This is a genomic window from Acidisoma sibiricum, from assembly GCF_057837225.1.
In genome coordinates this window covers 1-430,000 of the sequence record NZ_CM174445.1, presented here as the reverse complement: position 1 = coordinate 430,000, position 430,000 = coordinate 1, and the positions used below count along the sequence as shown (strand labels likewise).

At 63.8% G+C, this 430,000-nt stretch carries 401 protein-coding genes, 5 tRNA genes, 2 rRNA genes, 1 other RNA gene and 3 pseudogenes (1 of these 412 cut by a window edge); 206 read left to right on the top strand and 206 right to left on the bottom strand.

From position 1 onward, the window contains the following. From AC3G7M_RS02060 to AC3G7M_RS02040, 5 genes are all read left to right on the top strand, one after another. Positions 1-1,463, top strand: a 23S ribosomal RNA gene (locus tag AC3G7M_RS02060) (it extends 1,277 nt beyond the left edge of the window). Positions 1,464-1,663: 200 nt separating this feature from the next. Beyond that, positions 1,664-1,778, top strand: a 5S ribosomal RNA gene (rrf, locus tag AC3G7M_RS02055). Positions 1,779-1,838: 60 nt separating this feature from the next. Continuing rightward, positions 1,839-1,915, top strand: a tRNA-Met gene (locus AC3G7M_RS02050). Between the two features lie 101 nt (positions 1,916-2,016). Beyond that, positions 2,017-3,312, top strand: coding sequence for an amidase (locus tag AC3G7M_RS02045; protein ID WP_489214080.1), 1,296 nt, complete (start codon positions 2,017-2,019; stop codon positions 3,310-3,312). Positions 3,313-3,394: 82 nt separating this feature from the next. Next, on the top strand, positions 3,395-4,531 hold the full coding sequence (locus AC3G7M_RS02040) for an acyltransferase family protein (RefSeq protein ID WP_489214079.1): 1,137 nt from the start codon (positions 3,395-3,397) through the stop codon (positions 4,529-4,531). 17 nt (positions 4,532-4,548) lie between these two features. On the opposite strand, the gene AC3G7M_RS02035 is transcribed toward AC3G7M_RS02040, so the two are convergent. Continuing rightward, positions 4,549-5,406, bottom strand: a complete 858-nt coding sequence (locus AC3G7M_RS02035; protein WP_489214078.1) for a prephenate dehydratase — start codon at positions 5,404-5,406, stop codon at positions 4,549-4,551. A gap of 269 nt (positions 5,407-5,675) precedes the next feature. On the opposite strand from AC3G7M_RS02035, the gene AC3G7M_RS02030 reads away from it, so the two are divergent. The 5 genes from AC3G7M_RS02030 (at position 5,676) to AC3G7M_RS02010 (ending at position 12,214) form a co-directional block, all read left to right on the top strand. Continuing rightward, complete coding sequence (locus AC3G7M_RS02030; RefSeq protein WP_489214077.1) at positions 5,676-6,458, top strand: inositol monophosphatase family protein; 783 nt, start codon at positions 5,676-5,678, stop codon at positions 6,456-6,458. 104 nt (positions 6,459-6,562) lie between these two features. Beyond that, positions 6,563-8,401, top strand: a complete 1,839-nt coding sequence (locus AC3G7M_RS02025) for an extracellular solute-binding protein (protein WP_489214076.1) — start codon at positions 6,563-6,565, stop codon at positions 8,399-8,401. 73 nt (positions 8,402-8,474) lie between these two features. Then, positions 8,475-9,536, top strand: coding sequence for a microcin C ABC transporter permease YejB (locus tag AC3G7M_RS02020; protein ID WP_489214075.1), 1,062 nt, complete (start codon positions 8,475-8,477; stop codon positions 9,534-9,536). A gap of 6 nt (positions 9,537-9,542) precedes the next feature. Then, complete coding sequence (locus AC3G7M_RS02015) at positions 9,543-10,583, top strand: ABC transporter permease (RefSeq protein WP_489214074.1); 1,041 nt, start codon at positions 9,543-9,545, stop codon at positions 10,581-10,583. Further along, complete coding sequence (locus tag AC3G7M_RS02010; RefSeq protein WP_489214073.1) at positions 10,580-12,214, top strand: ABC transporter ATP-binding protein; 1,635 nt, start codon at positions 10,580-10,582, stop codon at positions 12,212-12,214. Before AC3G7M_RS02015 ends, AC3G7M_RS02010 begins: the two co-directional genes overlap by 4 nt. 33 nt (positions 12,215-12,247) lie before the next feature. On the opposite strand, the gene AC3G7M_RS02005 is transcribed toward AC3G7M_RS02010, so the two are convergent. Continuing rightward, complete coding sequence (locus AC3G7M_RS02005) at positions 12,248-14,152, bottom strand: potassium transporter Kup (RefSeq protein ID WP_489214072.1); 1,905 nt, start codon at positions 14,150-14,152, stop codon at positions 12,248-12,250. Positions 14,153-14,599: 447 nt separating this feature from the next. On the opposite strand from AC3G7M_RS02005, the gene rpsF reads away from it, so the two are divergent. The 4 genes from rpsF (at position 14,600) to AC3G7M_RS01985 (ending at position 17,422) form a co-directional block, all read left to right on the top strand. Continuing rightward, a complete protein-coding gene (gene rpsF, locus AC3G7M_RS02000; RefSeq protein ID WP_489214071.1) occupies positions 14,600-15,079 on the top strand; it encodes a 30S ribosomal protein S6 in 480 nt (159 codons plus the stop codon). A 3-nt stretch (positions 15,080-15,082) separates the two neighbouring features. Then, positions 15,083-15,358, top strand: coding sequence for a 30S ribosomal protein S18 (gene rpsR / locus AC3G7M_RS01995; RefSeq protein ID WP_489214070.1), 276 nt, complete (start codon positions 15,083-15,085; stop codon positions 15,356-15,358). 12 nt (positions 15,359-15,370) lie between these two features. Then, positions 15,371-15,934, top strand: coding sequence for a 50S ribosomal protein L9 (gene rplI / locus AC3G7M_RS01990; protein WP_489214069.1), 564 nt, complete (start codon positions 15,371-15,373; stop codon positions 15,932-15,934). 174 nt (positions 15,935-16,108) lie between these two features. Next, the gene (locus AC3G7M_RS01985; RefSeq protein WP_489214068.1) at positions 16,109-17,422 is read left to right on the top strand and encodes a class I SAM-dependent methyltransferase; all 1,314 of its coding nucleotides are present in this window, start codon (positions 16,109-16,111) and stop codon (positions 17,420-17,422) included. Positions 17,423-17,496: 74 nt separating this feature from the next. Here AC3G7M_RS01985 and AC3G7M_RS01980 read toward each other — a convergent pair whose 3' ends face one another. The 9 genes from AC3G7M_RS01980 to AC3G7M_RS01940 form a co-directional block, all read right to left on the bottom strand. Beyond that, on the bottom strand, positions 17,497-17,931 hold the full coding sequence (locus tag AC3G7M_RS01980; RefSeq protein WP_489214067.1) for a secondary thiamine-phosphate synthase enzyme YjbQ: 435 nt from the start codon (positions 17,929-17,931) through the stop codon (positions 17,497-17,499). Between the two features lie 4 nt (positions 17,932-17,935). After that, positions 17,936-18,961 carry an aldo/keto reductase gene (locus tag AC3G7M_RS01975; protein ID WP_489214066.1) on the bottom strand — a complete coding sequence of 342 codons (1,026 nt, stop codon included), beginning with the start codon at positions 18,959-18,961 and terminating at the stop codon, positions 17,936-17,938. A 29-nt stretch (positions 18,962-18,990) separates the two neighbouring features. Then, entirely contained in the window at positions 18,991-19,761 is a 771-nt protein-coding gene (locus tag AC3G7M_RS01970; RefSeq protein ID WP_489214065.1) for an SDR family NAD(P)-dependent oxidoreductase, read from the bottom strand. A gap of 8 nt (positions 19,762-19,769) precedes the next feature. Then, on the bottom strand, positions 19,770-20,327 hold the full coding sequence (locus AC3G7M_RS01965) for a DUF3035 domain-containing protein (protein ID WP_489214064.1): 558 nt from the start codon (positions 20,325-20,327) through the stop codon (positions 19,770-19,772). 29 nt (positions 20,328-20,356) lie between these two features. Then, on the bottom strand, positions 20,357-20,866 hold the full coding sequence (gene lspA / locus AC3G7M_RS01960) for a signal peptidase II (RefSeq protein ID WP_489214063.1): 510 nt from the start codon (positions 20,864-20,866) through the stop codon (positions 20,357-20,359). A gap of 7 nt (positions 20,867-20,873) precedes the next feature. Next, positions 20,874-23,699 carry an isoleucine--tRNA ligase gene (gene ileS, locus AC3G7M_RS01955; protein WP_489214062.1) on the bottom strand — a complete coding sequence of 942 codons (2,826 nt, stop codon included), beginning with the start codon at positions 23,697-23,699 and terminating at the stop codon, positions 20,874-20,876. 69 nt (positions 23,700-23,768) lie between these two features. Then, positions 23,769-24,293: a Fur family transcriptional regulator gene (locus AC3G7M_RS01950; RefSeq protein WP_489214061.1), complete on the bottom strand. Its 525-nt coding sequence runs from the start codon at positions 24,291-24,293 to the stop codon at positions 23,769-23,771. A gap of 99 nt (positions 24,294-24,392) precedes the next feature. After that, positions 24,393-25,343, bottom strand: a complete 951-nt coding sequence (locus tag AC3G7M_RS01945; RefSeq protein WP_489214060.1) for a hypothetical protein — start codon at positions 25,341-25,343, stop codon at positions 24,393-24,395. Positions 25,344-25,679: 336 nt separating this feature from the next. After that, entirely contained in the window at positions 25,680-26,801 is a 1,122-nt protein-coding gene (locus AC3G7M_RS01940) for an Mrp/NBP35 family ATP-binding protein (protein ID WP_489214059.1), read from the bottom strand. Between the two features lie 151 nt (positions 26,802-26,952). Here AC3G7M_RS01940 and AC3G7M_RS01935 point away from each other — a divergent pair, with 151 nt between their 5' ends. Both AC3G7M_RS01935 and AC3G7M_RS01930 read left to right on the top strand, forming a co-directional pair. Beyond that, positions 26,953-28,512 carry a Do family serine endopeptidase gene (locus tag AC3G7M_RS01935; RefSeq protein ID WP_489214058.1) on the top strand — a complete coding sequence of 520 codons (1,560 nt, stop codon included), beginning with the start codon at positions 26,953-26,955 and terminating at the stop codon, positions 28,510-28,512. Positions 28,513-28,604: 92 nt separating this feature from the next. Beyond that, on the top strand, positions 28,605-29,381 hold the full coding sequence (locus AC3G7M_RS01930; RefSeq protein WP_489214057.1) for a bestrophin-like domain: 777 nt from the start codon (positions 28,605-28,607) through the stop codon (positions 29,379-29,381). Positions 29,382-29,408: 27 nt separating this feature from the next. Here the strand turns inward: AC3G7M_RS01930 and AC3G7M_RS01925 are convergent, their stop codons facing one another. Together AC3G7M_RS01925 and AC3G7M_RS01920 are read right to left on the bottom strand one after the other, a co-directional pair. Next, positions 29,409-29,921, bottom strand: coding sequence for an HNH endonuclease (locus AC3G7M_RS01925; protein ID WP_489215921.1), 513 nt, complete (start codon positions 29,919-29,921; stop codon positions 29,409-29,411). Positions 29,922-30,252: 331 nt separating this feature from the next. Continuing rightward, entirely contained in the window at positions 30,253-30,924 is a 672-nt protein-coding gene (locus AC3G7M_RS01920) for an alpha/beta hydrolase (protein ID WP_489214056.1), read from the bottom strand. A 72-nt stretch (positions 30,925-30,996) separates the two neighbouring features. Between AC3G7M_RS01920 and gluQRS the strand changes: the two genes are divergently transcribed. Further along, on the top strand, positions 30,997-31,878 hold the full coding sequence (gluQRS, locus tag AC3G7M_RS01915; protein WP_489215919.1) for a tRNA glutamyl-Q(34) synthetase GluQRS: 882 nt from the start codon (positions 30,997-30,999) through the stop codon (positions 31,876-31,878). On the opposite strand, the gene AC3G7M_RS01910 is transcribed toward gluQRS, so the two are convergent. From AC3G7M_RS01910 to AC3G7M_RS01890, 5 genes are all read right to left on the bottom strand, one after another. Next, entirely contained in the window at positions 31,844-32,536 is a 693-nt protein-coding gene (locus tag AC3G7M_RS01910) for a TVP38/TMEM64 family protein (protein ID WP_489214055.1), read from the bottom strand. The genes gluQRS and AC3G7M_RS01910 overlap by 35 nt on opposite strands. After that, a complete protein-coding gene (locus AC3G7M_RS01905; protein WP_489214054.1) occupies positions 32,533-33,405 on the bottom strand; it encodes a glycosyltransferase family 2 protein in 873 nt (290 codons plus the stop codon). The genes AC3G7M_RS01910 and AC3G7M_RS01905 overlap by 4 nt, the downstream gene beginning before the upstream one ends. Before the next feature lie 140 nt (positions 33,406-33,545). Further along, positions 33,546-36,227 (bottom strand): pyruvate, phosphate dikinase, encoded by a 2,682-nt coding sequence (ppdK, locus tag AC3G7M_RS01900; protein ID WP_489214053.1) that lies wholly within the window; start codon positions 36,225-36,227, stop codon positions 33,546-33,548. Further along, positions 36,228-38,297, bottom strand: a complete 2,070-nt coding sequence (glyS, locus tag AC3G7M_RS01895; protein ID WP_489214052.1) for a glycine--tRNA ligase subunit beta — start codon at positions 38,295-38,297, stop codon at positions 36,228-36,230. Positions 38,298-38,302: 5 nt separating this feature from the next. Continuing rightward, on the bottom strand, positions 38,303-39,184 hold the full coding sequence (locus AC3G7M_RS01890) for a glycine--tRNA ligase subunit alpha (RefSeq protein ID WP_489214051.1): 882 nt from the start codon (positions 39,182-39,184) through the stop codon (positions 38,303-38,305). Between the two features lie 94 nt (positions 39,185-39,278). Here AC3G7M_RS01890 and AC3G7M_RS01885 point away from each other — a divergent pair, with 94 nt between their 5' ends. The 8 genes from AC3G7M_RS01885 to AC3G7M_RS01850 all read left to right on the top strand — a co-directional run bounded on the left by AC3G7M_RS01885 (position 39,279) and on the right by AC3G7M_RS01850 (position 45,558). After that, positions 39,279-39,683 (top strand): ketosteroid isomerase-related protein, encoded by a 405-nt coding sequence (locus tag AC3G7M_RS01885; protein WP_489214050.1) that lies wholly within the window; start codon positions 39,279-39,281, stop codon positions 39,681-39,683. Positions 39,684-39,939: 256 nt separating this feature from the next. Next, the gene (gene sdhC / locus AC3G7M_RS01880; protein ID WP_489214049.1) at positions 39,940-40,374 is read left to right on the top strand and encodes a succinate dehydrogenase, cytochrome b556 subunit; all 435 of its coding nucleotides are present in this window, start codon (positions 39,940-39,942) and stop codon (positions 40,372-40,374) included. An 11-nt stretch (positions 40,375-40,385) separates the two neighbouring features. Further along, entirely contained in the window at positions 40,386-40,787 is a 402-nt protein-coding gene (sdhD, locus tag AC3G7M_RS01875; protein WP_489214048.1) for a succinate dehydrogenase, hydrophobic membrane anchor protein, read from the top strand. 13 nt (positions 40,788-40,800) lie between these two features. After that, on the top strand, positions 40,801-42,612 hold the full coding sequence (gene sdhA, locus AC3G7M_RS01870; protein ID WP_489214047.1) for a succinate dehydrogenase flavoprotein subunit: 1,812 nt from the start codon (positions 40,801-40,803) through the stop codon (positions 42,610-42,612). Positions 42,613-42,639: 27 nt separating this feature from the next. Next, positions 42,640-43,422, top strand: a complete 783-nt coding sequence (locus AC3G7M_RS01865) for a succinate dehydrogenase iron-sulfur subunit (protein WP_489214046.1) — start codon at positions 42,640-42,642, stop codon at positions 43,420-43,422. Positions 43,423-43,446: 24 nt separating this feature from the next. Next, complete coding sequence (locus AC3G7M_RS01860) at positions 43,447-44,109, top strand: tyrosine-protein phosphatase (RefSeq protein ID WP_489214045.1); 663 nt, start codon at positions 43,447-43,449, stop codon at positions 44,107-44,109. A 68-nt stretch (positions 44,110-44,177) separates the two neighbouring features. Continuing rightward, positions 44,178-45,104 carry a cation diffusion facilitator family transporter gene (locus AC3G7M_RS01855; protein WP_489214044.1) on the top strand — a complete coding sequence of 309 codons (927 nt, stop codon included), beginning with the start codon at positions 44,178-44,180 and terminating at the stop codon, positions 45,102-45,104. 193 nt (positions 45,105-45,297) lie between these two features. Beyond that, positions 45,298-45,558 (top strand): YMGG-like glycine zipper-containing protein, encoded by a 261-nt coding sequence (locus tag AC3G7M_RS01850; protein WP_489214043.1) that lies wholly within the window; start codon positions 45,298-45,300, stop codon positions 45,556-45,558. Between the two features lie 47 nt (positions 45,559-45,605). On the opposite strand, the gene AC3G7M_RS01845 is transcribed toward AC3G7M_RS01850, so the two are convergent. Both AC3G7M_RS01845 and AC3G7M_RS01840 read right to left on the bottom strand, forming a co-directional pair. Then, the gene (locus AC3G7M_RS01845; RefSeq protein ID WP_489214042.1) at positions 45,606-45,842 is read right to left on the bottom strand and encodes a hypothetical protein; all 237 of its coding nucleotides are present in this window, start codon (positions 45,840-45,842) and stop codon (positions 45,606-45,608) included. Between the two features lie 21 nt (positions 45,843-45,863). Then, positions 45,864-46,310 carry a hypothetical protein gene (locus AC3G7M_RS01840; RefSeq protein WP_489214041.1) on the bottom strand — a complete coding sequence of 149 codons (447 nt, stop codon included), beginning with the start codon at positions 46,308-46,310 and terminating at the stop codon, positions 45,864-45,866. A gap of 271 nt (positions 46,311-46,581) precedes the next feature. Between AC3G7M_RS01840 and AC3G7M_RS01835 the strand changes: the two genes are divergently transcribed. The 4 genes from AC3G7M_RS01835 (at position 46,582) to AC3G7M_RS01820 (ending at position 49,619) form a co-directional block, all read left to right on the top strand. Then, positions 46,582-47,229 (top strand): S24 family peptidase, encoded by a 648-nt coding sequence (locus tag AC3G7M_RS01835; RefSeq protein ID WP_489214040.1) that lies wholly within the window; start codon positions 46,582-46,584, stop codon positions 47,227-47,229. A gap of 109 nt (positions 47,230-47,338) precedes the next feature. Then, positions 47,339-47,998 carry a leucyl/phenylalanyl-tRNA--protein transferase gene (gene aat / locus AC3G7M_RS01830; protein ID WP_489215917.1) on the top strand — a complete coding sequence of 220 codons (660 nt, stop codon included), beginning with the start codon at positions 47,339-47,341 and terminating at the stop codon, positions 47,996-47,998. After that, positions 47,998-48,687 carry a hypothetical protein gene (locus AC3G7M_RS01825; protein WP_489214039.1) on the top strand — a complete coding sequence of 230 codons (690 nt, stop codon included), beginning with the start codon at positions 47,998-48,000 and terminating at the stop codon, positions 48,685-48,687. The genes aat and AC3G7M_RS01825 overlap by 1 nt, the downstream gene beginning before the upstream one ends. Further along, the gene (locus AC3G7M_RS01820) at positions 48,684-49,619 is read left to right on the top strand and encodes a protein-methionine-sulfoxide reductase heme-binding subunit MsrQ (protein WP_489214038.1); all 936 of its coding nucleotides are present in this window, start codon (positions 48,684-48,686) and stop codon (positions 49,617-49,619) included. The genes AC3G7M_RS01825 and AC3G7M_RS01820 overlap by 4 nt, the downstream gene beginning before the upstream one ends. Positions 49,620-49,654: 35 nt before the next feature. Here the strand turns inward: AC3G7M_RS01820 and AC3G7M_RS01815 are convergent, their stop codons facing one another. Beyond that, complete coding sequence (locus tag AC3G7M_RS01815) at positions 49,655-50,689, bottom strand: aspartate-semialdehyde dehydrogenase (RefSeq protein ID WP_489215915.1); 1,035 nt, start codon at positions 50,687-50,689, stop codon at positions 49,655-49,657. Positions 50,690-50,855: 166 nt separating this feature from the next. Between AC3G7M_RS01815 and AC3G7M_RS01810 the strand changes: the two genes are divergently transcribed. Further along, positions 50,856-52,400: a YifB family Mg chelatase-like AAA ATPase gene (locus tag AC3G7M_RS01810; protein ID WP_489214037.1), complete on the top strand. Its 1,545-nt coding sequence runs from the start codon at positions 50,856-50,858 to the stop codon at positions 52,398-52,400. A gap of 79 nt (positions 52,401-52,479) precedes the next feature. Continuing rightward, complete coding sequence (locus AC3G7M_RS01805; RefSeq protein ID WP_489214036.1) at positions 52,480-53,430, top strand: glycosyltransferase family 9 protein; 951 nt, start codon at positions 52,480-52,482, stop codon at positions 53,428-53,430. 3 nt (positions 53,431-53,433) lie between these two features. Here the strand turns inward: AC3G7M_RS01805 and alaS are convergent, their stop codons facing one another. Next, positions 53,434-56,073, bottom strand: a complete 2,640-nt coding sequence (gene alaS / locus AC3G7M_RS01800) for an alanine--tRNA ligase (protein ID WP_489214035.1) — start codon at positions 56,071-56,073, stop codon at positions 53,434-53,436. Between the two features lie 353 nt (positions 56,074-56,426). On the opposite strand from alaS, the gene AC3G7M_RS01795 reads away from it, so the two are divergent. From AC3G7M_RS01795 to AC3G7M_RS01775, 5 genes are all read left to right on the top strand, one after another. Further along, complete coding sequence (locus AC3G7M_RS01795) at positions 56,427-57,554, top strand: acetoin utilization protein AcuC (protein ID WP_489214034.1); 1,128 nt, start codon at positions 56,427-56,429, stop codon at positions 57,552-57,554. A 3-nt stretch (positions 57,555-57,557) separates the two neighbouring features. After that, positions 57,558-58,097 (top strand): DUF192 domain-containing protein, encoded by a 540-nt coding sequence (locus AC3G7M_RS01790; RefSeq protein WP_489214033.1) that lies wholly within the window; start codon positions 57,558-57,560, stop codon positions 58,095-58,097. Positions 58,098-58,149: 52 nt separating this feature from the next. Continuing rightward, positions 58,150-58,226, top strand: a tRNA-Pro gene (locus AC3G7M_RS01785). 37 nt (positions 58,227-58,263) lie between these two features. Then, on the top strand, positions 58,264-58,569 hold the full coding sequence (locus AC3G7M_RS01780; protein WP_489214032.1) for an ETC complex I subunit: 306 nt from the start codon (positions 58,264-58,266) through the stop codon (positions 58,567-58,569). 103 nt (positions 58,570-58,672) lie between these two features. Next, a tRNA-Arg gene (locus AC3G7M_RS01775) sits at positions 58,673-58,749 on the top strand. Between the two features lie 8 nt (positions 58,750-58,757). Here AC3G7M_RS01775 and AC3G7M_RS01770 read toward each other — a convergent pair. After that, positions 58,758-59,078 (bottom strand): hypothetical protein, encoded by a 321-nt coding sequence (locus tag AC3G7M_RS01770; protein WP_489214031.1) that lies wholly within the window; start codon positions 59,076-59,078, stop codon positions 58,758-58,760. Between the two features lie 102 nt (positions 59,079-59,180). Here AC3G7M_RS01770 and AC3G7M_RS01765 point away from each other — a divergent pair, with 102 nt between their 5' ends. After that, positions 59,181-60,938 carry a bifunctional protein-serine/threonine kinase/phosphatase gene (locus tag AC3G7M_RS01765; RefSeq protein ID WP_489214030.1) on the top strand — a complete coding sequence of 586 codons (1,758 nt, stop codon included), beginning with the start codon at positions 59,181-59,183 and terminating at the stop codon, positions 60,936-60,938. A gap of 66 nt (positions 60,939-61,004) precedes the next feature. On the opposite strand, the gene AC3G7M_RS01760 is transcribed toward AC3G7M_RS01765, so the two are convergent. Further along, on the bottom strand, positions 61,005-62,360 hold the full coding sequence (locus AC3G7M_RS01760; protein WP_489214029.1) for an ammonium transporter: 1,356 nt from the start codon (positions 62,358-62,360) through the stop codon (positions 61,005-61,007). Positions 62,361-62,811: 451 nt separating this feature from the next. Here AC3G7M_RS01760 and AC3G7M_RS01755 point away from each other — a divergent pair, with 451 nt between their 5' ends. The 13 genes from AC3G7M_RS01755 (at position 62,812) to nanR (ending at position 78,240) form a co-directional block, all read left to right on the top strand. After that, entirely contained in the window at positions 62,812-63,120 is a 309-nt protein-coding gene (locus tag AC3G7M_RS01755; protein WP_489214028.1) for a putative quinol monooxygenase, read from the top strand. Further along, a complete protein-coding gene (locus AC3G7M_RS01750; RefSeq protein WP_489214027.1) occupies positions 63,121-64,380 on the top strand; it encodes a DUF763 domain-containing protein in 1,260 nt (419 codons plus the stop codon). Between the two features lie 108 nt (positions 64,381-64,488). After that, the gene (locus AC3G7M_RS01745) at positions 64,489-65,754 is read left to right on the top strand and encodes an NRAMP family divalent metal transporter (RefSeq protein ID WP_489214026.1); all 1,266 of its coding nucleotides are present in this window, start codon (positions 64,489-64,491) and stop codon (positions 65,752-65,754) included. Between the two features lie 218 nt (positions 65,755-65,972). After that, positions 65,973-67,013 (top strand): ABC transporter substrate-binding protein, encoded by a 1,041-nt coding sequence (locus AC3G7M_RS01740; protein ID WP_489214025.1) that lies wholly within the window; start codon positions 65,973-65,975, stop codon positions 67,011-67,013. A 28-nt stretch (positions 67,014-67,041) separates the two neighbouring features. Continuing rightward, the gene (locus tag AC3G7M_RS01735; RefSeq protein WP_489214024.1) at positions 67,042-69,537 is read left to right on the top strand and encodes an ATP-binding cassette domain-containing protein; all 2,496 of its coding nucleotides are present in this window, start codon (positions 67,042-67,044) and stop codon (positions 69,535-69,537) included. Next, positions 69,537-70,541 carry an ABC transporter permease gene (locus tag AC3G7M_RS01730; protein ID WP_489214023.1) on the top strand — a complete coding sequence of 335 codons (1,005 nt, stop codon included), beginning with the start codon at positions 69,537-69,539 and terminating at the stop codon, positions 70,539-70,541. The genes AC3G7M_RS01735 and AC3G7M_RS01730 overlap by 1 nt, the downstream gene beginning before the upstream one ends. After that, the gene (gene oiaX / locus AC3G7M_RS01725) at positions 70,542-71,813 is read left to right on the top strand and encodes a 3-oxo-isoapionate-4-phosphate decarboxylase OiaX (protein WP_489214022.1); all 1,272 of its coding nucleotides are present in this window, start codon (positions 70,542-70,544) and stop codon (positions 71,811-71,813) included. 33 nt (positions 71,814-71,846) lie between these two features. After that, on the top strand, positions 71,847-72,299 hold the full coding sequence (locus tag AC3G7M_RS01720) for an RpiB/LacA/LacB family sugar-phosphate isomerase (RefSeq protein ID WP_489214021.1): 453 nt from the start codon (positions 71,847-71,849) through the stop codon (positions 72,297-72,299). A 26-nt stretch (positions 72,300-72,325) separates the two neighbouring features. Continuing rightward, entirely contained in the window at positions 72,326-73,702 is a 1,377-nt protein-coding gene (locus tag AC3G7M_RS01715) for a four-carbon acid sugar kinase family protein (RefSeq protein WP_489214020.1), read from the top strand. Positions 73,703-73,718: 16 nt separating this feature from the next. Next, entirely contained in the window at positions 73,719-74,558 is an 840-nt protein-coding gene (locus AC3G7M_RS01710; protein WP_489214019.1) for a phosphogluconate dehydrogenase C-terminal domain-containing protein, read from the top strand. 11 nt (positions 74,559-74,569) lie between these two features. Beyond that, positions 74,570-76,255, top strand: a complete 1,686-nt coding sequence (locus AC3G7M_RS01705; RefSeq protein ID WP_489214018.1) for a D-apionate lactonase family protein — start codon at positions 74,570-74,572, stop codon at positions 76,253-76,255. Positions 76,256-76,290: 35 nt separating this feature from the next. Beyond that, a complete protein-coding gene (locus tag AC3G7M_RS01700) occupies positions 76,291-77,325 on the top strand; it encodes a Gfo/Idh/MocA family protein (RefSeq protein ID WP_489214017.1) in 1,035 nt (344 codons plus the stop codon). 99 nt (positions 77,326-77,424) lie between these two features. Next, complete coding sequence (nanR, locus tag AC3G7M_RS01695) at positions 77,425-78,240, top strand: transcriptional regulator NanR (RefSeq protein ID WP_489214016.1); 816 nt, start codon at positions 77,425-77,427, stop codon at positions 78,238-78,240. Positions 78,241-78,244: 4 nt separating this feature from the next. Here the strand turns inward: nanR and AC3G7M_RS01690 are convergent, their stop codons facing one another. Continuing rightward, positions 78,245-79,438 (bottom strand): phytanoyl-CoA dioxygenase family protein, encoded by a 1,194-nt coding sequence (locus tag AC3G7M_RS01690; RefSeq protein WP_489214015.1) that lies wholly within the window; start codon positions 79,436-79,438, stop codon positions 78,245-78,247. A gap of 124 nt (positions 79,439-79,562) precedes the next feature. Here AC3G7M_RS01690 and AC3G7M_RS01685 point away from each other — a divergent pair, with 124 nt between their 5' ends. Next, positions 79,563-80,588, top strand: a complete 1,026-nt coding sequence (locus AC3G7M_RS01685; protein ID WP_489214014.1) for a LacI family DNA-binding transcriptional regulator — start codon at positions 79,563-79,565, stop codon at positions 80,586-80,588. A 1-nt stretch (position 80,589) separates the two neighbouring features. Here the strand turns inward: AC3G7M_RS01685 and AC3G7M_RS01680 are convergent, their stop codons facing one another. The 3 genes and pseudogenes from AC3G7M_RS01680 to AC3G7M_RS01670 form a co-directional block, all read right to left on the bottom strand. Then, positions 80,590-81,465, bottom strand: coding sequence for a CDP-alcohol phosphatidyltransferase family protein (locus AC3G7M_RS01680; RefSeq protein WP_489214013.1), 876 nt, complete (start codon positions 81,463-81,465; stop codon positions 80,590-80,592). A gap of 203 nt (positions 81,466-81,668) precedes the next feature. Next, positions 81,669-82,331 (bottom strand): annotated as a pseudogene (locus AC3G7M_RS01675) (phosphatidylserine decarboxylase); the annotation flags it as partial. A gap of 21 nt (positions 82,332-82,352) precedes the next feature. Further along, positions 82,353-83,492, bottom strand: coding sequence for a LysM peptidoglycan-binding domain-containing protein (locus AC3G7M_RS01670; RefSeq protein ID WP_489214012.1), 1,140 nt, complete (start codon positions 83,490-83,492; stop codon positions 82,353-82,355). Positions 83,493-83,723: 231 nt separating this feature from the next. Here AC3G7M_RS01670 and AC3G7M_RS01665 point away from each other — a divergent pair, with 231 nt between their 5' ends. Then, positions 83,724-84,308: an LOG family protein gene (locus AC3G7M_RS01665; protein ID WP_489214011.1), complete on the top strand. Its 585-nt coding sequence runs from the start codon at positions 83,724-83,726 to the stop codon at positions 84,306-84,308. Between the two features lie 27 nt (positions 84,309-84,335). Continuing rightward, positions 84,336-85,172, top strand: a complete 837-nt coding sequence (locus AC3G7M_RS01660; protein WP_489214010.1) for a 23S rRNA (adenine(2030)-N(6))-methyltransferase RlmJ — start codon at positions 84,336-84,338, stop codon at positions 85,170-85,172. Positions 85,173-85,176: 4 nt separating this feature from the next. Here AC3G7M_RS01660 and AC3G7M_RS01655 read toward each other — a convergent pair whose 3' ends face one another. The 6 genes from AC3G7M_RS01655 to AC3G7M_RS01630 all read right to left on the bottom strand — a co-directional run bounded on the left by AC3G7M_RS01655 (position 85,177) and on the right by AC3G7M_RS01630 (position 90,137). After that, complete coding sequence (locus tag AC3G7M_RS01655; RefSeq protein WP_489214009.1) at positions 85,177-85,713, bottom strand: lipocalin family protein; 537 nt, start codon at positions 85,711-85,713, stop codon at positions 85,177-85,179. A 155-nt stretch (positions 85,714-85,868) separates the two neighbouring features. Continuing rightward, positions 85,869-87,008, bottom strand: a complete 1,140-nt coding sequence (locus AC3G7M_RS01650) for a glutathione-independent formaldehyde dehydrogenase (protein WP_489214008.1) — start codon at positions 87,006-87,008, stop codon at positions 85,869-85,871. A gap of 33 nt (positions 87,009-87,041) precedes the next feature. Further along, entirely contained in the window at positions 87,042-87,863 is an 822-nt protein-coding gene (locus AC3G7M_RS01645) for an alpha/beta fold hydrolase (RefSeq protein ID WP_489214007.1), read from the bottom strand. Between the two features lie 319 nt (positions 87,864-88,182). Then, positions 88,183-88,776 (bottom strand): NUDIX domain-containing protein, encoded by a 594-nt coding sequence (locus tag AC3G7M_RS01640; RefSeq protein WP_489214006.1) that lies wholly within the window; start codon positions 88,774-88,776, stop codon positions 88,183-88,185. Beyond that, the gene (locus AC3G7M_RS01635) at positions 88,773-89,408 is read right to left on the bottom strand and encodes a 2OG-Fe(II) oxygenase family protein (protein ID WP_489214005.1); all 636 of its coding nucleotides are present in this window, start codon (positions 89,406-89,408) and stop codon (positions 88,773-88,775) included. Before AC3G7M_RS01635 ends, AC3G7M_RS01640 begins: the two co-directional genes overlap by 4 nt. 69 nt (positions 89,409-89,477) lie before the next feature. Further along, the gene (locus tag AC3G7M_RS01630) at positions 89,478-90,137 is read right to left on the bottom strand and encodes a ribonuclease D (RefSeq protein ID WP_489214004.1); all 660 of its coding nucleotides are present in this window, start codon (positions 90,135-90,137) and stop codon (positions 89,478-89,480) included. Between the two features lie 143 nt (positions 90,138-90,280). Between AC3G7M_RS01630 and AC3G7M_RS01625 the strand changes: the two genes are divergently transcribed. Then, positions 90,281-91,195, top strand: a complete 915-nt coding sequence (locus AC3G7M_RS01625) for an ROK family protein (protein WP_489214003.1) — start codon at positions 90,281-90,283, stop codon at positions 91,193-91,195. A gap of 34 nt (positions 91,196-91,229) precedes the next feature. Next, positions 91,230-92,036: an inositol monophosphatase family protein gene (locus AC3G7M_RS01620; protein ID WP_489214002.1), complete on the top strand. Its 807-nt coding sequence runs from the start codon at positions 91,230-91,232 to the stop codon at positions 92,034-92,036. A 21-nt stretch (positions 92,037-92,057) separates the two neighbouring features. On the opposite strand, the gene AC3G7M_RS01615 is transcribed toward AC3G7M_RS01620, so the two are convergent. After that, the gene (locus AC3G7M_RS01615; protein ID WP_489214001.1) at positions 92,058-92,420 is read right to left on the bottom strand and encodes a hypothetical protein; all 363 of its coding nucleotides are present in this window, start codon (positions 92,418-92,420) and stop codon (positions 92,058-92,060) included. Here AC3G7M_RS01615 and AC3G7M_RS01610 point away from each other — a divergent pair. The 3 genes from AC3G7M_RS01610 to panS all read left to right on the top strand — a co-directional run bounded on the left by AC3G7M_RS01610 (position 92,397) and on the right by panS (position 95,100). Beyond that, complete coding sequence (locus tag AC3G7M_RS01610) at positions 92,397-92,702, top strand: HigA family addiction module antitoxin (protein WP_489214000.1); 306 nt, start codon at positions 92,397-92,399, stop codon at positions 92,700-92,702. The two genes, AC3G7M_RS01615 and AC3G7M_RS01610, sit on opposite strands and share 24 nt — an antisense overlap. A gap of 120 nt (positions 92,703-92,822) precedes the next feature. Then, positions 92,823-94,010, top strand: coding sequence for a permease (locus AC3G7M_RS01605; protein WP_489213999.1), 1,188 nt, complete (start codon positions 92,823-92,825; stop codon positions 94,008-94,010). A gap of 130 nt (positions 94,011-94,140) precedes the next feature. After that, the gene (panS, locus tag AC3G7M_RS01600; RefSeq protein WP_489213998.1) at positions 94,141-95,100 is read left to right on the top strand and encodes a ketopantoate/pantoate/pantothenate transporter PanS; all 960 of its coding nucleotides are present in this window, start codon (positions 94,141-94,143) and stop codon (positions 95,098-95,100) included. Here panS and AC3G7M_RS01595 read toward each other — a convergent pair. From AC3G7M_RS01595 to AC3G7M_RS01585, 3 genes are read right to left on the bottom strand one after another with little or no spacing between them, the layout of a single operon-like run. Continuing rightward, positions 95,076-95,780: a M24 family metallopeptidase gene (locus AC3G7M_RS01595; RefSeq protein WP_489213997.1), complete on the bottom strand. Its 705-nt coding sequence runs from the start codon at positions 95,778-95,780 to the stop codon at positions 95,076-95,078. The two genes, panS and AC3G7M_RS01595, sit on opposite strands and share 25 nt — an antisense overlap. Beyond that, positions 95,777-96,133, bottom strand: a complete 357-nt coding sequence (locus AC3G7M_RS01590; RefSeq protein WP_489213996.1) for a 2Fe-2S iron-sulfur cluster-binding protein — start codon at positions 96,131-96,133, stop codon at positions 95,777-95,779. The genes AC3G7M_RS01595 and AC3G7M_RS01590 overlap by 4 nt, the downstream gene beginning before the upstream one ends. Before the next feature lie 4 nt (positions 96,134-96,137). Then, entirely contained in the window at positions 96,138-97,535 is a 1,398-nt protein-coding gene (locus AC3G7M_RS01585) for an APC family permease (RefSeq protein ID WP_489213995.1), read from the bottom strand. A gap of 189 nt (positions 97,536-97,724) precedes the next feature. Here AC3G7M_RS01585 and pdxR point away from each other — a divergent pair, with 189 nt between their 5' ends. The 3 genes from pdxR to AC3G7M_RS01570 all read left to right on the top strand — a co-directional run bounded on the left by pdxR (position 97,725) and on the right by AC3G7M_RS01570 (position 100,072). Further along, on the top strand, positions 97,725-99,206 hold the full coding sequence (gene pdxR / locus AC3G7M_RS01580; RefSeq protein ID WP_489213994.1) for a MocR-like pyridoxine biosynthesis transcription factor PdxR: 1,482 nt from the start codon (positions 97,725-97,727) through the stop codon (positions 99,204-99,206). A 67-nt stretch (positions 99,207-99,273) separates the two neighbouring features. Beyond that, positions 99,274-99,513: a lipoyl domain-containing protein gene (locus AC3G7M_RS01575; protein WP_489213993.1), complete on the top strand. Its 240-nt coding sequence runs from the start codon at positions 99,274-99,276 to the stop codon at positions 99,511-99,513. A gap of 64 nt (positions 99,514-99,577) precedes the next feature. Further along, positions 99,578-100,072 carry a peptide deformylase gene (locus AC3G7M_RS01570; RefSeq protein ID WP_489213992.1) on the top strand — a complete coding sequence of 165 codons (495 nt, stop codon included), beginning with the start codon at positions 99,578-99,580 and terminating at the stop codon, positions 100,070-100,072. A 1-nt stretch (position 100,073) separates the two neighbouring features. Here the strand turns inward: AC3G7M_RS01570 and AC3G7M_RS01565 are convergent, their stop codons facing one another. After that, complete coding sequence (locus AC3G7M_RS01565) at positions 100,074-101,069, bottom strand: AraC family transcriptional regulator (protein WP_489213991.1); 996 nt, start codon at positions 101,067-101,069, stop codon at positions 100,074-100,076. Positions 101,070-101,166: 97 nt separating this feature from the next. On the opposite strand from AC3G7M_RS01565, the gene AC3G7M_RS01560 reads away from it, so the two are divergent. The 6 genes from AC3G7M_RS01560 to AC3G7M_RS01535 all read left to right on the top strand — a co-directional run bounded on the left by AC3G7M_RS01560 (position 101,167) and on the right by AC3G7M_RS01535 (position 107,065). After that, a complete protein-coding gene (locus AC3G7M_RS01560) occupies positions 101,167-102,372 on the top strand; it encodes an MFS transporter (RefSeq protein WP_489213990.1) in 1,206 nt (401 codons plus the stop codon). A gap of 73 nt (positions 102,373-102,445) precedes the next feature. Further along, a complete protein-coding gene (locus AC3G7M_RS01555; RefSeq protein ID WP_489213989.1) occupies positions 102,446-103,960 on the top strand; it encodes an AlkA N-terminal domain-containing protein in 1,515 nt (504 codons plus the stop codon). Beyond that, positions 103,944-104,492: a methylated-DNA--[protein]-cysteine S-methyltransferase gene (locus tag AC3G7M_RS01550; protein ID WP_489213988.1), complete on the top strand. Its 549-nt coding sequence runs from the start codon at positions 103,944-103,946 to the stop codon at positions 104,490-104,492. The genes AC3G7M_RS01555 and AC3G7M_RS01550 overlap by 17 nt, the downstream gene beginning before the upstream one ends. Positions 104,493-104,527: 35 nt before the next feature. Further along, positions 104,528-105,019 (top strand): YbhB/YbcL family Raf kinase inhibitor-like protein, encoded by a 492-nt coding sequence (locus AC3G7M_RS01545; RefSeq protein ID WP_489213987.1) that lies wholly within the window; start codon positions 104,528-104,530, stop codon positions 105,017-105,019. A gap of 20 nt (positions 105,020-105,039) precedes the next feature. Further along, positions 105,040-106,506 carry a M81 family metallopeptidase gene (locus AC3G7M_RS01540; RefSeq protein WP_489213986.1) on the top strand — a complete coding sequence of 489 codons (1,467 nt, stop codon included), beginning with the start codon at positions 105,040-105,042 and terminating at the stop codon, positions 106,504-106,506. Positions 106,507-106,600: 94 nt separating this feature from the next. Then, positions 106,601-107,065 (top strand): hypothetical protein, encoded by a 465-nt coding sequence (locus AC3G7M_RS01535; RefSeq protein WP_489213985.1) that lies wholly within the window; start codon positions 106,601-106,603, stop codon positions 107,063-107,065. 49 nt (positions 107,066-107,114) lie between these two features. Here AC3G7M_RS01535 and AC3G7M_RS01530 read toward each other — a convergent pair whose 3' ends face one another. Further along, a complete protein-coding gene (locus AC3G7M_RS01530; RefSeq protein ID WP_489213984.1) occupies positions 107,115-108,086 on the bottom strand; it encodes an alpha/beta hydrolase in 972 nt (323 codons plus the stop codon). After that, positions 108,046-108,723 (bottom strand): GntR family transcriptional regulator, encoded by a 678-nt coding sequence (locus AC3G7M_RS01525; protein ID WP_489213983.1) that lies wholly within the window; start codon positions 108,721-108,723, stop codon positions 108,046-108,048. Before AC3G7M_RS01525 ends, AC3G7M_RS01530 begins: the two co-directional genes overlap by 41 nt. A gap of 143 nt (positions 108,724-108,866) precedes the next feature. On the opposite strand from AC3G7M_RS01525, the gene uxaC reads away from it, so the two are divergent. Continuing rightward, a complete protein-coding gene (gene uxaC / locus AC3G7M_RS01520) occupies positions 108,867-110,267 on the top strand; it encodes a glucuronate isomerase (RefSeq protein ID WP_489213982.1) in 1,401 nt (466 codons plus the stop codon). A gap of 218 nt (positions 110,268-110,485) precedes the next feature. Further along, the gene (locus tag AC3G7M_RS01515) at positions 110,486-110,938 is read left to right on the top strand and encodes a hypothetical protein (RefSeq protein WP_489213981.1); all 453 of its coding nucleotides are present in this window, start codon (positions 110,486-110,488) and stop codon (positions 110,936-110,938) included. A 75-nt stretch (positions 110,939-111,013) separates the two neighbouring features. Here AC3G7M_RS01515 and fumC read toward each other — a convergent pair whose 3' ends face one another. Both fumC and AC3G7M_RS01505 read right to left on the bottom strand, forming a co-directional pair. Next, positions 111,014-112,441 (bottom strand): class II fumarate hydratase, encoded by a 1,428-nt coding sequence (gene fumC, locus AC3G7M_RS01510; protein WP_489213980.1) that lies wholly within the window; start codon positions 112,439-112,441, stop codon positions 111,014-111,016. Positions 112,442-112,495: 54 nt separating this feature from the next. After that, positions 112,496-113,416, bottom strand: coding sequence for an N-acetylmuramic acid 6-phosphate etherase (locus AC3G7M_RS01505; RefSeq protein ID WP_489215913.1), 921 nt, complete (start codon positions 113,414-113,416; stop codon positions 112,496-112,498). Positions 113,417-113,548: 132 nt separating this feature from the next. Here AC3G7M_RS01505 and zwf point away from each other — a divergent pair, with 132 nt between their 5' ends. Further along, entirely contained in the window at positions 113,549-115,021 is a 1,473-nt protein-coding gene (gene zwf, locus AC3G7M_RS01500; protein WP_489213979.1) for a glucose-6-phosphate dehydrogenase, read from the top strand. Positions 115,022-115,077: 56 nt separating this feature from the next. Here the strand turns inward: zwf and AC3G7M_RS01495 are convergent, their stop codons facing one another. From AC3G7M_RS01495 to AC3G7M_RS01485, 3 genes are all read right to left on the bottom strand, one after another. Next, positions 115,078-116,406, bottom strand: a complete 1,329-nt coding sequence (locus AC3G7M_RS01495) for a metallophosphoesterase family protein (protein ID WP_489213978.1) — start codon at positions 116,404-116,406, stop codon at positions 115,078-115,080. A 97-nt stretch (positions 116,407-116,503) separates the two neighbouring features. Beyond that, positions 116,504-116,788 (bottom strand): hypothetical protein, encoded by a 285-nt coding sequence (locus AC3G7M_RS01490; RefSeq protein ID WP_489213977.1) that lies wholly within the window; start codon positions 116,786-116,788, stop codon positions 116,504-116,506. A gap of 104 nt (positions 116,789-116,892) precedes the next feature. Then, complete coding sequence (locus AC3G7M_RS01485; RefSeq protein ID WP_489213976.1) at positions 116,893-118,113, bottom strand: NADP-dependent isocitrate dehydrogenase; 1,221 nt, start codon at positions 118,111-118,113, stop codon at positions 116,893-116,895. A 216-nt stretch (positions 118,114-118,329) separates the two neighbouring features. On the opposite strand from AC3G7M_RS01485, the gene fdhA reads away from it, so the two are divergent. Further along, the gene (gene fdhA / locus AC3G7M_RS01480; protein ID WP_489213975.1) at positions 118,330-119,520 is read left to right on the top strand and encodes a formaldehyde dehydrogenase, glutathione-independent; all 1,191 of its coding nucleotides are present in this window, start codon (positions 118,330-118,332) and stop codon (positions 119,518-119,520) included. 4 nt (positions 119,521-119,524) lie between these two features. Here the strand turns inward: fdhA and AC3G7M_RS01475 are convergent, their stop codons facing one another. Genes AC3G7M_RS01475 through miaB form a run of 6 tightly spaced genes read right to left on the bottom strand, consistent with a single transcriptional unit; the run spans position 119,525 to position 124,667 of the window. Beyond that, entirely contained in the window at positions 119,525-119,779 is a 255-nt protein-coding gene (locus tag AC3G7M_RS01475) for an Lrp/AsnC ligand binding domain-containing protein (protein ID WP_489213974.1), read from the bottom strand. A gap of 59 nt (positions 119,780-119,838) precedes the next feature. Then, positions 119,839-120,777 carry a DMT family transporter gene (locus AC3G7M_RS01470; protein WP_489213973.1) on the bottom strand — a complete coding sequence of 313 codons (939 nt, stop codon included), beginning with the start codon at positions 120,775-120,777 and terminating at the stop codon, positions 119,839-119,841. Between the two features lie 9 nt (positions 120,778-120,786). Next, positions 120,787-121,692 (bottom strand): hemolysin family protein, encoded by a 906-nt coding sequence (locus tag AC3G7M_RS01465; protein WP_489213972.1) that lies wholly within the window; start codon positions 121,690-121,692, stop codon positions 120,787-120,789. Further along, a complete protein-coding gene (ybeY, locus tag AC3G7M_RS01460; protein WP_489213971.1) occupies positions 121,689-122,126 on the bottom strand; it encodes an rRNA maturation RNase YbeY in 438 nt (145 codons plus the stop codon). The genes AC3G7M_RS01465 and ybeY overlap by 4 nt, the downstream gene beginning before the upstream one ends. A gap of 25 nt (positions 122,127-122,151) precedes the next feature. Then, on the bottom strand, positions 122,152-123,198 hold the full coding sequence (locus tag AC3G7M_RS01455; protein WP_489215912.1) for a PhoH family protein: 1,047 nt from the start codon (positions 123,196-123,198) through the stop codon (positions 122,152-122,154). A 35-nt stretch (positions 123,199-123,233) separates the two neighbouring features. Next, positions 123,234-124,667, bottom strand: a complete 1,434-nt coding sequence (miaB, locus tag AC3G7M_RS01450) for a tRNA (N6-isopentenyl adenosine(37)-C2)-methylthiotransferase MiaB (RefSeq protein WP_489213970.1) — start codon at positions 124,665-124,667, stop codon at positions 123,234-123,236. 237 nt (positions 124,668-124,904) lie between these two features. Between miaB and AC3G7M_RS01445 the strand changes: the two genes are divergently transcribed. Both AC3G7M_RS01445 and AC3G7M_RS01440 read left to right on the top strand, forming a co-directional pair. Further along, positions 124,905-125,321 carry a DUF1489 family protein gene (locus AC3G7M_RS01445; protein ID WP_489213969.1) on the top strand — a complete coding sequence of 139 codons (417 nt, stop codon included), beginning with the start codon at positions 124,905-124,907 and terminating at the stop codon, positions 125,319-125,321. A gap of 146 nt (positions 125,322-125,467) precedes the next feature. Beyond that, positions 125,468-125,788, top strand: a complete 321-nt coding sequence (locus tag AC3G7M_RS01440) for a hypothetical protein (protein WP_489213968.1) — start codon at positions 125,468-125,470, stop codon at positions 125,786-125,788. A 120-nt stretch (positions 125,789-125,908) separates the two neighbouring features. Here AC3G7M_RS01440 and AC3G7M_RS01435 read toward each other — a convergent pair whose 3' ends face one another. From AC3G7M_RS01435 to AC3G7M_RS01410, 6 genes are all read right to left on the bottom strand, one after another. Next, positions 125,909-129,994, bottom strand: coding sequence for a translocation/assembly module TamB domain-containing protein (locus AC3G7M_RS01435; protein ID WP_489213967.1), 4,086 nt, complete (start codon positions 129,992-129,994; stop codon positions 125,909-125,911). Further along, positions 129,994-131,835: an autotransporter assembly complex protein TamA gene (locus AC3G7M_RS01430; RefSeq protein ID WP_489213966.1), complete on the bottom strand. Its 1,842-nt coding sequence runs from the start codon at positions 131,833-131,835 to the stop codon at positions 129,994-129,996. The genes AC3G7M_RS01435 and AC3G7M_RS01430 overlap by 1 nt, the downstream gene beginning before the upstream one ends. 210 nt (positions 131,836-132,045) lie before the next feature. Next, positions 132,046-132,531 (bottom strand): Hsp20 family protein, encoded by a 486-nt coding sequence (locus tag AC3G7M_RS01425; protein ID WP_489213965.1) that lies wholly within the window; start codon positions 132,529-132,531, stop codon positions 132,046-132,048. Between the two features lie 168 nt (positions 132,532-132,699). Next, positions 132,700-132,927, bottom strand: a complete 228-nt coding sequence (gene rpmE, locus AC3G7M_RS01420; protein ID WP_489213964.1) for a 50S ribosomal protein L31 — start codon at positions 132,925-132,927, stop codon at positions 132,700-132,702. 182 nt (positions 132,928-133,109) lie between these two features. Next, on the bottom strand, positions 133,110-133,694 hold the full coding sequence (locus AC3G7M_RS01415; RefSeq protein ID WP_489213963.1) for a Spy/CpxP family protein refolding chaperone: 585 nt from the start codon (positions 133,692-133,694) through the stop codon (positions 133,110-133,112). Between the two features lie 100 nt (positions 133,695-133,794). After that, a complete protein-coding gene (locus AC3G7M_RS01410; protein ID WP_489213962.1) occupies positions 133,795-134,886 on the bottom strand; it encodes an NADH:flavin oxidoreductase/NADH oxidase in 1,092 nt (363 codons plus the stop codon). Positions 134,887-135,068: 182 nt separating this feature from the next. Between AC3G7M_RS01410 and pdxY the strand changes: the two genes are divergently transcribed. The 5 genes from pdxY to AC3G7M_RS01385 all read left to right on the top strand — a co-directional run bounded on the left by pdxY (position 135,069) and on the right by AC3G7M_RS01385 (position 139,081). Next, positions 135,069-135,917, top strand: a complete 849-nt coding sequence (pdxY, locus tag AC3G7M_RS01405) for a pyridoxal kinase PdxY (RefSeq protein ID WP_489213961.1) — start codon at positions 135,069-135,071, stop codon at positions 135,915-135,917. Between the two features lie 90 nt (positions 135,918-136,007). Then, entirely contained in the window at positions 136,008-136,358 is a 351-nt protein-coding gene (locus AC3G7M_RS01400) for a RidA family protein (protein ID WP_489213960.1), read from the top strand. A 610-nt stretch (positions 136,359-136,968) separates the two neighbouring features. Further along, positions 136,969-137,649, top strand: coding sequence for a CHAP domain-containing protein (locus AC3G7M_RS01395; RefSeq protein ID WP_489213959.1), 681 nt, complete (start codon positions 136,969-136,971; stop codon positions 137,647-137,649). 214 nt (positions 137,650-137,863) lie between these two features. Beyond that, the gene (locus AC3G7M_RS01390; protein WP_489213958.1) at positions 137,864-138,301 is read left to right on the top strand and encodes a TspO/MBR family protein; all 438 of its coding nucleotides are present in this window, start codon (positions 137,864-137,866) and stop codon (positions 138,299-138,301) included. A gap of 87 nt (positions 138,302-138,388) precedes the next feature. After that, entirely contained in the window at positions 138,389-139,081 is a 693-nt protein-coding gene (locus AC3G7M_RS01385; protein WP_489213957.1) for a hypothetical protein, read from the top strand. A gap of 24 nt (positions 139,082-139,105) precedes the next feature. On the opposite strand, the gene mscL is transcribed toward AC3G7M_RS01385, so the two are convergent. Continuing rightward, positions 139,106-139,615 carry a large conductance mechanosensitive channel protein MscL gene (mscL, locus tag AC3G7M_RS01380; RefSeq protein WP_489213956.1) on the bottom strand — a complete coding sequence of 170 codons (510 nt, stop codon included), beginning with the start codon at positions 139,613-139,615 and terminating at the stop codon, positions 139,106-139,108. A 142-nt stretch (positions 139,616-139,757) separates the two neighbouring features. Between mscL and AC3G7M_RS01375 the strand changes: the two genes are divergently transcribed. Then, positions 139,758-140,246, top strand: a complete 489-nt coding sequence (locus AC3G7M_RS01375) for a YMGG-like glycine zipper-containing protein (RefSeq protein ID WP_489213955.1) — start codon at positions 139,758-139,760, stop codon at positions 140,244-140,246. Positions 140,247-140,313: 67 nt separating this feature from the next. Here AC3G7M_RS01375 and AC3G7M_RS01370 read toward each other — a convergent pair whose 3' ends face one another. The 7 genes from AC3G7M_RS01370 to thyX all read right to left on the bottom strand — a co-directional run bounded on the left by AC3G7M_RS01370 (position 140,314) and on the right by thyX (position 150,427). After that, positions 140,314-140,772: a hypothetical protein gene (locus tag AC3G7M_RS01370; RefSeq protein WP_489213954.1), complete on the bottom strand. Its 459-nt coding sequence runs from the start codon at positions 140,770-140,772 to the stop codon at positions 140,314-140,316. After that, positions 140,769-141,302, bottom strand: coding sequence for a hypothetical protein (locus AC3G7M_RS01365; protein WP_489213953.1), 534 nt, complete (start codon positions 141,300-141,302; stop codon positions 140,769-140,771). The genes AC3G7M_RS01370 and AC3G7M_RS01365 overlap by 4 nt, the downstream gene beginning before the upstream one ends. 78 nt (positions 141,303-141,380) lie before the next feature. Then, entirely contained in the window at positions 141,381-142,259 is an 879-nt protein-coding gene (locus AC3G7M_RS01360) for a transglutaminase family protein (RefSeq protein WP_489213952.1), read from the bottom strand. A 12-nt stretch (positions 142,260-142,271) separates the two neighbouring features. Next, positions 142,272-144,776: a circularly permuted type 2 ATP-grasp protein gene (locus AC3G7M_RS01355; RefSeq protein ID WP_489213951.1), complete on the bottom strand. Its 2,505-nt coding sequence runs from the start codon at positions 144,774-144,776 to the stop codon at positions 142,272-142,274. Positions 144,777-144,814: 38 nt separating this feature from the next. Further along, a complete protein-coding gene (locus AC3G7M_RS01350) occupies positions 144,815-148,207 on the bottom strand; it encodes a transglutaminase family protein (RefSeq protein ID WP_489213950.1) in 3,393 nt (1,130 codons plus the stop codon). 257 nt (positions 148,208-148,464) lie between these two features. Next, complete coding sequence (locus AC3G7M_RS01345) at positions 148,465-149,382, bottom strand: protein-L-isoaspartate O-methyltransferase family protein (RefSeq protein WP_489213949.1); 918 nt, start codon at positions 149,380-149,382, stop codon at positions 148,465-148,467. 103 nt (positions 149,383-149,485) lie between these two features. Next, complete coding sequence (thyX, locus tag AC3G7M_RS01340; protein ID WP_489213948.1) at positions 149,486-150,427, bottom strand: FAD-dependent thymidylate synthase; 942 nt, start codon at positions 150,425-150,427, stop codon at positions 149,486-149,488. A gap of 6 nt (positions 150,428-150,433) precedes the next feature. Between thyX and ssrA the strand changes: the two genes are divergently transcribed. The 7 genes from ssrA to queG all read left to right on the top strand — a co-directional run bounded on the left by ssrA (position 150,434) and on the right by queG (position 155,703). Beyond that, positions 150,434-150,776, top strand: a transfer-messenger RNA (tmRNA) gene (ssrA, locus tag AC3G7M_RS01335). A gap of 144 nt (positions 150,777-150,920) precedes the next feature. Further along, the gene (locus tag AC3G7M_RS01330) at positions 150,921-151,445 is read left to right on the top strand and encodes an SspB family protein (RefSeq protein ID WP_489213947.1); all 525 of its coding nucleotides are present in this window, start codon (positions 150,921-150,923) and stop codon (positions 151,443-151,445) included. A gap of 195 nt (positions 151,446-151,640) precedes the next feature. After that, positions 151,641-152,036: a VOC family protein gene (locus AC3G7M_RS01325; RefSeq protein ID WP_489213946.1), complete on the top strand. Its 396-nt coding sequence runs from the start codon at positions 151,641-151,643 to the stop codon at positions 152,034-152,036. Next, positions 152,036-153,073: a tRNA preQ1(34) S-adenosylmethionine ribosyltransferase-isomerase QueA gene (gene queA, locus AC3G7M_RS01320; RefSeq protein ID WP_489213945.1), complete on the top strand. Its 1,038-nt coding sequence runs from the start codon at positions 152,036-152,038 to the stop codon at positions 153,071-153,073. Before AC3G7M_RS01325 ends, queA begins: the two co-directional genes overlap by 1 nt. Then, a complete protein-coding gene (tgt, locus tag AC3G7M_RS01315; protein ID WP_489213944.1) occupies positions 153,070-154,191 on the top strand; it encodes a tRNA guanosine(34) transglycosylase Tgt in 1,122 nt (373 codons plus the stop codon). Before queA ends, tgt begins: the two co-directional genes overlap by 4 nt. Continuing rightward, on the top strand, positions 154,184-154,648 hold the full coding sequence (queF, locus tag AC3G7M_RS01310) for a preQ(1) synthase (RefSeq protein ID WP_489216133.1): 465 nt from the start codon (positions 154,184-154,186) through the stop codon (positions 154,646-154,648). Before tgt ends, queF begins: the two co-directional genes overlap by 8 nt. Further along, a complete protein-coding gene (gene queG / locus AC3G7M_RS01305) occupies positions 154,645-155,703 on the top strand; it encodes a tRNA epoxyqueuosine(34) reductase QueG (protein WP_489213943.1) in 1,059 nt (352 codons plus the stop codon). Before queF ends, queG begins: the two co-directional genes overlap by 4 nt. Here the strand turns inward: queG and AC3G7M_RS01300 are convergent. From AC3G7M_RS01300 to minC, 5 genes are all read right to left on the bottom strand, one after another. Next, positions 155,685-156,794, bottom strand: a complete 1,110-nt coding sequence (locus AC3G7M_RS01300) for a Rieske 2Fe-2S domain-containing protein (RefSeq protein ID WP_489213942.1) — start codon at positions 156,792-156,794, stop codon at positions 155,685-155,687. The genes queG and AC3G7M_RS01300 overlap by 19 nt on opposite strands. Positions 156,795-156,880: 86 nt before the next feature. Further along, positions 156,881-158,569, bottom strand: a complete 1,689-nt coding sequence (locus tag AC3G7M_RS01295; protein ID WP_489213941.1) for a flavin monoamine oxidase family protein — start codon at positions 158,567-158,569, stop codon at positions 156,881-156,883. 26 nt (positions 158,570-158,595) lie between these two features. Further along, a complete protein-coding gene (gene minE / locus AC3G7M_RS01290; RefSeq protein ID WP_489213940.1) occupies positions 158,596-158,892 on the bottom strand; it encodes a cell division topological specificity factor MinE in 297 nt (98 codons plus the stop codon). Beyond that, on the bottom strand, positions 158,889-159,704 hold the full coding sequence (gene minD / locus AC3G7M_RS01285; protein ID WP_489213939.1) for a septum site-determining protein MinD: 816 nt from the start codon (positions 159,702-159,704) through the stop codon (positions 158,889-158,891). The genes minE and minD overlap by 4 nt, the downstream gene beginning before the upstream one ends. Positions 159,705-159,745: 41 nt before the next feature. Then, entirely contained in the window at positions 159,746-160,387 is a 642-nt protein-coding gene (gene minC, locus AC3G7M_RS01280) for a septum site-determining protein MinC (RefSeq protein ID WP_489213938.1), read from the bottom strand. Between the two features lie 285 nt (positions 160,388-160,672). On the opposite strand from minC, the gene AC3G7M_RS01275 reads away from it, so the two are divergent. Beyond that, a complete protein-coding gene (locus AC3G7M_RS01275) occupies positions 160,673-161,977 on the top strand; it encodes an MFS transporter (protein ID WP_489213937.1) in 1,305 nt (434 codons plus the stop codon). On the opposite strand, the gene AC3G7M_RS01270 is transcribed toward AC3G7M_RS01275, so the two are convergent. Genes AC3G7M_RS01270 through AC3G7M_RS01260 form a run of 3 tightly spaced genes read right to left on the bottom strand, consistent with a single transcriptional unit; the run spans position 161,974 to position 167,098 of the window. Then, entirely contained in the window at positions 161,974-164,361 is a 2,388-nt protein-coding gene (locus tag AC3G7M_RS01270) for a hypothetical protein (protein WP_489213936.1), read from the bottom strand. The genes AC3G7M_RS01275 and AC3G7M_RS01270 overlap by 4 nt on opposite strands. After that, on the bottom strand, positions 164,358-165,245 hold the full coding sequence (locus tag AC3G7M_RS01265; RefSeq protein WP_489213935.1) for an alpha/beta fold hydrolase: 888 nt from the start codon (positions 165,243-165,245) through the stop codon (positions 164,358-164,360). Before AC3G7M_RS01265 ends, AC3G7M_RS01270 begins: the two co-directional genes overlap by 4 nt. After that, the gene (locus AC3G7M_RS01260; RefSeq protein ID WP_489213934.1) at positions 165,242-167,098 is read right to left on the bottom strand and encodes a transglycosylase domain-containing protein; all 1,857 of its coding nucleotides are present in this window, start codon (positions 167,096-167,098) and stop codon (positions 165,242-165,244) included. The genes AC3G7M_RS01265 and AC3G7M_RS01260 overlap by 4 nt, the downstream gene beginning before the upstream one ends. Before the next feature lie 230 nt (positions 167,099-167,328). On the opposite strand from AC3G7M_RS01260, the gene AC3G7M_RS01255 reads away from it, so the two are divergent. Together AC3G7M_RS01255 and AC3G7M_RS01250 are read left to right on the top strand one after the other, a co-directional pair. After that, positions 167,329-168,240 carry a 2-hydroxyacid dehydrogenase gene (locus AC3G7M_RS01255; protein ID WP_489213933.1) on the top strand — a complete coding sequence of 304 codons (912 nt, stop codon included), beginning with the start codon at positions 167,329-167,331 and terminating at the stop codon, positions 168,238-168,240. A 48-nt stretch (positions 168,241-168,288) separates the two neighbouring features. Then, a tRNA-Leu gene (locus tag AC3G7M_RS01250) sits at positions 168,289-168,375 on the top strand. A 5-nt stretch (positions 168,376-168,380) separates the two neighbouring features. On the opposite strand, the gene AC3G7M_RS01245 is transcribed toward AC3G7M_RS01250, so the two are convergent. The 3 genes from AC3G7M_RS01245 to AC3G7M_RS01235 form a co-directional block, all read right to left on the bottom strand. Next, positions 168,381-169,733 (bottom strand): APC family permease, encoded by a 1,353-nt coding sequence (locus AC3G7M_RS01245; protein WP_489213932.1) that lies wholly within the window; start codon positions 169,731-169,733, stop codon positions 168,381-168,383. A 21-nt stretch (positions 169,734-169,754) separates the two neighbouring features. Next, complete coding sequence (locus AC3G7M_RS01240; RefSeq protein WP_489213931.1) at positions 169,755-170,639, bottom strand: sugar phosphate isomerase/epimerase family protein; 885 nt, start codon at positions 170,637-170,639, stop codon at positions 169,755-169,757. 124 nt (positions 170,640-170,763) lie between these two features. Then, positions 170,764-172,245, bottom strand: coding sequence for a mannitol dehydrogenase family protein (locus AC3G7M_RS01235; RefSeq protein WP_489213930.1), 1,482 nt, complete (start codon positions 172,243-172,245; stop codon positions 170,764-170,766). Between the two features lie 114 nt (positions 172,246-172,359). On the opposite strand from AC3G7M_RS01235, the gene AC3G7M_RS01230 reads away from it, so the two are divergent. Continuing rightward, positions 172,360-173,142, top strand: coding sequence for an SDR family oxidoreductase (locus AC3G7M_RS01230; protein ID WP_489213929.1), 783 nt, complete (start codon positions 172,360-172,362; stop codon positions 173,140-173,142). Positions 173,143-173,182: 40 nt separating this feature from the next. Here AC3G7M_RS01230 and AC3G7M_RS01225 read toward each other — a convergent pair whose 3' ends face one another. From AC3G7M_RS01225 to AC3G7M_RS01215, 3 genes are all read right to left on the bottom strand, one after another. Continuing rightward, the gene (locus AC3G7M_RS01225; protein ID WP_489213928.1) at positions 173,183-173,389 is read right to left on the bottom strand and encodes a DUF2934 domain-containing protein; all 207 of its coding nucleotides are present in this window, start codon (positions 173,387-173,389) and stop codon (positions 173,183-173,185) included. 65 nt (positions 173,390-173,454) lie between these two features. Next, a complete protein-coding gene (locus AC3G7M_RS01220) occupies positions 173,455-174,657 on the bottom strand; it encodes a multidrug effflux MFS transporter (protein ID WP_489213927.1) in 1,203 nt (400 codons plus the stop codon). A 65-nt stretch (positions 174,658-174,722) separates the two neighbouring features. Then, positions 174,723-175,616, bottom strand: coding sequence for an SMP-30/gluconolactonase/LRE family protein (locus tag AC3G7M_RS01215; RefSeq protein WP_489213926.1), 894 nt, complete (start codon positions 175,614-175,616; stop codon positions 174,723-174,725). A 151-nt stretch (positions 175,617-175,767) separates the two neighbouring features. Here AC3G7M_RS01215 and AC3G7M_RS01210 point away from each other — a divergent pair, with 151 nt between their 5' ends. Both AC3G7M_RS01210 and AC3G7M_RS01205 read left to right on the top strand, forming a co-directional pair. After that, complete coding sequence (locus tag AC3G7M_RS01210; protein ID WP_489213925.1) at positions 175,768-178,407, top strand: MGH1-like glycoside hydrolase domain-containing protein; 2,640 nt, start codon at positions 175,768-175,770, stop codon at positions 178,405-178,407. Continuing rightward, a complete protein-coding gene (locus AC3G7M_RS01205) occupies positions 178,407-178,766 on the top strand; it encodes a hypothetical protein (RefSeq protein WP_489213924.1) in 360 nt (119 codons plus the stop codon). Before AC3G7M_RS01210 ends, AC3G7M_RS01205 begins: the two co-directional genes overlap by 1 nt. A gap of 5 nt (positions 178,767-178,771) precedes the next feature. On the opposite strand, the gene AC3G7M_RS01200 is transcribed toward AC3G7M_RS01205, so the two are convergent. Continuing rightward, positions 178,772-181,408, bottom strand: a complete 2,637-nt coding sequence (locus AC3G7M_RS01200) for a bifunctional diguanylate cyclase/phosphodiesterase (RefSeq protein ID WP_489213923.1) — start codon at positions 181,406-181,408, stop codon at positions 178,772-178,774. A gap of 1,021 nt (positions 181,409-182,429) precedes the next feature. Then, positions 182,430-182,660, bottom strand: a complete 231-nt coding sequence (locus AC3G7M_RS01195; RefSeq protein WP_489213922.1) for a DUF1902 domain-containing protein — start codon at positions 182,658-182,660, stop codon at positions 182,430-182,432. A gap of 311 nt (positions 182,661-182,971) precedes the next feature. Here AC3G7M_RS01195 and AC3G7M_RS01190 point away from each other — a divergent pair, with 311 nt between their 5' ends. Next, complete coding sequence (locus tag AC3G7M_RS01190) at positions 182,972-183,568, top strand: hypothetical protein (protein ID WP_489213921.1); 597 nt, start codon at positions 182,972-182,974, stop codon at positions 183,566-183,568. A gap of 18 nt (positions 183,569-183,586) precedes the next feature. Here the strand turns inward: AC3G7M_RS01190 and AC3G7M_RS01185 are convergent, their stop codons facing one another. From AC3G7M_RS01185 to AC3G7M_RS01170, 4 genes are read right to left on the bottom strand one after another with little or no spacing between them, the layout of a single operon-like run. Continuing rightward, positions 183,587-184,717, bottom strand: coding sequence for an ABC transporter ATP-binding protein (locus AC3G7M_RS01185; RefSeq protein WP_489213920.1), 1,131 nt, complete (start codon positions 184,715-184,717; stop codon positions 183,587-183,589). Positions 184,718-184,721: 4 nt separating this feature from the next. Continuing rightward, a complete protein-coding gene (locus AC3G7M_RS01180) occupies positions 184,722-185,801 on the bottom strand; it encodes an extracellular solute-binding protein (protein WP_489213919.1) in 1,080 nt (359 codons plus the stop codon). A 28-nt stretch (positions 185,802-185,829) separates the two neighbouring features. Further along, a complete protein-coding gene (locus tag AC3G7M_RS01175) occupies positions 185,830-186,618 on the bottom strand; it encodes an ABC transporter permease (RefSeq protein WP_489213918.1) in 789 nt (262 codons plus the stop codon). Further along, positions 186,618-187,484 carry an ABC transporter permease gene (locus tag AC3G7M_RS01170; protein WP_489213917.1) on the bottom strand — a complete coding sequence of 289 codons (867 nt, stop codon included), beginning with the start codon at positions 187,482-187,484 and terminating at the stop codon, positions 186,618-186,620. The genes AC3G7M_RS01175 and AC3G7M_RS01170 overlap by 1 nt, the downstream gene beginning before the upstream one ends. A gap of 209 nt (positions 187,485-187,693) precedes the next feature. Here AC3G7M_RS01170 and AC3G7M_RS01165 point away from each other — a divergent pair, with 209 nt between their 5' ends. Both AC3G7M_RS01165 and AC3G7M_RS01160 read left to right on the top strand, forming a co-directional pair. Continuing rightward, entirely contained in the window at positions 187,694-188,266 is a 573-nt protein-coding gene (locus AC3G7M_RS01165) for a cupin domain-containing protein (protein ID WP_489213916.1), read from the top strand. 46 nt (positions 188,267-188,312) lie between these two features. Next, positions 188,313-188,639 (top strand): zinc ribbon domain-containing protein YjdM, encoded by a 327-nt coding sequence (locus AC3G7M_RS01160; protein ID WP_489213915.1) that lies wholly within the window; start codon positions 188,313-188,315, stop codon positions 188,637-188,639. Between the two features lie 72 nt (positions 188,640-188,711). Here the strand turns inward: AC3G7M_RS01160 and AC3G7M_RS01155 are convergent. The 10 genes from AC3G7M_RS01155 to AC3G7M_RS01110 form a co-directional block, all read right to left on the bottom strand. Then, a tRNA-Arg gene (locus AC3G7M_RS01155) sits at positions 188,712-188,788 on the bottom strand. 82 nt (positions 188,789-188,870) lie between these two features. Beyond that, the gene (gene leuB / locus AC3G7M_RS01150) at positions 188,871-189,983 is read right to left on the bottom strand and encodes a 3-isopropylmalate dehydrogenase (RefSeq protein ID WP_489213914.1); all 1,113 of its coding nucleotides are present in this window, start codon (positions 189,981-189,983) and stop codon (positions 188,871-188,873) included. Between the two features lie 88 nt (positions 189,984-190,071). Then, positions 190,072-190,692: a 3-isopropylmalate dehydratase small subunit gene (gene leuD / locus AC3G7M_RS01145; protein WP_489213913.1), complete on the bottom strand. Its 621-nt coding sequence runs from the start codon at positions 190,690-190,692 to the stop codon at positions 190,072-190,074. Between the two features lies 1 nt (position 190,693). Further along, on the bottom strand, positions 190,694-192,106 hold the full coding sequence (gene leuC / locus AC3G7M_RS01140; RefSeq protein WP_489213912.1) for a 3-isopropylmalate dehydratase large subunit: 1,413 nt from the start codon (positions 192,104-192,106) through the stop codon (positions 190,694-190,696). A gap of 142 nt (positions 192,107-192,248) precedes the next feature. After that, complete coding sequence (gene rplS / locus AC3G7M_RS01135) at positions 192,249-192,656, bottom strand: 50S ribosomal protein L19 (protein ID WP_489213911.1); 408 nt, start codon at positions 192,654-192,656, stop codon at positions 192,249-192,251. A gap of 26 nt (positions 192,657-192,682) precedes the next feature. After that, positions 192,683-193,444 (bottom strand): tRNA (guanosine(37)-N1)-methyltransferase TrmD, encoded by a 762-nt coding sequence (gene trmD / locus AC3G7M_RS01130; RefSeq protein WP_489213910.1) that lies wholly within the window; start codon positions 193,442-193,444, stop codon positions 192,683-192,685. Further along, the gene (gene rimM, locus AC3G7M_RS01125; protein WP_489216131.1) at positions 193,441-194,001 is read right to left on the bottom strand and encodes a ribosome maturation factor RimM; all 561 of its coding nucleotides are present in this window, start codon (positions 193,999-194,001) and stop codon (positions 193,441-193,443) included. Before rimM ends, trmD begins: the two co-directional genes overlap by 4 nt. 53 nt (positions 194,002-194,054) lie before the next feature. Then, a complete protein-coding gene (rpsP, locus tag AC3G7M_RS01120; RefSeq protein WP_489213909.1) occupies positions 194,055-194,399 on the bottom strand; it encodes a 30S ribosomal protein S16 in 345 nt (114 codons plus the stop codon). Between the two features lie 72 nt (positions 194,400-194,471). Next, positions 194,472-195,872 (bottom strand): signal recognition particle protein, encoded by a 1,401-nt coding sequence (gene ffh / locus AC3G7M_RS01115; protein ID WP_489213908.1) that lies wholly within the window; start codon positions 195,870-195,872, stop codon positions 194,472-194,474. A gap of 196 nt (positions 195,873-196,068) precedes the next feature. Continuing rightward, positions 196,069-197,016: an aldo/keto reductase gene (locus AC3G7M_RS01110; protein WP_489213907.1), complete on the bottom strand. Its 948-nt coding sequence runs from the start codon at positions 197,014-197,016 to the stop codon at positions 196,069-196,071. 197 nt (positions 197,017-197,213) lie between these two features. Here AC3G7M_RS01110 and AC3G7M_RS01105 point away from each other — a divergent pair, with 197 nt between their 5' ends. The 8 genes from AC3G7M_RS01105 (at position 197,214) to AC3G7M_RS01070 (ending at position 205,325) form a co-directional block, all read left to right on the top strand. Further along, complete coding sequence (locus AC3G7M_RS01105; protein WP_489213906.1) at positions 197,214-198,107, top strand: proline iminopeptidase-family hydrolase; 894 nt, start codon at positions 197,214-197,216, stop codon at positions 198,105-198,107. A gap of 46 nt (positions 198,108-198,153) precedes the next feature. Beyond that, the gene (locus AC3G7M_RS01100; RefSeq protein ID WP_489213905.1) at positions 198,154-199,824 is read left to right on the top strand and encodes an ABC transporter substrate-binding protein; all 1,671 of its coding nucleotides are present in this window, start codon (positions 198,154-198,156) and stop codon (positions 199,822-199,824) included. Between the two features lie 166 nt (positions 199,825-199,990). Next, a complete protein-coding gene (locus AC3G7M_RS01095) occupies positions 199,991-201,022 on the top strand; it encodes an ABC transporter permease (RefSeq protein ID WP_489213904.1) in 1,032 nt (343 codons plus the stop codon). Between the two features lie 5 nt (positions 201,023-201,027). Continuing rightward, positions 201,028-202,002 (top strand): ABC transporter permease, encoded by a 975-nt coding sequence (locus tag AC3G7M_RS01090; RefSeq protein WP_489213903.1) that lies wholly within the window; start codon positions 201,028-201,030, stop codon positions 202,000-202,002. Between the two features lie 4 nt (positions 202,003-202,006). Further along, complete coding sequence (locus AC3G7M_RS01085) at positions 202,007-203,038, top strand: ABC transporter ATP-binding protein (protein WP_489216129.1); 1,032 nt, start codon at positions 202,007-202,009, stop codon at positions 203,036-203,038. 5 nt (positions 203,039-203,043) lie between these two features. After that, entirely contained in the window at positions 203,044-204,036 is a 993-nt protein-coding gene (locus AC3G7M_RS01080; protein ID WP_489216127.1) for an ABC transporter ATP-binding protein, read from the top strand. After that, a complete protein-coding gene (locus AC3G7M_RS01075) occupies positions 204,029-204,895 on the top strand; it encodes a heme-dependent oxidative N-demethylase family protein (protein WP_489213902.1) in 867 nt (288 codons plus the stop codon). Before AC3G7M_RS01080 ends, AC3G7M_RS01075 begins: the two co-directional genes overlap by 8 nt. Positions 204,896-205,022: 127 nt before the next feature. After that, positions 205,023-205,325 (top strand): putative quinol monooxygenase, encoded by a 303-nt coding sequence (locus AC3G7M_RS01070; RefSeq protein ID WP_489213901.1) that lies wholly within the window; start codon positions 205,023-205,025, stop codon positions 205,323-205,325. 7 nt (positions 205,326-205,332) lie between these two features. Here the strand turns inward: AC3G7M_RS01070 and AC3G7M_RS01065 are convergent, their stop codons facing one another. Genes AC3G7M_RS01065 through AC3G7M_RS01055 form a run of 3 tightly spaced genes read right to left on the bottom strand, consistent with a single transcriptional unit; the run spans position 205,333 to position 208,262 of the window. Continuing rightward, positions 205,333-205,836 (bottom strand): CinA family protein, encoded by a 504-nt coding sequence (locus AC3G7M_RS01065; RefSeq protein WP_489213900.1) that lies wholly within the window; start codon positions 205,834-205,836, stop codon positions 205,333-205,335. Positions 205,837-205,848: 12 nt separating this feature from the next. After that, complete coding sequence (locus AC3G7M_RS01060) at positions 205,849-206,304, bottom strand: phosphatidylglycerophosphatase A family protein (RefSeq protein WP_489213899.1); 456 nt, start codon at positions 206,302-206,304, stop codon at positions 205,849-205,851. Then, positions 206,304-208,262, bottom strand: coding sequence for a lytic transglycosylase domain-containing protein (locus tag AC3G7M_RS01055; RefSeq protein WP_489213898.1), 1,959 nt, complete (start codon positions 208,260-208,262; stop codon positions 206,304-206,306). Before AC3G7M_RS01055 ends, AC3G7M_RS01060 begins: the two co-directional genes overlap by 1 nt. A gap of 218 nt (positions 208,263-208,480) precedes the next feature. Between AC3G7M_RS01055 and dapA the strand changes: the two genes are divergently transcribed. The 7 genes from dapA to folD all read left to right on the top strand — a co-directional run bounded on the left by dapA (position 208,481) and on the right by folD (position 214,228). Next, a complete protein-coding gene (gene dapA, locus AC3G7M_RS01050) occupies positions 208,481-209,359 on the top strand; it encodes a 4-hydroxy-tetrahydrodipicolinate synthase (protein ID WP_489213897.1) in 879 nt (292 codons plus the stop codon). Position 209,360: 1 nt separating this feature from the next. Beyond that, positions 209,361-209,855 carry an SsrA-binding protein SmpB gene (gene smpB, locus AC3G7M_RS01045; RefSeq protein WP_489213896.1) on the top strand — a complete coding sequence of 165 codons (495 nt, stop codon included), beginning with the start codon at positions 209,361-209,363 and terminating at the stop codon, positions 209,853-209,855. After that, positions 209,852-210,493 carry a phosphatase PAP2 family protein gene (locus AC3G7M_RS01040; RefSeq protein ID WP_489213895.1) on the top strand — a complete coding sequence of 214 codons (642 nt, stop codon included), beginning with the start codon at positions 209,852-209,854 and terminating at the stop codon, positions 210,491-210,493. The genes smpB and AC3G7M_RS01040 overlap by 4 nt, the downstream gene beginning before the upstream one ends. Continuing rightward, positions 210,490-211,668 carry a bifunctional diaminohydroxyphosphoribosylaminopyrimidine deaminase/5-amino-6-(5-phosphoribosylamino)uracil reductase RibD gene (ribD, locus tag AC3G7M_RS01035; protein WP_489213894.1) on the top strand — a complete coding sequence of 393 codons (1,179 nt, stop codon included), beginning with the start codon at positions 210,490-210,492 and terminating at the stop codon, positions 211,666-211,668. Before AC3G7M_RS01040 ends, ribD begins: the two co-directional genes overlap by 4 nt. After that, the gene (locus AC3G7M_RS01030) at positions 211,665-212,363 is read left to right on the top strand and encodes a GTP cyclohydrolase II (RefSeq protein ID WP_489213893.1); all 699 of its coding nucleotides are present in this window, start codon (positions 211,665-211,667) and stop codon (positions 212,361-212,363) included. The genes ribD and AC3G7M_RS01030 overlap by 4 nt, the downstream gene beginning before the upstream one ends. Positions 212,364-212,474: 111 nt before the next feature. After that, entirely contained in the window at positions 212,475-213,356 is an 882-nt protein-coding gene (purU, locus tag AC3G7M_RS01025; protein WP_489213892.1) for a formyltetrahydrofolate deformylase, read from the top strand. A 5-nt stretch (positions 213,357-213,361) separates the two neighbouring features. Further along, entirely contained in the window at positions 213,362-214,228 is an 867-nt protein-coding gene (gene folD, locus AC3G7M_RS01020; protein WP_489213891.1) for a bifunctional methylenetetrahydrofolate dehydrogenase/methenyltetrahydrofolate cyclohydrolase FolD, read from the top strand. Here folD and AC3G7M_RS01015 read toward each other — a convergent pair. The 7 genes from AC3G7M_RS01015 to AC3G7M_RS00985 all read right to left on the bottom strand — a co-directional run bounded on the left by AC3G7M_RS01015 (position 214,225) and on the right by AC3G7M_RS00985 (position 223,574). Then, positions 214,225-215,448 (bottom strand): MFS transporter, encoded by a 1,224-nt coding sequence (locus AC3G7M_RS01015; protein ID WP_489213889.1) that lies wholly within the window; start codon positions 215,446-215,448, stop codon positions 214,225-214,227. The genes folD and AC3G7M_RS01015 overlap by 4 nt on opposite strands. Before the next feature lie 59 nt (positions 215,449-215,507). Beyond that, a complete protein-coding gene (locus AC3G7M_RS01010; protein ID WP_489213887.1) occupies positions 215,508-216,749 on the bottom strand; it encodes an arsenic transporter in 1,242 nt (413 codons plus the stop codon). An 85-nt stretch (positions 216,750-216,834) separates the two neighbouring features. After that, complete coding sequence (locus AC3G7M_RS01005) at positions 216,835-218,565, bottom strand: NADPH-dependent assimilatory sulfite reductase hemoprotein subunit (protein ID WP_489213886.1); 1,731 nt, start codon at positions 218,563-218,565, stop codon at positions 216,835-216,837. 12 nt (positions 218,566-218,577) lie between these two features. Continuing rightward, positions 218,578-220,377, bottom strand: a complete 1,800-nt coding sequence (locus tag AC3G7M_RS01000) for a diflavin oxidoreductase (protein ID WP_489216125.1) — start codon at positions 220,375-220,377, stop codon at positions 218,578-218,580. An 11-nt stretch (positions 220,378-220,388) separates the two neighbouring features. Beyond that, positions 220,389-220,970, bottom strand: coding sequence for a precorrin-2 dehydrogenase/sirohydrochlorin ferrochelatase family protein (locus AC3G7M_RS00995; protein WP_489213884.1), 582 nt, complete (start codon positions 220,968-220,970; stop codon positions 220,389-220,391). 133 nt (positions 220,971-221,103) lie between these two features. Continuing rightward, complete coding sequence (locus AC3G7M_RS00990) at positions 221,104-222,114, bottom strand: alpha-E domain-containing protein (protein ID WP_489213882.1); 1,011 nt, start codon at positions 222,112-222,114, stop codon at positions 221,104-221,106. Further along, positions 222,111-223,574: a circularly permuted type 2 ATP-grasp protein gene (locus AC3G7M_RS00985; protein ID WP_489213880.1), complete on the bottom strand. Its 1,464-nt coding sequence runs from the start codon at positions 223,572-223,574 to the stop codon at positions 222,111-222,113. The genes AC3G7M_RS00990 and AC3G7M_RS00985 overlap by 4 nt, the downstream gene beginning before the upstream one ends. 223 nt (positions 223,575-223,797) lie before the next feature. Here AC3G7M_RS00985 and AC3G7M_RS00980 point away from each other — a divergent pair, with 223 nt between their 5' ends. Both AC3G7M_RS00980 and AC3G7M_RS00975 read left to right on the top strand, forming a co-directional pair. Next, positions 223,798-224,415: a hypothetical protein gene (locus tag AC3G7M_RS00980; protein WP_489213878.1), complete on the top strand. Its 618-nt coding sequence runs from the start codon at positions 223,798-223,800 to the stop codon at positions 224,413-224,415. A gap of 169 nt (positions 224,416-224,584) precedes the next feature. Then, positions 224,585-227,128, top strand: coding sequence for a DNA translocase FtsK (locus AC3G7M_RS00975; protein ID WP_489213876.1), 2,544 nt, complete (start codon positions 224,585-224,587; stop codon positions 227,126-227,128). 31 nt (positions 227,129-227,159) lie between these two features. Here the strand turns inward: AC3G7M_RS00975 and AC3G7M_RS00970 are convergent, their stop codons facing one another. From AC3G7M_RS00970 to AC3G7M_RS00960, 3 genes are all read right to left on the bottom strand, one after another. Continuing rightward, on the bottom strand, positions 227,160-227,537 hold the full coding sequence (locus AC3G7M_RS00970; RefSeq protein WP_489213875.1) for a response regulator: 378 nt from the start codon (positions 227,535-227,537) through the stop codon (positions 227,160-227,162). Positions 227,538-227,587: 50 nt separating this feature from the next. Beyond that, the gene (locus tag AC3G7M_RS00965) at positions 227,588-229,636 is read right to left on the bottom strand and encodes an NAD(+) synthase (protein ID WP_489213874.1); all 2,049 of its coding nucleotides are present in this window, start codon (positions 229,634-229,636) and stop codon (positions 227,588-227,590) included. An 80-nt stretch (positions 229,637-229,716) separates the two neighbouring features. After that, entirely contained in the window at positions 229,717-231,588 is a 1,872-nt protein-coding gene (locus tag AC3G7M_RS00960; protein WP_489213872.1) for an ABC-F family ATP-binding cassette domain-containing protein, read from the bottom strand. A 117-nt stretch (positions 231,589-231,705) separates the two neighbouring features. On the opposite strand from AC3G7M_RS00960, the gene ndk reads away from it, so the two are divergent. Continuing rightward, on the top strand, positions 231,706-232,128 hold the full coding sequence (ndk, locus tag AC3G7M_RS00955; RefSeq protein ID WP_489213870.1) for a nucleoside-diphosphate kinase: 423 nt from the start codon (positions 231,706-231,708) through the stop codon (positions 232,126-232,128). A gap of 64 nt (positions 232,129-232,192) precedes the next feature. Here ndk and purN read toward each other — a convergent pair whose 3' ends face one another. Together purN and purM are read right to left on the bottom strand one after the other, a co-directional pair. Further along, a complete protein-coding gene (gene purN / locus AC3G7M_RS00950) occupies positions 232,193-232,780 on the bottom strand; it encodes a phosphoribosylglycinamide formyltransferase (RefSeq protein ID WP_489213869.1) in 588 nt (195 codons plus the stop codon). A 1-nt stretch (position 232,781) separates the two neighbouring features. Next, the gene (gene purM, locus AC3G7M_RS00945; protein WP_489213867.1) at positions 232,782-233,858 is read right to left on the bottom strand and encodes a phosphoribosylformylglycinamidine cyclo-ligase; all 1,077 of its coding nucleotides are present in this window, start codon (positions 233,856-233,858) and stop codon (positions 232,782-232,784) included. 183 nt (positions 233,859-234,041) lie between these two features. Between purM and AC3G7M_RS00940 the strand changes: the two genes are divergently transcribed. The 5 genes from AC3G7M_RS00940 (at position 234,042) to AC3G7M_RS00920 (ending at position 241,097) form a co-directional block, all read left to right on the top strand. Then, entirely contained in the window at positions 234,042-235,175 is a 1,134-nt protein-coding gene (locus tag AC3G7M_RS00940) for an AI-2E family transporter (RefSeq protein WP_489213865.1), read from the top strand. Further along, on the top strand, positions 235,172-235,915 hold the full coding sequence (locus AC3G7M_RS00935; protein WP_489213863.1) for a P-loop NTPase family protein: 744 nt from the start codon (positions 235,172-235,174) through the stop codon (positions 235,913-235,915). The genes AC3G7M_RS00940 and AC3G7M_RS00935 overlap by 4 nt, the downstream gene beginning before the upstream one ends. A gap of 102 nt (positions 235,916-236,017) precedes the next feature. Continuing rightward, entirely contained in the window at positions 236,018-238,153 is a 2,136-nt protein-coding gene (locus AC3G7M_RS00930) for an RNA degradosome polyphosphate kinase (RefSeq protein WP_489213861.1), read from the top strand. Further along, positions 238,150-239,652, top strand: a complete 1,503-nt coding sequence (locus AC3G7M_RS00925; RefSeq protein ID WP_489216123.1) for a Ppx/GppA phosphatase family protein — start codon at positions 238,150-238,152, stop codon at positions 239,650-239,652. The genes AC3G7M_RS00930 and AC3G7M_RS00925 overlap by 4 nt, the downstream gene beginning before the upstream one ends. Positions 239,653-239,663: 11 nt before the next feature. Beyond that, positions 239,664-241,097 carry an FAD-binding oxidoreductase gene (locus AC3G7M_RS00920; RefSeq protein ID WP_489213859.1) on the top strand — a complete coding sequence of 478 codons (1,434 nt, stop codon included), beginning with the start codon at positions 239,664-239,666 and terminating at the stop codon, positions 241,095-241,097. Between the two features lie 19 nt (positions 241,098-241,116). Here AC3G7M_RS00920 and AC3G7M_RS00915 read toward each other — a convergent pair whose 3' ends face one another. Next, on the bottom strand, positions 241,117-242,376 hold the full coding sequence (locus AC3G7M_RS00915; protein ID WP_489213857.1) for a D-alanyl-D-alanine carboxypeptidase family protein: 1,260 nt from the start codon (positions 242,374-242,376) through the stop codon (positions 241,117-241,119). Positions 242,377-242,695: 319 nt separating this feature from the next. On the opposite strand from AC3G7M_RS00915, the gene AC3G7M_RS00910 reads away from it, so the two are divergent. The 3 genes from AC3G7M_RS00910 to clpA all read left to right on the top strand — a co-directional run bounded on the left by AC3G7M_RS00910 (position 242,696) and on the right by clpA (position 246,440). Beyond that, positions 242,696-243,262, top strand: coding sequence for a phasin family protein (locus tag AC3G7M_RS00910; protein WP_489213856.1), 567 nt, complete (start codon positions 242,696-242,698; stop codon positions 243,260-243,262). 333 nt (positions 243,263-243,595) lie between these two features. Then, positions 243,596-243,931: an ATP-dependent Clp protease adapter ClpS gene (gene clpS / locus AC3G7M_RS00905; protein WP_489213854.1), complete on the top strand. Its 336-nt coding sequence runs from the start codon at positions 243,596-243,598 to the stop codon at positions 243,929-243,931. Between the two features lie 178 nt (positions 243,932-244,109). Further along, positions 244,110-246,440, top strand: coding sequence for an ATP-dependent Clp protease ATP-binding subunit ClpA (clpA, locus tag AC3G7M_RS00900; protein ID WP_489213852.1), 2,331 nt, complete (start codon positions 244,110-244,112; stop codon positions 246,438-246,440). An 84-nt stretch (positions 246,441-246,524) separates the two neighbouring features. Here clpA and ssuD read toward each other — a convergent pair whose 3' ends face one another. The 11 genes from ssuD to AC3G7M_RS00845 all read right to left on the bottom strand — a co-directional run bounded on the left by ssuD (position 246,525) and on the right by AC3G7M_RS00845 (position 257,799). Continuing rightward, complete coding sequence (gene ssuD / locus AC3G7M_RS00895) at positions 246,525-247,724, bottom strand: FMNH2-dependent alkanesulfonate monooxygenase (RefSeq protein WP_489213850.1); 1,200 nt, start codon at positions 247,722-247,724, stop codon at positions 246,525-246,527. 106 nt (positions 247,725-247,830) lie between these two features. Then, positions 247,831-248,403: an HdeD family acid-resistance protein gene (locus AC3G7M_RS00890; RefSeq protein ID WP_489213848.1), complete on the bottom strand. Its 573-nt coding sequence runs from the start codon at positions 248,401-248,403 to the stop codon at positions 247,831-247,833. 356 nt (positions 248,404-248,759) lie between these two features. Further along, complete coding sequence (locus AC3G7M_RS00885) at positions 248,760-249,689, bottom strand: TIM44-like domain-containing protein (RefSeq protein ID WP_489213846.1); 930 nt, start codon at positions 249,687-249,689, stop codon at positions 248,760-248,762. Positions 249,690-249,749: 60 nt separating this feature from the next. Beyond that, positions 249,750-251,078: a TldD/PmbA family protein gene (locus tag AC3G7M_RS00880; RefSeq protein WP_489213844.1), complete on the bottom strand. Its 1,329-nt coding sequence runs from the start codon at positions 251,076-251,078 to the stop codon at positions 249,750-249,752. Further along, positions 251,075-252,340, bottom strand: coding sequence for a M16 family metallopeptidase (locus tag AC3G7M_RS00875; protein ID WP_489213842.1), 1,266 nt, complete (start codon positions 252,338-252,340; stop codon positions 251,075-251,077). Before AC3G7M_RS00875 ends, AC3G7M_RS00880 begins: the two co-directional genes overlap by 4 nt. Further along, complete coding sequence (thrC, locus tag AC3G7M_RS00870) at positions 252,337-253,770, bottom strand: threonine synthase (RefSeq protein WP_489213840.1); 1,434 nt, start codon at positions 253,768-253,770, stop codon at positions 252,337-252,339. The genes AC3G7M_RS00875 and thrC overlap by 4 nt, the downstream gene beginning before the upstream one ends. 121 nt (positions 253,771-253,891) lie before the next feature. After that, positions 253,892-254,350, bottom strand: coding sequence for a cytidine deaminase (locus AC3G7M_RS00865; RefSeq protein ID WP_489213838.1), 459 nt, complete (start codon positions 254,348-254,350; stop codon positions 253,892-253,894). Then, entirely contained in the window at positions 254,334-255,371 is a 1,038-nt protein-coding gene (recA, locus tag AC3G7M_RS00860) for a recombinase RecA (protein WP_489213836.1), read from the bottom strand. The genes AC3G7M_RS00865 and recA overlap by 17 nt, the downstream gene beginning before the upstream one ends. 139 nt (positions 255,372-255,510) lie before the next feature. Then, positions 255,511-256,134: a bifunctional nicotinamidase/pyrazinamidase gene (gene pncA / locus AC3G7M_RS00855; RefSeq protein WP_489213834.1), complete on the bottom strand. Its 624-nt coding sequence runs from the start codon at positions 256,132-256,134 to the stop codon at positions 255,511-255,513. Between the two features lie 17 nt (positions 256,135-256,151). Further along, a complete protein-coding gene (locus tag AC3G7M_RS00850) occupies positions 256,152-256,682 on the bottom strand; it encodes a gluconokinase (protein ID WP_489213832.1) in 531 nt (176 codons plus the stop codon). A 76-nt stretch (positions 256,683-256,758) separates the two neighbouring features. Further along, positions 256,759-257,799, bottom strand: coding sequence for a helix-turn-helix domain-containing protein (locus tag AC3G7M_RS00845; RefSeq protein ID WP_489213831.1), 1,041 nt, complete (start codon positions 257,797-257,799; stop codon positions 256,759-256,761). Positions 257,800-257,911: 112 nt separating this feature from the next. Between AC3G7M_RS00845 and AC3G7M_RS00840 the strand changes: the two genes are divergently transcribed. The 3 genes from AC3G7M_RS00840 to AC3G7M_RS00830 are packed head-to-tail and all read left to right on the top strand — an operon-like array spanning position 257,912 to position 260,465. Beyond that, on the top strand, positions 257,912-258,889 hold the full coding sequence (locus AC3G7M_RS00840; protein ID WP_489213829.1) for an alpha/beta hydrolase family protein: 978 nt from the start codon (positions 257,912-257,914) through the stop codon (positions 258,887-258,889). Between the two features lie 9 nt (positions 258,890-258,898). Continuing rightward, positions 258,899-259,855, top strand: a complete 957-nt coding sequence (locus AC3G7M_RS00835) for an NAD-dependent epimerase/dehydratase family protein (RefSeq protein ID WP_489213827.1) — start codon at positions 258,899-258,901, stop codon at positions 259,853-259,855. A gap of 4 nt (positions 259,856-259,859) precedes the next feature. Then, complete coding sequence (locus AC3G7M_RS00830; protein ID WP_489213825.1) at positions 259,860-260,465, top strand: pyridoxamine 5'-phosphate oxidase family protein; 606 nt, start codon at positions 259,860-259,862, stop codon at positions 260,463-260,465. 14 nt (positions 260,466-260,479) lie between these two features. Here the strand turns inward: AC3G7M_RS00830 and ychF are convergent, their stop codons facing one another. From ychF to AC3G7M_RS00815, 3 genes and pseudogenes are all read right to left on the bottom strand, one after another. Next, the gene (gene ychF, locus AC3G7M_RS00825; RefSeq protein WP_489213823.1) at positions 260,480-261,574 is read right to left on the bottom strand and encodes a redox-regulated ATPase YchF; all 1,095 of its coding nucleotides are present in this window, start codon (positions 261,572-261,574) and stop codon (positions 260,480-260,482) included. Continuing rightward, on the bottom strand, positions 261,574-262,152 hold the full coding sequence (gene pth, locus AC3G7M_RS00820; RefSeq protein ID WP_489213821.1) for an aminoacyl-tRNA hydrolase: 579 nt from the start codon (positions 262,150-262,152) through the stop codon (positions 261,574-261,576). Before pth ends, ychF begins: the two co-directional genes overlap by 1 nt. A 111-nt stretch (positions 262,153-262,263) precedes the next feature. Next, positions 262,264-262,905, bottom strand: a pseudogene (locus AC3G7M_RS00815) (50S ribosomal protein L25/general stress protein Ctc); the annotation flags it as partial. 231 nt (positions 262,906-263,136) lie between these two features. Here AC3G7M_RS00815 and AC3G7M_RS00810 point away from each other — a divergent pair. From AC3G7M_RS00810 to trmB, 5 genes are all read left to right on the top strand, one after another. Further along, positions 263,137-264,195, top strand: coding sequence for a glycosyltransferase family 4 protein (locus AC3G7M_RS00810; protein WP_489213820.1), 1,059 nt, complete (start codon positions 263,137-263,139; stop codon positions 264,193-264,195). Positions 264,196-264,321: 126 nt separating this feature from the next. Further along, on the top strand, positions 264,322-265,044 hold the full coding sequence (gene phbB, locus AC3G7M_RS00805; RefSeq protein ID WP_489213818.1) for an acetoacetyl-CoA reductase: 723 nt from the start codon (positions 264,322-264,324) through the stop codon (positions 265,042-265,044). 27 nt (positions 265,045-265,071) lie between these two features. Next, the gene (dapB, locus tag AC3G7M_RS00800) at positions 265,072-265,848 is read left to right on the top strand and encodes a 4-hydroxy-tetrahydrodipicolinate reductase (RefSeq protein ID WP_489216121.1); all 777 of its coding nucleotides are present in this window, start codon (positions 265,072-265,074) and stop codon (positions 265,846-265,848) included. A 77-nt stretch (positions 265,849-265,925) separates the two neighbouring features. After that, positions 265,926-267,113: a methionine adenosyltransferase gene (metK, locus tag AC3G7M_RS00795; protein ID WP_489213816.1), complete on the top strand. Its 1,188-nt coding sequence runs from the start codon at positions 265,926-265,928 to the stop codon at positions 267,111-267,113. Continuing rightward, on the top strand, positions 267,113-267,817 hold the full coding sequence (gene trmB, locus AC3G7M_RS00790; RefSeq protein WP_489216119.1) for a tRNA (guanine(46)-N(7))-methyltransferase TrmB: 705 nt from the start codon (positions 267,113-267,115) through the stop codon (positions 267,815-267,817). The genes metK and trmB overlap by 1 nt, the downstream gene beginning before the upstream one ends. On the opposite strand, the gene AC3G7M_RS00785 is transcribed toward trmB, so the two are convergent. Next, complete coding sequence (locus AC3G7M_RS00785) at positions 267,762-268,976, bottom strand: acyltransferase family protein (RefSeq protein ID WP_489213814.1); 1,215 nt, start codon at positions 268,974-268,976, stop codon at positions 267,762-267,764. The genes trmB and AC3G7M_RS00785 overlap by 56 nt on opposite strands. Before the next feature lie 70 nt (positions 268,977-269,046). Next, a complete protein-coding gene (locus AC3G7M_RS00780; protein WP_489213813.1) occupies positions 269,047-269,661 on the bottom strand; it encodes a YbhB/YbcL family Raf kinase inhibitor-like protein in 615 nt (204 codons plus the stop codon). Positions 269,662-269,974: 313 nt separating this feature from the next. Here AC3G7M_RS00780 and rimP point away from each other — a divergent pair, with 313 nt between their 5' ends. From rimP to rbfA, 5 genes are all read left to right on the top strand, one after another. Continuing rightward, the gene (gene rimP, locus AC3G7M_RS00775; protein ID WP_489213812.1) at positions 269,975-270,508 is read left to right on the top strand and encodes a ribosome maturation factor RimP; all 534 of its coding nucleotides are present in this window, start codon (positions 269,975-269,977) and stop codon (positions 270,506-270,508) included. A 77-nt stretch (positions 270,509-270,585) separates the two neighbouring features. Then, on the top strand, positions 270,586-272,109 hold the full coding sequence (gene nusA / locus AC3G7M_RS00770; protein ID WP_489213810.1) for a transcription termination factor NusA: 1,524 nt from the start codon (positions 270,586-270,588) through the stop codon (positions 272,107-272,109). 97 nt (positions 272,110-272,206) lie between these two features. Beyond that, positions 272,207-272,821, top strand: a complete 615-nt coding sequence (locus AC3G7M_RS00765) for an RNA-binding protein (protein WP_489213808.1) — start codon at positions 272,207-272,209, stop codon at positions 272,819-272,821. A gap of 2 nt (positions 272,822-272,823) precedes the next feature. Next, the gene (infB, locus tag AC3G7M_RS00760) at positions 272,824-275,508 is read left to right on the top strand and encodes a translation initiation factor IF-2 (RefSeq protein ID WP_489213807.1); all 2,685 of its coding nucleotides are present in this window, start codon (positions 272,824-272,826) and stop codon (positions 275,506-275,508) included. Further along, positions 275,505-275,900, top strand: a complete 396-nt coding sequence (gene rbfA, locus AC3G7M_RS00755) for a 30S ribosome-binding factor RbfA (RefSeq protein WP_489213806.1) — start codon at positions 275,505-275,507, stop codon at positions 275,898-275,900. The genes infB and rbfA overlap by 4 nt, the downstream gene beginning before the upstream one ends. A 391-nt stretch (positions 275,901-276,291) precedes the next feature. On the opposite strand, the gene AC3G7M_RS00750 is transcribed toward rbfA, so the two are convergent. After that, positions 276,292-277,062, bottom strand: coding sequence for an SDR family NAD(P)-dependent oxidoreductase (locus AC3G7M_RS00750; protein WP_489213805.1), 771 nt, complete (start codon positions 277,060-277,062; stop codon positions 276,292-276,294). Between the two features lie 186 nt (positions 277,063-277,248). Here AC3G7M_RS00750 and hisD point away from each other — a divergent pair, with 186 nt between their 5' ends. Both hisD and AC3G7M_RS00740 read left to right on the top strand, forming a co-directional pair. Then, positions 277,249-278,571, top strand: a complete 1,323-nt coding sequence (gene hisD, locus AC3G7M_RS00745; protein ID WP_489213804.1) for a histidinol dehydrogenase — start codon at positions 277,249-277,251, stop codon at positions 278,569-278,571. 116 nt (positions 278,572-278,687) lie between these two features. Continuing rightward, on the top strand, positions 278,688-279,254 hold the full coding sequence (locus AC3G7M_RS00740) for a MarR family winged helix-turn-helix transcriptional regulator (protein WP_489213803.1): 567 nt from the start codon (positions 278,688-278,690) through the stop codon (positions 279,252-279,254). A 138-nt stretch (positions 279,255-279,392) separates the two neighbouring features. Here AC3G7M_RS00740 and AC3G7M_RS00735 read toward each other — a convergent pair whose 3' ends face one another. Then, a complete protein-coding gene (locus AC3G7M_RS00735; RefSeq protein WP_489213802.1) occupies positions 279,393-280,061 on the bottom strand; it encodes a YqgE/AlgH family protein in 669 nt (222 codons plus the stop codon). Positions 280,062-280,194: 133 nt separating this feature from the next. Here AC3G7M_RS00735 and AC3G7M_RS00730 point away from each other — a divergent pair, with 133 nt between their 5' ends. Continuing rightward, entirely contained in the window at positions 280,195-280,674 is a 480-nt protein-coding gene (locus AC3G7M_RS00730) for a peroxiredoxin (protein ID WP_489213801.1), read from the top strand. Positions 280,675-280,707: 33 nt separating this feature from the next. Here AC3G7M_RS00730 and AC3G7M_RS00725 read toward each other — a convergent pair whose 3' ends face one another. Next, positions 280,708-280,980 carry a DUF2312 domain-containing protein gene (locus AC3G7M_RS00725; protein ID WP_489213800.1) on the bottom strand — a complete coding sequence of 91 codons (273 nt, stop codon included), beginning with the start codon at positions 280,978-280,980 and terminating at the stop codon, positions 280,708-280,710. A gap of 416 nt (positions 280,981-281,396) precedes the next feature. On the opposite strand from AC3G7M_RS00725, the gene AC3G7M_RS00720 reads away from it, so the two are divergent. From AC3G7M_RS00720 to AC3G7M_RS00710, 3 genes are all read left to right on the top strand, one after another. Continuing rightward, positions 281,397-282,716, top strand: coding sequence for a hypothetical protein (locus AC3G7M_RS00720; protein WP_489213799.1), 1,320 nt, complete (start codon positions 281,397-281,399; stop codon positions 282,714-282,716). A gap of 116 nt (positions 282,717-282,832) precedes the next feature. Continuing rightward, positions 282,833-283,510, top strand: a complete 678-nt coding sequence (locus AC3G7M_RS00715) for a class I SAM-dependent methyltransferase (RefSeq protein WP_489213798.1) — start codon at positions 282,833-282,835, stop codon at positions 283,508-283,510. 439 nt (positions 283,511-283,949) lie between these two features. After that, the gene (locus AC3G7M_RS00710; protein WP_489213797.1) at positions 283,950-285,377 is read left to right on the top strand and encodes a hypothetical protein; all 1,428 of its coding nucleotides are present in this window, start codon (positions 283,950-283,952) and stop codon (positions 285,375-285,377) included. Between the two features lie 177 nt (positions 285,378-285,554). On the opposite strand, the gene AC3G7M_RS00705 is transcribed toward AC3G7M_RS00710, so the two are convergent. From AC3G7M_RS00705 to AC3G7M_RS00695, 3 genes are all read right to left on the bottom strand, one after another. Then, positions 285,555-285,800: a DUF1244 domain-containing protein gene (locus AC3G7M_RS00705; protein WP_489213796.1), complete on the bottom strand. Its 246-nt coding sequence runs from the start codon at positions 285,798-285,800 to the stop codon at positions 285,555-285,557. 23 nt (positions 285,801-285,823) lie between these two features. Next, positions 285,824-287,443, bottom strand: a complete 1,620-nt coding sequence (locus tag AC3G7M_RS00700; RefSeq protein WP_489213795.1) for an electron transfer flavoprotein-ubiquinone oxidoreductase — start codon at positions 287,441-287,443, stop codon at positions 285,824-285,826. A gap of 121 nt (positions 287,444-287,564) precedes the next feature. After that, on the bottom strand, positions 287,565-289,391 hold the full coding sequence (locus tag AC3G7M_RS00695) for a tetratricopeptide repeat-containing sulfotransferase family protein (RefSeq protein WP_489213794.1): 1,827 nt from the start codon (positions 289,389-289,391) through the stop codon (positions 287,565-287,567). 148 nt (positions 289,392-289,539) lie between these two features. On the opposite strand from AC3G7M_RS00695, the gene AC3G7M_RS00690 reads away from it, so the two are divergent. The 4 genes from AC3G7M_RS00690 (at position 289,540) to AC3G7M_RS00675 (ending at position 292,677) form a co-directional block, all read left to right on the top strand. Next, positions 289,540-289,989, top strand: a complete 450-nt coding sequence (locus tag AC3G7M_RS00690; RefSeq protein ID WP_489213792.1) for a GNAT family N-acetyltransferase — start codon at positions 289,540-289,542, stop codon at positions 289,987-289,989. Positions 289,990-289,998: 9 nt separating this feature from the next. Next, a complete protein-coding gene (locus AC3G7M_RS00685) occupies positions 289,999-290,331 on the top strand; it encodes an ACR/YggU family protein (protein ID WP_489213790.1) in 333 nt (110 codons plus the stop codon). Positions 290,332-290,457: 126 nt separating this feature from the next. Next, complete coding sequence (gene pyk / locus AC3G7M_RS00680; RefSeq protein ID WP_489213788.1) at positions 290,458-291,906, top strand: pyruvate kinase; 1,449 nt, start codon at positions 290,458-290,460, stop codon at positions 291,904-291,906. A gap of 24 nt (positions 291,907-291,930) precedes the next feature. Then, positions 291,931-292,677: an SDR family oxidoreductase gene (locus AC3G7M_RS00675; RefSeq protein ID WP_489213787.1), complete on the top strand. Its 747-nt coding sequence runs from the start codon at positions 291,931-291,933 to the stop codon at positions 292,675-292,677. A gap of 6 nt (positions 292,678-292,683) precedes the next feature. Here AC3G7M_RS00675 and AC3G7M_RS00670 read toward each other — a convergent pair whose 3' ends face one another. From AC3G7M_RS00670 to tsaB, 3 genes are read right to left on the bottom strand one after another with little or no spacing between them, the layout of a single operon-like run. Beyond that, entirely contained in the window at positions 292,684-293,673 is a 990-nt protein-coding gene (locus AC3G7M_RS00670; protein WP_489213785.1) for a D-2-hydroxyacid dehydrogenase, read from the bottom strand. Between the two features lie 36 nt (positions 293,674-293,709). Then, positions 293,710-294,165 (bottom strand): GNAT family N-acetyltransferase, encoded by a 456-nt coding sequence (locus AC3G7M_RS00665; protein ID WP_489213783.1) that lies wholly within the window; start codon positions 294,163-294,165, stop codon positions 293,710-293,712. Beyond that, positions 294,162-294,869 (bottom strand): tRNA (adenosine(37)-N6)-threonylcarbamoyltransferase complex dimerization subunit type 1 TsaB, encoded by a 708-nt coding sequence (tsaB, locus tag AC3G7M_RS00660; protein ID WP_489213781.1) that lies wholly within the window; start codon positions 294,867-294,869, stop codon positions 294,162-294,164. The genes AC3G7M_RS00665 and tsaB overlap by 4 nt, the downstream gene beginning before the upstream one ends. An 80-nt stretch (positions 294,870-294,949) precedes the next feature. Between tsaB and lnt the strand changes: the two genes are divergently transcribed. Continuing rightward, the gene (lnt, locus tag AC3G7M_RS00655; protein WP_489213779.1) at positions 294,950-296,449 is read left to right on the top strand and encodes an apolipoprotein N-acyltransferase; all 1,500 of its coding nucleotides are present in this window, start codon (positions 294,950-294,952) and stop codon (positions 296,447-296,449) included. Between the two features lie 219 nt (positions 296,450-296,668). Next, the gene (locus AC3G7M_RS00650) at positions 296,669-297,124 is read left to right on the top strand and encodes a helix-turn-helix domain-containing protein (RefSeq protein ID WP_489213778.1); all 456 of its coding nucleotides are present in this window, start codon (positions 296,669-296,671) and stop codon (positions 297,122-297,124) included. A gap of 46 nt (positions 297,125-297,170) precedes the next feature. Here AC3G7M_RS00650 and AC3G7M_RS00645 read toward each other — a convergent pair whose 3' ends face one another. Beyond that, the gene (locus tag AC3G7M_RS00645; protein WP_489213777.1) at positions 297,171-298,070 is read right to left on the bottom strand and encodes a LysR substrate-binding domain-containing protein; all 900 of its coding nucleotides are present in this window, start codon (positions 298,068-298,070) and stop codon (positions 297,171-297,173) included. A 101-nt stretch (positions 298,071-298,171) separates the two neighbouring features. Between AC3G7M_RS00645 and AC3G7M_RS00640 the strand changes: the two genes are divergently transcribed. The 9 genes from AC3G7M_RS00640 to AC3G7M_RS00600 all read left to right on the top strand — a co-directional run bounded on the left by AC3G7M_RS00640 (position 298,172) and on the right by AC3G7M_RS00600 (position 306,327). Continuing rightward, entirely contained in the window at positions 298,172-298,390 is a 219-nt protein-coding gene (locus AC3G7M_RS00640; RefSeq protein WP_489213775.1) for a YjiS-like domain-containing protein, read from the top strand. A gap of 78 nt (positions 298,391-298,468) precedes the next feature. After that, entirely contained in the window at positions 298,469-300,703 is a 2,235-nt protein-coding gene (gene uvrB / locus AC3G7M_RS00635; protein WP_489213773.1) for an excinuclease ABC subunit UvrB, read from the top strand. Beyond that, a complete protein-coding gene (locus tag AC3G7M_RS00630) occupies positions 300,700-301,470 on the top strand; it encodes an SDR family oxidoreductase (protein ID WP_489213771.1) in 771 nt (256 codons plus the stop codon). The genes uvrB and AC3G7M_RS00630 overlap by 4 nt, the downstream gene beginning before the upstream one ends. Beyond that, entirely contained in the window at positions 301,467-301,880 is a 414-nt protein-coding gene (locus AC3G7M_RS00625; protein ID WP_489213769.1) for a dihydroneopterin aldolase, read from the top strand. Before AC3G7M_RS00630 ends, AC3G7M_RS00625 begins: the two co-directional genes overlap by 4 nt. 225 nt (positions 301,881-302,105) lie before the next feature. Further along, positions 302,106-304,037 (top strand): excinuclease ABC subunit UvrC, encoded by a 1,932-nt coding sequence (gene uvrC, locus AC3G7M_RS00620; protein WP_489213767.1) that lies wholly within the window; start codon positions 302,106-302,108, stop codon positions 304,035-304,037. A 131-nt stretch (positions 304,038-304,168) separates the two neighbouring features. After that, the gene (pgsA, locus tag AC3G7M_RS00615) at positions 304,169-304,771 is read left to right on the top strand and encodes a CDP-diacylglycerol--glycerol-3-phosphate 3-phosphatidyltransferase (protein ID WP_489213765.1); all 603 of its coding nucleotides are present in this window, start codon (positions 304,169-304,171) and stop codon (positions 304,769-304,771) included. 135 nt (positions 304,772-304,906) lie between these two features. Continuing rightward, the gene (locus AC3G7M_RS00610) at positions 304,907-305,551 is read left to right on the top strand and encodes a hypothetical protein (protein WP_489213763.1); all 645 of its coding nucleotides are present in this window, start codon (positions 304,907-304,909) and stop codon (positions 305,549-305,551) included. Between the two features lie 57 nt (positions 305,552-305,608). Then, positions 305,609-305,866 (top strand): molybdopterin converting factor subunit 1, encoded by a 258-nt coding sequence (moaD, locus tag AC3G7M_RS00605; RefSeq protein ID WP_489213761.1) that lies wholly within the window; start codon positions 305,609-305,611, stop codon positions 305,864-305,866. A 2-nt stretch (positions 305,867-305,868) separates the two neighbouring features. Further along, positions 305,869-306,327 (top strand): molybdenum cofactor biosynthesis protein MoaE, encoded by a 459-nt coding sequence (locus AC3G7M_RS00600; protein WP_489213759.1) that lies wholly within the window; start codon positions 305,869-305,871, stop codon positions 306,325-306,327. 29 nt (positions 306,328-306,356) lie between these two features. Here the strand turns inward: AC3G7M_RS00600 and AC3G7M_RS00595 are convergent, their stop codons facing one another. The 3 genes from AC3G7M_RS00595 to AC3G7M_RS00585 form a co-directional block, all read right to left on the bottom strand. Next, complete coding sequence (locus AC3G7M_RS00595) at positions 306,357-307,382, bottom strand: rhamnan synthesis F family protein (RefSeq protein ID WP_489213757.1); 1,026 nt, start codon at positions 307,380-307,382, stop codon at positions 306,357-306,359. 217 nt (positions 307,383-307,599) lie between these two features. Next, positions 307,600-309,120 carry a methyltransferase domain-containing protein gene (locus AC3G7M_RS00590; RefSeq protein ID WP_489213755.1) on the bottom strand — a complete coding sequence of 507 codons (1,521 nt, stop codon included), beginning with the start codon at positions 309,118-309,120 and terminating at the stop codon, positions 307,600-307,602. A gap of 183 nt (positions 309,121-309,303) precedes the next feature. Continuing rightward, positions 309,304-309,798, bottom strand: coding sequence for a GcrA family cell cycle regulator (locus AC3G7M_RS00585; protein WP_489213753.1), 495 nt, complete (start codon positions 309,796-309,798; stop codon positions 309,304-309,306). Positions 309,799-310,056: 258 nt separating this feature from the next. On the opposite strand from AC3G7M_RS00585, the gene AC3G7M_RS00580 reads away from it, so the two are divergent. The 11 genes from AC3G7M_RS00580 to gcvA all read left to right on the top strand — a co-directional run bounded on the left by AC3G7M_RS00580 (position 310,057) and on the right by gcvA (position 319,664). Further along, entirely contained in the window at positions 310,057-310,302 is a 246-nt protein-coding gene (locus tag AC3G7M_RS00580) for a twin-arginine translocase TatA/TatE family subunit (RefSeq protein WP_489213752.1), read from the top strand. 83 nt (positions 310,303-310,385) lie between these two features. Then, on the top strand, positions 310,386-311,021 hold the full coding sequence (locus AC3G7M_RS00575) for a methylthioribulose 1-phosphate dehydratase (RefSeq protein ID WP_489216117.1): 636 nt from the start codon (positions 310,386-310,388) through the stop codon (positions 311,019-311,021). Then, positions 311,018-311,557: a 1,2-dihydroxy-3-keto-5-methylthiopentene dioxygenase gene (locus AC3G7M_RS00570; protein ID WP_489213751.1), complete on the top strand. Its 540-nt coding sequence runs from the start codon at positions 311,018-311,020 to the stop codon at positions 311,555-311,557. Before AC3G7M_RS00575 ends, AC3G7M_RS00570 begins: the two co-directional genes overlap by 4 nt. Positions 311,558-311,565: 8 nt before the next feature. After that, positions 311,566-312,309 (top strand): acireductone synthase, encoded by a 744-nt coding sequence (mtnC, locus tag AC3G7M_RS00565; RefSeq protein WP_489213750.1) that lies wholly within the window; start codon positions 311,566-311,568, stop codon positions 312,307-312,309. Positions 312,310-312,397: 88 nt separating this feature from the next. Beyond that, a complete protein-coding gene (locus tag AC3G7M_RS00560; RefSeq protein ID WP_489213749.1) occupies positions 312,398-312,979 on the top strand; it encodes an alpha-ketoglutarate-dependent dioxygenase AlkB in 582 nt (193 codons plus the stop codon). A gap of 5 nt (positions 312,980-312,984) precedes the next feature. After that, positions 312,985-313,524, top strand: coding sequence for an NUDIX domain-containing protein (locus AC3G7M_RS00555; RefSeq protein ID WP_489213748.1), 540 nt, complete (start codon positions 312,985-312,987; stop codon positions 313,522-313,524). A 185-nt stretch (positions 313,525-313,709) separates the two neighbouring features. Then, the gene (locus AC3G7M_RS00550; protein WP_489216115.1) at positions 313,710-314,411 is read left to right on the top strand and encodes a response regulator transcription factor; all 702 of its coding nucleotides are present in this window, start codon (positions 313,710-313,712) and stop codon (positions 314,409-314,411) included. Beyond that, on the top strand, positions 314,411-316,105 hold the full coding sequence (locus AC3G7M_RS00545) for a stimulus-sensing domain-containing protein (RefSeq protein WP_489213746.1): 1,695 nt from the start codon (positions 314,411-314,413) through the stop codon (positions 316,103-316,105). The genes AC3G7M_RS00550 and AC3G7M_RS00545 overlap by 1 nt, the downstream gene beginning before the upstream one ends. Positions 316,106-316,110: 5 nt before the next feature. Continuing rightward, complete coding sequence (locus AC3G7M_RS00540) at positions 316,111-317,202, top strand: phosphotransferase (RefSeq protein ID WP_489213744.1); 1,092 nt, start codon at positions 316,111-316,113, stop codon at positions 317,200-317,202. Beyond that, on the top strand, positions 317,199-318,536 hold the full coding sequence (locus AC3G7M_RS00535; RefSeq protein ID WP_489213742.1) for an aspartate aminotransferase family protein: 1,338 nt from the start codon (positions 317,199-317,201) through the stop codon (positions 318,534-318,536). The genes AC3G7M_RS00540 and AC3G7M_RS00535 overlap by 4 nt, the downstream gene beginning before the upstream one ends. 204 nt (positions 318,537-318,740) lie before the next feature. Continuing rightward, positions 318,741-319,664 (top strand): transcriptional regulator GcvA, encoded by a 924-nt coding sequence (gcvA, locus tag AC3G7M_RS00530; protein ID WP_489213740.1) that lies wholly within the window; start codon positions 318,741-318,743, stop codon positions 319,662-319,664. Here gcvA and AC3G7M_RS00525 read toward each other — a convergent pair. The 3 genes from AC3G7M_RS00525 to AC3G7M_RS00515 are packed head-to-tail and all read right to left on the bottom strand — an operon-like array spanning position 319,651 to position 322,560. Then, positions 319,651-320,544 (bottom strand): prephenate/arogenate dehydrogenase family protein, encoded by an 894-nt coding sequence (locus tag AC3G7M_RS00525; protein WP_489213739.1) that lies wholly within the window; start codon positions 320,542-320,544, stop codon positions 319,651-319,653. The two genes, gcvA and AC3G7M_RS00525, sit on opposite strands and share 14 nt — an antisense overlap. Next, positions 320,537-321,658 (bottom strand): histidinol-phosphate transaminase, encoded by a 1,122-nt coding sequence (hisC, locus tag AC3G7M_RS00520; protein WP_489213737.1) that lies wholly within the window; start codon positions 321,656-321,658, stop codon positions 320,537-320,539. Before hisC ends, AC3G7M_RS00525 begins: the two co-directional genes overlap by 8 nt. Continuing rightward, positions 321,655-322,560 (bottom strand): chorismate mutase, encoded by a 906-nt coding sequence (locus AC3G7M_RS00515; protein WP_489213735.1) that lies wholly within the window; start codon positions 322,558-322,560, stop codon positions 321,655-321,657. The genes hisC and AC3G7M_RS00515 overlap by 4 nt, the downstream gene beginning before the upstream one ends. Before the next feature lie 182 nt (positions 322,561-322,742). Here AC3G7M_RS00515 and metX point away from each other — a divergent pair, with 182 nt between their 5' ends. Continuing rightward, entirely contained in the window at positions 322,743-323,900 is a 1,158-nt protein-coding gene (gene metX, locus AC3G7M_RS00510) for a homoserine O-acetyltransferase MetX (protein ID WP_489213734.1), read from the top strand. 50 nt (positions 323,901-323,950) lie between these two features. Continuing rightward, positions 323,951-324,550 (top strand): methionine biosynthesis protein MetW, encoded by a 600-nt coding sequence (metW, locus tag AC3G7M_RS00505; RefSeq protein WP_489216113.1) that lies wholly within the window; start codon positions 323,951-323,953, stop codon positions 324,548-324,550. Here metW and xdhC read toward each other — a convergent pair. Genes xdhC through AC3G7M_RS00485 form a run of 4 tightly spaced genes read right to left on the bottom strand, consistent with a single transcriptional unit; the run spans position 324,547 to position 330,779 of the window. Further along, complete coding sequence (gene xdhC, locus AC3G7M_RS00500) at positions 324,547-325,446, bottom strand: xanthine dehydrogenase accessory protein XdhC (protein WP_489213732.1); 900 nt, start codon at positions 325,444-325,446, stop codon at positions 324,547-324,549. The genes metW and xdhC overlap by 4 nt on opposite strands. After that, positions 325,446-327,776 carry a xanthine dehydrogenase molybdopterin binding subunit gene (gene xdhB, locus AC3G7M_RS00495; protein ID WP_489213730.1) on the bottom strand — a complete coding sequence of 777 codons (2,331 nt, stop codon included), beginning with the start codon at positions 327,774-327,776 and terminating at the stop codon, positions 325,446-325,448. The genes xdhC and xdhB overlap by 1 nt, the downstream gene beginning before the upstream one ends. Then, positions 327,773-329,254 (bottom strand): xanthine dehydrogenase small subunit, encoded by a 1,482-nt coding sequence (gene xdhA, locus AC3G7M_RS00490; RefSeq protein WP_489213729.1) that lies wholly within the window; start codon positions 329,252-329,254, stop codon positions 327,773-327,775. The genes xdhB and xdhA overlap by 4 nt, the downstream gene beginning before the upstream one ends. Before the next feature lie 58 nt (positions 329,255-329,312). Further along, positions 329,313-330,779 carry a hypothetical protein gene (locus AC3G7M_RS00485; RefSeq protein WP_489213727.1) on the bottom strand — a complete coding sequence of 489 codons (1,467 nt, stop codon included), beginning with the start codon at positions 330,777-330,779 and terminating at the stop codon, positions 329,313-329,315. 213 nt (positions 330,780-330,992) lie between these two features. Here AC3G7M_RS00485 and AC3G7M_RS00480 point away from each other — a divergent pair, with 213 nt between their 5' ends. The 4 genes from AC3G7M_RS00480 to cbiB are packed head-to-tail and all read left to right on the top strand — an operon-like array spanning position 330,993 to position 334,916. After that, positions 330,993-331,682 (top strand): lysophospholipid acyltransferase family protein, encoded by a 690-nt coding sequence (locus AC3G7M_RS00480; RefSeq protein ID WP_489213726.1) that lies wholly within the window; start codon positions 330,993-330,995, stop codon positions 331,680-331,682. Beyond that, positions 331,679-332,950, top strand: coding sequence for a 3-deoxy-D-manno-octulosonic acid transferase (locus tag AC3G7M_RS00475; RefSeq protein ID WP_489213725.1), 1,272 nt, complete (start codon positions 331,679-331,681; stop codon positions 332,948-332,950). The genes AC3G7M_RS00480 and AC3G7M_RS00475 overlap by 4 nt, the downstream gene beginning before the upstream one ends. An 8-nt stretch (positions 332,951-332,958) precedes the next feature. Next, complete coding sequence (gene lpxK, locus AC3G7M_RS00470) at positions 332,959-333,924, top strand: tetraacyldisaccharide 4'-kinase (RefSeq protein ID WP_489213723.1); 966 nt, start codon at positions 332,959-332,961, stop codon at positions 333,922-333,924. Then, positions 333,924-334,916, top strand: coding sequence for an adenosylcobinamide-phosphate synthase CbiB (gene cbiB / locus AC3G7M_RS00465; protein WP_489213721.1), 993 nt, complete (start codon positions 333,924-333,926; stop codon positions 334,914-334,916). The genes lpxK and cbiB overlap by 1 nt, the downstream gene beginning before the upstream one ends. On the opposite strand, the gene mbfA is transcribed toward cbiB, so the two are convergent. Next, on the bottom strand, positions 334,900-335,856 hold the full coding sequence (mbfA, locus tag AC3G7M_RS00460) for an iron exporter MbfA (protein WP_489213719.1): 957 nt from the start codon (positions 335,854-335,856) through the stop codon (positions 334,900-334,902). The two genes, cbiB and mbfA, sit on opposite strands and share 17 nt — an antisense overlap. A 238-nt stretch (positions 335,857-336,094) precedes the next feature. Between mbfA and AC3G7M_RS00455 the strand changes: the two genes are divergently transcribed. After that, the gene (locus AC3G7M_RS00455; RefSeq protein ID WP_489213718.1) at positions 336,095-336,820 is read left to right on the top strand and encodes an MgtC/SapB family protein; all 726 of its coding nucleotides are present in this window, start codon (positions 336,095-336,097) and stop codon (positions 336,818-336,820) included. A gap of 39 nt (positions 336,821-336,859) precedes the next feature. On the opposite strand, the gene purH is transcribed toward AC3G7M_RS00455, so the two are convergent. After that, positions 336,860-338,437, bottom strand: coding sequence for a bifunctional phosphoribosylaminoimidazolecarboxamide formyltransferase/IMP cyclohydrolase (gene purH, locus AC3G7M_RS00450; protein ID WP_489213716.1), 1,578 nt, complete (start codon positions 338,435-338,437; stop codon positions 336,860-336,862). A 408-nt stretch (positions 338,438-338,845) separates the two neighbouring features. On the opposite strand from purH, the gene AC3G7M_RS00445 reads away from it, so the two are divergent. Further along, positions 338,846-339,256 carry a PIN domain-containing protein gene (locus AC3G7M_RS00445; RefSeq protein WP_489213714.1) on the top strand — a complete coding sequence of 137 codons (411 nt, stop codon included), beginning with the start codon at positions 338,846-338,848 and terminating at the stop codon, positions 339,254-339,256. Here AC3G7M_RS00445 and AC3G7M_RS00440 read toward each other — a convergent pair. The 3 genes from AC3G7M_RS00440 to thpR all read right to left on the bottom strand — a co-directional run bounded on the left by AC3G7M_RS00440 (position 339,213) and on the right by thpR (position 342,647). Beyond that, positions 339,213-340,325, bottom strand: coding sequence for a glycosyltransferase family 4 protein (locus AC3G7M_RS00440; RefSeq protein ID WP_489213712.1), 1,113 nt, complete (start codon positions 340,323-340,325; stop codon positions 339,213-339,215). The two genes, AC3G7M_RS00445 and AC3G7M_RS00440, sit on opposite strands and share 44 nt — an antisense overlap. Positions 340,326-340,347: 22 nt before the next feature. Continuing rightward, on the bottom strand, positions 340,348-341,955 hold the full coding sequence (locus AC3G7M_RS00435) for a heparinase II/III family protein (RefSeq protein WP_489213711.1): 1,608 nt from the start codon (positions 341,953-341,955) through the stop codon (positions 340,348-340,350). 158 nt (positions 341,956-342,113) lie between these two features. Beyond that, on the bottom strand, positions 342,114-342,647 hold the full coding sequence (thpR, locus tag AC3G7M_RS00430; RefSeq protein ID WP_489213710.1) for an RNA 2',3'-cyclic phosphodiesterase: 534 nt from the start codon (positions 342,645-342,647) through the stop codon (positions 342,114-342,116). Positions 342,648-342,862: 215 nt separating this feature from the next. Between thpR and AC3G7M_RS00425 the strand changes: the two genes are divergently transcribed. Beyond that, entirely contained in the window at positions 342,863-343,216 is a 354-nt protein-coding gene (locus AC3G7M_RS00425) for a hypothetical protein (RefSeq protein ID WP_489213708.1), read from the top strand. A 5-nt stretch (positions 343,217-343,221) separates the two neighbouring features. Here the strand turns inward: AC3G7M_RS00425 and AC3G7M_RS00420 are convergent, their stop codons facing one another. From AC3G7M_RS00420 to AC3G7M_RS00385, 8 genes are all read right to left on the bottom strand, one after another. Then, positions 343,222-344,109: a formate/nitrite transporter family protein gene (locus tag AC3G7M_RS00420; RefSeq protein WP_489213707.1), complete on the bottom strand. Its 888-nt coding sequence runs from the start codon at positions 344,107-344,109 to the stop codon at positions 343,222-343,224. A 101-nt stretch (positions 344,110-344,210) separates the two neighbouring features. Then, a complete protein-coding gene (gene mltG / locus AC3G7M_RS00415; RefSeq protein ID WP_489213705.1) occupies positions 344,211-345,233 on the bottom strand; it encodes an endolytic transglycosylase MltG in 1,023 nt (340 codons plus the stop codon). A gap of 7 nt (positions 345,234-345,240) precedes the next feature. After that, entirely contained in the window at positions 345,241-346,527 is a 1,287-nt protein-coding gene (fabF, locus tag AC3G7M_RS00410; RefSeq protein WP_489213704.1) for a beta-ketoacyl-ACP synthase II, read from the bottom strand. Positions 346,528-346,542: 15 nt separating this feature from the next. Beyond that, positions 346,543-346,782 carry an acyl carrier protein gene (locus AC3G7M_RS00405; protein ID WP_158804395.1) on the bottom strand — a complete coding sequence of 80 codons (240 nt, stop codon included), beginning with the start codon at positions 346,780-346,782 and terminating at the stop codon, positions 346,543-346,545. A gap of 223 nt (positions 346,783-347,005) precedes the next feature. Further along, a complete protein-coding gene (fabG, locus tag AC3G7M_RS00400; protein WP_489213702.1) occupies positions 347,006-347,743 on the bottom strand; it encodes a 3-oxoacyl-[acyl-carrier-protein] reductase in 738 nt (245 codons plus the stop codon). A gap of 34 nt (positions 347,744-347,777) precedes the next feature. Next, entirely contained in the window at positions 347,778-348,740 is a 963-nt protein-coding gene (gene fabD, locus AC3G7M_RS00395) for an ACP S-malonyltransferase (RefSeq protein WP_489213700.1), read from the bottom strand. A gap of 167 nt (positions 348,741-348,907) precedes the next feature. Further along, positions 348,908-349,324, bottom strand: coding sequence for an EVE domain-containing protein (locus AC3G7M_RS00390; protein ID WP_489213699.1), 417 nt, complete (start codon positions 349,322-349,324; stop codon positions 348,908-348,910). A 10-nt stretch (positions 349,325-349,334) separates the two neighbouring features. Continuing rightward, positions 349,335-349,628, bottom strand: a complete 294-nt coding sequence (locus AC3G7M_RS00385; protein ID WP_489213697.1) for a YciI family protein — start codon at positions 349,626-349,628, stop codon at positions 349,335-349,337. A 209-nt stretch (positions 349,629-349,837) separates the two neighbouring features. Between AC3G7M_RS00385 and AC3G7M_RS00380 the strand changes: the two genes are divergently transcribed. Next, entirely contained in the window at positions 349,838-349,942 is a 105-nt protein-coding gene (locus AC3G7M_RS00380) for a DUF1674 domain-containing protein (RefSeq protein ID WP_489213696.1), read from the top strand. Between the two features lie 57 nt (positions 349,943-349,999). On the opposite strand, the gene dnaQ is transcribed toward AC3G7M_RS00380, so the two are convergent. The 5 genes from dnaQ to AC3G7M_RS00355 form a co-directional block, all read right to left on the bottom strand. Beyond that, the gene (dnaQ, locus tag AC3G7M_RS00375) at positions 350,000-350,701 is read right to left on the bottom strand and encodes a DNA polymerase III subunit epsilon (protein WP_489213694.1); all 702 of its coding nucleotides are present in this window, start codon (positions 350,699-350,701) and stop codon (positions 350,000-350,002) included. Next, positions 350,698-351,285, bottom strand: a complete 588-nt coding sequence (gene coaE, locus AC3G7M_RS00370; protein ID WP_489213693.1) for a dephospho-CoA kinase — start codon at positions 351,283-351,285, stop codon at positions 350,698-350,700. Before coaE ends, dnaQ begins: the two co-directional genes overlap by 4 nt. Positions 351,286-351,309: 24 nt before the next feature. After that, on the bottom strand, positions 351,310-352,167 hold the full coding sequence (locus AC3G7M_RS00365; RefSeq protein WP_489213692.1) for a shikimate dehydrogenase: 858 nt from the start codon (positions 352,165-352,167) through the stop codon (positions 351,310-351,312). A 16-nt stretch (positions 352,168-352,183) separates the two neighbouring features. Next, positions 352,184-352,711: a protein-export chaperone SecB gene (gene secB / locus AC3G7M_RS00360; protein WP_489213691.1), complete on the bottom strand. Its 528-nt coding sequence runs from the start codon at positions 352,709-352,711 to the stop codon at positions 352,184-352,186. An 87-nt stretch (positions 352,712-352,798) separates the two neighbouring features. After that, on the bottom strand, positions 352,799-353,341 hold the full coding sequence (locus AC3G7M_RS00355) for a histidine phosphatase family protein (protein WP_489213690.1): 543 nt from the start codon (positions 353,339-353,341) through the stop codon (positions 352,799-352,801). Between the two features lie 161 nt (positions 353,342-353,502). On the opposite strand from AC3G7M_RS00355, the gene AC3G7M_RS00350 reads away from it, so the two are divergent. Together AC3G7M_RS00350 and mltA are read left to right on the top strand one after the other, a co-directional pair. Next, positions 353,503-354,192: a Tim44/TimA family putative adaptor protein gene (locus tag AC3G7M_RS00350; RefSeq protein WP_489213689.1), complete on the top strand. Its 690-nt coding sequence runs from the start codon at positions 353,503-353,505 to the stop codon at positions 354,190-354,192. Positions 354,193-354,209: 17 nt separating this feature from the next. Further along, positions 354,210-355,424, top strand: a complete 1,215-nt coding sequence (gene mltA, locus AC3G7M_RS00345) for a murein transglycosylase A (RefSeq protein WP_489216111.1) — start codon at positions 354,210-354,212, stop codon at positions 355,422-355,424. Here the strand turns inward: mltA and AC3G7M_RS00340 are convergent. Continuing rightward, positions 355,364-356,656, bottom strand: coding sequence for an MFS transporter (locus AC3G7M_RS00340; protein WP_489213687.1), 1,293 nt, complete (start codon positions 356,654-356,656; stop codon positions 355,364-355,366). The two genes, mltA and AC3G7M_RS00340, sit on opposite strands and share 61 nt — an antisense overlap. 299 nt (positions 356,657-356,955) lie before the next feature. Here AC3G7M_RS00340 and AC3G7M_RS00335 point away from each other — a divergent pair, with 299 nt between their 5' ends. Continuing rightward, positions 356,956-357,519: a hypothetical protein gene (locus tag AC3G7M_RS00335; RefSeq protein WP_489213685.1), complete on the top strand. Its 564-nt coding sequence runs from the start codon at positions 356,956-356,958 to the stop codon at positions 357,517-357,519. 10 nt (positions 357,520-357,529) lie between these two features. Here the strand turns inward: AC3G7M_RS00335 and AC3G7M_RS00330 are convergent, their stop codons facing one another. The 3 genes from AC3G7M_RS00330 to tyrS form a co-directional block, all read right to left on the bottom strand. After that, a complete protein-coding gene (locus AC3G7M_RS00330) occupies positions 357,530-360,760 on the bottom strand; it encodes an error-prone DNA polymerase (RefSeq protein WP_489213684.1) in 3,231 nt (1,076 codons plus the stop codon). 84 nt (positions 360,761-360,844) lie between these two features. Beyond that, positions 360,845-361,159 carry a hypothetical protein gene (locus tag AC3G7M_RS00325; RefSeq protein ID WP_489213683.1) on the bottom strand — a complete coding sequence of 105 codons (315 nt, stop codon included), beginning with the start codon at positions 361,157-361,159 and terminating at the stop codon, positions 360,845-360,847. A gap of 2 nt (positions 361,160-361,161) precedes the next feature. Beyond that, positions 361,162-362,409: a tyrosine--tRNA ligase gene (gene tyrS, locus AC3G7M_RS00320; RefSeq protein WP_489213682.1), complete on the bottom strand. Its 1,248-nt coding sequence runs from the start codon at positions 362,407-362,409 to the stop codon at positions 361,162-361,164. A gap of 69 nt (positions 362,410-362,478) precedes the next feature. Between tyrS and AC3G7M_RS00315 the strand changes: the two genes are divergently transcribed. The 3 genes from AC3G7M_RS00315 to AC3G7M_RS00305 all read left to right on the top strand — a co-directional run bounded on the left by AC3G7M_RS00315 (position 362,479) and on the right by AC3G7M_RS00305 (position 365,022). After that, a complete protein-coding gene (locus AC3G7M_RS00315; RefSeq protein WP_489216109.1) occupies positions 362,479-363,534 on the top strand; it encodes an anhydro-N-acetylmuramic acid kinase in 1,056 nt (351 codons plus the stop codon). 197 nt (positions 363,535-363,731) lie between these two features. Continuing rightward, positions 363,732-364,196 (top strand): hypothetical protein, encoded by a 465-nt coding sequence (locus AC3G7M_RS00310; protein WP_489213681.1) that lies wholly within the window; start codon positions 363,732-363,734, stop codon positions 364,194-364,196. Between the two features lie 127 nt (positions 364,197-364,323). Beyond that, positions 364,324-365,022: a pirin family protein gene (locus AC3G7M_RS00305; protein WP_489213680.1), complete on the top strand. Its 699-nt coding sequence runs from the start codon at positions 364,324-364,326 to the stop codon at positions 365,020-365,022. 84 nt (positions 365,023-365,106) lie between these two features. On the opposite strand, the gene xylA is transcribed toward AC3G7M_RS00305, so the two are convergent. The 5 genes from xylA to AC3G7M_RS00280 all read right to left on the bottom strand — a co-directional run bounded on the left by xylA (position 365,107) and on the right by AC3G7M_RS00280 (position 368,755). Further along, positions 365,107-366,429 (bottom strand): xylose isomerase, encoded by a 1,323-nt coding sequence (gene xylA, locus AC3G7M_RS00300; protein WP_489213679.1) that lies wholly within the window; start codon positions 366,427-366,429, stop codon positions 365,107-365,109. Further along, positions 366,426-367,337, bottom strand: coding sequence for a slipin family protein (locus AC3G7M_RS00295; RefSeq protein ID WP_489213678.1), 912 nt, complete (start codon positions 367,335-367,337; stop codon positions 366,426-366,428). The genes xylA and AC3G7M_RS00295 overlap by 4 nt, the downstream gene beginning before the upstream one ends. Positions 367,338-367,476: 139 nt before the next feature. After that, positions 367,477-367,644 carry a type II toxin-antitoxin system RelE/ParE family toxin gene (locus tag AC3G7M_RS00290; protein ID WP_489216108.1) on the bottom strand — a complete coding sequence of 56 codons (168 nt, stop codon included), beginning with the start codon at positions 367,642-367,644 and terminating at the stop codon, positions 367,477-367,479. Between the two features lie 112 nt (positions 367,645-367,756). Next, on the bottom strand, positions 367,757-367,936 hold the full coding sequence (locus AC3G7M_RS00285) for a hypothetical protein (protein ID WP_489213677.1): 180 nt from the start codon (positions 367,934-367,936) through the stop codon (positions 367,757-367,759). A gap of 45 nt (positions 367,937-367,981) precedes the next feature. Further along, the gene (locus tag AC3G7M_RS00280; protein WP_489213676.1) at positions 367,982-368,755 is read right to left on the bottom strand and encodes an SDR family NAD(P)-dependent oxidoreductase; all 774 of its coding nucleotides are present in this window, start codon (positions 368,753-368,755) and stop codon (positions 367,982-367,984) included. Between the two features lie 62 nt (positions 368,756-368,817). Here AC3G7M_RS00280 and AC3G7M_RS00275 point away from each other — a divergent pair, with 62 nt between their 5' ends. From AC3G7M_RS00275 to AC3G7M_RS00260, 4 genes are all read left to right on the top strand, one after another. After that, on the top strand, positions 368,818-369,729 hold the full coding sequence (locus AC3G7M_RS00275) for a YicC/YloC family endoribonuclease (RefSeq protein WP_489213675.1): 912 nt from the start codon (positions 368,818-368,820) through the stop codon (positions 369,727-369,729). Beyond that, the gene (gmk, locus tag AC3G7M_RS00270; protein ID WP_489213674.1) at positions 369,726-370,394 is read left to right on the top strand and encodes a guanylate kinase; all 669 of its coding nucleotides are present in this window, start codon (positions 369,726-369,728) and stop codon (positions 370,392-370,394) included. The genes AC3G7M_RS00275 and gmk overlap by 4 nt, the downstream gene beginning before the upstream one ends. A gap of 11 nt (positions 370,395-370,405) precedes the next feature. Beyond that, positions 370,406-370,840, top strand: a complete 435-nt coding sequence (locus AC3G7M_RS00265) for a hypothetical protein (protein WP_489213673.1) — start codon at positions 370,406-370,408, stop codon at positions 370,838-370,840. A gap of 201 nt (positions 370,841-371,041) precedes the next feature. Continuing rightward, positions 371,042-371,479 (top strand): GNAT family N-acetyltransferase, encoded by a 438-nt coding sequence (locus tag AC3G7M_RS00260; RefSeq protein WP_489213672.1) that lies wholly within the window; start codon positions 371,042-371,044, stop codon positions 371,477-371,479. A gap of 26 nt (positions 371,480-371,505) precedes the next feature. Here the strand turns inward: AC3G7M_RS00260 and AC3G7M_RS00255 are convergent, their stop codons facing one another. From AC3G7M_RS00255 to AC3G7M_RS00240, 4 genes are read right to left on the bottom strand one after another with little or no spacing between them, the layout of a single operon-like run. Beyond that, on the bottom strand, positions 371,506-372,324 hold the full coding sequence (locus tag AC3G7M_RS00255) for a DNA-methyltransferase (protein WP_489213671.1): 819 nt from the start codon (positions 372,322-372,324) through the stop codon (positions 371,506-371,508). Between the two features lie 13 nt (positions 372,325-372,337). Further along, entirely contained in the window at positions 372,338-373,765 is a 1,428-nt protein-coding gene (locus AC3G7M_RS00250) for a peptidoglycan -binding protein (protein WP_489213670.1), read from the bottom strand. 3 nt (positions 373,766-373,768) lie between these two features. Continuing rightward, on the bottom strand, positions 373,769-374,923 hold the full coding sequence (locus tag AC3G7M_RS00245) for a flagellar motor protein MotA (RefSeq protein ID WP_489213669.1): 1,155 nt from the start codon (positions 374,921-374,923) through the stop codon (positions 373,769-373,771). 16 nt (positions 374,924-374,939) lie between these two features. Next, positions 374,940-375,983 (bottom strand): hypothetical protein, encoded by a 1,044-nt coding sequence (locus tag AC3G7M_RS00240; RefSeq protein WP_489213668.1) that lies wholly within the window; start codon positions 375,981-375,983, stop codon positions 374,940-374,942. Positions 375,984-376,136: 153 nt separating this feature from the next. Between AC3G7M_RS00240 and AC3G7M_RS00235 the strand changes: the two genes are divergently transcribed. Further along, positions 376,137-377,444, top strand: a complete 1,308-nt coding sequence (locus AC3G7M_RS00235) for an MFS transporter (RefSeq protein ID WP_489213667.1) — start codon at positions 376,137-376,139, stop codon at positions 377,442-377,444. Positions 377,445-377,489: 45 nt separating this feature from the next. Here AC3G7M_RS00235 and AC3G7M_RS00230 read toward each other — a convergent pair whose 3' ends face one another. The 4 genes and pseudogenes from AC3G7M_RS00230 to ispF all read right to left on the bottom strand — a co-directional run. After that, complete coding sequence (locus tag AC3G7M_RS00230) at positions 377,490-378,317, bottom strand: inositol monophosphatase family protein (RefSeq protein ID WP_489213665.1); 828 nt, start codon at positions 378,315-378,317, stop codon at positions 377,490-377,492. A 15-nt stretch (positions 378,318-378,332) separates the two neighbouring features. After that, positions 378,333-378,899, bottom strand: a complete 567-nt coding sequence (gene efp / locus AC3G7M_RS00225) for an elongation factor P (RefSeq protein ID WP_489213664.1) — start codon at positions 378,897-378,899, stop codon at positions 378,333-378,335. Positions 378,900-378,965: 66 nt separating this feature from the next. Beyond that, entirely contained in the window at positions 378,966-379,991 is a 1,026-nt protein-coding gene (locus AC3G7M_RS00220) for a lysine-2,3-aminomutase-like protein (protein ID WP_489213663.1), read from the bottom strand. A gap of 7 nt (positions 379,992-379,998) precedes the next feature. Continuing rightward, positions 379,999-380,496: pseudogene (gene ispF, locus AC3G7M_RS00215) on the bottom strand (2-C-methyl-D-erythritol 2,4-cyclodiphosphate synthase); the annotation flags it as partial. Positions 380,497-380,616: 120 nt separating this feature from the next. On the opposite strand from ispF, the gene dusB reads away from it, so the two are divergent. From dusB to ntrX, 5 genes are read left to right on the top strand one after another with little or no spacing between them, the layout of a single operon-like run. Beyond that, a complete protein-coding gene (gene dusB / locus AC3G7M_RS00210) occupies positions 380,617-381,720 on the top strand; it encodes a tRNA dihydrouridine synthase DusB (protein ID WP_489213662.1) in 1,104 nt (367 codons plus the stop codon). A 1-nt stretch (position 381,721) separates the two neighbouring features. After that, positions 381,722-382,879, top strand: coding sequence for a two-component system sensor histidine kinase NtrB (locus tag AC3G7M_RS00205; RefSeq protein ID WP_489213661.1), 1,158 nt, complete (start codon positions 381,722-381,724; stop codon positions 382,877-382,879). Beyond that, positions 382,879-384,324 (top strand): nitrogen regulation protein NR(I), encoded by a 1,446-nt coding sequence (gene ntrC, locus AC3G7M_RS00200; protein WP_489213660.1) that lies wholly within the window; start codon positions 382,879-382,881, stop codon positions 384,322-384,324. Before AC3G7M_RS00205 ends, ntrC begins: the two co-directional genes overlap by 1 nt. 55 nt (positions 384,325-384,379) lie before the next feature. Further along, positions 384,380-386,644, top strand: a complete 2,265-nt coding sequence (locus AC3G7M_RS00195; RefSeq protein WP_489213658.1) for a sensor histidine kinase NtrY-like — start codon at positions 384,380-384,382, stop codon at positions 386,642-386,644. Then, positions 386,634-388,025, top strand: a complete 1,392-nt coding sequence (gene ntrX / locus AC3G7M_RS00190; protein ID WP_489216106.1) for a nitrogen assimilation response regulator NtrX — start codon at positions 386,634-386,636, stop codon at positions 388,023-388,025. Before AC3G7M_RS00195 ends, ntrX begins: the two co-directional genes overlap by 11 nt. Before the next feature lie 7 nt (positions 388,026-388,032). Here ntrX and AC3G7M_RS00185 read toward each other — a convergent pair whose 3' ends face one another. Both AC3G7M_RS00185 and AC3G7M_RS00180 read right to left on the bottom strand, forming a co-directional pair. Then, on the bottom strand, positions 388,033-391,782 hold the full coding sequence (locus AC3G7M_RS00185; RefSeq protein WP_489213657.1) for a glycosyltransferase: 3,750 nt from the start codon (positions 391,780-391,782) through the stop codon (positions 388,033-388,035). A 492-nt stretch (positions 391,783-392,274) separates the two neighbouring features. Continuing rightward, positions 392,275-393,162, bottom strand: a complete 888-nt coding sequence (locus AC3G7M_RS00180; protein WP_489213655.1) for an ATP-binding protein — start codon at positions 393,160-393,162, stop codon at positions 392,275-392,277. Positions 393,163-393,402: 240 nt separating this feature from the next. On the opposite strand from AC3G7M_RS00180, the gene yajC reads away from it, so the two are divergent. Then, positions 393,403-393,771 (top strand): preprotein translocase subunit YajC, encoded by a 369-nt coding sequence (gene yajC, locus AC3G7M_RS00175; RefSeq protein WP_489213654.1) that lies wholly within the window; start codon positions 393,403-393,405, stop codon positions 393,769-393,771. A 73-nt stretch (positions 393,772-393,844) separates the two neighbouring features. Here yajC and AC3G7M_RS00170 read toward each other — a convergent pair whose 3' ends face one another. Beyond that, a complete protein-coding gene (locus AC3G7M_RS00170) occupies positions 393,845-394,447 on the bottom strand; it encodes a superoxide dismutase (RefSeq protein WP_489213652.1) in 603 nt (200 codons plus the stop codon). A 205-nt stretch (positions 394,448-394,652) separates the two neighbouring features. Between AC3G7M_RS00170 and AC3G7M_RS00165 the strand changes: the two genes are divergently transcribed. Beyond that, a complete protein-coding gene (locus tag AC3G7M_RS00165; protein WP_489213651.1) occupies positions 394,653-395,447 on the top strand; it encodes a squalene/phytoene synthase family protein in 795 nt (264 codons plus the stop codon). 9 nt (positions 395,448-395,456) lie between these two features. Here AC3G7M_RS00165 and AC3G7M_RS00160 read toward each other — a convergent pair whose 3' ends face one another. From AC3G7M_RS00160 to AC3G7M_RS00150, 3 genes are read right to left on the bottom strand one after another with little or no spacing between them, the layout of a single operon-like run. Further along, the gene (locus AC3G7M_RS00160) at positions 395,457-396,203 is read right to left on the bottom strand and encodes an SDR family oxidoreductase (protein WP_489213650.1); all 747 of its coding nucleotides are present in this window, start codon (positions 396,201-396,203) and stop codon (positions 395,457-395,459) included. Beyond that, positions 396,200-396,991: an alpha/beta fold hydrolase gene (locus AC3G7M_RS00155; protein WP_489213649.1), complete on the bottom strand. Its 792-nt coding sequence runs from the start codon at positions 396,989-396,991 to the stop codon at positions 396,200-396,202. Before AC3G7M_RS00155 ends, AC3G7M_RS00160 begins: the two co-directional genes overlap by 4 nt. Before the next feature lie 6 nt (positions 396,992-396,997). Then, the gene (locus tag AC3G7M_RS00150; RefSeq protein ID WP_489213648.1) at positions 396,998-398,002 is read right to left on the bottom strand and encodes an NAD(P)H-quinone oxidoreductase; all 1,005 of its coding nucleotides are present in this window, start codon (positions 398,000-398,002) and stop codon (positions 396,998-397,000) included. Between the two features lie 182 nt (positions 398,003-398,184). On the opposite strand from AC3G7M_RS00150, the gene AC3G7M_RS00145 reads away from it, so the two are divergent. The 4 genes from AC3G7M_RS00145 to rpmG all read left to right on the top strand — a co-directional run bounded on the left by AC3G7M_RS00145 (position 398,185) and on the right by rpmG (position 402,126). Then, the gene (locus tag AC3G7M_RS00145; RefSeq protein ID WP_489213647.1) at positions 398,185-399,423 is read left to right on the top strand and encodes an ABC transporter substrate-binding protein; all 1,239 of its coding nucleotides are present in this window, start codon (positions 398,185-398,187) and stop codon (positions 399,421-399,423) included. A 108-nt stretch (positions 399,424-399,531) separates the two neighbouring features. Further along, positions 399,532-399,702: a DUF1328 domain-containing protein gene (locus AC3G7M_RS00140; RefSeq protein WP_489213646.1), complete on the top strand. Its 171-nt coding sequence runs from the start codon at positions 399,532-399,534 to the stop codon at positions 399,700-399,702. A gap of 321 nt (positions 399,703-400,023) precedes the next feature. Further along, entirely contained in the window at positions 400,024-401,814 is a 1,791-nt protein-coding gene (locus tag AC3G7M_RS00135) for a chloride channel protein (protein WP_489213645.1), read from the top strand. 144 nt (positions 401,815-401,958) lie between these two features. After that, entirely contained in the window at positions 401,959-402,126 is a 168-nt protein-coding gene (rpmG, locus tag AC3G7M_RS00130) for a 50S ribosomal protein L33 (RefSeq protein ID WP_227306051.1), read from the top strand. 120 nt (positions 402,127-402,246) lie between these two features. On the opposite strand, the gene AC3G7M_RS00125 is transcribed toward rpmG, so the two are convergent. Both AC3G7M_RS00125 and AC3G7M_RS00120 read right to left on the bottom strand, forming a co-directional pair. After that, on the bottom strand, positions 402,247-403,212 hold the full coding sequence (locus AC3G7M_RS00125; protein ID WP_489213644.1) for a KpsF/GutQ family sugar-phosphate isomerase: 966 nt from the start codon (positions 403,210-403,212) through the stop codon (positions 402,247-402,249). A gap of 60 nt (positions 403,213-403,272) precedes the next feature. Beyond that, positions 403,273-404,814 (bottom strand): amidase, encoded by a 1,542-nt coding sequence (locus AC3G7M_RS00120; RefSeq protein ID WP_489213643.1) that lies wholly within the window; start codon positions 404,812-404,814, stop codon positions 403,273-403,275. Between the two features lie 199 nt (positions 404,815-405,013). Between AC3G7M_RS00120 and AC3G7M_RS00115 the strand changes: the two genes are divergently transcribed. Both AC3G7M_RS00115 and AC3G7M_RS00110 read left to right on the top strand, forming a co-directional pair. Further along, positions 405,014-405,850 carry a PhzF family phenazine biosynthesis protein gene (locus AC3G7M_RS00115; RefSeq protein WP_489213642.1) on the top strand — a complete coding sequence of 279 codons (837 nt, stop codon included), beginning with the start codon at positions 405,014-405,016 and terminating at the stop codon, positions 405,848-405,850. A 109-nt stretch (positions 405,851-405,959) separates the two neighbouring features. Beyond that, complete coding sequence (locus AC3G7M_RS00110; RefSeq protein WP_489213641.1) at positions 405,960-406,382, top strand: DoxX family protein; 423 nt, start codon at positions 405,960-405,962, stop codon at positions 406,380-406,382. Between the two features lie 19 nt (positions 406,383-406,401). Here AC3G7M_RS00110 and AC3G7M_RS00105 read toward each other — a convergent pair whose 3' ends face one another. From AC3G7M_RS00105 to AC3G7M_RS00095, 3 genes are all read right to left on the bottom strand, one after another. Then, on the bottom strand, positions 406,402-407,007 hold the full coding sequence (locus AC3G7M_RS00105; RefSeq protein ID WP_489213640.1) for a cytochrome b: 606 nt from the start codon (positions 407,005-407,007) through the stop codon (positions 406,402-406,404). Positions 407,008-407,121: 114 nt separating this feature from the next. Beyond that, entirely contained in the window at positions 407,122-408,504 is a 1,383-nt protein-coding gene (locus AC3G7M_RS00100; protein WP_489213639.1) for a sensor histidine kinase, read from the bottom strand. Between the two features lie 5 nt (positions 408,505-408,509). Continuing rightward, complete coding sequence (locus AC3G7M_RS00095; RefSeq protein ID WP_489213638.1) at positions 408,510-409,181, bottom strand: response regulator; 672 nt, start codon at positions 409,179-409,181, stop codon at positions 408,510-408,512. Positions 409,182-409,352: 171 nt separating this feature from the next. On the opposite strand from AC3G7M_RS00095, the gene AC3G7M_RS00090 reads away from it, so the two are divergent. Both AC3G7M_RS00090 and AC3G7M_RS00085 read left to right on the top strand, forming a co-directional pair. Then, a complete protein-coding gene (locus AC3G7M_RS00090) occupies positions 409,353-409,739 on the top strand; it encodes a hypothetical protein (RefSeq protein WP_489213637.1) in 387 nt (128 codons plus the stop codon). Between the two features lie 8 nt (positions 409,740-409,747). After that, positions 409,748-410,452 carry a cytochrome b/b6 domain-containing protein gene (locus AC3G7M_RS00085; protein ID WP_489213636.1) on the top strand — a complete coding sequence of 235 codons (705 nt, stop codon included), beginning with the start codon at positions 409,748-409,750 and terminating at the stop codon, positions 410,450-410,452. 117 nt (positions 410,453-410,569) lie between these two features. On the opposite strand, the gene AC3G7M_RS00080 is transcribed toward AC3G7M_RS00085, so the two are convergent. The 3 genes from AC3G7M_RS00080 to AC3G7M_RS00070 all read right to left on the bottom strand — a co-directional run bounded on the left by AC3G7M_RS00080 (position 410,570) and on the right by AC3G7M_RS00070 (position 414,429). Continuing rightward, complete coding sequence (locus tag AC3G7M_RS00080; protein WP_489213634.1) at positions 410,570-411,505, bottom strand: class I SAM-dependent methyltransferase; 936 nt, start codon at positions 411,503-411,505, stop codon at positions 410,570-410,572. Between the two features lie 163 nt (positions 411,506-411,668). Beyond that, a complete protein-coding gene (gene chrA / locus AC3G7M_RS00075) occupies positions 411,669-412,910 on the bottom strand; it encodes a chromate efflux transporter (RefSeq protein ID WP_489213633.1) in 1,242 nt (413 codons plus the stop codon). 85 nt (positions 412,911-412,995) lie between these two features. Continuing rightward, on the bottom strand, positions 412,996-414,429 hold the full coding sequence (locus AC3G7M_RS00070; RefSeq protein WP_489213632.1) for an NAD-dependent succinate-semialdehyde dehydrogenase: 1,434 nt from the start codon (positions 414,427-414,429) through the stop codon (positions 412,996-412,998). A 105-nt stretch (positions 414,430-414,534) separates the two neighbouring features. Between AC3G7M_RS00070 and lhgO the strand changes: the two genes are divergently transcribed. Then, complete coding sequence (gene lhgO / locus AC3G7M_RS00065; RefSeq protein ID WP_489213631.1) at positions 414,535-415,734, top strand: L-2-hydroxyglutarate oxidase; 1,200 nt, start codon at positions 414,535-414,537, stop codon at positions 415,732-415,734. A 39-nt stretch (positions 415,735-415,773) separates the two neighbouring features. Here lhgO and AC3G7M_RS00060 read toward each other — a convergent pair whose 3' ends face one another. The 4 genes from AC3G7M_RS00060 to AC3G7M_RS00045 form a co-directional block, all read right to left on the bottom strand. Further along, positions 415,774-418,200: a phosphoketolase family protein gene (locus tag AC3G7M_RS00060; RefSeq protein ID WP_489213630.1), complete on the bottom strand. Its 2,427-nt coding sequence runs from the start codon at positions 418,198-418,200 to the stop codon at positions 415,774-415,776. A gap of 397 nt (positions 418,201-418,597) precedes the next feature. Beyond that, on the bottom strand, positions 418,598-419,287 hold the full coding sequence (locus AC3G7M_RS00055) for an SDR family NAD(P)-dependent oxidoreductase (protein WP_489213628.1): 690 nt from the start codon (positions 419,285-419,287) through the stop codon (positions 418,598-418,600). Between the two features lie 78 nt (positions 419,288-419,365). Further along, entirely contained in the window at positions 419,366-421,180 is a 1,815-nt protein-coding gene (locus AC3G7M_RS00050) for a glycoside hydrolase family 15 protein (protein ID WP_489213627.1), read from the bottom strand. Continuing rightward, positions 421,173-421,970 carry a glucose 1-dehydrogenase gene (locus AC3G7M_RS00045; protein ID WP_489213626.1) on the bottom strand — a complete coding sequence of 266 codons (798 nt, stop codon included), beginning with the start codon at positions 421,968-421,970 and terminating at the stop codon, positions 421,173-421,175. The genes AC3G7M_RS00050 and AC3G7M_RS00045 overlap by 8 nt, the downstream gene beginning before the upstream one ends. A 219-nt stretch (positions 421,971-422,189) precedes the next feature. Here AC3G7M_RS00045 and AC3G7M_RS00040 point away from each other — a divergent pair, with 219 nt between their 5' ends. From AC3G7M_RS00040 to AC3G7M_RS00030, 3 genes are all read left to right on the top strand, one after another. Further along, positions 422,190-422,447: a hypothetical protein gene (locus tag AC3G7M_RS00040; protein ID WP_489213625.1), complete on the top strand. Its 258-nt coding sequence runs from the start codon at positions 422,190-422,192 to the stop codon at positions 422,445-422,447. A 91-nt stretch (positions 422,448-422,538) separates the two neighbouring features. Beyond that, positions 422,539-422,637 (top strand): hypothetical protein, encoded by a 99-nt coding sequence (locus tag AC3G7M_RS00035; RefSeq protein ID WP_489216104.1) that lies wholly within the window; start codon positions 422,539-422,541, stop codon positions 422,635-422,637. A gap of 70 nt (positions 422,638-422,707) precedes the next feature. Beyond that, positions 422,708-423,103, top strand: coding sequence for a hypothetical protein (locus AC3G7M_RS00030; RefSeq protein WP_489213623.1), 396 nt, complete (start codon positions 422,708-422,710; stop codon positions 423,101-423,103). 57 nt (positions 423,104-423,160) lie between these two features. Here the strand turns inward: AC3G7M_RS00030 and AC3G7M_RS00025 are convergent, their stop codons facing one another. From AC3G7M_RS00025 to dnaA, 5 genes are all read right to left on the bottom strand, one after another. Continuing rightward, entirely contained in the window at positions 423,161-423,469 is a 309-nt protein-coding gene (locus AC3G7M_RS00025; RefSeq protein ID WP_489213621.1) for a hypothetical protein, read from the bottom strand. A 112-nt stretch (positions 423,470-423,581) separates the two neighbouring features. Continuing rightward, positions 423,582-426,035, bottom strand: a complete 2,454-nt coding sequence (gyrB, locus tag AC3G7M_RS00020; RefSeq protein WP_489213619.1) for a DNA topoisomerase (ATP-hydrolyzing) subunit B — start codon at positions 426,033-426,035, stop codon at positions 423,582-423,584. 37 nt (positions 426,036-426,072) lie between these two features. Next, on the bottom strand, positions 426,073-427,266 hold the full coding sequence (recF, locus tag AC3G7M_RS00015) for a DNA replication/repair protein RecF (RefSeq protein WP_489213618.1): 1,194 nt from the start codon (positions 427,264-427,266) through the stop codon (positions 426,073-426,075). Continuing rightward, entirely contained in the window at positions 427,259-428,386 is a 1,128-nt protein-coding gene (dnaN, locus tag AC3G7M_RS00010) for a DNA polymerase III subunit beta (RefSeq protein WP_489213617.1), read from the bottom strand. The genes recF and dnaN overlap by 8 nt, the downstream gene beginning before the upstream one ends. A gap of 138 nt (positions 428,387-428,524) precedes the next feature. Next, a complete protein-coding gene (dnaA, locus tag AC3G7M_RS00005; RefSeq protein WP_489216102.1) occupies positions 428,525-429,964 on the bottom strand; it encodes a chromosomal replication initiator protein DnaA in 1,440 nt (479 codons plus the stop codon). Positions 429,965-430,000 lie beyond the last annotated feature (36 nt).

Sequence of the window (430,000 nt, the reverse complement as noted above, 5' to 3'; positions counted from 1 at the left end):
TCGCCGAAAGTCCAAGGGTTCCTGCGCAAGGTTAATCCGCGCAGGGTTAGCCGGCCCCTAAGGTGAGGGCGAAAGCCGTAGTCGATGGGAATCAGGTGAATATTCCTGAGCCTGCTGGAAGTGACGAATGCAAGATGTTGTCGGGGCTTATTGGATTGTCCCGGCTTTTTGCGCATTCCAGGAAATAGCTCCAGCATATAGACCGTACCCGAAACCGACACAGGTGGACTGGTAGAGAATACCAAGGCGCTTGAGAGAACCATATCGAAGGAACTAGGCAAATTGCTCGCGTAACTTCGGGATAAGCGAGACCCGTTTGTGGGCAACCATGGGCGGGTGGCACAGAGCAGGGGGTAGCGACTGTTTAGTAAAAACACAGGGCTCTGCGAAATCGAGAGATGACGTATAGGGTCTGACGCCTGCCCGGTGCCGGAAGGTTAAGAGGAGGTGTGCAAGCACTGAATTGAAGCCCCGGTAAACGGCGGCCGTAACTATAACGGTCCTAAGGTAGCGAAATTCCTTGTCGGGTAAGTTCCGACCTGCACGAATGGCGTAACGACTTCCCCACTGTCTCCGGTATGGGCTCAGCGAAATTGAATTCCCCGTGAAGATGCGGGGTACCCGCGGTCAGACGGAAAGACCCTATGAACCTTTACTGCAGCTTTGCAGTGGCATCAGGGGAGCACTGTGTAGGATAGGTGGGAGGCTTTGAAGCCCGGGCGCTAGCTCAGGTGGAGCCATCCTTGAAATACCACCCTGGGCGCTTCTGATGTCTAACTGAGACCGGTTATCCCGGTTCAGGACCCTGCATGGTGGGCAGTTTGACTGGGGCGGTCGCCTCCCAAAGTGTAACGGAGGCGCGCGATGGTGGGCTCAGGCCGGTCGGACATCGGCTGCTGAGTGCAATGGCATAAGCCCGCCTGACTGTGAGAGCGACAGCTCGATCAGAGACGAAAGTCGGCCATAGTGATCCGGTGGTCCCGCGTGGAAGGGCCATCGCTCAACGGATAAAAGGTACTCTAGGGATAACAGGCTGATCTCCCCCAAGAGTCCACATCGACGGGGAGGTTTGGCACCTCGATGTCGGCTCATCACATCCTGGGGCTGGAGCAGGTCCCAAGGGTTCGGCTGTTCGCCGATTAAAGTGGTACGTGAGCTGGGTTTAGAACGTCGTGAGACAGTTCGGTCCCTATCTGCCGTGGGTGAAGGAGACTTGAGAGGATTTGTCCCTAGTACGAGAGGACCGGGATGAACATACCTCTGGTGTACCGGTTGTCGCGCCAGCGGCACAGCCGGGTAGCTAAGTATGGACGGGATAACCGCTGAAAGCATCTAAGCGGGAAACCCACCTCAAAACGAGGTCTCCCTGAGGGTCGTGGTAGACCACCACGTCGATAGGCCGGATGTGAAAGCGCGGTAACGCGTTCAGCTAACCGGTCCTAATCACCCGATAGGCTCATTACACTCACCATCCTGCACAGCAATCATCCAAGCTTTTTGATTTTTGGCCCGCCGCCGCCTATCCAACCCGGCAGGCCAAAAATAGAGAAATGGAACCGCATAAACGCACATCCCTCTCTCTCGCTCGTTCATCGGCGCCTGCGCCGATGAAACCTCGCCAAACCCCGTTCACACACCACCATACAAAGGGTGGGTTGGACGACCTGGTGGCCATAGCGGGGAGCCTGCACCCGATCCCATCCCGAACTCGGCCGTGAAATTCCCCAGCGCCCATGGTACTGCGTCTTAAGGCGCGGGAGAGTAGGTCGCCGCCAGGTCTTCCAACCCACCCTTTGTCATACCTTCCCCTGCGCGCAAACCAACGCACGCAGCACCCCCGCGGGGTGGAGCAGCCCGGTAGCTCGTCAGGCTCATAACCTGAAGGTCACAGGTTCAAATCCTGTCCCCGCAACCATATCTCATCAATTTCAATCGGCCACGTCTCCGGTGCACATTGTGCGGCGCCGGGAAACAAGGCCTAGTCTTCGCTCTCAGCTTGCGAGACGGAGAAAGCGGATGCCAGATCACAGAATACCTGCGCGCGACCGGCTGGAGGCGATCTTCGCCCGTATCGCCGATCCCGGTACCGATCCGGCTATTTTTACCCGTCTCTATCATGATGCCGCCCGTGCCGCCGCAGACGAGTCCGATCGCCGCAAGCAGTCCGGCGCAAGCCGCGGCCCCCTGGATGGTGTGCTCATCAGCATCAAGGATCTGTTCGATGTCGCCGGTGAGCCGACAACCGCAGGGTCGGCCATGCTGCGCGACGCTGCGCCCGCCGCCCAGGATGCGGTGATCGTGCAGCGCCTGCGCGCGGCCGGAGCGGTTATCATCGGCAAGACCAATATGACCGAATTCGCCTATTCCGGCCTCGGCCTCAATCCGCATTGGGGCACGCCCGGCAATGCCCGCGATCCGAGCCGCGTGCCGGGTGGCTCATCCTCAGGCGCTGGTGTCGCGGCGGCGCTGGGTCTTTGCGATATCGCCATCGGCACGGATACCGGCGGGTCGGTGCGGATTCCGGCTGCGCTGAACGGGGTCACCGGCTTCAAGCCAACGGCCGCCCGGGTGCCGCGGGAAGGTGCCTTTCCGCTGTCTTATACCCTGGACTCGATTGGGCCGCTGGCCGCGGGCGTGCGCCTCTGCGCCGAGGCTGACGCGGTCATGGCGGCCGTGACCCCGCACGCGCTGGCCCCTGTGCCGCTTTCTGCCCTGACGATCGCCGTAGTCGAGGAATTCCTGGAAGGGCTGGAGCCTGCGGTCTTCCGCGCCTTTGAAGCCACGCTGCGCCAGCTCGAAAAAAGCGGCGCCCAGATCATCTGGGCCGAAATCGGCCCGCTGATCGGGGCCATGCGCACGGCGCTGGCCGACGCGCCGATTGTGCCCGTGGAGGCCGCCGAAATCCATGCCGCCCATCTGGACAGCAACCGTGCGGCGTTTGACCCCCAAGTCCTTGCCCGCATTCTGGGTGGCGTGCAGGTGACGGCACCGCGCTATGTCGCGACGCTGCGCCGTCGGCAGCAGCTGATTGCAGCGCTCGACGCTGAACTGGCCGATGGTCGCATTCTCGCCATGCCGACGGTGCCGATGGTGGCGCCAACCCTGGAATCAGTTGCGGATACGCAGGCTTTTCAGACGATCAACGGGCTCATCCTCCGCAATCCGAGCTTCGCCAATTTCTTCGACCTGTGCGGCATTTCTCTGCCGATGACGACGGAGGGCTTGCCCATGGGACTGATGCTGCTCGGACGGCACGGCACGGATAGCACCTTGCTGGCGGCGGCCCTGGCGGTCGAAACCGCGCTCGCCTGAAGGCGGCACTGGTCCAAATTCGGATCAGCTCGTTAATGTTTTTGATTTGACCCGGCTTGCTGCCACCCCCCAGAAAGGGGCGATGCGCCAGGAAAGCGTCCCCCTTACCGCTATTCGTGGCTTCGCGGCCCTATGGGTCGCGTCGCTGCATTATCAGCTCGGCATGGCCGATGTTGGCTACAGTCTGTGGCCAGGCCTCTCCCATTATGGTTACGCCGGCGTCGATATCTTCTTCATCCTCAGCGGCTTTATCATGGCTGCGGTTTATCGGGGCTTTGCCTGGCGCAATCTGGGTGCCTTCCTGACCCGGCGCGTCTTCCGCGTCTATCCGATGCATCTCGCGGTGACCGCCGGCATGGTACTGCTGTGGTTCGATGCCTATCTCCGTTTCGGCGTCCATAACGAAGCGCAGCAGTTGCGCTGGCTGCCCGCCTTCGCCCTGCTGCTGCAACCCTTTCTCTATCATCGGCTGATGTGGAACGCGGTCAGCTGGTCGATTTCCGTCGAGCTTGTCTGCTACCTGCTGTTCCCGCTGGCCATCATGGCGCTGCGCCACGCAAGGCTATGGGCGCTTGTCCCGGTCATCCTGGTGCTGGCAGCGGTCGAGCATCACCTGCAAATCTATGATCTCTATGTCTGGGGGGATGGCGCGATCGCGCGCGGCCTGGTCGGCTTCGGTCTGGGCATGGCGATCAGGCTGGCCAGCGAGCGCGTGCCTGTGCCGGGTCAGGCCCTGACCACTGTGATCGAGCTGACAGGGCTCGGCGGCATCATCGGCTCAGCTGCGATCGGCGCCGGGACCTATGTGCCGATTTTTGCCGCCCTCCTGATCCTGAGCATTTCCTACGACAAGGGCGTGGTTGCCTGGGTGCTGCATGCCCGCCCCTGCCTGTGGCTCGGCAAGGTGTCTTTCTCCTTCTACCTGATCCACGAGGAGATCATCGGCCTGGCCTGGACCCGCTTTCCCGCCAGCCGCTTGCCCTTCAGCCATGGGGTCAATGGCCTGGTCTGGGTGATGGGCGTGCTGGCCGCCGGCCTGGCGCTGGCGACCCTGACCTGGCTGCTCATCGAGGAGCCGTTCCGCAAGCTCGGCGGCCGTATTGCACGCTGGATGGAGCGCAACCGTACAAGCCCTTCGGAGCCCAGGCGGGACCAAAGAAGCGAGGGGCCGAGTAGGCGCCTGCCAGCTCAGGCGCGGGAAGAGGCGGCCGCGGGCTGAGCGGGACGCGGCCTGCCTCAGTCAGCCGCGTTCTTCTGGGCCAGTCGGAACGAGGCTGCCGGATAGACGCCCAACACGCGGATTTCGCGCGAAAAGAAGGCGAGTTCCTCCAGGGCACGCCGCAGCGCGGGATGTTCAGGATGGCCTTCGACATCGCAAAGGAACTGCGTCGCGGTGAACTGACCTCCGACCATATAGCTTTCCAGCTTGGTCATATTGATGCCGTTGGTCGCGAACCCGCCAAGCGCCTTGTAGAGTGCCGCCGGCACGTTGCGGACGCGGAAGACGAAGCTCGTCATCAGCCCCGGGGCCTCGGGCGGCGGCAGGCGCGGTTCACGCGCCGCGACATAGAAGCGTGTCGTGTTGTGGGCTGCATCTTCGACATTCCGCAGCAGGATATCGAGGCCGTACAGCTCGGCCGCGAGGGATGAGGCAATGGCGCCATCCTCTATGCGGCCCCAGGAGGCGACCAGAGCGGCGCTGCCGGCGGTATCCGCCTCCACCACCGGCTGCATGCCATGGTCGCGCAGCAGCCGGCGCACCTGGCCCAGTGCCACCGCATGGCTATGGACACGCTTGATGGTGCCAAGGCTGGAGCCCGGTATGCCAAGCAGGCAATGCTCGACCCGCTCGAAATGCTCGCCGACAATGGCGAGGCCGCTATCGGGCAGCAGGGAATGGATATCCGGCACGCGTCCGGCGAGCGTATTCTCGCACGGGAGCATGGCGAGCTGGGCGCGGCCTTCGCGCACGGCGTCGATCGTCGCCTCGAAAGTCTCACAAGGAAGCGGCGCCAGCTCCGGGTGCGCCTTGCGACAGGCGAGATCGGAATAGGCGCCGGGCACGCCCTGGAATGAAATCGCACCTTGGGTCATGCCAGAATCCTCCGTCGCCGCTCAGATCCGCGGGCGATCCACACGATGACCGCGCGGTCGCTCCGCTGGTAGCCATTCCCTCTACCAGCGACAAGAAGCCTTTCGCACGCATCTCCAATCGCGGATTGCCGGGATTGTCCCGAACCAACCGCGACGAGGCGGTTTGGAGCGGATAAAAGGGCCGTCGGCGCTTGCCGATCCGCCCCAGAAGTGGTCTCTGACCGGACTATTCCTTCTCTTTCCAGACCTTAAGTGAAGCGGATTTCCTGATGGCTGTTGTGATGGATTACCTGCCGGTCGCCCTGGCCGCGGCCGATGCCGCGGCCGATGCCGTACGCCCCTATTTTCGCATGGGCCTGCAGGCCGATGACAAGGCCGACGATAGCCCGGTGACGCTTGCGGACCGGGCTGCGGAGCAGGCGATGCGCGCGGTTCTGGCTGAGCATTGCCCGGATCACGGCATCATAGGCGAGGAATTTGGCGCAACCGAGGGTGGACAAAGCGGCTTTACCTGGGTGCTGGACCCGATCGATGGCACGCGCGCCTTTATCACCGGCCGCACGACCTTCGGCACGCTCATCGCCCTGCTGCAGGACGGGGTGCCGGTCATCGGCATTATTGATCAGCCCATCACCGGCGAGCGCTGGGTGGGTGTGACCGGCCAGCCCACCGCGTTCACCGGGCCCTTGGGCGGCCGTGCCGGCTGCCGTCCCTGCCCGACGCTGCGAGAGGCCGAACTCTCCTGCACCAGTCCAGATATCTTTACGGACGAGACCCGTCCCAAGTTCGAGGGCTTGCGCCGCGCCGTGCGCCGCACCAGCTGGGGCGGGGATTGCTATGGCTTCGGGCTGCTGGCGCTCGGTCAGATCGACCTCATCGTCGAGGACGACCTCAAGCCCTGGGACTGGGCGGCGCTGGTACCTGTCGTCACCGGGGCCGGTGGCAGCGTCACCGACTGGACGGGGGCGCCGCTGCGGCTTGGCACCAGCGGGCGTGTGGTGGCCTTGGGTGACCCGGCGCTGCTGCCCAGTGTCGTCCAGCATCTGGCCTGACGAAACCGTCAGCGTCCGGCCATCTCCTGGGGCTTTCAGTTCGCACTGATTGCCCCCATTGTTTCATTGCCGTCTTGATAGCCAAGATCGTTCGGGGAGTGTGGATGCAGCGACGGACCTTTTTGGCTGCGAGCGCCGGACTTGTGGCGACGCCTTGGGCTTTGCGGGCGCAGACTGTCCCGCAGAGTGGCTATGGCGTCGGCGTTATTGCCGCGCCTGCCTTGCCAAGCGATTTCAAGAACTTCCCCTACGTCAATCCGAACGCACCCAAGGGTGGATCGGTGACCTTCAGTGAAGTCGGCGGTTTCGACAGTTTCAATCCCTTCATCATCCGGGGAACGCCGGCGGCAGGGGCCAATTACATCTGGGACACTCTGCTGCGGCCTAATTCTGACGAAGTCGACGTGGCCTATGGCCTTTTGGCCGAGAGCGTCGCCGCGGCGCCCGACCACAGCAGCGTGACCTTCACGCTGCGACCAGAAGCCAAATTCGCCGATGGATCGCCCGTTCTGGCGAGCGACGTGGTCTGGACCTTCCAGACGCTGTGCGCCAAGGGCCAGCCTCTATATCAGCAGTATTACGCCGCAGTGGATACGGCGGCTGCGACCGCTGAGCGTCAGGTTGTCTTCAGGCTTAAACCCGGCGCGCCGCGCGAAATGCCCCTGATCCTGGGCCAGCTTTCCGTGCTGCCGCAGGCTTGGTGGAAAGGGCGTGATTTCACAGCGCCCTTGACCGATCCGCCACTGGGGTCAGGCCCCTATAAGGTCGAGAGCCTGGCGCTGAACCGCTCTGTCACCTATAGGCGCCGCACCGATTACTGGGCTGCCGACTTGCCGGTGTGCCGCGGCTTCTACAATTTCGATCGCGTTACCTTCGACTATTTCGGCGATCCCGCGGTCGCGATGCAGGCCTTCAAGGCCGGCGACATTGACTTCCGTAACGAGAATATCGCCAAGAACTGGTTCACCGGCTACGATTTTCCAGCGGTTCAGAAAAAGCTGGTGAAGAAGCAGGTTTTTACAGACCGCCTGCCGACGGGCATGCAGGGCTATGGCATGAATACGCGCCGGGCGGTGTTCAGTGACCCGCGCATTCGCCAGGCCATCGCTTTTGCCTATGATTTTGAATGGGCGAACAAAGTTCTGTTCTTTGGCGGCTATCAGCGCACGCTGAGCTATTTCAGCAATAGCGACCTCGCGTCTTCCGGCGTCCCGACGGGTGCCGAATTGGCGCTGCTGGAACCCTTCCGGGCGCAATTGCCGCCCGATCTTTTTACGAAGCCCTTCACGCTGCCGGTGAATGATGGTTCGGGCAATAACCGCCCGGCACTGATAGCGGCACTGCATTTGCTGGAGCAGGCAGGATGGACGGTGCAGGACCGCAAGCTGAAGAATGCGGCCGGCGAGACCATGGCTTTTGAGATTCTGCTGAACGACCCCTCCTTCGAGCGCGTCACCCTGCCTTATGCGCAGGATCTGAAGCGGCTGGGCATCGATGTGTCGGTCCGGGTCATCGATCCTGCGCAATATCAGACCCGGATGGATAGTTTCGATTATGACATGACGGTTGTGCTCTTTCCAGAATCGGATGTCCCTGGCAGCGAGCAACGCGATTACTGGAGTTCCGCCGCCGCCAAACTGACCGGCAGCACCAACCAGATGGGCGTCTCCAGTCCGGTTGTGGATGCGCTGATCAACGCGGTGATCGCCGCGAATGACCGCGATACGCTGTATGCCGCGACCCATGCGCTCGACCGGGTTCTGCTCTGGAACTGGTATGTAGTGCCGCAATGGCATCTGGGCGCCTATCGGCTGGCTTTCTGGGATGTCTTCGGCTTTCCGACCCAGCCGCTGCGCGCCGGTTTCGATATCGACAGCTGGTGGATCGATCAGGCCAAGGCCACGATCACCGACACGCAGCGCCATCATACGAATGCGAGCTGACGTCCCGAGCTTAAACCTCATGACCGGAGACCTCGTGGCCCGCCGACCCATCAACAGACGGGGCGGCTGAGCCATGCTCGGCTATCTTCTGCGCCGACTGGCCCTGATCATTCCCACCTTGTTCGGCATCATCGCGATCAATTTCGTCGTGGTGCAATTCGCGCCCGGCGGGCCGGTCGAGCAGGAGATTGCGACGCTCAAGGCGCGCGCGGGCATGCTGCCGGGAGCAAGCGAATCGGGTGCGCCGCCAGGCGGCCTCTATCGCGGCGCGCAAGGCGTGGACCCGCATCTGGTCGCGGAAATGCGGCATATGTTCGGCTTCGACAAGCCGCCGCTGACGCGCTTTCTGCTGATGCTGAAGGGCTATCTGACACTCAATCTCGGCCAGAGCTTCTTCCTTGGCCAATCTGTCTGGAGCCTGATCCTGCAGCGCATACCGGTCAGCATATCGCTCGGCCTGTGGTCGACACTGCTGATTTATCTGATCTCGATCCCGCTCGGCATCGCCAAGGCAACGCGGGACGGCAGCCGCTTCGATCTGGTGACGACGCTGATCGTGCTGATCGGCTACGCCATTCCCGGCTTTCTCTTCGCCATCATGCTGATTGTGGTCTTCGCAGGCGGCACCGCCTTCCAGTGGTTTCCGCTGCGCGGATTGACGACGGTGGGATCGGCCGCCTGGAGCTGGCCGGCGCGGATAGGTGATTACGCCTGGCACATGGTGCTGCCGACGGTCGCCATGGTGGTCGGCGGTTTCGCGAGCCTGACGATGCTGACCAAGAACTGTTTTCTGGAAGAGGTCGGCAAGCATTATGTCCTTACGGCGCGGGCGAAGGGCGCGAGCAACCTGCGGGTGCTGTACGGCCATGTGTTCCGCAATGCGATGCTGCTGATCGTGGCAGGGTTCCCAGCCGCTTTCATCAGCATCCTGTTCACCTCCGCCCTGCTGATCGAAATCATCTTCTCGCTCAACGGCATGGGGCAGTTGGGCTATCAGGCCGCCTTGCAACGCGATTACCCGGTTATGTTCGGCACGCTGTATGTTTTCTCCCTGCTGGGCCTGTTGATGCAGATCGTGGGGGATATCCTGTACACCGTGGTCGATCCCCGCATCGATTTTTCGGCCCGGCGCTGAGGCGAGATGGCGCGCTGGACCCTCTCCCCGCTCAACCGGCGCCGGCTCGCCGCCTTTCGCGCCCACCGCCGTGGCTTCTATGCCTTTTGGGTCTTTCTCGTTCTGTTTGCCATCAGCCTGTGCGCGAATGTGGTGGCGACCGACCGGCCGCTGCTGATCCGCTTCGACGGGCATTTCCTCTGCCCTGTGCTGCACGACTATAGCGAGGACCGCTTCGGCCCGGACTTCATGCCGACGGAAGCCGATTATTCAGATCCCGATGTGGCGGCCGCCATCCGCGCCCATGGCTGGATGATCTGGCCGCTGATTCCCTTCAGCTACAATACGACGGTGACCAGTCTGGGCGGTCCTGCGCCGTCGCCGCCCTCCTGGCGCAACTGGCTGGGCACGGATGACCAGGCGCGGGACGTGCTGGCGCGCGTTATCTACGGCTTCCGCATTTCCGTGCTGTTTGGTTTCACGCTCACAGCGCTAGCGTCCGCCATCGGTATCCTGGCCGGTGCTGTGCAAGGCTACTACGGCGGCCTGACCGATCTGCTGTTTCAGCGCTTCATCGAAATCTGGTCCGGTCTGCCGGATCTGTTCATGCTCATTATCCTGTCCTCGATCATCGCCCCGTCCTTCTGGGTGCTGCTGCTGTTTCTGCTGCTGTTCAACTGGATCAATCTGACGGGCGTGGTGCGGGCGGAATTTCTGCGCGGCCGCACGCTGGATTACGTCCGTGCGGCGAAAGCCCTGGGCGTGTCCGATTTCGCCGTCATGCGCCGGCATATTCTGCCCAATGCCATGGTCGCAACGCTGACCTTTCTGCCTTTCACCCTGTCAGGCTCCGTCACGATCCTGGCCAGCCTGGACTTCCTGGGCTTCGGCCTGCCGCCCGGCTCGCCCTCGCTGGGGGAACTCGTCTCGCAGGGCCGGGACAATTTGCAGGCGCCCTGGCTTGGCATCACCGCCTTTGTCGTGCTTGGTGGATTGCTCATCCTGCTGGTCTTTGTGGGTGAAGCGGTGCGGGATGCCTTCAACCCCCGGAAGACAGGTTTCCGATGAGTCTTGTTGTTGTAGAGGGATTGTCCGTCTCCTTCGGGGACCGCGCCGTGGTGCAGGACGTGTCCTTCACGGTTGCCGCCGGCGAGACGCTGGCGCTCGTCGGTGAAAGTGGGTCCGGCAAGTCGCTGACGGCCTTGTCCATGCTGCGCCTTCTGCCGCCGGGCTCGACGGTCGCCTCGGGCCGAATCGAAATCGAAGGCAACGAGATCACCGGCATGCGGGAGGCCGATCTGCGCCGCATCCGCGGCGGCCGCGTCGGCATGATCTTCCAGGAGCCCATGACCAGCCTCAACCCGCTGCATCGCGTGGGACGCCAGGTGGCGGAAGCCGTGCGTCTGCACAGCAAGGCCGGTCTCGGCCGCGATGGCTTGCGCCGCCGCGCGATCACCTTGCTGGAACAGGCCGGCTTTGCGGATGCCGAACATCGCTTGGACGCGTTTCCGCACCAGCTTTCAGGTGGGCAGCGCCAGCGCGTGATGATCGCGATCGCGCTTGCCAATGACCCGGCGCTGCTGATCGCCGACGAGCCGACGACGGCGCTGGATGTCACCATCGAAGCGCAGATCCTGGCGCTCCTCGACGCGCAGAAGGCCGCGCGCGGCCTGGGGCTGCTGCTGATTACGCATGACCTGGGCATCGTGAAGCAGCATGCCGACCGGGTGGCCGTGATGAAGGCCGGACGGATCGTCGAGACCGGGACGGTTGCAGAGATTTTCGCCAGACCAAGTCACCCCTATACGCGCATGCTGCTGGCGTCCGAGCCCAAAGGCGGCCCGTCACCGGTCGCGGCCACGGCAAAGCCGGTCATCAGCGCCGAGAATCTCAGTGTCCGCTTCGCGATACGTCGCGGCGTCATGCGCCGCTCCGTGGACCATGTCGCGGCGGTCGACGATGTCTCGCTTATGGTCAGGGAAGGCGAGACCGTCGGTCTGGTCGGCGAAAGCGGCTCCGGCAAGACAACGACGGGTTTCGCCATGCTGGGACTGGAGCAGGCGCAGGGCCGTATTCTGTTCGCGGGCCAGAACATCGCGGAGCTGGCCGAGCGGAAGCGCCGCAGCTTGCGCGCCGATATGCAGATCGTCTTCCAGGACCCTTATGGCAGCCTGTCACCGCGGCTGACGGTGCAGGAGATCATCGCCGAAGGGCTGAAGGTGCATTTCCCCAAGCTCAGCCGGGCGGAGCGGCATGAGCGGGTGGCCGCCGTGCTGCATGAGGTCGGGCTGCCGCAGACCGCCCTTGAGCGCTATCCGCATGAATTCTCGGGCGGGCAGCGCCAGCGCATTTCCATCGCCCGCGCCATGGTGCTGGAGCCGCGATTCGTGGTGCTGGATGAGCCGACCAGCGCGCTGGACCGATCGGTGCAGACGCAGATCGTCGATCTGCTGCGCCGGCTACAGGCCGACCACGGCCTCGCTTATCTGTTCATCAGCCACGATCTGCGGATTGTACGCGCGCTAGCCCATCGCATCATCGTGCTGCGGCGGGGCCGCGTGGTGGAGGAGGGGCCGGCAGAGCGCATCTTCGCCGAGCCGCACCAGGATTACACGCGGGCGCTGATTGCGGCGGCCTTTGAGGGCCGCGCTATCGCGACAAATCTCGACGAGCCGGAAGCGCCCGAATTGGTGGATTGATTTTCTGTCTGATGCGCGAGCGAGATCCGCGCGTCAGATTGCGATGCGGACGCCGAGTTCGACGACGCGGTCGCTGGGGATGCGGAAGAACTCCGTCGCGGGCACGGCATTGCGTGACAGAACCAGGAACAGCCACAGGCGCCAGAAGGAGAGTTTGGGCACGAGCGCCGGGACGATGACCTCACGCCCCAGGAAGTAGCTCGTCTGCATGGCGTCAAAAGGCACGCCCTGCACGCGCAGCTCTTCCAAGGCCCGTGGAATATTGGGGCTTTCCTTGAAGCCGTATTTGACCGTCACGCGGTTGATCTGGGGCGCCAGTTCCTCAACCTCCAGCCGCTCATGCAAGGGCACTTCCGGTACGTCAGCCGTCTGCACGGTGACGAGAAACACCCGCTCGTGCAGGACCTTATTGTGCTTGAGATTGTGGAGCAGGGCATTGGGCACATAGGCGCCGTTGCCGGTGAGAAAGACAGCGGTGCCCGGTACCCGGATGATGCGGGAGGCGGGCAGCCGCGCCAGAAAGGAATTCAGCGGCAGACTGTCCTGTTTCCAGCGCTGCAGCATCAGCTCGCGGCCGCGCTTCCAGCTTGTCATCGTCGCCATCAGCACGATCGCGACTGCAATCGGCACCCAGCCGCCCTCCGGCACCTTTAGCAGGTTGGAGATGAAGAAAATCGCGTCGAGGACGAAGAAGAGACCAAAGACGCCGAGCACCGCGGAGCGGGACCATTTGAACTGACGGCGAAAGACCAGGGCGGCGAGGATCGTCGTGCAGGTGAAAGTGCCCGTGACCGCGACGCCATAGGCCGAGGCCAGCGAGGCGCTGCTTTTGAAGGCGAGGACGAGCACCAGCACACCGATCAGCAGCATGGTATTGACCTGCGGGACATAGATCTGGCCCTCCTCGGTCTCGCTGGTATGGCGCACGATCATGCGGGGAATGAAGCCGAGCTGCACGCATTGGCGGGCGACCGAATAGGCGCCCGAGATCATGGCCTGGCTCGCGATGACGGTCGCGGCGGTTGCCAGAATGACCATGGGCACGCGCAGCACTGGCGGACAGAGCAGGAAGAACGGATTGTCGAGCGTATTGGGGTCACGCAGGACAAGCGCGCCCTGGCCGAAGTAATTGAGCGCCAGGCAGGGCAGCACGAAGAAAGTCCAGGCGCGCTGGATCGGCTTGCGGCCGAAATGGCCCATATCGGCGTAGAGCGCTTCGGCGCCGGTCACGGCCAGAACCACCGAGCCGAGAGTCACAAACGTGACGAGACCATGGTTCATGGCGAAAAACACCACGTAGCTCGGCGATAAGGCGCGCAGAACCGAGGGGTTGTGCACGATCTGCACCAGCCCGAGGGCGCCGATCGACAGAAACCAGATGGCCATGACCGGGCCGAAGATGCGGCCGATCGTGGCCGTGCCGCGATACTGGAAGGCGAACAGCAGGCCGATGACCAGAACAGACAACGGCAGCACGGCCGGCTTGAACAGGGGTGAGGTGACCTCAAGCCCTTCGATCGCAGACAAGACCGAGATCGCCGGGGTGATCATGCCGTCCCCGAAGAAGAGGCAGGCGCCGATGATGGCGATCAGGACCACGGCGGAGGCCACCTGAGGCCGGCGGCAGACACGCTGCGCCAGCACCATCATCGTCAGAATGCCGCCTTCGCCGTTATTGTCGGCGCGCATCACGAAGGTCACATATTTGACGGTGACGGTGATGACCAAGGCCCAGAAGATCATCGAAAGCGTGCCGAGGACAGTCGTATCGGTCATGCCGGCCCGGCCGAAAAAGGTAAGACAGGTCGAGAGCGCGTAGAGCGGGCTGGTGCCGATATCGCCATAGACGATTCCGAGAACGCCCAGGAGAAGGGCAGGGGTCACGGCATTCCGCACAGGGTGCGTGGCGTCTGCGGCGGTCGTGGTCGAGCTGTTCATCGGGTCCGTATTTTTGTCGTCGAGCGCCGGTCGTCAGCGAGAATGCGCGGGAGTCGGGTGATCGGGCGGAGCAAACTCAGAACAGAGCCTCGGTACATGGCATCCAGACAGGCAGTATCAGAGTGGTCGCGTAAACTGGGTTGGGTAGCCTGCGGCATGCAGGCCGGGGCGCAGCCAAGGCAATCCAGGTAACACCCTGCCTCTGCAATGCATCTGGACGGAGCCTTACGCTGGGATGACAGCGGAGCGCAAGCATGGCGGTGTTGCGGTTGCGAAGGACTGTGGACGCATAAACCCCTTGCAGATCAGCTTTGCCTTGCAGATTCACGCAAGATCTGCGCCTTTGCCCCGCTCCCTGCCGTGGTGAAGGCATCACCTCGGCTGTGCTTGGCCGCGCCCGGACTCCCGGAAGGTGGATACCAAGCCGATACATCCGGAGGGACATCTATGCCTCTATATGAATGCGTCGTTATAGGACGCAGCGAAATCACGCAGCAGCAGGTCGATACCCTGACTGACGTCGTCGTGGCTCAGGTTGAAGGCGAAGGCGCCCTGGTGCGCAAGCGCGAATACTGGGGTCTGCGCAGCCTTGCCTACCGTATCAAGAAGAACCGCAAGGGCCATTACGTGCTCCTCGGCCTCGAGATCGAGCCCAAGGCGCTGGCCGAAGTGGAACGCCAGCTGCGTCTGAACGAAGACGTGCTGCGCTTCATGACGATCCGCGTCGATGAGATCGACGAGGCGCCGTCCGCCGTTCTCGCGCGCAAGTCTGACGATCGCGGCTTCCGTGGGCCGAAGCCCGCTGGCCGTTTCGATAGCGGCCGCCGCCGCTATGACGACCGCGAAGAATTCCGTGCCCGCGAAGAATATCGCGGCCCGCGGGATGACGAGGATGACCGCGGTCGCGGTCTGCAGGAGGAGATCTGATCCATGTCTGATTCGACAGAAGTCAATCCGGCTGCCCGTCGCGCCGCCGTTGGCGCCCGCCGCCCGTTCTACCGCCGCAAGAAGTCCTGCCCCTTCTCCGGCCCGAACGCGCCGAAGATCGACTACAAGGACGTGCGTCTGCTGTCCCGCTTCCTGAGCGAGCGCGGCAAGATCGTGCCGTCCCGCATCACGGCGGTCTCCGCCCGCAAGCAGCGTGAGCTGGCGCGGGCTATCAAGCGCGCCCGCTTCCTGGCGCTGCTCCCCTATGTTCTGAGCTGAGGGAGACCGATCATGGCAGCTATTGAAGTCATCCTGCTCCAGCGCGTTCCCAAGCTGGGCCAGATGGGCGACCGCGTGCGCGTGAAGCCGGGCTATGCCCGCAACTTCCTGCTCCCGCAGAAGAAGGCGCTGCGCGCCACCAAGGACAACGCCGCTCGCTTCGAGCAGGAGCGCGTGCACCTGGAGGCTCAGAACCTTCAGCGCCGTGAGGAAGCGCAGGCCGTGGCCGAGCGCGTGCGCGGCCTGACCGTGACCCTGATCCGTCAGGCCGGTGACAGCGGCAGCCTGTATGGCTCCGTCTCCAGCCGCGACATCGCCGAAGGTGCGACCGCCGGCGGTCTCGGCATCGATCGGTCTCAGGTCGAGCTTGATCACCCGATCAAGACGCTGGGCGTTCGTGCCGTCCGCGTCGTGCTGCATCCCGAAGTCGTGATTGACGTCAGCGTCAATGTCGCCCGTTCCACTGAGGAAGCTGAGAAGCAGCTTCGCGGTGAGGCGGTCGGTCGTGCGGCTGACGATCAGAACGAAGCGCCGGCCGATATCTTCGGCACTGAGGAAGAAGAGCCGGCCGCCTGATCAGGGCGACCTGCCGATCCACCAAAAAAGGCCGTCCGGTGAAAACCGGGCGGCCTTTTTCTTTTCTGACTCACCCTGCTTGCACCTTTGCCGAGCCTGAGCGCATTATCATTTCCGTAATGTGTAGTGGGCCCGGATTTCGCCCGGCCCGCGTCGTAAGACGAGAGAGTGGTAATGCGACAGATCCTTGATCGCCTTCTGAAACGCATGATCAGGAAGGGCGGCTTGGTCATTATCTGGCCGAATGGTGAGAAAACCTTATATGGTCCCGACAGGGACGGCGCCCATGCGATTAAGCTGACGGACGACAAGGCGGTTCGGGCGATCGTGCTCAATCCCGGCCTGGCCGTCGGCGAGCTGTATATGGACGGTCTTCTGGTGCCGGTCGATTGTTCGATCTACCAGGCGATGGAAGTGATGCTCGCCAATTTGCAGTCCGCCGGCATGAGCGCGATGCCGATCATGAATGCCCGCATGGTGCTGGGCACCATCTTCCGGCGCTTCAAGCAGCTTAACAACGCCGTCCGCTCGCGCCGCAATGTCGCGCATCATTACGATCTTAGCGGCCGGCTCTACAGCCTATTCCTGGATCGTGACCGGCAATATTCCTGCGCCTACTTCCCCCGCGGCGACGAAACCCTGGAGGAGGCGCAGCTTGCCAAGAAGCATCACATTGCGGCCAAGCTGAAGCTCGATCGTCCTGATCTCAGCGTGCTTGATATCGGTTGCGGCTGGGGTGGCATGGCGCTGACCTTGGCGCGCGACTATGGCGCGCGCGTGACCGGCATCACGCTATCGACGGAACAGCTGGCCGAAGCGCGGGCCCGCGCCGAGGCCGAAGGCCTGTCCGACCGCGTGAAGTTCGAGCTGATCGACTATCGCGCCGTGCAGGAACGCTTTGACCGCATCGTGTCCGTCGGCATGTTCGAGCATGTCGGCATAAACCATTACGCCACCTATTTCGGCATGGTGAAGCGGACGCTGAAGGATGACGGCGTTGCCCTGATCCATACCATCGGACGCAGCGACGGCCCTGGCACGACCAATGCCTGGATCGAAAAATACATCTTTCCGGGCGGCTATTCTCCGGCGCTGTCCGAAATGATGCTGCCGATCGAGCGGTCCGGCCTGATCGCGACCGATGTCGAAGTGCTGCGCCTCCATTATGCCGAGACCCTGCGCCATTGGCGCCGCCGCTTCGCGGCCAACCGGGATGCGATCCAGACGCTGTATGATGAGCGTTTCTGCCGCATGTTTGAATTCTATCTGGCGGGATCGGAACTCGCCTTCCGCTACCAGGAACATGTCAATTTCCAGGTGCAGCTGACGCGGGTGCAAACGGCCGTGCCGACGGCGCGCGACTATATTACTGAGACCGAGCACCGGATGATGAGCGCGGTGCCCGCCGCGGCCAAAGCAGAGGCCTTCGTGCCGGTGACCGCCCCCGCGGCCGCACCGGCACCGGCGGACGTCAGCGTCTCCGCCTGAAGGCCACACGGACCGGCGGGATTAGCCGATAAACCCCACACCAGGAAGGTCCAGGGGAGAGTCTGAAGCCGCGCCTAGTCTCCGATGAGATGCAGCACCACCTGCCGCCGGTGCGGGCGGGTGCGATGCTCAAACAGGAAGATGCCCTGCCAGGTACCCAGGGCGAGCTGGCCCTCGACGAGGGGAATCGTCAGCTGCGGACCGGTCAGCAGCGCGCGGATATGGGACGGCATGTCATCGGGCCCTTCCAGGGAATGGATGTAGCGCTGGCCGCCGGGCTGGCCCCGATCCTCCGGCACCAGCCGCTCGAAAGCTTCGCCGATGTCCTCCAGAACTTCGGGACTCGCGTTTTCCGTCACCGCGAGTGACGCGGATGTGTGAGCGCACCACAGCGTCAGCAGCCCCGTCTCCATCCCCTGGGCCTCCACCCAGGCCGAGACAGGCGACGTGATTTCCGTCAGCCCCTTGCCTCGCGTCTGGATGGAAAGACGATGGGTCGCCTGGCGCATGCGCTCAGACCGGCGCCGGATTGCGCTCGGTAAAGCCGCGCTGGTGCCAATAGGGATAAGGGAGGGTGACGCTGCTCGCCTGATCCAGCTTCGCGACCTGCTTGGGCGTCAGGTTCCATCCGACGGCACCGAGGTTTTGGCGCAGCTGTTCCTCGTTGCGGGCGCCGACGATGATGGTTGCGACGGTCGGCCGCTGCAGCAGCCAGTTGAGCGCGATCTGCGGCACGGTTTTGCCGGTTTCCTGCGCGATCTCGTCCATCGCGGCGACGACAGTATAGACGTGCTCGTCTGGCACCGGCGGCCCCCTATCGGCGGTCTTATGCAGGCGCGATCCTTCAGGCAGGGGCTGGCCGCGGCGGATCTTGCCGGTGAGGCGGCCCCAGCCGAGCGGACTCCAGACGACGGCGCCGACGCCTTCCTCAAGGCCGAGCGGCATCAGCTCCCACTCGTAATCGCGGCCGATGAGCGAGTAATAGGTCTGGTTCGCGACGTAGCGCGGCAGGTTGTATTTCTCGGCCACCGCCAGCGACTTCATCAGATGCCAGCCGGAAAAATTCGAGCAGCCGACGTAGCGGATCTTGCCAGCGCGCACGAGGTCATCCAGCGTCGAGAGGGTTTCCTCGACCGGCGTCATCGCGTCGAAGCCGTGCAGCTGGAAAAGGTCGATGTAATCGGTGCCGAGCCGCTTGAGGGACTGCTCGACGGACCGGATGAGGTGAAAGCGGGACGAGCCGACCTCATTGGCGCCATCCCCCGCGCGGAAGGTCGCCTTGGTCGAGATCAGGAGCTTGTCGCGGCGACCCTTGATGGCGGCGCCCAGCACTTCCTCGGCGCCACCCGCGGAATAGATATCGGCGCTGTCGAACATATTCAGCCCGGCTTCCAGGCAGATGTCGATCAGGCGGCTGGCTTCCGCGACATCGGTGGCGCCCCAGGCCTGAAAGAACTCACCACGTCCGCCAAAGGTGCCAGTACCGAAGCTCAGAACGGGCACCATGAAGCCCGACCGGCCAAGACGTCTGTGTTCCATCACCTAACCCTCCCGCAAAGGACAGAAGGCTAGCGCCAGCCTCCGTCCACGATGAAATCCTGGGCCGTTACCAGCAGGCTGTCATCCGCCGCCAGCCACAGGACCATGCGCGCGACATCGGCAGGGTGCAGGCGGTCAGGGATGCATTGTCCCGCCGCGCGCTTGGCATCGGCCTCAGGTGTCATCCACATGTTGAGCTGACGCTCGGTCATGATCCACCCCGGATAGACGGTGTTCGCCCGGATGTGATGCGGCCCGAGATCACGCGCGAGCGCCCGAGTGAGGCCGATGACCGCGGATTTAGCCGCCGTGTAGGCCGGCATCCCGCCCTGGCCGAGGAGGAAGCTGTTGGAACTCATATTGATGATCACGCCGCCTCCGGCCGCAATCATGTCATCCTTCACAGCCTGCGCGCAGAAGAACTGGTGGCGCAGGTTGGTAGCCATACGATCGTCCCAGTATTCGGGCGTGATCTCGTCGATGGCGTGACGGTCATCGCGCGCGGCGTTGTTGACGAGAACCGTAAAGCCTCCGCCGAGCTTACTGCGCAGAGACTCGATCGCGGCGCGCACCGCCGGGATGTCGCGCAGATCGACCTTTTCAAAATGGGCGACGGCATCGGCCGGCAGTTTCCCGAGCAGCGTGCTGGCCGCTGTCTCATCCAGATCGAGAAAGCCGACATGGCTGCCTTGGGCCACAAAATGCTCGACGATGCCGGCGCCGATACCCGAGGCGCCGCCTGTTACCAGAACGCGCCGTCCTTGCAGGCTGGGATAGATCGCGAAGCGGCTGCTCATCATGGTTATCCTCAGAAAATCTTGTCGAGCAGGTCGCCGAGCGGGCCGTGGCTTTTGGGTTTGACCAGCGGCGTGCTGCCATTGGCCGGGCTGAGGCCGAGGGCGGCGTTCTTTTGCAGCCGCTGGCTTTCCTGCTTGGCATCGACAATGGCGGGTTTCGCCACGGTCAGGCCGAACGGGTCCATGCGATTGCCGAGTGTCTGGCTCTTCGCGTCGCGTGCCGCCAGGACGTCGATCTGCTGCCGCACATCGGGCGGCGCGGGGGGGCCGGCCTCGGCCACGAACGCTTGATCGCCAGCCGTATTGGGCGTGGCGCCGGTCTGGGCGGCGCCGCCCAGCATGGCGTTTTCGGCCTGGACCGGAATGGCCACTTCCTGCGGGCGCGGGGCGCCCGGGCTGGGGGCCGGCAGATCCGCCGCCGCGGAGTTCAGGTCCGGCGGCATCGCGAGCTGGCTCTGCGTCGTCACCTGAAACTCGTCCGGCGGGTTACGCTGGAGGCCGAGTGTCTGCATCGTCCCGCTGGAACAGCCTGCCAGCATCAGCGGTGCCATGAGCAGCGTCCACCGCATCGTCGTCATCCTGGCCATGCCTGCGTCCCTTAGCCGCGATTCTTGGCACCCGACGCGGTCGTATCCGACCGGCCGGGCAGTAGATTGTCGATCACCAGCACGGCGACCCCGCACACGATGGCGGCATCCGCCACGTTGAAAACATACCATGAGTAGCCGAAGGCATGGGCCTGGATGAAATCAACCACGGCGCCGTAATGCAGCCGGTCGGCGACGTTGCCAAGGGCCCCCCCTGCAATTGCCCCAACGGGAAGGGCAATTATCAGGCGCTGCGTGCGGGTAAGCCATACCGCCAGCACGATCACCACGGCCAGAGCGAAGATCGCCAGACCGAGATGGGCGACGGCGCTGTCACCGGTCAGCAGGCCGAAGGTGACGCCCCGATTCCAGACCATGGTGAAGTTGAGCACGGGCAGGATCACCACTTGACCCACCTCGGGCAGGTTCAGACCGTGCAGAATCCACCATTTGCTCGCCTGATCGGCGAACAGGACGATGACGGCCGCGAGCAGGCCGGCGAGGATGATGCCTTTGCGCATGCTGGTCTCAACCGGCCGATTGGCAGGTGAGGCTGGAGGCCACGACATCCGTGCAGCGCAGGCAGAGCTTTGTCCCTGCATCCACTTCCGGCAGCACGCGCCAGCAGCGGGCGCATTTCTCGCCCGCGGCAACGGTCGCTTCGGCTGAAACCGGGTCACCCGTGACGAGATCAACGGTCGAGACGATCAGCATATCGGCCCAATCCGCGGCCGAGAGCAGCGTGTCGGAGCCGGCCGGGAAGGCGAGGGTAACGGCAGCCTGGAGAGAGGCGCCGATCTGACCAGCCTGGCGCATGGCTTCCAGCTTGGTCGTGCCCAGCCGGCGGATGTCGCGCACCTTCGCCCAGGTCTCGGCCAGCGCGTCGTCGCGCCACGCGGCCGGGATCGTCGGGAATTGCTGTGCATGGACGCTGGTTTCACTGCCGAAGCGGATCTGCCAGGCCTCCTCGGCCGTGAAGACCAGAACCGGTGCCAGCCAGGTGGCAAGGCTGCGATGCAACTGGTCCAGCACGGTGCGCACGGCGCGGCGGCGCAAACTGTCCGGCCCGTCGCAATAGAGCGCATCCTTGCGGATATCGAAGTAATAGGCTGAGAGATCGGTCGCGCAAAAATGGTGGATGGCAGGATAGACGCCGGTCCAGTCGTGATTGTCGATCGCCGCGCGCAGCAGGCCGTCCAGCTCCGACAGGCGGTGCAGCACCCAGCGCTCCAGCCCCGGCAGTTCTGCCACGGGCAGGATTTCGCTGTCCTCGAACCCGTCCAGGCTGCCGAGCAGCCAGCGCAGTGTATTGCGCAGGCGGCGATACAGCTCACCCTGCTGCTTGAGGATTTCCGGCCCGATGCTGAGATCGTCCCGCGCGTCGGCGGACATCACCCAAAGCCGGAGAATATCGGCGCCGTATTTCTCGATGACGTCCTGCGGCTCGACCCCGTTGCCGAGCGACTTGGACATCTTGCGGCCCTGCTCGTCGACCAGGAAGCCGTGTGTCAGCACGGCCTTGAAGGGCGCGCGGCCCCGGGTGCCGACCGCTTCGAGCAGGGAGGAATGGAACCAGCCGCGATGCTGGTCCGAGCCTTCCAGGTAAAGATCGGCTGGCCAGGACATGCCACGCGCTTCCAGCACGAAAGCATGGGTGGAGCCGCTTTCAAACCAGACATCGACGATGTCGCGGACCTGCTCGTACTGCGTCGGATCGTATTCATTGCCTAGGAAATCGGCGGCCGGGCGCGCGTACCAGGCATCGGCGCCTTCGGTTTTGAAGAACTCCACGACGCGGGCCATGACCGCCGGATCGCGCAAGGGCTCACCGCTGCGGCGATCGACGAAGATCGCGATCGGCACGCCCCAGGCACGCTGGCGGCTGACGCACCAGTCCGGCCGCGCGGCCACCATGCTGGCGATGCGGTTGCGGCCCTGTTCGGGGATGAATTTGGTTTCCGCAATCGCCTGAAGGGCGCGGCCGCGGATATCCTCGGGTCCGTCCATGCGGATGAACCATTGCGGCGTTGCGCGGTAGATGACAGGCGCCTTGGAACGCCAGGAATGCGGGTAGGAATGTACCAGCACATTCCGGTGCAGCAATCCGCCGGCCGCTTCCAGCGCGGCGCAAACCGGCTCTGCCGCTTTGAAGACATGGATGCCGGCGAAGAGCGGAACCCAGGCGTTATAGGTGCCGTCGTCGCCGACCGTGTCGGGAACTTCCAGCCCATGCGCGCGGCCGAGGATGAAGTCGTCCTCGCCATGGGTGGGTGCGGTATGGACGAAGCCGGTGCCGGCCTCCGTCGTCACATATTCCGCCGGCAGCATGGGCACGTCGTAATCATAGCCCTGGCCGCGCCAGGGATGCGCCGTGACGGTGCCGGCCAGATCTTCGCCCTTGAAGCTCCCCACGACGGTGTGGCCGGTGATGGCGGTTTCCTTGAGGAAAGCCTCCAGGAGTGCCGCGGCGACCATGATGCGTTCGCCGACGCGCGCGCGCGCGCCTTCGGCGGCTGCCGTGACTTCGAGCAGCAGATAATCGATTTCGGGCCCATAGGCGATGGCGCGATTGGCCGGAATCGTCCAGGGCGTCGTCGTCCAGATGACGATCGAACTGCCGGCAATCGCGGCAGGACCGCCGGAGACGACGGGGAAGCGCACCCAGATGGTGACGCTTTTATGGTCGTGATATTCGATCTCGGCTTCCGCGAGCGCCGTCTTCTCGACCGGGCTCCACATGACCGGGCGCAGGCCCCGGTAGAGCGCGCCGTTCATCAGAAAGCGGCCGATTTCGGCGGCGATCGCGGCTTCTGAGGTGAAGTCCATGGTCGCGTAGCGGTGCGCCCAATCCCCCATGATGCCGAGGCGCTTGAACTCTTCCGATTGGATTGCCAGCCATTTCTCGGCATAGGCGCGGCATTCGGCGCGGAATTGCAGGACGGGGATTTCGTCCTTGTTGCGGCCGGCCTTGCGATGGCCTTCCTCGACCTTCCATTCGATCGGCAGTCCGTGACAGTCCCAGCCGGGAATGAAATGGGCATCGAAGCCGGCCATCTGATGGGCGCGGTTGATGGCGTCCTTCAGAATTTTATTGAGTGCATGGCCGAGATGGAGATTGCCATTCGCGTAGGGAGGGCCGTCATGCAGGACGAACGGCGTCTTGCCCTTTGATTCCGCGCGCACGCTTTCCCAAAGCCCGGCCTTGTCCCAGGCGTCCAGCATGCCGGGTTCGCGCTTGGGCAGGTCGCCCTTCATCGGGAATGCGGTCCGCGGCAGGAAGACGGTCTTCCGGTAATCGGGGGCCTGATCGCGGGCGGCGGCAGCGTCTGCAGGAGTGTTTTGGGACTGTGTCACGGTATCGTTCATGGCGGCGGTATGGCCGAATTCCTGGGTGAATGCGAATCTGGAAACGGGGAAGTCGCGCTAATTCTGTAGGGGCGGAGGAGCCGCGGCGCATTCGGCGCAGAGCCCCTCGATCTCGACCGTCGCCCCGGCCGGCCGGAACCCTGCCCCCCGGGCCGCGGCATCAATGGCGGTGCGGATTCGCTCGTCGGCGATTTCAAAAACCCGGTTGCACTGGGTGCAGATGAGGAACTGGATCGCCTCGACCCCCTGGGCCTGCGCATGCGCATGTCCGCAGGGTCCATGCGCCTCCGGCTGCAGCATATGAGCGCAGCCGACGAAGGCTGAGAGGCGCTCGATCTTATGGACCAGTCCCTGGGCTGTCAGGAATTCCAGCGCCCGATAGACGGTCGGGGGTGCGGCCGGCTTGCCATCGATCCGCAGCCGGTCGAGCAAGTCATAGGCGCCGGAGGGGCGCGGGCTATCCAGAATAAGCCCAAGGACCTGCCGACGCTGCTCCGTCAGCCGCTGATGGCGACTGACGCAGAACGCCTCGGCACGCTCCAGAAGCTGCTCGGTATGCGGTGTAAAGACGGTGGCGACCATGGTGTCGCAATTCAATCGGCTTGGGGGCGAGCGTCAACCGCTGCAGGCGACGGTCTCCCCTCGCTTTGTCGCGGACCCAGATGGCGAAACGGCAGACCTTTAGCGGGTCTTCCGTTTCCGCTCAGCGCCCGTGGTGCGGGCGGCACGGAAGCTGGGCAGCCACCATTCGATCGGCTGATCATCCTGAGCGGGTTCGGTCTCAGGCAGGGGCGCGGTCTTTAAGGCGCGACGCATGGCGCCAGGCTTTTCGACCTTCGTCGCCTTGGCGGGGGCGCTGCGCTTGACGTCCGGTTCGAGTGCTGCCTCGACCTTGACCTCCGCCTCGACTTCGACCTCAGGTTCAAGCAGGGGCGCTGCCGCGCGGCGGGCCACGCGGGTCTTGCGCGCCGGCACGTCCGCGTCTGTTGCACCGAACAGATCGTTCTTGGCACTGGCAATCGCAGCCGCCGCGGCAGTGGCGGTTGCGGAGGCAAGCGCCGCCTTGGTTTCTGCGGCTTCCGTCTCCAGCTCGCTTAAGCGGCGTTCCAAAACGGAGACCGCGAGGGCCGCTTCGGCTTCGTTCTTTTCAGCCAGGTGCCGTGCAGCCTGATCTGCCATGCGCAGGCTTTCCAACTTGCTGCGCGCGTCGCGTTCTTCACGCAGCCGTTCCTCAAAAGCCATTTCAGCATGGGCTAGTTTGGTTTTGAGAGACTGAATGCTAAGATTGGCTTCGTCCAAGGCGCGTTCAGCCTTGATGCGGCCGCTGCGCTCCTCCCGCAATTCCACAGACAGGGTGTGAACACGATTTTCGCCGCCCGCTTCTGGATCGCGGCCTCTGCTCAGCATCACGACAGGCACATCGCCGTCCTGCGCGAAGCGGCGGCGCTGCGGGCGAGACGCATCATGGGCATGCGAAGCCCCTTGCTGAGCCCCATGATTTTGCGAGGCGCCGCTCTGGCCGGCAGATGCCGGTCGGCCGGAGCCGGTCAGGCCAAGGGCCAGGCGCATCCGCGCCTCGGCCGCGTCAGTAGCCTCGGCAGGCTGGTCGATATTAAGCTTCTGGGACGGCATTGTGACTCTGTCAGGTAATATGAAGGGCGTAAAAACGCGGACGAAATAGATGTCTTTAATGACGCAGCTGTAATGCGCCGCAGCATGTCGATTCGTCTTCCCTTTACTTGTAAGGAAATTCGTAGAAATGCAAGGCTGTTAATTGCAGAAAATAGAAATTTTCGGCTCCGGTGCATGACGACATTGTGCCCGGCCAGCGCGCTTTAAGTCGTATTTCAGAATGATCCGTTGAAATATTTTAAAAATATGTCGCTGTGGCCGGGATATTTTCAAACTGCTGCGCAGGCGCCTCTCAGGCGCAAGTAAAAGCAGCAATCAAATCTTAATGGACTTTTTTTATGCCGGCTGGCTCTCGGCAGCCCATTGGGCGCGCAGCTTGTCGGCGATTGCGGCGAAAGCACGGCCCGCGTCGCTGTCGGGTGCCTGGGCGACAACCGGCGTTCCGGCATCCGACATGGCACGGACTTCGGCCAGCAGTGGAATTTCGCCCAGAAAGGTCTGGCCCAGCGTCGCGGCTTCGGCACGGGCGCCCCCATGTCCAAAGATATTGGTCTGATGACCACAATTCGGGCAGCAGAAATAACTCATGTTTTCGACAAGTCCGAGGATCGGGATTTCGACCTTCTCAAACATTTTCACGGCACGCCGTGCATCGATCAACGCAATATCCTGAGGCGTGGAAACAACCACCGCCCCGGTTACTTTGGCTTTTTGTGACAAGGTCAGCTGGATATCGCCGGTGCCGGGCGGCAGATCGACGACCAGCACATCAAGCTCACCCCAGTCGACCTGCCCCAGGAATTGCTGAACCGCACCCATGATCATCGGGCCGCGCCAGATCATGGCGCTGTCTTCCTCGACCAGGAAACCCATCGACATGGCGCGCAAGCCCCAGGCCTCGACCGGGATCAGCCGATCACCGCGCACTTCCGGTCGGCGATTGGCACCCAGCATGCGCGGCAGGCTGGGGCCGTAGATATCGGCATCCATCAGTCCGACCCGCAATCCGGCGCGGGCGAGTGAGACGGCCAGATTGACCGAGACGGTCGATTTGCCGACCCCACCCTTGCCGGACCCAACGGCAATGATGCGCGCGATGCCCGGAATCGGCTGCGGTTTGGGTGCCGGCGGCCGCGCCGCGCCGCCATGGCCGTGCCCATGCCCGTCATGAGCGGCCGCGGCCGTGGGGGCGCCAGACGGGCGATGGGCGGTTAGAACCACGGTCGCATTGCGGACGCCAGGCAGACGGGCGATCGCGGCTTCGGCGGCGCGGCGCGCCTGTTCCAGACTGCTGGCCCGCGCCCGATCGACACTGAGCGTCACCTGGACCAAACCGTCCCGCGCCGTGACGCCTTCCAGCTGCGTGCCGCCCAGAAGCTCGCCCGTGCTGTCTTCCGCCCGAAATGTCGCGATCAGGTGCCGCGCCGCGGCGGCGAGCGTGTCATCGGTGTCGGCCATGCGTCTGTTCCAGCATCTATTGTCCGGGTGGCGGGCCGCTTGACGGGATCACGGTTCTTCCGCCTCATCTCGCCACGCTTGTGATCACCGGCGCGCACGCGCACAATCCCCTTTCATGTCATCTCTGTCCACCGGATGAGCTTAGAGATCTATGCGCGCCCTTCTGCTCGCTTCCGTTGCCCTGTTTATGGACGCTTCGCTTGCCTCGGCGCATGACATGCCGGGCGGATTTGCTGATCTTGCGGCACAGCTGCTGCCCTCGGTCGTCAATGTCGCCAGCACTCAGGCGAGCAGTTCCGATGGTGGCACCACAGGCTCTGACGGTGGCGGACCGTCCGCCTCCCCGGATGGCGGGGCCGTCAGCGGCGGCGACGCCTCTAATGACGGTCACGGCGGCGATAGCGGATCAGCGAGTGCGCCGCCGGCGACGGCACCGGGTGCACCGGCGATCGACAAGACCTTTGAACAGTTCCTCCGTAGCACCCAGGTACCGGGCAGCCCTGACGCGGCCGCTGGTGGCAGCGAGATGCAGAGCCTGGGGTCCGGCTTCATCGTGGACCCGTCCGGCCTGATCGTGACCAATAATCACGTCATCGAGGGGGCGCAAAGCATGAGCGTCATTCTGGCGGATGGCACGGCTTTGCCTGCGACGCTGGTCGGACGCGATACCCAGAACGATATTGCCTTGCTGCGCGTCCATCCCGATCACCCGTTGAAAGCGGTGCATTTCGGCCCCTCGCGCCTGGCCCGCATCGGAGATTGGGTGATTGCGATCGGCAATCCCTACGGCCTGGGCGGCACCGTGACCGCCGGCATCATCAGCGCGCGCGGTCGCGATCTGCAGGAAGACGGCTCAAGCGACTATATCCAGACGGATGCCGCCATCAATCGTGGCAATTCGGGCGGCCCGCTGTTTGACCTGCACGGCACGGTCATCGGCATCAATACGGCGATCTATTCGCCCTCAGGCGGTTCCGTGGGGATCGGCTTCGCCATTCCCTCGGACGAGGTTTCAGCCGTGGTCGATCAGCTGCGCCTTTATGGCAAGCCGCGGCGCGGCTGGATCGGCGCGCAAGTGCAAGCGCTGACGCCCGATATCGCGGCGATGCTGAAGATGCCGGCTTCAGAGGGTGCCGTGATCGCGACGGTCGCCGCCGCCAGTCCGGCCGCTGCCGCCCATCTCAAGCCTGGTGACGTCATCCTGAGCTATGACGGCCATCCGGTAGCGGACATGAAGGTGCTGCCGCGCCTGGTTCAGGAAAGCGCCGTAGGGCAGACCGCGGAAGTCGATTATTGGCGCGACGGGCATGAAGCGGTCGCCGATCTGACGGTGACGGATGAGCCGGCGTTGCCAGCGTCTGCGGCGACGCCCAAGGCACCGCCGCCCGCGCCGGCCCCCCTGGCGCCTGTCAGCGGTCTCGGCCTGACGCTGTCTGATCTGACGCCGTTGCTCGCGACCAAATATAATATCGCCTCCGGCACGCATGGCGTGGTGATCACGCAAGTGACACCGAATAGCGTCGCGGCGCGGGAAGGGCTGGCCGCCGGTGACGTCATTCTGCAGCTCGGCGGCACGCCCGTTGCGCATGTGCATGATTTTCTGACCGGGATTGCGGGCCTGCGCAGTGAAAAGCAGAGTGAAGTTCTGCTGCTTGTGCAAGGCTCCGATGAGACGCAATGGATCAGTCTGAGCGATGGCTGGACGGGTTGAGCGATCACGCTAAACTTGGGTCTCCTGTCAAAGTCGACAGGATCTGACACTTAGCTCCGCCTTCTGTTGCTGTTCCAAGATAGGGGCTGCGTGTGACCTATACGGTATTCATTCTCGCCATACTGCTGAGCGCGGCTGCATCCGTCCTGTTCACGCGCTATGTTCATGCGCATGTGCATATTGATCTGCGCCGCCGGCACCAGGATGTCGGCAGCATGGTCTTCCTGCAGCTTGGTGTGTTGTTCGCCGTGTTGCTCGCCTTCATCTTCAGCGAAGCCTTCACCGAATACCAGGAAGCGCAGCGCGCCATCGATCTTGAATGCGGTGCGCTGCATGGCGCTGCCATGCTGGAAAGTACTCTGCCGCAAGCCCAGGCCCGTGCGCTGCTATCCTTGGAAGCTGCCTATCTTTCGGCTGTCGTCGCGAAGGACTGGCCGGAGATGCTGCGGCATCATCGCGGCAGCCGTACGGCCGTGACCCTGCAGACAGAACTGATGCAGACCGTCGCCCGGCTTCCGGTGGCGGATGCGAGCGTCTCGCCCGTCAAAAGTCAGCTGCTGGAACTCTACGCAACCGCCCATGCCGAGCGCGAAGTGCGCATGTTTGAGGCCCAGAACGGCCTGCCGCAGGTATTGTGGCTGGCCTTGATCGGTTTTGGCCTGATCCTGATGGGCTTCGTCGCATTTTCAGGCGTGGAAAGTCCGGTCTGGCTGACCGCCCTGGGTCTGACTTTCGCGGTCTGCGTCAGCACCACCATGGCCCTGGTCGGGCTGCTCAACTATCCGTTTGACGGCGCGCTTGCCCTCAAGCCCACGGATTTCATCCTGCGGCTGCAGGACGTCACGGTCCTTCTGCAATCCATCGGGTGACTCGCGGCGCCAGCCTGCGCCGGAAGCTCAGGCCTCCAGGTCGGCATCCCAATACAGGAAGTCGAGCCAGGTCTTGTGCAGATAGTCCCGCGTCGCATGGCGTTTCGCGAAGTCGTCGATCTGATGGGGGGAAGGCTCATAGGGCGCCCGTAGGAGCCGCAGACCGCTTTCCGCCAGGGACTTGCTACCCTTGAACAGATTATCGCGCTGGCAGCAGGTCACGACATTGTGCCAGACCGTCGTGCCGCCCCGGCAGCGGGGAACAACATGGTCGAAGGTCAATTCCTTCGCCGTCAGGCTCTCGCCGCAATACTGGCAGCGAAATCCGTCGCGCAGAAAGACATGGTAGCGCGTGAAGGCCACATGCTTGCGTTTATGGTAGCGCTTGAGGGCCACGACGGACGGGATGGGAAAGCTTTGATTGGCCGAGCGAACCTCGGCCTCATAGTTGATGACCGGGCTGACCCGATCCTGCAGGACGGCCACTAAGGCATCCTGCCATGGCCAGACTGACAGGGGACCCCAGCTGAGCGGCTGCATATCCGCATTCAGCACCAAGGTCTGCAGTCCGGCGGGTACATGACTCACCGGATCACCCTCACAGAACAGGCCTTTCGGTCAGGGACAGAAAGCCTGTCCCGCAACCAGAGCTTTTTTAGGCAGATAGCCATAAGCCGATCGCCGCTCCTTCAAGAGCGACCACATCTGGTCGGGAAAAGCCAAGGATCGAACCAAATATGGTACGCCGCTGAATTCCTATGAGGACTATTGCAAAGGCTGCCGGGCTCGGCAAGCGTCTCCACCATTCTGTCATAGGGGATTCATCTCCGATGCAGGTCTTCTCCGAAGTCGCCGGGCCGTTCGCTGCCTGTCAGCTGCCTGCAAAGGCCTGGGCCAGCATGCCGATGCCAGCCTCGATTCCGATCCCGTCGATCGCGTGGCCCAGTCCCGGTTCAGTCAAAAGTTCGACGGGCACGCGGCTCCGCCGCAATACCGCGGCTGCCATGCGGGAGAATTCGACAGAGACGACCTCGTCGCGCTCCCCATGCACCAGCAGAACCGGCGCTCTGTTCGCCAATTCCTGCTCCAGGATATCAGGGTCGAGCAGAATGCCGGCATAGGCGAGAATGGCGCGCGGCGGCGTCTGCCGGCGAAGGCCGGTGAACAGCGCCATCATCGCGCCTTGGCTGAAACCAACGATCGCGTAATTGGTATCCGGGATGTCATGGGCGGCGAGAGTCGCATCGATGAAATGGTCCAGCACAGGCTGCGCTTTGCGGGCCCCTGCCGCCATCGCCACCGGCCGCCAGTCACGCAGGCTGAACCATTGCCGCGCCTGCGCCCCCTGCTGGGCCGGCACGAGGTCGCAGGGTTCTGGCGCATTGGGGGCGACGAACAGCGCATGCGGCAGAGCCGCCGCGAGTGCTGGCGCGAAGGGGATGAGATCGGCGCCGCTGGCGCCCAATCCATGGCAGATGACGACAAGCTGCCGGGGCGCGCCGCCGGCGGCTGGTCCGAAGCTGGGTCCTGTCAGCGGCGCCATGTCGTCTCCCCTCGTGCCTGTCTCAAGCCACAATGCTACAGCAATCAGGTTGTGATCCGAGTCTGCCTGCCCATGCACAAGACAGTGACGCGCTTCGCGCCGAGCCCTACCGGCTATTTGCACCTGGGCCACGCCTATGCGGCCATGGTCGCCTGGAGCCGGGCGCGCGCGGCTGGCGGCACGTTTCTGCTCAGGATCGAGAATATCGACGCGTCCCGCTGCCGTCCTGACTATGAGGCGGCGATTCTGGATGACATGGCCTGGCTTAGGCTGGACTGGGACGGTCCCTTGCGCCGCCAGCAGGATCACTTGCCGGAATACCAGGTCGTGCTGGATGGGCTGCGGGCGCAAGGGCTGCTCTATCCCTGCTTCTGCAGCCGGGCCGATATCGCGCGCGAGGTGGCCGCCTCAGCCCAGGCGCCGCATGGGCCGGACGGCCCGGTCTATCCAGGCACCTGCGCGGGCCTGTCCGAGGCCGAAGCGGCAGACCGCATCGCGGCCGGAGAGGCGCCTGCCTGGCGCCTGCGCACAGGTCTGGCGCATCGCCGTGCCGGCCAATTGGATTATGCGGAGGAAGGGCAGGGCCGTGTCATCTGCCGCCCCGAGATTTTCGGTGATGTCGTGCTGGCGCGGAAGGATTGCCCGGGCAGTTATCATCTTTGCGTCTGCCATGACGATGCAAGGCAGGGGGTGACGCTGGTGACGCGGGGCGAGGAGTTACGCTCTGCCACCGACATTCACCGGCTGATCCAGGCGCTAATGGGCTGGCCTGCGCCTGTCTATGCGCATCACGCGCTGCTAAGGGACCCGTCTGGCGCCAAACTGTCGAAGCGCGACGGGGCTTTGTCGCTGCGCACTTTACGGGCCGAGGGTATCAGCCCGGCGGAAGCCTTCCGCCGGGCGGGTGTAGAGGCCGCGTTCAGGCAGCCTGCATCGGTTTCCAGCGGCGCATGAGCAGAAGCCCGAGGCCGGCGGACAGCACGAAGAGCACGACCGCAAGCACGATCTGGGTTGTGTGCGAGACCTGCACGCCGCTGCCGAGCAAAGCAAAAACCAGCGTCTGGGGAATATAGCCGATCGCAGAGGCCGCGAGGAAAGCCGGTGCACTGACCGAGGAAAGGCCGGCGAGCAGGCTGAGGGCAGTATTATTGCCGATGGGCAGAAGGCGCAGCGTAAGCGAGGCAGTGAACGGATGACCGCTCAACCGTGCATCGAGCTTGGCAAGCCGGCCGCCGAGCCGCGCCTGTACCCAGTCCCGTGCGACGGCGCGGGCCCAGAAGAAGTCGGTGACGCAGCCCAGGATCTGCGCAATCAGGGCCAGTAGCAGACCGATCTTAAGGCCGAAGGCATAGCCGCCGGCGAAGGCGACGGCCTGGCGCGGCAGGCCGGCCGCGGTCAGCAGCGCGCCGCCCACGACGAACAGAGCTTCGCCCTCAATCCCATGCCCCATGACGTAATGGGCAAAGAGGCCGCCTTTGACACCGCCGGCCAAGGTTTTGAGAACCACGCCGGCGAGGACCAGGCCGAGTGCCAGGCCGAGGGGCTTGACGAACAGGCGCCAGGGTTCGGGCGCGCGCCCGGGCAGGCCGGATTGGGACGATACTGCGCTCACGTATTCAGCTCCCCGGACTGGTCAACGGTACCGCCCAAGCTCGTCTGGCCAACGGTTTCGGTCGGACGCCGCGCGATGGCGGCAATCGGCGGCTCGATGATCTGACCATCAATTTGCGGGCCGCGCCAGCGGCGCTGCAGCCAATACATGCCGATCAGATCGACGATGCCGACCTTCAGCCGCTGCCAGTTATTGTAGTTGGAGACGCCTTCCATCCGGTGGCGGTGATTGACGGCGACCGAGATCACGCGGCCGCCCTGGCGGATGAACAGCGCCGGCAGGAAGCGATGCATATGGTCGAAATGGGGAATGTCGATGAAGGCGTCGCGGCGGAACACTTTCAGCCCGCAGCCGGTATCCGGCGTCGCGTCGCGCAGCACCGAGGCGCGCACCTTGTTGGCGATGCGGGAGCCGTAGCGCTTGGCCGAGGTATCGCGGCGCTTCTGGCGCCAGCCGGCGATCAGGATCGGGCCGCCGCCTGCGCGCTCTTCGGTCTGGGCGCGGGCCAGCATTTCAGGGATGCTGGCGGGATCGTTCTGGCCGTCCCCGTCCAAGGTCGCGATCCAGGTGCCGCGGGCATGCTTGACGCCGGTGATGACGCCGGCGCTCTGGCCGCAGCTTTCCTTGTGGCGGATAATGCGCAAGGGCGCGCCCTCGGCCAGGGCCTGACGCAGGCGCTGCGGCGTCTCATCTGTGCTGCCGTCGTCGACATAGACGATTTCATAGGAAATACCCACAAGTGCCGCGCGAATTTCACCGATCAGCGGCAATATGTTGGGAGCCTCGTTGCGCACGGGCACCACGACGGAAATCAACGGGCCATCACTCTGCGGAGTCAGTGACGAACCAAACAGCTGCGCCTCGCTCATAGCCTGTCTCCTTGCCCGTGGACCCGAAGATCGTGTGGGTAACCCCGTTTGGCTACCCACACCATCCATCACATGAGCAAGCACCCAAGAAATGGTCAGATAATGGCTGTCTTCGCCATCATTCAGGCAAGTGCAGACGGTCAGCTCGTGCGGTCTACCCGGTTCCCGATTGCGGCCTGAGCGGCTGCGAGACGCGCCACAGGCACACGATAAGGGCTACAGGAGACGTAGTTGAGCCCAACTTCCTGACAGAAGGCGATGGAGGACGGATCGCCACCATGCTCGCCACAGATCCCGAGCTTGAGGCCCGGCTTCGTCTGCCGCCCTTTTTCCGCCGCGATCTGAACCAGAAGGCCGACGCCTTCACGGTCAAGTGACACGAAGGGGTCTTTTTCGTAGATGCCGCTTTCGACGTATTTCGGCAGGAACTTGCCGGCATCGTCGCGCGACAGGCCATAGACCGTCTGCGTCAGGTCATTGGTGCCGAAGCTGAAGAAATCCGCGCTATGGGCGATCTTGTCCGCGAGCAGCGCCGCCCGGGGCAGTTCGATCATGGTGCCGACCTGATACTCGATCACGCGGCCACGGGACGCGAAGACCCGCGCGGCGACGTTGTCGATCAGGGCACGTGTGATCTCAAGCTCGCGCGGTGCGCCCACAAGCGGGATCATAATTTCGGGAACCGGTGCCGCGCCGGTTTCTTCTGCGACGGCGATCGCTGCCTCGAAGATCGCTTGCGCCTGCATTTCATAGATTTCTGGGTAAGAGATGCCGAGGCGCACGCCGCGGTGACCCAGCATAGGATTGGCTTCCGAGAGTTCGCCGGCCCGGCGCTGGATGGTGGCGAAATCGACGCCGAGGGCGGCGGCAACCTCGGCCAGTTCATGGTCGCCATGCGGCAGGAATTCATGCAGCGGCGGGTCCAGCAGGCGGATCGTCACCGGCAGGCCGGCCATGATGCGGAACAGCGAGACGAAGTCATCGCGCTGGAAAGGCAGCAGTTTTTCCACCGCCTGGCGGCGGCCTTCCTCATCCGACGCCATGATCATCTGGCGCACGGCGCCGATGCGCTCGGGGTCGAAGAACATATGCTCGGTGCGGCAGAGGCCGATGCCTTCGGCACCGAATTTGCGCGCGGTTTCAGCGTCGAGCGGGGTTTCGGCATTGGCCCGGACGTTCAGTGTCCGCACCGCATCCGCCCAGCCCATCATGGTCCCGAAATGGCCGGAGACCTTGGGCTCAATCATGGCGACATAGCCCACGAAAACCTCGCCGGTGGCACCGTCGATGGTAATCGGCGACCCGGCATGCACGATGCGACCACCGGCGGAGAGGGTCTGCGAGCCATAATCGACGGCAATGCCGCCGGCGCCCGAGACGCAGGGCCGGCCCATGCCGCGGGCAACCACCGCCGCATGGCTTGTCATGCCGCCGCGCGTCGTCAGGATGCCGCGGGCGGCATGCATGCCGTGAATATCCTCGGGGCTGGTTTCCACCCGGACGAGAATGACGGCCTCACCCTTCTGCGCCCGCATCTCGGCCTCATCGGCGGAGAAGACGACGACGCCGGAGGCGGCACCTGGCGAAGCCGGCAGGCCACGGGAGAGCAAGGTGCGCGGGGCGTTAGGGTCCAGCATCGGATGCAGCAGCTGGTCCAGTGAGGCCGGGTTGATTCGCATCAGCGCCTCATCCCGGGCGATGAGACCTTCTTCGGCCATCTCCACCGCGATGCGCAGAGCGGCGGTCGCCGTACGCTTTCCGTTGCGGGTTTGCAGCATGTAGAGCTTGTTGCTCTGCACGGTGAACTCGATGTCCTGCATGTCCTTGTAATGCTGTTCCAGCGTCTCGCGGACACGGAGCAGTTCCGCATAGGCCTGGGGCAAAGCCTCTTCCATGCTGGTTTCGCCGGGCTTAGCCCGCGCGCGGGACAGCGGCTGCGGCGTGCGGATGCCCGCGACCACGTCCTCGCCCTGCGCATTGACCAGGAATTCGCCGTAGAAGACGTTCTCGCCGGTGGAGGGGTCGCGGGTGAAACAGACGCCAGTCGCGCAGTCCGCCCCCCTATTCCCGAAGACCATGGCCTGGACGTTTACCGCCGTGCCCCATTCGGCCGGGATGTCATGCAGGCGGCGATAGGTGATGGCGCGCTGGTTCATCCAGCTGCCGAAGACCGCGCTGATGGCGCTCCACAGCTGTTCCTGCGGAGCCTGCGGGAAGGGCTTGCCGGTCTCGGTCAGGACTAGGGACTGGTAGGCCTCGACGACCTCCTGCCAATGCTCGGGCGAGAGTTCTGTATCCTCGATTACGCCGGCATCGATCTTGGCCTGCTCGATAATCTCCTCGAAGCGGTGATGATCGACGCCGAGGACGACGCTGCCGAACATCTGGATGAACCGGCGGTAGCTGTCCCAGGCGAAGCGGGCATCGCCGGAGGCGGCAACGAGACCGCGCACCGTCTCGTCATTCAGGCCGAGATTAAGCACGGTATCCATCATGCCGGGCATGGAAACCCGGGCGCCGGAGCGAACGGAGACCAAGAGAGGCGCCGCCGGATCGCCGAATTTCAGCCCGACCGCGGTTTCGACGCGGGCTAGCGCTTCGGCGACCTGCGCCTGCAGCTCCGTCGGATACTGCCGGCCGTTGGCATAGAAAGCGGTGCAGACCTCAGTGGTGATCGTAAATCCCGGTGGCACCGGCAGGCCGATACTGGCCATTTCAGCCAGATTGGCACCCTTGCCACCCAGCAGATTGCGCATGCCGGCGCGGCCCTCATTGGCCTCCGCGCCGAAATTATAGACCCACTTCGTGGTCACTTCGCTCATTCAAACGGCTCCCGTGGTTTCCAGCCTTGAGAAGTCGGCGGCTTTGTCCGTCAAGGATCGTAGCCGCTTGAGGAGCGTCAGGCGATTAATTCTTAAGGCGGGCTCGTCTGCATTCACGGTGACTGTCTCGAAAAAGTCATCGATGACAGGCCGAAGTTCGGACAATTGCGTCATTGCGAGTGAGAAATTTTCCTCTCTCAGCGCTTTTGTGACTTGGTCTTCGGAAATATCCAGCGCGGTAGCGAGCGCTATTTCCGCGGGTTCGATCAAAAGTGCGGGGTTGAAGCTGTCCTCCGCAAGGCTGCTCTTCTTTTCTTCAGCGCGCAGAATATTGGCGGCGCGACGGTAGGCCGCCAGAAGATCCGCGCCTTCCTGCGTGCCGAGCAGCGCTTCCACAGCATCGGCGCGATTGAGGAGACGGGTCAAATCATCGTCATTGGCGGCGGCGAACGCAGCAGCCAGTACGTCATGCCGGCGGCCTTCGGCGCGCAGCTGGACGCGCAGACGTTCGATGATAAAGGCGAGGACGTCCTCCGTCGGATTTCCATCAAAAATAGTATCGAAGCGCATCCGCGTTTCGTTGAGCACGGGACGGAGTTTAATCCGCAAAGCATTCTCACGAATGATCCTGATGATGCCAAGCGCCGCACGGCGCAGGGCATAGGGGTCACCGGAGCCGGTTGGCTTCTCACCGATGCCGAAGAAGCCGACCAGAATTTCGATCTTTTCCGCCAGCGCCACGGCGATGGAGACGGGTGCCGTGGGCACGGCGTCGCTGGGACCCTTGGGCTGGTAATGTTCGCGGATGGCCTCCGCGACCGCCGGGCTCTCGCCGTCATGCAGGGCGTAATAGCCACCCATGACGCCTTGGAGTTCAGGGAATTCACCGACCATGCCGGTGGTCAGATCCGCCTTTGCGAGCTGTGCGGCCCTCTGTGCTTCCGCAATTCCCGCGCCTACGAGAGGAGCAATCGAGGTAGCCACGACCATAATGCGGTATACGCGATCGTTCTGGCTGCCGAGTTTCGCGTGAAACGTCACTTTTTCCAACGCGGGCAGGCGGGAGGCGAGGCTATGCGCGCGGTCCAGATCCCAGAAATGCCGGGCGTCGGACAGGCGCGCGCGGAGGACGCGCTCATTGCCGTGGATGATCGCCTCGCCACCGTCTGGGGCCACGATATTGGCGGCAAAGACGAAAGCCGGGGCAGGGGCGCCAGCACTGTCCGTCAGCGCGAAATAGCGCTGATTGACGCGCATCGAGACCTGACGAACTTCCGGCGGCAGGGTCATGAAATCATCGTCGATGCGGCCGAGCAGGGCGACCGGCCATTCGACCAGACCCGCGACCTCATCCAGCAGCCCCTCATCCGGGACCACGGTATAACCGGCTTCGGCGGCACGGGCGGCAATGCCTTCAGCCACACGGCTGCGGCGGGCTGCGACATCGGCCAGCACATGGGCGGCTTCGAGCTTGGCAAGATAGTCGGCCGCGCCGGTCACGGTGATGGCGCCGGGAGACAGGAACCGATGACCCTCGGTCTGGTCGCCAGAGGCGAGACCGTGCCCATCGTCGTGGATTATCGACAAGCTAAACGGAACAATCGCGCCATCGAGGAGACACAGAATCCGGCGCAGTGGGCGAACCCAAGTGAATTGGCTTGTGCCACCCCAACGCATGGATTTCGGCCAGGGGAACCGCCGCAGCAGCACTACCAGAGCTTGGGTTACGAGCTCTGCTGCCGGTCGGCCGGGGATGGTCTTCTCAAGCACAAAATAGCCGCCATCTTCCCGCAAATCCTCTTGGGTAGCCCCATGTTTGCGCAGGAATCCGGCGATCGCGAACTCCGGCGCACCGAGTTTCGGGCCGCGCTCGCTGATGCTGGAGGCGGGAACTTCCGCCGCGATCTCGGCCACCCAGGTGATGCGCCGCGGGCCGTGGAAGGTCCGCACCGCGCTGGGGGACAAGGCGGACAGCGCTTCACCCATCAGCCGGGCCAGATTGTCGGCCGCCTGCGCCTGCATGCGGGCCGGGATTTCTTCGGAGAAGAGTTCGAGGAGCAGTTCGGCCATGGGTGTTACTCCTGCTCTCCGGCAAGCCAGGCTTCGCAGCAGCCACGGGCGAGGGTGCGGACGCGGCCGATATAGGCGGCGCGCTCAGTGACGCTGATGACGCCGCGGGCGTCGAGCAGATTGAACAGATGGCTGGCCTTGATGCACTGATCATAGGCCGGCTGGGCGAGCTTGGCATTCAGCAGCGATTGGCACTCGGCCTCGGCGTCCTTGAAATGCTGTTCCAGCATTCCGGTATTGGCCACCTCGAAATTGTATCGGCTGTAGTCGCGCTCGGCGCGGAGAAAAACATCGCCGTATTTGACGCCCTGGCCGTTGAAATCGAGGTCATAGACGTTCTCAATGCCCTGGACATACATGGCCAGGCGCTCGAGCCCGTAGGTCAGTTCCATGCTGGGGAGCGCGCAGGGGATGCCGCCGACCTGCTGGAAATAGGTGAACTGCGTCACCTCCATGCCGTCGCACCAGACTTCCCAGCCCAGTCCCCAGGCGCCGAGCGTCGGGCTTTCCCAGTCATCCTCGACGAAGCGGATGTCATGACGGGCGAGGTCGATGCCGATCGCCTCGTAGCTACCAAGAAGAAGGGCCTGGGCGTCAGCCGGACTGGGTTTCATCAGTACCTGATACTGATAATAATGCTGCAGCCGGTTCGGATTCTCGCCATAGCGCCCGTCGGTCGGGCGGCGGCTGGGCTGCACATAGGCGGTTTTCCAGGGCCGGGCGCCGAGCGCGCGCAGCGTCGTCGCCGGATGGAAGGTGCCGGCGCCGACTTCCATGTCATAGGGCTGCAGGATGACGCAGCCCTTGTCCGACCAGTAGTCGTGCAGCTTGAGAATGATGCCCTGGAAGCTCAGGGGCTTGCGCGTGTTCTCGGAACTCGGGTTCATGGGCTCGCCAAGGCTTTTGAAGGGGTTTCCCATTACGGCCCCGCCAGCCTCCCGGCAAGGCAAGGCGACAGCAGACGAGGATGAGGAATTCGGTATGAGCGACGTGGCGGCGGTGATCGAGGCCTATTATGCGGCCTTCAATGCCGGGGATAAGCAGGCCTTCCTGGACGTGCTGACCGATGATGTGGTGCATGACATCAATCAGGGCGAGCGTCAGACGGGCCGCGAAGCCTTCGGCCGTTTCGTCGATCATATGACCCGCTGCTACAAGGAGACGCTTACGGATATGGTAATCCTCACCGGCTCGGCGCCGGACAGGGGCGCTGCCGAATTCATCGTCCACGGCACCTATATCGCGACCGATGAAGGACTGCCGGAGGCCCGCGGCCAGACCTACGTCCTGCCGGCCGGTGCCTTCTTCACGCTCCGCGACGGGAAAGTGGCGCGGATCACGAATTATTATAATTTGCAGGACTGGCTGGCCCAGGTCGGCGGCTAGGTTCTGCCGCCCTGCGCCGGGGCACTAGCCGAGGGTGATGACCTGTTCGTCGTCGCTCCCGGTTCTGGATGCAGCACACTTGCCGCGAATTGGGGGTGGCTGCCCTTCCATTCTTGATGCTGCACCTGCGTTGACCCGGTCGGGCAGCAAGATTACAGAGATCCGATAATTAACGGCCTCCGGCGCCGTCATCGCGGACCGTCCAAGCGGCTGCGCACGCGGTTTGGGTCGCCATACAAGCTAAGTGGAACCGCTTATGCCAGATGTGCGTGATGCATTAATTATCGGCAAGCGTAGCGACGGGTCGCTCGTCCGCCGCCCTCTTTCTCCCCATCTTCAGATCTATAAGCCGCAGGTCAGCAGCGCGTCCTCGATCATCAATCGGGCAACCGGAATCGCGCTGTCGGTCGGTCTCATTCTGATGGTGTGGTGGCTTGTGGCTGCCGCCAGCGGGCCGAAAGCGTTCGCCAGCGCCCAGGGCTTCATCGGGTCGCCAATCGGCCTGATCCTGATGTTCGGGTGGACGCTTTCACTCTGGTACCACTTCTTTAATGGCATCCGGCATCTGCTGTGGGACATCGGTTGGGGTTATGAGATCAAGACCTCCCACCAGACGGCCGCGATCGTCGTCGCCGCCACGGTGGTGATGACCATTGTCTCCTGGGTCGTCGGCCTGGCCGTCTGGCTCTGAGGATCATATCCATGGCACAGAATGACAAACTCACCGTCACGGTGCGGCAGTCGCCTCTTGGGCGGGTGAAGGGTCTTGGCGCCGCAAAATCTGGCGTCCATCATTGGTGGGGTGAGCGCGTCACCTCCGTCGCACTGATCCCGCTGACCTTGTGGTTCGTTTTTTCCGTCCTTTCGATGGCGGGACACCCCCAGGCCGATATTGCGCATTGGGTCTCTCACCCACTGGTCGCCGTCCTGCTCATCGCGCTGGTCGTCGCCTCCTTCCACCACACGCAGCTCGGCCTGCAGATGGTGCTGGAGGATTACGTGCATGAGGAAGGCCAGCGCCTGATCTGGATCATGGTCGTCCGCGCCATCGTCTGGCTGCTGGGCCTGGCGGCGGTGATTTCCATTTTGAAACTTGCGATCTGAGGAGGGCGTCACGATGAACGCGATCTCGAAGCCGTCCCTCGGCGCCTATAATGTGGTCGACCACACCTATGACGTCGTGGTCGTCGGGGCGGGCGGCGCTGGTCTCCGCGCAACCCTGGGCATGGGCGCAGCCGGGCTGAAAACCGCTTGCATCACCAAGGTCTTTCCGACGCGCAGCCACACCGTGGCGGCCCAGGGCGGCATCGGCGCGGCGCTTGGCAATATGGGTGAGGATGACTGGCGCTGGCACATGTACGACACCGTCAAGGGGTCGGACTGGCTGGGTGACCAGGACGCCATCGAATATATGTGCCGCAACGCCATCCCGGCCATTCATGAGCTGGAACATTTCGGCGTGCCCTTTAGCCGCACCGAGGATGGCCGCATCTATCAGCGCCCCTTCGGTGGCCATATGCAGGATTACGGCAAGCGGCCCGCCATGCGCGCCTGTGCCGCCGCCGACCGCACCGGCCACGCCATTCTGCACACCCTCTATCAGCAGAGCCTGAAGCACGAGGTCGAGTTCTTCGTCGAGTATTTCGCGCTCGACCTCATCATGGATGAAGACGGCGTCTGCCGCGGCGTGACGGCCTGGAATCTCGACGACGGCACCATCCACCGGTTCCGTGCCCAGACGGTCGTGCTGGCCACGGGCGGCTACGGCCGCGCCTATCAGAGTTGTACCTCGGCCCATACCTGTACCGGCGACGGCAACGGCATGGTGATCCGCGCCGGCCTGCCGATGCAGGATATGGAATTCGTCCAGTTCCACCCGACCGGTATCTTCGGCGCCGGCTGCCTGATCACCGAAGGCGCGCGCGGCGAGGGTGGCTATCTGACCAATGGCTCGGGCGAGCGTTTCATGGAGCGCTATGCGCCGACCGCCAAGGATCTGGCGAGCCGCGATGTCGTCTCCCGCTCCATGACGATCGAAATCAACGAAGGGCGCGGCTGCGGTCCCAATAAGGACCATATCATGCTCCATCTGGAGCATCTTGGCGGCGATATCCTGCATCAGCGCCTGCCGGGGATTTCCGAGACCGCGAAGGTCTTCGCCGGCGTCGATGTGACCCGCGAGCCGATCCCTGTTCTGCCTACCGTTCATTATAACATGGGCGGCATCCCGACGAATTATCACGGCGAAGTGCTGTCGCCGACGCCGGAAGACCCTGATCGGGTCGTCCGCGGCCTGATGGCGGTCGGCGAATGCGCCAGCGTCTCGGTCCATGGTGCGAACCGCCTCGGCACCAATTCGCTGCTCGACCTTGTGGTGTTTGGCCGTGCCGCCGCCCATCGCGCCGCCGAGACGGTGCAGCCCGGCGCGTCTCAGGCGCCGCTGCCCGCGAAGGCGGGCGAGGCCTCGCTCGATCGTTTCGACGCCGCCCGCAATGCCAAGGGCAGCACGCGCGTCGCCGATCTGCGCGTCGATCTGCAGCGGGCCATGCAGGCTCATGCGGCGGTCTTCCGCAATTCCGACAGTCTCACCCTGGGCGTGGCCAAGATCCAGAAGATCTGGGCCGGCCTGGACGACATGTCAGTCTCCGACCGCAGCCTGATCTGGAATTCCGATCTGGTTGAGGCGCTGGAACTGCAGAACCTCATGGGCTCGGCGATGACGACCATGGTCGGGGCCGAGGCGCGGCATGAAAGCCGCGGTGCCCAGGCGCATGACGATTTCCCCGACCGCGATGACGTGAACTGGATGAAGCATACCTTGGCCTGGTGCGATAATCGGGGCGATGTGCGGCTCGACTATCGTCCGGTGAAAATGCAGACCCTGACGAACGAAGTCTCGGTCTTCCCGCCTCAGAAGCGCGTCTATTAACCGCAAGCGCTGATCGGAGCCTGGCACATGGCAGAATTTACTCTTCCGAAGAACAGCAAGGTGGTGGAAGGCCAGCGCTACAAAGCGCCGGCCGGGGCCACGCGGGTGCAGGAATTCCGCATCTACCGCTGGAACCCGGATGACGAGAAGAACCCGCATATCGATATCTACGAAATCGATCTCGATGCCTGCGGGCCGATGGTTCTCGACGCTCTGATCAAGATCAAGAACGAGGTCGACAGCACGCTGACCTTCCGCCGCTCCTGCCGCGAGGGCATCTGCGGCAGCTGTGCCATGAATATCGACGGCACCAATACGCTCGCCTGCCTCAAGCCGATCGAGGCGGTGAAGGGTGCGGTGAAGATCAATCCGCTGCCGCATATGGCGGTGGTCAAGGATCTGGTGCCCGACCTGACACAGGCCTATGCGCAGTATCGTAGCATCGAACCTTGGCTCCAGTCGGAAACCCCGCCGCCGCCGGATGGCGAGCGTCTGCAGAGCGTGGAAGAGCGTGCCAAGCTGGACGGCATGTGGGAATGCATCCTGTGCTTCTGCTGCACGACCAGTTGCCCCAGCTATTGGTGGAACGGCGACCGCTATCTGGGGCCGGCCGTGCTGCTGGCCGCCTATCGCTGGATTGCCGACAGCCGCGACGAGCATACCGGTGCCCGCCTGGATGCGCTGGAAGATCCCTTCAAGCTCTATCGCTGCCACACGATCATGAACTGCACCGAGACTTGCCCCAAGGGGCTGAACCCAGCCAAGGCGATCGGCGAGATCAAGAAGCTGATGGTGCAGCGCCAGGGCTGACGCGACAGCAGATCAGGTTTCCCCATGTTCAAGGGTGATATCGCGACGACAGGCGGCCGTATGGCCGCCTGGTCAGATTCGCTGTTCGTCGATCATGCGGTCTTCCGGCTGGTCTGGTCGAACTGGGCGGAAGTGGCACCTGGCCGGCTTTATCGCTGCAACCATCCGACCGCCTGGCGGCTTGCCGCTGCGCAGCGCAAGCTTGGCATCAAGACGGTGATCAATCTGCGCGGTCAGCGCTTCTGCGGCTCGGACGTGCTGTCGCGCGAGGCGTCGGCCAAGCTTGGCCTCAAGCATATCGACATGGCCTTCGAGAGCCGCGGCGCGCCGCATCGGGATCGCATTTTGCGCTTCTACGATATCTGCCAGAGCGTGACCGAACCCGCGCTGATGCATTGCAAGTCAGGGGCAGACCGCACCGGCTTGGCGGCAGGTCTTTTCCTCATTTTCAACGGCGGCACCAGTGCCGATGCGCTGCGGCAGCTTTCCTGGCGATTCGGCCATTGGAGCCGGGCGCGGACGGGCATTCTGGACGCTTTTTTTCTGCGCTATGCGCGGGAAGCCGAGGGGCGCATCCCGTTTTTGGACTGGGTTAAGACCGACTATGATGAAACGGCGTTGAAGAAAGACTTCGTCGCGGGAGGGTTGTCAGCCTTCGTGGTTGATCGCGTGCTGCGGCGCGAATAAACCCCCCTTTAGCCGCTGCCGTTGGGGCAGCTTCTGCCGCAACCCCGGCGACAGGACCTGCCGACGCCATGGAAGACTATCAACTCCCTGACCTCGCCACCGGCGTCCGGCCCCCTGCGCTCAGCCTGGCTGCGGGCAGTATCGTGGTTGGCCTTATCGTGCTGTCGCTGAAGGGGGCGGCCTGGTGGCTCACGGGCAGCGCCGCGCTCTATTCGGATGCGCTCGAGACCGTCGTCAATGTCGTGACGGCCATCGTGGCGTTCTGGGCGCTGCGGATCGCTTCCCGCCCGGCTGACCATGATCACCCGTATGGTCATGACAAAGCCGAGTTCTTTTCGGCGGTCGTCGAGGCCGTGCTGATCGTGATCGCAGCCGCCTCCATCCTGCACCATGTCTGGGTCAACCTGAACATCGGCGACGGTCTGCGCATGCCCTTCACGGGCATGGTGATCAATCTGATCGCGACCGTTCTCAATGCTGGCTGGGCCTGGTGGCTGATGCGGCAAGGCCGGCGTCTGCGCTCCCCCGCCTTGATTGCGGATGCCAGGCATCTGGGCACGGATGTCATCACCTCGACCGGCATTCTGATCGGCCTTCTGCTGGTCGTGGCGACCGGCATTCTGTGGCTCGATTCGGCGCTCGCGGCCGCGACAGCCGTCTATATCCTCTGGGCCGGCATCCAGATGCTGAAGCAATCCCTTAGCGGGTTGATGGATGCCGCACCCGATGCTGAGACCTTGCTGCGCATCCGCCGGCTGGTCAGCGAGCATGCCGCCGGCGCGCTGGAGGCGCATGACCTGCGGACCCGGCAGGCGGGGCGACTGACCTTTCTGCAATTCCACCTGGTCGTCCCTGGCGGCATGACGGTGGAGGAGGCGCATGATATTTGCGACCGCATCGAGATCGCGCTCAAATCCGAGATGGAGGGTCTGGTTGTGACCATCCATGTCGAGCCGGAGCGCAAGGCCAAACACACTGGCGTGATCGTGCTCTGATTGCGGCGGAAAGGTTGGCCCACCGCCATAATTGGCGGTTTCCGCCATGCCGGCACCACGAAGCCGCAAAGATCTCGCCCCGGTGACTTCCTAGATCAGTCTCCACGGCGTTCCGGTCGTTGCCTTCGGGCAAAGGCGATCCATTTTTCGTCGATCGGAATGGACCCTGAAACGGATCAAGTGGAGAGAAGAGATGCGCAGACAGATTATGGCCTTGGCGACTTTGAGTGGTTTGACCCTGCTGGCTGCTTGCACGGACCCCTATAGTCCCGGCCAGCGGGCGCTGGGCGGAGCGGCGATTGGTGCAGGCTCAGGGGCGCTGATCGGCGCGGCCGCCGGTGGCGGCCAGGGCGCGGGCATCGGCGCCCTGGTGGGTGGTGCCGCGGGCGCCGCGGTTGGTGCGGCGACCACCCCGCAGCGTCCCTACTACAACAATGGCTATAACCACTATTGATCCTGAACGCGGCGGGGCTAGGCTGACAGCCCGGCTCTGCCATTCATTTACAGGTTCAAGGGTGACAGCGCCGGCTGGCCGTGACGCCGTTCGACGGCGGCGATGCGGCCGCCGTCACGCGCCGAGATCATGATCATATCGCCTGGAGACAGCATGTCGGCGGCATCGGCGAAAAACCCCTGGCCCGCGACATCATCGAGTGGATCTGGGCCGGCCTTATAATGCCAAAGCGTGAAGCCGTTCGCATAGGCCAGCACACAGAGATTGCGAAACGCGAAAGACATCGGCAGGGTTACTCCCATAAATCAGGAATTATATCCTTGATGGTCGAGATCGCAGGAAAGTATGCCTAGGGATCGCAGCGGCCAATCCAGCCGATCGAGCGCTTCCCGCCAGACCCGCCAATCGCCGCGTTCCGAGGCCAGTCCAGGATTGGGGGCCCGTCCCCGATGGCCCCAAAGGCGCAGTATCCGCACGTGGTGCAGATCGATGCGGCGGCGGCGATACAGCATGTCCAGGCATTTGACGACCTCGGTCGGCGTGCAGATGGCCGCCGGTGTCCGGCGCCGCGCCCGGCCGCTTCTGGGGGCCGGCCGCCCCGCTTCCTGGGCCGTCAGAGCCTTGATCGTCCAAAAAATACAGGCTTCAGCATCACGGAAGGGCTGGCCGCGGCGTTGCGGGCCACCGCGCGTTGCGGGCGGGGTAAGCTCAGCGGCACGATCCGGCTGGAACGAGGTAGCGGGACGGGACAAAGCGGGTTCAGGCGCAGGTCGCCGATCCCGCAAAGGCAGGGTCGATAGCTCGTTATGCATGATGAGATTATCCGCTTTTGGGGGGTCACGAAGGGGATAACCGCCTTCGGGGGCGCATTCAGGATCAGCGATCCTCCGAAACGGGCTGATCTTTCCGTTCCGATAAAGCAACGATTAAGCCTTTAGGGAGAGATTTGCAACTCAAAAATAGGTAAAGATTCTTATCTTGGGGCCGCGACTCGCGGTCTTGATTCAAACCAATGGAACCCCGATGCGGCACGAAGATATTTGGCGCGCGATTGACACTTTGGCGGCAGAGCGCGGGTTGACGGCATCCGGCCTCGCCCGCCGCGCGGGATTGGACCCCACAACCTTCAATCAATCCAAGCGGGCCACGGCGGACGGGCGTGCGCGCTGGCCGAGCACGGAGAGCGTGTCCAAGGTCCTGGGCGCGACGGAGGCGACGCTTGAGGAATTCGCGAGCCTCGTGTCCGGCGCCCGCGCCCTTCCTGCCGGTGGCAGCCGCGTCGCAATCCGCCGGCTACCGATGATTTCCATGAGTCAGGCAGCGCTGCCTGGCTTTTTTGATGAGGCGGGCAACCCGTCCGGCAAGGACTGGGATGAAACCGGCCTGCCGGACGTCTCCGACCCGCATGCCTATGCGCTGGAGGTGAGCGGCGATACGCTGGAACCGGTCTATCGCGACGGCGATTTTCTGATCATTTCGCCATTGGCCCCGATCCGCCGCGGCGACCGCGTGGTGCTGAAGGACCGCAAAGGCCGGGTCATGGTGCGTCAGATCGTCCGCCGATCGCCGCGCACCGTCGATGCACGGTCGCTTAATCCGGCGCGTGCCGATACAAGGCTGGAGACGGAGGCCATCGCCTGGATGCACCGCATCGTCTGGGCCAGCCAATAGCCGGACGTGCCGGCCGGTTGGACGCGCGGGGCGACACGCACTGGTCACAAGACTGCGGACATAGTCGTCAAACGATTTACCCCTGCCGGAGTGATCCCACATGCGACGCATGCAGCGCCAGCAAATGGATCTTACGCCCGACCTTCTGTTACGGGCCTATCGCGTTGGTCTTTTCCCGATGGCCGAGACGCGGGGCGATTTCCGCCTCTACTGGCTCGACCCTGAATTGCGGGGCGTGCTGCCGCTGGACCGTTTCCACCTGCCGCGCCGCTTGCGCCGGACCGTGCTCAGCGACCAGTACCGGGTCACGGCGGACCAGGATTTTGGTGCTGTCATTGGCGCTTGCGCCGAGGCGACGCGGGACCGGCCCGAGACCTGGATCAACCCGGTGATCGAAAGACTGTTCACTGCGCTGCATGGGATGGGCCATGCCCATAGCGTCGAATGCTGGGAGGGCGAGGTGCTGGTCGGCGGTCTATACGGGCTCGCGATCGGTGGGGCCTTCTTCGGCGAAAGCATGTTTTCGCGCGCGCGCGATGCGTCCAAGGTGGCGCTGGTCCATCTCGTCGCGCGTCTGCGTCTGGGCGGCTTCACACTGCTCGATACCCAGTTCGTGACCCACCATCTGGCTCAGTTCGGCACCGAAGAGGTGCCGCGGGACCGGTATCGGGCGCTATTGACCGCGGCCGTCGATGTGCCGGCCGAATGGCCGCTGCATCTGGAAGGTAACGCGTTGCGCAATGCGATCGAAGAGCTAGGCAAGGATTGATGATGACGCTTCGGATAAAAACCTTTCGCGACCGCCGTTTGGCTACCGTCTATCCGGCGGCAGCGACGGCTCTTTTTGGTCTCGCCGTCTGCGCCCTGCCACAGGTCGCTGCGGCTCAGGACTTCCCCAGCATCCAGCCGCAGCGAAGCGCCACCGTGACCTATGATCTGAACAGCACGCAGACGGGTCCGATGCATATCCAGGCCTTCGTCAGCCCTGAGCTTCAGATGATGCGGCTGCAGGAAGGGCAGGGCGGCGACTATCTTCTGCTCGACCGCGCCCATGAACGCGTCATGCTGGTCTCACCCGGTAAAAATCTCGTCTTTGCGGTTTCTTCCGCCGGCTTCCTCCATCGTGATCTCGGCCCTGGTTCCAATTTGCGGTTTCAGCCGCGCGGCCATCGCGAGGTGGCGGGCCATGGCTGCACGAATTGGGCGGTCGAGGGGCCAGGCGGCCATGGTGAGACCTGCATCACGCGGGACGGCATCGTCCTCGCGGGGGCGGGGCAGGGCAACCGGCCGGATGACCATGGCCAGATTCCCTCCGGCCAGCTGACCGCGGTCTCGGTCAGCTACGCGCCTGTGCCGCCCGATGTGTTTGCCATTCCGCCTGGGCTGCAGGAGGTTGACCTGCCGCCGAGCCTACTCGCCTCCATGATCCCGGGTCTTTCAGGAATACCCATGCAATGACGCGCAAGGACCAGCCTTCCGTTGGGGCGATGCCTGTAGCGGCGCGCCCGGGACCGAGCCGCCGCCGCGCGGCTGAGGGCTGGTTCACCGCGCCCTGGCGGGATCGTGCGGGCCGCGTCTCGCGGTTCAAAATCGTGGTGCTCGCGGCCTGCATTCTCCCCGCACTCTACATGGCGGCGGAGTGGAATACGGGCACCTTCACCAGCCGGCCGCTCAATCAGGCGATGCTGATGACCGGAGTCTGGGCAGTCTGGTTTTTGCTGCTGTCGCTGGCCGTGACCCCGGCGCGATCCGTTTTTGGTCTCGGCAAGCTGATCCAGGTGCGGCGCATGCTGGGTCTGGCGGCGGCCGCCTACACCGTTGCGCATCTCGTCTTCTACGTGCTGATGGAAGGCATCAACATCCCCTTCGTGGTGGGGGAGATCATCCATCGCTTCTATCTCACCATCGGCTTCATCGCTGTGCTGGGCTTCGTCGTCCTCTCGGTTACATCGACCGATGCCGCGATCCGCCGGCTTGGGCGGCGCTGGAAATGGCTGCACCGGATGATCTATCCGATCGCCGTGCTTTCGCTCTGGCATTTCTTTCTCACTCAAAAGATCGACGTGAGTTTGGCCGTGCTGCCGACTGGCCTGTTCCTGTGGCTCATGCTGTGGCGCGGATTGCCGGCCGCTTTCGAGCGGCAGTTGGCAACTTTGCTGCTGCTCGCGCTGGTCGCGGGGGCGGGCACGATCGCGCTGGAATATGCCTGGTACGCGCTCGCGACCTTCGTGCCGCCCGGCCGCGTATTGATGGCGAATTGGCATTTCGGGCCGCAGGGGCCGCGGCCGTCCTTCTGGGTGACGGTGGACGGGCTGGCGGTTGTCATCGCCGCCCTCATCTGGCGGCGCATTCCGTGCCATGACGCGATCGGTGTGGCGCTGACCCGGTAACGGAAAAGGACCCGCCTTGCGGCGGGTCCCGGATATCACGCGGCGGCCTTCTGGCCGATCAGCTTCTGCGCGATCAGGCTTTCCGCGATCTGCACCGCATTCAGTGCCGCGCCCTTGCGCAGATTGTCCGACACGCACCAGAAGGCGAGGCCGTTCGGAACCGTCGGGTCCTTGCGGATGCGACTGACGAAAACATCGTCCTCACCAGCGATTTCGGCTGGCGTCGCATAGCCGCCGTCTTCGCGGACGTCGATCACGGTGACGCCCGGTGCATCGCGCAATGCGGCCCGCGCCTCACCCGCCGTCACCGGTAGTTCAAACTCCACATGCACGGCTTCGGCATGGCCGATGAAGACCGGCACGCGCACGCAGGTGGCGAATACGGCAATGGCGGGGTCGAGGATCTTCTTGGTTTCGACGACCATCTTCCACTCTTCCTTGGTGGAACCGTCATCCATGAAGACGTCGATATGCGGGATAACGTTGTAGGCGATATTCTTGGTGAACTGCTGCGGCGTCACCGGGTCATTCACATAGATGGCGCGGCTGTTGTTGAACAACTCGTCCATGCCTTCCTTGCCGGCGCCCGATACGGACTGATAGGTCGCGACGGTGACGCGCTTGACGTGGAACTCGTCATGCAGCGGCTTCAGCGCCACGACCATCTGAATGGTCGAGCAATTCGGATTGGCGATGATGCCCTTCTTGCGGAAGCCAGCCAGCGCCTGCGGGTTTACTTCCGGCACCACCAGCGGGACATCGGGGTCCATGCGGAAATGGCTGGTATTGTCGATGACGATGCAGCCGGCCGCGGCCGCGCGCGGCGCGTGCACGGCCGATACCGAGGCGCCGGGGCTGAACAGTGCGATATCCCAGCCATGGAAGTCGAATTTGTCCAGGTTCTGGGTTTTCAGGACACGCTTTTCGCCGAAGGAGATTTCAGTGCCGGTGGTCCGGGCGGACGCCACGGCCGCGATGTCGCTAATCGGAAAATCCCGCTCGGCCAGCGTTTTGAGGATTTCGCGTCCCACAGCCCCTGTGGCGCCCACGACCGCGACCCGATAGCCCATCATCCTTGCTCCTGTTCCATCCCCTGCGATTAGGGAAGGCCGACTCGGTTAACGATTTCAATCGCCGATCACAAGCGAAGCCTATGCCGGTCAGCCACCCGGTCGCGATGGACAAGCTCTTATCAGCCAGTTTAACGTTCTGATAACGATATGAGTGGAGCGGTTCATGGGCGTGGTCCGGCTGCAGAGCTTTGCTTTTTCCGGTATTCGCGCCGTGCCGGTGGAGGTGCAGGCCCAGGCGGCGAGCGGGTTGCCGGCTTTTCTGGTCGTGGGTCTGCCTGACAAGGCGGTCGGTGAGGCGCGGGAGCGGGTGCGGGCCGCGCTCTCGGCCATGGGACTGGCGCTGCCGCCGAAACGCCTGCTGATCAACCTGGCGCCGGCCGATCAGATCAAGGAAGGCAGCCATTTCGATCTGCCGATGGCGCTTGCCGTGCTCGGCACCATGGATATCCTGCCACCGGAGGAACTTGCCCGCTTCGCGGCGCTGGGCGAGCTGTCGCTCGATGGCGGCATCGTCTCGGTGGCCGGCATTCTGCCCGCCGCAATCGCGGCGGCGGAGCAGGACTGGGGGCTGATCTGCCCGGCAGCGCAAGGGCCGGAAGCGGCCTGGGCCGGCAATCTTGCCATTCTCGCGGCCCCCGACCTGATGAGCCTGATCAACCATTTCCGCGGCACGCAGATCCTGACGCCGCCCGGCGTCGGCGGCTTGGCCGAGGCGCCGCCGGGGCCCGACCTTGCCCAGGTCAAAGGTATGGAACTCGCGCGTCGCGCGATGGAGATCGCGGCGGCCGGCGGCCATCATATGCTGATGATCGGACCGCCCGGCGCCGGCAAATCCATGCTGGCCTCGCGCCTGCCCGGCATTCTGCCCGATCTGAGCCCGATGGAGGCGCTGGAGGTCAGTATGGTCCATAGCGTCGCCGGCATGCTGCAGGGCGGCGCGCTGATCAAACGGCCACCCTTCCGGGAGCCGCATCATTCAGCATCCCAGGCGGCGCTGACGGGCGGCGGCCAGCGCGCCCGGCCGGGCGAAGTCAGCCTCGCGCATCGCGGCGTGCTGTTTTTGGACGAATTGCCGGAATTTCCGCGTGCTGCGCTGGAAGCGCTGCGCCAGCCGGTGGAGGCCGGGCGCACGACGGTCGCGCGGGCCGCCGCACACATCACCTATCCGGCCCGCTTCCAGATGATCGCGGCGATGAACCCCTGCCGCTGCGGCCATTTCGGCGATGCCGGGCGGGAATGCGGCCGCGCGCCACGCTGTGCCGAGGATTATCAGGGCAAGATCAGTGGTCCACTGATGGACCGCATCGACCTCGTGGTCGAAGTCTCTCCGATCACGCCGGTGGAACTCTCCCGCGCGCCGCCGGGGGAGACGAGTGCCGTGGTCGCGCTGCGCGTGGCCGCTGCGCGCGCCGCCCAGCGGGCAAGGGCCGGCGAGGCCGAGGCAGGCTGGCTGAACAGCGAGGTGGAGGTGGACCGTATCGCCATGCTGCCCGAGGCGCGCGACTATGCCGAAAAGGCGGCGGAGCGTCTGGGCCTGTCGGCACGGGGCTTCACGCGCATGCTGCGCGTCTCACGCTCGATCGCCGACCTCGCCGGGGTGCCGGTGGTGCGTCGCATGGATGTCGCGGAAGCCTTCGCCTATCGGCATCGCTCGCCCGGTCAGCCGACCCTGCGCCCCCGCAAAAACCAGGGAGCGGCGGCTGATTGAGCTGGCCGGATTTCTTCTTCTGCCCAGATAGGTTAGGCGAAGGGCCGGACCCGGCTGCAGACAAGGCGCATTTTCCGCGATGGCTTATTCCAAAGACCCGAGGGCGGCGAAGCGCATCCTGGTGATCCGTCTCGGTGCGCTGGGCGATTTTATGCTCTCCTTCGGCCCCTTCGCGGCCATCCGCGCCCATCATCCGAATGCCCATATCACGCTGCTGACGACGGCACCTTTCGCGCGCCTCGGCCGGCTCAGCCCCTGGTTCGACGAGGTCGTCATCGACCGCCGCGCGCCCTGGTGGGATATTTCCGGTTTCCTAGAGATCAGGCGGAAACTGCGGGGCTATGATTTCGTCTATGATCTGCAGACTTCGGGCCGGTCCAGCCGCTATTTCCGGCTGGCGGGCCGGCCGGGCTGGTCAGGCATCGCGCGCGGCGCCTCGCACCCTCATACCAATCCTGACAGGGATCGCATGCACACCTGGGAGCGCCAGCGCGATCAGCTGGCTATGGCCGGGATCGCGTATGTCCCGGTGGCCGAGACCGGCTGGCTGCTGCGGGCGGCCAATCCGCCTGCCGTGCCTGATCGCTATGCGCTGCTCGTGCCCGGCGCATCCCCGCACCGGCCCGCGAAGCGCTGGCCGACGCCCTTTTTCGGCCAGCTGGCGGGCATTCTGACAAAGGCCGGGATCACACCGGTCGTCATCGGCACCGGGCCGGAGGGTGAGCTTGCCAAGACCATCCAGGAATTCTGCCCTGAGGCGATCGACCTGACCGGACAGACCGATCTGCCCGGGCTGGCCGCCCTGGCGGCAGGGGCGCGTGTGGCGGTCGGCAATGACACGGGGCCGATGCACTTGGCCGCGGCCATGGGCTGCCCCTGCGTGACGCTCTTCTCATATGACAGCGACCCGTCGCGCACCCAGCCGCGTGGCCCAGGGGGCGAGCGCATGACCTTTCTGCGGGAAGATAACCTCGCCGATCTTTCGGTCGACGAGGTCACCGCCGCGCTGAGCGAGGCGGATCTGCTGTAGGCGTTACGCCGCGAGCTTCGCCCGCACGGCATCGAGCGCGGCATCGGCCTGCGACCCATCCGGGCCGCCGGCCTGGGCAAGATCGGGACGTCCGCCGCCACCCTTGCCGCCGGCGGCTTCCGCCGCCGCCCGCACGAGATCGACCGCGCTGATGCGGCTCGTGAGATCGGCCGAGACGCTGACGACGATGGACAGCTTGCCTTCGGCGGTCGAGACCAGCGCCACGACGCCGCTTTCGATCTGCTTGCCGATTGCCTCCGCCAGACCCTTCAGCTCACGCGGGGAGATATCGCCGAGATTGCGGGCGGATAGCTTGACCCCGCCGATCTCCTCGATCGTGGCTGCGCTGCCCCCCGTTGCGAGCTTCTTCTGCGCCTCGCTGAGCTGGCGCTCCAGACGCTTGCGATCCTCGACCAGAGCCGCGATGCGCGCCGGCAGTTCCGCCGCCGGCACTTTGAGCACGCCGGCCGCTTCGTCGAGCAGTCGTTCCGTTTCGCGCAGGCTGTCGAAGGCGGCAGCGCCCGCAACGGCTTCGATACGACGGACACCCGCCGAGACGCCGCTTTCTGAGACGAGGCGGACGAGGCCGATATCGCCCGTGCGGCCGACATGAGTGCCGCCGCAGAGTTCGATGGAATAAGCGCCACGCTCGCCATCGCCGTCGCCCATGCTGACGACGCGGACTTCATCGCCGTATTTTTCGCCGAACAGCGCCATAGCCCCTTCGGCCACGGCGGCATCCGGCGTCATCAGACGCGTGGTGACGGCCGAGTTTTCCCGAATACGGGCATTCACCTCTGCCTCGACCGTCGCCAGTTCCGCAGGCGTCACCGGCTTTGGATGGCTGATATCGAAGCGCAGGCGATCCGGCGCGTTGAGGCTGCCCTTCTGCGCGACATGGGTGCCGAGGGCGCGCCGCAGCGCCTCATGCAGCAAATGGGTCGCCGAGTGATGGGCGCGGATGGCACCCCGGCGGGTGTGATCGACCTCGGCGCGCACGGCGAAGCCGGGGCGGGCAAGGCCGCTTTCAACACGGCCGTAATGGACGAAGAGATCACCGAGTTTCCTCTGCGTATCAGTGACCGTGATCACCAGGCCTTCGGCCCCGAGAATCTGGCCCTGGTCGCCGACCTGGCCGCCGCTTTCGGCATAGAAGGGCGTCTGGTTGAGGATCACGGCGACGTCGCTGCCGGCCATCGCACTCTCAACCGGAGCGCCATCGGCGACGATGGCAAGAATCTCGCCCTCGGCGCTTTCCGTTGCATAGCCGAGGAATTCGGTCGCGCCGACCTTTTCCTTGAGGTCGAACCACACGCGATCCGTCGCCGCATCGCCGGAGCCTGCCCAGGCGGCACGGGCGCGGGTGCGCTGCTCGGCCATGGCGTCCTCGAAGCCGGAGACATCGACGGCGCGGCCTTTTTCGCGCAGCGCATCCTGCGTCAGGTCGAGCGGGAAGCCGAAGGTGTCATAGAGGCGGAAGGCGATTGCGCCGGGTAGGGTCTGGCCTTCACCCAGCTTGTCGGTCTCTTCCGCGAGGAGATGCAGGCCGCGTTCGAGAAGAGAGCGGAAGCGCGTCTCTTCCAGCCGCAGCGTATCGGTCATCAGCGCCTGGGCGCGGACGAGTTCAGGATAGGCTTGACCCATCTGGCGGACGAGGGCCGGCACCAGGCGCGGCATGAGCGGTTCCGTCGCGCCCATCTGATAGGCGTGGCGCATGGCGCGCCGCATGATGCGCCGCAGAACATAGCCGCGGCCTTCGTTGGACGGCAGCACGCCATCCGCGATGAGGAAGCAGGTCGAGCGCAGATGATCGGCGATGACGCGATGGCTGGTCTTTTCGACGCCGTCCGGGTCGCGCCCCGTGGCTTCCGCGCTCGCCAGGATCAGGGCGCGCAGCGTGTCAGTATCATAATTATCGTGCTGGCCCTGCAGGATGGCGGCGAAACGCTCCAGCCCCATGCCCGTATCGATCGAGGGGCGGGGCAGCGCTGTGCGCGTGCCGGGTGGCCCTTCTTCATACTGCATGAAGACCAGGTTCCAGATTTCGATGAACCGGTCGCCGTCCTCATCCGGGCTGCCGGGCGGCCCGCCAGGAATGGAGGGGCCGTGATCATAGAAAATTTCGGAGCAGGGGCCGCAGGGTCCGGTATCGCCCATGCGCCAGAAATTGTCGGAGGTCGCGATGCGGATGATACGATCGTCGGGAAGAGCCGCGATCTTCCGCCACAGCGTCGCCGCCTCCTCATCCTCATGATAGACCGTGACCAACAGCTTGTCAGCCGGCAGGCCGAAATCCTTCGTCAGCAGGGTCCAGGCATGGGTGATGGCCTGTTCCTTGAAATAGTCGCCGAAGGAGAAATTTCCCAGCATTTCAAAGAAGGTGTGGTGCCGGGCGGTATAGCCGACATTGTCGAGGTCATTGTGCTTGCCGCCGGCGCGGACGCATTTCTGCGCCGTGGTGGCGCGGGAATAGGGGCGGCGCTCCTGCCCGGTGAAGACGTTCTTGAACTGCACCATGCCGCTGTTGGTGAACATCAGCGTAGGGTCGTTCCGCGGCACGAGGGGAGAGCTTTCCACCACGCTATGCCCGTTGCGGGCAAAGTAATCGAGGAAGGTCGCGCGAATATCGTTGCTGCTGGCCATGGCGGGCAAGATCTCAAAGACTGAGGAAAAACAATGTCCGCACCTAGCGCACCCGTCCGCCGCTGTCACCTTATGGCTGGCAATTGCGGAAGATAGGCATCGTCACGCGCCCATTTTCGGGGCGCTGTCCGTTGGAGGCGGACCTCACGCTAGGTTACAGTTCGTAATTATGGAAGCGTGTTCGCTATGCGGTTCTGAACTGCAAAAATGCACTTGCAAAAATCATTCTTCCAAATTACTTTGTGCATCGCAGCAACGGCGGTCCTTGATCGTGTTGCTGCTTTCTTGGACGTTTCCTCCCTAAACTTGGCGGTGCTTCGGCACCGCCTTTTTTTTGTCTTGAGGGTCGAGCATTGAGTTCAGACCACGCCGTCGCAAGATCGCCGCTGCTGATCGGTAGCGAGATCTATCGCTTCTCGACCTATGGGCCTACCCATCCGCTGGCAGTGCCGCGGGTTTCAACGACCATCGATTTGTGTCGCGTGCTCGGCTGGCTGCCGGACACCGCCTATCGTGATTCTCCGATGGCGACGATCGCCGATCTCAGCCGGTTTCACGATCCACTCTATCTCACGGCCCTGCAGTCGGCGGAGAAGTCGGGCTCGGTGAGCGAAGCGGACCGGGATCGCTTCCGCATCGGGACCGATAACAATCCGGTCTATCCCGAGATGTTCCGCCGGCCCGCCACCTCGGCCGGCGGGGTGATGCTGGCAGCGCGGCTGACGGAAGCGGGCGGCATGGTTCATGTGCCGGGCGGGGGCACCCATCACGGCCGCTCAGACCGCGCGTCCGGGTTCTGCTACGTCAATGACTGCGTCCTCGGCATCCTGACGTGGCTAGACCAAGGGCTGACGCGGGTTTTGTATCTTGATCTCGATGCCCATCACGGTGACGGCGTGCAGGACGCCTTCGCGGGCGACGCGCGGGTGCTGACGGTGAGCATCCATGAGGCCGGGCGCTGGCCCCATACCGGCCTGCCCGCGGATCGCGCCGGTGGGTCAGCCCGCAATCTCGCCGTGCCGCCCGGCTACAACGATACGGAAGCCCAATTCCTGCTGAATGAAGCCATTCTGCCGCTGATCCAGCGTTTTCGCCCCCAGGCGATCATGGTCCAATGCGGCGCGGATGCCCTGGAAGAAGACCCGCTGGCGCGGCTCTCCCTCTCCAACAATGCCTATTGGGCGACGGTCGCGGCTGTGATGACCACCAGCCCCCGTCTTATCCTGCTCGGCGGCGGCGGCTATAATCCGTTTACGGTGGCGCGGTGCTGGGCGGGATTATGGGCTACGCTCAACGAGTTCCAGATCCCCGAAATTTTGCCCCCGGAGGCTGAGACAATCCTGCGCCGTCTGGTCTACAACCGCGCCGCCGGTCGCAATCCGCCCGCGCATTGGATGACCACCTTGCGGGACCAGCCGCGCGAGGGACCGGTGCGGGAGGAGATACGCCTGCTTGCCGCCGTCACGCTTCAGGAGACCTAACGGATGCGCCTTCGTACTATTGTGGCCGTCATCATCTTGCTGCTGTGCCTCTCCGCAGTGCCGATCGTGCTGGCGCTGATCGCGCCGGTCCACGCCCAGGATGACCCGACCGGTCCGCAGGCGACATTGCAGCAGCAGCCGCTGACGATCGTGGATGACCAGGGCAAGCCGCACCATTTCAAGGTGGAGATGGCGGTCACGCCGCAGGAACAGGAAACCGGCCTGATGTTTCGCAAGTCGGTCCCAGCCGATGGCGGCATGCTCTTCGTCTTCCCATCCGTCCAGCCGGAGCCCTTCTGGATGAAGAACACGCTGGTGCCGCTCGATATGGTCTTCATCAACCCGGACGGCACCATCCGGGCGATCGCCGAAAATACCGTCCCTTATAGTCTGGCACCGGTCGATAGCGGCGGCCCGGTCAAGGCTGTGCTGGAATTGCAAGGCGGGTTGACGGCGAAGGAGCAGATTTCCGTGGGCGACAGCGTCCTCGCCGCGCCCTTCGGCAATGCCAAGTCAGCTGCGGCGGCAGCGGGTAGCAACTAAGCAGCGTCACGGGCTGGCATATTGCGCGCGGCCCGCTATACATCGGGGCGGACGGGGCGTGGCGCAGCCTGGTAGCGCGCGTGTTTTGGGTACACGAGGCCGCCGGTTCGAGTCCGGCCGCCCCGACCACCGGATGACTGACACCGGCAGGCGTGGAGGAGTTCAGATGCGCGCACGTATCTATCAGCGGCCCAAATCCGCGATGCAGTCCGGCCATGGCACGCTCCATAACTGGATTCTGGAGTGGCAGCGGCAGGAGCCGCAGCGCGCTGATGCGCTGATGGGCTGGATCGGCGGCGGTGAAACGCAGCAGCAGATCACGCTCGGCTTCCCGACCCGGGAAGAAGCGATTGCCTATGCCGAGCGGAACGGCGCCAGCTATGACGTGGAAATTGTGCAGCAACGGGTCGTCAAGCCCAAGGCCTATGCCGATAATTTCCGCACCGACCGGGCCGATAACTGGACCCATTGATTGCCTGAAGGCCGGCCCGTGTGGTCAGGCCCTTCATTAAAGCTGGCCGGAGCCCCGGTTGGCCAGGATTTGCGCCACGCGGTCTATGTTTAGCGTGGCCTGGGCGCCCTTAGCTCAGTTGGATAGAGCAACAGCCTTCTAAGCTGTGGGTCGGTGGTTCGAATCCACCAGGGCGCGCCATACCCCAACTAGCTGACAGAGCAACGATCGGTCAGGTAGAAACCTCCGGTTGAAGATGCAACATGCATCTCCAGCGCGCCGGTATCGCGGTGCAGATCGTAGAAGTGCCCCTCTGCATCCTTCCAGGATATGACCCATTGCGACACACGGGCCGGAATGCCATCGACAGTGGCGGCCTGGGGATCGACCGTGATGGTCCAGGTGGCGCCGCTCGTCGTATTGCGGCAGGGGATAACCGCCGGTGCGGCAATCGCCATGCCTGGCAGGATCAGGGACAGGCCGGTAATGGCGAAGGCCGCCGCGCGGCGGCCGGTTGCGGATGACCCCATCTGTGACCCACCTTCATTCGTGCCGATGACGGACCGTTTGCACAGGGCGCAGAGTATCGTCTTTTTGGCAAAGGTCCATTAAAACAGGCAAAGGCTTTGCCTGTGCGACGCGGCCGTTCCTGGCTGACAACGACAATTGTGGTGCCGATCCTGGACCAGAACCCCCTCCGTTTCGACCCGGGCCGGCTCGATGTGCGGATTGGTTTCGCGACCGATCAGGGCCGGCGTGCAGACAACCAGGATTTTGCTCTTGCCTATCTGGGCACCGCGGAAAGCCGGCGCAGCGAAGGCATCATCGGGGCCATTGCCGACGGGGTCGCAGGCAGCAAGGGCGGCCGGGTGGCGGCAGAGCTGACCGTTCGGGGTTTTGTCGATGGATTCCTGCAGCAGCCGCCGACCCTGGCCGTGCCGCAAGCGGCCGCCATTGCCTTGCAGGCCATCGGCGACTGGATCGAAGCGCAGGCGCGCAGCGACCCGAACCTGACCCGTATGGCCACGACCTTCACGGCGCTGGTTCTGCGCGGGCGGCGGGCGTACGGCATTCATATCGGCGACAGCCGCCTCTATCGTTTTTCGCGCGGGCAGCTTCTGCCGCTGACGACCGATCATCACCTCAACGCCCATGTGTTGAGCCGGGCGATCGGTATTCCGGGCGGCAGCCGGGCGGATTACTGCGTCGAGCCGGCCAGTCCCGGCGATCGTTTTCTGCTCACCAGCGACGGCGTGCATGGCGCGCTGCCGGATAGCCGTTTGGCGGAGATTCTGGGCCTGCGCCAGGCGCCGGACGAAACGGCGGAGGCGCTGGTCGCGGCCGCGCTGAAGGCTGGCGGCCGCGACAATGCGACAGCTCTCGTTGTCGACGTGCTGGAGGTTCCAGCCCCGACACGCGGGGATTTGGCCGCCGGGCTGGCCGCTTTGCCGCTGGGCGCATTGCCTGAGGCAGGCGAGATCGTCGATCGCTACCGGCTGGATGCCATCCTCTCGGACGGACCGATGAGCCGGCTGTTTCGGGCGACCGACACGATCAGCGGCCAGACAGTGGTCGTGAAGTTTCCTGACCCGGATCTGTCGCGCATCTCACGCGTGCGCGCGGCCTTCCTCAGAGAGGCCTGGGTAACCTCCCGATTGAGCGATGCGCGGCTGGGCAGCGCGCCGGAATGGGACGCGCATCAGACGCAGCTCTATCTTGTGACGGGTTTTTATCCCGGCGAGACGCTGGAGCAGCGCCTGGCGCGGACGCCGCAGGTGGGACTTGCGGAAGGCTTGGCCATTGCCATGAAACTCGCGAAGGCGGTGACCGCTCTGCATCGTGTCGGGGTGATCCATCGGGACATCAAGCCCGGCAATGTCATGCTGCTGCCGAATGGCGAGGTCAGGCTGATTGATTTCGGCCTGGCCCGTGTGCCCGGCATCGAGGAAGAGGGAGCGTCCGACGAAGGCCCATCTCCTGGTACGCCAGGCTATATGGCGCCGGAACTTCAGGCAGGCCTCAGCCGGGGCGACCCGGCCACGGAGGTCTATGCCCTTGGCGTCACGCTCTATCGCATGTTCAGCGGCGGGACCTTTCCCTACAGCAAGGCTTTGGGTGTCCTGCGACAGGCAGCGCCAACGTCGCTGATGAAACACCGACGCGATCTGCCGGCCTGGCTTGATGGCGTCTTGTTTCGCGCCATCGCCGCGGCCGCCGCTGAGCGCTATACGGACCCGGTCGATCTGACGCTGGCTTTGGAGAGCGGGGAAAGTCTGCAACCCATCGTCCGGCCCAGGGCGCTCTACGATCGCAACCCGTTGCTATTCTGGAAAATGATCAGTGCCGTCCTTTTTCTGATCATTGTTCTTCTACTTGTGCTCGCGTTTTAGTCATCATTGCAGAAGAGGAGCGGCTGGTTGGCCGCTCCTCTCCGATCGGCGCAGGCGATAATCGTATCAGATGGTACTCGTTTCGATGTCCGTCACGGGAACGCGCGAGCCATCGCCGTAAAGGGCGTAGGCCTCTTCGCCGTGAACCGCATCATCGCCGATTTTCAGCATGGCCTCGGGCATCCGCAGCGGCGTCACCAGGGAGATGAGCTTGAGGATGATGAAGGTGCCGATGACGTTGAGCACGATGATGAACGCCGCGCCGTAGATCTGTAGAATGAACTGGTGCGGGTTGCCGAACAGGGCGCCGGTAACGCTGACGCCGGGAGCGTCCTTATCGGTGCCGATATATTCGAGCATCTTCGGGTCGGCGAGCAGGCCGGTGAGCAGGCCGCCGCACACCGCCGCCACGCCATGGGTATGAAAGACGCCGAGCGTGTCGTCCACGCGGCGCATCAGCGCGGTCTTGCCGAAGACGTTCATCGTGAACCAGGGGATAGCGGTTGCGACCAGCCCGATGATGATGGCGCCCCAGCCATTCACGTAACCGGCCGCCGGCGTGATCCCGACGAGGCCGGCGATCAGCCCGTTGACTGCGCCGATCACAGACGGCTTGCCGTAGCGGAGATAGTCCAGAATGGTCCAGACCAGCAGGGCCACGCAGGAGGCGATATTGGTGTTGAGCACGGCGGCACCCGCATCCGCATTCGCGAAATACGGATCGCCTCCGTTGAAGCCGTTCCAGCCCAGCCACAGGATGCCGGCACCGGTCAGGGTGATCAGAAGGCTGTTCGGCTCGAAACTGTCGCGGTCGCGCTGAAGGCGGGGGCCGACCAGCGCTGCTGCCACGAAGCCCGAGGTTGCCGCCGAGAGATGGATGACATAGCCACCCGAAAAGTCGACCACACCCAAGGCCGCCAGCCAGCCGCCGCCCCAAAGGCTGAAGGCGCCGATCGTATAGATGAAGGTCATCCATAGCGGCACGAAGATCATCCAGGCTTTGAAACTCATCCGGCCCAAAACGGCGCCGGCGAGAATGATCACGGTAATCGCGGCAAAGACGAACTGGAAGTAGACCATGGTGGACATGCCGAAGCCCAGCGCCGGCATGCCTCCGGCCGCGGCAGGGATGGTCGCCTGGCCCGTTTCAAAGGCGGCGGAGAGGATCGATTTCGGCACGCCAACGAAGGAGTACCATTGCGGCCCGAAGGCCATGCTGTAGCCCCACAGCGCCCAGACCACCATGACGGCCGCAAAAGCGTACATCGCCATGAAGGCCGAGTTTATGGCCCATTTCTTTTTGACCACGCCGCCATAGAAGACGACGAGACCGGGCACGCTTTGCAGGGCAACGAAGGTTGCCGCCGCAAGCTGCCAGGCGTTGTCGCCGGAATCGAGCCATTTTGGTGATGGAACAAGCATCGAGATACCTCCCAGTTGTTACCCCAGATCAGCCGCTATCGGGCCCGCGGAGCCTTTGGAGCGCCAGCAGGAAGCCATTGCATGGGTATCGATCGACGCTTGGTCGTCTTGGTCGCTTGGTCAGGGACGCTAGCCTGTCAAACACGTTGCGTTGAATCGAACGGCAAGGCTTGCAGTGCAGGTAAGCAAATTATGTGCCATATATCTGATCGTTACCGTTGAGATTCACGGGCCGGGTGAGGGGCGGAAGGCTCGGGCGGTGCAGACCCCAGCCCTGCGCCGGCCGACATGCGATACGGTTTTGTGTCATTCATACCCTGACCGCCTTCTGTTATCCTGCCATTGCGGCGATGCCGACAGGCGTATGACTTGAAACGATTTAATCCGCCTTATGATGCCGTCCACGCGCCGCGACTTGCCATTCGTTCGATATTGGATGAAACGGGCTTTTATGATCAGCAGCACGACCATCCTGCGCGCCAAACCCGGCTATGCCGGCGCCATTCGCGAGGCCCTTCTGGATCTCGCTGATTTTGTTCAGGACAGCGAAGCCGACACGATCGATTTTCGCGTTCTGGCCGATGAGCAGGATAGCGCGGTGTTCACGCTGCTCGGCCGCTTCACGACGCGCGCGGCGCTGGATGCGCACAACAATTCCGACATGATGAACCGCTTTCTGTGGGCCGCGCGATCCATGCTGGACGGTCCGATGACGCTGTCCATGGGTGAGGAAATCTTCGCTAAGTCAGCGGCACCCTAGATGGCACAGCGTGCAGGCAGCGCCGACCTGCCGCTGCATGGCGGCCGGGTGCCGGCTTGGCTGGGGGAGCGGATGACGCGCCTCGGCGCCGTCATAACTGAGGCGATTGTCCTGGAATATGGGCGCGACGAGTATTTGCGGCGCCTGGCGCATCCCTTCTGGTTTCAGTCCTTCGGGGCCGTCATGGGCATGGACTGGCACTCCTCCGGCATCACCACCAGCGTGCTGGGCGCCTTGAAACGGGGTCTGACGCCGCGGGCCGCCTCCCTTGGCCTGCATGTCTGTGGCGGACGCGGCAAGCATTCGCGCCGCACCCCGGAAGAACTGGTCGCGATCGGCGAGCGCGTGGGGATTGACGGTGCGGCTCTGGCCCAGACCAGCCGCCTGGTCGCCAAGGTTGATAGTGCCGCGGTGCAGGATGGTTTTGACCTCTATCTGCACGGTTTCATCGTGACCGATGACGGCAAATGGGTGGTGGTGCAGCAGGGCATGAACGACGCGACCGGCCAGGCACGGCGGTATCACTGGCTGTCCGAAGGCATCGCGAGTTTCGTGGACGCGCCGCATGCGGCGATCGATGGTCCGGGACAAGGGGTGATCGCCAATCTCACGGATCACCGTGCTGAGCTATCCCGCGCGCGGCAGCTCGACCTGCTGTCTGATCTCGGGCCGGACGGCATTGCCCGGGAAGTGGCGCGGCTGGCCGAGGCCGCACGACCCCCGTCACTCCCGCCGGCGCAGGGGATGCTGCCGCATCTCGTGATGCCGGCCCATCATGATGTCCGTCCCGAGGATATCGTTTCGCGCAGGCTGCATGCCAATTTTCAGGCCGCGGCCGAGCGGGGACCGCAGGATTTTTCCGAACTTCTGATGGTGCCCGGGGTCGGTGCGCGGACGGTTAGGGCCTTGGCGCAGGTCGCCGAGGTCATCCACGGCGCGCCCTATCGCTTCAGCGACCCGGCCCGCTTCTCGGTCGCGCATGGCGGCAAGGACCGGCATCCGTTTCCGGTGCCTTTGAAGGTCTATGACCACACCATCGCAGTTCTGAAATCCGCCGTGCAGAAGGCGCATCTGGGCCATTCGGACGAGCTGGCTGCACTCCGGCGGCTGGATCATCAGGCCCGCATGGTTGAGCGCGAGGCGAGCGGTCCCTCAATCGCCACGATTTTCGCCGCGGAACGCGCGCTGTCCCATGACTATGGCGGCCGCAGCGTTTTCGGCGACGAACCGCCGCCGACGGCAGTCTCGGACAGTGCATAACGGCACGGCGATGACGTGTGTTAGACGCAGCGTAAATTCACTTTCGCTCGTCCTGTGAATTGTATATGCGAATTAGTCGCAATTTCATAAAGAGGGCGTGCCGGCCTTATGTCTACGACCTCGCTACCGCCCAAGGTGCCCGCAAAGCGGCCGCGATCCCGCCTGCCGATGGTTATGGCCGTGTTCGGTCCCGGCCTTGTCGTCATGCTGGCCGACACCGATGTCGGCTCCATCATCACAGCCGGGCAAAGCGGCGTCCAGTGGGGCTACAAACTGCTGTTGCCGCAGTTTCTCCTCATGCCCGTCCTCTACATCGTGCAGGAACTCACGGTTCGTCTCGGCATCTTCACCGGCAAGGGCCATGGTGAGCTGATCCGTGAGGCCTTCGGGCCCGTCTGGGCCTGGGTCTCTGCGGCGGGTCTGGGAATTGCAACGGTCGGCGCGCTGCTCACGGAGTTTTCCGGTGTCGCCGGGGTCGGCGATCTGTTCGGCGTCCCGCATTGGGCGTCCCTGTCGCTGGCGGCGATGGCGCTGCTCGCGATCGTCGTGACCGGGTCATACAAGCGTGTGGAGCGCGTCGCGATCATCATCGGTCTGTTTGAATTGGCGTTCTTTTTCGTGGCCTGGGCGGCGCGGCCGGCGCTGGGTGCCATGCTGCATCAGGCCGTGCAGATTCCAATTTTCAATGCACAGTACGAATACCTGGTGGCGGCCAATATCGGTGCGGTGATCATGCCCTGGATGGTTTTCTACCAGCAGTCCGCTGTGGCCGATAAGCGCCTGCGCGCCGAGCATTTCAGTACCGCCCGGCTGGATACGGCGATTGGCGCCGTCATCACCCAGTTGGTGATGGCGGCCGTTCTGATCGCGGCGGCGGCCTCGATCCGCCCGCATGCGCCGAATGCGTCGCTGCAGACCGTGGGCGATATGAGCCAGGCGATGACGCCCTATCTGGGCAATGAGGTTGGTCGCGTCGTCTTCGCGCTGGGTGTGATGGGCGCCGCTCTGATTGCTGCGATCGTCTCCTCTCTGGCGCTGGCCTGGGGGCTGGGCGAGGTCTCGGGCTATCGGCGCTCGCTGGAATACCGACCGCTCAAGGCCAAGTGGTTCTATGGCGTCTACACGCTGTGTGTTCTGGGCGGTGCACTGGGGGTGGGCCTGGCGCCCAATCTGATCAGCCTCAATGTCGGCGTGCAGGTTATGAACGCGCTTCTCCTGCCGGTGGTGCTGGGCTTTCTGGTGCGGCTGGCCATGGTCACCTTGCCGGAGGCGCAGCGGCTGCGCGGCTGGTATCTGTGGGTCGTGGCGATCGTCTGCACCATCACCTGCGCCTTTGGCGTGCTGGGTGGCATTGGCGGCATCTTTCTGGGCTGACCGTCGCGGGGGCACGCCTCCTGCCATTGGCGGCCACCAGCTTTCAGGCAAACAGTAATCGATCCTAGGGATCGCAGCGGCGCCGGCCGATGCAGGAAGGGTCTTTGCAGTTTCGGTGTACTGGTATAATGAGCTTACCAACCTCGATGGCGGTAAAGCCTCAGGGAGCAATAGACGGTTCGGACTCAGCCGAGCCCTTTCAGGGAGGAACTGTACGCATGAGACTCAAAACCCTTGTGGCCTCTGGCTTCGCGCTGCTTGCCGGGCTCGGCCTGTCGGCCGCTCCGGCTCTGGCCTCGGCGGACAAGCCCGTTATCGCGCTGTCCAATGCCTTCTATGGCAATATCTGGCGCCATCAGATGGTCGAGGCTTTTGAGGCCTCAGCCAAGCAAGCCAAGGCTGATGGCAAAATCGCCGACTACATCATTCTGAACGGGGACGGCAGCGTCAGCCAGCAGAACAGCCAGCTCGCCGAGCTTATTCTGAAAGGCGTCGACGCCATCGCGATTGATGCCGCGTCTGAGACGGCGGAGAATGGCATCATCCAGAAGGCCTGCCGCGCGGGCATCAAGGTCGTGTCATTCGATTCCATCGCGTCTGCGCCCTGCAATACGCAGCTGAACTTCGACTTCTCCGGTTACAAGACGGCGCAGGCCAATGCCGTGATGGATATGATCCATCACAAGGGCAATATCATCGTCGTCCGCGGCGTAAAGGGTTCGGCGCCTGACGTGACGATGTATGCCGCCCAGCTTGCCGTTCTGAAGAAGAATCCAGACGTGAAGGTCGTCGCCACCGTCTTCGGGCAGTGCAGCGCGTCCGTCGCGCAGTCGGCGATTGCCGATGTCCTGCCGAGTCTGGGCCATGTCGATGCCGTGCTTGGTCAAGGGGGTGACGATTACGGCGACAGCCAGGCCTTCGTGCAGTCCGGCGGCGCCTATACCGGCCATATGCCGGTGATCGAAGGCGGCGGCAGTTCCAACTTCATCCGCTGGTGGGCGGCTGAGAACAAGGCCAATGGCTATGATACCATCTCGATGAACACCACGCCGGGCATCGGTGGCGCCGCCTTCTGGCTGACGCTGGCCATCGCCCACGGCACGAAAGTGCCGAAGCTGCTGATCATGCCGGTCGCGACCGTCAATAAGGACAACCTGAAGGACTACGCCAACCTGCCGCCCAATATCATCGTCAGCCCGAGCTATTCGCAGGATTGGGTGCAGACCAATCTGATCAACCAGAAGTCGGCTCAGAACTGATCCGGCACCCACGGACGCGGATGATAGCATGAACCGTGACGCAGTTCTGGGGGAGGCGAAAGCCTCCCCCTTGGCCGGATCAGGGGCACCCCCTGCGGCGATGGCCCCGATCGTCGCCTTGCACGATGTCACCAAGGCCTTCGGTTCCACCATCGCCAACGAAAGCGTCTCGCTGATCGTGGCACCGGGCGACGTGATCGGGCTGGTCGGCGGCAATGGCGCCGGCAAAAGCACGCTGATGCGCCAGCTTTGTGGTGTCATCCGCCCGGATTCGGGACGGCTGGAATTGGACGGGCGACCCATGGCGTGGGAGGGCTGGGGGCCGGCGGAAGCGCAGGCCCATGGCGTGCGCATCGTCTATCAGGAGCTGTCTCTCTGCGCGAACCTGACGGTGGCCGAAAACTTCTTTCTCGAAGCGCCGGATCTGGCCAGACCCATGCCAGGATGGCGCCGTGCCTATCGCGTCCGCGCGCGCCAGGCGCTTGATATCGTCTTTCCGGGCAACGGCATCGATATCGCCAGTACGATTGCGGATCTTTCCATCGGGCATCGCCAGATGGTCGAGATTGCGCGTGCCGCCATGGCGCCCGATGTGCGGGTTCTCATTCTGGATGAGCCCACCTCGTCGTTGGATCAGGAGCGTAGCCGGCAGTTGCGGGCCTTCATTCATGCCCGTGCGGCTGAAGGCCTGGCTACGATTTTCATCAGCCACAAGCTGCATGAGATTGAAGACGTCTCGACCCGAATCATGGTCATGCGCAACGGCCGCGTAGCCCGCAGCGGTGACCGCACCGACATCACCATCGCGGCCATGGTCCAGGCCATGGGCGGCAGCGCGACTGAAGCGCTGCGCCGCGCGCATGCGACCGGCGATTCTGCCAGAGGCCAGCCGCGGATCCGCGTCGGCGGTCCGGTGGTCGCAGCCCTGGGCGGCGAGCTGGTTCTGCATGAGGGCGAGATTGTCGGCCTCGCTGGGCTGGAAGGCGCTGGCCAGAAAGAATTCCTGCATGAGCTTTATGCCGGCCGTTCCAGCCGCGGCAACCGCATCGCGCAAGACGGTGGCGTAAGCTTCGTCTCTGGTGACCGCCAGCGCGAGGGCGTCTTTTCCTTCTGGAACGTCTTCGCCAATATGGATATCGAACGGGTCGGCCGGCGCTTTGCGCTGTCACCCTTTGCGCGTGACGAGGATGCAGTCGCGATCGGGGATGCGGCGGGACAGCTGCGGCTCGACGCTGGCCGGTTTTCCTCCAATATCCTCGATCTTTCCGGCGGCAATCAGCAGAAGGCGCTGGTTGGCCGTGCGCTTGTTAGCGATTCCCCCTCCATTTTGCTTGATGACCCGACCCGCGGCGTCGACGTTGCGGCCAAGGCGGATTTCTATCGTCTGTTTGGCGAGGCGGCGGACACCGGGCGGCTCGTTGTCTGGCTTTCGACGGAGGATCTTGAATTTCTGGAATGCGACCGTGTGCTGGTCTTCAGCAAGGGCCGCATCGTGCAGGAATTGCGACGCGAGCAGATTACCGAGGATGCGATTATCGGCGCATCTTTCGCCGACCAGATGGCCCGGGGCCATGACAGCGGCGGCGTCACAGTCCGGCCGCATGACTGGGGCAAGACCATCATCAAGGCAGCCCCCTTCGTCAGCCTGGCCGTTATTCTCGCGGTGATGATGCTGGTCAACCATAAGACGGCGACCGTCTTCGGTCTGGACCTGCTGCTCAGCTCCTCGATCCCGCTCGTGCTCGTTGCCCTCGCCCAGATGTTCGTCGTCGGCGGCAGCGAGATTGACCTCGGCGTCGGTGCCTTCGCCGGCCTCGTCAATGTCTTGAGTGCGACGCTGCTGGTGGATACGCCTTTGATCGGCATCGGCGTCATTCTGCTCAGCATCATCGTCTACAGCCTGCTCGGCGCCCTGATCCGTCTGCGGCATATCCCGGCGATCGTGGTCACGCTGGGCGCCTCCTTCGTCTGGATGGGGACCGGCTATTCGCTGCAGCCCTCGCCAGGCGGCAGTAGCCCGGATTGGCTGACGGCTTTGTTCGGCTGGACGCTGCCCGGCATTCCGACCTCCGTCGTCATCATCCTCGTCGTGGCCGTCCTGGCGGTCGCGATCGACCGCGCGCCGCTGGGTGTCGTGCTGCGCGGCTTTGGCAATAATGCGCCTGCGCTGGCCCGCAGCGGCTGGTCTGCGCTGCGGTACGGCATGATCCGCTACGCTTTGGCGGCCTTGTTCGGCACATTGGCCGGGCTGTCGCTGACCGCGATCAATACGGCGAGCGACATCAATGTCGGCGGTCCCTTCACGCTGTCGAGCGTGGCCGCCGTCGTCATCGGCGGCTGTGCGCTGCTGGGTGGCGTGCTGTCACCCTGGGGCGTGGTGGCGGGCGCAGTTCTGCTGTCGCTGATCGGCGCGCTGCTCGGCGCGCTGAATGTCAGCACGGATTATAATGCGGCCGTGCAAGGCCTGCTGCTGCTTGGCGTTCTTGGGCTCCGCACCATGCTCACCCGGCGGGGAGACGCGTGATGGCGCAGAACAAGCCGTTCAATCTTCTGGAATGGGCGCAGCATAACCGCTGGATCTGGTCGCTGCTCGGCGTCCTGCTGATCTGGCTGGTGCTGTCGGTGGTCACCAGCCATTTCAGCCTGCACAGCCTGTCAGGTGTGGCGATCTCCGCTTCCTTCCTGGCGCTGGCCGGCCTCGGGCAGATGTTCGTGGTCACGGCCGGGCGCGGCAATATCGACCTCTCGATTCCGAATGTGCTGACCTTGAGCGCCTATATGAGCACCATTCTCATTCAGGGCCACGATGACCGGCTGTGGATGGGGGTGCTGGTCGCCGTTGCCATCGGTCTGGTGGTGGGCAGCGTGAACGCCTTCCTGGTGCTTGCTCTGCGGATTCCCTCCATCATCGCGACGCTCGCGACGGGCTATATTCTGGCGACGTTCAGTCTTTTCGCGAATCGGGCGCTGGTCAGCTACGGCGTCAGTCCGACGTTGAAATGGGTGACGACGGCGCATCTCGGTGCGCTGCCGGTGATCGCGATCGTCGCCATCGTCGCGGTTGCCATTGCAAGCCTGGTCCTCGGTCGCCTGGTCTATGGCCGCACGCTCTCGGCCGTCGGTCAGAATTCCCGCGCTGCGTACCTCGCCGGCATCAAGGTGACACGCGTAGTGGCGGCGACCTTCCTGATCAGTTCCCTGCTAGCGGCGGTTGATGGCTTGCTGCTGCAAGCCTATGTGGGCGGTGCCTTCCTGGAAATGGGCGGCCCCTATCTGCTGCAATCGCTCGGCGCCGTGGTGCTTGGCGGCTCGCTCATCATGGGTGGCGCATCCACCGCTGTCGGCACGCTGTTCGGCTGTATTCTACTTGTGCTCATTGTCGCCACCATGCAGGTGGCCGGGCTGCCTTCGGGCATGCAGGACATTGTGCAAGGCCTCGTCGTCATCTCCGTGCTGTCGCTCGCTGGTGGCGTGAAGGGCCGGACGAGCAAACGTGCGCGGCCCAAGCCCGCGCGGGAGATAGTGTAAATGGCCTGTATTCGCCTGACCTACCGGATCGAGACGCCGGGCGACATCCGCCGCATGGCGGAGAAGATCGCGAGCGACCAGACAACCGGCACCTTCGTGCCGGTGCCGGGAGAAACACCCGACCTGAAGGCGCGCTGTGCGGCGCGGGTGATCGATATCCGCATGCTGGAACCCTATGCGCAGCCGACCTTCCCGCAGGACCGCGTGACCTCGGCCGATCCGCGGCCCTATAAGCGGGCGGACGTGGATATCGAGTTTCCGTTGGACGTCATCGGCACCGATATTGCGGCCCTGACGACGATCGCTTTCGGCGGTGTCTTTTCCGTGCGTGGCCTGTCCGGTGTGCGCATCGTCGGCATGCAACTGCCGCCGGAATTCATTCGCGCCTATCCGGGGCCGGCCTTCGGCATCGCAGGGTCGCGTCGCGTCTCCGGCGTCTATGGCCGGCCGCTGATCGGCAGCATCATCAAACCGGCGCTGGGCCTGTCGCCTGAGGATACCGCGACGGTCACAAAGGAGCTGGTCGAAGCCGGGGTCGATTTCATCAAAGACGATGAGAAGATGATGAACCCGACCTACGCGCCGCTGGAAGCGCGGGTTCGCGCCGTCATGCCGGTGCTGCTGGATCATGGGCAGAAGACCGGTAAGAAAGTGCTTTATGCCTTCGGCATTTCCTCGGCGGACCCGGATACGATGATGCGTCACCATGACATCGTGGCTGATGCAGGCGGCACGGCGGCGGTGATCAACATCAATGCGCTGGGCTATGGCGGCATGATGTTTCTGCGCAAGCGGTCACGCCTGATCCTGCATGCGCATCGCAGCCAGTGGGACATGCTGACCCGCCACCCTGACCTTGGCCTCGACTTCAGCGTCTATCAGCAGCTTTGGCGCCTACTCGGCGTCGATCAGTTCCAGATCAACGGCATCGGTGCCAAATACTGGGAACCGGACGAAAGCTTCCTCAAATCCTTCCATGACTGCATGACGCCGCTGCTGGACGACAATGACCGGCCGCTGCCGGTGGTGGGGTCCGGCCAATGGGGCGGCCAGGCGCCGGAGACCTATGCCCGCAACGGGCAGTCGACTGATCTGCTATATCTCGGCGGCGGCGGCATCATGGGCCACCCCGGGGGCCCTGGTGCCGGCGTGCGCGCCATCGCCCAGGCCTGGGAAGCGGCGGTGTCCGGGATTCCGCTGGAGATCTATGCCCGCGACCACACGGAACTGGCTCAGTCGATCGAGGCTTTTGGCAAAACAGGTGTATCGTAACGGGCGGCCCTGGCTTTTCTTGGAGTATATGTAATGAAAATTGTTGTCGGTGGTGACAGTGCGGGCAAGCCGCTTGCGGATATTCTGGTCAAGCATCTGACGGAACGGGGCCATGAGGTGATCGACCTTGGCGAGGAAAAGGGCGAACTCTATGCCTCGCTCGCCGATCGTGGTGCCAAGGTCATTTTGGACGGGCGCGCGGCGCGCGGCATTCTGTGCTGTGGCACGGGCATCGGCGTTGCCATCTCTGCCAATAAGGTCCCCGGCATTCGCGCGGCGCAGACCCATGATACCTACTCCGCCGAGCGGGCCGCCAAAAGCAATGACGCGCATTTCATTACCATGGGTGCGCGGGTCATCGGTAGCGAATTGGCCAAGGCCATCGCCGACAAATTTCTTGAATCCGAATTCGATCCCAAAGGTACCTCGGCGGCCAATGTCGACGGCATCAAGGGTCTCGACGCGAAATACGCGCGCGGCTCGTGAGCGGCACGGGCATCATGGAACAAGGCTTGCCGGACGGTCCGCTGGTTGCCTTCTACGGCGATGACTTCACGGGTGCGGCGGCTACCATGGAAGCGCTCACCTTCGCGGGGCTTCCAGCGGTGCTGTTCTTCGCGCCGCCCACGCCAGCGCAGTTGGACCATTTCGCGGGCATTCGTGGAATCGGCATTGCGGGCATCGCGCGATCGCAGTCCCCGGCCTGGATGCGGACGAATCTGCCACCCATCTATGAAGCGATGCGGGAAACCAAGGCCCCCATTGTTCACTACAAGATCTGCTCGACCTTCGATTCCGCGCCGCATGTCGGGTCCATTGGGGCCGCCATCGACATCGGACAGGCGATCTTCGCCAATGGCTGGGTGCCATTGGTGACGGCGGCGCCGGCTATCCATCGTTACCAGGCTTTCGGCAACCTGTTCGCGACCGTCGCAGGGCGTGGCTTCCGCCTGGACCGACATCCGACGATGAGCCGTCATCCGGTGACGCCGATGCATGAGGCCGATCTGGGCCTCCATCTGGCGCAGCAAACCAAACGCCCGATCGATGTCGTCGATTTCGTCGCCATGAAGACCGGTCAGGCTGATGCGGAGATGGCGGCGCGGCGTGCGGCAGGGGCGGAAATCCTGTCACTCGACATCGTCGATCAGGAGACGCTCGCCGAAGCTGGCCGCCTGGTCTGGGAAAACCGTGAGCCCTGTCAGTTCGTGGTCGGCTCGCAGGGGCTGGAATATGCGCTGATCGCCTATTTTCAGCAGCGTGGCTGGATTCCGGCGCAGGCGCAGGCGCAGGCGCCGGTCGCCGCCGCCGTTCGGCAGGTCGTGGGCGTGTCCGGCTCCTGCTCCCCGGTCACGGCTGAGCAGCTGGCCTGGGCCGAGGCGCATGGGTTTCGTGCGCTTGCTTTGGATGCGACGACCGCTGTCGATGAACGGGCCTGGGAGACGGAGATTGCGCGCGGCATCAGCCAGGCGCTCGCCGTGCTGTCCGCGGGTCAGAGCCCCATTCTCTATACCGCGCGTGGGCCGGACGATCCGGCTGTGGGTAGCTTGCGTGCGGCGGTGGAGGCGTCTGGTGTCGCCATGGATGTCGTCAACGACCGCATCGGCAATGGTCTGGGCCGTATCCTTGATACGACGTTGCGATCGGCTAAACTGCATCGCGGCATCGTCGCAGGCGGTGATACATCAAGTCACGCCGTGCTTGCCATGGGCGTCTATGCCCTGACGGCGCTGGCCGCCACAGTGCCGGCTGCGGCGCTGAATAAAGCTCATTCCGACGACGCGGCTCATCGTGATCTGGAGCTTGCCCTCAAGGGCGGACAGATGGGCACGCCGGATTACTTCGGACGTATCCGAGCCGGTGGCCAGGATATATCGAAAACCGTTTGATTGAAGGATCATGATCATGACCAAGGTTGCTCTTCTTGGCGCCGGCGGCAAAATGGGTGTCCGCCTTTCCACCAACCTGCAAGGCTCACGCTTCGACGTCGACCATGTCGAGGTGTCGGACGTCGGCCGCGAACGCTTGAAGACTGCGATCGGCGTTGATTGCGTCGATATGGATATTGCACTCGCCCAGGCCGATGTTGTTCTGATGGCGGTGCCGGACCGCATGATCGGTAAGATCGCTCATCAAATCATCGAAAAAGTTCGTCCGGGCACGGCCTTCATCGTGCTGGATGCCGCCGCCCCTTATGCCGGTGAGATGCCGACCCGCCCGGACGTCACCTATTTTGTGACCCATCCCTGCCATCCGCCGATCTTCAATGATGAGACTGAGGCGCTGGCGAAGAAAGATTTCTTTGGCGGCGTTCATGCGAAGCAGCATATCGTCTGCGCGCTCATGCAGGGCCCGGAAGAGCATTATGCGCTGTGCGAGGAAGTAGCCCGCACCATCTACAAGCCGGTGATGAATGCGCATCGCTGCACGGTGGAAGACATCGCTTTCCTGGAGCCCGCTTTGTCCGAGACCGTCGGCATCACGCTCTGCCTTGCCATGAAGGAAGCGGTCGATCAGGTCGTGAAGAACGGCGTGCCGCGCGAAGCGGCGGTCGACTTCATGCTTGGCCATATCAATATCGGCCTCTCCATCGCCTTTGGCGTCTTCCCCGAAGGCAAATTCTCGGACGGTGCCATTTACGCCATCAATCAGGCCAAGCCGGAAATCTTCCGTGAGGGTTGGCTGGAGCGCGTCTTCAACCGGGAAGCGGTGCTGAAGTCGGTCAAAGAAATCTGCAACGCCTGATCCATCGGGTCATGACAATACTCTCCACGCCCGGCACACGGCTCGAGATCGGCGATCTTGTTGCCTATCTCGATGAGGATGGCGGCTTCCTGCGCGCCATCACCCTGCCGGGCGAGGAAGTGTTTCGCGGCATCGGCTTCGTCGTGCGCGATCAGCACTGGGGCACTTACGCGCTCCACGCCAAGCCGCAGATCGAGCATACCGCCGAACACATCGTGATTCGGGTCGCGGGCCAGATCGATTCGCCGGATGGCGTGCTTGACTGGTCCTTGGTCTGGACCTTGCGGCCGGCCGGGCTGTCTGCCGCATGCGACTGCACGAGTGAAGCGGGCTTTCCGACGACGCGCGCCGGTTTCGTGATCCTCCACAGCCTGCCCGCCGCAAAGGGGCAGCAGTTGTCTGTGATCCATGATGACGGGCGCGTGGAGCGAACGGTTTTCCCCGATCTCATCTCACCCCATCAGCCTTTCATGGCCGTGGCAGGGATGGACTATACCACTGTCCTCGGCCATCGCCTGCGCCTCGCCTTTGTCGGCGAGGTTTTCGAGACCGAAGATCAGCGCAACTGGACCGATGCGTCCTACAAGACCTATTCGCGGCCGCTCGCCAAGCCTTTTCCGTATCGCATCACGGCGGCGGAGCCTGAGCGGCAGAGCATTGACCTGTCATTTGTGCAGATAGCGCGCCCGCCTTCCGTGCCGCCTGGTCTGCCGGTTGTGCTGCGCGAGACCGTCATGCCGCTACTCGGCGTCGGTCTGCCGCCGGGGACTGAGACCCATGGGCTGAGTACGGCGATCCGTGCTTTGGCGCCTGGCTTCGCGGCGATCGAGATCGATCTGGCGCGTGATCCCACCCTGACTCGGACCCGTTTGCTACTGGCCCTGGTGCCGGGCGCGATCCGGCTGGATATCCGCCAGGCGCCGGCCGACAGCGTTATTCGCGCCCTCGGCACGCTGGCCCGCCTGCTGTCTGGCCATCCGGTGATCGGCGTCTCGCTATGGGATGGTGATGCGGCGCTGGTCGCGGCGGCCCGCGCCATTCTGCCGAACGTCCCCATTGGCAGCGGCACCGGCGCCTTCTTCACCGAACTCAATCGCGGCACCAACTGGCCCAAGGGCGCGGATTACCTGACCTGGACATCGACGCCGACCTATCACGGATCGACCGACGATACGCTGGGCGAATCGGTTGAAACGCTGGACGACATACTGCGCACGGCCCGCGCCAGATTTCCGGGGACCCGCTTCCAGATCGGCCCGCATACGCTGGGCGCACGCTTCAACCCGAATGCGACGACCCCGGAAGGGCGCAGCCGCCCGGCCGCGCCCGATCCCCGTCAGGGCAAAGCCATCGCCGCCGCCTGGATGCTTGGCATGCTTGCGGGTTACGCCGATGACAGTGTCGAGACGATGTCCTTCTTCGAGGCGCAGGGGCCCCGCGGCTTGATGGACGCGGCCGGCCTGCCGACACCGGCAGCCGAGCTGTTCATGCGCCTCTCTGCCTTTAAGAACGGGCGCCTTGGCATTTTGGCCTGGCCCGGCCAGCCGCGCTTGCGGGGCCTGCGTCTGACCGGCCCGGCCGGTGCCGCCTATTGCATTGCCAATCTTCATCATGAGCCGGCCCGTGCCGCTCTGCCAGAGGGCGGAACTGTGCCAATAGGCAGTTTTGATACGGTGTGGCGGCCAGCCTCAGATTGAACCAAGCCTGACTGATCAGGGAGGATAAAGACAATATGACGACGTCCCCGAAGCTGCGTATGGCTCTGATCGGCTGCGGCTTTTTTGCGCAGAACCATCTGCATGCCTGGAACTCCATCCCGGAGGTTGAGATCGTCGCCGTCTGTGATCGGGACGCCGCGAAGGCGGAAGCAGCCCGGCAGACATTCGGCGCCGCGCGCGCCTATACCGATGCGGCGGCGATGTTCGCGGTCGAGACCCTCGATTTCGTTGATATTGCGACGACCATGCAGACTCATCGCGCTTTGGTAGAGATCGCGGCAGCGCGTGGCGTCCATGTCATCGTGCAGAAGCCGCTGGCACCGAGCTGGGAGGATTGCGAGGCGATCGTGCAGACCTGCGTCACGGCCGGGGTACGGCTGATGGTGCATGAGAATTTCCGCTTTCAGTCGCCAATCCTCGCGGCCCGCAGGGCGCTTGCGGACGGGCGCATAGGCCGCCCCCATTTCACCCAGGCGTCGTTCCGCAGCGGCTATGACGTCTTTTCCGGCCAACCCTATCTGGCCACTGAAAAACGTTTCATCCTGATCGACCTTGGCATTCATATCCTGGATGTCTGCCGGTCCATCATGGGTGAGGCGGAGACGCTCTACTGCCTCAGTCAGCATATCAATCCGACGATCGCAGGAGAGGATGTCGCAACGACGCTGATCAGACACCGCGACGGCGGCGTCAGCATCGTTGATTGCAGCTACGCCAGCCGCCGCTTGCCTGAGCCCTTTCCGCAGACGCTGCTGCGCATAGAAGGCGAGCACGGAACCATCGAATTGCTGGAAGGCTATCGGCTGCGCGTTACCTCTCATGGTGAAGTTACCGAGACGATGGTTGAGCCGGAAACGCTGTCCTGGACCGCCAAGCCATGGCATGTGCTGCAGGAAAGCGTGCTGAATCTGCAGCGCCACTGGGTGGAAAGCTGGCAGGCAGGTGCGCCGCCGGAGACCTCGGGTACCGACAATCTCCGCACTTATGCGCTTGTCATGGCGGCTTACGAGTCCGCCGAAAGCGGGCGTGTCGTCACTCTCGCTGGCTGACGGCGCACCGCGCCCGAACGTGTTGCAGCCAGCGGTTGCAGGCGCTTGCGCCATTGGCTAGGCAGGACGGTGAACAGTGATGGAATCGGTGGCCCGCGAATGGCAAGAAGCGCGACAATTTCGGCCAAGGGAGAGGCAGCGGCGCCAGCGCGCCGCCGGGATGCGCTTCCGATCCGCAAAATTGTCCGGCGCAAGCTGTCGGATGAGGTCTTCGACCGCCTGCTGAAGGAGATCGAAACCGGTCTTTATCCGCCCAATGCGCATATCCCGTCCGAGCGTGAGCTGATGGCGGCCTATGGCGTCGGGCGCCCCGCCATTCGTGAAGCCATGCAGCGGCTGGAAAAGCTCGGCCTGATCGTCATCACGCATGGCGAACGGGCGCGGGTGTCCCAGCCCACAGTCGCCGACGTCATCGGCCAGATCGAGCATGCCGCGCGGCATATTCTGATGACGCAGCCGGGATCTCTGTCGCAGCTTCAGGATGCCCGCATTTTCTTTGAAATCGGCATGGTGCGCGAGGCCGCACGTCTGGCGGACGAGCAGGACATCGCCCGGCTGGAAGCGGCGCTGGCGCGGCAGGCCGCTTTTCTGGAAAAGGATTCCGGCCGCTTCGTGACGGCCGATATGGAATTCCACACCACCATTGCCGCAATTTCCCGCAATGGGGTGCTGGAAGCTGTGAGCCGTGCCATGCTCCACTGGCTCAGCATGTTCCATGCGAGTCTGCTGCTGTGGAAAGGGCATGAGACGGTCACGCTGGAGGAGCACCGCATCATCCTGGACGCCATCATCGCCCATGACGAGGATGCGGCGGCCGAAGGCATGCGCACCCATCTGCTGCGCAGCCGCGGCCTGTTCCTGTCCCCCAACGCTAAAATTCAGGCGCCGTCGCCCATCAACGGCGCCGACGCCTGAAGACTCAGGTCAGCCGCCGCGCCTGTTGGGCGGCGAGATCGGCCAGGACGTCGGCTTCTGGGCGACCATCTTTCAAGGCGGCGCGCAGCAAATCCTGCTGGCTTGGGGGCGCCAGGCCGCCGATCGGCGGGTCACGGTCCAGATTGGTCGGGAAGGCATAGCCTTCGGCACAGGCGGCGATCGCGGCATCCGCTTCAGCCTGGGTAATTTGGCCTGACGCGAGTGCCTGTCGCAGGACGGGATAAAGCGCCGCACTCATCCGCGTGCGGTCGACACTTTCCATAGCGCGGCCGAAGCCGGAAGATACCTGCAGCAGGTTCGCCATGCGCCGGATATCGGCCGAGCGGTTGTGGCCGGCGGCATGGAACAGCGCGGGATTGAAGAAAGCGGCGTCACCCTTGGCCAACGGCAGCTGCACGTGGTGCTCGGCAAAGAAGGCGCGGAAGTCAGGGGTGGTGACGGCGAGATAGCCGGGCTCATAGGCCTGGCTATAGGGCAGGTAGAGCGTGGGGCCGCTCTCCACCGGCATGTCGCAATGGGCGACCGCACCCTGCAGGGTCAAGGCCGGCGACAGCCGATGCACATGGGCCGGGTATAGCGCCATCTGTGCCGGCGTCATGAAGCCCAGATGATAGTCGCGATGTGCAGATTGCGCGTCGCCGCCCGGATTGACGACATTGATCTGGGACGTGACCTGATAGGCCGGCCCCAGCCAGGCTTCGCTGACCAAAGCCAGCATCGCATTGCCGTAATAACCCGCGAACACGTCCGGCGCGCGCAGACAAAGCTTTTCCAGCGCGTTCCAGATGCGGTCATTGGCGCCAGGCTTCGCGAAATGGTCGCCGCCGCCGGTATTGGTTTCATGCTGCTCGGCGATGATGGTACGAAACACTTCAGTCGCGGCATCGATGGGGGCAGTATCGGCGAAAGCGCGCCGCAGCACGATGACGCCAGGACCGGTCATCATCGCTTCCGCCCATTCGGCCAGGATCTCTGCGCGGCCTTCGCGGCTGACGGTCACGCGGCGCACATGGTCGCAATCATAGATCAGCACGCGGGACCGTACCTCCGCGGCATGGGGGTAGTCCTCCAGTCGGGTTTCAGTCTGGGCGAGTGTGGCAAGCTCATCGAGCCATAGCCGGTCCGACGATAGAAACATGCGGTCCTGCCGCAGCTTGGCGATATTGTCGCTCTTCATGGCGCTTCCCCAGGATTTGGTAGGCGCAGCATAGGCTGGTACTGCGAGAGCTGGTCGCTCAGAAATCCATCAAGAATCGCTCAACGGGCTCGTGTCTGCTGGCGCGGTGGCGTAGGCTTTCGCCATGGCCAGAACCTTTCTCGTCAAGGAAATCGCGGATCAGGCCGGTCTGAGCGTGGCGACCGTGGACCGGGTGCTGCATGACCGGCCAGGCGTGCGCGCGCTGACCCGGGCGCGAGTCTCGGAGGCCGTCGCGGCGCTGGAAGCGCAGACCCGGCAGCGCGCTTTGGTCGGGCGGAAATTCGCGATCGACCTCGTGATGGAGGCGCCGCAGCGCTTCACGCATGAGGTGCGAGCGGCCTTGGAAAGTGAGCTGCCGACCCTGCAGCCTGCGGTCTTCCGCGCACGCTTCCATCTTTGGGAGACGGCACCGTCGGAGGAGATTGCGGCAAGCCTGGATGCCCTTGGCCGCCGCGGCAGTGACGGGGTCATTCTCAAGGCGCCGGATGTGCCGGCGGTGGTCGCGGCGGCGGATAGGTTGGTCGCCCAGGGCATCCCGGTGGTGACAATCGCCACCGACCTGCCGCTGTCGCGCCGCCATGCCTATGTCGGCATCGACAATCGTGCGGCGGGGGAGACGGCGGCCTATCTCATCGCCAATTGGCTATGGCCGCAGCCGGCGCGCATTCTGGTCTCGCTCAGCAGCAGCCGCTTCCGTGGCGAGGAGGAGCGCGAGGCCGGGTTCCGCCAGGCTTTGCGGCGGCTCTGCCCGGATGTCGGAATCGTTGAAATCAGCGAGGGCAGGGGCATCGATACCGAGACCATCGCCCTCGCGCGCCGCGCCTTGACGCAGGACCGTTCGATCGGCGGGGCCTATTCCATCGGCGGTGGCAATACGGCGATGCTGACCGCCTTCGCGGAGGCAGGGCGCCGCTGCACGGTCTTCGTTGCGCATGACCTCGACAGCGACAATGCGCGGCTGCTGAAAGAGTGCCGGATCAGCGCTGTCCTGCATCACGACCTGAAGCAGGATATGCGCACCGCCTGCCGGCACATCATGCGGGCGCAAGGGGCGCTGCGGGAAGTGGCGGGGGCTGCCGTCTCACCGGTTCAGGTGATCACGCCCTTCAACCTGCCGCCGGGGCTTTAGTCTAGCTTTCGTCTTCTTCCCCGATGCGCATGGCCTCGGCTTCACCGCGCAGGCGGCGGAAGCTGCGCATCGAGAAAGGCAGCATTCCGATATAAAGCACGCCGGCGGCAGCCAGCGCCGCCCAGGGCTCGGCAAGCAGAATGGCCGCATAGGCGCCGGTGCCGAGCAGGATGGGCAGCACGGCCGGCGCCGGCACCTTGAAGTTCTTGAAACTCCACACCGGCAGGGTCGAGACCAGCAGCAGGCCGGTGCCGATCAGCACCAGCGCCACCACGATCGGCGCGTGTGACAGGCTATCGAGCCAGGGCAGGTCCACCGCACGCGCTTCCAGGCCGACGAAGATCGGGAACAGGGCGAGCAGGGCGCCGGCCGGTGCCGGCACGCCCGTGAAGAAGCCGGCGGTATATTTGGGGGCGGGCGTTGAATCGAGCGCCGCATTGAAGCGCGCCAGGCGCAGCGCCATGCAGACGGCGAACATCAGCGACGGGATGAAGCCGACACCGCCGAAGCGATGGAGCGACCACAGATAGAGTAGGAAGGCCGGCGCCACGCCGAAGCACAGAAAGTCGGCCAGGCTGTCGAATTCCGCGCCGAAGCGAGAGGTACCCTTCAGCAGCCGGGCGATACGCCCGTCCAGACCGTCGATGACCGCGGCAACCGCGATCGCGATGACGGCGGCATCGAACTGGCCGCTGAGAGCGAAGCGGATACCCGTGAGCCCGGCGCACAGGCCGAGCATGGTCAGCACATTCGGCAGCACGCGGTTGAAGGACGGCCCTTTATAGCGCGGACGGTGGGCCGGCCGCTTCAGCCGGCGGCGGCGGCGCACCGGCCAGATGCGGGCATCCGGCAAGCCGGTGCTGCGCGGATCGCTCACAGCGTGCCGGTCTCGCGCGGGCTCGTCTCCGGTGTGCCGATGATCGTCGTCGGGCCGGCGGTCGTGATCTCGGCGGGCGGCGCATCCGGGGCTGTCGTATCGGCCAGGACGCCGTCCAGGGAATCGAGCACCGCAAGTTCGGATACGGTTTCAACATCGGCATCCGCGGCCAGCGGATCGATAACCGTCACCGTCTCAGCGCTGATGTCGGCGATGACGGTTTCGCCGCCGATCATGGTCTGCCCTTCGCAGACCAGGGGCAGCACGCCTTCCGGCAGGTAAAGGTCGGTGCGGCTGCCGAAGCGGATGATGCCGAAGCGGCCGCCGGCCTGCACATGATCGCCTTCCTTGACGTCGCACAGAATGCGGCGGGCGATGAGCCCGGCGATTTGCACCACGGCAATCTCCCGTCCGTCGTCCAGGCGAATGGCGAGCGCATTGCGCTCATTCTCGTCGGAGGATTTGTCGAGATTGGCGCTCAGGAACTTGCCGTGCCGATAGGCGATGCGCGTCACGGTGCCGTCGGCCGGCATGCGGTTCACATGCACGTCGAGGACGGACAGAAAAATTGCAACGCGCCAGCGCGGCAGGGCGCCAAGGCCGAGTTCGGAGGGCGGTACAGCCAGGGCCACGCTCACGACATGGCCGTCGGCCGGGGCCAGCAGCACATTCGGGCGTGCGGGCGGGAAGCGCTCCGGGTCACGGAAGAAATACAGGCAGAAAAGGATGAACAGGACTCCGATCCAGGCAAGCCAGCTTGCGAAGATCAACCCGATCAGGACCAGAGCCGCGCCGATCGCGAGGAAGGGGCGCGCCGCCGGATGCGGAGGGGAGAGGACGTATTTGAAAGCGCTTGAATGAGCCATGATGCTCGCCTGTTAACAGGTCTACCCCTGGCTTGTCTCGCCCCGCTTCAGTTTCTTGATGGTGGAGACATCCGGCGCATGGGTCGCTTCATCGCTGGTCGGCATGCGGAAAACCTGGCCGGGATAGATGCGGTCAGGGTCGCGGATCTGATCCGTGTTCTTCACAAAAATCGCCGTATATTGAATGCCATGGCCATAGCTGTGGCGGGCGATGGTCCAGAGACAGTCGCCGGGCTGCACCACGTCCTGCCCGGAGCCCACGGATTGCGCAAGGCTGGCGCGGGCAAACGGCACTTCGCTGCGGGCGACCACTTTTCCGCTTGGGGCCAGTTCATCGGTGCGCAGGCTGTAAAGGCCAGGCTTGAGGTCCTGGGAGGGCGTCAGCGACCAGGTGCCATGCGCATCCGCGACGGCATCGCCGATCGCCTTGTTGTTGACATAGAGGCGCACGGAGCGGCCGGGTGCCGCATGGCCGGTGAAGCGTATACGGCCTTGCTCGTCATATTGGACGATATCGAGTCCGACCGGACCGGACTGGCCGGCGGGGCCTTCCAGCAGTCTTGGCGGCGCATTGCCTTGGGAGAGCACGACCATGGGTCCTGCTGCCTGGCCGCCGCTGGTGCCGGTTGCCGTGCTGCCGGGCAGGCTGAGCAGGACGGTCGTCTTGCCGGCGGCGTCGCCGGCGCGGGCGGCTGACCCGCTGACGGAGAGCTGATGGACACCGCTCGGCAATGTCGCATCTGGCAGAAAGACCCATTGGCCATCGTCACCGGCGGTGACGGTGCCAAGCGTGCTGTCGCCGTTCTGGATCGTCAGCGTCTCGCCCGGTGCGGCGCGACCCGCCATGACCAAGGCGCCATTCTTGTCGACCCGCACCACATCGACGCTGGGTGCGGCTGCCTTGGCGGTGGCTGCGGTTGCTGAGGCGGGTGCGGGCGTGACGGCGGCCGTTTGTGCTGGTGCGGTCTGGGCCGGCGCCGTGATCTTGGGTGACGTTGCCGTCGCCGTGGAGCTTGCGGGTTGAGGCACGAGCTGACCGTGAGTCTCATACAGATAAAGTCCACCCGCCCCGACCACGCAGAGGGCCGCCAAAGCGAGGGCGCCCAAATTGCGGCCCTGCCGGCCGGGAGGGGCGGGCGCGTTCTGTGTAGCCTCAGTCATGGGCGATCTATCCTGGCAGCTCAGCCGAATTTGTTACTGATCGGCGACTCTCCTAGCACGGATTCGTTACCGCTGTGCATGGGAAAGTCATGGTCCGCGTGGGCCGCCCGGCGACGCCGTCGGAGACCTTTGCCGAGAACCGGCGGCATGGCCCGCGTTTTCGCGGTTGCGGCCCCGCTTTCTTCATGGTCAGTCATCTATTGGGTTACCCTGTTGCAAAGGACGAACGGAATGCCGGCGATCAAAGCGGTTACAGTTTTCGGCGGTGCGTCTTCGGGGAACAGCCCGCTTTTCCGAGAGGCGGCGACGGCGCTGGGTGAGAAACTGGCGAAGGCCGGGATTACGGTCATCTTCGGCGGCGGCAGTATCGGCATGATGGGAGCGGTCGCCGATGGCGCGCTGGCGGCCGGTGGCGAGGTGATCGGCATCATCCCGGATTTTCTGGCCCGCCGCGAGGTCGCTCATACCAAGGTGACTGAGATGATCGTCACCGACAGCATGCACAGCCGCAAGCGCCGGATGTTCGAGATGTCGGACGCCTTCGTGACCCTGCCGGGTGGCCTGGGCACGCTGGATGAGACATTCGAGATGATCACCTGGCGCCAGCTTGATCTGCATGACAAGCCGGTCCTGATCTGCGACATCGACGGCTGGGGCCTGATATTCGCCGATATGGTCGATAGCTACATCGAGATGGGCTTCGCGCCTGAGCATTCGCGGGACTTTTTCGAGGTGCTGGACAGCGTGGACGCCATCGTCGAGCGGCTGCAGGAACTGCCCGTGGTTGAGACGGCGACATCCGTCTCTCGCCTCTGATCCTGCCACTTCGGATTATCGGCCGCCGTGAACTATCGCCACGCCTTCCATGCCGGCAATTTCGCCGACTGCATGAAGCATGTCCTTCTGCTCTGGCTCCTGCGGGCGCTGGGGCGGAAGGACGCCGGTTTCCTGACCCTTGATACGCATGCCGGCGTCGGGCGCTACGATCTGTCCGGCCCGGAAGCGAGCCGAACCGGCGAATGGCAGTCCGGGATCGGCCGGCTGCAAGCGGCGCGGGCGAAAGCCCGCCGACTGCCGGACGGCATCCTCGACTATCTCGATCTCGTGGAGCGCCTAGGGCTTTATCCGGGTTCGCCCGCGCTGGTCGAGGCTGTGCTGCGGCCGCAGGACCGGTTGATCTGCTGCGAACTCCACCCGGATGATTGTGCCGCCTGCCGGGCAGAGTTTCGCGGCAACCGCCAGGTCAGCGTGCATCTGCGGGATGGGTATGAGGCGATGCGCGCTTTTCTGCCGCCGAAGGAGCGCCGGGGCCTTGTGCTGATCGACCCGCCCTATGAACAGACGGATGAGTTCGCCAACCTGACCCAGGCGCTGCGCCAAGGGTACGAGAAATTTCGCGGCGGCGTCTTCGCAGCCTGGTATCCGATCAAGCATCGCGGGCCAGTGCGCGTTTTTCACACGGCTGTGGCCGAGGCTGGCATTCGCGATGTGGTGGCAGCCGAACTGCTGCTGCGCGAGCCACTGGACCCGAACCGGTTGAACGGCAGCGGCCTGCTCATCGTCAATCCGCCCTGGCCCTTTATGACCACGGCGCCTGCGCTATTGCAGGCGCTGGCGGATATCCTGGGCGATGGTGAGGAAGGCGTAGGCTTCCGGCTGACGCGCGTCGCACCGGAGTAACTGTTCAGGGCTGCTTAGTGCGCAAAAGCGTTGAGGTATCATAGCCCAGCGCCTGGACACGGGCGATTAGCGCATCAACCTCGGCGGGGGGGAGCACCGGCTTGCGCGCCAGAATCCAGAGATAGCGGCCGCTGGGGTCACCGACGATCGCCCAGGCATAATCCTCGGCGTGGTCGAGAATCCAGTAATTGCCGATATAGATGGGGCCGAAGAAACTGACCTTGAGCTGGGTATTGCCGGTATTGGGAATAACATAGGCCAGAGCCTTGGCTTGGCGGGTGCGCCCATCCGGTTCGCGGCAGGTATTGACGATCGCAAGCTTGCCACTGGGCCTCAGGCTGTAATCGGCGGTGACGCCTTCGCAGCCCTTCTGGAACGACTGTTCATAGCGGGCAATCTCGTACCAGCGGCCGAGATAGGCCTGGACCGAGACCGGTTTAGCGGGTTCAGGGACATGGGCGTTGCCCACGGGATGCTGCTGGAAGAAGACGCCGCAGCCCGCGAGGGCAATAAGCGGTGCTCCGATCAGCGCCGTCCTCATCAACCGGGAGACGGGTCGGCGCTTAAGCCTGGACGATAGCATGAGGATACCTGATCTATGTCTGCCGATAGGAAGATAAGCGCACTGGTACAGGTGTCCAGCGGCGCGTCACGGCAGATATAGCCGGCGCGTCAGACGCGCCGGCTAGTTTCAGGTCAGGCGGCAGGCTTGAGCACAACCTTCGTCCAGCCTGTGTCGCGATCATCGAAATGCTTGTAGGCATCGGGAGCCTGGGCAAGCGGCAGACGCTGTGAAATAATCTGCGAGGGCTTCGCGCGGCCGTGTTCGATGAGATTCATCAGCCGCCGGTTGTAAGTTTTCACATTGCATTGGCCGGTGCCGATCTTCTGCCCCTTGAACCAGAAGCTTCCGAAATCGAAGGCCATTTTGCCTTCCTTCTCAAGATCGCTGGAGGCATTGGGGTCTTGTGGCACGAAAACGCCCACGACGCCGATGCCGCCGGTCGCTTTCGTGCTCTGGACCAGGGCGTTCATCGTCGCATTATTGCGTTCCTTGCCATGCCGATCACAGCACTGGTAGCCGACGCATTCGCATCCCCGATCGGTGCCACGGCCGTTGGTGGCATCCAGGATCTGCTTGACCGGGTCATCGGCGCGCAGGTTGATAGGCTTAGCGCCCATTTTGCGCGCAAGGTCGAGGCGGTCATCATGGGAGTCAACCACAAAGACCTCAGACGCACCCTTGATGATTGCCGAATGCGCCGCCATCAGTCCGACAGGCCCTGCGCCGTAGATCGCGATGCTCTCACCGGGTTGCAGGCCGGAGAGTTCGGTTGCGTGCCAGCCTGTCGGGAAAATGTCGGAGAGCATGACATAGTCATCTTCTTTCTCCGCTGCATCCTCTGGCAGTTTGAGGCAGTTGAAATCAGCGAAAGGCACGCGCAGCAGTTCCGCCTGGCCGCCATCCCAGGGGCCCATTTCAGCGAATCCATAAGCGGCACCGGCTGTCCCCGGATTGGCAGTCAGACAGAAACCGGTCAGACCCCGCTCGCAATTCTCGCAAAATCCGCAAGCGACATTGAAGGGAATACAAACAAGATCACCCTTGCGGATGGTCTGCACGCCGCTGCCGACCTCGACAACCTCTCCGAGGGTTTCATGGCCGAAAATCTTGCCTTTTTCAAAGCTCGTGCGACCTTCATACATGTGCAGATCGGAACCGCAGATATTCGTCGTGGTCAGGCGAATAATAACATCGGTGGGCTTTTCGATCTTGGGGTCGGGAACCGTCGAGACGGAAACGTCGCGCGGTCCGTTATAAACAACTGCTTTCATGAAACTTGGTCCTGGTAATTTTGGTATTTGCGATTAGCGCGCAAGAAAGTCGAGCAGATCGGCGTTCAGCCGTTCCGGCGCGGTGGCAAAAAGGCCATGCGGTTCGCCCTCATATTCGATGAAGGTCGCATGCGGGATTGCGGCTGCCGCTGCGCGGCCGGTGGCATCAATCGGCACGGTCTTGTCGCCGGTGCCATGAATGATAAGGGTCGGAATGGTAAAGGCAGCCATATCGCCGCGGAAATCCGTTTTACCGAAGGCGGTCACGCAATCGATCGTCGCCTTGGGGCTCGCCATGATGGCCAGCAGGAATGTCCAGTCAAGAAGCGCAGAGCTTACCGTGCGAGAGACGAGGCTGACCCCATAGAACTCCTTGCCAAAGGTCTGCAGGAAATCAAAGCGATCCCTGCGGATATTGGCAATCATCTCATCGAAGACGGATTCATCAACGCCATGTGGATTGGAGTCAGACTTCAGCAGATAAGGTGCTACGGATGATACGAGGACAGCCTTAGCAATCCGACTGGTACCATGCCGGCTGAGATAGCGAGCGACCTCGCCACCGCCCATCGAGAAGCCGAGAAGCGTGGCCCCTGTGACATTCTGCGTCTCCAGAACCGTCGCCAGATCATCGGCCAAGGTGTTATAGTCGTACGGGCCGATGGGATGGCCGGAGAGGCCGAAGCCGCGCCGGTCATAGGTGATGACGCGATAGCCGGCCTCAAGGAGGGCCAAAGTCTGATATTCGAACATATCGCCGGTCAGCGGCCAGCCATGAATGAGCACGACCGGCTGTCCCGATCCGGTATCCTTGACGTGCAGCGATGTGCCGTCCTGCGTTTGGACATAGGCCATTCCATAATCCTTTGCGTGCGTGCCGATCGAGCGCTCATTCGGAAGAGCCGCTCTCGTGACCTGATCAGGCCGTGGGCTAAGGATGGTGATGCGCCCGGATACACACAGCGTTTGTCGCGCTGACGTGATGGCTGGGTGTGAAGCCGATCATCAGAAGACTGTGAAGATGTTGCAGCAGGAGACACATGCCGCGGGGACCAAGGCGTTTCATCGCTGCTATTATTTGCCCGCGTGCGGCAGGTCACTAACGCTACTGGCTAATCGGCCATCAGTGCTGTCTTGGTTTGCGGCATTGTCTTACGAGGACCAACAAGACAGTTCAGCGACGCGGGTCTTCGACCCCGTTCAACTTTGCCCATTGCAGCAGCATGATTGTCTTGGCATCGACGATACCACCTGAGGTGATCAGCCTGACCGCTGCGTCGAGCGGCATTTCCACGACCTCGATATCTTCGCCTTCGGCTTTCAGACCGCCGCCGTTTCCGGTGCGGTCACGCTCGGAATAGACGGCCGTGAAAAACGAAATCTTCTCCGTAAAGCAGCCGGGGCTCATGAAAGCGTCGAAGACATGAAGCGGGCGGGTGATGCGATAGCCCAGCTCCTCCTCGGCTTCACGGATAATCGCGGTTTCCGGGTCGTCCTTGTCCAGCATGCCCGCGCAGACTTCCAGCATGGGATGCGGATATCCGTTTAGATAGGTGACGAAGCGGATCTGGCGGACGAGAAGCACCGTGCCGCGGGCGGGATCGTACGGCAGCAGGGCGGCTGCATTGCCGTGGTCATAGACCTCCCGCCGCAGGGGCTGCCAAGTGCCGTCCTGCCGCCGCTGCTCGAAATCGAGGCGGCGGAGGAGGTATTTGTCGTGAGAGAGAACCGTCTCCGCGATATCGCGAATGGGGCTCTCTTCGCTCACGCGGCGGCCGAGGTTAGGCGCTTGATGAAGGCCGAGATTTTGTGGCGGCGCATTTCGGACCGCGCGGTCGCGTCCGTCGTCATATAATTGAGCTGGATGACGTAGCGCTGGCCGACGAACTGCTTATGGCCGTGCCAGGTGGTGGGGCCATTAGGGAAGACCAGCAGCGTGCCATTCACAGGCGGCACTTCCCGGACGTAATCCTCGATATCGTCCGGGCCGCGCAGCAGGCGCAGGCAGCCTTCGCGCCGCGCCCAGGCCTCGGTCTCGGGGTTCAGATAGAGCAGGATCGTGACCCGCTTGGTGGTGCTGTCGCAATGGATGCGGCCGTCCTTTTCGCGGGATGCACCGCGCAGCGTCACCATGGTCGGCGCGCCGTCCAGATTGAGGCCGAATTTGCGGGCCACGGCGTCGCGGAAGCGGGGGCCTTCCAGCTCTTCCATCAGGGCCTTGGCATGCGGCCCGAGGCGGAGCGAATCGATCGGGAAGGAGCCGCCCTTGCTGAGCTTGGGCAATTCGCTGACGACGGCGGCCAGCGTCTCCGGCAATACGAAATTCTCAACAAGGATATGACTATAGGGATCGTTCGTGACGGGGGTCGCTTCAAAAGCCTGATAATCAAGGTCGGTCATGGCCGTGTCCCGGTCTTAGGAGAGGATCGAGTTTAGCACATCGTGTCCCGGGTGCGAGCCGCGCCGGGCTCAGCCCCGATGGGCGAAGATGTCAGGCTCGTCATAGCCCAGAAGGTCCAGTTCGCAGCGGGCGGGCAGGAACTCGAAGCAGGCCTGCGCCAGATCACGCCGGTTTTCGCGGATCAGCAAGGCTTCGAGCCTTGCCCAGAGCGCGTGCAGATACAGCACGTCCGACGCCGCGTAGGCCAGCTGCTCCGGCGTCAGTTCGGGGTTGCCCCAGTCGCTGGTTTGCTGCTGCTTGGAAATATCGACGCCCAGCAATTCCCGGCAGAGGTCGCGCAGGCCATGCCGCTCGGTGAAGGTACGAACCAGCTTCGCGGCGATTTTCGTGCAGATGACGGGCGAGGCCTTGATGCCGAGGGCATGGAACAGGATGCCGACATCGAAGCGCGCGAAATGCATCAGTTTCAGACGGGCCGGATCGGCCAGCATGGCCTTCAGATTGGGACAGTCATAGCCGCGGCCGCCGAGAGCCTCGGGGATGAGCTGGACCAGATGGGCCTGTCCGTCGCCGGCCGAAAGCTGGATCAGGCACAGCCGGTCACGCCGTGGGTCTAGCCCCATGGTCTCGGTATCGACGGCGATGGAGGACCCAAGATCGAGATCGGGCGGCAAATCATGCCGGTGCAGATGGATGGTGGCATGGGGCAGAAACTGGGTTGTGACCATGCTGGTTGCCTAGCGGATGGGGCTGCCCGCCTCAAGCATCATCGGCGCTTCGCTGACGGGATGACAGCTGTGCTGCCGCGCGGCATAAGTGCTGATCAAGGCGCGCGCATCAAGACGCGTCCGATTGCGGGAAACGGAAGATCATGCTGATCGGCATCGACTGGGGTGGCACCAAGATCGAAGGCATCGCCATGACGCCGGCCGGGGAGCAGATCGCCAGGCTACGCGCCGACACGCCGCGCCATGATTATGAGGGCTGCCTCACCGTTATCGCCGATCTGGTGGCGCGGCTGGAGACGGAGGCCGGTGGCACCGGCACGCTCGGCATCGGCATTCCCGGCTCGCTGGAGCCGAAATCGCGGCTGGGTAAAGGTGCGAGTTCCACCTGGCTGCTGGGACGGCCGGTTGAGGCCGATTTGCGTCGCGTGCTGGGGCGGGAGATCCGGGTCGAGAATGACGCCGATTGTCTGGCGGCATCCGAAGCGGTGGATGGCGCCGGGGCCGGGTTCAATGTCGTTTTCGCCGTCATCCTGGGCACCGGGGCGGGCGCCGGTATCGCGGTTGGCGGCCGCGCCCATCACGGCCCCAATAATAGTGCCGGCGAATGGGGCCATAACCCGCTGCCGATGCCAAACCTGACCGAACTCCCCGGCACGCCGTGCTATTGTGGCAAGCATGGCTGCATGGAGACCTGGGTTTCCGGCCGCGCCTTCCGCGCCGATTACCTACGACACGCACCGCCAGACATGGACCCCGAGACCATCACGACGCCCGGAATCATCCAGAAAATGCGGGACGGCGACCGGCTCGCCGGACTGATCTGGCAGCGCTACGTAGACCGTGTGGCGCGGGGACTGTCTCTCGTCGTCAATGCGCTCGACCCCGATATCTTCGTGATGGGCGGCGGCATGTCGAATGTCGACGAACTGTATCGTGACCTGCCGGACGTCCTGGCGCGCTATACTTTCTCCACCGTATTTCACACCCCGATCCGCCGTGCCGTGCATGGCGACAGCAGCGGCGTGCGCGGCGCCGCCTGGCTGTGGCGTGAAGCCTGAGCCGCTGATCTGCATCGTCCACGAAAGAGAACACATGACGGATTTTGATCTTGATGCCCGTTTCGCCTTCGGCACGCGTCTGGTGGAGGAGGCGGCGGCGCTGGCCCTGGGCTATTTCCAGAGCCTCGGCACGCTGACGATCAAAAGCAAGGGCCCGCAGGACATGGCGAGCGAGGCCGACCTCAATACGGAAATCCTGATCCGTGACCGTCTGGCCGCTTCCTTCCCGGAAGACGCCTTTCTGGGCGAGGAGACCGGCCGCACGGAGGCCGTCGATGGTGCGCGGGGCATCTGGGTGGTCGATCCCATCGACGGCACGCAGCCCTTCGTCAGCAATATGCCGAACTGGTGCGTCTCCATCGCCTTCGTACTCGACGGACGCACCGAACTCGGCTTCGTGGCCGCGCCCGCGCGCCACGAAGTTTTCATTGCCCGCCGTGGTCAGGGTGCCACGCTGAACGGCAAGCCGATCCACGTCCGCCCCAACGCCCGGATCACCGACGGGTTGATGGGCATGGGCCATTCGGCGCGCATTCCGCCGCAGAAATTCCTGCCGCTGCTGGAAGCCGTGCTCAACGAGGGCGGCATGTTCTTTCGCAATGGGTCCGGCGCGCTGATGCTGTGTGACGTCGCCTGCGGCCGGCTGGTGGGCTATGTCGAGCAGCACATCAATTCCTGGGACTGCCTCGCGGCACTCTGCATCATCGAAGCGGCCGGTGGTGTCGTCAGCGACTTCCTGGCCGATGATGGCATGTGGACAGGCCGGCCGCTGGCCGCGGGCGCGCCCGATGTTTTCCCCTTCCTGGCAGGACTAGTGGGTGTGAAGGCGCTGAACGGCTGAGTAGTCGCAAGATGGAGTATTTTACGTTTGACGTAAGACGTAATACACGCCATCTTGCTTTCCGGCATGATCAAGAGTTTTCGCTCGAAATTCCTGCAGGATCTCTTGGAAGGCCGTGCAGGCGATCCGGCCTGGAAGCCATTCGAGCGTGTGGCGCGCCGGAAATTGCTGATGCTCGATGCGGCCCGAAGCCTGGATGATCTCCGTTCTCCGCCAGGCAACCGGCTCGAAGCGCTCAGGCGGGATCGGCTGGGTCAGCATTCCATTAGAGTGAACGATCAGTACCGCCTCTGCTTTGTATGGGCAGGTGACGGTGTCACCGATGTCGAAATTGTCGATTACCATTGAGAAGGTGTTGCGATGGACAAGACCTTGCTGATCCATCCTGGCGAAATTCTGAAGGAAGAGTTTCTGCAGGCGCATGGCATCAGCGCCAACAAGCTGGCGCAAAACCTGGGCATTCCAACCAATCGCGTGACGGCCATCATCAATGGCACAAGGCGGATCACGGGCGAGACTGCCATTCTGCTGGGCCATGCTTTCGCGACCTCGCCAGAATTCTGGCTGAATCTGCAGCTTCGCTATGATCTCGATCTCGCCCGCATGACCGTGTCGGCGGATGCGATCCGCAATGCCGATGACTTCGCGCGGAGCATGGCTGCCTGAGCATTATCGGCCGAATGAAAGGCTAGACCTTCCCATGTTGGAAAGGTCTAGCCTGCCTGTCGTGCGTAGTGAGGGATTGCGGCTGGCCCGCTCTCCGGTGCGTAAGGCGGGAGGCGGTCGATGGACAGAGTGCTGATGGATCTCGAACAGGCGGGCATGCTCGCCTTCGGCATGGCGTGGCAGGTGGGCTGGAGCCTTGTCCTCGGCTTCGCCATTTCGGCGCTTTTGCAGACCCTCGTCTCCAAGAATGGGATGCAGAAGGCGCTGGGCCGCAACGGGCTGCGGGAGATTACGCTCGCGACGCTAGCAGGGGCGGCGAGTTCCAGCTGCTCCTATGCCTCCGCTGCCATCAGCCGCACCCTGTTCAAGCGGGGCGCGGCGCTGGTGCCGAGCCTGGCTTTCCTCTTCGCTTCGACCAATCTCGTCATCGAACTTGGTGTCGTGCTGCTGCTGCTGATGGGCTGGCAGTTCATGGCGGGCGAGTGGATCGGCGGCGTCGGGCTGATCGCGGTCCTGGCACTCATCGTCAAGCTCACCTACCCGGCGAAGCTCGTCGAGGAAGCGCGGAAATTCCCGGAAGCCGGCGGCCATGCCCATGATCATGGGGATATGGCCGAGGCGGCTGGTAGCCTCGGGCAGAAGCTTGGGCGGCGTCAGACCTGGGTTCACGCGTCCCACAGCTTCGTCATGGACTGGAAGATGCTGTGGAAGGACATCGTCCTCGGCTTCGTCATTGCGGGCGCCCTGGGCGCCTTGGTGCCCGATGGCCTGTGGCAGGCGCTTTTCATCAAAGGGGCAAGCCCCTGGATTCAGGTGCCGGCCAATGCCCTGCTCGGGCCGATCGTCGCCATGCTCTCCTTCGTCTGCTCCATCGGCAATGTACCCATGGCGGCGATCCTGTGGGGATCGGGCGTCAGCTTCGGCGGTGTGCTGGCTTTCCTCTTCGCTGACCTCATCGTGCTGCCCTTGCTTGATGTCTATCGGCGCACCTATGGCTGGAAGATGGCCGCCTATATCGGCGGCGTCTTTTACGCAACGATGGTGATCGCGGCGCTAATTATGGATCTGGCCTTCAACGGCCTGGGTTGGATACCGGCGCGCAATCCGCATGCGGTCGCTGCGATGGAGCATGTCTCAATCAATTATACCTTCTGGCTAAACATCCTGTTCGGGCTGGTGGCTGTGGGCGCCGTTATTCTGGCGAAGCGCAATCCGATGCAGATGGCGCCGCGCCCTTGCTGCGGCCATCAGGCGGCGAAGACAAAGTCCGTGATGGCCGCTGCTCCGCATCGTCACCACTCTCACTGAAAGAAAAAGCAGATCGGCGGTTTCGGCTATTTTCCTGTCTGAAGAAACGCGATAGGCGACACAATCTTCCCCCCCTTGCCGTGCGTCGCTTCGGTCCTGAAGCATCGCTCACGACCGGAGACACTGCGTCATGCGTTTGGTCACCCGCCTGTTCCCGCTTTGGGCCTTGCTGATCGCGGTCGCGGCCTTCCTGATGCCGCCCACCTTCAAGCCGATCCTGCCCTGGGTCACACTGCTGCTGGGCATCATCATGTTCGCCATGGGCGTGACCCTCACCCCGGCTGATTTCCGGCGTGTCGCGCGGGAGCCGGCGCCAGTCGCGGCCGGCCTCGTGCTGCATTACATCATCATGCCGCTGGCGGCCTTTGTGATCGCCAAGATCCTGGGCCTGCCGCCGCAGCTGGCGGTCGGCATGGTGCTGGTCGGCTCGGTCGCGAGCGGCACCTCCTCCACCGTCATGGTCTATCTGGCGGGGGGTGATGTCGCGCTGTCGGTGACGATCAGCGCCGTCTCCACCCTCGTCGGTGTCATCGCGACACCGCTGCTGGTGCGGCTCTATGTGGCCCACGGTATCGAAGTGAATGTGATGGGCCTGCTGCTCAGCATCGTTCGCATCGTCCTGGTGCCCGTGGCGCTGGGCGTCTTCGTCAATGTCGTGGCGCATGGTCTGGTGCGGCGGGTGGAGCCGATCCTGCCGCTGGTCTCGATGGCGGCGATCCTGCTGATTATCGCGGCCGTGGTCGCGGGCACGGCTGGCGCCATCGCCACGGTCGGGCCGATCGTCTTCCTGGCCGTCGTTCTGCATAACGGCATCGGCTATGCGGGCGGCTACTGGGGCGGCCGGCTGCTCGGCTTCGACGAAAGCATCTGCCGCACGCTGGCTTTTGAGGTCGGTATGCAGAATTCCGGTCTCGCGGCGACTTTGGGCAAGGTCTATTTCACGCCGCTTGCAGCCCTGCCGGGTGCGATCTTTTCGGTCTGGCACAATATCTCAGGCTCGCTTCTGGCGGGATATTGGAACGGCCGGCAGCCGCGCGCCGTAGCGGCGCACGGCACAAGCGGCGCTCAGCCCTTGAAATCAGGAAAATAGCTGTCGTCGAGCAGCATATCTTCATAGAAGGCGCCGTAGCCGTCGGTCGGATGGCGGATATGGATTTCGAGCACCCAGAGCAGCGGCGAGGGTGTGAAGTCCACATCCATCATCGGCCCATCATAGATCGCCGCATGGGGAAAATCGGACAGCCGGTGCCCTGACAGGTCAAGGTTCAGTTCCCATCCGAGCGCACGGGCCTCGGCCGCGGCGAAATCATACAAAACCTTGCCGCTGGCTTTGTCGGTCTCCCATTTGCGGCGCACCGTGTGGAAGAGCGCACGGGCATCGCGCGCGCAGCGTGCCATGTCGGCATTGTCGCCGACGGTAAAGGTATCGCCCCCGTCACCTTCCCATTCCTGCCAGACCGGACCGATATCGATCAGGAAGATATCCGTCTCCTTCAGCACGATGCCCGGATCGGACGCAGCGCCGAAGGTCTTCAGCGTATTGGAGCCGAAACGCACATAAACATCGTGCCAGCCGCGTACCATCTCTTGCTCGCCGAGAATGTCCTTGGCCATTTCGACCGCGTCTTCCTCCACCATCCCCGGCTTTACCCGTGCGGCAATGGCATGGATGGTTTTGCGCGTCATGCCCCGGACTTTGAGCATGGTCTCCTTCGCGAAGGCGGGACCGACCGCTTCCAGCGCAGTCTGTTGATCGATCAGGTCATTCATGAGGGTGTCTCCATATGTGACGGGTCTGAGGTCGTCACCCGCGGGCGTGTGGGTGGCGTGTCTAGACGGAAGGAGAGCCCCTCCGACTGCTCATTCAGCGTGATCTGGCAGGCAAGCCTATGGCCGGGTCCTGCGCCGGGCAGGACCCCCAACAGGCGGGCTTCATTGCGGGACGGCGCGGGCAGCCGCATCGTCCAATCGGCAGCCACGACGACGCGACAGGTGCCGCAGGCGCAGCGCCCGCCGCAGATGCTGCGGATGCCACTCTCCGCCCGGCGGAATGCGGAGAGCAGCGTCTCTCCGCATTCCGCCGCGACGGGTTGGCCGTCGAGCAGGATGGTCACGCGAGTCATAGCGTCAGGCATCCTGGTGACCCATCAACTCAGGCGCGAATCCGCTGGCGGGGAGACGGCTATGGCGGAATTTGATCCAGGCACCGCCGATAATGAGGTAGGCCAGGAACAGATACGGGAAATACTTCACCGGGGCCGGCGGCACAGGATAGACGCTGCCGACGGTCGGGATCGTCAGAAGTATGAGCGATGCGGCGGCAAGCGCGAGATGCCAGGGTTTGAACGCGCCGATCGACTTCAGATAGACCGGGGCCGCGATCGAGACCAGAATATAGGGCAGCAGAAAGCCGAAGGCCGCCAGCGTGCCGGCATCGTTGAAAACATCCAGCGGCGCCATGCCGCGCAGGACGCTGATCGTCGGCGCCAGAAATGAGATCCCGCCCATGATGATGACGGCGACATGCGGTGTTTCGTTCCTGGCATGAGAATCGGCCGTGGCGCTATGGAACAGACCTTGCTGACCCATGGAGTAGATGACGCGCCCGCCGGCATTGAGGCAGGACAGGTTGAGGGCGAAGAAGCTGATCATCGCGCAGGCGGAGAGCGGTGCTTGCAGGAAGGGCAGATGCACCAGCTGCGCCATGACGTTCAGCGGCGCATCGATCTGATCCAGCGTCGTCTTATAGCCATGCGTCGTCTGCACCATGACATAGGTGACGAAGACGAAAAAAGCGCCCGCGATGACAAGGCTGAGCCAGACCGAACGGGGAATGGATTTCAGCGGATCGCGCGCTTCATCCCCGAAAGCGGTGGCGGATTCAAACCCGACCAGGCTGAAGATGGCGACGACAACGCCAAGACCGAGGTTGGACAAGGGAAGATGCGCGGTATCGACCTGCGTCGGATCGACCGTGAAACCGTGCATCCCAAGCGCGATGAGGCAGAGAATGGTGATCAGCGTCATCGAGACGCCCTCGAAGATCAGCATGACCTTGGCCGAGAGGGTGACATTCTTCCAGGCGCAATAGCCGGAGACGGCGACGCAGACGGCAAACAGCAGAACGGCCGGCGCATGGATGCCGATCATGCCGAGCAGCGCGCCGGCAAAAATCGCAAAGCCCGTGGCGCCGGCGACAGAGATGCCGATATAGGCCCAGATCAGGGACCAGCCGCCGATGCCGCCCGCGTTATTGCCAAGTCCGCGGCGGATATAGCCATACATGGAGCCCGAGCTCGCCGAGCGCGAGGCGAATTGGTTGAGGCTGAATGCCACGAACAGCAGCATGACAGTGCCGAGCGCATAGGACAGCCAGCTCCAATTCCCGGTGTTGGAATACATCACAGGGATAATCAAGGCGGCGGTCATGGTCGGCGAGATGAGCGCAATATTTTGCGCCAGCAACTCATAGGGGCCAAGGCAATTGGCCTTCAGCGCCCGCATGGCGGGCATTGGCGATACCATGGGCGTCATCCTTTCGAAGCGGGCCGCATCAGTGCGGTCCGTTGTCATGAGGTGGCGCCGTAAGACTTCAGCGTAGCCTGCCCGGAATTTGGGTTCTGTGCCCATTAAGTCTGTTGCCGAAGCTAGGGTGGTGGTGGATGGTATGGAACATCCAGTTTTGGGAACTTGGCTGGTCCAGTTGAGGTTCACATGCTTCGGCCCTGGCATTTGCAGATTCTGATCAACCGAGACGGGCCGACGCCTGCCTATCTCCAGATCTCCCATGCGCTGATCGAAGCTATTCGCCGCGGCCGACTGGCCTCCGGCAGCGCTTTGCCCGGTACCCGCCGCCTTGCTTCCCAGCTTGGCGTCAACCGCAAGACCGTCGAGCAGGCCTATGATGAGATGGTGGCGCAGGGCTGGCTGACTGCCGAGGCGACGCGCGGCACGTTTGTCTCAGCGTTGCTTCCGGCCATCGGTCCGGTGGCATCATCCGTGTCCGTGCCGTCCGTGCAGGCGCCGGAATTCACCCTGCGCCGCAAGGCGCCCGACCTGCCGCTGATGCTGCCGCGGCCGGGCCAGCTCGTCTTCGATGATGGCGCGCCGGACACCAGGCTGATGCCGGCGGAGCTGCTGGCGCGAACCTATCGGCGGGTTCTGCTGGATGCATCCCGCCACAACAGGCTGGGTTACGGCGATCCGCGCGGCAGCCTCGCCCTTCGCCAGGCGGTGGCCGAGATGCTGAAGCAGGATCGCGGGCTGGAATGCGGACCAGACAATATCTGCCTGACGCGCGGCAGCCAGATGGGCATCTATCTGTCCGCCCGCCTAGTGGCCGAGCCCGGCGATGCTGTTGTGGTGGAACGGCTGACCTACCCGCCCGCGCGGGAGGCGTTTCGCGCGGCCGGTGCCACCATCCTCAGTGTCGGACTGGATGACCAGGGCATGCGCGTGGATGAGCTGGAAGCCTGCTGCCGCCGGCAACGGGTGCGTGCCGTCTATGTCACGCCGCATCACCAGTTTCCGACGACGGTCCTGATGCCCCCGGAGCGGCGCATTCGGCTACTCGCACTTGCGGAGCAATTCGGCTTCGCCATCGTCGAAGATGATTACGATCACGAGTTTCACTTTGCCCATCGGCCGATGCTGCCGATGGCCAGCCTGCACGGCTGGGGCAAGCTGCTTTACATCGGCTCGCTGTCGAAGCTGCTCTCCCCCAGCCTGCGCATCGGCTATCTGGTCGCGGCCGAGGCCGCGATCGCGCGCGCGGCCGGAGAAATCATGCTGATCGACCGTCAGGGCGATCCGGTCACCGAACTGGCGGCGGCCGAGCTGATGACGAGCGGCGCAGTGAAAAGCCATACCCGCAAGGTGCTGCGGGTCTATGCCGAGCGGCGTGGCTGCCTGGCCGAGGCGCTGCGAGCGCAGTTGCCCGATGCCGTCGAATTTTCCTTGCCACTGGGCGGACTTGCGATCTGGGCGCGCTTCGCCGGCGGGCTTGATCCGGTGGCGATTGCCGCGGCGGCCCAGAAGCTTGGTGTGGGGTTTACGCCGGGTGCCGCGTTTTCCTCCGGCGGCGACGGGGCAGCCGCTGGCGCGCGGCTGGGTTTTGCCAGCATGAATCCGACCGAACTGGTGGAGGCAGTCGGCCGGCTTGCCGCGGCCGTCCGGCAGGCAGCCGTGCGGCGTTGATCCTGGTCAATGAGTCCGGTCTCGGAATGACCTAGTCTATTTCCTAAGAAAAAACCGGGAGAGTCATATGACCGATATCAGTTTGCATGAAGACCTGTGGCGCAACAGCATGCTGCCCGAGGGCATTCTGGAACGCTGGTATGTGGCCAGCGGCGCGGATGTCGCCTCCGGTCAAAAGGTCGCGGAAGTCCGCATTGAAAGCGCCTTGCATGAAATCATGGCCCCGGCCGCGGGCCGCATCACGATTTTGACCGAGTCGAACGGCGTTGTGGAGCCGGGGTCTGTCGTCGGGCGATTGGCGCATTAGACCACCGTCCTTCTGCCTTGGCGGACGGCTTCAGGCCCAGGCGGTTTTGGGATAGCACAGTGTTATGAGCCTTCGTGACATCGTGACCTTTCCCGACCCGCGTCTGCGCCAGGCCGCAAGGCGCGTCACGGTCTTTGACGAGCAGCTGAAAACACTGTCGGAGGACCTGCTTGACACCATGCGTGCGGCCCCCGGCATCGGCATTACCGGTCCGCATATCGGCGAGGCTTGGCGGGTCACCGTGCTTGAACTGTCACCAGGCACGGTCCGCATTTACGTCAATCCCGAGATTGCCTGGCAATCGGACGACGCCCAGGCGCATGAGGAAGGCAGCATTTCCATGCCCGGCGCCGCCGAGACCGTTCTGCGCCCCGCGCGCGTAAGGGTGACCTATCAGGATCTGGCCGGCGCCACCCATACTGAAGAGGCAGAGGGACTGCTGGCCGTCTGCCTGCAGCATGAGATTGACCAATTGGATGGCATCTTCTGGATACAGCGTCTGTCCCGCCTGAAGCGGGAGATGCTGGTCAAGAAATGGACCAAGCAGCGGAGGCGCTGATCTAGGCCGCAGGAAAATCCGCAGGGGCATTCTGCATGGCCTGCGATAGCCGGGCGCTGCCGGGCGGATGCCCCGTTACGCGTTTGAAGGCCCGGCTGAAGGCTGCCTGCGACGCGTAGCCCAGGCGATGCGCCACGGCATCGATCGGCATCTGCTCGCTTCCCATCCATTGCGTGGCGAGACGCATGCGCAGCTCCGCCGTGTAGCGCAGCGGCGTCACACCGGTGACAGCATGAAAGCGCTCGGCAAAGACCGAGCGGGAACTGCCGGTTTCGGCCGCCAGATCCGCGACCGTCCAACTCCGGCCAGGGTCGCGATGCAGCGCCGCGATGGCTCCCGCAAGCCGCGGATCGCGCAAGGCATCGACCAGGCCCGCGGCACCATCGCAACCGCATTCAACCCAGCCGCGCACGATGATGGCGGAGAGGACATCGGCCAGCCGCGCCAGAATGCCGGCGAAGCCCACCCGCCGCCCGCAGACCTCACTCTCCATGGCTTTCAGGATCGGCATGACCTCGGGGTGCCGCTCGGACAGCGTGCCGACGATCATGACTTCCGGCATCAGCCGCACCAAACGCTGCATGCCACCCAGATCGAATTCCATGCAGCTGCTGAAGATGATGGTATTGTCAGGACAGCCCGGCTTGCCGGCGCAATCCTTGATGTCCGACAGCGCATCGCAAACCGGCTCGTTCGCGAAGCTGGTGATGTCGCGGCAGGGTAGATCGATGTCCGACAGCAGCTGGTGCATGCCGCCATGCGGCAGGAAGACGGCGGTGCCCGCGGGCAGGCTGGAGACTGCGCCGGTTGCATCGCGCAGGAACACGGTGCCGGCCACCACGACATGCAGATGCGCGCGTGGCACGGCGTCGCCGAAGCTGACCCCAAAAGGGGGGGTTACCTCAATCCGGCGATACTGAACCCCGCGCAGACGCATGCCGAGGAGCAGTTCGCTCATCAGGTCCGGCGAGGGACGTGTCACGCTGGTTTCGGCCATGTCAGGACTTACGATCAAATATTACGGATTTTCTATCATAGATCGTCTGAGTTGCCCAGGCTATCCTACGGCAACTGAGTGGATTGAGGACGATGCGATGAGCGATATCCTGGAACGGAGCTGGACGGCAGAGGTGCCGGAGAGGGCATCCTGGCCTGCGGTCTTCTCCCTGACTTTGGGCGTGTTCAGCCTGGTGACGGCCGAGTTTCTGCCTGCAAGCCTGCTGACGCCCATGGCCCGGGGTCTACATATATCGGAAGCGCTGGCGGGGCAGGCGGTGACGGCGACTGCGGTTGTGGCTCTCATCGCGGCACTTCTGGCTGCCGTCGTCACCCGTGGCCTGGACCGCCGCCTGGTTCTGATGGGATTTTCGATTCTGCTGATCGCATCAAACCTGCTGGTGGCGGCGGCACCGAACTTCGCGTGGCTGTTGCTGGGGCGTGTGTTGCTTGGCATTGGCCTGGGCGGATTCTGGAGCATGGCAACGGCTGTCGCAATCAGGCTGGTGCCGACACCCATGGTGCCGCGTGCATTGTCCATTCTGTTCAGCGGGGTATCGGTCGCGACCATCGTGGCCGTGCCGCTCGGCAGCTATCTGGGCGGACTTTACGGGTGGCGCAGCGTCTTCCTGTTGGGGACCGTCATCGGCGTGGTGACCTTGCTGTGCCAGATGGCCTTCCTACCCCGCCTAGTCTCCAACCACGCCGCGCGACTGTGGACGCTGGTCGAGGTGCTGCAGCTTCCGGGCATGGGGCTTGGCGTGCTGTGCTGCGTGCTGGTCTTTGCCGGGCACTTCGCGCTCTTCACCTATGTCCGTCCCTTTCTGGAAAGCATGGCCGGCGTTGGCACCAATGGCATCGCGCTCATGCTGCTTGGGTTCGGCGTGGCGAATTTCGTCGGAACCTTCCTCGCCGGCTTTGTGCTGGAGCGCAGCCTGCGCCTGACACTGACCCTGCCGCCGCTGATGATCGGCGCGGTCGGTTTAGGTCTTGCCGCCTTGCATGTCGGGCTGCCGGTGCATGCGCTGTTCGTGGCTGTCTGGGGTCTGGCCTTCGGGGCCATGCCGGTCGGCTGGTCAACCTGGACGGCACGGGCCGCCCCCGACGAAACCGAGAGTGCTGGCGGCCTTCTCGTCGCTGCCATTCAGATTGCCATAGCAGCCGGTGCAGCCTTGGGCGGTTTGGTATTCGGCTTCAGCGGCGTGGCAGGCGTTTTTGCTACGGGTGGGATCGTGCTGCTGCTGACTGCTGGTGTCGTCGTGATGCGCGTCACGCGGCACTTGCCGGGACAATCGGCCGCTTGACCGCGGCCCAGCCTTTTACGGTCATGTCCGAAAACGGCGAGCGGCAGAGGGCAGGGCATGGCATAACCTGCCCATGTTCACACCCGGTCCCGTCGCTCTCGCCAGGCTCGATCCCGTCATTTGCTACCGGGCGCTGACGACCCGCGATTCCCGTTTTGACGGCCGCTTTTTCACCGCCGTGCGCACGACCGGCATCTATTGCCGTCCCGTCTGCCCGGCCCAGACACCCAAGGCCGAAAACGTTACCTTCTACCCGACGGCGGCGGCAGCGGAAGTGGCGGGCTACCGTTCCTGCCTTCGCTGCCGGCCGGAGCGCGCGCCCGGCACAGTTGTCGCCAATCCGCTGGTCGAACGCGCCATGGCCCTGATCGCGCTGGGCTATGCGACCGATGGGCCCAGTCTCTCGGCCCGGCTCAGCGTGGGGGAGCGGCAACTCCGCCGGCTGTTCACGGCCCATCTCGGGGCCAGTCCGAAACAGGTGGCGGAGACCAGACGCCATCTGCTGGCCCGGCAATTGGTGGTGGAGACCAGTCTGCCGCTGACGGATGTGGCGCTCGCATCCGGCTTCGGCAGCCTGCGCCGCTTCAACCATGTTTTCCGCACGCTCTATGCCCAGCCGCCGAGCCAGATGCGCCGCCGCTCCCTGAAGAATGATGGCGGCCCGGGTTTCACGATCACCTTGCCCTTCCGTCCGCCCTATGACTGGGACGGCGTCATCACCGCCCTCGGCGCCCATGCCATTCCCGGTGTGGAAGCGGTGACGCCGCAAAGCTACGCGCGGCTGATCACGCTGGGTGGCCATCACGGCACGGTTGTCGTGTCACCCAGCGGCGCCGATTGCCTGACGGCACAGATCGATTTTCCGAAGCTTGCCTACCTGCCAGAGATCGTGGCGCGGCTGCGCGGGCTTTTTGATCTGGCGGCCGATACCACGCAGATCGACGCGCATCTGGCGGCCGATCCGGCCCTCGGTCCGTGGATTGCAGCTCGGCCCGGCATGCGCGTGCCCGGCGCCTGGAACGGCTTTGAATGCGCGGTGCGCATCATCCTGGGTCAGCAGGTGAGTGTCGCGTCAGGCCGGCGGCTCGCGGCTGCCCTGGTGACGCGCTACGGCACGCCGGTCGAAACCGGCATTCCCGGCCTGACCGGATTGTTTCCGACGCCCGAACGCCTGGTGGAGGTCGCCGACCGCGTGAGCCTCGACCTCAATATGCCGCGGGCCAGGGCTGCCGCGATTATCAACCTGGCCCGCGCCGAGGCGGATAGTCCCGATCTGCTGGCGCCGGGTGGCGATCTGGCCACGGCCATCGCGCGGCTGACGGCGGTCGCCGGCATCGGGCCATGGACGGCGCATTGCATCGCGCTGTTTGCCTTGCGCGAGCCCGATGCCTTCCCGGCTCAGGATGTCGGTTTGCAGCGGGTGCTGGGTCTCACGGCCAAGGCGCTTGAGGCGCGATCCGCAAGCTGGCGACCCTGGCGGGCTTATGCCGCTCTTCACCTTTGGCTTCAGGCGCTGGGTTCAGTCCCGCCCGCGAGAACGACCACCAAGACAGATGAGGGAGGGCTTCACGATGCTCTTGTCGCTTGATCGCATCCCCTCTCCGGTCGGGGAAATCCTGCTGGTTTTTGACGGCGATGTGCTGCGCGCGCTCGATTTCCATGACTATGAAGTCCGCATGCGGCGGCTGCTGGCGCTGCATTATGGTGCCCCCGCGCTGCAGCGTCAGCCCGCGCCGCGCGCCTTGCGCGATCCGTTGGATCGCTATTTTGCGGGCGATTTTCGGGCGATCGACGCGATCACCACGGCGACGGGGGGCACAGAATTTCAGCGTGAGGTCTGGACCGCACTACGCCAGATTCCGCCTGGCCAGACCATGGGTTACGGGAAGCTCTCGGCCATGATTGGCCGCCCCAACGCCTCTCGCGCCGTGGGTGCGGCGAATGGCGCCAATCCCATCGCGATCGTGGTGCCGTGTCACCGGGTGATCGGCGCGTCTTCGGCTCTCACCGGCTATGGCGGCGGGCTGCCGCGCAAAGCCTGGCTGCTGGATCATGAAAAGACCGAGGCGAGCGGCCAGGCGGTGTTGCCGGGCCTTGACGCGCCGCTGACCGCCGCGTGACATCATCGCTCGTTTCAATTCAAGGAAGCCCTGTCATGACGCTCTCTTTTTCGAGCAGCAGTTTCGCGGACGGTGCCACGGTCACGGCCAAGCATGTCTTTGGCGGTTTCGGCTGCACCGGCCAGAACGTCTCGCCCGAATTGCATTGGTCCGGCGCGCCCGAGGGCACCAAAAGCTTTGCCGTCACCATCTATGATCCCGATGCGCCGACCGGCAGCGGCTGGTGGCATTGGACGGTCATCAATATCCCGGCCGATGTGACCAGCATTGCCGAAGGCGCCAGCCATCCGGGCCATTCCGGCCTGCCGGCAGGCGCTGTCGAGGGGCGAACTGATTTCGGTGCGCCCGGCTATGGCGGCCCTTGCCCGCCCGAGGGTGACAAGCCGCACCGCTATATCGTCACCCTGCATGCGCTGAAGGAAGAGAGCCTGCCGCTGAACAGCGATAGTCCGGGCGCGCAGGTCGGCTACTACCTGCATTTCGCGACCATCGAAAAGGCGAGCTTCACGGTCTTCTACGGTCGCTGAGGGCGGGCTATCCAGGCTGCATGAAAGTTTTCATCGCGGCCCTGGACACTGAAACGAACACCTTCGCCCCGCTGCCGACCGGCCGGCAGGCATTTGAGGACGGTTTCGTCGCTCACGGCAATGCCACGCGCTTGCCGGAAAACTACTGCTCGGCGCAGCTTTATGTCTGGCGGCGCCGGGCGGAGGCTTTGGGCTGGGAGGTCAGCGAAAGCCTGTGCGCCTATGCCGAGCCGGGTGGTGTCACCACCCGGCCCGTTTTCGAGGGATTTCGCGACGAAATCCTGCGCGACCTAGCCGCAACGAAGCCCGATCTGGTCTTGCTCGCCTTGCATGGTGCCATGGTCGCCGATGGCTATGAGGATTGCGAGGGCGACTTGCTGTCGCGTGCCCGGGCGATTGTGGGACCCGACGTGCCGATCGGCGTGGAGCTTGATCTGCATTGCCATCTGACGGATGCGATGCTGGACGCCGCGACGGTGCTGCTGACCTATAAGGAATATCCGCATACCGATATTCCGGCCCGCGCCGAGGACCTGTTTACCCTCATGGCTGATGCGGTTGCCGGGCGCACCAGGCCTGTGATGGCCGTCTTCGACTGCCGCATGATCGGGATGTTTCGCCCAACCGCGCAGCCGATGCGCGACTTCGTCGATCATCTGGCGCGGTATGAAGCGCGCGATGGCATCCTGTCCCTTTCTTTGGCGCACGGCTTTCCCTGGGCCGATGTGCCGGATGTGGGCGTCAAGATGCTGGCCATCGCCGATGGCGATCCCGATAAGGCGACGGCAGCGGCGCGCCATTTTGGCGAGGCCTTCTTTGCGCTGCGCAAAGAAATTCAGCCGAACTGCCTGACCATTGATGCCGCCCTGGAAGTTGCCCTGGAACTGGCAGAAGACAGGCCGGGCCAGCCCATCGTCATTGCCGATGTCGCCGACAATCCCGGCGGCGGCGCGCCGGGTGACGCCACTTTCTTCCTGCGGGCGGCGCTCGATCGCCATATCGAGCGGATCACCATCGGCTATCTATGGGACCCGATGGCCGTGCGCTTCTGTCAGGAGGCGGGCCTGGGTGCAGCCTTGGATCTTCGCATCGGCGGAAAATGCGGGGTAAGTTCGGGCATGCCCGTCGATCTGCATGTCGAGGTCATGGGCCTGGCAAGCGAGGTCATGCAACGCTTCGGCGATGCGCCGGTCTCCTTGGGCGATTGCGCGTGGGTGCAATCGCATGGCCTCAACGTCATTCTATGCAGCCTGCGCACCCAGAGCTTTCATCCCGAGGCGATGGTGACGCTGGGGCTTGACCCTGCAACACAGCGCATCCTGGTCGTGAAATCGAACCAGCATTTCCACGCCGGCTTCGCGCCGATCGCGGGCGACGTGCTCTACGCCTCCTCGCCGGGTGCGCTGTCCCAGGATTTCGGCCAGATCCCCTATACCCGCCGCTCTCCGCGCTATTGGCCGCGTGAGGACGATCCGTTCTGCCCGTAACCGGGGCCTGTGCTTTGGCCCTCTCGCTCTATTCTATATCCGCCGTCTGCGAATTTCTCTAAACCACCGCCTCGGCCTGAATTAGGAGACTGTTGTGGCTAAAGAACCAGGGACACCCAAGGGTAAGGCAGCAGCCCCAGCCCAGTTCGACATGAACCACCGTGAGCGCAAAGGCGGCAAAGGCCGTCCGGGCGGTGCTGGCCGTGGTCGTGACGAAAAGCGCCCGCCGAGCCGCATCGTAAAACTGCCGCCCACCGTCGTCGATCGCGGCACGGGATGGGTTATTCACAAGCTTGGCAGAATCGATGAGGCATCGCGCGCCGCCGTGGGTGCCGAATACCATCTCATCTTCGAGGGCCACGATCCGCTCGTGTTTGACTATCTCTCCGCTGCCCGTGACCGCGCCAAAGAGGCGCCGCCGGAGAAGCCGGTGGTCGAGGCGCCAGTCGAGGTTGAGGCCGAATCTGAAGTCGCGCCCGAGACGGAGGCCGGTTCTGAAGCTGAAGCCGCTCCTGAGGCAGATGCGACGGAAGCCAAGACCGACCACGAAGGCGCCTAATCCGACGCCCACGGCCTTGCGCGTCCGATCCGCTCGGGCGCGCAAGGCGTCAGTCCAGTATGAACTGGCGTCTCAGCCAGGCCTCATACCAGCCGGGCCAGAGCGCGGCATCCGTGCCCGGTCGTCCCATGCCGAAGCCGTGGCCGCCCTTGGCCAGCCTATGCAGTTCCACCGGCACGTCCGCCTCTGCGCAGGCCTGCGCCATAATGCGTGTATTGGCCGGATCGGAGACTGAATCGTCTTCCGCCTGCACGAGAAAGAAGGGCGGGCAGCCTTTGGCAATGCCGGTCTGCACGGACCACGCGGCGCTGGTGGCCGCACTCGGGTCTGACCCGATCAGACTGCGCCGTGTTGCGGTGTCGTCATAGGGCGGTTCAAGCGTAATGACCGGATAGATCAGGGCGGCATTGTCCGGCCGGGCTGACAACCGGTCGGTGGCGTCGACAGGCGCGTAGGACGGTCGTGCGAACCGCGTCGCCGCCAGGCCCATCACATGGCCACCCGCTGAGAAGCCAAGGACACCGACCTTGCTGGTTTGCCAGCCCGAACGTGCGCGTTCGGCCCGGATCAGTCTTATGGCGCGCTCCGCGTCCTGCAGGGGGGCCGCGGGGCCGGCAGACCAGCCCTCATTGGGCAGACGGTAGAGAAGAGCAAAGGCGGTAATGCCGCGGGCTGTCAGCCAATGCGCCGCGGGTGCCGCCTCGCGGCCCATTTCGATGCGCTTGTAGCCACCACCGCCCGCGATCAGCACGGCCGCGCCGTTGGCGCGCGCGGGGCGGTAGACGCGCAGATGCGGCGTCCCGATGCGGCTGACAGCGCCGGCCGCCGACACATGCTCGGGGCTTCCAGGGCCGCCGCCACCCGGTGGCACGCCCGGCCATAGCGGGATGATTGTCCCGCCCGCGGCCCGTGCCGAGCCCCAGCCAACCGCCGTCATCGCCAGCGCGGAAAGGGCTGTTCGCCGGTTCAGCAAAGGATTGTCACGTGAAATACGCAGGATACTGACCGCGCAGGCGCGCAAGATCGGGAATCACGACATTGAGGTGCCGTGCCATGGCGGTTTGGGCGCTGGCCGCATCGGCAGCGGCGATTGCGTCCCGCACCTGACGATGCTCCGCCACGACCTGGATCATGCGGCCCGGTACCGGAAGGGTAAGGCGTCGCGTCCGGTCAATCTGCACCTTCACCTGCTTGACGATGGTCCAGATCCCTGGCCGGTCAGCGATCGCTCCGATCGTCTCGTGAAACAGTTCGTCGGCGTCATGGAAGGATGCCGTGTCGCCGGCCTGGGCGAGGGATGCCTGCCGCGCGAGAATTTGGTCGAGGCATGCAATATTGGCCGGCTCGGCCAGGATTGCGGCACGCCCAACCGCCAGAGCTTCCAGGGCCTGGCGAATGTCCAACGCCTCGGGGATAGCCGCCGCCTTGATGCGGGAGACAAAGGTGCCCGATTGCGGAAAGATATCGACCAGTCCGTCTTCAGCCAGTCTGATCAGCGCCTCTCGCACCGGCGTGCGGCTCACATGGAATTCGGCACAGAGCAACTTGTCTTGCAAGGCGGTTCCAGGGGGCAGGCTGTTGCTGAGGATTGCCGCATGTAAATGGCGGTAGATGGCAACGGCTGAGGTGATGCGCGGCAGGCGGGGCGGGCTGGCCATCGGCTGGTCCATGACGGGGTGCGGGGTCCGGTCCGTATTAAGGTCGCTTGACATACTAATATATCAATTCCAGTCTGTCGTTTGAAAAAGATGCGCCGCAAAGGCAACCCTCAAAAATGGGTAGACCCGGAGAAGAGGTTCAGGTGGCATTACATCCAGATAGGCTGTTTCCGAGCGACCCTGCCGCCCGCTCCATCGCGCGGCGGCTTTACCATGAGGTCGCCTCGCTGCCGATCCTGTCGCCGCACGGGCATACAGATCCCCGCTGGTATGGCGAGGATGCCCTGTTCCCTGATCCAGCGACCCTCTTCGTCAAGCCCGATCACTACATCTTCCGCATGCTGTATTCTCAGGGCGTGGCACTGGAAGACCTCGGCATTCTCCGCCGCGATGGTGGGCTGGTGGAGACGGACGGGCGCAAAATCTGGCGCATTTTCGCTCAGCATTTCCACCTGTTTCGTGGCACGCCGACGCGGCTCTGGTTCGAGCAATCGCTGGAAGACCTCTTCGGCATTACCGAGCGGCTGAAACCAGAGAATGCTGACCGGCTGTATGACATCATCGCGGACCATCTCAGCCGCGACGAATTCCGCCCGCGTGCGCTCTACACGCGCTTCAATATCGAGGCGATTTCCACAACCGACAGTCCCTTGAGCGATCTGGCCCATCATGCTGGCTTGCGCGCATCAGGATGGAAGGGGCGGGTGCTGCCCGCCTATCGGCCGGATTTTACGGTCGATCCCGAGCGTGAGGGGTTCGTTGAAAACCTCCGTCAGCTCGCTTCCATCACCGGCCAGGCTTTGACCTGGCAGGGCTATCTGACGGCGCATCGCCTGCGCCGGGAATTCTTCAAATCCCTCGGTGCAACATCCACTGATCATGGTCATCCGACGGCGCAGACGGCTGATCTGGCGCCGGCGGAGGCAGAGGCGCTGTTCAAAATCGTGCTGCGCGGCGCGGCGACAGCGGCCGAAGCGGAGGCGTTTCGCGCGCAGATGCTGACCGAGATGGCGCGCATGAGCATCGATGACGGGCTGGTCATGCAGCTGCATCCAGGCTCGTTCCGCAATCATAATCCGCTTATCTTCCGCCAGTTCGGACCGGATATGGGGGCCGATATCCCATCCCCCACCGACTATGTGCGCGCGCTCAAGCCTTTGCTCGATGCGGTCGGCAATAATCCCAATTTGACGCTTATTTTGTTCACGCTTGATGAAACAAGTTATGGGCGGGAACTCGCCCCGCTGGCAGGCCATTACCCCTGCCTTCGGCTCGGGCCGCCGTGGTGGTTCTTCGACAGCCCGGACGGGATGAAGCGCTTTCGTGAATTGACGACCGAGACCGCGGGCTTCGCCAATACTGTCGGCTTCAACGACGATACGCGGGCCTATCTGTCGATTCCGGCGCGGCACGACATGGCGCGCCGCGTGGATTGTGCCTATCTCGCAACCCTTGTCGCGGAACACAGACTTGACGAAGACGAGGCGCAGGCGGTGGCGCAGGACCTCGCTTATAACCTTGCGAAGAAGGCCTACAAGCTTTGACACAGGCTTTTGAGCCACCCCTCGCATATCGGACACATGCCTGACGGCGGCGTTTCGCATCAGTCGGTGCGAGACGGCTGCCCCATTTGCGGCTCAGTCAGCACCTTGAAATGGTGATAAGCTCACAATCGATTAGGTTTTGAGCCCAGATTTAGACGTTGAGTGCCGGGTGCTCCATGCGCTACGCCAACGTAACGTAGGGCTGTGAGTGACCGATTGTGAAAGGTGACCCCGACATCGAATTCCAAGGCGCACCACGGGGTCAACCTCGGGCGGAGAGTTCGTTCGCGCGTAAGTCCACCTTCGGCATTCTGCTTTTTGTGATTTGCGGCCTCGCCATCACGGCGATCCTCTCGGGAGAGACGCCGCCACCTGCCGGCAGCGCAGCGTATTTTATCAATGGTCAGGTCATATCCGTCGGCCGCCATAGCCTGGATCTGGCGAAGCCCATCTTCCTGCAAGGCGCGACGCCGGTTTGCGGTTCCGAAGACGCGCTCGAAAGCTTTTCCGTCAGCAATCCGGGCGATTGCACCGTCGTCGATAGCACCGCTCGGGCAGGTTTGGTTGGAATTCAGACGGATGGCATGCGCGCACCGTCATTCCAGATGCAGATGCAGACGCCGAACGGTGTCGTCAAAGGCTGGGTGGATTACAATAGCCTGCACAACTGACGCTCGCCTCGACCCGCATGAAAAAGGCCGCTCCATAAAGCTGGAGCGGCCTTTCACGTTTGTCGTCAGGGTCGCTTATTGAGCAGCGGTCGGCCCGAGCATGTCTTCCGGCTTTACCCAGGCGTCGAACTGCTCTTCCGTCAGGAAGCCGAGAGCGAGTGCCGATTCCTTCAGGCTCGAATTCTCGCGATGCGCCTTGAGCGCGATCTGCGCCGACTTTTCATAGCCGATATGGCGGTTGAGCGCCGTCACCAGCATCAGCGAGCTTTCCAGATTATGCTTCAGCCGCTCGTAATTCGGCTCGATGCCGCGCGCGCAATGCTCCTCGAAGGCGAGCATGCTCTCGCTCATGATCGTCGCCGATTCAAGCAGGTTATGCAGCATCACCGGCTTATAGACATTGAGCTGGAAGTTGCCTTGGCTGGCCGCGAAGGCGACGGCGGCATCATTGCCGTAAACCTGCACGGCGACCATCGTCATTGATTCGCACTGCGTCGGATTGATCTTGCCAGGCATGATGGAGGAGCCGGGTTCGTTCTCCGGGATATGGATTTCGGCGAGGCCGGCGCGGGGGCCTGAAGCGTGCCAGCGGACGTCATTCGCGATCTTCAGCAGGGCGCCGGCCAGCGTGCGCAAGGTGCCGCTGGCATGCGCCATGGCGTCGTGCGCCGATAGGGCGGCGAACTTGTTCGGGGCGGAGACGAAGGGATGGCCCGTCACTTCGGCAATATGGCGGGCGGCGGTTGCGCCGAATTTGGGATGAGCGTTCAGGCCGGTGCCGACCGCCGTGCCGCCGATCGCAAGTTCCATCAGCCAGGGCAGGCCTTCGCGGATGGCGCGGGCCGCTTCATCCAGCTGCGCCACCCAGCCGCTGATCGCCTGGCCGAGGGTGATCGGCGTCGCATCCTGCAGATGGGTGCGGCCGATCATGATGACATGCGCGAACTCTTTCGACTTTGAATCGAGCGTATCGCGCAGAACCGTAATCGCGGGCAGCAGCTTACCCGCGATGACCTCTACGGACGCGATATACATCGCCGTGGGGAAGGTATCGTTTGAGGACTGGCCGCGATTGACGTCGTCATTGGGATTGATCGGCTTCTTGGAGCCGAGCACGCCGCCCGCGATCTGAATGGCGCGGTTCGCGATCACCTCATTCGCATTCATGTTGCTCTGCGTGCCGGAGCCGGTCTGGAAGACGACCAGGGGAAACTCATCGTCCCACTTGCCCGCGATCACTTCATCGGCGGCCTGAACGATCAGGGCGACCTTCTCGGGCGGCAGCTCGCCCAGCTCGCCATTGGCCAGGGCCGCCGACTTTTTCAGAATGCCGAAGGCCCGGATGACAGGCCGCGTCCATTTGAACGTATCCCGGCCGATCGGGAAATTGTGGATCGAGCGCTCAGTTTGTGCGCCCCACAGCCGGTTGTTGGGCACGGGCACATCGCCCAGTGCATCATGCTCGATGCGGACATCCGCGGCCGCTTGAATTTCGGTCATCATCGGTTCCTTGGCATGGCTGCCCCGTCAGCGGAGCAGGGTTTGCAGGTGATGTCGCTATACGGGAGTTTCTTTCGTCTGAGCTAACGCGAGTCGGAGAATGCCGGCATGGCGGGAAAGCAGGGCTTCGGCCTGGCGGGCGTCAATGTCCCGCAAACTCATCAGCACGGCCGTTTTGATCCGGCCTTGCGCCGCCTGCAGCCGATCCGCCGCTTCCTCCGCCGAGCAACCCGTCAACTCTGCCACCATACGCTCGGCGCGGGCCATAAGCTTTGCATTGGTGGGCCGCATCTCCACCATCCGCCCCTCGTGAATGCGTCCCAGCCGTACCATGATCTGGGTGGAGAGCAGGGTGAGCGCCGCCTTCTGGGCGGTGCCGGCCTTCATGCGGGTGGAGCCGGCTATGGCTTCCGGGCCGGTCGCGATGAGCACAGGATGCTCGGCCGCTGCCAGCAGCGGGGCACCGGGGCTGTTGGCGATGGCGATGGTCAGCGCGCCGCGCGCCCGCGCCGCTTCCACGGCCGCGATGGCGAATGGGGTGGTGCCGCTCGCGGCTAGCGCGATCAGGACATCCGTGGGACTGGCCTGGGCCGCATCCACCTCGGCACGCGCAACATCCGCGCGATCCTCCGCCCCTTCGGCCGCCCGCAGCAGGCTGTCCGTGCCGCCGGCAATGACAAGATGGGTGCGGTCATGGGGCCAGTCGAAGGTCGGCGGCAGCTCGGCGGCGTCAAGCGCCGCCAACCGCCCTGAGGTCCCGGCGCCGGCATAGATCAGCCGTCCCTGACCACCCGATAAGCGTGCGGCGGCGGCATCGGCCGCGGCGGCCAAGGCGGGCAGGGCCGGGCGAAGGGCCGCGATCGCGGCCATCTGTCCTTCCCATAAGGCTTCCAGTGCCGTCGCGCTGTCCCACAGGTCCAGCGCCCAGTAGCGGGGGCTCACGGCTTCGGTCTGCGGCAGGGTTGATGGCGCGGTCATCATGCCGGTGGACGACAGGTCCGGCGCGCCGTCAAGCGCACAACGCTTATGGTGCAAATGCGAAGGCCAGGTTCTAGCCAATTCAGCGTGCTCGCGTATGCTAGCGCCTCGCCTGAAAAGGAGCCCTTTCGTATGGTCGCACGCATCATCGCCGTCGATCCTTTTGATTTCGTCATCTTCGGCGGTTCGGGAGACCTCTCGCGCCGCAAGCTTCTCCCTGCCCTCTACCAGCGCGACCGTGACGGACAGCTGCCGGCCGACGCCCGCATCATCGGCACCTCGCGCCGTAAGGTTTCGGACGAAGAGTTCCAAAAAGTGGCGCGTGACGCCATCGAGAGCTTCGTGCCCAAGGCCGATATCGATCCAGAGGTGCTGGAGCGCTTCGTGGCCCGCGTCGGCTATGTCTCAATGGACGCGACCGGTTCAGACGGCTGGGGCGACCTCGCCAAGCGCCTGAAAGAGCATTCCGAGCGCATCCGGGTTTTCTATCTCTCGACCGCGCCTGACATTTTCGGACCCATTTCCGAGCAGATCAACGCCCACGGCCTGATCACCGAGAAAAGCCGCGTGGTGATCGAGAAGCCGCTCGGAAAGGATTTGGAATCCGCCCAGGCGCTGAACGCCTCGGTCGGCAAGATCTTCCCGGAATCGAGCATCTACCGCATCGATCACTATCTCGGAAAAGAGACGGTGCAGAACCTCATGGCTCTGCGCTTCGCCAATTCGCTCTTCGAGCCGGTGTGGAATTCCCGCTACATCGATCACGTCCAGATCACGGTGGCCGAGGAAGTCGGACTTGAGAGCCGGGCCGGCTATTACGATACGGCCGGCGCCATGCGCGACATGATCCAGAATCATATCCTGCAGCTCCTCTGCCTGACGGCGATGGAAGTGCCGACCTCGCTGGACGCCGACCGCGTGCGGGACGAGAAGCTGAAGGTGCTGAATTCGCTGGAGCCGATGAAGCCGTCGCAGGTCGCGCAGAACACGGTGCGCGGCCAGTATACAGCCGGTGCTTCCGTGCAGGGTCCGGTGCGCGGCTATCTGGAAGAGCTTGGCCACCCGACCAGCATGACGGAGACCTTCGTCGCCGTGAAGGCAGAGGTTGGCAACTGGCGCTGGGCAGGCGTGCCCTTCTATCTGCGCACCGGCAAGCGCCTGCCGTCCCGCGTGTCCGAGATCGTCGTCCAGTTCCGTCCCATTCCGCATACGGTCTTCGAGGAGTCGGCCGGCCAGCTCAAGGCCAACCGCCTCGTCATCCGCGTGCAGCCGGATGAGGGCGTGAAGCTGTGGCTCATGATCAAAGACCCGGGTCCGGGTGGCATGCGCCTGCAGCACGTGCCGCTGGACATGACTTTCGCCAAGGCTTTCGCGGTGCGCAGCCCGGACGCTTATGAGCGGCTGATCATGGACGTGGTGCGCGGCAATCAGACCCTGTTCATGCGCGGTGACGAGGTGGAAGCGGCCTGGCGCTGGGTCGATCCGATCATGGATGCCTGGATGTCTTCGGGCGAATTCCCGAAACCCTATCGCGCCGGCACCTGGGGCCCTTCGGCCTCCGTCGCCCTGCTGGAGCGCGACGGCCGCACCTGGCACGAGGAGTAGTCTTCGCGCCCAAGGCAATAAAAAGCCCGCACCGGAAACGGTGCGGGCTTTTTATATCAGCCCACGAGTGGAACGATCTTGTGCGTCGCAAGGTCAACGACGACGGTGTCGTCCGGGGTCTTCGCCATCTCACCGTCGCTGGCCGGATGGTATTCAATGCGCAGCTGCTCCGCCGTCACGACGACCCGCAGATAGCCGTAATCCTGGTCGTCGTAGCTCTCGAGCGTTACGCTGTCCGGGTCGCCCTTTGGCATCTCCAAAGCAAAGGGCGCGCGCAGCGCGAGCTGGCCCTTGCGCGACAGCTTGGCGATAGCATGGCCGCCATTGCCGGCGATTATATAGGGAATTTGCAACGCGCCGTGGATGCGGGTGAAGCGCTGGTAGTTATGGGCATGCCCGGAGAGCACGGCATGCGGCCAGATGCCAACCTTCTCACAGATCGCATCCACCTGTTCTCGCATCGCGATGCTCCAGCCATGGATGGCACCGGCGGTATAGGCGGGGTGGTGATGCGCGATGATGAGTGCGCCCGTGAAGTTTTCGTCGTGGGCTCGCTGCAGCGCCGCTTCAAGATAGGCGAGTTGGCTGTCCCCGATCTCTGGCCAGGAACCGTCTTCAGAGGAGATCACGCCCGGATCTTCGAGGGTGTTTGAATAGAGCACGAGGCAGCGCAGGAACGGTGCCTCGAATGTGTAGAAGACGCCCGGCTGAATTTGCGCCGTGCGCGAAAGGCCGCCGGACTCGCTGGTGCGATGAAATTGTTCGGCGCAGAAATTGTCGAGAAAGGCGGCCAGGCTAGCCGCCCCCGATCCGGGTGCCACCATACCGTCGTGATTGCCGGCCAGCGCGATGATCGGCGCCGGATAGGCACGGTAGGGGTCGTAAAACTGGTCGTAGTAATATTCGGCCTCGCCGAAATTGTAGATAACGTCGCCCAGGTGCAGAAAGAATTTCGGCAGGTCCGCGCTATCAATTTCGTTGAAATCGCTCACCATCTTGTCCGCGACTTCGCTCTGGCTTTCCGGCCCGCGCGTGCTGCCGGTGTCGCCGACCGCATGGAAGACGAGTTTCCCGGCTTTGGTGATCATGGCTTCCGCAGCCTTGCCGCTGGGGCCATAGATCTCGGCGAGTGTCAGCTGCGGTTCCGTGCCACCGCGGGGCGCGGGAAAGGCCATCGGCCGCAGCCGGTGCTCTTTGTTGAGCGCATCGATGCGGGCGTAGGCAGCGTTATCCGTCGGGTGGTGGATGACGAACTCAGTGGGATCGGGGCCCGGCTGCGGCTGCGCGAAGCTCGGGGCGTTCTGGTCCGGCCCCGGCGTGGTCTCCGTCGGGCCGCTACCATCCTTCACCGCTTGTTTGCCGCTGTGACGTGCATGTCTGGCCATGGTTGTCTCCCTTTCCCGTTATTCGAGAAGTGGGAGAGGCGCCGGTGCGGCAGGAGGCGTTACCCGTGACGGTGCGGTGACATTTGCGCCCGGCGGCTCAGCCCTTGCCGAGCCGGCGCTTATTCGCGGCCACTTTGCGGGCGTAAAGGCGGGTCACAGCGCCGCTGCCCTTGTCGGGCGAGCCGGTCAGCATCGACCGCATCATGATCGCCTGCGCCTGCAGGCCAGCGGCGATCTTTTCCGAAACCATGAGTTGAGACTCGGCCTGGCCTCGCTTGCCGCCACGGGCGATCTTGGCGAGACGCAGTGCCATCACCTGCGGGACGTTCCAGGCGAGGCTGAGGCCGGCTAGTCCGGCCAAGGCGTTTTTCCGGCGCGCCATCCTATCATGCTCCCGCAGGCGAAAGGCCCGCGGGAGTCAGATGAGGTGAGGCGGAGCCGATTACGAGGGCTGGCTTAGGCGCGGCCGGCTTAGGCGCGGCCAGCTTACGCCTTCGCCATCGCGAGCTTCAGATTGTCGTCGATCTTCGCCAGGAAATCCTGGGTGGTGAGGAAGGGCTGGTCGCGCGCGATCAGGACTGCGAGATCCTTCGTCATGAAGCCAGATTCCACGGTCTCGACGCAGACGCGCTCCAGCGTCTCGGCGAAGGCCGTGACGTCGGGCGTATTGTCGAAGCGGCCGCGATAGATCAGCCCGCGCGTCCAGGCGAAGACGCTGGCGATGGGGTTGGTGCTGGTCGGGCGCCCCTTCTGATGCTCGCGGTAATGGCGCGTCACCGTGCCATGGGCGGCCTCGCTCTCCACCACCGAGCCGGAAGGATCGAGCAGCACGGAGGTCATCAGGCCGAGGGAGCCGAAGCCCTGGGCGACGATGTCGCTTTGGACGTCACCGTCATAGTTCTTGCAGGCCCAGACATAGCCGCCGTTCCACTTCAGCGCGGAGGCCACCATGTCGTCGATCAGCCGGTGCTCATAGGTCAGGCCCAGCTTGTCGAACTCGGCCTTGAACTCGGCGTCGAAAATCTCCTGGAAGGTGTCCTTGAACATGCCGTCATAGGCTTTCAGGATCGTGTTCTTCGTGGACAGATAGACCGGGTATTTGCGGGCCAGGCCGTAGTTGAAGCTGGCACGGGCAAAGCCCTGGATGGAGGCCAGGGTGTTGTGGATGGCAAGCGCCACGCCCGGACCCTTGAAGTCATGGACTTCGAGTTCCAGCGGCGCGGAGCCGTCGGCCGGCACATAGTTCAGCGTCACGCGGCCGGGGCCGGGGATCTTGGTTTCCGCCGCGCGATAGATATCACCATAGGCGTGGCGGCCGACGACGATCGGCTCATTCCAATGCGGCACCAGGCGGGGGACGTTCTTGCAGATGATCGGCTCGCGGAAGATCGTGCCGTCCAGGATGTTGCGGATGGTGCCGTTCGGGCTGCGCCACATCTTTTTGAGGCCGAATTCGGCGACGCGCGCCTCATCCGGGGTGATGGTCGCGCATTTCACGCCGACGCCGTACTGCTTGATGGCATTGGCGGCATCGACCGTGACCTGGTCATCCGTCTGATCGCGATATTCGATCCCAAGGTCATAATATTTCAGGTCGATATCGAGATAGGGGAGGATGAGCTTCTCCTTGATGAAGCCCCAGATGATTCGGGTCATCTCGTCGCCGTCGAGTTCTACGACGGGGGTCTTCACCGGGATTTTTGCCATCTCTGTCCTCGTAAATTCTTATGGGATCGGTCTCGCGCAAATTCGCACCAAGCTGGGAGTGCGGCAACCCCGCACGCGAAAATGTGGCCGGTATCTGCTGCTCGCATGTCGCAGAGGTCATTGAAGAGGACGTCCGTTCGCGCGACCCTGGCGGCCAGGCCATCCCGCCGGGCACATTGCCCGGACGAGAAGATTGGCCGAAAGGGAAGAACATCCATGAGCGGCAATCGTGGCGTCGTCTATCTCGGTCCCAAGCATGTCGAAGTGCAGGACATCCCCGACCCCAAGCTGGAAGCGCCCGACGGACGGCGCATCGAACATGCGGCGATTCTGAAGATCGTCGCGACCAATATCTGCGGCTCTGACCAGCATATGGTGCGCGGGCGTACGACGGCCCCGGCTGGTCTCGTTCTCGGCCATGAAATCACGGGTGAGATCATTGAGACCGGGCGCGATGTGGAGATGGTCGGCAAAGGCGATCTGGTCTCCGTCCCCTTCAACGTCGCCTGCGGCCGCTGCCGCACCTGCCGCGGCGGTGATACCGGCGTCTGCCTGACCGTGAATGACGGCCGTCCCGGCGGGGCTTACGGCTATGTCGATATGGGCGGCTGGATCGGCGGCCAGGCGCGCTATGTCATGGTGCCCTATGCCGACTTCAACCTGATGAAGTTCCCCGACAAGGCGCGCGCGATGGCGAAGATCCGCGACCTCACCATGCTGACCGATATTTTCCCGACCGGCTTTCATGGTGCCGTCAGTGCCAAGGTGGGCGTCGGTTCGACCGTTTATGTCGCGGGTGCCGGCCCGGTCGGTCTTGCGGCCGCGGCCGGCGCGCGCCTGCTGGGTGCCGCGGTGACCATGATCGGCGATTTCAACCCCGAGCGTCTGGCGCATGCCAAAAAGATGGGCTTCGAGCCGATCGACCTTTCCAGGCATGACCGGCTGGGGGAGATGATCGCCGATGTCGTGGGCGTGCCGGAGGTCGATTCGGCGATCGATGCTGTGGGGTTTGAGGCGCGCGGCCATTCCGGGGGCGAGCAGCCGGCGGTTGTGCTGAACCAGATGATGGATATCACGCGCGCCGCTGGCAGCATTGGCATTCCGGGCCTGTATGTGACCGCCGATCCGGGCGCGGTGGATGCGGCGGCCAAGGAAGGCAGCCTCTCACTCCGCTTCGGCAAGGCTTGGTCGAAAGCGCACAGCCTGCATACCGGGCAGACGCCGGTGCTGCGCTACAACCGCATGCTGATGCAGGCGATCCTCTATGACCGGGTGAATATCGCTGAGATCGTCAATGCGACGGTCATCGGTCTGGAGGATGCACCCCAGGGCTATGAGGCTTTCGATGCCGGTGCTGCGCGGAAATATGTGATCGACCCGCACGGTATGATCGCCGGCGCGGCCTGACCGCTTAGCCTACCCCGGGGGTGAAGGCATCGAAGACCATGATGGTATAGGTGTCCTTGATCCCCGGCACCCGCTGCAGGCTTTCAGTGACGAAAAGCCCTGGATCGGCTCCGTCCTCCAGGCGGAATTGGACCAGAAGGTCGAAATTCCCCGAGGTCGAATAGATCTGGGAGGCGTTCTCGAACTCATCCGCCAGCTGTGCCGCTACCTTATAGGCTTGGCCCAGTTCGCATTTGATTTGCACGAAAATCGAATTCATCGGCGCTTCATCCTCCGCGAAAGGTCACCCTAACCCAGAATCGGGGGTGAGGAGAGGGGTTAGCTGCGGGCGCGGGTGAGGCGGACGAAACCAGGCAGGCGAAACTGCGAGAGCAGCCCGCCGGCCACGATCATGACGGCCCCGGTCAGCGCCACAAGGCCAGGCACATGGCCGAACATGAACAGGTCGAGGAGGATTGCCCAGACCATGCCGCCATATTGCCAGGGGGCGAGCTGGGAGATCTGCCCCATGCGGATCGCGGCCGCCATGCTGAGCAGCCCGCCCGTCTGCGTGAGTGTCGCCAGCAGAATGAGCGTAAAGGCCGAGACCGGCACCGATTTCCAAACGAATGGCATGAAGCCGCCGAGCAGGATAAGCCCGACCAGCGCTGCCTGGGTGATGACGTCGGTCGTGGTCAGATGATCGCGGGCGCGGCGGATTAGCATTTGTTGCACGGCATAGAAAACAGCCGAGCCGAAGGCGGCGGCCACGCCGATCATATGACCGGCCTCGTGATGATCAGCCCCGCCCGGATGGACGATCACGATAACCCCCGCGAAGCCGAGGGCGACCGCGCACCAGCGGATCAGCGGCACGCGCTCGCCCAGAAAGATCGCGGCCATCGCCGTGACCAATAGGGGGGCGGTGAAGCTGAAGGCTGTTGCCGTCGTCACCGGCAGATAGCCATAGCCGATCATGGCGAGTAGGGCCGAGCAGACCAGCGCCGCCGCAGCGGCGCGCTGGGTCCAGGCGTGCGGCGGCGCCAGGATGCGGGCGAGGGACAGCGGTCGCCGCCCGAACAGCGGCAGGGCGGCCAGCCCCGCCATAACGAGCACGGACCGCAGCACGAAAAGCTGCATGGCATCGAAATGCCAGGTCTGGATGAGCTGCTTGGTGAAGGCGTAGCCCAGGGAATAGAGCAGGGACGAGATCACGACCATGCCGATCGCGAGGCCAGCCCCTGGGCGTAGATGCGCCCGCAGATCACTCAGGCGCATCTTGGGGGGTTACGCCGCGGCGGCGGCGCCTTCCGTCTCGTTTTTGGGCGCGGGTGGTCTGACACGCACCGTATGGATATGCCGCGCATCGGCGTCGAGTACCTGGAACTCTGCGCCGGAACTCGGATGGGTGATGATCTCGTTCTCCGCCGGTACGCGGCCGGCAAGGGTGAAGATCAGCCCGCCCACCGTATCGATGGAAGAGGCGCGCTCCTCCGGTGTCAGCACCGGTCCGACCTTTTCCTCGAAATCCTCGATCGGCAGGCGTGCCGCGATATCCAGCGTGCCGTCGGGGCGCTCCGTCATCAGCGGCGCCTCGATATCGTCATGCTCGTCATCGATATCGCCGACGATCGTCTCCACAAGGTCCTCGATCGTGATCAGCCCATCGACCCCGCCATATTCGTCGATGACCAGCGCCATATGAACGCGAGCCTGACGCATCTGGACCAGCAGGTCGAGCACCGGCGCCTGCGGTGCGACCATCAGTGGCTTGCGTACCAGCTTTTCGATCGAGAATTCTTCTGGCCGGCCGATATAGGCGAAGACATCCTTGATATGGACCATGCCGACGATGTCATCGAGTTCGCTGCGATAGATCGGTAGCCGCGAATGCTGCTCTTCGCGCAGCCGCTGCAAGGTCTCGTCCAGCGTCAGATCGACCCGCAGCGCCACGATATCGGCACGCGGCACCATGACGTCATTGGCGATGGTGCCCCGCAGACGCAGGATATTGCTGATCAGCGAGCGTTCCTGGCGGTCAAGCTCAGGCTGCTCGTCCCCCGGATGCTGGGGATTGGACCCCGCCTCTTCGACCAGTTCGGCGATTGATTGGCGCAGCGTTTGCTCACTGCTGCGACGCCCCAATATCGACAGGATGCGGCTGAAGAAAGAGGTGTCGGTATGGCTGCTCACCGTGCCGCCCTCCAGGGATTGGGCACTTGCAGGCGGCTCAGGATACGGCTTTCCGCCATTTCCATGCGACGCGCGTCGCCGGGATGATGGTGATCCTCACCGTCCAGATGCAGCACACCATGAACCAGAAGATGGGCCAGATGCTGGGCCGCCGTCTTGCGCTCGGCCGCCGCTTCGCGGCGCACCACGCCCAGAGCGAGCACAAGCTCGCCGCCGACACCGTCGCCCGCAGGCTCAAAGGTCAGCACATTGGTTGGCTTGTTGCGGCCCCGATGCCGGGCATTGAGCTGGCGAACCGTGCGGTCGTCAGTCAGCACGACGGTGTCCACCACCACGTCGGGGACGGTATTCTGAGCGACCCGGATGGAGCGGAGAACCCGCTCCTCCAGCCGCGGCACGAACCGGCGCCAGCCCTGATCCTCAACGATGATCACAGGGTCGGCACCAGGGGCCTTGTAACTACTTGGAGGTTCCACTTTCACTCTCGCGGGGCCGGTGGCGCCGTGCATCACGCACGACGTCCCGCTCGGCCGTTGCACGCTGGTCATAGGCGGCGACGATGCGGGCGACCAGAGGATGGCGCACAACATCCTGTTGTCCAAAACGCGTGACACCAATGCCTTGGACGCCTTCGATGGTCGTCAGGGCATCGACCAGCCCGGAACTGACGCCCGGCGGCAAATCCACCTGCGACGGATCTCCGGTGATCACCATCCTGGTGCCCTCACCCATGCGGGTCAGGAACATCTTCATCTGCATGGAGGTCGTGTTCTGTGCCTCGTCCAGGATCGCGAAGGCATGGGACAGGGTGCGCCCGCGCATGAAAGCGAGGGGGGCCACCTCGATCTCGCCGGCCGCCATGCGGCGAATGACCTGATCGCCCGGCATCATGTCATGCAGAGCGTCGTAGAGCGGGCGGAGATAGGGATCGACCTTCTCCTTCATGTCACCGGGCAGGAAGCCCAGCCGCTCGCCTGCTTCGACCGCCGGGCGGGAGAGGATGATGCGATCCACCTGACCGGTCTGCAGCATGGCCACTGCCTGGGCCACAGCCAGATAGGTTTTGCCGGTGCCCGCGGGGCCGACGCCGAAAACCATCTCATTGCGGGACAGCATTTCCATATAGCCGGCCTGGGCCGGGCTGCGCGGCTGGATGGCGCCCTTCCGGGTGCGAATGGCCGGCAGATCCGCCAGGGGCAGGCGCGGCTCGCTTCCCCGCATGTTCAGCTTGATGGCGGCATCGACATCGCCGCTGGAAAGGCGCTGGCCACGTTCCAGCCGGTCATAAAGACCGTTCAACGTCGCCTGTGCGGTCTCGATGCCGGCGGCGTCGCCGGTGATGGCGATGCGGTTACCACGGCAGGCAAGGCGGATGCCGAGTGCCTGCTCCAAGCGGATCAAATGCCGGTCATGATCGCCCAGTAACTGCGATAACAAGGCGTTGTTCCCAAACTGCAAGGTCACCGCTCGCCCTGGGGTGAGCGGTGCGCCCGTGCCCTCAAGCATGCTGGTGTTCGACCGTTCGGCAGCCGAGATCTGGGTCAAGCGCTGGCTCGCTCCTGTCTGGGAGAGGCGTTGATGAGGGTAGCGGAAAGCGAATTCGAGGAACTGCCCCGAATCTTGACTGGCACGATCTGCCCTGTCAGGGAGACCGGCCCGTCCATATGCACGGCCTGGAGATAGGGTGATCGACCACCGATCTGGCCCGGTTGGCGGCCAGCACCGGTCACCAGCACCGGGATCTCCAACCCTACGGTGCGGGCGTTGAACTCTTCCTGCTGCGTGCGCACAAGCGCTTGAAGCTCGGCGAGCCGCAGGTCCATCTCGGCGTCCGCGACGACGCCGGGGCTGCCTGCGGCCGGCGTGCCCGGCCGGGGCGAGTATTTAAAACTATAGGCCTGCGCGTAGCCCACGTCGCGGATCAGTTGCAGGGTCGCTGCGAAATCTGCCGCGGTCTCACCGGGATGGCCCACGATGAAGTCCGAGGAGAGCGCCATATCCGGCCTCGCCGTGCGCAGCCTTTCGACCAGCCGGCGATACTCATCCGCTGTATGGCGACGGTTCATCGCGGCCAGGATGCGGTCTGAGCCTGACTGCACGGGCAGATGCAGGAAGGGCATCAGTGCCGGAACCTCGGCATGGGCAGCGATCAGGTCGTCATCCATGTCGCGCGGGTGCGACGTCATATAGCGGATGCGAAGCAGGTCAGGAATTTCTGCCAACGCGCGGGCAAGCCGGCCCAGGCCCCAATCCCGCCCGTCCGGCCCGACACCGTGATAGGCGTTCACATTCTGGCCGAGCAAAGTTATTTCGCGCGCGCCGCGGGCCACGAGGCGCTGTGCCTCCGCGATCACCGCGGCCGCCGGCCGGCTGGCTTCAGCGCCGCGGGTATAGGGCACGACGCAGAAGGAGCAGAATTTGTCGCAGCCTTCCTGAATGGTGAGAAAGGCGGTGACGGCGCGGTCTTCGCTTGGCCTGGCTTCGGGCAGGAAATCGAATTTCTGTTCGACCGGGAAATCGGTCTCGATCACGGGGCCCGCGGCACGGTGGGCGCGGGCGACCATCTCAGGCAGGCGATGGTAGGTTTGCGGCCCCAGCACGATATCGACGAAGGGTGCGCGTTCGGTGATGAAGGCGCCTTCGGCCTGGGCCACGCAACCGGCAACGGCGAGGATGGTCTGCTTGCCCTCAGCCGCGCGCGCTTCCTTGATCAGTCGAAGGCGGCCGAGTTCGGAGAAGACCTTGTCGGTTGCCCGCTCCCGGATGTGGCAGGTATTCAGGATCACCATATCCGCGTCAGCCGGGCTTTCCGCCGGGCCGTAGCCCAAGGGCGCCAGCACATCCGCCATTTTGCCGCTATCATAGACGTTCATCTGGCAGCCCCATGTGATCATGTGCAGGCGGCGCAGCGGTTTCGGGTGAGCGGTAGCGTCGGTCGCGGGGGCAGCGTTAAAACGGAAATCCGAGAGGCTCATAGGGCGAGAGTTCCTGTCCAGCCATCCGGTACTACCGCTGGCGTCGGACCAATCGCGTTCCGCAATCTGAGGGTCAAGCGCAATGAGGCTGATCGACTCCTATTCCTCCTATGCAGCTTCGCAGAGGCAGGGGGGAGACTGTCAAGCGTGACATGATGACAAGATCGCGTTTGGGTTGTGTGAACCGGTTCTGATTCACGTGCCGAATCGGTCGCGGTTGGATTAACTGAGAGGGTCATGATCCATCTTATCAAATTAAGCGTCGGCACGCGCGATGTCGATCATCTGAACCGCCTTCAGCACGACCGCCAGATTTCCGATCCACCCTTGCGGCACTGGACCCGTCACGCGCCCAAAAGACGCGAGGAGATTCTGGACGGCGGGTCCATTTATTGGGTTGTCGCCGGCATGGTGCAATGCCGCCAGCGCATTTTGGGAATCGAAGCCGATTCCTATGAGGATGGCAGCGCCGCAACCGCTCTGGTGCTCGATCCGGCCCTCGTCGCGGTCGAACCGCGGCCGGTCAAGGCGTTTCAGGGCTGGCGCTATCTTAACCGAAATGACGCGCCGCAGGACCTGGGCGACCCTGGTGAGGCAGGCTCTGATCTGCCACATGGGCTCCGTCTTGCCCTGCGCGAGCTGTGTTTGCTGTAAGATCATGATTTATGTAGACAACTGTCGCTCAAAATCCCTTGAGTTGTTACGGGATTATGGGCGATATGCCTGACCAGGGAGACATCCTCTTCCACGGTAGAGCCAAACTAGACCGCCTGTCCTCCATTTCAACAGGAATGTTATTGATGCGTATCCTTAAACCTTCTCTTGCTATCGTTCTGGGTCTAGCCCTGGCTCCCGCGGCTGCCCTGGCCCAGGCTTCCAATGTCTCGGTCCCGCCGCCGAACCCGAAGGCTTCGGTCACGACCACCAACCCGGTCACGAGCAGTGGCCAGGGCGCCAATAATTCGCAGCCCGTGGGCGGCCCGTCCATCGACAAGACGGCGCATGCCAAGAATCACAAGCGCGCCCATCACAAGATGTACGGCAAGCATCACGACTACACGAAGAGCAGCCCGGCCAAGGGCCCGACCGCTCCGCACCTGAAGACGACCGGCACCAACTAAGCCTGGTCGGAGGTGCGCCTCGCCTGAGGGCGCCTCCAGGAACGCTTCGATCAAAACCCCTCGGACGCACGTCCGGGGGGTTTTGTCTTCTGGCCCTGATCAAGACCCGCGGGCCGCCTCTCAATAATTGAACTGGTAGGTCACGCCGACGCCGTTGCTGTCGCCGCCGACCTGGGTTTGCAGCTTCAGCCCCTTAGCAATGTCGATCTGCACCTGCGCCGCCGTGCTGTTCGCGCCGCCGCTGGTGCCTTGCGCCGCGCCTACATAGACGCCCGGTGCCACATAGCGGCCAGCCTGCAGCGTCGGCGCGCTTTCACTCTTGGTCGTCGTCGTATTGGTGGCGCCGGTCGGATTGCCCATGCCACTGCCGATGGACAACTGATCCAGTCCCAGCCCCTTGCGCACGCTGCCCAGAATACCTGCGGTACCGCCGGTATTGACGCCGGCGATGGAGGCCAGCGCCGAGGCGATTTCAGCCAGCTGGAAGGGGCTCAGCTGCGCCGTGCTCGACTTGAACAGGATCTGGGACAGGATTTCATCCTGCGGCAGGCTCGGGCTTGAACTCAGAATGATCTTGGGTGCGCTCGCATAGCCCGTGACGGCCAGGGTTGAGGTGGTGTTGCTGCTTTGCGTTGTCGCGGCAAAGTTGATGGAGGGGTCAGCGATATTGCCGCCGTCGAAACCAACCTCTCCGGTGGTGAAATTCAGTGTCGTGGTCAGCAGCGAAAACTGACCCCGGATCATATCGAAATGGCCGGACGGCCTGAGTGCGGCGAGTGAGCCGCCAAGATGCAGCCGTCCGCCCAATTCCGCCTCCAGTCCGTCGCCCCGCACAAAGACCGCGCGCGGCGCGATCAGCGTCAGGTCAAGCGTGATGGGCAAAGGCGGCCCGGCCGGCGGAACCGGCTTATCGCCCGGACGGACGACATGCAGCACCGCCACACTGGGCGGCAGGTTGCTCGGGATATTGATATCGGCCCGCCGGATGCGGATGGTGCCACCCGCGGCCATGCCGGTCGTGACCGCGCCGGTCACGTGAATCTGGGTATCGAAATGGGCTGTCAGCAGATCGCTTTGGATAGGATCGGCATTCTCGGCCGTAACGGTCAGATTGAGTGGCACAGTCGGTGCCAGCGCGCCGACGGTGCCGCTGATGCCGATCGTGCCGCTGCCGGCCTGGGCCGAGAAACTGTCGATGACGAGCTGCTCGCCCTGAGCTCTGATCCGCGCGGTGATGCCCGATAGCGTCAGTCCCTGGCTGTAATCCTGGAAGCGACCGCCCGCCAAGGCAAGGGAGCCCGCGATCTGCGGCGCTTTCGGGCTGCCCGAGGCGCGGAGTGCCAGGGTGAGACGCCCGGCCACCTGCCGGCCGGCCGCTTCCATGATCGGGTTCAGCAAAGCGAGGTCGAGTTGGCCGTCGAGACCGAGATCCAGCGCGCCGGTCATCGCAATCGGGGCGGTGCCGGAGAGCGTCACATGGCTGGCAGACCCCGCTGCCAGTTGTACCTCCACGTGAGCCGAGCGCCCGGTGAGATTGGCGCGGGCGTCGATCGTCGCTGGCGGCAGAGATCCCGCCGGTCCCGACGTTTCCCGCAAGCCACGGCCTTGCAGCGTGACGGTGCCGGACGGTGCGGCCATGGTGCCGGACAGGCTCGCCTCGGCATCGATGCGCCCGGCGACCTTCAGGCTGGGGGCGAATGGCTTGATCAGCGCCGGTGTCACATTGGCCAATGCCACATGCAGGTTGAGGCGCGGGCTGACCTCACCGCCAGCATCGATGGTCGCCGTGCCAACCGACAGGCGCAGACGATCGACCCCCATGCGGCTGCCGAACTCCACCCTGGCCGGCGCCAGCAAGCGCAGCGTTTCGCCATGCCATGCCGCGGTCAGCGCCGCGAGGGCGACACGCTTATGGGTGAGGTCCAGCGTCGCCCGCGTCTGCGCGCTGGCTGGTGCGCCTTGCAGGTCCGGCAGTGTTGCATCCAGCGTCAGTGCCAGAGCCGAGAGCGGCCCATTCGCAGTCACCGTCGCGTTGCCGCGGATGCTCGCGGCATCGATGCCGCGCAGGCTGGCTTTGGCCGCAATCTTGGGCGCCGTCGTCGGATCACGGATATCGCCGGTCAAGTCGAGAGCCGCCACGCGGTTTGTACCGAATGCGAGGCTGCGGCCTTCGAGCGACAGATGGGCCGCCTGCTGCGGTTGCGCGTCAAGCTTGAGCGCGATGCTGCCCGAGAGCGGGGCCGCGATCAGGAAGCGGAAGTCGGCCAGCCGCTTGAGAGTGACAGCAATGTTGCCGGTCGGCAGGGTCGCGCCGGGGGCAAGTGCCACCGCACCCTGGCCGGCCAGGCTCTTCCAGCTCATGCGGTCGATTGTAGCCGATATCGCCCCGTCAGCGCCGCGGGCCGCGGTGATCGCGATATCGGCGGGAGAGCCGGCGGGTTTGCCGGTCAGCGTGATAGCGGCCTGGGGCGCGCTGGGCAGGCCGGTGGCATTTATCTTGAGGTCAATCGGGCCAGAGAGCTGCTCAACCGCACGGCCACCCTCTGTCGTTCCGACCGTGCCCTTGACCTCGGTCTGCAGCGCGATGGACTTGAAGGTGCCGTCGGCATGGCCGGTCATGGTCACCGCACCCATCGCCTGGGGCGCGATATCGGCGAGGCGGCTGAGCGCCAATGTCCAGTCAAGGGCAACCTGCTGGCTTGCCTGCTCCAGCGTGCCGCGGGCGCCGAGATCGATATGGTCGCCATGCAGCGTCAGGTTGGAGAGGTTGACCGTCTGGCCCGCCATGTCTGCGGCCAGAGCCAGATGCAGCTTGCCGCCGGTCAGCGCCATGGCCTGCGGCAAAGCGCGGGTGAGCGCGACATCGGCGGCGACAGTCGCTTGCGTGTCTGCGTCATCGGCGCTGCGGGTCGCATGCGCGGTCAGATGCGCGCTGCCGGCCAGATCCTGCTGACCGATGGCGGCAAGGGGCGTGAGGTTGGGCAGGTCGAGCCCGATATCGGCGGCCAGCCCTGGCTTCAAATGGCCGGCCAGGGTGAGATGAGCGATCGGGTGGTCGATGGTGGCGGTCACGGGCTCGTCCGGCTGATCGAGGCGCAGCCCGGCGGTGACCGCAATCGGCGTATTGCCCAGCAGGCTTGCCGGCAGGCCCGGCATAGCGAGACCCGCCAGGCGCGCCTTGAGGGAGACGGCGCCAAGATTGCCCTGAATGTCGGCATCAAGCGCCGTCAGCGTGATGCCCTGGGCTGAGAGACCAGCCAGGCTCATATGCCCGGTCGCATTCGGCTTGGCGAAGGGGCCGCTGGTCTTGAGCGCGATATCGACGCCCTGCCAATGCAGGCCGGGTGCGGGGCTCATCGCCGGGGCATGGGCCTTGATCGACAGGTCTGCGGCCTCGCCCGGAATATCGACGGTGCCGTCGATCGCGGCGGTCAGCGGTCCGGCGGAAAGGGTAAGGGTAAGTGGTGCGGCATTCTGTGGCCCGTCCAGCTTTGCGGCCAGATGCAGCGCGCCGAGATCGGGCAGGCCGGAGACACGGGAAATCATGCCATGGGCCGGTTCGTCGACCGCGAGAGTGGCCGCGAGCGTCTGTCCGTCGAGTGCGACATCGGCGCCGTAGCGGCCGGTGCCGTCCAGATCGGCGATGGCGAGATGGGCTTGGCCGGCATTCTTTCCAGTGACCTGGGCGCGACCGCCGATGCTGATGTCGATCGCTGCCTTGCCGGTAAAGGCCTGGGCGATGGCGACCTTCGTGATGCTGAGATCGTGCAGATAGAGTTTGACCGGCAGCGGCGGGATGGAGGCTGCCAGCGGTGTATTGGACGCGGGGCTCGGCTTGGCGTCTGGGGCCGCGACCGGGGGCCGCAGCAGTGTGACGCTGTCGGCATGAAGCGTATCGATGACGAGGGCGCGGTGCACCAGCGGCGCCAGCTCAAGCTTCACGGTGAGGCCGGAGAGCTGACCCCAGGCACCATCACGGTCCAGCAGCTCAAGCCGGGCGACATGCAGGTTGGTCGGCACCGTGCCGCTGAGCCCCGTGATGCGGAAGGTGCCAGCGCCGTAGCTATTGGCGAGATTCTCGACATAACGCTGGCCGGGCGCGGTGTTTACGGCCGCGATCACGCCACCGATCAGGATCACGACAAACAGCAGCAGCACGCCGATCGCGACGCCAAGCCATTTCGCGATGCGGGTCACGATCCGCATCAGAACGCCTGCCCAATGCCGATATAGAACTGGAAATTGCCGCTATTGGCCTGATGCACGACCGGCACGGCGAAATCGACCCGGATTGGGCCGATGGGCGTGTAATAGCGCAAGCCGATACCCGCGCCGACCTTGATTCCGCCCTGGAAGGGCGACGAGGTCGCACCAACCTGACCGGCATCGACGAAGACAGCAGTACCGAAGCTTTTGCCGATGCGCTGGCGATATTCGATCGTACCGGCGTCGATGGAGGTGCCGCCGATCGGGTTGCCGTCGGCAAATTGCGGGCCGACCGATTGGTAGGAATAGCCGCGGATGGTTCCGCTGCCGCCGGCATAGAAGCGCTGGTCGGGCGGCAGCTGGAAGGTGGAGGCGCCTTGCACGGTGCCGACCAGAGCGCGGAGCGCGATGACGCTGCGGCCGTTTCCTGTCAGGTCGAGATAGGTTGAACCCGAGAGCTGCAGGATGGTGAAGAAAGCCGAGGGCGATAGCAGGGATTCGCTCGGTGTGACGCTGCCGGTCGCGCGGATGCCTTTGGTCGGATCGAAGAGCGAATTCGTGCTGTCGTATTTCAGGGTAACGGGCAGCTGGACCAGCAGATAATGGTTGCTCGCACCTTCCTGCTCGATTTCCTCGGTCGTGCCGGACATGCCTGCCGAAAGACTCCAGTTTTTATCGAACTTGCGGGTGAAGGTGGTGCCGACAATCTCCGCCGTCTGGTTATAGGCCGTGAAATCCTGCTTCAGCGCGCCGATGTTGAAACTCAGCTGCTGATCGCGCCGGTAAAAAGCGGGCAGCATATAGGTCGCGCCGATATTGTAGCCGAGCCCGTTGGTGCTCGATCCGCCAAGTCCCGTCGCCTGCGCGCTCAGCGTCAGGGTTTCGCCATTGCCGAAAAGATTGTGATGGGTCCAGCTGGCGCCCAGAACGCCGCCGGTATCGGTCGCAAATCCAGCCGTGAAACTGACCGTACGCGGAGGGCCCTCGCGCATGATGAAGGTGATAGGCAGCCGCCCATCGGGCCCGACGGCGGCTCCCGGCACGGCCTGGACGGACGAGAAAACGCCGAGACCTGCGAGATTCTGCCGCGCCGTCTCGATCTTGCCGGCATTGTAGATCTGGCCGTCTTTGATCGTCAGTTCCCGCCGCACGAAGCCCGGTTCAACATTCTTCAACCCTTCAAGCGCGATCGGTCCGATATCGACGCGGGCACCGGCCGAGGCTGTATAGGTCACGTCGATCGTATGGGCGGCGGGGTTTTCATAGGCCGCCGGCGTGCTCACCTTGGCGAAGGCGTAGCCTTCGTTCTGCATTTCGCTTTGCAGATCAGCACCAGCCGCGATGACCTGGGCCGCTAGGGCGGGGTCTCCGCTTTTCAGATGAAAGACGGTCATCGCCTTGGCCGGCACGTCTCCCTTTACAGTGACGCGACCGAGATGAAAGAGCGGACCTCGGGTCAGCGTGACATTCACCGGAATAGGCGTTGCCGCGGCGTAGGACGCGATCGCCTGCGGCAGGTTGGGATCGTCGAGCGCTTTGCCGTCGATCGTGATGGTGACCTGGCCGTCATAGTAGCCCTCGCTGTTGAGCACGGTCTCCAGCCGGGTGACGTCACCCCGCGCACGCAAAACCAGTGCGAAGGGACCGGCCGGCGCCTTGGCGCGGAGGGATGCGAGAGTGGAGGTCTGCGCGACAAGCTTGTCGATGGCGGCATCGCCGGACGGCTTGAAGGTAACCGCGTAAGGCTGCGGGTCAGCTGCCCGTGTCGGTGTCGCAAGCGATAATCCGATAACCGCGGCCGTGAGCCAGGCTGCCGGGGGCAGGGATGGCAGCCGACGCATGCGCAGATGAAAAATCAGACTTCAACCCTCCGTGCCGACCTCTTTCTTAACCTTGTCCGGCAGTTACGGTCGATCTCTAACCTCTCTGTAACGAGATGGGGGAGAGGCGGAGGGGTCAAGCTCGCGTGAGCGCCAGGTGATTCAGGCGGCAAACATGGAAAAGGGCCGGTCGCCCGGCCCTTTCCCTTTCGTCAGCGGCGAGCCGCGGTATTAGGCGGCCTGGGCCGGGGTCTCGACCGCCTGTGCCTCTGCCGTCAGCACCTTCTGGCTGCCGGCGCCGGTCGCAATCTCGATCCGGCGCGGCTTGAGCGCTTCGGGAATGACGCGCTTCAGACCGATATGCAGAAGACCGTTGTCGAGGCTGGCATCTTCGACGACGATGTGGTCGGCGAGTGCGAAGCGACGTTCAAAGGAACGGCCAGCGATACCGCGATAGAGGGTAGCGACCTTTTCGCCCTGCGCCGGCTGCACGCGGCCCGACACCACCAGGGTATTGTCGCGCACGGTGACATCAAGGTCATTCGGCGCGAAGCCAGCGACAGCCACCGAGACGCGATAGGAATCGTCGCCGGTCTTCTCGATATTGTAGGGCGGGAAGGTCGTGGGGGACGCGTCCTGCTGCAGACCTTCGACCATCTGGGCCAAGCGGTCGAAGCCGATCGCAGTACGGAATAAGGGCGTGAAATCACGGGTCATCGGAAAACCTCCTAGTGAAAGCAAGGTCATATTTTATGGACCGCCATTCGGCCGGTCCGGTCAGTCATCGAGGCCCGCATGGGCACCCCGATACGCCAGACATAGAAAGGGCCGCTTCTGGTTCAAGAAGCGGCCCTCAAAAAATCGTCAGACAGTCAAAAAGCGCGATCAGCCCTTGCGGACGCCGATGCTGGCAAACTTCTTGTTGAACTTCGCGATCTGGCCGCCGGTATCGATGATGCGCTGCTGACCCGTCCAGGCCGGATGCGACTTGGGGTCGATATCCAGGCGGAGCGTATCGCCCGCAGAACCGTAGCAGGAGCGGGTCTTAAACTCCGTCCCATCGGTCATGATGATGTTGATCTCGTGGTAGTCGGGATGAATGCTGCTCTTCATGGTTTCCGTTCCAGTCGGCGCCGCCGATACGACCGGAAGCGCGGAAGCCGCGGCGTATAAACGGAGCGGCGCCTTGTGGCAACTGCGGGATTGCCTCATCCAGGGCTTCGCGCAGCAGCTCCGCGCCAGACAGAGCCGGCGGCGCGGTCTTTCGACCTATCCGCCAGCTCCTGCTGCGAGGGTTACGGCGTTGCCTTGGCCTTGGCCGGACCCTTATGGCGCGGGCTGCCCGGCAGATCAGACAGGAAAACCGCGTCCGCGACTTTTTTCTGGTCGGCGGGCATGACCGCATAGAGGGCGGAAAAGGCATCCGAACTCTTTTTCAGACCGTCCAGCCGTAATTGCTCGACCTGAATGAAGGAGCTGAGATCCTGAGTCGCGTCCATGGTCGGCAGTTGCTGGCGCCGGGTACGATAGGCTTGGCCAAGTTGAGCCGCGTTTTGCCGCATGGTGTCGGCGAAAGCGGTCCACTGGGTTTCTTCGTCCGGGGTAATTTTCAGGTCCTTATGCAATGTGTCGAGATAGGTGTTGAGGGCCTGGCTGCCGTGATGGTGGGGGGCGCCGCTTTTGTCGGCTGAGGCCGATGGAGCGGCCGGGGCTGGCACCTCGGCCGGCGTCGTCGGGCTGGCGGCGCTGGGTGATGTCGTGGCTGGCGTCGTGCTTTGGGCCTGGGCCGCGGTGATGACGTGAACCGGGCCCAGGCCGCAGACAGCGGCAAGCCCGAAGGCCAGGACCAGTCGCGGCGAGGCAGGTGCGGTGAACTTCATCGGCTTTGATCCTTGGAAAGAGCGACCCGGCGCGGGGTCGTCATTATATTTCATATCGAAAACGAAATGTCACTCGGTGACCTTCGCTTCCGGCTGCCTGTTACTCGTGGACCGTCGCCCGGCCATAAGGACCGGGCAGATCGAGTTCCACTCCCAGGCGCCGCGCCGCGCGCAGGGGCCAGGCAGGGTCGGCCAGCACCGCACGGGCCAGGAGGACGATATCCGCCCGCCCATTCGCGATGATCTCTGCCGCGTGGCTAGGTTGATCGATCAGACCTACCGCGCCGGTCGCAATCCCCGCCTCCCGCCGCAGGATCTCTGCGAAGGGCACTTGGTAGCCGGGATGCAGCGAGGGAATTTTCTGCTCAGGGGCGATGCCGCCGGCCGAGCAGTCGATGAGATCGATATCGCCGCGCGCCGAGAGCATCCGCGCGATCGTCAGGATATCGCCCTCGGCAGTCAGACCGCCGGGCATGAAATCCGAGCAGGAGAGGCGCACGAACAGCGGCAATTCCGCAGGCCAGACAGCCCGCACAGCGTCCAGCACGTCCATCAGCATGCGTGCCCGGCCGCGGACATCGCCGCCATAGGCGTCGGTCCGCGTGTTGCTGATCGGCGATAGAAAGGAATGCAGCAGATAGCCATGCGCCGCATGGATTTCCGCGATTTTAAAGCCAGCCGCCAGGGCCCGGCGCGCGGTCTCGGCAAATTGCGTGACAATGCCGCCGATTTCGCCGGCCGTCAGAGCATGCGGCGCGGGGTCCTTCGTTTCCGAAAAGCCGCGTTCCGTGGGGGCTTCCGTCTGCCAGCCGCCGTCGGCCACCGGGATGTAATGGTCGCCTTCCCAGGGTCGAGTGCTACTGCCCTTGCGGCCGGCATGGGCGATTTGGATGCCGGGCACTGCGCCGCCGAGGGTGATCAAGGCCGCGAGCCGGGCCGCCGCTTCCTGCTGTGCATCATTATACAGCCCAAGGTCGTTCGGGGTGATGCGGCCGACGGCCGATACGGCGTTCGCCTCTGTAAAGACGATGCCGGCGCCACCCATCGCGCGGGCGCCCAGATGCTGCAGGTGCCAGTCATTCGCCACGCCGTCGATTGCCGAATATTGGCACATGGGAGAGACCGCGAGCCGATTGCGGGCGGTGACGCTGCGGAAAGAGATCGGCTGAAACAGAAGCGGCACACGCGCCATGGGACAATCCTAGACTGAAAGACACTGCTGCCGGGCGATCCGGCGACGGTCGGCATATAGGGCCTGCAGGGCCCGTTGCTACCGCGACGCCAGTCACCTTGCCGGCGACATGAGGCGGCTTCATGGCGCATATGGCGCCAGCACCTCTCAGCCATCGCACAATCCCGTGCTAGTCAGCTCGCATGAATATTCTCTCCATTCAGTCCTGGGTTTCCTACGGTCATGTTGGCAATGCCGCCGCCGTATTTCCCATGCAGCGGCTGGGGGCCGAGGTCTGGGCCATCAATACGGTGCAGTTTTCCAACCATACGGGCTACGGCAGTTGGCGTGGGTCCGTGCTGCCGGCGGAACTGATCCGGGAACTGGTGACAGGGATCGAGGAGCGGGATGCGCTGCCGCGCTGCGACGCCTTGCTGTCCGGCTATCTGGGCGATCCGCAGGTCGCGGAGGCCGTGCTCTATGCCCGCGCGCGCCTGCAGGCCGCCAATCCGCGCGCCATCTATTGCGCCGATCCCGTTATCGGAGACGACGGCCGGGGCATCTATGTGCGCCCCGGCATCGCCGAGCTGATGCGCGACCAGATCGTCCCGGCGGCCGATATTCTGACGCCCAATCTCTTCGAGCTGCGGTATCTGACGGGCCTGCCCTGCGACTCGCTCGCGGGGGTGAAAGAGGCGGTGGCCGCCCTGCAGGCGCGCGGACCCCGGCGCATCCTGGTGACCAGCCTGCGCACGCCGGAGACGCCTGACGACAAGCTCGACATGATCGCGGCCGAAGGCGGCGCCTATTTTCGGCTGCGGGCGCCGCTGCTGCCGATTTCCGTCAATGGCGCGGGGGATGCGATTGCAGCCCTATTCCTGGTCCACACCTTGCAGGGGAAGACCGCGGCCGAGGCGCTGGCCGCTGCAGGTTCGTCCATTTTCGGCATTCTCCGGCATACCGCCGAGACCGGTCAGCGCGAGATTGCGTTGATCGCGGCGCAGCAGGAGCTTGTCGCACCCACGACGATTTTCCAGCCGGTTTCCGTTTGAGCGCACGTCGCAAGCTGGCGGGAAGGGCGCTATAGGTCGGGTGGGCGTGCTCGCCCAGCGCGCTTTATTCTCACCTCCGAGGATTTCCCGATGAGCAAGATTCTCCGTACCAATCCCGGCCCGATCCTGTCGGCTGCCGTCGAATACCATGGCTTCGTGTATCTTCAGGGCTGCACGGGCCAGGACCTGGACAAGGACGTCACCGGTCAGACCGAAGAAATTCTGGCTCAGATCGACGATCTGCTGGAGCAGCACGGCACCGACAAGACCCGTCTGCTGACCGCCCAGATCTGGCTGAAGCACATCACCGATCGCCCGGCGATGAACGCCGTCTGGCAGGCTTGGCTGCCCGAAGGACTGGCGCCGGCCCGCGCCTGCGTCGAAGCCAATATGGCTGACGAGAAGCATCTCGTCGAAATCATGGTGACCGCCTGTAAGTAAGGTCTCGATGCTACGGAATCGCCTCTTCCGGGGGGCGATTCCAGCTCGCGGCCGGTGCGCGCCGTCGCGCCGATCGGACCTAGGCTTAGCCGCGGTCGCTGCCCCCTCCCAATCCCGCTGCACTGCATCCGAATCCCAGACCCGCTTCATAGGATGGGCGTGCCAGCTTTAGGGTGATAGCTCAAAGGGGCAAAATTAGGATTTTGGTCCTAAAAACCACTCACGTTCTGTAGCGAAATTCGACTAAATCGCATCTTGACATGCATTTTTGTCGATCTGCCGTTGTCATGGACACACGGCTCCGTTACCTCGAGGTCACGAACTGCTGAAGATTTTCACTGGGATGGCCCGTAAACCGATGCAGAGATTAGTCAGAGAAGCCTGTGTTTTTGCGTCGCTTTTGGTTGCAGGCTCGTCTCTGACCGCTGTTTCAGCTGAAGCTCACACACGTAAAATTGACCACCATCTCCATGCTGCTCTGTCGCACAAGCATGGCTCAACCCATGTTGCAGCGACCACTCGGCACGGTCATCAGGTCGCGCATAATGCGCATCACCGCGGCGCCGTCTACGCGGCCGCCAGCGATCACGGTCAGCCCAAGAAAGAGCGCGTGACCTTCACCTACCGCCGTCACGGCAAGCTCTATACCCGCACCGTCTGGCGCACGCGTGACGCGGTCGCGGTCTATGGTGACGGCGTCTACCATCACGGATACCTGGAATGCGTGCCCTATGCCCGCAACGTCTCGGGCATCGATCTGTCCGGCAATGCCTTTACCTGGTGGAATGAGGCTGCGGGCCGTTATGACCGCGGCCAAAGCCCGCAAGCCGGCAGCGTATTGAACTTCCGTGCCAACGGCCGTATGCGCCTCGGCCATGTCGCCGTGGTGCAGGAAGTCGTCAATCGTCGTGAAATCCTGATCACGCAGGCGAACTGGGGTGGCCCCGGTTTTGTCCGTGGCGGCGTCTCCAAGGACATCTCCGTGGTCGATGTGTCACCCAATAACGATTGGACGGCGGTTCGCATGGCGCTGGGCCATTCCGACACCTATGGGTCCGTCTATCCGACCTATGGGTTTATCTATGCCCATGGCGCGCCGGCGACCCTGATGGCAGATGCCGGACCCGCCCCTCAGGTCATGTTCAATGATCGTCCGCCGGCGGACCTGCGCAGCCCCGCGCAACGCGGCCGCACTAACACGCTGTTCACTCAGAGCGTGCAGCTCGCCTCGGCTCCGGCTTTCGACGGCCAGGCCATCGCTTCCAGCGCGCCGGACCGCAATCTGCGCTGATAGCGCTGCCCGACTATCGGGCTTCGCGTCGAACTTGGCTCTGCTTTGCGGGGCATTAGTCTTCCAAGCTTCATAACCGCGCCCTAGTCTCTGCACAGGCAGAGCTTGATCATGGAAGGGGCGTGTTTTCCAAAACCTCCGGCAATCCGGTGGCGGCCATAGTCGTGGCAGCCAAATCCTTGGTCTTATTGGGTTCCTGGGTCTGTCGCTGCTTGTGCAGCTCGCGGCATCGGGCGTGGCTGGACCTGCGGCAAGCCACTGGTATTTGTCGCTGCGTCAGCCGCTGCTGACCCCACCGAAGGTGGTTTTCTCCCTGATATGGATCATGGCCGATATCAGCCTCGGCCTGGCTGCTTGGGTGCTGTGGCGGCGGATTGATCCCTGGCGCCTTAGCCCGCGCAAGGCGCTGCGTCTCTGGGCCTGGGAGATTGCTCTGATCGCCATCTGGGCGCCGGCCTTTTTCGGACTGCATGCGCCGGGAGCGGGGCTTATCGTGATGCTTGCGTTGATCGGCAGCGCTGCCGCCACTGCTTATGCTTTTTGGTATCGCGATCGTCTGGCGGGCGCTTTGTTACTCCCTTCTCTGCTCTGGCTCTGCTATGGAGCCTACCTTAATGTAGGTTTTTGGTGGCTGAACCCTGCTTTCGGCTGATCTTCCCTGCAGCGGACGCCATCATAACGCGAAGAACGGGCCGGCATTTGCCCTCCGTTTTTCCGGGACGGAGCATACGACATAGTCATGACCAGTCGGATTATTATGCGGGTTGCGCCCGGCTTGTTGTTTGGGCTCGTCGCGGCAGCGTCTTTGCCCGGCCATCAGGCCATGGCCCAGGCAGCGCTGCCTCAGCCGACCTCCATGGGCCCCGTCGTGCAGGGCGGCAATGGTAATCAGGCCGGGCAGCCTTCGGTGGGCGGCCTGCCAGGTGCCCGCAAATCTGGCCCCGTTCAGCAGGGGACGATCGATTCGACCCTGCTGTCGCCGAATGATGAATTGTTCGACGCGATCAATCGCGGCGATATCACAGCCGCGCGCGACGCTCTCTCCCGCGGCGCCGATCTCAGCGCGACCGACGCCGTTGGCCAGACGCCGGTTGATCTTTCGGTAGCGCTTGCCCGCAACAACATCACGTTCCTGCTCGTGACGCTGCTGCATGCCGGTGGCGGCGATATTACCGACGCCCAGGGGCCAATGGCTCAACCGCCGGCAAATACTCTGGGCCTCAGCTCGAAAGACCAGAAGGCGGTCAGCACGCCGGTTGGCTTCTTCAGCCCGCCGCCGACTGCCGCCGCCAAATCCACGCGCACCAGGCGGTATGAGCCGGCCGCGGCCCGGTCCGCGACTTCGTCCAGCACCACCTCTGCCTATGCAGGTGGTGGGGGTTCTCCCAATGCAGCGGCTGGCTTCGTGGGCTTCGGCGCCGGCGCGCAGTAAGCGCGCCGGCGCCGCAAGTCTCGGCTAGCTCGGTTCGATCAGCTTCGCAGTTGAGGCGGCAGGTCCCGTGACCTCCGCCTGACTGCGCAGCAGGTCGCGGATCTCCGTCAGCAACAGCTCTGTCGTCGTCGGTTCCGGGGGTGGAGCGGCTGCGGCTTCCGGTTTTTTGTGCAGCTTGGACATGCCCTTTACGAGCCAGAAAATGGCGAAGGCCACGATCAGGAAATTGATCACGGCATTGATGAAGAGCCCAAAATTCATCGTCACCGCGCCGGCCTTTTGAGCCTCGGCGAGGGTCGCGACATGCGGTCCTTTCAGCGTCAAGAACAGATTGCTGAAGTCGATACCGCCCACAATCAGGCCAAGAATCGGGTTCAGGATATCCTTCACCAGACTACTGACGATACTCGTGAAGGCCGCACCGATGATGATACCGACGGCAAGGTCGATGACATTGCCGCGCATAATGAAGCCTTGAAACTCCTCCACCCAGGCGGGGCGCTGCTTCAGGCCTTTGAGGTCAAATTGCGCCATGAAATCCTCCGTTTGCGTGCGACGCCCGGGGTGCGGCTACCCCCGGACGGCGGTCTTCAAACCACTATCCCATTCGGTTACTCGACAATGGGTTCCTAATGACGGATGGGAAAGGGTGATAGCCAACCTTAAAAGGGTCAGCATGACACGCAAGCTTGCCATTCGCTCCTGCGTCATTATCGCGGGTCTTAGTCTTCTGACAGCCTGCGGAACCAGCCAGCCGGACCGCACCTCCGGCGCCGCCGCGACAGGCGCCGGCACGGGAGCCCTGATCGGAATCATTGGCGGCCCGATCGGCGTCGTGGTCGGTGCGGCGGTCGGCGCGGGCGCCGGTGCGCTGACGGCCACCAATACGACGCCGCAGCAGGTCAATCTTGGCGATCCGCTCTGGGCGCAGGAACATGGTGCGCCTGCGGGTCCTGCGACCACGCCGATGGCGGGCGGCAATGCCTATGGCGGCATGGCGCCGCCGCAGCCGCTGGCAGGCGACGGCGGCGCACCTGCACCGTATCAGCCGTCCGCGCCGGGAGGTCCTTCACCTGGCGCGCAGCCCCTGCCGCCGAGCGGTCCGATCCAAAGCCAGTCCCTGGCGGCACCACAGGCCGGTCAGCCGAGGACCCTCTCTCCGTAACCAATGGCCCAGGCAGCGCGCCGCTTGCGGGGTTTGCTGCCTAGCATGAGCCAAGAGCGCGTCTTTTTTATTGGGCCGGCGGCAGAATCGGCGGCTTGCTGAGGTCGCTACCGCTCGGTTCGGCCAGATCTGCTGGCGGTGGGGTGATCGGCTGGCCGGTGGCGCCACCCTGCTGCGGGGTCGCCGTAATCGACCCGACGTTGGCGGGCGCGACATCCAGATGGCGCATGCAATCCGACATCACGTCCTGACGCTGATGCTCGATCGCCAGCCTATTGGTCGAATTCGGCAGAATGGAGGTCGCGCCGAAGGGCGAGCTGATCGGATCGTTCTGCGCCAGCGCATCAGCATTGGCCTGGCTCACAACCTGATCCGCGATGCGGTGGCAGGCGTCGAATTGTGCCTGCTCGCTGCGCGATTGCTGCGGCGCCTGGGCACAAGCGACCAGCAGCCCGAGCGGCAGTGCAAGCGCCGCCAAGGTGGGAAGGCTCTGACCGAGGCGGCGGTAGGCGGGGGGCGAACTCATGCGGAGACTCCAGTAAAGGCCTGGCCGCCATCCCGTTCGGACGGCCGCTCGGGCAGATTGCGGCGCAGCGAAGCTTCATCGAAACGGGCGTCGTCGGTCAGATCGGCACGGGCTGCCGCCCGCATCAGAGCACGATCGATTCGCGTGCCATCGCGCTTCGATGACAAATAGGTCTTGGCCCACGGGGCCGTCGCCACAAGATGCACGAGCGCCAGAAGGCGCAGGCACAGCGATACCCCGCTCAGCGTCGCAAGCCCTGCCATACGATCGACGGCGCCCGCCCAACAGCGCGCGTCGCGATCCGTAACATCCAGATCGGTAATCCGCCCGTCAGCCGGTTGAAACCGGAAGCTGCGCTGCGCGCCCCAGTCGGCCGACAGGGAATGGGCGCGCGCGGCATCCCAGGCGGCCTCAAGCTCACGCACCGGCACCGGCGGCATCGCGGCAGGCGCGAGCGCCACCCGATACAGCACATGGTCCGGGCCGTAGTCGCGCACTTCGACAGAGGGAGCGGGGCGTTCGTCAGCCATGCGCCAGAATGCCCTGCCCAGCGGCGCTACGCCAGCATCACAGCCTGTGTCGCGGAAAAACCTGCCCTGCAAACCGCATCAATCCTCGATCGGTTCGAGATCGACCGACACATCAAGCCCGTGCGGACCGCCGCCCAGGATGATGCCGCGCAGGGGTGAGACGTCGCTGAACTCCCGTCCCCAGCCGAGAACCACATGCTCATCGCGCACGATAAGATTATTGGTCGGATCGAGGTCGACCCAACCAAGCGCGGAGCCGAGCCATGCGCCGACCCAGGCATGGGACACATCCGCACCGACCCGGCGGGGCTGGCCTGGCAATGGATAGGTGCGGATATAGCCCGAGGTATAGCGTGCCGGCAGGCCGAGGCTGCGCAGACCCGCGATCATCAGATGTGCGAAATCCTGGCAGACGCCCGCCCGCTGCGCCATCACGCGCGCGACGGAGGTGGTGATCGTGGTGCTGAAGGGCTTGAACGCGAAGTCCCGCTTGATGCGCGCGTTGAGTTCGATCAGCCCGGCCAGGATGGGCCGCCCGGCGGGGAAGGATTCCGCAGCATAAGGACCGGCCCCTTGGTCATTGGCAACCAGTGGACCGGCGAAGGTGAATTCCGCCGCCTGCCAGGCCCGCGGACCGCCCGCGGCGGCCTCTGCCGCCACCTGCTCCCAGGGCGGCGTCGCATCCGGCTCAGGCGCCACTGGAAAGACGACGTCGATCTCGGAGACGGCGGTCACTTCCAGCCGGTCATGCGGCTCCTCGATGAAGATCCATTCCACGATATTGCCGAAATGATCGACCGCTTTCGCAGTGCGCGCGGGCACCGGGTTGCAATGGATGGCGACGCCGCTGACATGCTGCCAGGGCAGGCTGCGCGGGCTGAGATGCAGCATATGGCTCGCAAGATCGACCTGCTCGTCATAGCTGTAGCTGGTGGTGTGGCTGAGCTTGAAACGCATGCTGATGGCCGATCAGGCTGCGCCGCGGAGGAACGGCGCTTCGTCTTCCTGCTCCACGCCCACGGCACGGGGCATGGGCAGCAAAGCGAAGTAACGGCGGAAGATCAGATCCGAGAGTGTGCGCATGCCTTCGGCCAGCGCCCGCAGCTGATCTGGCACGGTGGCGAGGGATGCGGCAGTCTCCTGTGCGGCCACGACGTCGGTGACGATGCTGTGGGCCGCGCGGAGCAGGGCGTCGGCTTGTGCCGTGACCCGGTCATCGCCGCCGTCGCCGATGCTGCGCAGCAGGTGGTTCAAGGTCATTAGCTGGAAAGCGACTGCCCGAGGATTGCTGTCATCGGCAATGACCAGATCCAGCACCGGCCCCGCCTGCAGCGTGGTGAAATAGCGGCTGCGATAGGTGATGGCCGAATCGCAGATCTCCAGAGCCAGACGCAACCCCAATTCCCAGCGCGGTTCCGGCTGATCCAGCACGATGCCCAGGTTGTCGGCGGTCAGCGCCGCACGCTCGACCCGCCGTCCCATTTCAAGAAACAGCCAGCTGCCACCGCGCACCATGTTTTCGGCGGCAAGGCCGGCAACGACCGTCGAAAAGCGCTGAATGCTCGCCATGGCATGGGCCAGGCCATCCAACTGGCCGCCGCTTGCCGCGATTTCATCGGTCGCCGTGCGCAGCATATGGGTGAAGGCGGCATACATCTCGCCGGTCAGGCGGTCGCGCACCAAGCCGGTCAAGCGTCTGGCCTGGCTGAGCAGGCGCCCAATTGGGCCGGTCTCGCGGGTCATGGCGATGATGGCAGCCGCCGTGGGTGATCCTTTGGTCGAAGGATCGGCATTGTTGAGATGCGAGGCCGCGAGGCACGCGTCCAGCAGCTGCAATTCCAGATGTTCGCGCGGCATCGGCGGGTTGCGGCCAAGGCGCAGAATGATCGCGCGCGTCAACCGAGCTGCAGTCTCAAGCCGTTCTATGTAGCGGCCGAGCCAGAACATGTTGTCGGCTGTGCGGCTGGGCAACTCTCCGAAGGTGCGGCGGATGGCGAGCCGCGCCTGCGGCACGGCGGCCGGACCGACGATTGTCTCGGCGCCCTCTGCCAGAACCCAGACATCCTTGGAAATTCCGCGGGCCGGCAATTGCCCGGTCATCTGGCCGGGCTCCATATGTCGTGCAAGACCACCCGGCATGGCGTGCCAGCTCCCACCGCTTTTGACCAGGAACAGGCGCAGAACGATGGGCTGGGGCACCAGCTCGTTCCCGCGGGCGCAAGGAGCCAGAGAGGGCGAGGTCGCCAGTAGGGCGGCATAGTCCTGTGGCTTCGCGGCGATCTTCGCGAAGAGCTGGGTGCGTTCGCTGCGGTCCATGTCCTGGGGCCGCCACAGCGGCACGTTGTCACCGCAAGCGGGCATGAAGTGCCAGTCCGTCGGGTCTGCATCCACCCGCGCGCGTCCGGCAGCGTCGCCCAGCCACACGGTCTCGACACTCGGCAGGCGCAGCCTCTCCCCCAGCAGCCGCTCGGCCAGAGCGGGCAGGAAATGCGGCAGCGCCGGCGCTTCGGCCAGGCCCGATCCGGGGTGATTGACGACCCGGACGGTGCCGGCGCGCACCGCATCCATGAGGCCTGGTACGCCGAGCAGGCTGCCGGAATTAAGTTCCAGCGGGTCCACCATGCGGCCGCTGAGACGGCGCAGAATGACGTCGATCCGATGCAGCCCATTCAGCATCTTGAGATAGACGATGCCGCCGCGGATGGTGAGATCGCCGCCTTCCACGAGGCTGCAAGCAAGCTCCTGACTCAGCAGCATGTGTTCCAACCAATGCGGGCTGCCGGGACCGGGCGTCAGGAGCGCGACATTGGGATGCGGCCGGTCTGGCGGCGCCGATTGGACCAAGGCGTCCTGCCAGAGATCAAAAAAGGGACGCAGCGGCCGTATTTGCACCGAGCGAAACATTTCCGGCACCACGCGCGACAGGATGCGGCGGTTTTCCCGCGCCATTCCCGCGCCCGCCGCGCCCGATGTGCGGTCGCTGAGCACGCGCCACTGGCCATCAGGGCTGCGGATGAGGTCCGCGGCGTAGAAATTGAGTTTCGGGTGATAGGACGCCGGATGGGTATCGCAGGCGCGCAGAAAACCCGGATTGTTGAACACCAGCGCCGGGGGCAGCAGGCCTTCTGCCAAGATGCTCTGCCGGCCATAGAGATCCTCGAGCAACGCCTCGAACAGGTTCGCGCGCTGCGTCAGGCCATCTTCCAAGACGGCGAATTCCTGCGCTGACAGCGGCAAGGGAATGGGGTCGCAACGCCACAGCCCGTCGTCTTCATCGGCGCCGTCCAGCGGTGCACCGGGCAGGATGCTGCGCACCCCCTCGTCCTCGAAGGCCTGGTCCAGCCGGCGCTGACGGCTGGCGAGATTGTCCGACAGCATCGACAACCCCCCGAGCACCGCGCGCCAATGAGGGCGGACATGGCGCGCGCCATCCACCATTTCATCAACGCCATTGCGGAGCCCGGACAGGTTCATCTCGTCGCAGTCATGATCAGGGTGCGCTTATGGCCTGTTCATGTGAAGGCGCGCAAATCCAGACTGCGGGGATGTTCAGGCCCCACCCATCCGCGCGGCTCCGGCATGGGGCCGGCACTGTGACGGTTGACGCTGAACCGCGAGCGGCGCCGGGCCTCGGCCTCGTTGGCATTGATCGGAAAGCGGTCGTAGCTGAGGCCGCCGGGATGGGAGACGAAATGGGTCAGCCCGCCCAGGGACCGTCCGCTCCAGCGATCATAGATATCGAAGACCAGCGGCGACTGCGCCTTGATCGTCGGATGCAGCGCGCTCGGCGGGTTCCAGGCCTTGAAGCGCACCGCGCCGACATATTCACCCAGCGTATCCGTGGGGTGCAGCGGCACCGCAACGCCATTGCAGGCCAGGATGAAGCGCTCTGCGACCCAGCCCTTTACCTTCGCCTGCAACCGCTCGGCCGAACTGTCGACATAGCGCACCGTGCCGCCGGCCGCGGGGTCTTCGCCCAGCACGTGCCAGGGTTCCAGCGCATGCGTTACCTCAAGCTCGGCGCCATGGACGCCGACCGAGCCGATGACGGGGAAGCGGAATTCCAGATGCGGCGCGAACCACTCCGCGGGGATTGGAAAGCCAATCTCGCCCAGATGCCGCAGCGCATCGCGCAGATCCTGCTGCACATAATGGCGGAGCATGAATTCGTCATGCAGGCGGGCGCCCCAGCGAATCGTCGGACGCTCGTAGGGCTTCTGCCAGAAGGCGGCGATCGCTGAGCGCATCAGCAGAACCTGGGTGAGCGACATCTGTGCGTGAGGCGGCATCTCAAACGAACGGAATTCGACCAGGCCACGGCGGCCGCCGATGGCGTCCGGCGCATAGAGCTTGTCGATCGAGAATTCCGTCCGGTGGGTATTGCCGGTCATGTCGGCGAGGACATTGCGGAACAGCCGGTCCGTCAGCCAGGGCGGCGTTTCCTTGAACGGGCTGATTTGGCTGAAGGCGATATCCAGCTCGTTCAGGCTGTCCATCCGCGCCTCGTCGATGCGCGGATGCTGGGAGGACGGGCCGATGAAAAGACCGCTGAACAGGTAGGACAGGCTCGGATGGTTCTGCCAGAAGCCGAGCAAGGACTTGAGCAGATCCGGCCGGCGCAGGAAGGGGCTGTCCGCCACCTCCATGCCGCCCATTACCACATGGTTGCCGCCGCCGGTGCCGATATGGCGACCGTCGAGCATGAATTTCTCGGTCGCCAAGCCTTCCTCGCGGGCAATCTCATAGAGCTGCTGAGTGCGCTCGACCTGTTCGGCCCAATGCGCGGCAGGATGGACATTGACTTCGATCACACCGGGGTCGGGGGTGACGGAGAAGCTGGACAGCCGCTGATCGGAAGGCGGCTGGTAGCCCTCCAGGAAAACCTTGCGGCCCATCTGTTCCGCGGTCGCCTCGACAGCGGCGGCAAGGTCGATCCAGTCTTCCGCCTCGTAAAGCGGCGGGAAAAACACATGGATCATACCGCCGCGAGCTTCGACCGCCATGGCGGTGCGCACGAGCCCCGTCTCGTCGCGGCCAACGCGCGGCCGGTCGCGGTCCCACTCAGGGTCCTGCGGCACCGGCTGGCCCGGGAGGGCGCCATAACCGGCCGCACCATAGCCGCCTGCACCATAGGGATTGGTCTGCCTCGGCGTGCCGTAGCCGGCATCGGCATAAAGCCGGTCCTGTCGGTCGCGGTCGCGGCGGGGATGCGGCGGCAGGGCCGTGCGCGGTGCGAAGGGGTCGCGTTCTGTATAGTACGGAAGATGAGCCGGATCGGCCCAGGGCAGGCTTTCCAGCGGCAGGCGGAAGCCGACCGGGCTGTCACCCGGGATCAGGAACATCGGCCCATCCCGGAAGAACCATTTGCCGCTTTCCCAAGCGCGGCCCTCGCCGTCTGCGACGCGGCGCAGCGGCAACACGCTGCCGACCACGGCACCCAGACCTTGGCCATAGACGCGGGCAAGCCGTGCCCGTTCCAGCGGGTCTTTCAGCTTGGCGTCTTCCGCGATGACATTCGCGGGCAGCCGCTTTTCCCGCCACAGGAAATAGTGGATGTCCTCGTAAGCAGGGATCACCAAAGCCGGGTCCACACCCAGCCGCTCGGCGAGCAGGGCCGCGAACTGAGCGGCGTCCGCCGGTGTTGCCGTATCGGTGTCGTCGTCGGAGGCGAGAAGGTCGGCATTGAGCCAGATCGGTTCGCCGTCGCGGCGCCAGTGGCAATGCAAGGCCCAGCGTGGCAGCTGCTCGCCCGGATAATGCTTGCCGAGCCCGTATTGCAGCGCGGCCCCCGGCGCCCACAGCGGGGCGAGGCGGCGCAGCAGCCGGCCGGCCATGCGTCGCTTGGTGGGTCCCAGCGCATCGACGGTCCACTCCTCGGCGTCGAAGTCTGAGGCGGAGATGAAGGTCGGCTCGCCGCCCATCGACAGCCTGACTTCAGACGCGAGCAAGGCGCGATCGACGCGGGCGCCGGCCCGCAGAATTTCCTGCCAGGTGGCATCGTCATAAGGTTTGGTGGTGCGCGGCGTCTCACTGATACGCGCGACCTTCATCTCGAAATCGAACGTGGTCTCGCATTCTTCGATCAGGCCCGAGATCGGCGCGGCCGAGCCGGGTTCGGGCGTTGCCGCGAGCGGAATATGGCCCTCGCCCGCCAGCAGACCGGAGGTCACGTCAAATCCGATCCAGCCGGCACCGGGCAGATAGACCTCCGCCCAGGCATGCAGATCGGTAAAGTCCGCGGTGGGTCCAGCGGGGCCGGTAACGGGCTTCTGGTCGGCCACCAGTTGGATCAGGTAGCCCGAGACGAAGCGGGCGGCGAAGCCCAGATGGCGCAGCAGGTTGACCAGCACCCAGGCGCTGTCGCGGCAGGAGCCGGTGGCTTTCGCAAGCGTCTCCTCAGGCGTCCACACGCCAGGCTCCAGGCGCACGATATAAGCGATGCGATTGGCCAGCATCTGGTTGATTTCGACCAGAAGATCGACGGTCTTGCGCTGGTCGCGCGGGACTGCGGCCAGAACCTTCTCTAGTTCAGGTCCGAGTGGCGCCAGCTTGCGGAACGGTGCCAGCTCCTCGTGCAGCACCGGATCATAGGCGAAGGGAAAGAATTCAGCCTCGGGCTCGATGAAGAAGTCGAAGGGATTGATCGTCGCCATATCGGCCACGAGATCCACCAGCACTTCAAAATTCTGCACCTTGTCAGGGAAGACGACTCGGGCCTGGAAATTGCCCTGCGGGTCCTGCTGCCAGTTCAGAAAATGTGGCTCTGGCGAAATTTTCAAAGAATAGGACAGGACGGGTGTGCGCGAATGGGGGGCCGGACGCAGCCGAATGGTCTGCGGGCCCAGGTTGACAAGGCGGTCATAGGAATAGGTCGTGCGGTGCGTTAGCGCAGCGTGGATCGACATCTGGCGGGCTCTTCCTCGCGTTCGGGCAGGGCGGGCGGTGTCACGGTTTCGATAGCCCGCGAATGCTGCCTGACAACGCCAGCCGGGTCGATGCTTGTTGCCGCGTCTGCGGCAATAAATGTTGTTTTACCATGCAAATGAAATCATGGGGCGAAGCGGCGCTGCCGCGTTCGCCCTATGATGCTCTGACACCGCCGTGTGAAGCGAGGCCCCGGACGGGCTCAGCGTGTCATCCCGGCAGTAGCACGGGCAGCGCCCTAGGTTGCTTTCGGCTGCTTCTGGATGGCGCCGGTCATCGGGATGAAAAAGACGCCGACATCGCGACGGGAATGGATCTTTCCGTTCTCGTCCTTGTGGTAGACATACAGAACCTGGCCGCGCTTGAAGGGCTGGCCGATCGGAATGATCATCTTGCCACCGGGCTTGAGCTGCTGGAACAGCACGGGCGGCGCAAATTCTGCGGCGCAGGTGACGATGATGACGTCGAAACCGTCCTTCACTTCCGGCCAGCCGTAATAGCCGTCGCCAACGCGAGTAGTGACGTTGTCATAGCCGAGCGGCTTGAAGATATGGGAGACCGCGTGGCCCAGGGGTTCGATAATTTCAATCGAATAGGCATGGTCGACGATGCGTGACAGCAGGGAGCTTTGGAAGCCGCTGCCGGTGCCTACTTCCAGCGACACCATCCCTGGCTTGGGCGCCAGAAGCTGCGTCATATAGGCTTGGCCGAGATAGTCTGACAGCGCGGAGCCCCAGCCGATGGCCCAGGGCTTCGGCTGCGCTTCGTAGGCTTCCGACGGGGCCGCCAGATGCTCCTGATACATATAGTGGAAATATTCGCGCGGCACCTGCTGGAAGGCGGCCAGCACAGCGGGATCGGCCGTGCCGAAATGCTGTTCCAGGTAGCGCTTGATCAGGGCCATGGCAGCGGGTTTGCGCGCCTGGATGGCATCGAATTCGGCTTGGCTGATCGTGGTCGGGCGAGCGGACGCGGCCATTGCCTGGGTGTAGCGGGCAAGGGTCCAGGGCTTGCCCTCGGTTTCCGTACCCGCCACCGCTGGCGTATCGGCGAAAGCGGGCAGGGCCGGCAGGGCCATGCCGGCCGCCGCGCCGGCAAGCAGAAACCGGCGGCCGATGAGGCCGGTGGCGAGGGTGGAATCAGCTATCTTGGCCATCGTGGGCCTCCGTCACATGCGCGATGGGTCCATGCGGCAAAGTCACGCGGGGGTCAACGACCCGTAACGGTTACCATGCCGCCAAGTCTGCCGGTGGGCGCTTTCAGCCAGCATGGCTCTCCAGGTTTGCCATCATCTCCCGCCATTCCCGGGCGGAGAGACCGCTATCGGCCTGTTCGATCGTGTCACCGGCCAACATGCGGCGCAGCACGGCAAGCATGGGGCCGGAAAAGGTCACGGCCCCCATGCGGTAGTCGAGGAAAGCCTGATGGGCGACCGGCACCCAGGCCGCCACGATATCAAGCATCGCTTCGGCATAGACGCGGATCTCATATTGCGCGTGGGAATCGGCGCGGAGCGAGAGGAAGTGGAACAGGTTGTGGAGGTTGGTCTTCCAATACCACTGCGTGTAGGTATTGAGCGTCAGGTTCATCCGCGCGAGTTCGCGCGCCAGGCCCAGGCGGTCGGGATCGGCCGGCTTGTCCGCGCTACCCTCATTCAGCATCCACTCATAATGATCATAGGTCTGCTCGGCATCCGACCGCAGCAAAGCGAGCACGCGAGCGGCTTCCTCCCCTTCCAGGATCGCGTCGCGGCCCTGACGGTTGAGGGTAGACTGTGCGGCGAGCTGGGCGGGTTCAGGGATATAGAATTCCCGGTCCATGAGGGAGTAGCGGGCCGAATACTCGTTCACGCTGGCCATGCGGTGCCTGATCCATTGCCGGGCCACGAAGATCGGCAGCTTCACATGAAACTTGATGTCGCACATCTCGAAAGGCGTCGTGTGCCGGTGGCGCATCAGATAACGGATCAGGCCGGTATCCTCGCTTACCTTCTTGGTGCCCCGGCCGTAGGAGACGCGGGCCGCCTGCACGATGGCATGATCGTCGCCCATATAGTCGATGACGCGCACGAAACCGTGATCAAGCAGCTTGATCGGCTGATAGAGCCGGGCTTCCAGTGCCGGCACCGTGGCCCGCAGGGTCGTATGCGTAACCTCTGGAGCTGCGGGGATCGCGATGGTCTGGTCTTCGCTGGCGCTCACGGGATGCCTCTTCTCTTCACTCGTCCCGCGCCCTATATTCGATCCGCTGGCCCTGTGGCCAGATATGGCGATAAACGGTGTTCGGAATAAGCGTAGTGGACCCGGGGGCAGTACCCGGCGCCTCCACCATCACACTTCAGGTTTGGCCAATGTTGCGGCCAAAGTCTGGGGCATATGGGGGCGAAACAGGCTCGACACGCGCGGTAAAGGTGCATCTTTTGCTCGGCATGATACCGCCGTTATCGGGTCGTTTTACAAATGCCAATGACAATCATGAGGCATTCGCTATCGCTGCGTAAGCAGTGACAAGCGCGGTTTGGGGGGCACCGGGCAACAGAAGCCCCCTATTAAATCCCTGCAGACAGCCTAAATTCGGTTCTTGGCGCCGACCGGTATGGCGGCGTCCTGCAGCGCGCGCTATGCGGGCTTTCGAGAGCCGTCCTGAGGGCGGCTCGGCGCGCCGGATGGCGTTGCTGATGTGGAGACGAGTTGCGTGACAGAAGAGCCGAGCGATCCGCCCCCCAGCCTGCTTCCCTATGAAGGCTGGTTTGAAGAGGCGCAGCGCCAAGTGGCGCTCCGTGCAATTGGCTATGCGGCTGAGCACGGCCTGCCGGGCGCCCATCACTTTTATCTGACCTTTCGCACCGACTATCCCGGCGTGCTCATCCCCTCTCGTCTCTCCGCGCAATACCCGGAAGAGATGACCATCGTTCTTCAGCACCAGTATTGGGATCTCAAAGTCGACGAGGATGAGGTGGTGACGGTCGGCCTGTCCTTCTCCGGCATTCCGGCGACTCTGGTGATCCCGTCCGGCGCCATCATTGGATTCGCCGATCCGCATGTCCGCTTCGGGCTGCGCATGCAGCCGCGCGCTTTCGAGGATGACGATAATCTGGTCGAAGAGGGCGAGGACAGCGAGGTCGAAGCCGAGGAGACTATCGCCACGCCGGAGATGACGGAGACGCCGCAGGTTGTCAGCCTGGACGCTTTCCGCCGCCGCACGCCGCCGAAGGAATAGGCTTCTCTCACCGAGGATAGGCCGCTGTCCTTGGTATCGCTCTTGGATACGCTCGGGTCGTGAGACAGCAGGAAGCCGGTCTGGTTCCCTGTCGTCATATCATCCCGCGCGCCGGCAACATTCCCTCTGCCGACTTTATCCGCTATGGCCCGCCCTGGCCGCTTTGCCGGCACCCGCATCGAAGGGCTTTGAGGCATGCGTTTTACCATCGACCGGATAGACCACATTTCGCTCACCTGCAGCGACGTCGAGATCGCGGCCTCGTGGTTCCAGCGCGTGCTGGGCATGGAGCGGGAGGAATTCGGTCAGGAGGGCCGCACCGCGCTGAAATTCGGCGGCCAGAAGATCAACCTCTATACCGCCGCTGAAGATCCCACGAATACCGGCACCTCGGCTGGTCCGGGCACGGCCTCGATCTGCTTCATCACTGGCGTCGGGCCCGAAGACATCATCAGCCATCTGCAGGGTTGCGGCGTCACGGTCGAGAAGGGCCCGGTGCCGCGCCTCGGCGCGCTTGGCCCCATGAGTTCGGTCTATTGCCGCGATCCCGACGGCAATCTCATTGAAATTGCCTCCTACCTCGAAGACTGATGCAACTTTCCGATTTCGATTTCGATCTGCCGCCTGACGCGATCGCCCATCACCCCGTGAAGCCGCGGGATGCCGCCCGGCTGCTGCATGTCAGCGCCGACAGCCTGGGCGACCATATCGTGCGCGACCTGCCGCAGCTGTTGCAGCCCGGCGATATCCTGGTCGCCAACAATACGCGCGTCATTCCGGCCCAGCTCTCCGCTCGCCGGGGCGAGGCGCGGATTGGCATCACGCTCGACCGGCCGCTGGCGGACGGCACCTGGCAGGCGCTGGCGCGCAATGCCAAGCGGCTGCATGAGGGTGATCGGCTGGTTTTCGACGGCGCCGAGCTTAGCGCGACCATCACTGAACGCCGCGCAGATGGCAGTGTGGCGCTGCGCTTCGACCGGGAGGGCGAGGCATTCTCAGTCGCGCTTGAGCAGGCAGGTGCGCTGGCTTTGCCGCCCTATATCGAGCGTCCCGCAGGGCCGACCGCCGCCGATGCGTCGGATTACCAGACGGTCTTTGCTGAGCCGCAGGGCGCCGTCGCGGCGCCGACGGCCGGGCTCCATTTCACGCCCGAACTGCTGGCGGCGCTGGACGCCCGCGGTATCCAGCGCGCGACCGTCACGCTCCATGTGGGCGTCGGCACCTTCCTGCCGGTGCGGGTGGAGGACGTGACCCAGCATCGCATGCATGCCGAGCGCGGCATCGTAACGGCCGAAACCGCGGACCTTATCAACCGCACCCGCGCGGCCGGCGGCCGGGTTGTGGCTGTCGGCACCACCAGCCTGCGCCTGCTCGAAAGTGCGGCGGCCGAGGACGGCACGCTTGCCCCCTTCGCGGGCGATACCAGCATCTTCATTCTTCCCGGCTACCAATTCCGCATCGTCGATCGGCTCATGACCAATTTTCACCTGCCCCGTTCCACGCTCTTCATGCTGGTCTCGGCCTTCTCCGGCCTCGATCGCATGGGCCGCGCCTATGACCATGCCATTCGCGAAGGCTATCGCTTCTTCTCTTATGGCGATGCTTCCCTTCTCGAGCGCGCATCATGACCCTCACCTGGCAAAAGCAGGCGGCCGACGGCTATGCCCGCGCCGGCACGCTGAAAACCGCCCATGGCGACGTGCCGACGCCGACTTTCATGCCGGTCGGCACCGCCGCAACGGTCAAGGGCATGACGGCGGATGCCGTCCGCTCGACGGGCGCCGGCATCGTGCTCGGCAATACCTATCACCTCATGCTGCGTCCGGGCGCGGACCGTGTCGCCACCTTCGGGGGCCTGCACAAGCTGATGGACTGGTCCGGCCCGATCCTGACCGATAGCGGTGGGTTTCAGGTCATGTCGCTGGCCGGTTTGCGTAAGCTGGACGCCGACGGGGTTACCTTCCAGTCGCATCTCGACGGGTCGAAGCATCGCCTGACACCGGCCATCTCGGTGCAGATCCAGCACAAGCTGGATGCGACCATCACCATGGTGCTGGACGAATGCCCGCCCTTTCCGGTGACGGAGGAGCAGGCGCGGCTGTCGATGGAAATGTCCATGCGCTGGGCGGGCCTGTCGCGCGGCGCCTTCGTGCCGCGTGACGGCTACGGGCTTTTCGGCATCGTGCAGGGCAGCGTCTTTCCCGATCTCCGCCGGCGTTCCATTGATGCGTTGATGCAGATCGGATTCGAGGGTTACGCCCTGGGTGGCCTCGCGGTGGGCGAGGGGCAGGAGATGATGTTCGCCATGATCGAGGCGACCTGGGACCATATGCCGGCCGATAAGCCGCGCTACCTCATGGGCGTCGGCACCCCGGATGATCTGCTCGGCTCCATCGCGCGCGGCATTGACATGTTCGATTGCGTGATGCCGACGCGAGCCGGTCGTACGGGCCGCGCCTTCACCTCCCGCGGCATCCTCAATCTGCGCAATGCCCGTTTCGCCGATGACGGGCGGCCGCTCGACCCCGGCTGCACCTGCCTGGGCTGCCAGCGCCATGTGCGCGGCTATCTGCATCATCTCTTCCGCGCCGAAGAGATGCTGGGGCCAATGCTGCTGACATGGCATAACCTGACCTATTATCAGACGCTGGTGGCGGGTGCCCGTGCGGCCATCCTGGAAGGCCGGCTCGATGCCTATGCCGCCGGCGTCCGCGCCCGCTGGGCGGAAGGAGATCATGATGAGTGAAGACCCCTATGCCGGCCTGACCCAGCTTGGGAATGACGCGCGCCCGGCCGCTCGGCCTGAGGATGCGGTGCTGGAGCGCGTGCCCGCTCCGAACCAGGGCCAGGATTACGTGGTGCGCTTCACCGCGCCGGAATTCACCTCGCTGTGCCCTATGACGGGCCAGCCAGATTTCGCCCATATCGTCATCGACTACATCCCCGGCGAATGGCTGGTGGAGAGCAAGTCGCTGAAACTGTTCCTGACCAGCTTCCGTAATCACGGTGCTTTCCATGAGGCCTGCAGCATGATGATCGCCCAGCGGCTGATTGATCTGCTCGCTCCCCGCTGGCTGCGCATCGGCGCCTATTGGTATCCGCGCGGCGGCATTCCGATCGACGTGTTCTATCAGACCGGCGCGCCGCCCGCCGGCGTGTTTCTGCCCGATCAGGGCGTGCCGACCTATCGCGGCCGGGGATGAGCCGCCGATCCGACATCGGAGCTGAGATCCGCGCCCGCGCGGCAGAACTCGGCTTCGATGCGGTGGGTTTCGCGCGGGCAGAACTGCCCCCTGCGGCAGGCCGGCGCCTGCGCGATCTGGTCGCTTCCGGTCATCACGGCGACATGGGCTGGATGACGGAACGGATTGAGCAGCGCTCCGACCCGCGGGGGCTTTGGCCCGAGGTCCGCTCGGTGATTTCGCTTGGCATGAGTTACGCGCCAGACGGTGATGCTCTGGCAACACTTGCGCTCGGCGAGCGCGGCAATATCTCGGTCTATGCCCGAAACCGGGACTATCACGATGTCATCAAGGGAAAACTGAAGCACCTCGCGCAGTTCATCGTATCGCGCGTGGCGTCGCATCAGCCTCAGGTCAAAGTCTTCGTCGATACCGCGCCAGTTATGGAAAAGCCTCTGGCGGCGCAGGCCGGGCTCGGCTGGCAGGGCAAGCACACCAATCTCGTATCCCGACAGCACGGCTCATGGCTATTCCTGGGCGAGGTGTTCACGACGCTTGATCTGTCACCCGACCAGCCGCATGGCGATCACTGTGGTAGCTGCACCCGCTGTATCGAGGCCTGCCCGACGGCGGCCATTACGGCACCGTATGAACTGCAGCCGACGCGCTGCCTCTCCTATCTCACCATCGAGCACAAGGGGCCGATCCCGGAGGAATTCCGCCAGGCCTTGGGCAACCGCATCTATGGCTGCGACGACTGCCTGGCCGTCTGCCCTTGGAACCGGTTTGCTCAGGTGGGGCGGGAGGCCAAGCTCATGGCCCGCGCCGATCTCGTCGCTCCGAGTCTGCGGGACCTCTCGCGGCTGGACGACGCGGGCTTCCGAGCGCTTTTTGCCGGCTCGCCCATCAAGCGCATCGGGCGGGAGCGGTTCCTGCGCAATGTCGCCATTGCCATCGGCAATAGTGGCGACATGTCGCTACTGCCCGAAATGGAGCGCCTGCGTGCGGAAGCCGATCCGGTTTTGGCGGAGGCCGCCGCCTGGGCGGCGGTCAGGCTTCAGGCCGGGACGGGCTGAAGCCTGGGCACATCTTCTGCCGTGCCGCGCTCCATCAGAAGCGCGCGCAGGTTGCGGATGACCGGGAAAACCTCCTGGTTGAGGTCCTGTCCCTGGGCGTCATGCGCCGCCTGTTCCATTTCCACAATCTCGCGGTCTTCCTTGAAGATGCGTTCGGTAAAGATGATGAGCAGCGGCCAGGCGGCTTCCAGAATGCCAGGAATCTTCGGCTTATGGATCGAGAGCAGGCCGAAGGTGCGGTTGGTGCGCTGTTCCTTGTCCTGCGGCACATAGGCAATCCAGAGATCCATCACCGGCGTCGCGTCCTTGGTGCGGATACGCAGCGTCTGATAGGGGTATTCGGTGCGGATGGTCATGACATCCTTGTCGGCGAACTCGGCTCCGGTGCCGCGGCGCTGGCCGAAGATCGCGGCCTCGCCCCAGGGCTGCTTGCCGTCGGTGCGCGCGAAGCTGTAGCGCGCCTCAACCCAATCCTCGCCCTGTGCCTGGCCCAGGAAGCGCGGCCGCATCTGCCCCATCTGCTTGCGGTGCAGGAACTGATGGTTCATGTCCATCAGGTTCTCATGCATGAAACTATAGTGGCAGCCGACGACCCGGCCGAAGCGGCGGGTTTTGTAGGCCGGATTGGCGACCGATCCGAGGGCTGGCAGGGGTGTGAACGCCGCCATCGCGGGATCGCCCGGAAACACCAGAATGAGGCCGTCCTGCTCGTGGCAGGGATAGGAGCGCACGCCATTGGGCAGCTTGCCCTTGCCAATATAGGGCACATCGGTGCAGTGGCCCGCCTGGTCATAGGCCCAGCCGTGATAGCCGCAGCGAATGGCACAGCCCTCGACCAGACCCTTGCTCAGCGGTACCTGCCGGTGGGCGCAACGGTCTTCCAGCGCAAAGACCGGCTTCGCTGTGTCCTTCGGCCGGGCGAGCACGATCGGATTGCCGGCAAAATTGGCGGCCAAGGTCTTTCCTGGCTTGAGGTCGCGCGACCAGGCCAGGGGGTACCAATGATTGGGATTGGCGCCGACACGCCGCAGATCCCGCCCACGGCCGGGGCAGGGCAATGCGTCGTCAGCAGAGATCAAGCCTTGGTCCATACGAGCGCAGCCTCAAGCATTGAAGAGCCGCCAGCATAGGCCCCATGCCGGCAACCGCCTAAGTAAACTTCCCTTGGGAAAACCGATTAGCCCGTCAATTCGACCGGCGCGATAGCGTCGAAGACGTCGCCGGGGCCCGGGTTCTCGCCCAGAGTCTTGCCACCGAATTGATGAAGCACGCCCCAGACGGTGTTGAGTGCCGTCTGCACCGCGCCCTCTGCCCAGCCTGGAGTAAAGGAAATGCCATCTCCCGCCAAGAACAGGCCGCGTTCGGCCGGCGGCAAGCTGTCCTGCATGAAATGACAGAACATTTGTCTGTTGTAACGATAGTGCCCAGGCAGCGCGCCTTTGAAAGCGCCGAGGAAATTGGGATCACTTTCCCAGGACACGGTGATCGGCTCACCGATGATATGGGACGCAATATCCACGCCCGGATAGACCTTCTGGAGAGCAGCCAACATCAGGCGCACGCGCCGCTCGGCATCCAGCGGCAGAACCTTCATGGCGTCCGACATCCAGGAATAGGACAGGCAGATGACAGAGGGCTTGTCCGGTCCATTGTCGAACAGATAAGTGCCGCGGGTGATACGGTCCGTCAGCGTCATGCTCATTTTATAGCGGCCGGTCGTCTCGTCACGGTCGGTCCAGAACGGCCGATCGACCATCACGAAGGTCTTGGCAGACTGCATGTAGCGCGTGCGGTCTAGCGCCATCCAAAGCTTTTGCGAGAACAGGCTTTCGTCGCAATCGATATGGGTGGTCAGCAGCCAGGAGTGACAGGTGACGATCGCGGCCTTGTACAGCCTGCGGTCACCCCAGCGATCGGTGATGGCGATGCCGCCCGCCTCGTCACGCGCAATGCGCGTCACGCCCGGTCGTGGCGCCCCTGCATGGAGGGAGGCAAGCGAGGTCCCGGCCGGCCAATGGGCGAGGGTCGTCGGCGCCAGGGCCCATAGCCGGCGCGGCAGCTGTTCCGCGCCACCCACCATCATGCGCTGGTGTTCGTCCTGCGCCGTCACCACGACGCGCAGGATTTCCAGCATGGAATTGGGAAAATCGCTGTCCCAGCCACCGGTGCCGAAACCGACCTGGCCGAAGACCTCGCGATGGCGGAAGGATTTCTGCGCGAAACTGGGGGAGGAGGCGACGAAATCGTAGAAAGTGCGCTCATCCCAGAGTGGCACCAGCCGGTTCCAGATCTCCTTGACCTTGGCGACATCCCGCTCGCGGACCGCCGTCTGCAGGGCTTTGAAGTCGGCGCCTGCCTCCAGCGCTTCCGCCCAGGCCTCGGAGACCTCGCGCAGCAGCGGCGGAAGCTCGCCATTACCTGCGCCTTCGACGTAGAACTGCTCGCTCTCCAGATCGATCAGCGTCGAGGGCGTCGCGGCATCAAGCGGATTGGGGAAGGGTTTGGTCTCGATCCCGACCTGGCCGATATAGTGGTAGAGCCCAGTGGAGGAGACGGGGAAGCGCATGCCCCCAAGTTCAGCGAAGACGCCTTCGGCGCCGCTGAAAGGCTCAGACCTCAGCCGGCCGCCCATGCGGGCGGATTCGTAGATAACAGGTTTAAAGCCGAGCTTCATAAGCTCGTGCGCGGCAATAATGCCGGCCAGCCCAGCACCGATGACGGCGACTTCCTCGCCGAGGGCCGCTTCCGGCAGTCGCCCAAGGCCCGCAGGGTGGGAAATCCAGCGGTCGTAGTCGAACGGAAAATCAGGCCCGAAGGTCGTGACCGGCGGAGCGTCTTGCGATTCGGTATCCGGCAGCAGTGACATCCACAGGTCCTCTCATCAGCAGCGTCTCAGGACGCGCGGAGAGCGGCCCTTTTGATTGCGGCCTGCTTTTCCGCGAGACCGGGCGGAATCTCAACCCCGATCTCCAGCGTCGAGAAGGAGGCTCCCCGATCCAGCTTAACCTGGACCTTCTCACGCTCGACATAGACGTGCTTGGCGATGACGGCCAGGATCTCCTCCTGCAAGATCGCGACCAGATCGGCGTTGCCACCGAGGGTCCCGCGTTCATGGGCGAGCAGGATCTGCAAGCGGTCACGCGCGATCGCGGCAGTCGGCTTCCGGCTCAGAAAGCTGAAGAAGCTCATGCGACCCTCCTACCGAACAGCTTGGTCAGGAAGCCCGTCTTCTCGCCAGGTACCGTCATCGGCACCTGTTCGCCCAGCAGGCGACGGGCAGCGTCTGCGTAAGCGCGGGACGGCGCGGCATCGGGGTTGGACAACACCACGGGGGTGCCGAGGTTGGAGGCACGCAGGACTTCCGGGCTTTCGGGAATGATGCCGAGTAGCGGGATGGACAGAATTTCCAGCACGTCTTCGGTCTTCAGCATGTCGCCGCGCGCGGCACGTGCCGGATCGTAGCGGGTGAGGAGCAGGTGCTTTTCGATCCGCTCACCCTTCGCCGCTCGCTCGGTCTTGCTGTCCAGCAGGCCGATGATGCGGTCGCTGTCACGGACGGAGGACACCTCGGGGTTCGTCACGATCACGGCGACATCGGCGTGATGCATGGCGAGCGTCGCGCCGCGCTCGATGCCGGCAGGGCTGTCGCAGATCACCCAGTCGAACTTTTCCCGCAGTTCGGCGATGACCTTTTCCACGCCTTCGCTGGTCAGCGCGTCCTTGTCCCGCGTCTGCGACGCCGGGAGAATGGACAGCGTTTCCAGGCGCTTGTCACGGATCAGAGCCTGAGACAGCTTGGCGTCACCCTGGATCACGTTAATCATGTCGAAGACCACGCGCCGTTCCGCGCCCATGACGATGTCAAGGTTACGCAGGCCGACGTCGAAATCGACGACCACGACATTCTTGCCCGCTTTGGCCAGGGCTGCACCAAGGGCCGCCGTGGACGTCGTCTTGCCCACACCACCCTTGCCCGAGGTCACCACGAGAACTTTGGCCATGCCTTCACCCCTATGCGCGTCGTCCGTGGTCAGCGCGAAAACTAGCTGATCTCGGTAATGATGATGGAGGAACCCTCAAGGCGCGCCTGAATAGACTTGCCCCGGAAGCTGTCCATGTCTTCGGCCGTCATATAGAGGCCGTCGATCGAAATGAGTTCGGCGTCGAGCTTCTTGCAGAAGATTCGCGCCTGCTGATTGCCTGTCACGCCGGCAATCGCCCGTCCGCGCAAAGTGCCATAGATATGGATCGAGCCGCCGGCCATGATCTCGGCGCCGGAGGCGACGGACCCGTTGACGGTCAGATCGCCCTGCGGAAACAGGATGGTCTGGCCCGATCGCACCGGCTCATCGAGTACCATAGAGGTCGGCTCAGGCGCCGGGGGCGCATCCGGCGGGTCGTCCGGCACCTCATAGAGGCCGAGCGGCCTGCCACCGATCAGCGGACCGCCAACGGATTGCAAAGCGGGTGTCAGCCCGTCCGCCCCTTCCGCGCCGATGACGCGGATGCCGCGACTGCGCAGCTCATCGAACAGCGTTTCGAGATCAGGATCGCTGTCTGGAATGGCGGACAGGTCGACGACGATTGGCCGGCCGGCAAAAAACGTCGCAGAGCGTTCGATCTGCGCGTCAAGGTCACCCAGCCAGCTGCGCAACGGCGCATCGGGCGAGAGCACGAAGGCCATGAAAGAGCGGCCTCGGACGCGAAGATTCGGGCGGGTGCGGGATAGCGTTGTCACACTCGACCGGTACCGCTGGCCTGAGCAAAGGTCAACGACTTTTCGAAATTTCCACTAGATCATGGGGAAGGTTGATCGCCTTTCGTCCATATCTTGGGGTAAGAACCCTATTCACCCCCGCCTCTTGAGGCCAGGACGATCAAGGTTAACTGAAGATTCTGCGGCGGGCATCGAGTCCGGCCCGCTGATTGGGAGTTGAAGCGACCGATGCCTGCCACCGGATCTACCTCTATGCCTTTTCGTCCGACCGACTCGGCCGGAGGCGGAAGAGAGCGCCCCGCCGCCAGGACAGTCTTTGCCTGCGTGCTGGGCAATGCGCTCGAATTCTACGATTTCACGACCTACACGTTTTTCTCAGTCGCGATCGGCAAGAGCTTTTTCCCCACGCATGACCCGGTGATCTCGCTGCTGATTACGGTCGCGACCTTTGGCGTGGGCTTCTGCACCCGTCCGCTGGGCGGAATCGTCATCGGCGCTTTCGCCGATCATGCCGGCCGCAAGCCCGCCATGATGCTGACCATCGCCCTGATGGCGATCGGTATGCTGATGCTGGCTCTCACGCCGCCCTTCTCCGTCATCGGCTATGCGGCCCCTGTCATCGTGGTGGCCGCCCGTCTGTTGCAAGGTTTTGCGCTGGGGGGTGAGGTAGGGCCGGCGACGAGCTACCTGATCGAGGTGGCGCCGGATGACCGGCGCGGGCGGCTGGCCTCCTGGCAGATCGCGAGCCAAGGCTGTGCCCTGCTTGTGGCGGGCATCGTGGGATTCGCGCTCGCCCATTCCCTGTCTGAAACCGCGATGACGCAATGGGGCTGGCGTGTTGCGCTGCTGCTCGGCCTGCTGATCATTCCCGGCGGCCTCTATATCCGTCAGCACCTGCCAGAATCCATCCAGATCGGAGAAGCGCGGCGCCGTGAGAGCGCCTGGCGGGTGCTCGCCAACCTGCTGGCAGGCCATCCCCGGCCGCTGTTCCTCGGCCTGGTCGCCATCATGACCAGCACGATTTCCACCTATGTCGGCCTTTACATGACGACCTATGCCGAGACGGCGCTGAAGCTGAAGGCACCCTCCGCGATTACGGCGCCGCTGATCAGCGGCATCACCACCATTATCTTCGCCCTGGCAGGCGGCTGGCTGGCCGATCGTTACGGCCGCAAGGTCGTGATGCTCGTGCCGCGCATTCTGCTTGTCCTGGCGATCTATCCGGCTTTTCTGTTTCTCAATGGCCATCCCTCGATCATCACGCTGCTGCTGACGACGGGGCTCATGTCGGTGCTGGGCTCGCTGAGTTCGGCCGCGTTGATCGTGGCGATCCCGGAAATGCTGCCCGCCAGCGTGCGCGCTTCGGGCCTGTCCATCGCTTACGCTTTCGCTGTGACGGTCTTTGGCGGCACGACGCAATTCGTGCTGACCTGGCTGATCGGCGTCAGCCATGACCCGCTGTCGCCCGCCTGGTATATGATCGTCTCCGGCATTCTGGGCGTCATCGCCATGGCGCTGATGCCGGAAACCAAGGGCCGTCCCTTGCCGCGCAACTAAATCGCCGCTGCCTTGGCGCGGGGAAAACTGATCCAGGCGAGGCTATAGAGAAGCAGCGCGCCCAGGATCAGCCAGCGGAAGCCAAGCTCGGTCGCGATCAGATTGGCGAGTGGTGTGGCGATGACGGAGAAGGCGCCGTTGAGCGCCCAGGCCCAGGGCAGGAAGCCTGCGCCTGCCTTGCCCGCCTCGCCCAGTCCCATCGGGAAAGGCATGCCAAGGGCGAGCGACAGCGGCGCCAGCAGAACCAGCAGCATGGCCAGGCGGCAGGGCATCGGCCAGCCCAGCGTCGCGAGCATGATGGCAGGCAGCGCCACCAGCGTCAGCGCCAGCAGGGCCAGGATGACGCACCAGGCGAGGCGGAGGCGCAGGCGGTTCGCCGCCATGCTGCCGAGGCCTGAGAAAATCAGCATGCCCGACAGCACCAGCGCGAAGGCTGTGGTGACGTCGTCGAGATAGAGGCTCGCCTCGCCGATCAGAGCGATTTCGACAAATAGATAGCCGAGCCCGAGCACCGGAAAATAGAGCAGGGCCCGGCCGATCGGTGCGCCTGCAGTGCCGATGCGGCGTGGTGCGGCGAGGGGCAGCAGCAGCACGGCCAGGGCGATCACGAAAGCCTGCGCCAGCACGGCGATATTGATCAGCGGGCCCAGTTCCTGCTGCGGCAGGATTTCAAGCCGCTTGAGGATGGTGCCGAGATGGTCCAGGCGCAGGATGTCGAAGAACATCGGCCGGTCCAGGGTTGCCGGCCGCAGGTCGAACTCCCGCGCGGATTGGGTGGGCTGGCCCTGGATGACGGCGACGGCCTCGTCGGCGATCGAATCATCGGCCTGGCCGCCCGTCTCCACCTCACCCTTTGAGAAGGAGATGGCGGGAAGGTCGTTGTAGATGTCGTCGCGCAGAGAGGCGACATCGATGCCCGGAAAATAGGAGACATCGAAAGAACGGTCGTCGCAGAATTTGCGCAACGCTTTGATCTGCGCGGCATCGAATGGCGAGGACGCAATCAGCAGCCGCACATTCCAGGCCGAGCGGTAGACGATGACATGCGCGCCCGGATCGCGGACGCCGGCCGCGAGCAGACCGGCGCGGACGGTCGCCAGCATGCGCAGCGCATAGACGGGAAAATCGCGGATTGAGACGGGGATCGAAATCATGCCCGTGGGGCTCAGGGCATGCAGATAGAGCGCGATGGCGCCCGCGGTGAAGGCCGTGGCATCGGCCGGATCGGCGCCGAGGAAATTGTCGGAGAGTTCGATCAGATCGAAGCGGCCCGGTGCCGCGTCCGAGACCAGGGCGAGCGGGCTTTCGCCGCTGACGGTGACATCGGATTGGGGCTGTTGCTGCAGGGCCTGACGAAGGACGGGTTCCGGCTCATCGGCCAGGACGGCGCCGGCGCCCAGCGCCTTTGCCTGGGCGGCAGCCCAGCCGCCTTCGTCGCCGATCACCAGCACGCGCGGATGGTCGAGCAGCTCGTAAGGGGCGGCGGCGAGCGTGCCGGGGGCGTAGCCCACATCCAGCTTGCCGGGACGGGGAATGGCGGCGATGCGGCTGCCGTCGCGATACAGCCCAAGCGTCCGCGGCGGCCCCGGCAGATGCATCATCGCGCTGTCATTCGACAGGTCGGTGTCGACGCGTTCGGTGAAATCGTCGAGCAGCGTATAGACGCCGCGCGGCGACAGGACCTGCTGGCGGATGGCGGCCCCCGGCGTGTGCAGCGGCGCATAGATCGGCTTGAACTGGTTATAGTCGGCGACATCACCCGCGATGAGCAGTGCTTCCCCCGCAATCAGGCACAGCCCGGCGGCAATAATGGCGCCGAGGCGGTGAGCGCCGCGTGGCACGAACAGCGCCATCGCGGCCAGCGGCAGCAGTAGCGCCGGGATCAGCCTGAAGGGATGCAAAGCGGCCATCAGCGCCAGCACGAGCAAAGCGCCCAGGCCGGCGCCGCAAAGATCGAAGGCATAGACGCGCGTGGTGCGGGACGGCGCCATCACGAAACACAGGCTGATGAACAGGCCGGTGAGAAAAAAGAAGGGCAGCAGCTCCAGATAATAGAGGCCGATATCGAGGATCTGTGGCGTGATGGTGACCGGGTTCTGCAATTGCAACGGATTGAACGGGTTGCGAATGGCGGCCGCATAGCCCAGCGCCGCCGACAGGATCAGCAGCCCCGGCAGGAAGGCAAAGAGTTTGGCACTGTGCCGCTCCAGCCACGGCCGCAGCAGCGCGACCGCGACCCCGCTGAGGGCGAAGCCCGCCATCACGATCGAAATGACCCAGTAGCCATATTCGGACCAGGAGGCGACGGCGAAATAGCGCGTGAGCGCGATCTCGATGCCGGTGGAGGCAAGCGAGACAAGAAGCAGAGGCAGCAGGAAGGTCACGTCCAAACTTTCTGGCGCAGGAAATTCGCGAGTACGGCGTTGAAGCGGGCGGCGTCGTCCACGAACAAGGCATGGCCGGCGTCGTCAAAGAGAACGCATTCGGCGTCCGGGTCGTTTCGGGCCAGATTGGCAGCCTGGCCGGATAGATGCGGCCGCACGCAATAGAGGATAGGCACGCCCGCGGCATAGACGGCATTGCGCCAGAAGATGCGCGGCACCTGGTAATTGAGCAGCGCGCGGGCCGCGGGTTCGGGCGTGATCAGGCAGGTAGCCGTCAGCCGGTCGAGATAGGCCTGGGATTGCGGTGTGCGGAACATGCCGCGCACGAAGGCGCGCATGCGCGTGGGATAGGGCAGGGGCTTATGATAGCGCCCGCGTGGCTCAGGCTCGGCGCGCGGCGGGGGATTTTCCCCAATCGAATTGTCGATCAGGACAAGCGCGGACAGCCTGCCGCCGCCATGGGCGGCGACATAGGCCAGACTGTCGAGCACGCCAAGCGACCAGCCGACGAGGACGACTTTCCGCTGGCCGATAACGGCCAGCAGTTCCGCGATATCCTGGCCGCGCCGCTCGGCCGTATAGCCGCTGGCGGGAATTTCGGAATCGCCCTGACCGCGCGGGTCGAGTGCGATGACACGGCAATAGCGCGCGAAATAGGTGAGCTGGGGGGAGAAGATCCATCCCGGCATGGTCCAGCCGGGAATGAAGACCAGAACATGGTCGGACCCGGCGCCGCTTGCCGGCATGGCGTCGATATAGTGGAGATTGACCCCATCGCTGGTGCGGAAACTCCGGCTGGCACCGACGAAGGCAGGCGCGGCGACCGCTGCGGTGGTGGTGGCCGGCAGGGCGGCGAGGCCGCTGAGCAGCGTGCGGCGCCTCATTGACCTGTCACCGCCAGGGCGACGTTGTGGAACAGGGCCGCCGGCAGGCTGCCGCCCGTCGTGGTCTTGGACATCGGGCTATTGTCGTCATTGCCGATCCAGACGCCGATGACCTGGCCGTCGACGCCACCGATGAACCAGGCATCCCGGCTTGACTGCGTGGTGCCGGTTTTGCCGCCGACATAGTAGCCGGGCACGGCGGCAGCGGTGGCCGTGCCGTAGGACACGACGGCGCCCAGCATCTGCCGCATCTTCGCCGCCAGATCGGCGCTGATCACGGGCGTGGGTCCCAGCGGCGGGGCGACCAGATCATGCCCGTCCGCATAAAGCCCCGTAATGCCATGCGGCACCACGCGGCGGCCGCCGTTGAAGAAGGTGGCATAGGCGCCGGTCATCTCCAGCAATCCGACGCTCGCGGTGCCCAAGGCAAGCGTCGCATTATCGGGCAGGGCATCGGTAATGCCGAGCCGGCGGGCGACGGTCCCGACCGTCTCAGGGCCGCCGGCTTTCAGCAGCAGGCGGACGGCGACGGTATTGAGCGACAGGGCCAGCCCCTCGGTCATCGTCACCGGACCGCGGTAGCGACGCTCGAAATCCTGCGGCTGCCAATTGCCGATGCGGACCGGGCCATCCAGCACCATATCGGTCGGCTGCATACCGGCCTGAAGGGCGGCCAGCCAGACGAAGGGCTTGAAGCTGGACCCTGCCTGGCGGCGCGCGAGCACGGCGCGGTTGAAGAAATCATGCCCGCCGCCCGAGCCACCGACCATGGCGCGAACGGCGCCGGTCGCCGCATCCATCACCACGACCGCGCCCTGATGGGCATTGGCCGCCATGCCGGGCCCGGCCAGAATATCGGTCAGCGCGGCTTGTGCTGCCGATTGCAGCTTGGGGTCGAAGGTCGTCGCCAGTTTGGAATCGGTATCGGCTGGGATCATCGGGCCCGCCTGCTGCGCTGCCCAGGACGAGAACCAGTAGTCGCCGCTGACCGCATGCGGCGCGAAGCTGATCGCAGCCGCTGCCGACGTCGCCTGATCCTGGGTGATGTAGCCGGAGCGGACCATGGCGGCGAGCACTTCCTTCGTGCGCGCGGTGGCCGCACTCTGGTCCGCCAGCGGATTGAAGCGCGACGGGGCGCGCGGCAGGCCGGCCAGCATCGCCGCCTGCCAAAGGTTCAACTGGCTTGCGGGAACGCCGAAATAGGTCAGCGCTGCGGCATCCATGCCCCAGGCGCCGGCGCCGAGATAAACGCGGTTGAGGTAGATCTCCAGGATCTCGCTGGGCGTGAAATGATGCGTCAGCCATAGCGTCAGCAGCAGTTCCTGCATCTTGCGGCGGAAGGTGCGCGCATTGCTGAGGAACAGCGTCTTGGCGACCTGCTGGGTGAGCGTCGAGCCACCCTGCACGACATGCCCGGCCAGCAGATCAACAACGGTCGCGCGCGCCATGCCGAGGAAATCGAGCCCGCCATGCTCCCAAAAGCGCCGGTCTTCTACAGCGACCACGGCTTCCGGCAGATAGGGCGGCACGGTCTTGAGCGTCAGGATCTGCCCTGAGAGATCTCCGAAATGGGTGAATAGCCTTCCGTTCATATCCGTCAGCACGAGAGACGGGCGGCGGAGCGTGGCGGTGCCGGCGGAGGGTTTCGGCAGGTCCCAGGTGAACCACAGGAGCAGCAGGGCGACAGCGAGGCCGCCCCAGACACCGAGCAAAATGCTCCATTTGAGAAGGCGCAGGGCCAGACGCGTGCGTCCGCTGCCCGCGCGCCGCAGCCGCTTTGGCTGGGGGGCGGGGGCCTCGTAGTCGATCGCCTCCATGGCCTCGAAGGGTCGCGTCGCAAAACGCGGCGGCACATAAGGCGCATGAGCGTAAGGAGCGGGAACATACTCCACCTCGGGCGTGCCGGACGGAGATGGGCCAATCGCTCCCGAGTTTATGTTGAACATGAAGGAAGCGCGCTATTACCCGGATGTATCGTGAAAGATGTGGGGCAAGCGTCCCAAGCAGTCAATAAAAAGCCGGCCTCTTGCCGAAAACGTCACGACGACGCAGCCTGTCCCCGCATTGTGATCGGGAGACGGGCATGAAGGGCATCTATGCAGATGCGAGCGGCGGTCTGGCGGAGGTTTTCGCGCGGGTGTACCGGGCGGATGACCCGCATGTGACGGTGCATGAGCATGACGTGATCCAGCCGGAGCAGATGCCCGGCCTCTATTCGGGTCACGACTTCATGCTCAATGACCATACCTTTCTGCCGACTGAGGCGATGGCCCAGGTCCAGGGGCTGAAGCACATCATTTTCCTCGGCACCGGCGCCCGCTCCTACATGGATGTCGAAGGCATCGAGGCGCTGGGACTGCAGGTCCATACCATCCGCGGCTATGGCGACACGGCGGTGGGTGAGCATGCGATTGCCCTGATGTGGGCCGCGGCGCGCAATATCGCCTTTCTTGACCGCAGCGTGCGCGCGGGCGGCTGGCCGCGCGGCGGCGGCATTCAGCTCACCGGCAAGACGCTGGGCCTTTACGGCTTCGGCGGTATCGCGGCCGAAGTGGCCCGTATCGCCGTCGGCTCCGGCATGCGCGTCATCGCCTGGAATCGTACGCCGCGGAGCTATCCCGGCGTCGAATTCGTCGATCTGCCGGCGCTGCTGGCGCAAAGCGATGTGCTCTCGCTGCATCTTCTGCTGACGGACGAGACGCGCCACAGCCTCAATGCGGATCGGATTGCCGGCATGAAGCCGGGGGCAATCCTGGTGAACACGGCGCGGGCCGGTGTCGTCGATACCGCGGCGATGATCGCGGCGCTGCAGTCAGGCCATATTCGCCATGCGGCCCTCGACGTCTTTGACAGCGAGCCGCTGCCAGCGGGTGACGTGCTGACGACGCTGCCGAATGTAACGCTCACCTCCCATGATGCGTTCAACACGCCGGAGGCATCGGAAAATCTCGTGCGGATGGGGCTGGATATCGCCAAGCGCCTCGCTCAAGGCTAAAGAGGGGAAACGGGGCGCGACCAGAGGCGGCAGCGCCCCGTTATGGATGTGGACGTGGCGGAACCGGTAGACGCAGCAGACTTAAAATCTGCCTCCCAGTAGGGAGTGCGGGTTCGATCCCCGCCGTCCGCACCAGCTTTTCACTCGGCCTCTAGCGCGTAGCGACTAAGGTCGGGACGGAAGGCAAGGATGCCAAGTCCCAGCAGCAGATAGATGGCGACGACGTAAGGCCACAGGTTTCCGGGGAAGGCTGGCACCGGATAGACCGAATTATACAGCGGCCACAGCATGAAGATCACGCCCAGCACGCCGAACAGCGCCCAGACCGGGCTCTTTTGCTGCAAGGCATAGCGCCCGGCGGAGGCCGCTACCCCGACATAGACGAGAATGAGCGCGAGCACGCCTATTGTGCCCATATCGCCATAGTAATCATTGGCGCCCACCTGGGGCGCCCAGATCAGCGCGGCTGCCAGCATCATCAGGCCGACGGCGAGCACTGATCGGCTGGGCGTGCCGTATGTCGGGTGGGCCACGCCGAGCGCCGGTGCCAGGCCGGCGCGGCCAAGCGAGAACAGCATGCGCGCCGCCGAACTGACGCAGGCCAATACGCAGGATAAGGCGGAAATCGCGGTCGCAATGTCGAGAACGGTCGCGAAATCACGGGAGCCGTATTTCAGCGCGAGCGTGTTGAGCGGGGCCGCGGCATTCGTGAGGCCTTTCATATCGTCCAGCCCGAATCCGATGACCTGCGTATAGGCCGCGAAAACATAGAAGAGGCCGGCCCCGATCACCGTGCTGATGACGGCGATCGGAATGGCGCGGGCGGGTTGCGCCGCCTCTTCACCGAGTGTCGTGGCACTCTCGAAACCCGCGAAGGAGAGGACGGCGAAAACCAGCGCATAGCCGATGCCGGACCAGCCGAAATGCTGATCGGGCAGAAAGGGCGTGACCGGCAGGCCACTGGTCCTTGCCACTGCAACCAGAATAAAAATGCCGAGCACGATAATGGCGAGAACCGAAACGCCCTCCAGCGCCAGCATCAGCCGGGTCGCAAGTTTCATGTCCCGATAAGCGAATATCATGCCGAGGATAATCGCGAGCGTGCCATGCAGGACCCAAAGATGCGGCAGACCGAGATTGTAATTTCCGAGGGCTGCATCGAGGAAACTGCCGACCAGGACAGCGATGCCGGTGCCGAAGGTCAGATAGGTCAGAAGCAGCGCCCAGCCGGCGACGAAGCCCGCGCGGGCGCCGAATTCCTGCCGGATATAGGCATAGGCCGAGCCGGCGGTCGCGACCCGGCGGGCAAAAGCGACGAAGCACAGGCCGACGACGATCAGGCCGGGAATGCTGAGGGCGAAAGCGAGGGGAGCGGCCACCCCGGCGGCGCCGGCCGTCAGGGTGACATTGAAAGCCATGGCGGTTGTCGGCGCGATCATCGAAAGGGAGAGGCCGATGACCTCCACAAGACCCAGATTGCGGCGCAGCGCCATGACAGTCTCATCCCGGGATAGTTACGGTGTCCGCGTGATCTTGCGGCGGCGGGCGGCACTTTCCAAGTGGTCGGTGATGAAGGCGCGGGCATGGTGTGCCAGCGCTACGTTATCGTCCCAGGTATTGCGCCAGATGCCGGTGATGATCGACAGATCGCGGTCGACGACGGCGGAGGAGAAGGATTCGAACGTAATCGTGTCCTTGTAGCCGTTGTCGAGCAGGGCATCGAAGATCGGCGCATAGTCGATGGTGCCGGCGCCCAGGTAGCCGCGATTGCTTTCGCCGACATGGAAATAGCCAAGCCGGTCACCGGCGGCGCGAATGGCGTCAGCCGGGTTCGCTTCCTCGATATTCATGTGGAAGGTGTCGAGATGAAGATAGACATTATCCTCCCCGATCTCCTCGATGAAGGCCAGCCCCTGGGCGGTGGTATTGAGCAGATTGCTCTCGAAACGATTGACGATTTCCAGATTGATGGTGACGCCGGCTTCCCGCCCGTAGCGCGCGACGCGGCGCAGCGTGTCGATGCTGTTGCGGCGGCCGGCCGCACTCGGCAGCGACATGTATTTGCCATGCGCTGAGAACAGGATGCCGCCGAGCTTGGTGGCACCCAGATCCCGCGCCACGGAGACAGCTTCGCGCAGAACGGCTTCGCCGCTGGCCACGATATCAGCGTCCTCGCTGGAAATATCATGCGCCGGCTGCAGGCCCATCGTCACCGCGATGCCCATCTTCTGGGCGGCGAGCGCCCGGGCGAAGGCCGGGACGTCGAATTTGCGGGGGTCGAGCCGAGGAAATTCGATCAGGCTGTATCCCGTCTCTACCGAGCGTTCGAGCGACCGGTTGAGATCATCGGGTGTGGACCCGCCTGACCAAACAAAGGCGTGAATGCCCAAAGGATTCATGGACGTAAGCTCCCCTGGCCGGCGTCTTTTGGTGCGCCGGCTGTTCTTGGTTGTGGCGCGACCGGCCCTGAAACGAAAAAGGCCCGGGACATCGCCCTGGGCCTGATCCTGAAACGATACCGGCCTAGGCGGCAAGTATGTCTTTCAGCGTGGCAAGTGTGCCGCGGTTGGCGATCGAGTCCCGGTAGGTCTGGAAGGTCGCCACAAAGGCTGCGTGACGCTCCATCCCCAGTCCCGCGAAGATCGGAAGGGACAGAAAGATCAGCGGATCAGGGTTGGCGGCGGTGGCCCGCTCGGCGGCCGTGAGGCGCGGCTCAGGCGTGTGGAACTGCTCGCCCTTGTCGTCGATGCCGCCCAGGCAGCGGGCGAAGGCCGCGATGAGGAAGGCGAGCCGGCGGAAATCGCCGCCCTCTGCCAGCACGCTGCGGATGGTATCGCCGGAAAAGATCGGAATGCGTGAGGCGCCGTCGGTCGCGATGCGGATGGTCTGGTCGCGCGTCGCCGGGTTGGAATAGCGCTCCATCAGCTTGTCCCGATAGCCCTCCAGGGACATGCCGGCGGGTGCCGTCAGCAGCGGGATGACATCCTTGTTCCAGAAATCGAACAGCAGCTGGGCAATGGCCGGATCAGCCACCGTGTCATGCACCAGACGATAGCCGGCGATGGTGCCGGGGAAGGCCAGCATGCTGTGCGAGGAATTGAGCATGCGCAGCTTGATTTGTTCATAGGCCCAGACGTCCTCGGTGACCTGCGCGCCGGCGCGTTCATAGGTCGGACGACTGTCACGGAAATGGTCCTGCATCACCCACTGGATGAAGTCTTCACAGAAAACCGGAATCTCATCCGCGATGCCGCTGGCAGCGTTCAGACGCTCCCGGTCGGCATCCGACGTTGCCGGGGTGATGCGGTCGACCATGCTGTTGGGGAAGTCGATTTCCGCTTCCATCCAATCGGCGAGACCCGGGTCGCGGGCGCGGGCGAAGCCGATGAAAGCGATCTTGGCGACATCGCCGTTGTGGCGGAGATTGTCGCAGGACTGGATGGTGAAAGGCGCCAGGCCAGACGCGCGGCGGCGGCTCAGCGCCTCGGCGACATAGCCAAAGGCCGTGCGCGGGCGGGTGGGGTTGGCCAGATCATGCACGATATCCGGCGCGCCCAGCCTGAAGGCGTGGGTTTCGTCGTCGATATTGTAGCCGCCCTCGGTCAAAGTCATTGAGACGATGCGGATGGCCGGGTCGCACAGCTTGGCGAAGACCGCTTCTGGATCGTCGGGGGCGAAGAGGTATTCGACGATCGAGCCGATGACGTGGATCTCGGGCTCACCCTGCGGCGGGCAGACGGTGAGCGTGTAGAGGCAATCCTGGCGCGGAAACGAGGCCGCCTTGGCGCGCTCGCGCGGGTCGTCCATCAATCCCACGCCGCAGATCGCCCAATCGTCATGGCCGCCACCGGCGATCAGCTGGTCCAGATAGACCGCCTGATGAGCGCGGTGGAAATTGCCCACGCTGAAGTGAAGAATCCCGGCCGTCAGGCGAGAGCGATCATAGCCCGCCCAGGTGACGCCAGGCGGCAGCGCGCTCAGCGCGGCATTGCTGAGTTTAATCATGGACTTCTCCCAAAACGGTCCGTCTTGTTCGGCGATTGCAGTCAGGGCCGGTCTTGCTGCGGGCCCTCATCCTGCAGCAATACCGTCTGCCAGCAATTTGGAGAAGGCATTCTCATGGATTTAGACCTCAAAGGGCGGCGAGCGATTGTTTGCGCTGCGAGCAAAGGCCTGGGTCGGGCTTGCGCGGTCGCTCTGGCCCGCGAGGGCGTCGAAGTTACAATTACAGGTCGGGATGCCGACACGCTTCTGCAAGCGGCGCGGGCAATTGCCCATGAGACGGGCGGTCGCGTGAATATTGCGCCAGGCGATATCACGACTGAGGCTGGGCGCGCGGCTGCCCTCTCGGTTTGCACCGATCCAGACATTCTTGTGAACAATGCCGGCGGTCCGCCGCCGGGCGACTTCCGCAACTGGACGCGGGACGATTGGCTGCGCGCCATCGACGCCAATATGCTGTCGCCCATCGCCATGATGAAAGCTGTGGTGGATGGCATGATCGGCCGGCGCTTCGGCCGCATCGTCAACATCACCTCGGCCTCGGTCAAATCCCCGATCCCGACGCTTGGCATGAGCAACGGCGCGCGCGCTGGACTCACGGGCTTCGTCGGCGGCCTGGCCCGCCAAGTCGCGCGCCATAACGTGACGATCAACAATCTGCTGCCGGGTCCCTTCGTCACGGACCGGCTGCGTTCGACGATGGACGGTGCAGCCAAGCATGCCGGCCGGTCGGTGGTGGAGGAGATAGCGCTGCGGGCGCAGCAGAACCCGACCGGCCGATTCGGGGAGCCGGAGGAATTCGGCCGCGCCTGTGCTTTCCTCTGTTCGGCCCATGCTGGCTACATTGTCGGGCAAAACCTGCTGCTCGACGGTGGCGCCTTCAATTCGACAATGGGGTGATCATAGAAAAGGCGCCCCACGGGCGCCTTTTCAGGCAATCTTATGGGTTAAAGGAGGGCGGGTCGCTGGCCGGAAAGCTGTCCGCACTCTCGCGATCGACCGCGTCGTCCGCACTATCATCCACGATCTGTTCGGCGCGCAGCCAGAATTCATGGTCGCGACCCTCGGGGTAGCCTTCCTGTTCCCATAGCCCATAGGCTGTTTCGCGAATGCGCTGCAGGCGATCTTCGTCTTCAGTCCCAGACATGGCCACCTTTTCCTTTTTATCGCTGGGGAGCGAGGAAGCAGAGATCGCGTTGCGCGGTTCTGGCTTCAAGAGTGGCGGGCGGTTGACGGCACCAATTTCACGAAGATGTACCAGACAGCGAAGCCGCCGCAGGCAACGAGGGCAATCGCGCCGGCCATGGGGCGCGCGGTGCCGTCGGACGCCAGGCTCATCAGCGCCGTCGTCACGGAACTCATAGTGAATTCAAGACCGACCCCTAAGGCGGCGGCCGCGCCGGCGGTCGCGCCAAAGGGCTCCATCGCCGTCAGAAAGGCCGGTCCCATGATGAGGCCGAGGCAGAAGAAGAGCGTGATCGTCAGGGCGACAAAGGGCCAGAGCAGGGTCATGCCCGAAAACACCAGGATGGCTAGCAGAAGCCCGGCCGCGGCCGCGGCGGCGGTCGCACCGCCCAGCAGCTGGCGCGCGCCGAAACGGCGCATCATCGGCGCGTTGAACTGACTGATGCCGATCAGCGCCATGGCATGCACCGCGAAGACCATGCCGTAGAGGGTCGGCGCCAAGTGATGCAGCGTGACGAAGACGAAGGGCGAGCCTGAGATGAAGGAAAACAGCACGCTCTGCGCGCTGCCCGCTATGAGGATGGGCAGGATGAAAATGCGCTGCCGCAGCAGCCTGACATAGGTGGTGAGAATGCTGAGCAGCCGTCCGCTGACGCGGCGCTCAGGGGGCAGCGTTTCGGGCAGCATGCGCCAGATCATGACCATCACCAGTGCGGCGATCACGATCAGGATGACGAAGTTCAGGCGCCACGACAGGTATTGCACTACCAGGCCGCCCAGGACGGGCGCCAGAATCGGTGACACGCTGAGCGCCAGCATCGCGAGCGACAGCAGCTTTGCGGCATCCGGGCCGGTATATTCGTCGCGCACGATCGCCATGGGAATGACGGCGGTCGCGGCGGCACCCAGTCCCTGCAGGAAGCGCGAGAGGATGAGAATCTGAATGGTCGGTGCGAAAGCCGCACCCACGGAAGCGATGATAAAGATGATCAGGCCGACATAGCTTGGCCGCTTGCGGCCAAACGTATCGGAGACCGGGCCATAGATGACCTGGCCCAAAGCAAGCGCCACAAAGAAGCTGGTCATGCTGAGCTGCACGGTGCCAGGATCGGTATGCAGCTCTCGCGCAATCGCGGCGAAACCCGGAATATACATGTCAATCGCGAAGGCGCCGACGGCGATCGTCAGCCCAAGCACGACCGCTCGGCGGTAAAGCGCGGAGCCGGCCATAGTCAAACCTCATTGTCCTTGGCTGCGGCCGGGATGTGCCGCAACGCAGCAATAGGCGTTTTGGCTTAGGCCGCAAACCCCGCAGGATGGGCAGCAAGCCCAGGAACGCCGGGGGTGGCGATGAACAGCGCACCTGCCAGCGGCTCGGCATCGCGTTGATAGGCGGCGGTGGTGATGACAAGCTGGTCCAGGGCTGGTCCCGCGAAAGTGCAGGAGGTGACGCGCGAGACGGGCAGGGCGATGGCGCGGTCGCGCGCGCCCGCTGGCGTAAAGCGGGTTACCCGGCCGCCGTCCCAGTGGCAGACCCAGAGACCGCCTTCGGCATCGCAGGTCATGCCATCGGGGTAGCCGTCCGCCTCGGTAAAGCGGATATGTACGCGCTTGCCCGTCAGACTGCCGTCGGGGCTGCGGTCAAAGGCGTAGATGGTCCGCGATGCGGAATCGGTGTGATACAGGGTGCGGCCGTCGGGACTGACCGCGGGGCCATTGCTGACCGTATAGTCCTGGTCGAGATGGGCGATGCTGCCGTCAGCATGCAGCAGATGGAAATGGCCGGTCGGGGCTTCCTCGGCGTCATCCATGGTGCCGAAATAGATCCGGCCCTCGGCATCCGCTTTGGCATCATTCAGACGCAGGCCCGGCGGGAATTCGCCCGGCCAGGCCAAGTGGTGCAGAATCTCGACCGGTTCGCCCGCCACGAGCCGAATGACGACGATCCCCCGCTCTAATCCGACCATAAAGCGATCCGGCTGTGACGTTTCAATGATCCAGCAGGGCCGGTGCTCCATCTGCCATTCCGCGATGGAGCCGCCATCCAGGGCGCAGGAGAGGATGCGGCGGCCCCGAATATCGACGAAGATGATTCGCCCCAGCCGCGCCGACCACAGGGGGCCTTCGCCCAAGACGGCCCGGCCGGTCCAGATCGGTGTCGCTGCAAGCAATGACGGGTCGCGGCTCATATACAATTCCTCCGGCAGGGACGGGTCGATCGGCGGGCAGCCGTGCGGCACTGCGGGTCCACCCGCTGTTTCTTGATCCGCATCAGCGGTTTATAGGAACGAGATAGGCTGCGCGATAGCAGTTCAGCCTGGACCGGATCGGAGCCTTGCCATGCCGTCTTCTGCCTCTCCGCTCTTTGCCACGGCCGAGGGCAAGCGGCTGGTCGCGGCCCGCTCATCCAAGGCCTGGCGGGCCTGGGGACCCTATCTGAGCGAACGGCAATGGGGCACGGTGCGGGAGGATTACAGTCCGAACGGTGATTCCTGGGGCTATTTCACCCACGATCAGGCGCGCAGCCGCGCCTATCGCTGGGGGGAGGACGGCATTGCCGGCTTCGGCGATCAAAAGCTGCACTGGTGCCTGGGGCTGGCCCTTTGGAACGGCCAGGACGCGATCCTGAAGGAGCGGCTGTTCGGCCTGGCCAATCAGGAAGGCAATCACGGCGAGGACGTCAAGGAACTCTATTACTATTTGGACGGGCTGCCGACGCATGCCTACATGCGGATGCTGTACAAATATCCGCAAGCGGCCTACCCCTATGCCCGATTGCTGGAGGAAAACCGCAAGCGCGGCTATGAGGACCCGGAGTTTGAACTGCTCGATACGGGCATTTTCGCCGAGAATCGCTATTTCGACATCTTCGTGGAATACGCTAAGGCGGCCTCGGACGACATCCTGATGCGCGTGACAATCGCCAATCGCGGTCCTGAAGCCGCCAGCCTGCACGTGCTGCCGCAGCTTTGGGCGCGCAACATCTGGGATTGGACGGCGCGAACCGACCTGCCGGTGATCCGCGCGCTGCCGGACGGCGGGCTTTCCGCCGTGCATCCAGATAGGCCGGAGATGCGGCTTGATATTGGCCAGCCCGCGCAGATGCTGTTCTGCGACAATGAGACCAATCGCCGCCGCATCTATGGGGAGGCGCAGGCGCCGGGCCCCTTCAAGGACGGTATCAACGACTATGTGGTCGGCGGCCACACCGATGCGATCCGCACCGAAGCCTGGGGCACGAAATGCGCGGCCCTGCATCAAATGACGGTGCTGCCGGGGCAGGAGCAGGTCCTGCGTCTGCGTTTTCGCGCGGCGGCCTGCGCCGATGCCCCGGCCTTTGCCGATTTCGACGATGTCTTTGCAACCCGCAGGCGGGAGGCGGATGAATTCTATGCGGCCGTGCAGAGCAGCATCACGGATGCTGACGCGCGGCTGGTGCAGCGCCAGGCCTTCGCCGGCATGCTGTGGTCGAAGCAATTCTACGATTACGACGTGCATACCTGGCTGAACGGCGATCCGGCTGAACCCAAGCCGCCGGAAAGCCGCAAACAAGGCCGCAATGCCGACTGGGCCCATATGCGCAATGCCGATATCATCTCGATGCCGGACAAATGGGAATATCCCTGGTACGCATCCTGGGACCTGGCTTTTCACAGCTTGCCCCTGGCGAAGATCGACCCCGAATATGCCAAGGATCAGTTGCTGCTGCTCGTCGGCGACAACTACATGCATCCCAACGGGCAACTGCCCGCCTATGAATATGCGTTCGGCGATGCCAATCCGCCGATCCATGCCTGGGCCACCTGGCGTGTCTTCATGATGGACCGGGACCTGACGGGCATTCCCGACTACACCTTTCTCAAGCGGATGCTGAATAAGCTCGGTCTCAATTTTACTTGGTGGGTCAACCGGCGTGATGCTGGCGGTCGCAACATCTTCCAGGGTGGCTTTCTGGGCCTTGACAATATCGGTATTTTTGACCGGTCATCGCCCGTACCGATGGGAGGCACGCTCAGCCAGTCTGACGCAACGGCATGGATGGCGATGTATGCGCTGAACATGATGCGTATCTCGATCGAAGTCGCCCTGGTCGACATCGCCTATCAGGATATGGCGATCAAATATTTCGAGCATTTCCTCTATATCGTCGAAGCCGCCGCCAAGCATGGCGGACTATGGGACGAGCAGGACGAGTTTTTCTACGATCGCCTGGAACTCAGCGATGGGCAGGAAATCCCGATTCGTGCGCGTACCATCGTTGGGCTTATTCCGCTCTTCGCGGTCGAGGTGATGCGACATGCCGACCAGCCGAGGCTGCCGGACATGGCCGACCGGATGAAATGGTTTCTGGCGCACCGGCCGGATCTGGGGGCCTTGGTCTCCAATTGGCAGATGGCAGGACAGCAGCATCTGTCGCTGCTGTCGATGTTGCGCGGACATCGCATGAAATGCCTGCTGCGGCGGATGCTGGCGGAAGACGAATTCCTCTCGCCCTATGGTGTGCGCTCGGTCTCCAAGGCGCATGAAAAGCACCCCTATGTCTTCGCCTGGGGCGGACAGGAATTTGCGCTGCCCTATTGGCCGGCCGAATCCCATTCCGGCCTGTTCGGGGGCAATTCCAATTGGCGCGGACCGATCTGGACGCAAATGAACTATATCATCATCGACAGCCTGCGGCAGTTCCATACCTATTACGGGGACGACTTCAGGGTCGAATGCCCGACCGGTTCCGGCATCCAAATGACGCTGCGCGAGATTGCGGACGAATTGGCCCGGCGTGTGGCCCGCCTTTTTCGGGCCGACAAGACAGGTCGCCGCCCGGCCATCGGCGCGTCCGAGCAGGAGCAGACCGATCCCCACTTCCGCGATATGCCGTTGTTTTATGAATATTTCGACGGCGATGACGGACGTGGTCTGGGTGCCTCCCATCAGACCGGCTGGACTGGCCTCGTCGCTCTTCTGATCGGAGATATAGGCTGATGACCGAACGCCATGCGTCGGCTTCCCTTCCCTTCACCGCGGCGGAGCGGAGTTTCATCCGCCAGGAGCTGGCAGCGGCCTTTGGCGTGCGCCCCTCGCTTGCCCGCGGCATTCGCGTCAGTCTGTGGACGAGTGGCCTGCGCCGGGGCGAGCCCAAGATTCCGCCGGTACTCGCCGGACTGATCGATCGCGGGCTGATCGACCTGCCGGCCGAGGATCTCGGCCAAAGAGCCTATTTTACCCAGACGGGCCTGGCGGCCCTTAAATTGCTCTACGAAGACGGCCGCTATCTGGACCCTGACCGTTTCGGCCATTTGCGCGAAGAGTTGGGCATTCCAGAACCGCCGCTTGGTATTTGACGGCGCTAGAGGGGGGCGGATTCCGTCTGGCTCGTAGCTATGAAATGCCGCACCAATGCAGAACTCATGGGCTTTGCAAAATAATGGCCTTGAATGAAGGGGCAGCGACGTTGCTGCAGGGCTAGGAACTGCAGCTCCGTCTCAACCCCTTCGGCCACGACATCGAGATGCAGTTCGGCGCTGACCGCCAGAAGTGCACTGACGATCGCGGCGGCGTCCGGCTGCTCCACCATATCTTGCACGAAAAGCTTGTCGATCTTGATGCCGTCGAAGGGAAAGCGGCGGAGATAACCCAGGCCCGAATGGCCGGTGCCAAAATCGTCCAGGCTGAAGCGGATGCCGAGTGCGCGCAGCGCCTCCATGGTCTGGCGAACGGTCGGACTGTCTTCCAGCAAGCTTGTTTCGGTCACTTCGAGCGTGAGGCGGTTCGCAGGCAGACCGCTGCGGCTTAAAATGCTTTTGACTTCGTCGAGCAGTCTCTCATCGTTCATCTGTATGGGGGATAGATTGACCGCAACATAGGTGTCAGCGGGCCAATGGACGGCTTCCAGACAGGCGGTCTCAAGCGCCCACCGGCCGATCCCCCCGATGAGCCCGAGCTTTTCCGCAAGCACGACGAATTCCGCCGGCGAGATCGGGCCGTGGACCGGGTGATGCCAGCGCAGCAGCGCCTCGCAAGCGACGACCCGCCTGGTATCGACATCCACAATGGGCTGATAGGCGAGATCGAATTGCTTGTTGTTAAGGGCGTTACGCAAATCCTGTTCGCGTTCAAACAGCAACGCCTGTCGGGCCTGCATGGTTGCATCGAAAACCCGCCACTGGCCGAGACCTTCCGTCTTTGCCTGATAGAGGGCAATATCGGCATTGCGCAGCAGTTCTTCGGCATTGCCGGCATGGTCGGGGTAATGGGCGATGCCGATCGACAGGCTTATGTGAAAACTCGACGAGCGGATTTCGATGGGTTGCTGCACAGCGCGCAGAATATCCTCTGCCAGATCAACCGCGGTGCCTTGCGATCTGTCCAGTGGCATAACGGCGGCGAACTCGTCCCCGCCCATGCGGGCGACCGTTTCGTCAGCGCTGGTGATCGTCCGCAGGCGCCGCCCGACCTCCACCAGAAGCTTGTCCCCAGCCTCATGCCCCCGCATGTCGTTGACGAACTTGAACCGGTCGAGATCAAGGTAGAGCACGGCAACCCTGTGACCGCCTGCATCAGCCCGTGCAATCTCCTGCTCCAGCTTTTCCCGGAACAGGGTGCGGTTGGCGAGGTGGGTGAGGGGGTCATGATGGGCGAGATAGCGGATCTGTGCTTCGGAACGGCGGCGCTCCGTGATGTCTGTATAGGTTCGGATGACACCGCCCTTAGGCAGCGGCAAGGTCTGTACTTCCAGAATGGTGCCATTGGGGCGCTGACGTTCGACGACGGTCGCGGCGCCCTCCCGGATCTGCTGCATGAGCCGGTCGGACGCTGCCTCTTCTGGATATTCGCCAAGTGCGCGCTGGTACGCGATTATGGTTTCAACGAGCGGGCGGGAAGCCATCAACCCCGGCGGCAGATCCAGAAGTTCCATGGCCCGCGCATTGCAGACTGACACGCGCCCGTCGGCATCCACCATCGCGACCCCATCGGTGATGTGGTTAAGCGTGGTCGACAGCCGCAGCGATTGCGCGGACAGAGAAAGCTCGGATGCTTCCAGCCGCCGTAGCTGCAGCATGACGGCGCGGAGCAGCAGAAAGGTGCAGAGGGTCGCGCAGGCGGCGCCGGCCGCAGCAAGCAAGGCCTGCGTCTGCCAGTTCGCCAATGCGTCAGCCTTGGCGATACTGACATTGACGACGAGGGGATAGGCGGGCAGGGGATGCACGGCGATGAAGCGTGTCCCTGGGGCTGTCAGCCCCGGTCCTGCGAAAATGCGCGGTTGGCCGCTGGCCACAATCTTGTCCCAGCTCTTGCCAAGGTGCTGCGGCCTTTTGCCAACCACCAGAGGCAGGCCGTAGCTCGTCAATGTTACGCCCTGCAGGTTGTAGAGCGTGACGGCGAAATGGTCCTGGCCGGCAAGGACACGATAGAAATCCTGAAAATAGCCAAGCTTAAGCACGCCGGCGACGAGGCCCGCATAAGCTCCGTTCGCATCATTGATGCGGCGGCTAACGTAGACCGACCAATCCTTGGACGTTTCGTTCTGGAAAGGGGCGCTTATATATATTTCACGGTCGCTACGGCTTTTTATATCCAGCCGCACTCCCGTGTGCCCAGGATCGAGTGAAGCGGGCCAGTTCGGCGTGCGCAGGACGATATCGCCTTTCGCATCGATGATCGCGAAGCCACCAGCTTGCGGTAGGGTGGCGGCCTGAAAGTCCTTTTGAATGGCCAAGGCAGGGTCCTGCACAATGGCGCTGAAGGATTTCGCCGTCGGATGCTGCCGTTCAACCTCATCCCGAAACTGGCCGAGTTGCAGATCAAGCGTCCGCACGGTCATCGCTGACTGTTCCGCAACGGCAAAGCCGATACGCTCGATACTGTGTCGCGCGGCGTCGAGTGTTGAGCAGCGCATGCTGTACATAGCCAAGCCAATCATCGCCATCATGGCGATGAGCAGAACGGCGCCGGATGCCAGTAGTTTGCGACTGGGTCGCGACAAACCAGACCAAAATCCTGGGCTGCCCACCAACCGCGTCACCAAACCTGCTGTTCGCTATCCATAGCACCGATCACCAGAAACGATTAAAGTGTAAATGGATTTCGCTTCTACAAGCGATTTCAGTATCCGCCAACGCGCGGTCAAGAGCGCTGATGAGCATAGCCGTGCCGGCAGCCGTGGGATCGCGTAGTACCAAAGGGCAGAGTGGCCAGATCAGCGATCCTGGCCTCTTTTCATCACGGTCGGGGTAAATTCGACCAGATCACAAATAGCATCACGATTCAGTGTGACGGGGCTGGGTTTCGCGGAACCGCCGTGTTCCCTTGCCTTGGTGTATGATTGTTATGCCCGCGCTCATCTTGCTGAAAATCGGCAGGGCGGCATTCTCAGTGTCACTCGGTAGAGACCATTCCTCCAGTTTGGGCAGGGCGGCCCAACACAAGGCGATCCTCCCTAACCCTAGCGTTCCGAAGCGCTTACGCGCGCTGAGGTATGGGCAAAGGCAGGTCTCATAAGTTAAAGTGCCTAAGGATCGCCACCGCCTCTTTTCGCTGAATTCCTTGCCATCTCGCTTTGCATGGATGCTCTGCGCTGCCGCAGACGACGGCCAATCACCTCAAAAGTGACGAAAAAAAAGGCGCTGTGGGTTTGCGCGCAAATCGGTGTGCATCCATGCGCGCGATGAGGGTTTCGCAGCGATGGGGGAAGACTAAATGAAGAAGAAGCGCACCTTGGCCGGCTAGCGGAGGGTGGAAAACCAAGCCCGAAAGCTTACGACCGATGGACGCAAGAACCATGCTGATGCTGACGCCGCTCGCTGTATTTGCGGGCAGCACATTGATCTGGATCTGGACTAACAAACTTTGAGTTGAACATGCGCAAGACCAAACGCTGGATCTACGTCGCGTCCCTAGCGGCCGTTACCGGCTTTATTGCTTATGTGCTGATGCACATGAGCGGAATGGCCGCCTGAAGGCTGCGAGCAATCTGAGCCGTTCGCAGCCTGGTCAGGGAATCGGCATCAGTAGCGTCGGCTCACATGCTCGGAGCGGCTTGCGATGAAGGAAATTGCGATCGGATTATGGCTGGTGCGCCACTGATCGTCGAGCGGGACCAAATCCTGAATGCGTTCCCGCACATCGACGATGAGATCTTCCATCGTTGAGGCTTGAACGGAAAGCTCCGGCAGTTCAGCACTCGCTCCATGCCACACTCGGGCATCGGCATCCCAATACGCCTTGATCTGGTACATATGTGCGCTCCTCCGTTGGCTCTTTCTGGCCACGCCTTAGTAAAGATGCGCCGGCAGACTTCGCCGCGGCAAGCAATTTTGGCGATGCTGCAAAGAAAACCGATCTCACATCTTAGGGATGTGGAGTGGGGCCCGATAAAAATGTCTGAGTTTTGAGACTTTTTCTCAAAGATTTTTAACCAAGTTCATTTTAGATCTGGGGTGGAGGCAATGGCAGGGAGCCCGCCATGACGGCAGGCGCGGAAAGAACATTACTCCTATCGACGGCGGGTTTGGCGGTTCTTTTGTCCGCCGGCTGCACTCAGACTGCCGTGCATTCAGCCTTGATTCCCGTTCAGCAACAGCCCTTGCCGCCACTGGCCGACCGGCAGGATTTCACCGAGCTGAACCGACTGGGTGTTGCGCGCGCCGTGGCCAGCGATCCAGGATGGCGGACCTGGCTTGAGGCCGCTGCTGCATCCGACGCTGTCGATAACGATATCGTTGATGGGTCGACCTATAATCTTCAGGTCAATGAATTGTCCGAGGCTTTGACCATTGCCAAGGACCGGTATCGCCGGGCAACCAGCTTCTATCTGGCGCCGCTGATGATGCGGTCCAGCTGTCTCAATCTTCCGACCGAGACCGCAGGTGTCCTGGTGCTGCCGAGCGGTCTGGTGCTGCGCTACAGCTATCTTTCGAGCGCGCCGCATGTTTTTCCCGATGGATCATCTTGCGTGCAGTCGACAGGGTATGTGAGCGAGGTCGATTCCTCTCGCGGTGTCCCTATCCTCACCTCGATCCCGCCGAACGGCATCGATTGGGAGCGGAACTTTGCCTATGCGCTGGTCTGGAACCGTCCCTTCGCGCAGATTTCGCAGGACGGCGCCTATTCGGTTTCGGATTTGATCGCGCTGGTCGGGCAATAGGGGATGCTGGAGGGCATGTTAGCCGACGGGAGACGTCTCCGCGTCAAATAGCTGCACAGTCCCTGGCTCAAATCCCAGATGGACGACCGCGCCCACCGCCGGCGGCGCGCTGCCGCGATGCGGCAGATCGAGCATCACGACGGTCTCATCGGCCAGGCGTAGCTGCACACGCTCGACCAGGCCGAGGAACATCCGGCTTTCCACGCGCGCCGTCAGAGAGCGCCCGGGCAAGGCATTAGGCAGCAGAAGCAGACGCTCCGGGCGCACGCACAGCAAAAGATCAGACCCCGCCGGCAGATCCTGTCCCGCGATGTCGAGCGAGAGCTGTGTCTGGCAGATTTCCAGCATGGCGGTGTCGCCGCCGCGCGCCGTCAGCCGGCAGGGGATGAGGTTGGCAGCACCCAGGAAGCGCGCCACAAAGGGGGAGGCCGGCGTGTCATAGAGATCCGCCGGCGTGCCGACCTGCGCGATGACGCCGTGGTTCATGACGACAATCCGGTCCGCGAGCGTCAGCGCCTCCGCCTGGTCATGCGTCACGATGATGAAGGTGAGGCCCAGACGTGCCTGAATCTGCTTTAGCTCGATCTGCATCTGCTGGCGCAGATGGGCGTCGAGCGCGGATAGCGGCTCGTCCAGCAGCAACACTTCCGGTGAGCGTGCCAGCGCGCGGGCAAGCGCCACACGCTGGCGTTGGCCGCCCGAAAGCTGGGCCGGACTGCGGTCGGCCTTGTCAGCCAGCCCGACCATGGTCAGCAGCGCACCGACCCGCGCCTTGATCTCGGCACGGGGACGGCGGGCGACGGACAGGCCGAACCCGACATTTTCGGCGACCGTCATATGCGGGAACAGCGCATAGTCCTGAAACACCGTATTCACGGGCCGGCGGTAGGGCGGGTCGGCCTTGATGTCCCGTCCATGGAGAAGAATGTCGCCCTTCGTCGGCGCCTCGAAACCCGCGATCATGCGCAGCGTCGTCGTCTTGCCGCAGCCGGAGGGGCCGAGAAGGGCCAGGAATTCGCCACGCCGGACAGTGAGGTCCATGCGATCGACCGCGCGTGCCGCGCCGTAGAATTTCTCGATGCCGCGGAGTTCGATGATCGGCGCCCCGTCGTCAGCGGCGCCGGTGGCGGTGGCGGTACCCAAGGGCATGCCGTCAGCCACCTTCCTTGATCCGGGCATAGGCCGCGGCAATCGCCTGCGGATTCTTCATCGCGGAGGTGAAGACCGTATCCTTCAACTCGGTCGCGGGATCGGCCGGCAGGGCAAACTTCGCCTTCACGTCAGCCGGAACCAGGCCATAGGCTTCCGCATCGGCGGTGCCATAGGCGTAATTCGTTACCAATGCTTCGCCGGCGTCATCGGCCAGCCGGGCATTGATGAAGTCATAGACCTTATCCATGTCATGGGCGCCTTTCAGCACCACCATGCCGCAGGCCCAGGTCAGCATCTTTTCCTTCGGATGCATGAAGGCGACCGGCACATGCTGCTTGATCAGATCGGCATAGGAGGCGTTCCAGGTCATGGCGGCGACCAGTTCGCCCGAGGCCAGCGCCTGCTCGACCGAGGTCATGTCGGTCGTATACATGCGCATCAGCGGGCGCTGCTCGCGCAGCTTGGCGGAAACCTTCTTGATGTCGGCGGTGCTTTCATCGAAAGGATCGACCCCGGCCATGATGGCGCCAACGATCCAGGTGTCATGCACCGCATCGATCGTGGCGAGCTTGCCGGAATAGGCTTTGTCCCACAGCAAGCCCCAGCTCATCTCAGGGTTCTTCACGAGATCGGTGCGATACAGGATGGAGGTATTGCCCCAGTCCCAGGGCACCATCCAGACTTTACCATCCGCCTGCACGCCAGGCATATTGCGGAAGATCGGATAGATCTTGTCCCAATTCGGGATGCGGCTGGTGTCGATCGGCTGTAGCAGCCCGGCCTTCCGCCATTGCGGCAGCTTGTCGACGCAGGGATGCGCGATGTCGGGGTGGAAGCCAGCCCGCACCTTGGCAAAAGCCTCGTCGTCATCGCCGAAGACGCTGACATTCAGCCCCTCGGGATGTTCCTTCAGATAGGCTTGGTGGAAGGCCGGAAGCTCGTACCCATCCCAGGTATAATAGGTGATCTTGTCCTGAGCCCGCGCGGTGCGCGGCGCCATCAGCGTGGCCGCACATAGGCCGGCCAAAGCCAGCGTGCCGAGCACGCCGCGGCTGCAGGATCGGGCGAGGATATGTCTCATACGCAATCTCCTTTTTATTGGTTTGGTGTCAGGCGGATTGCGCCGCGCCGCGGCGGCGGAGGAACTCGGCGCATAGAACAAGCGCGCCCGAGCAGATCAGGATCAATGTGCCGAGCCCCAGCAGCTGCGGCAGCTGTTCTGGAAAGCGAAGATGGTCCCAGATGTAGAGCGGCAGGGTTTCCTGCGTGCCGACCAGGAAGAAACTGACGATGAATTCGTCGATCGAGGTCGTGAAGCTCAGGATGAGGCAGGAGACGAAGCCGGGCAGCGCCAGCGGCAGAGAGACGCGGCGGAAGGTCGTCCAGGGCGTGGCACCCAGATCCATCGCAGCCTCGTCGATCGACAGACTTGTGCTGGCAAAGCGTCCGCGCATGATGACGATGGTGAGCGGCAGGCAGACGGCGATATGGCCGAGTGTGACGGCGGTGAGCGACGGCCCGATGCCGATGAGGTTGACGACCATCAGAAGCGCGATGCCCAGGATGATGCCGGGAATGAACAAAGGCAGCACGGCGAGGCCGGCGACCGGGCGCGTCAGAAAGCCGCGGCCTCGGGTGAGCGCATAGGCCGTCAGGGTGCCCGCCGACGTCGCCGCGACCGAAGCGATGACAGCCACCTGCAAGCTGTTGAACAAGGCCGCATGCAGGCTCTGGTCTCGGAACATGTGGCCATACCAGCGCAGGGTGAAACCGTGCAGGGGGAAGGATACGGCAATCGCATTGTTCACGGAAAACAGAGGCAGCATCAGGATCGGGGCATATAGGAAGGCCAAATAGAAAAACGCATAGGCCCTCAGAAGCGTTGGTTGCTTGTCCATCAGGCGCGGCCGGCTGAGGCGCGGCCGGCCCAGACGCGGTGGCCAAGACGGCTGGCACCGTAGACGAGGCCGAGCGTCACCATGACGATCACGGCCATGGCGGCACCACCGGGCCAATTCGATGCTTCACCGAACTGATCTTGAATGAGGTTGCCCAGCATGATGCTGGATGGACCGCCAACCAGGATTGGCGTTGCGTAGTCTCCAAGCGTCGGCACGAAGACGAGGACGAAAGCCGCGATGACGCCGGGCAGGGACAAAGGCAGGATGATGCGGCGAAAGACCGTGAACGGTGGCGCACCCAAATCGAGCCCGGCTTCGGCGAGTTTCTTGTCGATCGCGGACAGGCTCACATAGATCGGCAGAATGGCGAAGGCGGCATAGGCGTGGGACAGGGTGATCACCACGGCCTTCGGATTGTACAGCAGGCTGGTGAAGGGCGCTCCCGGAAAGTGAAGTGCCATCAGGCCGGAATTCAAAATGCCATTGTAGCCAAGGATGACGCGCCAGGCGAAGACACGCAGCAGATAGCTTGTCCAGAACGGCAGGGTAATCAGCGTCAGCCACAGGCCGCGCTGGGCGCCGCCGAAAAAGGTGATGAAATATGCTGCGGGATAGGCAAGGGCGACCGTCGCGCCGGCAGCCAGCCCTGCGATGACGATCGAGCGCAAAAAGATCTTGAAGAACAGAGGATCGGTCAGCGCATCGGTAAAATTGTCCGTCGTAAAGGCGGCGGCCAGAAGATCGCCGTCGTTCACGCGCAGGCTCATGACCAGAACCAAAACGAGCGCAAACAGCACGCCTGTCAGCGCTATCAGGCCGGCGGGAAGATTGACGCTGTAGTCGAAAGGGCTGCGGCGGCGCATCGTTCGCTTCCTTGAAGGACAGGGTGGGCGCTGTCCTTGGCAAAAGCTTCATTCAATCTTTTGAAAATGTCAAAGCGATTTTTAGTGGAATGTGGGTAAATGGCGGAAGATTTTTATCTCAGATGAAAATTTGACTTGAATTTCAAGTATCCGCAGAATGCGCTTTCGTCAGGTGACGACCTCGGCGGGCAGCAAGGAACGGTGGTTCAGTGACGGAAGCGGCTGATCTTTGGCTTGGCATGCAAATTCGCGATCTGCGCAAAACTAATCGCTTTTCTTTGCAGCACCTCGCCGACAAATCTGGTCTTTCGGTTGGGCTACTCAGTCAGATCGAGCGCGGGCTGACATCGCCCTCCATCCGCTCGCTGCGCCAGCTCAGCGAGGCGCTCGGGGTAACCCCCGCCCGGTTTTTTCATCAGGAAACGCCACCGCCGCCAGCCGAAATCGGCCGTATCGTGCGGCGCGGCAAGGGCCGGCAGTTGCGGCTTGCAGGCAATGGCGTTGCGAAATGGCTGATGACGCCTGATCTGTCCGGCGAGCTTGAAATGCTGCTGGTGGAAATCGCGCCGGGCGGCCGTTCAGGCAATGAACTCTATACCCATAAGGGCGAGGAATGCGGCTATGTCATCAGCGGCGCCATGCAGCTCTGGATCGAAGAGGAAAGCTTTCTGCTGCGCGAGGGCGATAGCTTTCGCTTCAAAAGCACGACGCCCCATCGGTTTGAGAGCGCATCGGATGGTATGACGAATGTACTGTGGGTGATCACGCCGCCGCTCTATTGAGCGGGATCGCATTGTGCGACCTGATCCATAGGTCTAAGCCCGCGGTATGAGCACCGAAGCCCCCGCCTGTCCCCAATGCACCCTGACGGAGACCCATCTCCAGGGCGGCATCTATGTTTGCGATACCTGCGGCTATGAATGGCCCGCCGAGATTGCCGAAGCAGGCACGCCAGATGAGGTGGTGCTGGACGCGAACGGCGTGCCGCTCGCCGATGGCGATACCGTCGTCGTCATCAAGGATCTGAAGGTTAAAGGCTCATCCACGACCTTGAAGGTCGGAACGAAGATCAAGAACATCCGCCTGCGCGGCGGCGACCATGGTGTGGAAGCCGGCAGCTTCATGCTGAAGGCGGAATTTTTGCGGAAAGCGTGATCGGCGTCGGGAATAGGAAGGCCGCAGACGCTTTGCTGTGCCACACTGAGCAGATTTTTGATTTCAGGAATGTGGCGCACCCGAGAGGACTCGAACCTCTAACCCCCAGATTCGTAGTCTGGTGCTCTATCCAATTGAGCTACGGGTGCAATGCCGTGGGCGGGGATTTACCGAAAGGGCGGGGGCACTGCAACCCCCAGTGTCATAAAAAAGACCCCCACCAGACGCAGGTCAGGCCGCCAGCCTTTCCAGCTCGCGCATAACGGCGGCGCCCATTTCCTGCGTCGTCACGCGGGTTTTGCCGTCCTGCATGATGTCTGGCGTGCGCAGTCCCTGCTCCAACACGCCGAGCACCGCCTGCTCCACCAGGGCTGATTCTTCCACCATGCCGAAGGAATAGCGCAGCAGCATGGCCAGGCTCAGCGTCTGCGCCAACGGGTTGGCAATGCCGCGGCCGGCGATATCGGGCGCCGAACCATGGATCGGCTCATAGAGTGCCAGGCGGCGGCCGGAGCTGTCGGGCGCGCCCAGCGTGGCGGAAGGCAGCATTCCAAGGCTGCCCGTACACATCGAGGCAAGGTCGGAGAGCAGATCGCCGAAAAGATTGCCGGTGACGATGACATCGAACTGGCGCGGATTGCGCACCAGCTGCATCGCGCAGTTATCGGCATACATATGGCTCAGCGCGACATCCGGGTATTCGGCCGCGCCCAGCGCCGTCACGGTCTGGCGCCACAGCAGGCCGCTTTCCATGACATTGGCCTTCTCCACCGAACAGACGCGGCCCTGCCGCTGGCGGGCGAGGTCGAAAGCGACGCGCGCGACGCGCTCGATTTCGCTGGTCGTATAGACTTCGGTATTGATGCCGCGCTTCTGACCATCGGGCAGCGTCTCGATACCGCGCGGCTCACCAAAATAGATGCCACCCGTGCTTTCCCGCACGATCATGATGTCGAGCCCGCGCACGATCTCGGGCTTCAGCGTCGAGGCTTCGATCAGCGGATCGAGCACGGTAGCCGGCCGCAGATTGGCGAAAAGCCCAAGTTCCCGGCGCAGCGTGAGGATCGCGATTTCAGGCCGCACATCGAAGCCAAGCTTGTCCCATTGCGGGCCACCGACGGCGCCAAACAGCACCGCGTCAGACCCGCGGGCGTCGTCCACGACATCCTGGGTGATCGGCAGGCCGGTCGCGTCGATCGAGGCGCCGCCGACCAGTCCTTCGCTGATATCGAAGCTCGCGATGCGCCGCGCGTCGAACCATTCGAGAATGGTCGAGACCTCCTGCATCACTTCGGGGCCGATGCCGTCACCTGGCAGCAGGAGAAGTTTCTTATTCGCGGGCATCGCGGCATCTCTCTCGAAGGCTTGCGAAGGAAGCGGTTCTTTGTTGGTCAGCCGGGCCGGCCGCAAAGAACCACAAAACGGTCGATGATCAGGCGGTGATCGAGGGTAGCCAGGGCTTCGCGGCATGGCGCGCGGCCTCGTAGCTCGCAATCTCTGTGGTGTGCTGCAGGGTCTGGCCGATTTCGTCCAAGCCGTTGAGCAGCGTATGGCGGCGGAAAGGGTCCACGGAGAAGCCAATCTCCTCCCCATTCGGCCGCACAACAACCTGGCGTTCCAGATCCACCGTAATGCGCGCATTGGCGCCAAGCTTGGCGTCTTCCATCAGCTGGTCGCAGACCGCCCGCGGCAGAACGACCGGCAGGATGCCATTTTTGAAGCAATTGCCGTGGAAGATATCGGCGAAGCTGGGCGCGATCACGCTGCGCAGTCCGAAATCGAGCAGCGCCCAGGGTGCGTGCTCCCGAGAGGAGCCGCAGCCGAAATTTTCATGCGCGATGAGGATTTCGGCGCGGCGATAGGGTTCCTTGTTGAGGATGAACTCCGGCCGCTCGCGGCCCTCATCATCATAGCGCAGCCCGGCGAACAGAGACTTGCCGAGGCCGGAGCGCTTGATGGTTTTCAGGAAGCGCGCCGGAATGATCTGATCGGTATCGATATTGGCCATCGGCAGCGGGGCCGCGATGGCGGTCAGGATCGTAAAAGCCTGCATATCACACCAGCTCCCGGATATCGGTCAGACGCCCTGTCACGGCGGCGGCGGCGGCCATGGCGGGGGAGAGTAGGTGGGTGCGCCCGCCCTTGCCCTGGCGACCCTCGAAATTGCGGTTGGAGGTGCTGGCGCAGCGCTGGCCGGGCAGCAGCTTGTCGGGGTTCATCGCCAGGCACATGGAGCAGCCTGGCTCACGCCATTCAAAACCGGCCGCGATAAAGACCTCCGCCAGGCCTTCCTGTTCCGCCTGCGTCTTCACGAGGCCCGAGCCAGGCACGACAAGGGCGCGGACATTGGGCGCCACGTGACGGCCGCGGGCGACAGCGGCAGCCGCCCGCATGTCCTCGATCCGCGCATTTGTGCAGCTGCCGATGAAGACCACGTCCACCGGAATGTCTGTCAGCTTCTGGCCGGCCGTGAGACCCATATAGTCCAGCGCGCGCTGCATCTGCACCCGCTCGGCATCGTCGCGCGCCTCATCCGGGTTGGGGACGAAGCCCGTAATGGGCAGCACGGCCTCAGGGTTGGTGCCCCAGGTGACCATGGGCGCGATCTCTGACCCGTCGATGCGGACGATGGTGTCGTAATGCGCGCCGGGATCGGAGGGGAGCGTCTTCCAATAGGCCACGGCGCGATCGAAATCCTCGCCCTTGGGTGCGAAGGGCCGGCCCTCGATATAGGCGAAGGTGGTCTCATCAGGCGCGATCAGCCCGGCGCGGGCGCCGCCTTCGATGGACATGTTGCAGACCGTCAGGCGGCCCGCCATGTCCAGATTGCGGATCACGGAGCCCGCGAATTCGATGACATGACCGGTGCCGCCGGCAGTGCCGATTTTTCCGATGATGGCCAGCACCACATCCTTTGCCGTGCAGCCCGGCGGCAGGGTGCCGTTCACTTCCACCAGCATGTTCTTCGCGGGCTTCTGGGTCAGCGTCTGGGTCGCCAGGACGTGCTCGACCTCGGAGGTGCCGATACCGAAGGCCAAGGCGCCCATGGCGCCATGGGTCGAGGTATGGCTGTCGCCGCAGACGATGGTCATGCCCGGCAGGCTGATCCCCTGTTCGGGACCCACGATATGGACGATGCCCTGGCGCTCATCCAGCACGTCGAAGAAGGGCACGCCGAACTCAGCCACATTCTCCTGCAGGGTTTCGACCTGCAGCCGGCTTTCGGGTTCGGCAATGCCGTGGCGGCGGTCGCTGGTGGGGACATTGTGGTCGACGGTCGCGATGGTCGCACCCGGCGCATGGACACGCCGGCCGGCCGCGCGCAGGCCCTCAAAGGCCTGGGGGCTGGTGACCTCGTGAACCAGGTGACGGTCGATGTATAGGAGGGCGGTGCCATCCGCGAGCTGCTCGACGACATGATCAGCCCAGATCTTGTCGAATAGCGTGCGGGGACGGGTGGCAGACATTTTCACTCTCCTCAATCTCGATTCTGGGACAGAACCGGACGTGCCGATAGGCGCGCCCAGTAACTAATGGGACAGCGCGCCCTAATCTGCCAGGACCGTGAAAGTCAGAGCCGGCCTGCTCTGAGGGCAGGCCGGCCGCTTTTCAGCTCGCGTTAGCCGACGAGTCCGTGGACTTGCTCTCGGTGGGCAGGTCACGCGGGCGCTCGGCGATACGGGCGGACTTGCCGCTGCGCTCACGCAGATAATAGAGCTTCGCGCGGCGGACCTTACCGCGGCGCACGACGGCGATCTCGGCAATGGCCGGGGAATACAGCGGGAACACGCGCTCCACGCCCTCACCGTAGCTGATCTTGCGCACGGTGAAGTTGCTGTTCAGGCCACGGTTCGAGCGCGCAATGCAGACGCCTTCAAAAGCCTGGGTGCGGGTACGCTCGCCTTCCACAACGCGGACGGAGACGCGCAGCGTGTCACCGGCGACAAATTCCGGCACGGCGCGGGCGGCGGCGAGGCGAGCGAGCTGCTCAGCCTCGATGGTCTGAATAAGGTTCATCGGAAAATCCTCTCGTGAAGCGGCTTTTAGGGTCCGGCCGAGGCCGTTGCAACAGATCCAGTCATGTCCTGGGGAGATTGGCGCCCTGACATGGCTCGGGAGAGATGGGCCGCCCAGAGATCCGGGCGGCGCAGTCGTGTCGTGTCCTCTGCCTGCGCGCGGCGCCAGGCGCGGATAGCGCCATGGTCGCCGGAGAGCAGCACGGGGGGCACGGGGCGGCCATCCCACTCGGCCGGCCGCGTATAATGCGGGTATTCCAGCAGCCCGCCGGCGAAGCTTTCTTCCTCGGCGCTCGTCTCGCCACCCATGACGCCGGGCAGAAGGCGGAGGCAGGCATCGAGCAGCACCAATGCCGCGGGCTCGCCGCCCGAGAGCACATAGTCGCCGACGCTGATCTCCTCAGCCGCCGAGGCTTCGATGATCCGCTGGTCCAAACCCTCATACCGTCCGCAGAGCAGTACGAGACCGGGACCAGACGCGAAACGCTCGGCATCGGCCTGGGTAAACAGCCGGCCGCGCGGCGTGAGATAGACCAGCGGGCGCGGGTCGCTTTGCGGCCGATGGGCGTCAATCGCCGCAGCGATCACATCCGGCCGCATCACCATCCCGGCGCCACCGCCGAACGGCGTGTCGTCGACATTGCGATGGCGGCCGAGGCCGTGGGCACGGATATCATGCGCGTCGAGGCTCCAAAGACCCTCTTCCCGCGCACGTCCGGCGAGTGACAGGCCGAGCGGACCGGGAAACATCTCGGGAAACAGGGTGAGGATGGTGGCTTGCCACGTCATGCCTCCATACCCTCCGCATCTCCGTCGCGCGCCTGCCCGCTTTGGCGATCGCCGTGCTCCTCCCCGTCGGTCGCTTCCGGCGGGTCGACCACGATGCGGCCGCCCGATACATCGACCACCGGCACGGCACGGGCCGTGAAGGGAAGGATCAAGGCCATGGCGCCATTGGCCGGCTTGATTTCCAGACTGGTGCCGGCACCATAATCATGGACAAGGGCGACCTTGCCCAGCACGCGACCAGCGCGGTCCTCTGCCGTCAGACCGATCAAATCGGTCAAATAATACTCGTCCTCATCGGCCGGCGGCAAAGCGCTGCGCGACACATAAAGCCGGGCATTGGTGAGCGCGACCGCCGCGTCCCGGTCAGAGACCGGCACGTCACGACCATCCACACGCTGGAACAGGCGGGCGATGCCCTCCCGCTCCCAGACGAGCTTGAAGCTGCGACCGCGATCATCCGACAGCACCCCGTAATCAGCGAGGTCGTCGGGATCGGCGGTATAGCTTTGAACATGCACCAGCCCCCGCACGCCGTGCGGCCGGCCGATGACGCCCATCAAGATGCGCTCTTCAGGCAAGGACTGTTTCTGCCTCGGTCAGGGAAGGGCGATCAGGCCCCGGCGGCTTCGGCAGCGGCCTTGGCGCGCTCCTGGGCCTTCTTCTTCGGCGCCGACTGCTTCGGCTGTTCGCTGTAGGCCGGCATCGGGGCCAGACCGGCCTTGCCCAGGAAGCGGGCAACGCGGTCGGTCGCGACGGCGCCGCTCTTCAGCCAATGCGCAATGCGATCATCCTTCAGGCGCACGCGCTCGGCATGGTCGGCCGGCAGCATCGGGTTGTAGCTGCCCACCTTCTCGATGAAGCGGCCGTCGCGGGGGCTGCGGCTATCGGCGATCACGATGTGATAGAAGGGGCGCTTATGGGCGCCGGCGCGGGCCAGCCTGATCTTCACGGACATAGTAAGTCGGTCTCCACTGGTGGTTGGTGCTGCCCGCCGGCACACGGCCGGGCGGGCAAAGGTTGAAAACTCTCAGAAGGGCCGTCGGCCGCCGGGCTTGCCCATGCCGCCACCGCCGCCCATACCGCCCATGAGGGCGCCAAGGCCGCCGCGCATCATGCCCTTCTGGCCAAGCTTGTTCATGCGCTTCATCATCGTCGACATCTGATCGAACTGCTTCAGCAGCTGGTTCACTTCCTGAACCGAGGACCCGGCACCGGCCGCAATGCGTTTCTTGCGGCTGGCCTTGATGATGTCGGGGTCGCGACGCTCGGCCACCGTCATCGAGCTGATGATCGCGGCCTGGCGCTTAAGGATTTTAGTATCAAGATTGGCGCCGTTGAGCTGTTCCTTGATCTTGCCCATGCCCGGCAGCATGCCGAGGATGCCGGAGATCGAGCCCATCTTGGAAATTTGCTTCAGCTGGCTGGCATAGTCCTCAAGATCGAACTTGCCCTTCGCCATGCGCGCGGCAAGCTTCGCCGCGTCTTCGCGGTCGATCGTCTCGGCAGCCTTCTCGACCAGGCTGACGATATCGCCCATGCCGAGGATGCGGCCGGCGACGCGTTCAGGGTGGAAGGCTTCCAGCGCGTCCAGCTTTTCGCCGGACCCGGTCAGCTTGATCGGCGCGCCGGTAATGGCGCGCATGGAGAGTGCCGCACCACCGCGGGCATCGCCGTCCATGCGGGTCATGACGATGCCGGTGACGCCGACCGCTTCATTGAAGGCGCGGGCGGTGTTGACGGCATCCTGGCCGGTCATGGCATCGACCACCAGCAGCGTCTCGGCCGGATTGGTCTCGGCGCGGATGGCGCGCACCTCATCCATCAGTTCTTCGTCGATGGAGAGACGGCCGGCGGTATCGAGAATGACGATATCGAAGCCTTCACGGCGCCCGGCATCCATGGCGCGGGCCGCGATCTGCACCGGCGTCTGGCCCGCAATGATCGGCAGCGAGGAGACTTCCGCGCGCTCGGCCAGCTGTGCCAGCTGCAGCTGGGCGGCCGGCCGCTGGGTGTCAAGGCTGGCGAGGAGAATACGGCGCCGCTCCTTGGTGCGGAGCAGCAGCGCGATCTTGCCGGCGGTGGTGGTTTTGCCGGAACCCTGCAAACCGACCATCAGGATGGGAACCGGCGCCGGAACATTGATATTGAGCGGGACAGCGCCTTCGCCGCCCAGCTGCTCGACCAGAACGTCATTGACGATCTTGATGACCTGCTGGCCCGGCGTGACGGAGCGCAGCACTTCCGCGCCGACGGCCCGTTCGCGCACCTTGGTGATGAAATCCTTCACCACCGGCAGGGCGACGTCAGCCTCCAGCAGCGCCAGGCGCACTTCGCGCATGGCCTCCAGAACGTCTGTCTCGCTCAGGGCTCCGCGGCCACGCAGCCGGTCAAAGACTGAGGAGAGCCGAGTGGAGAGGCTTTCGAACATCCGACTTCCCAAAACAAAGCGCGCCGCTGCGCGAACACTCGCGGAGCGACGTCTTAGATGCCGGGCTTCTGCACTTTGGCTCTCAGGGAGTCAAGGTTTCCGCCGAGCGTCATGCGCGTTCCTGTTGCGCGCGACCCATCGGGGTGCCCTGAACGGATCGATCCCCGGCTTCATGCCGGGGATCGACCCAGGAGAGCTATGCGCTCGCCTGATCCAAGGCTGCGATCTGCGCGCTGGACAGCGAGAGCCGCGTTGCTGCCACCAGATCGCCCATTTGCTCGGTGCGGGACGCGCTGGCGATGGGGGCGGTGATGGAGGGTCGGGCGATCAGCCAGGCAAGCGCCACCTGCCCCGGGGTGGAACCCGTTTCACCGGCGATGGCGTCCAGCGCGGCCAGCACCTGAGGCCCGCGGCCGTCGAGATATTTCGCCACACCGTCACCCCGCGCGGCACTTTTACCAAGATCGGCCTTGCTGCGGTATTTGCCGGTGAGAAACCCGGCGGCCAGCGAGAAATAGGGAATCACACCCAGCCGTTCAGCCAGGCAAAGGTCTTCCAGCGGACCTTCAAACAGCGGCCGTTCGACCAGATTGTAATGCGGCTGCAGAGAGACATAGCGCGGCAGGCCATGGGCCGCGCTCACCTTAAGCGCCTCGGCGAGGCGAGGCGCCGTGTAGTTGGAGGCCCCGATAGCGCGGACCTTCCCCGCCTTGATGAGGTCGGCAAAGGCCGTCAGCGTCTCTTCCAGCGGCGTCTCCTCATCGTCCTTATGGGCCTGATAAAGGTCGATGACATCCGTCTGGAGTCGCTTCAGCGAGCGCTCGACTGAGGTCTTGATCCAGGCCGCGGAGAGACCTTTGCCGTCCGGCATTTCCATGCCGACCTTGGTCATGATGACGTGGCGGTCGCGACCGCCGCGGCTTGCCAGCCAACGGCCGATGATGGCTTCCGATTCGCCGCCCTGATGCCCGTCTGCCCAAACAGAGTACATATCCGCCGTATCGATGGCAGTCAGACCGGCCTCGGTCAGCTGATCCAGCAGCCGGAAAGACGTCGCTTCATCGGCCGACCAGCCGAAGACGTTGCCGCCGAAGACCAGCGGTGGAATGATGATATCCGATTGTCCGAGCTGTCTTTTTTCCATGGGACCGTATCCTTCCTGTAATAGTTCTGCCCTAGGACATAGGAGCGGTCCCGCTCTGTCCAGGGGCGAGTAAGGGTGGATGGCCGCATTGTCCCGCAAGCGGCCTCCGATGGAACAGGTCTTGCTTTGGGGCGGCCACGACGTGCATAGACCGCGGCCAGACGCCGCTGGGGCGCCGTTCCGGTAACAGAGGTTTCATGGATTCCACCGAAGGCTATGTCGAGGGCCCGTTCGGCCGCACCTGGTACAGGGTGAGCGGCGATTTGGATGCGGCGAAAACGCCGCTCGTCATCCTGCATGGCGGCCCCGGCTGCACGCATGATTATGTCGACAGCTTCAAGGATCTGGCTGCCTCAGGTCGCGCTGTCGTCCATTATGACCAGCTCGGCAATGGCCGTTCCACCCACCTGCCGGAGCGCGCGGGCGACGGTAGCTTCTGGACGGTCGATCTGTTCAATGATGAGTTGAACCGGCTGACGGCCCATCTCGGCATCGCCGACCGCTACGACGTGCTCGGCCAGTCCTGGGGCGGCATGCTGGGTGCGGAACATGCCGTGCGCCAGCCGAAAGGTTTGCGTCGCCTGGTGATCGCCAATTCGCCGGCCTCGCTCAAGACCTGGGTGGAAGAAGCGAACCGCCTGCGGCGTGACCTGCCGCAGGACGTGCAGGATACGCTGACCCGCCACGAAGAGGCTGGCACGATCGACAGCGACGAATATCAACAGGCCTCTGCCGCGTTCTATGCCGAGCATGTCTGCCGCGTCGTGCCGATGCCGCCCGAAGTGCAGCGCACCTTCGATGCGATCGCCGCTGACCCGACCGTCTATCACACCATGAACGGACCGACTGAGTTCCACGTCATCGGCTCGATGAAGGATTGGACGATCGAAAGCCGTCTGCATCAGATTCAGGTGCCGACGCTTCTCATTTCAGGCCGGTATGACGAGGCGACGCCGCTCTGCGTGCAGCCCTATGCCGACCATATTCCCGATGTCCGCTGGATTATTTTCGAAAATTCCAGCCACATGCCGCATGTTGAGGAAAAAGAGGCGTGCCTTGCGGCCGTCGCCGACTTCCTCGACGCGGCTTAAGCGCGCAGTCGATACCACCCGACCTCGTCAATCTGGAGAGATGATCATGACTTTGCGACGATGGCTCCAATCCTCCGCCGTGGCACTTCTAGCCGCGACGGGTCTTGCGGCGCTGAGCGCGCCTGCAGCCCAAGCGGCTGATCATATGGGCGGGACGCTGCGCCTGACGGGTGCCGCCGCTGCCGGTACGATAGACCCGCAGATCAATTACACCAGCCAGTTCTGGACTGTATTCTTCGTCACCAATGACGGCCTGGTCGCCTTCAAGCATGTGAACGGTGCGGCCTCAAACGATGTCGTGCCCGATCTGGCGACCTCGGTTCCGGCCCCGCAGGACGGTGGCAAGACCTATGTCTTCACGCTGCGCAAGGGCGTGAAGTTCTCGAATGGCAAGGATGTGACGCCGGAAGACGTGGTCGCCACCTTTCAGCGCATCTTCAAGGTCAGCAACCCGAATGCGGGTTCCTGGTACAATGTCATTGTCGGCGCCGATGCCTGCCTGAAGACCCCGGCGACCTGCACCCTTGCGGGCGGTGTCGTGGCCGATGATGCAGCCAATACCGTCACCTTCCATCTGACGCAGCCGGACTCCGAATTCTTCTACAAGCTGGCGACGCCCTTCGGCGACATCGTCCCGGCCGATACGGCTGCCAAGGACCTTGGCACCGCAGCTGCCCCTGCGACCGGCCCCTATGAGATCGTGAGCTACGATCCGCAGAAGAATATGATTCTGAAGCGGAACCCGTATTTCAAGGAATGGAGCAAGGACGCGCAGCCGGCTGGCTATGTCGATGAGATCGACTACACCTTCGGACCCAAGCCCGAAGACGAAGTGACGGCCATCGAGAATGGTCAGCAGGACTGGATGTTTGACAGCCCGCCGTCTGACCGTCTGCCGGAAATGGCGTCCAAAGATGCGGGCCAGATCCATATCAACCCGCTTTTCGCCATCTACTACGCGCCGATGAACGTCAATATCGCACCTTTCAACAACAAGGATGCGCGTCTCGCGGTCAATTACGCGATCAATCGCAAGTCTACCGTGAACATCTATGGCGGTCCGCGTCTGGCTGTGCCGAATTGCCAGGTTCTGCCGCCCGGCTTCCCTGGCTACAAAGCCTATTGCCCCTATACCAAAGCGCCGGGCACCAAGTGGTCAGCGCCTGACCTGGTCAAAGCCAAGGAGCTGATGAAGGCTTCCGGCCAGATCGGCCAGCCGGTGACGGTGATCGCGGACGACCAGAACGTCGATCCTGCGCTCGGTACCTATCTTGTCAGCGTTCTGAACCAGCTGGGCTTCAAGGCGACGCTCAAGGTGATTTCGGCGAACATCCAGTTCACCTATATCCAGAACACCAAGAACAACGTGCAGATCAGCATCAGCCAGTGGTACCAGGATTATCCGGCCGCCTCTGACTTCATCAACGTGCTGCTGAGCTGCGGCTCCTTCCATCCCGGTTCCGATGCCTCGATCAATATTTCGGGCTTCTGCGACAAGGGGATCGACGCCGATATCAACAAGAATCTGATCACGGCGGTAACGGACCGGACGGCGGCCAATGCGGAATGGGCGAAGCTTGACGAGGAACTGACGAACCAGGCGCCTTGGGCGACGCTCTTCACGCCGAAGCAGCTCGACTTCGTCTCCGGTCGCCTGAAGAACTTCACCTTCAGCGAGCAGTTCCACATGATCTACTCTCAGGTCTGGGTTCAGTAATCAGTCCCCTGGCCTATCGCGACTATGGCATCCACGCTTGGATGTTCAGGCAGAAGGTGGGGCGGCATCATGCCGCCTCACGTTCTTCGGCCGTTTTCGGCCAGCCCCATGAGGCTCCATAGAATGTATGTTTTGAATGTCTCTCGACCTGAGCGGGCAATGAGCAATGTCTGACGCAGCGACCACCACTTTGCCTAAGATAGCCGCTGACAAGCCCGAAGGTCCGTGGCGCGTCGCGCTGCGCAAGCTCATGCGTGACCGCACGGCGGTGGGCGCGATCATCGTTCTGCTGGTGATCATCCTGGCCTGTTGCGCGGCACCCTTTTATGCTCAGCATATTTCGCAAACCGATCCCTTCCAGTCGAATCTGGACGGCCAGATCACCATCGGCGGCAATTCGGTCGATATCATGCAGGCCGATACCGCAGGGCTCGGCCTGGGCGTGACGCCGATCGGGCCGACCTGGCAGGGCCAGTATTTCTTCGGCGCCGATAATCAGGGCCGCGATGTCGCCGCCCGCATGTTCTATGGCGGCCGCAACTCGCTCATCATTTCCTTCGCGGCGACGGTCGTGACGCTGGTCTTCGCTGCGATCGTCGGCACCGTCGCGGGCTTTCTCGGCGGCTGGGTCGATACCGTGCTCGCCCGTCTGCTGGACGTGCTGTGGGCATTTCCGATCTACCTGCTCGCGATCTCGCTTTCGATCGTCTTTATCAGCAAGGGCATCCAGATCGGCCCCTTCACCATCGCCTCGAACAGCCTGATCCTGCCGATCATGATCATCGGCATCGTCTACGTGCCCTATGTGGCGCGACCCATTCGCGGCCAGGTTCTGTCACTCACGCGGAGCGATTTCGTGCTCGCCGCACGCTGCCTCGGTGTGCCGTCAGGGCGCATTCTGCTCCGCGACATCCTGCCCAATGTCACGACCACGCTCATCGTCTTCGCGCCCCTCATGATGGCCTTGAACATGCTGACGGAATCGGCACTGTCCTTCCTGTCCATCGGCGTGCAGCCGCCCAATGCCAGCTGGGGCACGATCATTCTGGACGGTGAGGATCTGCTCTATACCCAGCCCATGGTCGCTCTTGCGCCGGGTCTGGCGATCGTCATTACCGTGCTGGCTCTCAACTTTTTGGGTGACGGCGTGCGCGATGCCTTCGACCCGCGCGCCAAGCTGCGCGTGCGGAAGGATTAAGGCCCATGCTCCTTCCGATTCTTCGCCGTCTGACGGAAATGCTGTTCGTGATGTTCGGCATCAGTATCGTTGTCTTCCTCATCTTCTTCGCGACACCGGGGGCTGATCCTTCGGCCCGCATCGCCGGCCGCAATGCGACGCCGGAAGTGCTGGCGCAGGTCCGCCACTCCTTCGGCTTCGATCAGCCGCTGCCGGTGCAATACGGGAAGGTGATGGAGAAGCTCTTCATCTCCCGCGATCTCACCTCCTTCGTCAATCGGGGCGAGCGCGTCATCCCGGCTGTGGTCGAGGCGACACCCGTGACGCTGTCGCTCGTATTTGGCGCCGCCGTGATCTGGGTTATCTTCGCCATCATCATGGGCATGGTGGCGGCCGCCACCCGTGGCGGCATTCCGGACCGGCTGCTGATGTTCCTGGGACTGGTCGGGATTTCGATGCCGGTCTTCTGGGTCGGCTCGGTCGCCAACCTCATCACACAGTCGCGCTTCCACAATACCTGGCTGTTCCACTGGGTGCCGGGCCTGGGCTACACGCCGCTGACCCAGCATCCGATGCTATGGTTCAAAAGCCTGGTCATTCCCTGGATAACCCTCGCGATCCTCTATATCGGCCTCTATGGCCGCGTGCTGCGCGCCAATCTGGTGGAAGCCTATCAGGAGGATTTCATTCGCACCGCGCGGGCCAAGGGCCTGTCGGAATCGCGGATCATGTTCCGCCACGCGCTGCGCACCTCGCTCATCACCTTCGTCTCGATGTTCGGCCTGGATTTCGGCGCGCTGGTCGGTGGCGGCGCGCTGCTGACGGAAGTGGTCTTCAACCTGCCCGGCGTCGGGCGTCTTACCTATCTCGCTCTGCAAAGCCTGGACCTGCCCTTCATCATGGCGACCGTCATGTATTCCTCCTTCTTCGTCGTCGTCGCCAATGCGGTGGTCGACATCGCCTATGCCTGGCTTGACCCGAGAGTGCGCGATGCCCGCTGATCCCATGGCCACCGACACCGCAGGCCTCCTGCTCGACGTGCAGGATCTGTCTGTCTCCTTCCGTTCCGAGCGCGGCATCATCCGCATTCTGGAGAATGTCTCCTTCAATGTGCGCGAGCGGGAAATACTCTCGATCGTCGGCGAATCAGGCTCGGGCAAAAGCATGACATCGCTTGCCGTCATGCGGCTGATCACCGATCCCAACGCCATCATCACCGGGTCCATCCGCTACAAGGGCCGTGACCTGCTGGCGCTGAGCCCGCGCGAGATGCGTGACCTGCGCGGACGTGAGATCGCGATGATCTTCCAGGACCCGATGACGGCAATGACGCCGGTCTATACCATCGGATGGCAGATCGAGGAGCAGTTGCGCGCGCATCAAAAGCTGTCGCGCCGTGCCGCCCGCGCCCGCGCGGTCGAGATGCTGGGAGAGATGGGGATTCCCGCCCCCGCCAAGGCCGCCGGCCGCTATCCACATCAGCTTTCGGGCGGCCTTCGCCAGCGCGCGATGATCGCCATGGCGCTGTCCTGCAACCCGTCCCTGCTTATCGCCGATGAGCCGACAACCGCGCTCGATGTCACCGTGCAGGCGCAGATCCTGGAACTCATTCAGCGGCTGCGTGCGGATTTCGGGTCCAGCGTCATGTTGATTACGCATGATATGGGCGTCGTCGCCACCGTCTCAGACCGTGTGATGGTCATGTATGCGGGCATCATCGCCGAACGCGGGCCGAAGCCTGCGGTGCTTGGGCAACCCACCCATCCCTATACGCTTGGCCTGCTGCATTCCATTCCGCCGATGCATGGGGTGCGGCCACACCGTCTGCCCTCCATTCCTGGCAGTCCGCCCGCGCCCATGGGCCGGCCTGCTGGCTGCCCCTTCCAGCCGCGCTGCGAATTCCGCATGGATGTCTGCGCCACGCGTCCGCCGCTGTTCCGCAATGGATCGCAGGAAGCCTCCTGCTGGGTGGCCGAGAAGGGCATGCCGGATTGGGCGCATGAGCGCGCCATCCGCGGACCAGGAGAAGCCGCATGAGCACCATGAAGCCCATGCTGCAGGCTGCCAGCATTTCCAAGACCTTCACAGTCGGCAGCCGCTTCCGTGCCGGCGGCATCCAGCATGTGCAAGCGCTGAGCGATGTCTCGGTCGAGGTCTATCCCGGCGAGGTCCTGGGTCTTGTCGGCGAATCCGGCTGCGGCAAATCTACGCTCGGCCGCTGCCTGCTGCGCCTTTATGACGTGACTGACGGGCGGATCGTCTTCAACGGCCAGGACATCACGCATCTGAGCCAGCGTGAGTTGCGGCCGCTGCGCGCCGATATGCAGATGGTCTTCCAGGACCCCTATTCCTCGCTCAATCCACGCCGGCGTGTCGGCGATCTGATCGCCGAGCCGCTGCGCGTTCATGGCAAGGGGTCCGAGCGGGACATCCAGGACCGGCTCCGGGAGCTGATGGAGATGGTCAATTGCTCCCCGGAATTCCTCACGCGCTTTCCGCACGAGTTCTCGGGCGGGCAGCGTCAGCGCATCGGTATCGCCCGGGCCATCGCCCTGTCGCCAAGCCTGATCGTGGCGGATGAACCGGTCTCGGCGCTCGACGTCTCGGTGCAGGCGCAGATCGTCAATCTGTTCATGGACCTGCAGGACAAGCTCGGCCTGACCTATGTCTTTATTGCCCATGACCTTAGTGTCGTCCGCCAGATCGCGACCCGCACGGCGGTGATGTATCTCGGCAGCATCGTGGAACTGGGCGAGACGGATCGGGTTCTGCACCGGCCGGCACATCCCTATACGGCCGCGTTGATCTCGGCCGTGCCCGAGCCCGATCCGCATGGCAATATCAAGGCGCGGACGATTTTGCGCGGGGAGCCGCCGAGCCCGACCAATCCGCCGCCGGGCTGCCGCTTCCACACCCGCTGCCCGATCGCGCAGGATGTCTGCAAGACCGAGATTCCCCGGCTGCGTCCGCTCGGCGACAATCGTTCGGTCGCCTGCCACTTCCCGCTGGAAGGGTCCGCCGCCGGCCATGCCTGACGCCTTCCTGCCGCCACCGGTTCTGCATCTGCCCTATCAGGGCGGACCGCACAAAATGGTCATGGGCCTGACGGCGGTTCAGGATGCTGACTGGCTGGAATGGGATTCCCGCGTGCCCGCCCAGCGGGCCGAGCGTGCCCAACTGCTCGCCGCACGGCGCGCAGACGTGCTGGCCGATACGCCAGGATCGGAGGGGGCCATGGCCGAACTCCGGCAGGTTCTAGCGGACTGGCTGGCAGTGCATCGCTCCGGCAGCGTGCCGGGCTGGGATGCGGCCGAGCATCCCTTGGCGACCATCTGCTCCTGGGTCGCCGAGGATTTCTGCCTCATGCGGCTGACCGACGACGGACCGGTGCTGATTGCGGCGATCCTCTGCTTCCCCAGCCGCTGGCGGCTGTCGGAAAAGATCGGCCGCCCCATGAAGGCGATCCATACGACGGTGCCAGGCTATGGTGAGACGCTGCAGCGGCCGGTCGATCGTTTCATGGGCGCGCTCAAGCCCGGCCGGCTCGCTGTGCGCTTCAACTGGTCCATCCATGAGGATGCGGCGCTCTATCAGCCGACCGGCCATGGGGTGACGGGTCATGACGCCAGCATCACGGCACAGAATGCCGGGCAGACCTTGTGGCTGCGAGTGGAGCGGCAGACCTTTCGTGTTCTCCCGGAAAGCGGCGTTCTTGCCTTCGGCATCGGCACGCATGTGACGCCGCTCGCCGATGTAGTGGCATTGGCGGGCGAGGCCGAAAAACTCGCCTCCGCCATTCGCGGCCTGCCGCCTGAGATGGAGCGCTACAAAAGCCTGCGCCCCTATCGGCAGGCTTTGCTCGACTATTTGGACGCAAACGCGGCGACCGGCTGACGCGGCCTGTTCCGGCCCTGCCGCGACGAGCCATGTCCAGGTGGCGGTTTCCAATTCTCCGGCGGCGCGGCATAAATCGGCATCGTTTGGGGTGGCTCTTTACCCCGCCACCCGTCGAGGACAAGCCATGATTCACATAATCGCCGTGCTGACCGCCAAGATCGGCCATCGGGCTTCGCTGCTCGCGGCCTTCCAATCGATCGTGCCCGAGGTCCGCGCTGAGCCCGGCTGCATCGAATATCAGCCGGTCATCGACCTCGCTTATTCACCGGTGAAATTCGGCGCCGATACGCTGGTGGTGATCGAGAAGTGGCAGGATCAGGCGGCGCTCGACGCCCATAATCAGGCACCGGCGCTGACCTCCTTCCTGGACAAGGCGAAGCACCTCATCGCCCAGGCCGATGTGCATATCCTGCAAGATGCGCCCTAACCTCTGATCAAACGAAGCGGCGCCCGTCGTCGAGGGCGCGCCGCAGCAGACCGATCGCATGGCGGACCGTGGCCAAGCGCACTGCCGTGCGGTCGCCCGGAAAGATACGCGATTCAGCCGTGATGCCGGCGGCCGAGGCGAGGCCGAACCAGACCAGGCCGACCGGCTTTTCAACGGTGCCGCCGCCGGGGCCGGCAACGCCCGTCACGGCAATCCCGAGATCCACCGCGGCGGTGGCCCGCGCACCCTCCGCCATGGCGCGCGCCACCGGCTCGCTGACGGCGCCATGAGTTGCGATCAATTCGGCCGGCACGCCCAGCATCCGCGTCTTGGCGGCGTTGGAATAGGTCACGGCCCCGCCGTCCACCACGTCTGAGGAGCCGCCGATGGCCGTGAGCAGCCCGGCGATGAGCCCGCCGGTGCAGCTTTCCGCCGTGGTGATGTGCCAGCCGCGCGCGCGGGCGGTCCCCAGCAGCGCTTCAGCCTCCGCCAGCAGATCATTCGGGAACATGGGCCAAGCTCCTCAGCCGAATAAATCAGGGTGCCACAGCAGGACCAGACGGATCAGTATGCCGCCGATGACGCCCGCGATGACGTCATCCAGCATGATTCCAGTCGGTGTATGAATGCGGTCTGCCCAGCCGATAGGGCCCGGCTTGAGGATATCGAGCAGACGAAACAATGCGAAGGCGACGGCAGCACCAATCCAGGTGACGTGCAGAAGTCCGGCCAGCGTCAGCCACTGGCCTGCGACCTCGTCAATCACCACCCAGCCGGGATCGTCCTTTGCTTCCGCCAAGCGGATGGCCGCAATGCCGCCGACCGTCGCGACGATGGCGAGTGCAAGCAAAATCCAGTGCCCGGCAAAAGCCAGGATCGCGCAACCAGCGCCCATGGCCACAAGCGAGCCAGCAGTGCCGGGCGCCCAGGGAAAAAAGCCGACGCCCCCGGCGCTGGCGAGCAGACGGCTGGCCCGCATCAATGCAGCCATTGCTGCAGCGGATAGGGAACGGCCACGCCTTCCTTCGCGCGATAGATGGCGATGCCCTCGGTCACGCGCTGCACGTAATTGCGGGTCTCATCGAAGGGGATAAGCTCGATCCAATCCAGCACATCCGGCCCACCCGGCACACGGAAATCACCATTCTGGGCCAGCCACTGGTCCACGCGATTGGGGCCGGCATTGTAGCTGGCAATCGACAGCGGCAGGCAGTTGTCGAAGCGCTGCATCAAAGTGGCGAAATAGGCGTTTCCGAGAGTCATGTTGACGTCGGGCGCGGTCGTTAGCTGCCAGGGTGAGACGGTGCTGCCCTGTTGTTTCGCCACCAGCCGCGCGGTCGCGGGCATCAGCTGCATCAGGCCGAGCGCGCCGGCAGGGCTCACCGCACCGATATCGAAACTGCTTTCCTGGCGTATGAGACCGAGAGTGACGGCGGGTTCGATCCCGGCATTGCTTTGCGGCTGGAAGGGGATTGGCCAGCCGGCATTGAGCAGCATGGTGCCATGCAGGCCAGCGACGCGCGCCAGGCCGATGCCGGCATTCGGAATCTGGAAGCCCATGGCCAGCTGGGCCGCCATGGCGTAATCCGCCGGGTCAGGTGCGATGGCCACGACGTCGAGCAGAAAGTTATAGGCGCGCCCCGGCTCGTTCCAGGCTACCAGCAGAGCCGCGGCACGCGCCGTCTCCCGCCCGGCGAAGCCCAGCGCGTCCGCCCCATTCCAGGCAGGTTCGGGTGCCGCCAGAATGCGGGCATTGAGCGTCGCCGGATTGTCGCCCAGGGCAAGGGCCGCGATCTGGCCGTAGAAAGTCGTGGGATAGGCCGCCGCCAGCTTGTATTCGGCTGCCGCCTGCATGGTGCTGCCCTGGGCGGCCAGGGTCCGGCCCAGCCAGTAATGGGCGCGGGATTGGGTGATGGCGGCGGCAGACAGTGTCGTCAGCTTGCGGAAAAACGGCTCCGCCTTAGTGGCGTCATGCAAAACGCGCAGTGCGATGAACCCTGCCAGAAACTGCTGGTCGGCTGCATCCGCGGCGGCGCTGGGCTGGATCAACTTCACCAGCGTGTAGGCGTCCTGACCGTCATTGTCCGAGATCAGGTTGCGGGCCAGATAGGCGGCCTCATGCCATAGGGCATGCTGCTGCACGGCGTCGCCCGCCTGAAAGGCGGCATAGCCATGGCTGGTCCAAAAGGGCAGGGCCACGGGGTCGCCCGCGTTTTTCCGCAAATAGCGCGCACCGGCCAGGAACAGCCCGGGATTTTCCTGATCAGGCTCGGGGAGTGCCTGGAGCGCAGTCGCGGCATCGGGCTGCGCGGTATTGAGCGCGACCCAGGTCGACGCGGCTGTCTGCCGGTCAGCGGGTAGGCGGCTGATCTGGGCACCGGCGGCAGGCGACGCGATGCGCGCCAGCGCCACAAAACGCGCCCATTCGTCGTCCGGCTGCAGCAGGCTGCCCCATTGGCTGAGGAAGGCCGAGATATCACCCGGATCGGTGATGCCTGTTCCGGTCCAGGCGGCGCGGACGGCTTTCGTGGCATCGGCGCTGTCATTCGCGGTCTGGAAGGCGGTCGCACAGCGGAGCAGCGCCTGGGCGCTGCTGGGCAATTGGGCCTGGCATTGCGCGAGCGCTGTTGTCTGATCGGGTTCCGCGGCCAGCGCCTGCTCCCAGCGCGTTTCCAGAAGCGCCTGCTGCGGCCAGTCTGGATTGGCGCTCATGAAGGCGCGGATTTCGGGCGCGCTCGCCTGTCCGCGCGTCAGCAGCCGGTAATAGGTGACGAGTTTGACCGCGACCGGGTCGGCATATTGCCCTGCCATGGCATTGGCCTGATCCCAGTTATGGGCGGCGACGGCATCCATCGGCGTCTGCACGCCCTGAGCGGATGCCGTGGAGATCTGGAGCGCGAGCAGGCTGGCGCAGCCCAATAGGGGAAGAAGACGCATGAAAAGCCCGCGGACCCTCGTTCTATAAATCCATCATTGCGCATGTACAGCCCTTCGCAAAGGGAGGACGGCGGCCGCAGCGCATGACGCTTTGGCCATCTGCCACCAGCGCATGTCCCAGGCGAGCGGTGTGCGGCTTGCGATGCCGCCCTGCCGGTCCTACTTTCCCGCCCAATTCCGTCTCCACCGTCAAGCCGTGCTCAGTCGAGGATACCGCCATGTTCAAGGGCTCGCTCGTTGCCCTCATTACGCCCATGCAGGCTGACGGCGCCATCGACGAGAAAGCGCTTGAGCGCTTCGTCAATTGGCAGATCGGCGAGGGCACGCATGGTCTGGTGCCGGTGGGCACGACCGGCGAGTCTCCCACGCTGAGCCATGAAGAGCATCGCCGCGTGGTCGAGATCACCATCGCGGCTGCCGGTGGCCGTGTGCCGGTGATCGCGGGTGCGGGCTCGAACAGCACGGAGGAGGCGGTGAGCCTCGCGCGGCACGCCAAAAGCGCCGGCGCCGATGCGGTGCTGGTGGTGACGCCCTATTACAACAAGCCGACCCAGGAAGGGCTCTATCTCCATTTCACGGCCATCGCCGAGAAGGCCGATATCCCGGTGGTGATCTACAACATCCCCGGCCGTAGCGTGGTCGATATGAGTGTGGAGACCATGGCCCGCCTGGCGAAGCACCCGAACATCGTGGGCGTGAAGGATGCCACCGCCAATCTGACCCGCCCGCTCCATACGCGCCGCGCCATCGGGCCCGATTTCTGCCAGCTGTCGGGCGAGGATCACACCGCGCTGGCCCATCTCGTGGCGGGCGGCGTCGGCTGCATTTCCGTCTCAGCCAATGTGGCGCCGCGGCTGATTGCCGAGATGCATAATGCCTGGATCAGGGGGGATATGGCTGAGGCGATCGCCCTTCAGCATCGCCTCGTGCCGCTGCATGACGCGATGTTCGTCGAGACAAATCCCGGCCCCGTGAAATACGCGGCGCATCTGCTGGGCTTTGGCACGCCCGATTGCCGCCTGCCGCTGGCGCCTGTCAGTGAGGCGACGCGCAATCAGGTGCGGGCCGCCCTGGTCGAGGTTGGTCTCCTCAACTGACATGGCCGAACCCAAAGAATCGAAATCAAAAACTGGCCTGATCTCCCACGGCATTGCCTCGCAAAACCGTAAGGCGCGCTTCGACTATTCTATCAAGGAGACGGTCGAGGCCGGCCTTGTGCTGAAAGGCGCGGAGGTGAAGTCGCTCCGCCATGGCCGCGCGACCTTGACCGAGGCCTGGGCCGGCGAGCGCGACGGCGAGCTGTGGCTGTTCAACGCCTATATCCCCGAATATCAGGCCGGCGTCCTGTCGCGATTCGAGCCGCGCGCGCCACGCAAGCTGCTGCTCAAGCACAAGCAGATCAATCAGCTTGCGGCCTCGGTCGCCCGCAACGGCATCACGCTGGTGCCGCTGCAGATCCATTTCAACGATCGTGGGGTTGCCAAGGTTCTGCTGGGCCTCGGCGAAGGCCGCCAAAAAGCCGACAAGCGTCATGCGGTCGCCGCGCGTGACTGGCAGCGGGACAAGGCGCGGTTGATGCGCAACAAGGGATGAGGCGCGGACTGAGTGGGGGCCTGGGCCTCTTGCTCGTCCTGCTGTGCCTGACCCTTTTCAGCATCCTGGTGATCGACAGGCCGCTGGCCTTTCTTATGCACCGGCTGTTTCACCACAGCCCATGGTTTCTGGGCCTGGCGGCTATCGGGCAGATCCCGCTCAGCTTTGCGACGCCAGGCCTGGTCCTTGCGGCCATTGCCGGCTGGTGGGGCTGGCGGCCCCAGGCGCGAGGCTGGACCTGGGTGGCGATGGCTTTGGCCGCGACCATCGCCAGTGCCCTCAAGGACCTGCTGAAGGAGGCTTTCGGCCGCACCTGGCCAGAGACCTGGTCGCACGGCAATCCATCCCTGATCCATGATGGCGTCGACGGCTTCTTCCCCTTCCATGGCGGCGAAGGCTGGTCGTCCTTCCCGTCCGGCCATACGGCCGCGATTGCGGCGGTCGCCGGCGTGCTGTGGTGGCGCTTGCCCGACCTCCGCTGGCTCTGGGGGCTTTTGGTGGGTTTGACCGCATTCGGTCTCGTCGCCGGCAATATCCATTTCCTGGGCGACGTCATGGCCGGTGGCCTGCTGGGCTTCCTCTGCGGACGCGGCACCCTTGCGCTTCCCTTCCCGACAGAGGATCGTCCGCCGCCATGAGCGAATGGACCACACTCGATCGGCGGATGATGATGGCCGCCCTTACCCTGGCGCGCGGCGCGCTGGGCACAACGGCGCCCAATCCGGCGGTCGGCTGCGTCATTGCTCAGGGTGAGCGCATTGTGGGTCATGGTACGACCCAGCCCGGCGGCCGCCCCCATGCCGAAGTCATGGCGCTGCGTGAGGCGGGCAGCGCGGCCCAGGGAGCGACCGCCTATGTCACGCTCGAACCCTGTTCCCATCATGGTCGCACCCCGCCTTGCGCGGATGCGCTGATCGAAGCGGGCATCGCCCGCGTCGTCATCGCCTTCGCGCATGATCCAGATCCGCGCGTCCAAGGCCGTGGTACCGCGCGTCTGCGGGCGGCCGGCATTGCCGTCCAGACCGGATTGATGGAGCGGGATGCCCAGGCTGTCGTCGCCGGTTTCGTCAAAGCCGTCACCCATGGTCTGCCCTGGGTGACCGTCAAACTCGGCGTCACGCTGGACGGCTGTATCGCGACGCGGGGTGGTGAAAGCCGCTGGATCACCGGCCCCGGCGCGCGTCAGGTCGTGCAGCGGATGCGGGCCGAGCATGATGCCATTCTCGTCGGCATCGGCACCGTTCTGGCCGATGATCCTGGTTTGCGGAGTGCGCTGCCGGGGCTTGAGGATCGGCCCCGCTGGCGGGTGGTCGCCGATAGCGGGCTGCGCACGCCTTTGGATGCCCAGCTTGTCCGTCATGCCGCCACTCATCCGCTGATCCTGCTGGCAGCAAGCGATGCCGACCCCGAGCGGGCGCAGGCCTTGCAGGCAGCAGGTGCTGCGGTGCTGAGGGTGCCGCGCGCCGCCGATGGTCGGCTGGACCTTGCGGCCGGGCTGCGCGCGCTGAAAGAGGTGGGTCTCACCACCATCCTGAACGAGGGCGGCAGCCAGATAGCCGGGGCGCTGCTGCGGGCCGGCTTGGTCGATCGCCTCGCCTGGCATCGCGCGCCGATCCTGCTCGGCGACAGCGGCCTGCCCGCCCTTCAAGGCCTCGGCATCGAAAGGCTGGCAGACGCAATTCGCCTGAGACTTTTAGCGCGTCAGGAGTATGAAGATGACGTGCTAGAAACGTATGATGTGATTTCGCCCGCTTTGCGTCGTGAAATAATCCCTGAAAGTCCGCCTGCCGTGTCGCCTGGAAACTTCCTATGACGCATCTGACGCCCATTTCCCGGCCGGGCGAGCCGATGCTGGATTGCACGGCGCGCACGCCCGTGACTATTCCGCTCGGGCCCGCCGGAATTCCGGCTGAATTCGTGGGTTTCGACGGGCTGGACGGGCTGGAGCACGTCGCCATCCGCTTTGCCGGCCGTAACCCTGACCTGAGCCGTCCCCTTCTGGTGCGCCTGCATTCCGAATGTCTGACCGGGGATATCTTTTCCTCCGCCCGCTGCGATTGCGGGGAACAGCTGCATGAGGCGATCGGCCTATTGGCGGAGGAGGGCGGCATCCTGCTCTATCTGCGCCAGGAAGGCCGCGGCATCGGCCTTTATGCCAAGCTCGACGCCTATCGGCTGCAGGACCAGGGCATCGATACCTATGAAGCCAATCGCTGGCTCAACCTGCCCGAGGATGCCCGCAATTATACGATCGGCGCGCGCATGCTGCAGGCCCTGGGCGTCAACCGCATTCGTCTCCTGACCAATAACCCGGACAAGGTGGCGCAGCTCACGGCCGCGGGGATCGACGTGGCCGAGGTGCGTCGCACGGGCGTTTTCGTGACCGTCGCGAACCGCGCCTATCTGGAGGCGAAGATTCGCCATCGCCATCTGCTGGACCCGCTGGCCGTGGTGGCGGCCGCAGCCGCGGCGGAGAAGGGCATGGGTACCACCGCGTCCGAGGAATAGTCTCGGGCGCAAACAGCCAATGCACAAGTCGCAAGCGTCCGCCCGCGCATTATGCGGATCGCGCATGCTGCGCCATTCTCCACCTGCGTGAATCTGATCTGAAAGACAGCCATGGCCCCGCCATCCAGCCTTCAGCCTCAATTCGTTCTTACGATCGCAAGCCCGGACCGGCCCGGAATCGTGGCCGCCGTCACCACCTTCCTGTTCGAGGCGGGCGGCAATATTCTGGAAGCGCAGCAATTCGACGACCAGCAGAGCAACCGCTTCTTCATGCGCGTCGTATTCACCTCTGATCGCGCCGATGAAGGCTTTACCGAAGGTTTCCGCGAGGCTTTCAAACCCATTGCCGAGCGTTTCGGCATGAACTGGGCATTGCGTGACCGGCTCGAACGCCGCCGCGTCATGATCCTGGTGTCGAAATTCGATCATTGCATGGTCGATCTTCTCTATCGCTGGCGGAATGGCGAGCTGCCGATGGAGATTACCGCCATCGTCGCCAATCACCCGCGCGAGACCTATGCCGGCGTCGATTTCTCAGGCCTCCGCTTTCATCACCTGCCAATCACCCGCCAGACCAAGATGGAGCAGGAGGCCGAGCTTTGGGATCTGGTGCGGGAGACCAAGACCGATCTCGTCGTCCTCGCGCGCTATATGCAGGTCCTGTCGGACGGGCTGACGGCTAAGCTCAACGGCCGCTGCATCAATATCCACCACTCCTTTCTGCCCGGCTTCAAGGGCGCTAAGCCCTATCATCAGGCGCATGAGCGTGGGGTGAAGCTGATCGGCGCCACGGCGCATTATGTGACGAGCGATCTCGACGAAGGCCCGATCATCGAGCAGGATGTCGAGCGCATCAGCCATGGCGACACGCCGGACGATCTCGTTCGCAAGGGCCGCGATATCGAGCGTCGGGTTCTTGCCCGCGCGGTCCGCTACCATCTGGATGGGCGCGTTATCCTCAATGGCGGCAAGACCGTCGTCTTCACGGAATAGGATCTATGGCGGCGAAGATCATCGATGGGCGTGCCTTTGCCGCCGGCATTCTGGCGGAAGTGACGGCTGACGTTGCAGCGATCAAAGCCGCGGGCGGGCAGGCCCCGGGCCTGGCTGTGGTGCTGGTGGGCGAAGATCCCGCCAGCCAGGTGTATGTGCGCAACAAGGCGCGCACGACGAAGGAGTCCGGCATGGCCTCCTTTGAATATAGGCTCGCGGCGGATACGACCGAAGCCGCCCTGCTCAGCCTCATCGCTGAGCTGAACGATGACGCCGCGGTTCATGGCATTCTCGTGCAGCTGCCATTGCCGAAGCATATCGACAGCGCGCGCGTCCTGGACGCGATATCCCCGAACAAGGACGTGGATGGTTTCCATGTCATCAATGCCGGGCGGCTGGCGACCGGCCTGCCCGGTCTGGTGCCCTGCACGCCGCTGGGCTGCCTGCTCATGCTGCGGGCTGAACTGGGTGACCTGTCAGGGCTGCGCGCTGTCGTACTCGGCCGCTCCAATATCGTCGGCAAGCCGATGGCGGCACTGCTGCTCGCCGAAAGCTGCACGGTGACGATTGCCCATTCGCGCACGCGCGACCTTCAATCTGTCTGCCGTGAGGCCGATATTCTGGTCGCCGCGGTCGGCCGTCCTGAGATGGTACGGGGCAGCTGGATCAAGCCGGGGGCGACCGTCATCGATGTCGGCATCAACCGGGTGCCGGGCGCCGAGGGCAAGACGCGTCTGGTCGGCGACGTCGCTTTCGCCGAGGCGGCAGAAGTGGCGGGGCGCATCACCCCCGTGCCGGGCGGGGTGGGACCGATGACCATCGCCTGCCTGCTGCGCAATACGCTGACCGCTTCTAAGGGGCATTCGCTCTAGGGCAATTCGGCCGGGGCCTGCTTCTCCCGGGCCATGACTCGGATGCTGGGCCAGAGCGGGGTCGCGCTCAGTACCACCAGGGCACCGCCTATGGCGAGCATGACGGGGAGCGGGACGAAGGCGAGCAGCCCGGCGAGCAGTCCAGAGAGAAAGAAGGCGAGCGCCACCGCGGCGCTGCCGATACCCATCGCCCAGCCCTGCCGCTCGGCCCCGGCGGCCGCGCTGAGCAGCGCGAGCAGGGTGATGTAGGCGCAGCAATTGGCGATCGAGGCGAGGAAGGCGAAGGGCCATTGCAGCACCTTGCCGCTGACCGCCGCAAGCAGGACCATGATGCCGCAGAGGCCGAGCGACAGCGCCGCCAGGGCCACCTCGTTGCGGATCATCCGGGCCAGCAGCTGGTAGCCGACGGTCGATCCGACAACCATGCCCAAGCCGATCGTGGCGGAGAAAATCCCGAGCCAGCTCGGCTCCAGATGATAGGTCTCACCCATCAGGACGAGCACGTAGAGGAAGTAGATCGAGAAGCCGAGCTGGAACAGGAAGAACGCGAGCGCGAACCAGCGGATGCGTGGGTGCCGCGCTGCGAGGACGAAGTTCATGACCGGGCGGCGCCAGCTCAGGTTGAGCGCGGCGCGCGGTGCGGCTTCCGGCAGGTGCGAGCGGATGATGAGCGCGAAGGCGCCGATACAGAGCAGCACGGTGAAGAGCATTGGCAGCGGCAGCCAGATATCCGTCAATACGCCGCCGACGGCAGGGGCTGAGGCGATAGCGAGGCAATTGACGAGCACCACACGGGACATGTCCCGCCCACGCAGCTCCGGCGTACTGTGATCCATCATGGCCGCCTGGGCGATCGGCGCGGCCCCCGCCATCAGCCCGGAGATCAGGCGTCCGGCGAGCAGCAAGCCGATGACGTCGCTCTCGACCCCCAGGAACATCAGGGCATAGGCAAGGGTGAGACCGGTCATGCAGATGAGCAGCGTGCGTCGCCGGCCCAGCGCGTCCGATAGATCGCCGAGCAGCGAGGCGCCAAAGAACATGCCGAAGGGAAAGAGTGAGAAGGTCACAGAGAGCAGCAGATTGAGCGTGCCCGGCCCGTAGACATGTCGCGCGCTGAAGTCCCGGAACAGAATGACGATGACGGGATACATCAATCCGAACGAGAACAGATCGATGAAAACGGCCGCCAGATACGGCAGCATTCCGAACAGACGGTTCATCGCCTAGGGGCTCCGACTATGGCTCCTGCAATGACATCATTACGGCTAGGGGACAATCCTTACCTGACCAGCAATCCCGCCAGCGCCAGCAGCAATGCCGGCGGCATGACGACCGCGCCGCGCAGAAGGAAGGTCTTGAAGGTGACGTCCTCGCCCTCCCGCCGGATGGCGGTGAGCCACAGAATGGTCGCCAGCGAGCCGGTGATTGAGAGATTGGGCCCGAGATCGACACCTACGAGCAGCGCATCGGTGACCTTCTGCGGCAGGTGACCGGTCGCGATGGTCGAACTGGCGATCAGCCCCGCCGGGAGGTTGTTCATGAGATTGCACGCAAATGCGAGCACGGCACCCGCGCCCCAGGCTGTCGCGGTGACGGATTGCGCGGCGAAATCATGCAGTAGCGTCGCAAGACGGGTGAGCACGCCCGTCTGGCGCAGTCCCTCCACCAGCACGAATAGCCCGGCGACCAGCGGCAGCACGGTCCAGGAGATGCCGCGCAAAACCGCCCATGGTGTCTCGCGCTTGCGCCACAGCACGAAAATAGTGGTGAGCCCTCCCGATATCGCCGTGGGCAGGCCGAGCTGGATATCGGCGGCGGAGGCCACCAGCAGCACGACAGCCGTCACGGCAATCCCGATTGCGGCTGCGACGCCACCGGCCGGAAGCGCCGGCTGGTCGATGTCGCTGTCGACGGGCGCTTGCAGATGCCGGCGTTCCGTCAGCAGCAGCGCGCCAAGCGTGGCCCCGATCGCCAGAACGGAGGGCAGGAGGAAATGGCCGAGCCAAGTGAAAAGCGGCGGCACATGATTGCCGTAGAGTACGAGATTGGCGGGGTTGGAGATGGGCAGCAGAAAGCTCGCGGCATTCGCGATGAAGGCGCAGACGAAGAGATAGGGCAGCGGCTCCGCCTTCGCGTGTTTGGCGGCGGCAAAGACCGCCGGCGTCATCACCACGGCCGTCGCGTCATTGGAGAGGAACGCGGTGACGACGGTGCCCACGCCATAGATGAGCAGGAACAGCCGGCGCGATGAGCCGCGCGCCTTTCGCACGGCAAAGGCCGCGAGCCAATCGAACAGTCCCTCCCGCCGGGCGACTTCCGACAGCAGCATCATGCCGATGAGGAAAAGATAGACATCCGTCCCGCGTTCGACCGCGGCGAGCGCGTCCTTCACGGGTACCAGTCCCAGGATCACCAGAAGACCCGCGCCGAGCACCGCCCAGATCGCTTCCGGCAGGCGCCAGGGGCGGATGATGACCCCTGCCGTGGCAATAATGACAATAAGCCAGGTCAGCCAGGCCATACGCGGTCCTCGAACATAGAAACGGGCCGCCTGGCAGCAGGCGGCCCGCGATCACTTATGGGCTTTTGAGGAAAACGGAAGCCCGTCAGCTCAGGCGAAGATTGTCGTGGAAATTATTTCCTGCCGTGGTGGCCGCGATATGGCCGGTGCGGATGACAAAATCGCCGAAACTTTCCCCCTGGCTTCGTTCGGTTGCGTATTGGCGGAATAGCGGACCCAGTTCCGATAGGATCGCCGCTTCGCCGACATCCTGGCGGTAGAGCTTGTTCAGACGCTCACCCTCCAGACTGCCACCGAGATAGAGGTTGTAGGTGCCGGGGCCACGGCCGACGAAGGCGATTTCGGCAAGATAGGGCCGGGCGCAGCCATTCGGGCAGCCGGTCATGCGGATGACGATTTCGTCTTCCGTCAGCCCTGCCAAGGCAAGTTGCCCTTCCAGCGCGGTCAGAAGGTCGGGCATGTAGCGCTCGCTTTCGGCCAAGGCGAGGCCGCAGGTCGGGAGCGCGACACAGGCCATGGAGTTGCGGCGCAGCCCGCTATCGGCGGTGATTGCCATGTTATGCTCGGCGAGCAGCGCTTCGACCAAAGGCTTCTGCTCGGCTGAGATATTGGCGATGGTCAGATTCTGGTTCGGCGTCAGGATGATCACGCCACCGTCCAGCTGCCGGGCTATTTCGCGCATGCCGGTTTGCAGTTTCTTTTCCGGCCAGTCCTTCACCCGTCCGCTCTCCAGGAACAGCGTGACGTGCCACAGGCCGTTGTCACCCTTCACCCAGCCGTAGCGATCGCCCCGGCTGGTGAATTCCGGCACATGCACGGGGCCGAGCTTGTAGCCGAGGCGCTTTTCCACTTCCGCCCGGAACCAGTCGATGCCGCCGCGCTCGATCGTGTATTTCAGGCGGGCGTGCTTGCGCACCGACCGGTCACCGAAATCACGCTGCACGGTGACAACTTTTTCGGCGACGTCCACGGCCTGGGCCGTGGTGCAGAAGCCCAGAACGTCCGCCGTGCGCGGGAAGGTATCGGTCTCGCCATGGGTCATGCCCATGCCGCCGCCGACCAGCACGTCCCAGCCGATGATCTTGCGGCCCTTCAGGCGTGCGACGAAGGAAAGGTCATGCGCATAGACGTCGACATCGTTCTGAGGGGGAACGGCGACGGTGATCTTGAATTTCCGGGGCAGGTAGGTTTTGCCGTAGATCGGCTCATCCTCTTCTCCCGCCTCGCGCGAGGTATCGACGACCTTTTCGCCGTCGATCCAGATCTCATGATAGGCGGTCGTACGCGGCGAGAGGTGGTCGCTGATCTCCTGCGAGAGTTTCAGCGCCTCCGCATGGATCTGGCCTTGATAGGGGTTCACGGCGCACATGACGTTGCGGTTGACGTCGCCGCAGGCGGCGAGCGTATCGAGCAGCGCCGTGTTGATACTGTTGATGGCGGGCCGCAGGTTGCTTTTGATGATGCCGTGGAACTGGATCGCCTGGCGCGTCGTCACGCGCAGCGTGCCATTGGCGCGCTCCTCCGCGATGTCGTCCAGCGCCAGCCACTGGGCCGCCGTCATCTGACCGCCCGGCACGCGGACGCGGGCCATGAAGCTGAAGGCCTTTTCCATCTTTTTGCGGCCGCGCTCGGCCCGGATGTCGCGGTCATCCTGCTGATAGATGCCGTGGAACTTCGTCAGCTGGGTATCGTCCTCGTCCAGCTGGCCGGTGATGACATCGGTCAGGCCCTCGGCGATGCCGCCGCGCAAGCCGCGGCTGGCGGCCTTGATGCCTTCATTGCGGGAGAGGGGTTTTTTCTCGGTTTCGTCGGACATGGTCTCTGGCTTTCAGTACACGTCGCGCAGATAGCGGCCGTCCCGGCGGAGACCGTCGAGCTTGGCAGCAGCGGCCGTCTCGTCGACACCACTCTGGTCGGCGATGACGCGCACCAGCGCATGGTTCACGTCCTTCGCCATGGCATTGGCGTCGCCGCAGACATAGATCGCGGCGCCGTCCTCGATCCAGGAATACAACTCTTTGCGCTGCTCCCAGATCCGGTGCTGAACATAGATCTTCTCGCGCTGATCGCGCGAGAAAGCCGTATCGATGCGTGTCAGCAGGCCGCTCTTCTTCCAGTCCTGCCATTCGAGCTGGTACAGGAAGTCGTGCGTGAAGTGGCGGTTGCCGAAGAACAGCCAGTTGCGGCCGGTCGCGCCAATGGCCTCACGCTCCTGCAGGAAAGCGCGGAATGGAGCGACGCCCGTGCCCGGCCCGATCATGATGACCGCGCGGTCCGGGTCCGCCGGCAGGCGGAAATGCGGATTTGGCTTGAGATAGACCTTCAGCGGCCCGCCCTTGCGGCGGCGCTCGGCGATATCGACGGAAGCGACGCCCGCCCGCTTGCGGCCATGGGTTTCGTAGCGCACGGCCGAAATCAGCAGGTGGATCTCGTCTTCGGCGGCGCGGGCGCTTGATGCGATGGAATAGAGCCGCCCCGGCAGGGGGCGCAGCAGGCTGGTCAGCGTGCTCGCGTCCAGCTTCGTCGGCGCGGTCTCCAGCAGATCGATCACCTGCCGGCCGTAGGTCCACTGCCGGAGCGCCGCGTCATCGGCCAGCAGCGCCTTGAGTTCGGCGCTGTCGGTCAGCTTGGCATAGGCCTCGACCTGCGGACGGGTCAGCGTCGTGATGTCCTGGGCTTCCGACAAAGCTTCGCGGACAAGGGCGTCGCCCTCCAACCCCGTCACCTTCAGAATGTCATCGACGAGAACAGGATCGTTGACCGGCACGATGCCGAGCGCGTCGCCCGGCGCATGGACAAGTCCTGAACCCTCTACGGAAAGCTCCGTGTGCCAGGTCTCGGCGGAGGAGCCGCTGCCGTTGAGGTTGATCAGCTCGGTGATCGTCGCCTCGAAGGGCGCATGGCGCGTGTAGAGCGGTTCGGCCTCGTCGTCGCTCTCCACGGCGGCAGGCAGGGTCCGCGCGAAATCGACATGGATGACCGCACCCTCGTCCGCGGTTTCCTTCTGCAGCACATCGAGGGTGGATGTGATCCAGGCGCCGGCGGAAGCGGCAAAATCGACGTCGCATTCGACGAGAGGCGCGAACCGCCGGGCGCCGAGGGCGACCAGACGCTCATCGATGATATGCCCTGTCTGGCAGAAATTGACATAGGCGCGGTCGCCCAGTGCCAGCAGGCTGAAGCGAGTCTTATCGAAGCGCGGCGCATCCTCGGCCAGCAGGCCATTATAGAAATCGGTCGCGCGCTGCGGCGGATCGCCTTCGCCCCAGGTGCTGACGATGACGAGGAGGTTTTCAGCTTTCGCGGCTTCGGCCACGGTCACATCCGCGACGTCGGCAACCTTGGGGGCAAAGCCAAGCTTCTGGGCCGCCTTGCGGGTTTGTGCGGCAAGGGTTTCCGCATTGCCCGATTCGGTCGCGAACAAAATCAGCAGCGGTACCTTTTTGGCGGGCGCCTGGGCAGGCGTCGCAGCGGCGGCGCTGCCCCCGGTCGCGGTCTGGTAGCCGGCGAGGAAACCGCTCAGCCACGCGCGCTGCTCGGGCGAGGTTTTGGTGATCACGCCGTTGAGGGCCGCGATCTCCTCAGGCCGGAACGGCGCTGAACTCGGCAGGATGGGCAGGCTTGCCATGGTCTTCACGGTCACTTTCGATGCGGCTGGGAGAAATCGAGCCAGCCGGTCTGCTGCAAAAAAGCGTTGGTTCGGGCTGCGAGTTCAGGGATGTCGCACCCCTCGACCCGCCACGCCTCCCGCTGTGCGGTCAGGAGAGCCAGTCGCTCGCCCCATTCCGGGCCGAAGGTCTCTGCCAGAAAGCGCCGGATGCGCTGGGCAAGGCCCGGGCTGCGGCCATTGGTCGAAACCGTGAGGAGCAGGTCCCCGCGCCGCACTTCAGCGGTATTGTGGAACAAGCACTGCTCCCGCCGGTCTTCGACATTAACCATCACCTTGTGGCGGCGTGCCCGCTCGGCCAGGGCGACTGCCATGTCATCCGGCATGCCGACAACCCAAAGAACATCCAGCCTGTCGAGGGCCTCTTCATCGGGCAGGCCCCGTCGGTATTGCGCGCCGGCACTGTCCTGCAACACGGCATCGTCCTCGTCGGCGAAGCAAAGGGCGGTATGCGCCCCGCCTTCGGCCAGAAGCTGCCAGCGCCGTAGGGCTAACGGACCGTGGCCAGCCAGGCCGAGGTTCAGTGCCTGCGGATCAAGAGAGACCGGGATCATGCCGTCATAAAACGGATTTCGTCCGTCCAGACAAGAGATTAAGCCGGAAGCTGCGGGTATTCACTCAGGTAGAAGCGTGAATATCACCCCGCGCCCGGCGGGGATGCGGCAGCCCGAAGGCATGCGGATCGCATCAAAGTTGAGCGGACGACTGACTTTGTGACTGCGACTGCTTAAGGCTTGGCTTCCAGTCACGGAAAAAGGCGTCCCCGATGCCGGCCGCGAGATTGATCAGGTCCCGCTGCATCCCGTCCAAGAAATCATGCAAACCGATTGAAATGATCTGTTCTGCCGATCGGTCCAACAAGGCCGCCCGCATATCTTCGATCTGTTCCAGCGGTATCCGTGTGCCGCGCAAACCGTAACTGGTGCGCAGCTGGGTCAGGTGCCACTCGGTCTGGCTGAGGCAGAGCAGAACGCTGCGGGGAAAGCAGGGATCGGTGAGCAGAAAGGCAACGACGTCTTTCGGCAGAAACTCAACGGGCGCGACACGGCGAAAGGCGTGATAGCCGGCAACGGCACGCAGCACCCCGCCCCATTGCGTCCGCTCTTCCTGCCGACGGTCCTCGGACCCTTTGGGCAGCATGCGGTGGAACTTGATGTCGAGCAGGCGGGTCGTTTGGTCTGCGCGCTCGATCAGACGGCCCATTTCATAGAAATGCCAGCCCTGATCGCGAAACAGCGTGCCTTCAGTGATGCCGGTATGGGCCTGAACGCCTTCCTTGATCCGCGAGCACAGGCGGGACAGGCTGTCACCCTGCAACTCGTGGTCGGCAATCGCCAGCAGGTCGCGGTGGAAGACATTGAGGTGCTTCCACATCTCGGTGCTGATGAGCGGGCGCAGGGTGCGCGCGTTCATGCGCGCCGCTTCGATCGAGCTGACGATCGAATTCGGGTTTGCCCGGTCGAGCAGGTAGTAGCGCTTCACGGTATCCGCCTCGGGCGCGCCATAGGTCTTCGTGAAATCGGTCTCATCGGCATAGATGCGGATGAGCGAATCCCAGGCCTCGTTCTCCAGGCCGGGGCTTTCAAAGGTCTGCGTCACATCGATGAGACGGGCAAGATTCTCCAGGCGCTCCATATAGCGCGCCATCCAGAACAGGCTTTCGGCATAGCGGGCCAGAAGCGGGGTCTGCTGGGTCATCGCCGCGTCTCCTCCGCCAGAACCCAGGTATCCTTCGATCCGCCGCCCTGGGAGGAGTTGACGATCAGGCTGCCAGCTTTCAGCGCCACGCGCGACAAGCCGCCCGGCAGAACCCAGGTGCTGCGACCCGTGACCGCGAAGGGGCGAAGATCGAGATGGCGGGGCCGGATGCCCTCATCGGTCAGTGTCGGGCAAACCGAGAGGCCGATCACCGGCTGGCTGATCCAGTTGGACGGGTTGGCAATCAGCGCGGCGCGCGACGCGTCAAGCTCCTCGCGGGTCGCGCGCGGCCCGATGGTAATGCCGTAGCCGCCCGATTCGCCCACCGGCTTGGTCACCAGCCTGTCGAGATTATCCAGCGTATAGGACAGTCCCTCCGCCTCGCGACAAATATGGGTCTCGACATTGGCCAGGATCGGATCCTGGTCGAGATAGTATTTAATGATGCGCGGCATATAGGCATAGACCGCCTTGTCGTCCGCGACGCCGGTGCCGACAGCGTTTGCCAGCGCGACATTGCCGCGGCGCCAGGCGCGGATAAGGCCGGGCACGCCGAGCAGGCTTTCGGGCCGGAAGACCGTCGGGTCCAGGAAGTCGTCACCCAGGCGGCGGTAGATCGAATGCACGGCGCGCAAGCCGGCCGTCGTCTTCATGAAAACCCGATCGTCCTCGACGATCAGATCGGCCCCCTCGACCAAGGGTACCCCCATCTCGCGGGCCAGGAAGACATGCTCGAAATAAGCCGAGTTGTAGATACCGGGGGAGAGCAGCACGACCTGCGGGTCCAGCACGCCTTCGGGCGCGATCTCGGTCAGCGCTTCGCGCAGGCGCCGGCCGTAATCATCGACCGGCATCAGCGACATGCCGGCGAGCAGATCGGGGAAAGCCCGGCGCATGAGGTGGCGATTCTCAACCACATAGGAGACGCCGGACGGCGTCCGGGCATTATCTTCCAGCACGCGGAAGTCACCCTGCTGGTCGCGGATAATGTCGATGCCGCAGATATGGACATAGGTGCCGAAACGGACGGGGAAATTCTCCATCTCCGGCCGGTAATTGGCGTTCCCGAGTACGAGATCGGCCGGAATGATGCCATCGCGCAGGATGTGGCGTTCGTGGTATATGTCGTGCAGGAAGGCGTTGATGGCCGCCACGCGCTGCTGGACGCCGGTTTCAAGCTTGCGCCATTCGGCGGCGGTGATGATCCGCGGAATGCAGTCGAACGGGAGAATGCGATCTATGGCTGTCGCATCGGAATAGACGGTGAAGGTGACCCCGAGACTCATGAGGTCGTTTTCTGCTGCCTTGGCCCGGGCCCGAAGCCCGTCCAGACCGATGGCACTCAATCGGTCCCGGACAATCTGCGCGGCGCCGTTGTCGCCGGGACGATCGGTTGCAAGCTCGCATACATACGGCCCAGGCTCGCAGTTCAGAAACAGATCCTCAGGAATCTTAACCACCTCTGCATTTGCGGGGCCTCTTTCGGCTATAAGCGGTTTGCGGGCGTCCTGCCAGTCTTTCGGGAGGCAAAGCTTGCGCAAAATTTGCGCCCTGCAACGATTGGGCGTGGTCCGCTCTGTCGCACAAATTTATTTGCAAATCTGAGGAATACAGGCTTTACCTCACACGCCCCGCCGATCTTGTGACCGTATAAGACAGCTTATCCTTGGCCCGGAGTTCACCATGCGCCGCCTGTTCGCTACCCTTGTGGCAACCTCTCTGCTTGCCCCTGGCATCGCCTCCGCGACCTGTTTGAAACCCATTGAGGGCACGGCGATGAATGTCGCCGGTCTGAAAAGCCAGCTCATGGTGACGGCGCTCGCTTGCGACACGCGCGAGCGCTACAATAGCTTCGTGATGAACTTCCGCCCGACCCTCGTGAAAGAGGACACGGCGTTGAACAGCTATTTTTCGCATCACTATGGCCGCAGCTGGCGCACCGAACATGACAGCTACATCACGCAGCTTGCCAATGTTCAGTCGGACGCCTCCATCAAGGAGGGCACGCTGTTCTGCCAGCAGAACGTCTCCCTGTTCGATCAGGTCCTGGCGCTGAAAAGCTCCAAGGAACTGCTGGATTTTGCGAATGAAAAGCCGGTGGTCCAGCCGGTGAATTACGACATCTGCGGCCTGCCGCATCACCCGATCTACCACCCGACCGTGGTCCAGGTTGTGGCTCCGGTCGCGCCTGCGGGGTCCGGCGCGAAGGCAACGACCGCCGTCGCCCAGACCAACGCGAATGGCCAGCAGAAGCGCAGCTTCTTTGGCAATATCGGACATGGCATCGCCAGTATTTTCTGAGCCGCTGCTGCGATCATCGTCGTGAGGGCAGGGGGCCGCAAGGCCGGATAGACCCTGCCTGTTCTCTGCTGTCCGCAAGCCCCGCGCCAGCACAGTATTTTGATACCATGGCCCGGCATAGCGATTCGTGATTGTCCGGGGACCACCGGCATCATTGGAAAGGATACCGATGGCCGCCATTGCCGAAGCCCGCCGTCTCATCTCACCCCCCATGTTGGCTTTGCTGCGCCGCCGGCTGGCATCCCTGGTGGGTCTGGGGCTTGGCCTCGCAGGCATCGGCCTTGGTGTGGCGCTCGCCTCCTACCATCCCGCCGATGCCTCTTTCGACACGGCTGGCACCCTCGTCCGCAATCTGGCGGGCCCGACGGGTGCCGCCATCGCCGATCTGTCCTGGCAGGGTTTCGGCGTGGTCGGCACGCTGCCGGTCTGGGTCATGCTGCTCTGGGGCTGGCGCATCGCCGAAAATCGGCGGCTGACCCATCTCGCTTTCCGTCTTCTGGCGCTTGTCGCGGCGATGCCGCTGCTGGCCGGCGGCATCGCCAATCTGCCGATACCGGCCAGCGGCAGTTCAGCTTGGCTCGCGGCCGGATGGGGTGGGGCGGTCGGCTACGGCGCCGAGCATGTCATCATCGGCACGGCGCATTCGCTGTTCGGCCCGCTCGGCAGTGCGGTCGCCTGGGTGATCGAGATGCTGGCCGGCCTCGGCCTGGTAGCCTTTGGCTTTGGGCTGACGGCGATGGAGTGGCGGGCTGCGGGCTCGCGCGCCCGATCCGGTGCCATGGGCGCGGCCTCCCTCTCCATGCGATCGATGCGCTCGGTCGGCCAAACACGGGGCGTCAGCTCCGGCATGTCCGGTTTTGGCAGCCGCTTAGGCGGCATCTTCTCCCGCCTGCCAGACTGGGGCCGCGGGCAATCGACGGAAGAGCCGTCCCCGCACCCGATCTTCAACCTGCCGCCGATGGACCCCGACGATCCTGAGGACCATCAGGATCGTGCTCGGCGCGAGCCGGTCGTGGCCATGGCCACCGCCCGCACGGCGCCTGGCGGAAAGCTGACCGCGGCCGGATTTGCGGCAACAGGTGGGACCACTTCTGCGCCGGCGAATGCTGGCGACACCCGCATTCGTAATCAGCGCGACAGGGTCCGCCCGGCGATGCGGCCGGAGCCCCCGCCCGTGACCAGCAGTCACGCAGGATGGAAACTACCGCCGATCGACCTGCTGAAGGACCCGCCGGCTCAGCATGAGGTCGGCATCAGCCCTGAAGCACTGCAGGCCAATGCGCGCCTGCTGGAGACGGTGCTGTCCGATTACGGTGTCCAGGGTAGCATCGTAGAAATCCGTCCTGGCCCGGTGGTCACGCTGTACGAGCTGGAACCGGCCCCCGGCATCCGCTCCGCCCGTGTGATCGGCCTCGCCGATGACGTTGCCCGCAGCCTCTCCGTCACCGCCGTCCGTATCGCGACCGTTCCCGGCCGCAATGTCATCGGCATCGAGGTTCCGAATACCAAGCGGGAGACCGTGTTCCTGCGCGAGCTGATGTCGGTCGAGGAATGGAGCAGCCATACCGGCCGCCTGCCGCTGGCACTCGGCAAGGATATCGGCGGGTCGCCTGTCATTGTCGATCTTGCCCGCATGCCGCATCTACTCGTCGCCGGCACCACCGGTTCGGGCAAGTCGGTCGGCATCAACGCCATGATCCTGTCGCTGCTCTTCCGGCTGTCGCCCGAGGATTGCCGCCTGATCCTGATCGACCCGAAGATGCTGGAACTCTCCGTCTATGACGGCATCCCGCATCTGATGGCCCCTGTGGTGACCGAACCCGCCAAGGCGGTGACGGCGCTGAAATGGACCGTGCGGGAGATGGAGCGGCGCTATCGCGCCATGAGCCAGCTCAGCGTCCGCAATATCGGCGGCTATAATGAGCGCGTGGCCGAGGCCCGGTCCCGCGGGGAAGTGGTCACCCGCCGCGTGCAGACCGGCTTCGATGCCGAGACCGGCCGCCCGATCTTCGAGGAGCAGGCGCTGGCGCTGGAGCCTCTGCCCTTCCTTGTCGTCGTCATCGACGAAATGGCCGACCTCATGATGGTGGCCGGCAAAGAGATCGAAGCCGCAGTGCAGCGCCTGGCGCAGATGGCGCGTGCCGCCGGCATCCATGTCATCATGGCCACACAGCGGCCCTCGGTCGATGTCATCACCGGTACCATCAAGGCGAACTTTCCGACCCGCATCAGCTTCCAGGTCATCAGCAAATTCGACAGCCGCACCATCCTGGGCGAGCAAGGTTCGGAACAGCTGCTGGGCCAGGGCGACATGCTGTACATGGCCGGTGGCGGCCGCATTACCCGCGTGCATGGCCCCTTCGTCACAGACCGTGAGGTCGAAGACGCCGTCGCCTTCCTGCGTGAGCAAGGCGAGCCGAATTATCTGGAAGAAGTGACCGAAGCCCAGGAAGAGCCGGGTGGCGGCAGTGGCGGCGGCTCTCCGCAACCCGGAGCCGGGGAAGGCGAGAAGGGGCTGTTCGATCAGGCGGTGGCGCTCGTTGCCCGTGAAGGCAAGGCCAGTACCAGCTTCATCCAGCGCCATCTTCAGATCGGCTATAACCGCGCCGCCCGTCTCATCGAGCAGATGGAGAAGGACGGGATCGTCGGCCCCGCCAACCATGTTGGCAAGCGGGAAGTGCTGGTCCGCCGCACCCATGACGAGGATGAGTGAGTCGTAGCGGCTAAACGGGTCGTGGCCGATCTTACGCGGAGAGCATATCCGCTAGCAGCCGCTCCATGTCGGCCGGGCGAAACGGCTTGCGGAGACAGGGTTTGCCGCGCCAGGGCTCGCTAAGCCCGGACTCGTCATAACCCGTGCTGAAGGCGAAGGGCAGGCCGAGGCGATCGAACTCGGCCGCGACCGGGTCGCTGCGATGGCCGGAAACATTCACGTCCAGAATACCGATGTCGCAGCCGGTCGGGTGCGCCGCGAGAAAGGCCAGAGCCTCCTCGTTATGGCTGAAGGGGCCGACCAGCGTGCAGCCGAATTCCGCCAAAACGTCTTCCAGCAGCATGGCCAGCAGGGCTTCGTCCTCAAGAATGAGGACGCGCAAGCCGGACAATCGAGATTCTGTGTCCATCACTGTCTTCCATCAGACTGCGCGACCTATGGCAAGAGGCGGCGAGCGTCTTATTGCTCGTCTGGAATGATCTTCTCCCATTCCTGAAGCCAGGCACTGGCATTGCCGTCGGACGGCGCCCGCCAATCGCCCCGCGGCGAGAGGCTGCCGCCCGCGCTGACCTTGGGGCCATTGGGCATGGCCGAGCGCTTGAACTGGCTGAAGGCAAAGAAGCGGCGCAGGAAAACGCCCATCCAATGTTTGATTTCGGGAAGGGTATAGGCAGGCCTGCGGTCGCCCGGATATCCGGGCGGCCAGACGCCGCGGGCCGCGTCTTCCCAGGCCATTAGTGCCAGGAAGGCGATTTTGGACGGGCGGAAGCCATAGCGCAGCACGTGAAACAGCGTGAAATCCTGAAGCGCGTAGGGACCGATTTTGGCTTCCGTGCTCTGCGGCTTCTCGCCCGGTTTCGCCGGGACCAGTTCCGGTGAAATCTCAGTGTTCAGAATGGCGGTCAGCGTTTCTCCGACGGCCTCGGCGAACTGGCCGCTTTCCACAACCCAGCGAATGAGATGCTGGATGAGGGTCTTGGGAATACCGCCATTGACGTTGTAGTGGGACATCTGGTCGCCGACGCCATAGGTACACCAGCCGAGGGCGAGTTCCGAGAGATCGCCCGTGCCGAGCACGATGGCATCGTTATGGTTGGCGAGGCGGAACAGATAGTCGGTGCGCAGTCCTGCCTGCACATTCTCGAAGGTCACGTCATAGACCGGCTCGCCCTGGCCGAAGGGATGGCCGAGATCGGACAGCATCTGCGTCGCAGCCGGGCGGATATCCAGCTCCCGCCACGTGACGTTCAAGCTCTCCATCAGGCGGATGGCATTGGACTTGGTCTCATCGCTGGTCGCGAAGCCGGGCATGGTGAAGGCGAGGATATTGGCGCGCGGCAGTCCCAGCCGGTCGGCGGCACGGGCCGCGACGATCAGGGCATGGGTCGAATCAAGACCGCCCGAGACCCCAATGACCATGCGCTTGACGCCGATGCCGCGTAGCCGCTGCACCAGCCCGCTGATCTGAATATTATAGGCCTCGTAGCAATCCTGATGCAGACGCGCGGGATCGGCGGGCACGAAGGGGAAGCGTTGCAAGTGCCGCTTCAGGCCGAGATCGCGGGTCGGCGGGTCAAGGTTCAGCGGAATGCGGCGGAACTGTTCGGGCTCGATTCCGATGGCGCGCGCATTATCGTCGAAACTGCCCATGCGCAGCCGTTCCTGCCGCAGCCGGTCGAGATCGACATCCGCGATCGCGCGCTGGGCGGCAAGCGGGAAGCGGTCGGTCTCGGCCAGTGTTTCGCCCATCTCGAAGATCGAGGCCTGGCCGTCCCAGGCGAGGTCGGTCGTCGATTCCCCGGCCCCCGCGGCGGCATAAAGATAGGCCGCGTGGCAGCGGGCGGACTGGCTGATGGAAAGCTGTGTCCGCGTCTCCGCCTTGCCGATGGTGATATTGCTGGCCGAAAGATTGGCCAGGATCGTGGCGCCGGCCAAAGCGCCTTGAGAACTGGGGGGCACCGGTACCCAGACATCCTCGCAGATTTCCACATGCAGCACGAAGCCGGGCAGATCGTTTGCTGCAAAGAGCAGATCGGGACCGAAGGGGATGTCCTCGCCGCCGAGCGCGATCACGCGCCCTTCCGTGCCCATGCCGGAGGCGAAGTGCCGCTTTTCATAGAATTCGCGGTAATTGGGCAGGTGGATTTTGGGGACCACGCCCAGGATGCGACCGCGATGGATGACGACGGCGGTGTTGTAAAGCCGCGCGCCCTGGGCCAGCGGCGCGCCGACCAGCAGGATCGGCGTCAGGTCGCGGCTGCCTTCGACGATGGTCGCAATCGCTGCCTGCACGGCGTCGAGCAGCACGTCCTGCAGCAGCAGGTCGTCAATCGCATAGGCCGAGACAGAGAGTTCCGGGAAGACGCAAAGCACCACGCCGTCCTCGTGACAAAGCCGCGCTTCCTCCAAGATGGACTGCGCGTTGGCCGCCGGGTCGCCCGGGCGGCTGTCGATGGTGCAGGCGGCGACACGGGCGAAGCCGTGGGCATAGAGCGAACGGAATTCCATGCGGCGACTCTAGCAGAGGTCTGGCCCGGTCGTTAACTGGGGCAGGGCTGCTCCGCCGCAGCCGGATGTGGGCAGATGGTCTAACCGGCCTCTTCCAGCGCGCCTTGTGCTTCCAGCCAGGCTTCCTCGGCCGCTTCGATGTCGCGTGCGATGGCGGCGAGCTTCTGCTGCCCGCGCACCACTTCCGCCCCGCCATGCTTTTCGTAAAAGCCCGGGTCGGCCAGGATCGCCTCGATTTTCGCCCGGTCGGCGGTCAGTTTTGCGATCTTTTTCTCTGCGTCCTGGGCGATTTTCCGCAAAGGAGCCAGGGCCGCGCGCGCTTCCGCGCGCTCGCGCCGGTCATCCTGGCGGGTGGGGGCGGTCTCTGTTTTGCCGGGCCCGCCCGTCAGCCCCGCCAGCCTCTGGCGATAGTCGTCCATATCGCCGTCGAACTGCGCGGCCGTGCCGTCGGCCACCAGCCACAGCCGGTCCGCGACCAGCTCCACGAGATGCGGGTCATGGGTGATCAGCAGCACGGCGCCCGTATAATCCGCCAACGCGCGGATCAGCGCCTCCTTGGCGTCGATATCCAGATGGTTGGTGGGTTCGTCCAGGATCAGCAGATGCGGCGCGTCGCGCGTGGCAAGCGCCAGCAGCAGACGGCCCTTTTCACCGCCCGACAGTTCTCCAACTTTGGTATCGGCGCGGTCAGCGTCGAGGCCGAAGCGCGCGAGCTGGGCGCGCACCTGCGGCGGTAAGGCCCGCGGCAGGGCGCGGGCCATATGATCGACGGGCGTCTCGGACAGGACCAAGGCTTCCGCCTGATCCTGGGCGAAATAGCCGACCTTCAGGCCCGGCGCGCGGCGCGCTTCGCCCGCCAGCGGCTCCATCGACCCGGCGATCAGCTTGGCGAGCGTCGATTTGCCGTTGCCATTGGCACCGAGCAGGGCGACCCGGTCATCCGTATCCAGGCTGAGGGAGATGTTGCGCAGCACGGGCTTGCCGCCATAGCCGACCGACACGCGGTCCAGCGTCAGAATGGGCGGCGCGATACGGCTGGGGTCGGGGAAGGAGAAGCGCGTCGGTGCATCTTCGATGACATTTTCCACGGGCGGCAGCCGTTCCAGCGCCTTTAGCCGGCTTTGCGCCTGGCGGGCCTTGGTGGCCTTGGCGCGGAAGCGGTCAACGAAAGCTTGAATCCGCTCACGCTCGGCCGTGACCTTCTCGGCCATGCGCTTCTGCTGGGCGCTGCGCTCGGCCCGCAGGCGCAGGAATTCCGCGAAGCCGCCGGTGGTCAGTGTGATCTTGCCGCGATCGAGATGGGCGATGGCCTCGACCGACCGGTCGAGCAGGCCGCGGTCATGCGAGACGATCAGCGCCGCACCGGGAAACTTCGCGAGCCAGCCTTCAAGCCAGAGCGAGGCTTCAAGATCGAGATGGTTGGTGGGCTCATCGAGCAGCAGCAGGTCCGGGTTGCCGAAGAGGGCGGAAGCAAGCGCCACGCGCATGCGCCAGCCGCCTGAGAGCGCGCTCATCGGCCCAAGCTGGCGTTCCAGGCTGAAGCCCAGACCGCTGAGAATGGCACCGGCTCGTGCAGGGGCGCTGTCGCTTTCGATGGTGCGCAGCCGCTCATGCACTTCCGCCAGGCGCAGTGCGTCGGTCTCCGGCGCTTCCGCTTCCGCCAGCAGAGTGGTGCGTTCGCGATCAGCTGCCAGCACGACCTCGACCGGGGTGACGGTGCCGCCCGGCGCTTCCTGCGCAACGGCACCCATCTTGGCGCGGCTGGCCAGGCGGATTTCCCCACCATCGGGCGCCAGATCGCCGGAAATCGCGCGCATCAGCGTCGATTTGCCAGCGCCGTTGCGGCCGATCAGACCGATGCGCCGGCCGGGATCGACCGTCAGGTCGGCATTTTCCAGCAGCGGCCGGCCTTTGATGGAGATCGAGAGATTGCGAATGGTCAGGAGGCTCATAGCGGCTCATCTAGCGTCAAATGGCAGCAGACGGAACGGCGTGGCTTGCAGCCCTCTGTCTTACCCTCTAAACGCCCGCGCACAGACTTTGCTTATCCAGAAAAGAAAGACAGTCCCATGGCTATTGAGCGCACCTTTTCCATTCTGAAGCCCGACGCGACCCGCCGCAACCTGACGGGCGCGATCAATGCGGTTTTCGAGAAGAACGGCCTGTCCATCGTCGCCCAGAAGCGCGTGCAGCTGACCCAGGCGCAGGCCGAGGGCTTCTACGCCGTGCATAAGGAGCGTTCCTTCTTCGGCGAGCTGGTCAGCTTCATGATCTCGGGCCCCGTCGTGCTGCAGGTATTGCAGGGCGAGAACGCGGTTCTGAAGAACCGCGAGCTGATGGGTGCCACCGACCCGAAAAAGGCCGATGCCGGCACCATTCGCGCCGAATTCGCGGAAAGCATCGAAGCGAACTCCGTCCATGGTTCGGACAGCGCCGAGAACGCGAAGATCGAAATCGCCTATTTCTTCGCCGAGACCGAAATCGTCGCCTGATTTCAGGCCGCTTTGCCTGATGGGAAACGGGGGCCGTGGCCTCCGTTTCTGTTTCAGCGTCGGTTCAATCCGCCAGTGACAGCGCGAACTGTCGCAGTGCTCGCGGATACAGCGTGTGCTCCGCCTCCAGCACGCGCGCGGCGAGGCTTGCGGGCGTATCGCCGGACAGAACCGGGACCCGCGCCTGGGCCACGATCGGTCCCGCATCGAGGTCTTCCGTCACCAGATGTACCGTGCAGCCATGCTCGGCATGGCCCGCTTCGATGGCGCGTTCATGCGTGTGCAGCCCGCGTAGATCGGGCAGCAGGCTGGGATGGATATTGATCATCCGCCCTGCCCAGCGGCCAACGAGATAGGGTGACAGCAGGCGCATATAGCCCGCAAGGCAGATGATCTCTACATCAGCGCCGTGCAGCGCGGCATCGACCTCGGCCTCATGCGCGGCCCGATCCTTACCGAAACGTCGATGGTCGATGGCGATCGTCGGGATGCCGGCCGCCGCAGCGGTCGCAAGCCCACCGGCCTCAGGGTTGTTGGAGAGCACGAGCACGATCTCGGCCGGGAAATCCGGCGCGGCCGCGGCCGCGATCAGCGCTTCCATATTCGAGCCACGGCCGCTGATCAGTACGGCCGTGCGGCGACGGGACGCCATCTCAGCCGGGCCAGCCGGCAGGAATGGCGATTTCGGTACGGGCCTCGCCTTCCGCCGCCTCGATGTGGCCGATCTCGAAGACGGTCTCGCCTTCGGCTTCCAGAATGGCGCGGGCTTCGGCCACATGTTCGGGTGCCACCACCGCCGTCATGCCGATGCCGCAGTTGAAGACGCGCAGCATCTCTTGCGGGGCCACGCCACCGGCGCGCGCGAGCCAGGGGAAGACCGCCGGCAGAGCCCAGGCACCGGCATCGATGCGGGCGAGCGTCCCTTCGGCCAGTGCGCGTGGCAGATTGCCCGGCAGGCCGCCGCCAGTGATATGCGCGGCCGCCTTGAGCAGACCCTTGCGGTGCAGGGCCAGAAGGGAGAGGACATAAAGCTTGGTCGGCACCATCAGCGCTTCCGCGAGCGTCTGCCCGTCGGCGAAGGGCGCGGGGGAGTCCATGCCGATACCCGCAACCTCGGCCACTTTGCGGACGAGCGAAAAACCATTGGAATGCACGCCCGAGCTGGCAAGGCCCAGGACCACGTCGCCCGGCTTCACGTCGCGCGGGAGAAGATTTTCGCGCTCGGCCGCGCCCACGGTGAAGCCCGCGAGATCATAGTCGCCGGCCTGATACATGCCCGGCATTTCAGCCGTCTCACCGCCCACCAGCGCGCAGCCGGACAGGCGGCAGCCTTCTGCGATGCCGGCGATCACCCGTTTCGCGGAGGCCACGTCCAGGCTGCCCGTCGCGAAATAATCCAGGAAGAACAGCGGTTCGGCGCCTTGCACCACGAGGTCGTTGACGCACATGGCGACAAGGTCGATGCCGACCGTATCATGCAGCCCGTGGTCGATGGCGATCTTCAGCTTGGTGCCGACGCCATCGGTGGACGAGATCAGCACGGGGTCGCGGAAGCCGGCAGCCTTAAGGTCGAACAGCGCGCCGAAACCGCCCAAGCCACCCATGACGCCGCTGCGATTGGTCGATTTCGCCAGCGGCTTGATGGCGTCGACCAGCGCATCGCCGGCTTCGATATCCACGCCGGCCTCTGCGTAGGTCACGCCGTTGCCGGGATTTGCCGCTATGGTCATTCAGGCCCTCGATGCGCTAGGCGTTTAAGCTCGGGCAATGCCGCGACGGGCGGCGCGGGCCCAAGCAGTTCAGGAAAGTCGTTTGACGAGGCGCGGAAACAAACACAGCCGTCTTCGTGACGCAACCAAGGCTTTCCGCGCAAGCGCTATGGCGGGAACGCGTGCCAGAAAGGGCGATAGCCGATGACGGATCTGCCGCCCGCGCCGCCGCTGACTGAACGACAAGAAAAGTCTGCGCGTCAGCAGCGCCTGGCCCTGATCATGGGCCTGCTCCTGGCGCTGGTGCTGTTCTTCTACCTGTTCTCTGCGATTCTGCTGCCCTTCGTGGCCGCGCTCGGCATTGCTTATTTTCTCGATCCCGTCGCCACACGCATGGCCCGCGCCGGCCTGCCGCGCTGGCTTTCGGCCGTGCTGCTGGTGACAGCCCTGCTCGCGGCGGCGCTCACCTTCGTGCTGCTGCTCTACCCCATCATCCTGTCGCAGGTCGGGCTGCTGCTGCAGCGCGTGCCGGAATATGTCGTGGAGGTGCAGGCCTGGGCGAATGGCACGCTCTCTCACCTGCAGAAGCATCTCGGCGCCGATTTCGTGGACAGCAAGATCCGCGAAATTGTCGCCTCCCATGCCGGTGCGATGATCCCCTTCGCCGTCGGCGCCCTGAGCCGCGTCATCGGCGGCGGCTTTGCCATCGTCAATGCGCTGACGCTGATCGTGGTGACGCCGATCGCGGCGTTTTATCTGCTGCGCGACTGGCCGAGGCTCGTTGGCAAGGTCGATGCCGTTCTGCCGCTCCGCTACGCCGGCATCATCCGCGCCCAGGTCTGGGAGGTCGACCGTATTCTCTCGGCCTGGCTACGCGGACAAATGCTGTGCTGCCTCATGCTCGCGGCCTTTTATGCGGTGGGGCTGACCATCGTGGGACTCGATCTAGGCCTCATCGTCGGGCTGACGGCGGGACTGCTGTCCTTCATCCCCTATGTCGGCACTATCACCGGGGCCGTCACCTCCTTCGGCCTGGCGGTCGCCCAGTTCCCGGACTGGAACGGCGTCATAATGGTGATGGGCGTCTTCGTGCTCGGTCAGGTCCTGGAAGGCTACGTCATCTATCCCCGGCTACTCGGCAATCGGGTCGAGTTGCACGACGTGCTGGTGATTTTTGCCCTGCTTGCAGGGGGTGCTGCCTTCGGCTTTCTGGGCGTCCTGCTCGCGGTGCCGGTGACGGCTGCGCTGGGCGTGCTGGCGCGTTTCTGGATCAGGCGGTATCTCCAGAGCCCCCTGTATCTCGATCCGCCGCCCGGCGACGATAGGTTTACGCCATGACCGCCGAGGGCGATGGTTCCATCCGGCAGCTCGCTCTGCCCTTTGCCTATGTCCCGCGCTTCAGGGTCGAGGATTTCATTGCCGCGCCGTCGAATGAGGAGGCGCAGGCCTGGCTTGGGCGCACGGCCGGCTGGCCTGCCGGCCGGCTCGCCCTTTGCGGCCATGCCGGCTGCGGCAAGACGCATCTGCTGCAGCTTTGGGCCGAGCGGAACGGCGCCTTGCTGCTGGACGGGCCCATGCTCCGCCGTCTGCCAGAACTCGCCGGCAGTCACGCAATCGCGCTCGATGATGCAGACGCCGCGCCGGATGAAACCGTGCTCCTGCATCTGATGAACCTGGCCGCCGAAATGCGCCGACCGCTGCTGATGGTGGGTCGCAGCCCACCGGCCCGGTGGCGCGTTACACTGCCGGACCTCGCAAGTCGCCTGCGGGCCATGACGGCGGTTGCGGTGAAACCGGCGGAAGATCCCCTGCTGCGAGCGCTATTGGCGCGTCTGCTGTCGGAACGCCAGCTCGTTCTGGGCGAAAGCCTGCAGGACTGGCTTTTGGCCCGCCTGCCGCGCCATCCCGCGGCGCTGCGTGAGGCGGCAGCCCGACTGGACCGTCAGGCGCTGGCGGCCGGCGGTCGCGTCACCCGCGCCATGGCCGCGTCTTTGGTAGAGAGCATCGGCGAGGATAGCTGTGAAGTTTTGAATAAGTCAGTGCAGGAACACTCCCCAAACGAGCGCATCCTCCTCTAGACTGCGACGATGACCCCAGAAGACTCAGACATCCATCCGACCATAATTGAGGAAAATTCGGCTGCCGGTGATGAGGCCGGAAGCGCTACAGCGGCTGAGACGATGATGCGCGATTCCCCTGCGCGCTTCATCAACCGGGAACTCTCCTGGCTTGATTTCAATCATCGTGTCGTGGAAGAGGCTGAGAACCGCCATCATCCGCTTTTGGAGCGGTTGCGCTTCATTTCCATAAGCGGCTCCAACCTCGACGAATTCTATTCCGTCCGCGTCGCCGGCCTGGTCGGCCAGGCCAAGGCCGGCGTGGTCAAGACCTCGCCCGACGGGCTGACCCCGGCGCAGCAACTGGCCCAGATCAATACGCGCGCCCGCCGCCTGCTCGCTGACCAGCAGCATGCCTGGAACAAAGTCCGGGCGGAACTCGCGGTCGCAGGCGTCGTGGTCGCTGATATCGGGTCGCTGACGGATGCCGACCGTGAGTGGCTGGATGCCTTCTTCATGGACCGGATCTTCCCGGTTCTGACGCCGCTGGCGGTCGATCCGGCCCATCCCTTTCCCTTCATCCCGAATATGGGCCTCGTCCTAGCCCTGCTGCTGGTCTCCAATCACGACCGGCACGTCATGCGGGCCCTGATTCCGCTGCCCGGTCAGGTCGAGCGCTTTATCCGCCTGCCGGCCGGCGAGCCTGGCGGGCCGATCCGCTTCGTTATGCTGGAAGACGTGGTGGGGATGTTCCTCGAGCATCTTTTCCCAGGCTATGCCCGCGAAGCCCACGGCCTGTTTCGCGTCATCCGCGACACGGATGTGGAATTCGAGGATGAAGCGGCGGATCTCGTCCTCTCCTATGAAACCGCGCTCAAGCGTCGCCGGCGTGGCGTCGCGATCAACCTCACCTTGCAGGCCTCGATGCCCGAGGAGCTAAAGCAGCTGGTGCGCGATGCCGTCTCCGCCCCGCCGGAAGAGATTTTTGAGGAAGCGGGCATTCTCGGCACCGTCGATCTCAAGCAGCTGATCGTCGATGACCGGCCGGATCTGCTGTTTACGCCCTATACGCCGCGCTTTCCTGAGCGCATCCGCGATTTCGGCGGTGATTGCTTCGCGGCCATTCGCGCCAAGGATATCATCGTCCACCATCCGTTTGAGAGTTTCGACGTCGTCGTGCAGTTCCTGCGCCAGGCGGCGGGGGACCCGAGCGTGGTCGCGGTCAAGCAGACGCTCTATCGCACCAGCAAGGACAGCCCGATCGTCAAGGCGCTGATCGAAGCGGCGGAGGCCGGCAAATCCGTCACCGCCATGGTGGAACTGCGCGCGCGCTTCGACGAGGAGGCGAATATCCGCCTCTCGCGCACGCTGGAGGCGGCGGGCGTGCAGGTCGTCTTCGGGTTCACCGAACTCAAGACCCACGCCAAGCTGTCGCTGGTGGTGCGGCGCGAGGGGGGCGGGGTGCGCTCCTATGCCCATTTCGGCACCGGCAATTACCATCCGATCACGGCCCGGATTTACACCGATCTCAGCTTCTTCACCTGCGACCCCGAGCTGACTCGCGACGCCGCCCGGCTGTTCAACTTCATGACCGGCTACGCCAAGCCCGAGAAGATGGACGCCATCGCCTTCAGCCCGCTGACCACGCGCAAGCGGCTGACGCATCTGATCCAGGATGAAATCCAGGCGGCGCGCGAGGGCCGGCCCTCCGGTATCTGGCTGAAGGTCAATGCGCTGGTCGATGAGCGGCTGATCGATTTGCTGTATGAGGCCTCGTCCGCCGGCGTATCGGTGAAATGCGTCATCCGCGGCATCTGCTGCCTGCGGCCGGGCGTGCCGGGCCTGTCTGAGAATATCAGGGTGAAATCCATCGTCGGGCGGTTTCTGGAACACGCCCGCATCGTTGCCTTTGCCAATGGCCATGCTTTGCCCAACCGTCATGCGCGGGTCTTCATCAGCAGTGCCGACTGGATGGCCCGCAATCTCGACATGCGGGTGGAAACGCTGGTGCCGATCCGCAATCCGACGGTGCATGCCCAGATCCTGGACCAGATCATGGTGGTCGATCTCAAAGACAATATGCAGTCCTGGGAACTGGGACAGGACATGACCTGGCGGCGCGTGCAAAGCGGCCGTAAACCGATTTCGGCGCATAACTACTTCATGACCAACCCATCGCTATCGGGGCGGGGATCTGCTCTTCACGGCCCATCGCTGCTCCAGCATGTGGGCCGCAAACCCCATGGAATGAGGGACTGACGCTGACCTTACCGCGCTCCGCCGTCGTCGATCTGGGCTCGAATTCGGTCCGGCTCGTCGTCTTTGAGGGACAATCCCGCAATCCGGTCACCATCTTCAATGAGAAGGCGGTGCTGCGGCTGGGTCGCGGCCTGCAGCAAAGCGGCCGCCTGAACGAAGAAGGCGTGCAGCAGGCGCTGATGGTCATGAGCCGCTACCATGCGGTGGCGCGTGCCATGGGCGCCAATCCGTTCGAGGTGCTGGCGACGGCGGCCGTCCGCGATGCCTCCAACGGCCCTGAATTCGTGGCCGGGCTGCAGGCGCTGATGCCCGGCGTGCCCATCCGCATTCTCTCCGGCAAAGAAGAGGCCGCCTATTCCGCGGCGGGCGTGCTCTGCGGCATTCCGACAGCCGAGGGGATTCTGCTCGATATTGGCGGTGGTTCGCTGGAAGCCGTCCGTCTCATCGGTGGACGTGCCATCGACAGCGAGACGATGCGCCTGGGCGTTATCCGCCTGGCAGACCGTTCGGGCGGTGATCTCACCCGCGCGCGCATCATTGTTGAGGAAGATACGGCCCGCGTGCCTTGGCTGGGCGAGGGCGCTGGCCAGGATCTTTATCTCGTCGGCGGCGCCTTCCGGGCGCTGGCGCGCATCCACATGACGCAGACAAGCTACCCGCTCAACATGCTGCACCACTACACCATCGCCCGCGATGAGGCGCGCGATCTGGCCGGTGTCGTGGCTGGGGCCAGCCGCCGCGCGCTGGAACGCCTGCCAGGCCTGCCACGGCGCCGCATCGACGATCTGCCCTTTGCCGCCGTCGTGCTGCGGCGCCTGCTGCGCGTGACGGGCGCGTCACGCGTTGTCTTCAGTGCGAACGGGCTGCGCGAAGGCTGGCTCATGCACAACCTGCCGCCGGAGATTCGCGCCGCGGAACCGATTACCGCAGCTGCCCGCGACATGGCGACGGTCTTCGGCCGCGACCCACGGCTGGCGCCGGCGCTGATCGCCTGGACAGCGCCGCTGGTGGTGGGCGAGACGCCCGAGCAGCGCCTGCTGCGGGAAGCGGCCTGCTGGTTTTCAGACGTCGCCAGTCACGATCACCCGGAATACCGCGCCGAACAGGGATTTCTGCGCGTGCTGCGCCAGCCTGGCGTCGCGATCGACCATCACGCCCGCGCCTTTCTGTCGCTCGCCATCGCCATGCGGTATGAGGCCGAGCCCGATGCACCGTTCCTGGCACCGGCGCGCATGCTGCTCGACATGGCCTCCTTGCAGCAGGCCGAAGTGCTGGGTGCGGCGCTGCAGCTTGCCTATACCCTGTCGGGCGGCACGCCGGATCTGCTTGCCAATACGGCGCTGGCCATCGACAGCGGCAAGCTCATCCTCAATCTCAAGGAAGATGCCGGGGTTTTTGCAGGCGAGAGCATCATCCGCAAGCTCGGCCGGTTGGCAGCCGTCCTGGGGCTTGAACCCTATACCGGGACAGAGCGGGTCCATAGCGACGCTGCCGCCTGACGGAGCATCCGATGAGTGGCTTGCTTGACGATCTGCGCGCTGCTCTGGGGGAGGGCGCGGTTCTGACCGTTGCGGCGGAGATGGCCGGCTACGCGACAGATTGGCGGCAACTGTATACCGGGCGTCCGCTGGCCGTGATCCGGCCGCGCAGCACGGCAGAGGTCGCGGCCGCGGTAAAGCTCTGTGCCGCCGCCGGTGCCGCCATCATTCCGCAAGGCGGCAATACCTCCATGGTCGGCGGCGCCGTGCCCTCGGCCAATGGCACCGACATCGTTCTCAGCCTGGAACGGCTGCGCGCGCTGCGGGCGGTCGACCCGGTCGATCTGACCATGACGGTCGAGGCCGGCGTCACGCTCGCCGCGGCGCAAGCCATGGCCGCTGAGCAGGGCATGCTCCTGCCGCTTTCGATCAGTTCGGAAGGCAGCGCCCAGATCGGCGGCGTGCTCGCCACCAATGCCGGCGGCAATAATACGCTGCGCTTCGGCAATGCCCGCGACCTCGTGCTCGGGCTGGAGGTCGTGCTGGCCGACGGTCAGGTCTGGCACGGTCTGCGGCATCTCCATAAGGACAATACCGGCTACGCCTTGCGGCAGCTTTTCGTGGGGTCCGAGGGCACGCTGGGAATCATCACGGCCGCGGTTTTGCGCCTGCAGCCGGGGGTGACGGCGCGGGCCGCGGCTTTCTGCGCCCTGTCCTCCGTCGAACAGGCCCTGGCATTGCTGGCTCGCCTCCGCGCCCGCGACGCCGGTGCGCTGCATGCCTTTGAATATATGAGTGCGGTGTCGCTCGATCTGGTGCTCGCGCAGATTCCGGGGACCGAGCGGCCGGTCGGCGCTGCTGACCATTATGTGCTGGTCGATTGTGCGGCCAGCGGCGGCCAGGATGCGGCCCGCACACTGGCCGAAATGCTGGAGGAGGTTCTGGGTGAGGCTTTGGAGGCAGGCGAACTGACGGACGCGGCCCTCGCTCAGAACGAGGCGCAAAGGCTGGCTTTCTGGAAGCTGCGGGAAGAGCATTCGGAAGCGCAGAAACGCGCTGGTGCTTCGGTCAAGAACGATATTGCGGTGCCGCTGGCAGCCTTACCGGCGCTGATGGCTGCGGCGACGGAGGCATGTACTGCTCTGGTGCCGGGCATCCGCATCGCGCCTTTCGGGCATCTGGGTGATGGTAATATCCACTTCAATCTCGTGCAGCCGGACGGCGCGGACGGCGCTGCCTTTCTTGCTGAGTCCGAGGCGCTGATGGCAGCGGTGGGCACGGTCGTGCAGGCTCTGTCGGGCAGCTTTTCGGCCGAGCATGGGGTCGGCCGGCTTAAGACCGGCATGATGGAAAGTTGGCGCGGCGGGGTCGAGCTTGGCCTCATGCAGCGCATCAAGACCGCCCTGGACCCTGCCGGCCTGTTCAATCCGCGGGTGATTTTCCCAGGGGAAGAGGACGATCGCTGAAAAGCAGGCGGCGGGTGGCTTAGCGCTCGGCCAGTTCGCGCCCGTTGTGGGCGCCCATCGGGCGCACCGGCACGCAGGTGCGGCCAAAATGGGTCATGGCCGAACAGGCGGCGCGGGCATGGGCTTCGCTGACCGAGGCGATCCAGGCGTGCCAGCCGCCGTGGCGGGTTTTGCTGCGCGCGGCGGCCAGATGAACGATGCCGCCGCCAGCTTCCCGCTGGCCGATGCGCAGCGCCTTATAGGCGGCGGCCTTGGAGGGGTAGCTTCCGAGATCGAGACTCCAATTGCCGCGGCCGCCTAAGCCAGGGGCACTGGCGACGGCGACGGCACGGGGATTGGATGTGGCAAGTGGTGCCGTGGCGGGCAGCACGGGCTGCTGGGCCTGCGCCTGGCGGGCCGCCTGCTGGGCCTGCAGGGCTGCCAGCTTGGCGCCACCGCCGAGTTCTTGACCGAACCCACCATCCAGCATGGCCGCCATCTGATGGTCGCGATAGCCGTTGGACGGTGCGGCCATGACGACCCCGATCAGGCGCACGCCGCCGCGCATGGCGCTGGTGACAAGGTTGTGGCCGGCGGCATTGGTATAGCCGGTCTTCATGCCGTCGGCGCCCGGATAGGATTTCAGCAGGTGATCATGGTTGAAGATGACGCGGCCATGAAAGACGAAGCTCGGCGTGGAAAAGAAGTGATAATCGTCGGGAAAATCCACCACCAGGCGGCGGGCCAGGATGGCCAGATCATGTGCAGTGGTGACCTGAGCCGGGTCGGGCAGCCCTGAGGCATTATGGAAGACCGTGTCGTTCATGCCGAGCGCATGGGCTTTCAGGGTCATCAGCGCGCCAAACCGGGTCTCGTCGCCGCCGGCCAGGAATTCACCCGCGACGGTTGCGGCGTCATTGGCTGACAGCGTGACCATGCCCAGGATGGCTTCCTGCACGGTAATGCGGGAGCCTGGGCGCGCGCCGAGCTTCACCGGTTCGACCGAAGCGGCATGGACTGAAACGGGCATCATCTCATTGAAGGTGATGCGGTGATCACGCAGCGCCTCAAACAGCAGATAAAGCGTCATCAGCTTGGTCAGGCTGGCCGGGTAGCGGGGCTCATCGGCATTCTGGGCGTAAAGCGTCTGGCCGCTGCGCGCGTCGATGAGGATGGCACTCATGGGCGGCAGTCCCTGAGCACGGACGGGCAGGATGCCCACGGCCAACAGGGCAAAGCTGCAGCCCAGCACAACAAACCTTGCCAGGACAGCCTTGAAAAACCCGTGCTTGCGATCCATCCGCGCTTCCTGCCGCTATCCTACAACACCGCGACCACCCGGTATTGTGCCTCTGCTTTGGCTCAGATTTGTCGGAATTGCAAACAGTTAGAAGGACAAATTGAGGTGGCGTGCGATCGTTGGGGAAACTTGTTACGACAGAAGATTATTGTGCAGCGCACAAAAGCCTTGAATCGAGCTGGAAGCTGCAGTAATGAGAATTGCTGCATCGCAACACGGACGGCGCATTTGTCCTCGAGTGTCTCACCAGGCCTTGAGGGTCCGAATAGCCGGGGGAATGTCGAGCATGGCTAGAAGAGCTACTGTGGCAAGTCCAGAGATGACGGACGCTGCCAAAGACATTGAAGAGATTGTCCAGCACGTCGAGAGCGCCGCGACAGGTGCCGCGACTGTGCTTGCCGAGGAAACACGACAGGCGGCCGAGGCCGCTGAGACGGCGATTACGCCAGTCATCAGCGCCGTGACCAAGAGTTCAGCTCAAGCGTCCTCGCGCCTGGAGGATGCCACGGTGAAGTTTAATCAAGGGGTAACGCATACCATGAAGACGGCCGAGGAAGTTTTGGCGTTCAGCCAAGGCAATGTCGAAGCATTCATCAAGTCGGGGCAGATTTGGACGGCCGGGCTGCAGGACCTGTCGAAGCAGTTCGCAACCTCCGCGCAGTCGTCTTACGAAGAAGCCGTGGCCGCGTTCAAGGCGCTGACCACGGTGAAGTCGCTCAAGGAAGCGGTCGATCTTCAGGTCGGTCTCGCGCGCTCCGTTCTCGAGAAGGGCGTCTCCGAGTCCAACAAATATACCGATGCGTCTTTCAAGCTCGCCGAGCAGGCGATCGCGCCGATTTCGGGCCGTGTCACGCTTGCGGTCGAGAAGTTCAGCAAAACCGCCTGACACCTGCCGGCAAGCCGGCAACTGTAGCAGCAAAAGGGGTCCGGGCTCGCAAGCCTGGGCCCCTTTTTTATGGATGCATGGCCTCTTCTGGCAGGACGCCGCAACATCGCAGAGCGGTGAGCTGCGCTTCTCTTGCATTGCAGGCGAACTCACGCCGTTGAGATCTTCAAAACGCATTCGGGAATAACAATCTTCCTCTTTTCCGGCGGCTTGTCATGCTTCTATGGTTCTGAGGCGAACCTGCTCTGCCTGCATCGGCGGATGGGAATGCTTGGTTGCTTGCAGCCGCAGCAGTAGGGTTCAAACGCGATAATAAGGATTGGCGAAGGCGCGATGAGCGACAGCGACAGGCGCAATGGCGGCGGACGAGAAGGTCCCGGCACAGGGGTGGTGGTCAAAAGCCGGACCAAGACCCGCAAGCCGGCGATGTATAAAGTCTTAATGCTAAATGATGACTACACGCCCATGGAATTCGTGGTGCATGTGCTGGAGCGGTTTTTTCAAAAAAATCGCGATGAGGCGACTCGTATCATGCTGCACGTCCATCGCCGTGGCGTGGGCGTCTGCGGCGTCTTCACCTATGAGGTCGCGGAGACCAAGGTGACCCAGGTGATGGACTTGGCGAGGCAGAACCAGCACCCGCTCCAATGCACCATCGAAAAAGAGTGACTCTGAGCAAAAGTTAATGCGTCTGCGCAAATTATTGGTGCAGGATACCACGTCGACCATTTCGCCTGATCGCGCGAACCGGTCCGACGCAGAAGAGAGACCTTCGTTGCCGTCCTAAGGCTCTATGCCCCGATCCTGCGGGGGATGGCAGTGACGAGTAGATAAAAGGAGCGTCGGCATGTTGTCCCGTAACCTCGAGCAGACTCTCCACCGCGCGCTCTCTTTGGCCAGCGAGCGCAAACACGAATATGCTACCCTTGAGCATCTGCTCCTCGGCCTGACCGAGGACACCGATGCGGCGACCGTGCTTCGCGCCTGCGGCGTCGATCTCGACAAGCTGCGTGCGGATCTCACCGAATTTCTCGATAAGGATCTGGCGGGTCTCGCCACTGATCGTCCGGGTGATCCGAAGCCCACGGCCGGCTTCCAGCGCGTGGTCCAGCGGGCGGCCATTCATGTGCAGTCTTCCGGCCGCGACGAAGTGACGGGCGCCAATGTTCTGGTCGCTCTGTTCAGCGAACGCGAGAGCCATGCCGTCTATTTCCTGCAGCTGCAGGACATGACGCGGCTTGATGCCGTCAACTTCATCAGCCACGGCATCGCCAAGTCCCCGGGCAAGAACGCGCCGCGCCAGGAAAAGGCCGCCGCCGCTGACACCCCGGATCAGGAAGAAAAGACCGCGCGCCGCGGTCAGGACGCACTCTCCAACTACTGCGTCAATCTCAACAAGAAGGCGCAGTCGGGCAAAATTGATCCGCTCATCGGCCGCGAAAACGAGATCGAGCGCACGATCCAGATCCTGTGCCGCCGCACCAAGAACAACCCGCTTTATGTGGGTGATCCGGGCGTTGGCAAAACGGCGATCGCTGAGGGCCTGGCGAAACGGATCGTCGAGGGCGACGTGCCTGAAGTCCTTGCAAAATCGACCATCTATTCCCTCGACATGGGTGCGCTGCTCGCCGGCACGCGTTACCGCGGTGATTTCGAGGAGCGGCTGAAGGCCGTCGTGACCGAGCTTGAGGCCCAGCCCGGCGCCGTGCTGTTCATCGATGAAATCCACACGGTCATTGGGGCGGGTGCGACCAGCGGCGGCGCCATGGATGCCTCCAACCTGCTGAAGCCGGCGCTGGCCGCCGGCACGCTGCGCTGCATCGGCAGCACGACCTACAAGGAATTCCGCAATTACTTCGAGAAGGACCGGGCACTCGTCCGGCGCTTCCAGAAGATCGATGTGCCGGAACCCTCGTCCGACGACGCGGTGCGTATTCTGCGCGGTTTGAAGACCGTGTATGAGAAGCACCACAAGGTCCGCTACACGGATGAAGCGATTCGTGCGGCGGTCGATCTCTCGGCGAAATACATCCATGACCGCAAACTGCCCGACAAGGCGATCGACGTGATCGACGAGGTCGGCGCCAGCCGGATGCTGCTGCCCGAGCATAAGCGCCGCAAGACCGTGACCTTGCGCGACGTGGAAGAGATCGTCGCCAAGATCGCGCGCATTCCGCCCAAATCAGTCTCGGCCGATGACAAGGAAACGCTGCGGCATATCGAACGTGACCTTCGTTCCATGGTTTTCGGCCAGGATCAGGCGATCGACGCGCTGTCGGCCGCAATCAAGCTGTCCCGCGCTGGCCTCCGCGACCAGGAAAAGCCGATCGGCAATTACCTGTTCAGCGGTCCGACCGGCGTCGGCAAGACCGAAGTCGCCCGCCAGCTTGCCAGCGTGCTCGGTATCGAACTCGTGCGCTTCGACATGAGCGAGTATATGGAGCGGCATTCGATTTCGCGGCTGATCGGCGCGCCGCCGGGCTATGTCGGCTTCGATCAGGGCGGCATGCTGACGGATGCGATCGACCAGCATCCCCATTGCGTGCTGCTGCTGGATGAGATCGAGAAGGCCCATCCCGATCTGTACAACATCCTGCTGCAGGTGATGGATCACGGGAAGCTCACGGATCATAACGGCAAGACGGTCGATTTCCGCAACGTCATCCTGATCATGACGACCAATGCCGGGGCGGCCGATATGGCCCGGGCTGCGATCGGCTTCGGCCGGGAAATGCGGGAAGGTGAGGATGAAGATGCCATCAAGCGCATGTTCACCCCGGAATTCCGCAACCGTCTGGATGCGGTCATCCCCTTCGCGGCGCTCGGTCAGGAAGTCGTGGCCCGCGTGGTGGAGAAATTCGTGATGCAGCTGGAGGCGCAGCTCGCCGACCGCAATGTCACGATCGAACTATCCTCCTCCGCGAAGGAGTGGCTGGCAGAGCGCGGCTACGACAAGCTCTATGGCGCGCGGCCGCTGGCCCGCGTCATCCAGGAGCATATCAAGAAGCCTCTGGCGGAGGAGCTGCTGTTCGGCAAGCTCGCCAAGGGCGGCTCTGTGAAGGTTGGGCTGAAGGACGGAAAACTCGACTTCGAGATTACCGAGGCGGCGATGCCGGTCGCTGGCCGCCCGGGCAGCGAAGAAGGTGGGGCAGAGAAAGAGCCGGAGGAGGTGGAGTAATCCACCGCATCAGGGTTCCCGTGAACCAAAAAGGCTGCCGGAGACAACTCCGGCAGCCTTTTTATTGTCCGAATGAGTCTCCGTTCAGCTGGCCGCCGCCAGACGCGACGGCGCCGCGACATTGGCGATGACCTCGCCGAAAGGACCGGCATTGCGGGCGACGCCCAGATCCTTCCCGGTCGTCTTCTTCAGCGGCAGCAGCGGGAAGACCAGTTCCGCAAACCGATAGCATTCTTCGAGATGCGGATAGCCGGAGAGAATGAACCGGTCGATGCCGAGCGCCATATATTCCTTCATGCGGTCGGCGACCTGCTGCGGGTTTCCGACGAGCGCGGTGCCGGCGCCGCCGCGGACCAGACCGACCCCGGCCCAGAGGTTCGGGCTGATGACCAGCCTGTCGCGCCGGCCGCCATGCAGCTCGGCCATACGGCGTTGACCGACCGAGTCAAACTTCGCGAAAGCCTTCTGCGCCGTCTCGATGGCCTTGTCATCGACATGCTTGATGAGGCTGTCGGCAGCAGCCCAGGCCTCGTCCTCGGTTTCACGCACGATGACATGCAGGCGGATGCCGAAGCTCATCGTCCGGCCCTCACGGGCGGCTGCTTCGCGCGCATCCGCGATTTTGGCGGCAACCTCGGCGGGCGGCTCGCCCCAGGTGAGGTAGACATCGGCATGGCGTGCCGCGACTGCCTGTCCCGGGCCGGAGGAGCCGCCGAAATAGAGCGGCGGATGCGGCGTCTGCACCGGCGGATAGAGCAGCTTCGCGCCCTCCACCTTGATGTGCTTGCCAGTGAAATCAAAGGTTTCGCCCGCCAGCATGCGGCGCCAGACCGTCAGATACTCGTCCGTCGCCTCATAGCGCTCGGTATGATCCAGCCACACGCCGTCACCCTTCAGCTCGCTCGGGTCGCCACCGGCGACGACGTTGACGAGCAGGCGCCCGCCTGAGAGACGGTCGAGGGTTGCGGCCATCCGGGCGGTCATGGAGGGTTCGGAAAGGCCGGGCCGGACAGCCACAAGGTAGCGCAGGCGCTCGGTCAGCGGGATCATGGCGGAGGCCACGACCCAGGAATCCTCACAGGACCGTCCCGTTGGGATCAGGACGCCAAAATAGCCGAGTTCATCCGCAGCGCGCGCCACCTGGCTGAGATAATTCAGCGTGACGTGCCGTGCGCCAACGTCGGACGCCAGATAGCGCCCGTCACCATGGGTTGGCAGAAACCACAGAACGTCGGTCTCGGTGGCCGGCGGCGCGCCGGATGAAATCGTGCCATTGCTCGTCATGACGGGAATGCTCCTATCGGCTCAATAGCGCCAAGATATAAGGACCATCCCCGTCAGAGAGAAGGGTTTAGATCAATGCCCGATTTGCAATCGTAGTTAATCAGATCTATGCGCGATGCAGCCGCTTCAACGCGAATCCGAATTGCAGCCAGGCAATACCGTGGAAAATCAATTCGATAGCGATGAGTGTTCCGAGAACCCAGAGGCTGGACCAGGGCAGGCTGGCATAGAGCAGGACACCAACCGCAAAGCTGACGATACCGCTCAGAATGACCAGCCAAAGGCCTGGCATGTGGCGATGCGTGGCCGCGACGATCAGGCGGGCGATACCGCTGATGATCAGCAGGACCGCGATGACCACGGTAATGATCAGCGACCCGCGCAGGGGCTCGGCCATCAGCAGCAGGCCGCCGAGCACGTAGAGAATGCCGATCAGCACATAGAGCAGGAACCCGCTCCAGCCGCGCACGGCAAAGGCATGAACGATTTGAACAACGCCGCCGACTAGGAGCAAGGCGCCGATGATCACCACACCAGCAATACTGGCGGAGACCACATCGATCCAGCAGAGCGCGCCCACGATGATCTGGATAATGCCAAGGGCCACGAACCAGCCCCAGCGATGGGCAGGCGCACTCCCCGGACCGGGCAAACGCGGGGTTAGACCTAAACCGGACATGCAACAGGCTCCGTTAATAGCGAAGCCGATTGCTTATTTCAGATTCAGGAGGCGCGCCATCGCAGGCAACACAATTTCGCCAACAATTCTGCCGACCGAAATAGCAGTGGGTGCGGGCAGCCCAGTGTCAGGCTGCCCATTTGCTTGCGCTAGCAGCCTGGCCAAATCAGCTCAAAAATGGCGAAAAGAACTGGAATTCCAACGATCGCAAAGAAAATCCAGTCGAAGGTTTGATGCACGGTGACCTCCTCCTAGCCAGTTCATTCTCGGGACCAATTTGAACCAGGCGGGACGCATGCCAAGTCACATATTCGCGCCCATTCGTCTTTTCTTAGCCGGCTGACGTCCAGATACCATTATTGCGTCTGCTGGATGGCAGCCAGAATCCAGTGGCTACCGCGGCGGCGGGTGAAGGTCCAGACTTCATTCACCAGGGCCCGCACATTGGGGTCGCCGTCCACCACGCGGCCCGTGCGATCTTCGGTCACGTCGATCATGGAGAAGCGCATGGCGACGGTGGCAAAGTCGGTATCGCCTTCGCTCCAGGATTCCGACAGTTCCATGCGTTCCACCTGCACGTCCGAGACCCGATTGCGCAGGCCCTGGCGTTCCAGGGTTGAAAGCTGGTCCTGGAAATAGCCCATCAATTCCGGCGTCGCCGCCTGGGAAATGGCGCGCAGGTCGCCCGCACCCCAGGCGTTCTGAACATAGGTCAGGCATTGGGCAAAGGCCTGCCGGTCGGCGGGCGTCAGCTGCAGGGGCTGGACGCTTGGTCCCACAGCCTCCTGTCCCGGGCCGATGCCGCCAAATTGGCGGCCCATAGCCTGTCCACCGGGCGCACCAAAGATGGACGGTTGTGCCGAGCGGCGGCCGGCGAAAAGCCGGAATAGCCAGCGGACGACGAAGAACAGAATGATCAGCTGCAACAGCACGCCGAACAGGCCGCCGAAGCCAAGGCCCATATGCATGAAGCCACCGCCAAACAGCAGGCCGAAGATACCCGCGCCGATGAACCCACCCATCAGCCCGGTCAGGAACGGCCGGCGCTGGGCGAAATTGCCACCTGGCGTGCCGAAAGCACGATTGCCGTAACCCGCAGCAGGTGCCTGGCTGCGCTCGAAAGGCGCGGCACCTGGCGCGATCGACGTAGGGCGCGGCGGCCGATAGGAAAAGCTGCCGCGGCTGCCCATGGAATGGCCGCCACCCAGCCGGGCGTCGGCGGTATCAACCGCGACGGCCCCCATCAGCGGGATGAGGGTGGCGGAGATCATCAAAAACCGGCGCATGACGCGCACTAACTCCTTCAAGAGGGAATAGTCACGATATGGTGAGGCCGAGGCGGTTTTTTAGGCCCCGGCCATCGTCATATCGTCAATGCGGATGGTCGGTGCGTCCGTGCCGCGCAGGAAGCGCAAATCGTTCGCAGGCACCAGGCGCGCAAACATCTCGATGAGATTGTCGGCGATGGTGACCTCGGCGACCGGCTCAGCCAGCTGACCGTCGCGAATCATGAAGCCGGCCGCGCCGCGGCTATAATCGCCGGTGATGCCATTGATGCCGGAGCCGATCAGCTCCGTCACATAAAGGCCTTCCTTGATATCCGCCATCAGCTCGGTCGGGCTCAGCGAACCTGCCGCGAGATAGAGGTTCGAGGTCGCCGGGCTCGGCGGGCCGGATGTGCCGCGTGCGGCATTCCCGGTGGTCTTCAGGCCAAGCTGCTTGGCACTTCGTCCATCCAGCACCCAGGTCATCAGCTCGCCGTCGAGAATGATGTCGAGCGGCGAGGTCGGCTGACCTTCGCCATCGAAGGGGCGGGAGCGCAGGCCGCGGATACGATGCGGATCGTCGCGAATGGTGATGCCGCGGGCAAATATCTGCTGGCCCATCTTGTCGCGCAGGAAGCTGGTGCCGCGGGCGATACCCGCGCCATTCACGGCCCCGGCCAGATGGCCGACCAGGCTGGAGGAGACGCGCGGGTCGTAGATGACTGTCAGCTTCGCAGTCTTCGGGCGCGTCGGGTTAAGGCGCGCGAGCGCACGTTCAGCCGCGCTGCGGCCGATGCGCGCCGGGTCGTCGAGATCCGCCTGATGCACGGCGCTGGTATAGTCGTAGTCGCGCTGCATATCGGTGCCACTGCCGGCGAGAGCTGTGGCCGAGACCGAATAGCCGGTGCGGCGATAGCTTCCGGCAAAACCACGGCTCGTCACCAGCACCGCTTCGCTGCGGCTGTAGCTGGCGTCGGCGCCTTCGCTGTTGGTGATGCCGGCAACGGCAAGCGCCGCGTCTTCGGCCGCACCTGCGCGCAGACCAAGCGCCGCGGCGTCGGGCTCGGCGGTATCGGCCATGTCGAGGTCGAGCGGCGGGATCGGCCCGATATCCAGCAATCCGCTCAGCGGGTCGGCCGGAACCAGCCGCGCCATAGCAATGGCGCGTTCGGCGATATCAGCAAATTTTGCGGGATCGAGACCCGGTGCGGAAACAATGGCTGAGCGCTCACCCACGAAGACGCGCAAGCCCAGATCGCGGCCTTCGGACCGCTCCACATGCTCGATCTGCCCAAGCCGGCGACTGACGGAGAGCGAGGTACCGGCAAAATAGACGGCATCGGCCTCGTCGGCCCCCGCGCGGCGGGCGACCGCCAGAAGATCGGCGAGCTTGTCGGTGTCGGTACTCATGCGGAGAGGGTTTCCGAAATGGTGGTCAGTCCCGGCACCTTGCCGCCCGGCCCAAGCACCGCGAGGGTCGGCTTGGCGCGGAAAATGCGCGCAGCGGCACGGCAGACATCCTCCGTCCGCACGCTTTCGATCTGGTCGACCATCTCCTGAACGGGGACGATGCGGCCATAGACCTGCAACTGCCGGGCAAGCTGCTCGCAACGGCTGCCCGTGCTTTCCAGCGACATCAGGATGCTGGCCTTGGCCTGGGCGCGGGCCCGCTGCAGCTCGATCTCGGTCACGTCATGCTGGACGCGGCGGAGTTCCTCCAGCGTCACCGGCATCAGCTCTTCCGCCTCGCTTTCGCCGGTGCCGGCATAGATGCCGAACAGGCCGGAATCGGCGGCAGGCGCGGTGAAGGCATAAACGGAATAGACCAGACCGCGCTTCTCCCGAATTTCCTGGAACAGACGGGATGACATGCCGCCGCCCAGCAGCGTCGACAGCATCATCGATGCATAGAAATCAGGATCGGAATAGGAGACCGAGGGAAAGCCCAGCACGATATGGACCTGATCCAGATCGCGTGCCTCGCGGAACTCGCCGCCCCGGTAGTCCGAGGGCAGTGCCGCCGGCACCTGAGAGGTCGGCAGGTCCGCGAAATGCTGTTCCGCCAGACGTACGACCTCGTCATGCTTCAGCTTGCCGGTAGCGGCGACCACCACATTCCGGGTGCCGTAATGCATGCGCATGTAATTGGTCAGCGCGTGCCGCGGCATCGAGCGGATGACCTCCTCCGTGCCAAGGGTCGGGCGTCCCATGGGCTGGTTTGGGAAGGCCGCTTCCTGGAAATGGTCGAAGATGATGTCGTCCGGCGTATCGTTCGCCTGGCCGATTTCCTGGAGAATGACGCCGCGCTCGCGTTCCAGCTCTTCGGGCTCAAAGCTGCTATGGGTCAGGATATCGCCGATGATATCGGCGCCGAGCGCGATATCCTCTTTCAGCAGCTTGACGTAATAGGCAGTCTGCTCGCGCGCCGTATAGGCGTTGATATGTCCGCCGACGGCCTCGATTTCCTCGGCGATCTGCACCGCTGTGCGCGTCTCCGTGCCCTTGAAGGCCATGTGTTCCAGGAAGTGGGAGACGCCGTTCTCGGATGCTTCCTCGTGCCGCGTGCCGGCCGCGACATAGGCCCCGAACGAGACAGTTTCGACGCGAGGCATCTCCTCGGTGACGACGGTGAGGCCCGAGGGCAGGGTTTCTACGCGGATCGCATCGCTCATGCGGCATTATCCCGAAGGTCATGGGGTTGGCCGTCGTTACGGCCAACGAAGGCACGCAGCAGGCTTTCGACGGAGGCAAGGTCGTTGGACGCGCGGGTGAAGCGCTCCTCGCCTGTCATCAAATGGGCCAGACGCGGCGGCAGGGAAGGGCGGATACCGGTGGCGGCTTCCACTGCGTCCGGGAATTTCGCGGGATGGGCGGTCGCCATGGCGATAACCGGTGCGGACGCAGGCAGATGCGCCTGGCGCGCGGCGGCAATCCCGATGGCCGTATGCGGGTCAGCCAGATAGCCCGTGGTGTCATGGATCTGGCGGATGGCGGTGGCGGTATCGTCATCGCTCAGGGCCAGGCCCTGGAACAGCGCGGTCGCCTTTTTCCAGGCGGCATCGGGTACCGGCATTCTGCCCGTCGCGCGGAAATCCCGCATCAGCGCGGCGGTCGCCGCGGCATCCCGATCCATCAGCTCAAACAGCAGCCGCTCGAAATTGGAGCTGACCTGGATATCCATGCTGGGCGACAGGCTGGGCTCGACACCGCGGGCGGTCATGTCATTGGCGGCAAGGAAGCGGGTTAGAATGTCATTGCGGTTGGAGCCGATGATCAGCTTCGAGATCGGCAGGCCCATGCGGCGCGCGGCCCAGGCCGCCAGGACATTGCCGAAATTGCCGGTGGGCACGGCGAAGGCGACCTCGCGATCAGGCGCGCCCAGGGCCAGGGCGGCCGCGACATAATAGGGTATTTGGGCCGCGATCCGCGCCCAGTTGATGGAGTTGACGGCCGTCAGCTTCATCTCGGTGCGAAAGCGGGTATCCGCGAAAAGACCCTTCACCATGTCCTGGCAGTCGTCGAAGGTGCCATCGACCGCGATATTGAAGACATTGCGGGCATCGACCGTCGTCATCTGCCGGCGCTGCACCTCACTGGTGCGGCCCTCCGGGTGCAGGATGGCGATCTTGATGCGGCTGCGGTCGCGGCAGGCTTCGATAGCAGCCGAGCCGGTATCGCCCGAGGTCGCGCCGACGATGGTCACCGTCTCGTCGCGTTCGGCCAGCACATGCTCGAACATCTGGCCGAGCAGCTGCAGCGCCATATCCTTGAAGGCGAGGGTGGGGCCATGGAACAGCTCCTGGACCCACAATCCCTGGTCGAGCTGCACCAGCGGCACGCGGGCCGGGTGATCGAAGCCAGCATAGGCGCGCTCACAGAGCGTCCGTAGCGTGGCAAGGCTCATGGTCTCGCCGACGAAGGGATGGATCACCTGCGCCGCGAGTTCCGCATAGGGCAGGTCGCGCAAGGCACGCCATTCGGCGGCCGAGCGTTCCGGCCAGGTCTCGGGCATGAAAAGGCCGCCGTCTTCGGCCAGGCCCGCGAGCAGAACACCACCGAAATCTCGCGGCTCGGCTTGGCCGCGTGTCGAAAAATAACGCATCTGTCTCAGCTATCGTAAAGAAGGGGGCTTCACCAGCACCATAGAAGCATGGCCCCCGGATATTTCCGAGAGTTATGGCAGCCGTCATCCGTGCTCGGGGCGCTGTCTGGCCTGCAAAGCCTCAGCGCCGGTAGGGCAGCGGCAGCAGGGCACGGATGGGCATGATGATCGGCGCCATGATGCCGGGCACGATGACGCGCGCATCGGGATCGTAATCCAGGATCATCTCCCGGCAGGCGCCGCAGGGGGAGACGATAGCGAGGCTCTGGTCAGCCTCCTCCGGTTTCGGATGGCGGACAGCGACCGCGCTTTCGATCGTGCCGTCGCCTTCCAGAATAGCGCGGCCGAGGGCGATGGGCTCGGCGCAGATCTGCATGCGCCCGACGGTCGCCCCTAGATGGATGCCGGTCCAGATGCGGCCGTCGCGCCCGCGGATGGCCGCCGCGACCATGTGCCAAAACGGCCGGTAATGCCGGGCCAAAACGACGCGGGCAGCGGCGATCAGCGCATGGTCTGCGTCCGTCAGGGTCTCGACGGTAAAGGCAGGCTCAGCCTGTTCGGCCTCATTCGGCAGCCTCAAGCTCTTCTCCCGTAGGATCGGTCATCATGGCATTCACCACGATGCCCGCCTGTTCGCGAATCTTCAACTCAAGGGCATCCGCGACAGTGGGATTGTCAGTCAGGAACTGGCGGGCGTTGTTCCGGCCCTGGCCGATGCGCTGATTGTCGAAGCTGAACCAGGAGCCCGACTTCTCAACAAACCCGGCCTTCACGCCGAGATCGATCAACTCGCCCATCTTGCTGATGCCTTCGCCATACATGATGTCGAATTCCACCTGGCGGAAGGGCGGCGCGAGCTTGTTCTTCACAACCTTGACGCGGGTCTGGTTACCGACGACGTCTTCCTTCTCCTTGATGGCGCCGATACGCCGGATATCGAGCCGGATGGAGGCATAGAATTTCAGCGCATTGCCGCCGGTCGTCGTCTCGGGATTGCCGAACATGACGCCGATCTTGAGGCGGATCTGATTGAGGAAGATGAAGGTCGTCTTGGATTTGGAGACGGAGCCGGTGAGCTTGCGCAGCGCCTGGCTCATCAGCCGGGCATGCAGGCCGACATGGCTGTCGCCCATCTCGCCTTCCAGTTCTGCGCGCGGCACCAGGGCTGCGACACTGTCGATGACCAGCACGTCGATCGCGCCAGAACGAACCAGCGTATCGGCGATTTCCAGCGCCTGTTCACCGGCATCCGGCTGGCTGATCAGCAGGTTATCGACATCGACGCCGAGCTTGCGGGCATAGATCGGGTCCAGCGCATGTTCGGCGTCGATAAACGCGCAGGTGCCGCCGCGCTTCTGCGCTTCGGCGATGGCATGCAGTGCGAGCGTCGTCTTGCCCGAACTTTCCGGCCCGTAGATTTCGACCATACGGCCGCGGGGCAGGCCGCCGATGCCAAGCGCCAGATCAAGCCCGATGGAGCCCGAGGGGATGATTTCGATATGCTCATCGCCGCCTTTGGCGCCCATGCGCATGATGGAGCCTTTGCCGAAGGCCCGCTCGATCTGAACGAGAGCTGCGTCTAGAGCCTTGGTCTTTTCCATATTTGATCCCCTTCAGGGCATGGCTGGGAGCCGCGACTCGAGTCCCGGCCAATCATAGCGCGGAGTCTGGTCGAATAAGAACAATTTGGCAACTCCGCTCTATGCGGTGCTGCCACTCTTAACCAATGCTAGCCAAATCCTATCCTTCTAGTTGCGATATCGTTACGATATCCACCCCTGCGATGTCCATGTTTCGATGCGCCCGGTCCAGAGACCCTTCCAGATCGATGCCGCGGCAGGCTTCGTCCACCACTGCGACGGTCAGGCCGAAATGCCGCGCATCGCAGGCGGTCCAGCCGACGCAGAAATCGGTCGCGACGCCGCAGATGACGACTTCCTTGATGTCCCGGCTGGCGAGCCAGCCATCCAGGCCCGTGCGCGTGCGCCGGTCTGCCTCCAGGAAAGCCGAATAGCTGTCGACCTCGCGATGATAGCCCTTGCGGAGGACCAGCCCGGCATGGGGGATATCGAGCTTCGGATGAAAATCGGCGCCCGGCGTCCCCATCACGCAATGGTCGGGCCACAGAACCTGGGGTCCGTAGAAGGCGTCGAAGGTCTCGAAAATATCGCGACCCGCATGGCTGGAGGCAAAGGACGTATGGCCCGGCGTATGCCAATCCTGCGTCAGCACCACATTGGAAAATGTCTGCGCCAGCCGGTTTATCGTCTCGACAATCTCATCCCCGCCGGTGACGCCAAGCGGACCGCCGGGCATGAAATCATTCTGCATATCGACGACGATCAGCGCGCGATTCGTGGTCATGGGCTTCGTCTTCCCTCTCAGCTCAGGCCAAGCTGCGCCAGCGTATCCGTCACGATCGCCGCTTCGGTCTGATCGAGGTTGACGATGATCGCCTCGTCCGGTCCCGGTTCCTCCAGCGTGTCGAACTGGCTCTTCAGCAACGAGGGCGGCATGAAGTGGCGGGTGCGGTGCTGCATGCGGTCCAGCAGCAGGTCATAGCTGCCTTTGAGATAGACGAAGCGGACATCCGTATGGCCCGCGCGCAGACTATCGCGATAGGCGCGCTTGAGGGAGGAGCAGGTGATAATCCCCTGCACGCCCGCACAGCGCCAGTCGTCAATATGGGCTGCGATCGTTTCCAGCCACGGTTTGCGGTCCGCATCCGTGAGCGGGATGCCCTGGCTCATTTTGGCGATATTGGCTGGCGGATGCAGGTCATCGCCTTCGATCATGGGCCAGCCCAGGCGGGTCGCGACATGGGCGGCGGCGGTGGATTTGCCGCTGCCGGAGACCCCCATGAAGATCAGGGCGGTCAGACGCGGGCGCGGCGGCGGCGTTATATCGGGCAAGGCAGGGTTCCGATCGCAGGCGAGAAGGGGCAGAAGCGTTTCTGATAGGGCATCATCGGTCCGCCTAGAAGATCTCTTAGCGAGACGCCGCGGCCGGGCTGCCGGACGTCGCGGATTGGCGCACCGCCTGCTGTCGCCACGCGCTGGGATTAAGGCCGGTCACGCGCAGGAATTCGCGGTTGAAATTTGACTTCGTCTGAAAGCCGACATCGAGCAGAATCTGCGTGATCGGCGCGTTGGTCGCGGCCAGCAGGCGGCAGGCATCGGCGATCCGATGGCCATTGACGTATTGGGATACGTTCATCGCCCGCACGCGGTTGATAGCGCTCGACACGGTCCGTGCGGGCAGCCCCATGCGGCGGGCAAGCCGCTCCAGGCTGAGATTCGGATCGTGATGCAGCGCGCGCTCGCGCATCAGCGCGTCCAGAGCTGCAATGATCGCGAGATCGCTGCTATTTGGCGCTGGCGTGGCCACTGCCTGAGGCTGTTCGGTCACTGGGACCAAGGCGCTTTTGCCCGCGACAGTTGCAGCCCAGCCGAGAAGCCCGATGGAGATCAGACTCGACGCACTGGCGATAAGGCTGGCGTGACGGCCTTGATCGCGCATCAGGTCCAGGCTGATCGCGAGGTCTATGGCGGGCGAGACGATGAGCATGATCGCGGTGGCCCAAAGTGCATGCGACAGCGGAATGGCGCCGTCGAGCGTGGCGCGACCCAGCGCATCCGGTCCGCGCCGGGCAAGGTGGAGCAGGGCTGTGCCGTAACCCAGGAAAATCACGGCAAGGGCAAGGTCGATGAGCCAGGGTGCCCAAAGCCAGAGCCCTGCGACCAGCAGAGACGGCAAGGCATGCAGCGCGGCATGCCGGTTGACCGTCACGAAGCTACGGAAGCCCAGCCAGGATAGCGGTGCGAGAGTGGCGGCCATCACGCTCTGAAACGGTAGCGCCCAGCGAAACCCGTATCCCCAATGCAGGCCCAACAGCACGGCCTGTACGGCATAGGCGGTGACGAGTACCGTCATCCAGCGATTGGCCGCGGCCTCATCGCCGCGCCTCATGCGCAGCAGCAGAATGCCGAGCAGCAAAGCGACAACGAAGGGCAGCGGCACCATGGGCATGGCGGGATATATGGCCGAGATCGCGATCCGGGACGACCGAAAACCGGATCGCGGTCGCTGAATCCCAAGGGTTTCGCTTCGATCAAGGCCTCACAACCCGGAGCGGCCTGTCATGCGTATCCTGTTTCTCATCCTGGCTGCGGCCCTGCCGCTTTCCGCCCATGCGGCGGGCCTGCAAATCATCGACGTGCCGGCGCGTGTCGGCGTCCCGGCCATGACCGGGGCGGTCTGGACACCCTGTGCGGCCAAATCCGGCACGGTCACGGTCGATTTCGGCATCACCGTGCCCGGCACCAAGGACTGCCCGGTCCTCGGCCATGATCTGCCGCTGGTCGTCATCTCCCATGGTGTCGGCGGTTGGTCGCTCGGCCACCATGATGTGGCGGAGACGCTGGCTGAGGCCGGTTTCGTCGTCGCGGCGATCGACCACCCGGAGGATGGCGGCCGTATCAAGGACCGTGGACGGGCCGATGCCTTGCAGGTCTGGAGCCAGCGCCCCGCGGATATGCGGCGCCTGATCGACTATATGCTCAATGCCTGGCCCGACCATGGCCGGATCGACCCGGCGCGCATCGGCTTTTACGGCTTCTCTCGTGGCGGGTTCACCGGGCTGGTGCTGATCGGTGGCAATCCCGACCAGGAGAGGCTGGCCGAGATCTGCAAGGCCTACGCTAAACTTCAGACCTGCCAGCAACTCCGCGCCGGAGAGCGTTTGCCCGAGCCGCTGCCGCATGATCCGCGCATCCGTGCGGCGGTACTCGCCGATCCGGTACTGAGCCGGATTTTCCCACCCGCGGGCCTCGCGGATATCCACGTGCCGACGCAGATCTGGGCCTCGGAATATGGCGGGGATGGGGTGGTGCCGGGGGAGGTGGTGACGATGGCCCAAGGCCTGCCCGTGCCGCCCGATCTGCACCGAGTGAAAAACGCCGCGCATTTCTCTTTTTTGGCACCCTGCGGCACGGTTCTGGCGAGACTGGCGCCCGTCGTCTGCACGGATCGGCCGGGCTTCGACCGTGTGGCGTTCCATGCGGCGATGGACCATGCCATCCTCGGGTTCTTCCTGGCGCAATTGGCGCCTAAACACTGACGAGGATCGATGCGGCTTCTTCTAACGGGCTCGTCCGGCTGGCTCGGCCGCTTTCTAGCCCCGCGGCTGCGCGCCGCGGGGCATTCCGTGATCGGCCTGGACGTGGCGCCGGGCACGGAGACGCTGATCCAGGGCTCTGTCGCCGACCGTGCCCTGGTCGAGCGAGTTTTTGCGGATCACGGTATCGAGGCGGTCATCCATGCCGGCGCGCTGCACAAGCCCGACATTATCCGCTGCCCGGCACAGAGCTTCATCAACGTGAACATGACCGGCACGCTCAACCTGCTGGAAGCGGCGACGGCCGCGGGGCATGACCGCTTCATCTTCACCTCCACCACCTCGCTGATGATTTCCGATGCCATACGGCGGGAGACGGCGGATCACGCTGTCTGGCTGGATGAGAGCAGCGGGCCCCTCGCGCCCCGCAATATCTATGGCGTGACTAAGCTTGGCGCCGAGGGCCTGTGCCGTGTCCATCATCTGGAGCATGGGCTGAGCTGCATCGTTTTGCGGACGGCGCGGTTTTTCCCGGAGGAGGACGATACCCATCGCGATCTCACGGGCCAGAATATGAAGGCAAATGAGTTCCTCAATCGCCGCGCGACGGTCGAGGATATGGCCGAGGCCCATCTGGTGGCGCTCGACCGCGCGCCGGCGATCGGCTTTGGCACCTATGTCATATCCGCGCCGACGCCCTTCCAGCGGGAGGAGGCCGAGGCGCTAAAGCGGGATGCGGCCTCCGTCATCGCGCGCCATTTCCCCGAGGCGCCCGCGCTTTACGCCGCGCGCGGCTGGCAGCTGCCGGACTCTATCGGCCGGGTCTATGATGCAAGCCTTGCCGAGCGGGCCTTGGGCTTCCGGGCGCAGACCGATTTCGCGGCAATCCTCGCCACACTGAAAACGGGCAGGGCGCTGCCCTTCGCCCACGATCCAGACTATGTTTCTCCGAAAGAACGGGAGGATTGAGGTCATGATCACCACGCTCGAGGAACTGGAAGCGCTCTACGGCCCGGCCAATCCAAGGTCGATCACTAAGGAAATCCCCAGCCTCAACGCGGATTACCGCGCCTTCGTCGAAGCCGCCCCCTTCATCGTCATCGCGACAGCCGGGCCCGAGGGGCTTGATTGCTCACCCAAGGGTGACGCCCCGGGCTTCGTGCAGATCCTCGATGACAAGACGATCGCGATCCCCGACCGGCCGGGCAATAACCGGGTCGATAATCTGCGCAACATCGTCCGCGATCCGCGTATTTCCGTGCTGTTCATCATTCCAGGTGTGGGGGAGACGCTGCGCGTCAACGGCCGCGCCACGATCTCGGCCGAGCCCGCTCTGTTGGAGCGTTTCCTTGTCCAGGGCAAGGCGCCCAAGACGGTCATTCTGGTGGATATCGACAGTGTCTATTTCCACTGCGCCAAGGCCTTCGTCCGCTCGGCGATATGGGATTCTTCCCGGCATCTGGACCGCTCAAAACTGCCGAGTGCGGGGCAGATTCTGCAGCACATCACCGCGGGCGCCTTCGACGGCGCGGCCTATGACCGGGATGCGCCGGAGCGGACGAAGCAGACGCTGTATTGAGGGTAAATTCCGCTTCAGACGTTGAAGCGGAACAGCAGAACGTCGCCGTCCTTCACCACATATTCCTTGCCTTCAATGCGCAGCTTGCCGGCTTCGCGCGCCCCGGCCTCGCCCTTATAGGCGATATAGTCGTCATAGGCCGTGGTCTCGCAGGCGATGAAGCCGCGCTCGAAATCACCATGGATGACGCCCGCCGCCTGCGGCGCCTTCATGCCGCGCTCGATGGTCCAGGCGCGCGTCTCTTTCGGTCCCACCGTGAAATAGGTGATGAGCCCGAGCAGGCCGTACCCAGCGGCGATGACGCGGGCGAGACCGCTTTCCGTCAGGCCCAGCCCTTCCAGATACTCGCCCTGATCTTCTTCCGGCAGCTGGCTGACCTCCGCCTCGATCGCGGCCGAGACGACGATGGCAGCCGCACCATTGCGCGACGCCATCTCGGCGACTTTGGCCGAGAAGGCATTGCCGGTCGCGGCCGAGGCTTCCTCGACATTGCAGACGTAAAGGACGGGCTTGGCAGTCATGAGCTGCAGCCGCTCGGCCATTTTGCGGTCCTTTTCGGGGATCGCGGTGCGCGCCGCCTTGCCGTCGTTCAGGGCCTTGATGATGGGGTCGATCAGTTCAAGCTGGGCGGCACTGTCCTTATCGCCACCGCGCGCCCGCTTCTGCAGGCCGGTCAGCCGTTTCTCCAGGCTTTCGAGATCGGCGAGCATTAGCTCGGTCTCGACCACCTCGGCATCACGCACCGGGTCGATATCGCCCTCGACATGGGTGATGTCGCTATCCTCAAAGCAGCGCAGAACGTGGATGATGGCATCCGTCTCGCGGATATTGGCGAGGAACTGGTTGCCGAGGCCTTCGCCCTTGGAGGCGCCGCGGACGAGACCGGCGATATCGACGAATTCCAGGCTGGTCGGCAGGATCTTCTGGCTCTTGCCGATAGTCGCCAGGGGCTGCAGCCGCTTATCAGGCACGGCGACGCGGCCGACATTGGGCTCGATCGTGCAGAAGGGGTAATTCGCGGCCTGAGCGGCGGCGGTCGCCGTGAGCGCGTTGAAGAGCGTCGATTTGCCCACATTGGGCAGACCGACGATGCCGCAATTGAAGCCCATTACTGTACCTTCCGCATGTCTTCGGAAACGCTGGTCATGAATTTTTCTGGCATGCCGTCCGCCAGGGCCCCGGCGCGGTCGGCGACCGAGTCGAGGAAGGGAATAAGCCAGCTCTGGTCGGCTTTAGGGAAGTCGCTCAGCACATAGGCATGAACCCGGTCCTTATGGCCGGGATGACCGATCCCGAGGCGCACGCGACCGTAATCCGGCGTTCCGATCAGCTGGTCGATGCTGCGCAGCCCGTTATGGCCCGCCGCTCCGCCGCCGCGCTTGACGCGGATCTTGCCGGGCACGAGGTCCAGCTCGTCATGAAACACGGTCATATCGGCGGGCTCGATCTTAAAGAAAGACAGGGCCTGCTGCACCGACTGGCCGGAGAGATTCATATAGGTCATCGGCTTGAGGGCGAGAATCTTCTGCGTGCCGATTCGCCCCTCGGCGACGAGGCCTTTGAAACGCGGCCGCCACGGCCCGAAGCCGTGGCGGTGCGCAATCACATCCAGCGCCATGAAGCCGATATTGTGGCGCTGTCGAGCCATTCCCGGCTCGGGATTGCCGAGCCCGACCCAAAGCAACATGGTCGGACGACACTCCCGTTCCGGTTTGACTGACGGCTCTTACTTCTTCTTCGCAGCCGGCTTGGCCGGGGCAGCAGCGGCCTTGGCCGGAGCCGCGCCCTTCGGCGCGGCCTTGCCGCCCTTGGCGGGCGCGGCAGCAGCCTGGGCCGCGGCGATGGCCGCTTCCTCGGCGGCGTCGGCCGCGTTCTGCGTCACGGACGCGACGGTCGCGATGACGAAATCACGCTCGGTGATCGTCGGGCGCGTGCCTTCGGTGCCCTTGAGGTCGGAGAAGCGGACGTTGTCGTTGATGTCCAGCTCGGTCAGATCGGCCACGAAATGCTCGGGCACGGTCTCGGGATCGGCATAGACTTCAACCGTGTGGCGCACGACGTTCAGCACGCCACCACGCTTCAGGCCGGGGGACACCGCTTCACCTTCGAAGGACACGGCAACCGCCACGCGGATCAGCTCGCCAGGCGCCAGGCGCTGGAAGTCGACATGCTCGGGCTGGTCGGTGACGGGGTGGAACTGAACGTCACGGATCAGGGCGCGTGCCTTGTCGGTGCCGAGGTCCACCTCATACAGGCGGGACCGCCAGCCACCGCGATGTAGTTCCTTGATGACCGCGCGCGGCTCGAGGGAGATCAGGGTCGGCGTTTGCTTCGCACCGTAGATAACGGCGGGAACTTTCCCCGCCCGGCGTGTCGCGCGCGCTGCCCCCTTACCTGCCCGCTCGCGCAGCTCGGCCGAAATAGACGTGAAATTGGCCATAACTCGCTCCTTGGAAATGCATAAAACGCCGGCCTCCAGGGGTGCCGACGTCAGGGGCGGGCGTGTAGCGGATGCGCGACGTAGAGGCAACCATAACCGGCGCATGGCCGCCCGCCCATTTGCCGGGCAGGGCCTGATGGGGCGGCGCAAAGGCTGAATGGGGCTGGCTTTGCCGTCTTGCCCTGGGCATGACCTTGGGTCATGGTCCGCCGCCGATCAGCATCGTCCGATATGACCCTTCACGCCTCTCTCACGCATCTTATTGTCCTGGCCGGCCTCGCGCTGTTCTCCGCCTGTGGTGTCAGGATCATGATCGCCTTCGGCGTGATCGACCATCCTGAGGGACGTAAGGCCCATGAACGGCCGACACCCAAGCTCGGCGGCGTCGGTATCGTGCTCGCCTATCTGGCAGGGCTGCTGATCCTGTACCGCTTCGCCGGTTTCGCCCGCCTGGCCGATCCCTATTTCCGCGGCATGATCCTGTCCGCCTTCGCGATCGCACTCGTCGCCCTGCTGGACGACATCTACGACTACCGCTTTATCATCAAGCTCGGAGCCCAGGTGGCGGCGGCGCTGACCGCGGTCCTGACCGGGCTCTATGTCGTCGCTTATCACCTTCCTTATATTGGTGGCGTCGATGTCGGCCCCTTCGCGATCCCCTTCACGCTCTGCTGGATTCTGTTTGCCACCAACGCGATGAACTTCATCGACGGGCTGAACGGGCTCGCCTCCGGCATCACCTTCATCACCTGTGTCTTCCTCAGCCTGTTTTCTGCCCATGCCCATGGTTGGTTCACCTATTTCGCGGCAGCTCTTCTTGCGGCAGGCGTGCTGGGCTTCATCCCGTTCAACTACCCGCGCGCCCGGATTTTCATGGGCGATGTCGGCAGTCAGTTCTGCGGCTTTGTCCTGGCCATGCTGGCGGTCGCCTCCTCCCGGTTCGAGAGCAGCGAACTCTCCTTCGTGCTGGTGCCGATGATGCTGACTGGCGCGCTCTACGACGTCGCCTTCACCCTGGTCCGCCGGCTGCTGCGGGGTGAGAACATCACGCAGGCCCATCGTGGCCATCTATTTCAGATCGCCCATCGGTCAGGCATGGCGCCATGGCTGATCACGCTGATTTATTGGGGTTTTACGCTGTTCGGGGCCTGCGCTGCCTGGCTCTTCCTGGCGACCCCGACCTACTACAAGCCCCTGGTCGTGCCGGTGCCGCTGATCCCTCCGGTGATGTGGACCTTCTATGTCGTCTATCGGGCCAGAATCGCCGATGTCGGGCGCTGGTCGCAGTGATATGCGCGCCACGAGACCGAAATGAACGCTAGCATCCGCCCCATTTCTGCCTAGAGTTGCGGACAAGGTAGAGCGTCCGCGGACCTTTGTCCGGTGGTCGCCAAAAACGAGGCGAGGAGGAAGATCATGGCGAGAGTTGCACTCGTGACGGGGGGTACGCGCGGTATCGGTGCGGCTATCAGTATTGCCCTTCAGGAGGCGGGTCGCACCGTGGTGGCGAGCTACGCCGGCAATGACGAGGCGGCGGCGGGTTTTTCCAAAGAAACCGGTATTCCGACGCTGAAATTCGATGCCGGCAGCTTTGCTGAATGTGAGGCGGCGGTGGCAAAAATTACCGAAGAGCACGGCCCGATCGAGATTCTGGTCAACAATGCCGGCATTACCCGTGACGGCACCATGACCCGCATGACGCGCGACATGTGGGACGCCGTCATCGACACCAATCTCGGCTCCTGCTTCAACCTCTGCAAGCTCACCTTTGACGGCATGAAGAGCAAGAAGTTCGGTCGTGTCGTCAATATCGGCAGCATCAACGGACAGGCTGGCCAATACGGTCAGGTCAACTACGCGGCAGCCAAGTCCGGCATTCACGGCTTCACCAAAGCCCTCGCTCAGGAAGGGGCCCGGTTCGGCATTACCGTCAACGCCATCGCGCCCGGCTATGTCGATACCGATATGGTCCGCGCCGTGCCTGAGGATGTGCTCACCAAGATCATCGCCCGCATTCCGGTTGGCCGCCTGGGCCATGCCGAGGATATCGCGCGTGGCGTCGTTTTTCTGACCGCGGACGAGGGCAGTTTCATCACCGGATCGACGCTGTCGATTAACGGTGGCCAGCATATGTACTGATCAACGGATACACATATCTTTATGTCCTTGCGTATTGGAATTGCCGGCATTTCGGGCCGGATGGGTCAAATGCTGGTGGAGGAGGTCGCGGCTGCCGGCGCGGTGCTTGCCGGCGGTACTAGGCGATCCGTGCCCGACAGCTCGCCGGTGCCGCTTTTCGCAGATGTCGCGGCTTTGGCGGTGGGCAGTGACGTGGTGATCGATTTCACCCGCGCAGGCACCGCCGAGAGCCATGCCGAGGCTCTGATCGCGGCGGGCACGCCCTGGGTGCTGGGGACATCCGGCCTGTCAGCGGCGGAAGAGGCCGTGGTCGCCCATGCCGGTCGATGGATACCGGTCGTCTATGCCGCCAATTTCTCGCCCGGCGTCACCCTGGTTCTGGCGCTGGCCGAGCAGATGGCGGCAGCCCTGCCGGCAGCCCAGTACGATGCCGAGATCCTGGAAATGCACCATCGACAGAAGGTTGATGCGCCCTCCGGCACGGCCATCGGCATCGGTCGGGCGGTGGCCGCGGGCCGTAAAGTGGACCTTAAGGATGTCATGCAAAGTGGGCGGGACGGACATACCGGAGCCCGGCCGCCGGGGGCCATCGGCTTTGCCACGCTGCGCGGTGGGCAAGTGGTCGGGGAGCATAGCCTGCTCTTCGCGGGCGCAGATGAGCAAATCATTCTCACGCACAAGGCTTTTGACCGCAGAACCTTCGCGACAGGGGCCGTCCGCGCCGCGCATTGGCTGCGCGATCGGCCACCGGGACTGTATTCCATGAAGGATGTGCTGGGCCTCAGCCAAGGCGCCAAGGGTTGACCCGCATGCCGCTTTAGGCGAAATCCCGTCTCCCTCGCCGGTCGGTGAGGATTCCTCCTGTTAGCACGGAGCACCTTATGCGCGATACCGGCGAGTATCTGTTCACGTCAGAATCGGTTTCTGAAGGCCACCCCGATAAGGTTGCCGATCGGATCAGCGATACGGTGCTCGACGCCTATCTCGCGGCCGACCCCTATGCGCGCGTGGCGTGCGAGACCCTGGTGACGACCAACCGCATCGTGCTCGCCGGTGAAACCCGGGGGCCGGATACCATCACGCCGGAATACCTCGCCCATCTCGCGCGCATGGCTGTGCATGACATTGGCTACGATCAGGAGGGCTTCTCCTGGAAGAATGCCAAGGTCGATGTGCATCTGCATGCGCAATCCGCCGATATCGCGGTGGGCGTCGACGCGGCCGGAAACAAGGACGAAGGCGCGGGCGACCAGGGCATCATGTTCGGTTACGCCTGCCGCGAGACCGAAGAGCTGATGCCGGCGCCGCTGTATTATTCGCATCTCATCCTGCGCCGCGTCAGCGAGCTGCGCCGCAACAAGGACCTGTCGGTTGCGGGCCTCCAGCCTGACGCCAAAAGCCAGGTTACGCTGCGCTATATTGATGGCAAGCCGGTCGGCGCCACCAGCGTTGTGGTCTCCACCCAGCATGACGAGGATGTCAGCCTGGAAAAGGTGCGCGGCATTCTGCTTCCGATCATCCAGTCGAGCCTGCCCGAGGGCTGGATGCCGGCCGAGAACGAAATCTACATCAACCCGACGGGCACCTTCGTCGTCGGCGGCCCGGACGGCGATTGCGGCCTCACCGGCCGCAAGATCATCGTGGACACCTACGGCGGTGCGGCTCCCCATGGCGGTGGCGCTTTCTCCGGCAAGGACCCGACCAAGGTCGATCGCTCAGCCGCCTATGTCTGCCGTTACCTGGCCAAAAACGTCGTGGCCGCCGGCCTCGCCGATAAGTGCACGTTGCAGATCTCCTACGCGATCGGCGTCTCCCACCCGCTGTCCGTCTATGTCGATCTCCATGGCACGGGCCGCGATGTCAGCGAGCTGAAGCTTGAGAAGACCCTGCGCGAGCTGGTCAATCTCTCGCCGCGCGGCATCCGCGAGCATCTGCACCTCAACCGCCCGATTTATGCGCCGACCTCGGCCTACGGCCATTTTGGCCGCACGCCGGATGAGGAGAAGGGCACTTTCACCTGGGAGCGGACGGATCTCGTGTCCTCCCTGAAGTCCGCCTTCAACCGCTGATTACGACCAAGCCTCAGCCGGACCGTCTCTACGGCCGGCAGCGTAGCCACCCTCTTCGTGCGCGGCAGCTCTGGCTCCTGGAGCAGGTGCTGCCGCGGATGCGGGTGCCGGAGGCGGCCTTGGCCGCCCCTCAGGCCGCGTTCCCTACCGCTCCCGCAGAGATCTGGTTCGAGGTCGGCTTCGGTGGTGGCGAGCATGCGCGTGCCTTGGCCGCTGCCAATCCCCATATCGGCCTCATCGCCTGCGAGGTGTTTGAGAACGGCATCTGTTCCATGCTCTCCGCGCTCGTGCCGGATGAGGGGACGGAGGAACTGCCGGAACTGCCGGCTAATTTGCGGCTTTGGGATGAAGACGCGCGGCAGCTTCTGGCCAGGCTGCCGGATGCGTCGCTCTCGCGCCTCTATCTGATGTTCCCCGATCCGTGGCCCAAGACGCGCCACACCAAGCGGCGCTTTATGCATCCGGCCAATATCGCGCTGGCCGCGCGGGTCATCCGCCCGGGTGGGATCTGGCGCATCGCGACCGACGATCCGACCTATCAGGCCTGGACGGCGGAAGTCCTGGCCGCCCAGGACGCGTTCGATGTGCCCGCGCCCGCGCTCGAACGGCCGGATGGCTGGCCGCCGACGCGCTACGAGGCTAAGGCGCTTAAGGCTGGCCGGCAGCCGATGTATTGGAGCCTGCCGCGTAAAGCGGTGACCTGAACCGCAATGCGCCCGGCGCGGCCACGCGCTCATGGCTCCAGCGCCGGATGGGCTCTTCCACGCAGTGATGGACGACCAGTGCCACGAGCAGCGGTAGGGCGATGGCAGGCCCCAGCCACGCAAGGGTGAAGCGGCTCCAGTCGCCATCCGCCCTTGGCGCCAGCCAGAGCATAAGCAGGCGTTGCACGGGTGCATGGGTCAGATACAGCGAATAGGAAATCTGACCGGCCCAAAGCAGAAACGGGCAAGTCAGCATCCGGTAGCCCAGGTTAAGCGGGCGGCGGACGATTGCTGGTGACATTGGCCTGACCTGGCACGCCAGACACAGGACCCAGGCGAGGGGTACAAGCGCCGCGTTCATCCGCGTTGCGGCCCAGCTCAGCAGGCACGCCGCCGCCAGAGTGATCGTGAAAACCAGCCGCACCGCGCCATCGCCAGGGCTGCGTAGCCAGACGAAGCTCGCGATGCCGAGCGCGAAATACCATGCCTCCTGAGGCAGGAAAGCCCGGCTGAACTGCCAGGCAGGCGGCAAGGCCGCCATGGCCAGTCCCAGCCCGCCTAAAATCAATAGGCCGATGATCCAGCACTGCAGCGCAGTGGGTCGTGTGATGCGGTCGCCGCAACAGGCCAGTACCAGCGCCATCACGGTATAGAATTGCCATTCTGTGCTGAGGCTCCAGGCGGGCCCGAGGATTGAATATTCCCCATCCGCGAGAAGCGCGCTCGGCACTATGCCCTGCAGCAGCACGATATGGACGGCCAGATGCCAGAACCACGGGCTCGGCCAGCCGGATTCCTGAATATCATGCGGAGCCCCGCCGACTGGCAGCCAGCGCATGGTGGCGAAGGGGTCGCCCAGGCAGAGGGCGGCGGCCGCGAGGATCAGGGCGATGAGATAGACCGGCAGCAGCCGGCCGGCGCGCGCCAGCAGGAAGCGCCAGACCGGCTGTGGCTTGCGCGCCATGTGGTCCAGAGAGCCGATGATGACGAGTCCGCTCAGGATAAAGAAGAGGTCGACGGCGCCCCGGCCATGCGAGACGAAGCGGCCGATGCCCATCAGCGTCGGTGGCAGTGCCACATAGGGCAGTGTGTGCCCCGCCAGAATATAGAGCGCGAGCAGGCCGCGCAGTCCGTCCAGCGCGTGCAGCCGCTTCGGCATGATCGTGCCTTCGTAATGAAATGGTATCGTTACGAAATGGCCGCCCCTTTGGCGAGTCCTCTAGCTGCGGTCAGTGATGGCTGTAGTGAGGGGTCAGACTGGCATGGCCGAGTGCGTGGCGGCGCAGAAAGACCGCCACAGTCTGCGCCGGCGTGCCGTCCTTGAAGGAAAGACGGTCAGCGTCCAATGCCCAGACCGTAATGAGGTAATGATGCGCGATTTTGCCCTTGGGACAGGGGCCAGTATAGCCGGTCGTATCGAATCCGTTTCGCGCCTGGCCTGCGCCGCTCGGCAATAGCGACGCATCGGTGGCGGCATTGGCCGGCAGCGACGCGGTGGACGGCGGCAGATTGAACATCAGCCACAGCCAGACGACTCCGACTTTCGCGTCGAGATCGGCCATGCTGACAGCATAGCTCTGGGTTCCCTCTGGCGGATGCGACCAGGCCAAAGCGGGGGACTGGTTGGCGCCATGACAGCCGTCGCGTTGACCGACATTGTCATTCGGCATGGTCGTGCCGGAGCGAATGGTCGGGCTGGTGAGAGCGAAATGGGCGGGCGCGGCGGCCGCCTGGCATTGGGGAATGACCATGGCACCCAGCGCCGCCACAATGGTGCAAAGCAGCAATGAATTCAACGCATGGCGGACGCGCGGACGCCGGTGGCTCGATTTGCGCAAATTCATTGGCAGGGTCCTGGGTTGCGGGCTATCCTTCACGCAACAATAACTCCCGCGCAAAGTTGGGGATAACATCCAAGAAACTGAAAGGGTGGCCTTGTGGCCGCCTTTTTTATTGTTTGTGAGCAGGGGTTTACCGGCGCCAGCCCAGACTTGGCAAGGGATAAGCCGCGCGCGCTTGGACTGGGTCTGACCTGCACAGACCGCTTCCCGCTTGCGCCCCAGAACCCCGCCGCCTATATGACTGTTCTTCCCTTTACCGCTGGATTGGACGGGGGTGGCCCAAAAGGCCGCCTGTTTTGTTGTGACCGAAATTGCTGTGACCGCTGAAACCACGCCGCATCATACGGGCTTTGAAGCCCGGCTGGCGGATCTCATCCTGCCCCGCCTCGCGGCGATGGGGTTTGAGCTGGTGCGCGTCCGCATGCTGGGCCGCGAGCGGCCAACCGTTCAGATCATGGCCGACCGCGGCGATGGCCAGCAGATTACGATAGAGGACTGCGAAGAGATCAGCCACCAGATCGGCGCTGTGTTGGATGTTGAAGATATTGTCCCCGGCGCCTGGACTTTGGAAGTAAGCTCGGCCGGCATCGACCGGCCTCTGACCCGGCCGCGCGATTGGAACAGGTTTTCTGGCCACGCCGCGAAGGTTGAAATGGCTGTACCGACCCCAGATGGGCGCCGCCGTTTTTCCGGCATTGTTCTCGGCGCCGCCGAAGGGCAGGGCCGGCTGCGTCTCGACGACGGCCTGGAAGTGACCGTGCCCCTGATCGATATCAAGACAGCCCGCCTTATTCTGACGGATGCGCTGATCGAATCGACGTCTCAATCCGTGCCGCCCGATTTGCACTGACGGCCCGTACGACCGATCCAGCACCATCCGACCCACTGCTGCGTTATAGTTCTAGACGTTTCTGAGAGGCCCCGCCCATGGATACCGCGATAGCCCGCCCCGAGCTTCTGCTGGTTGCCGACGCCGTCGCCCGCGAAAAATCCATCGACCGGGAAGAGGTGCTGGAAGCGATGGAGCAGGCCATCCAGAAGGCCGGTCGGGCGAAATACGGGCATGAAAAGGACATTCGCGCGACGATCGACCGCAAATCCGGCGACGTGCGTCTCTCGCGCTGGACTGAAGTGGTCGAGGCCGCTGAAAACGAAGACACCCAGATTCCGCTTCATATCGCGCGCAAATTCAAGCCCGAGATCAATCTCGGCGAATTCATCATCGATCCGCTGCCGCCGATCGATTTCGGCCGCATCGCGGCTCAGACCGCCAAGCAGGTGATCGTCCAGCGCGTGCGCGAATATGAGCGCCGCCGCCAGTTCGCGGAATTCAAGGATCGCGTCGGCGAGATCGTGAATGGCGTTGTTAAGCGCACCGAATACGGCAACCTCATGGTCGATCTCGGCCGGGCGGAAGCGCTGCTCCGCCGGGACGAGCTGATCGCCCGCGAAAGCTTCCGCAATGGCGATCGTGTGCGCGCCTTCATCTATGATGTGCGCGAGGAGCCGCGTGGCCCGCAGATCTTCCTGTCCCGGACGCATCCCGGCTTCCTGGCGAAGCTCTTTGCCCAGGAAGTGCCGGAAATCTATGACGGCATTATCGAAATCAAGGCCGTGGCCCGTGATCCGGGCAGCCGCGCCAAGATGGCGGTGATCAGCCGCGACGCCTCGATCGATCCGGTCGGCGCCTGCGTCGGCATGCGGGGCAGCCGTGTGCAGGCTGTGGTGCAGGAACTGCAGGGCGAAAAAATCGACATCATTCCGTGGAGCCCGCAGGCCGCGACCTTTGTCGTCAATGCGCTGGCCCCGGCCGAAGTGACCAAGGTCGTCATGGAAGAGGAAACCGGCCGGGTCGAAGTGGTGGTGCCTGACACCCAGCTGTCGCTGGCTATCGGCCGCCGCGGCCAGAATGTCCGCCTCGCCAGCCAGTTGACGCGTTGGGACATCGATATTCTGACCGAGGCCGAGGAAAGCGAGCGCCGCCAGGAAGAATTCCGCCGCCGCTCCGGCCTCTTTGTCGAAGCGCTGGACGTTGATGACGTCATTGCGGGTCTCTTGGTGACCGAAGGCTTCACGACGCTCGAAGAGCTTGCCTATACGCCGGTCGAGGAACTCGCCGAGATCGAAGGTTTCGACGAGAACGTGGCGGGCGAGCTGATCCGCCGTGCGGATGAGTTCATGGCCAGCCGCGACCGCGAGCTGGAAGACAAGCGTTTGGCGCTCGGCGTAACCGATGACGTCGCGTCCTTTGAAATCTTCACTCCGCAAACCCTCGTCGCTCTCGGCGAAAAAGGGGTGAAGACGCTCGATGACCTGGCCGACCTCGCGTCGGACGAGCTGATCGAAATCGTTGGCACGAGCCTTGACGAGGAAACAGCCAACGAAGTCATCATGCAGGCGCGGGCGCATTGGTTCTCGGAGGAAGTTAGCTCTGAGCCCGACCCAGAATGAATACCCTGATCGCCTGACGGCTCAGGCCGCGGCTGTCGCGCAGTTGTCAGCCGGAACGGACCTGTCCGTTCCGGCAGCGACGGCTGTCGAAGACGATGTGGATGACACTGATACTGCGGAAGAGAGTGGTCCTTTCCGCCGTTGTATCGTAACACGTGAGCGACAGTCCCCGGCGGCGATGATCAGATTCGTCGTAGGGCCCGATCGCACCATCGTCCCCGACCTATGGGCAAAGCTGCCCGGACGGGGAATGTGGTTGAGCGCGCGTCGGGATGTGTTAGATACCGCTCTTGCTCGAAAAGCTTTCGCGCGGGCTGCGCGTGCGGAAGTGCTGGTCCCGGTCGAATTGCCGACCATGATCGAGGCAGCGCTCAAGCGAAGAGTGATTGAGATTTTAGGTATGACCCGGCGCGCTGGTCAGGCCGTAAGCGGATTTACTAAAGCGCGTGAGTGGCTTGCCGCGGATCGTGCGGCACTGATCGTCCAGGCTTCGGACGGCAGTGTCGAAGAACGGGCGAGATTGTTAAGCGGACGCGCGGTTCCCGTCGTCTCCCCTCTGCCGGCAGCGGCTCTGGGGCAAATCTTCGGGCGAGACCATGCGGTACATGTAGCGGTATCAGCTGGGCGGCTGGCGACGATGCTGCGGACTGAGAGTGAGCGCCTGGCCGGTATGAACCGCACCAGGGCCGAGGCCGATCAACCGGGCGGATGACATTGAGCGATACTAAAGACCAAGACGGCAAGGCAAGATTATCTCTGCGACCCTCGGGCCGCTTGGAGCTGGGGCGGACCGTGGATGCGGGGTCCGTGCGCCAGAGCTTTAGCCATGGCCGTTCCAAGGTAGTGCAGGTCGAAGTGCGGAAAAAGCGGGCGCCTGGCGCCTCGCCGCCGGCCTCTCCCTCCCCTGGCCCAGCGGCCTCCGGGGGCGGTGGACGTCCGCAGGGTGGCGGACGCCAGGGTTCTCCTGGCGCCTCTCGCGCTCTGACCGCGAGCGAACTCGCTATCCGCCAGCGCGTGCTGGAGGACCAGAAGCGGGACTCCGCGAAGCGCGAGGCGGAAGCCCGCGAACGCGAAAAGATCATGATCCTCTCTGCGGCCGAAGAAGCGCGCCGCCGCGAGGAAGAGACCCGCAAGGCGGCCGAAGAACAGGCCCGTCTCGACAAGGAAGAGGCATCCCGCAAGGCGGCCGAAGAGGCTGACCGCCGGGTCGCAGAACAGGTCGATCGCAAGCCGGGCGACGAGCCGGCACGGCGGCCTGCCGCGGCCACGGCTCAGCAGCCCGCGTCTGCGCGTCAGGCGCCGGGCCAGACCGGCGCTCCGGCAACAGTCCGTCCGGCCCAGCCGCCGCGTTCCGCGGTTGGAGAGACGCTGCGTCTCAAGCCCGCCGGCCGCGCCGGTGAAGAAGATGAAGATCAGCGCCCTGTCCGCCGTCCCGGCGGCAGCGTGGTTCCGCCGCGCAAGCCGGCCGTCGTGGCGCCCAAAAAGGGTACCGATGACCGCCGCCGCACCGGCAAGATCAATGTTCAGGCCGCGATTGAAGGTGATGACGAGCGCGTGCGCAGCATCGCCTCGATGCGCCGCCAGCGTGACCGCGAACGCCGCCAGGCCGAGCTTGAGCGTCTGCGCACCGATCAGGTGAAGGTCGTCCGCGACGTCGTGCTGCCTGAGATGATCACGGTACAGGAACTGGCCAACCGAATGGCCGCCCGCGCCGGCGACGTCGTCAAGTCGCTCATGAAAATGGGCGTAATGGCCACCATCACGCAGTCGATTGATGCCGATACCGCTGAACTCGTGGTCCAGGAATTTGGCCATCGCGTGAAGCGCGTTTCTGAGAGCGACGTCGAAATCGGCCTCGAAGGTGAGGTCGATGAGGAAGAGGACCTGATGCAGCGGCCGCCGGTCGTGACCATCATGGGCCATGTCGATCACGGTAAGACCAGCCTTCTCGACGCGCTCCGTCATACGGATGTGGCGGCGGGCGAAGCGGGTGGCATTACCCAGCATATCGGTGCCTATCAGATCACCACCGCTGGCGGCGACAGGATCACCTTCATTGATACGCCGGGCCATGCCGCCTTCACGGCCATGCGCTCCCGCGGCGCGAGCGTGACCGATATCGTGGTTCTGGTGGTGGCCGCCGATGACGGCGTCATGCCGCAGACGATCGAGGCGATCAGCCACGCCAAGGCGGCCAATGTGCCGATCATCGTGGCCATCAATAAGATGGATAAGCCCGGTGCCAACCCCGAGCGTGTCCGCAACGAACTGCTGCAGCATGAGATCGTGGTCGAAAGCCTGGGCGGCGAGACGCAGGAGATTCATGTCTCCGCGCTGAAGCGCACCGGCCTCGACAAGCTTGAGGAAGCCATCCTGGTTCAGGCCGAAATCCTGGATCTGAAGGCCAATCCGACGCGTGATGCCGAGGGTGTGGTGATTGAAAGCCGGCTTGATCGTGGCCGTGGCCCGGTCGCGACGGTGCTGGTGCAGAAGGGCACGCTATGGACGGGCGATATTCTTGTCGCCGGTGCCGAATATGGCCGCGTCCGCGCGCTGATCGACTGGAACGGCGCCAATGTGAAGACGGCCGGTCCGTCGGTTCCAGTGGAAGTGCTTGGTCTGTCGGCCGTGCCTGCCGCGGGTGAGACCTTCACCGTGGTTGATGACGAGCCGCGCGCCCGTGAAGTGGCCGAGTTCCGCCAGCGCAAGCTGCGTGACAAGGCTGCGGCGGGTGCGATGGCCGGCCGTGGCACGCTCGATCAGATGCTCGCCCGCATTCAGGCGGGCGTCCAGAAGGAAGTGGGCGTCGTCATCAAGGCGGACGTGCAGGGCAGTTCCGAGGCCATTCAGTCGACGGTGCTCAAGCTCGCCAACGAAGAGGTCAAGGTGCGCGTGCTTCTGGCCGGTGTCGGTCAGATTTCGGAAAGCGATATCCAGCTGGCCAAGGCGTCGAGCGCGGTCATCGTCGCCTTCAATGTCCGTGCGACGAGCCAGGCTCGTGAGCTGGCCCAGCGTGAGGGTGTCGATATCCGCTACTACAGCATCATCTATGATGTGGCGGATGACATCGAAAAGCTGGTCCGCGGCCGCATGGCGCCCAAGGTGCGCGAGAACTTCCTGGGCTATGCCGAAATCCGCAAGGTCTTCGACATCACCAAGTCGGGCAAGGTCGCGGGCTGCATGGTCACCGAAGGCGTCGTCCGTCGTGGCGCCGGTGTTCGCCTGCTGCGCGACAATGTGGTCATCCACGAGGGCGATCTGTCCCAGCTCAAGCGCTTCAAGGACGATGTGAAGGAAGTGGCCCGCAGCTACGAATGCGGTCTGTCCTTCGCGGGCTTCCAGGATCTGCGCGAGGGCGACATCGTGGAATGTTATGAGCGCGAGTTGGTGCCGGCGTGACGGCGGCAGCTCCCTCTCAGCGGCAGCTTCGCGTGGCCGAGGAGGTCCGCCATCTTCTGGCGGATATCTTCGCCCGCGATACCATCCGGGACCATGAGTTGAGCGGCATCGTCATTACGGTGACGGAAGTCCGCGTCAGCCCTGATCTCCGCCGTGCCACCGCCTATGTGACTCGCCTGGGCCGCAGCGACGTGGATAAGCTGCTGCCGGCGCTGAAGCGCGTGGCGCCCTACCTGCGCAGCCAGCTCGCGCGCGGGCTACGTCTGCGAGTGGCGCCGGAGATTTCGTTCCTGGCGGATACCTCAATTGACTACGCCATGGAGGTTAATAGCCTGCTGCATAGACCGGAAGTCGTACGCGATCTGGATGGTAAGACCGTCGTTTCGGACTAAAGTATTAAGCCTTAAGGTGGGTCATCAAAGATCTGGCTTGGGGCAGGATGAATAATCGTGATTGAGGGCTGCTTGCGCCCTTAAAAGCGGCGTGCCACGCCCAGCAAGCCGGTCTATCCGGTCCATGCCGTAGGCGCTCTGAAAGGTCTTCGTTAAAGCCGCCTGAGCCCGTGCCAGGCGGCTTTTCTATGGGTCCAGTCTCAGCCGATCCGGGGGCAGCCGGGCAATGCGGGTCAATCCCAAAATAATCCGACATCATAATAAAATAACCGGTAGAGTGATCAATGATCAGGCAAATTCTCAGCCGCGAGAATGGCGGGGTATTGTCGTGCGACCGGGGCTACGATCCGGGGGTTAGATCGTACCGGTGCCGGGCCGCAGCAGGGCGTCCCTAGAGAGCGGCCAATGTGCCCCCATCAACATACAGCACCTGCCCAGTGATATAGGCGGCGGCGTCGGAGCATAAGAACACCGCTGATCCCATCAAGTCCTCCATACGTCCGAAACGTCCGAGCGGGATCTTTTCCAGCATGCGGTCCTGCCAGAGAGGGTCGGCGTAGAAGGGAGCAGTCATCGACGTTCTGAAATAGCCGGGACCTATTCCATTGACGCGGATGCCCAAGGGGCCCCATTCGGCAGCGAGGGCGTGGGTGACGCCAACCAGGCCGCTTTTGGATGCGCCATAGGGAGCGGCGGTTGGAACGCCGACCTTGGAGGTGAGCGAACAAATGTTCAGAATAACACCACCGCGTACAGGCCGGCCTTCCGCCGTCATCTGGCGCGCGGCCGCCTGGGCGCAAAAGAAACTGCCGCGCAGATTGGTCCCCAGAATTCGCTCCCATAGCGGTCCATCAACCTCAAGCGACGAGCGGAGTTCCTCGACGCCGGCGTTGTTAATAAGAATATTCAGGCTTGACCCAACCGTGTCGAAGCAGGCTTCAATGCTCGCCGAATCGCAGACGTCCAAAACCTCGAGCCGAGGCCTGCCACCCGCCGCCGTGATCAAGGCTGCCGTCTCTTCAAGGCTCGCTATATCCCGTGCGGTGATAACGACGTCGGCTCCAGCCTGAGACAGCGCGAGGGCGATCGCCTGGCCGATGCCGCGCGCCGCACCGGTGACGAGTGCAGTTTGCTTATCAAGAGAGAAACTCGGACATTTCATGGAAGTACCTCTGGAGGTTGTGTAAGGAGGCGGTAAGCGTGAGTATGGTTAAAATATGCTCATATCGAAATCATGACGTGCGTTCGCATCCAGGATGGGAGCTAATACGTAATTGACGAGTCGATGCCTTGCTCTGCAACTAGATCGCCTTTGGATTGAATTGTTCAGGTTAATGATGAGGTTGGCTTGACATCGGAACCGGTAGTTTTCCACGACATCTCTCTGGCGGCCTCGATCCCTGCTGAGCTTTTAAGCCGCACGGAAGCCGACCTCGCCCGGTTTATGGACGGGGCTGCGCGCATTATTGAAGCCGTGCGCACCGAAGGCGATGCCGCGCTGCGACGTTTTGCTCGCGAATTCGACAAAGTAGAGGGAGACCTCGCATCGCTGCGCGCGAGCGATGCGGATTTTGAGGATGCCCTCAACAAAGTTCCAGCCAATGTCGTTGCGGCGATTGAGGTGGCTATCGACGCGGTCCGGCGTTTTCACGAAGCGCAGCGTCCCGAGGAAATGTGGCTCAAAGAGATCCATCCGGGTGCTTGGGCCGGAGATCGCTTCCTGCCGATTGACTCGGTTGCTTGCTATGTCCCACGCGGCAAAGGCTCCTTCCCGAGCGTGACGATCATGACGGCGGTTCCGGCGATCGTCGCCGGTGTCGCGCGGCCGATCATCATCACGCCGCCCGGACCGGATGGTCAGGTCGATGCAGGCACGCTGGTTGCAGCCAAGCTCGCCGGCATTCGTGAAGTCTACAAATGCGGTGGTGCGCAAGGCGTGGCGGCAGTGGCCTTCGGTACCGAAACCGTTCCGCGCTGCAGCAAGATCGTGGGGCCTGGCAGTCCCTGGGTTGTGGCGGCAAAACGGATTCTGTCGACCCGCATCGACCCCGGCGTGCCTGCCGGGCCAAGCGAGGCCATCATCCTGACGGATGACAGCGTCAGCGGTGCTTTGGCCGCCCTCGATCTCATCATCGAATCCGAGCACGGCCCGGACTCGTCGGCCTGGCTTGTGACTTCGAGCGAACGCGTCGCGCGGGAGGCGATTGCGGCGCTGCCTGGTCATTGGGCTGAGATGGAGGCAGGGCGGGTCGCTTTCTCCCGTGCCGTGCTGACGGGGCCGCGGGGCGGGGTAATTCTGACGCGTGATCTCGACCAGGCGATCGAATTTGTGAATGCCTATGCGCCGGAGCATCTGGAGATTCTGACAGAACAACCGATGTCTGTGCTCGGACGTATCAGGAATGCCGGTGAAGTTTTGTTGGGTCCTCACTCGCCGGTAACCCTTGGCAACTATCTTCTGGGGCCGAACGCTGTCCTTCCGACGGGGGGAGCGGCGCGGACCGCATCGCCGCTTTCAGTCTTCGACTACATGAAACGGTCTTCTGTTGGTTATGTAACGAAATCCGGCTATGGTGAGCTCGCACAACACGCGAGAGCCTTGGCGGAGTACGAAGGGTTTTCGGGTCACGCCCGCGCTGTTTCGGCAAAGCGTGATGAATTGCTATCTTAAGTTTGGACGTTTGCGCCGGCTTTGATCAAGTTGCCCGTCTGCAGCCGGCGTCGGGATTAACCTCTCTTGGACTGACATGTTTGAGAGAACGACACATAAATTGAGGGGGATAGATCATGGTGAGTCGTCTGAGTTCTAAAACAAAGCGGACTGAAGTATCTAAGTCTGCGGAATCGGCGCCGGCCGCCAAGGCGTCGGCGGGCACGGTGATTGCGGCCGACCGCTACGTACCCGGTTTGGTGCGGGCGGTTGCCAATAAGCTTGAAGGCGGTGCATCGCGTTTCTATCGCAAGCATTACGCAATTGGTTTGTCGGAATGGCACATCCTGGTCGCACTCGCTGCGGACCCGTGGATCACCTCCCCGGTGCTGTGTAAGAATGCCGGTCTCGACAAGGCTGCCGTCAGCCGTAGCCTCGCCCGCATGGAAGAGCAGGGCCTCGTGCTCTCGCGTGACACCAGCGGCCGCTCGCGCGCGACGGCGCTGACCGCGAAGGGACGCCGCCTGCATGATCGTATTGCTCTCGCGGCGATCGCGCGTGAGCAGCAGCTGCTGGCGGAATTCTCACCCAAGCAGATCGACACGCTGATTGGCTTGTTGACCTCTCTGTCCAAGGCGGCGGCGGGTCTGACCGACGCGGCGCCCAAGGGCACGCGGCGGCCGAAGGCGGCGGCGAGCGAATAAGTCGCTGTCGGGCACCGTCTATCCCCGTCCTTATAAAGCGCCCGGCCTTATGGTCGGGCGCGTCTTTTTCCGATCTGACAACCAAAACGCGGCCGGCCAGGTGCAGCCGATCAGGCGCGGCCAGCTAGGCGCGGCCAGCTAGGCGTGGCCGGCGACCGGCGACAGCAGCAGCGGATCAATACGCAGCTTATTCATGGCGCGCCGCCAGCGAGACTTATTGTCGGCGTCGAAAATCAATCCCTCATCTGCTGGCACCGATAGCCAGGCATTATCGCTGAGTTCCGATTCCAGTTGCCCGGGCCCCCAGCCGGCATAGCCGAGAGCCAGCAGGCCCTGCCGGGGCCCGTTCCCCTCGGCGATGGCCTTCAAAACATCGAGACTGGTGGTCAGGCCCAGTCCGCCCTCGACGGCCAGACTGTTCTCCGCCATCCAATCCGCGGTGTGCAGCACAAAGCCGCGTACGGTCTCGACCGGCCCGCCGGCGCAGAGGCGGATTTCCCGTGCCGGCGGCTGGGGTTCGATATCCAGCTGCTGCAGCAAGCCAGGGAAGGTCGGCCGATCGACCGCGCGGTTCAGCATCAGCCCCATGGCCCCGTCTTCGCCATGGGCGCAGAGAAGAATGACAGCCTGATTAAAATTCGGGTCCGTCAGGCTCGGCATGGCGATCAGAATCTGGCCGGCAAGACGGTCGGCGGCGCGGTGGGCGAGATCGGCCACCATCGCGGGCGGGACTGCCGCATCAGGCCCGGCACCGCTTGTCGCGATAATCGGCTGGTCAGTTGGCTTGGATGTCGGTGGTCTGGTCATGGTCGAATATTTGGCCTTTCGTTCGCGCTCTGCAAGCGCGGCGGTGCAAACGTGCCGTCCCCATCGGGCGCGCAGGTGACAGGCGGCTGGCCGGGGGCTAGGAGTCTCCATCTCTTCCATAAAGGACCCACGCATGATCAAGGTCGGTGACAAGATCCCCAACGTGACGGTGACCGCCGCCACGGCCAATGGCCCCGAGGCCATGACGACGGATGCGATCTTCGGTGGCAAGAAGGTTGTGCTTTTTGCTGTTCCGGGGGCTTTCACCCCCACCTGCAGCGCCCGCCACCTGCCGGGCTTCGTCGAGCACGCGCAGGCGTTTTTCGACAAGGGCGTGGACACCATCGCCTGCATTGCCGTGAACGACGCTTTTGTGATGGGCGCCTGGGGTAAGGATCACGGCGTCGAGGGCAAGATCCTGATGCTCGCCGACGGATCTGCCGATTTCGCCCGGGCGGTGGGTCTTGAGCTGGATCTGGTCGCCCGCGGCATGGGTATCCGCTCGCAGCGCTATGCGCTCGTCGCCGAGGACGGCGTGGTCACCTTCCTGGGCGTGGAGGAAGGCGGCGCCTTCGAGGCGAGCAAGGCCGAGACGGTTCTCGCGGCTCTCTGACTGGAATGGGGCCGCACCGCGGCCCCATTCGTCTTACATGCCGAGCGCGCGGCGATAGACGTCGAGCAGGGTCTCCTGCTCCTCGACCTCGGCCGGCTCCTGCTTGCGGATGCGGATAAGCTGGCGGAGGACCTTCACATCAAAGCCCGCGGACTTGGCTTCGGAATAGATGTCCTTGATATCGCTGGAAAGGGCCTTGCGCTCCTCTTCCAGCCGCTCGATCCGCTCGATGATGCTGCGCAGGCGGTCGGCCGCGATATTGCCCTGGGACGCGGCGTCGGTAGTTTCTGTGGCATCGAACGCCATGGGCGGGCTCCTTGGAGTGCAGAAAGGCTAGTCTGGGCGGGCGAGGTAACCCGCCAAAGGGGGCCGGGTCAATTGAAAGCGTCGATCATCTTACATGCGCCTAGGAAATCTGCGGGGTACGCTACCGACATCATACGCTGGTCCACCTCCTGCCGCACCGTTTAGATGGGACGAAAATGAAGGATGCTGAGAATGGCCATTCGCGTTTAGCGTTGACGCTTAGAACCCACTAAAAACAATTATTGACATAAACGAAAATCAAAAAATTTTTATTCGAACAATAGTAATGATATCGTATTTAGGTTTAATAAACACGTCCGTGGTTGGTTAAAATCTACAGAATTTTCTTGCCTATTTCGTGCTGGGTATTAGTTGGCTGCCCACTTGTACGACTGCATTAAAGAGAAAGCGAACCCATGGGGCATGAAAGTTCAGTCGTCAGAGACCTATGCGCAAGTGGCGATGATGCGGGCATAGCCACGTTTCTGGGATCTATCCTCGATAAGTCAACGGCCAATCATATCCTCGTTGATGTCGGAATCGCCCTGCGAAGTAACGGCAAAAGCCCGCTCGCTCTCCGCGTGTTCCATTGGATTATGGATGCCTGGCCCGATTGGGCGGCCGGCTACTACGAGGCAGCTTTCCTCCATAGGCTAGAGGGAAACCATCTAGAGGCCGCGCGACTTTTGACCGAGGCCCATCGACGCCAGCCGAATGATGTTCGTATCTCGGTCTTTCTGATTCATATCCTTCACGCCATTGGCGCCCATCAAACAGCGGATCAACACTACGAGCGTGCCATTCTTCTTGCGGATGGCCCTGCCGCCCAGGAACTCGAGGAGATTAGACAGTTCGGTGCCTATCTGTCGGCATGGCCGAAGCCAAAGGCACTTGAGGCCATGAAAGTAGTCCAGGGGAGCTTTGGTTATCATGGTACATCGGAAGTCGCCGAGCAGGTCATCAAAGCAGTGAAGGCCAGACGGCCATTTGCGCTCATTCGCCTCGGTGACGGCGAGGGAGGATGCATCAATCTCGGCCTTGAAGATGAACGCAGTTATGAATTGCTCTATCAGCGAAATAGGCGGGAACTGACTGCTATGTGGTTTGGCAACGATTTCCCATGGAATGGCCACGAATTTAGGGGCATTGTCGAACGGCTTCCGAACATTGCCCTCGAATGTGACTATATCGGTGTGCCGTACGAGGGTTGGATACAGCATGAATATCGTATTTCGAGTTTGCGGGGCGTGCCATCGCTTAACAATGTCCACCGAGCGTTTCAAATTTTGGGTCAGTGCTTCAACAAGCCCAAATGCTGTTCACAACTCGTCCACATGGATCTTTCGCAATCAGGTGGATTGGAAAGCATTATTCGCAGCACAAAGCAGCTGAGTGTTATTTCGTGCCTACCGGAACTTCCAGAACTACTAAAGCGTCGGTTCGATTTGGATGAGGTAAACTTTTACCGAATCCCCGGCGAAAGGGGATCCCAGACGGCCCTCGGCGACGACGCTGTGTTCGGAACGCATTTTCCAGACGCCTATTACGACATCCTGGCGAGGCTGCAAGTGCCGCATGATGGCCGTCTTTTTCTGATTGCCGGCGGCATTCTCGGAAAATTCTACGCCGCGACGGTCAAGCGGTTCGGCGGCATCGCCCTGGACGTTGGTTCGGTTGCAGATGGTTGGGCGCGGAAAATTACTCGTCCTGGTATGGATGCGAGCATGGGCCTATAATTAGGCCCATTTTCTATTGCCCAAAGGATGTAAAGTAAAATTTGAAAAGTAGCCAAGTTTGAGCAGAGTAAGTTAGCAATAGACAAATTTAACAAACGTGGGGGAGGGTCATTTTGATGAGCGGGCTTTGGAACGAAACACGAGAGACTATATTCGGAGAGTATAATCCCTATAGTGGGTTCATCGCAGAGCAGTATCAAGGGGATAAGCAGGGGTGGAATAGTTACCATCCATTCCTTTCAGATACGATTTCGCTCATTAGACCAAAGATCATTGTCGAGATTGGCGTCTGGAAAGGTGCATCGACAGTCTTCATGGCTGAACAGATCAAAAAAAATGATATCGATGGGATAGTGATAGCAGTTGATACGTTTTTGGGTTCATGGGACCATTATGTCCACCCTGAATTTTTCCCAAGTCTTATGTTCCAGAATGGCTATCCAACGCTGTTTTACACCTTCCTGACAAACGTCGTTCAAGCTGGCATGAACGACTATGTTTTACCCCTTCCACTTGATAGCACAAATGCAGGTCATTTATTGGGTAGAAAGGACATCATGCCCGATCTTATCCATATAGACGCTGGCCATGATGTCGATGCAGTCACCAACGACCTGAAAATGTGGTGGCCACTTCTTGCTCCTGGCGGCATGATCATCGCTGATGACTATGACGCTTCAGGAGAGGTATGGCCTACCGTGAGAGATGCGGTTGATATGTTTTTGAGCCAGACACCGCACGAAAATTTTGAAGCATCCCCATACAAGGCGCGATGGAGTAAGCCGAGAGCATGATTCATTCGATCTTGCCCGAGATTATGTTTTCCTCGCTCGGCTACTCGACATCGCATGTTGGCTTTTTTCCCATGCTAAAGACGACTTGGCGCCAATACTTCGGCAATGATCTCTATAGCAGCGATTAGTTCCGCGATCATCCTCGCCGCGCAGATCCCTTAGCGATCTGTCCGTATTGACATCTGATTTCGGCTTTTGAGTTTGAATCAGCGTTGGCATCTTTTACTTTGAGCATTGACCACTGGTCGCTTAGCTTCAGACTTTGTGAAAAATGAAATTGATAATTTCTTAGAGTTTGCAAATGAAAATACTAGTTTTGGGTACCTCCAATTCGTTGACGAGGGATGGATGGATAGGTGGTCTCCGAGATGCTCTGCCAAGTGCGTCGATCGACAATAGGTCGGTCGGCGCATCTTCCGGCATACAGTTTTCTGTAAATATGGATATTGATTTTTCAGAATACGATTTTGTGTTTTTTGACAGTATTCCAAATGATGAGCAACATCTTCGGGAAGATTTTGGTCCAAATGGTTATAGTTCCGAAGATTTCGTCAATCAGATAATTTTCGAAATTGCATCTACAATTTCCTCGGAAACGACCCTCATATTTTTGGGATTTTGTTCTGAAGAGAGTATAAACTCCATTTCTTCTACATACAAAACAAGAATTCAAATTTCACAAGCTGTGCATGCGCAATTTCTTGATCTTCGTCAGCTTATGTTACAGTTTAGTCAAAATATCCTGGGTCCAGGAGAGCATCTGTTTAGAGATCCTCCTCATCCCCAGACAATCGTTTCGCGAACCCTGGGATTTGCAATTGGTGAAGCTTTATTAGGGTTTTTTGAAATAGACAGCAGTTTTTTAATAAAAAAATCGCTAACAGCGAAAAGCTATCGGAAGAATTTTTCGCTATGGATTGCAGATATTGATTCTGGCGGAAGGAGCCTTCATCGATTCAAAAATAGTATATTCGACGAGAATTACGTTATTTTGTTGGAGAATGATGAAATAGATCTACATCTACCAGGCAGATGTGTCGGATTCAATATAAATAGCTTTGCTACATCTTGTAACGTTGAGCTACTTGATACACATGGCAGCAAATCCACCATGTCATGCTTTTTTACTTGTCGCGACGGCGGATTCCAGAAAATTTTTCTTGCTATCCCGCATGGGGCACCTTTAGCAAAAGTTGCGATAAGAGCGGAGCAGGATAATGTCGTCTTCCGCGCCTATGGATCGCAATGGAAACCTCAACATAAGCCTGTGCAGCTTTGCGTTTCACGCTTCGCCTTTTGGACGGGAGACGTAACTTCTGACTGGAAACGCCACCACGAAAGTGATTTCGATGCATGGGCTTTGACAAAGCTGGTTGAACGACGTTTGCAAGCAATCACAAGCTTTTCACCTATGAAAACTTTCACGCCAAGCCGTATAATTGAAACGTTAAACCGTGTGTCGAGCATTGTTCGTTTTGCCGCCGGGCTCTTTTCTTACCACGGCACCGTGTTAGCTTACGACTCTACCAGCGATCGCGTCCGTAGTGTAGAAATTGCTCTGTTTGAGGCGAGTCAAGAGCTATTGCCGATTCGCTTGCGGCTACGAGGAAGCGATTCAGAGTTGTATGTGGTTCTGGGAGGTCTAGAATTAACCTTAGTGTTGCGCCTGTCCGATTTTTCGATTGGATTTGAAAGAGAAATAAATTTTACTTTAGCCCAAAGTAGTTTTTTATTTCGGTCGAAGGACGTGGATTTTTACACTTTGGAGTGCTGCGGTTATTACTTGTGTGCAGAGCCAAGCGGAATTGTTGTTTGTAATCGCAAGCAGATTGGGGCGTGGGAGTTTTTTAAAATCGTTAGAACATGACAATAATAGATTATAATAGCCCTATCTAAGATCCTTTTTAGGATTCGAGTGAACATAGAAAGTCATGTGCCCCCCAGCATTGCCGGAGATCCTCACGAGCCCTCACATATAGTCACTGACAAACGCGATCCATCATTGTCACGAAAGTCCATACGCGGCAAAAGTAAAAATCACGCCCTAAGTCTGATTCTTCGCCTTCCATTCCTCGTAAGGCATGCCGTAGACATGCTCGCGGGCGGCGGCGTCGGAAAGCGGCAGGCCGCGGGCTTCGGCAGCTTCCCGATACCAGCGGGCCAGGCAATTGCGGCAGAAGCCGGCGAGATTCATCAGGTCGATATTCTGCACATCGGTGCGTGTCTGCAGATGGTCGACCAGGCTGCGGAAGGCCGCCGCCTCCAGCGAAATGCGCGTATTGTCGTCCATAGCCGGATCTCCCTTCGATTCCGTCACATGCCGCCCGGATAATTGGGGCCGCCAGCCCCTTCCGGCACGGCCCAGTCAATATTCTGCGCCGGGTCCTTGATGTCGCAGGTTTTGCAATGCACGCAGTTCTGGGCATTGATCTGCAGATGCGGATGGCCTTCGGCAATACCCACCGCCTCATAGACGCCGGCCGGACAATAGCGGCTTTCCGGGCTCTGATACTTGTCCCAATTCTCGGTCAGCCATTTGGATGCATCGCGCAGCCGCAGATGCACCGGCTGGTCTTCCTCATGATTGGTATTGCTGATGAAGACGGAGGACAGACGGTCGAAGGTCAGCACGCCGTCCGGCTTCGGATAGGCGATTTTATCCGCCTCGCGGGCCGGCGCCAAAACCTCGTTATCGGCATGGGCGTGATGGAAGGTCCAAGGGGCCTTGCCGCGGAAGATCATGGTATCGACGGCGGAATAGAGAAAACCACCGAAATTGCCGAATTTCGCGAATGACGGGCGGATGTTGCGCACGGCGGAGAGTTCGGCGTGCAGCCAGCTGGCTTTCAACTTGTCGGTGAAAGCCGTGGGCTCGGCGGCGGCGGCGGCCCGGGCTTCGGCCACCGCTTCGGCCGCCATCATGCCGGATTTCATCGCCGCATGGGTGCCCTTGATCTTGGGCACATTGAGGAAGCCCGCGGCGTCGCCCAGTAGGGCGCCGCCGGGGAAGGTCAGGCGGGGGATTGACTGCAACCCGCCCTCGCTCAGCGCCCGCGCACCATAGGCGATGCGACGGCCACCCTCAAAATGCTTCGCCACATGCGGATGCGTCTTCAGGCGCTGCATTTCCTCGAAGGGCGAAATCCAGGTGTTTTTGTAGTCAAGCCCGATGACGAAGCCGTAGGAGACGAGATTGTCGCCCAGGTGATACAGCCAGGACCCGCCATAGGTCTCATTATCCATCGGCCAGCCGAATGTATGTTCGATCAACCCTTTCTGGTGCTTCGCCGCCGGAATCTCCCACAGCTCCTTGATGCCGAGCCCGTACGTCTGCGGGTCGACGCCGTCGCGCAAGGCAAAGCGGGCCATGAGCTGCTTGGACAGGCTGCCGCGGCAGCCTTCGGCGAACAGCGTATAGGGCGCGCGCAGCTCCATCCCCGGCTGATGGTTGGGACCTGCCTCGCCGGTGCGGCTGATGCCCATATCGCCGGTCGCGATACCGGTGATGCGGCCATTCTCTTCCAGAATTTCGGCAGCGGCGAAGCCGGGATAGATTTCCACGCCCAGCGCTTCCGCCTGCGCGCCCAGCCAGCGCACGACATCGCCGAGCGACACGATATAATTGCCGTGATTATGCATTTGCGGCGGTGTCGGCAGACGAAAGGCCTTCGTCTCGGTCAGGAAGTAAAAGCGGTCATCCTTCGCTTCCGTCTGCAAGGGCGAGTCCAGCTCGCGCCAATTGGGCAGCAGCTCCTCCAGCGCGCGCGGCTCGATCACGGCGCCCGACAGGATATGGGCGCCGACCTCGCTGCCTTTTTCCACGACGCAGACCGAGGCATCCGGCTCCAGCTGCTTGAGGCGAATCGCCGCCGCAAGCCCCGCCGGTCCGGCCCCCACGATCACCGTGTCGAATTCCATCGCTTCGCGCTGCATAGCCTGTCCGAGCCCCGTCCAATCCGCCGCAATCTATCATGAATGCAGAGAGTGATGCCTGCCGGTCTCATCCTGCGCAAGCGGGCCAGACGTGACTTGATCAGGATGGTCTCTGAACCGGTCAGGAAACGTCGTAGCCCAGCTGCTCTATCGCGGGGGCCAGGATGGGCAGGACGGGCGCCAGGTGCTGGCGATACCGCCGCCAGCGGCCGACAGACCGGTCATACAGGGGTTCCGTTACCTGGGCGTAGCTCGCCGTGCGGGCATAGCGGCGGTTCTCATGGAAGGTCAGGCAGGCCGGGTCGAACTCCTCCCCGATGAAGGCCAGCCCGCCGCTGATGGTCTCCGCCTGCCGGCTGATGATGTCTTCATAGCGGACAGCCAGATAGCGGGCTTCCGGCATCGCCGCCCGGTAATGGGCCATGAGGTCGAAGACGCGGGCATAGTGCAGGGCCGCTGTCTCCAGCGCGGCCGCACAGCAAAAGCCATGGGTGAAATGGTTGGAAAAGGCCGAGACCATGATGTCCAGCGGATGGCGGATGACATGGAGGAGGGGGGAGGCCGGGAACATCAGCGCGATCAGGCCGAGATGGGTTTCGTTCAGCGGCATCTTGTCCGTGAAATGCCGGGGTGGTTGCGCATCGTCGGCCACCCGGCCCGCGCCGAGTTGGCGGGCGCGCTGCAGATAGACGTCCCGCAGCAGGTTAAGCCCCTCGCATTGATCACCCATCCAGAGTTCCGACAGAGCCTCGGGGTAAGAGAGGGGACTGCCCAATAGCCGCGGCAGCGTCTCGGTCAGGTCATGGATGAGCGGCAGCTCGTCGCCGGCGGCGATGGCAGAATGCGCCGACAGGCTTTGCTCGACCAAAGTCGTGCCCGATCGTGGGAAGCCGAGAATGAAGATCGGCTGGGCTTCACCAGCGCGCAAAGCCGCCCGTGGCAGCAAAGCGAGCCGGGAGGCCGTGAAAAAACCGCGCAGCCGGGCCATCATGCTGGCCGCGGCTTCATCGAGATAGGATTGGCCGGAGAGCTGCATCGCGCGCGCCTTGCCCGCGGCAAAGGCGGCCCAGGCGTCGTCGGAACGGCCCAGCGTGTCGAGCAGGCGGCCTTTTTCAAGCAGCTCGGCCGGTCCGAGGCCAGTCCCCATTCCCTCGGCCATGGCGTCGATCAGTGCAATTGCCTCCGCCCGCTGGCCCGTCCGGCCCAGCAGCACGGCGCGCGCCAGCTGCGCCTGTGGATCGCCCGGATAGGCGATGTCGCTGACGTCCAGCACTGCGCGCGCCGCATCGAAACGGCGATCTGCCTCTTCCAGCCGGGCAAAGCCCAGCAGTGTCTGCCGCACGGTCGGCGCGGCACCAAGGCTCTCATGATACAGCGCGCGGGCTTCGGCCATGCGACCCTGGTTCTTGAGGTTCCAGGCCAGGTTGGCCAGCAGAATGGGGTCGCGGCTGCCGGACAGGTCCAGCACCCTTCGGTAATGGTATTCGCCGATCTGCGGCCGATTGGCCTCGGTTAGGATCATGGCCATCAGATTATGGGCGGCGGGCGTCTCCGGCGCGATGCGGATGGCATTGCGGGCGCGCGCCTCGGCCTCGGCCAGGCGGCCGTGCCCGAGCAGACTCATGCCCAGCGCCAGTGTCGCAGTCAGGTGATTGGGGTCCAGCCGCAGCACGCGCTGCCACAGCGTCTCGGCGGCCAGGACATGTCCTTGTCCCTGCCTGAGGGCCGCGAGTTCCATCAGCGCAGGCAGGCTGTCCGGCGCCAGATCCAGGGCGTCCAGCAGCAGCGCTTCGGCCTCGGCGGGCTCGTCGCCCGCGATGCGGCGGCTGGCCTCGTCCACCAGGGGCTGCAAGCGGGCGAGGCCAGAGCCTGTGCTGCGGTCGGAGAGGCGCCAGGCGCAGCAGCGCATCCGCCGCAACCCGCTGCCGCAGGTGCAATCGCCGTCCATGACAATCCTCTTCGGTGGAACGATGCTAATTAGTAATAAATTAAGCGCCAGGCCTTGTCGATGATTCGTGCCAGGCAGGGCATGCGCCCTTTCTTTCGGCAGGCGCGGCGCCCTAAGCTCACAGCTTGGTGAGGTGGGGAATGAAAGAATGAGTGCAGTGCAGATTTTGGCCGTGCGGGCAGAGGATCGGGAGGTCTGGGCACCGCTTTGGCGGGGCTATCAGACGTTCTACAAGGTGGATTTGTCCGAACAGGTGACAGAGACGCTGTGGTCCCGGATGCTTGATGCGCAGGAGCCGGTATTCGGGGCACTTGCCTGGAGCGGCGATACGGCGGTCGGCCTCGTCCATTTCCTCTATCATCGCAATACCTGGACGATCGGTGACGTCTGCTATTTGAACGATCTGTTCACGCTGCCGGACAGGCGCGGCCAGGGGGTCGGCCGAGCCTTGATCGCCCATTGCTGTGCCGTGGCGCAGGCGGCCGGCTGCGAAAGCGTCTATTGGCACACGCATGAGACCAACAGCACGGCGCAAGCGCTCTACAACCGTGTGGCGACGCGCTCCGGCTTCATTCAATACGCCTATAGCTTTGGGTGAGTTTCGCGCATGACGGCCGCGGCGAAGCCTTTCGTGGCCGAAAAGAGCGGTGTGCGGTTGGCTGTGCGGCTGACGCCCCGCGCCAGCCGCAACGGGCTGGACGGTGTCGTGCAGGGTGCTGACGGCAAGCCCATGCTGCAATTGCGGCTGTCGGCACCCCCGGTCGAGGGCGCGGCGAATAAGGCGCTTATCGCTTATCTGGCGGAGGCGCTGGCCGTGCGGAAAGCAGCGATCTCGATCCGCTCGGGGGAGACCGCACGGTTTAAGATACTCTTCATTGAAGGCGATGGCCGTGCGCTTATCGCAAGGCTCGAGGATTGGATTGCTCGCACGGGGGGTTGATTCGTGCCCCGCTCTCATGGCTGATGGCGCCCGGCGCCGAGGGTATGGGAGCGCTTCCATACCGACTTGGCCCGTATCGTCAGTCAGGGGGCCGTCGCCCCACATCAATCAGCTGGGACGCCCGGAATGTCGCTCTCTCGTACGCCGATCGCTTCACAGCGGCTGCGCCGCCGCCGCCGCACGAAGATCATCGCGACGCTGGGGCCAGCCAGTTCAACCACCGAGATCATCACCCGCCTCTTCCAGACCGGCGCCGATGTTTTTCGCCTGAATTTCAGTCATGGCAGCCATGAGGATCACGCGGCGCGGATCGCGTCGATTCGTGAAATCGAAAAGCGTTTCGACCGCCCGATCGGCATCCTGGCCGATGTTCAGGGTCCGAAGCTGCGTGTCGGCCGCTTCGCCGGCGGCAAGGTCCATCTTCAGACCGGCCAGGCCTTTCGCCTTGACCTGAATCCGACGCCGGGCGATGCGCGCCGGGTCAATCTGCCCCATCCTGAAATCATCGCCGCGGCCGCCATCAACAGCCATCTGCTGCTCGATGACGGCAAGCTGCGCCTGCGCGTGACCCATAAGCGCGACGACCATCTGGAAACCGAAGTCATCTTCGGCGGCCCGCTGTCCGACCGGAAGGGCGTCAACGTGCCGGACGTCGTGCTGCCGATCCCGGCACTGACCGCGAAGGACCGCATCGATCTCGAATTCGCGCTGAATGCCGGTGTCGATTATATCGGCCTCTCCTTCGTGCAGCGGCCTGAGGATGTGATCGAGGCGAAAGAAATCGCCGCCGGTCGCGCCTGGATCATGGTCAAGATGGAAAAGCCGCAGGCGCTGGACAATCTTGACGAGATCATCCGTCTCGCCGATGCCGTGATGGTTGCGCGCGGTGACCTTGGCGTGGAACTGCCGCCCGAAGAAGTGCCGCTGGCGCAGAAGCGCATCGTCCGCACTGCCCGCCAGATGGGCAAGCCGGTCGTGGTCGCGACCCAGATGCTGGAAAGCATGATCACCGCCCCGGCGCCGACTCGCGCCGAAGCGTCTGACGTCGCCACCGCCGTTTTCGATGGCGCGGATGCGGTCATGCTCTCGGCGGAAACCGCCGCCGGCCAGTATCCGTTCGAGGCGGTCAATATCATGGACCGCATCGTCGCCCGCGTGGAGCAGGATGCCGGCTGGCGCCAGATCACCGATGCCTCCCGGCCCGAGCCGGAAGGTTCGGCCTCGGACGCGATTGCCGCGGCCTCGCGCCAGATCGCCCATACCATCAAGGCGCCCGCGATTGCCGCCTTCACTGATACCGGCATGACGGCGCTACGCGTTGCGCGCGAGCGGCCGGATTGTCCGATCCTCGGCCTGACTCCGCGTCCCGAGACGGCGCGCCGTCTGGCGGTTGTTTGGGGTGTTCATGCGGTGATCGCCAAGGAAGTCGATTCCTTTACGGAGGCGACGGACGCAGCGCGGGAAGAGGCGCGGAAAGAGAATATGGCGCAGCCGGGTGAGACTATCGTCGTCACCGCCGGCGTGCCGTTCCGCCAGGCCGGCGGCACCAACATGGTGCATGTCGCCAAAGTTTAACCTGTCTTTCTGATGGAGGTTCCGATGACCCAGCTCCCCGCCGTGCTTGTAACCGGCGGAAGCCGGGGCATCGGTGCCGCCATCTGCCGCCTGCTCGCCGCGCGCGGCTATCCCGTCGCCGTCAACTACGCGCGCCGGGCTGATGCGGCAGACGCCGTGGTGGCTGAAATCCAGGCCGCGGGAGGACGCGCGGTCGCAGTCGCCGGCGACGTGGCGAACTCGGAAGACGTCACCGCCATGTTTGCAGCCGCCGAGGCGGCGCTCGGCCCGATCGGTGGATTGGTCAATAATGCCGGCACCACCGGCGTCGCGGCCAGGATCGACGCGCAGAGCGCGCAGGATTTGCAGCAGATCTTTGCCGTCAATGTCCTGGGCAGCTTCTATTGCGCGCGGGAAGCGGCCCAGCGCATGTCCACGCACCAGGGCGGTCAGGGCGGTTCGATTGTGAACATCTCTTCGGTCGCGGCTCGGCTTGGCGGACTGGCCGGGCAGGTTCCCTATGCCGCGACCAAAGGTGCGATCGAGACCTTCACCAAGGGCTTCGCCGGCGAAGTCGCGAAGGAGGGCATTCGTGTCAATGCGGTCGCCCCTGGCATGACGGCGACTGATATGGCGGCACCCTGGATGCAGGAGGCGGCGCTCAAGGGCGGCGGCATTCCCATGGGCCGTATCGGTGCGGCGGAGGAGATTGCCGAGGCCGTGCTGTGGCTGATCTCGCCCGCCTCCTCCTATGTCACCGGCACGGTCATCACCGTCTCCGGCGGGCGATGAGCCCGGTCAGTAGCCGCGGCTGAAATCGACCGGCGTCAGCAGCGGTTCGCCTTTTTCCAATGCGGCCAGATTGGCGAAGAAGATGTCGAGCGAGCGCGGAACATAGCTGACCGCATCGTCGACCGAGACATGCGGCGTCATGATCATGTTTTGCGTCGTCCAGACCCGGTCGTCTTCTTTGACCGGTTCGGGATCGAAAACATCCAGAACCGCACCACCCAGATGCCCATCGTCCAGCGCGTCGCAAAGGGCGTCTTGGTCGATCAAGGGCCCGCGGCCGATGTTAATGACGTAAGCGCCCTTTGGCAGTAGCGCGATGCGCGCGCTGTTGAGGATTTTGCGGGTCGCGGGGGTCAGCGGGGCCGAGATAATCAGAAAATCCGTCTCCGGCAGCACGCTGTCGAAAATATCCGTCGACAGCACGCGGTCACAGGCCGGATGGGGCTCCGGCCGGGTGCGCAGGCCGGTGACATGCATCCCGAAATGCTTGGCTTGTTCGGCGGAAGCGCCGCCCATGGCGCCCAGACCCAGAATCGTCGCACGCCGTCCGCGCAGGCCCTGCGTGAAGGTTTGGCCCCAGACCTTATTCTGCTGATTGGCGATGCATTCCGGCATGCCGCTGGCCAGCATCAGCAGCGCCATGGCGACGAATTCGCCCGCCTTTTCGGCATGTGCGCCGCGATTATTGACATAGGGCACGGGCGGCATCCGGTCGGCGGGCAGTGTGTCCACCCCAGCGGCGACGGAGAAGATCATCTTGAGATGCGGTGCCCGGTCTGGCTGCAACTCGGGCAGCAGCTGCTTAATCGTGCCTGGACCGGCGATCAGAATCTCGACATCGGGTCCGACGGTCGTGAACTCGCCGCTGGTCTCGCCGAAGCTCACCTTATACCCGCTTGATGCCTTCCCGGCGCGGACCAAGGCCTCGCCCCATTGTTCGGGCGAGACGTTGAAGACTTCGGGCTGTCTGGGATGGTTTTGGATATGAATGCGCATAGGCCAAGACTGGCGCCAGTCTGGCCCTCTGGCAAGTCAGCCGGCATCTGCAGGTGGCAGATCAACCCGCAGCACCAGCGCATCGGTCCCATTGGCATAATATCCCTTCCGCTGACCGACCTGACGGAAGCCGGCCGCTTCATACAGCGCTTTGGCCGCCTGATTGGCGGTCCCGACCTCCAGGAAAATCGCCTTGGCGCCAAGCCCGGCCGCCAGCGCCATGCCCGCCTGCAATAGGCCGCGGGCAATGCCGCGCCGGCGTAGCCGCGGCAGCACGCCGATGGTCAAAATCTCAGCTTCATCGGCAGCGACGCGCAGTAGAATGAGGCCGCCGCGCTGGTCCAGAAGTCCGATCACGCCATGCATTTCAAGCTGCGTCTGAAAGGCGGCGGCACCCCAGGCGTCGTCTGGAAAGGCCGCCGCATGGATGGCGGCGAGGGCCGCCGCATAGGCCGGGCCGACGCTTTGGATGGGCGGCGGCTGGCTGGTCACTGCGGCATGCTCCACCCCTGCGGCGGTGGCCGCAGCCCACCCCGCGGCAGCAGGGCGCGGGGCGGATCGATATAAAGCGGCGTGGCCGTCAGCGGCGGCAATTGGTCCGCCAGCCGCCGGGCGGCGGCTTGTGCCACCAGCCGCGCGTGGCTTTGTTGGGCTTGGCTGACCGACACAGTGGCGCCTGCCGCCGCCAGCGCAGCGCCAAGGGGCTCGGCGGCATCGCCGGTCAGGATCAGCGGGCGGTCAGGCAAGGGTGGGCTGGCAAGCTGCACCACCGACCAGTCCGCCGGTGCGCCGCCCTGATGCAGAAACAACCGGCCCTGCCGCGCATCGAGGGCACACCAGATCAGCGCCGCGTTGCTTTCGGCAGCAAGGCCTGATCTCAAAGCCTCGGCGATCGTGACCGGAACCACGGTCAGGCCACTGCCAAGGGCCAGCCCCTGGGCCAGGGCAATGCTCGCGCGCAGGCCGGTGAAACTGCCAGGGCCGACATTGACGGCGATCGCCGAAAGGTCGGCGGCGGTGAGGCCGTTCTCGGCCAGAAGGTCGGCCACCATGCGCGGCAGCAGGGCTGCTTCTCCGGTCGCGCCCTGCCGTTCCGTGCTGCCGCGCGCGGCACCTGCGGCCGTGTCCCAGAGTGCCGCGGAGCAGAGGGGGGAGGCGGCGTCGATCGCCAGGATGAGAGAGACGGGGGTGGCCAAAGCGGAAAGTCCTGAAACTGTTACAAAATGCGACGGTGCGCCGCTTGCCAAGGGCAATGCGCATCTATAGCCGCCTTTGGATGCGCAAGACTCTCATTCTCGCACTCATCCTCGGATTCCTGGCAGCCCTCGCCCTGCCGCCCATCTATATTCTGCCGGCGCTATGGCTCAGCCTGCCAGGGTTGCTGTGGCTGATCGGGCAGGCGCCGAGCTGGAAGCAGGCGGGCCTGATCGGCCTGGCTTTCGGATTTGGCCTCAATGTCGTGGGTCTCTACTGGATCACCGAGCCGATCCTCATCGAGGCGGCGCAATTTTGGTGGCTGGTGCCCTTTGCCGTGCCGGGTCTGGCTCTGGTCGTGGGCGTATTCACCGCCGTGCCTGCGGCGCTCGCCTGGATGGCGCCTGCGGGCATGCCGCGGATTCTGGTGCTGGCCGGAACCTGGACGCTGGCCGATCTCGCTTTGCAATTTGTGTTCACCGGTTTCCCCTGGAATTTCTGGGGCACGGATGTCGCCATTCCTGGACTGCTCGGCACCGTGCTGATTCAGCCGGCGGCCTGGATCGGGGTGCTGGGCCTCACGCTCTGTATTGTCTTCGTCGCCTCCCTGCCGTCGCTCGGCCTGCGTGGCCTGGCGGCGTCGCTGGGCTTGATGATCGTCTGGGGAACGGCCGGGGCCTGGCGCTTGTCCAGTGCGAAACCGGCAGAGCCTGCCGCCATCATCGGCGTCATCCAGGGCAATGGCACAGCCGAATTCGTCTCTGACCGCACGGCAGCGCTAACGCTGTTCCGCCGCTATCTCACGCTCAGCGCCGACGCGGTCGCCAAGGCGCGGGCAAACAATCCGAAGAACCTGCCGATCATTCTGCTTTGGCCAGAGACGGCCTCGCCCTTCCTGCTTCAGACCGATGTCGCGGCCCGTCAGGCGATTGCGGAAACGGTCGGGCCGGATGTGACGGTGATCACCGGCATGCTGCGCTTCGGCGACGACAATCAGGCGATCTATAACAGCCTGGGTGTGCTACGTGGTCCGGGCCCTCTGCTCGCGACCTACGACAAGTGGCATCTTGTGCCTTTCGGCGAATATCAGCCCGCCTGGCTGCCCCTGCAGATATTGCCCGGAGAGGGGTTCACCCGGGGCAAGGGCCCCACCACGCTCCATGTGCCGGGCATACCGCCGGTCGGACCCATTATCTGCTACGAATCCGTCTTTTCTGGCCAGATCGTCCAGGAACGTGACCGGCCGGACTGGATCGCGCTCGTCACCAATGATGCCTGGTTCGGCAATAGCAGCGGTCCTCGCCAGCATCTGGCCGCCGGGCGGTTGCGGGCGGTCGAGGAAGGGCTGCCTTTGGCCCGCGCCGCCAATACCGGCATTTCGGCGGTTTTCGACGCATCAGGACGGGAAAAGGCGCGTCTGGGCCTCGCCCGTCAGGGCGCCCTCGTCATGCCGCTGCCCGGGCCCCTGCCGCCGACCGTGTTTGCCTCTTGGGGACTATGGGCACCGGCCATACTCGGCTGCCTCACCGCGCTCCTGGGTATGATTTTGGGATCGCGCCGAGTGCCACGCAGCGATCCGTAAATTTTATCCTAACAGTGCGCAGACGGCTTGTATTACGCTCAAATAGATTAAGGATTTCCCTTAGTGTAACGTTTCGATAGTTTTGGCTTCACATGCACTGCTATGATAGCCGCAGACGGTTTTGCCGCCCTTTGCCGACTAACGCCCCACCCAACCCCGGCGGCCAGGTTTGCCCCTTTGCACATGCTTCCAGCTTCATCCGGCAGGTCCGGGACCAGCATGACTAAGAGCGCGATGGGTGACGCCGGCCCCAGCCCGGTGGATGTGCATGTCGGGACGCGCATCCGGCAGCGCCGTACCGTCCTTGGCATGTCGCAGGAAAAGCTCGGCGACGCGTTGCGGCTGACCTTCCAGCAGGTGCAGAAATACGAACGCGGGACCAACCGGGTGAGCGCGTCCCGTCTGTACGATCTCTGCCGGGTCTTCAAAGTCTCGCCGGATTATTTTTTCGACGGATTGCCGAGCTTCGGAACCGCACCGCCGGCCTATCAAGCGCGCGGCCTGGCCAGTCCCGTCTTTCAGGCAGCGGAAGAACAGGCGGGGCTGATCGACGAGCCGGCTCCGCTGGCACCGGATGAGGCCGAACTACTGGCATCATTTTCCGGCATCACCGATCCCGATGTTCGCCGCCGTGTCCTGGATCTGGTCAAGTCGATATCAGCTACACCCGGTTAGCGGCAGACAGAAACGGTTCTGGCAAAGCTTAATTCTGGCAGACCTGTCAGGCCGCGGCCTGATCCGGTTTCATCGCCTCACGCGCGAAGGTCTCGGCGATATAGTCACCAAGCGCATCGGTCACGGGCTGCCGCGCTTCACGCGCCTTGATCATCAGCACCTGGAAGTCAGGAAGCGGCGGCAATCCGTCCTCTCGTCCCAAGACGCGCACGCCTTCCGGTAGGGCGGTGGCCGGCGACAGCGTGATGGCAAGACCCGCCATGACGGGTGCCAGCGTGCCGGTTTGCGCCGACGAGGTATAGGCCACGCGAAAGCGTCGATTCGTCTGTTCCAGAGCCTCTATTGCGGCCTGCCGCCAGCAGCAGGTGGGATCGGAGAGGGCAAGAGGCAGAGGGTCCAGCCGATGCGTCGCATGGCGTTCCGAGCCGATCCAGACAAGCGGGCCCCGCCATAGCGGCTCCCCTTCCAAGCCCGCGACCGAATGCCCCTCGGAGACGAGGGCCAGATCAAGTGTGCCGGCGCGTAGCTTGGGAATAAGCTCGTTCGATGGCGCGCAGACCACCTCTACCTCCACGTTCGGATGCACTTCGGCGAAGCGAACAAGGACCCGGGGCAGGAAACGGAGCGCGTAATCATCCGGCACGCCGAGGCAGACCTGGCCGCTGACGGAGGGCTGGTGGAAGGTCCGCCAGATATCGTCGTTCAGGGATAGCATCTCGCGCGCGCGGTCCAGCAGAAACTGCCCGTGCCGGGTGAGATCGACCTGACCACCCCGGCCGCGATGAAACAATTGCTGTCCGAGCACCGCTTCCAGACGCTGCACCTGCATGGAGACGGCCGACTGCGTGCGGCCGACCATCTGGGCCGCTCGCGTGAAGCTGCGTTCCTCAGCGATCAGGACGAAGGCGCGCAGCAGATCAGGGTCGAGCGTGGCGGGGCGGGTCATGTAATCAACTTATTTGATTCAAACGATCAAAACAATTCGTTTTTCTTATTACGGGCATGGGGTCAGCTTTCCCTCATCACTCATCCGAATGGGAGACGACCATGTCACTCACTCTTTTACGCCCTGCCGTCAGCCGGACAGCTGTGAGCCCTATAGCGCGGGTCTGGCGGGGTTTTCGTGACCGTTACGCTCGGCTGACCAAGGCTCGGCGGCTGAAGCGGGAACTCGCGACCATGGATGCGCGCATGCTGTCTGACATCGGCGTTTCGCGCGCCCAGCTGCGCTTCGAGGTCGAGGAATGGGAACGCGCCCGCCGCTGATCGGTTCTGCCATGTCTCAAACCTGCTGTTGCGCGGGCCCCTCTCGATAAAGTGGCTGCCAGGCATTATGTTCCCCTTATGTCCCAGGCAGTCACCCATCCTTCCGCGCTTCCCAGCCTTCCTGTGGCCTTCATGCCGCAGAAACAGCCGCCGCGGCCGGCGAAAACGCCCTTCAAGGTCGTGTCCGAATTCGAGCCCGCCGGCGACCAGCCGGCAGCGATCCGGCATCTTGTCGCCGGGACGGACGGGCATGAGCGGGATCAGGTGCTGCTTGGCGTGACCGGCTCGGGCAAGACCTTCACCATGGCTAAGGTCATCGAGGCGGTGCAGCGGCCGACGCTCATCCTGGCGCCGAACAAGACGCTGGCGGCCCAGCTCTATGCCGAGATGAAGAGCTTCTTCCCCGACAATGCCGTCGAATATTTCGTCAGCTATTACGACTACTACCAGCCGGAAGCATACGTCCCGCGCACCGATACCTATGTGGAGAAGGACGCGCAGATCAACGAGCAGATCGACCGCATGCGCCATTCCGCCACCCAGGCCGTGCTGGAGCGCAACGACGTCATCATCGTGGCCTCGGTCTCCTGCATCTACGGTATCGGCTCAGTTGAGACCTACGCCAAGATGGTGGTCAAGCTTGAGGTCGGCGGTTCGATCGACCGCGACAAGCTGGCCAAGGCCCTGGTCGAACTGCAATACCGCCGGAATGACGCGGCCTTCGCGCGCGGTACCTTCCGGCTGCGCGGCGAGGTCGTCGACATCTATCCCAGCCATTACGAGGATCGCGCCTGGCGCGTGTCGCTGTTCGGCGACGAGATCGAAAGCATTTCCGAATTCGACCCGCTGACCGGCACGGTCACCGGCAGCCTGGACAGCGTGACGGTCTATGCCAATAGCCACTACGTCACGCCCCGGCCGACGCTGACCCAGGCCATCATCCGCATCAAAAAGGAATTGAAGGAGCGCCTCGCCGAGCTGGAGGCTGAGGGCAGGCTGCTGGAGGTTGAGCGTCTCAATCAGCGCACCACCTTCGATATCGAGATGATGGAGACGACCGGCTCCTGCAAAGGGATCGAAAATTATTCCCGCTACCTGACAGGCCGCGCGCCGGGTGAGCCGCCACCGACCTTCTTTGAATACCTGCCTGAGAATGCGCTGCTGATCGTGGACGAAAGCCATGTTACGGTGCCGCAGATCGGCGGCATGTCGCGTGGTGATGCCGCCCGCAAATCCGTGCTTTCCGAATTCGGATTCCGCCTGCCGAGTTGCGCCGACAATCGTCCGCTGACCTTTGAGGAGTGGGAGCGATTCCGGCCGCAGACGGTCTTTGTGTCTGCAACGCCTGGACATTGGGAGATGGAGCGCACGGGCGGCAGTTTCGCCGAGCAGGTGATCCGCCCCACGGGTCTAATCGACCCGGTGGTGGAAATCCGCCCCGTCGGCAATCAGGTGGATGATCTGCTGGCCGAGGTGCGGCGTGTGCGGGATCTGGGTGGCCGCGTGCTGGTGACGACGCTGACCAAGCGCATGGCCGAGGATCTGACGGAATACCTCACCGAGCAGGGCGTGCGCGTGCGCTATCTGCATTCGGACGTCGATACGCTGGAGCGGATCGAGATCATTCGCAATCTGCGTCTGGGCGTCTTTGATGTGCTGGTCGGCATCAACCTGCTGCGCGAGGGCCTGGACATTCCCGAATGCATGCTGGTCGCCATCCTCGATGCGGATAAGGAAGGCTTCCTGCGTAGCCAGACGAGCCTGATCCAGACCATCGGCCGCGCTGCCCGCAATGTGGATGGACGCGTCATCTGCTACGCGGATCACATGACGCGCAGTCTGACCGCCGCGATCGAAGAGACTGACCGCCGCCGTCAGAAGCAGCGGGCCTGGAATGAGGCCCACGGCATCACACCGGTCTCGGTGCGCAAGCATATTTCCGAGGTGCTGGATTCGGTCTTTGAGCAGGATTACGTCACCGTCTCGCCGGTCAAGGATGGCGGCATCTCTGACTTCGTCGGCAAGGATCTGCGCAGTTCCATCGCTGAGATCGAGCGTCGCATGCGGGCGGCGGCAGCCGACCTGGAATTCGAGGAAGCGGCCCGTCTGCGCGACGAACTCAAGCGGCTGGAGGCGATGGAGCTCGGTATCGAACCGCCGCTGGGCAGCGGCGTGCGTGCCAAGCGGGACTATATGCCTGAGCCGCTGGGGCCTGGTGGTGGTGGCTACGATCCTGACAAGCGGCGTGGTAACAGCCGCCGCGGCGGTGGCAAATCTCCCAGCGGCCGCGGAGCAGGACGGACCAAGCGATGACCATCGACCCGCGTATTCCGCGTGCAGCCCTCATCACCGGGGGGGCGAAGCGGCTTGGCCGTGCCGTCACCGAAGCGCTGGCCGGCAGCGGTTTCGCGGTCGCGATCCACTATAATGCGAGCCGTGACGAGGCCGAGCTTTTGGCGGCCAGTCTCATTGCCCAGGGTATCCGCGCCATCACGCTCAAAGCCGATCTCGGCCAGGAGGCCGAGGTCGCATCCCTTGTCGCCCGGGCGGAGGCGGTGCTCGGGCCGATCGGCGTCTTGGTCAACAATGCCAGCACCTTCGAGCGCGACGAATGGAATGACGCGACCCGCGCCAGCTGGGACCGGCATATCGAGCCCAACCTGCGGGCGCCCTTCGTGCTGATGCAGGACATGGCGGGAGCACTGCCCGAAGCAGCCCATGGTGTCATCATCAATTTGCTCGATCAGCGCGTCTGGTCGCTGACTCCGCATTTCATCTCCTACACCGTCTCGAAAGCGGCCCTGTGGACGCTGACCCAAACCATGGCGCTGGCACTTGCCCCGCGCATTCGTGTCGTGGGAATCGGGCCTGGCCCCGCTGTGCCCAGTCCGCGCCAGAACCAGGCGGATTTCGACCGTCAGGCGGCCTCAGTGCCGCTGGGCCATGGCACGTCGCCGGAAGAGGTCGGCGCGGCGGCGCTTGCCATCCTGTCCCTGCCGTCGCTGACCGGACAGATGATTGCACTCGACGGTGGGCAGCATTTGCAATGGGCCCCGGCGACGATGGAGATCGCGGAATGAGCGGCCTGTCGGGATCGCCGCTCCGCCGGGTCTTCATCCGCGATCTGGTGCTGGAGGCGCGTATCGGCGTCTATGCCGAGGAGAAGGCTCGCCGCCAGCCGGTACGCATCAATATCTCCTTCGAGATGCGGGACGACGGGCTCGATCATCCGGGCGGTGTCGGACCGGATACGGTCGGGCGGGTGGTGGATTACGACGGCCTCGCCAAGCGCATTCGGGCCTTCGTGAACCGCGCTCATGTCGAGCTGGTGGAGACCATGGCGGAGGAGATTGCGCGCCTGTCGCTGCAGGATGCGCGTGTGCAGTCCGCGCGGGTTTCCGTCGAAAAACTGACCGTCTTCCCGGATGCGGCTTCCGCAGGCGTGGAGATTTTGCGCTACCGCGATCAAGTTTTTCCACCAGCCGCCTGAGGCGGGGAAAGTTACAGCTGCGTGTCAGTGAAATCCTCGCAACCTCGTGAATTTTGGCATTAGTTTAATATATTTCAATGACTTACCGCGTTAGTTGCGAAAATCGTCCACAGCATCCCCAGGTCTTCCCCCTCAGCAGAAGCCTAGGCTGCGCGGAACGCTCCACAAAGATATCCACAGGGGGTCTTGCCCCGCGGGAGCGGATTTTCCGCTAGGATGGCTACCATGAGCGAAACCGAAAATTCTGCTCCTGGAGGTCCCGGAGAGGAGCCGCAGGCCGCTGCCCGTCCGGTCTCCATCACGCATGGCGTGGCGGTGATCGAGCGTGCGCTGGAGACGATGCCGCTCGTCCCCGGCGTCTACCGGATGCTCGATGGCAAGGGTGATGCGCTCTATGTCGGCAAGGCGCGCAGTCTGAAGAAGCGTGTCGTCTCCTATACCCAGATCGCCCGCCTGCCGGAGCGTCTGCGCCGCATGGTGGCGGAAACGATCTCCATGGAGATCGTGACCACCCATACCGAGGCCGAGGCGCTGCTGCTTGAGGCGAATCTCATCAAGCGTCTGAAGCCTCGCTTCAACATCGTCCTGCGGGACGACAAGAGCTACCCCTGGCTCATGCTGACCGAGGATCATGATTTCCCGCAGGTGGTGAAGCATCGCGGCGCGCAGACGCGGAAGGGCACCTATTGGGGACCTTTCGCCTCGGCCTGGTCGGTCAACCAAAGCCTGACGGCGCTGGAAAGGCTGTTCCTGCTGCGCTCCTGCACCGACAGCGTCTTCGCGAACCGGACCCGGCCTTGCCTGCTGTTCCAGATCAAGCGCTGCTCGGCGCCCTGCGTCGATCACATCACGAAAGAAGATTATGCGGCCTTGGTGGCGCAGGCGAAGGCCTTCCTCAGCGGCCGCGCCGCGGCCATCCAGCAGCAGCTCGCCGCTGAGATGGACCAGGCTTCGACGGCGATGGAATTCGAGCGCGCCGCGACCCTGCGCGACCGCATCCGCGGTCTGTCCCATGTGCAGGGAACAGGCGTGATCAACCCTGCCAGCCTGAACGACGCCGATGTCATCGCCGCCTGGCAGATTGCGGGGCAAACCTGTGTGCAGGTCTTCTTTGTCCGTGGCGGACACAATAATGGCAACCGAGCCTTCTATCCGAGCCATACCAAGGGCGAGGAACTGGCTGAGGTTCTGGCTGCCTTTATCGCCCAGTTTTATGAAGACAAGCCGCCGCCGCCGCTGTTGCTGCTCAACCACCCTCCCGAAGAAGAGGCGCTGATCGCCGAGGCGCTGTCGCTCAAGGCCGGTCGGGCCGTCACCATCAGCGTGCCCCAGCGTGGCGAGAAGCGCGCGGTCGTCGCCCATGCCGAACTCAATGCGCGTGAGAGTTTGGAACGCAAGCTCGCTGAGACGGCAGGGCAGGGGAAACTGCTGGACGCGACGGCCGCGCTTTTCGGTCTGGCCGGCCCGATTGAGCGTATCGAGACCTACGACAACAGCCACATCATGGGCACCAATGCCTATGGCGTTATGGTCGTGGCCGGCCCCGAGGGGCTGACAAAGCAGGCCTACCGCAAATTCGCGATCAAGGGTCCCGTTGCACCGGGAGATGATTTCGGCATGATGCGGGAAGTGCTGCAGCGCCGCTTCGGCCGCGCGCTGAAGGAACACGCAGACCGTGACGACCCCCACTGGCCCGATCTTGTCATCATCGACGGCGGGGCCGGCCAGCTCTCGGCTGCCCGCGCCGTGATGGAGGAGATGGGGGTGGCCGATATTCCGCTCGTGGCCATCGCCAAGGGGCCCGACCGCAATGCCGGCCGCGAGTGGTTTCACCGCGAAGGGCACGAGCCGTTCCAGCTACCCCCGCGCGACCCTGTGCTCTATTTCCTGCAGCGCCTGCGGGACGAGGCCCATCGCTTCGCCATCACCACCCATCGCTCGGGCCGGTCGCGGGAGATTTCAAAAAGTGAACTGGATGAGATTGCCGGAATCGGCGCCGCCCGCAAGCGCGCGCTGCTGCATCACTTCGGCTCCGCCCGAGGCGTGAAGCAAGCGGGCCTCAATGATCTCGCAGCGGTTCCCGGCATAAATCGGGAGACAGCCAAGCGCGTCTATGCGCATTTTCACCCCGGGGTCCGCATGGAAGGCGTTTCCTGACAGGCGCCTCTGCCTTAGGATCTGATCGATCCAGATTGCGTCGCGCCAGCGCTCGATCTGGACCGAGAATCAGACCCCGATCGATGTCTTAGAGTGTGCTTCACTCGATTACGCTCTAAGCTGAGGCTCTCATGATCACAGACCTGCCCAATGTGCTGACCCTCTCGCGTATCGCCGCCATTCCGGTGCTGATCGTGCTTGCCTCGCTGCATTTGCCGAGTGGGGATCTGGCGGCCTGCATCATCTTCGCACTTGCCGGCATTACCGATTATCTGGACGGCAGGCTCGCCCGCAGCCGTAAGCAGTTCTCCGATCTCGGGCGTATGCTCGACCCGATCGCCGACAAGCTTCTGGTTGGCGCCGTGCTGATCATGCTGGCCGGCGACGGGCGGCTGGGTCCCTGGGGGCTTTATCCCGCCATCATCATCATGTGCCGTGAAATCCTGGTCAGCGGATTGCGTGAATTTCTGGCCGAAATCCGTATCGGTCTGCCCGTGACACGCCTCGCCAAATGGAAAACGACGTTTCAGATCGGGGCGCTCGGTTTCCTCATCGCGGGCAATGGCACGGCGCAGCTTCTGCATATCAGCTGGCTGCCGGTCTGGCTGATCGGCATCGTTCTGCTGTGGATCTCGGCCATTCTGACCATTATCACCGGGTGGGATTATCTCACCGCTGGCATCCGTCATGCCGAGCTTGGCACCGGCCGGGGTGATGCGCAGGCCGGCAGCTGAGGCCGACACGCGAATAACGTCGGTCGCTTCCTTGATGGCTCCCCCTCAGCCATGGCATCTAGGCAGTGAAGCGCGACGGGACAGCCCGCCCCGCGACCGGCCCTCTTCTCGGGCAAGATCAAGGATGCGACCTTCATGCGGCGGATTGCTCTGACCGGGCTGCTTCTTCTCTCGGGCTGCACCGGTTTCGACCATTTCATTGGCGACACGCATACATTAGCGAGCAACCCGAATAAGCCGGTCGGAAACGACAGCCTTTCGATGCAACGGGCCAATGGCAATGCGGGGGTGGCAACACCCTTGGTGCCGGAATCCGGCCAGGTTTGGCCCACGGCCATTCCGGCGATGCCGACGCTTGCCGATATTCAGAAGCAGATGGATTTGAACGGCAACGGGGCCCCGCAGCTGGGGCCGGTGCCGGCAGGCACTGGCCAGATGCCGAACCTGAACACGTTGCCGGGCATGCAAGGCGTGCCCTCGCAGGCGCCGGTCTCAGGCGGTACGGTGCGTCCGCCTTCGGTCAGCAGCCCGCTGAGCACGACGGCACCGCTCTCCAACATGACCACGAGTTCGGCGCCGCCTAATCTGACCATGCCCAAGCTGGGCACGCCCATTACGACCCCGTCTGGGGCAACCACCATCATTGGGGGCACGGCGAACTATCAGACGCTGGCGCCGATCAATGGCCAGGCCGGTGCTATCCTCATTCCCAACGGAAATGGCACCAGCACTCTGGTTATGCCCAACGGGACCATCAGCAGCGTGCCCAGCCCGCATTGAGGCTGGCGCTGTTCAGCACTACCTCGCCGGGACCCCAGTCTCTCATAAGGTATCGTGATGGTAGTGCGGCTGCTCTATTTTGCCTGGCTGCGTGAGCGTCTGGGCCGCGCCGAGGAAGAAGTGTCACTCCCACCGCGGGTCGACACTGTCGGCGCCTTGCTTGAGTGGCTGCGGGAGCGCGGCTCCCCCTATGGCGACGTGCTGACCGAAACGGCCCGCATCCGCAGTGCCGTCAATCAGGACTTCGCCTCCGATGCGTCGCGGATCGCGGCTGGCGATGAAATTGCTCTTTTCCCCCCTATCACCGGAGGCTGAGCATGGCCTTCATCCGTGTTGGACCGGCGGATTTCGATGTCGCTGCCGAACTCGCGGCCTTGCTGCGGGAAGCGGGTGATATTGGCGCCGTCGCCTCATTCATCGGCCTGGTGCGGAATTCGGACGAGGCGCCGATCACAGCCATGACTCTGGAACACTATCCCGGGATGACCGAGCGCGCGATCGCCGCCGTGGCGGCGGAGGCAGAGGCCAGATTTGCCCTGTCGTCGTGCAGGATCATCCACCGAACGGGGCGCATCCCACTGTCAGGCCAGATCGTGCTGGTGCTGACGGCCGCCGCCCACCGCAAAGCGGCTTTGGACGCGGCAGGCTTTTTGATCGATTGGCTCAAGGTGGGGGCGCCCTTCTGGAAGCAAGAGCATTTGGCGGACGGCCGTGACCGCTGGGTGGATGCGCAGGCTGCCGATGACATGGCGGCCGCACGCTGGCAGGCGCCCTGAACCGCCCGGCCTCATGACACCATATCAGGTCAGGCCGCGTTTTTAGGCTGCTCGCCCTCTGGGTCGTTCCAGACCTCGGCCAGGCGTTTGCCGAGGGATCGGCGGATTTCATCCGCCAGCGGCTGCGGATCAGCATGCAGCGACTCCGCCACCACCTCCTCCCACTCGAAGACATCCGTGACCTTGGTCGGATTGCGCAGCAGCAGCTCCCGCTTCAGGAAGGGATACCCGGCCTGCAGCAGCTGGCGCCAGAGATCGATGGACGGATTGAGCGGCACCGGTTCGCGCTTGGCGCACGTCAGGATGCGTTCGGCATGGACGGCCTCGGCGCGTAGCCGGGCATCGCGACCTTCGACCTCATCATCGGCAGCCACCAGCCGCTCGAGCCGTTCTAGCTCGGTATCGTCGAGCAAGGCTTCGTTTGGAAAAAGCGCGGCGGTGCGGATACCGTCTTTTGCCAGGGCGCGGGTAAAGCCGATTTCGCAGTGGCGAATAACCCAATCCTTGCAGGGAATGGGCCGCACAGAGTGCCAAAATCGCCGCCAAGCCGGGCTGCGGATCGCCGTTTCGCCACAGGCGAGGAAGAAAGACTGCAGATGGTAGTGGTGCTGCCAGCTTTCGGTCACGCCCCAGATATCGGCGCGCGCGAAATCAATCGAGGCCAGCAGCGGCGCCAGATCGGTGAAGGGACCATAGACGCTGTCATTGACCAGATAGATGGCGCGGGTCTCTGCCCGGGGCAAGCCCATCGTGTCCAGCGCGTCACGCCAGGCGCCGAAATCATAGCCGATATTGCGGCGGATCAAAACGGCACTGCAATGGTCCCGCAGGAAAGCCTTGTCTTCATCCTGAATATAGCCGGAATTCGTGACGAAAACGATGGACAGTCCCGCCCGTTCCAGGCCGCGCAAAAAAGCGCGCGTCGGCGGCAGAACCCGCCCGGCCGCATCAAAATGGACAAAGACAGCGACATTTGCCCCCAGCGGCTGGCCTGTGGACTCATACTGTTCCACCACCTGATGGGTAGAATGGAGAAAACCCAGGGGCCAGGCCAAGCCGATCCGCAGTCTGACCCCGACTTCACGAGCCACAATGCGCAGGGGCTGAGACAACCGCATCGCTCGGCCGACAAAGGCTCGCATGGCATGCCGGGCAAGGTTGCGTGCAGCGGCAGACCGGTTATCGGCATGGCGAAACCGTCGCACCAGGACCCGCCAGGTGATAGGTTCTCCAAGAACGTAACGGGACGTCGGTTCGCTTATCGCTATCTCCTCAGGCACGCCGCATCTGCCGTATCCGATAAAAGATTTCCCGCGCGAAGCTCTGCATTACCGCGGGTAAGGATGTATCTCCCCTTTGATTCATGTGGGGAAGCAGTTCGCGTCGCGCAACCCTTGCGGCCAAGTATGGCCTTTCGCCGTGGATCAGAATGTCGACGGCGCGCCGCACGATCGCGTCTCGTCCAGACCCCGTCGGGGATTCAGCAAGTTTCCTCATCATCGTCACAACCGCTCGTTTCCCTTGCGTCGCGACACAGAGAACGACCTCCGCCTGTGCCACCCAAAGGATCTGCCTCGTCTGCATATCGCCGATCTGCAGCCGGTCGAACCAGGACCACAATGGTGCGCAGACCGCACCAATTGCAACAAATCGTGGCAAAAGCTCGGTCCTGGTCTCTCCAATTTGCAGCCTCTGATATGCGCGGGCCAGCATAATTGCCGCGAGGTTGAGCGGCAGGACGTCAGATATGGCCGCGGCCCCGGTCCCATCTGCGCGCGCGATCGCAGTTTCTATCGTATCGACATCGATACGATAACGTGACCTTAGCCGTGGAGCCAGATCCTGCCAGATGTGTGCGGCAGCAATGCTATCCTCAGCTGAGACCGCTTCGACAAAGGCCCGTCCCGCAAAGCCGAAATAAAGATCGTCAGCCTCCGCGCGTTGCGCTGACCGATCGGTCAGATAGCGGATCGCAATGGCCTGCCGGGCGCGGGCATCCTCCTGCAAGACAAGCGGCATGCAAGCGGCAAAGGCTATCAGCTTCCATCCGTCGCTCCGTACCGAGACATGCGTGAACCCGGCTTGTCGCAGCAGGAATTCGAGACTGCGCGCGCTTTGCAGAATAAGGTGCAGGCCGACCGTCAAAGTGGCGCTCAGAACCGGCTTTGCGATCGCCGGTTGCACGGCCGCGATATCGGGGGTCGTCAGCACGGCGATGCCGTCCGGCTTCAATCCCCGGCGAATGTCACGCAGGAAATTCGCGGGGTCGGGCAGATGCTCCAGCACCTCGGTCGCCATCACCACGTCGCAGCTGCCGGAGGGTACCGTGGTCGGATCGAAATAGGCCGGGGTTATATCGACGCCCAGCATGCGGCGGCCGACGACTGACAGTTCGGCGGGGTCCATGCCGCGCGCCGACCAGCCCATGGCGTGATACGCAACATCAAGGCCAAAGCCGAAGCCGCAGCCGATTTCGACATAGGTCGCGCCCGGCGGCTTCTGGATATGGGCCAGGATGTCGGCAAAAATACCGACCGCGGCGCCTTGCTGCAGGAAATACGTGGTCGACTCGGCGGACATGCCTTCATCGCCATAGTCGCTTACGCTTTGGTCGGCATAGAACCCACAGGTGCAGGCGGGACAGCGCAGCAGCGTCCACACGGGAAGATGACCGGGGCGGGACAGGCAGATGGGAGATTTGTCCGCCCCGGCGCCGCAATTGGGGCAGGGCTGCGTGATGGAGGTGAGGCCGCCGGCCTCATGCGCCCAAAGAAAATCAAGGCTTTCGGACATTTATCCGTGCCATCGCTGGTGGAAGGTCATGCCATCTCGATGTCGGATTGTGACAGTCCTGAGATAAGACCCTCACCACACCGAGTCTATCGGCTTTCTTATCCCAGCGATGGATCAGCGCACAAAGCGACCACGCGGTCGCTTTGTGTCAACGGTCAGCGCCTCAGAAGACGATTTCCGCGATCAGGCCGCGTTTTCGCGGCGGTCGCGGATCTTCACATAGGCCAATTGCGCATGGTCGGCACAATAGGGCTTACCGGCCACAGCGGCGCCGTCACAGAAATGAAAGCCGGGTTTGCCGGGCTCTCCCACAGGCCAGCAGCATGCGGAGACGCGCACCACCGGGGCCGGAGCCACGGCCGCCAGGCGGCGTGGGGCAGGCGCCTTGACCGCGACGGGTGCCGCAGCCATGGCCGTTGCCACGACGGGGGAGACGATCTGAGGGCCGGAAGGCAGCGGTGCCAGCGTTGGGCCCGTTACCCGTGGCGCCACTGCCGGCGGGCTTTGGCCGCGCTCGCTGCGGCGTATGGGGGAGGGGCGGGGCGACAGATCGAGGCGATGGGCCTTGCCGACCACCGCATTCTTGGAAATACCCAGGCGTCGACCGATCTCGGCCGTAGACAAGCCCTCGGCCCAAAGTGCCTTAAGCTCAGCTATAATCGTCTCGTTCCACTCCATCTCGTGGTCCTTCGCCCAGGTGACTACTAGATAATGTATAGAGCTTAGGCTCCGACGCCAATGATTGAGTGCGGGTCCGGCTGAGAAAGCTGTGGACAAGTCGAAACCGCCTGTCCGGGTCAGCCCTTGTTGTTTCTGCCAACTGGTGAAAGCGCTGCAGTCGGACTATGATGCTTGACCTGGGGTAGTGGCTTGCCGTGATGCTGCCCTCGTGACATCAGACAGGCAGCTTGGGGGCTTATCCCCGAGGGAGGCAAAATGGGTTCGTTGAGCATCTGGCATTGGCTTATCGTTATCGTGGTCCTGTTGCTGCTGTTTGGCAGCGGCAAGGTCAGCCATCTGATGGGTGATTTTGCGAAGGGCCTCAAATCCTTCAAGAAAAACATGGCCGACGATGATGATGCGAAGATGGCCGACGGCACGCCGCAGGGCAGCCTGTCCGCGCCGGGACCCGAAACCACCGTCCCGAAGCGCGAGACGACGTCGGTTCACAGCCAGGGCTGAGCCCTGGCTCGGCGTTGCCTGAAGGACATGGCATGGCGATGATGGCGGACGGGCTGGCAGCCGGGGGCCTTGCCGCTTCGGCTATGGCCGAATCAGCGGTGGGGTCTGTGCCGCCACCTGTGGCCCGTGCTCTGGTCTCGGCCGGACAGCGTATGGATCTGCGCGGCTGGGTGCCCGCCACGAGCGGCAATCTCAGCGCGCGTCTGCCGGGTGAGCGCATGGCTATCACCCGCAGCGGTGTCCATAAGGGTTTTCTGGACACCCGTGACATCATTGAGGTCGATTTTGCCGGCCATTCCCTGACACCGGGCATGAAGCCGAGCGCGGAAACCCTGTTGCATTGCCAGATCTATGCGCTTTGGCCGCAGATCGGTTCCGTGCTGCATGGCCATTCCATTCCGGCGACCGCATTGACCATGGCTTTGCCGGGCGCATCCGCCATCCAGCTTGAGGGCTATGAAATCCTCAAGGCCTGGAGCGACGTCGTCGGCACGCATGACGTTTCCATCTCTTTGCCGATTATCGACAACGATCAGGACATGCCGCGCCTCGCTGCCCGGTTGCAGCCTTTGCTGGAACACGGCCAGGCTCCGATCGGCTATGTGCTGCGTGGGCATGGGATCTATGTCTGGGGCTCGGACGTGAATGCTGCCCTTTACCGATTGGAAGCGCTAGAATTCCTCCTGGCAACTGAAATTGAACGGAGGAAACTCGTATGAGCCGTCTGACGATCTATACTGACGACAATCCCGAGGTCCCGCTTCTCCGCAGCGAGGACGCCGAGGTGATCACGCGTGAGCTGAACGCTATCGGCGTGCGCTTCGAGCGATGGGAAAGCCCGGTGACGCTGGCGCCTGAGGATGACGCCGAGACAATCCTGGACGCTTACCGTCCCTACCTCAATAAGCTCATGGGCGATGCGGGCGCCGGTTCGGCCGATGTCATCAAGCTGACGCCGGATCACCCGCAGGCCACGCCGCTGCGCGAAAAATTCATCAACGAACATAGCCATACCGAGGATGAGATCCGCTTCTTCGTCCATGGCTCAGGCAATTTTGTCCTGCATCTCAATGAGCGCATCTATGACGCGCATTGCACAGCGGGCGATCTCATCAGCGTGCCCGCCAATGTGAAGCATTGGTTCGACGCCGGCGAACGGCCCTTCTTTACCGCTCTCCGTGTGTTTACCGACACCTCCGGCTGGGTTCCCCATTTCACCGGGAACGATATTAGCAAGCGCTTTCCTGCCGCTTGAGGGACCCCATGACCGACCTCGCCGATCGCCAGCCTGAGGAAACTGACCTCACCGTCATCCATCCCGTGGAGGCGGTGCTGCTCGATATCGAAGGTACGGTGACGCCGATCAGCCTCGTGCGGGACACTCTGTTTCCTTATGCCCGCATGCGGCTGCCCGACTTCGTGGCCGCCCATACGCATGATGCCGCGGTCCAGGTTGCTCTGGCCGAAACCCGCGATCTGGAGCCCGAGGCTGATCCGGTCGCGACGCTGCTGCGCTGGAGCGACCTCGATCAGAAAGTCACGCCGCTCAAGACCCTCCAGGGTCTGATCTGGCGCGAAGGCTATGCGTCGGGGGACCTCGTCGCGCAATTCTATGCGGAAGTGCCCGAGTGCCTGACCTTCTGGAAGCGGGAAGGTCTGCCGCTCTACGTCTATTCGTCGGGTTCCGTCGAAGCGCAGCGCGGTATTTTCGGCCATAGCCAGGCGGGCGATCTGACGCCGCTCTTCTCCGGCTTCTACGACACGCGTGTCGGGCCGAAGCGCGAACGCGCGAGCTATGATTCCATCCGGTCCGAGGTCGGGCTGCCGGCCGGTCTCATTCTATTTCTGTCGGATGTCGAGGCCGAGCTGGATGCTGCAGCGGCGGCAGGTTTCCGCACCTGCCAGCTGGTGCGCGAGGCAGACGGCACCGTGCCGTCTACGCGCCATCCGGTGGCCCCGGACCTGCACGAGGTGTCCCGGCTTTTTACCTTGCCGCAGTCCGCCTGAGCGGCCCGCGCGGCTGGGTGGCCTTCCGCTGAGCGATCTTTTTTCCAGCCTCGATCTACCGCCAGAGCACCCCAGTCTGCCTGAGGGCATGCTGCTGCTGCGCGGCCGGGCTGAACCGGCGGATTTGCAGCCTTTGATCCAGGCCCTGGCCGAAATCGCCCCCTTCCGTTTCATGACCACCCGCCGCGGCGGCAGAATGGCCGCCGCCATGACCAGCGCGGGCGCCTGCGGCTGGGTCTCAGACGCGCGCGGCTATCGCTATGAGAGCTACGATCCCATGACCGGCCAGACTTGGCCTGCGATGCCCGATGCGTTCCGCAGCCTCGCGGAGACGGCTGCGGCCGAAGCCGGATTTCCGGGCTTCGCGCCGGATACCTGCCTCATCAATCGCTATGCGGTCAGGGCCGGGATGGGCCTGCATCGGGATGGCGACGAGCAGGATTTCGGCCAGCCTATCGTGTCCGTCTCTCTCGGCCTGCCAGCCGTTTTCCTGGTGGGTGGACCGGACAAGGCCGACAAGCCTTTGCCTCTCCCGCTGCAAAGCGGCGACGTCCTGGTTTTCGGCGGCCCGGCGCGACTGCTCTATCATGGTATCCGGCCGGTCAAAGCGGGCCATGATCCGCTCTTCGGTCCTTTTCGCTATAATCTGACCTTCCGCCGCGCGAGATAAGCCCGATGACCGACGCCATCACCTGTCTTTCAAGCCGGCTTGTCTATGAGAACCGCTGGCTGCGCCTGCGGGAAGACAAGGTCCGCCGGCTGGACGGGTCGGAGGGCATCTATTCGGTTCTGGAGCGCGCTGAATTTGCGGTCATCTGCCCGGTGCAGGACGGCGATATCTATCTGGTCGAGCAGTTCCGCTATCCCATCGGCCAGCGGGTCTGGGAATTTCCGATGGGGACCTGGGAATGGCAGGACGTGGCACCCACGACGCTCGCAGCCGCTGAATTGCGCGAGGAGACCGGGCTGGTCGCCGGGGAATTGCGCGAAATCGGCAGGGTTTTCCAGGCGGCCGGCTATTCCAGCCAGCAAGGCCGTGTCTTCTTCGCGACCCAGCTGACGATGGGAGAGACCCAGCGAGAGCTGGAAGAGCAGGACATGGTGCTCGGGCGCTTCAAACTGGCCGAGGTAGAGCGCATGATCCGTGACGGCGTCATTCGCGATGCGATCACCATCGCAGCCTTTGCCCAGGCCCGTCTTCTGGGTTTTTTATAGCGCCTGTTGTAAACCTCAGGTGGCGATTCCACGATTTCCGCTCGAAATATCTGATTCACGGGCCAGATTCTCTGCTCGATACCGGTAGCGCCCGGCTTGGCGATATCCATCTCAGACGCTAAGCCCAATCGCATTTACGCCCCGGGCCGCCAGGCTCGGGCAAAAACAGGCGAAAGCTTTCTATGATGAAGCACACCATCGCGCTCGTGGACGACGACCGCAACATTCTTGCTAGCGTCTCCATGACCTTGGAGCAGGAAGGCTTTCAGGTCCGCACCTATACTGATGGGGAAAGCGCGCTGCAGGGCCTGATTGCCCGGCCGGTCGATCTCGCCGTACTCGACATCAAAATGCCGCGGATGGACGGCATGGAGCTGTTGCAAAGGCTGCGGCAGCGCAGCGCCTTGCCGGTGATCCTGCTCACCAGCAAGGACGAGGAGGTGGATGAGCTTATGGGTCTCCGGCTCGGCGCGGATGACTATATCAAGAAGCCCTTCAGCCAGCGCCTGCTGCTGGAGCGCATCCGCACGCTGCTGCGCCGCAACGAGGTCAGCCGGGCCGAAGGCTCAGGCGTGGCACCGACCGGCGTCATGGTACGCAGCGATCTCACCCTCGATGAGACCAAGCACCAGTGTCTGTGGAAGGGAAAAGACATCCAGCTGACGGTGACGGAATTCCTGCTGGTGAAGGCCCTGGCCGCGCGCCCCGGCATGGTCAAGTCCCGTGACCAGCTCATCGATGCCGCCTATGGCGAGAATATCTATGTCGACGACCGCACCATCGACAGCCATATCAAGCGGGTGCGCAAGAAATTCCGCATGCAGGATGACAGTTTCGACCAGATCGAAACCCTCTACGGCATCGGCTATCGCTACAAGGAAAACTGATGCCGGACGGCGCGGCCCTTTCCAAGCAGGCGGCGGCGCCGGACGCTGGACCACAGTCGTCGGCGGCAGCCCCACCGCCGCGGCGGCGCTTCGCCTCTCCCTTTCTCAGACGCATTCTGCTGGTCAACGCTCTGCCGCTGGCCTTGCTCGTCATCGGGCTGCTCTATCTCGATCAGTATCAGAACGGCCTGATGGATGCGGATGTCTCGGCACTCCGCGAGCAGGCACGCATCTATGCCGGGGCCCTGGGCGAAAGCGCGGTTCAGGCGGGTTCGGGCGACCACTCGGTGCTGGCCCCTGATCTTGCCCGGCCACTGCTCTATCGGCTGACCGACCCCACACCCTTTGCCCAGGCCCGTCTCTTCGGCCCCGACGGCAATATGGTCGCTGACAGCCAGGTGCGTGAAGGGGCAGGGGGCGCCATAGTGACCGAACCGCTGCCGCCGCCGGCGACCGGTGGTGCGGTCAGCAGTCTGGTCAGCTGGTTCTACGACCATCTCCTTGCCTGGGCGCCCTCGGCCGGCGGCATTCCCGTCCGCCAGCTCGATAAGGCGGACGGTGCGGACTGGCAGCCTGATCTGAAGGCGGTGCTCGCGCTCCGCGGCAATGATACGGGCCAGGAAGTGCCCCCCTATATTCGCCGCACGCCGGACGGGCGGTTGCTGGTGACGGTCGCGGAGCCGGTTACCCATGACAATCAGACGGTCGGTATGGTGCTGCTGACCCATGACGCGCGCCGGGTCGATCAGGCGGTGCTGTCGGTGCGGATGTCTATCCTCGCCCTCTTTTTCGTCGCGCTCGTGCTGACCGTACTGCTGTCCTGGTATCTGGCGCAGACGATCGCGCGCCCCATCCTTAGGCTCGCCATTGCTGCGCAGGAGATGCGGGAAGGCCATGGCCGCACCGGCGCCGTACCGCCCAGCCTGCTGGAGCGTGGCGATGAGATCAGCACGCTCGCCCGCGCGCTCTCCGATTCTGCCATGGCGCTGTGGGGCCGCATGGACGCGATCGAACGTTTCGCGGCCGATGTCTCCCATGAAATCAAAAACCCGCTGACCTCCATCCGCAGCGCGATCGAAACGCTCCGCCGGGTGGAGGATGCCGGGCAAAGGCGCAATCTTCTCGCCATCATGAATGACGATGTGATGCGGCTGGATCGGCTGATCACCGATATTTCGGACGCCTCTCGCGTCGATGCCGAAATATCCCGCGCGGCGCCCGAGCGTCTGGATATCGTCGCCATGCTGGGTGCGCTCGCTGATATTGATGATGCAACACGTTTGCCCGGCGCGCCGATCGTCACCGCGGCCGAAATGAAGCCGGGCCTGGGCGTCGCGGCGGTTGAGGGCCGGCTGGTGCAGGTCCTGGGCAATCTTATCGGCAATGCGCGCTCCTTCAGCCCGCCGGCCGGCCGCATCGAACTGGCGGCGCAGGAAATGGCGGATGGGATGGTAGAGATCACGGTCGCCGACGAGGGCCCCGGCATTCCTGAAGGCAAGCTTGAGGATGTTTTTGAGCGTTTCTATTCCGAACGTCCCGAGGGGGAGAGCTTCGGCAAGCATTCCGGCCTCGGCCTTTCCATCAGCAAGCAGATTATCGAGGCTTTGAACGGTCGCATTCGCGCAGAAAATCGGCATGATGAGGAAGGGCGTGTGCTGGGCGCGCGCTTCGTCATCACCTTGCCGAAAGCCTGAAACGGATGAAGCCTGAAACCTTGATCGGCGCGGCCGCTTCTGTCCTCGCAAGCCCGGTCCCGGAAGTGACGGCGTCCGAGGCGGAAGCCACCTTTCGGCAGATCTGGGGCAGAGAGGGCCGGGCATCGTCCTTGCACAGCGAGCGCGACCGCAATTTCAGGATGATGACGGCTGAGGGCGACAGCTTCATTCTGAAATTCACCAATGCCGGCGAAGACCCGGATGTGACCGATTTTCAAACCCAGGCGCTCTGCCATGTCGGCCGCAGCGATCCGACGCTCGCCGTGCAGCGCGTCATACCGGCGCTGGACGGCACGCTGATTGCGCATGTGGCCGACGCGGATGGGCGGGTGCTGCCAGTGCGCCTGTTTTCATGGCTGGAGGGCGATCTTCTGGCCCATCGCGTCCTGCAGCCGCAGGGGCTGTTTGCGATCGGGCAGGCGCTGGCGCGGATTGCGCGCGCGCTGGCGGGTTTCTCGCATCCCGCGGCTGAAAAGCATCCGCTGCTCTGGGATATGCAGCATGCGGCGTCATTGCGCCCGCTGCTGCCGCTGATCCCGGATGACGAGCCGCGGGCATGGGTTTCCATCTTGCTGGACCGCTTTGAAGCCCGTGTCCTGCCAGTGCTGCCGCACCTGCCGCGGGGCGTCATCCACAACGATCTCACCGGCAGCAATATGCTCATGAACGGGCAGGCCGTGGCCGGTATCCTCGATTTCGGTGATCTGGTGGCTGCCCCCGTCGTGCAGGAAATCGGGGTCACAGCCTCCTACCATCTCGATCTGATGGAAGGGGCGGATCTTTTCGCCCCTCTCCTGCATCTCCTGACAGGGTATGAGCAGGTCCGGCCCCTGAGCGAGACTGAAGCCCGCGTGTTGTTTGATCTCATCGCGACGCGCCTCGCCTTGCGCGCGCTCATTCCCGCCTGGCGCACGACGCTCTATCCAGAAAACCGGGACTATCTCATGCGCAATGCCGGACGCGCCTGGCAGGTCATGCAGCGGGTCGCAGAGATGAACCCCGATAATGGCCAGGCGAGGCTGCTTGATCTGTGGCAGGCCGCGCGGATGAGCGCAGACAAGGAAACAGCGTCATGAACGCATCCGGCCCCAAAGCCGTCATGGTCAACGCTTTTGACAGCAGCAAGCTGGATCATTTGCCTGAGGCGACGGCCGCCCTGATCCGTCGGCGGGAGCGGGTGCTCGGCGCCTCCTATCGTCTGTTCTACGATGACCCTGTCTATCTCGAACGGGGTGAGGGGGTCTGGCTCTATGCGCCGGACGGCACGGCCTATCTCGATGTCTATAACAACGTCCCCTGCGTCGGCCATTGCCATCCGCGGGTGGTCGAGGCGGTCAGCCGCCAGATGGCACAGCTCAACACACATACGCGCTATCTGACCGACAAGGTGGTCGATTATGCCGAACGGCTGACGGCGCTGTTTCCAGCAGCGCTTTCGCAGGTGATGCTGACCTGCACAGGGAGCGAGGCGATTGATCTCGCACTTCGCATTGCGCGCAGCCATACGGGTGCGTTGGGCGTGATCGTCACCGAAAATGCCTATCACGGCGTCACCACTGCCGCATCCGAATTGTCCCCATCGCTCGGTGACGGCGTGCCCCTGGGCGTTCATATCCGCACCATTCCCGCGCCCGACAGTTTTCGCGATGATCCGGCAGGCATGGGTCAGGCTTTCGCGGCCCATGTCAAAGCCGCGATCGCTGATCTGAAGCGCCATGGTGCGGCACCGGCCGCACTGCTGTTCGACACGGTGTTTTCCAGCGACGGCGTCTGCACAGACCCGCGGGGCTTCATCCAGCCCGCGGTCGATGCCATCCGCGCGGCCGGCGGGCTGTTCATTGCCGATGAAGTGCAGCCGGGTTTCGGCCGCACCGGCTCTGCCATGTGGGGCTTTGCGCGCCATGGCGTGGAGCCCGATCTCGTCGCGCTCGGCAAGCCGATGGGCAATGGCACGCCCATCGCGGGCGTCGTCGGACGTCCGCATCTGTTCGATGAATTCGCCCGCCGCACGCGGTATTTCAATACGTTCGGCGGCAATCCGGTGAGCTGTGCTGCCGCCCTCGCCGTGCTTGATATTCTGCGCGACGAAAAGCTGATGGAGAATGCAGCGACCGTCGGGGCCTATCTGCGCGACGGTCTGGCCGATCTGTCCCAGCGCTTCGGCCGGATGGCGGATATCCGTGGCGACGGTCTGTTCATCGCCGCCGAATTCGTCACCGATCCTGGCAGCAAGACGCCCGATGCGGCCCTGGCGGGGCGTATTGTCAACGCACTCCGTCAGCGCCGCATCTTGATCAGCGCCTCGGGCAAGGCCGGTAATAGTCTCAAGATCAGACCGCCGCTGCCCTTCTCCGCAAAGCATGCCGATATCCTTCTGGACGGCATGGCAGCGGCTTTGGCTGAGGTGTGATATCGGTCTTTGCAGTCACACCCGTTTCGGGCTTCTTTGGTGTGGAAAAAGCGTTGCTCTGAAACGTGGTGATCTGAAACGCGGCTCCAAGGGTGTTGAAGATTGAATGGGTCATGGGGCTTCTCCTGTGGGCGGAAAAGACACCCCTTGGCAGTGCACTTCAAACGAGCTTATCGTCGCAGTCGAATAACTTGAGGTTATGCGATGCGGCGCGGCCGCCTGCCTTTAACCGCGCTGCGCAGCTTCGAGAGCGCGGGCCGGCTGTTAAGCTTCAGCCGCGCGGCAGAGGAGCTTTTCGTCACCCAAGCCGCCATCAGCCGGCAGATCCGCGAGCTGGAGGCGCTGCTCGGCACCAAGCTCTTCAATCGCCATCATCGCGCGGTGACCCTGACCGAGCCGGGTTCGCGCCTCCTGGATCGCCTTTCCGAAAATTTTGACGCCATCGCCGATGCGGTGGATGCGGCGACCAGCGCGCCGGTGGTCACTGAGCTGGTCGTCAGCGCTGAGCCCGGCTTCGCCGCCTGCTTCCTGGTGCCGCGGCTGAGCCGTTTTCGCGCGCTGCGGCCCGAGATCGATGTCGAGGTTTCGGCCGAATCGCAGCTGGTCGAATTCCGGGCCTCTCGGGTCGAACTCGCGATTCGCTATAGTTCGGGGCAAGCGGATTGGCCCCGTGTCGAGGCCATGCCGCTGATGCCCTACCTGGTGACCCCTGTGCTTGCGCCCGCGCTGCTGGCAGCCGGGCAGCCACTCCGCACGCCGGAGGCGCTATTGACCTATCCGCTGCTGCATGACGATCGACGGCAATCATGGGCTGTCTGGCTGGAGGCAGCGGGCGTTTCCGCAGTGCCGCTGGCGCGTGGGCCCATTTTCAACGATCCAGCACTGACCATTCAAGCGGCGATTCGCGGGCAGGGTGTCGCGCTCGGCGATGTGGCTCTGGTCGCCGAGGATGTCGCCGCCGGGCGGCTGGTGGCGCCGTTTGCCTTGCGGGTTCCCTTCGGCAGCTATTGGCTCGTTGCGCCGCATCTGGACGATCTCAGCCCGGCCGCCGCCGCCTTCGGCGATTGGCTGAAGGCAGAGGCCGCCGAAAGCCATGCAATGATGGCGGCGGCGATTAAGCCTGCTTGATCTCGATCAGGCTGCGGCGGATTTTCCGACCGCGCATCACCTTGTCCTCGATATAGCCGGCATCGCCCCAGCGGATGGCTTTTGCCATGGCCTGCGCATCCTCGGTGAAGCGCGCCAGCATCTCCAGCAGCGCTTCGCGATTGTTAAGGAAAATATCGCGCCACATCACGGGGTCTGAGGCCGCGATGCGGGTGAAATCCCTGAAGCCCGAGGCCGCAAAGCGCAGCACCTCCTGCCGCGTCTCGTCCGCCAGATCATCCGCCGTGCCGCAGATGGTGAAAGCGAGAAGATGGGGGAGGTGACTGACGACCGCGAGCACGCGGTCATGATGCGCCGGCTCCATCTCCTCGACCGTCGCACCCATCCGCTGCCAGAGGCTTATGATTTTGGCGACGGCTGCAGCGTCGGTACCGGCCGGCGGCACCACCAGACAATAGCGGCCCTGGAACAGCTCCGCGAAACCGGCATCGGGGCCGGAAAACTCGGTGCCGGCCAGCGGATGGGCCGGCACGAAATGCACGCCCGCGGGCACAAGGGGGCCCACATCCCGCACCACCGACAGCTTGGTGGACCCGACATCGGTCAGGATACTGCCCGCTGCCATATGGGGCGCGATGACAACGGCAATATCGGCGAGAGCCCCCACCGGCGCGCAGAGCATGACGCAATCGGCCCCGGCCACAGCACGGGCCAGATCGGGCTCGACATGATCGGCAATGCCCAGTGCGGCGACGCGCGCACAGACCGCTTCGCTCGAATCATGCGCGACGACCTCGACCGCGACCCCGGTCTCCCGCGCGGCGCGCGCGACGGAACTGCCGATAAGGCCGAGGCCGATCAGCGTCAGGCGTTGAAAAATCGGACCCGCAGTGTCAGGCATCCGTGGTCGCAAGCGTATTGGCGCGGGCCATGAAGGTGCTGAGGCAGTCGGTCACCAACTGGCACTCCTCGTCGGTGCCTATGGTGATGCGCAGGCATTGCGCCAGCCCGTAGGAGACCAGTGCCCGGGCGATAATACCCTCGGCCTTCAGCGCGGCATCCGCCGCGCGCGCCTGATCGGCGCTGCCGAAATCGGCCAGCACGAAATTGCCTTCGCTCGGCCAGACACGGATGCCGGCCTGCGTCAAAGCGGCCGTCACGCGCGCTCGCGCCGCGGTATTGTGATCGCGCGACATCTCCGCCCAGCCGGGTTGGGAGAGCGCCGCAATTCCGGCCGCGGCGGCGGTCGCATTGATATTGAACGGCGGCCGCAGCCGGTTCAGCACATCGATGATCGGCGCCGGTCCGTAACACCAGCCCAGCCGCGCACCGCCAAGACCCCAGATCTTGCTGAAGGTACGGGTCATGATCGTGTTCTCGTCCGCATCCACCAGGCTCAGCCCGGCGTCGTAATCCGGCCGGTCGACATATTCGGCATAGGCCGCGTCGATCACCAGCAGCACATGCGGCGGCAGGCGCTCGCGCAGGCGGCGCAGTTCAGTCTCCGGCACCAAGCTGCCGGTCGGGTTGTTCGGATTGGCCAGAAACACCAGGGTCGTCTTATCGGTGACGGCGGCCAGCAGCGCGTCGATATCGGCCGTCATATCGGTCTCGGGCGCCTTGATGACCGTGCTGCCGGCGAGCGTGCCGAAGATCTCGTAGATCGAGAAACCGTATTGCGACATCAGGATTTCGGTGCCTGGGCCGCCATAGGCCTGGACCAGCATGCTCAGAATCTCGTCCGAGCCATTGCCACAGACGATGCGGGCGGGATCGAGACCGAAATGACCGCCGATCGCCTCCCGCAGCCCGCGCACACTGCCGTCGGGATACCGGGCCATCTTTGCCGCACCCTCGGCGATGGCGTCACGGGCGGCAGGGGGCGCACCGAAGGCCCCTTCGTTGGAGGAGAGTTTGATGATGCGCGAGACGCCGGGAATAGTCGATTCGCCACCGACATAAGGCGCGATCGCCATGATCTCGGGACGCGGCGTGGGGTGGCGTCGCTCGCTCATGCGCTGGGCTCCTCGGCAATGGCAACCGCATAGGCGCCGACAATCATGGGTGGCGCCTGCAGACCGGTAATCTGGCCCAGGCGCGGGTCGTCGGCCGTCACGAAGCCATCGACTTCGACCAGCAGGAAGGCGGCCGGCACGCCGGTGGGGCGATGCACCAGCATCGACAGCGGCTTGAAGCCGGCAGAATTGAGGGCGTTCGACAGGCTGCCCAGACTGACCTGGGCCGGAACTTCCAAAGCCAGCAGCGAAATATCCTCGCCCGAGGGATCGGCCGGGGTATTGGAGATGATCAGCGCCTGGACGCTGGCGGCACCCTCGGGCCGGCTGGCCCAGAAGGGAAGGCGGGCCACGACATGGATGCGACCCTTGGCATTGTGCTGAAGCAGGCCCGGCCACCAGCCGGGACCGGTACCGTCCCCGGTGCCTTCGCCCGGCAGCGGCAGAATGGCCACACTGGCGCGGCCATCGGCCACTTCGCCAATGGCCTGAGCGGGGCTGCGATAGGCCCGCATGGGCGTCAGCGCCCCCAGATGTTCACGCGCGGCGGCCAGAAAGCGCCCGTCCATGGCCGGGTCGCACACCGCAACCTGCAGGCTCTGCTGCTGGGCGATGGAGGAGGCGAAAATTTCCCGCCAGATGCGAATGACGGCGCCGCGCGGCAAGGGGCCGTGATGGCGGCCAAGAAGACGGCGAAGAATGGCTGCCTCCCGCCCTGGGCGGATCGAGCCCGCGCCCCGCTTGGCCGCTGCGACCTCTTCGACCACCACCGCCCGCTGGGTGAGCAGGTCGAGAATGTGGTCATCCAGCACGTCCAGCTGCGCCCGAAGGGCAGGCAGACGATCGTCAGGCTGGGGGGAGACGGTGTCCGCGCCGGGAGCGGCTTGGGCAGAACTGGACATCGATGGCAAACCGCGGTGAATTTTTAAGTCATTTGACTGATACCGTAACCGCCCGGCGAAGCAAACCGGCGACCATGGCTCATGTCCTTATAGCAGCCCTGCCAGCATCAATCGAAATCCTTCCGGTCAGCTGCGCCCTTGGCCTCATTGCCCCCTGACCCACAGCATCCTATCAAAATCCCATGGACCAGCTTGAGCCCTTTGCCGAAATTGAGCATCAGGCCGTCGTCTTCCCCGAAGGGATGACGCTGGATTGCGGCCGGACGCTGCAACGGCTGACGGTCGCCTATCGCAGCTATGGCAGCCTCAACGCCGAGCGTAGCAATGCGATCCTCATCTGCCATGCCCTGACCGGGGACCAGTATGTGGCAGAAACGCATCCGCTGACTGGCCGCGCCGGCTGGTGGTCGAACCTCGTGGGTCCGGGCCTGCCCATTGATACCAACCGTTTTTTTGTTATCTGCACCAATGTGCTGGGCGGCTGCATGGGCTCCACCGGGCCGCGCAGCCCGCATGACGAGAAGCCGCAGGAGCCCTGGGGGCATGACTTTCCGCCTGTGACGATCGGCGACATGGTGCGCGCCCAGAAGAAGCTCGTCGATCATTTGGGCATTATCCAGCTTTTCGCGGTCATCGGTGGGTCCATGGGCGGCATGCAGGTGCTGGAATGGGCAGCGACTTACCCGGACGCGGTCTTCGCAGCCGTGCCGATCGCGTCCGGCGCGCATCATTCGGCCCAGAACATCGCCTTCAACGAGGTCGGGCGACAGGCGATCTTTGCCGATCCCGATTTCAACAACGGCGAATACTGGCGGGTCGGCGCCATTCCGGCCCGTGGCCTGGCGGTTGCCCGCATGGTCGCCCATATCACTTATCTCAGCGAAGCGGCGCTCACGCGCAAATTCGGGCGGCGGCTGCGCGATGCCTCAAGCCTCACCCTGCTCGACGACAAGTTCGAGGTCGAAAGCTACTTGCAATATCAGGGCAGCGCCTTCGTCCGCCGTTTCGATGCCAATTCCTATCTCTCCATCACGCGCGCGATGGATTTCTTCGATCTGGCCTTCGATCGCGGCGGCGACCTCTCCCGCGCCTTCGCGGGCTCCCGCACCCGCTTCTGTCTGGTCTCCTTCAGTTCGGACTGGCTGTTTCCGACCACCGCGACGCGGGAGGTCGTCAATGCGCTGATCCGGGGGGCGGCCAATGTCAGCTTCGTCGAGATCATGAGCGACAAGGGGCATGACGCCTTCCTGCTCGATGAGCCCGATTTTCATCGCACCTTGGCGGGCTTCATCGCGGGCTGTGCCGAGCATCGTGGCCTGCCGCAGAAGGAGATCGCGTAATGCCTGACGGTACTGCGCGCGCCGGCCGTCAGCTGCAGGCGGCGCGCGCCATGCGTGTCGACCTGCAGCTCATCGCCGATCTGGTGAAACCGGGCACGCGCGTGCTCGACATAGGCTGCGGGGATGGCGCGCTGATCGGTCATCTGTTTCACACCCGCGGCTGCGATGCGCGCGGCCTGGAAATCGATATGGCCCTGGTGACGCGCGCGGTCGCCCATGGCCTGCCGGTGATGCAGGGCGATGCCGATACCGACCTTGTTCATTACCCTGACCAGGCCTTTGACTATGTCGTGCTGACGCGCACCCTGCAGGCGGTGGAGCGGCCTTTGGAAGTGCTCCAGCAGATGCTGCGCATCAGCACGCGCGCCATCGTCAGTTTTCCGAATTTCGGCCACTGGTATCTGCGGGCGCAGCTGTTGTTGAGCGGTCGCATGCCGATGACGAAAAGCTGGAACCGGATGTGGTACGAGACGCCCAATATTCATCCCTGCACCATTCAGGACTTTTTCGACCTCTGCAAAGCCGAAGGCTATGTCGTGGAACAATGGCTGGCGCTGGATGACGAAGGCCACCGCGCGCCCTGGCGCCGCTTTCCGCAACTCGCCAATCTCTTTGGCGAGCAGGGGCTTTTCGTGCTGAGGCGCGGTTAGGCGCGCGTCTGACCTTCGGCACCACTGCAGGCAGGGTCGCAGCCAGGCGATCCACAGCCGCTTTGGCGCGGCGAAAGGGCGGCCGGCGTCGATGGCAGTTGTCTATCGGCGGCCTCGAGTTCGGGCGTCACAATGCCTGGCCGCAGCATCAGCAATTGGGCCACGACGGCAATCGCGATTTCGGCGGGTAGCTTGGTGCCGACATCGGTCAGTCCCACCGGACAGTGCAGCTTGGCGACCTTCGCTTCATCCAGCCCTGCGCGGCGCAGACGGCTCGCAAAGCGGGCGCGCTTGGTCTCTGACCCGATGGTGCCGACGAAACTGAGATCCGCACGCCGCAGGGCCGCCTCCGTCAGATCGAAATCGAGCCCGTGATCATGCGTCATGATGAGGACGGCCGTCCCGCTGGGCAGGGATGCGACGTCGCTGACGGCGGCGGACCCGTGCCGCCGCGTATTGCGGGCCACTGGTATTTCCTCCAGCAGTCCCGGACGGGCATCGAACCAGAACAGCCGGCAGGGCAGGTCGGCCAGCAGTTTCGCGACCGCCCGGCCGACGTGACCCGCGCCGAAAATCGCAATGGTCCAGCCCGGCGGGCGCATCGGCTCGAACAGCACAGTCGTCGCGCCACCGCAGCATTGGCCGAGTGCGGGACCGAGCGGAAAGTCGCGGACCAGCGGCGTTGCGCTGTCTGACGCCAACAAAGCACGCGCGTCCTGGATGCTTTGAAACTCCAGATTGCCGCCGCCGATCGTGTCCCAGACACTGGTTGCCGACACAACCATCTTGACGCCGGCTTCCCGCGGGACTGAGCCCTGCGCGCGAATGACGCTGACCAGCACAGCGGCCTCGCCCCTTTGGTCGAGCGCGCTCAGCGCGTCCAACCAGGCCGGCATCACTCAGCGGCCCGTGCGTCGGGCCCGTTGGCGCGGGCTGCCGCACGCAGATTTTCAATGGCCATCAGCACGCGCTCGGGCGTCGCCGGTGCATCCAGATGCGGCACGGCCTCTGTCTCACTGAAGGCGGCGACCGCGTCCTTGATCGCATGGAAGACAGAAATACCCAGATTGAGCGGCGGCTCGCCGACAGCCTTGGACCGGAAGATCGAATTCTCCCGATTGCGGCCGGCTTCATAGATGCGGGCCCGGAATTGCGGTGCCAGATCGCCGATCGCAGGGATTTTGTAGGTTGACGGCGCATGCGTGCGCAGCCGGCCCTTGTCGTCCCACCACAATTCTTCGGATGTCAGCCAGCCCGCGCCCTGCACGAAACCACCTTCGATCTGGCCGAGGTCGATCGCCGGGTTCAGCGACTTGCCGCAGTCATGCAGAATATCCACGCGGCGCTGGCGATATTCACCGGTCAGCCCGTCGACCTCCACCTCGGCGACGGCCGCGCCATAGGCGAAGTAGTAGAAGGGCCGGCCGCTCTGCGTCTCGGCATTGAAATGGATCTTGGGCGTCGCATAGAAGCCGGTGGCGGAGAGCGACACGCGCTGCAGGCGGGCGAGCTTCGCAAGCTCCGCGAAGGGCAGCCGGTTGCGTCCGGCAATGACCTCACCACCCGCAAAAATCACTGCCGTTGCGGGAATGCCGAAGGTTTCCGCCGCAACATGGGCCAGGCGTTGTTTGATGGTATGGGCAGCCGCCTGCGCGGCGCGGGCATTGAGATCGGTCCCGGCGGAGGCTGCGGTCGGAGAGGTATTCGGCACTTTCGCGGTGCTCGTTGCCGTCACGCGCACGCGGTCGATGGCGATGCCGAATTCCTCGGCCACGACCTGCGCTACCTTGATGAAAAGCCCTTGGCCCATCTCGGTGCCGCCGTGATTGAGCAAGACGCTGCCGTCGGTATAGAGCTGCACGAGCGCGCCGGCCTGATTGAGATGGATGGCCGTGAAAGAAATGCCGAATTTCACCGGCACCAGCGCGATGCCGCGCTTGATCCAGCGGCTGCTCTGATTGAAGGTCGCAATCGCTGACCGACGCGCCGCATAGTCCGATGAGCGCGCAAGCTCATCAACCAGGGCTGCGATGATATTGTCCTCGACCGTCATGCCATAGGGCGTGATGTTACGCGCCGTGATACCATAGAAATTGCGCTGACGGATGGTGAGCGGGTCCTGCTTCAGGTGGCGTGCAATCTCATCCAGCACATGCTCGATACCCATAATGCCCTGCGGGCCGCCAAAGCCGCGAAACGCCGTGTGCGAGACGGTGTTCGTGCGGCAGCGATGCGAGAGAATGGATACGTTCTCCAGATAATAGCAGTTATCGGCATGCATCATCGCGCGGTCGTTCACGCCCGGCGACAGGTCAGCTGAATGGCCGCAATCGCCCGCGAGCATGAAATGGATGCCGCCAATCAAACCTTTCTCGTCAAAACCGACGTCGTAGTCGATGCGGAAGGGATGCCGCTTGCCGGTGACGATCATGTCGTCATCGCGGTCCATGCGGCATTTCACGGCGCGGCCAGTGCGGGCGGCAAGCAAGGCTGCGATTGCTGCGGGAATGGCGGCCTGACTTTCCTTGCCACCGAAACCGCCGCCCATGCGCCGTGTTTCGCAGACAACCGAATGATCGGGCACGTCCAGGGCATGCGCCACCAGGTGCTGCAACTCCGACGGGTTTTGGGTCGAGCTTTGAATGAGCATGTCGCCTTGCTCACCGGGATAAGCGACTGCTATCTGGCCTTCGAGGTAGAAGTGATCCTGCCCGCCGACAAACAGCGTGCCGTGCAGCCTGTGACGCGCGCGCGCGATGGCCAGTGTCGGCTCGCCGCGTTTCATCAGCCGACTGGGAGAGACGCGCGCATCCTCATGCGCCAGCGCATCATCCAGCGTCAGGATTGGTGGCAGCGGCTCGTATGTGACTTGCGCCAAAGCGGCCGCGGCGCGCGCTTCCGCCCGGCTGCGCGCAGCCACCGCGAACAAGACCTGGCCATAATATTGCGTGACGCCATCGGCAAAAATGGGATCGCCGGGCAGGATCGGGCCGATATCGTTAAGGCCGGGCACGTCTTCGGCAGCGATGACGTCGACGACGCCCGGCGCCGCGCGCACCGCTGTCAGGTCAAGTGTCAGGATACGCGCATGGGCCTCGCGGCTCAGGCCCATCGCCGCATGCAGCAATCCGCGCGGCTCGGGCAGGTCGTCGATATAAAGCGCTTCGCCGCTGACATGCAGACGGGCGCTGTCGTGGGGCAGGGAGGCGCCGATCGGGCTTGTCATGCGGGCAGCGCCTCCGGCTGGTCGAGCCTGAGTGTGACCGGTGCTACGCCGTCCGCCGGATGTTCCAGGTAGAATTTAAGTAAAAGATTGCGGGCAAGGGTTTGGCGATAGTGCGCCGAGGCTCGCATATCCGACAGCGGCGTGAAGACGTCGTCGAGGGCTGCCATCGCCCTTTCAACCGAAGCCAGGCCCCAAACCTCGCCCGCCAGCATCGCTTCAATGGCGGTAGCGCGCACCGGTGTCGCGGCCATGCCGCCATAGGCAATGCGCATCGAGTGGACGCGGCCGTCCTCCAATTGCAGCGCAAAGCCCGCACAGACGGCGGAGATATCCTGGTCGAAGCGTTTTGAAACCTTGTAGATGCCAAGACGCGTATCGGGCAGCGGCTTCGGAATCTCGATACCGGCCAGGATCTCGCCAGGGCGCAGATCCGTCTCCCTGTAGCCATGAAAGAAGGATTCGATGGCCAGGCGCCGCTGACCGCTGTCGGACGCAAGCAGCAGCGTCGCCCCCATGGCGATCAGCAGCGGTGGCATGTCGCCGATCGGCGAGGCATTGGCGATATTGCCGCCGATCGTGCCGCGTTCCCTGATCTGACGGGAGCCGATGCGGCGCAGCAGCGTCGCGGTCACAGGATGCCAGGTGGCAAGGCTTGCCGCCGCATCGGCGTAAGGCACGGCGGCGCCGATTGTCAGATGACGATCACTCACCACGATCTGGCGCAATTCCGGCACGTGCTCGGTCGCGATCAGCACAGCCAGATGCCGCCGCTGCTTCGTCACCCAAAGACCGATATCGGTGCCACCGCCCAAAATTATCGCGTCCGGCGCTGCCGCATAGGCGGCTGTCAGTTCATCAAGAGAACGCGGGGCCACGAAGCGGCGGCCGGTGCCGGTCACCTCCAGCGTTTCCGCGCTTGTTCCGAGCGCTTCGAGCGCGGCTGCCAGAGCGGCGCTCTCCTGCGCGCGCTGGGAGTCCTCCCGCGGGATGGCCAGGGCGCTGCGGGCGGCATCGTAAATCGGCCGATAGCCGGTGCAGCGGCATAGATTGCCGGCGAGGGCATCCGCGACGCTTGACCGGTCTGCGGGCGCCCCTTCGCGATGCAGGGTCGCCAGTGACATGACAATGCCCGGCGTGCAGAAGCCGCATTGGGCCGCATGATGGTCCATCATTGCCTGCTGGACGGTATGCAATTTTCCGTCCGAGCTGCGAATATGTTCGATTGCAACAAGCTGTTTTCCGTCCAGCGCGGGCACAAACATGATGCAGCTATTCACCGGCCGGTAGCGGATGCCGCCCGCTCCGTCGCGTTCCGCCAGCATCACCGTGCAGGCGCCGCAATCGCCTTCGGCGCAGCCTTCCTTCGTGCCGCAAAGGCTTTCATCGTCACGGAGATAGTCAAGGACCGTCCGGGTCGGATCAATATCCGACAGGAAGCGTGTTTCCGTCCCAAGGAGAAAACGTATACCGGTCCGCAAATCGCTCCATCCTGCTTAAACTTTCAAAAATGACGGTAGGAGTTGGCTGGCAGAGGCGTCAACGCATTTGCCGGGTATTTTTTTGCACTGCACCCAAAAGCGGCACGGTCGCACGGCTGTCCCGGTCGGCGGCGACCAATGCTATCGTGAGGCGCTGCCGCCGCGGACCCGTCAGAAGATTTAAGACTTCGGTCAAAGTCGTCTGCGGGGTCACCAGGAGAACATGCAGATCGTCAGGTGCCGCGGTAAGGAAGGCGAAAACAATGCCGACACCGTCATTGCCCCGTGGCAGCAGGACAATTCCTTGTGCGCTAATCTGGGCCCAGGCCGCCCGCGCAGCCGCGCCTTCGGGCTGCATCGTCTCAGGCCGCGTCAGCAGGCCGAGGATCGCGAGGGTCTGCACGGCCAGAATTCCAGCCAGCTTGCAGAGACGCGCCGTGCGCGGAAGCTGCGCCAGGGACGCGGCCAGCAGCAGCGCGAAGGGTGGAATGGAAAAGCACAGGTAGCGGATTTCGACGGGAATGGTGTCGGCGGCTAGGCCCATCAGGCAAAGCCCGGCCGGTGGTGCGGCGGCGGCCATGGCGACAAGAAGGGTCGCCGGGCGGTTCGCCGCAGTCTGGCGCCAGAGCAGGCAGGGCAGCAGAAGCATCATGGCCAGCAGAGCGCCAACCACGCCGGTCAGCAGGCGGCGCTCCGCGCCCGGCGGCACATAGAGCGGCAATCCGCCCAGCAGCGCGCCGCCTATGGCGTGGGCCAGCGCCCCTGCCATTCCGCCCGGGCTAAACGGCGGAAACTGGCCGATCCGGCTTTCTCTCTGGGCCAAAAAGAAAAATAGATCGCCGCCGATAAAGGGCAGCAATCCGGCAAGCAGCCATAAGGACCGCCGGGCACTGCGCGCCGTCAGCCACAGCAAGGCTGCCACCGCCGTGAAGGCCGTGAGATAGTTGGAAAAACTCGCCGCCCCCAGCAGCAGCCCCGCCGCAAACGGTCGCAGGCGCGGCCAGCCATTCTCGCGTCCAGCTGTCATCGTGAGCAGCAGGCCATACATCATCAGGCATTGTGCCAGGGCGAAGCCGCGCATGACGATGCCGGTCTCGACGAAGCCGTAGGCGCCGAGCGTCAAGGCAAGGCTGGGCAGTACGGGAAACGCCGCCTGTCGGGCTATAGCGGCGAGGGCTGCCAGCGTGCCCAGACTGAAGGCGACCGACAGCAGACGGCTGACCAGCAGGCTTGGGCCGAACACCCGCCGCCAGGCCCAGACCGTCCAGAAATACAGCGGGGGGTGGACGTCCGTCCGCCGCAGATTGTGGGCGATCTGCCATGGTGCGGGGGCCGGGGCGAAGGCTGCCCGCATATCGCCTGCCCGAAAGGGTGTCGTCGGCCAGGCCGGACGCGGCGCTGTGCCCGTCACGAAAGCCGTGTAGCCCTCATCATATTCCGGGTCGCGCAGCGTCGCGGCCGTGCCGAGCAGGACAGCGCCGAGCAGCAAGGCAGCGATCAGGGGTGGGTGATAAAGCGGGCGCACCCTGCCTTATCGGCGAAGACGTCATGTAGATTCAATATCGAAATGACTTACTCTTCGTGAAGTGAGCGGCAGGGCGGTTTCATTGCCGCCAGCCGGGGGCCGTGCTACCGCCCGCCCATGGCAGACAGCCTTACCCCAGACCCGATCAAGCCGAAGCGTCCGAAGCCCCCGCGGACGCGGAAATTCCGTACCCCCAAATGGTTCAAATGGTTAGTGCGGCATCCACGGCTGAAGGATGGCTTTGCCCGCTTCGTCGGCGTCTATCTCGCCCTCGTCTATCGCACGACGCGCTGGGACTTCGTCGGCCTCGAGAATTTGGCGCCGACCACGCATGAGAAGACGCCCGGCCTGGTCTGCTTCTGGCATGAGCGCCTGCCCATGATGTCGATCCTGGCGATCGAGGCGCAGCGCCTCGGCGCGTCGATGCGGACCTATGTTCTCGTCAGCGGCCACAATGATGGGCGGTTCATCGGCCAGGCCGTCGGCCGCTTCAACCTCGGCACTGTCGTGGGCTCGTCCTCCAAGGGGGGGGCGGCGAGCCTCCGCAACATGCTGCTTTTGCTGCGCGAAGGCAGCAATATCGCCATCACCCCGGACGGTCCGCGCGGGCCGGCCAAGGTCGCGGCGGCAGGCGTTGTGCAATTGGCGGCGGCGACCGGCGCCCCGATTTACGCGGCCTCGGCGCAATGCCGCTTTCATATGCGCATGCCGAGCTGGGATCGCATGATCCTGCCCTTTCCGGTGCCCTTCAGCCGCGGCGTCATTGTGGTGGAGCCCGCCTTTACCGTGCCGCGCGCCGATTGGGCGGCCCATATGCCTCGCGTGGTCGATGCTTTGAATGCGGCCAGCGCCAAGGCGGACCGGCTCTGTGGCATCACGCCCGCGGACGGCGCGCCATCATGACCTTGCCGCTCGCCCTTTGGGCTGGCCTCACCCGCGTCTCCACCCCGGCACTCCGCCTCATGCTGCGCCGCCGGGTCGCGCGGGGAAAAGAGATCGCCGACCGCCTGCCCGAACGCGAAGCGATTGACACGACGCCCCGCCCCGGCGGCCGGCTGATCTGGATGCATGCGGCAAGCCTGGGCGAGACGATTTCCATCCTGCCCGTGCTGGCTATTCTGGCGGAGGCGCCGGGCAGTCTGCTGCTGACCACCGGGACGGTAACGTCGCAGAAGCTTTTGGCCAAACGCCTGCCGGAAATGGGCTTGGAGGGGCGTGTCATCCATCGCTTCGTGCCGCTGGATGTCCCCGGTTGGGCCGCGCGATTTCTGGATCATTGGCGGCCGGATGCGGCCGGTTTCGTGGAAAGCGAGATCTGGCCCAATCTTCTGGCTGCCGCGTCGCGGCGGCGCATTCCGCTCATGCTGGTCAATGCCCGTCTCTCCGCCCGCAGCCTCAGCCGGTGGAAATGGGCCGCGCGCTCTGTGCGCCAGATCTTGAGCTTCTTCAGCGTCATCCATCCTCAAAGCGCGCAGGATGGGGAGCGTTTTGCGTCGCTGGCAACGACGCCGATCCTGCCCGCCGGCAACTTGAAACTCGCCGCTCCGCCCTTGCCGGTGGACAATGCCACGCTCTCCCAGCTGTCCAGCATGATCGGGGGCCCGGTCTGGGTCGCTGCCAGCCTGCATCGCGGCGAGGATGACCTGATCCTGCAGACCCATGCCAGGCTGTCGGCGACGCATCCCGGCCTGCTCACCATCATGGTTCCGCGTCATCCAGAGCGCGGCGCCGATATGGCCTTGGCGGCAGGCGGCGCGCCACGGCGAAGCCTGGGTCAGAACCCGCCGCGCAGCGGCGGCATTTGGGTTGCCGACACGGTGGGTGAACTCGGCCTTATCTATCGCCTGGCGCCGCTCGCCTTCCTGGGTGGCAGCCTGATCCGCCATGGCGGCCAGAATCCGGCCGAACCCGCGCGGCTGGGGCGTGCCGTGGTCGTCGGGCCGCATACCGAGAATTTCACCGATACCGTGGCGCTGCTTGAGGCAGGAGGCGCCCTGACCCGGGTCACGGACCCGCAAACTTTGGGCGATTGGCTGGACGCCCGGCTGCGCGACCCCTGGGGCACGTCGGCGATGGGTGAGAAGGGGGCAAAACTGCTGCAAGCCTATGCCAGCCTGCCGGCGGAGATTGCAGCCCATCTCTCCCGTCTCGCGGCCGGCAGCCGGAGCTGACCGCGGGCATGCGTGCGCCGCGTTTCTGGACGGATGGCGGCTGGCTGGCCTACGTCCTGGCGCCCTTCGGCCTGATCACGGCGGCCGTGACGGCCCGGCGCGTCGCGCGTGCGGGCTGGCAGCCGCCGATCCCGGTTTTCTGCTGCGGCAATGCGACGGTTGGTGGCTCCGGCAAGACGACGCTCGCGCTCGACCTGCTGCATCGGTTGACCGCCATGGGCGCCAATCCCCATGCGCTTCTGCGCGGCTATGGCGGTCGCGCACCGGGGCCGCTGCGGGTCGATGCCGCCCAGCATGACGCGGCTCTGGTCGGTGACGAGGCGCTGCTGCTGGCCGCGGCCGCACCCACCTGGGTCGCGGCCGATCGCGCGGCCGGCGCGCGCGCGGCGGTCGCGGATGGCGCCGGCGCCATCGTCATGGATGACGGATTGCAAAATCCCGGTCTCGTGAAAACCTGCAGCCTGCTTGTCATTGACGGTGGTTTCGGCTTTGGCAATGGGCGTCTCCTCCCGGCAGGGCCTTTGCGGGAGCCGGTCGCCGTTGCCGCAGGGCGCTGCCACGCCGCCGTGCTGATCGGCGAAGATGAGCGTGGCGCCTTGGCCCGGCTACCGCCCGCGCTTCCCGTGCTCCGCGCACGGCTGCAGCCGGACCTCGGCCATCTGGACCCTGCGGGCCGCTATCTGGCTTTTGCCGGTATCGGTCGGCCGGAAAAGTTCTTTGCCGGTCTGCGGTCTGCGGGCCTCACGCTGATCGGCGCGCGCGCCTTCGCCGACCACCACGCCTACAGCCCTTCCGAGCTTGCGCGACTGCGTCAGGAGGCCGCCGCCGCGGATGCGCGCCTGCTGACGACGCCCAAGGATCGCGCGCGATTGCCCTTGGCCGACCGCACTGGAATAGTGGTTGGCGGTGTCGGCCTCGTCTGGGAGGATACAGACTTGATCGATGGCGTGCTCCGCGCCGCGACGGGTCGCTGATGCCAGGCTCCCTCTCGGCGTCCTTCCTGATGACGCTGCTGGCGCTGCTGATTGAGGCGGCGTTGGGCTATCCGGGCTTCGTGTTTCGCTCGGTCAGCCATCCGGTGGTCTGGATCGGCGCCCTGATCGGCTGGCTCGACCGAGGTCTCAACAAGCCCGACCTGTCCGACCTGCATCGCCGTATCCGCGGCGTGCTTGCCCTGCTGTTCCTGCTGGGTGCCGTCTTCGGCGCGGTTCTGATCCTTGATTTCGTTCTCCTGGTTGCCTGCGGGCGGTGGTTCGGGTTGATCGTGCTGGCTGTACTGGGATCAAGCCTGCTGGCCCAGCGCAGCCTGCATGATCATGTCGCTGCGGTGGCGAATGGTCTGGAGCGGGAGGGTCTCGCTGGCGGCCGCGCGGCGGTGTCCCAGATCGTCGGGCGCAATCCGGCGCATCTCGACGAGGCAGGCGTGGTGCGCGCGGCAATTGAAAGTCTCGCCGAAAATTTCTCAGATGGTGTCGTAGCGCCCACCGTCTGGGGCGCGCTGCTCGGCCTTGCGGGCATGGCCGGCTACAAGGCGGTGAACACGGCTGACAGCATGATCGGTCATCGGACGGCACGGCATGGTGCCTTCGGCTGGGCCTCTGCCCGTTTCGATGACCTGATCAATCTGCCGGCTTCGCGCCTGGCGGCGCTGTTCATTCTCATCGCTGCCGCTTTCGGCAAGCTGGATTGGCGGTCCGGTGCGCGGGCGGTGTGGCGGGATGCGGGCCATCATCGCTCCCCCAATGCCGGCTGGCCGGAAGCTGCCATGGCCGGTGCGCTCGGCCTGCGCCTTGCCGGTCCGCGCGTCTATGGCGAGACTTTGGTCGCCGATGGCTGGATGGGTGACGGCCGCGCCGAGGCGACGGCGGCCGACCTGCGTCGCGCGCTGCGCCTGTACCGCGTGGCCTGCGGCGTTCAGGTCGGGGTCATTGCCCTGGGTGCGGCCGCCTTCAGCTATTGCCGATAAGCACGCCGGTTGCGAAGACAAGCGCACCGCCGAAGGCGACCTGCAGGGTCGCTGCCACCGGCGGCGTGTCCATATATTTCCAGCGCACCCAGCTGATGACGGCGAGTTCGACGACGACGACGGCCATGGCGATCCCCAGGGCGAGATGGAAATTGGGGATCAGGAAGGGCAGGCTATGGCCGAGGCCGCCGATCGTCGTCATCAATCCGCAGACGATGCCGCGCACAACCGGCGAACCGCGGCCGGTCAGCGAGCCGTTGTCGGACAGGGCCTCGGCAAAGGCCATGGAAATGCCGGCGCCCAAAGAGGCGGAGATGCCGACCAGAAAGGCCTGCCAGCTGCTGCCGGTGGCGAAGGCCGAGGCGAAGAGCGGGGCGAGCGTCGAGACCGACCCGTCCATCAGCCCGGCAAGTCCCGGCTGGATATAGCGCAGCACCAGGTTGCGGCGTGCGGCCTCGGATTCGGCCCCGCGTTCGTCATGCGTCAGATTGGTCTCGACCAGTTCATCCAGCCGATGTTCGTGGCCGCTTTCGGCGACGGCGAGATCACCCAGCAGCTTTCGGATTGAGGTGTCCTGGCTGCGGCCGGCCGCCCGGCTGTAGAAGCGCTCGGCCTCCATTTCCATAGACTGCATCAGCGCGCGCGCTGCTTCGACGCGGATCGGCTGCATCTGCCAGATGGGCTTGCGCGCCAGGAAGCCCCGCACATATTGGCGGCGCACCAGCGGAATATGGTCGCCGAATTTCTCCTGGAACAGATCGAGGAGCGAGCGCCGATGCTCATTCTCCTCCTCCGCCATGTCCTTCAGGATTTGCGCTGTGGTCGGATAATCGGTCCGCAAACCTTCAGCGAGATCGAGATAGATCCGGCCATCTTCCTCTTCATTCGCGATCGCGAGGGCAAGGATTTCTTTTTCAGAGAGATCGGAGAAGTTTCGCATGACGCCAATTGTGCCCATTGTGAGCGAAACGATCAAGTCGGATTCGTAATGATGAGAATTGCTCGCAATCGCAGTGCAAGTCTCTATCAGCAAAATCTGCGACTGCCTCGCAAAAGCGATGTCGCATTTCTATCGCGACGATAGGCGGTATCGATCGCGCCGCAGGCTTCGCCCTCAGTGTCTTGATTTCTTCATGCGAGAAGGATTTGGCCGCAGGGGCGTTTCCGGCTAGGGGGCGATGATGCTGATCTTCAAAACCTTCCAGACTTTCGATTTCCTCAATACGCTGATCGGCCTGATCGTTGCCTTCGTCCTCGGCACCGCGATCGGCGCCGAGCGGCAATGGAAGCAGCGCAGCGCCGGGCTGCGCACGAATGTGCTTGTGGCGCTCGGTGCCTGCGAATTCGTCGATCTCGCGATGAATCTCGACGGCGGCCATGGCGGGGTGAAGGTGGTCTCCTACGTCGTCTCTGGCATCGGCTTCCTCGGCGCTGGCGTTATCATGAAGGACGGGCTGAACGTCCGTGGCCTGAATACGGCGGCGACCCTCTGGTGCTCGGCGGCGGTCGGCGCCTGTGCGGGCGCCAATCTCGCGGCCCAGGCCGCGCTGCTGACGCTTTTCGTGGTCGGTGCGAATACGCTGCTGCAGCCGCTGGTCAACCGCATCAACCGTGCGCCGCTTCTGGGCAGCACCGTCGAGGCGATCTACGAAGTCAGCGTCATGACGACGGTCGAAGGTGCCGCGGCGGCGCGCAAAGCGATGATGAAGTTGCTGCAGGCGGCGCATTATCCGGTCAGCGATATCGAGCTGACGGACAGGCCCGATGGTCTGGCGGAAGTCCTGGCGACCCTGGTCGCGACGGCGGTGGAGGCGCGGGATCTGGATGCTGTCGTGACGAAGCTCGAGTCTATGCCGGGCATTTCGAGCGCCACCTGGAGCAGCAGCACGGAAGACCTGGAGTAGCGGGGCGCCTGCCCGCGCGGGCAGGCGCCCCGCGCAAGCTCAGTGTCGGAAGTGGCGCATGCCAGTCAGCACCATGGCGATGCCGGCGGCGTCCGCCGCGGCGATCACCTCATTGTCGCGCATGGAACCGCCCGGCTGGATGACAGCCGTGGCGCCGGCGGCGATGATCGTCTCCAGCCCATCCGCGAACGGAAAGAAAGCGTCTGAGGCCGCGACCGAGCCGCGCGTCAGCGGTTCCGCCAGACCGGCGGCCTTGGCGGCTTCGCCCGCCTTCCAGGCTGCGATGCGGGCGCTGTCGACGCGGCTCATCTGTCCGGCGCCGATGCCGACCGTCGCACCAGCCTTGGCATAGATGATGGCGTTGGACTTCACATGCTTGGCGACGCGGAAGGCGAACAGGAGATCCGTCAGCTCTTCTGCACTGGGCGCGCGCTTGGTAACGACGCGCAGATCGGCCGCCGTCACGCGGCCGGCATCGCGGTCCTGCACCAGAAAACCGCCGGCGAGCGAGCGGAAAGCAGGCAGTTTGGCTGCAGGGTCCGGCAGGCCGCCGGTCAGCAGAAGCCGCAGGTTTTTCTTGGCGGCGAGGATCACCTCGGCCTCTGGCGTCGCATCGGGGGCGACGATGACCTCGGTAAAGATCGCCGAGATGCGCTGCGCGGTTTCGGCGTCCAGCGTGCGGTTCAGCGCCACGATGCCGCCGAAGGCGCTGACGGGGTCGCAGGCCAGCGCCCTGTCCCAGGCTGCGGCCATGCTGCCGGCCGAGGCGATGCCGCAGGGATTGGCGTGCTTGACGATGACGACGGTCGGCTCCTCGAATTCGGCCACGCATTCAAAGGCGGCGTCCGTATCGTTGAGGTTGTTGTAGGACAGTTCCTTGCCCTGGACTTGGCGCGCGGTCGCGACGCCGGGACGGTCGTCGGTCACGTAGAAGGCGGCTGACTGGTGCGGGTTCTCGCCGTAGCGCAGCAGCTGGCGGCGCTGGCCGCTGACGGTGAAGCGGTCGGGGAAGGCCTCGCCACGCTCGCCTGCAAACCAGGTCGCGATGGCGGCGTCATAGGCGGCGGTGCGGGCGTAAGCGGCACCGGCCAGGCGGCGGCGCAGCGCGATATCGGTGCCGCCCTGGCCGAGCGCGAACTCGACCGCGGCATATTGCGCGGGGTCAGTCAGCACCGCCACGAAATCATGGTTCTTGGCCGCTGCGCGGATCATCGCCGGACCGCCGATATCGATATTCTCGATCGTGGTTTCGGCATCGGCCTTACGCGCGACCGTTTCCTCGAACGGGTAGAGATTGACGCACACGAGATCGATCGGCGCGATTTTGTGCTCGGTCATGGCGGCCAGATGCTCGGGCAGGTCACGGCGGGCGAGGATGCCGCCATGGATCTGCGGCACCAGGGTCTTCACGCGCCCGTCCATGATTTCGGGAAAGCCGGTATGGTCAGAGACGTCCTTGACCGGAATGCCGGCGTCGCGGATGGCCTTCGCCGTGCCGCCCGTCGACAGGATTTCGGCGCCCGCTGCGGCCAGGGCCTGGGCGAAGGGAATGAGCCCGGTCTTATCGGAGACCGAGATAAGGGCGCGGCGGACGGGAATACGGGCGGGGTCTGACATGGCGGGCTCTCCGGCGACTGAAGCGCGCAGATAGGGCCGCGATGGGGGTGGCGTCCAGAGTGAGCGTTATGGAAAACCGGCAGAGCTGCTCCTATAGTAAAGTTTCGCATATGCTTGCGGGAGGACTTCATGAAGGTGCAACGCTGGGGGGATGATCTCGCGGTCAAGCTGCCACGTCACATGGTGGACAGCCTGGGGCTTCGAGAGGGCGATAACGTGGCTGTTACCAAAGCTCCGGCCAGTCGGCCTGACCAGCTGGCGGAGCTGTCGGTAGAGACCTCTGAAGCGCGTTCTCGACGAGTGGCACAAGCTTTAGCCCGTCTTGCGGCAAACGCTTCGCCTGCCCCACCAGGGTTTCGTTTCGATCGTGACGAGGCGAATGAGCGATAGGCCGTTTTTGACACTAATGTGCTGGTTTATTCGATCCTGACGAATGACCCGCGCAATAGCACTGCGCGGCAAGTGCTCGCACAGGATGGAGAGATCAGCGTCCAGGTTCTGAACGAATTCACATCGGTTTCACAGCGAAAGCTAAGGCGGCCTTGGCTGGTGATCAGGATCGATCTGGACCTGTTCAGGACTATCTTCCCAACTCCCTGGCCTCTGACCCAAGCGGTCCATGATGAGGCAATACGGATTGCAGAGCGTGACGGTCTTTCGATCTACGATGCCCTGATCGTCGCATCCGCTCTTGACGCTGGCTGCGACACGCTCCTGACCGAAGACTTGCAGGACGGCCGGATCTTCGACGCTCGCCTGACGGTCCGTCACCCGTTCAAGGCATCGTTTCTTCCAGCAGATCCAGCGTCCGGCCGATGATCTTCTGCTCGTCGAAATGGTCGCGGGCATAGGCAAGACCGGCCGCACCCATGCGGGCGCGGAGAGCCGCATCGGCCGCCAGCTTGCGCAGGGCCTCCGCCAGCGGGGCAATCTCGCGCGGCGGCACAAGAAAACCCGTCTCACCATCGACAACCTGCTCGCGCGGGCCGCGGATATCGGTCGCGACAACCGGCAGGCCGGTCAGCATCGCCTCGATCACCGACATCGGCAGGCCTTCAAAATGGCTCGGCAAGGTGAAGATGTCGGCGGCCGCCAGGATATCGGCGGTATCCTCCCGGTAGCCCAGCCGCCGCAGCCGCGGCCCTAGGCCTGACTTTGCAAAAAAGGGCTCCAGATCCTCTCCATGATCTGAGGCAAGGCGTTCGCCCACAATCCATAGCTCGGCATCCGGCACGCTTGCCATCGCCGCCAGCAATTCCGGGTGGCCTTTGTGACGGACCAGGCGCGAGACGATGACGACCACCACCCGATCCTCCGGCACGCCGAGCCTCTCGCGAATGCGGGTCCGCGCCGCCGGGTTGGGATAGAAGATCGACGGATCGCGCCCGTTGCCGATGGCGATCGGATTGCGCGCAATGGTAAGGCGGCGTGCATCCCGCGCTTCTTCCTGCGAGACGGTGAGGTAGAGGTCCGTGAACTGACCCGCTGTCCATTCCATGGCGAAGGACGCCGCGCGCCGGGGCAGGGGGCTCGGCTGGTTGAACAGGAAGCCATGGCAGGTATAGGCGATATGCGGCACGCTGGCGGCTTTGGCCGCTATGCGGCCCCAGAAGCCCGACAGCGGCATATGGGCATGGACGAGGTCCGGCTTCTCGGCCCGCAGCAGTGCGACCAGGGCCCGAAAACCCTCCAGCTGCGCGATAGGGGAGGCGCTGCGCTTCAGAGGCAGCGGCATGATGCGGAAGCCTTCCGCCCGCAGCGGCGCCAGCAGCGGACCATCAGGACAGGCGCCGACCATCTCATGGCCGCGCGCCCGGCCTTCGCGCAGCAGCGGCGCCAGGAAATGCCGCATGGCGAAGTCAGTATTGGTGAGTTCGATGATTTTCACGAAATGGGCCGCTGCGCCGTGGTCAGCCGACCTTGCTGATAGCCCATTTGATTTGCTGGGCGCTGGCCTCGTCGCCACTCATGACGATCTGTTCCGTCCGCTTCGGCTCCACCCCGCCCATGTAGATGCTTTCTTCCAGCGTCATCGACGCCCCTTCGGCGCGGAAACGCCAGCTCTGCCCGTTGGGCAGACGCATCAGCACAGCCTCGCCGTCACCCTGGATGGTGGCGTTAATCGCAGGGTGGAGATGGAAGCGGAGAGTGAAAGGCTGCGGAGTCTCGGCCTCCACCGCGTCTTCGCCACGAATATCCTCGCCGCTTTCCGCCATGTAGAGGCGCCGGCGATGGATGGCGCCGAGGTTTTTCAGCCAGCCGTCGTGACTCGCTTCCAGCCAATGCGCCCCATTCGCTTCCTGCCGCTGCGCCTCGACCTTATCCGGTCGCCGGGGACCAAAGCCTTCGCTTTTCACTTCGGACGAGCTGGTATCGGCGATGACGAGCGTCGAATGGGCCGCAGTCGCGCGCAGCGCATCGCGCCACTCGCTCAGCGCGGCCGGCGCTGAGCCGCAATTGACGATCAGACGATCGCGTCCGACTGAGAGTTCAAAGGAGAGAGTGCCGGCATGGGCATTGGTATCCAGACCCGGCGGCGGCGGCGCGCCGGTATCCATGATGAGCACGCTGCGCCCGGCCTGCAGACGGTGGAAACCGCCGTCGACCAACTGACTTGGCGCCCGTGTCGGCCGCCCGGCCTGGGTCAGCACCAGATCGACGAGGCTGGAGGTCTCTTCCTTGGTGCCGTTGAACAGCGCCAATCCGCCATCCCCGTGCCGCAACATGCGCAGCGCCGTGGCAAGCTTTTCAATCGACGGGCCGAGGGCTGGCGGCGGCGGTGCCTGGGCTGCCTGCAGCAACGCGCGTATTTCCGTCAGATCCTGGAGTGCCGCGAGATGGGTCGCCGGGCTGCGCTCGATCTGGCTGCCGTCGGGCAAGATCTGGCGGGAGAGTTCGGCCGGCAAAAACCGCAAGGCGCGTGTCAGAAAGGAGCTTTGATCGGGCAGGGCGACCGCAGCCGCGACCAGGCCCTTGAGTGCCGTCAGCGCGCGCGCCTGGCCTTCTTCGGCCGGGAGTGCAGCAGACAGCGCGCGCGCATCCGCGACCAGACGCGCCATCAACTTTTGGCGAAAGGCATCATCCGCGCTCGCCGCAAAGAAATCGTAGTGACCGAGCCATGAGGCGATTCGCGCGCCGGCGACATCGGGGCGTGACGCGACCGGATCGTTATGCGCGGCCGCAATCCATTCCGAGACAAGGCTGCGGGCCCGCTGCCGCGCGGCATCGGTGCCCAGAGCGCGCAGGTCGCGTAGCCATGTGAACGTATGGGCGGCCGCCCGCAGGGTGACCGATCCACGGGCATCAGCCCAAGCTCCTGGTTGCAGCAGCAACACGGAATTTCCAACAGTCAATTCGCCTTTAAGCAATCGGGCGCCAAGACTTGGGTCGCCAGGCCAAAGGTCGCGCACCGGCAAGGTCGGCGCATCCGGCACACGGGCCAGGCGCAGGCTCGGCAGTTTTGCGAGGCTCAGCCGCGCGCCGCGCAGCCAGCCGCCACGGGGGGACTTACCGCTCATCAAACCATCCGGCGAAAGGCATTTTGCGTCCGTCCGGCAAGGCGGAGAGCAAGGATGCGAAAGGGCTGAAGTCTCTTATAGCCATGCAACCTTCTAGACAGCGTGATGCCTGTTACACAAGCGTCAGAAAGCGTGAGGAACCGGTTGGGCTCTCCCCATCACGACAGCCGGTAGTCGTTCTCCGCCGTATAGACCGAGCCTTCCTTGCCAAGCTGGGAGCTGAACAAGGTAAAATGCTCGACCGGGAAAGCCTCGGCGCGGAACAGATTATTCCCCTGCATGAAGCGGGTTATCTTCTCACTCGCGGGCTGGTCGAGGCGTGCGAGCGTAACATGCGGGGTGAAGCGTCGCCGCTCCGCCTCCAGCCCAGCACGCTGCAGCGCGGTTTCGATCTTGGTTTGCAGATGCTCAAGCTGGGGGGAGCGCTCGATACCGGCCCAAAGGGCGGTCACCCGGCCGCCCTTTTCAAAGACGCCGACGCCGGTCAGGACCAGCGGAAAGACGCGCCCTTTGATGGCATTCAAAGCCAGATCAATCTCTTCTGCCCGCCAATTGGGAACTTCGCCGATGAAGCGGAGCGTGAGATGCATGTTTTCGGGCGGTACCCAGCGCACGCCGGGCATGCCGAAACCCAGCCGCGCCAAATTTTCGCGCAAGGGCCAGGGCAGGTCGAGAGCGACAAAAAGTCTCATCCGCTCAATGCTCTCCTAGGCGCGACGGCACCGGCAGCCGAATCGAACGAAAAGCCAGCGTCCGACAGCAACCGGTTGCAGCATTCCTGCCGACATCTCAGCGGTCAATATGCGGACCCAAGACAGGGGCGGGGTCCAACTTCGTGAAGAGCGAAAACCTTCAAGAAAAATCGCAGACCCCCCATTTTTCAGGTCCATCTATGAGGAATGGCGCGATGACAAAATCGACACTGCGGCCTGATGCGCGACGGTCTCCTGTCGTGGCACAAGCCGGCCGCGCCACGGCTGCGATTTTTCTGGTCGCAATGAGCGCTCTTCCGGCCACGGTGATCGCGGCCCCCGTCACCGTGTCGCCCCACGAGCCGGGCACAGCCCGCCCTCTTCTCCCCGATCCTGGCGCCAATCCGGGACCGCCCGAAATTCGGAACCAAAGCCCGCACAATGGGGTGATCACGCCACCGGGAAATATCAGCCGCATGCCGGTCATCCACCCGACCATGCCGAGCAATACCCCGGTCATTCCGCCGGCGGGCACCCCGGGCGGAAATCAGACCGTGATCCCGAAATAGGGGCCCTACTGGCGGTTGATCTTGAGATGCTCGGCCACGGGCGCATGGTTCAGCAGTGCCGCCAGCAGAGTGCCGCCTATCGTATTGCCGACCAAAGTCGGCACCAGAAATTTCATAATATAGTCGCTGATGGAGGCATGGCCGGACAAGGTCGCGAAGGATGCCTCGACCGATCCCGCGACGATGTGCGGAAAGGAACAGACCGAAATCGTATAGGTCAGCAGGATGATGATGAAGGGCTGCGCCGTGCCGGACGCCGGCAGCAGCCAGACCATGAGGCCGATGATCCACCCCGCGGCGCCCGCCATGATCATGGTGTGCCAAAAATGATCGGGCATGGTCTTGGCGGCGATCGTCGTCATCGCGGCCAGCGTGTCAGGTGGCATGATGCCCGGCCGTGACAGCAAATACCCAAACATCCAGGTCGCCACCAGGTTGAAGAACAGCACGATGCCCCAGACGCGCATCGTCCGCGCGAACACGGGCCAGGTCCGCTGGGTCAGCGCCGGGATCAGGGCGGTCAGCGTCGTCTCGGTGAACAGCTGCTGGCGTCCCAGGATGACGATGAGAAAGCCCAGCGAATAGCCGAAACTGGCGACCAGCGGACGCCAGGACGCATCCGGCAGCATGGCTTCGATGGTCGCCTGGGTGACGAAGGAGAAGCCGATCGAAAGCCCCGCCGCGGTGCCGGACCAGGCGAGCGCACTGGCGGAGCGTGAGAGTTCCTCCAGGCCTTGGGCCCTGACGATTTCATGGATGACGATCGCACCCGGCGGCGCGCGGTCGCCCGCCTGGCGCTGCTGTTCGTCGTCCAGATGGGGGGAGTCCGATCCCGCTTCGGTCGCTTCTGGCGACTCGGCTTCAGCCTCGGTCTCGTGCTTGTCTTCGGTCACAGGATCGGTCCTTTGCAGCCAGCCGATAAGGCCCTGATTTCGGCGGCTACAAGTGGCACGGCCGGATCACGGGATCGGGAGTGCTGACAGGCCTCTGGACCCTAATTGTGCTCCACGGCGTGCGGACGGCTGGCGTCCTGAGGCAGGGCGCCCAGGGCGCGCCATTTCGCGACGTTGCGCATCTGATCTTTGTAACTGTGGCTGAATACGTGGCCGCCAGAACCATCCGCCACGAAATAAAGCGCGTCGCTGTCGGCTGGATGCAGTACGGCCAAGACGGAAGCGATGCCTGGTGCGGCAATCGGCCCCGGCGGCAGGCCGGTATTGAGATAGGTGTTGAAGGCCGATGGCGTCAGCAGATCGGCATGGGTCAGCGTCCGGTCCATCGTGCCCCGTCCATCAGACAGGCCATAGATCACTGTCGGGTCCGCCTGCAGCTTCATGCCAAGCTTGAGGCGGTTGAGATAGACGGCGGCGACCAGCGGCCGCTCGTCGGCCTTGGCGGTCTCGCGCTCGACGATACTGGCCAGTGTCACGGCCTCCGCGGGGGAGCTGAGGGGCAGATTGGCGGCCCGCTTTGGCCAGGCATCTGCGAGCGCCAGGTCCAGCGCGCGCTCCGCGCGTTTCAAAAGCGTGTTGCGGCCGGTGCCATACAGATAGTCGTAGGTATTGGGCAGGATGGTGCCCTCGGCCGGCGGCATAACCTGCCCGGTCATGGCCGTCGCATGATTGATCAGGGCCGCGATTTCCTGACCCGTCAGGCCTTCCGGGATGGTAAGGTGGTGCTCGACCTGCTTGCCGTGGCGAAGCACGCCGAAGACGTCCGCGAGGCTCGCATGGGCAGGAAAGGCGAATTCGCCCGCATGCAGCGCCCCGTCCCTGTCCGTCACGGTTTCAGCCGCACGGAAGATCAGCACGCTGTCGACGATGCCGGCGTCATGCAAGGCATGCCCGACGAGTGCGGTCGTGCCACGAGGGACAACGAGGGTGGTGTTTTGCGGAAGGGGGCCAGGTCCATGCCAGACCTGGCCCACATAACTCCGTCCTGCCTGCGCAATTGCCGCCAGGATGATGAGCGGCAGCAGCCACCATGACAGGCGGCGCATGAGCGTCTGGGTGGTCACCCTGCGTTCAGACGACCTCGCGGAAGATGATGCTCGCGTTCGTGCCACCGAAACCGAAGCTGTTCGACAGCACGACCTTGATCGGCCGCTCCTGGGCGACCTTCGCCACGCGGTCGATCACGCTGGCACGGCTCGGCTCTTCCAGGTTCAGCGTTGGCGGTGCCACTTGGTCGCGAATGGCGAGGATCGAGAACACTGCCTCAATCGCCCCGGCCGCGCCCAGCAAATGGCCGGTGGCCGATTTGGTGGAGGACATCGCAAGCCCCTTCGCGTGGTCGCCGAAGAAGCGTTCGACCGCGTCCAGCTCCAGATCGTCGCCCATTGGCGTGGAGGTGCCATGGGCATTGACGTATTGGATCTCGGAAGGATCGACCCGGCCGTTGCGCAGCGCGGCTTTCATCGCCCGGAAAGCGCCGTCATGACCGTCAGCCGGCGCCGTGATGTGATGCGCGTCGCCGGACAGGCCGTAGCCACCGATTTCAGCATAGATCTTGGCGCCACGCTTCTTCGCATGCTCGTATTCTTCCAGCACGAGAACGCCGGCACCTTCACCCATGACGAAACCGTCGCGGTCCTTGTCCCAGGGGCGGGACGCGCGCGTGGGTTCGTCATTGAAGCCGGTAGAGAGCGCGCGAGAGGCGCAAAAACCGGCGATCCCGAGCGCGCAGACAGCAGCTTCGGCACCACCGGCCACCATCACATCGGCGTCGCCGAGCGAGATGAGACGTGCCGCATCGCCGATGGCGTGCACGCCCGTGGCGCAGGCCGTCACCGCGGAATGGTTCGGCCCCTTGAACCCGTAGCGGATCGAGACGTGACCCGAAACGAGATTGATGAGGGCAGAGGGAATGAAGAAAGGTGACAGGCGGCGTGCCTTGCCTTCATGCACCTGCACAGAGGCTTCGTAGATCGATTGCAGACCCCCGATGCCCGAGCCGATCATGACGCCGGTTGCCCAGGCATCTTCGTCAGTGGCCGCGACCCAGCCGGAATCTTCGACGGCTTCGATTGCCGCAACCATGCCGAGATGGATGAAGCGATCCATCTTTTTGATGTCTTTGACCGGAATCCATTCGGCCAGATCAAGCCCGCCTTCGGACCTTGTGCCAGCAGGAATTTCGCCCGCAACCTTCGCCGGCAGATCGCCGGTATCGAAGGACTGGATTGCGCCGAGGCCGGACTGACCTTCGATGAGGCGCCGCCACACATGCGGGACACCGATCCCCAAGGGGGATGCGATGCCCATGCCTGTGACGACGACCCGCCGCAACTCCGTGGTTCGTAAACCCATCATGAAACCAGCGCGCCCTTAGGCGGCTTTCTGCTTCTCAATGTAGTCGATGGCGTCCTTGACGGTGCTGATCTTCTCAGCCGCGTCTTCGGGGATCTCAACGCTGAAGGCTTCCTCAAAAGCCATCACAAGCTCGACCGTGTCGAGGCTGTCGGCGCCGAGATCGTCGATGAAGGAGGCTTCGGGAGTCACCTTCGACTCCTCCACACCCAAATGCTCCACCACGATCTTCTTCACCTTGTCGGCGACTTCGCTCATGGACCTCGATACTCCTGCGTGACGGCTAGTGGTTTTCGATATCGCCAGGCCCTGTCCGGGCCCTGGCGGAGAATCCGCGCCGGCCCGGGGGCATAGCCCGGATTGCGGCGCGCTTAGCATGGTTTGGCCGAACCCGCCAACTGCAGCGCGTCAACTAGCCGCAGTCCGGCGTGTGTGCAAAGCGTTACGGGAAACTTACCCCATTATTCAAGAGGCAGGACGACTAGATCATCGCCATCCCGCCATTGACGTGCAGGGTGGCGCCAGTGACCCAGGCCGCCTCTTCCGAGGAGAGATAGACGGCCGCCGCCGCGATATCCTGCGGCTTGCCCATGCGGCCCAACGGAATAGAGCCGAGAAGAGCCGTCTTCTGCTCATCCTTCAGCACATCGGTCATGGCCGTCTCCACGAAGCCGGGGGCAATGACATTGACCGTCACGCCACGGCTGCCGACTTCCTGGGCCAGGGATTTCGTCATGCCGATCATCCCGGCCTTGGCTGCGGCATAGTTGGACTGTCCGGCATTGCCGGTGACACCGACGATGCTGGCGATATTGATGATGCGCCCGGCGCGACGCTTCAGCATGCCGCGCAAGCTTGACCGGATCAGGCGGAAGGGTGCGGACAGGTCGACATCCAACACGCTCTGCCAGTCGGCGTCCTGCATGCGCAGTGCCAGCATGTCGCGGGTGAAGCCGGCATTGTTGACGAGGATCGACAAGGGGCCAAGCGCCGCTTCGGCCGCGGTCACCAGGGCATCGGCAGCGTCTGCTTGGCGCAGATCGGCCGGGCAGACGGCGACCCGCTCCCCCAGTTCAGCGGCGAGGGAGTCGAGCGCCTCGCGGCGCGTGCCGGATAGCGCCACCGAACCACCCTGGGCATGGATGGCGCGTGCGATGGCGCCGCCGATGCCGCCCGAGGCGCCAGTGACAAGCGCTATCTTTCCGCTCAGATCAAACACGGGTTTCTGTCCCTTTTATTTTGTGGCCGCGCGTTTAGAGCGACTTCAGGAAGGCTTCGATATCGGCGGGCGAGCCGATCGATGTCGTCGTCGCGTCCGGCAGAATGCGGCGCACGAGGCCGGCCAGCACCTTGCCGGCGCCAAGCTCCACAAAATGCGTGACACCCATCTCGGCCATCGTGAGGACGCTTTCGCGCCAGCGCACCATGCCGGTGACCTGTTCGACCAGCAGTGTACGGATTTCGGCCGGGTCGGTCGCCTTGTCGGCAGAGATATTGGAGATCAGCGGCACCACCGGGGCCTTCAGCGTCGCTTCTGCCAGCGCTTCCGCCATGGCGTCAGCGGCCGGCGCCATCAGGGCGCAGTGGAAAGGGGCGGACACGGGCAGCAGCATGGCCCGCTTGATGCCACGCGCCTTGGAAATCTCGACTGCCCGCTCGACGGCCGCCTTATGGCCGGAAATAACCACCTGGCCGCCGCCATTGTCATTGGCGACCTGCACCACCTGTGTCAGCCCGGTTTCGGGGTCGGCCGCGGCTTCCGCACAGATGCTGTTGGCCTGGTCGATATCGGTGCCGAGGAGTGCGGCCATGGCTCCTTCGCCGGCTGGCACCGCCCGCTGCATGCTGCTGCCGCGCAGCCGCAGCAGCCGCGCGGTCTCGGCGATGGAAAGGCCGCCCGCGGCCGCCAGTGCGCTGTATTCGCCCAGGGAGTGGCCGGCCACCAGTGCGGCGGCCTGGGTCAGCTTCACGCCGCCATCCTGTTCGATGACGCGCAGCACCGCGAGCGACATGGCCATCAGCGCCGGCTGGGTGTTCTCGGTCATGGTCAGTTCGTCCGCCGGACCCTCGAACATCAGCTTTGACAGCCGCTGCTTCAGGGTCTCATCGACTTCGCCGAGCACGTCCCGCGCGGTCGTGAAAGCGGCGGTGAGATCCTGGGCCATGCCAACGAACTGGCTTCCCTGGCCGGGAAAGATAAAAGCGCGAACGACCATTGACTGTCCTTGAGGAGTGGGCCCAGGGCCCGCGAAGTCAGCTTACGCCAGGATGATCGAGCCTAGGACGGCGCTGTGATGCGGCGCGGGGTTAGCCTGGGCTGTAACGTCGAGTCAATCTTCGTGAGGCGAAGACGTCAAGCGCGTGCCCAGCAGAGGTTAAGCCGTCACCCCCTCCACCCGCCAAGTTTGCAGATATAATCCCAGTGATCGGCACTGACGGGCGCCACAGACAGGCGCGACAGGCGGACCAGGGCCAGATCGGTCAGAACCGGATCTGCCTTGATGGTGGCGAGCGTCACGGGTGACGGCATCGGTCCCACGGCTTCCATATCGACCGCGACCCAATCGCCGGTCTCGGCGGAAGGATCGGGATAGTATTCCCGCACGATTTGCACGATTCCAACAATTTCGCGGCCGATATTGGAGTGATAGAAGAAGGCTTTGTCGCCCAGCTTCATCGCTTTGAGGTTATTGCGGGCCTGATGGCTGCGCACCCCGGTCCAGGGCTCGATTCGGTTCGCCACCTGCTGATCCCAGCTGAAGGCATCTGGCTCGCTTTTGATCAGCCAATAGGCAGTCATCGCGCCTGTCCTATCCAACCCGCACGGCGTCTTTGTAGACCGTCCGGTAGGGGGTTACGGTCACGCTCTGGAACAGGCCAACCTTGGCATAAGGGTCCCCGGCGGCAATCGCCTCGGCTGCTGCCTGGCTCTCAGCCTCGATGATGACCAGGCTGCCGATCGCCTTGCCGTCCGCATCCAAGAGTGGTCCCGCAATGACAAGCTGGGACAGGAAGCCGTCCAGATAGGCCAGATGCGTGTTTCGCGTCGCGGCACGCAGGGCGAAACTATCGGGCTTGTCGAGATTGCTGATCGCAAAAAGCATGACCTGATCCGTCTCCTGTAAGGCGCTGGCAGTCTAGACGAGCTGCTGCCGCCTTCAAACAGGCCGGCGCCTGCGGCAAAAATCAGTGCGGTCCGAGGCGCGGGACGACTTGTTGCGGCGGTCGCGGTGATTATTTTAGATCCATGACCCAATCAGACCCAAGACCCGCGCCGCAGGACACCCCTCCATCGCCGCAGGATACGCCACCCGTGGACCCGAAGGCGGCCATGCCGAAGGAAATTGGCGGTCCCGCTGGGCCCGAGCCGACCCGCTTCGGCGACTGGGAAAAGAACGGCCGCTGCAGCGATTTCTGATCGCGACTAAGCGGCCGTGCATCCTTCAGCCAGTAGTAGGGTGGGCTTAAGCCCACCCTACGCGTGCATCTCTGCGCCCGCGTCCTTCAGCCAGATCGGATTTTTCAGCTTCTGAAGGAAGGTGGCGTGGCGTTGCGCCTCCGCCACGCTCACCAGAATGGGGCGGGAGACGCGTTCGGCCTTGGCTTCATAATGAGCGATCGTCTGCCCACCCGCTTCCACCGCAAGCGACAGGCCGCGCTGCCGACCCCCGGTCAGCTCGATATACACCTCGGCCAGCAGCCGGCAGTCCAGAAGCGCATTATGCGAGGTGCGTTCCGACAGATCGATGCCGAACCGCCGGCAGAGTGCATCAAGGCTGTTCGGCATGCCTGGAAAGCGCAGCTTTGCCATCGCCAAAGTGTCGACCATCCGATGGCCGCCCAAAGGCGGCAGGCCGCACAGCTTCAATTCCCAGTTGAGGAAGCCGAAGTCGAAAGGGGCGTTATGCGCCACCAGCATTTCGTCCCCGCCCATGAAATCCATCATGTCGGCAGCAATCGCCGCGAACAAGGGCTTGTCCTTGAGGTGGTCGAGTGTGATGCCATGGACGCGTATCGCTTCCTCCGGGATATCCCGTTGAGGGTGGATGAGGCGGTGGAAAAACGCCCCCGTCGGCAGATCATTGACGAGTTCGAGCGCCGCGACCTCAATCACCCGGTCGCCCGTCTTCGGATCAAGGCCGGTGGTTTCGGTATCGAAGAGAACTGAGCGGGTCACGTCCGAAGCTCCTGAATCAGCCTTATAATCCGCGCCTGGGCATGGCGGCGCGAGAGGCCGGTGCGGATGACGACATCGGCCCGCCGGCGCTTTTCCGAATCGGGCATCTGGCGCGCGATGATGGCTGCGATTTCCGCCTCCGTCATCCGGCCGCGCTGCCGCAGGCGGTTTTTTTGATTGGCGGTGGAGGTCGATACCACCAGAACGACATCGACATCCGGGTTAGGGGCGTTCTCCAGCAGCAGCGGAATATCCAGCACCGCGATGCGCGCGCCCTGGCGGCGGCAGCGGGCCAGAAAGGCACGGCGGGCGGCGCGAACACGGGGATGGATGATACGTTCCAGCACGCGCCAGCCGGACGGATCGGCCATCAGCGTCGCGCGCAGCAGACGGCGATCGACCGCACCCTCGCGGACGCTTCCCGGGAAGGCTGCCTCAATCGCGGCCACCGCCGCACCGCCACGGGCCTGCAGGCGGTGAACTTCGGCATCGGCATCGAAGAGCGGGACATGGGCGCGACGGAACTGCCGGGCAGCCGTCGATTTGCCCATGCCGATGCCACCCGTAAGCCCGATGACCTTCAAGACCTGCGATTGTCCCTGTTTTCGTCAGATTTGGTCTGATGAGCGGCGCGGCAGCAGGTCGGCCGCGACGAAATCATATAGCGCGTCGTCGACAACCGGTGTCAGTCCGAACCAGGCTGCAAAGCCCGGAACGGCCTGATGCAACAGCATGCCGAGGCCGGGGGCCGTCTTCAAGCCGCATGCGCGCGCAGCGGCAATGAGGGGTGTTTCCAGCGGCACATAGACGATGTCCGAAACCGCAGCCCCGGGCGTGGCACGGCGCAAATCGAGCGCGAGTGCGCCATGGCCGGTCATGCCGAGTGAGGTCGTATTGACGATGAGCGCCTGGTCGGCGAGTGCGTCATCCCGCGTCTCCCACGGGATGGTGCGGCAGCCGGGCACGGCCGCGGCCAAGGCCTCAGCCCGCGCCCCGGTGCGGTTGGTGAGCGTCACCGAAACGTCAAGGCCGCGCAGCGCCGCCGCAATGGCGCGGGCGGCGCCACCGGCGCCCAGCAGCAAAGCCGGGCCCGCCGCCGGGTCGATGCCATGCTGGCGCAGATTTTCCAGGAAACCGATGCCGTCGGTATTGCGGCCAGTGATGCGGCCGTTCTCGAAGACAAGGGTATTCACCGCCCCGGCGGCATGGGCGAAAGGATCGACCCGGTCGCAGACCGCAAAGGCCGCTTCCTTATGGGGAATCGTGACATTGGCGCCGGCGAAGCCCGCCGCCACCAAGCCGCGCACGGCTGTTTGAAAATCGGCGGGCTGCACGGCCAAGGGCAGATAGGCGCCGTCGATGCCGTGCCGTTCGAGCCAGAAGCCATGCAGCCTGGGCGAGCGGGAATGCGCGACGGGCCAGCCGATGACCCCGGCCAGCCGCGCCTGCCCTGAAAGGATCGGCATCGGTGCCGATCCGGCCTCAGGCGTTACCGGTCTGGCCGACCGTGGCCGCGGCCTGGGCGCGACGGTGATGCCAAAGCGCCAGGAAGTCGATCGGGCCGAGCAGCACCGGCGGGAAGCCGCCATCGCGGGTCACATCGGCCAGGATATTGCGCGCGAAGGGGAATAGCAGGCGGGGGCCTTCCACCATCAGCACCGGCTCGACCTGATTGTCGGGAATGCCGTTCAGCGTGAAGATGCCCGCATAGGAGAGTTCCGCCAGGAAGACGACGGGCGAAGAATCGCTGCCGTTGGTAGACGCCAGTTCCGCGGGCTTGGTCGCTTCGACGCGGGCGACGAGCGTCACTTCAAAGACGAGCTGGTCTTCCGCCAGGCGCTTCACCTGCACGTCGAGATTGACGGCGACCTGCGGGGCGGAGCGCAGGATCGAATAAATATGCGGCGCGCCGGGAACCTCGAAGGACAGGTCCTTCACATATTGCGCATTGACCACCAGAGGGGCGGCAACGGCTTGGTTGGCGGCGGCTTCGGGGGCTTGCTGAGACATGATCTTCTCTCTTGGTCTATCTGCGCTGCCCTAGCATCGAGGTGCGTCTTGCGCCAGGGCAGCGGCTGAATACGGTATCGGAATGGGTCAGAGATTGTCTGTGAAATCGGCGTCCGGCTCGACCACCACCCATTCGCAATTGGTTACGCTCCGTCCCGTCATGGCGAGAATAAAACCCCAATGGCTGACGACGAGGGTTTCATCATGATCGGGCTGGGCCGCCATTTCGACATGAAATTGTCCGGCCCGCGCCAGGGTGGCGCGCTCGCTTTCGGTCTCGGCCGGCCACCAGACATCGGGCAGGTGGGCGAAGTCATGCTCTGGCCAGGCGCTGCGCAAATGCGAGACCGGCCGGCCGATATCGCAGGAATAGGCATAGCGCTCCCGCACCAAGGGCGAGATCGTCACGGGCAGGCCGAAGCGGCGGGCAAAGGGCGCGGCGGTCTGCAGCGTGCGGGTATAGGGTGAGGCGATGATCCGGGTAATGCGGGCATCGGCCAGCGTGCGGGCGGCGGCCTCCGCCTGTTCCAGGCCGAGCGCTGTCAGCGGCGCATCCTCGATTCCAGGGTCGATGCCGGTCCCGGCAAACCGGACGTTGAATTCACTTTGGCCATGGCGGATCAGAATCATGCTAACCTTATAGACGTCTCTGTGGCCCAGACCATCCGGGTCGGCGGGGAGACCGGGGCTCTGCTTCTGCGCGGTCTGTTGCGATGCAACGGGCGGCGGCCTATGTCTTCCTGCATTGGCATGGGTGAAGCCGTTCGGCCACATCCCAAGGTTGGGGTTTTATGAATTTTTCCGGCGGGTTTCCTGTCGATCTGGTTCTGTTCGGCTTGATCGCAGCCTTTTTGGTCTTGCGGTTGCGCAGCATTCTTGGCCGTCGCACCGGGTTTGAGGGGCGGGCTCGCCCTGCTTCCCCGGTCGGGCCGCGCGGCACCGCCCAGCCACGGGATGCCAAAGGCCCGGTGATCGACGGGCGGGCCGAGCCTGTGGCGCCCCGTCCGGTGCGTCCTTTGCCTGACCTTGCCTCGCCGCTCGGCGAGCAGCTGCGCCGCCTGCGCACAGTCGATACCGGTTTTGATGCTGCCCGTTTCCTGGAAGCGGCGGAGAACACCTTCCGCACCATCGTCGCGGCCTTCGCCGCCGGTGACCGCGTGACGCTCCGCTCCCTGCTGACGGACGAGACCTATCGGGCCTTTGAGACGGCAATCGCATCGCGGGAGACTGCCGGGGACACCCAGCGCACCGAGATCAAGGACATCACCACAGCCGCGATCGTCGCGGTCGAACTGACGGGCACGGTCGCCGATATCACGCTGCGCTTCGTCTCCGATCAGGTGAACCTGACGACGAACAAGGACGGTCAGCCGGTCGCCGGCGCTGACGCCCTGACCGAGATTACCGACGTATGGACCTTCGAGCGCGATCTGGCGGTGCGTGACCAGACTTGGCGCTTGGCCGCCGCCCGTAGCGCTTGAGGTTTCCCGTGCGGCGGATGAAGACGTGGCGGGCAACGCTCGCCGGTGTGTCGTTGGCAGGGCTCTCGGCCTGTGCCGTGCCAAACGGCGCGCCAGGCGGACCAGCGACGCTCCAGCCCGTCGCGATCGGCCAATTGCCCGGATGGTCTGCTTCCCGGCCGGCCCAGGCGCTGGCGGCCTTCGTCGCCAGCTGCCAGCGCATCCAGTATTTTCCACCCGATCAGGCGCTGGGTGGCGCGGGAATTGCCGCCTCCCTCGGCGGTAAGGCCGGTCTGTGGGGTGGGGTTTGTTCCGCTGCCAAAAGCGTACCGATTGCCGATGACGGGGCCGCCCGCAGCTTCTTCCAGACCTATTTCCAGCCCTATCTGGTGACGCAAGGCGGCAGCTCGACCGCCAAGATCACCGGCTATTACGAGCCCGAAGTGCAGGGTTCGGCGACGCGCGATGGCGCCAATCAGACGCCGCTTCTGGGTCTGCCGCCCGATCTCGTGACGATCGATCTGGGTGCTTTCGAGCCTGAAAAAGCTGGCAAGACCGCGATCGGCCGTCTCGATGGCAACCACGTTGTCCCCTATTACGATCGTTTTCAGATCGAGAATGGCGCGCTTAACCCCGATAGTCTGGCGGTCGCCTGGGTGGCTGACCCCGTCGACGCATTTTTCCTGCAGATCGAAGGCTCCGGGCGGGTCGATCTGCCGGACGGCAGCGTCATGCGCGTGACCTATGCCGGCAAGAACGGCCGTCCCTATGTGCCGATCGGCCGCATCATGGTGGAGCAGAAACTGCTGGCCGCGAATGACGTGACCGAGCAGAGCATCCGCGCCTGGCTGGAGGCGCATCCCGAACGCGCCCGCGCCATCATGGACAGCAACCCGTCCTACGTCTTCTTCCGCACGGCGCCGCAATTGCCGGACGCGGCTGGTCCGCCGGGTGCGCTGGGCGTCAGCCTGACGCCGGGCCGGTCCATTGCGGTTGATAAACACTTCCTGCCGCTGGGTGCTCCGGTCTGGATGGTGACGACCGATCCCGTCACCCATGCGCCGCTGGAACGGATGACCGTCGCGCAGGATCTGGGCTCTGCCATCACCGGACCGCTGCGCGCCGATCTGTTCTTCGGCTCAGGTGCCAAGGCCTCCGTCGGTGCCGGGGCGATGAACGCGAGCGGCGCGCTTTACGTGCTGCTGCCGCGGCCCGTGGCAGCGTCGCCCGGTGCCGCCATTCCCGCGTCCTGACCTGAAGCCGCGCTGCTGACCGGCGGCGGTTCGTCCAGGCTTGCGACCTGCGTCGGCGCAGCGCGCGCAGGGATGAAGGCGCTTTCGGTCGGCACGCCCGCGCGGCTGCGCATGCGGAACAGGGTAAAGCCGGACAGCGCGAGTAGGAAAAAGGCGAGAAAGAAAAACAGCGCGTTGGCGCCGGCATGGGTCATCACCACGCCGGCCAGCAGCGGCCCCGCGCTCGCTCCCACGGCCCAGGCAAAGAGCAGCCCGCCGCTGGCCGCGACATAGTCAGACCGCGCAACGCGGTCGTTCGTCTGCCCGGCACCCAGGCCGTAAAGCGGGGCCGTCACCCCAGACAGAACCGCGCCGAGCCCGATCAGGACCCAGAAGGCAGAGCCGCCGAGCAAGGCAAACAGCAGGCAGATGATAACGGCGAGGCCAAGGGCCGCGACGGTGATCGGTCGCCGCCCGTAGCGGTCGGCGGCCATGCCGACCGGATATTGCACCAGCAGGGCGGCGACCAGGGCGGTTGAGAGAAAGGTCGGGATCTGATGGGCGGTGAAGCCGTGCCGTTCCAGATAGACCGGTACCAGCGTGTAGAAGGCGCCGTTCACGAACCCCGAGGCGAGAACGCAGGTCGTGCCCATGGGGGAGATATTGAACAGCCGCACCAGGCCGATGCGCCGGCGTTCACCCAGTGGTGGGTTGGAGACCGGCGTCAGGGCCATCGGCAGCAGGGCGGTCGCAAAGGCAAGGCCGACCATGACCAGAGAACGGTCGGCCGTCTTGAGCAGGGAATAGGCCATCGGCCCGAGCGCCGCCCCGCCCCAGGAGACGAGAAGGTAGGCGCCGAAGGTGCGGCCGCGGCTGGCATTGTCGGTCTTGTCGTTCAGCCAGCTTTCGGCGACCAGAAACATGCCGGAGAGCTGCCATCCCATGATGAGACGAAGCGCGGTCCAGACCAGCGGGTTATGCGTCAGCGTCATCAGCAGCGCGCAATCCGCCGAGAGCGCCAGGAAGACCGCGAAGGCGCGGATATGGCCGACCGCCCGCACCAGCCTCGCACAGGTCAGCGTGCCAAGCAGGAAGCCTACGAAATAGCCGGAACCGACCAGGCCGATGGCATTGGCCCCAAGCCCATTCGCCGCAAGGTCGAGCGGAATGAGCGTCGTCATCATCCCGAGCGCCACTTCCGCGATCAGGACACCGAGCAGTACAGGCACGATGGAGGCGAGACGGGCGGACACGGCAGCTCCTGCGGCGGCGAGGGATCGGTCCAGGCTTTATGGCGGCCGATCATGTCGGGCGTACGGCAGAAAATGCACGTCAGCCACACCCGACGGCGTTTCGGTCTGGCCGCCCTGACATGGCCGCCGGCAGACACGGAGAGCACGTCACAGTTTGATCTATATCATATCGATCATGCGATGGTACTGATATCAGTCCTATCCTGGCCAGGAGATGGCTCGGGTCTTATTTGACTTGGCAATGAAATCACAAACTTAACAACATTATTCTGCTTCCATGCGGAGCAGGGGAGTTCGCCATGTCCATGTCTAGTGAGGTTGGTCTGAATCCGACCCCGGCGGACCAGCGCAGAGACGAACCATGGCGACAGGATGTTTTCGGGCTTCTGCGCATCCTGTTCGGCTTGGTCTGGGCGATCGATGCGCAGTTCAAATGGAGTCCCTCCTTCCAAACCGGCTTCGTCAGCTATCTGACCGGCGCGCTCGACGGGCAGCCACCTCTGGTCAAGGCCTGGATCGGCCTTTGGGTGAATGTCATCAACGTCAATCCGCATGTCTTCGGCGTGATCGTCGCCTTGGGTGAATCGGCTCTGGCCATCGCCCTGATTTTCGGTGTTTTCGTCAATATCGCCTCGCTGGGCGGCATTCTGCTGACCCTTGTCATATGGTCGACGGCCGAAGGCTTTGGCGGTCCCTACAAGGCCGGTTCGACGGATATCGGAACCGCCATCATCTATACTTTCGTGTTTGTCGCTCTGTTTCTGTCGCGTGCGGGATTGCAGTTCGGGGTCGATCGCTATCTGACGCCGCGTCTGGGGCGCTGGGGTTGGCTCGCCTCCGGGACTTTCGGCCGCAAAGCGTGACTCCGGTTTCCTAGCGAAAGTCCCGGGTCGGCACGCGCAGGCCGCGCGGCGGGCGGCCTGCACCCTCCCGCGGGTCCGGTGCGCCGCCATGCTTGGCCTCATCCCCGCGGCCCGTGTGCCGCGGGAATCCGATGTGCGGATCAGACAGGCTGTCGAGCAGCGGGGACAGGTTTTCGACCCGCTCGGCGATCAGGTGAATAACCTCGCCTTCCTTTTGCACGCGGCCATGCACGGCCAGCATCCGGCCGCCGAGGATGACAGGGCGATTGGCCTCGAAAATATTGGGCCAGACGACGACATTCGCGAAGCCCGTCTCATCCTCGATCGTCACAAAAATGACTCCCTTCGCGGAGCCCGGACGCTGCCGCACCAGGATGAGGCCGGCGAGCGTCACCCGCCTGCCGTCGCGCAGATGCGCCAGATCGGCGCAGCGGCGCATGCCTTGGCGGTTCAGCACGTCGCGCAGAAAGGACACCGGATGCGCCCGCAGCGACAGACCCGTACTGCGATAGTCTTCGACCACGTCACGCGGGGCGGTCATCGCGGTCAGCGCGACACCCGGCTCCTCTGTGCCGGCCGCCCGCGCCGCAAACAGCGGCAGGGCGCTGTCGGCCAGCCCGCGGATGACCCACAGCGCCCGCCTGCGGTCCAGGCCGAGATCCTGGAAGGCGTCGGCCGCGGCCAGATGTTCCAGCGCAGCCCGGCTGAGGCCGGTGCGGTCGGCCAGATCCTCGGCCGAGGTGAAAGGCGCCGCGTCCCGCATCAGCAGAAGCTGTGCCGCATCGGCATTACCCAGACCCTTGGCCATGCGCAGCCCGAGGCGCAGCGCGTGGCGCGGTCCCGCCGTCATCTCCAGCGTGCAGTCCCAGCGCGACTGCAGGACTGAGACGGGCCGGATCTCCACCCCATGCCCCCGCGCATCTTCGACGATCTGCGCCGGGGCATAGAAACCCATCGGCTGGCTGTTGAGCAGCGCCGCGGCAAAGACATCCGGGTGATGACACTTCATCCAGGCGCTGGCATAGGCGATTAGCGCAAAGCTCGCCGCGTGGCTTTCAGGAAAGCCGTAGGAGCCGAAGCCTTCGATCTGGCGGATCGTGTTTGCGGCGAAGTCTTCCGGGTAGCTGCGATCGCGCATGCCCTGGATCAGCTTGTCACGGAATTTGGAGACCCCGCCTGTCATTTTGAAGGTGGCCATGGACCGGCGGAGCTGGTCGGCCTCCGTCGGCGTGAAGCCCGCGCAATGAATTGCGACCTGCATCGCCTGTTCCTGGAACAGCGGCACGCCCAGCGTCTTGCCAAGCACGCGTTCCAGCTCCGGGGAAGGATAGGGAAACGCCCGCTCGGGATGTTCCTGCTGCTGCTTCCGCCGCTGCAGATAGGGATGCACCATGTCGCCCTGGATGGGGCCCGGGCGCACGATCGCCACCTGAATGACGAGATCGTAGAAGGTGCGGGGCTTCATGCGCGGCAGCATGGACATCTGCGCCCGGCTTTCAATCTGAAAGGTGCCGAGCGTATCGGCCTTCGCAATCATCCTGTAGGTGGCGGGATCTTCCTGCGGGATGGTAGCAAGTGTCCGCGTTTCGCCCTTATGCTCGGCCAGAAGATTGAAGGCGCGGCGCATGCAGCCCAGCATCCCCAGACCCAGCACATCCACCTTCATGAAGCGCAGGACGTCGATATCTTCCTTGTCCCATTCGATGATCTGGCGATCCTGCATGGCGGCTGGCGCAATCGGCACCAGGTCATCCAGCCTGTCCTCTGTCAGCACGAAGCCGCCAGGATGCGTGCCCATCTGGCGAGGAAAGCCAATCAGGTCGCGGGAAAGCTCCAGCGTCAGGCGGATGCGGTCATCAGCCAGGTTGAGGTTGATCTGGCTCGCGTCCTCCTCTGAAATGCCGTCGTCCGACCAGCCCCAGACCTGACCGGAGAGCGCGGCCGTGACATCCTCGGTCAGCCCGAGCACTTTGCCGACATCGCGCACGGCCCCGCGCGTGCGGTAGCGCATGATGGTGGCGCACAGCGCCGCGCGATCCCGCCCGTAATGGTCGTAGATCCATTGAATGACGTCCTCGCGCGCCTCATGCTCGAAATCGACGTCGATATCGGGCGGCTCCCGCCGCTCGGCGGAGAGAAAGCGCTCGAAGAGAAGATTGCTGGCGATGGGGTCGATTTCGGTAATGCCAAGCACGTAGCAGACGGCGGAATTGGCGGCCGAGCCACGTCCCTGGCACAGGATGCCGCGGCTGCGGGCAAAGCGGATGATCGTATGCACCGTGAGAAAGTAAGGTGCGTAGTCAAAGCTACCGATCAGGGCCAGTTCGTGCTCCAGCTGCGCGGCAATCTGGGCTGAGAGACCTTCCGGGTAGCGCCGGGCCACGCCTTCGGTCCAGACCAGCCGTGTCAGCGTGTCCTGCGCGCTTTCGCCCACGACGGTCGTCTCGGTCGGATATTGATAGCGGATGGCGGTGAGGTCGAATTGGGCCGTTGCCGCCAGCGCCTCGGTGTTGCGGATCGCTTCCGGGTAGGCGCGCAGCAATCTTGCCATCTCCTCCGGCGACCGCAAATGGCGGTCGGCGAAGCGTTCGCGCAGGAAGCCCACATTGTCGATCTGGCGATGCTCACGGATCGCCGTCACCACATCCTGCAACACCCGGCGTTCGGGCGTGTGATAGAGCACGTCGCCCGTCGCGATGAGTGGCACGCCCGCGGCACGCCCAGTGGCCGCCAGGCGGTGCAGGCGCAGGGCCTCACTGGGCAGGCGGCGCGGCGACAGGCTGAGATAGGCGTCCCGGCCAAAACAGCCGCGCAGCCAGGACAGATGCTGGGCGAGATCCGGCTTGTCGGCATCGGCCAGGGAAATTGCGATCAGGCCTGGCCCCCAAGCCTCCAGATCGGCCTGATGCAGATGGCAGCTGCCGGCGCGCTCGGTGGCTTTGAAGCCACGCGCTTTGCCGATCGTCAGCAGGCGGCAGAGATGGGACCAGCCGGCGCGGTCCTTGGGATAGACAAGCAGCGAGGGCGCGTCGGTGAAATCAAGCCGGCAGCCGGGAATGAGCCGAAGTTCAGCCTCGGATGCGGCCTGATAGGCGCGCACCATGCCAGCGACGCTATTGCGGTCTGTCAGCGCGATCGCCGCGTAATCCTGGGCGTGGGCGGTCGCGACCAGCTCCTCCACATGGCTTGCGCCGCGCAGGAAGGAATAGTTCGAGGTGACCTGCAGCTCCACATAGGACATGGAGGCAGGCTACAGCATGTTCCTGTTTTGTTCGAGTCTCGGCCAGATCACTTTGATCCGGCTTCGTGCCGTGAATCTGCGGCGCTACTTCAGCTTCGCGAAAGTCTGAGAATCCTTATTGGCCTGCATCAGCATGGAAAAGCTCGGGATGGTCTCGAAGCCCAGGCCGCGCGGCGGGCCGTCTTCCTCGTCGGGCTCGATCGCGGCATAGGCTGCGCCTGCAATCTTCTCCCATTTATTGCCGGCCGGCTTTTTCACTTCCAGATTGGCGACCGTCGCCTTCAGCACGATGCGCACGATCGCTTCCTTATGGGCGCGCGGCTTGGTCAGGCTGAGATGGCCGGCAATCATCTGCCAGCCGTTCTTCAAGGCCCAGTCGGTGATTTCGTCCTGAGTCATGGTCAGCCCTCTGCGCGGATAAGTTTGTGCTGTTTTTTGCCGGCCGACAGTTTCAGCGCGCCGTCGCGCAAGTCCGTCACTGAGACGATCTGCGCTTCTTCCGTGAAAGGCACGTCGTTCAGGCGCGCGCCGCCGCCGCGGATCAGGCGGCGGGCCTCGCCATTGGTGGCCGCCATGCCGGCCTGGACCAGCAGCGCGAAGGCCGGGATGCCGGCCGCAAGCTCGGCCGTCGGCACCGTCACCGTCGGCAGCGTATCGACGGCCGCCCCTTCCTCGAAAGCCCGGCGCGCCGTCTCGGCCGCTGCCAGCGCGGCGTCACGGCCATGGGCAAGTGCGGTTGCCTCGGTCGCCAGGATCTTCTTCGCCTCGTTGATCTCGGCGCCGCCGAGCGCCTCAAGCCGGGCAATGTCATCCAGCGGCAGATCGGTGAAGAGTTTCAGGAAGCGGCCGACATCGGCATCCTCCGTATTGCGCCAGAACTGCCAGTAGTCGAAGGGCGAGGTGCGTTCGGCCGTCAGCCACACGGCGCCCTTGGCGGTCTTGCCCATCTTGGCGCCTGAGGCGGTGGTGATCAGCGGGGCGGTCAGGCCATAGACGGTCTTCGCATCCGTGCGGCGGACCAGATCGACGCCCGAGACGATATTGCCCCACTGGTCAGATCCCCCCATCTGCAAATTGACGCCATAGCGCCGGTTCAGCTCGCGGAAATCGTAACTCTGGAGAATGGAATAGTTGAATTCCAGGAAGGTGAGTCCCTGTTCCCGGTCCAGCCGGGATTTCACGCTGTCGAAGGCGAGCATGCGGCTGATGCTGAAATGCGGCCCCACTTCGCGCAGCAATTCGATATAGCCGAGCTTGTCCAGCCAATCGGCGTTATTGGCCATGACGGCATCGGCCGGACCGTCGCCGAAGGTCAGGAAGGGCTCGATATTGCGGCGGATGCCGGCGATATTCTCGGCGATGGTCGCATCCGTCATCAGCTGGCGGGCTTCCTCGCGGAAGGACGGGTCGCCGATCTTGGCAGTGCCGCCGCCCAGCAGCGCCACCGTCTTATGGCCATGCTTTTGCAGCAGGCGCAGCAGCATGATCTGCACCATATGGCCGACATGCAGACTATTGCCGGTCGGGTCGAAGCCGATATAGCCCGCGACGGAATGGCTCAGCAGCGCGTCATCCAGCGCCGCTTCGTCCGTGCATTGAAAAACGAAGCCGCGCGCCTTGGCTTCCGTCAGGAATCCGCTTTTCGTCATCGAGCCTATCCGTGCGTAACTTGAAAGATCGGGTTGGTGGGCTAGCACGAGACAGGAGCGGGCGAAATGCTGCGTGTGATTGGTCTGATGAGCGGAACCTCGCTTGATGGCGTGGATGCCGCGCTGATCGAGACCGATGGGGAGCGGGTGGGCGCCTTCGGACCCGCCTTGACGCTACCTTATGAGCCTGCCTTGCGCGCCGCCATCCGCGAGATCTTGGACCGGGCGCCCTGCCTCGCCGCCGATGACCCGCAGCTTCTGGCGGTGACGCGCCGGCTGACCGAGGTCCATGCCGAGGCTGTCCGGGCCTTGGATGCGGCCTATGACCTGATCGGCTTTCATGGCCAGACCATCCTGCATGAGCCGAAAGCGCGCCGCACCTGGCAGATCGGTGACGCGGCCTGGCTCGGCTCCGTCCTCGGCGCACCCGTCGCCTATGATTTCCGCTCGGCCGATGTGGCAGCCGGCGGGGAGGGCGCGCCGCTGGTGCCGCTCTTCCATGCGGGCCTCTCGGTCCATCTGCCAAAGCCACTCGCCATTCTCAACATCGGCGGCGTTGCCAATGTGACCTTCCTCGGCGCGGATGGGACGATTGCCGCCTGCGACACCGGGCCGGGCAACGCCCTGCTCGATGATTGGATCTTTCACCACAACGGAGCGGCCTTCGATGCCGATGGCAGGCTCAGCCGAAGCGGGACGGCGGATGAGACAGTGGTCAGGCTATGGCTGAGCCATTCCTATTTCGAGAGGGAGCCGCCCAAATCTCTTGACCGACTCTCCTTCCACGCATTGCTGGATGACATCCAGCACATGTCAGCGGCGGACGGCGCGGCTACTTTGGTGGCGTTCACTGCCCGCGCTGTGGCCGCAACCCGATTGCCGGAGCTGCCGCGCCAATGGCTGGTGACGGGCGGTGGGCGGCGCAATGCTGCGATCATGGCGGCTTTGTCGACCGTCCTGGATGTCCCTGTAAATCCAGTCGAATCAGTCGGTTGGGATGGAGATTTTCTGGAGGCGCAATGTTTCGCCTATCTCGCGGCGCGTGTCCAGCGCGGCTTGCCGCTTAGCCTGCCGATGACGACCGGCGTGCCCCAGCCCATGCGCGGCGGGCAGATTCTGCCATGAGTTATGATCATATCACGTATAGGTGAGGCGATATTTTAGGTCATTAAAACATTTTTGGTATGAATACCATGCCGGCTGAGCCAGTTCCGCTGGGCCGTGCCCGGTCGTATCTCCAGAACAACAGATCGCGATGGCTGAAACTCATCGCTCCCAGGGGCCGTAATTGGCTCGATGGTTCAAAAATTTTGGAGAGTAAAATGAAAAGCATTCTGATGGCTGCGGTTGCTGCGGTGACCCTGGGGCTGACCGGCGCGGCGATGGCGAGTGATATCTCCGCAAAGCAGCCTTCGACCAACGGCAATACGCAGGTTATCATGCCGAACCAGCAGGCCGGCTATCTCGCCCGCAACGAGAGCGTCGATCCGCAGCAGCGTCCGGCCTACCTCGCTCGCAATGAGCAGGTCTCGCCGCAGCAGCGCCCGGCCTACCTCGCCCGCAACGAGAGCGTCGATCCGCAGCAGCGCCCGGCCTACCTTGCCCGCAACGAGAGCGTCGATCCGCAGCAGCGCCCGGCCTACCTTGCCCGCAATGAGAGCGTCGATCCGCAGCAGCGTCCCGCTTACCTCGCTCGCAATGAGCAGGTTTCGCCGCAGCAGCGCCCGGCCTATCTCGCTCGCAACGAGCAGGTTTCTCCGCAGCAGCGCCCGACCTATCTCGGTTAATACTTCGGAAGAATTCCGTAACTCTTTTCAAGAGACAGTGAATTCGCAAAGGCCGGTCCTAGGACCGGCCTTTTTGTTTTGAGGTTGGGCGATCTTCGGTGGCATTGTTCCCTGTAGGGAGAACGCCATGATCGACATGAGGCCTTACAGGACCTTGGGCGGCGGGCATCACGGCTGGCTCAAGACCCGCCACCATTTTTCGTTTGCCGATTACGAGGAAGAAGAGCGGGACAGCTGGGGTGCGCTCAGCGTCTGGAATGATAATGAGATCGCACCAGGGTCTGGGTTTCCCGCTCATCCGCACGCCAATATCGACATCATAACCTATGTGCGCCAGGGCGCCATCATTCATGACGACAGCCTTGGCAATAGTGCCCGGATGGACGCGGGGTCCGTGCAGGTTCTCAGCGCGGGCAGCGGCATTCGCCATTCCGAATACAATGCCGATGGCGTTCCCGCGCATCTGTTTCAGATCTGGATCAAGCCTGAGCAGAGCGGCGGACGGCCGAAATGGGCAGGCCGCCGCTTTCCGACCACCGACCAGGCAGGGCAGTTTGTCGTTCTCGCCAGCGGATTTGAGCAGGACCAGGGTGCTGCCCCCTTGCGCAGCGGCGCACGGGTCTTGGGTATTTCTCTGAAATCCGGTCAGCGTGTCGAATATTGGCCCGAGCCTCACCGCCATCTCTATCTGGTGCCGGCCAGCGGTACCGTTCTGATCAATGGCATCCATGCCGCCGCGCGCGACGGGATCGCGGTCGCCGACGAAGAGCGGCTGACATTGGAAGCCTTGGAAGATTGCGAAATCGTGATGGTGGACGCGCCTTAAGCGGTCAAACGCATTCGGCGCTCAGCCTCATACGTGGAAAGACGGGTGCCGGGGCGCGGCTTCTCCGCACCCCGGCGTCTTCGATCACAGATAGCGGTTGACGAGGTTTTCCAGATATTCCTGGCGACCCGAGCGCGGGCTCGGATTGATGCCGCGCTGATCGACGAGGCTTGCCAAGTCTTCCAGGCTGCGCTCGCCCTTCAGGATCGCCTGGTTCTCGGGTGCCTTCCAGCCGCTGTAGCGGTCGGCTACGAATTGCGGCAGCACGCCGTCTTCGATCATATCGGCCGCCATCAGCAGGGCGCGGGCGCAGACATCCATGCCGCCGACATGACCGATCAATAGATCGTCGGGTTCCAGCGACTGGCGGCGGATCTTCGCATCGAAATTGCAGCCACCCGTGGTGAAGCCGCCGGCGCGCAGCAGGTGATAAAAGCCGAGCGCCATGCCCGTCGGGTCATTCGGGAACTGATCCGTGTCCCAGCCGGATTGGCGATCGCCGCGATTGACGTCGAGCGAGCCCATGATGCCAAGCGCGACGGCGGTCGCGATCTCATGCTCATAGGTATGGCCGGCGAGCGTTGCGTGATTGTCCTCGATATTGACCTGAACTTCCTTTTCCAGGCCGAAGCGCTTCAGGAAGCCATAGACCGTCGCGACATCATAATCATACTGGTGCTTGGTCGGCTCCTGCGGCTTCGGCTCCACCAGGATCGCGCCCTTGAAGCCGATCTTGTGCTTGTAATCGACCACCATGGAGACGAAACGGCCGAGCTGCTCGGTTTCCTGGGCCAGATCGGTATTGAGCAGCGTCTCATAGCCCTCGCGGCCGCCCCACAGCACGTAATTGGCGCCGCCCAGGCGGTGCGTCACGTCCATCGCATGCTTCACCTGGCCAGCGGCATAGATGAAGACATCCGGGTCAGGGTTGGTGGCCGCACCCGCCATAAAGCGGCGGTTGGAAAAGAGGTTGGCCGTGCCCCAGAGCAGCTTCACCTTTTCCGACGCGATTTTCTCGGCAAACAGATCGGCGATCACATCCAGATTGCGGTTGCTCTCGGCCAAGGTCGCGCCTTCCGGCGCCACGTCGCGGTCATGGAAGCAGAAGAAGGGCACATCGAGCAGACGGAACAGATCGAAGCCGACTTCGGCCTTGTGGCGGGCCAGCGCCATTTCGTCCGTCCCGTGCATCCAGGGCCGCAGGAAGGTTTCGCCGCCGAAGGGGTCGCCGCCCGGCCAGGCCAGCGAATGCCAATAGGCGATGGCGAAGCGCAGCTGCTCTTCCATTGTCTTGCCCAGCACGACGCGGTTCTTGTCATACCAGCGGAAGGCGAGCGGGTTGCGGCTCTCCGGTCCTTCAAAGCGGATGGGCTCCGCCTGGGTGAAAAAGCGAGCAGCTTCGGTCATGAACGATCCTCTTTTTGCGCGGCCGGGTCTGGGTCCGGCTCAGCATTGTTCATACCATTTCCGCCTGTGCGGGCAACTGCAGTGCGCAACCCGCCGAGGGCGGAGGCGAGATCGGTCGGGATGAGGATGGTCGTGCCGCGGTCCTTGTTCATCTCGTAGACCAGGTTCATCTGCCGAAGCTGCAAAGAGACGGGGTCGGCCGCGTAGATGCGGGCGGCTTCGCGCACCATGCGGGCGATGCCAATCTCGGCCGAAGCCAGCGTCTCCCGCGCCTGCTTTTCGCGCTCGGCCTGGGCCTGCCGGCTCATCGCATCCTGCAGTGACGCTGGAATGGCGATGTCCTTGATTTCGACGGAGGTGATTTCCACGCCCCAGACCGCCGTCTTCACGCTGATCGTTTCGCGCAGCTCCTCATCGGCGGTCTTGCGGTCGGACAGCAGCTGGGTGAGGTCGTGGCTGCCGATCGTCTCCCGCAGGCTGGTCTGGGCCACACGCTCGACCGCCAAGCGGTAATGCTCGATAGCGGTCGCAGCCTGCATCGGGTCCAACACGCGCCAGAAGACGATAGCGTCCATGGCGATGGAGACGGTGTCCCGCGTCAGTGCTTCCTCCGCCCTGATTTCCGTCGTGCGGATGCGCAGATCAACAACCGTCGCGATGGTTTCCAGAAAGGGGATGAGGGTGAACAGGCCAGGGCCGCCCAGGCCCCGGTAGCGCCCCAGCCGCAGAATGATGGCCCGGTTCCACTGATCGGTCATCTTCAGCCAGGATGGGATGGTGACGGCGCCGAGGACGAGGATGACCGCAATCGCCACACCGAAGGCTGCCGCACCAGTGGCTTTGACGATCAACCCCGCGGCGACCAGCAGCAGAACCGAAAAGACATAGGCGATGGGCGGGGCGTTCATTCTCTGTTTCCTTCCGCGGCCGAGGTTCAGAGATAGAGGGTTTTGCTTGCGGCGTCCGTGGAAAAGCCCGGCCCCTCGCATTCGTGCGGCCTTCTGAAATAGCGCAGCAGTTGGAGCGCCAGCCTCTTGAAATCTCTGGTTAAGGGCGCGTGGGGCGGCGCGCGGCGTGGCGAACACGCAGGATACGCACCACGGCACCGGCGATGCGGTATCGGATGACATAGGGAAATACGGCGACGATTTCCATCACACCCCGCGCGCCCACGGGACGGCCTCTATTGGGAAAGTCCGCGAGCGTGTTTCCCATGTCGATCAGGGCCACAGTGACGTCGGCCGCGGCTCGCGGGTTGAAAACATCAAGATGTCAAGGATCTGCTCTACCTCGCGCAGGGCGGAGGGCGACCATTGCACGCGCATCGTCAGGCGGCAGGAGGTGGAACTTTCTTGCCCGTCGCACGCAAGGCAAGCCACTCCCGCACGCGTTCATGGGGAATGGCGCGACCAGCCTCGATCTCGGCTTCCGCCACAGCGTCGAGACGGGCCTCTCCCGCCTCGTCGAGGGGGATATCGAAGACTGATTTCGAATCAGCGTCTGCCATCACAACGCTCCTTCTCTCAAGCTAACCTAGCAGAGGCCGCCCGCCTTACAGCGCCTTTTTGGCCGGCATCCGCTGGGCGGCGGCTTCCCGCCAGGATATGGGCAGAAGGTCTGCGAACCGGGCCGCCGCACCCATCCACCAGGGAAAAACCACGCGCGTCCGGCGTGCGCGGATGCCCCGCATCATTAGCCCGGCGGCGCGCTCGGCGCTCATGATGCCCGGCATCGGAAAGTCGTTCGTCGCCGTCATGGGCGAGGTGATGAAGCCAGGGCAGAGGCTGGTGAGCACGATACCTTGAGACCTCGCTGAGGGCGCGGCACCGACCACCCAGGAATCGGCCGCTGCCTTGGAGGCGCAATAGGCCGGCGCGCCAGGGCCGGGCATGAAGGCCGCGATGGAGGCAACGACGGCAATCTGGCCGCGCAAGCCTCTGGCATCCACAGGCTGAGACGCCATCACCGCCATCGCCGGCAGCACGGTATTGAGCATGCCGTCGACATTGGTGGCAAAGATCGCCCTGGTCTGGGCCTCGCTTTCCATCGCGTCCGAGGTGCCACCCGAGATGCCGGCATTGGCGATGACGAGATCAAGCGAACGGGCGCTCTCGATCCAGTCCCGCATCGCGTCGGCCTCCGTGATCGAGACGAGACGGGGGACTGCCTGGGCGCCGCGGGCGCGGCATTCGGCTTCTGTCGCCGCCAGCCGCGCGTGGTCACGGCCGCCGAGATGGAGGGTTACGCCAGGGGCGGCCAGCGCCAGCGCCAAGGCGCGGCCGATGCCGGAAGAGGCACCGGTGATGAGAACCCGCTGAAACACCATGCTATGACCTTTGACGAAAGCTTGGATTTGCCAAAGCACGATTTCGCAATAGAAGCACGCCCATGAATGACAAGCAGATCCTCGCCTCGATGACCGGATTCGGCGCGGCCGCGGGTACCGCGACGGCGGAAAGTGGCGGCGTCGCCTGGGCCTGGGACATCCGCAGCGTCAACAGCAAAGGTTTGGAACTGCGCTTTCGCATGCCCTCCGGCTGGGAAGCGGTGGAGGCCCAGCTGCGGCCGGCACTGACCAAACGTCTGCGACGCGGCAGCATCAACGCCAATCTGTCGCTGAAGGCTGAAGAGCAGGGCGCGGCCGCCCCCGACCCGGAGGCGCTGGAACGTGTGCTGAAACTGGCGCAGGAGATCGCTGCCCGCATTCCCGGCAGCCCGCCGCCGCGGGCGGAGCTGCTGCTGGCACTGCCCGGCGTGCTGCGTGGCGCACAGACCAGCGGCCTGCCGTCACCCAGCCCCGCCCTCAAAGCCGCGGTCGTCGCGGGTTTCGATGAGGCGCTGACAGAGTTGGAGCGTGCGCGCGGCGAGGAAGGGGCGCGGCTCCATGCCGTGCTGACCGGCTTCCTGGATGACATCGCCCAGCTGCGCAGAGACGCGGAAACGGCAGCCGAGGATCAGCCCCGGCTGCAGCGCGCGCGCATGCTGGAGAGCGTGCAGGCCCTCCTCGCTGAGGGGATGAGCCTGCCGGAGGAGCGGATCGCGCAGGAAGTGGCGCTGCTGGCCAGCCGTTCCGACGTGCGGGAGGAGCTGGACCGGTTGGCGAGCCATATCGATGCGGCGCGCAGCCTGTTCGCCGAGGGGCTGCTGGTCGGCCGGAAACTCGATTTCCTGATGCAGGAGTTCAATCGCGAAGCGAATACGCTATGCAGTAAGTCGGCCTCGGTGCCATTGACCGCGATCGGTCTCTCCCTCAAGGCCGTCATCGAACAGCTGCGCGAACAGGTTCAGAACGTCGAATGAGCGAGACACATCCTTCCGCAGCCACTGCCGCGATGCCGCTGATCCGACGCCGCGGCCTCTGCTTCGTCATCGCCGCCCCCTCGGGCACCGGCAAAAGCAGCCTGACGCGGGCGCTGCTGGCCGAGGAGCCGCAGCTCGCCCTCTCCATCAGCCTCACCACCCGCGCCCCGCGGCCGGGTGAGGTCGAGGGCAAGCACTATTATTTCCGCAGCAAGGACGAATTCGAGCAGCTGCGCGACAATGGTGGGCTGCTCGAATGGGCGCATGTCTTCGGCCGCGAAACCCTCTACGGCACGCCCCGCGCGCCGGTGGAGGCCGCGCTCTCCGCCGGTCGGGACATGGTTTTCACCATCGACTGGCAGGGCTTCCACCAGATGCGCGATGCCATCGGGCCCGATGTTGTCGGCGTTTTCCTGCTGCCGCCGTCGCTGGAAGAGCTGGAGCAGCGCTTGCGCCTGCGCGGCGAAGATAGCGAAGCCGAAATCGCCCGCCGCATGGCTTCCACCCAAGGTGAGATGGAACATGCAGGCGAGTTCGATTATGTCGTCATCAACCAGGATTTCGCGGCCGCACTGGCCGATCTGCGTGCCATTTTGCGGGCGGAGCAGCTGGCCACGGCCCGGCAGACCGGCCTCGCTGATTTTACCTGTATGAGCGTCGCGTGAAGGCGGTTTCCATGAAAACTCTTTTGGCGCTCGGCGCGGCAGCCTTGGTGCTGGTCTCCTGCGCGCCGCCGGGCCGCAATCTTCTCGCGGCGAAGCCGCCACGCCCGTCGGTCGCGACGGTGGATCTGACCGAGGCGCAATTCGGTCGCGTGCCGCTGGTGACGATCCCGGCCGGAACCTCCGCGGCCGATTATCTCTCGGCCCTGACCGGGGCGGTGCAGGATGCCGAAGCGCGCAAGGCCGATGTCGCTTTCGATATCGTCTCCACCGTGCCGCAGACCGGCACGCCACTGACGCAGATCACTGCCGCCAAGGCGCTGACGCCGCAAGCCGCGGAAGTCGCCGGGGCGGTGCAGGGCGCGGGCGTGCCCCCCTCCCGCGTGACGCTGGGCGCCGCCGTCATCGCCGGCGCACCGGGCGAGCAGATTCGGGTTTATGTAAGGTAGAGTTTGTCAGGTTTTCATTGAAACACCGTCATCCCCGTGCTTGTCGCGGGGATCTTCTTTCTTGGGCGCCAAGGGAAGAAGATCCCGGCTCAAGGCCGGGATGACGGGTCTTCAAGGGCGATTCCGTGACGGCCTGACAAACTCTAGGGTGACGTGACAATCATGCCGGCTTGCCTCTAACCACAGTCCCGGCGGTCTCACATGGTCCACGAAACCACTCTCCCGAATGGCCTGGTCATCAGCGATGATCGCGCGCGGCTGGACATGAATTTCATCCATGGCGCCTTGGCCGAAGCCTATTGGGCTTTGGGCCGGCCGGCTGCCTTGACGGAACGCAGCATCGCTCATTGCCTGTGTTTTGGTATCTATACGCCGGCTGGTTTGCAGATTGGCTTTGCTCGGCTGCTGACCGACTACACATTCCGCGCCCATTTATCCGATGTCATCATCGCACCCACTGCGCGCGGCCAGGGGCTTGGCAAAGCGCTGATAAAAACGATCCTGGCGCATCCTGAACTGACGACCGTGACGCACTGGACCTTGGTCACCGCCGATGCGCACGGGCTTTACGCGCAGTTCGGCTTTCAGTCGGGCGGGTCGGATGAAACATGGATGCAAATGACGCGGAAGCGCGGCTAGGGCCGCCGTCTTAGCCGGTGACCATGTCAGGCCCCGCTCAGCGCCTGCTCCAGCCGCGCCGCCGCGCGGGCCGCGTAGTCCGGGTCGATCTCGAAGCCGATGCCGCGGACGCCCAACTGCTCGGCTGCGACCAGCGTCGTGCCGGCGCCGAGAAAGGGGTCAAGGACCAGAGGATCGTCGATCCCCGCCAGCTTGATGCAGCGTGCGGGCAACTCCACCGGAAAGCCCGCCGGATGGTCGAATTTCTGGGCGCGTGACTTCACGGTCTTATAGGGCAGAAACCACACATTGCCGGCGCAGCGCCGGTCGCGCGCATGGCCCCATCGCGCAATATTGGATTTGTCCTTGAACGGCACGCCGACCGCCAGCCGGTCGATGGCGATCGACCCTGACTTCGTGAAATGATAGATCGATTCGTGATTGTTATTCAGGAAGCGCGGGCTGGTGATGGGCTTGAAATGACCGATTGTGTCATCACCCACGCTCAAGGACTTCACCCAGATGATGTGGTTCTGCAAAACCATCTCTCGCGTCATGCAGGCGGCCACATCACTCGCGATCCAGGGATCGTTGCCGGTCGAGCCGACATTGAGGAAGAAGGACCCTTCGGGCTTCAGAACCCGCGCGATGGCGAGGCCCACCTCCGTCAGCCAGTCCAGATAGGTCTCCCGCGGCAGGCTATCCTGATAGCTGCGATAGGCGATGCCGATGTTATAGGGCGGCGAGGTAATGCAGATATCCACACTCTCGGGCGGCAGATCGGCCAGTGCGCTCAGGCAATCGGCCTGCAGGATGCGCTGGCGGCCGATGGTCCATTCGCGGGGTGCTTGAGGTTGATCGAGCATTGACCCTGACCGCTCAGCGGTCCGTCAGGCGGAATTCGATGCGGCGGTTCTTGGCAAGTGCCGCCGGGGTATTGCCCGGGTCGATCGGCTGGGTATCGCCGAAGGCGGTCGCCGCCAAATGGTTCGCCGGCACGCCGTCCAGTATCAGCAGCTGCACCACCGCGATGGCCCGCGCCGAGGAGAGCTGCCAGTTGTCCTTGAACGGGCCGCCGGTGATTGGCACGCTATCGGCATGTCCATCCACCCGCAGCATCCAGGACAGGTTGGGCGGAATTTCCTTCATGATCGCACGGATGGCCTGGCCGATCTTGTCTATCTGCCCTTGGCCGCCCGGTGTCAGATCGGCGCTGTTCGACGGAAACAGCACGTCGCTCTGAAAGACGAAGCGGTCGCCGACGATCTTGATATTGGGCTGGTTCTGCAGCACCTGCCGCAACTGGCCGAAGAAGTCGCTGCGATAGCGCTGCAGCTCCTGCACCTTGGCGGCGAGTGCAAGGTTGAGCTTGCGGCCCAGATCGGCGATCTGGGCGTCCTTGTCGCGGCCCTGGCTTTCCTGGAGCTGGAGAGCGGCGGAGATGGCGTCCAGCTGGTTACGCAGGGCGGCCATCTGCTGGTTCAGCAGTGCGATCTGCGCCGTGGCGGCGTCCGTCTCCTGCTTCTGCTTGGTCAAAGCGCTGTCACCGGCCGAGACCAAATTCGTCTGCTGCGCGAGCTTTGCCTCGTCCTGGGTTAGCTGCGACTGGGCTGCGGCCAGACTGGCCTCGGCGGTCTTGGCGCGGGTCTCCATGTCGGTGAGCTGGCTTTGCAGCGCCGCCATCTTCTGATTGGCGGCGTCATTTGCGGTTTGCGCAGCCGCCGCTGCGGCACTCGCCTGGGCCAGCGCCGTCTGGTCATGCAGCAGCTTCTGCTGCGTATTCGTCATGGTCGCGCGAAGGGCGGCGAGCTGCGTCTGCGCATCGGCCGTGGCCGAGGTCTGCTGGCTCAGCTGGCTTTGCATGTCGTTCAGCCGCGACGTCGCGGACTGGGATTGTACGGCGCTGTCCGCCAACTGAGCCGCGAGCTTGTCGCGCTGGGCGGTCAATGTCGAAACCAGGGCGGTGTCCTGGGCGAGTTGCGCCTGAGTGGTGGCCAATTGCTTCGACAGGGCGTCGCGGGCGCTGGTGACGTCGCCCAGGTCATGGGCCAGGCTCGCGACATTATTCTGCAAATCGGCCGCGCGGCCTTTTTCCAGCGACAGCATGTCGGTCAGCTGGGCGATCTGCTGGTTCAGCCGCTCCAGCGCGCGGTCCTTGCTGGTGAGCGTGACGGATAGCAGCCCCTGCGCCAGCACGAAAACCAGCAGCACGAAGATCGTGACCATGAGGAGCGTCGAGAGCGCATCGACATAGCCCGGCCAGGCATCAAGCCCGTTCTGCTGGCGCCGCCGGCGATAGCCGGGCATGGCTCAGCGTCCCCCGTCGCCGAGGGCGGCGACGGTCCGCGCCAGCACGCGCAATTCGTTGCGCAGTTCCGAAGTCGTTTGCACGCGGCCCTGTTCGGATTCCGCGATCAGCCGCTGCAGCGCATGTTCGATATTGCGCAGATGGGCATGGGCCACTTCATCCGACGGGCGCGCCTCGCGCGTATCCGCCAGCCTTTGCAGCGCGGGTGCGAGGGATTGCTGGCTTTCGGCAATGCGCAGCATCAGCTGCTGATTGGCGCGCATCGTATCGGTGAAGGTATTCAGCCGGTCGGCGAGGGTGTTGAGCACCTGGGCGGACTGCACGCGCCCTTCCTCGCCACGGGCGAGGACCATTTGCAGCCCTTCCATATTCTCGGCCGTCTGCTCCAGCAGCGCCTGCACATAGGCTGGCACATTGCCGCCTTCGCCTTCGCCGCCGAGCACGCCGGAGGAGAGCCGCGTAAAGCCCGCCAGCCAGTCTTCCAGCTCGTTATAGAAGCGGTTCTGCGCCTGGCCCGCCTGCAGATCGAGAAAGCCCAGCACCAGCGCGCCGGCCAGACCGAACATGGAGGAGGAGAAGGCCGTGGACATGCCGGCCAGCGGTCCGGCAAGCCCGGATTTGAGCTGGTCGAAGACCGCATTGATGTCCCCGGAGCCGACGCTCATGCCTTGGATCACCTCCGCCACCGCGCTCACGGTGCGCAGCAATCCCCAGAAGGTGCCGAGCAGGCCGAGGAAGATCATCAGTGCCGTAGCATAGCGGGAGATTTCACGACTTTCGTCCAGCCGGCTGCCGATACCGTCCAGCAGGCTGCGCCCGGCCTGGGCGGAGATGGAGACCCGGCCCTCGCGCCCTGCGGCCTCGGCGCGCGCCGCCAGCATGCGCGCCATCGGTGCCAGCAGCTTCGGCGGCGTGATGCCGGACAGTTTCTGCCGGCTACGCTGATAGGCAGCGACCCAGGCGACCTCGGGCCCCAGTCGCAGGACCTGCTGCAGGTTCCAGATGATGCCGAGCAGCATCACGAAGAAGATGAAACTGTTCAGCGCCGGATTGCTGGCGAAGAAGATCTTGATCTTCGGAATCAGGAATATGGCCACCGCAAGCACGGCGGCCAGGAAGATCAGCATGCGAATGAGGTAGGAGGTCGGCCGCGTCATGAAGACTAAGACCCGCTCACGGTGATGAAGAAGGGGCAGTATGCCCGGGTGACGCCGGCATGGCGATGAGGTCGACCCGGTCGGCCGGCGTGCCGCCCGCATTCCCGAGCGCCAGCAGTCGGATATGGATCGGATCGACGCCGGCCGCGGTCAGCGCCTCTTGCACACCTTGGGCGCGGGTCAGGGCGATGCGCCGCGGGGTGGACGGGTCGTCATCGCCTTTCGGCTGGGCGGCGAAGGCGCGCACCACATAAAGAACCGTGGTGCCGTGGCGGCTCACGAAATCCCGGATCAGCGCCGGAATGGCGCCTGCAGCATCGGTATCCTGCCCGGTAAAGGGCAGCGTCAGCTGATCGGCGCCGGGCGGCAGGGCGTTGTCATCCGCGCCATGAGGCTTGCTCGGGACCGGGGTGCCAGGCGCAGGCGCGACCTGCGGTTTGGCCGTCTGCATGGGCGGGGAGGCGGCCGGCGCGGGGGCGCCCGGCGACAATTCTGTTGGAACGGCAGGTGGCTGCGCAGCAGCAGGAGCCGGTGGGGGAACGGCGGCAGGCAAGGGCGGCAGGGGCGCTGCGGGCGTGGCTGGCGCTGCCGCCTCGGTCTTTGCCTTCTCCGTTTTTTTCTTCGCCGGCTGATCGACCGTAATTTTCGGTGGTGCCGGCATGGCGGGGATGGCCCCCGGCAGCACCGGGACGGTCGCAAAAGAGGCGCCGAGGCCCGATCGATTCTCGGTGTCGGCTGCCGCCGGTGGCAAAACCACGGCGGGCTTGGCGCCGGGCGCGGTCTTCCCCGGTGCCGGCCCGGTGCTGGCGGCCTTCTGCTCGGCCTGCGCGGAATGCGGGCCGTGGCCCGTACTCACAGCCGACCGATGCCGATGCTTGTAGCGATGCCCGCTGAGGGCAGGCGCCGTATTTTTCGGCGGCGGTGGCGCGGGCAGGCTGGGGCTCCCCAGCCGGTTGAGTGCATTGGGGTCAACCGTCACCTGTGCGGTCGCGGTGCCTGCCGCCGCCACGGGCGCGGCCAGAACGAGGGAGGCGAGCAGGAAAGGGCGTGTGCGGCGCATGTTCCCAGCGGTCTACGGTAGTTTCGTCGTGACGGGGAGGGGGGTGCGTGGCGCGGCACCCGATTTCGTCTTAGGTTGATGACGAAAGTCCGCCAAGACCCTTGTCATGAGGGCGAAAAGACGGCCATCAGGCTTTTCAGGGGAGGACTGCAGATGACGACAATCAACCAGGCAAGCGGCCAGGCCAGCAGGCTTGGCGCGGTCATCCGCGTCACCAGCGGCAACTTCCTCGAAATGTACGATTTCATGATCTACGCCTATTACGCGGCCTATATCGGCCGCGCCTTCTTTCCTGAGAAAGACCCCTTCGCCTCGCTCATGCTGTCGCTCGGCATTTTCGGCGGCGGCTTCCTGATGCGGCCTTTGGGCGCCATCATCCTGGGTGCCTATATCGATCACTATGGCCGCCGCCGCGGCTTGATCCTGACGCTGGCCATGATGGCGGTCGGCCTCGCCCTTGTCGCGCTGACGCCTGGCTATGCGACGATCGGGATCGCGGCGCCGATTATCGTCGTGCTGGGACGAATCATCCAGGGGCTGTCGGCCGGCGTCGAACTGGGCGGCGTCTCGGTCTATCTGGCCGAGATCGCGCCGCCGGGCCGGAAAGGCTTCTTCTGTTCCTGGCAATCCGCCAGCCAGCAGGTGGCGGTGGCGGTCGCGGCCATCATCGGCGTCGTCCTCAACCTCTCGCTGACCCATGCCCAGATGGCGAGCTGGGGGTGGCGCGTGCCACTGCTGATCGGCTGCCTGATCGTGCCTTTGCTATTCGTCCTCCGCCGCTCGCTTGCTGAAACCGAGGCCTTTGCCCGCCGCAAACATCCCGAGATCCGGGCGATCCTGGCCTCCCTTGCTCGCCATTGGCAGATCGTGCTGGTCGGCATGATGCTCATCACCATGACAACGGTGAGCTTCTACCTCATCACCGCCTATACGCCGACCTTCGGCGGGCGTGAGCTGCATCTCAGCGCCCTGCAGGCCATGCTGGTGACGCTCTGCGTTGCGGTGTCCAACTTCATCTGGCTGCCGATCGGCGGCGCGCTGTCCGACAGAATCGGCCGCCGTCCGATTCTTCTCGCCATCACGGTTCTGGCTTTGGTCTCTGCCTATCCGCTGATGCTCTGGCTAGTCCACAATATCAGCTTCACCCATCTGCTGCTGGCCGAGCTGTGGCTGTCTTTCATTTTCGGCCTCTATAACGGCGCTGCCGTGCCCTTCCTGGCCGAAATCATGCCCGAAGCCGTCCGCACCTCAGGCTTTTCGCTCGCCTATAGCCTGGCGACGGCAGTCTTTGGCGGGTTTACGCCCGCCATCTGCACGCAGCTCATTCATTCGACCGGCGACCGCGCCATGCCCGGCCTATGGCTGTCGGTCGCGGCGGCGCTGGGATTGATCGCGACGCTGCTCGCCACGGGCTTTCATCGGCGTGCGGTGCGGGTAGAAAGCAGTTCGGCCGCCCTGTGACAGGCGGCCGATCCTTAAGATGAGCGAAAGCGAAAGGACGCTCAGTCAGCCGCCGCCGGCAGAGACGCCGTCGGCCACAACTTCCAGCAGCTTCGGATGCAGCGTGGGATTGGCGGCGACGAGGTCGTCGCCAATCTGATCGCTGCCCGAAGGTGTCGTCACATAGCCGCCAGCCTCACGCACGATCAGAATGCCCGCGGCGATATCCCAGGGCTTCACGCCGATTTCCCAATAGCCGTCGAAGCGGCCGGCCGCGACCCAGGCAAGGTCGAGCGAAGCCGCGCCGAAGCGGCGAATGCCCGCCACCTGCGGCATCAGAGTGCTAAGTGTGCGCGCGAAGGACAGGCGCTGGCGCGGGCTGGTCACCGCGAAGGGAATGCCGGTCGCAAACACCGCTTGGCTGAAGTCGCGGCGGGATGCCACGCGCAGGCGTCGCTCATTCACATAGGCGCCACCGCCCTTCTCCGCCCAGAACATCTCGTCCGTGCAGGGCGCGTAGATCAGCGCGGCATTGATCTCAATCGTGCCGTCGGGCAGGCGCCGCTCCAGCGCGATCGAAATCGCCCAATGCGGCATGCCGTGCAGGAAGTTGGTGGTCCCGTCCAGCGGGTCCACCACCCAGCGCCAGGTCCAGTTGTCGCCGCCCGAACTGCCGGATTCCTCCATGAGGAAGGCATAGCCGGGGCGGGCCTTGGTCAGCTCCTGCTTGATGGTCGCTTCGGCGCGGATATCGGCCTGGGTGACGAAATCGGAGGGACCCTTGATGCTGACCTGAAGCTGCTCGACCTCGTTGAAGTCGCGCAGCAGCTGCTTGGCCGCCTTTTGGGCGGCATTGGCCATGATGGTCAGATGGGCAGAGAGGCGTGCGGCCATGGGATTATCTGACCGTCAGGACTTTGCCCGCTCGACATAGGACCCGTCTTCGGTGCGCACCACGATGCGTTCCCCGGTTTCAATGAAGGGCGGAACCATGGTCTTCACGCCATTGGAGAGGATCGCCGGCTTGTAGGAGCTGGCGGCCGTCTGGCCTTTCACGACCGGATCGGCTTCGACGATTTCGAGGATGACGGAGGCGGGCAGATGAATGCCGACGGCCTCACCTTCCACCAGATCCAGCTCGACCTGCATATTGTCCTGCAGGAAGGCGACGCTGTCGCCCAGCAGCTCGGCCGGCACCAGCGCCTGTTCGTAGGTTTCCTTGTCCATGAGAACCAGATTGTCCCCATCGGTATAGGAGTAGAGGTAGTCCTTGTTGTCGGTCATCAGGCGTTCGACCGTATCGGCGGTGCGCCAGCGCTCGTTCGTCTTGTTGCCGGTCTTCAGGTCGCGCATTTCGACCTGAATAAAAGCGCCGCCTTTGCCAGGAGTGATGATCTGCTGCTTCAGAACCGTCCAGCGACGGCCTTCATGCTCGATCACCTGGCCGGCGCGGATAAGGTTCGCCTGCTGCTTCATCGGACTTCTCAATATCGTCGGGATTAGAGGCGGGGCTTGTAACCGCTCCGCCATCGTCCGGCAAGCTTATGGGGCTGCGCCCAGCCTATGGGTGATACCCGCAGGATCGCGCACCGCCTCTGCGCCGGTAAGATAATCGGGGCCGATCGGCACCTTGCCGTGGCCGCCCGGAATATCCAGCACATAGGTCGGCCAGGCGAGGCCGGTGACGCGGCCGCGCAGCGCGCGGAGCAGCGCCTGTCCTTCCGCGATCGGCACATGGAAGCGCGCGGTGCCGGGGGCGGGGTCCAATTGATGCAGGTAATAAGGTTTCACGCGGGTCGCGATCATGGCGCGGAACAGGGCTTCCAGCGCTTCGGCTGTGTCATTCACCCCGCGTAGCAGAACGGACTGGCCGAGCACCGGAATGCCGCGGCTCTGCACGCGCCGCAGCGCCGCGCGCCCCTCGGCCGTGAATTCGCGGGCATGATTGGCATGGACCACCAGCCAGACGGCGCGGTCCACGTCCAAGGCCTCCGCCATCGCGTCTGTCAGCCGCTCGGGCGTGGCCAGCGGCAGGCGGGAATGGATGCGGATCGTCTCGACATGCGGAATGGAAGAGAGCCGCTGCATGATGGCCGCCAGCCGGCGCGGCGACAGCATCAGCGGGTCGCCACCGGTCAGGATAACCTCGCGCAGCGCGGGCCTGGTCTCAATATAGCCGTAAGCGGCTTCGAGCTGGACTTCGCTCAGCAAGCCGCCATCGGGTCCCACATGCTCGCGGCGGAAACAGAAGCGGCAATAGACCGGGCAGATCAGCAAGGGCTTGAGCAGCACGCGGTCTTCATAGCGATGCACGATGCCGGGGATAGGGGACAGCGCGTCATCTCCGATCGGGTCCGGGTCCTCATGCGGCGCCGTCATCCGCTCGTCGCCATGCGGCACGAATTGCCGTCCGATGACGTCATCGGCGTTTGCGATCAGCGCGCCGAAACGCGCGGAGATCATGACCGCATAGCGCTCACCGACCTCGGTCAGCGCGGTGCGGTCACCCTCCGTCGCGAAGCCGGCCGCGATCAGCCCATCGATATCGCGAATCGCCTCAGCACCCATCGGGCGCTCAGCCTTCCTCGTCCGACGACACCAGAATGGACACCGCGGCCTGGGCCGCGATGCCTTCGCGCCGGCCGGTGAAGCCAAGCTTTTCGGTCGTCGTTGCCTTGACCGAAATGCGGGACACGGGAACGCCCAGCAGCTCGGCCAGGCGCGCGCGCATGGCGGGCGCATGTGGCGTGATTTTCGGCTGCTCGCAGATCAGCGTGACATCGGCATTGATCAGCACACCGCCGCGGGCCGCGACGCGTTCGGCGGCATGGCGCAAGAAGCGGGCGCTGTCGGCGTCCTTCCATTGCATTTCTGAGGGCGGGAAATGCCGCCCGATATCGCCCTCGGCAAGCGCGCCATAAATGGCGTCGCACAGCGCATGAATGCCGACATCGGCATCGGAATGCCCGGCCAGACCCTGGTCATGCGGCACGGTCACGCCGCAGAGGATCAGCGGCCGTCCCGTCTCCAGCACATGCACGTCAAACCCCGTACCGACACGGGTTACGAGCGAGGGAAGGCCAGGGGTGGTCGTCATTGGTCACCTTGGATCATGGTCGCGTGAGCGCGGAGGGCGCAAACTCGTCTCTGACCGATTGCGCGTCAACCCGCTCGTGCTGTATCTGCACAATCTATGGGCAATCGAACGATTCCACATCAATCCTCTCCAATCCCGACTCTGTCTCCGATCGCCCTTGGCGGTCGCGGCAATCCGGTGATCGAAACCCCTGTGATCCTGGCCCCGATGTCCGGCGTCTCGGATCTCCCGTTCCGCCGGCTGGCGCGGGATCTCGGTGCCGGTCTGGTCGTGTCCGAGATGATCGCCTCCTGGGCAATGGTGCGCGAAAATCAGACGACGCTGCGCATGGCCAAGGTCGTCGAGGGCGGCGGTCCCGGCGTTCATGCCCCGAATTCCGTGCAGCTCGCGGGCTGCGATCCGCAGGCCATGGCCGAGGCTGCGCGCATCGCGGTCGGCCACGGCGCCGATATCATCGACATCAATTTCGGCTGTCCGGTCAAAAAGGTGGCGGTCGGCCAGATGGCCGGGTCCGCCTTGATGCGGGATGAGATCGGGGCCGCCCGCATCCTGGAAGCGACGGTCGCCGCGGTCGATGTGCCGGTGACCTTGAAGATGCGCATGGGCTGGGACCATGCCAGCCTGAACGCGCCGCGCCTTGCCAAGATTGCCGCGGAAAGCGGCATCCGCATGCTGACCATCCACGGCCGCACCCGGCAGATGTTTTATACCGGCCAGGCCGATTGGGCCTTCATCCGTCAGGTGAAGGACGCGGTTACGCTGCCCGTCATCGCCAATGGCGATATTGTGGTCGAGGAAGACGCGGCCGAGGCGCTGCGTCAGTCGGGCGCCGACGGCGTCATGATCGGTCGCGGCTGCTACGGCCGGCCCTGGTTCCTGCATAATGTCGCGGAATATCTGCGCACCGGGGAAAAGATCCCCGAGCCCGATCTTGCCGCGCGCAAGCATATCCTGCTCACCCATTACGACCTCATGCTCAGCCATTTCGGGGAAATCCCGGGCCTGCGGCTCGCGCGCAAGCATGTCGCCTGGTATTCGCGCGGCCTGCCGGGTTCTGCGGAGTTCCGCTCCCAGGTGATGCGCGCGGCAGAGCGCGCACCGGTGATGGCACTGATCGACGCCTTCTTCGACCCGTTGATCGAGCGCGGCGTGCAGCCGCCTGCGCCCGACAAATCCGTCATGCTCGCCGAGGCGGCCTAGGATGAGCGGCGTCACCAAGGCGGTCCGTCGCACTGTCCTCTCCGTCGTGCGGCGTAGCCCCGTGCCCACGACGCAATTGCCCGACGCGGTCACCATTCTGGCCGCGATGCCGGTGGCCGTCGTGGTGCTCTCGGAAGAAAATCGCTTCACCTATGCCAATCCAGCGGCCGAGCAGTTCCTCGGCCTGTCTTTTCCGCAGCTGGCACAGCTGTCACTGGATGATGTTCTGCCGGAAGATAGTCCGCTGTTTTTGATGGTGGGCCAGTTGCGCACCGGTGCCACGTCGATCGCCGATCACGACCTCTCCTTTGACGGGCCGCGGCTGCATAAGACCGGAATCAGCGTACAGGGCACGACGCTGGCGGAAGACCCCGGCAGCGTGCTCCTGATCCTGCAGGATGGCACCACCGTCCGCTCGCTCGACCGGCAGATCGCCGCCCGCAATGCGGCGCGCAGCATCACGGGCATGGCTGCCATCCTGGCGCATGAGATTAAAAATCCGCTCTCCGGCATTCGCGGTGCGGCGCAATTGCTGGAAAGCAGTGTCGTCGAGTCCGATCAGGAGCTGACGGTGCTGATCCGGGACGAGGCAGACCGTATTCGCGCCCTGGTCGACCGTATGGAAGTCTTCGGCGAAAAGCCGGTGGAGATGGAGGCGGTGAATATCCACCGTGTTCTGGAACATGTGCGGCGCTTGGCGCGCAGCGGCTTCGGTGAGGGACTGCGCTTCAGCGAAAGCTATGACCCGTCCTTGCCCTCGGTCTGGGGCAACCGCGACCAGCTGGTGCAGGTGCTGCTCAATCTTGTGAAGAACGCGGCTGATTCGCTGCGCGCTGCCGGCACGTCCGAGGGCGAGATCACCCTTGTTACCCGCTATCAGCATGGGCTTCGCCTGGCGACGCCGACCTCGGATACGGATCGGGTGGAATTGCCGCTGCTGGTCGTGGTGCGGGATAACGGGCCCGGAATTTCCGAGGATATTCGCCCGCATCTGTTCGAGCCTTTCGTCAGCTCGAAACCGTCGGGACAGGGCCTCGGCCTTGCCCTGGTTGCCAAGATCATCGCCGACCATGGCGGTCTGATCGAAGTCGAAAGCCGCCCCGGACGCACGGAATTCCGGCTGCATCTGCCGATGCTCGCCGAGGAGGATGCTCAATAATGACGCCGACCGTTCTGATTGCTGATGATGACCGGTCGATCCGGACTGTCCTGACCCAGGCGCTGGGCCGTTCGGGCTATCAGGTGCGCACCACCGGCAATGCCGCGACGCTGTGGCGGTGGGTGGAGGACGGCGAGGGCGATTTGGTCATCACCGACGTGATGATGCCGGATGAGAACGGATTGGACCTCATTCCGCGCATCCGTCGCATCCGCCCTGATCTGCGGGTCGTCGTGATGAGCGCTCAATCGACCCTGATGACGGCGGTCAAGGCGACCCAGCGCGGCGCCTTTGAATATCTGCCCAAGCCCTTTGACCTGCGGGAGCTGCTCGCGGTCGTGGACCGCGCGCTCGCCTCCCCCACCGCCGCGGGTGACCAGCCCCCGCCTGAGCCGCGTGACGCGGATGAGCGGCTGCCGCTGATCGGCCGGAGCGCGGCGATGCAGGAAATCTATCGCACCGTCGCGCGCCTCACGACGACAGACCTCACCGTCATGATCAATGGCGAATCCGGCACCGGCAAGGAACTCGTCGCCCGCGCGTTGCATGATTACGGACGCCGTCGCGGTGGGCCGTTTGTGGCCATCAATATGGCCGCGATTCCGCGCGAATTGATCGAAAGCGAGTTGTTCGGCCATGAGCGTGGCGCCTTCACGGGTGCCACCAGCCGTAACCAGGGCCGCTTTGAACAGGCGGCCGGCGGCACGCTGTTCCTGGATGAGATCGGCGACATGCCGCAGGAGGCGCAGACCCGCCTGCTCCGGGTGCTGCAGGAAGGCGAATTCACCGCTGTCGGCGGTCGCCAGCCGGTGCGCGCCAATGTGCGCATCATAGCCGCAACCCACCGCGATCTGCGTGCGGCCATCCGTCAGGGCCTGTTCCGCGAGGACCTGTTCTACCGCCTCAATGTCGTGCCCATCCGTCTGCCGCCGCTGCGTGAGCGGGTGGAAGACATTCCCTTGCTTGCCCGCCATTTTCTGGACAAGGCGCGGGCCGATGGCCTGCCCTTCAAGGCGCTGGATACGGGCGCGGTGGAACGCCTGCGCGCCTATCGCTGGCCGGGCAATGTGCGCGAACTCGAAAACTTGATGCGCCGTCTGGCCGCCCTCCACGCCGAAGAAACCATCACCGCGGATGCCCTGGACCGGGAACTGACCGAGACGGTCTCAACCCTTGATGATGCCGGCGGAGAAACGGCAGAGCCTTTGGCCCGTGCCATGGAGCGTCATATCCGCCAATTCCTGGTCGCCCATGAGGAAGGCCTTGTCGGCAACGACATCTATGATCGGGTGTTGGCGGAGGTAGAGCGGCCGCTTATTCAGCTCACGCTGCTGGCCACGCGCGGCAACCAGATCAAGGCTGCGGCCATGCTGGGGCTGAACCGCAATACGCTGCGCAAGAAGATTCGTGATCTGGAAGTGCCCGTCGTCCGCGGCGTCGCCTGACGGGGTCGCACTTGCCCCGGTGTCCAATCGGCCCGAGCCGGATTAAACTCCGCCGATGCTGATCAGCAACACGCCCGCACCCATGACCCTCGTCGGGGACGAGGAGCCGGACAACAAAAGCTGGCCGCGCCTGCGGCTCGTTCTGCGCGTCGCCTTGGGCAAGACCGTCACCCTGATTCTGGCGACGGTCGCGCTTTTGCTGGCGGTGGGCTCTTTCGTCGTGCTGTCGGGTGGATCGTCACTCGGCCTCAGCCATCGGGCGATCCTGTCCCTGGTGCCAGCGAATTTCGTCGTGCTGCTGCTTCTGGTGATCGCGGTGTCGGTGCGCGTGTTGCGCGTCTATCTCGAACGCCGGCGCGGCTCGGCGGGGTCACACATCCAGGCCCAGCTGGTTCTACTCTTCAGCGTCGTCGCCGTGACGCCCACCATCGTGGTCGCCATCTTCGCGACCGTTTTCTTCCAGCTCGGCATTCAGGCCTGGTTCAATGAACGTGTCCGCACAGCGCTCGATGAGAGCATGCAGGTGGCGCAAGGCTATCTGACCGAGCACAAGGATGAGATCCGTACCGATGCCTTTGCCATGGCCGATGACATGGCGCGCGCCGGTCCCTTTCTGACCAGCGACGTCAGCAATTTCGGTCAATTTCTGGAAACCCAGGTGTCGCTGCGCGGTCTGACCGAGGCCGTGGTCTTCGTGCCCTCCACCGGACAGGTGGTGGCGTCCGCCGGCTTCATGGGCGGCATGGCGGCCGGTCTGCCGCCGGCCTGGGCGATTAGCATTGCCCGTAACGGCGATGTCGTCGTGCTCGGCGCGAAAGACGGCACCATGGTCAGCGGCCTGGTGCAGCTGGCGTCCACCCCGCCGCTCATGCTGCTCATCCAGAAGCCGGTCGATCCCTCGATCCTGGCCCATATGGCCCATACAGAGGCCGCGGTTCAGGCCTATCACCGGCTGGAATCCAACCGGCACAGCCTGCAGATCACCTTTGTGGTGATCTTCGCCATGGTCGCCCTTCTGGTATTGTCAGCCTCGATCCTGGTCGGCCTTGTCTTCGCCAATCAGATCGCGCGGCCGGTCGGCCGCCTCATCCGTGCCGCCGAACGCATCCGCTCGGGCGACCTTGCCGTGCGTCTGCCCGAAAGCCGGCGTGAGGATGAGATTGCGGGCCTGACGCGTGCCTTCAATCGGATGACGGGGCAGCTCGACGCCCAGCGCTCCGAACTGATGCGCGCCTACAGCCAGATCGATGAGCGGCGACGCTTCACCGAGGCCGTGCTCGGCGGGGTCTCCGCCGGTGTCATCGGACTGGACCGTAATTGCCGGATCGAACTGCCGAATCGCGCCGCCTCGACCCTTTTGGGCACAGACCTGATGGCGGCTCTGGGCCAGCCGCTGGACGTGGTGGTGCCGGAATTCGCATCCCTTATCGAGACGGTGCGGGCCACGCCAGACCGGCCGCGCCGCGCCGAAATTGCCATCGGCGCACCCGCCCATCGCCGGCTGCTCAATGTCCGGCTGGGTGCGGAGATGACGGAAGACCGCGTTGACGGTTTCGTCATCACCTTCGACGACATCACCGAGCTTGCGTCCGCTCAGCGCAAGGCCGCATGGTCCGACGTCGCGCGCCGCATCGCGCATGAGATCAAAAATCCACTGACCCCGATCCAGCTTTCCGCAGAACGGCTCAAGCGCCGGTTTCTGTCGGAAATTCACTCGGACCCGGAAACCTTCGTGCAATGCGCGGATACCATTGTCCGCCAGGTGGGCGATATCGGCCGTATGGTCGATGAATTCTCAGCCTTCGCGCGGATGCCACAGCCCGTCATTCATGCGGAGGATGTCGGCCAGGTCGCGCGCGATGCCCTGATGCTGCAGCAGCACGCGCGCCCCGATATTCATTTCAAGGCTGAGATTCCGGCCGGCAGTTTGACGGCGCGCTGCGATCGTCGTCTGATTGGTCAGGCTCTGACCAATCTTTTGCAGAATGCGACGGATGCCATTGCCATGCGTGACGGTGCCGGTGAGATTATCTTAACGGTGTCGCAACAGGGTTCCGAGGTGCATATCAGTGTCGCTGATGATGGTGTCGGTCTGCCTGAGGCCGAACGCAGCCAATTGACCGAACCATATGTGACGACGAAGGAAAAAGGGACCGGTTTGGGTCTCGCCATCGTCAAGAAGGTAATGGAAGATCACGACGGCAGATTGGTTCTGGAGGACCGCAAGCCCGGGCCCGGCGCGGTGGCGACGCTGGTTTTACCGGCGGATACCAGACAAGATGCGGCTGAGATGATCGTGGCGAGGGATGATGGCTGCTGAGATTCTGATCGTCGATGACGAACCCGATATACGGATGCTCATTGACGGGGTATTGCGGGACGAAGGCTACAATACCCGGCAGGCTGCGAATTCAGACGAAGCGATAGCCGCCTTCCAGGCGCGCCGGCCCGGTCTTGTCATCCTCGACATCTGGCTGCGTAATTCGCGGCTCGACGGTCTCGGCATCCTCGATGTCCTGTGCCGGGAAGAACCGCGCGTCCCGGTGATGATGATTTCGGGCCATGGCACCATCGAGACTGCGGTGACCGCCATCCAGAAAGGCGCTTACGACTTTATTGAAAAGCCGTTCAAGTCCGACCGTCTTCTGCTGATGGTGCGGCGCGCGCTGGAGGCGGCCCGACTGGCGGCTGAGAATGCCGAGCTGAAGCTGCGCATCGGCGCTGAGAACAGCCTTCTGGGCGAAAGCGGGCCGATGCAGGGCTTGCGCGGCGCGATCGAACGGGTTGCGCCCACGGGGTCGCGTGTCCTCATCAGCGGTCCTGCGGGGGTCGGCAAGGAAGTGGCCGCGCGCATGATCCATGCGCTGTCCCGCCGGTCAGACCAGCCTTTCGTGGCGCTGAACTGCGCGACGCTGAATCCCAGCCGCTTCGAGGAAGAGCTGTTCGGCGTCGAGGCCACCAGCGGCCCGGACCGCGAGCCGCGGCGCGCCGGTGTGCTCGAGCGCGCCCATAACGGTACGCTGCTGCTGGATGAGGTCGCCGACATGCCGCTGGAAACCCAGGGCAAGATCGTGCGTGCCTTGCAGGATCAGGCTTTTCAGCGCGTCGGCGGCTCATCTCGCGTCAGCGTCGATGTCCGCGTCATCGCCACCACCAATCGTGATCTGCAGGCCGAAATTGCGGCTGGGCGTTTTCGCGAAGACCTCTATTACCGGCTGGCCGTGGTGCCGCTGCAGGTACCTGCCCTTCGCCAGCGGCGCGAAGACGTGCCGATGCTGGCGGAATATTTCCTGGTGCGTGCAGCAGAAAATGCCGGCATGGCGCCGCGCGAACTGGCGCCTGACGCGATGACGGCGCTGCAAGCCTATGATTGGCCCGGCAATGTTCGCCAGCTGCGCAATCTGATGGATTGGCTGCTGATCATGGCGCCAGGCAGTCCGGCCGATCCGATCCGGGCTGAGGTGCTTCCGGCTGAGATCGGTGCCCATGCCCCCAAGCTGCTCAGCATGGATGCAGGGGCCGATATGATGGGTCTGACGCTGCGCGAGGCCCGCGACCTGTTCGAGATCCAATATCTGCAGGCCCAGCTTCTGCGGCTTGGCGGCAATATCAGCAAAACCGCGGCCTTCGTCGGCATGGAGCGCAGTGCGTTGCATCGCAAGCTCAAACAGCTTGGCGTCACCATCGACGAGCGGATCTAGTGATCGTCTAGGCTGCGTGGGTTTTCAGCTTGGCGGTTTCCGCCCGGGCGACAGGCTCGGCGCGTGCCGCCATGCGGCCAAGATAGAGGGCTGCCAGATCGCGCGCCTGATCCGCCGATGAGCGCAGCTTTGGCTTGTCCTCGATGGCGCCCAGATACCGTGCGGGGTTGGTGTCGATCTGCCACAGCACGTCGCGCAGCGGCTCGAATCCCGTCACAGGAATGACATGGCCTGACCCGGGCGTGACATCTGCGCCCACGGCACCGCGGTCGGAGGCGACCACCCAACAGCCGGCTTGCAGCGCTTCGCGCGCCACAAGCCCGTAGCTTTCCGGCCAGACCGACGGCGCCAGCAGAATGTCGATATCCTGGTAAAGTTCGGCGATATCGCTTTGCGGGGTTTTGCCCCGGAACGTCACCGGTGTCGTGCCCCAGGTGCCGCAGATGTCGATCCCCCGCATCATGGCATGGTCGACCACCAGAAGTTCCAGATTGCGGAATGGCGCGGAGATGAAAGCGGCCTGGATCAGCGGATAGCCCTTATGCAGGCCGATGCCACCGATATGTGCCAGCCGCACGCGACCCTGCGGTGATGGGGTGCGCGGCTTGAAGCTGACAGGCGACAGGCCATTTTCAATCACCAGGGGGCGGCGCAGGCCCGTGCTTTCGTAAAGATCGGCGAAGGGCGCGGAGACGGTCAGAAGCTCCTCGGCACCCGCGATGACCCGGCTCAGCAGCTGCATGCGGGACAGCCGCTGGACGCCGTGCTGGCTGGCTTCCTGTAGCAGATTTTTGTAGTTGTAGACGCAAGACTCGCCGGCTTCGTCGATGACGAACTGATGATCGGAGATCCACCAGCCGTCATGCACGGTGATGTAATAAGGGATGGAACGGCGCATCGGCACTTCGCAAATGGCGGCCGTCATGCGCTGGACGCAGTGGAAATGGATGATATCGGGCTGAAACGCATCGACGCAGGCCTCGAACGCACGGACCATCGCCTCGTCCGCCAGTCTGCGGTCGATCCCAGGATCATCCGGGGTGCTGATACCGTTGACCTGAAGACCCTGCCAGAGGTTGGTAGAGGGACGGTAACCCTCGGTCGATCCCTCAACCGTCGTGAAGATCTGGATTTCAAACTCATCGGGAAAAAGCCGACGCAAGTCCAAGGCGTTGTCGGCGACAACCCGCGTAGCGCCGCCGATCGCCTGAGGCGGAAAGAAGACATTCACCAGCAGAAGGCGCGTCCGGCGCGGTGCCGGCAGCGGGGACTTGCTCTCATGCCCCATAAGGCGACCGAGCTTTTGCGCCATCACGTCCTTGCGGTAGGTCTGCAGAACAACCTGGCGCGCGGCATGGCCGATGGCGTGGCGCAGTTCTGCGTTCACGATGAGGGAGCGTAGCGCCACATACCATTCGGTGGCGTCCGTCGCAAAAAGACCCGTCTGGTGGTCAGCGACGACCTCCCGGTAGGTTTGCGTGGGCGTCACGACCGAGGGCACGCCGAACAGAGCCGCTTCCAGCCACTTGATCTCGCTTTTGCAGTCGGCGATCAGACCGGGTTTGAGCACGGCGAGGTTGATATCCATCGCACCCAGGATCTGCCAGTAGGATTCCACATCCCAGATCGGCTCAATCGTGGTGATGCGGTGTTTGAAATTTCCAAAGCCCGTCGGCAGCTTCAGGAAACCGACAATGACCAGATCCACCATCGGGTAGTCGTTCAGGATGCGCAGTAGGGCGGGTGCCACGAAGAGGTCGAAATCCTCATTATGCGCAGCCGTGCCGCTGCCATAAAAGATCCGAATCCGATCCCGGGACTTCTGGACTGGCGGAAGCGTGGCGGCTCTCTCGTGCGGGCTGTGCAAAGCATTGCGATGCAGGAAGACGTTTCGGTCACCCGGAACCGCCTGCATCTGGGCCGCCAAAGCGGGGGTCGAGGCGATGGCGAAATCACACAACGCCATGGCGGTGCTCAGTTCTGCCGGTGCGATGACAAGACTGCCGTATAGGCTGCGCGAGATTTGTCCTGAATAGGTCTCGAAGGCTTCAGGAAAGTGCTGCCCATCGAACATCAGATCGTCAATTTCATAGAAGCTCGGCTTCTGCACCCGGCGCGCCGCGTCGATGGCTTCCATGATGTCCGGCGTCGCGGGCACCCGATAGAAGATGACGGCATCGAAGCCGGCGACCTGGGCGACGAAATCGCGGGCTTCGGTCTGAAAGTTGAACACGACCGCTTTGATGCCGATGCTCTCGAACTGCTCGCATTTCTGCTCGACGCGATAGAAGCGGCACTGGTTGAGGCCAAGATCGGCGACGATCGCGACAGCATGGAGCTTGCGTGGAGTGAGAGCCGGCGTGCGGTTTGGCGAAAGAACCATAAGCTGGACAAGATCCATCGCCTGCGCAATGGCCGTCTTTGCTTCATCATCAAAGCCGTTCTCGGCGTACCAAAGCGCCTGGCCGCGCAAGGCATCATAGCCGCAGCGGCAAACCTCCTGCAGGCGGCGCGCGATCCCCATATCGCCTGCGTCCTTCTGCGCGAGCAGCCGCAGGCTGCTTGCGGCGGCATGCCATTGGCGCAATTCCACCAGGCAGGAGGCGAGGTTGAGATAGGACCAGATCGTGCTGTAGCCTTCGTCGATAATCGCCTTGTATTCCTGCGCAGCGCTGTACCAGTCTCCGAGACGGAACAGACAATCCGCGTAATGGCGGTGGCCCGTGACATGATCGGGATCGATCCGCAGGACATCCTGATAAATCCGCTTTGCGATATCGAGGCGGCTTTCGATCGCCTGGCGATCGGCTGCGGCGCGGAAAATATCGACGGTGCTCAGTTTCAGCTGCGTGCCACCGCGCCCCTCGGCGATTCCGTTAACAACACAATGCTGCAACAGACGCCACTTGCTGAGCAGAATGGAGGCAAGGTCGGGATTCGCGGTCTGGTAGATGTCGGGATTGAATTCTGCCGGATAGTGATCCGTTTTGTGCAGCAGGAGCTTTGAGAGGAAATTGCCGGCATTCGGCTGCTCATCACGCAGCATGCCGATATTAAGCCAATGGCGATAAGCGGCGGCGGGCGACATCTCTGCAATTTCGCGATTGATGTCGCGGTAGAAGTCGGCGTCGAAGGTCAGATTGAAGTTGATCGGCGCAAGGGCCATCCAGCCCTGAGTGGCGAAATGATGCAGGCATTGCGCTTGATTGCGCAAGCCGATGCCACCATGGGACGTCAGATAGTCGGAGGTCGAGAAAAGAGAAACGATGCTCTTGTTCTTCAAATCGGATGCGGTCAGAAGGTCGTCGACGCTCTCGAACAATGGCTCCTCGCCGCTGAGCACGCGATCACGCAATGCCCGGCTGTAGCAGGATTGTTCATCCAGGTAGAGTTGACTGACGAAGCGCGGGTCGGCCGGCATATAGGCAATTCCACTCGCCTGTCCGATGATCAGATAATGGGCTTGCGCATCGACCTCTGACGAAAGCCGGCCAAAAATCTGCGGGTGGAGCAGGTAATAGAAGCGCGCATCGAAATTGTCCGGGACGACGCGGCCTTTCTTGGCCATGTCTTCAACGGCCTGTGCCGCATGGGAAAAGCGCCCTTCCGATCGGCCTGATCTTTGCCAATGCGCGGCCGCTTCTTCGGGCGTCCTGTCCATCATGTCATCATAAATGGCCTGATAGAACAGAACAGAAAAATGGGCGTCGCGCGCCTTGCCCGCGGACGCGACCGCCGGTGCCATCGGGCTCGTCATGGTCCGGCGTGGCCTGCCGGCGCTGCCAGCTTGGGACAGATTATCCCGTTCTGCCGACGGTATTGTCTTAGGCGGCTTAATATTCATGAGTCATCGACAACTTGCACAAGGGATCAGGACTGACAGTCTCCGGCTAAAATACGGGCGTCTCCGCGAAACAAGTTGCAAACACGACAGTATTTTCTAGCACTACCCACGGTTGGGAATGAACAGTTCTCTTTGCCCCCACACCACCAGCGTCGCAGTGAAAGATAAACAATAAGTGAACATAATCGCCGTTATTCCAAAAAACGGAGAATTTCACATTTTTATTTAGAATATAATAACGAAATTGCAACAAAAAAGAGTAGCAATCCTCGCCCCATCGGGTCAATGGATTGATGCGCGCCGGTCAAGGATTGGTCACCAAAATCGTTTCAAGCGCTGGCCGGACGAAGTGTCTGGCCGGTTGAGGGGTCAGCAGGCTTGCCAGATCTGGCTCGGGCGTCACGCTCAGTTGTGGGCGTGATCCGGCAGCGTGATCTGCGCACCCAGGCGTCCCGCGACCTCCTGGATATATTGCCAGGCGACGCGGCCGGAACGACCGCCGCGGGTGACCGACCACTCAATGGCCCCGGCGCGCAACGCCTCGGCCTCTATGGGCAGGTGCAGCGCACGGGCATAACCCTCGATCATGGCGAAGAAGGTCGGCTGGTCGCAGTTGTGAAAACCGATCCAAAGCCCGAAACGGTCGGAGAGGGAGACCTTTTCCTCGATCGCCTCGCCTGGGTTGATGGCGGTCGCACGCTCGTTGTCGATCATATCCCGCGGCATCAGATGCCGGCGATTGCTGGTCGCATAAAACAGCACATTGTCCGGCCGGCCTTCGATGCCGCCATCGAGCACCGATTTCAACGCTTTATAGTCGGCATCCTCGCGCTCGAAGGAGAGATCGTCGCACAACACGACGGAGCGCTCGGGCCTGTCGCGCAGCAGGTTCAGCAGCTCCGGCAATGTCCGCAAATCGTCACGATGGATTTCGATGAGCTTGAAGGGGCTGGCCCCCGCGACCCGGCTTTCCGCCGCAATCGCCGCATGGACCGCTTTGACCAGCGAGGATTTACCCATGCCGCGGGCGCCCCAGAGCATGGCATTATTGGCGGGCAGGCCGCGGGCAAAGCGGCTCGTGTTTTCCAATATGATCTGCTTCTGCTGGTCCACGCCCTGGATCAGATCAATCGGCAGCCGCGCGATATGGGGAACAGGCTGCAGCCGACGTTCGGCAGGCTGCCAGATGAAACCCTCGGCGGCCGAGAGATCAAGCGTGGCGGGGGCTGGAGGCGCTAGCCGCTCCAGTGCGTCCGCGATACGGGTGAGAAGGTCGGTGACTGAGCTATCCATATGGCATATCCGTCCGAAACAGGGGCAGGGGCGCCGCGCCGCTCAGGGCAGCCCAACGCTTCTGCCTTGAAAGCGATAGGTAATTTCAGGCAAGGCTGACCCCGGTCCGCGACAAGGCTTGACGGCGGGTTTGCGCGCCCTATGGTCCCGCGGAACTGAGCGCGGGACCGTGATGCCAATCTTGCCAGATGCCAGCACGAAGCCTCGTTCCTTCACGCAATAACCGAACCGGATGCCCCTATGCACCTGATTTCCCCGGCCTTTGCCCAATCGCTCGGTGGCGGCACCTCTCTCGCCGGCCTGGCCCAGTTTGCCCCGCTGGTCCTCATCTTCGGCGTTTTCTACTTCATTCTCATCCGCCCGCAGCAGCAGAAGCAGAAGGCCCTTAAGGCGAGCCTCTCCGGCATTAAGCGCGGGGATCGGGTGCTGACCGCGGGTGGCATCCTCGCCGTCGTGCAGAAGATCAAGGACGGTTCTGACGAGGTTGAGGTCGAGATCGCGCCGAATGTACGGGTCTTGGTGATGCGGTCGACCATCTCCGCCGTGATCAAGCCGACCGTCGCCAATGACGCGAAGCCGGTCGCAACCCCGCCCGCCAAGGTTTCCTAAACGATCGGCCGGTTGCGGCATTAAAAAAGCCCGGGGTTCGCGCCCCGGGCTTTTTTTGACTCTGGTGCTGAGGTTAGCCCAGTTCGGCTTCGGCGAATTCGTAATTCGCCAGCTTGTCCAGGTAGTTGGTGACATAGTCCGGGCGACGGTTGCGGAAATCCAGGTAGTAGCTGTGTTCCCACACATCGAGGCCGAGGAGCGACTTGCCTTCGCCGGTCGCCAGCGGATTGGAGCCGTTCGGGGTCTTGGTCACCTTCAGCTTGCCGTCGCTGCCCAGCACGAGCCAGGCCCAGCCGGAGCCGAACTGCGTGGTGGCCGCGGTTTTGAAGGCGTCCTTGAAAGCCTGGACCGAGCCGAAATCCTGCGTGATCTTGCTCTCAAGCTTGCCCGGAAGCTTGCCGCCGGTGGGGGACAGGTTCTTCCAGAACAGGATATGGTTCCAATGCTGGCCGGCATTGTTGAAGACCGGCTGAAGCTCGCTCTGGCCATGGGACAGTTTGATAATCTCTTCCAGGGACTTGCCCTGCAGTGCCGGGTTCTTCTCGACGAAGCCGTTCAGGGCGGTGACATAGGCCTGATGGTGCTTGCCGTGATGCAGTTCCAGCGTTTCCTGGCTCATGCTGGCCCCGGCGAGGGCCGAGACGTCATAGGGCAGTGCGGGAAGCTCGAAAGCCATGATGCGCTCCATGCGGTTTTTTGGATCGGGTTGAGGGCCAAAGGTCAGTCGTCGGGGCCCTGCGACGCGCCGTAGCTTATTCCCAGAGCCGAACGCGTCAACCCACCGTCGGCGCCTGATGGCGCCGGGAGGCACCGATCGGCCGCGACTCACTGCTTCTTGCTATCGGCTTGCCTTCGGCACAGCCTCAGTCCATCACCCGCCGATGCTGTCTCCCTTGGGCTCCTCGCTGCGCCGGCATGACCCGGACCGGTTTCTGACGACGCTTTTCGCTCCGCCCGAGCGGCGAGAGGCGCTGATCACCCTCTTCGCCTTCAACCATGAGCTGGCCCGCGCGCGCGAGGTCACGAGCCAAAGCCTGCTCGCGCTGATCCGCCTGCAATGGTGGCGTGAAGTGGTGGAGGGCGACGCGAAACCGGGCGAGATCTCGACCCCGCTCTCCGCCCTCATCGCCGGCGGAATGCTGCAGCGGCAGACGCTGCTCGCCATGATCGACGCGCGTGAGGCCGAGGTCGATGGCCGTTTTGAGACCTTGCAGGACTGGCGGGACTGGCTTCTGGCCGGTGCTGGCGGCCTGGCGGTCGCGGCCGGACAGGTGCTCGGCCTGCGCGATGAACCAGTGCTGCAGGGCCTGCGCCTGCGCGGTGCGGCCTATGGTGCTGCCGGCCTGCTGCGCAGTCGTCTGCTCCTGGCGCAGCAGGGCTTCGCACCTTGGCCGGCCGATCTTTTGGCGCAGCAGGGGCTCATCGCGGAGGATGCCGCGTCCCGGCCGCTGGATGCGGCCTTGGCGCCGGTGCTGGCGGCGCTCAAGGGCGAGGGCAATGCCTGGCTCAGGCAGGCGCGGCGCGCCCCGGCGGTGCCCCGCGCGTCCGTCGCGGCCGCCTTGCCGGCCGTCCTCGCGGCGCGGGATCTGAGGCGCCCGCTGGATGAGGCCGCCCGTCCGCGCGGCTTCGGGGACCGTCTGGCCGTCACCCTGACGGCTTTGTTCGGCAGGCCTTAGCCTGCGCGCTCAGCGGCCGCCCGAAACGTCGAGGAGGGCGCCGCTGGTATAGGAAGCCGCTTCACTCAGCAGCCAGATGATGGGTTCTGCGATTTCCTCGGGCTGCGCGGCCCGGCCAAAGGGTGTCGTTTCTCCAAGGCGCTGTGCCCGGTCCGGCTGGCCGGTGGTCGCGTGGATCTCCGTATCTGTCAGGCCCGGCCGCACGGCATTCACCCGCACGCCTTCGCGGCCGAGTTCGCGGGCGAGGCCGAGCGCCAGCGTATCCATCGCCCCCTTGGACGCGGCGTAATCGATGAACTCGAAGGGCGAGCCCAGACGTGCTGAGACCGAGGAGACGATCACGATCGACCCCCCGCGGCCGCCGCGGCTTTTGGAGAGGCGCCGCGCCGCTTCGCGCGCGCAAAGGAAGGCGCCATAGATATTGACGTCGAAGACGCGCTTCAGGCGATCGGCGGTCATATTGGCAAGCGTCGTGGAATCGGACGCGATGCCGGCATTGATGACGACGCCGTCAAGAGGGCCAAAGGCAGCCTCCGTCGCCTCGAACATGCCAATGACATCCGCTTCCTCGGCAACGTCGCCGCGGATCGCGACGGCTTGGCCGCCCGCCGCCTGCACGCCGGTGACAACCGTTTCGGCGGCAGCCTGATTGCCGAGGTAATTGACGCCCACCGACCAGCCCCGGGCCCCAGCCAGCACCGCGGCCGCCCGGCCGATGCCGCGGCTGGCACCGGTGATGAGGATGGTTTTGCTCATGCGACGGCCCTTTCGTCGAGGAAGGGAGAAATGGCGGCGATAAAGCCGGCCGGATTGTCCACATGCAGCCAGTGCCCGGCATCCGGCACGGTTTCAAAGCGAACGGCCGGAAACAGCGTGCGGATGGCGGGCTGCGCATCCTCGGGCACGTAATGCGAGCGACTGCCGGAGAGGAACAGCGCGGGCCCCGCATAGTGGCCTGCAACCGGCTCCCAGCCTTCGATCACCGGCATGGCGTCCGAGAGTTCCGGCAGGCCGATACGCCAGCCATTCGGCTGCGTGTTCCCCAGCCGGAGGTTGAGCAGCAGGAAAGACCGGATCATCGCGTCGGGGATACGTTCGGCCAGTGCGGCGCTCGCCTCGGCCCGCGTCATGCCGGGGGTGATCTGAAGCGCCAGCATGGCGGCGGTCAGATCTTTGTTGCCATGAACATAGGTCCGCGGCGCGATATCCGCGACGATGACGCGGTCGATGAGGTCCGGCCGGGTGAGGGCGAGACTCATCGCCACCTTGCCGCCCATCGAATGCCCCAGCAGGTGGCATCGCGCGATGCCCCTATCCGCCAATGTTTCGGCGACGTCCTCGGCCATGGTGGCATAAGACGTCACGGGCCCATGCGGACTGTCGCCATGGTTGCGCAGATCCATCGTGATGACCTGACGGTTGCTGGCGGCGAGCGCTTTCTGATGCTGGCCCCAGTTGCGGGCAGAGCCGAACAGGCCGTGCAGCAGGACCAGGGGCGGGCGGCCGTCTACCGCCTCACCGAGCGAGAGGGCGTTCAAAAGCATCGCGGGTCAGTCCGCGACCTTCAGCATGATCTTGCCGATATGGCTGCGGCCTTCCAGCAGGGCATGCGCCTTCGCGACCTCGGCGAGGGGGAACACCGTCTCGATCACCGGGGCGCAGCGCCCTTCATCCAGCACGGGCCAAACGCGCTCGCGCAGGCCGCGCGCGATGCCGGCCTTTTCGGCCACCGTGCGGGGGCGGAGCGTGGAGCCGGTGACCGTCAGGCGTTTGACCATGATCGGCTGCAGATCGACCTCCGGCACTTTGGCGCCTTGCAGAAAGGCGATGAAGACCAGGCGGCCGCCGCGCTTGAGGGAGGCGATGTTGCGCTCGAAATAGGGCGCGCCGACGATATCGAGAATGACATCGACGCCGCGATGCGCGGTCAGTCGCGCGATTTCGTCTGCGAAATCGACGCTGTGATAGTCCAGGGCGGCATGTGCCCCCAGCCGCTCACAGGCCCGCGCCTTGTCCAGACTGCCGACCGTGGTGAAGACGACGGCGCCGAATTCGGCGGCAAGCTGAATGGCGGTCACGCCGATGCCACCCGATCCGCCGTGGATCAGCACACTTTCGCCGGCATGCAGATTGGCCATCTGGAAGAGATTGGCCCAGACCGTGAAGTAGTTCTCCGGGAGTGCCGCCGCCTGCACGGCGTCATATCCCGTAGGCCAGGGCAGGGCCTGGGTCGCGGGTACCGCGCAATATTCGGCGTAGCCGCCACCATTGGCGAGTGCGCAGACCCGGTCGCCAAGCGCAAAGCCCGTCGTGCCTTCACCCAGCGCGGCGACGCTGCCGGCGACTTCCAATCCTAGGATCGGGCTGGCATCAGCGGGCGGCGGATAGGCGCCCTGGCGCTGCAGAATATCCGGGCGGTTGATGCCGGCGGCTTCGACGCGAATAAGGATGTCGCCCGGGCGCAATGACGGCACGGGCACTTCGGAAACCTGCATGACTTCCGGCCCGCCACTGGCCTGGGCCAAGATTGCACGCATCGACTGCGGAAGTGTCATGAGAAGGATCTCGTCCGTCTGGGGTTGGGGCCGGGTCGGAAGATGCCCATCCTGAAGGCTTCCGCCTTCAATCACAGCATTTTAGTTAAAGCGCCGCCCTTCCGCCGCCAAGGCCGCGGCAGTAGTAAGGCCAGCCTATCAGTCATGCGGCAGCGCATGATGGCGTTCGGGAGCTTTTGTTCATGGCCGCTGGGCGGCGCAGTCTACTAGGCGGTCTGGCGGCCGGTCTCGCGTCGGCCGCGATACCGGGCGAGAGCCGTGCCGCGACGCCACCGCGCAAGACCGATGACCGCATCGTCATCGGTGCGCTGTTCCCGCTGACCGGACCGCTGGCAGCGCTCGGCAATGAATGCCTGCGCGGCGTGCAGCTGGCGACCGATCTCTGCAATGCGGGGGGCGGCCTCTTTGGCAAGCAGATCAATCTCGTCCAGGGCGACGCCGCAGACGCTGATCGTGCCGTGGCCGCAGCCCGCAGCCTCATTTCTGACCAGCAACCGTCACTGATCTTCGGCACCGGAGACAGCACGCTTAGCCTCGGCGCCAGCGAAGCGAGCGAAGGCTCCGGCATTCCCTATTGGGAACTCAGTGCCACCATGCCGTCAGTCACCACCCGCGGTTTTCACTATCTTCTGCGGATCTGCGATACCGAGAACGGCGTCGCCGACCGTGCGGTGGAGGCGGCCGAAACGCTCGTGGCTCCGGCTTTGCGGCGAGTGCCGGGATCGCTCACCACAACCTTGCTCTATTCCGACAGTTCCAGCGGCATGGCCCTGCTGCCGTTGATTGCGGCAGCCGCACAGCGCCGCCACATGGCGCTGCCCACGACCATCGCCTATCAGTCGGGCGACGCGGATTTTACGGCGGTCGCGACGCGTCTGGGCGCGATGCAGCCGGATGTGCTGATCCATCACGGCTCTACGGAGGACGTGGTTCTGCTGCATGCGGCACTGGCCACAAGGCGCTGGCGGCCCCGTGCCATGATCGGCACGTCCTCGCCTTACGGCTCGCGGGATACCGCCATGATGGTGGGTCCTGCGCTGGAGGGCACGCTCGCTGTGGGTGTGGCCCCCTATAGCGTCGATGCAAGGCTGGCACCGGACGCCGCCATGGTCGCAACCCTTTATCAGCAGCGCTTCGGCGCGGCCCCGCGCTCCGGCCTTAGCCTGTCTCATTTCGCGGGCGCCAGCCTGTGTTTCGATGCGCTGCGTCTCGCCAAGACCACAGACAAGGACAAGGTTCTGAACGTCGTGCAGGGTCTGGGATTGGCGCAAGGGACGCTTGCCAACGGGTGGGGCGCCCTGTTCGGGCCCGGCGGGCAGAACCTGCGGGCTTTTTCCTCGCTGGCGCAGTGGCAGGGCGGGCGTCTGGTATCGCTGCTGCCCACGGATGGTGCATCCGGCCGCTTCCGGCTCAGGGTCTGAACGACCTGATCACGTTTTGCGGAAGCCTCTGAATCTCAAGACCTTTGCAGCGTTGGAAATGGCCAGGACATCCCCAGGTAATCTGGATCACAACACGGGGTGCTCGTCATGCTGAAATGGGCGATCATCTTCGCGATCATTGCCATCATCGCCGGTGCGCTCGGATTTACCGGCGTTGCAGGTGCATCGGCAGCTATCGCGAAGCTATTGTTCTTCGTCTTCCTGGTTATTTTTCTCGTCTTCCTGGTCATGTCGATCACGGCTGCCCGACGATTGTAGCGAAGCGCGGGCCCGGCCCGCGTCTCTACAGTGAAACAGAGCGTAGTTGCGGTCGCAGCTGCGCTCTTTTTCGTCGCGCCCCCGCAAACAGGCGAAGTTATGCTCTGTCCTGATGGGTTGAGAGGCGATTTTCTGCCGTATTTGTCGGACCCCGTCTTACTTCCTCCATAGAGTTATGAGCAAAGAAGCCAAGGCGCGGCTATCGGTCGCGGCTGCAGGCGGAATGGGCGGCGGCCAATCCGGGCCACGGTCTGGAATTCTATTTGCATGACGTCAGGCCCCGCCCGGCAGGCGGGTGGTTGAGCCTCGGGACCTCGGACGATGTCGACGCGCACTTGGCCAGGCCGCAGCCGCCGCCAGCAATGGGGAGACTGGGTTCTCCACGCTCCGCAGACTTTGCGGGCGCTGGTCCGCGCGGACGAAATCTGGCTGACCGTACTGGCGGCAGTCGTGGGCGTGGGCGCTGGAATTATCGTCGTTGTCATGAACGGCACCATCCAGCTTATGCATGAAACGCTGTTCGATATTCCGAGCACCGGCCGGCTCAGCTCGGCCTCGGAAATCGCCATTCCCCGGCTCCTTCTGGTGCCGACCCTGGGCGGGCTCCTCTTGGGCCTGCTTGGCCTGGGTCTCGCGCGCTGGCGGCCGCACCGGGCGATCGATCCGATCGAGGCCAATGCGCTCTATGGCGGCCGCCTTTCGGTGATCGACAGCATCATCGTCTGCGGCCAGACTTTGCTCTCCTGCGGCGTCGGCGCCTCGGTCGGGCTGGAAGCCGGCTATACCCAGATGGGCTCGGCGATCGCCTCCTATCTCGGGCGCAGTTTCCGCCTGCGCCGCAGCGATCTCCGTCTGATGGTCGGCTGCGGCGCGGCTGCCGCCATTGGCGCCGCCTTCAACGCCCCCCTCGCTGGTGCCTTCTACGGGATCGAACTGGTCATCGGCACCTATACCATTGGCAATCTGGCACCGGTCGTGGTTGCCTCGCTGACCGCGGTTTTCGTCGAGCGTGGCCTGCATGGCGGGATCGACGGATTCGATCTGTTGCTGCCGAGCGCGTTTCCGGTGGTGCAATTCGTGCCCATTCTGGCCCTCGGCATCATCTGCGCCCTGGTCGGGATCGCCGTCATGCGCGGGGTGACCATCGCGGAGGCCTGGTTCCGGCGCAGCCCGCTGCCCGTCTGGTCGCGGCCGATGGTGGGCGGATTGATCGTCGGCCTCTGCGGCATGGTGACACCCATGGTTCTGTCCTCCGGCCATGGTGCGCTGCGCGACGGGCTGGGCATGGACTACCCGCTGCTCCTTATCCTTACCGGCCTGGTGCTCAAGTCGCTGGCCTCGGCGGTCTCCATCGGCTCTGGTTTTCGCGGCGGCCTGTTCTTCGCCTCGCTCTTCCTGGGGTCTCTGGTCGGCAAGGTTTTTGCCGGGGTCCTGGCGCTGCTCGCCGTGGGGCCGGTATTGCCGCCCGTGGTCTATGGGCTGATCGGCATGAGCGCGATGGCGGTCGCCGTCATCGGCGGCCCGCTGACCATGTGCTTCCTGGCGCTGGAGAGCACGCAAAGCTTTCCCCTGACGGTCGCGGTCTTGGCGGCGGTCATCGTCTCCTCACTCACCGCGCGGCGCACCTTCGGCTATTCCTTCGCGACCTGGCGCTTTCATCTGCGCGGCGAGGCCATTCGCAGTGCGGTCGATATCGGCTGGGTCAATACACTCAGCGTAGGCCGCATGATGCGGCGCGATCAGCGCACCATCCTGACCACAACCAGTCTTGATAGCTTCCGCCGGGATTTTCCCTTGGGCTCCACCAATCGCGTCGTCGTGGTCGATGACAGTGGCCGGTATGCCGGCATCGTGCAGACGGCCGAGGCCTTCAGTCCCGATGTTACGGCCGCCCAGGTGGGAGAGCTTCTGCACGTCCCGGATACGGTGCTGACACCGGCCATGACGGTGAAGACCGCAATCGCGCTGTTCGAGGAGTCGGAGAGCGATGCGCTGGTCGTGGTGGATAGCAGCGAGCACATGCATGTCATCGGCCTGCTCACGGAACAGCATGCATTGCGCCGCTATACGGAGGAATTGGACAGGCGGCGGCGGGAACTTTCGGGCGAATAGGGTCCGCTCTGCGCAGTCGGGACTTGACCGCCGAAGGCCGATGGGCCATGTCCCGCCCCTGTTTTGAAATTAACGCGCTGGTCGGGGCGCCGAGACCGCAAGGGTGGTTGAGGCGGGCTGTGGGCGGCGACGGGAAGTGGACCTATGGCGAAGTCGAACACCGTTCAGATCAAGCTCCTCTCCACCGCGGAGACGGGCTATTTCTATGTGACAAAAAAGAACACGCGCGCGCAGACGGGCAAGCTGGAATTCAAGAAATACGATCCGGTTGCCCGCAAGCATGTCGTGTTCCGCGAAGCCAAAATTAAGTAATCTGGCTGCTGCCGGCGCCCGCTCAGGGTGCTGATTTCCTTGCGATAAAAAACCCCGCTGCGGCCGTTGGCCGAGCGGGGTTTTCGTGTTGTTCGCAAACGCTACGACGCCCCGTGCGGGTTAGGCGACTCCGGCGCGCAGCAGGTCGTGGATATGCACCAGACCCACCGGCTTCTCGTTCTCCACGACAAAGATGCAGGTGATGCGCAGCTCGTTCATCCGGGCGAGCGCCAGGGCGGCCAGATCGCCCGGGCTCATGATCTGAGGGCGCCGGCCCATCGCCTGCTCGACCGGCATATCGACGAAGCCGCCACGAAAGGCGCGCCGCAGATCGCCATCCGTCAGCGCGCCGATCAGATGACCGTCCTCATCCACCACGGCGGCGATACCGAAGCGCTTGGAGGTCATCTCCACGATGCCCCGCGACAGGCTGGCCTGACGGGGAATGACCGGCAGCTGATCGCCGGTATGCATCAGCTGGCCCACCGTCAGCAGGCGGGCGCCGAGCTTGCCGCCGGGGTGGTAGCGCTGGAAATCATGCGCCGTGAAACCGCTCCGCTCCAGCAGCAGAATGGCCAGGGCGTCGCCGGCGACCAGCTGCATGGTGGTGCTGGTGGTCGGCGCCAGGCCGTTGGGACAGGCTTCCTCGCTCACCGGCAGCAGCAGCTTCAGGTCGGCCGCGCGGCCCAGCGCGCTATCGGCGCGGGAGGTGATCGCCACCAGCTTGATGCCGAAGCGTCGCGTGTAGCTTACAATATCGGCCAGTTCGGGCGTTTCGCCGGACCAGGAGAGTGCCAGCACCACGTCGTTGGGCGCGATCATGCCAAGGTCGCCGTGGCTGGCTTCGGCGGGATGGACGAAATGGCTCGGCGTGCCCGTGCTGGCCAGCGTCGCCGCGATCTTGCGGCCGATGAGGCCGGATTTGCCCATGCCGGTGACGATGACGCAGCCGCTCTGCTCGATCAGGGAAGCGACATCGGCAAAGCTTTCGTCCAGGCCGTTCGGCAGGGCGGCTTCCAAGGCGGCCAGACCCTGCATTTCCGTGCGGATGGTGCGCAGAACAGTTTCGGTGACGGATAGTGTCATGGCGGGACTCCGGCCGCCTGTTTAGGCGAGCCGGGCCCTGCGGTCGAGATCCGCGATTTTTTAGAGCAGGACCGGCGCCTTCCGGTGGTGCGTTGCCTGCTCATAGGCATAGGCCAGCGCCAGAATCTCGGCCTCGCTCCATTTCGGCCCGACGAAGATGAGGTTGAAGGGCGCGCCGGAGGCATAGAAGCCGGCCGGCACGGTCACGCCCGGGATGCCCGCGATATTGATTTCGCTGACCGTCGTCTCATCGATGCGCCCGCCGCTATGCAGTCCGGCGAGATCCGTCCGCATCTGCGGGAAGCACAGGCCGTCCAGCTTCTGCGCTGCGAAGACTGCCGTGAAGATCTCCAGATAGGCTTCCCGCGCCGCCACGAAATCCGACAGGTCCGGCGGCACCGAGGGATTGGCGAGGCAGGCGGCGAACTGGCGCTGGTAGGTCATGTAATGCAGCGCACCGCCGGGCGCGAAGGCATCATCCGCCTTGGTCGCCTCCGCGAATTCCGCGAAGGTCTTGAGTGCGGCATCGGGGCCGAGGCGCTTGAGATACTGCTCGACGTCATAGGGCACGGATTCCATGCCGCGGGCATCGAAATCCTGGCCCGGCACGGTCTGGTGACGAAGCGCCGCGAAGCCCGAGCCTGCAAAGGGGTCTTCCACCAGGATCGCCCCCGCCGCCGTGAGTTCCGCCTGCGCGCGCGCGTAAAGGCTGGCGGCCTCCTCCGACAGCGGCTGGTTGCGCCAGCCGGCGCCATAAAGGCCGATGCGCTTGCCGACCAGCGCGTCCTTCGAGAGTTTCGAGGTATAGCCGCCCTTCGGCTTGTGACCGACGCCCGCGATGGTCTTTGGGTCTTCCGCGGTGAAGCCCGCCAGCACGTCAAGGCACAGAGCCGCGTCCCGCACGCAGCGGGCGATCGGTCCCACCACATCCCGGTGCGCGGACAGCGGCACCACGCCGGCATTGGGCACCAGCGCATGGCTCGGCTTGATGCCGACGAGGCCTTGGGCCGAGGCCGGGTTCTGGATCGACCCGCCGGTCTCTTCGGCCAGGCCCAGCACGGCGAGGCTGGCGGCGACACAGGCAGCGGTGCCGGTGCTGCTGCCGCCCGGCAGCAAAGCGGGGGCCGCGACATTGAGCGTCGGGCCGGCAAAGCTGTCATTTGCATCGGCGCCGGTATGGCTCAGGATGGGGACATTGGTCTTGCCGAGGATGACGGTATCGGCAGCCTTCATGCGGGCGACCACCGGACTGTCGGTCGCGGGCATCAGGTCGACGCCGCCTGCCTTGCTGTAAAGCTGCGCCCAGCCTGCGGTGGTCGGAATGCCGACCATGTCCATCGGGTCCTTCACCACGACCGGAATGCCAGCCAGCGGCCCGAGCGTTTCGCCCGCGGCGCGGCGGCGGTCGACCGACCGCGCCGTCTCCAGCGCATCGGGGTTCATGAAGATGATGGCGTTGTATTTCGGGTTGTATTCGGCGATCCGGTCGAGAAAGGCCTGAGTCAGGGCTTCCGAGGTAATGGTGCCATTGGCCATGGCCGCCTGAGCCGTTTCGACCGTGAGTTCGATGAGGTCAAGGGCGGGTGCGGGGCTTTCAGTCATCGCGCAGAGGCTCCAGTGCAGATGAGGGATGGAGGCGCCAGCGCCCCCGAAACGGTTGGTCTCTAACCGGCTAGCCTGAATGCAAGATGCTGGCCGCATGCGTAGGGTGGCAAGCAGGGAGGTCATGCCCGGCCGGTGATGGCCCGATCCTTCGCGTGCTGCCTAGGATAGCGGACTTGGATCACACGAGAGAGCAGCGATGAACCGCCCCTTCCGGCTGGTCGATGTCTTCGGCCGCGATGATTTTTCAGGCAATCCGCTTGCTGTCATTGCCGATGCTGAGGGGCTGGAGACGGAGCTGATGCAGCGCATCACCCGCTGGCTCAACCTGTCCGAGACGACATTTCTTCTTCCGCCGACAACAGAGGCTGCCGACTATCGTGTGCGCATCTTCACGCTGACACGGGAACTGCCTTTTGCCGGTCACCCGACGCTCGGCACCTGCCATGCCTGGCTTGAGGCCGGCGGCAAGCCCCGTACGCCTCGGCGTATCGTGCAGGAATGCGGCGCCGGTCTCATCACCATTCGCCAGTCTGACGCGGGTCTGGCCTTTGCCGCGCCGCCCTTGCTGCGCTCCGGTCCGCCGTCGCCGGCGGAGCTGGATGAGGCAGCGGATTTTCTCAATATTTCCCGCGCGTCGATTATCGATGCGGCTTGGATCGATAACGGACCCGGTTGGCTCGGCATCATGCTGGCCTCTGCCGGGGAAGTGCTGGCGCTGCAGCCCAAACGCCATCATTCGCGGCAGATCGACATCGGCGTGGTGGGGCCGCATTCCATTGGCCAGGAAGCGGCCTTCGAGCTGCGCGCGCTGTTTACGGATGCCCAAGGGGCCGTGATCGAAGATCCCGTCACCGGCAGCCTGAATGCCTCCGTGGCGCAATGGCTCTATGCCTCCGGTCGCGTCGATGGCCCCTATATCGCGGCACAGGGCACCGTGCTCGGCCGCACCGGCCGCGTCAGCATCACGCGTGACGCAGATGGCACGATCTGGGTGGGCGGCGCGACGCGGACGCTGTTCTCCGGCCAGGGGTGAGCGCGGCCAGGCCCTTCCCATTCCGGTGCGATGCATCCATAGAAGCGGCCAAGCACCGATTCCGCGCGTTGCAGGATCTGGTTTGCAATTCAACGCAAGGGTTTGGCCATTGTACAGTTTCGGCAAGCATCAGTTTCGGGATGAAGTCATCCTCGTCGCACGGCTGATGCTGGTGCTGCTTTTCCTGATCTTCGGCTGGGACAAGCTCGCGAATTTTGCAGGCACCGTCAGCTATATGGCGCAGACGGGCGTGCCGTCGCCGACACTCGGCGCGGTGGTGGCGATCGTCATCGAATTCGTCGTCTCGATCGTCGTGCTGCTGGGCGTCTTCACGCAGCCGCTGGCCCTGGTGCTGGCGGTCTACACCATCGCGACAGGGTTTATCGGACATCACTACTGGTCGATGACCGGAATGGCCCGATACGAAAACGAAATCAACTTCTTCAAGAATGTCAGTATCGCCGGTGGCTTTCTGCTTCTGTCCGTCACCGGCCCTGGCCGCTATTCCCTGCCGCTCGGCAAGCGCGACTGACGCGACCCTGTGTCAAACTCTAGTGGCCGCGGACAGGACGGTGGCCGGGCATCATCCGGCGCAAAACGCCGTCCTTGAGATAGTAGTGATGAAATAGCGCGGCCAAGGCATGCAGGGCCGCGAATACAATGATCGTCCAGGCCGCCCAGAAGTGAATGACGCTGGACGTGCCGTGCCAGGACGTGGGCACGTCAAAAGGTGCGGGCACCGGAAATAGACCGAAGAAGCTGAACGGATGCCCCTGGCTCCAGTGCTTGATAAGGCCGGAGCCCATCATCACGATCAGCAGCAGATACAGCACGTAATGCATGGCATGCGCAGCGAGGCCCAGGATGCCGCGATCTGCATTTGGCACATGGCGGGACAGGCTGACGCGCCACAGGGTGCGCAGAACGACGACAGCGGTCAGTACCAGCCCGAGCGACATGTGCAGGCTCTGCATGCTGTGACGCACGGCGCCCTTCGGCAGAAAGCCCCAGATCTCGGCAAGCGCGAACAGGGTGACGACCAGCAGGGCGGTCAGCCAGTGCAGCGACAGCGCCAGGCCGTCATACCGGCTGCCGGCGACCGCGCCATCATCCCCCACCGCGACGCGGCTGATCTCAATGCTTGGCTTGCCCGACATGGGGAGGCTCCTTTGCTGGCACCTTTATAGGGATCTGGGCTGTCACGGTGTGTCTGGAAAGGTATCGTCGCGTGACAGTTCCGGCGACGACCAAGCGTGCGATGACCTGTGCCATCAGGCCGTGCTGCTTGGATGCAGATGAAGGGTGAAGGCCGCCCCACCGTCAGGCCGGTTGCCAACCTCGACCCAGCCGCCATGCGTCTTGACGATCTGGGCGACGATGGCAAGGCCCAGACCGGCGCCGCCCTCCTTCGGGTCAGGCCCGCGCTCGAAAGGCTGCAGGATGCGCGCCTGATGTCCGGCCGGCACGCCTGGGCCCCGGTCCATCACGCTCACCTGTCCCGGTTCTGTCACCGCAACCTCGACCGTCGAACCGCGCGGTGCATAGCCGATGGCGTTCTCGATCAAATTCGTCAAAGCAAGTTCCAAAGCCGCGCGATTGCCCTTCAGCGGGACGGCGGCATCGCCGCTCAGCGCCAGGTCGATCCCGTGGCGCAGGCCGAGGGGGGCCAGATGGGCGATGGAAAGGGCCGCGACGGCGTGCAGATCAACACTCTCTCTGGTTTCTAGCGGCAGGCTTTCGAGGCGCGCCATGCGCAGCAGCTGGCTGACCAGGCGACTCATACGGTCGGCATCGTGGCGCAGGGCTTCCACCTCCGCCGTCTCGCCCATGGCGTCCAGCCTGGCGGTCAGCACGGCAAGCGGCGTACGCAAGCCATGCGCCGCTTGTGCCATGAAAGCCCGCTGGGTGGCGATCGTCTGTTCCAGCCGGCTGAGCGCATCATTGACCGCAGTAACCAGGGGCATGACTTCGGTCGGCAGGCCTTCCGTCGGCAGCCGGACGCCGGGTTCGCTCGGCCGCACGGCGGCGGCGGCGGCGGACGCGCGGGTGACAGGGCGCAGCCCGCGGCGCAGGGTCGCGAAACTGACGGCCAAGGTGGCGATGCCGATCGGCGCCAGAAACCAGATCGCACCTTCCAGGAAATGGGTCATCAGACTATCGACCAGGACATGCGTCTGTTCGCGGCCCTGAAGGACGATCACCCAGCCGGTCGGGACAGGCTGGGCGAAGCCGACCATGCCATGGGCATGGTCAGCGAAGACAGCGACGCGCAGAAAGCCGGGCTCCAGCGGGTCCGGCAGGAAGGGCATGGCCTGGGCGGCTTCGGCGTCGTCGGACGTCGCGCGCACCCGTCTTTGCCTGTCCAGCACAATGAACAGATTGTCGCCGTCCGAGCCACGAAACGGTCTGACGACGGAGTAGGGCAGGGTCACAGTCTGGTCGCCGACGGTTGCGGCGGGCAGATGGTCGGCGACCAGCCGGACCTGTTCCTGCAGCGCCGAGTCGTCGAGATCCTGCAAGGTGACCATCGTGCGCCAGACGACGGAGGTTGCCGCGAGCAGGATGGCGGCAATCATCACCCAGGCCAGGCGCCAGGCCAGTCGGCGCGTCAAAGACCACGGGCGCGGTGCCGCCCGGCGCAGAGGTTGGGACAAGCTGATCAGCTTTCGCTGATCAGATAGCCGACGCCGCGCACCGTATGGATGGTGACGGAGGCGCCAACCTCGCTGAGATGCTTGCGCAGGCGATGCAGCAGCACTTCCAGCGCGTTGGAGCCCAGCGGCGCATCGAAATTGTACAAGCGCTGCTCCATCACTTCACGCACCACGACCGCACCTTGCTGGCGCATCAGGACTTCCAGCATCGAGATTTCCCGCGGTGTCAGCGTGACGTCCGCATCGCCCACCTGGACCTGTCGCGTCGTCGTGTCCAGTGCGATATTGCCCAGTGTCAGCTTGACCCCAAGTGCTGCATTCGGCCGCCGCAGCAAAGCACGCACGCGGGCCACAAGTTCCGGCATGTGGAAGGGTTTGATGAGGTAATCATCGGCGCCGCTGTCCAGGCCCAGCACGCGATCTTCCTGCCCGTCCCGGGCCGTGAGAATCAGGATCGGCAGGGTCGATCCCTGCCGCCGCAGCTGGCGTAGCAGCTCGATGCCATCGCCATCAGGCAGACTAAGATCAAGGATCGCAGCATCATAGGTGACGAGCGCCAGATGTTCGGCCGCATCATCCAGCCTGCGCGCAAGGTCGACCGCAAACCCTGCCTTCTCGAGCGCAGATCGCAGAAGAAGACCAAGGTCGCGTTCATCCTCAACGGCAAGAAGGCGCATCCGCGTGTCCAGACATTTGGATCGAGGCTCGGTCGGAAAGGTTACCGCGTCCTTACAGTGGGCGCCCCGTAGCGATGACGTCAATCGGCCGGGCGCTTGCCTACTGTCAGGTTCAGGTAAGCTTATGGCCGGATAACAGCATGAGATTTCGACATCAGGGTCAAGATTGTCATGCAGCCTTCCTTTCTGCGCCTGGGCCTCGCGGCCGCCTTGCTTGCTGTGCCTGCCGTGGCGGTCGCGGCTGTCGCTTTGTCTCCGATCATGCAGTCCTGGAACCGCACAACGCATCACATCGATGACATGCTGTCCGGCAGCGCAGCCTATGACCAGGCCGCGCTGCGTCAGTCCGTGCAGGTCTATATCACCGACGGGACCATGGTCGCGTCGCGTATTTCAGGAAATTCGGCAGAGGCGCGGGATTTCGCTGGCCGTTTCCATGCCATCGCCGCCGACAGTCAGGCGGCGCTGCATGCCGTGGGCGACCCTGCGCTCTTTCGGTCCCGCTTTACGCGGATAACGGATGATTGCCGGTCCTGCCACGCAATCTATAACAACTGAGGCTCATCATGCGTCTTCATTCACCGCGCCACATTCTGCGGCGTAGCGTGCTTGCGCGCGACGCTGTGTATCATGCGCCCAGCGTCGGTACGGTCCGTCGTTCCAATGCCACGCGGGTTCTTCACCTGCTTCTGCTGGTCACCGTCATTCACCAGCTTGCCAGCAGCCAGTTCATCTCGCGTCCGATACCCGGAGAGGCTCCCTCGCTCCTGTATTCGCTCCATGAATATATCGGCATGGCGAGCCTTGCGGTGGTATTGGCCTTCTGGATCTGGACGTTAGTCCGCCAGGGCGAAACGAAATTCACAAAGCTTTTTCCATGGTTCTCGCCACGTGCCGCTCTGGGCGTGGTCCAGGATGCGCTGTCACAGCTGAGGGCCATTCTGCGCCGTGACCTGATGTATGAAGGCAACGGCGATATGGCAAGCGCGGTCCACGGTCTGGGGCTGCTGGCGGTGACGGCGATGGCAGCGACCGGCACAGTCTATTTCCTGTTCCGGGGCAATCCGCTTGCCCATCAGGCGCTTGCTTTGCACAGTGCCATCGCCAATCTGATGTGGGTCTATCTCTTCGGCCATGCCGGCATCGCGGCGCTGCATCATCTGCTGGGCAGTGACATTCTGCGCCGCATGTTCTGGATCGGCCGCGGCGTCACGGTCAGCCGCGAACCGGACTATAGCCGTGCGCGCCAGACTCATGAGATCGATGCCTGACAAAAACGGCTGGCGCGCGGCACTATGCCGCGCCTATACCCACGCCAGGCTGCGCGCAGCTGCAGGGTAGCCGATCGGTAGACACGGCCACCCTCTACGCGAGCCTTGGTTGATACGTCAGTTATAGGTCGGCTTGGTCCCGGACAGGTAGGCCATGCGTTCCACCAGTACATAGGCGCCGGTTTCCACCGTCGGGCGCAATGCGCTTTCCAAAATCTCTCTTTCCGCCTGCGTAAAGTGCTCCCGCATGATCGTGCTGAGCGTCGGTGCCAGCGGATGGGGGGAGAGGTTAATGAACGTGGTCCAGGCCATCGGCTGCCGGTTTTCGCTATGAACGTGCAGATGAAGGTCAAGATCCGTGAAGCCGGCCTCCTGGGCCTGCAGCAGCAGGTCGGTCTGCGAGAAATTCGTGTAGGGCGTGGTCTCCAGCCCTTCCAAGGTATCCGGATATTGCGCCGCCTTCCAGCGATGCAGCAGCGGCAGCAGCCGATCGGTATGCCACTCCGGCCGCTGGCGCGTGACGGTGCGCAGGGCGACCGCATGCAGAGCATCCTCGCGCATGACCGGCTCGCCGATCGTGAACCGTCCGCCGGGCTTCAGAACGCGATGCATCGACCGGAAAGCGGCGGGCTTGTCCGGCACATAGGCGAGCACTGAACGCGTTGCCACGACATCGACGCTTGCATCCGCGATCCCGGCCAGGTCCTCGGCATCCGTCTGAACCTGGCGGCAATGGTCGGCATGGCCTTCGCTTAAGGCCAGTGCGGCGGCGAGACGGATGATGGCCGGCGAGCGATCGGCCATAATGACGTTCAACTCCCCCTGCATCCGCTCCAGAGCGCGGAAGGTAAGCAGCCCGTCGCCCGTGCCCAGATCCAGAAGCGTCATGCCCGCCTGCAGACCGGCCGCATCCAACACCCGGTCAGCATAACCGAAAAGCTTCGTATTCAGGGCGACGGCGTGGTCCTGGTCGCTGCCGCTGCGTTTGCGTAGCAGCCAGTCGGCCCATAGATCGAAGACCGCTTCGGGTGGCCGGGACTGGAGCAGAAGCATGGCGTACACTCCGCTAAGGGGGATAAGGAAGATCACGAGGCCGTGTCTTCTGTTACCGGAAGACGAATTTTCTTTAGGCCAATAAGATTGCCCAAACGATAACGGAAACGTGATCTTTCTGAACGCTCCTATGCAAAAGGCGCCGGTCGCCGCGATGCATCCCTTAACGACCGAGCAGAAAACTTTGCAAAATGCCCAGCAAAGTCAGGAGCACAACGATCCGCCAAGGTGCGATCCGCCATAGTGTCAGCAGCATAAAGCCTAGCACCGCGATGGCGAAGTCTGAGGGCTCCGTCACCGCGCTGGTGAAGACAGGATTATAGAGCGCCGCCCCCAGAATCCCGACGACGGCAGCATTGGCCCCGGCCATGATGCCGCGCGCGCGGGCGTGGCGGCGCAGCCCGTCCCAGAACGGCAGCATGCCGAAAACCAGAAGCAGGCCGGGCAGGAAAAGGCCGAGCAGGGCGACCAGGGCTCCCGTGATGGCATGGCCCTGCGGGGCCAGGACCGCGCCAAGATAGGCGGCGAAGGTGAACAGTGGTCCGGGCACGGCCTGGGCCAGGCCATAGCCCGCGAGGAAATCCTGATTGGTCATCCAGCCGCGCGGTACCAGGGCCTGTTGCAGAAGCGGCAGAACGACGTGACCGCCCCCGAAGACCAGGGTGCCGGCATGGTAGAACACGTGAAACAGGGACCAGACCGTCGGAACGGCGCTGCCGGGGATCAGGCTGAGCAGGAACAGGGCCGCGCAGAGTAGCAATGCGATGGTCCCGGCGCGACGGCTGACAGGAAAGCCCAGGCTGCCCGTGGGCTGCGGGCGGTCATCCTGCGGCAGCCGCAGCCCCAGCAGCGCGCCGATGGCGATACAGGCGAGGGGCGAGACGACCGCACCCGCCACCAGGGTCAGGCTGAGGCTGAGCAGGGCGATCGCGGCACGCGGCCGGTCAGGCGTCAGGCTGCGCGCCATGCCCCAGACCGCCTGCGCCACCACCGCGACCGCGACCAGCTTCAGCCCGTGCAGCGCGCCTTGGGCGATGGTTCCGTGCAGGCCGCGGGCGCCGAGGGCGAAGAACACCAGTAGCAGGGCTGATGGCAGGGTGAAGCCGGCCCAGGCGGCGAGGCCACCGAGCAGGCCGCCGGCGCGCAGCAGGCCGAGCGCGAAGCCCACCTGACTCGAGGCTGGCCCCGGCAGGAACTGGCAAAGGCTGACGAGGTCGCCATAGCCTGCCTCGTCGATCCAGCGGCGGCGCAGCACCAGTTCATCTCGAAAATAGCCGAGATGGGCGATCGGGCCACCGAAGGCAGAGCAGCCGAGGCGCAGAAAGACCCAGAAGACTTCGGCGGCCGTGCCGCGCGGCGGATCATCCGCTATGGCGCGAGGAGAGGGGGCGGAGACGTCAGACATGCGGGGCGTATCGTTCCAGGTAGGGGCCTCTCTCCTCTCGCCCGGATTGCGCCGCCGTTCCAGGGACAAAACGGCGGCAGCGCGATCAGGCGTGGGTGATGAATTTGGTGGTAAGATAAGCCTCGATCGCTTCGGCCCCGCCTTCCGATCCGTAGCCAGAATCCTTGATGCCGCCGAAGGGCGTCTCCGGCAGGCCCAGCCCCGCATGGTTGATCGAAATCATGCCGCTTTCGACACGGCTCGACAGGGCGTGGGAAGTTTCGGTCGAACGGGTATAGGCGTAGGCCGCGAGGCCGTAAGGCAGACGGTTCGCCTCGGCGATCACGTCATCCAGTTTTGCGAAGGGGCGGAACAGGGCCACGGGACCGAAGGGCTCCTCGGTCATATAACGCGCATCCAGCGGCACGCGGCTCAGCACCGTGGGCTGGAAGAAATTGCCGGCATTGCCGATCCGCGATCCACCCGTGACGAGTGTGGCGCCCTTCTGTACCGCGTCCTGGACCAGATCCTCCATCGCCTGCACACGGCGCGGATTGGCGAGCGGCCCCATCATGGTGCCCTCAGCCAGACCATCGCCGACCTTGATGGCGCGGGCGGCGGCGGCGAAATCCTCCACGAAGCGGTCATAGACGCTTTCCTGCACCAGGAAGCGGGTCGGGGAGACGCAGACCTGGCCGGCATTGCGGAACTTGCTGGCGGCCAGCAGCTTCACCGCGACGTCAAGATCGGCATCCTCGAAGACGATCGCCGGGGCATGGCCGCCCAGTTCCATGGTCGCGCGCTTCATATGCGCGCCCGCCATAGCGGCGAGCTTTTTGCCGACGGCGGTTGAGCCCGTGAAGGTGATCTTGCGGATCACCGGATGCGGGATGAGATAGGCGGAGATCGTCGCCGGATCGCCATAGACCAGGCTGATCACGCCATGCGGCACGCCGGCATCGTGAAAGGCCTGAACCAGGGCGGCCGGAGAGGCCGGTGTTTCTTCAGGGCCTTTGGCGAGGATCGAGCAACCGGCGGCAAGGGCTGCCGAGATTTTGCGAACCATCTGGTTGATCGGGAAATTCCACGGCGCGAAGGCCGCGACCGGTCCCACCGGCTCCTTCACCGCCGTCTGCATGATATGGCCGGCGCGGGCGGGGATGACCCAGCCATAGGCGCGCTGGGCCTCACCCGCGAACCAGTCGATGATATCAGCGGCCAACGCTGTTTCGACGCGCGCTTCGGCCAGCGGCTTGCCCTGTTCCATGACCATCAGCGGCGCGATTGCATCGACCCGTTCCCGCAGCAGGGTTGCGGCGCGGCGCATGATGCGGGCGCGCTCGAAGGCTGACGTCTGGCGCCAGATCTGGAAGCCGTGCGCGGCGGCCGCCAGCGCCCGGTCCAGGTCGGCTGTCTCAGCGCGGGCTAATCTGCCGATCTGCTCGCCGGTGGCGGGGTTGAGCACAGGCAGCACCTCCCCGGCGGCCGCCGGGCCCCACGTTCCGTCGATAAAAAGCTGGGTATCGGGATAAGCGGGCATGGCACTACCTTTCGGTCGGTCTGGGCATCGCCAGGTCGTGGCGGGGTCAGGGATTGGATGCGGCAGTCTTGACCATTGATGCGGGAGCGTCCACTGGCAGAAGCTATGCGTTTTGATGTTGTCATCATCGGCGGCGGCATTGTCGGCCTGGCGACGGCTCGCGAAGTTTTGCGCCTGCAGCCCGGCACGCGGCTGATCGTGCTGGAAAAGGAGGCCACGCTTGCCCGCCATCAGACCGGGCATAATAGCGGCGTCATCCATGCCGGGATCTATTACAAGCCGGGCAGCCTGAAGGCCGATCTCTGCCGCCGCGGGGCTGAGGCGACGAAGGCATTCTGCACCAGCCACGGCATCCCTTTTGAGACGCCGGGCAAGCTGGTGGTCGCGACCGACGCGCTGGAAATGCAGCGCATGACGGCGCTGGCCGGAAATGCCCGCCAGAATGGCATCGAGTTTGAGATTTTAGATGAGGCGGAACTGCGCCGTCGCGAACCCCATGTGCGGGGGCTTGGCGCGATCTTTGTGCCGTCAAGCGGCATCGTTGATTACCGCGCCGTCTGCCGCGCCATGGCCGAGGATATCGTGGCCGGCGGAGGCGTCATTACCTGCGGCGTCACAGTCGACAGGATCGCGGAGACGGGGCAGGGGGTGACGGTCGATGCCGGTGAGCAGCGCTGGTCGGCCGACAGGCTCATCGCCTGCGCAGGTCTGCAATCGGACCGTCTGGCCGCGCGGGCGGGCCTTGCCATCCAGCATCAGATCATCCCCTTCCGGGGCGAGTATTACCAATTGCGGCCGGAGAAGAGCGGCCTCGTCAGGCATCTTATCTACCCGGTCCCGGACCCCGATCTGCCCTTCCTCGGCATTCATCTGACCCCGATGATGAGTGGCGCGCTGACGGTCGGGCCCAATGCGGTTCTCGGCCTCTCGCGCGAAGGTTACGCGAAGTCCGCCGTTTCGCTCACCGACATGGCGACCTATCTCCGCTTTCCGGGATTCTGGCGCGTCATGCGCCGAAATCTGAGATCAGGCCTCGGCGAAATGCGGCGCAGCCTGTCGAAATCGCTCTATCTCAAGGAATGCCAGAAATACTGTCCCAGCCTCACGGAAAGCGATCTTCTGCCCTATGAGGCCGGCATTCGCGCCCAGGCGGTGATGCAGGACGGCACCCTGGTGCATGACTTCCTGTTCCTCAATACGGACCGCATGCTGCATGTCTGCAACGCACCGTCTCCGGCGGCGACCTCCGCCATTCCGATCGGGGAGATGATCGCACGCCGCGCCCTGGGCCTGGCGAATACATAAAAAAGGCGGCCCGCAGGCCGCCTTTGAGGCAGGACATGGTCAGCCCTGGCCCTTCCATTTCCAATTGACGATGTCCGGCTGGTCGATGCCCTCGGCATAGGCATAACGCCGGCAATCCATCTGCAGGTTCTTCAAGTCCTCGCGGGCGTGCGATCCGCGCAGCTTCAGGGATGGAATGCGGTCGATCGCGTCGATCGCGAGCGTGAAGCGATCGACCTGGTTCTGAATCGCCAGCTCCATCGGGGTGTTGATATTGCCCTTTTCCTTGTAGCCGCGGACATGGAGATTGGCATGGTTGTTCCGCCGGTAGGTCAGGCGATGGATCAGCCAGGGATAGGCGTGGAAGTTGAAGATGACCGGCTTGTTCGGCGTGAACAGGGCGTCGAATTCCCGGTCCGAAAAACCGTGCGGATGCTCGGTATCCGGCACCAGCCTGAAGAGATCAACAACATTGACGAAGCGGATCTTGAGATCGGGGAAGTGCCCCAGCAGCAGCTCGGTCGCGGCCAGAGCCTCCATCGTTGCCACATCACCGCAACTTGCCATGACGATATCGGGCTCACTATCCTTGTCGGTGCTGGCCCATTCCCAAATTCCGGCGCCCTTGGTGCAATGCTTTTCAGCCGCTTCGATATCGAGATAGGAGAGATGCGGCTGCTTGTCGGCGACGATGACGTTGACGTAGTTGCTGCTGCGCAGGCAATGGTCACCGACCGACAGAAGGCAATTAGCGTCGGGCGGCAGGTAGATGCGCGTCACGCTCGGGCTTTTATTCGCCACTACATCGAGGAAGCCGGGGTCCTGGTGGGTGAAGCCGTTATGATCCTGCCGCCAGACGGTGGAGGTGATGAGCAGATTGAGGGAGGAGACATCGGCGCGCCAGGGCAGCTCGCTTGACTTCTCCAGCCATTTGGCATGCTGGTTGAACATCGAATCGATGACATGGACGAAGGCTTCGTATGTCGAGAAAAAGCCGTGCCGCCCGGTCAGCAGATAGCCTTCTAGCCAGCCTTCCAGCGTATGTTCGCTGAGCATTTCCATGACATGGCCGTCCTGCGTCATTTCGCCGCCATCAGCGTCCTCAGGGAAATACTCGCCCATCCAGACCTTCTTGGTCGCCTCATAGATGGCGGTCAGCCGGTTTGATGCATTTTCATCCGGGCTGAAGACGCGGAAGTTATTCGGATTGCGCCGCGCGATGTCGCGGAGGAACTGCGCCAGCACGGCGGTCGGGCCGACTTCCTTTTGACCCGGCACCTTGGTCTTCACCGCATAGTCGCGGAAATCCGGCATCCGCAGGGATTTGCGCAGCAAACCGCCATTGGCATGCAGATTGGCGCCCATGCGGCGTGTGCCTTCGGGTGCCAGCGTGGCGAAATCCGCCATGAAGGTGCCATTCTGGTCGAACAGTTCTTCCGGCCTGTAGCTGCGCAGCCAGGCTTCGAGCTGCGCCAGATGGGCCGGATTGTCATGCACTTCGGCGAGTGGCACCTGATGGGCCCGCCAGAAGCCTTCAACCTTGTGGCCGTCGACCTCCTTCGGCCCCGTCCAGCCCTTCAGGCTGCGCAGCACGACCAGCGGCCAGCGCGGGCGCTCGAGCGGGCCTTCTGCCGCCCGGGCTTCCGCCTGAATGCGACGGATTTCCTGCACACAGTGCTCCAGCGTCGCGGCAATCGCCTGATGCATGCTCTCGGGGTCTGACCCCTCAACGAAATAGGGTTCGTAGCCATAGCCACGGAACAGATGCTCCACTTCCTCATGCGGAATGCGCGCGAGGATGGTGGGATTGGCGATCTTGTAGCCATTGAGGTGCAGGATAGGCAGCACGGCGCCGTCACGCACGGGGTTGAGGAATTTATTGGAATGCCAGGCGGTGGCCAGCGGGCCGGTTTCGGACTCACCGTCGCCGACGACCACGGTCACGATCAGGTCGGGGTTATCAAACGCCGCGCCATAGGCGTGCGAGATGGAATAGCCGAGTTCGCCGCCTTCATGGATCGAGCCGGGGGTCTCTGGCGTGCAATGGCTGCCGATGCCGCCGGGGAAGGAGAACTGCTTGAAAAGGCGGGTCAGCCCCTCCTCATCCTGGGAGACGTCGCTGTAAATCTCCGAATAGGAGCCTTCCAGATAGGTATTCGAGATAACGGCGGGCGCGCCATGGCCGGGACCGGCCAGAAAAATCGAGTCCAGATCGTATTTTTTGATCAGCCGATTCATATGGATATAGATCAGGCTCAGTCCGGCGTCTGATCCCCAATGGCCGAGCAGGCGCTTCTTGATATGGTCGGACTTCAAAGGCTTCCGCAGCAGGGCATTGTCCCGCAGATAGATCATGCCGGCCGACATATAGAGCGATGCGTCCCAATATCGCTGAATGCGCCGCAGTTCATCGGGCTCCAATGGTGCGCCGCTGACCGTTGAACGAGCGGGCCCATAGGCGGAAATAGACTGCGTAACGGTCGCCATGCGCGTCTCCAAAACCAAAATATGTATGAGGCAGCTTTATGAAGCTGTAGCTCTGGTAGGCTCGTCGACGTTCGGTCGTCTCTGGCACCCGAGGTAAAGCACTCAACCACAGATGGACCAGAACTGTCGACGTGACCCTAGGCCGAAGGGGCCCGGGCCAGCCTTGATTTGGGTCAAAGCTGGATAAGGACGGGGGCTGGTCTGGTATTCTCGGGTGCGAAGACGAGCGTTCAATTTTTCGTCATGGCCAATGTTTTGTCGTCAAAACAGGCTTTATGAATTCTTGGAGAAAACGTTTTAAATGCCGCAATTGAAGCGATACAGGAACATTCCCTCACGGGAGGGTGATCGGCTTGGCGCTTGCGTTTCGTGCCACCGCGCCCCCCGTGACAGCGGCCTAAAGGCGGCCTTCGACCCCGCAGTTCACGCTCATTTCTGCCACGCTGGCCGAATTGGGCAGATCAAGTGCCAGTTCGACCAGGCGTGCCACATCATCGGGTTGTGTCATCATCTTCGCCGGCGTATCAGTGATGGCCATCGCCATGTCGGTCGCCACATAGCCAGGACAGATCGCCGTCGCGCGAATGCCCAGATCCCAGCCGGCATGGCGCAAGCCATGCGCCAGCGCAGTGGCCGCGAATTTCGTCATGGCATAGGCGCCTGACCCGGCTGAGGCGACGCGCAGACCCGACAGCGACGAGATGATGATTGCGCGGCCACGACCATGGTCTGCCAGATACGGCCAGGCTGCGCGGGCCAGACGCTGGGGCGCCAGAACATTGACGGAAAGCAGCGCCGCCATCTCGGCGTCGGTCGCCTCCACCACCGATGTTTCGGCGTAAATGCCGGCATTGCAGATGATCGCGTCGATGCGGCCAAAATGCGCGACGGTCGCCGCCACCCAGTCCTGCTCCGCCTCCGGCCGTCCGGCCTCATACTCATGCACAAAGGCCTCGCCCACGGGCTTGGGCTGGCGCATGCCGAGTGACAGGCCCCAGCCGCTCGCCGCAAGGCGGGCGGCGATGGCCGCCCCGATGCCGCGACTGGCCCCGGAAATCATGGCAATGCGCGGCCGGCTGTCGGTCATAAGGGTCTCGCTTTCGCAGGCAGTGGGCGAAGGGCGGACCAAAACGCAGGGTGGCGCGCCGGTCAAGCCGCAGCCGCGTCAGGCCCGCCAGTCTCCACCCTCTCCGTCCGAGAGCGCGCGATCCAGATAGAAGGCCGCGCTGATCAGCGCGAGGTGGCTGAGACCCTGAGGAAAATTGCCCAAGGCTTCGCCGCGCGCATTCAACTCCTCGGCGAACAGGCCGAGGTGATTGCCGTAGCTCAGAATGCGCTCAAATTTTAAATGGGCTTCCTGCAGCCGGCCGGCACGGGCCAGACATTCCACATACCAGAAGGAACAGGCGGTGAAGGACCCTTCCTTACCCGGCAGCCCGTCATCCTCATGGTAGCGCCAGACCATGCCGTCATCCGTCAGCTTGTCGGTGATGGCGTCGAGCGTCGCGGACCAGCGCGGATCGGTGGCATCAATGAAGCGCAGCAACGGCATCAGCAGCATGGCACCATCGACGGATGTATTGTCAGTGCATTGCGTGAAATGCCCGCAATCCTCATTCCAGAAATCGGCGTGAATGCTCTCATAGATGGCGTTGCGCGCTTCGGTCCACGTGTCGAATGGGGCGGGCAGAGAGCGTTTGGTGGCCAGCCGAATGGCGCGATCTACCGCCACCCAGCACATCAGGCGCGAATGCAGAAAGTGCTTTGGCTTGCCACGGAACTCCCAAATGCCATGATCCGGGTCCCGCCAATGGGCAATGACATAGCCGATCATGCGGGTGACATGGCCCCAGCTTTCCCAAGCGATGCCGCGGCCATATTTGTTCTTGAGATAGAGGCTATCCATCAGCTCACCATAGATATCGAGCTGCAGCTGATCGGTCGCCTGATTGCCGATCCGCACCGGGCGGGACCCCTCATAGCCCGCCATATGGTCGAGTTCCGATTCCGGGAAATCCTTGCTGCCGTCGATGCGATACATCACCTGCAGGCTGCCGTCGGCATCGCTGTCGCGGACCCTGGCCTCCACCCAGTTCATGAAATTGGATGCCTCCTCGACATAGCCGAGGCGGATGAAGGCATAGACGGTGAAGGATGCATCCCTGATCCAGGTCGCACGGTAATCCCAGTTGCGCACGCCACCGCTTGCTTCCGGCAGGCCGAACGTCGGCGCGGCAATAATCGAATGATGATGGCGCGAGGTCAGTAGTTTGAGCAGAAGGGCGGAGCGCATCACCGTCTCCCGCCAGCGGCCGCGATAGGTGGAGCGTCGGCTCCAGTCCAGCCAAAATTTGGTCGAGCTTTCGATAAGTGCGTTGAGGCTTTCCTGATCGGTGACCTCATCCTCATCGCCGCTGCTCAGCATGAAGGTCGCGGACTGCCCGACGTCCAGGCTAAACTCAGCTGACGCCTCGCCGTCACCTGCTTGAAGCGTCTCATGACCGCTGAGGATCAGCGGGCCCAGTGCCGCGGAGCGAAAGATGATGCCACCGTCATGCGCTTCCGCTGCTGGTGTCTCGCGGCCGTAATCCGGGCGCGGGCGGCACAGCAGGCGAAAGGTAACGCGCCCGCGCGTCGCGGTGGCGCGGCGCACCAGCCGGGTCGGGCCCCCGTTTGGTCCATCCTTGGGCACCAATACATCCAGAACTTCGGCGCTGCCTGTTTCACACAGCCAGCGCGTCACCAGAATATTGGTGTCCGGCACATAGGACTGCATGCGCCGCGCCTGTGCGAGGTCCGGCTGCAGCGTGAAGACGCCGCAATCAGGATCGAGCAGGCGGGCGAAGAGCGTTGGGCTGTCAAAATCCGGCCAGCAGAGAAAATTGATGGCGGCATCATCGGCTACCAGGGCGATGGTGGCGCGGTCGCCGATGACGCCATGGTTGCAAATATCAGCAGGCTTCGGCTGCTCCTTAGCCATTGCCGCGGAATTCCGGGTACAGCGCCATGCCGCCATCAACGAAAAGCGTGGTGCCCGTCACATAGTCGGACTGATCGCAGGCAAGCCACACGGCGGCGCGGCCGATATCGCCGGCATCGCCGATGCGGCCGTAGGGAATCAGTTTCAGCAGAGCCTTTGCTTTATCGCCTTCGGTCTCTTCCTTGTTGATCGCGGTGCGAATGGCCCCGGGTGCTATGCTGTTGACGCGAATGCCGTGTTCGGCCACTTCCTGCGCCATCGTCTTCATCATCAGCATGATGCCGCCTTTGGATGCCGCATAATTGACGTGTCCGGCCCAGGGGATGACCTCATGTACCGAACTCATGCAGATGATCTTGCCGCGGGCTTTGGAAACGCCGCGGTCCCCCTGCTTAAGGAATTGCCGCACGCCGGCCTGGGCGCACAGAAATTGCCCGGTGAGGTTGACGTCCAGCACCTTCCGCCAGTCCTCGATCGTCATATCCACCAGGGCCGCGTCCTTCTGCATGCCCGAATTGGCCACCACGATGTCGACAGCGCCGAAGGCAGCGAGCGTTTCGGCAAAAAGTCGCTCCACATCCTCAGGCTTCGAGACATCCGCGCCGATCGCGCGCGCCCGTCCACCAGCTTTCGTGATCTTGGCGGCCAGTTCCTCTGCGGGTTCCGCGTGGCTATTGTAGTTGATGGTGACGGCGGCGCCCGCCTCGGCCAGCGCTTCCGCGCAGCCATAGCCTATCCCGGAACTGGCTCCGGTCACGATCGCGACCTGTCCATCGACCCGACATTCCATGACGCTGTCCTTTCACAACACACAAGGCATGCGCGGGCTCCGCGCGTTGCTCTTGCGACAGATTGGACCTGTGGCGGCCAGGACAAGCCGGGGCAGAGGCGGTGAGGGCGCACTCGAAGTTGATCAGGGCGGGTAATCGCGCCGGATCACAGGGCTTGTTTCCAGGCCTCTTCCGCCAATCTGCCGTCAGAGCCACCCCCATTCCGTGGAGAAAACACGATGCCCGCACAGGCACAGATTGACGTCAAAGCGTCGGAAAAGCCGGTGGAAGGCGAGAAATTCGTCATCCAGTTGCAAGAAAACAGCGAAATGCTGGGGCTACTGGATGATGGCCGGACATTCCGCTTCAAGTCGCCATCCACGGCTGAGCGCGATTTCCAGCAGCAAAGCAAAAGCCTGACTGTGGTGGGGCTTGATCTGAAGGCAGCGGATGGCCGCGAAGACAGACTGGTCGGCGTCCTCAGCTACCAGGTGTGATTCTCTCATGTCAGATGAAGCTGCTTTGAACGCGGATGCCGAGCTTAAAATTCGGGGCGAAGGTCGCGCCGCTCGGGATGCCGGACAGCCAGTGACCGCTTGTCCCCATCCCGCCGAAAGCAAAGCGCATTACCAATGGGTCAGTGGGTGGATGCAGCCGGATGCGACGGCCCCGGAAGATGAGAGCTGAAGACGCAAGGCGGTCTTCGTCCGCGTGTGACGTCAGCCGGGCCCGTCAATAGTTTTTGGAGCCAAATTCAATGCCCTATCGCTATTCATCAACCGATTTGACCGTAGCCCGTGCGCTTGGGTGGCTATCTGTCGGCCTCGGGCTCACGGATTTCTTCGGGCGGCGTAAGGTCGCGAAGCTCACAGGCATCCATAATGCGCCGCTCATCGGTGCGACGGGTGCGCGGGAAATTGTCACCGGTCTGGGCATCATCCTGGCGCGTGATCCGTCCCCCTGGATATGGCTGCGCGTCGCAGGCGATGCCTTCGATCTCGGCACCCTGTCGTCCGGTGTCACGCCGCAAAACCCGAAGCGGAAGGGCTCACTGATCGGGCTACTCATGGTCGTGGGCATTGCAGCCGTCGATGTTACAATTGCCGGGCGGCTGCATGCGTCGGCGGAGCGGCAGGCGCAACAGTCTGTGTAACCTGAGCGCCGGCGCCGCGGTCCAGACAACAGTACTCCTAGCTGGTCCCTTGCGGGATCAGCTGATTTTTTGAAGCTCGTCCAAATTCACGAGACCATCTTGACTTGTAAACGCGAGCGCATGCCCCTGGCTTTGCTGCTGGGATACGCCACTGATGCGATGGCCCGCGCTGTCATAGGTCGTCAAATTGCCGTCCCGCTCGATCAGCAGACGGCTTTTTTCAGCGAAAAATGCGTAGCGGATCGCGTTTTGGCTGCCGCTTGATGATGGCTGGCCCAGGTCAGAAGGCCACCATGCCTCGCCTGCGGACATGGGCTTCATCGGTTCCATTGGCCTCATCGGCGCCATGGGCTTCATCGGTTCCATAACATCCTCCCTTATCTGAGCGATAGAGGTGGAGGCGGTCGATGACGGTAACAAGGCCCGGGGTCCAGGCCCCGCGTCGCAGGGCCTGGGGTCGCGCTACAACAAACACGTCTCAGATGTCGAGATTCGCGACTTTCAGCGCATTGCCGACGATGAAGTCGCGCCGCGGCTCCACCACATCGCCCATCAGCGTCGAGAAGACCTGAGCGGCCTCCTCGGCATCGCCGATCTTCACCTGCAGCAGCGTGCGCAGTTTCGGGTCCAGCGTCGTCTTCCACAGCTGATCCGGGTTCATTTCACCTAGGCCCTTGAAGCGCTGAATGGTCAGGCCGCGCCTTCCATGCGCCAGGATCGCCTCGAAGGCGGCGGCGGGGCCAGCCACCTTCTCCTCACGATTGTCCAGTTTGATCGTCGCGGCGCTGGCGAATTCGGCAGCAATGCGCCCCCGCCGCTCGGCCAGCCAGCGCGCATCGGCGCTGCGCAGCGCCGCCGCATCCAGCGTGTAACGCTCACCCACGCCGCGCACGCGCCGGCCGAGGGTAATGCCGCTCATCAGATCGCCGGTGCCCATCCAGCCGGCTTCGCCGTCCAGCATCAGCGTGTTCAGCCGCTCGGCCAGAACCTGGGCATGGCTCAGCGCGTCGCCGTCATCCGCCGGCACCGAGAGCGCGCCGACGATCGCCGCCTGTTCGATGATCGCCGTGGGGGCCGCACTCGCCAGACGGCGCACGCGGTTCCAGGCCTCGCGCAGGAAGCCCACAGCCTCCAGCAGCTCATTCGCCTCGATCACGACACCGTCCGCATAGGTCAGGCGTGCTTCCGCCAGCGCCTTGCTGAGCAGGAAGTCTTCCAGGGCGCGGTCATCCTTCAGGTAGCGCTCATCATTGCCGCGCTTGGCGCGATACAGCGGCGGCTGCGCGATATAGAGATGCCCGCGCGTGATGAGTTCGGGCATCTGGCGGAAAAAGAAGGTCAGCAGCAGCGTGCGGATATGCGACCCATCGACATCGGCATCGGTCATGATGACGATACGATGATAGCGCAACTTCTCAACATTGAAGCCGCCCTGGTCGATCTCGCCATTGCCGATGCCGGTGCCGAGTGCGGTGATCAGCGTGCCGATTTCGGCGCTGCCCAGCATGCGGTCAAACCGCGCGCGTTCCACATTCAGGATCTTACCCTTCAGTGGCAGGATTGCCTGGAATTTGCGGTCACGTCCCTGCTTGGCGGACCCGCCGGCCGAGTCACCCTCGACGATGAAGATTTCGCATTTCGAGGCATCGCGCTCCTGGCAGTCGGCCAGCTTGCCGGGAAGTGTCGAGACATCCAGCACACCCTTGCGGCGGGTAAGTTCGCGCGCCTTGCGGGCGGCCTCACGCGCGCTTGCGGCATCCATCACCTTCTGGATGATGCCACGTGCTTCCTTGGGATGTGTCTCCAACCAATGGCCGATCGCGTCGGACACAGCCGCCTGCACGGCCGGCGTCACTTCCGAGCTGACCAGCTTTTCTTTGGTCTGGGAGGAGAATTTCGGGTCAGGTACTTTGACCGACAGCACGGCCGTCAGGCCTTCGCGCATATCGTCGCCGGTGAGCGCCAGGCTGTCTTTTTTGCCCATGCCCTCGGAATATTTCGTCACAATGCGCGTCAGGGCCTGGCGAAAGCCGGAGAGATGCGTCCCGCCATCCCGCTGCGGGATGTTGTTGGTGAAGCACAGCATGGTCTCGTGATAGGAATCGTTCCAGGACAGCGCGAATTCCACCCGGATGCCGCTTGTCTTGTCTTCCAGATTGCCGGTCACTGGTGGCGTGAAGATCGGCGCGCGGGCGCGGTCCAGCCATTCGACGAAGGCGACCAGTCCGCCTTCATAGAAAAAGCGCGTTTCCACCGCCGGCGCATGACGCTCGTCGCGCAACGTGACATCAAGGCCCGAATTCAGGAAGGCCAGTTCGCGCAGGCGCCGTTCCAGAATGGCATAGTCGAATTCGATATGGGTGAAGGTGCCGGCGCTGGGCTTGAAGATGATTTCGGTGCCGTGTTCGCGCGGGGAAGGGCCGATCTCGACCAGCGGGGCGTCGGGCTCGCCGTGCTGGAAGCGCATGTAATGCTCGCGGTTTTCCCGCCAGATGCGGACTTCCATCCATTCGGAGAGTGCGTTGACAACGGCAGCACCCACGCCATGCAGACCGCCGGAAACCTTATAGGAATTCTGGTTGAACTTGCCGCCGGCATGCAGGCGTGTCAGCACCAGTTCGGCGGCCGAAATGCCTTCCTCGGGATGGATATCGGTCGGGATGCCGCGGCCATCGTCGCGCACGGTCACCGAGCCGTCGCCATTGAGGCTGACTTCGACCTTGCTCGCATAGCCGGCCTGGGCTTCATCGACCGCATTGTCGATAACCTCGAAGGCCATGTGGTGCAGGCCCGAGCCGTCATCGGTATCGCCGATATACATGCCGGGCCTTTTGCGGACGGCATCGAGACCCTTCAGGACGGAGATGGAGGCTGCGTCATAGACATGGATTTCGGGCGTCTCAACGGGCGTAGGCGCGGCGGGTTCGGACATGCCGACAATCACTCCAGAATGCAGGGAATAGAGAGGACTATAGCGATTCTTCGACCTGCGGCCTAGCGAAACCCGGCTCCGGCGACAGGTCGGCGGCCATGCAGCGCAGGTAATCGGCGCGGTCACGCAGCGGGCTGAAGGCGGCGGCATCGGTGCCCGTCAGAAAGCACTGCGCCGGCAGGCGCAAAAGGGCGTCCAGCAGGGCCGCGCGATGCGTGTCATCCAGATGCACCAGCGGCTCGTCCAGCAGCAGCCAGGGTGCGAAGCCGCGGGCGTCGGCAATGACCAGCGCATGGCCCAGCACGGTGCCGAGCAGCAGCATCTTCTGCTGTCCGGTGGAGGCGAGCGACGCTGGCCGGCCGCTTGCCAGATCCGCCATCGCGAAATCGGCCCGATGCGCGCCCAGCGACGAACCGCCCGATGCCGCATCCTGCCCGCGTGACTTGGCGAGGGCGCCGCGCAGCCAGTCCTCCACGGCCAGCGCCGGCTGCTCGGCCAGCCGATCGCCGATCGGGCAGAGCAGCGACAGGCGGGCGGCCGGGAAGGGGGCAACCGCACCCTCGGCCAGCATGGCGTTCAGGCGGGTGATCAGCGCCCGCCGCGCGGCCGTGGCGGCAACCGCATGGCGGGCCATGCCGTCTTCCAGCCCGGCGAGCCAGGCCGGATCGCCATGGCCCTCTGCCAGCAGCCGGTTGCGCCGGGTCATGGCCGCATCATGGGCGGCAACCTCGCGGGCATGGGCCGGGTCCAAAGCCCAGACCAGCCGGTCCAGGAAGCGGCGCCGCCCGCTCGCACTTTCGCCGAACAGCCGCTCCATCTGCGGCGTGATCCAGGTGATGGCGATATGAGAGGCAAGCTCCGCCTGGCTCGCCGGCGCTCCGTCCAGGCGCATGACGCGCCGCTCACCACCCTCCGCTCCGCTGCCGGTCCCAATCTGCAAGGGTTCCGCCAGATCGGGCGTCACCACCCGGGCGGCGACCGCCCAGGCGGTGCCGCCCTCCGGCCGCAGCCGGGGGAATTCGACGACCTTGGCCTGACGCAGACCACGCCCGGGGCCGAGCAGGGACAGCGCCTCCAGCAGGTTGGTCTTGCCACTGCCATTGGGACCGCTGATCACGGTGATGCGGGATCGCGGCCGCCAATGCAGGGACGGATAGCTGCGGAAATCGGTGAGGTCGAGGCGGGTGAGATGGAAGGGCGCCGCCGCGAGTGTGGTGGCTAGGTCAGACACGCATCGGCATCAGGACGTAAAGGGCCGTCGCGTCACCGGCATCGCGCACCACGGTGGGCGCCGATCCGTCGGAAAACAGAAACTCCACCTCGCCGCCGATCTGGTCGGTGATGTCGTTCAGGTAGCGGGCCTGAAAGCCGATTTCCAGCGGTGTCGATGAATAGGAGACGCGGCCGCCATCCAGCTCTTCGGTGGCCGATCCCTGGTCCGGGCTTGCCGCCGACAAAGTCAGCCGGTCCAGCTCCAGCGCCAGCTTCACGGGCCGGGATCTTTCGGTGGAAATGGCCGAGACGCGGGCCACGGCCTCGGCAAAATCCTTCTTATCGACGCGCAGGATCTTGTCGTTATTGCGCGGAATGACGCGCTCATATTCGGGGAAGGTGCCGTCGATCAGCTTGCTGGTGAGGCGCACCGTGCCGAAGGTGAACTGGATGCGGGTGTCTGACAGCGCGATCTCCACATCCTCCTGCGCCTCGTCCAGAAGCTTGCGGGCTTCCAGCACGGTCTTGCGCGGAATGATGACGCCCGGAATCTCCTCGGCGCCTGCGGGCAGTGCTTCCTCAACCCGCGCCAGACGATGGCCGTCGGTCGCCACCGCGCGCAGAACCTTGGGCCCCTCAGGGCTTGCCACCGCATGCAGATAGATGCCGTTGAGGTAGTAGCGGGTCTCTTCGGTGCTGATGGCGAAGCGCGTGCGGTCGATCATACCGCGCAGCAGCTGGGCCGGCACTTTGAAGGCATGGGGCAGTGTGCCCGCCGTCATCGATGGGAAATCATCCACCGGCAGCACCATCAGGCTGGTCGCATAGCGGCCGGCGCGCAAGCTGAGCGGGGCATCGCCGCCGCTATGTTCCAGCTCAACTTCGGCGCTGTCCGGCAGCTTGCGGACGATTTCGTACAGCGTCGCGGCAGGCGCGGTGGCCGCGCCATCCTGCAGGGTGGTCGCCGCCACCTGTTCGACGATCGCGATCTCCATGTCGGTCGCGGTCAGGCTGAGAGCGCCGTCCTTCACCACCATCATGAGATTGGCCAGGATGGGAATCGTATTGCGCTTCTCGACCACGCTTTGCACATGGGCGAGGGCTTTCAAGAGCACCGCACGCTCGGCCTTGAATTTCATGGTCTAACCTCGGAAAGCCAAAAAGGGCCGGAACATTAGCAGCAACCGCCAGCCCGGCAAGCGGGTTGGCAGGATCTGCACCAAGGGACCTATAGCCCAAACTGCCAAGCGCGTCGCGTGTCGCGCGGCGTCAGCCGGTCAGGATTCCAGCATCCGGCGCAGCAGTTCCACATCCTCGGCGAAGGCCGCATCGCCATCCATCAGCCCGGCCACGCGGGAGACGGCATGCATGACCGTCGTATGGTCGCGATTGCCGAATTTGCGGCCGATCTCGGGCAGGGACCGGCTGGTCAATTGCTTGGCCAGGAACATCGCGACCTGACGCGGACGGGCGACATTGCGCGCCCGCCGGGCGGACGCCATGTCGGTCAGGCGGATATTGTAGTGCTCGGCCACCTTGCGCTGGATTTCTTCGATGGTGACGCGGCGGTCATGGGCGCGCAGCACGTCATGCAGCACCTCCTGCGTGGTCTCCAGCGTGATCGGCCGCTGGAACAGCGCGGAATGGGCAACAAGCCGGTTCAGCGCGCCTTCCAGCTCACGGACATTGCTGGTGATCTTATGGGCCAGGAATTCCAGCACCCGCGGCGGCACAGAGACGCTGGCTTTCGCGGCCTTCGCTTCCAGAATGGAAATGCGCAGCTCGAAGGTGGTCGCATGCAGATCGGCAACCATGCCGCAGCCAAGCCGGGTGCGCAGGCGGTCTTCCAGGCCCGACAGGTCAGAGGGTGACTTGTCAGCCGAGACCACGATCTGCTTGCCGGCATCCACCAGCGCATTGAAGGTGTGGAAGAATTCTTCCTGCGTATTGTCCTTGCCGATCAGGAACTGCAGGTCGTCGATCATCAGCACGTCGACGCTGCGCAGATTGTCCTTGAACTCGATGGTGGACTGATTGCGGATTGCGGCGATGAATTTGTACATGAACTTTTCGGCCGACATATAGGCGACCGAAACCGGCGGCGCGCTGGGGCGCCGTCCGGTCTGCAATTTCCAGGCGATGGCATGCATGAGATGCGTCTTGCCCAGACCGACACCGCCATACAGGAACAGCGGGTTGAAACCGGGGGAGGAGGGCTGGTCCGCCACACGGCTGGCGCAGGCAAAGGCGAATTCGTTCGGCTTGCCGACCACGAAGGTATCAAAAGTATAGCGGGGGTCGAGCAGGATGCCGTCGCCGCGGCCCTCGGTCTTATCGTCCAGCGCATCGGCGCTGGCGGGTATGGTCACGCCGCCGGCATCGGCCAGCGCCGCGCTTTCGGCCGGTGTCGATCCGGCCGGTGCAACCGGCGGCGCCAAAGGCTGCGCCTGGCCCACGCGGATATCGACCCGGCGGACGCGGTTGTTCTCGGCCTGCCACAGCGCGCTGAGACGATCGCCATAGTGACTGCGCACCCAATCCCGCAGAAAGCGGGTCGGCAGCAGCACGGTGACTTCGTCGCCGTCGGCGCCGCCCAGGCTAAGCTGGCGCAGCCAGGTGCGATACTCCACCTCTCCGACTTCATTTTGAAGACGTGTCCGAACGCGGGACCATTCTGCCGACAGCTCTGCCGGCGGGGCGGTCTCGCTTCCTTCCACCCTGACGTCGGATGCGGCTCTCAACTGAAGCTCCAT

What these genes read in the sequence shown, in the direction of transcription:
- AC3G7M_RS02045 (WP_489214080.1), top strand. Translation starts at nt 2,017, where the DNA reads ATGCCAGATCACAGAATACCTGCGCGCGACCGGCTGGAGGCGATCTTC.
- AC3G7M_RS02040 (WP_489214079.1), top strand. Translation starts at nt 3,395, where the DNA reads ATGCGCCAGGAAAGCGTCCCCCTTACCGCTATTCGTGGCTTCGCGGCC.
- AC3G7M_RS02035 (WP_489214078.1), bottom strand. Translation starts at nt 5,406, where the DNA reads ATGACCCAAGGTGCGATTTCATTCCAGGGCGTGCCCGGCGCCTATTCC.
- AC3G7M_RS02030 (WP_489214077.1), top strand. Translation starts at nt 5,676, where the DNA reads ATGGCTGTTGTGATGGATTACCTGCCGGTCGCCCTGGCCGCGGCCGAT.
- AC3G7M_RS02025 (WP_489214076.1), top strand. Translation starts at nt 6,563, where the DNA reads ATGCAGCGACGGACCTTTTTGGCTGCGAGCGCCGGACTTGTGGCGACG.
- AC3G7M_RS02020 (WP_489214075.1), top strand. Translation starts at nt 8,475, where the DNA reads ATGCTCGGCTATCTTCTGCGCCGACTGGCCCTGATCATTCCCACCTTG.
- AC3G7M_RS02015 (WP_489214074.1), top strand. Translation starts at nt 9,543, where the DNA reads ATGGCGCGCTGGACCCTCTCCCCGCTCAACCGGCGCCGGCTCGCCGCC.
- AC3G7M_RS02010 (WP_489214073.1), top strand. Translation starts at nt 10,580, where the DNA reads ATGAGTCTTGTTGTTGTAGAGGGATTGTCCGTCTCCTTCGGGGACCGC.
- AC3G7M_RS02005 (WP_489214072.1), bottom strand. Translation starts at nt 14,152, where the DNA reads ATGAACAGCTCGACCACGACCGCCGCAGACGCCACGCACCCTGTGCGG.
- rpsF (WP_489214071.1), top strand. Translation starts at nt 14,600, where the DNA reads ATGCCTCTATATGAATGCGTCGTTATAGGACGCAGCGAAATCACGCAG.
- rpsR (WP_489214070.1), top strand. Translation starts at nt 15,083, where the DNA reads ATGTCTGATTCGACAGAAGTCAATCCGGCTGCCCGTCGCGCCGCCGTT.
- rplI (WP_489214069.1), top strand. Translation starts at nt 15,371, where the DNA reads ATGGCAGCTATTGAAGTCATCCTGCTCCAGCGCGTTCCCAAGCTGGGC.
- AC3G7M_RS01985 (WP_489214068.1), top strand. Translation starts at nt 16,109, where the DNA reads ATGCGACAGATCCTTGATCGCCTTCTGAAACGCATGATCAGGAAGGGC.
- AC3G7M_RS01980 (WP_489214067.1), bottom strand. Translation starts at nt 17,931, where the DNA reads ATGCGCCAGGCGACCCATCGTCTTTCCATCCAGACGCGAGGCAAGGGG.
- AC3G7M_RS01975 (WP_489214066.1), bottom strand. Translation starts at nt 18,961, where the DNA reads ATGGAACACAGACGTCTTGGCCGGTCGGGCTTCATGGTGCCCGTTCTG.
- AC3G7M_RS01970 (WP_489214065.1), bottom strand. Translation starts at nt 19,761, where the DNA reads ATGATGAGCAGCCGCTTCGCGATCTATCCCAGCCTGCAAGGACGGCGC.
- AC3G7M_RS01965 (WP_489214064.1), bottom strand. Translation starts at nt 20,327, where the DNA reads ATGCGGTGGACGCTGCTCATGGCACCGCTGATGCTGGCAGGCTGTTCC.
- lspA (WP_489214063.1), bottom strand. Translation starts at nt 20,866, where the DNA reads ATGCGCAAAGGCATCATCCTCGCCGGCCTGCTCGCGGCCGTCATCGTC.
- AC3G7M_RS01950 (WP_489214061.1), bottom strand. Translation starts at nt 24,293, where the DNA reads ATGGTCGCCACCGTCTTTACACCGCATACCGAGCAGCTTCTGGAGCGT.
- AC3G7M_RS01945 (WP_489214060.1), bottom strand. Translation starts at nt 25,343, where the DNA reads ATGCCGTCCCAGAAGCTTAATATCGACCAGCCTGCCGAGGCTACTGAC.
- AC3G7M_RS01940 (WP_489214059.1), bottom strand. Translation starts at nt 26,801, where the DNA reads ATGGCCGACACCGATGACACGCTCGCCGCCGCGGCGCGGCACCTGATC.
- AC3G7M_RS01935 (WP_489214058.1), top strand. Translation starts at nt 26,953, where the DNA reads ATGCGCGCCCTTCTGCTCGCTTCCGTTGCCCTGTTTATGGACGCTTCG.
- AC3G7M_RS01925 (WP_489215921.1), bottom strand. Translation starts at nt 29,921, where the DNA reads ATGCAGCCGCTCAGCTGGGGTCCCCTGTCAGTCTGGCCATGGCAGGAT.
- AC3G7M_RS01920 (WP_489214056.1), bottom strand. Translation starts at nt 30,924, where the DNA reads ATGGCGCCGCTGACAGGACCCAGCTTCGGACCAGCCGCCGGCGGCGCG.
- gluQRS (WP_489215919.1), top strand. Translation starts at nt 30,997, where the DNA reads ATGCACAAGACAGTGACGCGCTTCGCGCCGAGCCCTACCGGCTATTTG.
- AC3G7M_RS01905 (WP_489214054.1), bottom strand. Translation starts at nt 33,405, where the DNA reads ATGAGCGAGGCGCAGCTGTTTGGTTCGTCACTGACTCCGCAGAGTGAT.
- ppdK (WP_489214053.1), bottom strand. Translation starts at nt 36,227, where the DNA reads ATGAGCGAAGTGACCACGAAGTGGGTCTATAATTTCGGCGCGGAGGCC.
- glyS (WP_489214052.1), bottom strand. Translation starts at nt 38,297, where the DNA reads ATGGCCGAACTGCTCCTCGAACTCTTCTCCGAAGAAATCCCGGCCCGC.
- AC3G7M_RS01890 (WP_489214051.1), bottom strand. Translation starts at nt 39,184, where the DNA reads ATGAACCCGAGTTCCGAGAACACGCGCAAGCCCCTGAGCTTCCAGGGC.
- AC3G7M_RS01885 (WP_489214050.1), top strand. Translation starts at nt 39,279, where the DNA reads ATGAGCGACGTGGCGGCGGTGATCGAGGCCTATTATGCGGCCTTCAAT.
- sdhC (WP_489214049.1), top strand. Translation starts at nt 39,940, where the DNA reads ATGCCAGATGTGCGTGATGCATTAATTATCGGCAAGCGTAGCGACGGG.
- sdhD (WP_489214048.1), top strand. Translation starts at nt 40,386, where the DNA reads ATGGCACAGAATGACAAACTCACCGTCACGGTGCGGCAGTCGCCTCTT.
- sdhA (WP_489214047.1), top strand. Translation starts at nt 40,801, where the DNA reads ATGAACGCGATCTCGAAGCCGTCCCTCGGCGCCTATAATGTGGTCGAC.
- AC3G7M_RS01865 (WP_489214046.1), top strand. Translation starts at nt 42,640, where the DNA reads ATGGCAGAATTTACTCTTCCGAAGAACAGCAAGGTGGTGGAAGGCCAG.
- AC3G7M_RS01860 (WP_489214045.1), top strand. Translation starts at nt 43,447, where the DNA reads ATGTTCAAGGGTGATATCGCGACGACAGGCGGCCGTATGGCCGCCTGG.
- AC3G7M_RS01855 (WP_489214044.1), top strand. Translation starts at nt 44,178, where the DNA reads ATGGAAGACTATCAACTCCCTGACCTCGCCACCGGCGTCCGGCCCCCT.
- AC3G7M_RS01850 (WP_489214043.1), top strand. Translation starts at nt 45,298, where the DNA reads ATGCGCAGACAGATTATGGCCTTGGCGACTTTGAGTGGTTTGACCCTG.
- AC3G7M_RS01845 (WP_489214042.1), bottom strand. Translation starts at nt 45,842, where the DNA reads ATGTCTTTCGCGTTTCGCAATCTCTGTGTGCTGGCCTATGCGAACGGC.
- AC3G7M_RS01835 (WP_489214040.1), top strand. Translation starts at nt 46,582, where the DNA reads ATGCGGCACGAAGATATTTGGCGCGCGATTGACACTTTGGCGGCAGAG.
- aat (WP_489215917.1), top strand. Translation starts at nt 47,339, where the DNA reads ATGCAGCGCCAGCAAATGGATCTTACGCCCGACCTTCTGTTACGGGCC.
- AC3G7M_RS01825 (WP_489214039.1), top strand. Translation starts at nt 47,998, where the DNA reads ATGATGACGCTTCGGATAAAAACCTTTCGCGACCGCCGTTTGGCTACC.
- AC3G7M_RS01820 (WP_489214038.1), top strand. Translation starts at nt 48,684, where the DNA reads ATGACGCGCAAGGACCAGCCTTCCGTTGGGGCGATGCCTGTAGCGGCG.
- AC3G7M_RS01815 (WP_489215915.1), bottom strand. Translation starts at nt 50,689, where the DNA reads ATGGGCTATCGGGTCGCGGTCGTGGGCGCCACAGGGGCTGTGGGACGC.
- AC3G7M_RS01810 (WP_489214037.1), top strand. Translation starts at nt 50,856, where the DNA reads ATGGGCGTGGTCCGGCTGCAGAGCTTTGCTTTTTCCGGTATTCGCGCC.
- AC3G7M_RS01805 (WP_489214036.1), top strand. Translation starts at nt 52,480, where the DNA reads ATGGCTTATTCCAAAGACCCGAGGGCGGCGAAGCGCATCCTGGTGATC.
- alaS (WP_489214035.1), bottom strand. Translation starts at nt 56,073, where the DNA reads ATGGCCAGCAGCAACGATATTCGCGCGACCTTCCTCGATTACTTTGCC.
- AC3G7M_RS01790 (WP_489214033.1), top strand. Translation starts at nt 57,558, where the DNA reads ATGCGCCTTCGTACTATTGTGGCCGTCATCATCTTGCTGCTGTGCCTC.
- AC3G7M_RS01780 (WP_489214032.1), top strand. Translation starts at nt 58,264, where the DNA reads ATGCGCGCACGTATCTATCAGCGGCCCAAATCCGCGATGCAGTCCGGC.
- AC3G7M_RS01770 (WP_489214031.1), bottom strand. Translation starts at nt 59,078, where the DNA reads ATGGGGTCATCCGCAACCGGCCGCCGCGCGGCGGCCTTCGCCATTACC.
- AC3G7M_RS01760 (WP_489214029.1), bottom strand. Translation starts at nt 62,360, where the DNA reads ATGCTTGTTCCATCACCAAAATGGCTCGATTCCGGCGACAACGCCTGG.
- AC3G7M_RS01755 (WP_489214028.1), top strand. Translation starts at nt 62,812, where the DNA reads ATGATCAGCAGCACGACCATCCTGCGCGCCAAACCCGGCTATGCCGGC.
- AC3G7M_RS01750 (WP_489214027.1), top strand. Translation starts at nt 63,121, where the DNA reads ATGGCACAGCGTGCAGGCAGCGCCGACCTGCCGCTGCATGGCGGCCGG.
- AC3G7M_RS01745 (WP_489214026.1), top strand. Translation starts at nt 64,489, where the DNA reads ATGTCTACGACCTCGCTACCGCCCAAGGTGCCCGCAAAGCGGCCGCGA.
- AC3G7M_RS01740 (WP_489214025.1), top strand. Translation starts at nt 65,973, where the DNA reads ATGAGACTCAAAACCCTTGTGGCCTCTGGCTTCGCGCTGCTTGCCGGG.
- AC3G7M_RS01735 (WP_489214024.1), top strand. Translation starts at nt 67,042, where the DNA reads ATGAACCGTGACGCAGTTCTGGGGGAGGCGAAAGCCTCCCCCTTGGCC.
- AC3G7M_RS01730 (WP_489214023.1), top strand. Translation starts at nt 69,537, where the DNA reads ATGGCGCAGAACAAGCCGTTCAATCTTCTGGAATGGGCGCAGCATAAC.
- oiaX (WP_489214022.1), top strand. Translation starts at nt 70,542, where the DNA reads ATGGCCTGTATTCGCCTGACCTACCGGATCGAGACGCCGGGCGACATC.
- AC3G7M_RS01720 (WP_489214021.1), top strand. Translation starts at nt 71,847, where the DNA reads ATGAAAATTGTTGTCGGTGGTGACAGTGCGGGCAAGCCGCTTGCGGAT.
- AC3G7M_RS01710 (WP_489214019.1), top strand. Translation starts at nt 73,719, where the DNA reads ATGACCAAGGTTGCTCTTCTTGGCGCCGGCGGCAAAATGGGTGTCCGC.
- AC3G7M_RS01705 (WP_489214018.1), top strand. Translation starts at nt 74,570, where the DNA reads ATGACAATACTCTCCACGCCCGGCACACGGCTCGAGATCGGCGATCTT.
- AC3G7M_RS01700 (WP_489214017.1), top strand. Translation starts at nt 76,291, where the DNA reads ATGACGACGTCCCCGAAGCTGCGTATGGCTCTGATCGGCTGCGGCTTT.
- nanR (WP_489214016.1), top strand. Translation starts at nt 77,425, where the DNA reads ATGGCAAGAAGCGCGACAATTTCGGCCAAGGGAGAGGCAGCGGCGCCA.
- AC3G7M_RS01690 (WP_489214015.1), bottom strand. Translation starts at nt 79,438, where the DNA reads ATGAAGAGCGACAATATCGCCAAGCTGCGGCAGGACCGCATGTTTCTA.
- AC3G7M_RS01685 (WP_489214014.1), top strand. Translation starts at nt 79,563, where the DNA reads ATGGCCAGAACCTTTCTCGTCAAGGAAATCGCGGATCAGGCCGGTCTG.
- AC3G7M_RS01670 (WP_489214012.1), bottom strand. Translation starts at nt 83,492, where the DNA reads ATGACTGAGGCTACACAGAACGCGCCCGCCCCTCCCGGCCGGCAGGGC.
- AC3G7M_RS01665 (WP_489214011.1), top strand. Translation starts at nt 83,724, where the DNA reads ATGCCGGCGATCAAAGCGGTTACAGTTTTCGGCGGTGCGTCTTCGGGG.
- AC3G7M_RS01655 (WP_489214009.1), bottom strand. Translation starts at nt 85,713, where the DNA reads ATGAGGACGGCGCTGATCGGAGCACCGCTTATTGCCCTCGCGGGCTGC.
- AC3G7M_RS01650 (WP_489214008.1), bottom strand. Translation starts at nt 87,008, where the DNA reads ATGAAAGCAGTTGTTTATAACGGACCGCGCGACGTTTCCGTCTCGACG.
- AC3G7M_RS01645 (WP_489214007.1), bottom strand. Translation starts at nt 87,863, where the DNA reads ATGGCCTATGTCCAAACGCAGGACGGCACATCGCTGCACGTCAAGGAT.
- AC3G7M_RS01635 (WP_489214005.1), bottom strand. Translation starts at nt 89,408, where the DNA reads ATGACCGACCTTGATTATCAGGCTTTTGAAGCGACCCCCGTCACGAAC.
- AC3G7M_RS01630 (WP_489214004.1), bottom strand. Translation starts at nt 90,137, where the DNA reads ATGGTCACAACCCAGTTTCTGCCCCATGCCACCATCCATCTGCACCGG.
- AC3G7M_RS01625 (WP_489214003.1), top strand. Translation starts at nt 90,281, where the DNA reads ATGCTGATCGGCATCGACTGGGGTGGCACCAAGATCGAAGGCATCGCC.
- AC3G7M_RS01620 (WP_489214002.1), top strand. Translation starts at nt 91,230, where the DNA reads ATGACGGATTTTGATCTTGATGCCCGTTTCGCCTTCGGCACGCGTCTG.
- AC3G7M_RS01610 (WP_489214000.1), top strand. Translation starts at nt 92,397, where the DNA reads ATGGACAAGACCTTGCTGATCCATCCTGGCGAAATTCTGAAGGAAGAG.
- AC3G7M_RS01615 (WP_489214001.1), bottom strand. Translation starts at nt 92,420, where the DNA reads ATGGATCAGCAAGGTCTTGTCCATCGCAACACCTTCTCAATGGTAATC.
- AC3G7M_RS01605 (WP_489213999.1), top strand. Translation starts at nt 92,823, where the DNA reads ATGGACAGAGTGCTGATGGATCTCGAACAGGCGGGCATGCTCGCCTTC.
- panS (WP_489213998.1), top strand. Translation starts at nt 94,141, where the DNA reads ATGCGTTTGGTCACCCGCCTGTTCCCGCTTTGGGCCTTGCTGATCGCG.
- AC3G7M_RS01595 (WP_489213997.1), bottom strand. Translation starts at nt 95,780, where the DNA reads ATGAATGACCTGATCGATCAACAGACTGCGCTGGAAGCGGTCGGTCCC.
- AC3G7M_RS01590 (WP_489213996.1), bottom strand. Translation starts at nt 96,133, where the DNA reads ATGACTCGCGTGACCATCCTGCTCGACGGCCAACCCGTCGCGGCGGAA.
- AC3G7M_RS01585 (WP_489213995.1), bottom strand. Translation starts at nt 97,535, where the DNA reads ATGGTATCGCCAATGCCCGCCATGCGGGCGCTGAAGGCCAATTGCCTT.
- pdxR (WP_489213994.1), top strand. Translation starts at nt 97,725, where the DNA reads ATGCTTCGGCCCTGGCATTTGCAGATTCTGATCAACCGAGACGGGCCG.
- AC3G7M_RS01575 (WP_489213993.1), top strand. Translation starts at nt 99,274, where the DNA reads ATGACCGATATCAGTTTGCATGAAGACCTGTGGCGCAACAGCATGCTG.
- AC3G7M_RS01570 (WP_489213992.1), top strand. Translation starts at nt 99,578, where the DNA reads ATGAGCCTTCGTGACATCGTGACCTTTCCCGACCCGCGTCTGCGCCAG.
- AC3G7M_RS01565 (WP_489213991.1), bottom strand. Translation starts at nt 101,069, where the DNA reads ATGGCCGAAACCAGCGTGACACGTCCCTCGCCGGACCTGATGAGCGAA.
- AC3G7M_RS01560 (WP_489213990.1), top strand. Translation starts at nt 101,167, where the DNA reads ATGAGCGATATCCTGGAACGGAGCTGGACGGCAGAGGTGCCGGAGAGG.
- AC3G7M_RS01555 (WP_489213989.1), top strand. Translation starts at nt 102,446, where the DNA reads ATGTTCACACCCGGTCCCGTCGCTCTCGCCAGGCTCGATCCCGTCATT.
- AC3G7M_RS01550 (WP_489213988.1), top strand. Translation starts at nt 103,944, where the DNA reads ATGCTCTTGTCGCTTGATCGCATCCCCTCTCCGGTCGGGGAAATCCTG.
- AC3G7M_RS01545 (WP_489213987.1), top strand. Translation starts at nt 104,528, where the DNA reads ATGACGCTCTCTTTTTCGAGCAGCAGTTTCGCGGACGGTGCCACGGTC.
- AC3G7M_RS01540 (WP_489213986.1), top strand. Translation starts at nt 105,040, where the DNA reads ATGAAAGTTTTCATCGCGGCCCTGGACACTGAAACGAACACCTTCGCC.
- AC3G7M_RS01525 (WP_489213983.1), bottom strand. Translation starts at nt 108,723, where the DNA reads ATGGCCAGCCCGCCCCGCCTGCCGCGCATCACCTCAGCCGTTGCCATC.
- fumC (WP_489213980.1), bottom strand. Translation starts at nt 112,441, where the DNA reads ATGATGACCGAAATTCAAGCGGCCGCGGATGTCCGCATCGAGCATGAT.
- AC3G7M_RS01505 (WP_489215913.1), bottom strand. Translation starts at nt 113,416, where the DNA reads ATGACCGCGCCATCAACCCTGCCGCAGACCGAAGCCGTGAGCCCCCGC.
- zwf (WP_489213979.1), top strand. Translation starts at nt 113,549, where the DNA reads ATGGTCGCACGCATCATCGCCGTCGATCCTTTTGATTTCGTCATCTTC.
- AC3G7M_RS01495 (WP_489213978.1), bottom strand. Translation starts at nt 116,406, where the DNA reads ATGGCCAGACATGCACGTCACAGCGGCAAACAAGCGGTGAAGGATGGT.
- AC3G7M_RS01490 (WP_489213977.1), bottom strand. Translation starts at nt 116,788, where the DNA reads ATGGCGCGCCGGAAAAACGCCTTGGCCGGACTAGCCGGCCTCAGCCTC.
- AC3G7M_RS01485 (WP_489213976.1), bottom strand. Translation starts at nt 118,113, where the DNA reads ATGGCAAAAATCCCGGTGAAGACCCCCGTCGTAGAACTCGACGGCGAC.
- fdhA (WP_489213975.1), top strand. Translation starts at nt 118,330, where the DNA reads ATGAGCGGCAATCGTGGCGTCGTCTATCTCGGTCCCAAGCATGTCGAA.
- AC3G7M_RS01475 (WP_489213974.1), bottom strand. Translation starts at nt 119,779, where the DNA reads ATGAATTCGATTTTCGTGCAAATCAAATGCGAACTGGGCCAAGCCTAT.
- AC3G7M_RS01470 (WP_489213973.1), bottom strand. Translation starts at nt 120,777, where the DNA reads ATGCGCCTGAGTGATCTGCGGGCGCATCTACGCCCAGGGGCTGGCCTC.
- AC3G7M_RS01455 (WP_489215912.1), bottom strand. Translation starts at nt 123,198, where the DNA reads ATGCTTGAGGGCACGGGCGCACCGCTCACCCCAGGGCGAGCGGTGACC.
- miaB (WP_489213970.1), bottom strand. Translation starts at nt 124,667, where the DNA reads ATGAGCCTCTCGGATTTCCGTTTTAACGCTGCCCCCGCGACCGACGCT.
- AC3G7M_RS01445 (WP_489213969.1), top strand. Translation starts at nt 124,905, where the DNA reads ATGATCCATCTTATCAAATTAAGCGTCGGCACGCGCGATGTCGATCAT.
- AC3G7M_RS01440 (WP_489213968.1), top strand. Translation starts at nt 125,468, where the DNA reads ATGCGTATCCTTAAACCTTCTCTTGCTATCGTTCTGGGTCTAGCCCTG.
- AC3G7M_RS01435 (WP_489213967.1), bottom strand. Translation starts at nt 129,994, where the DNA reads ATGCGGATCGTGACCCGCATCGCGAAATGGCTTGGCGTCGCGATCGGC.
- AC3G7M_RS01430 (WP_489213966.1), bottom strand. Translation starts at nt 131,835, where the DNA reads ATGCGTCGGCTGCCATCCCTGCCCCCGGCAGCCTGGCTCACGGCCGCG.
- AC3G7M_RS01425 (WP_489213965.1), bottom strand. Translation starts at nt 132,531, where the DNA reads ATGACCCGTGATTTCACGCCCTTATTCCGTACTGCGATCGGCTTCGAC.
- rpmE (WP_489213964.1), bottom strand. Translation starts at nt 132,927, where the DNA reads ATGAAGAGCAGCATTCATCCCGACTACCACGAGATCAACATCATCATG.
- AC3G7M_RS01415 (WP_489213963.1), bottom strand. Translation starts at nt 133,694, where the DNA reads ATGAAGTTCACCGCACCTGCCTCGCCGCGACTGGTCCTGGCCTTCGGG.
- AC3G7M_RS01410 (WP_489213962.1), bottom strand. Translation starts at nt 134,886, where the DNA reads ATGGCGCGTGTGCCGCTTCTGTTTCAGCCGATCTCTTTCCGCAGCGTC.
- pdxY (WP_489213961.1), top strand. Translation starts at nt 135,069, where the DNA reads ATGAATATTCTCTCCATTCAGTCCTGGGTTTCCTACGGTCATGTTGGC.
- AC3G7M_RS01400 (WP_489213960.1), top strand. Translation starts at nt 136,008, where the DNA reads ATGAGCAAGATTCTCCGTACCAATCCCGGCCCGATCCTGTCGGCTGCC.
- AC3G7M_RS01385 (WP_489213957.1), top strand. Translation starts at nt 138,389, where the DNA reads ATGACCAGTCGGATTATTATGCGGGTTGCGCCCGGCTTGTTGTTTGGG.
- mscL (WP_489213956.1), bottom strand. Translation starts at nt 139,615, where the DNA reads ATGGCGCAATTTGACCTCAAAGGCCTGAAGCAGCGCCCCGCCTGGGTG.
- AC3G7M_RS01375 (WP_489213955.1), top strand. Translation starts at nt 139,758, where the DNA reads ATGACACGCAAGCTTGCCATTCGCTCCTGCGTCATTATCGCGGGTCTT.
- AC3G7M_RS01370 (WP_489213954.1), bottom strand. Translation starts at nt 140,772, where the DNA reads ATGAGTTCGCCCCCCGCCTACCGCCGCCTCGGTCAGAGCCTTCCCACC.
- AC3G7M_RS01365 (WP_489213953.1), bottom strand. Translation starts at nt 141,302, where the DNA reads ATGGCTGACGAACGCCCCGCTCCCTCTGTCGAAGTGCGCGACTACGGC.
- AC3G7M_RS01360 (WP_489213952.1), bottom strand. Translation starts at nt 142,259, where the DNA reads ATGCGTTTCAAGCTCAGCCACACCACCAGCTACAGCTATGACGAGCAG.
- AC3G7M_RS01355 (WP_489213951.1), bottom strand. Translation starts at nt 144,776, where the DNA reads ATGAACCTGTCCGGGCTCCGCAATGGCGTTGATGAAATGGTGGATGGC.
- AC3G7M_RS01350 (WP_489213950.1), bottom strand. Translation starts at nt 148,207, where the DNA reads ATGTCGATCCACGCTGCGCTAACGCACCGCACGACCTATTCCTATGAC.
- AC3G7M_RS01345 (WP_489213949.1), bottom strand. Translation starts at nt 149,382, where the DNA reads ATGGCCAAGATAGCTGATTCCACCCTCGCCACCGGCCTCATCGGCCGC.
- AC3G7M_RS01325 (WP_489213946.1), top strand. Translation starts at nt 151,641, where the DNA reads ATGCGTTTTACCATCGACCGGATAGACCACATTTCGCTCACCTGCAGC.
- queA (WP_489213945.1), top strand. Translation starts at nt 152,036, where the DNA reads ATGCAACTTTCCGATTTCGATTTCGATCTGCCGCCTGACGCGATCGCC.
- tgt (WP_489213944.1), top strand. Translation starts at nt 153,070, where the DNA reads ATGACCCTCACCTGGCAAAAGCAGGCGGCCGACGGCTATGCCCGCGCC.
- queF (WP_489216133.1), top strand. Translation starts at nt 154,184, where the DNA reads ATGAGTGAAGACCCCTATGCCGGCCTGACCCAGCTTGGGAATGACGCG.
- queG (WP_489213943.1), top strand. Translation starts at nt 154,645, where the DNA reads ATGAGCCGCCGATCCGACATCGGAGCTGAGATCCGCGCCCGCGCGGCA.
- AC3G7M_RS01300 (WP_489213942.1), bottom strand. Translation starts at nt 156,794, where the DNA reads ATGGACCAAGGCTTGATCTCTGCTGACGACGCATTGCCCTGCCCCGGC.
- AC3G7M_RS01295 (WP_489213941.1), bottom strand. Translation starts at nt 158,569, where the DNA reads ATGTCACTGCTGCCGGATACCGAATCGCAAGACGCTCCGCCGGTCACG.
- minE (WP_489213940.1), bottom strand. Translation starts at nt 158,892, where the DNA reads ATGAGCTTCTTCAGCTTTCTGAGCCGGAAGCCGACTGCCGCGATCGCG.
- minD (WP_489213939.1), bottom strand. Translation starts at nt 159,704, where the DNA reads ATGGCCAAAGTTCTCGTGGTGACCTCGGGCAAGGGTGGTGTGGGCAAG.
- minC (WP_489213938.1), bottom strand. Translation starts at nt 160,387, where the DNA reads ATGGCCTTCGTGCTCTCGCCCGATGCGCCGTTGCGCAGCTGGCTGGGT.
- AC3G7M_RS01275 (WP_489213937.1), top strand. Translation starts at nt 160,673, where the DNA reads ATGCCTTTTCGTCCGACCGACTCGGCCGGAGGCGGAAGAGAGCGCCCC.
- AC3G7M_RS01265 (WP_489213935.1), bottom strand. Translation starts at nt 165,245, where the DNA reads ATGAGGCGCCGCACGCTGCTCAGCGGCCTCGCCGCCCTGCCGGCCACC.
- AC3G7M_RS01255 (WP_489213933.1), top strand. Translation starts at nt 167,329, where the DNA reads ATGAAGGGCATCTATGCAGATGCGAGCGGCGGTCTGGCGGAGGTTTTC.
- AC3G7M_RS01245 (WP_489213932.1), bottom strand. Translation starts at nt 169,733, where the DNA reads ATGGCGCTGCGCCGCAATCTGGGTCTTGTGGAGGTCATCGGCCTCTCC.
- AC3G7M_RS01240 (WP_489213931.1), bottom strand. Translation starts at nt 170,639, where the DNA reads ATGAATCCTTTGGGCATTCACGCCTTTGTTTGGTCAGGCGGGTCCACA.
- AC3G7M_RS01235 (WP_489213930.1), bottom strand. Translation starts at nt 172,245, where the DNA reads ATGATTAAACTCAGCAATGCCGCGCTGAGCGCGCTGCCGCCTGGCGTC.
- AC3G7M_RS01230 (WP_489213929.1), top strand. Translation starts at nt 172,360, where the DNA reads ATGGATTTAGACCTCAAAGGGCGGCGAGCGATTGTTTGCGCTGCGAGC.
- AC3G7M_RS01225 (WP_489213928.1), bottom strand. Translation starts at nt 173,389, where the DNA reads ATGTCTGGGACTGAAGACGAAGATCGCCTGCAGCGCATTCGCGAAACA.
- AC3G7M_RS01220 (WP_489213927.1), bottom strand. Translation starts at nt 174,657, where the DNA reads ATGGCCGGCTCCGCGCTTTACCGCCGAGCGGTCGTGCTTGGGCTGACG.
- AC3G7M_RS01215 (WP_489213926.1), bottom strand. Translation starts at nt 175,616, where the DNA reads ATGAGCCGCGACCCGTCATTGCTTGCAGCGACACCGATCTGGACCGGC.
- AC3G7M_RS01210 (WP_489213925.1), top strand. Translation starts at nt 175,768, where the DNA reads ATGCCGTCTTCTGCCTCTCCGCTCTTTGCCACGGCCGAGGGCAAGCGG.
- AC3G7M_RS01205 (WP_489213924.1), top strand. Translation starts at nt 178,407, where the DNA reads ATGACCGAACGCCATGCGTCGGCTTCCCTTCCCTTCACCGCGGCGGAG.
- AC3G7M_RS01195 (WP_489213922.1), bottom strand. Translation starts at nt 182,660, where the DNA reads ATGTACCAGATCAAGGCGTATTGGGATGCCGATGCCCGAGTGTGGCAT.
- AC3G7M_RS01185 (WP_489213920.1), bottom strand. Translation starts at nt 184,717, where the DNA reads ATGCCCTTGGGTACCGCCACCGCCACCGGCGCCGCTGACGACGGGGCG.
- AC3G7M_RS01180 (WP_489213919.1), bottom strand. Translation starts at nt 185,801, where the DNA reads ATGAGACATATCCTCGCCCGATCCTGCAGCCGCGGCGTGCTCGGCACG.
- AC3G7M_RS01175 (WP_489213918.1), bottom strand. Translation starts at nt 186,618, where the DNA reads ATGGACAAGCAACCAACGCTTCTGAGGGCCTATGCGTTTTTCTATTTG.
- AC3G7M_RS01170 (WP_489213917.1), bottom strand. Translation starts at nt 187,484, where the DNA reads ATGCGCCGCCGCAGCCCTTTCGACTACAGCGTCAATCTTCCCGCCGGC.
- AC3G7M_RS01160 (WP_489213915.1), top strand. Translation starts at nt 188,313, where the DNA reads ATGAGCACCGAAGCCCCCGCCTGTCCCCAATGCACCCTGACGGAGACC.
- leuB (WP_489213914.1), bottom strand. Translation starts at nt 189,983, where the DNA reads ATGCCCGCGAATAAGAAACTTCTCCTGCTGCCAGGTGACGGCATCGGC.
- leuD (WP_489213913.1), bottom strand. Translation starts at nt 190,692, where the DNA reads ATGCAGGCTTTTACGATCCTGACCGCCATCGCGGCCCCGCTGCCGATG.
- leuC (WP_489213912.1), bottom strand. Translation starts at nt 192,106, where the DNA reads ATGTCTGCCACCCGTCCCCGCACGCTATTCGACAAGATCTGGGCTGAT.
- rplS (WP_489213911.1), bottom strand. Translation starts at nt 192,656, where the DNA reads ATGAACCTTATTCAGACCATCGAGGCTGAGCAGCTCGCTCGCCTCGCC.
- trmD (WP_489213910.1), bottom strand. Translation starts at nt 193,444, where the DNA reads ATGACGTGGCAAGCCACCATCCTCACCCTGTTTCCCGAGATGTTTCCC.
- rimM (WP_489216131.1), bottom strand. Translation starts at nt 194,001, where the DNA reads ATGGGCGTCATCGGCCGGCCGCACGGCGTGCGGGGGCTGGTGCATGTT.
- rpsP (WP_489213909.1), bottom strand. Translation starts at nt 194,399, where the DNA reads ATGTCCGTGAAGATCAGGCTGGCCCGCGCCGGCGCCCATAAGCGCCCC.
- ffh (WP_489213908.1), bottom strand. Translation starts at nt 195,872, where the DNA reads ATGTTCGAAAGCCTCTCCACTCGGCTCTCCTCAGTCTTTGACCGGCTG.
- AC3G7M_RS01110 (WP_489213907.1), bottom strand. Translation starts at nt 197,016, where the DNA reads ATGGAAAAAAGACAGCTCGGACAATCGGATATCATCATTCCACCGCTG.
- AC3G7M_RS01105 (WP_489213906.1), top strand. Translation starts at nt 197,214, where the DNA reads ATGGATTCCACCGAAGGCTATGTCGAGGGCCCGTTCGGCCGCACCTGG.
- AC3G7M_RS01100 (WP_489213905.1), top strand. Translation starts at nt 198,154, where the DNA reads ATGACTTTGCGACGATGGCTCCAATCCTCCGCCGTGGCACTTCTAGCC.
- AC3G7M_RS01095 (WP_489213904.1), top strand. Translation starts at nt 199,991, where the DNA reads ATGTCTGACGCAGCGACCACCACTTTGCCTAAGATAGCCGCTGACAAG.
- AC3G7M_RS01090 (WP_489213903.1), top strand. Translation starts at nt 201,028, where the DNA reads ATGCTCCTTCCGATTCTTCGCCGTCTGACGGAAATGCTGTTCGTGATG.
- AC3G7M_RS01085 (WP_489216129.1), top strand. Translation starts at nt 202,007, where the DNA reads ATGGCCACCGACACCGCAGGCCTCCTGCTCGACGTGCAGGATCTGTCT.
- AC3G7M_RS01080 (WP_489216127.1), top strand. Translation starts at nt 203,044, where the DNA reads ATGAAGCCCATGCTGCAGGCTGCCAGCATTTCCAAGACCTTCACAGTC.
- AC3G7M_RS01075 (WP_489213902.1), top strand. Translation starts at nt 204,029, where the DNA reads ATGCCTGACGCCTTCCTGCCGCCACCGGTTCTGCATCTGCCCTATCAG.
- AC3G7M_RS01070 (WP_489213901.1), top strand. Translation starts at nt 205,023, where the DNA reads ATGATTCACATAATCGCCGTGCTGACCGCCAAGATCGGCCATCGGGCT.
- AC3G7M_RS01065 (WP_489213900.1), bottom strand. Translation starts at nt 205,836, where the DNA reads ATGTTCCCGAATGATCTGCTGGCGGAGGCTGAAGCGCTGCTGGGGACC.
- AC3G7M_RS01060 (WP_489213899.1), bottom strand. Translation starts at nt 206,304, where the DNA reads ATGCGGGCCAGCCGTCTGCTCGCCAGCGCCGGGGGCGTCGGCTTTTTT.
- AC3G7M_RS01055 (WP_489213898.1), bottom strand. Translation starts at nt 208,262, where the DNA reads ATGCGTCTTCTTCCCCTATTGGGCTGCGCCAGCCTGCTCGCGCTCCAG.
- dapA (WP_489213897.1), top strand. Translation starts at nt 208,481, where the DNA reads ATGTTCAAGGGCTCGCTCGTTGCCCTCATTACGCCCATGCAGGCTGAC.
- smpB (WP_489213896.1), top strand. Translation starts at nt 209,361, where the DNA reads ATGGCCGAACCCAAAGAATCGAAATCAAAAACTGGCCTGATCTCCCAC.
- AC3G7M_RS01040 (WP_489213895.1), top strand. Translation starts at nt 209,852, where the DNA reads ATGAGGCGCGGACTGAGTGGGGGCCTGGGCCTCTTGCTCGTCCTGCTG.
- ribD (WP_489213894.1), top strand. Translation starts at nt 210,490, where the DNA reads ATGAGCGAATGGACCACACTCGATCGGCGGATGATGATGGCCGCCCTT.
- AC3G7M_RS01030 (WP_489213893.1), top strand. Translation starts at nt 211,665, where the DNA reads ATGACGCATCTGACGCCCATTTCCCGGCCGGGCGAGCCGATGCTGGAT.
- purU (WP_489213892.1), top strand. Translation starts at nt 212,475, where the DNA reads ATGGCCCCGCCATCCAGCCTTCAGCCTCAATTCGTTCTTACGATCGCA.
- folD (WP_489213891.1), top strand. Translation starts at nt 213,362, where the DNA reads ATGGCGGCGAAGATCATCGATGGGCGTGCCTTTGCCGCCGGCATTCTG.
- AC3G7M_RS01015 (WP_489213889.1), bottom strand. Translation starts at nt 215,448, where the DNA reads ATGAACCGTCTGTTCGGAATGCTGCCGTATCTGGCGGCCGTTTTCATC.
- AC3G7M_RS01010 (WP_489213887.1), bottom strand. Translation starts at nt 216,749, where the DNA reads ATGGCCTGGCTGACCTGGCTTATTGTCATTATTGCCACGGCAGGGGTC.
- AC3G7M_RS01005 (WP_489213886.1), bottom strand. Translation starts at nt 218,565, where the DNA reads ATGTCCGACGAAACCGAGAAAAAACCCCTCTCCCGCAATGAAGGCATC.
- AC3G7M_RS01000 (WP_489216125.1), bottom strand. Translation starts at nt 220,377, where the DNA reads ATGGCAAGCCTGCCCATCCTGCCGAGTTCAGCGCCGTTCCGGCCTGAG.
- AC3G7M_RS00995 (WP_489213884.1), bottom strand. Translation starts at nt 220,970, where the DNA reads ATGATCCCGGTCTCTCTTGATCCGCAGGCACTGAACCTCGGCCTGGCT.
- AC3G7M_RS00990 (WP_489213882.1), bottom strand. Translation starts at nt 222,114, where the DNA reads ATGACCCAGCAGACCCCGCTTCTGGCCCGCTATGCCGAAAGCCTGTTC.
- AC3G7M_RS00980 (WP_489213878.1), top strand. Translation starts at nt 223,798, where the DNA reads ATGCGCCGCCTGTTCGCTACCCTTGTGGCAACCTCTCTGCTTGCCCCT.
- AC3G7M_RS00975 (WP_489213876.1), top strand. Translation starts at nt 224,585, where the DNA reads ATGGCCGCCATTGCCGAAGCCCGCCGTCTCATCTCACCCCCCATGTTG.
- AC3G7M_RS00970 (WP_489213875.1), bottom strand. Translation starts at nt 227,537, where the DNA reads ATGGACACAGAATCTCGATTGTCCGGCTTGCGCGTCCTCATTCTTGAG.
- AC3G7M_RS00965 (WP_489213874.1), bottom strand. Translation starts at nt 229,636, where the DNA reads ATGGAATTCCGTTCGCTCTATGCCCACGGCTTCGCCCGTGTCGCCGCC.
- AC3G7M_RS00960 (WP_489213872.1), bottom strand. Translation starts at nt 231,588, where the DNA reads ATGAGCCTCCTGACCATTCGCAATCTCTCGATCTCCATCAAAGGCCGG.
- ndk (WP_489213870.1), top strand. Translation starts at nt 231,706, where the DNA reads ATGGCTATTGAGCGCACCTTTTCCATTCTGAAGCCCGACGCGACCCGC.
- purN (WP_489213869.1), bottom strand. Translation starts at nt 232,780, where the DNA reads ATGGCGTCCCGTCGCCGCACGGCCGTACTGATCAGCGGCCGTGGCTCG.
- purM (WP_489213867.1), bottom strand. Translation starts at nt 233,858, where the DNA reads ATGACCATAGCGGCAAATCCCGGCAACGGCGTGACCTACGCAGAGGCC.
- AC3G7M_RS00940 (WP_489213865.1), top strand. Translation starts at nt 234,042, where the DNA reads ATGACGGATCTGCCGCCCGCGCCGCCGCTGACTGAACGACAAGAAAAG.
- AC3G7M_RS00935 (WP_489213863.1), top strand. Translation starts at nt 235,172, where the DNA reads ATGACCGCCGAGGGCGATGGTTCCATCCGGCAGCTCGCTCTGCCCTTT.
- AC3G7M_RS00930 (WP_489213861.1), top strand. Translation starts at nt 236,018, where the DNA reads ATGATGCGCGATTCCCCTGCGCGCTTCATCAACCGGGAACTCTCCTGG.
- AC3G7M_RS00920 (WP_489213859.1), top strand. Translation starts at nt 239,664, where the DNA reads ATGAGTGGCTTGCTTGACGATCTGCGCGCTGCTCTGGGGGAGGGCGCG.
- AC3G7M_RS00915 (WP_489213857.1), bottom strand. Translation starts at nt 242,376, where the DNA reads ATGGATCGCAAGCACGGGTTTTTCAAGGCTGTCCTGGCAAGGTTTGTT.
- AC3G7M_RS00910 (WP_489213856.1), top strand. Translation starts at nt 242,696, where the DNA reads ATGACGGACGCTGCCAAAGACATTGAAGAGATTGTCCAGCACGTCGAG.
- clpS (WP_489213854.1), top strand. Translation starts at nt 243,596, where the DNA reads ATGAGCGACAGCGACAGGCGCAATGGCGGCGGACGAGAAGGTCCCGGC.
- clpA (WP_489213852.1), top strand. Translation starts at nt 244,110, where the DNA reads ATGTTGTCCCGTAACCTCGAGCAGACTCTCCACCGCGCGCTCTCTTTG.
- ssuD (WP_489213850.1), bottom strand. Translation starts at nt 247,724, where the DNA reads ATGACGAGCAATGGCACGATTTCATCCGGCGCGCCGCCGGCCACCGAG.
- AC3G7M_RS00890 (WP_489213848.1), bottom strand. Translation starts at nt 248,403, where the DNA reads ATGTCCGGTTTAGGTCTAACCCCGCGTTTGCCCGGTCCGGGGAGTGCG.
- AC3G7M_RS00885 (WP_489213846.1), bottom strand. Translation starts at nt 249,689, where the DNA reads ATGCGCCGGTTTTTGATGATCTCCGCCACCCTCATCCCGCTGATGGGG.
- AC3G7M_RS00880 (WP_489213844.1), bottom strand. Translation starts at nt 251,078, where the DNA reads ATGAGTACCGACACCGACAAGCTCGCCGATCTTCTGGCGGTCGCCCGC.
- AC3G7M_RS00875 (WP_489213842.1), bottom strand. Translation starts at nt 252,340, where the DNA reads ATGAGCGATGCGATCCGCGTAGAAACCCTGCCCTCGGGCCTCACCGTC.
- thrC (WP_489213840.1), bottom strand. Translation starts at nt 253,770, where the DNA reads ATGCGTTATTTTTCGACACGCGGCCAAGCCGAGCCGCGAGATTTCGGT.
- recA (WP_489213836.1), bottom strand. Translation starts at nt 255,371, where the DNA reads ATGGAAAAGACCAAGGCTCTAGACGCAGCTCTCGTTCAGATCGAGCGG.
- pncA (WP_489213834.1), bottom strand. Translation starts at nt 256,134, where the DNA reads ATGACCACGAATCGCGCGCTGATCGTCGTCGATATGCAGAATGATTTC.
- AC3G7M_RS00845 (WP_489213831.1), bottom strand. Translation starts at nt 257,799, where the DNA reads ATGCCCATGGTGCCGCTGCCCTTCGTTGTCGCTTTGCTGCTCGGCATT.
- AC3G7M_RS00840 (WP_489213829.1), top strand. Translation starts at nt 257,912, where the DNA reads ATGCGTATCCTGTTTCTCATCCTGGCTGCGGCCCTGCCGCTTTCCGCC.
- AC3G7M_RS00835 (WP_489213827.1), top strand. Translation starts at nt 258,899, where the DNA reads ATGCGGCTTCTTCTAACGGGCTCGTCCGGCTGGCTCGGCCGCTTTCTA.
- AC3G7M_RS00830 (WP_489213825.1), top strand. Translation starts at nt 259,860, where the DNA reads ATGATCACCACGCTCGAGGAACTGGAAGCGCTCTACGGCCCGGCCAAT.
- ychF (WP_489213823.1), bottom strand. Translation starts at nt 261,574, where the DNA reads ATGGGCTTCAATTGCGGCATCGTCGGTCTGCCCAATGTGGGCAAATCG.
- pth (WP_489213821.1), bottom strand. Translation starts at nt 262,152, where the DNA reads ATGTTGCTTTGGGTCGGGCTCGGCAATCCCGAGCCGGGAATGGCTCGA.
- AC3G7M_RS00810 (WP_489213820.1), top strand. Translation starts at nt 263,137, where the DNA reads ATGACCCTTCACGCCTCTCTCACGCATCTTATTGTCCTGGCCGGCCTC.
- phbB (WP_489213818.1), top strand. Translation starts at nt 264,322, where the DNA reads ATGGCGAGAGTTGCACTCGTGACGGGGGGTACGCGCGGTATCGGTGCG.
- metK (WP_489213816.1), top strand. Translation starts at nt 265,926, where the DNA reads ATGCGCGATACCGGCGAGTATCTGTTCACGTCAGAATCGGTTTCTGAA.
- AC3G7M_RS00785 (WP_489213814.1), bottom strand. Translation starts at nt 268,976, where the DNA reads ATGCCGAAGCGGCTGCACGCGCTGGACGGACTGCGCGGCCTGCTCGCG.
- AC3G7M_RS00780 (WP_489213813.1), bottom strand. Translation starts at nt 269,661, where the DNA reads ATGAATTTGCGCAAATCGAGCCACCGGCGTCCGCGCGTCCGCCATGCG.
- nusA (WP_489213810.1), top strand. Translation starts at nt 270,586, where the DNA reads ATGGATACCGCGATAGCCCGCCCCGAGCTTCTGCTGGTTGCCGACGCC.
- AC3G7M_RS00750 (WP_489213805.1), bottom strand. Translation starts at nt 277,062, where the DNA reads ATGAAATGTCCGAGTTTCTCTCTTGATAAGCAAACTGCACTCGTCACC.
- AC3G7M_RS00740 (WP_489213803.1), top strand. Translation starts at nt 278,688, where the DNA reads ATGGTGAGTCGTCTGAGTTCTAAAACAAAGCGGACTGAAGTATCTAAG.
- AC3G7M_RS00735 (WP_489213802.1), bottom strand. Translation starts at nt 280,061, where the DNA reads ATGACCAGACCACCGACATCCAAGCCAACTGACCAGCCGATTATCGCG.
- AC3G7M_RS00730 (WP_489213801.1), top strand. Translation starts at nt 280,195, where the DNA reads ATGATCAAGGTCGGTGACAAGATCCCCAACGTGACGGTGACCGCCGCC.
- AC3G7M_RS00725 (WP_489213800.1), bottom strand. Translation starts at nt 280,980, where the DNA reads ATGGCGTTCGATGCCACAGAAACTACCGACGCCGCGTCCCAGGGCAAT.
- AC3G7M_RS00720 (WP_489213799.1), top strand. Translation starts at nt 281,397, where the DNA reads ATGGGGCATGAAAGTTCAGTCGTCAGAGACCTATGCGCAAGTGGCGAT.
- AC3G7M_RS00715 (WP_489213798.1), top strand. Translation starts at nt 282,833, where the DNA reads ATGAGCGGGCTTTGGAACGAAACACGAGAGACTATATTCGGAGAGTAT.
- AC3G7M_RS00710 (WP_489213797.1), top strand. Translation starts at nt 283,950, where the DNA reads ATGGATATTGATTTTTCAGAATACGATTTTGTGTTTTTTGACAGTATT.
- AC3G7M_RS00705 (WP_489213796.1), bottom strand. Translation starts at nt 285,800, where the DNA reads ATGGACGACAATACGCGCATTTCGCTGGAGGCGGCGGCCTTCCGCAGC.
- AC3G7M_RS00700 (WP_489213795.1), bottom strand. Translation starts at nt 287,443, where the DNA reads ATGCAGCGCGAAGCGATGGAATTCGACACGGTGATCGTGGGGGCCGGA.
- AC3G7M_RS00695 (WP_489213794.1), bottom strand. Translation starts at nt 289,391, where the DNA reads ATGGACGGCGATTGCACCTGCGGCAGCGGGTTGCGGCGGATGCGCTGC.
- AC3G7M_RS00690 (WP_489213792.1), top strand. Translation starts at nt 289,540, where the DNA reads ATGAGTGCAGTGCAGATTTTGGCCGTGCGGGCAGAGGATCGGGAGGTC.
- AC3G7M_RS00685 (WP_489213790.1), top strand. Translation starts at nt 289,999, where the DNA reads ATGACGGCCGCGGCGAAGCCTTTCGTGGCCGAAAAGAGCGGTGTGCGG.
- pyk (WP_489213788.1), top strand. Translation starts at nt 290,458, where the DNA reads ATGTCGCTCTCTCGTACGCCGATCGCTTCACAGCGGCTGCGCCGCCGC.
- AC3G7M_RS00675 (WP_489213787.1), top strand. Translation starts at nt 291,931, where the DNA reads ATGACCCAGCTCCCCGCCGTGCTTGTAACCGGCGGAAGCCGGGGCATC.
- AC3G7M_RS00670 (WP_489213785.1), bottom strand. Translation starts at nt 293,673, where the DNA reads ATGCGCATTCATATCCAAAACCATCCCAGACAGCCCGAAGTCTTCAAC.
- lnt (WP_489213779.1), top strand. Translation starts at nt 294,950, where the DNA reads ATGCGCAAGACTCTCATTCTCGCACTCATCCTCGGATTCCTGGCAGCC.
- AC3G7M_RS00650 (WP_489213778.1), top strand. Translation starts at nt 296,669, where the DNA reads ATGACTAAGAGCGCGATGGGTGACGCCGGCCCCAGCCCGGTGGATGTG.
- AC3G7M_RS00645 (WP_489213777.1), bottom strand. Translation starts at nt 298,070, where the DNA reads ATGACCCGCCCCGCCACGCTCGACCCTGATCTGCTGCGCGCCTTCGTC.
- AC3G7M_RS00640 (WP_489213775.1), top strand. Translation starts at nt 298,172, where the DNA reads ATGTCACTCACTCTTTTACGCCCTGCCGTCAGCCGGACAGCTGTGAGC.
- uvrB (WP_489213773.1), top strand. Translation starts at nt 298,469, where the DNA reads ATGTCCCAGGCAGTCACCCATCCTTCCGCGCTTCCCAGCCTTCCTGTG.
- AC3G7M_RS00630 (WP_489213771.1), top strand. Translation starts at nt 300,700, where the DNA reads ATGACCATCGACCCGCGTATTCCGCGTGCAGCCCTCATCACCGGGGGG.
- AC3G7M_RS00625 (WP_489213769.1), top strand. Translation starts at nt 301,467, where the DNA reads ATGAGCGGCCTGTCGGGATCGCCGCTCCGCCGGGTCTTCATCCGCGAT.
- uvrC (WP_489213767.1), top strand. Translation starts at nt 302,106, where the DNA reads ATGAGCGAAACCGAAAATTCTGCTCCTGGAGGTCCCGGAGAGGAGCCG.
- pgsA (WP_489213765.1), top strand. Translation starts at nt 304,169, where the DNA reads ATGATCACAGACCTGCCCAATGTGCTGACCCTCTCGCGTATCGCCGCC.
- AC3G7M_RS00610 (WP_489213763.1), top strand. Translation starts at nt 304,907, where the DNA reads ATGCGGCGGATTGCTCTGACCGGGCTGCTTCTTCTCTCGGGCTGCACC.
- moaD (WP_489213761.1), top strand. Translation starts at nt 305,609, where the DNA reads ATGGTAGTGCGGCTGCTCTATTTTGCCTGGCTGCGTGAGCGTCTGGGC.
- AC3G7M_RS00600 (WP_489213759.1), top strand. Translation starts at nt 305,869, where the DNA reads ATGGCCTTCATCCGTGTTGGACCGGCGGATTTCGATGTCGCTGCCGAA.
- AC3G7M_RS00590 (WP_489213755.1), bottom strand. Translation starts at nt 309,120, where the DNA reads ATGTCCGAAAGCCTTGATTTTCTTTGGGCGCATGAGGCCGGCGGCCTC.
- AC3G7M_RS00585 (WP_489213753.1), bottom strand. Translation starts at nt 309,798, where the DNA reads ATGGAGTGGAACGAGACGATTATAGCTGAGCTTAAGGCACTTTGGGCC.
- AC3G7M_RS00580 (WP_489213752.1), top strand. Translation starts at nt 310,057, where the DNA reads ATGGGTTCGTTGAGCATCTGGCATTGGCTTATCGTTATCGTGGTCCTG.
- AC3G7M_RS00575 (WP_489216117.1), top strand. Translation starts at nt 310,386, where the DNA reads ATGGCCGAATCAGCGGTGGGGTCTGTGCCGCCACCTGTGGCCCGTGCT.
- AC3G7M_RS00570 (WP_489213751.1), top strand. Translation starts at nt 311,018, where the DNA reads ATGAGCCGTCTGACGATCTATACTGACGACAATCCCGAGGTCCCGCTT.
- mtnC (WP_489213750.1), top strand. Translation starts at nt 311,566, where the DNA reads ATGACCGACCTCGCCGATCGCCAGCCTGAGGAAACTGACCTCACCGTC.
- AC3G7M_RS00560 (WP_489213749.1), top strand. Translation starts at nt 312,398, where the DNA reads ATGCTGCTGCTGCGCGGCCGGGCTGAACCGGCGGATTTGCAGCCTTTG.
- AC3G7M_RS00555 (WP_489213748.1), top strand. Translation starts at nt 312,985, where the DNA reads ATGACCGACGCCATCACCTGTCTTTCAAGCCGGCTTGTCTATGAGAAC.
- AC3G7M_RS00550 (WP_489216115.1), top strand. Translation starts at nt 313,710, where the DNA reads ATGAAGCACACCATCGCGCTCGTGGACGACGACCGCAACATTCTTGCT.
- AC3G7M_RS00545 (WP_489213746.1), top strand. Translation starts at nt 314,411, where the DNA reads ATGCCGGACGGCGCGGCCCTTTCCAAGCAGGCGGCGGCGCCGGACGCT.
- AC3G7M_RS00540 (WP_489213744.1), top strand. Translation starts at nt 316,111, where the DNA reads ATGAAGCCTGAAACCTTGATCGGCGCGGCCGCTTCTGTCCTCGCAAGC.
- AC3G7M_RS00535 (WP_489213742.1), top strand. Translation starts at nt 317,199, where the DNA reads ATGAACGCATCCGGCCCCAAAGCCGTCATGGTCAACGCTTTTGACAGC.
- gcvA (WP_489213740.1), top strand. Translation starts at nt 318,741, where the DNA reads ATGCGGCGCGGCCGCCTGCCTTTAACCGCGCTGCGCAGCTTCGAGAGC.
- AC3G7M_RS00525 (WP_489213739.1), bottom strand. Translation starts at nt 320,544, where the DNA reads ATGCCTGACACTGCGGGTCCGATTTTTCAACGCCTGACGCTGATCGGC.
- hisC (WP_489213737.1), bottom strand. Translation starts at nt 321,658, where the DNA reads ATGAGCGAGCGACGCCACCCCACGCCGCGTCCCGAGATCATGGCGATC.
- AC3G7M_RS00515 (WP_489213735.1), bottom strand. Translation starts at nt 322,560, where the DNA reads ATGTCCAGTTCTGCCCAAGCCGCTCCCGGCGCGGACACCGTCTCCCCC.
- metX (WP_489213734.1), top strand. Translation starts at nt 322,743, where the DNA reads ATGGACCAGCTTGAGCCCTTTGCCGAAATTGAGCATCAGGCCGTCGTC.
- metW (WP_489216113.1), top strand. Translation starts at nt 323,951, where the DNA reads ATGCGTGTCGACCTGCAGCTCATCGCCGATCTGGTGAAACCGGGCACG.
- xdhC (WP_489213732.1), bottom strand. Translation starts at nt 325,446, where the DNA reads ATGCCGGCCTGGTTGGACGCGCTGAGCGCGCTCGACCAAAGGGGCGAG.
- xdhB (WP_489213730.1), bottom strand. Translation starts at nt 327,776, where the DNA reads ATGACAAGCCCGATCGGCGCCTCCCTGCCCCACGACAGCGCCCGTCTG.
- AC3G7M_RS00475 (WP_489213725.1), top strand. Translation starts at nt 331,679, where the DNA reads ATGACCTTGCCGCTCGCCCTTTGGGCTGGCCTCACCCGCGTCTCCACC.
- lpxK (WP_489213723.1), top strand. Translation starts at nt 332,959, where the DNA reads ATGCGTGCGCCGCGTTTCTGGACGGATGGCGGCTGGCTGGCCTACGTC.
- cbiB (WP_489213721.1), top strand. Translation starts at nt 333,924, where the DNA reads ATGCCAGGCTCCCTCTCGGCGTCCTTCCTGATGACGCTGCTGGCGCTG.
- mbfA (WP_489213719.1), bottom strand. Translation starts at nt 335,856, where the DNA reads ATGCGAAACTTCTCCGATCTCTCTGAAAAAGAAATCCTTGCCCTCGCG.
- AC3G7M_RS00455 (WP_489213718.1), top strand. Translation starts at nt 336,095, where the DNA reads ATGATGCTGATCTTCAAAACCTTCCAGACTTTCGATTTCCTCAATACG.
- purH (WP_489213716.1), bottom strand. Translation starts at nt 338,437, where the DNA reads ATGTCAGACCCCGCCCGTATTCCCGTCCGCCGCGCCCTTATCTCGGTC.
- AC3G7M_RS00435 (WP_489213711.1), bottom strand. Translation starts at nt 341,955, where the DNA reads ATGAGCGGTAAGTCCCCCCGTGGCGGCTGGCTGCGCGGCGCGCGGCTG.
- thpR (WP_489213710.1), bottom strand. Translation starts at nt 342,647, where the DNA reads ATGAGACTTTTTGTCGCTCTCGACCTGCCCTGGCCCTTGCGCGAAAAT.
- AC3G7M_RS00425 (WP_489213708.1), top strand. Translation starts at nt 342,863, where the DNA reads ATGACAAAATCGACACTGCGGCCTGATGCGCGACGGTCTCCTGTCGTG.
- fabF (WP_489213704.1), bottom strand. Translation starts at nt 346,527, where the DNA reads ATGATGGGTTTACGAACCACGGAGTTGCGGCGGGTCGTCGTCACAGGC.
- AC3G7M_RS00405 (WP_158804395.1), bottom strand. Translation starts at nt 346,782, where the DNA reads ATGAGCGAAGTCGCCGACAAGGTGAAGAAGATCGTGGTGGAGCATTTG.
- fabD (WP_489213700.1), bottom strand. Translation starts at nt 348,740, where the DNA reads ATGGTCGTTCGCGCTTTTATCTTTCCCGGCCAGGGAAGCCAGTTCGTT.
- AC3G7M_RS00390 (WP_489213699.1), bottom strand. Translation starts at nt 349,324, where the DNA reads ATGACTGCCTATTGGCTGATCAAAAGCGAGCCAGATGCCTTCAGCTGG.
- AC3G7M_RS00385 (WP_489213697.1), bottom strand. Translation starts at nt 349,628, where the DNA reads ATGCTTTTTGCGATCAGCAATCTCGACAAGCCCGATAGTTTCGCCCTG.
- AC3G7M_RS00365 (WP_489213692.1), bottom strand. Translation starts at nt 352,167, where the DNA reads ATGCCGATCCTTTCAGGGCAGGCGCGGCTGGCCGGGGTCATCGGCTGG.
- secB (WP_489213691.1), bottom strand. Translation starts at nt 352,711, where the DNA reads ATGTCTCAGCAAGCCCCCGAAGCCGCCGCCAACCAAGCCGTTGCCGCC.
- AC3G7M_RS00355 (WP_489213690.1), bottom strand. Translation starts at nt 353,341, where the DNA reads ATGATTCTGATCCGCCATGGCCAAAGTGAATTCAACGTCCGGTTTGCC.
- AC3G7M_RS00350 (WP_489213689.1), top strand. Translation starts at nt 353,503, where the DNA reads ATGAATTTTTCCGGCGGGTTTCCTGTCGATCTGGTTCTGTTCGGCTTG.
- mltA (WP_489216111.1), top strand. Translation starts at nt 354,210, where the DNA reads ATGAAGACGTGGCGGGCAACGCTCGCCGGTGTGTCGTTGGCAGGGCTC.
- AC3G7M_RS00335 (WP_489213685.1), top strand. Translation starts at nt 356,956, where the DNA reads ATGTCCATGTCTAGTGAGGTTGGTCTGAATCCGACCCCGGCGGACCAG.
- AC3G7M_RS00330 (WP_489213684.1), bottom strand. Translation starts at nt 360,760, where the DNA reads ATGTCCTATGTGGAGCTGCAGGTCACCTCGAACTATTCCTTCCTGCGC.
- AC3G7M_RS00325 (WP_489213683.1), bottom strand. Translation starts at nt 361,159, where the DNA reads ATGACTCAGGACGAAATCACCGACTGGGCCTTGAAGAACGGCTGGCAG.
- tyrS (WP_489213682.1), bottom strand. Translation starts at nt 362,409, where the DNA reads ATGACGAAAAGCGGATTCCTGACGGAAGCCAAGGCGCGCGGCTTCGTT.
- AC3G7M_RS00310 (WP_489213681.1), top strand. Translation starts at nt 363,732, where the DNA reads ATGAAAAGCATTCTGATGGCTGCGGTTGCTGCGGTGACCCTGGGGCTG.
- AC3G7M_RS00305 (WP_489213680.1), top strand. Translation starts at nt 364,324, where the DNA reads ATGATCGACATGAGGCCTTACAGGACCTTGGGCGGCGGGCATCACGGC.
- xylA (WP_489213679.1), bottom strand. Translation starts at nt 366,429, where the DNA reads ATGACCGAAGCTGCTCGCTTTTTCACCCAGGCGGAGCCCATCCGCTTT.
- AC3G7M_RS00295 (WP_489213678.1), bottom strand. Translation starts at nt 367,337, where the DNA reads ATGAACGCCCCGCCCATCGCCTATGTCTTTTCGGTTCTGCTGCTGGTC.
- AC3G7M_RS00290 (WP_489216108.1), bottom strand. Translation starts at nt 367,644, where the DNA reads ATGGGAAACACGCTCGCGGACTTTCCCAATAGAGGCCGTCCCGTGGGC.
- AC3G7M_RS00285 (WP_489213677.1), bottom strand. Translation starts at nt 367,936, where the DNA reads ATGGCAGACGCTGATTCGAAATCAGTCTTCGATATCCCCCTCGACGAG.
- AC3G7M_RS00280 (WP_489213676.1), bottom strand. Translation starts at nt 368,755, where the DNA reads ATGGTGTTTCAGCGGGTTCTCATCACCGGTGCCTCTTCCGGCATCGGC.
- AC3G7M_RS00275 (WP_489213675.1), top strand. Translation starts at nt 368,818, where the DNA reads ATGAATGACAAGCAGATCCTCGCCTCGATGACCGGATTCGGCGCGGCC.
- gmk (WP_489213674.1), top strand. Translation starts at nt 369,726, where the DNA reads ATGAGCGAGACACATCCTTCCGCAGCCACTGCCGCGATGCCGCTGATC.
- AC3G7M_RS00265 (WP_489213673.1), top strand. Translation starts at nt 370,406, where the DNA reads ATGAAAACTCTTTTGGCGCTCGGCGCGGCAGCCTTGGTGCTGGTCTCC.
- AC3G7M_RS00260 (WP_489213672.1), top strand. Translation starts at nt 371,042, where the DNA reads ATGGTCCACGAAACCACTCTCCCGAATGGCCTGGTCATCAGCGATGAT.
- AC3G7M_RS00255 (WP_489213671.1), bottom strand. Translation starts at nt 372,324, where the DNA reads ATGCTCGATCAACCTCAAGCACCCCGCGAATGGACCATCGGCCGCCAG.
- AC3G7M_RS00250 (WP_489213670.1), bottom strand. Translation starts at nt 373,765, where the DNA reads ATGCCCGGCTATCGCCGGCGGCGCCAGCAGAACGGGCTTGATGCCTGG.
- AC3G7M_RS00245 (WP_489213669.1), bottom strand. Translation starts at nt 374,923, where the DNA reads ATGACGCGGCCGACCTCCTACCTCATTCGCATGCTGATCTTCCTGGCC.
- AC3G7M_RS00240 (WP_489213668.1), bottom strand. Translation starts at nt 375,983, where the DNA reads ATGCGCCGCACACGCCCTTTCCTGCTCGCCTCCCTCGTTCTGGCCGCG.
- AC3G7M_RS00235 (WP_489213667.1), top strand. Translation starts at nt 376,137, where the DNA reads ATGACGACAATCAACCAGGCAAGCGGCCAGGCCAGCAGGCTTGGCGCG.
- AC3G7M_RS00230 (WP_489213665.1), bottom strand. Translation starts at nt 378,317, where the DNA reads ATGGCCGCACGCCTCTCTGCCCATCTGACCATCATGGCCAATGCCGCC.
- efp (WP_489213664.1), bottom strand. Translation starts at nt 378,899, where the DNA reads ATGAAGCAGCAGGCGAACCTTATCCGCGCCGGCCAGGTGATCGAGCAT.
- AC3G7M_RS00220 (WP_489213663.1), bottom strand. Translation starts at nt 379,991, where the DNA reads ATGGGTGCTGAGGCGATTCGCGATATCGATGGGCTGATCGCGGCCGGC.
- dusB (WP_489213662.1), top strand. Translation starts at nt 380,617, where the DNA reads ATGGGCAATCGAACGATTCCACATCAATCCTCTCCAATCCCGACTCTG.
- AC3G7M_RS00205 (WP_489213661.1), top strand. Translation starts at nt 381,722, where the DNA reads ATGAGCGGCGTCACCAAGGCGGTCCGTCGCACTGTCCTCTCCGTCGTG.
- ntrC (WP_489213660.1), top strand. Translation starts at nt 382,879, where the DNA reads ATGACGCCGACCGTTCTGATTGCTGATGATGACCGGTCGATCCGGACT.
- AC3G7M_RS00195 (WP_489213658.1), top strand. Translation starts at nt 384,380, where the DNA reads ATGCTGATCAGCAACACGCCCGCACCCATGACCCTCGTCGGGGACGAG.
- ntrX (WP_489216106.1), top strand. Translation starts at nt 386,634, where the DNA reads ATGGCTGCTGAGATTCTGATCGTCGATGACGAACCCGATATACGGATG.
- AC3G7M_RS00185 (WP_489213657.1), bottom strand. Translation starts at nt 391,782, where the DNA reads ATGACGAGCCCGATGGCACCGGCGGTCGCGTCCGCGGGCAAGGCGCGC.
- AC3G7M_RS00180 (WP_489213655.1), bottom strand. Translation starts at nt 393,162, where the DNA reads ATGGATAGCTCAGTCACCGACCTTCTCACCCGTATCGCGGACGCACTG.
- yajC (WP_489213654.1), top strand. Translation starts at nt 393,403, where the DNA reads ATGCACCTGATTTCCCCGGCCTTTGCCCAATCGCTCGGTGGCGGCACC.
- AC3G7M_RS00170 (WP_489213652.1), bottom strand. Translation starts at nt 394,447, where the DNA reads ATGGCTTTCGAGCTTCCCGCACTGCCCTATGACGTCTCGGCCCTCGCC.
- AC3G7M_RS00165 (WP_489213651.1), top strand. Translation starts at nt 394,653, where the DNA reads ATGCTGTCTCCCTTGGGCTCCTCGCTGCGCCGGCATGACCCGGACCGG.
- AC3G7M_RS00160 (WP_489213650.1), bottom strand. Translation starts at nt 396,203, where the DNA reads ATGAGCAAAACCATCCTCATCACCGGTGCCAGCCGCGGCATCGGCCGG.
- AC3G7M_RS00155 (WP_489213649.1), bottom strand. Translation starts at nt 396,991, where the DNA reads ATGCTTTTGAACGCCCTCTCGCTCGGTGAGGCGGTAGACGGCCGCCCG.
- AC3G7M_RS00150 (WP_489213648.1), bottom strand. Translation starts at nt 398,002, where the DNA reads ATGACACTTCCGCAGTCGATGCGTGCAATCTTGGCCCAGGCCAGTGGC.
- AC3G7M_RS00145 (WP_489213647.1), top strand. Translation starts at nt 398,185, where the DNA reads ATGGCCGCTGGGCGGCGCAGTCTACTAGGCGGTCTGGCGGCCGGTCTC.
- AC3G7M_RS00140 (WP_489213646.1), top strand. Translation starts at nt 399,532, where the DNA reads ATGCTGAAATGGGCGATCATCTTCGCGATCATTGCCATCATCGCCGGT.
- AC3G7M_RS00135 (WP_489213645.1), top strand. Translation starts at nt 400,024, where the DNA reads ATGTCGACGCGCACTTGGCCAGGCCGCAGCCGCCGCCAGCAATGGGGA.
- rpmG (WP_227306051.1), top strand. Translation starts at nt 401,959, where the DNA reads ATGGCGAAGTCGAACACCGTTCAGATCAAGCTCCTCTCCACCGCGGAG.
- AC3G7M_RS00125 (WP_489213644.1), bottom strand. Translation starts at nt 403,212, where the DNA reads ATGACACTATCCGTCACCGAAACTGTTCTGCGCACCATCCGCACGGAA.
- AC3G7M_RS00120 (WP_489213643.1), bottom strand. Translation starts at nt 404,814, where the DNA reads ATGACTGAAAGCCCCGCACCCGCCCTTGACCTCATCGAACTCACGGTC.
- AC3G7M_RS00115 (WP_489213642.1), top strand. Translation starts at nt 405,014, where the DNA reads ATGAACCGCCCCTTCCGGCTGGTCGATGTCTTCGGCCGCGATGATTTT.
- AC3G7M_RS00105 (WP_489213640.1), bottom strand. Translation starts at nt 407,007, where the DNA reads ATGTCGGGCAAGCCAAGCATTGAGATCAGCCGCGTCGCGGTGGGGGAT.
- AC3G7M_RS00095 (WP_489213638.1), bottom strand. Translation starts at nt 409,181, where the DNA reads ATGCGCCTTCTTGCCGTTGAGGATGAACGCGACCTTGGTCTTCTTCTG.
- AC3G7M_RS00090 (WP_489213637.1), top strand. Translation starts at nt 409,353, where the DNA reads ATGCAGCCTTCCTTTCTGCGCCTGGGCCTCGCGGCCGCCTTGCTTGCT.
- AC3G7M_RS00085 (WP_489213636.1), top strand. Translation starts at nt 409,748, where the DNA reads ATGCGTCTTCATTCACCGCGCCACATTCTGCGGCGTAGCGTGCTTGCG.
- AC3G7M_RS00080 (WP_489213634.1), bottom strand. Translation starts at nt 411,505, where the DNA reads ATGCTTCTGCTCCAGTCCCGGCCACCCGAAGCGGTCTTCGATCTATGG.
- chrA (WP_489213633.1), bottom strand. Translation starts at nt 412,910, where the DNA reads ATGTCTGACGTCTCCGCCCCCTCTCCTCGCGCCATAGCGGATGATCCG.
- AC3G7M_RS00070 (WP_489213632.1), bottom strand. Translation starts at nt 414,429, where the DNA reads ATGCCCGCTTATCCCGATACCCAGCTTTTTATCGACGGAACGTGGGGC.
- lhgO (WP_489213631.1), top strand. Translation starts at nt 414,535, where the DNA reads ATGCGTTTTGATGTTGTCATCATCGGCGGCGGCATTGTCGGCCTGGCG.
- AC3G7M_RS00060 (WP_489213630.1), bottom strand. Translation starts at nt 418,200, where the DNA reads ATGGCGACCGTTACGCAGTCTATTTCCGCCTATGGGCCCGCTCGTTCA.
- AC3G7M_RS00055 (WP_489213628.1), bottom strand. Translation starts at nt 419,287, where the DNA reads ATGACCGACAGCCGGCCGCGCATTGCCATGATTTCCGGGGCCAGTCGC.
- AC3G7M_RS00050 (WP_489213627.1), bottom strand. Translation starts at nt 421,180, where the DNA reads ATGGCTAAGGAGCAGCCGAAGCCTGCTGATATTTGCAACCATGGCGTC.
- AC3G7M_RS00045 (WP_489213626.1), bottom strand. Translation starts at nt 421,970, where the DNA reads ATGGAATGTCGGGTCGATGGACAGGTCGCGATCGTGACCGGAGCCAGT.
- AC3G7M_RS00040 (WP_489213625.1), top strand. Translation starts at nt 422,190, where the DNA reads ATGCCCGCACAGGCACAGATTGACGTCAAAGCGTCGGAAAAGCCGGTG.
- AC3G7M_RS00030 (WP_489213623.1), top strand. Translation starts at nt 422,708, where the DNA reads ATGCCCTATCGCTATTCATCAACCGATTTGACCGTAGCCCGTGCGCTT.
- AC3G7M_RS00025 (WP_489213621.1), bottom strand. Translation starts at nt 423,469, where the DNA reads ATGGAACCGATGAAGCCCATGGCGCCGATGAGGCCAATGGAACCGATG.
- gyrB (WP_489213619.1), bottom strand. Translation starts at nt 426,035, where the DNA reads ATGTCCGAACCCGCCGCGCCTACGCCCGTTGAGACGCCCGAAATCCAT.
- dnaN (WP_489213617.1), bottom strand. Translation starts at nt 428,386, where the DNA reads ATGAAATTCAAGGCCGAGCGTGCGGTGCTCTTGAAAGCCCTCGCCCAT.